This is a genomic window from Streptomyces sp. NBC_00289 (genome assembly GCF_041435115.1).
Taxonomy (GTDB): Bacteria; Actinomycetota; Actinomycetes; order Streptomycetales; family Streptomycetaceae; genus Streptomyces.
In genome coordinates this window covers 9,630,956-10,092,328 of record NZ_CP108046.1, presented here as the reverse complement: position 1 = coordinate 10,092,328, position 461,373 = coordinate 9,630,956, and the positions used below count along the sequence as shown (strand labels likewise).

The following is a 461,373-nucleotide window of genomic DNA, read 5'->3' as shown; positions in this document are numbered from 1 at the left end:
AGCGGTCACCACCTGCAGGTTCACGCCGTGCCGGCGGTGCTTTCCCCAGTAGTCCGCCCGGCCGTCGCCGGTCCGGTCGCACTCGGCGAGTGTCCCCTCCAGCAGCAGGTAGCGGGCGTCGGGGCGATCTCAGGGCCGCGGTCAGACCGGGCGCGAGCTCTGCGAGGTGGCCGATCACGGCGTGCACGTGGGCGTGTGCGGTGCCCAGGCTGATACCGAAGCCGGCCGCGAGCTGACACAGGGTGTCGTTCTTCCGCAGGTATACCAGTGCGACCAGGGCGCGCTCGGACGCTGGCAGCTTGCACCTGCGGTCACCTTCACGGGTGACGATGAGCATCGTGACCCACTCCACCAGGGCATGCGGAACATCGAGTACGGCACGATAAGGAACCAACAGAGCCCCAAGGCTGAAGAGTTGAGCGTAGACACCTCGCTCAACAGCCCTGGGGCTCTGCCCGTTCCGCCCTCACCACACGTCACCCGATCAGTAGCCGAACTGAACAAGCTCACTGGCCAATGGCGTCACACCACCGCAATGACGGGACCGGTGAACCCGTCTGATCACAGGGCTCCAGACCCGGTGGTGCTTCAGATTTCACCGGTCCCGTGAGTCACCATTACTGATCTTTTCGTAAGTTCGGTGGGTGTGGTGGCTGTGTGGGTGGGAGGCTGTCGGGGTGGCTTATCAACCTTCCCGTTCGGTTGCCGGCTCCTCCCTTCCTCCTTTGTCGCGGCCTCAGTTGGCGGAGGCGCGTCGTGTTCGGGCAGTCGAGTTGTTCGAGGACAGCGTTTCGAATGCGGACATCGCGAGGGCGGTGGGGGTGTGTGCCGAAAGCGTGCGGCGTTGGCGGCGGGTGTGGGAGCACGGCGGTGCTTCGGCCCTGCGGCGACGGGCAGCTACCGGACGCCCACCCAAGCTGGACGACGCCCAAGTCGAGATGGTCCGGGCCGCGTTGGAGCAAGGTGCCCAGGCTCATGGTTTCGAGGCCGACCTGTGGACCCTGGAACGAGTCGGCGCGGTCGTCACCCAGGAAACGGGGGTGGTGTTGTCGAGGGCATCGGTGTGGCGGCTGCTGACCGGCCGGCTCGGATGGAGCCTGCAACGGCCCGAGCGGCGGGCGGTCGAGCGGGACGATTCGGAGATCGCCCGCTGGATCGCGCACGAGTGGCCGCGGATCAAAAAGGGGCCGTGAACACACGTGCCTGGATCGTCTTCCTCGACGAATCAGGCGTCTCCCTGCTCCCGCAGATCCGCCGCACCTACTCGCCCCGAGGGCGGACTCCGCTCCTGCGGCACCGCCTGAACTGGAAGCGCGCGTCGATGGCCGGGGCCTTGGGCTACCACTCCACCGATCCCGATCGCGGGGCTCGCCTGTGCTTCCACCTCAAGCCCGGCAGCTACGACACCGCCGGACTCATCGAGGTCCTGGAGCAGATAAAGGCGTTCTACCGCGGCGAGCGAGTGGTCCTGGTCTGGGACGGCCTGTCCGCCCACTGGAGCCGGGCGATGCGGGCCTGGGTCGCCGAACAGGACTGGCTCACGCTGGAACGATTACCCGCCTACGCTCCCGAGCTGAACCCGGTGGAACTGCTGTGGTCCTCGCTCAAGAAACGTGAACTCGCCAACCTCGCCGGCGACCACCTCGCCGATGTCGCCGACGCTACCGAGCAAGGCATCCACCGCATCAACGCCAACCCCCGACTGCCATGGTCATTCCTCGCCCATACCGGCCTGACCATCCACCCACCACACCCACCGAACTTACGAAAAGATCAGTAGGTGCTGCTTGCTGCCCGTCTTCCGCCGGTCGACCGGCGACGGACCGGTGGTCGGCTCCCCCTTTTCGCGCGGATGTGGGAGCCGTCCACACACGCCCTGGACCAGTCGAGTTGCCGACCGCATTCAGCTCGGCGAGCAAAATGCGGTGCAGTTGCTCGAAGACTCCGGCCTTCTGCCAGCGGTCCAGGCGCCGCCAGCAGGTCTGTCCGGAGCCGAACCCCAGCTCCAGCGGTAGGAGTTGCCAGCTATGTCGTTGTGGAGCACGTACAGGATGCCCTGCAGACACAGCCGGTCCGGCACCGGCCGCGGCCCCGGCGACTTCTGCGGCCAGGGCGGCAGCAACGGCTCGATCAGCGCCCACAAGTCGTCGTCCACGATCCACGGCCGAGTGCTCACAGCATCTCGAACGGCGGAATCGTCACATCGGTCACGCCCCACCAGGGCACCTCAACAAGATCGTGTTACGAACTCGTAGGAGCGTCAAGGCTCTCGCGGAGAACCTGTGGATGCTGGTTAAGACCGAGTGCATCCGCGGACGGACCTTCGACACCAGAGCCGAGGCGAATCTCGCGCTGTTCGAGTACATCGACGGCTTCTATAACTCCCGGCGCATCCAGAAGCGGCTCGGCTACCTCAGTCCGATCAAGTTCGAGGAAAAGCACTACGCCGACCAGGCAACGGCCGAACGAACGAACCTGAGACCCCGTCAACCCGCCCTGACCCGCTGATCATCACCTCCCGCACGCCGGGGGAACCTCACCTCACCGACGCTCACCCGCAAGCCGTACAAGTGAAAAAGGCTCCACGCTGAACAATGCGTGAGTAGGAATTACTCTCACAATGGCCGTCGCCCGATGATCCAATTGGTCTGCCGGGGGTGGTTCCCTGGCACGTGCGGGATGGCCGGATGGCTGGGGAAGGCCTCCGGTCTGGCCAGCGAGCGACCCCCGTTAGCTGCTGGCGACTCGCCGCGTGAAGCCCCCGTCCATTGATGGTCGGGGGCTTCACATTGCCCGACGCGAAAGTGCGCACACCCCCAAGCTGGCAGGCCCGGGAGCGAAGACCACTTGCTCACGGATGAGCTGCCTGGAGGCTTTCTGGCAGTCGGTGGCGGCTTTGCCGAGTATCCGGTTGGCAGCCTTCACTCACGCCGCAGCTATTGACATGACCACTGCAGCGCGGTTCTTTGGCTGAGAGACTCATCCACTGTGAAGGGCGGGCGTCTGTGGTTCTCTCGCGTCGGACGGTCCTGGAGGCGGCCGCGCTGGGTGCAGCAGTGGCGGCCGTAGGACGGCCACAGCTTGCGTTTGCCGAGGCAGGCGTGTCACCGGTCACGACACTGACGCAGACCTTGGTTCCCGGCCCTGCTGGTCCGGGCGGGTATCGCGCTGTGGTCGTGGGGTCAGGTGAGCCGCACGTGGTGCGGAGTGAGCTGGGCGGCAGAGTCACGGCATCCGGAGAAGGGCATCAGCTTGTGGCGTTTGCTCAGCTGACAGACCTTCACGTTACGGATGTCCAGTCTCCGGCGCGCGTCGAGTTCCTTGACCGTTACGGTGATACGGGTTCGGTGCTGGGGGGTTCGAGTCTGACGGCTGCCTACCGTCCGCAGGAGATGCTCTCTACGCAGGTGGTTGATGCGATGGCACGGGCTGTCTCGCGGGTGGGGAGCGGACCGGCGACTGGACTGCCCGTCTCCTTCGCTGTGGTAACGGGTGACAGTGTGGACAACTCACAATGCAACGAAATGCGCTGGTACATCGACCTTCTGGACGGCGGCGTCATCCGCCCTGACTCTGGTGACCTGTCCCGCTGGGAAGGCGTCGCCGATCGCGAGCGCTTTGATGCCGCCTACTGGCATCCCGATCCGGCAGCCTCTCTCGACCGCGCCAAGAGGATGTGGGGGTTTCCGGATCTCCCGTGGCTACTGGATGCGGCCCGGCGCCCATTCACCGCGCAAGGGCTCGGGATGCCCTGGTACGCGGCCTATGGAAATCACGATTGTCTGGTGCAGGGCAATGCGCCCGTGAGCTGGCTGCTGAATGAGATCGCCACCGGGTCTGTGAAGCCCGTGGGGTGGCCGGCGAGCTGGGAGGCTATAGAAGCGGTCAGCCCCGACGTCTCCGGCGAGGCACTGACGACTGCGATTACCGGCCCGCTGCGTGCAGTGACGTCGGATCCGGCCCGGCGATTGCTCAGTAAAAAGCAGATGGTCGGCGAACACTTCGCTACTGCAGGCAAGCCCGTGGGACACGGGTTCACCGCCGAGAACCGGATGAACGGGACTGCCTACTACGCCTTCGATCACGGGATCATCCGGTGCATCGTGCTGGACACGGTGAACGATAACGGCGGCGCCGACGGGTCCCTCGACGCAGATCAATACCAGTGGCTGCAAACGGAGCTCAGAAGAGGCAGCCGGCACTACCTCTCCGCCGCTGGGGATGTCGTCAGCCACGACGTGACCGACCGCCTCTTTCTGATCTTCTCCCACCACACCTTGACCACCATGGGCAACACCATCAACCCGTGGGCCTGGTGGTTCCCGCGGCGGGACGGTGGCCATGTACGGGCGCTGCTGCTGCAACACCCCAACGTCATCGCGTTGATCAACGGGCACAGCCACACAAACAGGATCCGGCCGCATGCCCGATCCGCCACCTGTCCCAAGCCCGGCGGTTTCTGGGAAATCACCACCGCCGCCCACATCGACTGGCCCCAGCAAAGCCGGCTCATTGAAGTTTCCGCGGCACCAGACACCCTCTCGCTCGTCACGACCATCGTCGATACCGACGCACCCCCAAAGTCCGATACGCTCGCCAGCCCCGCAGACCTGGCCGCACACGCGCGAGAGCTGGCGCTCAACGACTGGCAGGCCAGGAGGGATCCGGCGGAGCTTGGACGACGTGGGATGGCAACGGACCGCAACACCCGACTGCTCCTGCCCACACCCTTCCCCCTCTGAAGTCCCTCAAAATCTACGCTGCGGATGCTCACCCCTGCGGATGACATCAGGGTGGCTTTCAGCTTTCCATCAGTGGCCACGGACCTTCAGGATCATCCTCGGCAATGGGACTCAACACCGTGCGCGGCCATACCTACGGTGGCGCGAAAGCGGCGCCACACAGTCTCCTTCTTCACAGCAAGGAAAGTAGCGCGTGCGACTCTGGGAGGTTCCGTGTCTTTTCCTCGTCTAGGCGCCTGCGCAGCCGGGTTGGCGACGGCTGTGGGAATGTCGGCCGGACTGCCGACGGCCAGCTCCACGCACGCCGTGCCGTCCTTGGTGACGTCCGTTTCCACGGTGAGCCCGTTCGTGGAGCCAGGCTTCGCCGCAACCTGCCTGTGGCACGAGTTCGGCGAGGGCGAAACGCCGCCGTGGTGGCTGCTGCTGGCCGATCCGCTGTGTGTGGAATACAGCAAGCGCGACATCACCGTCGATGACGGAGGCGTTCTACGCTTCCTCGTCGCCGAGCCTGCCAGGTTCGCCGTCACCACACTGACCTGCCACTACTATCAGAAGGACCACTGGAGCGTGCAGCACACCGCGGGAGCGGACCCCTGGGTAACGTGGGACGGCCAGTACTGGTGGGACAAGACCACCCATCGAGCCGGCGCTCGACTGACCAACTTCCGCATCAACGGCCACACTGCTGGGATCGGCGACGTGGTCGCCGCCCTCCGAAGCGCCTACCCAGACCTCGCCAGCGCACTGAGCGAATACGGCCAAAGTGCAGGCGAAACAGGACTGACTGCAAACCTGCCCTACGACCTGCGCTGCGCGCTGACCGGGTGAACCTCCGTGCCAACCTCCGGCCGACGGACCATCCTGCAGGCTCTGACCGCCGCCGTCGCGACGCTGGCTGCCGGGAGGATCGCCGATCCAGCGATGACCTCGGCCGCGGCAGCAATGACAGAGAGCCGTCCAGTACAGACGCTGCTGGCGTTCGCCGACACACTGATACCGGGTCAGCACCGCTTTCCGGGCGATGTCGTGGTCGCTGACGCTGTCACCGGTCCCGGCGCAGTGCAGGCCGGCGCCATCGACATACTCACCTCACCACACCTGGCCCTGGAACCGCTGCTTCCGTCGATCGCATCGCTGCTGGATGCCCGGGCTGTCGCCTACGCCACGGCCCGGCTCATCTGGCTGACGCCTTTCCGGCCGCCGTTCGTCGGCCTGGCGTTCTCCCATCGGACTGCTTTGGTGGAGAGCCTGTTCAACCCCGGTGACGTGGATCGGCCAGTCTGGCAGGTCCTGAGTCTGCTGATGGGGCTGGCCTTCGATACCGCCGGACAGTACGACACACAACAGGCCGTCACCCAGACACATCCAGGCCTGGCATGGCTGGGCTTTCCCGAGCCGGACGCGGACGGCCTGTGGAGATTCGTCGACTTCTCCTACGGACGCCCACTGGCGGCCCTCCACCCTGCCACAAGCCCTTCGGGCAGCCCGGCATGAGCGCCCTGACCACGGACGTCCTGGTGGTCGGAAGCGGCTTCGGCGGCGCTATCCCGGCCTACTACCTCGCCGCGGGCGGCGCCCGCGTCACCGTCCTCGAGCGCGGCCCCCGACGCGCCGCCGCCGACTTCACCCATTCGATGCGGCTGGGCACCTACAACAAAATCGTCGATGTGATCCGAGGCGACGGCGTCACGGTCGTCGCGGGCAACTGCGTCGGCGGCGGCAGCGTCGTATATTTCGCTGCCTCCCTACGTGCACCGGCCTTCGTCTTCGAACGCCGCGGCAGCCTCGGCCACCGATTATGGCCCGCCGCTCTGACCCGCGCACGTCTCGATCCGTGGTACGACCGCGTCGAGGAAGCTCTGCCGGTCACCCACACCGACTGGCCCGACGTCTCCTACGCCGGCGGTGTTCTGGCCGCCGCGTGTCATCGGACGGGCCACACCTGCAACCCGGTCCCCGTGGCAGTCGACACCCGGGTCTGCACCAATTGCAACTGGATGCTGTCCGGCTGCCGCTTCGACGCCAAACGCTCCCTGCTGCTCAACTACCTGCCCGCAGCCGAAGCCCACGGGGCTGTCATCCGCGCCCTGCACGAGGTCCAGAGCATCACTCCCTCGCACCTGTCCGCATACCGCTACGCAGTCACCTACACCGTTCTCGATCCCGGTGACTACACCTGCACTGCTGAGGCCGGAATCATCCACGCCAAAACCGTGGTCCTGGCCGCCGGAGCCATCGGTACACCCGTCATCCTCCAACGCTCCGCACTTCTGCTTGGAGGTATTCCCAGCGCTGTCGGCCGCTACTTCTCGGGCAACGGCGACCGTGTCAGCGTCGCCGACATTGATGAGACCAAGGCCCGCACTCTGCTGGGGCTGTCCCGCCCGGACGGCTCCGCCTACCAAGCGCTGCCCATAGGCCGCCCCATCACCGCCGCCACCTTTGACTACCTTGACGCCACCGCCCCCGAGTACAGCCGTTTCACGCTCCAGCAGATTTACTTCCCCCCGCTGACCAACCTCCTGGCACAGGCCTATGACGCCACATGGTTCGGCACCGGGAAACGCAGCATGCGTGCCCGGTGGCGTTCCTGGCTCACCCTCCTGGCCATGACCGAGGACGACAATGAAGGAACCTTCGGGTTGCCGCCGCTGACCGGCAGCTTCGCTCGCCTTGCCCCCGGTCTCGGACAAGGCACCATGTCCTACCACCCCAACTTCCGCACCAGACAAGCCTGGAGCAAAGCCGACATCGCGCTGCGCACCATCCTGGAGAAAGACGGCCTTTCCCACGTACAGCCTTGGGACGAGGACGTCGCCGGCACCGTCACAGCCCACCCTCTGGGCTCAGCCCGGATAGGCGACGACCCCGCCACCAGCGCGCTCACTGACACCCACGAACTACACGGCCACCCTGGTCTCTTCATCACTGACGGCTCCGCCGTTCCTACCTCCCTTACCGTCAACCCGTCACTGACCATCGCAGCCCTCGCCGAACGCGCCGTTCCCGCCATCATCACCGACACGAGCAGCACCGGAGTCCCCGTCCGAGGCGGCGCACCTCTACCCACCCAGTAACCGGCGGTGCCGGCCGGAACGGAAATACCGTGCGACTACGGGGCAGGCCGGGCACGTGACAGGGCTTTCCAGATGGGCTGCTCCCATGCCAGCCACGCTGGGGCTCCCGAAGGCAGCAGCCAGCACCACCGACTTCTCCATCCCGAGCGCCCGCGGACCCACCTGATGCGCACCCGCCGCCTGGCACGCGACTACGAACGCCGCACCACCAGCGCCGAAGCGGTGATCTACTGGTCGATGATCCTGCTCATGACCCGCCGCCTGGCCCGGCCACGGTCTGCGCGAGGGTGAATCTGCCCGGCGCGGGCTCGGCCAGCCAGCCGCGCGCGACCAGGCGTTTCGCCGTCGACCGCAGCGCCTCCACCCGTGCCGGCACCGCGTCCATGCCGAACGCCGCGGCCCTCTCCTGGCAGGTCAGCGGCCCTTGATGGAGCCGGTGGCGGTCCGCGAGCACCTGCAGGATGCGCTGGTAGTCCACCGACAGCACCGACCAGGCCAGCCCCTCACTCCACGGTCGGTCTCCTCCCGTAGTTCGTCCACACGACGGCGAGCACCCAGCTCACGCTGTTCCAACAGCCCGACCACCGACGGCATCCACGACCTCCCAGGGAGCGACAGCACGTGCGGGTGGTGGTCGCGGCGATGGACTGCACGATGACCTCGTGGCTGGTCAGGGGCCTGCCGCGCCAGTTCATGGTGATGTGGGAGAACAGCCGATGCTCGATCCGGTTCCACTTCGAAGGACCGGGAGGAAAATGACAGCCAGTGATGTCCAGGCCCGTCTCCAGGGCCAGGGTGGCGAGTTCGGCCTTCCAGGCGCGGGTCCGGTAGCCGTTAAAACCGCCCGCATCGGCGGTGATGAGCAGTCGTCCGGCCTGCGGGTAATCCTCCTTGCCGCGGCCCTTCCACCAGCGGCGGACGGATTCGACGGCGAAGGCGGCGGTGTCATGGTCGGTGCCGACACTGACCCAGCCGGTGTTCGCAGCCAGGTCATAGATGCCGTAGGGCACGGCCTTCCCGAGTACTGTGTCCGGGAAGTCATGGGTGCTGACCTGCACGGGGTCGCCTGCGGGCCGCCACTCGCGGCCGCCGTTCTTGTACGACCCCACGATTTCCTTCTTCTTCGTATCGACGCTGATCACCGGGTCCCCGGCGTCGATATGGTTTTGGCCTGCTCATTGATGTAACGGAACTGGCCGTCCCGGTCGGGATGCTGCCGGCTTCGATGGTCTTGGCGTTCCCCTGAAGGCTGAAGCCTTCCTCGCGCAGCACGTCGGCGACGGTGTCGGCGGATATCCGGTGACCCTGGCGGCTGAGTTCGGCGGCCAGATGACGGGTGGACTTCGTCGTCCACCGCAACGGGGACATCGGATCACCCCGCACATCCGGCTCGACCAGGGCCAGCAGCGCCGGCCTAACCTCGCGCTTTCGCGAGTGGGTCTGTCCGGGTCTTGATCAAAAAAGCGGAGAGTGCTGCTGACCTGCAACGATGGGACTTGTCGAGGGTCCTGTCACTGCAAGGAAAGAAGCACTCTCCAGGTGAAGAAGAGTAGCGGGTCGTACCCGCGCGTCCGTGTCGAGGGCGGCGGCCGCGGGGTGGTCTCGCAGGCCGGGGCGGTGCTGCTGGTCGAGACGGCCCGCAAGTGTGGCCTGGACGGTGCGATAGCGGCGGCACTGGCACCGTGGCGCAAGCCGCGGGCCGTGCACGACCCAGGCAAGATCCTGCTGGATGTGGCGCTGGCCGTCGCGCTCGGCGGCAACTGTCTGGCAGACGTCGGCATGCTGCGGGCCGAGCCGGCTGTGTTCGGCCCGGTGGCCTCCGATCCGACCGTCTCCCGCCTCGTCGACGCGCTCGCCGCCTCCGGCCCGAAGGCTCTTGCGGCAATCCGGGGCGCACGTTCCGAAGTACGCACGCGGGTCTGGGAGTTGGCCGGGACAAGCAGTCCGGCCGCCGACGGCCAAGTGATCGTGGACATCGACGGGGTACTGGTGCTCGCACACTCCGAGAAGCAGGACGCCACCCCGACCTGGAAGAAGACCTTCGGCCATCACCCGCTCGTCGCGTTCGTCGACCACGGCCCAGCCGGATCCGGGGAACCGGTGGCCGCCCTGCTGCGGCCCGGCAACGCGGGCTCCAACACCGCCGCCGACCACATCGAAACCGCCCAACTCGCCCTGGCCCAACTGCCCAAACACCTGCGGCGGGGACGGCAGACACTGATCCGCACCGACTCCGCCGGCGGCACCCACACCTTCCTCGACTGGCTCTCCCGCCGGGGCCGGTGGCTGTCGTATTCCGTCGGAATGACCACCACCGACGCCATCCACCAGGCCGTACTGAAGATCCCGAAGAAGGCATGGACACCCGCCTACGACGCCGACGGCACCGAGCGGCCCGGCGCCTGGGTCGCCGAGATCACCGACATGCCCGACCTGAGTACCTGGCCCACGGGCATGCGGCTGATCGTCCGCAAAGAACGCCCGCACCCCGGCGCCCAGTTGCGCTTCACCGACCTCGACGGCAACCGGCTCACCTGCTTCGCGACCAACACGAAAGGCGGCCAGCTCGCCGACCTCGAACTGCGTCACCGCAGACGGGCACGCTGCGAGGACCGCATCCGAGGCGCCCGTGCCACCGGCCTGCGCAATCTGCCCCTGCACGACACGGCCCAGAACCAGATCTGGCTGGAGATCGTCTCCCTCGCGCTCGACCTCCTCGCCTGGATGCCGATGCTCGCGCTGACCGGCGAGGCCCGCCGCTGGGAACCCAAGAAGCTCCGGCTGCGGCTGTTCTCCGCCGCCGCTCAGCTCGTGAACACCGGCCGTCGCCGCTGGCTCCGCCTGCCCGCCCGATGGCCCTGGACCGCTGTCATCAGCCACGCGATCGTCAGGCTCCACGCCCTGCCGAACCCCGGTTGACCAGCCACATCGCCCGTCCCGACAAACCCGCACCACCACACCGGTGAAGTGGAACCCGGCGCCCATCCGACGCGAGAGCCGGGCCCTCGGCCTGCCCCAGCCCCGAAAAGACCCCACCACACAAACGCAGAGTCCCCGTCAACAAACCGACAAGGACTCATGAACGATCGAGGCTAACTGTCCCTAACAAAGGCATTGAGCTTGTTCAGCGGTGAGTCTCCAGGGTGAGAAAGGCTCTGGCGATTGACGTCATCCGGCTCGGGTTGCAGCGGGCTTTGCGGAGGATCCGCCAGGTCTTGACCGATGCGATGGATCTCTCGACAGGCCACCGCAGACGCGAGTGCGCCCGGTTGACGCATCTCTGTTTGACGGTGAGGTCTTTGCCCGGTCGTATGGGGCACGACGACGATGTCACCGGCGCCCTGGTAGCCGGGGTCGGCCAGGATCGGGATGCCCAGGCGGATACACGTAGCGATGATCCGGTGCCGTCGGGCCGCGGTCAGATCGTGGGTCCGGCCGGGCAGCGCGGGCGAGATCCACACCAGCGTGCCGTCGGGAGCGGTCACCACCTGCAGGTTCACGCCGTGCCGGCGGTGCTTTCCCCAGTAGTCCGCCCGGCCGTCGCCGGTCCGGTCGCACTCGGCGAGTGTCCCCTCCAGCAGCAGGTAGCGGGCGTCGGGGCGATCTCAGGGCCGCGGTCAGACCGGGCGCGAGCTCTGCGAGGTGGCCGATCACGGCGTGCACGTGCGCGTGTGCGGTGCCCAGGCTGATACCGAAGCCGGCCGCGAGCTGACGCAGGGTGTCGTTCTTCCGCAGGTATACCAGTGCGACCAGGGCGCGCTCGGACGCTGGCAGCTTATCGGCCGTTAGTTCGTGATTTCTGAAGGGTGGATTGCGGCGAACCCACGGAAAGGGGGTGCCACTGATGGCTATTGGATCATTGAGTTCGCGAACTCGACCGGTGTTGGGCCGTGTCGCGTTCGAAGAGTCGGCGCACTTCGGGGTTCTCGAGGGAGCTGGTGTAGCGGACCGCGCCGGGAATGCTCATGTCGAAGAGGTCGCAGACGCGTCGGAGATCTCCGTCAGTGGCGAGCACTTCGTCGAGGATCCGGTCTTCGCGCAGATGCCTCGGGGTCATACCCAAGAGGCGGTGGAACCACATCGGTCCTACTGGGTCGGTGCGTGGGGCGGTCTGCAGGTTGATGATCAGGTGCGGGTTGAGAGTGCGGGGCCAACGCCGCTGCCGGTGGTCGAGGTATGCGGTCAGCCGCTGTTGAACCGGGCGGGCCAGCGGAATGTCTCGCTCGTCGAGGTGCAGTCGGCCGTCGTGGATGTCGGCCAGGTGCAGGCGGCGGATCTGTCCCGGCATCAGCGCGTGGAAGACCAGCAGTGCGGAGACGAGGGCGGCTGTGGGGTGCGAGCTGTCCAGACGTTCGCGTACGACCACGGGTGCCAGGGGCAGCGGGTCGCGGCCCTCGGCCCTGAGGGTGCGGAGGCGGGCGGTGGGGTTGGTGAACACGACCTTGCTTGCTTTGAGGATGCGGAAGAGCGAGCGAAGTCCCTGGCTCTGATGCGAGCGGTCGGTGCCGCTGTGGGGAAGCACGTCCAGCACGTGCTCTCGGGTGATCTCCCTCAGGGTCGTGTGGCCCGTCGCGGCCCACTGCTCGAGCGCGGGCAAGGACCACAGAAGCAGAAGACGGATGGTCTTGTGGTCGCGAGGCTGGCTGCGCGGAGGGGTGCTGCTGCCGTTCAGCAGGATGTCGAACCAGGTCCGCAGTTCCTCAGCCATGGGGGCGGGCAGACCGGCGGTCTTCCGGTCGAACCACGGCACCACGGCGGAGACGAGGTCGTCCTCCAGGAGGCCGACGGCCGCCAGGACCCTGCCGATCTGAGCAGCGGGCAGTCTGATCGAGGAGAGGGCCTGGACGTCCTGGGCCCGGATCGGTGCGCCGGGCGTGTCCTGGGTGCCCAGCAGGATCCGGATGCCGTGACGGACGCGGTTGGTGGGGCTCTTCGTCCAGCCGTGCTGTGCCGCCCGCTGAAGGGTGAAGTGGTCGAGGAAGGCTGCCGCGCCGAGGTCAGGTGGCTCGGGAAAGGAACGGCGAAGGCCTGTGGCGAGGTCGCGCGGGAGATCGAACAGAACCGTCTGCCGGTGCTCCACCGGTACCGGGTGGGCGAGGGTGACAGCGGCTGTAGAGCGTGGGCCCGCCGCGCGGAGGTTGCGGGTGGGCAGGGCGAAGTACAGCTGCTGGCCGTGCCGGTTGGCTTCGGCGGCCGGGAAGTACTTCGCGTGGCGTCGGACGCGTTCAGCGACGGTCTGCCGCCAGCACAGCCGGCATGTTCCGCCCGGTTTGGTGGGGCGGCGGTGTTCACAGAACGGGCAGGTGGCGACCGGGTAGTGCTCGGGCCGTGCGCGCCACGAAGTGCAGCCCTTGCACAGCCAGTTGCCGCGCCGGGTCACGCCCCAGGCATGGCAGTCCCGGCAGGAGCCCGGCGGCTGGGGAGCGAAGTGGTGGCAGAGCCGGCACAGGCCGCTGGAGTAGTAGTCGCGGTCCGATCCACAGTCCCGGCAGCGCGGCGGGACGTGCGGACCATCAGGCATGCAGTCGTAGCAGAGGTCGGACCGGCTGGTGGCGACCGGCTTGGTGCGGCATCCCGGACAGATGCGCGGGTGGTTGCGCGTCATGCCGGGGGCGCCGAGCGGTTGCGCCCGAACCGCGGCGTGATCACCGGCCCGCCCACTGCCTCGGCGGGCTGTGCCGGTTTGCGGGCCGCGACTTTGTCCGGTTCGCAGATAAGCAGGTCGGTGGGGCTGCATTCCAGGACGGCGCAGAGCACGTCGAGGTCATCGAGCCGGATGGTCGTCGGAGTACCGGTCCACAGCGCCGACATCTTGCCGGCGCTGATCTCCAGGCCGGCTTCGGAGAGCCGGCGGCGCAGTTCGGTGGACTTCCAGATGCCCTGTTCGGCTGCTCTCATGCGAAGTTGCCAGCGCATCGGGTCACCTCGCCTCTCCGCAGAACCGGGCGGTGACGCGCTCGTTGGCGTCCTCCCAGGCCCGCTCGATGTGGTCGTTATGGACGTGAATGTAACGAGTCGTGGTGGCGAGCCATTCATGGCCAAGGAGTTCCTGGATGGCCTTGAGATCGAGGCCGCGCAGGTAGAGCGAGGACGCGCAGTAGTGCCGCAGCCCGTGTGGGGTGAGTCGGTCGTTCCACTCCGGCAGCCAGGTCGCCACGGCCTGGGCCAGGCCAGAGCGGAGTGCGTCGTCACCCACTCGGGTGCAGTATCCGGTGAGGGGGTCGCGGCGCTCACTGGGCAGCAGCGGTGCGTCCGAGCGCTGCCAGTCGTCGCCGAACTGGTGACGGATGTCGGTCAGCCACCAGTTCATGAGCGAGTCGATGGAGTTGATCGCGGACACGAACCGGGTCTTCGGTCCGCGTCCGCGGCTGCCTTTGCCGTACCGGACGTGCAGTTTGCCGTGGGATCCCAGGTCGGGACGCCAGTCCCGGATGTCGAGCATGACGGTTTCATTGATCCGCAGCCCTCCGCGGCGCCACAGGGACGCAGCGAAGTAGTTCCGCGCGGCCGGGAGGAACTTGCGGACACCGGGGAGTGTGGCGCCCCAGTTCGTGAAGAGATGCTCCACTTCCGGATCGGTCGGCGGCACTCGTACCGAATCGCCGCCGATCCGCGCCGGCCGGTTGAACTCGTCGATCGGCTGGACCAGCGCGTGCCCAGTCAGGGCGTGGATGTCGCCTTGATAGCGCAGCAGGAGGAAGTCGTAGAGTCCGGCGATGGCCAGCGCCTTCTTCTGCACCGTCGACTTGGCCAGGGCCCGATCTCTTCGCTGGTAGGCCAGGAAGCGGTCTGCGTCAGCAGGCTGGGCCGTCCATACCGAGCGTCCCAGGAACCGCAGAAACTCGAAGATCATCCCGCGCTCGCCTGCGATGGTGCTGTCGGCCCATCCCGCTCCGACCATCGCCAGCGCGTACTGATCCACCAGTTCCTGCTCGAAGTCCTCTCGCTCCTGTTCCGAGCGCAGCTCGCGTCCGGAGCCGATCGAACGGACAACCGCCAGCGCCATGGGTTCCTCAGTTCACTCGGAACGTCTGTACGCCAGGCTTTTCCACTTTCCTTCAAGAATCATGACGAAAGGTCGAGATCTTGCGGCAACGGGGTGAACCGCCTCTGGCCTGGGAAGCAGCTCCACCGGGGAACTCCTGGGCAGCAAGAACTCACGGCAGTAGCGGCAGCACCTGCGGTCACCTTCACGGGTGACAATGAGCATCGTGACCCACTCCACCAGGGCATGCGGAACATCGAGTACGGCACGATAAGGAACCAACAGAGCCCCAAGGCTGAAGAGTTGAGCGTAGACACCTCGCTCAACAGCCCTGGGGCTCTGCCCGTTCCGCCCTCACCACACCTCACCCGATCAGTAGCCGAACTGAACAAGCTCACTGGACGTGACGGTGGGTGATCAGGCAGACGGCGAGGCTGAGGAATGCTTCGTGGATGTCGTCGCGTCGTTCCCAGCGGATGCGCAGGCGGCGGAAGCCGTGGAGCCAGGCGATCGTGCGCTCGACGACGTAGCGGAAGATGCCCAGTCCGGTGCCGTGCGGCTCGCCTCGCTTCGCGATCACGGGGCGGATCCCTCGCTGCCAGAGCAGGCGCCGGTATTTGTCGTGGTCGTAGCCGCGGTCGGCCAGCAGCGCGTCCGGCCGCCGGCGCGGTCTGCCGGCCCGGCCCGCGACGGCCGGGATCTTGTCCAGCAGCGGCTCGAGTTGGGTGACGTCGTTGCGGTTTCCGCCGGTCAGCGACACCGCGAGCGGGATGCCCTGTCCGTCGACGATGAGGTGGTGCTTGCTGCCCGGACGTGCGCGGTCGACCGGGCTGGGTCCGCTTTTGGGCCCCGTCGGGCCGCGCGGACGTGCGAGGAATCGATCACCGCCCTCGACCAGTCCAGCTGGTTCTTCGACCGCAGCTTCTCCAGCAGCAGCACGTGCAGCTGGTCCCAGACTCCGGCCTCGTTCCAGGCCGCCAGGCGCCGCCAGCAGGTCATCCCCGAGCCGAAGCCCAGCTCCTGCGGCAGGTACTCCCACTGGATCCCGGTATGCAGGACGAACAGAATCCCGCACAGGCCTGGCGGTCCGGCACTCGAGGTCTGCCCTCGACCTGCTTCGGCGCCGGCCCGGGCAGCAACGGCTCGATGAGTGCCCAGAGTTCATCCGACACGATCCACGGTCGCGACTGACGTTTCCCCACGACGAGATCAACGAGCGGACAGGCCAACAGTCACATGATCAACAGCTTTTGTTAGAGCCAGTAAGTCCCAGGTCCAGATCGACCGTCCGCTTGCGGCCTCCGCCCACCCGGCGTACCCGCCCCAACGGGGCCTCACCGGAGTGGCCTCCCGCACCCCGGCGGCCCGGGCGACCAGCCTGATCCCGCCACGGGCCAGCGACCGGGCTTCCGCCCCTATCAGCAGACGCCGCTGCCTCTCGTCAAGATGCGGGAAGATCGCCTCAAACTTGGCTGCCAGAGCTTCCCGTTGAACCTCCGATACGCCCATACCACGCCAACGAGTCGGCCAGCGGGAAGCTACGGGTTAATGCTCTGCGAGCCCTTAAGTTATTGGTATTGAGGCTAAAGCTGGTCGGCAGTGTTGGTGACCGTGACCGTAGCCTCGACGAGGTCGCCGGGGCTGTTGTCCCACGTGTCCCAAACCTTAATTTTATAGCTCTTCGTCTGGCCCGGGGCAAGGCGAATTGTTGAGCCTTGCGTGTGTCCGTCCCAGCCGAAATCAGGGTCCGTGGGACCGTAGCAGTGATTGTCCTCGAAGATGTATAGGCTGCTGACGTAGTCGACGTAGCCCGATGCTACCTGCTTCGCCCCGGCGCCCAGATCACCCGTGACTTCGCCCCCAGCGCATGATGAGACGAGGTTGATACCCGTCCAACCAGGTGACTGTGGAGTCAGGGCAATCTTCCCGGAACGCAAGCTGTAGGCATGCGTATAGTCATCGGGTGTGAAGACAGTGCTGTCGTCGTCTTGCGCGTGAAAATTTACTCTGACGGCAACGGTGTTGACCCAGCCGCCGTTCGTGGTGGCAGACGCAGGTGATGCGGGCAGCGCGATGAGTGCTGCAGCTGCGGCACCAGTGCCGGCCAGGGCGAGTGCCTTACGGAGAAGAGGCATGCTTTATCCTTTTTTTGGTGCAGAGCGCCAGCAGTTGAGGGAAGCCCTGACAGCGGGCTTAGCTGCTGACACCTGACAACACGCGCACTAAGGGTCCGCTGGACTGGGTAATCGGTACTCCATCCCAGGCCATGCCGCGCGAGGCGACGACGCTTAGCGTGGAATCCGGGTCTTCGAAGTTAAGCGGTGCGGAGGTGTCCGCGGGCTCGGCGGGTGGTCACGCAGCGTGTGCGTAGGCGCTGGCTGTCGGCATTGCGGAAACCGAACGCGTTGCGGGCGACCAGCTTGATCACGCGGTTGATTCCCTCACTCTTGGCGTTGTGGTGTCCGGTGTCGATGAACTCGGCGATCTCGGGCCACCAGCGGTCGATGGTGGTGGCGAGGGTGCGGACTTCGGGGATGTCGGCGTCGGTGCACCAGGTCAGGAACCAGCGGGCATGGCCGATGGTCACGTCCCCTGTGATGGTGTAGGCGATCAATCCTCCGTAGTGTTCGGGGTGTTGGGGAGTGCATGGGTGGTGTGGTCGGCGTGTTCGGCGGCGTAGATGGCAGTCATGCTGCCTTCGGACAGGTAGCGGCGGGGGAAGGCGATCCATTCGTCGTGCATCTCGCTGAGCACGGCGGTGACCAGCCGCTCGAGGGCGGCCGGGTTGGGGAAGACCTGCACGACGTCGGTGCGGCGCTTGATCTCGCGGTTGATCCGCTCCAGGGGATTTGAAGACTGGATCTTCTTCCAATGCCAGATGGGAAAGGCAGCGAAGGCGGTCAGGTCCTCCTTGGCGTCCAGGAGCATCTGCCTGACCTTGGGAAACTGCTGCCCGAGCATGTCGGCCACCGCATCGAGTTGGTGATGGACGGCTTCGGCGGTGGGCTGGATGAAGATGGTGCGGATGGTCGCCGCGACCATTTCCCCGGATTCCTTGGGGATCACGGAAAACACATTCCTCAAGAAATGGACACGACAACGCTGCCAGGCGGCACCGAGCATGACCTTGCGGATCGCTGCCACCAGGCCGCTGTGACTGTCGGAGATGACCAGACGGACCCCGCCCAGGCCGCGTTCGCGCAAGGAGCGCAGGAACTCGCTCCAGAACGCTTCGGTCTCGCTGTCACCGACCATCACACCCAGCACCTCACGGCCGCCGTCCTCACTGATGCCGGTGGCGATGACCACGGCCTGGGAGACGATCCGGTGGTTCACGCGCACCTTGCAGTAGGTGGCGTCCAGGTAGAGGTAGGGGAAGCGGCTGTGATCCAGGGGCCGGCCGCGGAAGACCGTGAGCTGTTCGTCCAGGTCACCGCAGATCCGTGAGACCTCGCTCTTGGAGATTCCGCTGTCCGCGCCGAGCGCCTTGACCAGGTCGTCGACCGAGCGGGTGGACACCCCGTGCACGTATGCCTCCATGATGACGGCGTAGAGCGCCTGGTCGATGCGGCGCCGCCGTTCCAGCAGGCTGGGGAAGAAGCTGCCGCTGCGCAGCTTCGGTATCGCCAGGTCCAGATCGCCGGCCTGGGTGGCCAAGGTCTTCTCCCGGTGGCCGTTGCGGAAGGCGGTGCGGGCTTCGGTGTGCTCGTTCCACTGGGCGCTGATCCGGCCGCTGAGCTCGGCCTCGATCAGCTCTTGCAGCATGCGCTCGGCGACGTTGCGGACGAGCTCGATCCCGTCCGCCGTGCGTAGTGACTCCAGCAGGCGTTGTAGGTCAGACTGGGACAAGGCCATCGGGCACCTCCAGGGTTGAACTGGCCGTTCACCAGGGAGATTTGCACGGTGGCCTGCCTCATGCGCAGGGAGCGGAGACCGTCACCGGATGCACGCCCCGGGCACCCGCCCGCGCACACCCACACGGTGATCGCCTACACCATCACGCGGGACGCCATCTGGCCGATTTGTTCACGATTGGCGCCGGTGCGGGCCAGGGCGAGGAGGGTACGCAGGCTTTCCCTGGCGATCCACACGGTCAGCAGCCTCTGCCCGATCGGTCCCTCGTCCAGCAGCGGGTTCCACATCTTCGCGAACTGCTCGTCGGTGAGGTTCTCGCGGTTGCGGAGCAGCCGTCGGCGGGCTGTCCATTCTGGGTCGGTGGCCCGTCCGCGCCGGCCCCGGACCCCGGCGGTGGTGCGACGCCGCACGGTGGAGAGCACCTTGTTCGCGCGCTGGACGACGTGGAAGTGATCGACGACCACGACGGCGTGCGGAAGTCCGGTGCGGATCGCGGCCCGGTAGGTGGCCGACATGTCGAAGGCGACGTATTTGATGTTCTTGCGCCAGTCCCCTGGTGTGGTGGACAGCCAGGTCAGCACGTCAGCGGCGGTGCGGCCCTCGACCTGGCCGAGCAGGGCACCGGTGCCAAGCGCGTCGATGAACCCGGTGTGCCGGCGGTCCCGCACCAGCAGCCACTCCCGGTGTCGGGATCCTGTTCCCAGCCGGTGCGGCCGCGCCTGGTCTCGTCGATGCCCAGCACCTTGTCGTGATCCGGGCCCCGGCCGGTATCTGCGGGACCTGCTCGGTGAACGACTTGCGCGGACAGGACACTTCCCCGCACCACCACCGGCGCTTGTGCCAGAAGAACTCCAGCCCGCGCTCGCCGTACGGAAGGTCACGCGGCCGGGTGGTCGCCGGCCCCTTCATCCGGGAGGAGAAGACCCCGCACTCCGGACAGGCCCTGGCCGCCTCATCCGCCGTGACCAGATGCACCCGTCGGGTGCCGTCCTCAAGCCGCTCGACCCGGTGTACGGACACCCCGGCCAGATCCAGCAACAACGTCGTATCGTTGACCACGCCCGTGGCTCCCCAGATGATCGTTCTTCTGCCTCAAGAACAGAAATGATCACCCAAGTACCACGGGCGTCCTGCATCCAGGACCGACAACCACTCCACTCATCACGGACTGTGACGGGAAGTCAGTACGTACTCCGACACGCACCGCTTACTGACTTCGGCTCGTTAGGGTGAATCTTCGCGAAGTCCCTGAGGGGCCTGTGGTGGTGGCTGTATTCCGTGGTGTGTGAGGTATGCGGATGGGGGCGGGCTGACCTCTGCGGGGCGCCGGCGCCGGGAAACGATACGGATGCGGGCAGCCGAGTTGTTCGAGCAGAAGATCAAGCCGCCGGAGGTTGCAAGGCGCCTGCGGGTGAGCCTGAAATCGGCTTACCGGTGGCACCAGTTGTGGCGGGACGGAGGTCGTGAGGCTCTGACCTCGCGTGGCCCGAGCGGGTCGCGATGCCGTTTGTCACCGCGCTGCCTGGAGAAGCTCGCCGGGTATCTCGAGCAGGGCCCGGCCGCGCATGGATGGGTGGAGGACCAGGTGTGGACCGCTGCTCGGGTGGCCACGCTGATCGGCAGGAAGTTCCACCTCTCCTACAGCGTCTCGGGAGCCACCAGGCTGATGCACCGGCTCGGCTTCAGCTCCCAGGTCCCCGCGCGGCGGATTGCCGAACGCGACGAGCAGGCCGTCACCGCGTGGAAGGAGGCGACCTGGGCGGAGATAAAAGAGCCCGGGCGGCCTGCGGAGGCTACATCTGCTTCGAGGACGAAGCGGGTTTCACCCGCCGACCGCCCAAAGGGCGAACCTGGGGCCGGCGCGGCCGCACCCCGGTCGTGACGGTCAGCGGCCGCCGCTCGGGGCGCCTGTCGGTGGCCGGGCTGATCGCCATGCGGCCAGGCTCACGGACCCGGCTGTGCCACCGCCTGCGCACCCACCCCGCAGGCAAGGGCAAGCGCCGCAGCATGGGCGAGCGCGACTTCATCGCGCTGATCGACGGCGTCCACCACCTCCTCAAGGCGCCGATCGTGCTGGTGTGGGACCGGCTCAACACCCACGTCTCCCACGCCATGCGTGAACTGATCGCCGAACGTGAATGGCTCAAGGTGTTCCTGCTCCCCGCCTACTCACCCGACCTCAACCCCGTCGAGTGGGTATGGGCGCACGTCAAACGGAGCCTGGCCAACCTCGCCGTCGTCGCCCTCGACCGGCTCCAAACCCTCGTTCGCAACCGGCTCAAACGCCTCCAGTACCGGCCCGACACCCTCGACGGCTTCATAGCCGGCACCGGCCTGGCCCTCGACGATCCAAAGTCACCCTGACAAGCCGAAGTCAGTAACTTCGAAGACTCGGAATCCCGGCGGCTGGGTCCAGGGCGGCTTCAAGTTCCCGGTGGGGGTGGGCTGTCGGTGATGCCGCGGATCCAGATGGCGTGTTCGGTGTGTCCCGGTCGCTTGGGTGGTCTTGGCGATGTTGTCCACTTCCAGCAGCCGCAGTGCCGATGGCCAGGTTCCGCAGAGCACGGCCGGCGATCGCGGTGGACGGCAAGGCACTGAGCGTTTTCAGGGTGGCCACTGATCGAGTGATGCAAGGGGATGGCTGGCAGGGCAACGGACGAGGCTCCCAGGCAGTTGAGAGAGGTATCTGACATGCGATCTCGGTTGCCGGGGAGCCCCGTTGATTACGTATCCTGCCGCACTCGACCTCCCGCATGCCCTCGTGGAGACGGTCACGATGCTGATCGTCCTTCGTGAGGGTGACCGCCGGTGCAAGCTCCGTCCGTCCGCGCGTGCGGTTGTCGCGCTCGTGTACTTGCGCCAGCACACCACGCTGGCCCAGATCGCCGCTGGTTTCCGCATCAGCGTCGGGACCGCGCACGCCTATGTCCGCTCCGTGGTGGGCCTGCTGGCGCGCCGGGCTCCGGGGCTGACGCGGGCCCTGCGTGAAGTGAAGGCCCGGGCGGAATACGTGCTGGTGGACGGCACCCTCGCGGAGTGCGACCGGGTCGGTGACGGCCGCGGGGACTACTCGGGAAAGCACCGGCGTCACGGTGTGAACCTGCAGGTCGTCACCGATCCGGACGGCACCATCGTATGGATCTCGAAGGCGCTGCCCGGTCGCACCCACGACCTCACCGCCGCCCGCACCCACCGGATCATCGACACCTGCCGCAGACTCGGTATCCCGGTCCTGGCCGACCTCGGCTACCTCGGTGCCGGCGGCACCATCACCACCCCGATCCGACGTTCTCCCGGCAAAGAACTCAACCGCCGGCAGCTATCGCTGAACAGGGCTCATGCCCGCCTGCGCTACCCGGTCGAGCGCGGCATGGCCCGATTGAAGACCTGGCGGATCTTCCGCAAAGCCCGCTGCAGCCCCACCTGGCTCACCACCGCAGCCAAAGCCGTCCTCACCCTTGAGAGCTACTGCTGAAAATCCTCACTGTCCGGCTCCGCGCACCGGCAGCAGCGCCACCGGCACCTGCTGTCCGCCGTCACCCACGCCCCCGCCCTCGCCCTGGCCCAGCGGGAGGTGGGGCCAAGACCAACGACACAGCCGCCTTCCGTCCGCTGTTGGAACCCCTCGATCCGACCGCGCACCGTGGTCACCTTCGACGCCCTGCACAGCGTCGAGGACCAGGAGAAGAAAGCCCACTGCATCGCGGTGATCAAGGGAACCCAGCCGACCGCGTCGGCCCAGGTCAAAGCCCTGTCGTGGGAACAGGTGCCCGTAGCGCACACCGTCTCCGGCATTGGGCACGGGCGGCGGGAGTCCCGCTCGGCCAAGACCATGGCCATCGCGGCGAACCTGGACCCGATCGCCTTCCCGCAAGCACGGCCGGCCCTGCGCATCCACTGGCGCCGACAAGAGAGCAAGGGCTCGGCCAACTCCGGCAAGGGTGCGGCGAGTTCGCTCCGCGAAGCCTGGCCACCGTGCGGGCGATGGGCATCACCGCGCAGATCATCGTCCGCGCCGGCTCTGCGTACTTCTCCCACAAGGTCGTCGACGTCTGCCGCAAGGCCGGCGCACGGTTCTCGGTCGCGGTCAAGAAGACGATCCGCGAGGCCATCGCGGACATCGCCGAGGACGCCTAAACGCCGATCCGGTACGCCGCCGCCGTCCGGGGACGAGGAGGAGGAATGCCGGATCTCCGACGCCGAGATCACCGAGGCCCCCTTTCACAGCGTTCACCAGCAAGAAGAAGTTCCACGCCACCGCCCGGCTGATCGTGCGCCGCGTGAAGCGCCTGAACCTCAAGAGGATGCGCGAGGCTGTTCGGCGTCTGGCGCCACCACGTCATCTTCACCGACAGCCCGTTCCCCTGGCCCAGGCCGGACCCATACACCGCGACCACACCCAGACCGAACAGGCCTTCGCCGATTTCGAACACTCCGCGCTCGCCCACGCCATCGGGGAAGTTCCCTCGCCGCCACTGCCTACAATCTCACCCCGCGCCGCCGGGCCATCTCGCCTCCGTCTTCCACGCCAGGGCGCGGACCGGCACCATCGCCGCCACCTGATCAACATCCCGCCCCGCTCGCCACCGGCGCACGCCGCCTCACCCACCACCTGCCCCACCTCTGGTGCTGAGCCGACGACTTCACCCACCTGCGAACGGCAACCGGACAGCGCATGGTCACCTGCCCCCCACGACCGCCCGGCCCGCCCACGACCCGAAAGACCTCGAAGCCCCCGCACGGACGGTCACCCGGCGATCACCGCTACCCGCATCCCAAAGAAGAACCCAGAACCCGCCCGAAACCCATGATCACAATTCACACGGTGGATCGAGACTGAAGCATCACCGACAGCCCGCTCCCAGCGGGAACTTGAAGCCGCCCTGCCGCAACTGTTCCCACGGCCAACACCGGGAATGACCAACATCAACTGACGCAGTAGGGGCCATTTTTTCACCCCGTCGGAATCGGCTCACAATTCAAGGTGTCGTGGACACGTAACGTCAGGCGAGTTGCAGCGTTTACGGCTGAAGTCCGGCCACGGACGAAGGTCCACTCGAACTGACGGCGGAGCTGGTCCGGTACGGGATCTGGGGCAATCGCGCTAGAGGGTTACTCCGCCTCCACAGACCTGAGCAAGATCTACTCTTCCCTTTACCTGGCGAGATGCTTGCAATAGGCAGTGCGTACCGACGGGACAGGGTGAGATAGTTTTGAGTGCATCAGATCAGATAGTCGCTTACGGCATTATATTCACACTCACGGGATTCTTTGCGTGCATCATTTTGTTGCTTATCCTGGGACTCGCCCGTGAGGCGATCGCCGAAGTTCGCAGGCATCTGAGTTCTCGACGAGATTAAGTACGTGCCATTTTGGCTGTTACCGCGTACGCGCACTCCTGTCGTTTTGCAGCGACGAATGGGAGGACCCTGCCGAACCGCACTTCACCTTGCGGGCAACCTACTTCAACAGCATAAGGATGCTGAGGACCGCGACAGTGGCTGTCGAAATTGCTCAACTGCGCCATGTCTTTGCAAGACACCAGGTTTCGGCAATGATCACCGAATCCCATAGGGTGCTTCTCGGAACTCGGCGTGGCGGCCTGCTCTCAGAGCATGCCAACACCAATCATGGGAAGCAACTCGCACAGAAGGAATTGCAAGCGCGATGGAAAACGAGGACCAACCCGCGGCCGGATGGACTGTACCAGGTTACACGCATGATCGCGAGCTCGGCTCGGGTGCCAGCGGATTAGTAGTAGGAGCACGGGAAGACGCAACAGGAACTGCAGTAGCCATCAAGTATCTTAACCAAGAACTGTGCGACGACCCTGCTTTTCGTAAAAGATTTCAAGAAGAGGCCCGTCTGCTGGCGAAATTGCGGTCTCCTAGTGTGGCTCAACTGTACGAGTTTGTCGTGAATCCCGCTGGAATGGCCATCATTATGGAGCTCGTAGATGGCATTTCTTTACGTACGCTTTTGAGTATCGAAGGCATCGTAAGCCCTGAGGCCTCGCTCACACTACTCAAGGGATCATTGCTCGGCCTAGCAGCGGCACATGCTAGAGGTGTCGTGCACCGCGATTATAAGCCCGAGAACATCCTCGTCTCCCTGAATGGATCATCCAAACTCGTAGATTTCGGCATTGCTGTACCGAATGGGGCGGTGGCTGAAATCGCAGGTACGCCATCCTACATGGCACCGGAACAGTGGAGGGGGCAACCAGCCACGCCTGCTACCGACGTCTATGCCGCGACGGCAACATTCTTTGAATGCCTGACTGGAACAAAGCCCTATAGCGGAAGTACGACAACTGCACTGGCTGTACAGCATGCTGAAAGCCCCATCCCTGTCCACCAGGTACCAGAGCCGCTGCGTTCACTGATATACCGTGGCATGGCCAAAACGCCAGTCGAAAGACCAGAAAGCGCGACGGCTTTCCTCCACGATCTTGAAATGATTGCATCGGTAGCATACGGCGCCGAGTGGGAAGATCGCGGACAGAGGAAGTTGGCAGCCCTTACTGCTCTACTACCTCTACTCTTCCCGTTTACCACTGGCCCTTCCTCGGCGGGTACAGCACTAGCCACCACTTCGCTGAATCAGCCTGGGAGAGCTGTCTATCAGCGGGCTTCCACCGATTCGATTTCTATTCGTCGTAGATGGAGAAGGCCTAGTGTCTACCTCGCAGGCGCTGGCGCAATCGCCACGTTCATCGGCGCGGCGATAGTCACTGCACCTTCGCATGACCGCGGGAGTGCGACCTCGCCTGTGGTAGGAGTCGCGCCCACAGCCATGTCGTCCTCGGTGGTTCCTTCTGCTGGTGGCCCGTCTACCTCATCGGCCGCATCGGCAAATGTCACAGAATTGAGCACCCCGTCAGAGGCTCCCGGCTCTGGCGCCGTACCTTCACCGTCCATTAGTGCCCCTGATGCGACTGAAACGACAGTAGGCCCGCGTACTACGGTGTCACCGCAGGCAGACCCCGGCACGCCTAGCGCATCCCCGACTTTTGCAACCGGGGAACCACTGCCTTCGACGTCACCGGCGAGGACCGTGCATGTACTTTCCGTTAACATCACCAACGTCGACTGCAAGGGCAGTCGGGGTGACGCCTCTATAACGGTGCACACAAATGGGGTCGCTGGGGGCAGTTTAAATCTCACCTGGCTGAGTGGGGACCGCCCCGAGCCACAAGGCAGCCACGTGGAGGACGTACAAACTTTCCCCCTTCCTGAAGGCGAGAACTCCGTATACATTAGTGCGCACCATTCCTTTGCCGGAGAAAACTGGTGGGGCGCTATGGTGTCAACCTCACCTGACGCCGACAGTGGTGAAAGATCGTATAAATTCCTCGATGCCTTTGTGTGCGATCCTCCCCGCTGACCTACCGACCTGGAAATTCACGATGACCCAACCTCTGAGCCCACAACCATCGGATAGCACTAAACCACAGCGTATCGGCGATTTTGCGGGCACCGATGAGGAACCCACCCAAGTGAGCAATCCGCCGACAGTCACCGAAGGGCTGCCCAAACCTGTTTCCACATTCCCTGAAGTACCCGATCATGAATCACGCGCCACACTGCTCGACGCTGCTGCACTCTGGGAGAGCACGGACTCCACCGTCATATTTCCCGAGGACACCGTGCCTCTCCTCGACACAACAGCATCTCTGACTCAGCCATCGTCCAGCTCAGCCAGAGACTTGGAGTATAACCTGGATTACCGGTTCAGGGTGCCAGGTCAAAAGTGCCCAGCCAGCGCGAGTCAGCCTTTTCGTTACGGCCGAAAATGGCTCCTGCCGGGTATCGTCCTACTCGCTGTCGTCGCGTACTTCGCGTGGTCTCGTTATACCAACCTGACCGACATCGCGAGTGTCACCGTTCGCGCTTCCCCCGCCAAAGTCACGTGTGACGAAACCATAAAAGTAATTGGTCTCGTAAAAACAAACGGCGATCCTGGCATCATCAGCTACCGGTGGCTACGCAGCGACGGCACCCATTCCGCAACACTGCGTGAATACATTGCCTGGGGCACACGGCAAACGGAAGTTTCCATGCATTGGGCTGTCGAGGGGCGTGGATCCTTCCGTGCCACGGCGACTCTCGAATTACTTCCTCCTACACCAATGAGCGCTCGCATCACGATTCCCTATTCATGCTGAATAGGGGCATTGCAGAAGAACCAATGGCATGTCTCACCCTTCCGTGGTTACTGACCTTCAAAGCGTGGTGTCGTAGGGCTGACGTCTCATGATCCCTGCGGTATGCCGACCGCATGAGGTATGCGCAAGGGGGCGGGCTGACCGACGAACGGCGGGCCTTCCGCGAGAAGTTGCGGTTGCAGGCGGCTGAGCGGTTCAGGCAGGGCGACGAGAACACGGTCATCGCTCACGACCTGCGGGTCCGCGTTCGGTCGGTACAGCGTTGGCGCACATGGTCGCTGGACGGGCCGAGAGCCCTGGCCTCGAAAGGCCGGCCTCGCTGCCGTTGCTCAGCGACGAACTGTTCGCCGCGCTGGAGCGTGAGCTGGCCAAGGGCCCGGTGGCACATGGGTGGTCGGACCAAACGTCGACCCTGTCGCGGATCAGGACGCTGATCGGGCGCCGCTTCCACAAGAGGTACACCGTGCAAGGAGGATTTTCAGCAGTAGCTCTCAAGGGTGAGGACGGCTTTGGCTGCGGTGGTGAGCCAGGTGGGGCTGCAGCGGGCTTTGCGGAAGATCCGCCAGGTCTTCAATCGGGCCATGCCGCGCTCGACCGGGTAGCGCAGGCGGGCATGAGCCCTGTTCAGCGATAGCTGCCGGCGGTTGAGTTCTTTGCCGGGAGAACGTCGGATCGGGGTGGTGATGGTGCCGCCGGCACCGAGGTAGCCGAGGTCGGCCAGGACCGGGATACCGAGTCTGCGGCAGGTGTCGATGATCCGGTGGGTGCGGGCGGCGGTGAGGTCGTGGGTGCGACCGGGCAGCGCCTTCGAGATCCATACGATGGTGCCGTCCGGATCGGTGACGACCTGCAGGTTCACACCGTGACGCCGGTGCTTTCCCGAGTAGTCCCCGCGGCCGTCACCGACCCGGTCGCACTCCGCGAGGGTGCCGTCCACCAGCACGTATTCCGCCCGGGCCTTCACTTCACGCAGGGCCCGCGTCAGCCCCGGAGCCCGGCGCGCCAGCAGGCCCACCACGGAGCGGACATAGGCGTGCGCGGTCCCGACGCTGATGCGGAAACCAGCGGCGATCTGGGCCAGCGTGGTGTGCTGGCGCAAGTACACGAGCGCGACAACCGCACGCGCGGACGGACGGAGCTTGCACCGGCGGTCACCCTCACGAAGGACGATCAGCATCGTGACCGTCTCCACGAGGGCATGCGGGAGGTCGAGTGCGGCAGGATACGTAATCAACGGGGCTCCCCGGCAACCGAGATCGCATGTCAGATACCTCTCTCAACTGCCTGGGAGCCTCGTCCGTTGCCCTGCCAGCCATCCCCTTGCATCACTCGATCAGTGGCCACCCTGAAAACGCTCAAGGAGTGGCCGCCCTGCTCAAGCGGCACGGTTGGAGCTGCCAGGTCCCCGCCCGGCGGGCGATCGAGCGGGACGAGAACGTGGTGGCCGGCTGGGTGAAGGAGACCTGGCCCCAGGTGGAAGGACCGTGGCGGCGCTCGACGCCTGGCTCGTCTTCGAGGACGAAGCCGGATTCTCGATGACGCCGCCGACCACCCGCACCTGGTCCCGCCGCGGCCACACCCCTGTGGTCCGCGTCCGGGGCCGCTCCCACCGCCGCTTACCGCTGGCGGCGACCGCCTTCATCGCGGACCACTCGGTGTCGTACTCGGGCCGCACCACGGCGACCATGCGGACCGCACGTTTGCGCAGCTCAAGAGGGTAAGGGGAAGGGCGTGCCATGACTCGATCCTCTCAAATGATCGAGTCCCTATCGAACCCGGAACGGTTCAGACGGCCTCTTGTGCATGGCCTCTTGTGCGTCTTCCCACCGCTGCTTTTGCGCTGGTGGAAAGCCAAAAGTGGGCAGCAACCTGCTACGGAGAAGTAGAAGACCCAGTGTGAAGCTTCCTCTTGATGTTGGACACCTGGAGACTGGGACGTGAGGTTTCCAGAGAAGTAGTGCAAGGTGGGAAGCAAGTGCAACCGCAGCAGGCGGTATACGGAGGAGTTCAAGCGCGATGCGGTCGCGCTGGTCCGGTCCTCCGGCAAGACCGTCACCGAGGTGGCCCGGGAGATCGGGGTCAGCGCCGAGGGGCTGCGGAACTGGGCCAAGCAGGACACGATCGACCGCGGGCATGGGCACCGGGTGAGCTGACGAGCGCGGAGCGGGAAGAGCTGAGTCGGCTGCGTCGGCAGAACCGTGAGCAGGCCGAGACGATCGAGGTGCTGCGAAAAGCGGCGGTCTTCTTCGCGAAGGAGAGCGATCGATGAGCGAGGTGTACGCGTTCATCGAGGCGGAGAAGACCACCCGCCATGTTGCTCTGTTGTGCCGGCTGCTGAAGGTAGCCCGGTCCTCCTTCTACGCCTGGCTGGCCGGCGAGCCGGCCCGCGCCGCCCGCCGGGCCGCCGACGACGCCCTGGCCCACGAGATCACCGTGTTGCACATCGCCTCCCGGCGCACCTACGGGGTGCCGCGCATCCATGCCGAGTTGCGCAGGCTGGACCGGCGGGTCAACTGCAAGCGCGGCGACATCACTTACACAGCCGTTGGCGCGACATGGCTCTACCTCGCCACGGTGATCGACATCTGCTCGAGGAAGGTGGTGGACTGGTCGATCGCGGACCACCTGCGCACCTCGCTGGTCACCGACGCGATCGAGATGGTCGTGGCCGCCCGCGGCGGCCGAGTCCACGGCGTCGTTTCCACACCGACAGGGGCGCCCAAGGCGGATTCAACTTGTCGTCGCAACACCTTGATCACGGAGGTGTTGGATGGGACGGCCAAGGAAGCCGATGCCGCAGGTGCCGGCCGGGGCACGACGGCAGTGGGCCGCGGATCGGGCGATGCGGGCACCGATGCGCTCGCCCGGCCGCCCGGAGCCGTCGCGCGCTGTGCAACGGGAGTCTGGCGCCTGATCGCGTCCGGGGTCACAACGGTCCAGGCCGCCGAAGGGGTCGGCGTGTCGGCACCGGTCGGGATCCGATGGTTTCGACACGCTGGCGGGATGACGCCGCTGAGCCTGGACGAGCCCACCGGCCGGTACCTGTCGTTCGCCGAGCGTGAAGAGATCGCTCTGCTCAGGGCCCAGGACAAGGGCGTGCGGGAGATCGCTCGCAGGATCGGCCGAGACCCCGGGACCGTCTCTCGTGAACTGCGCCGAAACGCTGCGACCAGGGGCGGCAAGCCGGTATACCGCGCCGTGGTGGCGCAATGGAAGGCGCAGCAGGCCGCAAAGCGTCCGAAGCCGGCGAAGCTGGTGGGCAACGAGCGGCTGCGCGAGTACGTGCAGGACCGGCTCGCTGGCAACGTCCGTGGCATGACGGCACGATCGTCCCGGGCCCCAGGACACCGCCGTGGAAGGGGTTGAACAAGCCCCATCGCCGAGACCGACGGTGGTCGACGGCATGGAGCCCAGAGCAGATCGCGCATCGGCTGAAGGTCGACTTCCCCGATGATGAGTCCATGCGCATCAGCCACGAGGCTATCTATCAGTCGCTGTTCATCGAGGGGCGTGGTGCGCTCAAGCGTGAACTGGTCACCTGCCTCCGAACGGGGCGAGCGTTGCGGGAGCCGAGGGTCAGGTCACGGAACAAGCCCCAAGGGCATGTCACCGCCGATGTCGTCCTCAGCGAGCGCCCCGCCGAGGCCAACGACCGGGCCGTACCCGGGCATTGGGAAGGCGACCTGATTATCGGGACGGACAGGTCCGCGATCGGCACGCTTGTCGAGCGCAGCAGTCGTTCAACGCTCCTGGTCCCAGGGCCCCGGCGTGTGCCTGGATCGTCCGGTTTGGTTATGTGATGCCGTAGAGGGCGAGGACGCGGGGGCGCTCGGTGTGGGCTCGTCGTCCGGCGGCGGTGTTGACGTAGCCGGCGAGCTTGAGCGCGCTGCGGATCAGGTCGCGGAGGGTAGCGAGTACGGCGGGCGCGTTGCGGGTTCTGACCTGGGACTTGTCCTCGTTGAAAGTGACATCTCGACACCAGTGGACGGTATTTTCCACGGTCCAGTGCCCGCGAGCCCAGGACGCGATCTCGGCTGCGTTCGCTTCCTCGGCGGGCAGGTCGGTGATGGCGTAGACGGTCTCGCTGGACCATTTTTTCGCCCCGTAGAGACGGCGTCGGCGCTGGATCCGCAGGACCTGGGCCGCGTGCGGGAAGAGCAGGCCCTCGACGGTGACGACCTGCACGAGCCGCTGCTCGTGACGGCCGTGGCCCCGGGCGTCGTCGCGGTGGATCACAGGGATCTCCTTCCAGGGCAGGGCGTGGAGTTGACGGGCCTGGCCGCGCTGGTTGTTCTTGATGGTCAGCAGGTAGTGAGCGCCGCGTTCGCGCAGGTAGATGGCGTGGTCGCGTTGGGCGTGGAGGGCATCGGCGGTAACGACCACCCCCGTGAGATCCGCGTCGTCGATCTGGTCGAGGAGAGGTGCGAACTCGGGGATTTCGTTGGTCTTCGCGCCGATCTCGCGGGAGGCGAGAGTGACACCGTCGCCGTGACGGACGGCGGACAGGACGAAGACGCGGCTGCCGTCCGGGCGCCTCGCGCCGCGCAGGCACTTGCCGTCCACCGCGATCGCCCGCCGCCGGAGCCGTACCGGCTCGGCGCGGGCGGCCGCCCGGTGAGCCCGGCGCTGTTCACGTTCGGTGCCACCGTCGGGCATCACCGGCTCCGGCCGGCGGGGCTGTGCGGACAGCAGAGGCCGAAGGTAGTCGTAACCGGCCGCGCCGATCTCACCGGGATCGAGTCGCCCCAGGACGCTGCGCAGGGTTTTCTCGCTCGGCACCCGGTAGCGGCCAAGGAGTGGGTGGTAGGGCAGGCCGAAGGCGGCCAGTTCCTCCGGCGCCGCACGTCGGCACCACTCCGCCGCCGCGGTGATCGAGTCGTGGCCGGACGGGGTCATCGCGCAGACCACCAGGGCCAGCAGCGAGGAGAGCCGGTACCGCACTCCGCAAGCCCCTCTCGGATCGGTGACCGACTCGAACTCGGCGACCAGGCAGCGCACTTGCTCCTTGGCGGCACCCTCGCCGAGGGCTTCCAGGCAGGGCGCACAAGGCACGGGGACAGCGACAAGGGATGATGGAGAAACGAACACGGCACCTTCGTGGATCTTGCAGCGTAGAGAACTACATGATCCACAGGTGCCGTGTTCACCTGCTTCCGGGGCCCACCACCGAGATCAACACCCCAGACCGGGACGATCCAGGCACTCGCCGGGGCCCTGCTCCTGGTCCACCTACCACGCATGGAAGGCTGGGGCGAGAAGCCGTATGTGAAAAACGGGCCGTCGCTCGGCGGCTACGGGGCCGTCGCGATGAACGCCGCGCTCACGGCGTCGATGACCAAGTTGCCCGACCAGTTGCGCAAGACCCTGACGTGGGATCGCGGGAAGGAGCTTTCGGGCCACGCGCAGTTCGCGCTGGAGACCGGAACGCGGGTGTTCTTCGCTGACCCGCACGCACCATGGCAGCGCCCGACGAATGAGAACACAAACGGTCTGCTGCGGCAGTACTTCCCCAAAGGCACCGACCGGTCGCGCTGGTCCGCTGACGAACTCGAGGCCGTCGCTCACGCGCTCAACAACCGGCCGCGAAGGATCCTCGGATGGAAGACGCCCGCTGAAGTCTTCGAGGAGCAACTACGCTCGCTTCAACAAGTCGGTGTTGCATCGACCAGTTGAACTCGCCCAATACAGTGCGGCCGCCTTCGCCGAAGTGTGCGGCCGGCACGGCATCCGGCGCAGCATCGGCCGGGTCGGCTCAAGCTATGACACTGCCCTCACCGAGTCGTTCTTCCAAGGCCTCAAGCGCGAGCTGCTCCACGGGAGGCACTGGACCCCGAAGGCGCAGACACGGCTCGAGCTGTTCCGCTGGCTGTCGTACTACAACCGGCGCCATCGGCATTCCGCCCTCGCCTACCTCACACCAGCCGAGTTCCAACAGCAACTGATCACATCACATACGCTGTCACTCGCCGTATGAAACCCGGTGTCCACTCCCGGGGAACCAACCTCAAACCGAAGATCCACCCGACACGGTTACACCACCACAGGGGACATGACCCCGCACCTCGTCGCCCTCATCCGAGCTGGCGCCCCCTTCGAGAACGGCCTCCTCGTCGAACGAGGCGAGATCCTCGCAGCGTGATCCACCTCAACTGATCCACAGGCCTTGACAATTACTCAGGTGGCTGGCCAGGGCTGGTGTGGGTCCTTGAGGTCGACGAGTTGACCCTGCTGAAGTGGCATAGGTACGCGACGTCGCTGCTGGGCCTCGCAGCACGTCCGCCTATCGACGTGCTGTCTGGCCTTGAGACCGATCGGCCGCTGACTCCATCCAACCACCCTGAGGGGAGATCGTGTGCCGTGACCAGGTCTCGGCCTACTCGGAGGCCGCATGGCGGGCGGCACCGCAAGCGGTTCAGTTTGGCAGGGCCAAGGCCCATCACCGGTTGGGCGCGGCGATCGTCTGAGAGCGGCCGGTGATGTGGCCAAGTGCGTTAGCAAGTTCGCGGCGGGTGGTAACGCCGAGTTTGGTGTAGGCGTGGTGGAGATGGTTGTCGACCGTGCGCACGGACAGGTGCAGGGTGTCAGCGATGTCTTTGCTGGGAGTTCCGTGCGCGGCGAGCAGAGCGATCTCCCGTTCCCGAGCGGTCAGAGGGGAGACCGTTTCCGTTGTGGCCAGCAATGGCGTCCGGGCGCCCTGACAGCGGGCGGCACATGACTGTGCCTGCTGGCCAGCTGCTGCTGCGCGGCGTGTTTGACCGGTTTGCCGCGCAGCAGCGGCCGCTGCCATGGCAGCTTCTGCAGCCAGCAAATCAGCGCCTATCTCCTCCAGTTCGCCTGCCACCGCTAGCAGCTGCTCAGCGCGGCCAGAGGCCAGTGCTGCGACTAGTCGGGCACGGGCAGGTGCAAAGGCGCCGTCGCACCCTGCGGCCAGGTCGAAGAGTCGATCAGAAACGCTCTTTGGCCCACCGAGTCGTGCCAAATCCGTCAGCAACAAAGCCTCGGAGGTAGCGTAACCACTGTCGCTGGCATCTTGGACTGCTTCGGCAAGCACAATTCGGGCTTGGGTCAGTTGGCCGCGCGACGCGAGCAGCCATGCTTCGCCGAGACGATCCTCCCCCGCAAAAGAACCCGTCGGTTGACATGCCATGGCCTCGGTCTGAAACTGCTCGGCGGCGTCCAGATCACCGAGCACTGCTGTAGACGCAGCCAGACCTGCCAACACCAGACGTAGCGGTGTTATAGGGTAAGGGTTTCGGGCTAGCGCGGCAGCTTCAGCCCACCAGCGTCGTGCGGCGAAGGCATGCCCCGCAAGCCACTCGACACGGCCCAGGAGAAAACTTGCCCAAACCTGGACTGGGCGCACGGGAGCACGAGAGGCTGAGAGTTCGGCAACTGCCTTTTCTCCAATTATTCGAGCTTCAGCAAGTCTGCCACTTTCAGTTAGTGCAAGGACCTGGGCGGTAAGCTGAGTAGCGGGGTGCGGGGCGAGAGTTTGGTCTTCGAGTTCGAGGTGCACAGAATATGCGCGTTCGGCCCAAGTCAGTGCTTCAGATGTGCGCCCTGCATAGGAAAGTCCTAGGGACCTTGTCGACGCTCCCATCAGCCATAGATGAATGTCAGGGAAGTAACGGGCATCTTTCGCCAAGGAATCGATGTCCTCCAGCAGTGCAAGACCACGGGCCGGCTGGCCGGAGACGACCAATATATAACTTTCAGCGATTCGAAGCAGCTCCTGACCAGCAGCGCTGGTTACCCTCATTCGGGCGGCCTCTGCAACTGCCAATGCCTGAACTGAACGGCCGGCCATCCACTGGAGATTGAGCATACGGGTGATCGTTAGAGAGATCTTCTGATCTTCGTTGATCATCACAGAATCGGCGTCAGCCAGGACTGCGTCCGCTCGCTCCCATCTACCGAGTTCCCACAGCGCCTCGCCCAAAAGCAGACGAGTCTGAGCGGTCCAGCAGCTTTCAGGTACTGCATCGATTAGGACGATGACCTGTTCGTAGTCATGAGCGTGCCGGGCAAGGCCCGCAGCTTGAAGAAGCAAGGCGGGGTCTGCGGTGCCTGTGGCTGCTAGTCGCCAGCTGGCAATATGTAGTGCATCATCTCGGCGCCGGGTACCGCGGGATTCGGCCCGCTGAACCTGCTGTAGCAAGGTGCGGCGACGAACCAGGTGAGGGATGTCAGCGCGAATAATCTCTCCATACAGCGGGTGGGCAAGTTGCAGGGTTGTACGGCGCCGGTCGGTGTCAATCTGGACGATCCCGGCTTCCTCCAGATCGGTCAGGACGACTGGGCCGGCCACCGCCTCGGCGTCCATGAGGGAAACGGGTCCGCACACGCTCAGGAGTTCCAGCACGGACCGCGCGCCCTCACCGACGGCAGCCAGCCGCACACCAATCAGCTCGGCCAGTCGTGGCGTGCCCGCGCGCCAGTCCCCGGCCAGTTCCCAGATTTCCCCGTCGCTGGCAAGTGAGCCCGCCTCCAAGGCGCCAACCACCAGTTCCCGCAGGTAGAGCACGTTCCCCCCTGCTGCGGTGTGCAGCTCTCGCAGGGCACGCCGTTTTACAGGCCGACCTAGAGCTGCCTGCAGTAGTACTTCTGCCTGCTTTTGGTCGAACGTCGAAAGGTCGATCCGGTGAACCGCATCCCCGCCGGTCAAAGCGTCGACTGCCTCCCTCACAGGTTCCCCGCTGCGTACGGTGCCGATGAGGCGGATCACACCGGCATCGAGCAACTGGCGGAGCAAAACCGCCGATGTCGAGTCCAGGAGGTGCAGATCGTCAATCAACAGCACCCAACGCCGCCGCTCTGGTCCCACCAGCGAGCGGGCGACCTCGGCGAAGCCGGAGACCGGGTCAGACAAGTCGATTCCTGGCGGGATCAAGTGTGCGATCGCTCCCAGTGGTACCTCAGCCGCTGTCGCGGAAGCCGTCGCCCGCCCAGCCTTCCAGCCCTCGCCGACCGCTTGAGCAAGAAACTCCTCGGCCAACCGTGACTTGCCCACGCCCGCCGGTCCGAATACCACCACGCCCCGGTATCGGCGATCCCCCCAGGCTGTGGCGAAATCCGTCAACTCAGTGTCCCGACCTGCCAGCGGCCACCGCGCAACTCGGCTTCTCACTCCGTGACCGCCTTCCGATTTACCCACCTGATCGGGGCCTTGTGGGCCTCGGGGACCTGCACACCCACACTACTCATGCTCTGCGATTGCCGAGCTCTCTTCCTCGTTCTCTTCAGATGTGAGGACTCCTCGCCACAGCGCCCACGGCAGTGTGTGAGCCGAAGCGGCAATCCCGCATGTCGTCCAGGCGGTGAAGATCCTTCGGCACCGCACCGATCTGAAGACCGGCAAGGTCACCCGGCAGACCGTCCACGCGATCACGGATAGGACAGCACGCGAGGCATCGCCCCAGCTCATCGGCCGTATCGCCCGGTCCCAATGGGGCATCGATCTCGTTCCAGGTCGATCCGGTGGTGGTTTCGGTGATGCGGATCAGCAGGGCGAGCCAGCAACACGATGACGTGCACCCGGATGCGTTCCTCGTGGCGGTGGTAGACCGGCCGCAGGTCGGAGGATCTGTTTCATGTCGCGCCAGCGCAGGACGGTTGCAAGTTCCGGGATCGCGTAGATCGTCGGTGTCGGCGGGAGTTGGCGCAGCAGACAGCACAGGCACGAGACCGGTGATCATCAGGGTGTCTACGCCAGCTGATCACGTTGGGGTCCCGTGCCTGCCGCTTCGTCCTCCCCGATCCCTGTCGCCCTGGCGTAACTGGGCCCGTTCACCAGCACGACACCGGCCGCCTGCGTGCCGGCCTCCAGCGCGTACCCGACCCGCGGTCGCGTCGCGGACGGTGGTATCCCCTGGCCGGCCTGCTGCTGGTCTGCGCCTGCACAGTCGTCTCCGGCGCCCGGACCATCACCGAGATCACCGCGTGGGGACAGCGCGCCACCACCACGGTGCTGAAACACCTCGGCATCCGCCGCCATCTGCCCGGACGTCGCCGGGCCCCGTCCCATGCCACCCTCACCCGGCTCCTGGCCGCCCTCGACGGCGATGCCCTGGACGCCGCGATCAGCACCTACCTGGCCGGACACAACCACACCGACGCCCGGCACCACCGGCCAACGAGACAGCCGCCTTCCGTCCGCTGCTGGAACCCCTCGATCCGACCGGAACCGTGGCCACCTTCGACGCCCTGCACAGCGTCAAGGACCAGGTGCGCCGGCTCGTCCAGGAAAAGAAGGCCCACTGCATCGCGGTGATCAAGAAAACCCAGCCGACCGCGTCGGCCCAGGTCAAAGCCCTGCCGTGGGAACAGGTGCCCGTAGCGCACACAGTCTCCGGCACCGGGCACGGGCGGCGGGAATCCCGCTCGGTCAAGACCACGGCCACCGCGGCGAACCTGGACCCGATCGCCTTCCCGCAAGCACGGCACGGCCCTACGCATCCACCGGCGCCGAGAAGAGAGTGGCAAGCGGCAGACCCGGGAGACGATCTACGCCGTCACCAGCCTCGATACCCACCAGGCCAGCCCTGCCCAGCTGGGGCGGATACGTGCGCGGGCACCGGGCAATCAAAAATTCCAGCCACCATGTCAGAGATGTGGTGTTCGCCAAGGACGCCTCCACCGTCCACACCGGCAGCGCGCCGCGGGCAATGGCCGCTCTGCGGAACCTGGCCATCGGCAGACTGCGGCCGCTGGAAGCGGACCACATCGCCAAGACCACCCAAGCGATCCGGGACATCAGCGACAGCCGCCCCCCACCGGGAACTTGAAGCCGCCCTGGACCCAGCCGCGCTCGACTTCCAGGAGCTGCTTGTAGCCGAGCAAGACCGCAGCCGACCGGGCGGCCCACATGCGGCCAGGGCTTCGGCATAGTCGCGTGACGCCCGGTTCGTGATCATCCGAGGCCAGGAGGGTGAGGGGGCGACGGGGGTTGCGGGCGTTGTGGTGGGGGCCTGGCCGCGGTGTTCTACGCTCCGGCTGTTCGGAGGGCTCCGATGGCGAGGTTGCGCCAGGTGGCCATCGCGCGGGGCGCGTTGTCGGTGTTCCAGCGGTCGCGGACAAGTTGGGCGAGCTCGGCCGGGGTGGCCTGCTCGTCGGTCAGGCTGGTGACGGCGTAGACCTCCTGCTTCGTCAGTACTTGAGGCTAAAATCCGTGCCGTCATCAACGGATGCCAATGCTGCATGATGCTCCTCGCTGCCTGGGTGAGCCCCTGGATCATTAGGACACCAGCTGACGGCCCATGCGACCAAGAATGCTGCTTGCGTCAGCAGTACGCACGCTACGGCGATGTAAAGCAAGTCAATCACCCAAAGAACGTAGTATTACGAGTATATTCGCGACCGCCAACTAACTATAGATGGCAGCTTGAGATGCATTCGAGCACATCACTTAGGCAAGCCCTGAGTAACGTACACTTGGGCATCCACACCCTTAAAAAGGGCGTGACGCTGACGGAATAAATTACGGCCAACTGTCCGCTTAAAGACGCGACGCTGGCGGGGAATTCGAGCAGTTCCTGTTCATCCTGGCTAACGCGCTGCGGCAGCGGCCGAGGCCGCTCTCGTAGAGTCCGACAGCTCGGCCACTCTCACGAACACACCGAAACGAGCGGGACCCCTGCTGCACGCGACTCGATAAGTAGGGGGTGGTGTAACGTCCCAATATCAGCTGCGTCAACTACGCTGCGACCAGGCACCAATCAGTGGCGGGAGCGTTTGAACGGCACACGCACCGATTGCCTCGTCACGGAGTCGCCCACCGAGCGTATCGATATCCAACTCTTCTGGGATTACCGCTCCTTGCCGCTCAAGCATGGGCAGGAGACTGCGCAATGTGTCCGCCAAATAGTGGTACCCAGGCCACGAAGGACCGCCCCCCATCGGTGTCGACATCATCAAGTGCGGTGCCGGCAGCCCGCCCTCAAGGTATTGGCTATAGAGATTTAGTCCCGCGCGGGTATCGGGCCCTCGCTCTGCTCCGTGCCGAGGAACCGCGTAACCCAGCACGCGTTCAAAGAGTGGAGTCGACGGATAGGAGACAGGTGGCGAACTGAGGTTAATTTCCTGGAAAGCCACGACGCCACCGGGCTTCACGAGGCCAGCAGCTTTCCGCAACAGCGCCGCGGAGTCGGGAACGTACATAAGGATCCATCGCCCTGTCACGGCATCGAAGTCTTTCTCCAGAGAAACAGTCCGCACGTCTCCTTCGACGAACCTGACGTTGCCGTATCCCATGGTGGCGCAGCGCGTCCGCGCCACCTTGACGACCTCAGGGTTCTCATCCACGCCCAACACGGAGCCCTCAGGCCCTACAAGATCAGCCAAGAGCAAAGCGACATCACCGGCTCCACTGCCTACATCCAAGACCTTCATTCCTCTAGTGATGCCAGCAGCCTGCAAAAAGGCGCGAGTGTAAGGAGCGTAAATCGTGCCTTGAAAAATCAGGCGACGCGTCTCGGCCTCTGAGCGACCCAGAACGTAATCGATCGGTTCTTTAGCGTTACTCACTGAACCTCCATATCTTGGGGTGCGTAGCTTCAGCATGAGTAGCCTCGAGTACAGCATGCACCTACGAGGAGGCCGAGCAATGAGTATCACCTACTCAGCCGCCGGACAGTAGCTGGCACTATCGAATTATGCAGATCGTGGCGGACAATACGCCTCCTCGCAGGAGTGGGTGGGAAGAGCCTTCAAGGTGGCCTCTCCCTAGGAAATTTCGGCACGCACGCGAAGTAGCTCTAATCAAACTCAATCGCCGTTCACACACGCGCGAACCCTGCCAACCCCTGCCCGATGGCTGCTGCAGCTGCGTGCCCACGCTAGACAGATCACGGCGACTTGACGTTACTTCATACTCTTGACTGTGGTCCTCTGCCCGTATATCCGTAAAGGAGTCGGATGCGGTGGCAGCAATTTCTTTGAAAATGGACTGCAGATTCTGCTGTGCTTCTTGCGTTGCCCGAGTAGAAGGGAGGTCGGCGGCGATCCGGTCGCCCGGCAGAAGCGTCCCGTCCAGGATCAGTACACCTTCATCGATGCGGCCCGTACTGCTTCGGCGAGCGTGGGGGCGAGGCGGCCAGGACATTGACGGGCTCAATGATGTACCGATAGGCGGTGGTGGTTCCGATACCGAAGCTGGCTGTGAGCTGGGCATGGGCTCGCCTTGCGCAGGTGGGAAGAGGGCGAGCAGGGCCTGTCGTCCCGCACTCAGACGTCGCCATCGGATGCCAAGAGTTGCCGACGTTCCCTCAGGCGGCCGGCGAGGAAGCGGCAGGCGGCGCTGGCCACGGCCGGACGGGCACGCAAGCATGCGAAGCCTCTGGTGGAGACGGTCCTCTTGGTCGAAACCCAATGCCCAGGGACTTCATCCGTCTGTCAGGCCAACTGACGAGCCGCGACGGAAGACGGAAGTTGGAAAGGACTCACTGGGTGAAAGCCGGTGCTCAAGCCTCTCATCAGCGGTCTGTTGATGCCTTCATGCCCGGTGGTACCCGGAGGATGCAACAAGAGGAAGCACGCCGTGAGACCGCAAGATTCGTTACCGAGCCACGAAGGAAGTCAAAAGCTGGAGTGATGTATCCGTCGACTCCTGTGTGCTGTTGCAGACTGAGACGAGTACTGTGACTGGATGACGGTTGGGGTTTCGGCCGGTCTTCGTTGCGACGCTCCTCATCAGCGTCGATGATCAGGATGTGATGCGATGAGAGTCGAGGACGCCCGTTGGCCGTTGGTCGGGCGTGAGGAGGAGCTGAAGGCGTTCTCCCTGGCTTTCGCGGGCAGGAAGGGCCGGGGATGGGTGATCCATGGGCCTGCGGGGGTCGGCAAGTCTCGGCTGGCCGAGGAAAGCCTGACAATTGCAAGACAGGCAGGTTACAGGACTGGGCGCGCCACGGCCACTGCGGCGGCCAGCACCGTGCCCTTGGGAGCTATTGCGCACCTGATCCCGGCCGGAGTGGATCTGTCGGACCCCGCTAAAGGGTTCCAGACCGCGGCTGCCGCGCTAACCGGGCCGCAGCGGCGTCGATGGGCGTTCTTGGTTGATGACGTCCATTTGCTGGACGCCACCTCCGCCATGCTGCTGCAGCAATTGATGGATGCTGGAGTGGTCCGCCTCATTGCCACCATTCGTAGCGGGGAGCGAGTCAACGATGCGGTCGCTGCCTTGCGGGACAGCGCCGAGCTGCAGCAGGTTGGCCTGGCTGAGCTTAACCAGTCCCAAGTCGAGCGGTTGCTCCAGACGGTGTTGGACGGACCCGTCGGCCGACTCACCCTGTACCGCCTGCACATCAGCAGCGGCGGCAACATGCTGTATCTGCGCGAACTCGTTCTCGCAGCCCTGGCTGCCGGCACTTTGACTAACAGAGGTGGAGTGTGGGAGCTGGCCGAGCCCTCACTTTTGACCGTACGACTGACCGAGTTGATCGGTGAACGCTTGGCCTCCGCAGGCGAGACCGGAAGAGCGGTGCTGGAGATCCTCGCCCTGTGCGAACCACTGTCCATTACCGAGGCTATCCAAGCTGCCTCCCTGGAGGTCGTGACCGACCTCGAACGTGCGGGACTGATCCGCATCGGTCACGACCGGCGACGAAGCGCGGTAACGCTGACCCACCCGCTATACGGAGAAGTGCTACGTACACAGTTGCCCACCCTGAACCGCCGTGCCGTGCTGCTGGCGCAGGCCGAGCGCATCGAAGCTTGCGGTGCCAGACGTCGTGGCGACGCGCTGCATATTGCCACCTGGCGCCTGGCCGCTACTGGCACCGCCGATCCCGCTCTCTTGGCCCAAGGTGCCACGCTTGCCCGCCATGCTCACGACTATCCCCAGGTCATCGCTCTCCTAAAGGCCCTGCCTGACCTGCATCAGACGTTCTCTACCCGACTACTGCTTGGGGAGTCGCTCCTTGAACTGGGCATGTGGGAACAAGCTGAGGCTGTTCTCATCAAGGCAGACAAGCAAGCCTCCACGGAACAGGAGAAACTGGCCGCAACGTTCATCCGAACGAATAATCTCTTCTGGACCGGCGCCCGTACTGCCGACGCTCTTGCGGTGAACGATGCCGCTCGCGCTTACATTGCCGACCCCGTGGGCCGGTACATGCTGCAGGTGAACGAGGCCTGCATACGCACGGTCTCGGGGCAACCGCTTATCGGTGTAGAACTGCTGAAAGACCTTGAGCACGACGTCAGGGAGGCGCCGGACGTCAACACGTGGCTGCAGGGCACCATGATGAAGTCTGCGGGGCTGGCAATGCGGGGGCGCGCGAGGGAAGCAGCTGCCCTGGCAGAACGCGGCTATGCCGTGCACGTACAGATCGATCGCCAAGCGCTCATAGCCCACCCTGCGTCGCAACTCAATTCACTTGTGATGGCGCTGACGGAGGCCGGAGAGCTTACTGAGGCGCGGAAGATCGGTGAGGGCGCGTTTGCTGATCTCTTGGCAGCACGCGCTACGCTTCCCCGAGTTTGGGTAGCGTTCCACATGGGACGTGCGGAGTGGTTGGCTGGGCATCCGGCAGGAGCACGCCGCTGGTACGCGGAAGCCGCGGTGCTGGCCCAAAATCATGGCACGGCGCTGCATCCCGTCCTCGCCGGGTTGGGAGCATCTGCGGCACTGTGCGGTGACCTTGAGGCAGCACAAGAGGCTCTGTCAGCGCTGGAAGATCATCAGCCTATGGGAATCCTCACTGGTGAGGAGCAACTCTGCGAGGCGTGGATTTTGGTAGCTCAGGGCCGAGTTGCACAGGCCAGGGACCGGCTCACCAGTGCAGCCGGGGCCGCCCGCGGTAGCGGTCACATCACTTCTGAGGCACTGCTCCTCACTGATATCGCTCGACTCGGCGGGGCTAAGGACGTTGTCGAACGGCTTGCCGAACTCGCCCAGCAGAGCGAGGGAGCACTGGCTGTAGCCCGCTCTCATCTGGCTGCCGCTTTGGCCGCCGACGATCCCGAAGGCCTCATGGCGGTTTCTGCTGAACTCGAAACGATGGGCGTGGATCTGCTTGCTGCCGAAGCTGCGAGCGCAGCTGCCGTAGCCTGGCGCCGAACCGGCCACAACCGGCGTGCAACACCAGCCGCCCAACAGGCCGCCACGCTCACAGCGCACTGTGAGGGTGCCCGCACGCCGCTGCTGGTCACGGCTGAATCCGCTGCGACGTTGACCGCCCGCGAACGCGAGATTGCTCTACTGGCCGCGACCGGCACCGTCAGTAAGGACATAGCCGAGACGCTGGGGCTCTCGGTCCGCACTGTGGACAACCACCTTCACCACGCGTACTCGAAACTCGGTGTTACCACCCGTCGGCAACTCGCAGACACTCTTGGCGTCACCGCTCGCATCTCGTCCCGATCCGGCACCTCAAGTCCATAAGCTTGTTTAGCAGTGAGTCTCCAGGCTTGAGATATGAGCAGGTCATCCCGCTCGCCGGCGTCGGCCTCGGCCTGCCGGATCCAGTTGCGCGGGGCTTCGTGATGCACGCCGAGATCCTCGGCCATACGGCGGATCACGGGCTTCGGCTCGGCAGTCCGGTACATCCGCACCGCACGCTCACGCAGCTCGTCGGGGTACTTCCAAGACCACGGAGTTAAGGGTTATCTGGCGTTGTCAAGGGTGGTTCGACGGGGTCTTGGAGGTGGGGTGTGAGCCAGGGCTTCGGCGTAGTCGCGTGATGCCCGGTTCCTGGCGGACTGTCAGCTCAAGGGCGGTGTTCTCGGGACGTGACAGGCACGGCTTCCAAGATCATGGAGTTCTCTACGCCCCGTGATCCAAGTGGAAGACCGTGCCTGCCGACGCATCATCTCTGATCCCGCCTGCCCTTGACCAACTGCGCGAGAATCCGCAGGTCGGACCCGAGGAGCTCCCGGGCCTGCTGGAACGGCTGGCCGAGGTGCCAGACCCGCGTGACCCACGCGGGGTGCGCCACCGCCTAGCCGTCGTGCTCACTCTCACCGCGTGCGCGGTGCTGGCCGGAGCGACCTCACTGCTGGCGGTCGGCGAATGGATCGCCGATGCCCCTGGGCATGTGCTCGAACAGGTCGGTGCGAACCCCGATCCGCTTCTGCCCAGGCGGGTCCTGCCCGCCGAGAGCACGGTCCGCCGACTGCTGGCCCGCATCGACGGCGACACGCTGGACGGGGCAGTCGGACGCTGGCTCGCCGACCGTCTCCCGAAGGCGACCGGGCTGCGTGGCCTCGCAGTGGACGGCAAAAGCCTGCGCGGCGCGGCCGGCACCGCGCTCCGTGCCGACTCAACAGGCACCCCTCGACCTTCGCTGGCGTCGCATCAAGGCCCAGCTCCACCGCGATCTCCTTGGCTCGAAACAGCCCGTGACCCGTGGATCGTTGATGTTCCAGCAGGCCCAGAATGCGCTGATAGTCCGGCGCCAGAACCGTCACCGGCAACCCTTCCCGCCAGGGCGGCACCGGCGAGCCCAGCACCGGCGCGAGCGACGGCGCCGCTTCCTCCTAAGCCTCGGTCTCGGTCACGGCGGAGGTCTCGGCAGCCGAGGCTGCCAGGGCCTCGACCAGCTCTTCCCGCGCAATCGCCCCGGTCCAGATCGATCTCGGCGGCCTCCAGCACCTCAGCCAGCCGGGCGACTTCCTCCCGCCGCTCTTCCGCCCGCACACGAGCCGCTGTCTCCCGCTCCTCCAGCATTCCCAGCACCGACGCCATCGCGCACCCCTCGCTCACGGAACGGAAACAAGACGCCGGATGCCTCTCCCATTCCGAGCTACACCATGTCTGACCAGCAGAAATCAAGCGATCACGTTCGGTTGAGATACGGTTTGTCGGCGTCGGCTGAACCTGGGTTCTGGATCACTTTCAGTGCTAGGGCCACGGAGGGTCACCGAAACCGCGATCATGAACGGCATCGCGCGGTGAGGAGGACCCGTTTGCGGAGCAGGTCGAAGTTGGCTCGGCCGAACATCTGCCGCTTCAACATCTTGATCTTGTTGTTCTGACCCTCGACCGCGCCGGAGCTGTAGCGAAGGCTGAGGCCGGCGACGACGGCATCGAGATCCTGGCCGAGACCGGTGACGAAGGTATGAAGGGCTGGCAGGTCCTCGGCCCGGACGCTCGTGATCCACTTGTTCAGGTCCCGGCCCTGACGGTTGTTCATGAGCTCGGCAAACGTGCGGACGTGGTGGGCGGTGCGGTCGAGCGCGGGGCAGCGAGCCAGGATCGCTTTGAGCTGCTGGGTCTGGTCCTCGGTGAGGCGGTCGGGATGGCGGGTGAGCCAGCTGGTCACATTCCGCACGGACGGCGTCTTGTGGGGCGGGTCGTGCGGAAAGTTCTCGCGGAGTTTGGCCACGTAGACCTTCACCACGTTCTCGCCGCCGGGGTAGCCACGTTCGCGTACTTCCTCGAACAGGCGGCGGGCGACGGTGCAGCCCTCCGCCCACCGCTGGTGCAGGTAAGGCTTGTAGGGGTCGAGAATGCTGGCTCGGCCGGTCCACCGGCCAACCAGGAGTTCGTCCGCGCTTGCCGCGTTGGCGAAGCGGCGGACGGTATTGCGGGCCAGCCCCTGTTGGCGGGCGATCGCGCGCAGTCCGATGCCCTGCTCGAGGAGAGCGTGGATAGCCGCGTGCTGTTCCCGGATGCGGTCGGAGAGTCGGCCGGTTGTCCGCGGCCCTCTGGGAGAGGGCGGATCGAGGTTCGTGTTCTCCGTGTCCGCGACGGCCTGGGCCGTGGCGGCGTCGTGCGGCTCACGTAGCAGAGCGCGGTGTTGAACGACTGTCTTCTCGACGGCCTCAGTAAGGTTCGACCAGATGTGCCATCGGTCCGCGACGTGGATGGCGTTCGGGGCGCCGAGCCGTCCGGCCTCGGCATAGGCGGTGGAGCGGTCCCGACAGATCACCTCGATGCCGGGATGGTCGGCGAGCCACTTGGCGACCGTCGACGTCGTCCGGTCCGGCAGCAGGTCGATGGGCTGACGGGTTTCGATGTCGATCAGGATCGTGCCGTACTTGTGGCCCTTGCGCAGCGCGAAGTCGTCCACCCCGAGCACCCGCGGTGTCGAGGTCTCGGGCTCCGGCAGGCGACGGATCAACCGCAGCAGTGTCGACCTGCTCACCCCGGCGGCCAGAGTCTGGGAGAGGCGGGCACCGGCACGGCCGGCCAGCATCACCGCCACACGCTCCAGCACTGTCTGCAGCCCGGCGCTGCGTCGGCCGTGCCGGACGGTCAGTCCGTCGACCTGCTCGGCGAACGTCGCCTGTCTGCACAAACGTTGGCCGCAGCGGAACCGCCGCACCTGTAACTCGATCAGCACCGGACGCCCTCTGACCGAGCTGTCGGCGAGCCGCCGTACGTACCGGCTGTGCACCCGAGACGACAGCGTCCCGCACGCTGGACATACGACCCGCTCCGCAACCGCCCGGGCCCGCACGGCCACCAACTCGCCGTCAGGCACAACGTTTTCGATCACGACACCTTGGACCTGGTGGAACCACAGGTTCTGGAGGAGAACATCACCCACGACCGTTCATGATCGCGGTTTCGGTGACCCTCCGTGGCCCCAGCACTGAAAGTGATCCAGAACCAGGATTCGGGCGACGGCGAGACGGTTTCTTAGCTTGACGTTTAACTGCGCCTGTCACCCGACCTGCTGATCTGCGGTTCTTTTCCGGGACAGCGAAGGCGGCCGTTCTCCACCCTTCGAGATGTCGAGTCACGAAGCACGAGAGAACGGCCGCTGCTATGAGTCTCCCGGTCCACGCGCCCGCGGGCGAGGCGTTCGACGTCTTGTCCCGCTTTCGGGTCGAGTTCTACGAGTGCCTTTACGCCCGCGCGGATGCACTCTTCGAGCTCACAGACGCGGTGCTGTGTGCGGACGGGCCGGTGAAGACGCTGGTCGAGCTGTCGCTGGCGGTCGAGCACCGGCGCGGGCACGGGGCAATGTACGCGGCGTTGGACCGGGGCTGGGCGGAGCCGGCCCGGTTGCGGCGCGCGCTGGCGGGCCTGCCGCTGCCCAGGGCGGCCGACGGGCGGCTCGTGCTGGCCGTGGACGTCAGCAACTGGCTCCGCCCGGACGCCCCGACCAGCGAGGACCGGCTGTTCTGCCACGTCTACGGACGCGGTGCCCGCAGCAGGGACCAGTTCGTGCCGGGCTGGCTGTACTCCTTCGTCGCCGCTCTGGAGACCGGCCGGACCTCCTGGGTCGCGTTGCTGGACGCCGTGCGCCTCGGGCCGGCGGACGACGCGACCACTGTCACCGCCGCCCAACTACGTGATGTCATCGAGAGGTTGGTCCAGGCCCAGCAGTGGCGGGCAGGTGATCCGGAGATCTGGATCGTCATGGACTCCGGCTACGACGTCGCCTACCTCTCCCATGCCCTGGCGGACCTGCCCGTCGTCCTGGTCGGACGCCTGCGCTCGGACCGCGTCATGCTCCGTGACCCCGGCCCCGCCCGCTCCGGGCCGAAGGGAGGACGGCCGCGTCGGCACGGTCCTGCACGGCACGTTGATCCGCTTGAAGGTCGAGCGTCTGCCGGGCGACCGCGACCCGAAACCGGTCTGGCTGCCACCGCCGCCACACCGGCGGACGTCGAGCACTGGTGGCAGTCCTTCCTCCGCAGGTTCGACCTCGAGCACACCTTCCGGCTCATGAAACAGACCCTCGGCTGGACCGCCCCGAAGGTCCGCCACGCGGACACCGCCGACCTGTGGACCTGGCTCATCATCGCCGCCCACACCCAGCTCCGCCTCGCCCGACCCCTCGCCGAGGACCTCCGCCGCCCCTGGGAACGACCGGCCGAGGGCCGCCGACTCACCCCGGCCCGGGTCCGGCGGGGGTTTCGCAACGTCCACGCGACCACGGCCCGTCCCGCGACCGCACCGAAACCCTCTCGGCCAGGGCCCGGACGGCCTGCAGGCTCGAAAAACAAACACCGGGCCAGGCACCACGACGTCGGCAAGACCGTCAAACGGGCCGAATCGATCAAGGAATACCGAGCCCGCCCACGTTAAACGTCAAGCTCAGGCCGAGGGCCACTACTGCGGCAAGGCCCTCTGTGCAGGTGTGAACCTGCAAGTCGTCTCGGCGGACGAGGGAAGGCTGCAGTGGATCTCGTCGGCCCTGCCCCACGGCGAGAAGGACGCACGGGAGCACAACATCGTGACCATTTGCGCGCGCCCAGCGGAAACCTGAAATTCCTGGTGGACAGGGGCTACATCGGAGCCAGCGACACTGTCATCACGCCGATCAAGCGCAGGCGCCGAAGAGCGACCTCCGCGGCAAGCATAAGTCATCGAACAAGATCCACGCGGCACTGCGCGCTGCAGTCAAAGCGCACCATCGCACGGATCAAACAGTGGCGGATCCCCGTCATGCCCGCATCAGCCCGAACGGGCTGTCGTCAGTCTCCGCAGCCCTTCTCACCCTCATAATCTACACGAGAAAAGGGCTCCCGGCCATCATCCTTTCCTGTTGCATCATTCACAGCAAGTCGAGTAATTTGATTTAGAGTTCGTTCTTCTGTGATAAGAAAGGCTTCTTCAATGACACATAGGAACCTCTCAGAAATCTCGCTCCAATTCCACATACAAGGGCAGGGCTGTCGCAGACACGGAGTTTCCATGCAGTTCTTCCTTCTCGCGAGCATCACGTCATTCATAAAACGTCGGCTGCTGCACTATTTTTCGACCGTCAGACATGCGGCATCGTACAGCCCGCGGTTCTTCTATGGCCATGGATTGAATTTCTGTGCCGCAGTGCCCGAGCTCGACACCGACGAAGAAGTCCGACCAGGCCACCTGGAGTGACTGTGCCCAGTGCCATGGTGGCGGCCCTAAGCGCGTCCAGGAGTTCTGGGTGTACTGACCACTGCCTGCAAACGTGTTCCCCCGTACTGATTTGACGAACCAGTTCTTCCAGGATCTCTGCCCAGCCTCGAGCACTGACCGGAACGACCGCAAGTCCTTCAGGTCGCTGCGATGAAGGCGGCTGCCCAAATTCGCCATAGACGTTGATCGGGCGATGATCCGCAGGCGGCGAGTACGTCGGGATTTCCGTTTTCCCATCGTAAGCAGATGTGAAATTTGGCACTTTTATCACCTGTCAATCCAGGATTGCACTTTCTTGTCATATGATGGGTTACCAGGACGTTGATGACCGCCCTAGACGCTCTACATCGGTTCGCCTTTTGCGCCAACTGGTTCAGCGTCAGGAAAGCGGTAGGCGATCCGGGGAGTAGGCTCGGATAACCTCGTCACGACACCAAGCCATACGAGAGAGATATAGTTCGGGGTGATCTCCAGCTTCCTGAGCTACCACTGCCATGCACCCCCCTGGGTGTCTGGCAAAAGCCGTAAGCTGCCCCATCACCACCTCAAGCACTTTTTGCGTGCCAGGATGATCGGTTGGCTGTAGCGGAGAGCAGAATAGAGCAGATGCCCATGTCGCTGTTATCGCATTGAGGCTTGTGTGAGCGGGGGCGGCTGCATGTTGCATCAGGTTCTCCTTTTAGATCGTGTGCGCCCTCTGCCGTGGGACAGCCTGGCCTGCGCTTCTCTACCCTCCGCCTATGTGACGGGTGAGCCATGAGCAAGTACTACCTACAGGCAGGACAGGCCAAGGTTGCACACGGTCGTGCAGGCGTGGGTGAGCTTTTTCGGTGTTGTCGGCGTACGAGCTGAAGTGGCACTGGCAAGATTTTCGTAGCCGGAGTCATTCGGTGACGCGGTCGGCCGGCCCGCATAGTGGCGGCGGAGGTGTGCAGTCGGGATCATGACCCGTAGATGAGCGTCAGCGGATTTTGCTCGCGATGGGTCGTGGGGACAGTTTCACGGCGATCGCCCGGCACCTGGGGCGGGCTGTGTCCACGATCATCCGGGAGGTCAGGCGTGGCAGCGGCCGGGCCGGCTACTCAGCGTGGCGTGCGCATGAACGGGCACGGGAGCAGGCGCAACGCCGTTCAGGCTCACCGCTGGCCGGCTGCTTGATGAGGTTGCCAGTCGGCTCGAGCGGTTATGGTCACCGCCGACTCCGCAGGCGACGGTGAGCGCGCGACACTCGGGACGCCTGTCGGTGGCCGGACTGATCGCCATGCGGCCCGGCTCCCGTACCAGGCTGTGCCACCACCTACGCACCCACCCCGCGGGCAAGGGCAAACGCCGCAGCATGGGCGATCGGGACTTCATCGCTCAACCCCGTCGAGTGGGTCTGGGCCCACGTCAAACGCAGCCTGGCCAACCTCGCCGTCGTCGCCCTCGACCGACTCGAGGCCCTCGTCCGCAATCGGCTCAAGCGCCTGCAATACCAGTCCGACACCATAGACGGCTTCATAGCCGGCACAGGCCTGACCCTCGACGCCCCGACGCCACCCTAACGAGCCTAAGAGGTCACGCAGATTGGTGGCGGTGCAGTTTGGCGGGTTCAGTTCTCCCAGCGCAGATACCAAGTCGGCTTGGTCACTGTGCGTGCTGAGAATCCGTCGCGGGTGGCTTCCGCCTCGGTCGTACTGACGTAACGCAGCCAGTCGAGTTGCCAGCCGAGTTCTTCCTGTACTGCCCTGTCCTGATCGTCGTTGCATGCGTGAGCTGCGCGGGCGATGCCGCCCGTCGCGAAGTTCGCGGCCGCTTCAGCGTCTTTGGGGTCGCCGAAGAAGGCGGCCTTGAGCGCGTGGCCGACGGCGGTGATCACCTCAAAGGGAATGTCGATGCTCTCATCTAGATCGTCGCAGTAGCTGGCTGCTTCTTGATCGAGGGCTTCTGCCAGACGAGCGGCGGTCTCGCCAGGTATGGTCTCGCCGGATGCCCGGCCCCATGCAGCTGTGATCGCTTCCCAAACGTTGCTGCGGTACGGCCGTGCGCAGTCCATGTACAGGTCGAAGACCCGCTCGGCTACCCCTGCGACGAAGGCCGCACGCTGTTCGGGGGACATCCCGAGGATGACGGCGAATTCCGACTCTGGCAGCATGCCGACTTCTTTCTACGGCGGTTGGCCGTCTTCTTCGGGTCACCCATCCTGTGCTGGCGGCTTCGGCCTCATGGTAGGCGCGCAGGGCGGGTACTCAAGGGCGACGGTGGGGGCGTTCGTCCCAGCGATGGGTGGCCCAGGCTCGACGGATCAGGCTACGGATGGTGATGATCGTGTCCGCGAGATCGAAGAAGGCGTTGACGACGGTAGCGCGGCGTTCGTAGCAGCGGGAAAGGCGGTAGAAGGCGTTCTGCCAGGCGTGCGTACGCTCGACATGCCACCGCCGGCTCGCCTGGATCGGCGCCTTCTCACCCTTGTGCGCGATGCGTCCGCGCAGGTCGCGGGCCGCCAGTTCAGCGCGGGTCTTGTCCGAGTCGTAGCCGGCGTCCAGGTGCACCATGATGTCGTTGGGCAGCGGCCCGAGGTCGTCCAGCAGGTCCAGGGTCGGCGAGAGCAGCGGCGAGTCGTGGCGGTTCGCTCCGGCCAGGACCCGGCCGAGCGGGATCCCGTAACCATCCGTCATGCCCGAGCGTTTCAAGCCCTGTTTGCCGCGATCGACCGGTGAGCGCCCGGCGACCTCGCCGCCGCCGGGGGCCTTGGTGATGGAGCCGTCGACGGCGATCTGGTCGAGCACGAGCCCGACGATCCGGTCGTAGGACTCCAGCGTGATCTGCTTGAGTCGGCCAAAGACGCCGAGCCGGATCCATTCGTCGCGGCGGTTGCGGATGGTGGTCGCCGAGCAGGTCGTGTCGGAGATCGCCTGGTAGGAGCAGCCGAACCGCAGGAGTTGCAGCAACTTGTCGAACACGATCCGGTCGCTGATACGGCGCCGGTGGCACCCCAGCGGGTGGGACGGATCGACCGTAGGGCGCTCGGGCAGCAGCGCCGCGAATTGTTCCCAGAGCGGGTCAGTCAGCCATGATGGAAGCACGGGCACAGGTCCCCCCAGTAATCACAGAGCGTCGCAACTCCATGATCACCGGGACCTGTGCCCACCTTGTCGCTGGGGGCTCCCCACGACGTCTATCTGCGCGAGCTCTAAGTCAGTCACGCGGCATCGTGGCTGGACTGGTCCGGCTAGGCCGTCGACTCCTCCCACGTCAGAGCCCAATACGGCCCCAGCGCACCCCTCGCCAGCATGACCGGGTCGGGCGGTAACGGGCCCTGACCCCGGAGTTTGGGCACCGGAGGGACTTGGACTTGGATCTTGATGATCCAGGAGAACGGAGTCCCCGTGGGAATGAAGCACTATCCCGCCGGGTTCAAGGCGGATGCGGTCGCGTTGTACCAGTCGAGGCCGGGAGCGACGATCAAGTCGGTCGCCGCTGATCTCGGGGTGAACACCGAGACGCTGCGGAACTGGATACGGGCTGCCGACGGCCGCCCCGCGGGCTCTCATGTGACGCACCAGGCGGCGGGTCCGGCGGCGTCGACGTCGTTGGAGGCGAAGAATGCGGCGCTGCGCAAGCAGAACGCAGAGCTACGGCAGGAGCGAGAGATCCTGCGCAAGGCCGCAAAGTATTTCGCGGGCGCGACCAACTGGTGAGCAGCCGCTTCCAGTTCGTCGCCGCCCCCGAGCGGTCCGCCCGCCAGGCGGCAGACGCCCGGCTCGCGGCCTGGATACCCACGTCCACCGGGACTCGGACGCGACTTACGGTGTCCCCAGGGTTACTGCCGAACTCCGCGACGGCGGCGGCCAGGCCGTGACCCACGAGCGCGTCGCCCGCGTCATGCGGGCCATCGGGCTCGCTGGAGTGCGTCTGCGGCGCCAGCAGCGCACCACCGTCGCGGACCCGGCCGCGGCGGAGGCCCCGAACCTGATCGGCCGCGATTTCACCGCGCCCGCGGTGAATGAGAAGTACGTCGGCACATCACGTACTTGCCGGTCAGCGGCGCGAAACCGCTCTATCCCGCGACCGTGATCGACCTGTGCTCACGCCGCCTGGCCGGCTGGGCGATCGCGATCACATGCTTCCTAATGTTGTTGTCAAGCTGCCGCAGGCACCGGTGGTGTCACTTCGTAGCACCGTCGATCGCGGATCAACGCCCAGAGGACGTAGACGCGTCGGCGGGCGAGGGCGAGCACGGCCTGAACATGCTTCTTCCCCTCTGCGCGTTTGCGGTCATAAAACTTCCGCGAGTTCGGGTCGAACTGGACGCTGACCAGTGCGGACGTGTAGAAGACACGCGCTGGAGTTTCCGATGGTAAACGATCGGCCGGTGGAGGTTGCCGCTTACCTTGCCCGAGTCGCGAGGTGCGGGGGCGGCCCCGGCGAAAGCCGCCAGGGCGTCCGGGGAGCCGAAGTCGTCCAGGCTGCCGCCGACGGCGGCGAGGAACTCGGCACCCAGGGTCGCGCCGATTCCGGGGACGCTCAGGATGATGTCGGCGAGCTCGTGTTCGCGAAACCGGCCCTCGATGAGCTTGTCCATCTCGCGGATCTGCTCGTTGAGGGCCATCACCTCCTCGGCCAGGGTGTGGACCCACGGCCCCGGAGTGTTCCCTGGATGTGCGGTTTGATCATGTGATGCCGTGGAGCGTGAGGATGGCGCGGGGTGGTGTGGGCGCGTCGCGCGCTGGCGGTGTTGGCCCAGCCGGTTGTTCGAAGGGTGCCCCTGACGATGTCGCTCAGGGTGGCCATGACGGCGGGGGTGTTGCGTGTGTGGGTCTTGCGGGCGTCCTCGCCGAAGACGACGTCCCTGATCCAGTGAGCGTTTTCAGGGTGGCCACTGATCGAGTGATGCAAGGGGATGGCTGGCAGGGCAACGGACGAGGCTCCCAGGCAGTTGAGAGAGGTATCTGACATCTGATCTCGGTTGCCGGGGAGCCCCGTTGATTACGTATCCTGCCGCACTCGACCTCCCGCATGCCCTCGTGGAGACGGTCACGATGCTGATCGTCCTTCGTGAGGGTGACCGCCGGTGCAAGCTCCGTCCGTCCGCGCGTGCGGTTGTCGCGCTCGTGTACTTGCGCCAGCACACCACGCTGGCCCAGATCGCCGCTGGTTTCCGCATCAGCGTCGGGACCGCGCACGCCTATGTCCGCTCCGTGGTGGGCCTGCTGGCGCGCCGGGCTCCGGGGCTGACGCGGGCCCTGCGTGAAGTGAAGGCCCGGGCGGAATACGTGCTGGTGGACGGCACCCTCGCGGAGTGCGACCGGGTCGGTGACGGCCGCGGGGACTACTCGGGAAAGCACCGGCGTCACGGTGTGAACCTGCAGGTCGTCACCGATCCGGACGGCACCATCGTATGGATCTCGAAGGCGCTGCCCGGTCGCACCCACGACCTCACCGCCGCCCGCACCCACCGGATCATCGACACCTGCCGCAGACTCGGTATCCCGGTCCTGGCCGACCTCGGCTACCTCGGTGCCGGCGGCACCATCACCACCCCGATCCGACGTTCTCCCGGCAAAGAACTCAACCGCCGGCAGCTATCGCTGAACAGGGCTCATGCCCGCCTGCGCTACCCGGTCGAGCGCGGCATGGCCCGATTGAAGACCTGGCGGATCTTCCGCAAAGCCCGCTGCAGCCCCACCTGGCTCACCACCGCAGCCAAAGCCGTCCTCACCCTTGAGAGCTACTGCTGAAAATCCTCAGTGCACGGAGTTTTCGATCGTCCAGTGGTCCCGGGCCCAGGAGGCGATCTCGTCGGCACTTGCCTGTTCTGTGGGCAGGTCGGTGATCGCGTAGACCGTCTCTGAGCTCCACTTCTTGGCGCCGAACAGGCGGCGCCTGCGGATGACCTGGCGGGCGTGGGGGGAACAGGAGGCCGCTGACGCTGACGACTTGCAGTTCGCGGATCTCGTCGCGGCCGTGGCCGTGCGCTGTGGAGCGGTGCAGCACCGGGACGTCCTTCCAGGGCAGGGTTTTGAGCTGCTTGGCGAGGTTCTTCTGGTTGCCCTTCACGGTGAACAGGTAGTGCGCGTCGCATTCCTCCACCAGGTAGTGGGCGTGGGCGCGTTTGGCGTGCAGGGCGTCCACTGTGACCACGGTGTCCTTCAGTTCCTCGTCGTCGATCTGCTCCAGCAAGGGCTGGAACTCGGGATCTCGTTGGTCTTGGCGCCGATCTCGCGCGCGGCCACCGTCAGTGCGTCGTCGTGGCGTACTGCGGACAGGAAGTAGATCTGGCTGCCGTCGGGGCGCTTCGCTCCGCGCAGGCACTTTCCGTCCACCACCAAGCGTCGACGCCGCTGCGGCACGGGCGAAAGCCAGTCAGTTACGAGGCAGAGTAGGACAGTCGTGCGCAACGCCTCCTCGTCCAGACGTCACCCGGAAGATAGCGCATCTGAAAGCCCGTTAGCAGACGCTCACCGCTCTGCGTACAGCCTTGAAAACCGTAAGTTTCAACCTGCTCGGAGCGACCCGGCTGTCCCTGAAGCCCCATCCTCTCAGCTGAGCTTCTATGAGCAGCAATTACTCAGGAAATTCGCACCGGTGGACCACATCGTGGATTAAAGGGCAACTGGCTATCGATTAAGTTTCCCGAATTGAACACATTGAATTTTCCGCGACCACTTCGACACGCAATGCACGAGGATGACCACAATGGCAAGGTCACCAGTTTGATGCACTCGCAGATTAGGTAGCTTTCAGTCACCCCTGAATGATCCAAGAATTTTATTTAAACCCTTCACCTATCAGGATCTGCAATGAACAAATCATCGGAAAAAATCTGGCAAGAGGGGGCGGCATGTACGGCTCCAGGTATCGACCCGGATATCTTCTTCCCCTCCAACCAATCCGGTCAGCGCGGCTGGGATGGGCTGGCTAAAAAAGTATGCCATAAATGTAACGTTTCCGAACTCTGTTTCCGTATGGCACTTCGTGAGGGTATCACTGAAGGCATATGGGGCGGACTGAATGGTTGGGAGCGGCATAACGTGGGAGGCCCGCGACCCACCCGCGGCAGACGCCCTACGGTACGTTGAAGTGAATCTGGGCCTGCACATCCCGACGCGACGCCAAAACAGAATTGATTCTGAGCAGGCAAGAACCTTGCTAGGCGATTCGACGGACACGCCACAAGGAAAGCCACTCTGGGTAATAGTGCGGCGACTCAGGATCGCCACACCGTTGATAGTTCTTCTATCGATCTTCTTTATCTTCATACAGATGGCGCGTCCCCTCCCGGCACCTTTCATTACGATGCCACCCGAGCTGCACTACACCTTCGAAGGAAATGCGCCGAACCTGCCCTGGCCCGAAGAGGGCCAAGCCGCAGTGGAGGTGGAAGGTGTTGGCATCATGGGAGTGAATGGAGAGCAGCGTCCTTCACCCATCGCCAGTGTAGCCAAGACAATGACAGCGTATGTGGTTCTGCAGAACCATCCCCTCGCAGGGGAGGCAGAGGGTCCAATGATAGAGGTCGATCAGCAAGCCGAGATCGAGTCCAACGCTGACGGCGAGTCGACCGCGCCGATCAGGAAAGGGCAGGCATTCACTGAAAAGCAGATGCTGCAGTTGTTGTTGATTCCTTCTGCGAACAACGCGGCACGCTTGTTGGCCCGCTGGGACTCCCTGTCCGAGAGGGTGTTCGTGAAAAAAATGAATGCCGCAGCTAAGGCGCTTGGCATGAAAGACACTATATACACGGATCCGAGCGGCCTGAAGGCGACGACACTTTCCACTGCTATTGATCAGTTGAAATTGGCCAAAGCCGTACTGCAGAATGAGGTGTTCCGGGAGATCGTCGACACTACACAGGTCGAAATATCTGACCAGATCGCAACGGTCTACAATAACAATGGCCGCGCACTCCTGGAGCCAGGCGTGAACGGTGTGAAGACTGGTTCGTCGACATCGGCCGGCGGGAACTTGCTGTGGTCTGCGGACACTATAATTGACGGCAGAAGGCACCGGATCGTCGGAGCCGTGTTCGCTATTCACACAGGCGCTAGCGTCAATGCCAAGCTGCAGAGGGCGATCACAGACAGCATAACTCTCATAAGGGCTGCGCAAGATGCCGCCGAATCGGCAAGCATAATCATGAAGGGCGATCTTGTCGGCTACGCAAACGACGGATTCGGCCACAGGGTCCCGCTTATGGCAACCAGGGATCTCAAGGCAGTCGGATGGCCCGGTCTGGAAGTAAAGAGCCGCCTTGAGAGCGACGGCGTCCCACGCTCCGCCCGGGCGGGCACGGTTGTCGGCATGGTGCGCGTCGGGAAAGGTGCTGGCATGGTGACGGCCCCGATCGCACTGCAGGACGCTGTGAGCGAGCCGGATCTGATAGCGAAGCTCATTCACTTCTAACTAACTTGTCCCAGGTGTCCTGACTGTTTCGGTGCCCAGTGTGTTGGGCTGGCCGAAGACGAACCCGTGCCGGCGCGTTCGGCCCAGGGTGTGCGACTGACAGGGCGGGACAGCACGGCGCAGTACCCGGTCCGATCGCATCCGGCCAGGATTACACGGGGTCGCCAGAAGGAAGCCGAGGGGGACGCCGTACGGTGTCCGCAAAGACGAGGAGGTCCGCCCGTCTGCCACTCCCCGCGGTAGTCAGTCGCTCAATCAGATCGTGCGGCTGCCTGGCGGTGACAGTGGCGATGTTGTCGCCGGGCGAAGCTTCGGCCAGTGCCCGCTGCAGCCGGCCGGCATCATTGCGTCCACGGTTCACGGCGGCGTAGAACCCGCCATGGTCCCGGCGATGTCACTACCTGTGCAGTTCGGCAAGCGACCTCACCGGACCGACAGGGCTCGGCCTGCTATTCGCACTCGAGCTGGCATCGACGGATGATCGAACGTGCTGTAGATCGTGGACGGCGCAACGTCGCTCACCGCCAAGTGGGTGTCCGCGCCGAGCGCGTCTTCTCCCGCATGAGGGACTACACGATCCTTGGCGACTGCCATCGGCACGACGACGGCCTCCACCACGCGTCCGTGAAGGAGATAGGTAGCGTTTACTCCTGCGGAGAGGCGCGTGCCGGGCGAACTTAGAGATTAAGTGAGCAATCGCCCAAAATGAGGTAGGTGTGCTATGGCCTCGATGTATTCAGTGACGCCCGTGCGAACACTGGCGGGCGTGGACGTGTTGGAAGCGTTGTCTCAGGCCCTTTTCTGCACTTCCCTTGGTCCGGACCTGTCCTCCAGCGTCGACGAGATACGCAGCTGCGTTCTTCATCAGCTGGGGAGTGATCTGGACGGATCGTGCGCGCGGCACGTCGCCGGAGCGGCTGGTACCGATGCTGCAGGCCATGACCGGCGCATGGCGTGGTGCCGGCAGATGATTCGTCTGGCCTTCTACAGCCAGGCGACGCCCAGGAGTGCATGATCCATCGTAAGCGCTCTACTTGCACACGAACTGTGAGCGGCGACGTTTCCCCACGTTCGCGCAGTACAGGACCTGAGGGAGACAAGGTGTATGCCGAACGCATGAAACGTCAGCGCTCAGCGGGTAACGGGAACGCGTGGCGCTCGCTGGCCCTCATCCTGATCGCCATCGTGGCGCTCACCGGCGGGATGTTCGCCTCCGGGCACACCACTCCGCGCCTCGGCATCGACCTTGCCGGTGGTACGAGCATCACGCTCCGGGCGGTCCCGGAGAAAGGCCAGGAATCCGCGATCAACAAGACCAACATGAACACAGCGGTCGACATCATGAACCGCCGTGTCAATGGTCTTGGTGTCTCGGAGGCCGAGGTTCAGACCCAGGGCGAAGAGAACATCATCGTCAACATCCCCAAGGGCACGAACTCCAAGGAGGCCCGGGACCAGGTCGGTACCACCGCCAAGCTGTACTTCCGCCCGGTGATCGCCACCGAGGTGAGCGGCGGCGCCGCGACGGCCACCCCGTCGCCGAGCGCCTCCAGCAGCGCCTCGGGCAAGGCCACCGACAAGGCGACCGACAAGGCCGGCTCGTCCGCGTCACCCTCCACCTCGGCGTCCCCGTCGGCGTCCGCCAGCACGCAGGGGCGCGCCGTCACCGACGCCCTGAAGGCGGACAGCTCCCCGTCGGCGAGAAGCTCGGCCGCCGCGAGCGGCTCCCCGACCCCCAGCGCCAGCGCCTCCGTCGACCCGGCGACCGCCAAGCTCCAGGCGCAGTACGCGGCGCTGGACTGCAGCAAGAAGTCGGTCCGCAGCACGGCCGGCAAAAACGCCAAGGCCACCGAGCCGACCGTCGCCTGCGGCCAGAACTCGGGCGGCCAGTGGCAGAAGTACGTCCTCGGCGCCGCCGCTGTCGACGGCACGGACGTCAAGAAGGCGCAGGCCGTCTTCAACACGACGACCGCCGCCGGCTGGACGGTCACCATGGAGTTCACGAACAAGGGCAGCAAGAAGTTCGGGGACATCACGGGCGAGCTGGCGAAGAACCAGCAGCCGCAGAACCAGTTCGCGATCGTCCTGGACGGTGAGGTCGTCTCCGACCCGTCCGTCAGCCAGGCGCTCACCGGTGGCAGCGCGGAGATCTCCGGCAGCTTCGGCCAGCAGGAGGCCCAGAGCCTCGCCAACATGCTGTCGTACGGCGCCCTGCCGCTGACCTTCAAGGAGGACAGCGTCACCACGGTGACCGCCGCCCTCGGTGGTGAGCAGCTGCACGCCGGTCTGATCGCGGGCGCGATCGGCCTGGCCCTGGTCGTCATCTACCTGCTGATCTTCTACCGCGGTCTGTCCGTCATCGCGATCCCCTCGCTGCTGGTCTCCGCGGCCCTCACCTACGTGATCATGGCGCTGCTCGGCCCGGCCATCGGCTTCGCGCTGAACCTGCCGGCCGTCTGTGGCGCCATCGTCGCGATCGGTATCACCGCGGACTCGTTCATCGTGTTCTTCGAACGCATCCGGGACGAGATCCGCGAGGGCCGCTCGCTGCGCCCCGCCGTCGAGCGGGCCTGGCCGCGTGCCCGGCGCACCATCCTGGTCTCCGACTTCGTGTCCTTCCTCGCCGCCGCGGTGCTGTTCATCGTCACCGTCGGCAAGGTCCAGGGCTTCGCGTTCACGCTCGGTCTGACCACCGTGCTCGACGTGGTCGTCGTCTTCCTCTTCACCAAGCCGCTGATGACGATCCTCGCCCGCAAGAAGTTCTTCGCGAACGGCCACAAGTTCTCCGGCCTCGACCCGAAGGCACTCGGCGCGAAGCCCCCGCTTCGCCGCACCCGCCGTCCGGCCGCCCCCGTCGACCCGAAGGAGGCGTGAGATGTCGAAGCTCGGCAACCTCGGCGCCCGACTGCACCGCGGCGAGGTCGGCTACGACTTCGTCGGCAACCGCAAGATCTGGTACGGCATCTCGATACTGATCACCATCACGGCCATCCTCGGCCTCGCGGTGCGCGGCCTGAACATGGGCATCGAGTTCCAGGGCGGTGCCGTCTTCACCACCCCGAAGAACATGAGCGTCTCGGTCGCCCAGGCCGAGACGTTCGCGGAGGACGCGTCCGGACACGACGCCATCGTCCAGAAGCTCGGTGACGGCAGCCTGCGCGTCCAGATCGCCGGCATCGACACCGGCAAGTCCGACCAGATCAAGGAGACCCTCGCCAAGGAGCTGAAGGTCGACTCGGAGAACATCAACGCGGACCTGGTCGGCCCCAGCTGGGGCGACCAGATCGCCAACAAGGCCTGGCAGGGCCTGGCGATCTTCATGGTCCTCGTCGTGATCTACCTGGCGATCGCGTTCGAGTGGCGCATGGCGCTCGCGGCCCTCGTCGCCCTGATCCACGACATCACCATCACGGTCGGCATCTACGCCCTCGTCGGCTTCGAGGTCACGCCGGGCACGGTGATCGGTCTGCTGACGATCCTCGGTTACTCGCTCTACGACACGGTCGTCGTCTTCGACAGCCTCAAGGAGCAGACGAAGGACATCACCAAGCAGACCCGCTGGACCTACAGCGACATCGCCAACCGGTCGATCAACAGCACGCTGGTCCGCTCGATCAACACCACCGTGGTCGCGCTGCTGCCGGTCGGCGCCCTGCTGTTCATCGGCGGCGGCGTCCTCGGCGCCGGCATGCTCAACGACATCTCGCTGTCGCTGTTCGTCGGCCTCGCGGCCGGTGCGTACTCCTCGATCTTCATCGCCACGCCGCTCGTCGCCGACCTCAAGGAGCGCGAGCCGCAGATGAAGGCCCTCAGGAAGCGCGTGCTCGCCAAGCGGGCCCAGGCCGCCGCGAAGGGCGAGCCGCTGGAGACCGAGACCGTCGACGAGCCGCTGGACGACGAGCCGGACGACGAGGCGGCCGCGGTCGTCGGCCCGCGTCACCAGCCCGCGTCCCGCAACCGGGGCCGCGGACGGCCTTCGGGGAAGCGCCGATGACCGAGCTCACCGACATCACGGAGCTGCTCCTCAGCCGCATCCACGACGGCGGCCTGCTGGCCACAAGCGGCCGGCGGGGCGAGTACCCAGCCGTCCGTCCCACCCATGTCTTCCGCACCAGCGACTCCACACGATCACGAAGGCTCTCGGCCACTCCAGCGTCCATGGCCCTCCAGGCCCAAGCGGTTGAAGCAGGGCAACCACTCGCCGACCGTCCTTTGGTTGCACTTCAGCTCGTCCCGCGATGGGCACTCGCTACCAAGCCCAGCTCAGCTCGACCATCCGTGCCCGCAGCACCAGATCACGCGGCGCCTTGCGCGCTCTCGACAGCCGTAACACGACCCCTGCCCGTTCTCGTCACGGCTCGACCGTGCCGTAACACCACCGTCCAGCACCGCCCCCAAGCACCCGAACGAGACGAGGACACCGGAAGCGTCCACGGAGCGCGGTACTTGGTGGGCGGCGCCGTTCGCGCTGAGGGCGACCGATCGTCACCACACCCGCCTACCCGCCTCGGTTTGATGACGTCGCACGCTCCGGCCTGAGCGCCAAGAGGTGACACACCTGTAGTCGGTTCAAGCTTCCCGCAGCCGCATGTCCATGGCCGCAGCGGTCTGCTTCAGGTTCGGCGAGTGCAGCCAGCTGATCTACCGTCCTCGTAAGCACGTATTGCTCAAGCTTCCCTGCAGCGGCAAGAGGACCGTGTTGGGTGGAAGGGGCAGGCATACCTAGGCATCAAACGATACCTGGCATCAAACCACCGCTGACTTCCGCGCTCGTCCAGGCAGCAGCGCCGAGGCAGCTGTGGTCTAGGCGCGGTCAGACTATGAGCGCGCGGTGCCGGTTTTCACACTCTGTGAACCACCGACGGCTGCGAGAGACAGCAATGGCCGTAGCCGCAAGCAGTCAGACAGCCGGCCATGGATCTACAGCAGTTAAGAGGCTGACAGACGGCGCGATCCTGCTTGGTGACCGTTGATCCTTCGGGAGGGGACGCCTCGCTCTACACCTCGCTGCGGGCCTACCTGCACCGGATCGGAGTCAGCGGCGGTAGTCCCGCCGAACATGCCCCTCCCCTCCCCCTCAACAACCAACCCGAGCAGCAGTCCGCCCCGTCGAGAGAGGCATTCGAACGGCGAGGTTGCACTCCTGCGCCACTGATCCGCGCCTGAGGCCGTCTTCCGAAGATGCTCAAGAACACAGACCCTCAGGCGAGTACTCAAATCCGGACAAGCCCAAATTGACACACAAAAGGAAAGTCTCTTGAAATTTAATCGGGATCTTTTTGCTCGAATTCTATCACATGTCAATAATGGGCTCTACGCAATTGCATGGTGTCACGGAGTTTACATATACCTGCCTCCTGAAGGTCGGAAAGACATGGAATCGGCATGCCCTCTCTCGCCAGCAGAAGAGCACATATGGAACGCTATCGTAACCGCCGAAAAGTGCTGAGTTAACTCGGCGGTACCGCGCCACATCATGGCGATGCTGGCGAAGTTGCTCAGTGCTCATGGCGACAGATTGACAGGCCGCAGGCCTCGCGCGCGTTGAGGCCATTCCGGCAGGCGATGCTGGTACTGCGCTCATTTTGTGATGCGGGGTGTGTGCACTGCCTGGCGCGCGACGGGTATCTCGCATGGCACCGGCTACCGCTACTTCCGGTGCCGCACGATCCGGGCGACCTGGCGAGCATGGGGAAAGTCCAGGTTTGCGGCGATGGCCCTCGGCGCGGTCGTAATACTGTGCGGTGGCCTTCTGTGCAAACACGGCACACCATCGCCGAGATGCTCTTCGCTCGCTCCCTCCCCTCACCAGGTCTTCCGCCGGAAGCGTCCCACGCAAGGCGATTGCAAAGTCGCGGTGGTCCCCACGTGTGCAGGTTGCGGCGGTGTGACGATGCTGGTCGGGTGCGCGACCGGACGCAACGAAGCTCCGTTGTGGAGGTGGCTTGCCAAGTCGCCGTCACGCGAGGGAGAAGCTCCTATCTCCTGTCAAGCGGCCTGTGCAAGGTTGGTCGGCCTTCGCGATGTTTGTACAGGTCAAGGCCCTGAAGATCTCGCGGGCTTTGTAGCGCTTGGAGGCAGCGGATGATGTCCTTCTTCTGCAGTCCCTGCGCAGTGCGTCGGGCCACGTACTCGCGGGTGCGCCGGTCGTGCTGCATGCGGACGGCCGCGATGCGGTAGAGGGCCGCGTTGGCTGACCGGTTGCCTCCCCGGTTCAGCCGGTGGCGGTCCCGGCGGCCGGAGGAGGCCGGCAGAGGTGCGGCGCCGCACACATGGGCGAAGGCTGCCTCGGAGCGCAGTCGCTCGGGGTTGTCGCCGACTGCAGCCAGGAGGCGGGCGGCGGTCTCGGGGCCGACGCCGTTGACGGCCAGCAGCATCGGCGCGGCCTGAGCCGTCAGTGCGGTCCACTCGGCGTCGTATTCGCTGATTTCACGCCCGAGGTCCTGGTAGCGGCGGGCAAGGCGTCGCAGGGTGAACTTGGCGGCGGTCGGGTCGGCCAGGTCCGGTGTCGGCCGGAGCCTGGCGCACATACTGATCAGGTCTGCTGCCGCCAGACGCGCAGTTGGCCGCGCAAGGTGTCGGGCGCGGTGACCAGGAGGCTGCGGATCTGGTTGACGGCCTGCGTGCGAGCCTTCATGGCCTAGGCGCGGGCGTTGTACAGGACCCGCAAGCCCCCCGGCGGCACCGGTGTGGCTTTTGGGGATGACGCCCGCGCGTCCGGAGGCGACCGCCTCGGCGGCGGCATAGGCGTCGATGGGATCGGACTTGCCCAGCTGGCGGCGCATGCGCCGGTCAGGCCGGTTGATGTCGAACACTTGCAGGCCGGAAGCGGTCAGGACGCGTGCGAGCTGGGTGCCGTAGGAATCCGGTGCCCTAGACACCAACGGCGAGCACGGTCCCGAAGGAGCGAAGCCAGGCCAGCAGGGCGCGATAGCCGTCGCTCGTGGTCGGGAACGGAGCGTCGCCCAGGTGCCGGCCGATGGGGTCGACGACGGCGGCGTGGTGGGTGTCGGCGTGGGTGTCCACGCCTCCCAAGACGTCCGGGCGCTGATCAGCGATGATGGAAGTGCTGTCCTTCCGGGTTGCGAAGAGGGGCAGCACACGCCGGTCGGGCGGCGGACAGAGCAGTGACGGGGGGCTTCTAGCCCAAGCTCCTGACGCGTAAATAGCAGCAGGTCAGGGTGGGGGTAGGCAGGGCTGGGTGCCCGGTGGCTGTGGCGCTCGCCGGGTGTCTGGGTGCGGGTCGGTCAGGCCGCGCCTTCCAGCGGGTTGAGGGTGACGGTGTAGCCGAGCTGATTGAGCGCACTGATCGCGCGGCGGGTGGCGCGTTCGGGGTCGCGCTGGGCGAAGTAGGTGCCGCCGAGCTCGTGGTAGGTGACGTTGTCGGTGAGCATGTGCCAGATCGCGGTGATGATCGAGTGCTCGACGGCGACCAAGGCTCGCATCGGGCCGCGGCGGGCGGTGAGCCGCTTGTAACGGGCCTGCAGGTAGGTGTCCTTGGTTCTCACCGCGCCGAGTGCGGCGAGTCCGAGGGCGCCTTTGAGATAGGGATGCCGGGTCGGACTTTGGTGCTCTTGGTTCGGCCGGCGGACTCGTGGTGGCCTGGGCAGACGCCGGCCCAGGACGCGAGGTGCCTGGCGGAGGCGAACCGGCTCATGTCCCCGCCGGTCTCCGCGATGATCACCTCGGCGACGGCCCGGTTGATCCCGGGGATGGTGTCGAGGAGGTCGAGCGAGGGACGAAAGGGAGCCATCGCCCCCTCGATCCGCTCGTCCAGCTGCCGGATCGCGTCGGTGAGCTGGTCGTAGTGGTCCAGGTGCAGCCGGGCCAGGAAGGCATGGTGGCTGCGGAAGCGTCCGGTCAGCGCCTCGGTCAGCTCGGGGATCTTGTTGCGGAGCTTGCGTTTGGCCAGCTCCGCGAGGACCTGCGGGCCGCGTTCCCCGCCGATGAGGGCTTCGAGCATGGCCCGGCCAGAGACCCCCATGATGTCGGAGGCGACCGCGGACAGCTTGATCCCGGTGTCCTCCAGCAGCTTCTCCAGCCGCTGCACGATCTGGCCGCGCTCGCGGGTCATCTGGGTGCGAGCCCGGGTCAGGTCTCGCAGCTCGCGCACCGGCTGGGGCGGCACGAACGAGGCCCGCACCAGGCCATGCGCACCGAGCTGGGCCAGCCAGGCCGCATCCGAGACGTCCGTCTTGCGGCCGGGCAGGTTCTTGACCTGCCGCGCGTTGACCAGGATCACGTTCAACTCCCCGGCCAGAAGGTAGTAGAAGAGCTTCCAGTAGTCCGACGTCGCCTCGATCACGACCAGGGTGACCTCGGCGGCGAGCAGGTGATCGCGCAGGGCGAGCACCGCGTTCGTCGTCGAACCCCACGTCGTGGTCTCGGTCGCGAAGGCCCCCCGCCGCTTGGTACTCGGGGTGCGGACACACGCCTTGGCATCCTTCTTGCTGATGTCCACACCGGCGCAGCGCTCGTGCAGCACATCCACGTCCCTGTCCCTCCCTCAACGGCCGAGTGGTACGCCGTTCCGGGGGGACCAAGGTGAATCAGGAATTCTGACGCACGTGCTCGCAGCAACACTCCACGGTTCCCGTGGACGGCCCCCAGCACCACGCTGACCTGCGAGCTCACCGGCATCACAGAGCATTCGGTTTCGGCCGGAACGAACCCCACCAGCGTCCCGCAGCGGTATCAGCCCGCGTCAGAGGCAGACGGAAGCACCCCAGCGCGCGCCACAGGATTTACCACGCCCCCGGCGCGCACCGACGGTGCGCTGGACCGCTGACTTGTTCAATCGGCCCCAGATGCTCGGTCTGCAGCCGTAGCGTCCAGGGTGTCGGTCGGCACGGGCCCGCAGTGCTCCTTGCCGCTCTCGGGTTGGCTCACTGATAGCGTGCCGCCGCTGGCTGACACCCGCGCGGTGTGGCTCGACAGAGGCATGAAGGCGACGCAGTGACTTCAAGTCAGGGTGCCCACCGCACTCCCCTTCCTGTCTCATCGAGTGCGGGGGCAGCAGCCTGAGACTCTGATCGGTGTCGATCCCCACAAGTCGTCCCACACCGCCGTCGCCGTCGACACAGCAGGCCACCAGGTGGCCCAGCGCCGGTTCGTCGTCAACGCCGGAACCTTCCGCCAGCTGATGCGCTGGTGCGAGCAGTGGCCTGACCGTCGTTTCGCGGTCGAGGGCGCCGGCGGCCTGGGCCACTCGCTCGCCCAGCAACTGGCGGCCGCGGGCGAGAACGTGGTCGACGTGCCGTCCACGCTGTCGGCCCGGGCCCGGCTGCTGGCCACCGGCGCCGACCGCAAGACCGATGCCAAGGACGCCCTCCACGTCTCCCAGGTCGCCCTCTTCCGCCATGACCTGCGCCCCGTGGTCCAGGAAGACCAGACCACGATCCTGCGGCTGCTGACCGAGCGGCGGGACGACCTGGTCCACGAGCGCACCCGCGTCCTCAACCGACTCCACGCCGTCTTGCGCGATCTCCTGCCCGGCGGAGCACCCAACGGCCTGTCGGCCGACAAGGCTGCCGCCTTGATGAAGGGCATCCGGCCGGTCACGGCCACCGACAACTGCCGCCGGGACATAGCCCGTGACCTCCTGGGCGACCTGCGCAGACTGGACCGGCAGGTCAAGGACAACGAAGCCGAGATGCGCGAGACCATCGCTGCGATCAGCACCACGCTGACCACCCTGCCGGGCCTGGGCACCGTACTGGCCGCGAAGATCCTCGGCCACATCGGGGACATCAGCCGGTTCCCCACCGAGCACCACTTCGCCAGCTACACCGGCAGCGCACCCCTGGATGCCTCCAGCGGCAACAACGAACGGCACCGGCTCAACACCGGCGGAAACCGCGCGCTGAACTCGGTGCTGCACACCATCGCCGTCTGCCAGATCCGCGACGGCGGGCGCGGGCAGGACTACTACCTCTGCAAAATCAGTGAGGGGAAGACGCCTTCGGAGGCCCGCAGGGCTCTCAAGCGACGCCTGTCCAACGTGGTCTACCGGATCATGAAACGCGACCAACGGAACCACCTCGCTCAAGCCGCTTGACACACAGAGGCGCTATCAGGTCACGAGCGCCCGATCGGCTGTGTGCGTGGTAGCCCTCCGCAGCGAGTCGACAGTTCTCCGACATGACAGCCCTTGGGCGTCAGCTTCGATGTGGGTCAGACCCGGCGGAGGACCACGGCACCATCATCACTGCTCCGATGTGCCGCCAGTCTGCCACCGTCGGTCTGGTCAAGTCGCCCAGCCGTCGGCACTGTGCGATCGGCCCGCTGGCCGAGCGGCTGCGGGCACTGGCCGATCCGCGGTGCCGGCGCGGGAAGCGTCACCCCTTTGCGGCAGTGCTGCTGATCGCCTGCTCCGCCGTGGTGATTGATGCGACGAGTTTCGTGACGGTCAGCCGGTGGGCGGCCGAGGCCCCGCAGGATGTCCTAGCCCGGCTCGGTGCCCATACCGCGACCGCCCGTCTACGTCATCACCGACCTGACCAGCCGTCAGGCCTCCCCCGAACAAATCGCAACGATCTTGGGGCACACTGGGTGACCGAAAACAGGCTCCACTTCGTCCGGGACATCGCCTTCCGCGAGGACGCCTCCACGATCCGCACCGGGCACAGCCCGGAAAACATGGCTACCCTCCGCAGCTTCGCCATCAACCACCCCTCGACACCACACCAACACCGCCGGACTCCGCCCCGCAGCCCTCCGCCTCTACGAGCGGCCACTGTCCCTCCTCGACCTCAACCGACCTGCACCCGCGATCAAAGGCTTTTGCAATCGCCCTGGCGTCCCACGTGGCCGAATGTCTCGCCGGAGTCCTATCCCGATGCAAGGAAATGAGTATCGAATACTCCGCGCTCTGCCGGTTGACAGGGTAAGATTATGGGTGAAATGGGACCACGCCGACACGCAAAGGGCGACTGAATGGAGCCCATGTGAGCGGAGGAGCGCTGATGCCTTCCTCGGGCCAGGACGAGACGAAAGGCTTGCCTTCCCGGCGCCGAGTGAATGTTGCATTCGTGAGTGCTGCTGGAACAGGCGGGGCGATGCTGCGCCTGCAGTAACGGTACCAAGTTCGTAAAACCTGATGTGCGAAAAGGTGATGACCCCCGACGGGGATCATCCTTGCTTCCGGTTGATCAATACCGAAAGGTGGTGGAACGGTTCTGAATGCAATGGGGCTGGTCCTTACTCGGGACGAAAACGGTGCTATGCAAGCATTCAGTGCGGTATGCAGTCATGCAGGGCGCATGGTCTTGGACGTCTCGGATTGAACGATTAACTGCGGCTGTCACGGTAGCCGATTCGATTCAGTCTCAGGTAAACCAGTATCCGGGCCGGCGCAGACACCTCCTGAACGCGTGTTCGTGCGGATCGCTTGCGATCTGACCTCCACGCGAAAACATGGGCCCCGGCGTGATTCTCCGTGAAATTGTGCGAGAACCAGCTTGCCCTGACCGTCAGGTCATTCACGAGCTGTGCGTAAGTCAATGCACCGCCCCACCGTTTACATTCAATGTTGCGTTCGTGGCTACGGGTAGTAAGTAAATTGAGATAGGTCGGTGCCACCACCTTCCGAGTCCTCCTGGCCGCCTTGACGGCGCGCTTTGGTTCAGGAAAGTCGGATGGAATGAAGCTCACCTTCATGCTGACGCACTTTTCCATCTATGACGGTTGTACGCCAAGTGCAATTCCGGCGCCGGCCAAGGCACGAGCGAGGGGACGTATCAACCCGACCCCATGGCAATACCGGACCGGGCGAGGCGCATGCGGCGGAACCTGTGGAGTCTACATGCGAATGTTAAGTGTCAGGACACATTCCGACGAATCCTTGCAGCGAATAGACCGATCGGTGAGGCAGCTATTTCAAGATGAGTCCTATCCAGTACCCGTAGCCACATGCAAGGTAACCCGGCTGAACTACTGCCAGTTGGGATCCGCGCCAGCGGAATGGAGATGCTCCTATAGAGGAGTGCACAAATCAGCCACAAAGGATCACAGAGCGAATCAAATGAATACGAGCACTAATCGGATTGATCAGCTCCCTGCGCAGGATGGAGCGCTGGTGGAAGGTCTGTACCGGGAACATGGTACGGCTCTATTCCGATTCATCGCAGGCCTGACGGGCGGGGACCGGCAACTGGCTGAGGATGTGGTACAGGAAACACTCTTGCGTGCATGGAAGCACGCCGAGCGACTTTGCGCTATGGAATCTGCGAGCATAAGGCCGTGGCTGATCACGGTGGCTCGCCGACTCGTCATCGACGCGCATCGCGCGCGGACGGCCCGGCCTCGTGAAACCGATGCTTCCGCGCTAGAAGTACTGCCCGGACCGGATGAGATGAGTCAGGCACTGGAAACCATGACGGTCTCCGACGCGCTTGACACACTCAGTCCGTTTCACCGAGAGGCCTTGGTGGAGACGTATCTTAAAGGACGCACCATCGCTCAGGCCTCCGCTCACCTCGGAGTGCCGGCAAGCACGCTGAAATCCCGTATCTATTACGCGTCGCACGCCATGCGCTTGGCGCTGCAGGAACGAGACCAGAAGGAGGGGCCAGGGCGATGACTGCAACACCTAAGCGACATCAGGATGTGGCCGCCTACGTCCTGGGAGTCTTGGAAGGCGCCGACAGTGATGCATTCGAAGCGCACCTGGCCTGCTGTCCTAGATGTACAGAAGAGGCCGAGCAATTGGGCCCAGCTGCACAGCGCCTGAGCATCCTCGGTCACCCAATCAGCAGTGAGTTCACTGATGCAGCTACCCCCCACCGAGGTCCCATCAGGTCACTCGGCGAGCGACAATTGCCGCTCGCCGCCGCGACGGCTGGCCCCAGAATGCTGCAGAATCTTTTGGAGACAACGGCAGCGGACAGGCGCCGCACGCGGCGGCGGTGTCTGGTGATCGTGGCGGCCGCAGCATCCGCTATCGCCGCCTTCAGTCTTTCTCTCACATCTGAACCAGCTAGCAGGCCTCCTGCCGCCCATGGTTCAGCACCTGCACTCGCCGGACAACAACACACCGCAGCCGATGCAGCTACCGGCGTGCGCGCTGCAGTGGGCCTGCAAGCCCGCAGTTGGGGTACCTCTATTACTCTCCGGATCACTGGTGTTGAAGGTCCCGAACGCTGCACCCTAATGGCCATCGACACCGAGGGGCGCGCCCACTCGATCGGCGCGTGGCAGGTATCCGCTCCTACGAACGGGATCCACGATGATCCTGATCCGCTCACCTTGATGGCCTCGACGGATCTCACTCCAAGCGCACTGAAAAGCTTCGAAGTTCGTACTCTTTCAGGCCAGCGACTCGTCGATGTTCCGATCTGAGCAGCAGTTCTGGGCTGGTTGGAAGAGATCCGGCATGTTGTTTTGCGTGCTACGGGTACCTAGTAGAGCTTGGTCAGCTTCACTCGTGGGTGGCGTGTCCGCTGGTCCGTGAGGGTCGTTGAGGTGGTGTGGCACCTGAGGAGATGGCCTCGGTCCGGGAGGACCTGGAGGCGTTCGCGGCGGAGTTGTTCGACGGGTTCTTCCGTGCGGATCAGCGGCGGTGGGGGCAGGCGTACGTGCGCGGATTGTTGCTGGACGGGCGGCGTAAGTCGGTGGAGCCGATGGCGGCCCGACTGGGTGAGGACGGTAATCGTCAGGCGCTGGCGCATTTCATCACCTCCAGTCCGTGGGATCCGGCGCATGTGCGGGCCCGGCTGGCCTGGCGGATGCACGAGGCGATCGGTCCAGAGGCATTGATCGTCGATGACACCGGCTTTTTGAAGGACGGGGATGCCTCGGCGTGTGTGTCACGGCAGTACACCGGCACCGCGGGCAAGGTCACCAAGTGCCAGGTGGGGGTTTCGCTGCATCTGGCGCGCGAGAGGGCCTCGGCGGCGGTGAACTGGCGGCTGTTCCTGCCCGCGTCCTGGGATCCCGACTCGCCGGAGGCGGACCCGGACAAGGTCGCCCGCCGCAGTCGCTGCGGCATCCCCGACCGGGTGGGGCATGTCGAGAAGTGGCAGCTGGCCCTGGACATGATCGACGAGAGCCGGTCGTGGGGCATCGACATCCCCCTGGTCGTCGCGGACGCCGGATACGGGGACGCCGCCGCCTTCCGCCACGGTCTGGAAGAACGCAACCTGCCCTATGCGGTGGGCATTTCCTCCCGCCACACCGCCCATCCGGCCGACGCCCGGCCCGTCCAGCCCGCCTATGCGGGAACCGGCCGGCCACCGAGAATGCAGTATCCCGAGCCTGCGCAGACCGTGAAAGACCTGGTCATCGCGGCCGGGAGGACGGCCACGAGGCCGGTGTCCTGGCGGGAAGGCTCCCGCCCGGGCAAAGGAATCAGCGGCTTCAAACGCATCTACTCGCGGTTCGTGGCTCTGCGCATCCGCCCGGCCGGACGCGGCGTCCGCCAGGCCACCGACGGTCCTGAACTGCCCGAACGCTGGCTGCTGGCCGAATGGCCGGCCACCGAACCCGAACCCGTGCAGTTCTGGCTCTCCAGCCTGCCCTCCGGCATGCCACTGGCGCCCCTGGTGAGGCTGGCCAAGCTCCGCTGGCGCATCGAGCACGACTACCGCGAGATGAAACAGGCCCTGGGACTGGCCCACTTCGAAGGCCGCACCTGGGGCGGCTGGCACCACCACGTCACCCTCGTCTCCGCCGCCCACGCCTTCTGCACCCTGCAACGACTGGCACGAGACCCAAAAGACGCGGCGCAAGTCTGAACCTCTACCAAGTCGTCCGAGAACTCCAGACACTTCTCGCCGCCTGGACCGGTGCTTGCCCCACCTGCCACCGCGACATACCCACACCGATACGGACCTGACCAAGCCCTACTAGTGCTGGATCAGGCAACGTTCGCCCTGTTCACGACCTCGCGGAGGCGTTCGTCGGGGGCGTGCTTGTTCCGCCAGATGATGTAGCGGCGGATCATGCTTCCCTGCTCTTTGTGGCTGGCATGGTCGGTGCCGTCCAGTGCGAAGTAGCGCAGGGCGGTGAACTGGGCCTCGATCCGGTTGAGCCAGGAGCTGTTGGTCGGGGTGTAGGCGATCTTCACGTTGTTCGCCGCCGCCCACGTCGCGACCCGCTGGCAGCGCTTCGTCGTCAGGTGCGGGGAGTAGTTGATGCCCCTATGGTTCGTCAAGCCGCCAGGGTGGGTGGAAGTGGCAGTGGAGCAGAGGTGATGGCACGGTGGATCTCGCGGGCGACGTACCTCTTTAGGCAGCGGATGACTTCGCGCTTTGTCTTGCCTTCCGCGGTCCGTCGCTGCAGGTAGGCGCGGGAGCGTTCCTCCCAGCGCAGGCGGGAGAGGACTCTGCGGTAGAGGGCTGCGTTGGCCTGCCGGTTGCCCCCGCGGTTCAGGCGACGGCGCTGGCTCTTACCGGAGGAGCGTTCGACGGGACTGACTCCACACAGGGCGGCGAAGGATGCCTCGTCGCGGAGACGGTCATGGTTATCACCTGCGGCTATGAGCAGGATGGCCGCGCTGTCCGGGCCGACTCCGGTCAGCTGAATCAGCTGTGGGTTGTGGGCCTGGATGATGGCAGTGATCCGGCGGGTGAGGGTGGTGGCCTCGGCGGTCAGCTGTTTGATGCGGTGGGCCAGCACATGCAAGGCTTGGTGTATTGCGCTGGCTTGGGGATCGAGGGCGGCGCAGGCCGTGAAGAGCCTTGGATTCGAGAGCCCGGCGAGGGACTCGCGCAGCCGTGATGGTGCGCTGACCAGGAGCGCTTTGAGCTGGTTGATGGCCTGAGTCCTGTTGCGGACCGCGGAATCCTTGACGACCTTCAGGACGCGAAGATCCTCCACCGGCCCGTTCTTGCTCTTCGGGGTGCTGGTGGCACGGCCGCCCAGGACGGCCCTGGCTGCTGCTTCGGCGTCGACCGCGTCGGTCTTGCCCGAGCGTCGTCGCGCCGCGCGGTCCGGCCGGTTGACCTCGATGACCTCTATGCCCTCAGCCGCTAGGTGCCGGGCCAGCCCGGCACCGTACGAGCCGGTCCCCTCCACACCGGCCTACTCAACGGTCCCCAACCTGCCTGCCCAGGACAGGAGTTCGTCGTAGCCCTCTGCCGTGGCGGGGAAGTCGTGCGTTCCCAGGAGGGCCCCAAGAACGCTGACGACAGCCGCAACATGCACGTCCTTATGAGTGTCCACGCCGAGCACCACCCGCGGAGTGGGCGGGCGGCTGCGTGCTGCTGCTGTTGTGCGGCATGCTGAGGGCGGTCATTCGTCTCTCTCGATCGCTTCGAAACGGATGGCCACCGCCGGACCGTTCGGGCGGTCAGGACTGTGAGGGTGCCTGTCGCGAAGGCCCCTATCGGGACACACCCACCGGGCCGGCGGCAGCGAGCACCGCACGGGCCGTGACCGACAGATCAATCTACGAGACACCGTGGTCAGTCACAGACCGGGTCAGGCCACGACCCGTGCGGAACCCCACCAGTCTCACAGTCACAGACGATCGCAATGCGCACGTCCGTGGGATGCAGCGAGCGCAGATAGCGGCAGAACTCCAGGAACTTCGACCTGTTCTTGGTCTTCTTGACGTGCCCGTAGAGCTGGTCCTTGGCCAGGTCGTAGGCGGCGAACAGGTGGCGGACCCCGTGCGGGCGGGTGTAGGTCGCCCGGCGCCGAGGGCGGGGCCCGCGGTCGGGGTCCTTGTGCCGGCCGCCGCGTTCGGCCCACTGCCGGCCGGGGTGGGGCTGCAGGTTGAGCGGTCCGAACTCGTCCATGCAGAAGACGACTTCGGGCTCGCCGTCCTCGGGTATGACCTCGCCGTCGGCGATCGCGTATAGATGCTCGACGCGGGCCTTCTTGGCCTCGTAGTCCGGGTCGCGGGAGGCCTTCCAGGTCTTCACGCGTTGAAACGAGACGCCCTCCTCTCGGAGCAGGACCCGAAGGCCCTCGTGGCTGATGTCGTCGACCACCCCCTCAGCGACCAGGAAGTCGGCCAGTTTGGCCAGGCTCCAGGTCGAGAACGGCAGGCCGTGCTCGGCCGGCTTGGACTTGGTGATCTTCTTGATCTCCCGGCGTTCCGGGAGGGTGAAGGTTCTGGGCCTGCCGCCCTTGTACTTCGGGTAGAGCGCCTCGAAGCCGTCCGCGTTGAAGTTGTGGATCACATCCCGGACCCGGTCCGGGCTGGTGAACGTCACCTCGGCGATCTTCGCCACAGGCATGCTCTGAGCGGATAACAGCACCATCTGGGCCCGCCGCCAGGTCACCACCGAACCGGTGCCCCTGCGGATGATCCGCAGCAGCCGCCTGCCCTCGTCGTCATCAATCTCCCGGACCTGCACCCGTTCAGCCACGTCATCATTCTGGCCGTCCGATGCCGCCCGACGCAGCAACCGAGCGCTGCATCACGGCAGGGCGAACGTTGCCTGATGCGGCACTAGTAGACTGTCGCGCCTTAATTTCTCTGTGTTGTTGGGTAGAGGTGGCGCAGTTTCACGCGTGCGTCGTCGGTGGTGAAGTGCCAGTCGACTTGGCGCTGGTTGCTGTTGGTGTACTGCTGCCAGGCGGCGAGTTCGGTGTTGAGCACGGCGAGGTCGTGGATGCGGCGGTCCAGGCACTGGCGGGTGAGTGCGGACAACTCGATCTCGGCGATGTTGAGCCAGGAACCGTGTTTGGGTGTGTGGTGGATCTCCAGGCGCTGGGCGAGCGCGAAGGCCCTCGCCGGGTCGAACGCCTCATAGAGCGAGGCTGTGGTGTGGGTGTTGAGGTTGTCCATGACCAGCACGACCGTGGCGGCGTCGGGGTAGTCCACGGTCAGCAGGTGCTCGACCTGGTGCGCCCAGTCGACCCTGGTCCGGCGGGACTGCGCGTCCACGCGCCGCCATCCGCGCAGCGGCTCGACCCAGCAGAAGATCGAGCAGGTCCCCGAGCGGACGTACTCGTTGTCCTCGCGCCGGTCACGGCCCGGCCGTGCGGGAAGCGGATCGCGGACGTGACCGAGCAGCTGGTACGGCTTCTCATCCATGCACACCACCGGGCGCGCCGGATCGAAGGGTCGGCGGTAGACCGCCAGGACGTCCTCCATCGCCGCGGCGAAAGCCGCATTCGCAGCCGGCGGGATGGTCCAGCACTTCTTCACATGAGGACGCAATTCCGTTTTTTAACACCCGGCCGATCGTGGAGTGGTCCAGGTCCGGGATGTCCTCGACCAGCGCGACGTGCTTCTCCAGCAGGCGCAGCGACCACCTGGCGTGTCCCTTGGGCGGCGTCGAGCAGGCCAGTGCGATCAACCGCGCCTCGACCTCGCCGGTCACTGCGGAGGGTACCGGCGGGAGTGCGCGTGCCTTCCGGCCGACCGTGGCCCACACATCACCACCGGTCTCCGCGTACCGCTTCGAGATCAGGCGGACCGTATCGCACGAGACCCCGACCCGGTCCGCGATCACCACCCGCGGAGCGACCGCGCCGGCCGAGGTGTCCAACGCGAGCAGCACCCGCGCCCGCCTGATCATCGACGCGCTGCGGACCCCCGTCGTCGTCACGCGCTCCAAAGCCCGACGATCTTCGGCACACAACGCGACCGGATACTTCTTCTGCGAGGACACGGCACCCCTGCCCGGCCGAACGGAAGCGACAAGTGACGCTCGCTCGGCCAACTCCACCAACCAGGAAGACACTTAGTCGCGACAGTCTACTAGCCTCATCTTTCTTGACGGTCCGCCAACGGAGTCGGTGGACCGTTTCGCTTCTGTAGCTGACGGGCAGGCCGAGGACCTGTGTCGTCTCGGGTGGCCGCCGGGTTCCACTGCTCCGGTCTGGACTGGGTTCTTCGTAGGGGGTTGCCCAGCCGCGGAGAACAGGCGCAACCGCACGCGGCGGGGCTCCCAGAGGCGGGCCTGGCTAGGCAGGGCGAGCATGGGCATCCAGGCCAGCAGGTCGAGAGGGATCTGGACGATTTCGAGCCACGTCCCGGACGGTGTCCTCGTCGGCCTGCACTAGACGATCAAGTCCTATGTGGTCAGTGGTCGTATGCGATGAGTGATCGGGTGAGCGGGAAGCCGGTCTTGTGGTTGTGCCAGATCGCGCTCGCCAGGGCGAGGACGCGCTGGGCGACGCGGACGGCGACGCCCTCGAAGGTCCGTCCGCCGTGTTGTTCCAGGTCAAGCTGGCCCTTGGGAGTGTCGTTGACCGAATCGATCAGCTGCCGTACCGATTTCAGCAGGCTCTCGCCCTTGCGTCTCTTCTCCCGTTTGAACGACGGGCGCAGGAACTCGATGCCGCGCATGGCGAGGTCGTTCTCGAACTCTTTGGAGGCGAAGCCCTTGTCGGAGATCAGCAGCAGGCCGGGCCGGTCGGCAACCAGGTCTGCGGAGGTCGAGCATGGCCTGGAGGACTTCCCGTTCGTCGAGTTTCGGTTTGGCCAGGGCCCACAGGATCGGCATCCGGGTCGGGGTGCACACCAGGTACAGGCGCAGGCCCCAGAAGGACCTCGAGTGCGAGGCGCAGTACCCGTATCCGGCCCAGCCGGCCAGGTCCGAGCGCTTCACCGTCGGTCTGGACCGGCCGCATTCCGTATGGTGCGCTTGACCAGCGGTAACGCGGCCCGAAGCCGCTTGTTCTACCCGGACTGCTGCGGTACGTAAGGGAACATCGCCCTGAGACGGACATTGATGAACCGCAGCCACCGGGCCTCCGAGGTGAACCCCAGCATCGCTTGCGCAACGGCCAGGCACACCAGTTCCGGATCCGTCAGCTGCGGCGGCCGGCCCATCCACCGCACGTCCCCGGTCTCGTCGTCGATCTTCACGTAAAGTGCCGTCAGCAGGGTGTCCATGTCATTCGTCACAGAACGATCTTGGACACTCCGTCCGCATGCCCGGACACCGCCCCAGACATAGGACTTGATCGTCTAGTTGGGCGATTACCGACACCCGGTTTCCACGGCCGGGGCCGGCATCATCGCCCGCCGATAGCGCGGGGCCTGGGCCGGCCCGCGCTGGTGAGTCTTCAGCTCGTCCAGTGCGGTCTCGATCTCCCACCGTTCATGGGAGAGGGCGGCCAGGGTGGTGGGTGAACCGGGCCGGGTTCGGTGGAGACTTGCTTACGAGGGAAGATCGCGTCTATGCCGAGGCAGTACCCGAAGGAAGTGCGTGAGCGGGCGGTTCGTCTGGTCGTGGAGCATCTGGCGGAGTATCCGTCAGTGTGGGAGGCCTGCAGGGCGATCGCGCCGAAGCTGGACGTGGGCGCGGGGAGCCTGCGCAAGTGGGTCCGCCAGGCCCAGACGGATACCGGCGAGCGGTCCGGGTGACCACGGACATGGCGGAGGAAACCCCCGCCGGCTGCGGGGGCGGGGTGCCTGTTGAGTCGGCACGGAGCGCGGTGCCGGTGTTGCCACCGGTCCGTTTCTCCGTGCCGCTCGCCGAACCCTGCGTACCCGTCTCCGAGTACCGGGCTCTCCACGGACTCTGCCGTTCAGGCGTGGTTGGGGCGGGTCCAGGGGTCGGGGATCGTGTTGCCCCTGTAGCGGTAGCGAGTGACCGCCACCGCTTGGAGGTCGAACAGTTCGATCCCGTCTGCCGAGGGCCTTTGCCACCGTCCGGTGTGGTCGGTGAGGCGTCGGCGGACGTCCTTCCACTTCCAGCGGTGCAGTGCCATCCACCAGCTGATCACCCGGTGCCAGGTGAAACTGGCCAGGGAACTCAGGGTGGCTTTGCAGACCGCGTGCTTGAAGTAGTTGGCCCAGCCGCGCATGATCTGGTTGAGCCTGATCAGCACGTCCCTGGGGTTCTGCTGCGACGTTCTGTTCGTCAGGGCGCGGATCTTGTCCTTCAGCTGCCGGATGGGCCGGTCAGCGATGAAGGTGTAGACGTGCCACTTGTCCGTTCCCCGCTTGCGGCGCCACTGGATGCGGAACCCAAGGAAGTCGAACCCGTCCGCCATGTGCACCACCTGCGTCTTGGCCTCAGAGAGGCGAAGACCGAGCGGTTGCAACACCTCGGCGATGTCCTCGCGCAGCGCCTCGACGTCGTCGCGTTCGCCGTCGGTCAGCACGACGAAATCGTCCGCGTAGCGGACGATTCGCCAGTTCGGACGTCTGGTTGCACGGCGACGCCTGCGCAGGTGTCGGCGTACACACGATCGTCCCCGGTCGCGTACGAGTGAAAAGGGACGCTTGATGGTGCGGTGAATCGTGGTGCCCGGCACTCTTCTGCTCGTCCGGTGAAGGGTGGCGGAGGGTGGTGACGCGGTGGTTTTGGACCCGCAGCGCTGGCTGGAACTGCGGCGGTTCCGTGCTCTGGTCGAGTCAGGGGCGGTCAGTCTGACCGAGGTGGCCAAGGAGACTGGGCTGGACCGCAAGACGGTCCGCAAGTATCTGTCGAGCACGGCGGCGTCGGTGCCGCCGAGGCGGACGTCGAACGGCCGGCCCCGGAAGAAGGCGGTCGACGAGGTCGCCCCGTTGATCGACGCGATGCTGCGGGCAGAGATCCTCATCAAGGGTGCTGTGGTGCACGAACGCCTGGTGAAGGAGTACGGCTCGACGATCAACTACCAGCGGGTCAAGCTCTATCTGCAGGAGGCCCGGCCGCGGATCGCGGGTGAACTGGGGATCGAGCCGCGGGAGTTGGCGGGTATGCACCGCCGCTTCGAGGTGGTTCCCGGGGCCCAGGCTCAGGTCGACTGGGGCGATGAAGGCAAGATCCTCGCCCACCTGGGAATCCCGAAGGTCTACTCGTTCCATATGGTGCTGTCGTACTCGCGCGATCCGTTCTGCTGCTTCACCACGAGCCAGGACCTGCAGACCTTCTTCGACTGCCACCGGCGGGCATTTGCGCACTTCGGCGGGGTGCCGATGTCGATCGTCTACGACCGGACCAAGACCGTCGTGCGCCGGCACGTCGCTCCCGGTGAGGCGGTTCCGCTGCATCCGGAAGCGGTCGGCTTCGCCGGCCACTACGACTTCGACATCGACGTGCTGGCCGCCTACCGGCCCACCGGGAAGGGTCGGGTCGAACGCCAGGTGTTGATCGTGCGTGATCACGTGCTGGCCGGGCGGGCGTTCTCCTCGCTCGAGGAGTTGGATGCCGCGTTCTTGGCGTGGGTGCCGCAGCGACGCGCCCGCACCCACGCCACCCACCACGAGGTCATCGGACACCGGGCCGCCCGGGATCACGCCGCCCTGAAGCCGTTGCCGTCCTCGCCCTATCTGGTGGCCGAGCGGCATCTGCGGCCGGTGGGCAAGGACTGTCTGGTCGCGTTCGGCGGGAACCTCTACTCGGTGCCCGCCCGCAAGGTCCGCCCGCGTCAGCTGGTGGAGATCAGAGCGACGAAATCCCAGGTCATGCTGCACACGACCGTCCCCGATGCCAGCGGCGAGACGTTGCTGTCCAGCCATCCGCGGGCGGTCGGCCGCGGCGTGGTTGTCAAGCAGGATGAGCACTGGGACGGCCTGCCAACCGGCAAGAACCGCCGCACTACGACGGGCGACGAGCCGCCACCACCGCAGAGCGAGTTCCCCGCGGCGGGTCGCATCGGGCCCTTGCAGGCCCTGTTGAACCGGGCCGCTGCAACCCAGATCGAGGTCGGGCGGCGGCCGCTGTCGGTCTATGACGAACTGACCGGCACCCGGCCCTTCACCACCAACTCCCCGACGAAGGAGTCGTCTTGAGCGAGCTGACCGGCAACCGCATCCGCACCACGGCCGGCAAGCTCGGCCTGCCCCACCTGGCGGAGACCATCAACGAGTACACCCGCCGAGCCGACGAGGCGAAGATGGGCTACCTCGACTTCCTCGACCTGGTCCTTTCCGAAGAGCTCGCCGTCCGCGACGACCGCCGCTTCCGCCAGGGCCTGCGACTGTCCAAGCTGCCACACCACAAGACGCTGGACGAATACGACTTCTCGTTCCAGCCCGAGCTCGACCCGCGCAAGGTCAAAGACCTCGCCAGCCTCTCCTTCGTCGACGGCAAGGCGAACGCCGCGCTGCTGGGGCCACCGGGAGTGGGCAAGACGCATATCGCTGTCGCTCTCGCTGTCGCGGCCTGCCGGGCCGGCTACTCGATCTACTTCACCAGTCTCGACGACATGGTCCGCAATCTGAAGGCTGCCGAGTCGGCCGGACGGCTGGTCAACAAACTCGGCACCTACCTGCGGCCGAGCGTCCTTGTGATCGATGAGGTGGGCTACCAGCCCCTCGAACGGGCCGAGGCGAACCTGGTCTTTCAGGTCATCTCCAAGCGTTACGAGAAGGGCTCCATCATCCTGACCTCCAACAAGACCTTCAGCGAATGGGGACAGGTGTTCGGCGACGAGGTCCTCGCCACCGCGATCCTCGACCGGCTCCTCCACCACTGCGAAGTGATCGCGATCAACGGCCCGAGCTACCGGCTCAAGAACCGCCTCCAGGCCATCGAGCGGGAGAACGAAGTGGCCTAACACCTGGGGACGTTCAAACGTACCGGCCCGGCCCGAAGCGAGAGTACGCCGACATGGAGCATCGACTGTTCTCCGCGATCACCATGAACTGGCGCGGCAGACCGCTGAACAGCCACGAAGTCGTCGTGCAGTCCATCGCCGCGACCACCACCCGCACCGGTCTCACCGTCCATGCGGAACTCGACACCGGCGCCTATCCCATCGGTGTGAAGGTCAGCGATGCCGAGCTGAACGCAGTGCCGGTCACCGGACATGCCTTTCACGGCGAATGGAACTACACCGCGCACCTCCACCCCGCCTGCCCGGCAGGCCCCACCGGACCAACGCCCGGGCCGACGGCGGACTTCGACCGCGGAGCTCTGTCACATCCCGCGCTGACCGGTATGACCTGCACCGCCCTGACCGAGCTGACGGAGACCCTGACCGCCGACTGGCAGACGCTGCAGAAACAGGACCCCGCCGCCCGACGCGACGGCGGCGAGCGACGCCGGGCCCCGGGCGGGCGGCCGCAAAGCCGTTGGTGGGTGTACTCGGCCCGGAAAATATCCTGGAGGCGCTTGGTCTCTGCCTCGGGGTATCGCTGTCGGCCACCGCGTTTGAGGGCTGCTCTGATCTGGGGCTTCGTGAGCTTCGCGGCCAGCGTGGGGGTCGGCGCCATGGCTAGGAGGGCGCGGGCTTCGGGGTGAGCGAGGCCGCCCTTGCGGCCGGTGATGAACGCGTTCAGCGCGGCGGGATAGTACTCGCGCAGCAGTAGCAGTGATCGGAGCTGGTTGGCGATCTGCTGGCGATTCCAGACGGCGTCCTGCTGAGCGCGAGCCAGGACGCGATGGCCTGGGCGAGTTCGCTGTCGGCTGGCAGTAGCCGGTGCATGGGCATATCGGTGCGCAGGATGTTCGCCCGGACCAGGGCATCGCCAGGGTCGGACTTCTTGCGGGAGACAGCGTGGCGGTTGCGGTAGCGGGAGGCGGCGAGCGGGTTGATCGCGAAGACCTTCCGTTTGCCGGTTCGCAGGATGGCGATGAGCAGACCGCGGGAGGTCTCGATGGCGACCGGTATCGGATCGTGCTCGGTGTCCCCGTGCTCGGCGAGCAGATCCAGCAGTTTCCGATAGCCGGCCGCGTCACCTGTGATGCGGGCCTTGGCGAGCAGCTTCCCGACCTCGTCAATCAGGGCGACGTCATGATGTTTTTCCGCCCAGTCGATCCCGCAGAACCTGACAAGCTGAAGACGCCAATGACCTGATCACGGCATGGCCGCAATTCGCAATCCGTCTGCCTGATAGGTGACAGTGCCTCCCACCATGCGCTCGGCTCCGCCCTTATCGGTACGCCGCTCTACAGGATTAACACGTACACGCAAGGCGACGAGTTCGACGGGTTGCGGGCCCTCCATTCCATCACCCGGGTGACTATGCGAGATGATACTAACCCTGATTATCTCATTCTCAAGCCTGCCGAATTGTTCAGATGTGGCGACGACTTGGACCTCCCACTTCGGCACTCCACCCTTCGTGACATCTTGTTCATTTGGACTGCCGAACATCATCTTTGGTTCAGCGCTGAGAAAAATTATTTGCTTGAACGAGCGGGCTACGTCAATGAAGATGTTTGTTGGCATAGAATTTCCCTGAGATACCGATTTATGGATTATCGACACGCGACGCACGTAATGCTCTGTATTTCACATTAGTGATATACGCCACCTAGGTGAGGGGGCATGCCTTTTTTGGCGGGCTGAAATAACTGCAGCACCAGATGAAGTCTGCCGCAACAGGGCTTCCTTCCGTATTGAGCAAATGATACTCAGATGGTGACTCAACGGCAGCCGAGCACTCTGTCATCGTTCCGCGTCTTCGAGTGCCTACTAAAGCCTTTAGGCGGTACAGATTCGAGACGATCCAGGGGCACTCGACCACGAGAGGTCAGCCCGTACTCGACGGACGCAAGATCAGAAGACCTCAATGAGCCTTTCCCGGTAAGCGCCCGTCGCTCGCTGAGATTGCGATGGTGGCGCTTCGGCCCGTGTGGTCCCCCAGTCCGGGCAGGCGTAAGGCCCCTGATAGGAACGATCTTGCGAAGGAAAGATCCGACCGAGGGGCCTCACGTGTCGATCAGTGTCACATACACTGCCGTGCTCGATGTGAAGCGGTCCACCGCTGAGCACCTGGCCGGCTGCTGCGCGATCACCGCATCTCGGCCGGAACCCGCAATGGCAGGCGTGCGCTGGGCTGCTTCCGTCAGGCGGTGCTCATCCTGCGCTGGTTCATCGACGGCACCCGCCTCTCCCAACTCGCCTGCGACAACCGGGTGTCGGCCTCCACCGCCTACCGCTACCTCCACGAGGGGCTGTCCGTCCTGGCGGCCGGAACACCGAACCTCGCGACCGCTTTGGAGCGCGCGAAGGCGGCCGGGCTGACGCACCTGAACCTCGACGGCACCGTCATCCGCACCGACCGTGTGGCCGCCCCCGGCCCCAACGGCGCAGACCTGTAGTGGTCCGGAAAACACAAACACCATGGTGGGAACGTGCAGGTCATCACCACCCCTGGACGGCTGGCCGATCTGGCCTCACCGGTCCGCCCGGGCCGGGAGCACGACATCTGCGCCCGCCATCACGGCCTGATCGACGGCCCTCATCCGGATCGCTGCCGAGCTGGACATGCCGACCCTGGTCGACCTCGGCTACGAGAACGTCGGCGGCGGCTTCCGCTACCCGCACAAGAAGCCCGCCCAGGCGAGCTGACCGAGGCGCAGCAGACGTACAACAAGGTCATCTGCGGCATCCACGGCGTCTGCGAGCGCGCCACCTCCCAGACCACCTTCAAAGCCCTGCGCAGAGTCAGCCTCGACCCCAGCCGCATCACGAAGATCACCGCCGCAGCCCTCGTCCTGCTCCAGATCGAACACGACCACACCATCTGAACGATCACACACCGTCGTGACCCATTACTGACAAGACTCAATGCATGTACGGATTGCGCGGATGCGCGCCAGACGGTGGTACTGCAGCCATGCGTTGCAGTTCCCCGCGATTGACTACCCCCATCTTGCGGTAGATGCGGTAGAGGTGGTTACCGACAGTCCGCACGGAGACGGTTAACCGTTCTGCAACCGCCTTGTCGCTGAGCCCTTGAGCAACCAGTAGGACGATTTCACGTTCCCGCAGCGTAAGCGGTTCGGTGGACTCCAGTAACAGTAGAGGCGGGGTTGCGGCGCCCTCGCAGCGAGCGGCGAGGGCGCGTGCGCGCAGCGTGGCCGCAGTGGCGGCTCGGGGTTGCGCGGTCGTGCGGTAGAGCCGGGCGAGCTCAGCATACGCTTCGGCTGCGAAGAGTTCGGCTCCCGCCTCTACGAACGCTTCGCCGACGCGCCGCATGAGGGCGACGTCGTTAGTGACGATTGCCCGGGCATAGTCACGGCGAGCCTGCAAATAGGGGCCCTGCAACGGAATGTCCCAGTCAGTGGCAGCACGTTGAATCAGGCCGAGACGGCCCAGCTCATGCAGGATAGCCGCTACATCAGCGTGACCGCCAAGTGAACGGCACGCTTCGGCGGTTTCAAGCAGTAGAGCGGCGGATTGATGCCGGTCGCCTGTCAAGAACATTGCCCACGCCCGCGCGATGGCATGGAAAGCCATAGAAGGGCTGGGCTGTGCAGGTGGGAGAACCATCTCGTGGGGGCGCCCAAGGGTTGCAGTGGCCATTGTTTCCCAGAACCGAGCGCGGATCTGCCAGAGTTGCCAGCCCACGGGATGAGCAGCGTGAGATACGAAAAGGTTCAGTGCTTGCTGCGGACGGCCACGTCCCAGCATCACTACCCCTAGAGCCAGAGCGCGCTGGGCATCAATGCGGACGTGTTGCTCGGCGATGGCCCTGTCGTACGCGCGGGTCAGGACGTCCGCTGCCTCCTCCAAGCGTCCGGAGTCAGCTAGTGCATTGGCGTAAATCTCCTCCAGCGAGTCGGCGTGGAAGGCGCCAGCCTTGCTCACCTGACCGCTGACTCGTGCATGTAGATCAAGGGCATCTGCGGGTCGCCCGGCATGCACCAGCGCTGCCATCTGGAAGATCGAGGCTTCTATGCAATATGGATCGCTCAGGTCATCCGTCAGTGGACCGCAAAGCGTCATGGCACGCATGTAGCTGCCTTGCCAATATGCTGTCATACCGAGATGCAGGCGCTGCAAGCGGCCCGTCAGGTGACAGATGATGCTTTCCGCTTCTTTCAAACGCCCCTGCAGCACATACCAACGCACGCGAGCAGCGATAAGTTCTTGTGGAAGCTCCACATGCCGGCTTTCGACTGTAGTCAATACCTGGTTTGCTGCGTCGAAGTCCGCAACCGAAATCAATGAAAGGACATGGGCCGCTGCAGCTCGCGCGGTCGCATAGTGGTGCCAGGCTGCAGCCGTGAAACGGGTAGCCGCCTGGAAGTCATGACCCTCGATAGCGTTCTGGGCTGCGCGGAGCAGTGTCTCCTCGGCAACGATCTCTCCGACATCCAGACGCCAGCCAGTAACGCTGGCCTTTGCCTCCCCTTCCTCGCCGTGGATAGCGATCCACATTTGTAGATGTGCACGGCGGCGCAAGGCCGGTATGCTGCGTCGGATCACGTGACCCACTAGAGGATGAAACGAACGCACCAAGGCCAGTGACGGATCCTGCGGCGTCGTTGCTTCGACGTGTACGAATTCCAAACCCTCTAGACGTAGCAGAGATTCCTCGCCCGCAATGCGCTGGAGCGCATGTAAGGTGACTGGCTCTGCCAACACCATCCGCTCCAGTGCGTCGCGTTCCGTCGGCATCAACTGTTTAATCTTCAGCATGATGAGCTCGCTAAAATGAGCAGGCAACGGCATTTCTTCGGCAAGTGATAGTCCTGCCGGTGACGACGTCATATGCCCCTGCGCTGCCGCACGCGTCAGTTCACGCATGAGCAGCGGATTTCCATCTGCTAATTGCGCCAGGCGCGCAGCCGTAGGGTAGGTCAACTGCCGCCCAAGCAGCGCCACGGCCAGACGACGCGCCGCGGGCGGGTCTAACGGTCGGAGGTCTATACGGTGAACGTGCTCGTCTCTCCACAGTTTAGTGATCAAGGCCGGAACATCGCCTCGCGTATTCAACGCTAGCAGCAAACGAATCCGGCACTGCACCGCAAGCTCGAAAACAAACGCAGCTGTTGCTGAGTCCAGAAGATCAGCGTCGTCGACGAACAATAAAAGTTTCCTACTGCTATCACCCGACCCTTCTATCTCCCTGATGACTTGCATAGCCGACAAACTGATAACACCTGAACCACGTTTGCGATCCGCCGAGGTGGCGGATAGGCGTTCAAGGACAGCACCGTCGGGCCAATTGGTCATCAAACGTATCACCGTATGACGGTCTGAGAGCGTTGCCAACGCCTCCATGGCTAGTCGAGTCTTTCCCATACCGGTGGACCCAGCAATAATCACGCCGGCGCGCCCGTCAGGCTGTGTCAACAGACGCAAGAGGCGAGTCAAGTCTGCATCGCGTCCCATGAGGCGAACCTGTCCGGCAGGAAGCACCTCACTATTGAATCGGTCACCCGGTGGAACAAGCCGACATTCAACCCTCTCACTCGTGCCAGACACAGCGTGCCGCTTGAAGTTTCTGTCTTCTGAAACAGACTGACTTTCAACGCTCGATCGATGCTGGACCATCTTCTTCATCCCCCATGCCCTTGATGCCTTGTACCTGAGCGATACCTACATACCGTGGAACCAACCCGGGAAACGAGGAAATCAGATTAGTTTCGGATGCGGGGCGCTTCTGTGGCCTCGTCTGGCACCCGGAAGGAACCTGACCATTGATCAGAATGGGCAAGCGGGGCGAATTGGCCTTGAGTAACTATTACTCAACAGAAGAGAAGCAGTTGTCGCGCGACATGAAATACGCTCAACGCAGCCTTACCGCGATACGCTCATATCCGTACAATTACCTCTATGGGTGACATGAAATTTGCAGCCATTCGTCCGCAGGCTTCATAATTGCGCCTCATTACTCACTGGCCCTACCTAGTTTTGATGCGCCGGAAATCGCGGGCTTAAGTCTGTAGCCTGTTTTCATGTCCCGGGGTCCTCGTGCCGTCGAAGTGGTGCTGTCCGATGAGGAGCGCGCCAGTTGCTGCGCTGGGCGGGCGGGGCAGTGGCGCCCTGTCTTGCCGAGCGGGCACGCATCGTCTTGGCATGCGCGGAGGGGAAGCCGAATACGCGTGTCGCGGCGGAGTTCAAGGTGACCGCGGAAACGGTCAGGAAGTGGCGCTCGCGGTTCGTTGACCAGCGGATGGCCGGGCTTGCGGATGAGCCGCGGCCGGGCCGGCGCAAGTTGGAGCTGGTGCTCAGTGATGACGAACGGGCTCAGCTGATGCGGTGGGCGAGGCGGGCGAAGACCGCGCAGTTCCTGGCCCTGCGGGCGAGGATCGTGCTGCGGTGCGCGGAGGGCGGGACGAACAAGCAGGTGGCGGCGGAGCTCGGGGTGCGCGAGCGGTCGGTGAGCCGCTGGCGGGCTCGGTTCGTCAAGCAGCGGCTCTCGCGAGCCGCGTCGGTACGTCTTCCTTCACGAGAGAGCAGCCGGTGAATGCCGGTGGACCCGCTCCCCCACCATGGGGCAGGGCTTCGGCGTAGTCGCGTGATGCCCGGTTCCTGGCGGACTGTCAGCTCAAGGGCGGTGTTCTCGGGACGTGACAGGCACGGCTTCCAAGATCATGGAGTTCTCTACGCCCCGTGATCCAAGTGGAAGACCGTGCCTGCCGACGCATCATCTCTGATCCCGCCTGCCCTTGACCAACTGCGCGAGAATCCGCAGGTCGGACCCGAGGAGCTCCCGGGCCTGCTGGAACGGCTGGCCGAGGTGCCAGACCCGCGTGACCCACGCGGGGTGCGCCACCGCCTAGCCGTCGTGCTCACTCTCACCGCGTGCGCGGTGCTGGCCGGAGCGACCTCACTGCTGGCGGTCGGCGAATGGATCGCCGATGCCCCTGGGCATGTGCTCGAACAGGTCGGTGCGAACCCCGATCCGCTTCTGCCCAGGCGGGTCCTGCCCGCCGAGAGCACGGTCCGCCGACTGCTGGCCCGCATCGACGGCGACACGCTGGACGGGGCAGTCGGACGCTGGCTCGCCGACCGTCTCCCGAAGGCGACCGGGCTGCGTGGCCTCGCAGTGGACGGCAAAAGCCTGCGCGGCGCGGCAAAAGCGAACGGCCGCAAGATCCACCTGCTCGCCGCACTGGAACACGCCACCGGCTTGGTCCTGGCCCAGCTGGACGTCGGCGAGAAGACGAACGAGATAACCTGCTTCCAGCCGCTGCTGGACACCGTCGCCGACCTGACAGGAGTCGTCGTGACCAGCGACGCCATGCACACCCAGCGCGAGCACGCCGACCACCTCCTCGGCCGAGCTGCCCACTACATCGTGATTGTCAAGGGCAACCAGAAGAAGCTGCGCCGACAGCTCAAGTCCCTTCCCTGGAAGGACATCCCGCTTCAGGGACGCACCCGGGAACCGGCCACGGCCGTTCGGAGATCCGCCGGATCAAGGTCGCCACTGTGAACAGCCTCCTCTTCCCCGGAGCCCGCCAGGCCGTCCAGATCAAGCGCCGGCGCACCGACCGCAAGACCGGCAAGACCACCGTCAAGACGGTCTACGCCGTCACCAGCCTGACCGCCGAGCAGGCCACTCCGGACCCGCTCGCCCGTCTCATCCGCGACCCCTGGACGATCGAGGCCCTGCACCACGTCCGCGACACCACCTTCGCCGAGGACGCCTCTCAGCTGCGGACCGGCAACGCGCCCCGCACGATGGCCACCTGGCGCAACCTCGCTATCGGGGCACTCCGGGCAGCCGGAGCGAAGAACATCGCGGCAGGTCTTCGCCGCAACGCCCGTGACCCCCGCCGCCCGCTCGCACTCCTCGGCCTCGCATGATCACAAAACGGGCGTCACACAACTACGCCGAAGCCCTGCACCATGGGGTCCTACGAGAAGGAAGATTGATATGTCTGGACTGCGCAAGGCGCTCGCTCTCGCTGGCACCGCCGCAGCCGCTGCCAGCCTGATTGCATTGCCTGTGGGCAGCGCGTCCGCGGCCAGCATGGTGAACAAGGTGACCGTGACGGTGAACTGGCATGCTGTCGATGACGACAGCACGATTTTCGGTTCCAGCTTCGATCACGCCTACGGCACGAGCACCAAGACGTTCCTCGTCGGTAAAGACACTCCGGCCCTGGCTGACGTCAACTCGATGTCTGCTGCCTGCGCCGGTAACGAAGTGCATGGTGACGTATACGGCTGCATCAGCCAGTACGACAACGGGGGCACCATCCTGTTCTCGCCTTATCTCGATCTCTATAAGGGAGGCAGCTGCTACTCAAGCGATGTGGACGGCTGGTCCTCCGCTCCCAACCTCGTCCTCACTCTGAAGACGGGCACCTACTCGTTCAGATGAAGACAAACATGATGTTCGAGAGCGGCCAGGATAAGGTTGAAGCGACCGTCACCGTGAAGAACACCCTGGCCTGACGGCAACCAGCTCGATTCGTTGGCTGACCCCACGGAGCTGGCCCGGGGAACCGTGACGGAGCTGAGGAGCTTTCCCGTGCTCGGGCATGAGTGAGGGGGCTGGGGGCAGGGCTGACGCAAGGTCCGGGATTGAGACCTTTCCGCAGGTGAGCGGTCTGTGACGTGGAAGACCGAAGCTCCGTTGAGCGAGGTGACCTAGCAAGTCGCCCTGTGCCTACGGAGCTTCGGTGAATCGTCAGTCTGCCATGTGTGTGCCCGTTATGGAGTCGATGTCCGTCGCGTCGGAGCGGACGTTGCTGTTGCGGCGATTGGCCGAGGTGAGAGACCCGCGTGATCCTCGGGGCCGGTGCTTCTCGCTGGGGTCGTTGCTGCTGGTCACGCTGTGCGCGACGGTGGCCGGGTTCGGCTCGTACCGGGCGATGGCGCAGTGGGCGGCGGCCGCCGGGCCGGTGGAGTTGCTGCGGCTGGGGCTGCGTCCGTGGGGCCCCTTCCGGCTGGTGCGTACGCCGAGTGCGGACACGCTGCGACGGGCCTTGACGCTGGCGCGTCCGGCGGGTCTGGAGGTGCTGCTGCGGGTGCGCGGGTTCGACTTGGAGACGGTGGCGGTGGACGGAAAGGTGCTTCGCGGGTTTGGCAGCAGTGAGTCGGCCGCGGTGACGGTGATCGGTGCGATGGCGCAGGACGGTGCGCTGGTCGCGCAGCAGCGGGTGGCGGACAAGAGCAACGAGATCCCGGCGCTGGCGCCGTTGTTGTCGGTGCTCGATTGCATGGGGTGGGGTGGTGGTGACGGCGGACGCACTGCACACGCAGGTGGAGACGGCGAAGGTACTGGTGGAGGAGATGGGGCGCGCACTTCGTGCTGGTGGTGAAGCGGAACCAGCCGGCGTTGTGGGAGGCGTGCCGGTCGATCCCGTGGAGCGAGGTGACGGCCCGGCACAAGGAGAGCGAGGTGGGTCACGGCCGGCTGGAGACGCGGGTGGTGCAGGCGGTGACCTGGACATCCCTGGTGTTTCCCCACGTCAAGCAGGTCGCCCGGGTCACCCGACACCGCGCCGACCGGGCGACGGGCACGCGGACGCGGACGCGGGAGACGGTCTACCTGATCACCGACCTGTCGGCGTCCGAGGCGGCCCCGGACATGCTCGGGCGGTACGCGAGGGGCCACTGGGGCGTGGAAAACAAGATCCACTATGTGCGGGACGTGACGTTCGGCGAGGATCCCTCGCGCATCCGCAGCGGCCACGGCCCGCAGAATGCCTCGACGTTGCGATCGGTGGCCATGAACTACCTCCGCACCATGGGCACTTCCATCGCGGACGCCAAGCGCCAGATCGCCCTGTCACCCCACAAGGCACCCCTGGACCTCTTCGGCCTACCCACCGACCTGCGACCCGCCAACCCCGACCCGCCACCGAAAACGAAGAAGATCTTCGCCCGGCAGCTCGTCGACCGCCTGTCACGCCGCCGCGAGGACATCCTGCGCTCCCTGCACGACCTGACTGCCCTTCACCAACAACCAGGCCGAACAGGACATCCGCATGATCAAAATCCAGATGAAGCTCTCCGCGGCTGGCGCACCCCCGACAGCGCCAACCGCTGGCTCCTCGTGCGCTCCTCCCCCTCCACCGCCCGCAAACAAGGCCTCAACCCCATGAACGTCCTCCGCGACCTCTTCGCCGGAAACGTCTGGCTGCCGCCCGCTCACGCGCAATCAAGCACCTGAGTAGTCACGGGCGGTGGACTGCGGAGCCTTGCACTGGGAGCGGGAGAGGGTCTGGTCTCGCCGCCTGAATCAGCGGCGGACCGGTCTGTTGTAGTGCTGGCGATGCTAGTCGTCGACCGGGGGAGAATTCGGACTGTGCGACCTCCACGGTGTGGATATGGAAGAGAAACCACCCAGAAAAGCCAACCCAGCCGAATGTGAAGAGGGCGCGGCCGATCTCTGAAGTCCGAATACGGAACAGCCGGCGTGTCGTTTCGCTCAGCGTGTCGTTGCTCCGATCACTGACCAGGGTGTACGTCTCAAATGCGGCAAAAGCTGCCGCCCAGGAGCTCCAGGCGAAGGAGCTGAGGTTCCTCATTGACGGCCTCCTGGGGCAGGTGCGGCTTCTGTATAGATCTCCTGCCCAAATAGCCGCAGGCACGATAGCAGCTGAGATCAGCAGGATGCTCCTCCACGATCTACTCATCGTGCACTGGACTGGCTGTGCAACACCTGAGCAGACATTACCTACAGTCCAGGAGGGTTATTCACAAGCCCACGGGGAGGCTTCCACCCCTTGGTCAACAGCAACGACCCCGCTCGGTAACCTGGGAGTTCTCACACAAGACAGGTGTTGCCGGGGCGGGGTCGTTGAGTTGGCAGGTTACAACCGGGTTGGATGCGGAGCAATTGACCGAGCTCTGGCTCGGGTGCATACGGCGCTTGGCGGCAGCGGGCGGGTCTCGCGGGGACGGCCGTTCGTGCTGGGGCTGTACTGGTCAGTGAGCTTGTTCAGTTCGGCCACTGATCGGGTGACGTGTGGTGAGGGCGGAACGGGCAGAGCCCCAGGGCTGTTGAGCGAGGTGTCTACGCTCAACTCTTCAGCCTTGGGGCTCTGTTGGTTCCTTATCGTGCCGTACTCGATGTCCCGCATCCCCTCGTGGAGTGGCTGACGATGCTGATCGTCACCCGGGAGGGTGACCGAAGATGCAAGCTGTCCCCGTCGCGGCGGGCCCTGGTCGCACTGGTGTACCTGCGGAAGAACGACACCCTGCGACAGCTCGCGGCCGGTTTCGGCATCGGTTTGGCACCGCCCACGCCCATGTCCACGCGGTCGTGGCACTTCTGGCCGATCTTGCACCGGGATTGACAGCGGCCCTGAGATCGGCCGACACCCGGTACGTTCTTCTGGACGGGACACTCGCCGAATGCGACCGAACCGGCGACGGCCGCGCGGACTACTCGGGCAAACACGCCAGCACGGCGTGAACCTACAGGTCGTGGATAGCACCAGATGGAACACTCGTCTGGATTTCGCCTGCTCTGCCGGGTCGTACTCACGATCTCACCGCGGCCCGCCGACACCGGATCATCGCCACCTGTATCCGTCTCGGCATCCCTGTCATCGCGGACCGGAGCTACCAGGGCGCCGGCGACATCGTCGCCGTCCCGCACCGACGCAAACCCGGGAAAGACCTCACACTCAAGCAGAAATGCGTCAACCGGGCCCACTCCCGACTCCCTTGGCCTGTCGAACGGACCATCGCGGAGATCAAGACCTGGCGCATCCTCCGCAAAGCGCGCTGCCACCCCACCGCAATCACGTCAATCACCAAAGCCATCCTCACCCTGGAGACTCACCGCTGAACAAGCTCAGTGGTGATGGCGCTGTTCCTGCTGCGGCAGAACCCAGTCCAGCAGGCGGCGGCCGAGCTGTTCGGCTGCAGCCAGTCCACCGTCTCACGTCGGCTCGCTCTGCTCGGGCCGCTGCTGGAGCAGGTCCTTGCCGAGTTCGTCCCCGACCCGGCGGAGGCGAGCACGGGGAAGGTGGTGCTGGTCGACGGCACGCTGGTTACCACCTGGGACTGGGCGGGCCGGGGCACCGAGCTGTTCAGCGGCAAGCATTGCGACACCGGGTTCAACCTGCAGATCGCCGCCACTTTGGACGGCGGCCTGCTCGCGGTCTCCGCCCCCGTTCCGGGGTCCTGGCACGACATCCGCGCCTGGCGGGAATCGGGCTTCCCCGGTCTGTTCGCCGACCGCGAGACGATGGGTGACCTCGGCTATATCGGCACCAGAGTCCATCAGCACCCTGCGCGCCGCCGTCGAACGAGCGATCGCACACCTGAAGGACTGGAAGATCCTCGCCACCCGCTACCGCGGCCCACTCGACACCCTCCCGAGCATCGTCCGCACCATCACCGCACTCGCGTTCTTCCGAACCTCCTGGTGAGGCTTATGAATAACCCACGAGCTCGGTCAATTGCTCCGCATCCAACCCGGTTGTAACCCAGGGCCCCGGCGTGTGCCTGGATCGTCCGGTTTGGTTATGTGATGCCGTAGAGGGCGAGGACGCGGGGGCGCTCGGTGTGGGCTCGTCGTCCGGCGGCGGTGTTGACGTAGCCGGCGAGCTTGAGCGCGCTGCGGATCAGGTCGCGGAGGGTAGCGAGTACGGCGGGCGCGTTGCGGGTTCTGACCTGGGACTTGTCCTCGTTGAAAGTGACATCTCGACACCAGTGGACGGTATTTTCCACGGTCCAGTGCCCGCGAGCCCAGGACGCGATCTCGGCTGCGTTCGCTTCCTCGGCGGGCAGGTCGGTGATGGCGTAGACGGTCTCGCTGGACCATTTTTTCGCCCCGTAGAGACGGCGTCGGCGCTGGATCCGCAGGACCTGGGCCGCGTGCGGGAAGAGCAGGCCCTCGACGGTGACGACCTGCACGAGCCGCTGCTCGTGACGGCCGTGGCCCCGGGCGTCGTCGCGGTGGATCACAGGGATCTCCTTCCAGGGCAGGGCGTGGAGTTGACGGGCCTGGCCGCGCTGGTTGTTCTTGATGGTCAGCAGGTAGTGAGCGCCGCGTTCGCGCAGGTAGATGGCGTGGTCGCGTTGGGCGTGGAGGGCATCGGCGGTAACGACCACCCCCGTGAGATCCGCGTCGTCGATCTGGTCGAGGAGAGGTGCGAACTCGGGGATTTCGTTGGTCTTCGCGCCGATCTCGCGGGAGGCGAGAGTGACACCGTCGCCGTGACGGACGGCGGACAGGACGAAGACGCGGCTGCCGTCCGGGCGCCTCGCGCCGCGCAGGCACTTGCCGTCCACCGCGATCGCCCGCCGCCGGAGCCGTACCGGCTCGGCGCGGGCGGCCGCCCGGTGAGCCCGGCGCTGTTCACGTTCGGTGCCACCGTCGGGCATCACCGGCTCCGGCCGGCGGGGCTGTGCGGACAGCAGAGGCCGAAGGTAGTCGTAACCGGCCGCGCCGATCTCACCGGGATCGAGTCGCCCCAGGACGCTGCGCAGGGTTTTCTCGCTCGGCACCCGGTAGCGGCCAAGGAGTGGGTGGTAGGGCAGGCCGAAGGCGGCCAGTTCCTCCGGCGCCGCACGTCGGCACCACTCCGCCGCCGCGGTGATCGAGTCGTGGCCGGACGGGGTCATCGCGCAGACCACCAGGGCCAGCAGCGAGGAGAGCCGGTACCGCACTCCGCAAGCCCCTCTCGGATCGGTGACCGACTCGAACTCGGCGACCAGGCAGCGCACTTGCTCCTTGGCGGCACCCTCGCCGAGGGCTTCCAGGCAGGGCGCACAAGGCACGGGGACAGCGACAAGGGATGATGGAGAAACGAACACGGCACCTTCGTGGATCTTGCAGCGTAGAGAACTACATGATCCACAGGTGCCGTGTTCACCTGCTTCCGGGGCCCACCACCGAGATCAACACCCCAGACCGGGACGATCCAGGCACTCGCCGGGGCCCTGGGTTGTAACCTGCCAGCTCAACGACCCCGCCCCGGCAACACCTGTCCTGTGTGAACTCGTCAGGTTACCGAGCGGGGTCGTTGCTGTTTACCAAGGGGTGGAAGCCTCCCCGTGGGCTTGCGAATAACCCTCATGGCCTGCGTTCAAAAGGTGTCATTTTGGCAGACTACTTTTCTCCATCCACAATTTTCCTGCTCTACTGATGAGTGCCCATTCTCCCTCAGTCGTCACATTCAAGTCCCGCACAAGATACATCGAATTATAAAGCCACGCCAAGGCCTCACTTACAGCCCTCATTGCATCTCTATCCTTCTTCAATATCCTCCTTACGCTGCGGGCCCAGTTATCGACCGACATCCCGCCAGTCGCATTTATAGAAATGTCTCGCAAGGTCACTAAGGCCAACTTTTCGATCGGCATCTCTGTGATCCTCTTAGCCGTCAGCCCCGTGAAATATGACCACATTTGCGAAATTTACGCTCCTTTTATGTACGCGTGCGGCTAATGACTATCTCAAGGTCGGGCAATAACCAAAAAGCCGAGGCACGCGAAAAATTTTCACCGAAAATCAAGAAGGTCAATTTCGGTCGGGCTCACAGTAAAATAGGCACGACGCACACCTGCCTGCAAAAGCATCACCTGACACCGCAAACATGGGCGGGCCAGGCGAGTTACACCCCGATTATCAACCCGAGCCACATAAACGGTTGCGTTGGCGGCGTCCCGCAAACGACGCAAGGCGGCCTCTTCAGCATGAAAGGTCGCATTCCGGAAGTCTATGGAGGGGCTATTTCGGCGACGATTTGGGGCACTGGATAGAACGCGCCCTCCTGATGCAACCACTGCACCAAGTTTATGCCGGCAATCTGACCGAAGAGCCTGCTTGATAGCATGATTAATTAGATTCATATCTCGACAAACTGAATCACGGATCGGCAAACAAGGTGGGCAAGTCACGACAGTGATGTGAAGTCGCTCAAAAAGCGAAGCCGTCAGTATATGCTCCACACCGAAAGGCGGAGTGATTTAATTTGCGAGGAGCGCCTCCGAAAGGCACCACTACTGCCAACCAGACTTCGACGCAGGGCATCGGGCGACTCCTTTACCTCTGATTTGCACGCATGCTGCCACTTTGAGATATTCCTTGACTACCAAACCAACATGAAAACCTTTAACAGAAGAGTAGATCCTACTCATTTGCCCTTTCCGGGCGCTATAAGCAACAGAACCATCGCCATCCTATAAACCCGCATAGTTTCGTGACGGTCCGCCGACGGAGTCGGTGGACCGTTTCGTGCCGTGGGCTGAGGCTGTACAGGCCGAAGACCCGAGTGTTGCCTCGGGATGGCGCCGGATTCCACTGCTCCGGCTGTTGAGGTGCTGTCGTAGGGACGGGGAATCCGCTGGTCAGCCAAGTCGGGCAGTTGGGTGAGCCGGTAAAGGGCTGCGGTAATGTGACCGGTCCAGGGCCTGTGCCGGGCCAGGCGGAGGATTCGCCGGCGGAGCCCGTAGTCGGCGGGGTTCCCAGAGCCTGGCCTTGCCGGGTCAGGGCGAGCATCGGTATCCAGGCCAGCAGGTCGAGCGCGATCTGGATGATCTCCAGCCAGATCCGGTTCTGGGCGGTGCGGTGCAGGGGCAGGTTGCGCAGACCGGTGGCGCGGGCGGCGCGGATGCGGTCCTCGGCCCGGGCCCGCAGCCGGTGAGGGAGCACGAGCCCAGCGATCGGCCGGCCCGAGGTGTTAGCCTCGGGCTTTCACGAGGTGGTCTGTCCGAGGCTTGATCACAAACGCGAGAAGTGCTCCTGACCTGGAACGATAGGACTTGTCGAGGGTCCAGATCGTTCCGTGGAAAGAAGCACTTCTCAGGTGAAGAAGCGTATCGGGTCGTACCCGCGTGTCCGCGTTGAGGGCAGTGGTCGTGGAGTGGTCTCGCAGGCCGGGACCGTGCTGCTGGTGGAGACAGTCCGCAAAACGGGCCTGGATACTGCGATATCGGCGGCTCTGGCCCCCTGGCGCAAGCCGCGGGCGGTGCACGATCCCGGCAAGATCCTGCTGGATGTGGCGCTCGCGGTCCCCCTCGGCGGCGACTGCCTGGCCGACATCGGCATGCTGCGGGCCGAGCCAGCCGTGTTCGGGCAGGTGGCCTCGGATCCGACAGTCTCCCGGCTGATCGACACGCTCGCAGCGGGTGGCCAGCGAACCCTGAACGCGATCCGCAATGCCCGGTCCCAAGTGCGCCAACAAGTATGGAAGTTGGCCGGGCCGACGGCGCCGGATGCGACCGGTTCTGTGACCGTGGACCTGGACGGCGTCCTGGTGATCGCGCACTCCGACAAGGAAGACACGGCTGCGACCTGAAGAAGGCCTTCGGCCACCACCCGCTGATGGGCTTCGTCGATCACGGGACCGGCGGCTCCGGCGAGCCGGTGGCCGTTCTGCTCAGGCCCGGAAACGCCGGCAGCGACACCGCCGCCGATCACATCACGACCACCCAGCTGGCCCTGGCCCAGCTGCCCAAGTCCTATCGGCGCGGGCGCCGGACGCTGATCCGCACCGACTCCGCGGGTGGCACCCACGAGTTCGTGGCCTGGCTCGCGCAACGCGGACGGTGGCTGTCGTATTCGGTCGGCATGACCATCACCGACGCAGTCCACCAGGCCGTCCTCAAAGTGCCGCTCGCGGCATGGACGCCGGCCATCGAGGCCGATGGAGAGATCCGCGACGGAGCCTGGGTCGCCGAACTCACCGGCGGCATGCTCGACGGCTGGCCGAAGGGCATGCGGCTGATCGTCCGGAAGGAACGGCCGCATCCCGGTGCGCAGTTGAGGATCACAGACGCCGACGGCATGCGGATCACGTGTTTCGCCACCAACACCACCGGCCGGCCCATCGCCGAGCTCGAACTCCGCCACCGCCTGCGGGCCCGGGCCGAGGACCGTATCCGGGCCGCCCGCGCGACCGGCTTGCGGAACCTGCCCCTGCACGACACCGCGCAAAACAGGGTCTGGCTGGAGATCGTCCAGATCGCGCTCGACCTGCTGGCCTGGATGCCGATGCTCGCACTGAACGGCCAGGCCAGGCTCTGGGAGCCCCACCGCCTGCGGCTCCGCCTGTTCAGCTCGGCCGGCCAGCTCGTCACCACCGGCCGCCGCCAGATCCTCCGCCTCGCCCGCCACTGGCCATGAACTCATATCGTCGCCAGCGCCCTCGAACGCTCGACCAACTGCAACCCAGTCTGACCAGTAGCTTTCCCGTCCCTGCGAGCCGCACCACGTCTCCGGAGCAGTGGAACCCCGCGCCCACCCGACACGTCAGTCGGGCTACCGGCCTGCCCGCAAGCAGCCACGGAACGCGAAATGGTCTGCCGACTCCGTCGGCAGACCATCACGAAAGATCGAGGCTAATGGCGAAACAGGTCAGCCTCATGCCGTCAGCACCGTGCGCCCCAACGCCCAGGAGTGCGGCCGTTCCTCCTGACGATCAGCCGCATGCCCTCCGGCCAGCCGTCCAGAACGTCTCCGATCAGTTCAGCGACCCAGGCGCCGTCACGGATCTCGCCGTCCACCTCGACGGCCGCCGTCCAGGTCGATGCCGGAACCTTCAGCACATGCTGGTGGATCGCCTCGGTGATCACTATGCCGACCGAGTAAGGACGGCCACCGTCCCCGCTGAGCGAGCCAGGCGACGAAGTCGTGGGTGCCGCCTGCGGAATCGGTGCGGATCAGGGTCCGGCGCCCGCGCCGGTACTTCTTCCGAGTGCGCGATCACCAACACCCGTCGAGGTCCATTGTCACCGTCCCGCCCGCATCAGGCGCTTCCCGGCCGGGCAACCGCCAGACATGTTGACGAACTTCAGCCCGCGCGGCACGGATGGCCCGCAAGGCCTTTCTCCGGAGGCTGTGAGGGTGTCGATGAGGCGGGAGACCGCCGGGTCGGAGGCCACCGGCCCGAACACGGTCGGCTCGGCCCGCAGCATGGCGACATCCGCGAGGCAGTCCCCGCCCAGCGCGACCGCCAGGGCCACGTCCAGCAGGATCTTGCCCGGATTATGCATCGCTCGAGCCTTCCGCCACGGCGTTAGCGCAGCTGATATCGAGGTGTCCAAGCTGGCCTTGCGGACGGTCTCGACCAGCAGCACGCCCCCGGCCTGTGAGACCATCGCCCGGCCGCCGCCCTCTATGCGGATACGCGACCCGATACGATTTTTCACCTGGAGAGTGCTTCTTTCCCTGCAGCCAACAAAACCCCCTACAAGTCCCATCGTGGCAGGTCAGGAGCATTCTCCGCTTATTTTATCAAGCCTCGGACACCCACCTCGTGAAAGCGCGAGGCTAAACTGCCGCCCACGCAGAACGCTCGGCTGGAGAACTCCAGCCGAGCGTCTGCAGAAACTCTTCGCGACCTGATCACCATCACGTCGCACAATGATGCCTAGCAATCACAGCTACCTGACGTATCCGACCTTCACGGAATTGCTGAGTGGATGCCATTTCCCGGTATGATCACATGCGTTGAGACGATCGGCTTCCTCGACACCACAGGCCCGCAATTATGACACCGAGTTGTGGACCGTCACGGTGGCTTTCACCATGTCCAGGGTTCCCTCAGAGGTATTCCGCACCGTCTGTGAGTAGCTCTGACTGGCACCGGGAGCCAAATGGAAGACGCGCGGATCTTTTGTCCACCCGTCCATATCCATACTCCAGCATCGGCTGCCCTCAAACAGCTGCAATACAGAGGAAACGTTAACCGATCCGGCAACGTCCGTTTGTATGACTGTCGGGTGAAGCTCTCCACTGACCTCATCCCCAGCGCACTCTGAGGACATCCCGAGGTGGTCGTAAACGCGAGGCACTATTGAATTCACAGCGTACGCTTTATTGCTGCCGGAGTACGCATGGTCGAAACTAGGCCCCCAGATCGAACTGTCGTCGTCTCGAACTTCGAATTTCACGGAAAAGGTCACACTGCTGGTCTTCATCGGGGCAGCGGAGGCTGCACTGGTCGGCACAGCGGCCAGTGCAGCCACAGTGAGGCTGATTCCCGCCAGGGCAAGGACCTTTCGGAAGGTCATGAGGTCTCCAAGTAGTGATGAAAGAATTGGTGAAACTGCTGAGAGATCTTATTTCTCCATACGCTTGCGAAGACGCTAGGAACGTGGCGATGGTTTGGGTAGTTGTTACTTAGCCTCGATCTTTCTTGAGGGTCCGCCGACGGAATCGGTGGGCCCCTTTCCCTTTCCGGAGCGGGCTGGCGGGCCGGTGGCCCGGCTGTCGCGTCGGGTGGGCGCCGGGTTCCACTGCCCGGGGCGGGTGATGCTGTCGCAGGGACGGTGGTTGTGTGTCAGCCGGGGCCGGGCAGGAGCGGGAGCTGTTCAAGAGCCGTGGTGATCTCGCCGGTCCAGGGCAGTGACGGGCGAGGCGGAGGATGCGGCGAAGGTGTCGATCAGGCGGGAGACGGTCGGGTCGGAGCCGACCGGGCCGAAGAGGGCCGGTTCGGACCGCAGCATCGCGACATCCGCGAGGCAGCCGCCGCCCAGAGCGACCGCAAGGGCGATATCCAGGAGGATCTTGCCGGGACCGTGGACGGCCCGCGGCTTCCGCCACGGAGCCAGGGCCTGGGACATGGCTTGGGCGAGACCGCTCTTGCGCACCGTTTCGACGAGCAGGACCGACCCGGCCTGGAAGACGACCTGACGGCCGTCGTCCTGGACACGGACACGCGGGTAGGAGCCGATAGAGTGCTTCACCTGGGAAGTGCCTCTGATTTCAGCGGGAACAAGGACCTCGACAATCCTCATTCTTGCTTCTGAGGTTTTCTGCCTAGTGCTGGATTCCGCTTTGGTTGGGTATATGTCTTGGTGGCGGGGTAGTTGATGGTGCTCGGGGGCGGGTGCTGGGCATGGTGTTATGGGCACGGCCGGGTTGTGACGAGGACGAACGGGCAGTTGTCCGTCGGTTGTCGCGGGCGCGGAAGGCGCCGCGGGATGTGGTGATGCGGGCCCGGATGATCGAGCTGAGCTGGTCGGGGCTGCGGGTGCCGGCGATCGCGGTGGAGCTGGGCTGCAGCGAGAAAACGGTCCGCTGCTGGCTGCACCGCTTCAACCGCTCCGGGCTGGAGGGGCTGGATGATCTGGGCGGGCAGGGCCGCAAGCGGCGGATCACCGAGGCCGAGCGATCCCGGATCATCGCTCTGGTCAAACAGGTGCCGCCGGGCCGGCTGCGGTGGGAGCCGGGCGGGGAACTGTGGGCGGCCGACGAAGCCGGGCCGGCCGAGTGGACGCTGGACTCCCTGGCCGCCCAGGCCCGGCAGCTGGGTATCGAGGTCGGCCGCTCCCAGGTGCGCAGGATCCTGGTTGCCGAGGGGGTGCGCTGGCGCCGTACCCGATCCTGGACCCGTTCAAAGGACCCGGACTTCGCGGGAAAAGGACGCGGATCATCGGCCTCTACACCCAGCCACCCGACGGCGCGACGGTGATCTGCGCCGGCGAACTGGGGCCGGTGATCCCCCGCACTTTTCCGCCCGCACCGGGCTGGTCACCCGACGGGCACCGGATCAAGTCCGAGCTCGACTACGGCTGCGGGCCAGAAAAGACCTGGGTCTACGGGGCTTTACGCATCCGGGACGGCCAGCAGATCACCATGGCCGCATCCTCCCGCAACAGCGTCTTCTACCAGCAATTCCTTCAACTGGTCGAGGACGCCAATCCGGCCGGTGAGATCTGGATCGTCACCGACAACCTGTCCTCCCACAACAGCCTGTCCACCCGGACCTGGCTGGAGGACCACCCCCGCATCCACCACGCGTTCATCCCGGTCGGCGCCTGCTGGCTGAACCTGCAGGAAGGCTGGTGGCGGATCTTCCGCAAGACCGCCCTGGCCGGACGGTCCTTCGCCAACCCCGACGACATCACCCAGGCCACAGCCGTGGCCACCCGGCAACTCAACGCCCGAGCCCGCCCCTGGATCTGGGGCCGGCCAGCCCCGCCCACCCGCCAACTACGACGCCGATATGTGTACATCCAATGAGGAATGCAGCACTAGGGTGACGGTGATGTCGTGGGTGGGTGTATCCCTGGAGGATGCGGTATCCCGATGGGGGTGGCCTGACCGCGAAGCAGCGGGCCCGGCGGGAACAAGTGCGGTTCGAGGCTGCCGAGTTACTTGCGCAAGGGGTGACACCGCCGCAGGTCGCGCGGCGGTTACGTGTCTCATGCAAGTCCGCCTATGCCTGGCATGCCCGTTGGCGGGACGGGCGAGGACCTTGCCCTCGTCGCCCCAGTCGACCTAGCCTCAATACCAGTGACTTAGTGACCTAGCTTCGTCGGGCTTTGGTTGACGGGTTGATCGGGGCGGTGCGCCAGTGCGGGGCGATGGTCATGGCGTCTGCTGGGTCCCGGGTGGGCTGAGGCCAGGTGTAGTGCTCGTCGCGTTTGACGCCGAAGTTGGACATCTTGCGTTTGACCACGCGCGGGTTGGAGCGTCTGCGGCGGGTGGGTAACAGGCGCGCGGTGATCTCGCGGAGTCCGTCGGTGAGGGCGGCGGTCAGACGGTCAGGGGAAAAGGCCGCCTGCGCGGTGACCTGGCGTCGTGCGAGGCGGATGCTCCGGGTGAAGGAGAGCCTGTCGGGGTCGAGGCCGGCCTGCTCGGCGGCGTCGTGCATCAGGGTGCGGATGGCGTGGTGGACCAGCAGGTGTGCCCAGACCTCCTGCTCGACGCCTTCGGGTGAGCGGGAGCGCAGGACCTGGGCAGGTCCGCGTTGATGGGTCTTCAGCTCGTCCAGCGTGTTCTCGAACTCCCACCGCTGGTGGTACAGGGCGGCCAGCTCGGTGGCCGGGGCGGCATCGGGATCGAGGACCGTGGTGATCAGCCGGTAAGGGGCGTCCTGCCCGGGATCGTCCAGGGTGTACTCGATCACCCGCACCATTTCCGGGTCGGCACGCTTGCGGTGGTCTCTGGCCGCGACGATCTCTGACAAGTACGAGCCGTCGGGCAGCTCTTCGCGGACCGGCAGCACCTGGTGGGAACGGATGCGCCACAGCAGGTCCGCACCGCCGGCCGAGGCCGCCCGCCACAGCTCCAGGCCGGTGAAGCCGCGGTCGGCCAGCAGCAGATCGTCCTCGCCCAGGTGACCGAACAGCTCGCGGGCCAGCACGAGTTCGGACGTGGTGCATGGGCCGAGAGCCGCCGTGGTGATGGCATGGGTGCCGCACTCGGCCAGCGCGACCACCCGCACCTGCGGATACGCACACCGCTGGGTGCGGTGGGTCTTCGGGCGCCCGAAGTGCGCCACGTTCTCCTGGCTGTCCGGAACGTCGAAGACTGTGCCGTCGATGGCCATCAGCCGCCACCGGCCGTAGAAGGCACCCGGTGTCGATTCCGTGGCCAACGGCCGGGCCACCGAGGCGAACAGGGCCTTCAGCGGTTCTGGACCGAGTCTCGCGCGCGCTCTCGAGATCGCCCCCGTGGTCGGCACCTGCCACGACCCCGACCAGCGCTTCGCCCAGGTCAGCCCATGCGTCAGCAGCCGAGCGACCTCTTCGTAGCCCTGGCCGGAGAACAAGCACATCGCCAGCACGAAGTAGACCACCACGCGCGGCGGCAGCCGGTTACGCTGCCCGGACCTCCCGCACTGGGCCACCACCCGATCCACCAGCTCCGGCGGGAACGACCGCGTCAACAGCCCGACCGCGATGCGATCCGACAACCGCTCGTCCGTCTCCGGCTTCACCTGACCCGGCCGTGGCATCCCGGCACCTCCCCGCCACGCACCCTACCAGCCACCACCCTAAGTCACTGGTATTGAGGCTAGGCCAGCCCTAGTACTGCAACGGCGTCTACCGTGACTGCTGGCCAGCTCGATCGTTGGTGTGGTTATGGGTGGGGACCTTGCTGATGTGCGTGTGTGGGCGAGTGAGTTGGACGCGGTGCACGGGCGGTTCGGGCACCGGCTCAGCCGGTCGGAGCCGCGGGAGTCGGCGCTGGCCTATATGCGGGGGCTGATCGCTCCGCTTGAGCGCAAGAACGGCTGGACGCTGGCCGAGGAGGCGGGCCATGGCGGGCCGGACCGTATCCAGAGGATGCTGAACCGGATCGAGTGGGACGCTGGTCCTCGACGATGTACGGCGCTACGTGGTCGACCACCTCGGTGACCGGGAGCCGGTGCTCATTGTCGACGACACGGGCTTCCTGAAGAAGGGCACTCGCTCTGCGGGAGTGCAGCGGCAGTATTCCGGCACCGCGGGGGCCCGTATTTCATAAGTGCTCGGCAGAGGGGTGTTGGTGGGAGTCTGAGATATGCCCCCGTGTCTGTCAGACGGCGTTGCCGCTCGTGCTCTGCGGGCCAAGATCCATCAGATCCTGCCGCACTTCGATGAACGCCGCCGTCGGCTGTACCTGGCCAGTGAGGCTACGGCCCTCGGGCATGGCGGGATCGTCCGGGTCGCCGCCGCCTCCGGTACCAGCACTGCAACCATTGCGCGAGGTATGGCCGAGTTGGCCGGTCGCTCGTCACCGACCCTGCGGGTCCGGGCTCCAGGTGCCGGCCGCAAGAGGCTGACAGACACCGACCCTGGTCTGCTGCCCGCGCTGGAGTCGCTGATCGAGCCTCACACCCGAGGCGACCCCGTCTCCCCGTTGCGGTGGACCACGCTGTCGTTACGGGCGCTGGCCTCGACCCTCACCACGCAGGGCCAGACGGTTGTCAGCGCTTCAACCGTCGGACACCTTTTGCATACCCTGGGATACAGCCTGCAGGGAACCGCGAAGACAACAGAGGGCATCAGCCATCCCGACCGCAATGCCCAGTTCACCCACCTGAATGCCACCGCCGCCGCCTTCCTCAACGAGGCCCAGCCGGTGATCAGCGTTGACACCAAGGCCCAAGGAATGGCTCGGTAACCGGGACCGGCCCGGTCGCACCTGACGGCCGGGCAAGAACGCGATCAAGGTGGACTGCCACACGTTCACCACCAACGACCAGCCCATGGCGATCCCCTACGGGATCTACGACATTGCCAACAACAGCGGATGGGTCAATGTCGGAACCGACCACGACACCGCCGAGTTCGCGGTGGAGTCCATCCGCCGCTGGTGGCAGCACCGCGGACGGACGGACCACCCGAATGCTTGCAGGCTCCTGATCACCGCCGACTCCGGCGGCTCCAACGACCCTCGCCGCTGGACCTGGAAGAACAACCTGGCCGCCTTCGCACGGGAAAGCGGTCTGGAGATATCGGTCTGTCACCTACCGCCCGGAACTTCGAAGTGGAACAAGATAGAGCACCGGATGTTCTGTCACATCACCGCGAACTGGCGGGGGCGGCCGCTGACCACCTACCAGTCGTCCTCGAGACCATCGCCGCCACAACAACCAAGACCGGCCTGACCATCGGGGCCGAACTGGACACTGGCAGCTACGACCTGGGGATCAGCGTCACACCCGCCGAGTTCCACGCCCTTCCGATCACACCCAACGCCTCCCACGGTGACTGGAACTACACACTGTCTCCCGTTCCACCGCGAGCGCCCGACGCGCCGGCAACGACACACCGGACCGACCGCATGGGACGTGGTGACCTGACGAACGCGGAGTGGGATCGACTGGAGTCGTTCTTGCCTCGCGGTGGTGCGGGTGGGGGCCGGTGGAGCGATCACCGCCGGGTGATCAACGGGGTGCTGTATCGCGTGCGCACGGGAGTGCAGTGGCGGGATTTGCCGGAGCGCTTCGGGCCCTGGGAGACGGTCTATAAGCGTCATCGCCGCTGGTCGGCGGACGGGACCTGGCAGATGCTGCTGTCGCGGGTGCAGGCCGCCGAGGATGCCGAGGGTCGGATCGACTGGGACGTGTCGGTCGACTCCACAGCGGTGAGGTCTCACCAGCACGCGGCCGGCGCGATGAAGGCGCCCCCCGTCACGGGTCCTCAAAAGGGGATCCGCCGGGGGACGAACCAGGTCGATCCGGTGCTTCGGAAACTGGCCGTCCGGTTGGAGGAGGTGGTCAGATCGGCGAGTGTCTGAGGCGATCCCGCGGCGGCTTCACCACCAAAATCCATCTCGCCGCCGACGGACGATGCCGGCCGCCCGCCTTCCTCTTGACCCCCGGACACTACGGTGACGGCCCACAACTCGAGCCCGTCCTGCAGCTGGTGTCCGTGCCCCGCGTCGGAGTCGGCCGACCTCGCACCCGGCCCGATCATGTCCTGGCCGACAAGGCCTACACGTCGCGCCGAAATCGCCGCTACCTGCGACGACGCGGAATCCCGCACACCATCCCCGAACGCCTCGACCAGCAAAGGCACCGCCGCAACCGCGGTTCTCGAGGCGGCCGGCCCGCAGGCTTCGACAGCGAGCGCTACAAGAAACGCAACACCGTCGAGCGCGCCATCAACCGACTGAAGGGCTTCCGAGCCTCGGCATCACCCCTGTCCCCACGTCGGCGTCGGTAGTGCAGGGCGACTTCAACCCAGTAGCTCTTACTCATCAACGCCTAGCTGCAGCAAGAAATACTAACGACGTGTTCGGCGCAGTAGAGGTGTGCGCCGTTGCCCTTGTCCACCTTCCTACCCCCCCTCGGGGAGGTGGACTTCCACACTCCATCGGTCGCGCATGCCGAAGGAGTGGCGGCCCCCACCCTGTCGAAAGGGTGGGGGCCCAATTTTTCTGCGCGGGACTGTCTGTCGGCGAAGCCGAGGTCGTGCGCCATCGCCGACGCATGCCGATGCGGCCGGTCAGGACAGCAGGTCGTGCCTTTACCGTTGATCGTGGACACCGGTTGTCATGCGGCGGTGGTCAGCGTAGTTGATCGTTGGCGCGTGCAGGCTGACGACCTGCCCGCCCTGCACAGCTTCGTCATCGGCCTCGGCCAGGACCTCGACGCCGTCGTCTCCGGGCTCAGCTCCGGCGCCGTCGAGGGCCACAACAATGATCAAGCGTCAGATCCGCGCCAACTTTGGCCTGCTCCGCAATCGGGTCCTCCTCACCGCGCGAGGCCGTTCATGATCGCGGTTGTGGTGACCCTCCATGGCTCCGGCACTAAAAGTGATCCAGAACCACTCTTCAGCCGTCGCCGACAACCACAGACCCTCGGATGTGGAATCGTCCTGCCGGTTACTCACGCAGTGCACTTGAACAGCGGTGTTGCCAGCTCTCGAGTTCCGGACACCCGGGCTGGAAAAGGCCTAGTGAGTATCAATTGCTTAATCGGCGGCCGCTGGTGGTGCGTAATCCTTCACGGGATCAGTCATGTCCAACCTTGCTCGGAGACCACTCGTGGAGACGGATGTTTTGGGACGATTTTGGCCATTTGTGGGCCGAGATGCAGAGCTTGCTGTCTTCGCGAAAGCGTGGGGTGATCCGCGATGCGAGGGGTTCACGGTGCACGGGCCCACAGGAGTGGGCAAGTCGCGGCTAGCCGAGGAATGCCTGGCGCGGGCGGTGAGCGAGGGATTTCGGGGAGCGCGAGTGACGGCCAGTTCAGCCGCCGCCGCCGTACCCCTAGGAGCCATTGCACATCTGGTGCCGTCCGAGGTTGACCTGTCCGACCCGGTGACCGGATTCGAGGCTGCCGCTTCCGCTCTGTCCGGCCCCGCACGCACACGCCGGTGGGCTGTCTGGGTTGATGACCTGCAGCTCCTGGACGCGGCTTCGGCCATGCTGCTGCGGCAGCTGATGGACATCGGCGTGATCCGCCTGATCGCCACCATCCGTACGGGTGAGCCAGCTGGCGAGGCCGTGGACGCTCTGACCCGCGGCGATGCGGTGCACCGTCTGGATCTGGAAACCTTCAACGAAGACCAGGTTGACGTGCTGCTGCGGACGGTGCTGGGCGGCCCGGTGACACACGGAACCCTGAAGCGGCTGTATACCGTTTCGGGGGGTAATGCTCTGTACTTGCGGGAAATGGTTCACGGCGCGCTCGCTAAAGGCGCCCTGACCCACGACGGAGAGATACGGGCACTGGGTGAGATCTCACTGGCGGGTACACCACAATTGACCGAACTCATCAAGAGCCGGTTGGCGACCGTGGGCCCGGACGGCTGGCCTGTACTGGAACTGATCGCACTGTGCGAGCCGCTGCCTCTGGGCGACGCCGAAGCGATGGCCTCATCGCAGGTACTGGCCGAACTGGAGTTCGCCGGCCTGATCGGCACTACGCGGGACCAGCGTCGGACCACCCTCACACTGGCCCACCCGCTGTACGGCGAAATCATCCGAGCTGGTCTGCCCGCCCTGCGCCGGCGCGCCTTGCTGCTCCAGCAAAGCGAACGCACGGAGAGCCGCGGCGCTCGCCGCCGGGACGACGCACTCCATACGACCGCCTGGCGCCTTTCCGCCACCGGCACCGCTGATCCTCTTCTGCTTGCTCGAGCCGCAGTACTGGCCCGCCGCGGACACGACTACCAGCAGGTCACCACCTTGCTGCAGGCCATACCCGATGAGCATCATTCGGCGAGCAGCCGGATGCTTCTTGGGGAAGCCCTGTTCCAACTGGGCCGCTGCGACCATGCAGAGACGATACTGGCCGGTATCGACACGACGACTGTCGGGGAACAAGACCAATTGGCCATTACTCTGGTACGGACAGCGAACCTGCTATGGAGCAACACCTCCACGGCTACTGCTTTCGCAGTCAATGACGCCGCTCTGGAGTCGGTCACTGACCCCCGGGGACGCCGGACGCTGCGTCTCAACGAGGGCTTCATGCGCATCGCCGCCGGTCAGATCCACAAAGGCCTGGACCAGCTGGACGACATGCAACCCGACGTCGATCATGAGCATGATGTCGATGCCTGGCTGCGCGGAGCACTGATGAAACCTGTCGGACTTGCTCTGGTAGGTCGCACGCGTGAGGCTATGACGTGGGCGGAACGCGCTCACACCGTCCACCGGCGAGTCGACGAACACGCCCTGGTCTCCCACCCGTCCGTCCACCGGATTTCCCTGGTGCTTGCACTGACCGAGGCCGGCCAGCTGGAGGAGGCATACGAGGCCGGCAAGAGCGCCTACGCCGATCTGCCCCACTTCGACAAAGTCGTGAGGGTCTGGCTTGCGCTCTGCATCGCCCGCGCCTCGTGGCTTGCCGGGCACCCGACAACAGCTCGCCGATGGTGGGCCGAGGCCGCCACCGCAGCGCGATCCATCGACCTCATCAAGGCGCTCCGGCCGGCTTTGAGCGGCATCGCCGCATGTGCGGCTGTGCTCGGCGATCTGGATGCTGCCGACGCGGCTATAACCGAGCTCACCACCTACCCGCCCCTTCCCCCAGGCCCTCTCTCCAGTGGAGAGGTACATCTGGGCCAGGCCTGGGTGTGGACAGCTCGCGGACAACTGGCCAAAGCCCGGGCCGTGCTGACCAAAGCCGCCCAAGCCGCCAGGGACACGGGCCACGTCACCGGTGAAGCCCTACTCCTCACCGATATCGCCCGCCTGGGCGGCGCCAAAGACGTCACCACCCGCCTGAGCCAGCTGGCCGATACATGCGACGGGGCTTTCGCCCCCGCCCGCGCTCACCTGGCCACCGCGCTAGCTGCCGACGACCCCGGTCAACTCCTGACGGCAGCCGACGAACTCGAGGAAATCGGTGCGGATTTGCTGGCAGCCGAGGCCGCGACGGCAGCCGTCGCAGGCTGGCACCGGCTCGGTCTGGCCAGGAACGCCGCCGCAAGCACCCGACGGGCATCCGCTCTCCTGACCCGCTGCGAAGGTGCCCGAACCCCGCCACTAGCCACCTCCAAAGCCGCCGCTCCCCTCACTACCCGCGAGCGAGAGATCGCACTGATGGCTGCAACGGGTCACTCAAGCAAAGACATTGCCGCAGCCCTGACCCTGTCCGTGCGCACCGTCGACAACCACCTCCACCACAGCTACACCAAACTCGGTGTCACCAACCGCCGCGAACTGGCTGAAGCCCTCGGCGTCAGAAACTCCAGTTCAGCAAGATGGACCACTCGCCCGTAACAACCCACGACCCGGCATCCGAGTTGTGTATCAAATCGCCCTTCTAGTACCGGTGTTGATCTATGCCGCACTGCCACAGGGTCATGTCGAGGGCGTCCAGGGCGAGGCGGGTCTCCTTTGAGGTGGCTGCTGACCAGCCGACGATGCGGCGGGAGAAGGTGTCCACGACGAAGGCGACATACGACGTGGTGTGCGACACCAACTCCTGATCAGGCCCTGACACGCAGTGAGCCGTACGGGTTGGTGTTGTTGTGACGCAATACCTGGCCCGTACGGCTTGCTCGCATCGTCTCTGCACCCGCATCTCACGGAATCAACTCGGCAAGATCATCGCCGAGTTGGCCGCGTCCTGGATGGCACGGAAGCACGCCCGGCTGCGCGAACGTCTAGGTCACGAGCGTCTGCGGGCTGAGGGCGGAGGCCCGGACCATCAGCTGGTTTTCACCGATCGGGTGACCGCCACCCTGGTGATCCTGCGATTCCAGCTCCCACACGCCGCCCTCGCCCTCCCCAATACAAGTCGGGGTACTGCCGGAGCAGACCGTTTGTGTCCTCGTTCGAGCCGCGTTGCCAGGGGCTTGCCGGGTCGCAGGAGTAAACCGGTATGTCGGTGGCGAGGGTGAATTCGTGGTGCCAGCCCATCGTAGTGCCCGGCGAACGCGACCGCTTCCGGGTGCAGCGGGACCGCCTCGCCCGGCGCGACGTGACGGCGCACGACGGTCTTGGTGCGGTCGTAGACGATCGTCATCGGCACCCCGCCGAAGTGCGCGAACGCGGCCCGGTGGCAGTCGAAGAAGCTCGTCAGGTCCTGGCCGGTGGTGAAGCAGCAGAACGGATCGCGCGAGTACGACAGTGTCATGTGGAACGAGTAGACCTTGGGAATCCCGACGTGGGCGAGGATCCTGCCCTCATCGCCCCAGTCGACCTGGGCCTGGGCGCCCGGGACCACTTCGAACCGGCGGTGCAGACCCGCCAGTTCACCCGGGCTGATGCCGAGCTCCTCGGCGATCCGGGGCCTCGCCTCCTGGAGGTAGATCTTGACCCGCTGGTAGTTGATGGTGACCTGGTACTCCGAGGCCAGGCGCTCATGGATCACCGATGCCCTCAGCAGGATCTCCGACTTGAGCATCGCGTCGATGAGCGGAGCGACCTCGTCGACCGCCCGATGCTGCCGTCTCTCGGCCGTCCGTTTCGGCGGCGCGACGGGAGCCTCGCCCGACAGGTACTTCGAGACCGTGCGACGGTTCAGCCCGGTCTCCTTCGCGATCTCCCGCAGGCTCATCGCACCGGCCTCGTACAGACCGCGAAACCGCCTCAACTCCAGCCAGCGATGCGGGTCCAAGACCACCTCAGCCGCCCCTCTGCCACCCCGAAACCGACGACAGAAGACTCGCGGCACCCACCCGCCACCGCATCAACTTTGGTGCACCCTCATCCGTACGAGGTGGTGCACGATCACGGCCCTGGCAAGATTTTCGTGAAGCGGGAGTGTGCCTCCGTGCGCCGGTGACGCTCCGTCACGGGTAGCTGCGTCGGAGTCCTGCCATGAGGATGACGCGGTGGCGCAGGAGCGGAACTCCGGCACGGCCAGCCATGATCCTCTTCTGAAGCTTCAGATCCGTGATCCGGCCTTCATTGACGCCGGAGTTGAACGGGGTGGTGATCCCCTGAACGACTGCGTGCTGGTCCTCGCGGATTGCCTTGGCCAAGCCGTCCAGAGCCGGGAGGCGGGAGGCCGCGAGGTGGTCAAGCCAGTCCGGCAGTGGGGCGGCGTCGCGAGCACTGAGCATTGACGCGAACTGCCGCACCAGGTCGTGGGTTCGGTCCAGCTCCGGGCAGTGCTCAAGCAACCGCCGGAGTGCCTCGGTGGCGTGCAGGCTGCGCCGAGACGGCGTGGTGGTGATCCAACGGGCGAGCTGGCGGGGCGAGGGTGGCCGCTCGCGCGGTGTGTCGATCGGCAGACCGCGACGCAGGGGTGCAATGGCCATTTTGACTCTCTGGTAGTGGCCTCCGTAGCCCTTGGCGACGATCTCCTGGTGCAGCACCGTCGCGGTGTGCTCGCCTTCCTCCCAGCGTTGACGCAGATGCTCCAGGTACGGATCGAGGCTCGTGGACCGGCGGGGCGGAGTGCGGCGTGCGCAGTCCTGCCAGGAGGTCGCACGTGCGTACTTGGCAACGGTGCGTCGGTTCAGGCCCAGCTCGCGGGCTATCGCGCTGAGCGAGCGGCCGGAGTGGGAGGCCGCGTGTACCGCCTCGAACAGCCGCTTGGCGTGGCGGCGAGCAGGAGAGTCAGCTGTCTCGAATGGTTCTGCCGGCGGTGGTGAGGCAGGTTCGGATTCAGGTATTGCGGCGGACAGACAGCCGCGGTGCGCGGCGGCAATGTCCGAGACCCGTTTCGACAGTCCCTGCCATAGGTGAAAACGGTCGCTGACCTGCACCGCTTCCGGGGCGCCGTCGGTGATGCCCTGCCGGTAGACCAGCGAGCCGTCCCTGCACACCACCTCGACGCCGGGATGCGTACGCAGCCAGACGGCCAGCTGCTCTGCATCGCGCCCGGCCCACAGCTCGATCGGCAACCGCGTGTCGCCATCCACCAGCAGCGTGCCGTAGACGTCCGCGTACAACGCGAAGTCATCCACAACCAGCACTCGCGGTGTCGCGACTGCCGGCAGCCGCATGCGCATCAGCTGGAACAGCACACTCGTCCGCGACAGCGGCGCCTTCAGAATGTGCAGGAGCCGTGCCCCGCCACGGCCGGCGAGCAGCACTCCGGCCATCTCCACCAGGTGCTGCAGCAGCGGACTCCGACGCTGGTAGCGCACCGTCAGCCCCTCTACCTGCTTCGGCAAACGTCCGCCGGCCGCAGCTCGGACTGTCACAGAACAAGCGCCGCACCGCCAGGGTGATCAGCACCGCGCGTCCACCGGCAGCGACATCGGCCAGCGTGCGGGAGTACCGGCTGTGCACCCGCGTCGATCCGCGCCCGCAGTCCGGACACGCCATCGTCAACTCGCGTGTCAGAGCCACGATACGGACCACGCTGCCCGCCGACCACACCCGCTCCACCCGCACCACATCCAGGTGCGGAGACATAATCCGTACGAGGTCATCACACACTCGCAGACGGTCCCGCTACCCGTGACGGAGCGTCACCGGCGCACGGAGGCACACTCCCGCTTCACGAAAATCTTGCCAGGGCCACGATCACTTGTACGCCGACAAGCGCCGAGCATGACCTTGCGGATCGCTTTGACCAGACCGCTGTGGCTTTCGGAAATGACCGGGCGGACGCCGCTCAGGCCGCGTTCGCGCAGGTGACGCAGGAACTGGGCCCAGAAGACTTCGGTCTCGCTGTCGCCGACCATGACACCGACGACCTTACGGCCGCCGTCCTGGGTGACGGCGGTGGCGATGACGACCGCCTGCGAGACGATGCGGTGGTCGACGCGGGCCTTGACATAGGTGGCCTCGAGGAACAGGTAGGGGAACCGGATGTGGTCCATCGGAGCCGAGGGCTTTGACCAGGTCGTCGACCGAGCGGGTGGACACGCCGTGGACGTATGCCTCCATGATGACCGCGTAGAGGGCCTGGTCGATGCGCCGCCGCCGCTCGATGAGGCTGGGGAAGAAGCTTCCGGCCCGCAGTTTCGGGATGGCGAGTTCCAGGTCGCCGGCCTGCGTGGTCACCGTCTTCTCGCGGTGCCCGTTGCGCCAGGTGGTGCGGGTGTCGGTGTGTTCGCCCCACTCGGCGTCGATCTTTGTGGTGGCCTCGGCCTCGATCAGTTCCTGCAGCAGCCTTCAGCGACCTCGCGGACGAATTCAAGACCATCGGCCGAACGTAGTGACTCAAGCAGGCGAAGTAGGTCCTGCTGGGACAAGGCCATCGTGCACCCCCTGGGGTCGAACTGCCCGTCCACTCCGGACAGTTGCACGATGGCCTGCCAGTTGAGCAGGGAGCAGACACCGGCAGACGGTGCACCCCAGGGAGCAGAACCCGCGCACTCAACCGCGGAGATCCCCTACACCACTCAGCGGGACGCATCCCCAGTTTCGGCTGAGATCTGGCGGATGGTGGCTTTCTCACGCAGCCGGTCGGCGAGTCCTCGCGCAGATACCGCGAGGGGCCGCAGACCACTGCTGCCTTCCGTGCCGGAGGCAGTAATCTGCGGCCCTGGCCGCGTGAGCGGTGCCTTGCGCCACTTCTTGCCAGTCCGGATGTCGATCCCGGCGATCCGGCAGGCTTCACTGTTGCTGCAGCCCTGCTGCATGGGCCGAAAGTGCCGATCTCGAACTCCGTCGAACAAACCCTGTGAACTGGGGTGCTGCAACAACTGCTAGAACTCAAGCCGACTCGCCCGCGCGGTCAAGGCCACCCACGCTGAACTCCTCGAACGCCTCCTGCCACCACGCCGACGCCGGGCCAACCCCCGCGATACTAAACGCAAAGTCGCCAGCTGGCCCCTCAAACGCGTTGTCTAATGATCAACTGTCGGCGCAGGATGCCAGGTTCTGGCGCATCTTCCGCGGAGCCTCGTGGACCCTGAATCGAATGTCATCTACTGCCACAGCCGCTTTGATCCGGCAGAGATGACTCCGGTTCACTGTTTGGCCATATAGGTGAGGTGAAATGCGGAGTCTGTGTGTTCTCCCTTATTGTTACGGCAATCGATCACTGCGGTCTGATAGTTAGATCCCGAGTCGTAGTGGGTGTCATCGACGACGCAGGAGGCAGTGCTTTTCTGAGGGGTCACCATTACAGTGGCAGCGTTGGTTTTTGTGTCGCTCCACTGCTGGTTGGCCAGCAGCACGTTGTAGCGGCCGGAGGCCGCATGTTGAACGAACACTCCCCCCGAGTCGCTTCCGTATATGCGGTTGTAGCGGATGGCGGGAGACGTAAGATTATCACTGACCGGGATCAGAGGGACCTGAGCGTGAGCGGCAGACAGGCGATAGTAGGAGCCGGCGAAGTTAGTCTGTGCAACGTCGGTAACGGAGAAGGCAGAATTTACGGGCTGCCCCGTGCTCGTGCGTGTACATTTCACCTGTACCTCTTGCCATGCGGGTGATCCTACGAGTGAGGTACTGCCCAGAGAGCAAGACTTGTCGAAGCCTGAATCGAGCGTGGCCGTCACGGCCAAAGCTGAAGGGCCTGACAGGACGGGCAGGTGCACAAGATAGCTTCCCGCTGTCCCGGTGCCGCTGACGGTAGCGACCTTGCCGGTGGTGCTGCCTTGCAGAGGCGGCGTAACAGACTGAGTAGAGGTTGGGGGGCTGTCCACCCGCATCATCGTTCGGCTGCCCGTGCCCTCAATTCCGCTGCCCTGTGCGTAGGTGAGAGTGAAAGTGGCATTCATATCGTACTGGTCGGATTGGTTGTAACATTTAACGTCGACCAGGAGATCGCCATCGATTGACTGGGGTGTGGAAGGAGTGCAGTGCCCGTCAGCGGTCAAGGATCCAGCTGGCGAGCCGATCTGATGCAGGCCTCTCGTTACGTGGACGACTCCCGGCATGTTCTTGTTCTCAGAGGTGCCCATACCGGACAGCCTCACTGTGAACTTGTGTGCCGGACCATTATCGCGGCGAACCTGGACCGAACCGGAGCTGCTACCCGACTGTGAGGCAGGCGCTGAAAGATAAGCGGACCCGGAGTCAAAACGGAACATCCCGCTCGTATTCACGTACCCCCAGCCCGTCTCGGGAGCCACCTGAAGCTGCGCGGCGACTGCCGAGGAAGCGTGAGCCTGGCCGCCCAGCGAGAGCGCGGCACCACTGAGCACAGCTGCTGCGACGGCGAACCGTGTTGCCCTGGGGATCAAAGTACGCATGACATTCGTTCCTCTTCGCTATGGGCTTTGTCGATGCGTCATACGTCTTCAGATTCCGAGGGTGATGGGGTAATCAGTACTCAAGTGCTGCATTGAGCTTCTTCAGCGTTGACGCTCCAGGGTGTGGACGGCTTTGGCGTTGACGTCATGTGGTTGGGACTGCATCGGGATCTGCGGAAGATCCGCCAGGACTTCAGGCGGGCGACGCCGCGTTCGACCGGTGCCGGTGCCGCGGCCAGGGCCCGGTTGACGCTCTTCTCGGTGGGGGTGAAGCCCCTGGTCAGCCAAGGCTGTTGCAAGGTCGGCGCGATCTTGTGAAGTGGCTGGTCATCGGGGGTGTGACCGGATAGACCGAAGCTCCGTTGGGGTGAGTGACCTCTCAAGTCGGCTACCACCAACGGAGCTTCAGTGTGAGTCTTCCATGTCCGCGGCTGTGCTGTCCTGCGTCGTCACCGGTGTGGGTGACGGGCCCGAGGCGTGGGACCCGCGGGACCGGCGCGGGCGCCGGTATCCGCTGCTCGCGCTGGTTCGCGCGGCGGCCTGCGCGGTGGCGGCCGGGGGCCGTTCGTACGCGGCGATCGGGCAGCGGCTCGGGCGTGCCCCGCAGCACACGCTGGAACGGCTGGGCTTTGCGCCGCGCGGTGCGCTGGGCGTGCGGCCTGCGGCCTGCGGCGTCGATGGACACCGTGCGCCGCGTGGTCGAGAAGCTGAACCCGGCCGGACTCGCCGCACTGCTGCGGCCGGCCGGCGAGCCTGGGACCTGTTCGAGCGGTACCCCGAGGTGAAAGCAGGTCGACGCCGGGTACCGGGGCCTGGCCAAGGCCTTTCCCGACCAGGTGACCGCCCGCCGAAGAAACCCGCCAAAGATGCCGCCGCCGCCGACGACACCGCCGCCTGGCAAGCGGAGCGCAAAGCCCAATCCTCGGCCAGGATCCCGGTCGAGCACGCCAACGCCGAGCACAAGCAGTGGCGCCCGCTCCAGCGGTACATCGGACGCCGCGAATACTACGACCAGACCCACCTCGCGATCGCCGGACTGGTCTCCGACCGCACCGCCCTGCGGTAATCACCCACCAGCCAACCCGCCAGGCCGACGCACCCCGACCTCAGTCGCGCACCACGTCGTAATCGGTAACGGACGGCGTGGCGCCACGGTCTTGCACTGAGCCTTTTCCAACCTCGTGCGTTGGCTGGGCAGTTGGCCTGACAGATGGATGAAGCCCCTGGTAGATGGGTTTTCGACCAAGAGAACCGTCTCCACCAGGAGCTTCGCATGCTTGTCTACCTGTCCGGCGTCGACGTGTCCAGCGCCGCGTGCCGCTTCCTCGCCGCCCGCCTGAGGGAACGCCGGCGCGCTCTCGGCACCCGATGGCGGCGCCTGAGCGCAGGCCGCCAGGCCCTGCTCACCCTCGTCCATCTCCGCAACGGCCACCCCTATGCCCAACTGGCGGCCGGTTTCGGGATCGGCACCACCACCGTCTACCGGTACATCACCGAGGCCGTCGAGCTCCTGGCCGCCCTCGCCCCCACGCTCGCCGAAGCAGTACGGGCCGCGTCGATGAAGGCGTACCTGATCCTGGACGGGACACTTCTGCCGATCGACCGGATCGCCGCCGACCAGCCCTTCTACTCGGGCAAAACACAAGAAACACGGCATGAACGTGCAGGTCCTAGCCGACCCGAAGGGCCGCCTCCTGTGGGCTCCACCGGCTCTGGCCGGTGCCGTCCATGACGTCCGGGCCGCACGCGAGCACGGCATCATCGACGCTCTCGCCGAGGCCGGCATCAACTGCTGGGCGGACAAGGGCTACCAGGGCGCAGGCGGCACCGTCCGCCTCCCCTACCGCGGCCGATGGGACAGCCTCTCCGCCGGACAGCAGGCCGTCAACCGGTCCCACGCAAAGGTCCGTGCACTGGTCGAACAAGCCATCGCCACCCTCAAGTCCTGGCGGCTCCTCCGTAAACTCCGGTGCTCGACGACCCGAATCACCAGCCTCGTCCAAGCCGCCCTCACCCTCCATCTGGCCAACTCAGACTGAGGATGAAAAAGGCTCACTGCTCACACCCCGATACCCCACCTCTCCCCCTGGTGTCGGGTCCCCGTTTCAGAGATGGGTAACGGTTCGGCTGGTACATGGCGCTATTGGTCGTCACACTGAAGGGCAGTCTCACACCGCACGACCTGCATGGAGGTGGTGGCGATGCCGAACACTGGCGTGTCCGTCCAGCTGACCCCCGACGGCTTCACCGTCACATGCCCCGGCACCCACATCACCGGGCACGGCCCCACCGAAACGGCTGCATGGAACGACTTCTGGAACGCCTACCATGCCCAGTGGAAACCGCCCGCCACCATCATGGCTCCCGACGGTCTGAACGGCCCGCAGCGCCGACGCAGAATGCGCACCCTGCGCGTCCGCGACCTCTTTGGCTGACCAAGCGCTCACTGCGGCCGCCACCCCGCGCACGAGAGCCAGTCGCACCGCAGACAGGTCCGGGGTGAGCGCTCACGTACTCGTGATCCGCGATAGCCGCCGACGGTCGCTTACGTGACGGCGCAAGCCGCTGGAGGGCGATATAAGCCCTCGGCGTGACGGCTCTGCGAGCACCCTTCATACTGGTGAACAGTTTCCAGACGAGACGCGCCGCTATCGGCCCGCTGTGACGTCTTGTAGGTTCCAGCCACGTGTTAGTAGTCGCTGCCGCATGAGGCGGCCGAGCGGACGTTCGACCAGTCTGCAGATGAGGAAGGCCAATCCCAGCATGCAGGTGAGTGAAAGCGACATCGCAGGCCAGAGTCCCAGCCCCGGCAGCTCCAGCAGCAGCCCCTTGGCTAGCGGAATTCCGATGCTCTGATGCACGAGATAGAACGGGTAGGTGAGCCCGCCCGCGGTGACCAGCCAGCCCCACTGAACTCGCGCCAGAGGTCCGACTCCAGCCATAGCCAGCAAGCCGAGACAAATCGCGAGCAGAACTGCACACACAAGCCAGGACAGCCGACCGACACCGCTGAACGTGGTCGCATGAGAAGCCACTCGGAATTGGAGCACGGTGAGTTCATAGCACCATGCGAAACCTAGCAGGAGCCATAGCAGCAGGTTACGACCGAACCTGCGCATGAGATAGAGCGTAATCCCGGCGACGAAAAGACCGGCATACTGGCTCAGCACGAACTCATTGAGCAGGAGTGAGCCAGTCTCCCGGGTGAATACACCAGCCAGCAGCCAAGCGCTACAGAAAAGCACCATTCGCTGATAGGTCAATCCTATGGCAAGCAGCGTTGTTATCAGCAGATAGAAACGTGCCTCTACCCAGAGCGTCCAAGTGACGCCGTTGAGCAGGTCGAGCCCCAGAGGTCCCGGAACCATCGTCAGGTTTCCCACGACCGTACGAGGATCCATTGGCGTGGCTGCCGGCCAATGGCCGAGCCGGGCAGCCAGGACAAGCACGACGACCAGGACCACCGAGCACCAGTAGCCTGGGAAAATCCGCGCAAGACGGGAGACGACAAACTGTGCTGGGCTCCGCCCCCAGCAGCTCATGCAAATAACAAATCCACTGATCATAAAGAAAAATTCGACGCCGAGCCATCCGTAGCGGCTAGCCGCATGCAGGAACGGGGCGAACTCTGCGAGGTCAGTCTTGCTCCAGAAGTGTGGAGTGGTCGTCCCCAGATAGTGGTAAGCAGCCACCGCTACCGCAGCTATGAGACGCAGCCCGTCGACTGCAGCAAGTCGCGGACAGTTCCCATTCTGGACTTGGCCGGCAATCGCGGACTCATTGAACTCAGGGGATTTCTGCAAGATGCAACGCGCAGCTTCCACTAAAAATTGCAAGGAATAGATAAACCCACCATGTCTCGCCTCACAAGTCGGCGACATGAGGGAAGTTTCTCGATCTTGACGCGTAAGACTCAGGGAAGAAACTATCCGACGACCGACTGGCCTACCTGAGTAAAGATCCTCCATGCCGCGCCACAGAGCATGCTCATCAACCGCCGTCAGCGGCAAACCCCGAGCGTGACCACCTTCTCCACGCCGGCCTGCGCCGCATCTGACGACGCACCGACCGCTCAACACGACAACTCAACGGAAAGTCAGTAACACCCAGATATACGGTGAGGGCTCCCGGCTCGAGCGGGCGCTGAAGCAGGTTTCTGAGCACAAGCCGGAGTCGGGCGATCTCGCCCACTGTCTGACCAGATGTTGGCGGACCTGACCTGCACGTCGCGGAAGGCCCCGCCATTCCTGAGACGACGCGGAATGCGACGCACCGCCGCGAGCGCAATTTCGTCTCAAAGGTTTCCTTCCATGTGGAATACGAGCGTTGCCTGTTTGAGTACGGGTTGCTCAGGGTGCTGCGGATGGGCGGGAGGAGGGTGGTCAGTAGATGAACAACCAGACGAGCCAGACGCCGCCCCTCCTGGAAGTGATCATCATGTACGCCGCCGTTTTCGACCGCCGCTTCCCCGGCCCGTCCGGCGGCACTGCAACAGGTGAGCGCCCCGGCCACGAAGCCGCGCCCAGCAACCGGCCAAAACCGATTCCCCTACCGCGTCACGCTGTGGACAACCACGACCGGGACCTCACCCAGGCACTGGAACACCGGCCCCAGGCAGCGGGAACGGCCCGGCACCTCGCCCAGGTGACCCTCCAGAACTGGCGGACCGACACCGAGGCAACCGACGCAGCTGTTCTGATCGTTTCCGAACTGGTCACGAACGCCGTCGAACACGCTCAGGCACCCATCGCCCTGCATCTGCACCGTGAACCAACCGGCAGCCGCATCTGGATCGGTGTCACCGACGGCGGTCCCGCCCCCCACCAAGGCCCCTGGACCAGCTCCTGCAGCGACGACGAACACGGCCGCGGCCTGACCATCGTCACCATGCTCGCCGACACCCACGGCACCCACCCCCACCCCGACGGCCGCACCACCCATTGGGCACGCCTCACCGCCGCCTGAAATTCCAACAGCCAGTGCGCGTCCCTGAGCTGCGTTTTCAAAGACGGCATCAGCGGACGACGGCTTGTGGCGTCTTCTTCGACTCCTAATGATGTTCAGTGCACGGGATGATGTTCAGTGCACGGGTGACAGAATCGCGCATACGCGATCTCACGTCGTTGCAGGTAGGCTCAGTCCGCAAGAGTCTTGGCCTTCTTCCGCGATGAGCTGGCCGGGTGTTCAGCGGGGCCGTCCGCGGAGCCTCCCCCTGAGCGGTGGACACGCTGATACTGGATCTGGTTGATCCGTAGGAAGCGAGAAGACCGACGATGGCGATGAAGGTACTACTGGGACGAGTTCACGGCCGATGCCGTGGCCCTGTACGAGTGCACACCCGGGGCGACCTCTAAGAGTCGACCGTTCACCTGCGGTGACGCCCCGCAGGCGTGAAAATCGGTGCAGGGGCTGTCCGCCGACGCCGCTTGATGTTTGGGCCCTGAGCCCGCGTAGGAGTCTGTGAGGGAGCCGTCCGAGGGGGCCGCACGCTGTCGCCTTGAGCACGCCGATCAGCTTCTCCGTTACCCCTTTGGCTTCCCGGGCAGCCCCTGCCTGCACCAGCACAACAAGGGGGTGCGTCATGGAGGAGTTGAGAAAAAGACCACGACGACGGCACCGTCGCCAGGGTCGCGGCGATCGACATCGCGAAGGCGTCCGGGATGATCTGCCTGCGCGTCCCGCACGACACCATCGAGGGCCGTCGCGTTCAGAAGGTCTGGACCGTCGCCTCGACTACGAACACGATCCTCGAACTCGGTGACCGGCTGGTCTGCCAGGGCGTCGAGCGGGTGGTCATCGAAGCGACGGGATCGTACTGGCGCCCGTTCTTCTACCTGCTGGAGGCTCGCGGCCTGGACTGCTGGCTGGTCAACGCGCGGGACGTGAAGAACGTCCCCGGGCGCCCGAAGACCGACAAGCTGGACGCGGTCTGGCTGGCCAGGCTTGCCGAACACGGCATGAACCGGGCCTCGTTCGTCCCGCGAAGTCGGTGAGGCAGCTGCAGGATTTCACCCGCACCCGCACCGTGTTCGTCCAGGAACGCACCCGGCACAAGCACCGCGTGGACAAGGCCCTGCAGGACGCGCAGATCAAACTGTCCGACGTCGTCTCGGACCTGTTCGGCATGTCCGGGCGAGCCATGCTCGATGCCCTGGTCGCCGGAGAACGCAATCCGCGCACCCTGACCGACCTCGCCAAAGGCAACTTGGCCAAGAAGAAGCCGGCCCTCATCGAGGCCCTGACCGGGCAGTTCGAAGACCACCACGCCCGGCTCCTGAGGCTGCTGCCGGGCACCGTCGGCCACCTCACCGCACAGTTAGGCGAACTCAACCGGCTGATCGCCCGGACGCTGGAGGAGATCACCACCCCGCCAGACCGCTCGGGCACCGGGAGCGAGCCCGCCACGACAGTCAGTGCACGGGTTCTGGCCGAGAAGCTGGACGCCGTCCCCGGGACCGGACCGGCCACCGCACAGATCATCCTCGCCGAGACCAGCGCGGACATGAGCCAGTTCCCCACGCCCGAGCACCTCGTCTCCTGGGCGAAGTTGTGTCCCCGCACCATCCAGTCCGGCGCGAAGAACAGCACGGGTCCGGCCGGGCAGGGCAACCCCTGGCTCAAGGGCGCCCCCGGCGAGGCCGCCAATGCCGCCGCCCGCACCGGCATCTTCCTCGGCGCCCGCTACCGCCGCATCGTCAAACGCCGCGGACACGCCAAAGCCCTGGTCGCCGTCGCCCGCTCGATACTCGTCATCGCCTGGCACCTGATCAACGACCCAGACGCCTCCTACCAGGAGCTCGGCGCCGACTGGCACCGCCGCCACCTCGACACCGCCCGCAAGACCCGCGATCTTGTCCGCCAGCTCCAGGCCCTCGGCCACCAAGTCGTCATTCACCCCGGCATCAGCCTGACCGGCCCGTCTCACCGTCATCCGGTCCGCACGCGGCCCGGATGCTGCCGCCTGCCCTCCCGAACATCGATTTCCTCACCGTCGCGTGGGAGAGGGTGAGGGGCAATAAGGGCGCGCGCACCGCCGGCGTGGACCGGGTCATCCCGGCCTTCATCGCCGCCGACGCCGACATCGTGGCCTTCCTGAAGAACACGCGGGAGCAGTTGAAGGCCCGCACGTTCACCCCTCTGCCGGTGCGGGAGCGCATGATCCCCAAGCCGGGCAGCGGGGGAAAGCTCAGGAGGCTGGGGATTCCCACCGCGATGGACAGGCTCGTGCAAGCCGCGCTCGTGCTGGTCCTGGAGCCGATCTTCGAGGCGTCCTTCAAGCCGGTCAGCTACGGCTTTCGCCCCGAACGACGAGCCCATGACGCGATCGCTGAGGTGCACCACTTCGGCACCAAGGGCTACCACTGGGTGCTGGATGCGGACATCGAAGCGTGCTTCGACAACATCGCACACTCCGCTCTCCTGGAGCGGATGCGCCGACGAGTCGGAGACAAGCGGGTTCTCGCCCTGGTCAAGGCGTTCCTGAAGGCGGGCATCATGTCCGCCGATGGCGAGACCAGGGACACGAACACCGGCACACCCCAAGGCGGGATCGCCTCACCGCTGTTGGCGAACATCGCCCTCTCGGCGCTGGATGAACACTTCTGTGCCAAGTGGGACGCTCACGGCAACGGCGGCAGGCGGACAGCACACCGTCGACGCGGAGGGGCGACATACCGGATCGTCCGCTACGCGGACGATTTTCTGATCATGGTGTGCGGCGCCCGAGCTCACGCGGACGCGCTGTGGGAGGAGGTCACGGCCGTGCTCGCCCCTCTGGGGCTCCGCCTGTCCGTGGCCAAGACCTGGGTCTGCCATATCGACGAGGGGCTGGACTTTCTCGGCTTTCACATCCAGCGGAGGCGCAAGAAGGGCACCAGCGAGCACTACGTCTACACCTATCCGTCGAAGAAGGCGCTGGCCTCCATCACGGGCAAGGTGCGGGCGATGACGAACAAGAGAGGTCAACGCACTCTCGCCGACCTGCTCCGCCAGCTCAACTCGGCGGTGCGGGGATGGTGTTACTACTTCCGGTTCGGGTCGTCCACAGCCACGTTCCACTATCTCGACGACTTCTGCTGGCGTCGAGTGACGTTGTGGCTGAGGAAGCAGCATCCCGGGATCGACTGGAGGACTCTGCGGCGCCGCTACTTGACCGGCGAGCCCGGTTGGCGGCCCGCAGAGGACGGGATCATGCTGTTCGTCCCGCAGCGGGTGAAGGTGACCCGCTATCGCTGGCGTGGATACAGTCCCGACACCGTGGGCGAGGGCCGCGACGGTGTGAACCGCGCGGTCCCAAGGGAGTCCGTGGAGCGCCGGATGCGGTGAGAGTCGCATGTCCGGTGCGGAGGGCGGGCCGGGGAAACGGGCTGGTCCCAAGGCCAGTACCGCGCCCCGGTCCGACCCCTACTGCACCAACGCCCTGTCACAGCAGGGTTGTTGAAGCTGAGGGCAGTTGATCCGGGTGCCTGCCGGAGCCAGAAACCTCCAATCCGGTGACTGCCGGACGGCGAAGATCCCTGACGAACGCGCGCCTTCGCCGCAGCGGCGATCAGCCGAAGTATCGCCGCCGCTCCTGCCCGTCATGGGCTTCTGGCCAACTTTGCGCTGCCAGGCAAGGGCTTACCAAGGCGAAGACTAGAACAAGTCGCTCCCCTAGCGTGTGAATACATTCCTTCGTGATTTTTTCAAGTCCTCCGCGACCTGCACACATGCCTTCCCAGCTCCATCGACTCCACCTGCGCTTCGCCCGTCCAGAACGGGTCCGTCCGGGTAGCGGAGTGGACCTGCCCAGAACAGACTCCACTCCGTCCTGACACTCCTTAACGAAGGAGCAAACCGTCCATGCGCAAACTCACGGCTCTTGCAACAGCTGTGCTCGCTGCAGCCGGACTCACGGCTACTGCCCCGTCTGCTCACGCCGGGCCTGGCAGCCTCTACGCCCCTTCGGCGCTCGTCCTGACGACCGCACGCGGTGAGGGTTTCGAGACCGCCATCCAGCGAGCAGTAACTCTCAGCTGTACGCCTCGCCCTACCGGAACACATCCCTCACCCGCCCCGGCATGCAGAGAGCTGCGGCAGACGGCCGGCCACCTCAGCACTCTCATCTCTCCAGCAGGCGGCCAACCCTGCACGAAGATCTACGCACCCGTGACAATCGGCGTCGACGGTGTGTGGCAGGGACAGCGCATCTCCTGGCAACACACATTCGCCAACCCATGCGAAAAGGAGGCCGCAACCAGCGGCAACACCGTGTTCGCCTTCTGAGCCCCACAACAGCCGCGCCACCCGCCGCCCCCAGCCGTAAGACCGGCCAGCACCGCGCCAAACGCCTCCCGCGCCCACGTCCGATCATTTCAGGCGCACGCCTGCAGATGAGCACCACCCTCAAGGTTCGAACGGGCCCCGCTTGAGGCAGTCCGATACACAGACCAGCTGACTGCCCTGTGAACTAGGAAACCTCACAGACACCACCTCACCTCACGCTTGGCCCGTACGGTGGGGGTACGGGCCAAGCACCACCTCAATCCCACCTCCGACATGGCCACTGAAGCCGCCCACATGCTCTGTGCGCGAACGTTGCTGACACGCAGAGGGATACGGGGACAAAAGCCCGGCCCAGGGTGGGCCCCGTCACAACGGATCACATCACGGTGGACTCGGTCCCAGACCGTCGCACACAGCCGCGGGGCAGGGGGTCTGTGCGCTCACCGTGTAATTGATCATGGAAGAGGCATCAAGTGAGTGACACCATGACCGAGTTCGTGGACGCCGATGACCAGGCGGATTCTTCGTGGAAGCCGCGACGGTCGAGCAGATCGACCAGCTCGTCGAGCAGGCCCGCAGCAAGGGGCTGCAGCCGACTGGCGAGGGCGGGCTGCTGCAGCAGCTAGTAGACTGTCGCGCCTTAATTTCTCTGTGTTGTTGGGTAGAGGTGGCGCAGTTTCACGCGTGCGTCGTCGGTGGTGAAGTGCCAGTCGACTTGGCGCTGGTTGCTGTTGGTGTACTGCTGCCAGGCGGCGAGTTCGGTGTTGAGCACGGCGAGGTCGTGGATGCGGCGGTCCAGGCACTGGCGGGTGAGTGCGGACAACTCGATCTCGGCGATGTTGAGCCAGGAACCGTGTTTGGGTGTGTGGTGGATCTCCAGGCGCTGGGCGAGCGCGAAGGCCCTCGCCGGGTCGAACGCCTCATAGAGCGAGGCTGTGGTGTGGGTGTTGAGGTTGTCCATGACCAGCACGACCGTGGCGGCGTCGGGGTAGTCCACGGTCAGCAGGTGCTCGACCTGGTGCGCCCAGTCGACCCTGGTCCGGCGGGACTGCGCGTCCACGCGCCGCCATCCGCGCAGCGGCTCGACCCAGCAGAAGATCGAGCAGGTCCCCGAGCGGACGTACTCGTTGTCCTCGCGCCGGTCACGGCCCGGCCGTGCGGGAAGCGGATCGCGGACGTGACCGAGCGGCTGGTACGGCTTCTCATCCATGCACACCACCGGGCGCGCCGGATCGAAGGGTCGGCGGTAGACCGCCAGGACGTCCTCCATCGCCGCGGCGAAAGCCGCATTCGCAGCCGGCGGGATGGTCCAGCACTTCTTCACATGAGGACGCAATTCCGTTTTTTAACACCCGGCCGATCGTGGAGTGGTCCAGGTCCGGGATGTCCTCGACCAGCGCGACGTGCTTCTCCAGCAGGCGCAGCGACCACCTGGCGTGTCCCTTGGGCGGCGTCGAGCAGGCCAGTGCGATCAACCGCGCCTCGACCTCGCCGGTCACTGCGGAGGGTACCGGCGGGAGTGCGCGTGCCTTCCGGCCGACCGTGGCCCACACATCACCACCGGTCTCCGCGTACCGCTTCGAGATCAGGCGGACCGTATCGCACGAGACCCCGACCCGGTCCGCGATCACCACCCGCGGAGCGACCGCGCCGGCCGAGGTGTCCAACGCGAGCAGCACCCGCGCCCGCCTGATCATCGACGCGCTGCGGACCCCCGTCGTCGTCACGCGCTCCAAAGCCCGACGATCTTCGGCACACAACGCGACCGGATACTTCTTCTGCGAGGACACGGCACCCCTGCCCGGCCGAACGGAAGCGACAAGTGACGCTCGCTCGGCCAACTCCACCAACCAGGAAGACACTTAGTCGCGACAGTCTACTAGAGCAAGAAGGTTCTGGAGTCCGCCCTGGAGGGCTAGATCACCGACCATCTCGGCTATGGCAAGCACGATCCTGCGGGCAAGGACGGCGGCAACTCCCGCAACGGCGCCCGCTCCAAGGCGGTCCTGACGGACATCGGGCCGGTCGAGATCGACGCGCCCCGCGACCGGGAGAGCTCCTTCGAGCAGGCCATCGTCAAGAAGCGGCAGCGCCGGCTGACCGGCGTGGACGAGATGGTGCTCTCGCTGTCCGCCAAGGGCCTCACGGGGGGATTTCCGCCCACCTGGCCGAGGTCTACGGCGCGGACGTGTCCAAGACGACCATCAGAAGTCTTCCAGCGCACGCCGACGGTGGTGCGCGTGGGGGCCGGTGGAGCGATCACCGCCGGGTGATCAACGGGGTGCTGTATCGCGTGCGCACGGGAGTGCAATGGCGGGATTTGCCGGAGCGCTTCGAGCCCTGGGAGACGGTCTATAAGCGTCATCGCCGCTGGTCGGCGGACGGTGGGCGGATTCTCGCCCCAGCCCTCCAGACGGGGCAGGTGCACCAGGAGCGTGGAGCGGCTGCTGCGCTCGACAAGCGTGCCGATCGCGGAGCGGCCCGTCCCGATAATCAAATCGCCTTCCCAGTGTCCGGGGACCGCGCGGTCCGTGGCCTCGGCGGGGCGTTCGCTGAGGACGACGTCCGCGGTGACATGCCCCTGCGGCTTGTTCTGCGACCGTGCACGGGGAGCCCGCAGCGCCCGGCCGGTGCGCAGGCACGTCACCAGTTCCCGCTTGAGCGCGCCACGGCCTTCGATGAACAGCGCCTGGTAGATCGCTTCGTGGCTGATGCGCATGGACTCATCATCGGGGAAGTCGACACGGAGTCGGTGCGAAATCTGCTCCGGACTCCATGCCGTCGCCCAACGTCTGTCCTGACGGTGCGGCTTGTTCAGCCCTTTCCATGCGGGCGTCTTGGGCCCGGTGACGGTCATCTTGTCGGGGCGACGGATGCTGCCGGCGAGCCGGTCCTCTACGTACTCACGCAACCGGTCGTTACCCAGGAGTTTCGCGTTCTTCGGGCGCTTGGCCGCCTGCTGAGCCTTCCACTGGGCGACCGTCGCGCGGTATTCCTGCTTGCCGCCGCGCGTGGCGGCGTTGCGGCGCAGTTCGCGAGAGATTGTCCCGGGGTCTCGCCCCAGGGCGCGGGCGATCTCGCGCACGCCCTTGCTCATCGCCATGAGGATCGCGATCTCCTCGCGCTCTTCGAACGTGAGGTACCGGCCCGAGGGCTCGGCCAACGAGATCGGAGGCATGCCGCCAGCGTGACGAAACCACCTCGCACCCACCGGCCACGACACGCCGACCACCAACGACGCCTCCACCGTCGTGACCCCCGTGGCGATCAGTCGCCAGAACTGGCGCTGCACGACCCGAGAAGGATCAGGCCGCCCCGGCGAACGCATCGCCGGCCGCAACGCACGGTCAGCGCGCCACTGCCGACGCCGCCCCTCCGGAACATCGCTGGTCTTCAAACTCCAGTCCGCCGTGGCCACGTCGCACACCTCCGAGATCAGGGTGTTGCGACAACCAGTTGAATCCACCCTGTCCTACTCGGTCGGCATGGTGATCACAGATGCGATCCACGAGCGCATGCTGAAGGTTTCGGCATCCGCCTGGACACCAGCCATCGAGGCGGACGGCGAAATCCGCGAAACGGCGCCTGGACGCGCCGAAATCACCGGCGACGTCCTAATGGCTGGCCCGAAGGCATGCGACTGAGCCTCTTCAGCGGCCACTCCCCAAGGTGAATGGGTGCCGAAGGTTGACCGCGGCACGGCCTGCAGTGATCGGCAACTTCGCGGAGACGGCCGTCACCCGATCGGTGCCAAGCTGAACAAGCTCACTGATCGTTCTGAGCTTGTTCCGCTTTGACGGACACCATCGGTGTGGTGGTCAGGCTGCGAGTGCGGTCTCGTATTCGGCGGGACTGCGATAGCCGAGGCTGCTGTGCAGACGGTGCAAGTTGTACCAGCCCTCGATGAAATCAAAGATCGCGGTGCGGGCGGCGGCCCGGCTGGGCCAGGAGACGGCGTCGAGCAGCTCCCTTTGACGGTGGCGAAGAACGACTCGGCGAGTGCGTTGTCCCAGCATTGTCCGGTGCGGCCGACCGACAGACGCACCCCCAACTGGTCTGCCAGCGCGGCGAATTGCTGGCTCGTGTACTGACAGCCACGATCCGAGTGAAAGATCACCGGCCGGGTGGGACGGCGCTTGCGGCAGGCGGCCGTGAGGGCATCGGCGACCAGATCGGTCCGCAGGTGGTCGGCTGTCGCCCAGCCGACCACGCGACGGGAGGCGATGTCGATGACGGTGGCCAGATAGAGCCAGCCCTCCTCCGTGGCGATGTAGGTGATGTCGCCGCACCAGCGGGCATCCAGGCCGGCGGGGTCGGGCTGGAAGTCCCGGACGACGAGATCGGGCCGCAGGGCAACTCGTGGATCGGGGATCGTCGTCAGGTGCCGTCGTCTGCGGTGTCGGCCCTGCAGGCCGGCAGCCCGCATCAGCCGCGCGACACGTCGGCGGCCACATCCGGCGCCTGCCCGCTTGAGCACGGCATGGACGCGCGGGGCGCCGTAGGTTCCCCGCGATCTCGTATGGACGTCGGCGATCTGTTCCGCCAGCTCGGCGTCACGGACCGCGCGGGGACCAGGCTTGGCAGCGCGGCGGGCATAGAAGGCGGTCCTGGAGACCTTCAGCAGCTCACACGCTCGTTTGACGCTGTGACCTGCACGCTTCTCCGCCTCGATGAACGGGTGCACCGTCACCGGGTCTCCTTCGCGAAGAAAGCCGTGGCCCGCTTGAGGATGTCGACGTCCTCACGCAGACGGCGGTTCTCCCGCCGCAGTGCGGCCAGTTCCTCACGTTCGCTGCTGGTCAGGCCGTCCCGCTCGCCCGCATCGACCTCGGCCTGCTTCACCCAGTCACGCACCGCGGTCTCGGTCAGATCGAAGTCCTTGGCGATCTGACCGACCGAGCGGTCACCGCGTCGACACAGCTCGACGATCTCCGCCTTGAACTCCGGCGTGAACGAGCGACGAGGGCGAGGCTTCTTCTTCCCCATGCTCTCCATGATGGACATCCTCCCGGGGCTGAACCCCTGATCTCGGATGTCCGTCAAAGCGGATCAAGCCCAGTTCGGCAGATTTCCCCGTCCCCACGACAGCACCTCAACACCTGGAACAGTGGACCCCAGCGCCAACCCGAGACGACACTCGGGGCCGCGGCCCTGCCCAGCCTCAGCCTGCAACGCGAAAACGGTCCACCGACTCCGTCGGCGGACCGTCACAACACTTCAAGGTTCAAAGCTCCGAGACCTTACGATCCCTCCACCAGGCCGGCGATGGCAGCTCGGGCCACTTGGAGGCTGGCTTGGCTTTTCGATGGTGACAGTATCTGCACTTGGAGCACTTCCTCTCCATCGCGGACCATCGTGACACCGTTCCCTGAGGCCGCTTCATCTCCGACGCCCGCGACCTTTGCTAGGCCTAGCGTTTCCGGAGAAAAAAATGACTGCCCATGCCACGTTGTGATGGCCATGCCGCCCTCCCCCACCGCGCTCCCATCTGCAAAGGTGTACTTGCACGACCTTCCCCTGAACTCCTCGAGAGGGCCTGCCTGCTTGATAACAGGAGTGTTCAGGATGCCGGAAAGGTCCGAGGCCGAAACAAGAGTGCACGGATCCACGGATCCCCTCTCACCGCCAACTGCAGACGCCGTCTTCTGCTGCACACTGCGCGGACGGTCGGGCGCAGAATGTGAGGAGGTAGGTGTCGTCTGACACCCGGCAGTGCACAGGATGACCGCCACGGCAGCGCAGCCCCCTGCAACGACGCGCTGAACGTTGCTTCGCAGATTCATGACTCCATAAAACGAGCGGCCGCCCCCACGGGCGTGAGTACTCGCTGCTCACTGCATCGCTGATCAACGAGGCCAGTCGCCGACGCTGCCAGCCTGTGCGCTGGACGCCGGCGGCCGCCGAGAAGAGGTCGTAGCCCCCGCACGCCGCCCGAGCTCTTTTACCTCGGCCCAGGTCGCCTCCTTCCACACGGTCACGGCCTGCTCATCGTGCTCGACCACCCGCCGCGCGGGTACCTGAGGACTGAAGCCGAGCCGGTGCATCAGCCTCGTGGCACCCGAGACGCTGTAGGAGACGTGGAACTTCCTGCCGATCAGCGTGGCCACCCGGGCAGCAGTCCACACCTGGTCCTCCACCCAGCCATGCGCGGCAGGCCCCTCATCGATGTACGCAGCCAGCTTTTCCAGACAGCGCGGGGACAGGCGGCATCGCGATCCACTCGAGCCACGAGAGACCAAGGCCTGCACGCCACCGTCCCGCCACATCTGCTGCCACTGGTAAGCCGACTTCGGGCTCACCCTCAGGCGTCGTGCGACTTCCGGCGGCTTGATGTTCTGCTCAACACTCCAGGCCCATCAGAGACGTCGAAGAAGATCACCCTAACAAGTCGAAGTCAGTACCTACCCGGCGTTGGGCCTTCACCCCTGATCTTGACCACACGAGACGTGGATCCTGAGGACCTGAGAACTGACGTCCATAGTCATGAAGCACTACCCCGCCGGTGAGTCCACTCAGCTCAAGCAGCCTCGTGTCGCATAAAGCAATCCTCGACGGCCGTCAGCGGCCCGCGACGCCGGTCAGCATGTCAAGTGAGGTGCCGACGGAGCAGCAGGCGAATCTTCCTCGGCCGCTTAGGCTGCGACGGGCGCTCCCCCAGTACCCGTCGTTCTGCGCGGTCCCAGGGCGGAAGCTCGACGCGGGCCCGGTTCGTGATCCGACGACTGTAGGCTTCTGCGCCGCAAAACCGGCGTTTTCCCCACGTCTGTCGTGGCAAGCCGGGAGGCAGGTTGCGGGCGTCCTGGCCGCGGTGGCCATGACTGGACCGACGTCGGTCGGCTCGAGTTGCCTTTGCACGTGGAGAGAACGCCAGGGATGACTCGCCGCCTCGCCGAACCTATGCCTGGCTCTGCAGCAGTTGAGTGGTGACTACCCAGGCCGACGGCGTTGATCTTCCGTCTTTCCTCGTGAAACCGTCTGGCAAGGTGACCAGCGGGCCCGCTCCCAGTCGCCGGGTCCTCCTGTCGTGCTGAGCCAGCGGCACAGTCGATGCGCCGTGTTGGGAGATTTCACGTTGTCCACTTGTCTGCACGAGGTTCGTTTCCGGCGAGCCGTGGCCGTCACAGCTACCACTGGTGCGCTGCTGGCGAGCGCCGCCGTGGCTGCGCCTGCCCTGGCTGCGCCTGCCCTGCCTGTGCCCGCCCCCTCGGTCAGCGCCAAGGCGGCGTTGATGCTCGACAGCGTCACCGGCTCCACGCTCTACAGCAAGGACGCCGGCACCAGGCGGCCCATGGCCAGCACTACCAAGATCATGACGGCGCGTGTGGTGCTGGGCACACCAGAGCTGAACCTCGGCCGTAAGGTGACCATCAAGCAGGCCTACCGGGATTATGTGACCACCCAGGGAGCAAGCACGGCGGACCTGAAGACCGGCGACAAGGTCACCGTCCGCCAGCTGCTGCACGCGATGATGCTGCCCTCAGGTTGTGACGCCGCGATGGCCCTCGCGGACACCTTCGGCACGGGCACGACCCTCTCGGCACGCACCCAATCGTTTATCGGCAAGATGAACAGCAAGGCCGAGGTCATGGGCCTGACGAACACTCACTTCGACTCCTTCGACGGCAACTCGACGCAGAACACGAACTACACGACACCGCTCGACCTCGCCAAGCTCACCCGTAGTGCTATGAAGAACACGACGTTTATGGGCATCGTAAAGAAGACGAAGACCGTCCAGTACGCGACAACGAGCACGAACGGCACCCGCACCTATACCTGGTACAACACTAATAAGCTACTGGGTTCCTACAGCGGCGCGACCGGTGTCAAGACCGGCACCAACACGCCGGCCGGCCCCTGCCTCGTCTTCTCCGCACTCCGCAACGGCAAAACTGTCGTCGGAGTACTCCTCAATGACCAAGACCGATTCCAGGACGCCGCCAAGCTGATGGACTACGCCTTCGGCACCACCTCCGCCGGCACCATGCAGCTGCGCACCCTGCCCACAGGCGCACAGCACGACTGACCCGCAGAAACCGCGCCCCGCACTGAATACCATCGCGTTTCCCTGTGAGCATCCCTAGCCTGATCAGCAGTCAAGTGACACTCTTCCGGATGCAGGCCGAAAGGACTCAGTCAGGCGCTCGCGCGAATCATCACGCATGGAGCATCACCATCGTCAACGTCCAGCCGCCCCGGAATGAAACAATGAACTCACAAGTCATGACCCCGCCGCAGACCTTTGTGATTGCCGCGATAGGGGGTTTGAGTGTCGTCATAGGCATGGGCCTCGCCATCCTCATCGGCTTGGCCGCCATGGCGTCCTGCAACCACCTCGTCCGCCGCCTGAACGCTCTCCGCGACCGCCGCGCCGCTCCCACCGACCTGGACATCTGCCAAGGCATCGCCGCCGCAAGCAGCGACCACGACCACAGGGCATAACGCACTGAAGCGAATCCCGTCGTGCGTCAAACTTATCAGGGGCTTCTGAACCGCCCCGGTTCGGTAGACCTCTCAGATTGTGGCTGTGAACTGGGGTTTTGTGAGGTCCGTGTAGTAGTTGGTCTCGTACTCGACGGGTGGGACCGTAGCCTCTTCACCGTGCAGGCGCCGGTGACAGTATCCAGTCGATCCACTCGGCGGTGGCCAACTCGACCTGGGGAAGGTCTTCCAGGGCCGTCGGGCGTGCTCATCAGCGTGCTGCCCGAGGACTCGACGAGTTCCTCCATGCGTACGGCGTTTTCCGCCATCCGCTTGTCCAGCGCCCGGATCTCCGTGACCAGATCACGGGCAAGGTCTTTGCGGATCTTTTCGACGGCGCCGGCGGGGCGGACCGTGCGCAACAGTGTGGCGGCCTGGTCCGCCGACAGCTGAGGCGGAGCCCCACCGGGCAGCAGGTCACGCAGCACCGCGTGCAGCTGGTTGACGGTGCGGACCCGGGCCTGGGCGAGGTTGGCGCATCGTGAGCAGGGCCAGGGCTGTGGTCGTCCACGTTCACCTCACGCCCGTCTTCGTGGATGTGGGCCGTGGCTGCGGCGGCAGCGTCGAACCGGTCATTCTTGCGGCCACCGCCACGGGTGAGCCGACGGACTCGTCCACGACGCTCTCCCCGCGGGCGAGAAGCCACTGAGCCAGGCGGCCGAGCCCGTTGGCGTTCTGCACCACCCACTTACGCTGCGGCCAGCGGCGGCCCCAGGTCAAGAGACGCCGGTAGTCCGCCAGGCTCGCCTCGATCCTCAGCGAGCCCCCGGCAGACAGGGTCGACGGCGGTAGCGGTGTGAGTGGACTTGTGCGGGTCAACACCGAGCAGTCACGGCAATTCTTCCTTACGACCGGACGACAGGACGTCCACGGTCGACACGCCGACTTCCGGAACCGCTGCCGGAACACGCCTCTGTTGGATCAGACCGTGGACGGACACCGGGCCGGGGGTACTCCCCCAGGCTGCCGGATGCGAAGGCAGTGGCCCACTCCTCGCCTACACCTGCCACCCATGAGTTCCGCCACCCACGAACGTCGCGGCACAGCCCGCGCACCCTCGCCCACCAGAATCGATCATGGAGTAGCCCATGCTCACTCAGCAGCTGCCCGTTCCTGATCCAATAAGGACGCGATGCCAATAGAGCCTGGCTCCCCCGCCAGAAGCATCGCACGTGGGTTGTCTTCGCCCGGCACAGGAGAAGGCAACCCACGCCAGGCCTGTCCAGTCAACGGCTCTGTTCCGTAGTCGGTGGTGACGGTGCGTTCTCCCCATTGCAGGAGGATGCGGTGACGGAGGAGGGCGAATCCTGCTCGGCCGTGCATCTGCCGCATGATCTTCTTGGTTCGGGTATTGACGCCCTCGGTCCGGCCGTTGTGGTGGGGCAGGGTGAGGCCGGCGTTCACGGCAGCGCGGTCGAGTTCCAGGCCGTTGCAGAAGCTGTGCAGATGGGGCAGGCCAGTGGTGCGGACTGTGGCGATCCACTGGGTGAGCTTGTCGTCGTTGGCCTGGGCCGGAGTCAGGAACGGGGCCAACTCGCCGGTGCGTCCAGCGAGTTCGGTCATCTCCGGGCACGCCGCGACGAGGAGGCCGAGCAGGTCGATGTCCTTGGTCCCCAGGTACTCGGGGTGGGTGAGCAGGAGCCGGGCGACGCGGCGGGGGGTGTCACGGGGCGATCGCCTTTCCAGCTCGCGGATCCTCTTCCGCGCGGCGGCGACTCTGCTTCCACCGAGCCCGGGGCCGGGTCCGGCGCAGCCGTCGTCGGCCCAAGGTGCGTCCAGAGAAGTGGTGTACGGGTTCGACCTGATCCGGGGGTTTGCTCCGGCATCGGGATGGTGCCCGCATGGATGAACGGCCACCGGCTGATCTTCGAAGTGTCGCAGCCTCGAAGGAGATCAGCACGATGACCACGCCTGACAGTGTGCCCCTGCACGCCCTCGCCGAGGACAATTCTCGCCGCGGCGAGCCCCGATCTGCTGCGCGCGATGGTCAAGACGTTCACTGACGCGCTCATGTCCGCCCAGGCGGATGCCCTCTGCAACGCCGAATACGGGCAGGTCAGCGACGAACGCGTCAACCACCGCAACGGATATCGCCCGCGCGAGTGGGACACCCGCGCCGGCACCGTCGAACTCGCCATCCCCAAGCTCAGGTCCGGGAGCTACTTCCCGCACTGGCGGCTGGAGCGACGTCGGCGGGCTGAGCAGGCCCTGATCTCAGTGGTCGCCGCCGCCTACCTGCTCGGTGTCCGTACGCGCCGGGTCGAGAAACTCGCCGAGCCCCTCGGCGTCACACAACTGTCGAGTCCCAGGTCAGTGCGATGGCCAAGAAACCTGGACGAACAGGTCGCCGCATTATTCCGCAACCGACCCCTGGACCAAGGCCCTTACGCATTCGTCTGGATCGACGCCCTGACCCAGAAGGTCCGCGAGGGCGGCCGCATCATCAACGGCCACGCGCTGATCGCGGTCGGCGTGAACGCCGACGGCCACCGCGAGATCCTCGGCATCGACGTCGCCTCCAGCGAGGACGGTGCCGGCTGGCTCGCCTCCTGCGCTCATTGAGCGTTTTCAGGGTGGCCACTGATCGAGTGATGCAAGGGGATGGCTGGCAGGGCAACGGACGAGGCTCCCAGGCAGTTGAGAGAGGTATCTGACATCTGATCTCGGTTGCCGGGGAGCCCCGTTGATTACGTATCCTGCCGCACTCGACCTCCCGCATGCCCTCGTGGAGACGGTCACGATGCTGATCGTCCTTCGTGAGGGTGACCGCCGGTGCAAGCTCCGTCCGTCCGCGCGTGCGGTTGTCGCGCTCGTGTACTTGCGCCAGCACACCACGCTGGCCCAGATCGCCGCTGGTTTCCGCATCAGCGTCGGGACCGCGCACGCCTATGTCCGCTCCGTGGTGGGCCTGCTGGCGCGCCGGGCTCCGGGGCTGACGCGGGCCCTGCGTGAAGTGAAGGCCCGGGCGGAATACGTGCTGGTGGACGGCACCCTCGCGGAGTGCGACCGGGTCGGTGACGGCCGCGGGGACTACTCGGGAAAGCACCGGCGTCACGGTGTGAACCTGCAGGTCGTCACCGATCCGGACGGCACCATCGTATGGATCTCGAAGGCGCTGCCCGGTCGCACCCACGACCTCACCGCCGCCCGCACCCACCGGATCATCGACACCTGCCGCAGACTCGGTATCCCGGTCCTGGCCGACCTCGGCTACCTCGGTGCCGGCGGCACCATCACCACCCCGATCCGACGTTCTCCCGGCAAAGAACTCAACCGCCGGCAGCTATCGCTGAACAGGGCTCATGCCCGCCTGCGCTACCCGGTCGAGCGCGGCATGGCCCGATTGAAGACCTGGCGGATCTTCCGCAAAGCCCGCTGCAGCCCCACCTGGCTCACCACCGCAGCCAAAGCCGTCCTCACCCTTGAGAGCTACTGCTGAAAATCCTCATTGATCGCCCGCGGCTTGTCCGGCGTCCAGCTCGTCAGCTCCGACGCACACACCGGACTGGTGGCCGCCATCGGTGCGGTTCTGCCCGGCTCATCGTGGCAACGCTGCCGAACTCACTACGCCCGAAACTTGCTGAGCCAGGTTCCGAAATCGGCCCAGCCCTGTCTGAGAACGGTCTGTCCAGCGAATTGCTGGAGGAGCTGGCCGCGTTCGCGGCCGAGAAGGTCCAGGGCGACCAGGGGCCGCGGCTGATGGGCGAGGGCGGGCTTGCTGCCCGAACTGGCCCGGCATCTGATGCAGGCCGCCCTGGAGGTCGAGATGGACGAGCACCTCGCCGCCGGGGCCGGCCGGATCGGCGGGCGCGGGTCCCGCTCGGGCGGCAACATGCGCAACGGCTACCGGGCCAGGAAGGTCATGACGGAGGTTGGCGCCATGACGGTGCAAGTCCCCAGAGACAGGCTGGGCACTTCCGGCCCCGGCTGCTGCCCGTGCACGCCCGCCGCACGGGTGCGCTGGACGACCTGGTGCTCTCGCTGACCGCGAAGGGCCTGACCTCCGGCGAGATCGTCTCCCGCCTCACCCAGACGTACGGGATGACGACCACGTAGGAGACCATCTCCACCATCACCGACAGTCATAGTGATATCCGGGTCCCCGGTGGTTGTGGCCCAATCACTGACTGACGTCCTGCTGGGCTGTCCTTGCTTTGATCTGTCCGACCGCCGGGGCCCCGGTTCCCAGGGCTCCGGCCGGGCGGAGCATGACCTCATAGGAGCCTGGCAAGAGGCCCCCTGACTGTCCTGTCTGCTCTTTCCGGCCGGAGCTACCTTCGGCAAGAAAGGCAGCTCCAGCATGACAGGCACAGAGGCGGCGGACACGAGGACCAGTTCGTGGTCGGCGGGGTGGACTCGCACGCTGACACCATCCACGTCGCCGTGGTGACCGACCGGGGCGGGCACCTCGCCGACGCCCAATTCCCCACCAACGCTGCTGGATACGCCGCCGCGATCGCCTTCCTGGAGGCCCACGGCACCGTCGCCGCCGTCGGCGTGGAGGGCACGTCCTCCTACGGCTCCGGCTTCACACACGCCGCCCGGCAGGCCGGCCTGGTCGTCGTCGAGGTCAACCGGCCCGACAAGGCCGAACGCCGCAGGATCGGCAAGTCCGACCCGATCGACGCCTACGCCGCGGCCCGCGCCGTCGTCTCCGGACGCGCGACCAGCGCTCCGAAGGACGGGGCCATCGTCGGGATACGCGCTCTGCAGACCGCCGCCCGCTCGGCGATCAAGGCCCGCACCGCGACACTCAACCAGATCACGCACCTCCTGATCACCGCCCCCCGACGCCATCCGCGCCAAGTACAGCGCATTGTCCGGTGACAAGCGCGTCACCACCCTTGCCCGGCTCCGGCCGGCCAGCGACCCCGCGCACGCCCCGCTCCTGACGGCCCTGCGGACGCTGGCCAAGCGGGTCCAGAGCCTGACCGAGGAACACACGGTCCTGACCGGGGAGCTCGACCAGCTGGTCACCATCCTCAACCCCGGCCTGCGCGCCGCCTACTGATCTTTTCGTAAGTTCGGTGGGTGTGGTGGCTGTGTGGGTGGGAGGCTGTCGGGGTGGCTTATCAACCTTCCCGTTCGGTTGCCGGCTCCTCCCTTCCTCCTTTGTCGCGGCCTCAGTTGGCGGAGGCGCGTCGTGTTCGGGCAGTCGAGTTGTTCGAGGACAGCGTTTCGAATGCGGACATCGCGAGGGCGGTGGGGGTGTGTGCCGAAAGCGTGCGGCGTTGGCGGCGGGTGTGGGAGCACGGCGGTGCTTCGGCCCTGCGGCGACGGGCAGCTACCGGACGCCCACCCAAGCTGGACGACGCCCAAGTCGAGATGGTCCGGGCCGCGTTGGAGCAAGGTGCCCAGGCTCATGGTTTCGAGGCCGACCTGTGGACCCTGGAACGAGTCGGCGCGGTCGTCACCCAGGAAACGGGGGTGGTGTTGTCGAGGGCATCGGTGTGGCGGCTGCTGACCGGCCGGCTCGGATGGAGCCTGCAACGGCCCGAGCGGCGGGCGGTCGAGCGGGACGATTCGGAGATCGCCCGCTGGATCGCGCACGAGTGGCCGCGGATCAAAAAGGGGCCGTGAACACACGTGCCTGGATCGTCTTCCTCGACGAATCAGGCGTCTCCCTGCTCCCGCAGATCCGCCGCACCTACTCGCCCCGAGGGCGGACTCCGCTCCTGCGGCACCGCCTGAACTGGAAGCGCGCGTCGATGGCCGGGGCCTTGGGCTACCACTCCACCGATCCCGATCGCGGGGCTCGCCTGTGCTTCCACCTCAAGCCCGGCAGCTACGACACCGCCGGACTCATCGAGGTCCTGGAGCAGATAAAGGCGTTCTACCGCGGCGAGCGAGTGGTCCTGGTCTGGGACGGCCTGTCCGCCCACTGGAGCCGGGCGATGCGGGCCTGGGTCGCCGAACAGGACTGGCTCACGCTGGAACGATTACCCGCCTACGCTCCCGAGCTGAACCCGGTGGAACTGCTGTGGTCCTCGCTCAAGAAACGTGAACTCGCCAACCTCGCCGGCGACCACCTCGCCGATGTCGCCGACGCTACCGAGCAAGGCATCCACCGCATCAACGCCAACCCCCGACTGCCATGGTCATTCCTCGCCCATACCGGCCTGACCATCCACCCACCACACCCACCGAACTTACGAAAAGATCAGTAGTGCTGGATTCCGCTTTGGTTGGGTATATGTCTTGGTGGCGGGGTAGTTGGGGGTGCTCGGGGGCGGGTGCTGGGCATGGTGTTATGGGCACGGCCGGGCTGTGACGAGGACGAACGGGCAGTTGTCCGTCGGTTGTCGCGGGCGCGGAAGGCGCCGCGGGATGTGGTGATGCGGGCCCGGATGATCGAGCTGAGCTGGTCGGGGCTGCGGGTGCCGGCGATCGCGGTGGAGCTGGGCTGCAGCGAGAAAACGGTCCGCTGCTGGCTGCACCGCTTCAACCGCTCCGGGCTGGAGGGGCTGGATGATCTGGGCGGGCAGGGCCGCAAGCGGCGGATCACCGAGGCCGAGCGATCCCGGATCATCGCTCTGGTCAAACAGGTGCCGCCGGGCCGGCTGCGGTGGGAGCCGGGCGGGGAACTGTGGGCGGCCGACGAAGCCGGGCCGGCCGAGTGGACGCTGGACTCCCTGGCCGCCCAGGCCCGGCAGCTGGGTATCGAGGTCGGCCGCTCCCAGGTGCGCAGGATCCTGGTTGCCGAGGGGGTGCGCTGGCGCCGTACCCGATCCTGGACCCGTTCAAAGGACCCGGACTTCGCGGGAAAAGGACGCGGATCATCGGCCTCTACACCCAGCCACCCGACGGCGCGACGGTGATCTGCGCCGGCGAACTGGGGCCGGTGATCCCCCGCACTTTTCCGCCCGCACCGGGCTGGTCACCCGACGGGCACCGGATCAAGTCCGAGCTCGACTACAGCCGCGGGGCAGAAAAGACCTGGGTCTACGGGGCTTTACGCATCCGGGACGGCCAGCAGATCACCATGGCCGCATCCTCCCGCAACAGCGTCTTCTACCAGCAATTCCTTCAACTGGTCGAGGACGCCAATCCGGCCGGTGAGATCTGGATCGTCACCGACAACCTGTCCTCCCACAACAGCCTGTCCACCCGGACCTGGCTGGAGGACCCCGTTATGTTCTTCGCGGTCCTGCAAGAGGGCCGTTGGCCTCCGGGCCCGGCATGACTGTGTCCCCCTGTCGAACGGATGACCTGGGGGGTGGTGTCACCAGGCCCGGGAGGTGCCGTCGGAGACGCTGATGAGAGGTCCGGCCACCGCCCGGTCCGGTGCAATGCCGGACAGCTCGCGGGCGGCAGGTCTGCATAACGTGGATGCGCGCGTACGACACCACTGCCGAGGCCGGCACGTTCAACTCCCCTGGAAGGGCGCGATGTTCGACACCGAAGACGTGGGCGTGTTCCTCGGCCTGGACGTCGGCAAGACCGCTCACCACGGCCACGGGCTCACTCCGGCCGGCAAGAAGGTCTTCGACAAGCAGCTGCCCAACAGCGAGCCGAAACTGCGGGCCGTGTTCGACAAACTGGCCGCGAAGTTCGGCACCGTACTGGTAGTCGTGGACCAGCCCGCATCCATCGGAGCCCTCCCGCTCACGGTCGCCCGCGACGCGGGCTGCAAGGTCGCCTACCTGCCCGGACTCGCAATGCGGCGGATCGCCGACCTGTATCCGGGCGAGGCCAAGACCGACGCCAAGGACGCCGCCGTGATCGCGGACGCGGCCCGCACCATGCCGCACACCCTGCGCTCGCTGGAACTCACCGACGAGATCACCGCCGAACTCACGGTCCTCGTCGGCTTCGACCAGGACCTCGCGGCCGAGGCCACCCGCACGTCCAACCGGATACGCGGCCTGCTCACCCAGTTCCACCCCAGCCTGGAACGCGTGCTGGGCCCTCGCCTCGACCACCAGGCCGTCACCTGGCTGCTGGAGCGCTACGGCTCCCCGGCCGCCCTGCGCAAAGCCGGCCGCCGCAGACTCGTCGAACTGATCCGGCCCAAGGCCCCGCGCATGGCCGCCCGGCTGATCGACGATGTCTTCGCCGCGCTCGATGAACAGACTGTGATCGTGCCCGGCACCGGCACCCTCGACATCGTGATTCCCTCCCTGGCCGCATCGCTCGCCGCTGTCCACGCACAGCGCCGGGCCCTGGAGACGCAGATCAACGCCCTGCTGGAGGCTCACCCTCTTTCCCCGGTCCTGACGTCGATGCCGGGAGTCGGCGTCAGGACCGCCGCCGTCCTGCTGGTCACCGTCGGCGACGGCACCAGCTTCCCCACCGCCGCCCACCTCGCCTCCTACGCCGGACTCGCCCCCGCGACCAGGTCGTCCGGGACCTCGATCCACGGCGAACACGCACCCAGAGGCGGAAACCGGCAGCTCAAACGCGCCATGTTCCTCTCCGCCTTCGCCTGCATGAACGCCGATCCCGCCTCCCGCGCCTACTACGACAAGCAACGCGCCCGCGGTAAAACCCACACCCAGGCCCTCCTCCGCCTCGCCCGCCAACGCATCAGCGTCCTGTTCGCCATGCTCCGAGACGGCACCTTCTACGAGTCCCGCACGCCCGCGGTCGTCGAGCTCGCCGCATGACCACAGCAAGACCGAATCGCCCCAAACCCGACAGGGGTGCCTTGACGAAGGACATAGAGGCCCCCCCCGCATCCACCACGCGTTCATCCCGGTCGGCGCCTGCTGGCTGAACCTGCAGGAAGGCTGGTGGCGGATCTTCCGCAAGACCGCCCTGGCCGGACGGTCCTTCGCCAACCCCGACGACATCACCCAGGCCACAGCCGTGGCCACCCGGCAACTCAACGCCCGAGCCCGCCCCTGGATCTGGGGCCGGCCAGCCCCGCCCACCCGCCAACTACGACGCCGATATGTGTACATCCAATGAGGAATGCAGCAGTAGCGGTAGTTCGTTAAATCCGGAGGTAGAGATCAAGGCCGTGTCCGGTGGTGACCGCGTCGATCAGGGCCTGGAGGTCGGGGGGTGGGTCTCTGTCCGTCCAGGATCGCCACCATCGGTTCAGGGTGGTGGCGGGGGTGAGCCAGGCGCGGACCGAACGTAATGCCTTGGGCCAGCAGGGCAGTTGGGGTGGGTGGGGTTCGGTTGGTCCCCCTCTCTGGCCCCTCGTCGGGGCACGGGTCCGGGGCGGTGTCATCCAGGGGTCCGGGTGGGTTGAACCACTGGTCCCAGCAGAAGGAGAACGCGCAGTTGACCAGGGTCTGGTGGCGGCGGATGGCGCGATCGGAGCGGACCTGGAAGTCGGCCCAGCCGAGTTCGTCCTTGATCTGTTTGTAGCTCTGCTCGATCCACGGCCGCAGGCCGTAGAGGCGGACGATCTCGGCGAGGTCGGCCGGCGGATGCGGGCTGGTGGCGGCGTGGGGTGCGTCGGGGTGGGGCAGGTTGGTGGCCAGGTACCAGGTGGCCTTCTCCGGCAGCCGGGCTGGGTCGGTGGTGGCCACGACCAGACGGCAGGGCGAGTCGGGACCGTAGCCGCCCAGGCGGGCATCGGCGGCCCACCAGGTCTCGGTGTGCCCGTCGCGGAAGTGACGCTCCACGGCCGTCCAGTCGCCAGGGCGTCTGGCACCCTTCCAGGTCAGGGCGTGCGCGGCCTCGATGGGGGTGTGCGGCTGGTCGGCCGGAGCCCAGGTGCCGCGGTGCGGCTTGAACGCGACCACGTAGGCCAGGCCGGCCTCGCGCAGCGCGAGATACCAGGTGTCGCTGACGGAGTAGGCGCAGTCGGCGACCACTGCCCGGCAGCCGAAGCCCGCATCCTTCCCGCGGGCCGCGAGAGCGGCGGCCAGCTGCGGTTTCGTACGGAAGGCCAGATCAGCCCGGCCGCGGGCGAAGTGATGGGCGGGGGTGTAGGGAGTCGCGTGCAGCGGGTAGTACACGCGGCCGTCGGTCCACACCGTGGTCACCGTGACGACGCCGTTGTCCGTCTTGCCCAGCCGGCCCAGCCACTGCCGGCCCACGTGCGCGGTCGCGGTGCCGTCCTTGCGGTCTCCGGAATCGTCGATCACGATGACCCCGCCGTCGTGCGGAGCGGTCGCCGGCTCCTCGTGCAGCAGCTCAAGCCGCCGGTCGTTGATCTGCTCGGCCTCCCAGGGCGACTCGGACAGGAAGAACTGCAGCCGCTGCACCCCTGGCATTCCTGCACCTGCCACCGGTTCCGCCCCTGCCAGGCAGGTGATCGTCTTGTTCCGCTCTCTCGGTGCCAGCAGCCCGGTCAGGTATTCGCGAAACCCCCGCCGCTGGGCCAGGCTGAAGAAGAGGTCGTCGAACCGGGCCGCGTACTCCTCCAACGGACCCGGCGCGGGCGGACACGGACGGCGAGCAGTCATCTTCAGCCCCCAGCAAGGCAGTTGACTCCTACCACCGGCCTACGACCAACCCAACCCGTCGTCAATCCCCACCACCGGCCGGATTTAACGAACTACCGGTAACCGCCGTCAACGAGGATGAGGCCCGGCAACGGCTCGCCAACTTCGACGCCACGTGGGGCAAGCGCTACCCCTCCATCGCCGGCACCTGGCAGCGGACCTGGAGCAAGGTCGTACCCTTCCCCGGCCTGCCCGACGCCATCCGCCAGGTCGTCTGCACCACCAACGCCATCGAGTCCCTCAACGCCCGCTACCGGCGCCGGCCCAGGCCTGCGGGCACTTCCCCAACGAGCAGGCCGCCCTCAAACGCCTGAAGCGGTGCAGTCAGCGACAGGTGGCATCTCTGGTCCAACCTGTGCGGCAGGGTCCTGTCCCAGGTCCGCTCCCACGCCGCCTGCTGGGCCACCGCTGTGAACCCCGCCCGGCCCCAGGGCGTACGCGAGCAGACCACCCGCGAGCGCTGGCAGCGGGTTCACCATCTGCTCGGCCAGGGCGTCGGCCTGCTCGAATGCGCCCGCCGCCTCGATGTCGCCCTGAACACCGTCAAGCGGTACGCCCGCATGAAGGAGCCCACCGGCGACCGCCGCGCACCCCCCTACAAGCCCACGCTCGTCGACCGGTCGCGCAAACCGGACTTGTCGGGCGAGCGGTGCCCAGTAGAAGGTCAGCGCCGCAGAGGGGCGGGCAGCAACGGATTTTCGGGCTCCTGTCGGCGCCGCCATTGTCGGCCCGGCTCGCTGCCTTGCGTGGCTATGCACCGAAACCGAACCGGCGTCTTGGAGGTGCTTGAGCCGCGACCGGTCAGTGCACCGCGAAGTGACCCTCCGCGCCGTCGTGGCATCGTCGTCATCTTGACATGATGATTATGTCATGGTGTCATGCTGTCATGCTGTACAAGACACCCTCACTGGATGCTGATGACCGCCGGGTCCTTGAGGAGATCGAGAACATGCGCATACGGCTGCGCCATCAGTTGCGCACCCAGCCGCGCTGGTCGGGTCAGCTGCGGCGCAACCTGACCGCCCGGGCGATCGCCGGGTCGAACACGATCGAGGGGTATGCCGCCACCGTCGATGATGTGGAAGCGCTGATGACGGGCGAGGAACCGCTCGAGACGGCAGATCGCACCCGCGTGGAACTGGAGGGCTATCAGCGGGCGATGACCTATATCCAGGCCCTCGCCAGCGCCGGGGAGGAATTCCGCTACGACGCAGGCCTCCTCAACGGCCTGCAGTTCATGATGCAGGGCCACCACCTGGACAAGCGTCCCGGCCGGTGGCGTGACGGTCCGGTGTATGTCACCAGCCCCGACGACCCCCTGGTCCCGGCCTACACCGCACCGCCGCACGAGCAGGTACCGGCCCTGACAGGCGAACTGCTGGACTGGCTCAACGACGGCGATCTGGATGCACCGGTTCATGTGCGTGCCTCCATGGCCCATTTGAACCTGGTGAACATTCACCCGTGGAAGGACGGCAACGGCCGCATGTCCCGGGCCGTGTCCACTCTGGTCTTCGCCCGCGAAGCGCTGATGCCTCCGGAATTCTCCTCCATCGAGGAATGGCTCGGCCGCGGCCAGAACACCTACGCCTACTACCAGGTCCTGCAGCAGGTAGGTGGCCCACGCTGGAGCCCCGAGCGCGACACCCACCCCTGGATCCGCTTCTGCCTGGATGCCCACCACCGCCAGGCCCAGCAGGCCCAGCGTCGCACCGACCTGCTCTCCCGCGCCTGGATCCACCTTGCCGAGGCCGCTGAACACGACGGCCTGGACGAACGCGTCGTCTACGCCCTGCTCCCCGCCTTCTGGGGATCGCGAGTGCGCCGCACCGTCTACCAGCAGGACGCACAACTCTCCGACCAGCAGGCCATCCGCGACATCCGCGAACTCGTGCGGCGGGGCTGGCTGACCCCCCACGGCAAAGCCCGCGCCCGCTACTACGCACCCGGCCCCCGCATGACGCCAGCCCAAGAGGTAGTGCGCCAATCCCTCGAACCATACGCCGACCCGTACATGCACTGACGTGAGCCCCGTCGCATCCGCCCCGCCCGTGTGGGTGCGGCGGAGTGAGCACCAGTCACTTCTGCAGCTGGCCGCGGGGGCCAGGCCGCGGCCGCGGTCCGCCCCAGGGCATGGGACTAGCCGGCAGATGCGCCATGGCTACCGGCGCCATGTGAGGTTCGCATCGCCAGCATCCGCAGTCCTCCCCGCGCCGCACAGAAGTCAGTTATATCCGTTTTGGGTACTGGTTGCTCAGGTTCCAGACGGGTCCGGGGCGGAGTGTTGTCAGTGGAGGGAAGCGGATCCCGGCAACGGGACCGGTTTTCCGTCCTGAAGCCATCCTCCCGGAAGTGATCGTCATGTACGCCACCACGACCCGCGACAGCCAGACCGGCCGGACTAGTCCGTCGGGCGGCAGCGCCGACCAACCGCGGTCCGCAACAGACATCAAAGACACCCACGCCCCGCGGATCCCGGGCCAGCGCAAGCCGGTGGACGACGTGACCCACGCACTGCAGCACCGCCCCGAAGCGGTCAGCACTGCCCGGCACACCGCCCATCAGATCCTGGCCGGCTGGAAGGTAGACGGCGAACCGGCCGACGCGGCGGTACTGATCGTCTCCGAACTGGTGACCAACGCCATTGAACACGCCCAGCCGCCCCTCGCACTGCACCTGCACCGCGAGCACACGGGCGGCAGGGTATGGGTGGGAGTCAGCGACGGCGGACCCGCAGCCAAGCCGGGAGCCTGGACCACTTCGTGCGCCCACGACGAGCACGGCCGCGGCATCACCATCGTCGACACACTCGCTCATGCCCATGGCACCCGTCCCCTCCCCCACGGAGGCACCACCCACTGGGCCCGGCTCAACACCGCCTGATCCCCACACTCCGGCCCCGCACCTGACAGCCGGGCCGGCCGGTGCGGCCACACGGCACGTCCCTCCGCGCGGCCGCACCCCGAAAGAATGGGGGCGGGATTCCACACCCCCCCGGAATCCCGCCCCCACTCCTGCGCCATCACAGTCAAGCAACCAGCCCCAGCAGACACCGAGCGGACGCTCCAGACAGGCCCGCCGGGAGCAGCACAACCCCGCCGTTGAACAAGAGGGGCTGCCGCGCGGCACAGACCGGACAGCGCACGGCCTGGAACACGCAGAAACTCAAGAGCAGACCCGCACAAAAGGTTCACCCAAGCCATGCTGCTCATAGTGAGCGCCGGGGGCGACGACATCGATGCGCTGGGCAGCTCCCTGCCGCCGCACATCGAAATTCACGCGGAAGGCCGCTGGAAAGCCCAGGGTTGTCGCCGTACGTCTGAACGCGGCCCTGGCAAGATTTTCGTGAAGCGGGGCTGTGCCACCGTGCGCCGGTTACGCTCCGTCACGGGCGGTGGCGTCGGAGGTGGGCCATGAGGACGACGCGGTGGCACAGGAGCGGAATGCCGGCGGCTGGCCATAATCCGTTACTGGAGCTTCAGGTCCGTGATGCGGCCTTCGTTGACGCCGGAGCTGAACGGGGGTGGTGATCCCCTGTACGACCGCAAGTTGGTCTTCGCGGATGGGTTTGGTCGAGCTCCGGGCAGTGTTCAAGCAGCCGACGGAGTGCCTCGGTGGGGTGCAGGCCGCGCTTCGGCGGTGTGGTGGTGATCCACCGGGCGACCTGGCGGGGTGATGGTGGCCGCTCGCGCGGTGTGTCGATCGGCAGACCGCGGCGTAGCGGCGCGATGGCCATCTTGACCCGCTGGTAGTGGCGGCCGTAGCCCTTGGCGGCAATCTCCTGGTGCAGCACGGTCGCGGTGTGCTCGCCTTCCTCCCACCGCTGCCTCAGATACTCCAGATACGGGTCGAGGCTCGTGGGCCGGCGGGGCGGAGTGCGCCGTACGCACTCCTGCCAACAGGCAGCGCGTGCGTACTTGGCCACGGTGCGGCGGTTCAAGCCGAGCTCGCGGGCTATCGCACTGAGACTGCGGGCCGTGCCGGTGTACCCCTGGACGGTCTCGAACAGTCGCTTCGCGTGACGGAGGGCGGGAGTATCGCCCCGCCTCGCACGGTTCGTCCGACGGCGGTGGGGCCGGTTCGGGTTCACGTACTGCGGCGGCCAGGCAGCCGCGGTGGGCCGCGGCGATGTCCGAAACCCGCTTCGACAGCCCCTGCCACAGGTGAAAACGGTCGCTGACCTGCACCGCGTCCGGGGCTCCCTGGGCGATGCCCTGCCGGTAGACCAGCGAACCGTCCCGGCACACCACCTCGACGCCGGGATGCGCACGCAGCCAGGAGGCCAACTGCTCGGCATCGCGCCCGGCCCACAACTCGATCGGCAGCCGCGTGTCGGCATTCACCAGCAACGTACCGTAGACGTCCGCGTACAACGCAAAGTCATCCACAACCAGCACCCGCGGTGCCGCGACCGCCGCAAGTCCCATGCGCATCAACTGGAACAGCACACTCGTCCGCGACAACGGCGTCCTCAAGATGCGCAGAAGTCGGGCCCCGCCACGGCCGGCGAGCAACACCCCGGCCATCTCGACCAGATGCTGCAGCAGCGGACTGCGACGCTGACAGCGCACCGTCAGCCCCTCCACCTGCTCGGCAAACGTCCGCCGCCCGCAATCCGCACTGTCACAAAACAACCGCCGCACCGCCAAACTGATCAGCACCGGGCGGCCCCCGGCGACATCGGCCAGCGTGCGTGAATACCGGCTGTGCACCCGCGCCGACTCGCACCGGCAATCCGGACACGCCACCATCAACTCGCGGGTACGGGCAGCGATACGGACCACGCCACCCGACGACCACACCCGTTCCACCCGCACCACATCCAGGTGCGGCGACCCAATTCGTACGAGGTCATCACACTCGCCGAAGGTCCCACTCCCCGTGACGGAGCGTCACCGGCGCACGGTGGCACAGCCCCGCTTCACGAAAATCTTGCCAGGGCCCTGAACGCGGCCAGTGACGTACGAGTGAAAAAGGCGGCTTGTTGATGCGGTGAGTCCTGTTGCTCGGCACTCTGCTGCTGGTTGGTAAGGGGCGGCGGAGGGCAGGGCGATGATGTTGGACCCGCAACGCTGGTGGGAACTGCGGCGTTTCCGTGCCCTGTTCGAGTCCGGTGCGGTGACTCTGACGGAGGTCGCCAAGGAGACGGGCCTGAACCGGAAGCCGGTCCGCATGTATCTGTCCGGGCAGGCCCCGGCCGCGCCGCCGAGGAGGTGTCGAACGGCAGGCCACGCAAGAAGGCGGTGGACGAGGTCGCGCTGCTGATCGACGCGATGCTGAAGGCGGAGATCCTCATCAAGGGTGCGGTAGTGCACGAGCGCCTGGTGAAGAACTACGGCTCCACCATCAACTACCAGTGCGTCAAGCTCTCTATCTGCAGGAAGCCCGTCCACGAGTCGCCGAGGAACTGGGCATCTCGCCGCGGGAGTTGGCGGGCATGCACCGCCGCTTCGAGGTCGTGCCCCGGGCCCAGGCCCAGGTCGACTGGGGCGACGAGGGCAAGGTTCTCGCCCACCTGAGCATCCCGAAGGTCTATTCGTTCCACATGACCCTGTCGTACTCCCGCGATCCGTTCTGCTGCTTCACCACCAGTCAGGATCTGCAGACCTTCTTCGACTGTCACCGGCGGGCGTTCGCTCACTACGGCGGGGTGCCGATGCCGATCGTTTACGACCGGACCGAGACCGTCGTCCGCCCGTACGTCGCGCCAGGTGAAGCGGTCTCGCTGCATGCGGAGGCGGTCGCCTTCGCCGGCCACTACGACTTCGACATCGACGTGCTGGTGGCCGCCTACCGCCCCACCGGCAAGGGCCGGGTCGAGCGCCAGGTCCTGATCGTCCGCGACCACGTGCTCGCCGGACGGGCCTTCTCCTCCACCGAGAGGATGGACGACGCGTTCATGGCCTGGGTGCCGCGGCGACGCGCCCGCACCCATGCAACCCACCACGGGGTCATCGGACATCGGGCCGTCCGCGACCACGCGGCCCTCAAGCCGCTGCAGCCCACCCCTTATCTGGTGACCGAACGGCAGCTGCGGCATGTCGGCAAGGACTGCCTCGTCGCCTTCGACGGCAACCTCTACTCGGTCCCGGCACGCAAGGTCCGCCCCCGCCAGCTGGTGGAGATCCGGGCCACCAAGTCGCAGATCAGCCTGCACTCGGCCACTGCAGCCGTCGGCGATGACAGCCTGCTGGCCGTCCATGCAAGGGCTGTCGGCCGTGATGTCCGCGTCGTCGACGAGAGCCACTGAAGTGGCCTGCCCGAGGAGAACAACCGGCGGACCACCACCGAAGCGTCCTTCTCCCCCGCAGCGCGACGCCACCTACGGCAGGGCACCGGACCGCTCCAGGCCCTGCTCAACAGGGCCACGGCCACCCGGATCGAGGTTGGCCGCCGGCCGCTGTCGGTCTACGACGAACTCACCGGCACCCGGGAATCCGTAGTCAAAGTTCAGGCACACTCAGCCCAGGCCGCTCGTCGTCCCAGCTCATCGAAATGATATTCCATCCAGAGCGGGTTTGTGAAAATTGAGTAGATATAATCCCCTTACTTTCAATTTTTCCCGAATGAGTCAAAGCCGACTTTCTATATACACTGAGCCGGTGCGCCATATTCCCAAATACTGTGGTGCTGGATGCAACCTCGAACTCACTAAACGAAAGCAACTCGCCGGTTATAATGGATGTTTCCCGGGAAGTGATAAAATCCGAAACTGTCGACACTTCTGGCACGCCAGAAGTGTTCCTGATCAGCCTTCCTTCGCTTGCAAAGATTCTCACTAGTCTGTCGCGGCAAGGATAACTTCCTTCACGAAAGGAAACAGCTTCAAAGAATCCGGCCATAAGCTGCTCGAGGACAACCTCTGCAGCTGCATTCACACCAGTCAACACTCCTCCTTTTTGGAGCTGGTGAACTTCAATGTTTGATTAAAATGCTTGGGAGTCAGGCATCTGTACGCGAAACGGAGGGTGAGTTGATCTTCAAGTTGCAGAAGATTAGCTAGCGCCGCTATCGTCGAAGGACGTGGCGGTGGTGCAATCCGTCGACACGTACTACTCTATCGAATGATATTTACTGGCAGACCGAATCGCCGCATGAGTAGCGCCCGCTCAAGATGAGCATGCGGTGATTGATCACGCGGCGAGCGTGAGCTTAACCTCAATACCAGTGACTTAGGGTGGTGGCTGGTAGGGTGCGTGGCGGGGAGGTGCCGGGATGCCACGGCCGGGTCAGGTGAAGCCGGAGACGGACGAGCGGTTGTCGGATCGCATCGCGGTCGGGCTGTTGACGCGGTCGTTCCCGCCGGAGCTGGTGGATCGGGTGGTGGCCCAGTGCGGGAGGTCCGGGCAGCGTAACCGGCTGCTGCCGCCGCGCGTGGTGGTCTACTTCGTGCTGGCGATGTGCTTGTTCTCCGGCCAGGGCTACGAAGAGGTCGCTCGGCTGCTGACGCATGGGCTGACCTGGGCGAAGCGCTGGTCGGGGTCGTGGCAGGTACCGACCACGGGGGCGATCTCGAGAGCGCGCGCGAGACTCGGTCCAGAACCGCTGAAGGCCCTGTTCGCCTCGGTGGCCCGGCCGTTGGCCACGGAATCGACACCGGGTGCCTTCTACGGCCGGTGGCGGCTGATGGCCATCGACGGCACAGTCTTCGACGTTCCGGACAGCCAGGAGAACGTGGCGCACTTCGGGCGCCCGAAGACCCACCGCACCCAGCGGTGTGCGTATCCGCAGGTGCGGGTGGTCGCGCTGGCCGAGTGCGGCACCCACGCCATCACCACGGCGGCTCTCGGCCCATGCACCACGTCCGAACTCGTGCTGGCCCGCGAGCTGTTCGGTCACCTGGGCGAGGACGATCTGCTGCTGGCCGACCGCGGCTTCACCGGCCTGGAGCTGTGGCGGGCGGCCTCGGCCGGCGGTGCGGACCTGCTGTGGCGCATCCGTTGCCACCAGGTGCTGCCGGTCCGCGAAGAGCTGCCCGACGGCTCGTACTTGTCAGAGATCGTCGCGGCCAGAGACCACCGCAAGCGTGCCGACCCGGAAATGGTGCGGGTGATCGAGTACACCCTGGACGATCCCGGGCAGGACGCCCCTTACCGGCTGATCACCACGGTCCTCGATCCCGATGCCGCCCCGGCCACCGAGCTGGCCGCCCTGTACCACCAGCGGTGGGAGTTCGAGAACACGCTGGACGAGCTGAAGACCCATCAACGCGGACCTGCCCAGGTCCTGCGCTCCCGCTCACCCGAAGGCGTCGAGCAGGAGGTCTGGGCACACCTGCTGGTCCACCACGCCATCCGCACCCTGATGCACGACGCCGCCGAGCAGGCCGGCCTCGACCCCGACAGGCTCTCCTTCACCCGGAGCATCCGCCTCGCACGACGCCAGGTCACCGCGCAGGCGGCCCTTTCCCCTGACCGTCTGACCGCCGCCCTCACCGACGGACTCCGCGAGATCACCGCGCGCCTGTTACCCACCCGCCGCAGACGCTCCAACCCGCGCGTGGTCAAACGCAAGATGTCCAACTTCGGCGTCAAACGCGACGAGCACTACACCTGGCCTCAGCCCACCCGGGACCCAGCAGACGCCGTGACCATCGCCCCGCACTGGCGCACCGCCCCGATCAACCCGTCAACCAAAGCCCGACGAAGCTAGGTCACTAAGTCACTGGTATTGAGCTTAACCTCGATCTTTCTTGAGGGTGCGCCGACGGAGTCGGTGGACCCTTTTGTTGTCCGGAGCTGATGCCGGGCAGTCCGGTGGCCCGGCTGTCGCGTCGGGTGGGCGCCGGGTTCCACTGCCCGGGGCGGGTGATGCTGGCGGGGACGGTGGTGGGTTGCTGGTCAGCCGGGGTCGGGCAGGAGCGCGAGTCGTCGAGGGCGGCGGTGATCTCGTCGGTCCAGGGCCAGTGCCGGGCGAGGCGGAGAATCCTGCGCCGACCGGTTGTGATGAGCTGGCCGGCCGCGGAGAACAGGCGAAAGCGCAAGCGACGCGGTTCCCAGAGCCTCGCCCGGTCGGTCAGGGCGAGCATGGGCATCCATGCCAGCAGGTCGAGCGCGATCTGGACGATCTCCATCCAGACCCGGTTCTGGGCGGTGTCGTGCAGGGGCAGGTTGCGCAGGCCGGTGGCCCGGGCGGCCCGGATCCGGTCCTCGGCCCGTGCCCGGAGCCGGTGACGCAGCTCGAGGGCGGCGATCGGCCGGCCGGTGGTGTTGGTCGCGAAGCATGTGATCCGCATGCCGTCCGCGTCCGTGATCCTCAACTGGGCGCCAGGATGGGGCCGTTCCTTGCGGACGATGAGCCGTATGCCCTTGGGCCAGCCGTTAACCTCGGCATTTCGGTTGGGGCGATGAGGCGTTGCTGAGGGGCGGCTGTCGGGTGACCGACGCGATTTCGGTGCTCGGGCATGGCGGAATCCCGGCGCGGTGGTCGGGTTCTCCAGGGGCCTTCGGGTCGTGGGCCGGCGGGGTGGTTGCCGGTCAGCCGGCTGGACGGGGCAGTGCGGCGAGGCGGTGGAAAGCCGCGACCAGTTCGTTTCTCCATGGCCAGGTCGCCGATATCCGCAAGCGCAGGCGTCGGCCGCCGCGGGTGAGGCGGGCAGCGACGTGCAGCAGCCGGTAGCGGAGCTTCTTCGGCTCGGCGGTGGCCAGTTCCCCGTCCAGCAGTGCAGCAGGACGCGCGTCCAGGCGAGCAGGTCGATCGCCGCGAGGCTGAGTTCGAGCCAAACGGCGTTGACACCGAAGCCGCGGGAGGGGAAGCGGCCGAAGCCGGTGGTCTTGCCGCACCGGATGTGGTCCTCGACCGTGGCATGCCCGCGGTGACGGACCTCGAGGAACTGGGCGAAACCACCACCGGAGTAGGGGGTGTCGGTGAGGAACACCTGATGCCGCAGGCCCTCGTCCTGATCGAACAGGGACAGCTGGGCTCCGGGGTGCGGCCGCTCCCGGCGCACGATGATGCGGGTGCCGGTCGGATAGCCGTCCAGGTCGACCATCCCGGTCAGCTCGGCGACCTCGGCGCCATCACGCAGTGTCCCGTCCTGGTCCAGGGCGGGATGCCAGAGGCGGTCGGGCATGGCCCGAATGGCTCGGCGGACCGGCTCGGTGATTGCGTATCCGACCGAGAAGAAGGCACGAATTCCTCGTTTCCGCAGGTCGCGGACGTGGGTGAGGAAGGCTTTCGCGGATCCGGCGCTGTCGGCGCGGACCAGGATGTCGGTGCCGTGCCGGTGAGCGTCGGGGATCTGCGCGAGCGCCTGGTCGAGCACCGCGATGTGATCGGCGGCAGTGTTGGCTCCGGAGTTGCCGGGCCGTAGCCGCCCCGACACGGCCTCGCCGGTGTTCGCGAGGAAACACAGCAGCGGGTGGAAGCCGAAGCCGCCCTTATAGGTGCGCCCTGCTCTTTCTCGGAGTGGCAGGTCACCAGCGTGGCGTCGAGGTCCAGAACCAGGCCGGGAAGTTCTCGTCCGCCGGCCCGGGCAGCAGGTATGCCCTCGCCGGTCTCGGCGGCCTGCATCCAGGCGACTTCCCGGGCCGTGGCGCGGGCCGCTCGCAGCGAAGCGAGTGCAGCCTCGTCGGTGTCGGCGAGCAACCGCCAAGCGGTGGGCGTGGAGGCGACCGGGCCGAACACCCCTGCCTGTCCCGCAGCGCGGCCAAATCCGCGATCGCCTCACCGCCGTCGGCGAGCATCACCGCCAGGTCGGTGGCGACCCGGCCCGGATCATGCCCGGTCCCGCGCGGCCGAAGCGGCCTGAGAGCGGCGGAGTATGCGGCGGTCAGCCCGGTGGGCATCAGCGAGATCCGCCAGCAGCCGTGCCCCGGCATGCCCGACCACCCCCGAACCATCGGCACTGACACGGACCTTGGGACGCAACCCGATAGCCTGCACGTAGAAAGTGCCCTCCGCCTGGACCGACAGAACCCCTCAGCAAGGTTCATCGTCCCAGGTCAGGAAGGCACTTTCGCGTTTCCGCCCCAAAGCCAGCCGTACCCAAGTGAAACGGCGAGGTTAAGGAGCTTGCCGGTGAGCTCGGCGACCCAGGCCCCGTCCCGCGCCTCACCGTCGGTCTCGATGGCCGGGGTCCAGGCCGAGGCGGGGGACCTTCAGCACGTGTTCGTGGATGGCTTTGCTGACCGTCATGCCGACCGAGTAGGACAGCCATCGGCCCCGCTTCGCGAGCCAGGACACGAAGTCGTGGGTGCCGCCGGCGGAGTCCGTGCGGATCAGCGTCTGCCGTCCTCGTCGGTATCGCTTGGGCAGTTGGGCCAGGGCGAGTTGGGCGGTGGTGATGTGGTCGGCAGCGGTGTTGGAGCCCGCGTTTCCCGGTCTGAGGAGGGTGGCGACCGGCTCTCCGGTTCCGCTCGGTCCGTGGTCGACGAAGGCCGTCAGCGGGTGATGGCCGTAGGTCTTCTTCCACGTTGGCGCCGCGTCCTGCTTGTCGGAGTGGGCGATCATGAGGACGCCGTCGAGGTCGACGGTGACCTGACCGTCGGCGTCCGGGGCGTTCTCGCCGGCCAACGACCAGGCACGATGGCGGACTTCGGAGCGTGCGGACCGGATGGCCTGCAGGGCTTTCTCGCCGGACGCGGCGAGGGTGTCGATCAGGCGGGAGACGGTCGGATCGGAGGCGACCGGGCCGAAGATGGCCGGCTCACACCGCAGCATCGCGACGTCCGCGAGGCAGTCCCCGCCCAGTGCGACCGCCAGGGCAACGTCCAGGAGGATCTTGCCGGGATCGTGGACGGCCCGCGGTTTGCGCCACGGCGCCAGAGCTGCGGATATCGCCTGGTCAAGGCCCGTCTTGCGGACCGTCTCCAGCAGCAGGACCGCACCGGCCTGCGAGACCACCTGCCGACCGTCTCCCCGGACACGGACATGTGGGTACGACGAGATAGGCTCTCTCACCTGGAAAGTGCTCTTTTCCTTGCAGCCAACAGGACCCTCAGCAAGTCCTATCGTTGCAGGTCAAGGGCACTTTCCGTGTTTCTGATCAACTCTTGGACAGCCCACCTCGTGAAAGCGCGAGGTTAACGGTGTGGTGGCGGCATTTGTTGCGTTGGGGCTGAGGGCGGGGCGCCGGTGCGTGGACCGCACCGGGCTGACAGACGCGCTGGCCGGGGTGCTGCCCTCCAGCGCAGCGGCCGGCTGGCGGGACCGCGCCTGGGTACCGGTGCATCCGGCGATCGCGCTGGGGGCGGCGAACTTCTCGGAGGCCGAGCAACTCAGTAGCATCACCGGCCGTTGGCCGGGCACATGACCTCGGACTCCACCGCCCGCCGCACGCTGGCCGCGCTCGACGTGGCCACCCTGTCAAAGGTGCCAAAGACGCGGGCCCGATTTGCGCCGGCAGATGTGGAGCCTGACGGCTGACCGGGTGGATCGTCATCGATATCGACGCCACCATTCCGCATCGAAGAAGACCGGGGCAGCGGTCACCTTTAAGACGTTCGGGTTTCATCCTCTGGCCGCGGTGCGCCAACACCAGCGAGGCCCTGGCTACTCCTGCGTCCGGGCAACGCGGGGTCGAACACCGAGGCCGACCACCTCGCCGTGCTCACCGACGCCCTCGCACAGACGCCCGGCTCCTCAGCCGCGAAACCCTGGTGCGAGCGGACGGGGCAGGGGCCACCCCACGGGCGATGTGGAGTCCCGCACGATAGCTATGAAACGCTACCCCGCCGAGTCTATAAGCGGACGCGGGTCGCGTTGCATCGATCGAGGCCGGGAGCGACGATCAAGTCGGTCGCGGAGGACCTCGAGGTCAACACACCGAGACATTGCGCAACTGGATTCGGGCCGACAACGGACGACGCCACGGAGCGCAGGCCCCGACGCGTACGGCTGCACCGGACCAGACCCTGGGCGCGGTGGAAGCAGAGCTCACCACCACGCGGAAGAGGATCCGCGAGCTGGAAGAGGAGCGCGACGCCTCCTCCGCTGAGCGGACCACAGTGAGCCTCTTCAGCGGTCACTCCCCAAGATGAATGGGTGCCGAAGGTTGACCGCGGCACGGCCTGCAGTGATCGGCAAGCTTTGCGGAGACGGCCGTCACCCGATCGGTGCCAAGCTGAAGAAGCTCAGTGAACACGGGAACCATTCGGTCTCAACTCACGCAGGCGGGCCTCCAGTTCGTGGAGCGGGATAGGTGCATCGACTGCTGAACGGGTCGGGTGGGACGGAGCCGTAGCAGTGCTCCGAGTCGGGGAGAGTCCAGCACACGGGGAAGGACGGCAGCGGAAGGCAAGGAGAGTTGGAGGCTGCAGTGCCGAAAGATGCGGTGCCGAACGGTGGCGCGTCGCTGGAGGCAGTCCCGGTGGGGCCGCGTCAGCGCGTATCGGATGCAGGCCGAGCTTCATCGTTGGGCGGCGGCCGACAAGCGCCGCCGGTTCGACGACTTGTTCAACTTCGTGCACGACCCGGCGACGCCGATCGTGGCGTTCGACCGGGTCGCGGGGAACCGGGCCGCCGGCACTGCGGACGTGGACGGCCTGGCGGCCGCCGACGTCGAGACGCGGATCGGCGTTCCTGGACTCCTGCGCGCCCTGCGGGCCCAGCTCAAGACGAACGGCATCTACGGGCTCCCGCACATCACTGCCGAACTCCGCAACGACGGCGAGAACATCAATCACCAGCGCGTCGCCCGCGTCATGCGGTCCGTCGGGCTCGCCGGCCTGCGCCTGCGAAAGAGGCACCGCACTACGATCCGGGACCCGGCCCACGTGACGGCCGCGGACCTGATCACCGCCGAGCATCCAAACACCAAGTACGTCGGGGACCTAACCTACTTGCCGGTCAGCGGCGCGAAGCCGCTCTAGTTGGCGACGGTCACAGATTTGTGCTAACGCCGCCTGGCAGGCTGGGCGACCGCCGACCACAAGCGGGCGGAACTCGTCATCGACTCTGGCGGTGGCCGAGCCAACTCGGGCAATATACGAGTGCCGCGTTCGCCGACGCATGCGAGCAACCTGCGTGAGACGGAGCATGAGCGCCGTGGGCAGTAGCGCACGCCACCGCGGAGAGATGGAACGCATCTCTCAAAAGAAGGACGCTCAAGGGGGCGCGAAGGCATGGCCCACCGCTCGCCCCGCGAGGCTCGCGGCGTGCCGCTGGGCCAGCCGCTACAACACGCGGCCTCGGCACTCCCGCTTCGGACAACGCTCCCCTGTCGCCTACGAGAACGCGCCTTCGAACCCTCAACGACACTTCCCCCCAAGCCGCATAACCCCGTGTCCGGACATCCGGGGTCAGGGCCCCGGAGCTACAGCGCCGTGGCCCGAAAGCTCGGCCTGGACCGCCGGACAGTGCGCAAGTATGCCTGCGCCCGCACCTGGCAGGAGGTCGTGCGCCGCCCACCCCGCAAGCCCTCAACCCTGGATCCCTACCGCGACTAGGGCACAACACTGGGACTGCTCGAGGGCGGGGCTACCGCAGGCATCGTGGCCGTCTTTGTGGGTCTATCAGGATTCAGGTGTGGTTCGTCTGTTTGGCCTACAGGTTTTTCGGTGGGCTGGTCGGCCTACACTCGTCCGGCGGTAAGGCGGCCGTCGAAGAGAACGTCGAACTCGTTCAAAGCGCTTTTCCAGCGGTTGTTCCAGCGCTGGCGGCCGCGGCCGGTGGGGTCGAGTGCGAGGGTGGCGAGGTAGAGGCGTTTCAAGGCGGCGGTCTCGTTGGGGAAGTGTCCGCAGGCCTGGGCCGCGCGCCGGTAGCGGGCGTTGAGGGACTCGATCGCGTTCGTGGTGTAGACGACCTGCCGGATCGCGTCGGGCAGACCGAGGAAGGGCACGAATTCGCTCCAGGCCCGCTCCCAGGTCCCGGCGATCGACGGATAGCGCTTGCCCCACTTGTCGTCGAAGTCGGTCAGCCGTGCCCGGGCCTCGTCCTCGTTGACAGCGGTGTAGACGGGCTTGAGGTCGCGTGCGACGTCGGCCCAGTCGCGGCGTGAGGCATACCGCAGACTCGCGCGCAGGAGATGAACCACGCAAGTCTGCACCACAGTCCGGGGCCAGACGGCGTTCACCGCGTCGGGCAGGGCGCTGAGCCCGTCGCAGACCAGCATCAGCACATCACGGACGCCTCTGTTCTTGATCTCGGTGAGCACCGTCTGCCAGTACTTGGCGCCCTCGCCGCCGTCGCCGGCCCACAGGCCGAGGATCTCGCGGTAGCCGTCGGCGGTGACCGCGATGGCCACGTAGATGGGCCGGTTGGCGACATGACCGTCTCGGATCTTGACGTGCACGGCATCGATGAAGACGACCGGGTAGACCGCGTCGAGCGGGCGGGTGCGCCATTCCGCCATCGATTCCAGGGCCTTGTCGGTGATCGTGGAGATGGTCTCCTTCGTTGTCGTCATCCCGTACGTCTGGGCGAGATGGGAGACGATCTCGCCGGAGGTCAGGCCCTTTGCGGTCAGCGAGATCACCAGGTCGTCCAACGCACCAGTGCGGCGGGCGTACTTGGGCAGCAGCCGGGGCTGGAAGGTGCCCAGACGGTCTCGCGGGATCTGCACCGTGACGGCGCCGACCTCCGTCATCACCTTCTTGCTCCGGTAGCCGTTGCGGGTGTTGCCGCCCGAGCGCGACCCGCGCCCGCCGACGCGGCCGACCCCGTCGGCCAGGTGCTGGTCCATCTCTGCTTCCAGCGCGGACTGCATCAGGTGCTGAGCGAGCTCGGGCAGCAGGCCGCCCTCGCCCATCAGCCGCAGTCCCTCTCCGCGGACCTTCTCGGCCGCGAGCGCGGCCAGCTCCTCCAGCAGCTCACTGGACAGACCATTCTGCGACACCGGCATCGACTTCACGTCGGCACCCTCGACGCCACCGCCGACCTCGGCAAGCGACACGCCCTCCACGGTCTCGATCAGGTGACCAGTCGTCGTACTCATCAGGCTCACTCCTTCGGGGAGATCCACACCTGATTCATGACACTCCCGTCTTTGTGGCCGCCTCGTTGGATCCGGGTATCTGCTACTCACGTGTGAGGGTTTAGCGGCTGCAAGGATAACCGTCGTTAACTGACAGCGGGAGGCGGTCTTCCTAGGGAGTCGGTGTACTTAACGGGCTCTGGTCCGGTGAAGAAGTCTTTGCCGGGTTTGGTGTGCCTGCGGTCGACGTGTGCCTGGGAATGGGTGGCCGTGTGAAACTTTTCCGGGGTAGGGGCTCTGTCTGTGGGCTGCCTTGGTTTTTGGGATGGCTTTTTTGAGGGGGTGGTGGCGGGTCTCGCTATTCGGGCGTGGCCGTTTGTTGTTGTGTGTTTTCTGGTTTCGTTCTTCTTGTTGTGGATGGTGGTTGTGATGGGTAGAGGTGTGGGTTTGCGTTGGGTGTTTGGGTTGGGGAGGTGTGGCTGGCTGGCGTTGTCGACGGTGTGTGCGATGTTGTTTTCGTTGTTTTCGGGGGTGCCGGTTTCTGCTTCTCCGGCTGGTGTGGTGGCGGGGGAGCGGGTTGGTCCGGGGCATCGGGCGGGGGTGTTGGGTTCGGATGTTCCGCCGGGTTTGCCGGGGGGGCATAAGGATGTGCCGGTGCCGGGTGGTGCGGTGTCGGGGGGTTCGTCGAAGGTGGCGTATCTGCCGGGTGAGGGTGGTGTGTCTGCTTCGGGTGATTATACGTATCATGTTCCGTTGGAGGTGCCGGCGGGGCGGGCGGGGATGGCTCCGTCGTTGTCGCTGGATTATGCGTCGTCTGGTGGCAGTGGGGCGCTGGGGCGTGGCTGGTCGGTTTCTGGGCTGTCGCAGATTTCGCGGTGTGCGAAGAGTGAGGCTCAGGATGATGTGACGGCTGGTGTGGCGTTTGATGTGTCGGACCGGTATTGCCTGGACGGGCAGAAGCTGGTGCAGGTGAATGCGGGTTCTGCCGCGTATGGTGCGGAGGGTGCGGAGTACCGGACGGAGACGGATTCGTTCGCGCGGATTGTGTCGAAGGTGGTGGATCCGGATACGACGGTGCTGGGTCCGGATGCGTTTGTGGTGTCGACGAAGTCGGGTCGGGTGCTGCGGTTTGAGGCGAAGGTGGATGATTCCACTGCGGCTGTGGTGCAGCAGGTGTCGTCGCGGGTGACGGATCCGGCCGTGTCGTCGGCGGCGACGGTCGCTTCGGGTGCGGGGCGGCGTGTGACGTGGCTGCTGCGCAGTGAGTCGGATGTTCACGGTAATAAGATTTCGTATTCGTGGCTGCAGCCGGTGGCGGGGCAGGGGGTGTTTGTTCCGGACCGGATTGATTACACGTCTAATGGGGGGCGTGCTGCGACGCGTGCTGTCGATTTTGTGTATGAGGACCGGGGTGTTGAGGATGAGGTGTCCTTTGCCCGGGGTGTGAAGTCGACGTGGAACAAGCGTCTTGCGTCGGTGAAGATGATTGCACCGAATCCGGTTGATCCGCAGATGGTGTGGCAGTACGACCTGAACTATCAGATATCGGCGGGAGGCCGGCTGGAGTTGGGGTCGGTGAAGAAGTCCGGTTATCTGGGTACTGCTACGCGGGCGAAGGTGTTCTCTTACGGTGATGATGCGGGTCCGGTGTTCACGGACAAGCACGTCGCGGTGGGTGATGTGCTGAATATGCAGCGGGATGAGAAGCCTGCTGTGCAGGTGGCGGACCTGAATGGTGACGGTGCGTCGGACATTGTGTATCAGGTGGGGCGCAGTGTGCAGGACACGTCGTCGCTTCCGCTGGAGCATCATGTGCGCCTGGGGAAGCGGTCGGAGTCGTCTGCTGAGCCGCTGGCTGAGCATCACGGGTCGGGCCTGGTTTTGGGCTTGCCGCATGTGGGGCAGATGCGCCCGGTGGATGCGGACGGGGACGGGAAGGTTGAGCTGGCCGGGCAGTACAGTCTGGGCGGGCTTCCTCCGCAGCATCTGATGCGGCTGTACAAGTGGGATGATGACCAGCACACGTTCGTCGATGGCGGCGGCGGGGCTGCGGGCAGCAAGTATGGTTTTGAGTTCGCGGACATGGACGGTGACGGGCGGATTGACTATCTGCCGGCGGCCAATGTGGCGAATGGTTCGGGCACGTCGTTCGGGTTCACGGTGCGGAAGAACACCGGTTCTGGTTTTGCTGCGGCCGCGGCGCCGCAGACGTCGGTGTTTGATTACGGCTGCCCGGTGCGGGCGACGGACGTGGACGGGGACGGTCGGGCGGAGCTGGTGGGCAATCCGCGGCTGCCGCAGGTGGATGCGCCGCTGAATCCGGGCCCGGATGATGAGATTGTGGGCTTCCCGGGTAAGAAGCGGGGTGCTCCGCGTAATGCGGAGGAGCCGGATGCGCCGCTGACGATGGAAGAGCGGTGCCGCAACGGCACCGAGACGTATGTGCTGCGTCTGGACGCGGCCGGCAATGCGGTCACCGAGCCGGGTTTTGTGGATGCGGGCGGCAAGCGTGGCTACAAGGTGGCGCCGCATCTGATGGAGACGCATTCAACGGAGCTGGGTGACTTCAACGGTGACGGCCTGGCCGATGCGCTGATGGTTCCCAAGGCCGGCGGCGCGTCGAACATTTTGTGGAACACCGGGCGGGGTCTGGAGTTTTCCGGCCGCACGCTGCAGGTTCCCGTCGGTGCTTCCGGTGAGGAGCCGGATGTGCGGATCGCGGACGCGGACGGCGACGGCCGTGACGATGTGTTCGCGCTCACCGCGGCGGGGGTGCAGCTGAAGCTCTCGCGTGGTGACGGGCAGTTCCGTCCGGCTGCGGATGTGCCGGGCAATGCCGGCACGATGGTGCCCGGCCGGGGGCGCACGACCACCCAGCTGGGTGACTTCAACGCGGACGGCCGCATCGACCTGGTCCACTTCACCGCGGCCGGTGATGTCCGGCTGACGATGCAGGACGGCAGCAGCAAGGACGCCGGCCGGATGATGTCGGTGAAGGACGAGGGCACCGCCTGGCCGTCAACCGAGGTCACCTACGGCCTGCAGTGGTCCGAGCGGCCGGACATGGTCACCCAGACGGTGTGCGCGTATCCGCTGGTATGCCGCCGCTCGGGAATGCCGGTGGTGCGTGAGGTCGCCTCCCGCGCCCACCTCGCCGACACCGTCGACAGTGCCGGCCAGCTGCGGCGCACCTTCCACTCCTATGAAGACCCCATCGCTGATGTCCGCGGCCGCGGCTGGCTCGGATTCGGCACGGTGCGGACGTGGGATCCGCAGCGTCCGATGGAGACCACCACCGAGTACGCGCACCGGCTGAAGGTCGACGGCCGCTACTACCCGCAGGCCACTGCGCCCAAGACGGTCACCACCATTGTTCCGGTGCTGAGCCCGAGCGAACTGGCCGCCAAACCGGCCAACGCGATCGCGCGGGTCACCCGCACCGTCAACGACAATCTGGAAGTACGCCAGGTCCACGGCGGGAAGGTGTTCCAGGTCCTGCCCGCGTCTTCCACCACCAAGGAGTGGGAGCAGTCGGTCGGGCTGACCTTCGGTGCGCTGGACGGTATCAAGACCTCGCACCTGACCGGCATGCAGGAACCGGCGGAGTATCCGCAGCTCAAGCGGCTGCGCCAGGTGCTGATCACGCCGGGTGAGCAGTCCGGCGGTTACGACGCCTACGGCAACCTGCGCAAGGTGTCGACGCTGACCGAGCACGGCGCTGCGGTGACCGAGGAGACCACCTTCGACAACCGGATCGATGCCACCACCTGGCTGCCGGGGCTGGCGACCAAGAGGAAGACCACGGGCTTTGAGCCCGGCCGCACCGCGGTGACCCGCACGGTGGACAGCCACTACAACACCAAGGGCCAGGTCGACACGGTGTGGGTGGAGAAGGACTCCACCGATCCTGATCTGCGCTCGACGACGACCTACAGCTACGACACCGAGGGCTTGCTGCGGGGCACGAAGGTCGACGACGGTGACAGCACCACCGCGGGCATGCCGACGCAGGAGTCCCGCATCGAGTACGACAAGATGTTCGGCGAACTGCAGCCGGATGAAAAGATCTATCCCTCCCAGGTGTGGTCCAAGCACGATCTGGACGCCTACCGTCCCACCGTATGGACCGCAGTCCACCCCGCCTACGGCGTGCCGCTGGCCTCGATGGACGCCAACGGCGTGACGACGTCCAGCCGGTATGACGACCTGGGCCGGCTGGTGCGCTCGGACGCGGACGGCAGCGCCTCGACGACCATCTCGTATGCGGCCAGGCCGGACACGCAGGGCGGCACCAACGGCACCAAAATCACCACCAGCACGGTCGACTTCAGCGGTACTACCCCCAAGACGGCCGGCACCAGCACGGTTGCCACCGACGCGCTGGGACGGACCCTGAACACTGCCGTCACCGGTTTCGATGTCAACACCGACAGCAAAACCAGCAGCCGCTATGACCTGCTGGGCCGCATGGTGCAGGCCACCGGAGCCGCCCCGGCCGGAACGACCAGCACAATCTTCGACTCCCTGGACCGGCCGATCAGCACCGACCTGCCCGGCTCCACCGCCGGCCACCCGGTGCAAAACACCTACAGCTATCCCTCGTTCTTCGAAAGTGAAGTACTCCAGCCGGCCGGCTCGGGCGGCAACCGGGCCAAGACCCGCACCCTCAGTGACGTCGACGGCCGCACCACCAGCGTCACCGAAACACTCAAGGCAGGCACCGCTGCGGCGCAGGACCTGACCACCACCTACACCTACGCCCCGTTCGGGCTGCCCAGAACGGTCACCGACCCCAAGAACAACATCACCACCAGCCAGTACGACATCCTCGGCCGGCGCACCCAGCTGGAGGACCCCGACACCGGAATAACCAAGACCTCGTACTACGGCACCGGGCAGATCGACAGCGAGATCCACGACACGTCACAGCACAAGACGGTGTTCGGCTACGACGACCTGGGCCGCACCATCGCCTCCACCACCGAGGACGGCACGTCCACGTTCGTCTTCGACACCGCCGCCCACGGCATCGGCAAACCGGCCACCGCCACCAGCCCCGACAACATCACCACCACCCACCGCTACGACACCGCCGGCCGTCCGGCCGGCCAGGACATCACCGACTCGGCGGCAGCCACCAACGCCACACTGTCCAGCGACATCGGCTACGACTCCCTGGGCCGGCCCGACACGATGGCCTACCCCCAGACACCCGGCCGTGAGCGCACCACCGTCAAATCCGTCTACAACGACAACGGCTACCTCCAGCGCATCACCGACATCACCGGCGGCGCCTCCACCAACCTGTTCACCGTCAACTCCCGCAAGCCCAACCTCGCCCTGGAAAAGGCGACCATCGGCACCAGCCTCATCCTGGACAACACCTACGACAGCGGCACCGGCCAGCTCCACGACTCCACCGTCACCAAACCCGGCACCACCCCCAGCACCGTGCAGAAGTTCAGCTACGGCTACCTCGACAACGGGCAGATCGAAACCCGCACCCAAAACAGCAACCGCACCGACACCTACACCTACGACACCCTCGACCGGCTCACCAACTGGTCCCTGAGCGGCGAAGGCGCCGGCGGCGGCACCACCCCCCGCGGCGCGGCCTACTCCTACGACACCATCGGCAACCTGCTGAGCGTCACCGACAAGGCCACCAACACCAGCGACCAGCGCACCTACGACAAGAAAACCTGCGGCACAGACACCACCGCCGGCCCCCACACCGCCACCTCCTACACCCCCGCCAGCGGCCCGGCCCAGACCCTCTGCTACGACAGCGAAGGCCGCCAGACAGCCGTCACCGAAGCCACCGCCACCACCCAGACCGCCACCTACACCGCCTTCGACCTGCCCAAAACCATCACCAAAAACGGCAAAACCACCACCTACCGCTACGACGCCTACGGCCAGCGCATCACCGAAACCCAGACCTCAACCGACACCGTCACCTTCCACTTCCCCGGCCTCTACGAACGCCGCACCACCGGCGCCACCGCCACCACCCCCAAAACCGTCAAACACGTCTTCCACCTCCCCGGCGGCGCCGGCATCACCACCCAACTCGTCTACAACGAAACCACCCACACCACCGAAACCCAGCACCACCTCACCGACTCCCAAGGCAGCATCACCGCCACCACCGACGCCACCGGCACCATCAAAACCGGCGACACCTTCTACTACGACCCCTTCGGCAAACGCACCAAAAACGACGCCACCCCCTACACCGGCACCACCGGCGACACCCACCACGGCTACACCGGCCACCAAATGGACGACGACCTCGGCCTCATCAACATGAAAGGCCGCATCTACAACCCCACCCTCAAACGCTTCCTCACCCCCGACCCCTACACCACCGGCTACCACACCAGCCAAGCCCTCAACCGCTACACCTACACCGAAAACAACCCCACCAACCTCACCGACCCCACCGGCTACAAATCCTGCACCGGCGGCTACACCACCGCCGACGGCGACTGCGGAAACCGCTCCGGCAAAGGCATCCCCGGCACCACCCACGGCATCCCCACCGACGACACCACCTTCAGCCACTCCGTCACCGGAGAAAACAGCGGCTCCAACGCCCAACAACTCTGGAACAACGCCAACACCGCAACCAGCGACGAAACCGGAGCCAACCTCGAAATAGCCGCAGACATACCCGAAAGCGCCACCACCGGCACACCCAACGCCTACAAAAAATTTGAACACCCGGAATACGGACTCGAAGAAGCAGCCAGCGCAGGCCAAAAATCTGCATTCAGCCAATACGCCCTCCTCGGACTCCTCCTCGCCCCCCAATCTCTCCTCGCCTGCGCCAGCAACATCGCCGCCTGCTTCCTCGCATTGGAAACAGGAGCCACCCTCGCCGGCGGAACCGCCACCTCCTACCGAGCACCAGCCACACCGATCTCCGCACAACCCGGAGCACCACTACCCCCAGGAATCACCGAACTCACAGAAGCAGAAACAGCAGCCGTCCAAGGTGCCGGACCGGCAATAAAAGCAGCAACAGGGGCAGCCGTAGATGATGCGACAGCCGCAGCAGTAGCAGCTGGAGAAGCTAAGCTGGCAGGCCATAGAGAATTTGGCCACCCGCCGCCCGCGGGTCTAAAGGAGGCCATTGCCTCCCTGAAGGGAGACAGGTCTCCACAGGAAAAGACAGCCGAGCTGATCATGCGTTTCGAGAAGATAGTGGCAGAGACGGCAGAAAGCGGAAATCCCTGGCTGTATTATCATCGCGTAACACCGAGCGGTGATCAGATTTTTACGGGAGGAGTGCGCACCGTAGTTATTCAGAATACAGACTTCGGCCCCGCCTACATTGGCCTGCCAGGGGCAGCGAAGGTGAGTAACCGCGCATGGTCATGGGATATCAATCTCATGAAGGAAATAAAATAGGTAAAAGGGATTGTAAACATTGCGCCACCCCACGTGTTGATTACACGCGGGGTGGCGCATCAGCCTCGATCCACCGTGTGAATTGTGATCACGGGTAGGTTCCGGGGGTTTCTTCGGGATGCGGGCAGCGGTGATCGCCGGGTGGCCGTCCGGTGCGGGGTCTCCAACGTCTTCCGGGTTCGTGGGCGGGCAGGGCGGTCGCGCGGGTCAGGTGCTCATGCGCTGTCCGGTCGCTGTCCACAGGTCGCGACGCCACCCCGCCGCCGAACTGGTGGAGCTCTACAACGAACGATGGGAGATCGACTCGGCGTTCTACTCGCCCCGGCACACCTGCAACGCGGTCTGGTACTGCGCTCTCAGGACGCGACCGGGATCCAGCAGGAGCTTTGGGCTCACTTGACCGTCTACCAGGCGCTGCGCCGGGCGATGGTCGAGGCCGTCGAGACGCTCCCCGGCACGGATCCAGACCGCGCGTCTTTCACCGTCGCCCTGGAGACCGCCAAGGATCAGCTCATCGCTGCGGCCGATGTGGGGATCACCGGCCCCAGCTCGTCGGCGCAGATCACCGTCGCGTCGTCGGGTGGCTGGGTGTAGAGGCCGATGATCCTTGTCCTTTTGGGACGAAGTCCGGGTCCTTTGATCGCATCCAGGACCGGGTGCGGCGCCAGCGCACGCCCTCGGCGAGAAGGATGCGTCTGACCTGTGAGCGGCCCACCTCGATTCCTTCGGCCCGTGCTGCTGCGGCCAGGGAATCCAGCGTCCATTCGGCCGGTCCGGACTCGTCGAAGGCCCACAGTTCCCCGACGGGCTCCCACCGCAGTCGTCCCGGCGGGACGGTCTTGACCAGGGAGATGATCCGGGATCGTTCCTCCTCGGTGATCCGTCGTTTGCGACCCTGCCCGCCCAGATCATCCAGTCCCTGCAGGCCCAGGCGGTTGAAGCGGTGCAGCCAGCAGCGGACCGTCTTGGGGCTGCAGCCCAGCTCCGCAGCGATCGCAGAAACCCGCAGCCCCGACCAGCTCAGCTCGATCATCCGGGCCCGCATCACCACATCCCGAGGAGCCTTCCGTGCCCGCGACAACCTGCGAACGACGGCCCGCTCGTCCTCGTCACGCTCCGGTCGTGCCCATAAAACCATCGCCCAGCACCCGCCCCCGAGCACCCGCAACTACCCCGCCACCAGGACATATACCCAGCCAAAGAGGAATCCAGCACTAGTGTCCTGCGCCAGTAGTTGCTCGTTAGTAGTGGTGTGACTTCTACTGCTGGTGCGTCAGTTCCTCGTCGGGGCCCGAAACTCGAGCCGTTGCTGCTGTCTGATGACGAGCGGGCAGAGTTGGAGCGGTGGACGCGCCGGGCGACATCGGCCCAGGCCCTGGCCCTGCGGGCACGGATCGTGCTGGCATGCGCGGGGCCGGAAATCCCGCCGATCGTCGCGGTCGCCCGGGATCTGCGGGTGACCGCGGACACGGTCCGCAAGTGGCGGCGACGCTTCCTCACCCAGCGACTGGACGGACTGGTCGACGAGCCCCGACCGGGCCGACCGCCCACCATCAGCGTCGACCAGGTGGAAGCGGTGGTGGTCACCACGCTGGAACAGCTCCCGAAGAACGCCACCCACTGGTCGCGGACATCGATGGCCCAGCACAGCGGCCTGTCCAAGTCGACCGTCGGCCGGATCTGGCGGCAGTTCCAGCTCAAGCCGCATCTGGCGGACACGTTCAAGCTGTCGACGGACCCGCTGTTCGTGGAGAAGGTCTATGACGTCGTGGGGTTGTACTTCAACCCGCCCGAGGGTGCGGTGGTGCTCTCGGTGGACGAGAAGTCGCAGATCCAGGCCCTGGACCGGTCCCAGCCGGTGCTGCCGATAATGCCGGGCATGCCCGAGCGGCGCACCCACGACTACGTCCGCAACGGCCTGACCACCATCTTCGCTGCCTTCGACGTCGCCACCGGTGAGGTCATCACCGCCCTGCACCGCCGGCACCGGGCCGTGGAGTTCAAGAAGTTCCTGATCCGGATCGACAAGGCGGTGCCCGCGCACCTGCAGATCCACCTGATCGTGGACAACTACGGCACCCACAAGACCCCTGCGATCAAGGCCTGGCTGGCCAAGCACCCGCGGTTCGAACTGCACTTCACCCCAACCGGCTCTTCCTGGATCAACCAGGTCGTGCGACACGAAGTCGCTTGAGAAGAGTGGTAATCACCAAGGAGGTTCGGCCGATGTCGAAGGTGTAGGACCCGAGCCAGTGTGCAAGGCTCGTTCCCGCCTCAGCGTGCGTTGCGAGTAATCGCGGGGTGCGAAGCCTGAGGAAATGCCCAAGGATCCTCGTTCCATCCGGGGGTTACAGGCTGGGAAATGCCGGACGGGTGAATGCGAATGAACCCTTGATGATGCCTCGTCATGATCACTCTCGCCGATGGGTTGTTTCAGCGGGAGATAGGGACTGGCCGTTGGAAAGCGGCAGGCGCCGACTGGAGATACTTGACCGGTCGGGAGTGCACCGCCGTCCCCGGGGTGCAGAGGGCGCCCTCCCCGGCAGCATCTCTCTCATGCGGAACGTGACAACCCCGATGGAGTCCAGGCAATGCAGTTCTGGCCTGGTAAGCCAACCGCGAGGAAGGCCCAACTCTCCAGCGGATGCAGGAAGACCCAACAAGCGAATGCCGGTCGCCGAAAGGCAGCAGGAAACCGGGAACCATATGCCGACACCTCCGTCGGCGGTTCCCGCATAACTGGCCGGATAGGGGCCGATGCCTCGACCTGAAAAGGTGCTGACGTGGGTCTGGTGAGCCCGTGAAGAAACGATGACCAAAGACACCTGAACCGAAGGGCAAGTTGGACGCCGTGACGACACACGTGGCTGGGGCGGCGCAAGCCGCTGCGACCGCAGCCGGCATGGCGAACGGACCGGAGGACGAGATCACCGACTGGCCGTCGATCGACTGGCGGAAGGTCGAGGACGACGTACGGCGTCTGCGGCAACGCATCTTTACGGCATCGCAGGCAGGAGACCTGGCCAAGGTCCGGAACCTGCAGAAGTTGATGCTCCGCTCCCGCGCCAACACACTCGCGAGTGTGCGGCGGGTCACGGAGGTCAACGATGGCCGCAAGACGGCGGGCATCGACGGGAAAGTCGTCCTGCTGCCCCAGGGAAAGGCCGATTTGGCCGACTGGGTCCAGCATGACGCGGCCCCGTGGAAGCCCAAGCCCGTCAAGCGGGTGTATATAGCCAAGGCGAATGGGAAACAGCGCCCACTCGGAATTCCCGTGATCGCAGACAGATGCCTACAAGCTCTGACGCTGAATGCACTGGAGCCCGAGTGGGAGGCACGGCTGGAACCGAAGGTCTACGGATTTCGCCCCGGTCGCGGCTGCCATGACGCGATCGTTGCCATCCACACGACGGCGAGCGGCAAGAATGCTAAACGCCTGTGGGTGCTCGACGCTGACTTGAAAGCGGCATTCGACCGAATCGACCACGATCACCTGCTCGCGTCATTGGGGGACTTTCCCGCGAGGGGAATGGTTGCCGGATGGCTGAAGGCCGGTGTGGTCGAGAAAGGTTGGTTCACCCCGACGGTGGAGGGAACTCCCCAGGGCGGGGTGATCAGTCCCGCGTTGTTGAACATCGCCTTGCACGGAATGGGAAAGGCCGCTGGAGTCCGCTACCAGGCTCTCGGCAGTGATGCCACGATTCTGGCGCGCGATTCTCCGGTTCTGGTCGTCTACGCCGACGACCTTCTCGCCCTGTGTCATTCTCGGGAACAGGCCGAGCAGGTCAAGGCTCGGCTGGCCGCGTGGCTCGCGCCCCGGGGGCTGGCTTTCAATGAGGACAAGACGCGCATTGTCCACCTCGATGAGGGCTGCGACTTCCTGGGGTTCAACATCCGACGCTATCGCGGAAAGTTGCTGACCAAGCCGAGCAACGCGGCCCTGCGGCGGATCCGGGAACGGCTTGCCGCCGAAGTGCTGGCCCTGCGAGGGGCCAACGCCGACGCGGTGATCGCCAAGCTCAACCCGATCATCAAGGGCTGGGTCGCTTACTACCGGATCGGGGTGTCCAAGCGGGCGTTCAACTCGCTGGACGCCTACGTGTGGAGACTGGTCTACAAGTGGGCCAAGTTCTCCCACCCGAACAAGCCGATGCGCTGGGTGACCGCCCGGTACTTCGGCATGTTCAACCCGTTCAGGCAGGACACATGGGTATTCGGGGACCGCACCAGCGGTTTCTACCTCTACAAGTTCGCCTGGACGCCGATCGTCCGGCACCGGATGGTGCCAGGGAGAGCGTCAACCGACGATCCCGCCCTGGCCGACTTCTGGGCCAAGCGGCGCCGCCGCGGCAAACTCCCGCTGGGCAAAGGCACCTTGCATCTGCTGCAGATGCAAGACGGCCGATGCCCGCTCTGCGGAGGGCTGCTGCTGCACGCCGACCACGAGCCGCAAACCCCCGACCAGTGGGAGCAGTGGCTCAAGGTCACCCGCACCGCGATCCGCAAACACGCGATCACTACCGATGCGGGCAACGGCAAGCCGGACAAACCCGCCGCCTCACGCCTGATACACACCCACTGCCAGCGTCGGCTGGCCACTGGCCCCGGCCGGTGACCAGCACTTCTGTTCGCCCGCGAGCCCAAGGGGCTTGCTTGAGCCGGTTGCTCGGAAAGCGGGCACGGCCGGTTCTGAGGGGGGACCGCTGCAGCAATGCAGCGGTCCTACCCGACGAGCGGTGGTTCGGCCTGCTGACGGACAAGCTCATCCGCCGCGGGGTGCACACCTCCGTGAAAGCACTGGAGCAAGACATCAGGGCCTGGATCGACGGATGGAACGAGAACCCCAGGCCCTTCACCTGGACCAAAACCGCCGACGAGATCCTCAACTCCCTCGCCGACTACCTCACCAAAATCAACCCGCCGACCACTGAAACCTGAAACAGACTTAGTCTGGTCATTTCTGGCGCATCACACTAGTAGGACTCCGTTAGGTTGCTCTGGATCTTGAGTTCGGGCTGGTGGCCGTTCTGGGCAGGGGGCGGTGGCAGGTGGTGCAGGTGCCGGTCCAGCAGTTCAGCAGGTCCTGGATGGCGTCGAGGGTCTGGTAGAGGGTGAGTTGGCTGTATCGGCTTTTGGGGCCAGGCGCTGTTCGGTGAGGAAGGCGTGTGCGGCGGTGACCAGGGTGACGTGATGGTGCCAGCCGTTCCAGGAACGGCCCTCGAAGTGGTCCAGGCCGAGGCCGTGCTTGAGTTCCCGGTAGTCGTGCTCGATGCGCCAGCGGATCTTCGCCAGACGGACCAGTTCGGCGATCGGGGTGTCGGCGGGCAGGTTGGACAGCCAGTAGTCGGTGGGTGTTTCGGCGCCGGCGGGCCACTCGGCCAGCAGCGTCAGCTCAGGCAGGACGCCGTCCCAGCTGTTGTCGCCGGCGGCGGCCTGAGCGATGCGTCGGGATTTGATCCCGGCCGGCCGCACCCGCAGGGCCAAAAAGCGTGAGCGCATCGGCCCGCGGGAGCCTTCCCGCCAGGTCACCTCGCTGAAGGCCTGCCGTCCGTGGCCGGCGGCGAGTGCGGCCACCGGGGACGGCTTGTCGCGGTAACGGGGCTGCGGCTTGCGGCCGCTGCCGGACCAGGCGGAGGCGGCGGGCTGCACGTCGTGCGGGTGGACGCCCACATCCGAGCGGATCGCCACCACGTATCCGATGCCCCGGCTGTCCAGCCCGTCGCGAAAGTCGGCGTTCTGCCCGTAGCCGGCGTCGGCCACCAGCACCGGCGGAACCAGACCCCATTCCGCCAGCTCATCACCAGTGTCCAGAGCCAGGCGCCACTTCTCCCGGTGCCCGGTCTCCTCCGGGATCCCGGTCTTGCGCCGGCGGACCGGATCCTGCGCCCACTCCCGGGGCACGAACAGGCGCCACTGCAGCGGACACGACGCGGTGTCGGAGACCGCGTGCACACTCACCGCGACCTGACAGTTGGCCTGCTTGCCCAGCGCCCCGCAGTACTGGGGGGCGACCGCCACCGACATCTTCCCGTCCTTGTCGGCGTACACCTGAACGTCCCCACCCGCGTACGGATGAATGCGGCCAGTTCCTGAGGCGGTGAGGATCGTTGGTCGGCACTCTGCTGCGTAGTCTGTGCTGCGGCAGGGGGTGGTTGGCAGTGGTCTTGGATCCACGTCGCTGGTCGGAACTACGGCGGTTTCGGGGGTTGTTGGAGTCCGGGGCGATGAGCCTGTCGGAGATCGCCCGGGAGACGGGGCTGGACCGCAAGACGGTCCGCAAGTACCTCGCGGGTCCGGCGACGCCGCCGCGTCGCTCGGCCAGTGGCCAGTTGGTGCCCAGGAAGATCGACGAGTTCGCGCCGCTGGTCGATGCCATGCTGCGGGCCGAGATCCTGATGAAAGCGTCGGTGATCCACGAGCGACTGGCCGCGGAGTACGGGTTCGCCGGCAACTATCAGCGCGTCAAGCTCTACGTCCAGCAGGCCCGCCCGAGGATCGCCGAGGATCTCGGCATCACGCCGAAGGAGTTGGCGGGGCTGCACCGCCGCTTCGAGGTCGTCCCGGGTGCTCAGGCCCAGGTCGACTGGGGCGACGAGGGCAACATCCTCACCCACATGGGCATCCCCAAGGTCTATTCGTTCCACATGGTGCTGTCGTACTCGCGCGACCCTTTCTGCTGCTTCACCACCGGCCAGGATCTGCAGACCTTCTTCGACTGTCACCGGAGGGCGTTCGCGCACTTCGGCGGGGTGCCGATGACGATCGTCTACGACCGGACCAAGACCGTCGTGCGTCGGCACGTCGCACCAGGCGAGGCTGTCCCCTTGCACCCCGAAGCGGTCGGCTTCGCCGGGCATTACGACTTCGACATCGACGTCCTGGCTGCATACCGGCCCACCGGCAAAGGCCGGGTCGAGCGTCAGGTCCTCATCGTCCGTGACCATGTCCTGTCCGGGCGGGCATTCTCCTCGCTCGAGGAGATGGACGCCGCGTTTTCCGCCTGGGTGCCGAGGCGACGGGACCAGATCCACAAGACGCATCGGGAAGTCATCGGGATCCGGGCCGCCCGCGACCACGCGGCCCTCAAACCGCTCCCGCCCACTCCTTACCTGGTGGCCGAGCGTCATCTGCGGCCGGTCGGCAAGGACTGCCTGGTTGCCTTCGGCGGCAACCTCTACTCAGTGCCCGCACGCAAGGTCCGCCCCCGCCAGCTCGTCGAGATCCGGGCGACGAAGTCCCAGGTCATGCTGCACTCGACCGTCCCCGATGCCAGCGGCGAGACCTTGCTGTCCACCCATCCACGGGCGGTCGGCCGTGGCGTCCGCGTCGTCGAGGAGACGCACTGGGACGGCCTGCCCACTGGCAAGGGGCGTCGCACCACGACCGGTGAGGTGACACCATCACCGCGTCGCGAACCACCTGCTGGCGGTCAAGTCGGCCCGCTGCAGGCCCTGTTGAACCGGGCCGCAGCCACCCGTGTCGAGGTCGGACGGCGGCCGCTGTCGGTCTACGACGAACTGACCGGCACCCGCCCCTTCACCACCAACTCCCCGACGAAGGAGTCCTCTTGAGCGAGCTGACCGGCAACCGCATCCGCACCACGGCCGGCAAGCTCGGCCTGCCCCACCTGGCGGAGACCATCAACGAGTACACCCGCCGCGCCGACGAGGCGAAGATGGGCTACCTCGACTTCCTCGACCTGGTCCTGTCCGAAGAGCTCGCCGTCCGCGACGACCGCCGCTTCCGCCAGGGCCTGCGACTGTCCAAGCTGCCACACCACAAGACGCTGGACGAGTACGACTTCTCCTTCCAGCCCGAGCTCGACCCGCGCAAGGTCAAAGACCTCGCCAGCCTCTCCTTCGTCGACGGCAAGGCGAACGCCGCCCTGCTCGGGCCGCCCGGGGTCGGAAAGACACATATCGCCGTCGCCCTCGCTGTCGCGGCCTGCCGGGCCGGCTACTCGATCTACTTCACCAGCCTCGACGACATGGTGCGCAACCTGAAGGCCGCCGAGTCGGCCGGACGGCTGGTCAACAAACTCGGCACCTATCTGCGGCCGAGCGTTCTCGTGGTCGACGAGGTGGGCTATCAGCCCCTCGAACGCGCCGAGGCGAACCTGGTCTTCCAGGTGATCTCCAAGCGTTACGAGAAGGGCTCGGTCATCCTGACCTCGAACAAGACCTTCAGCGAATGGGGCCAGGTCTTCGGCGACGAGGTCTTGGCCACCGCCATCCTCGACCGCCTCCTGCACCACTGCGAAGTGATCGCGATCAACGGTCCAAGCTACCGGCTCAAGAACCGACTCCAGGCCATCGAGCGAGAGACCGAAGTGGCCTGACAGCTGGGGACGTTCGCCCGTACACGGCTGGGGAGAAAAGTCCGTACGCCGACAGTCCTTGGGGAACGACACGTCATCGACCGCCCAGGCATCCGCACCGACCTGGGGCACCATCCGCTCGGCGATCCGCCGCCGCACCGGCACCGGATCCCACGTCGACTGGTTCACGAACTGCTGCAGATTCTGCTCGTTGCCGTCCGGCAGCCGCTCCGCCATCGGCTGGTCGACTTACGCCGCCCGTCCAGCATCAGCCCCCGCAGGTAGCAGTCGCTCTTGGCCCGCTGATCCTTGCGCGGCATCGAGGCGAACGCATCCGCCACGAATAGCCCCAACTTCGCCCGGGCCCGGTTCACTTCATGTTCGTCCACACCCCCGACATGCCCCCAAACAGGACCGAAAGGCAGACGTAACGGAGTCCTACTAGCAGACCCGAAGGGCCACCTCCTGTGGGCTCCACCGGCTCTGGCCGGTGCCGTCCATGACGTCCGGGCCGCACGCGAGCACGGCATCATCGACGCTCTCGCCGAGGCCGGCATCAACTGCTGGGCGGACAAGGGCTACCAGGGCGCAGGCGGCACCGTCCGCCTCCCTTACCGCGGCCGATGGGACAGCCTCTCCGCCGGACAGCAGGCCGTCAACCGGTCCCACGCAAAGGTCCGGGCACTGGTCGAACAGGCCATCGCCACCCTCAAGTCCTGGCGGCTCCTCCGTAAACTCCGGTGCGCGACGGCCCGAATCACCAGCCTCGTCCAAGCCGTCCTCACCCTCCATCTGGCCAACTCAGACTGAGGATGAAAAAGGCTCAGTATCGAGGACATGGACCGGCTGCGGCAGGGTGCGATGGGCCGCCTCTTCGCCGGGGGTGCGGGCACCGTCCACGCTGGGGTCGTTCCTGCGTTCCTTCACGCACGGGCATGTGAAGCAACTGCACGCCGTGGCCCGCCGGTTCCTTCCCGCACTGGCCCGTCACACCCCGCTGTTGCCGGCGCGGACCAGGTCGCTTACGTGGACATCGACGACACCATCCGCCGCACCTACGGCTACGCCAAGCAGGGCGTCGGCTACGGATACAGCAAGGTCAAGGGCCTCAACGCACTCCTCGGCATCGTCTCCACGCCGCTGGCCGCCCCGGTGACCGCCGCCACCCGGCTGCGCAAGGGACCCTCGAACTCCGCGCGCGGGGCGGCCGCGTTTGTGGCCGAGACCGACCCTGATGGTTAATTCGTGCGGCTGAGGGTGCTGGTGGGAGTGGGTGGGCAGGCTCCTCCTGTGCCGGGAGGGTCCGGCCGGGGAGGGGCTCGTTTTGTCGATGTCGCCGCGGTCGTGGCCGGAACCGTCGCCGGAGATCGCTGCGGCGGTGCGGAAGATATACGCGCGTAAGGAGCCGCCGCTCGCGGTGGCGATCCGGGACCAGTTGCCCGAGGTGTTCCCGGACACGGAGTTCTCCGGTGCGTTCGGTGCACGGGGCCGACCGGCACTCTCGCCGGGCCTGCTGGCGCTGGTCACGGTGCTGCAAATGGTGGAGAACCTCACCGACCGGCAGGCCGCCGATGCCGCCCGCAAGGACCTCACCTGGAAATACGCGCTCGGGCTCGGCCTGGCGGACGAGGGGTTCGACGCGTCGGTGTTGTCGGAGTTCCGCACCCGGGTGGTCGAGCACGGCCTGGAGGAGCGGGCCTTGGACCTGCTGCTGGCCGCGTTGAAGGAGAAGGGCCTGGTCAAGCCGGGCGGGAAGCAGCGGACAGACTCCACTCACGTGATCAGCGCGGTGCGGGACATGAACCGCCTGGAGTTGGCCGGTGAGAGTGTGCGGGCCGTGCTGGAGGCGCTTGCGGCCGCGGCACCGGGCTGGCTCGCCACGGTCGTGGACGTCGAACCATGGTCCAGGCGTTATGCGGCCCGGGTCGGTTCCTGGCGGCTGCCCGTCACCGCGTCCAAGCGCGCCGACCTGGCCGTCGCGTTCGGAACGGATGCGGTCACACTGCTGGAAGCGGTCTACCGCGCCGACGTGCCGGGATGGCTGCGCGAGCTGCCCGCGGTGCAGGTCTTGCGGACCGTACTGGTGCAGAACTACCAGGTCACCGACACCCCCAGAGGACGGGAGGTGCGGCGGCGGGCGGCGGACGAGGACGGTCTCCCGCCGGCCAGAGTCCGTCTCGGCTCTCCGTACGACACCGACGCCCGCTGGGCGGCCAAGGGCGAGGACTTGTTCTGGCTGGGATACAAGATCCACCTGTCCGAGACCTGTGACGACGATGATGGCGACAACCGCGCCCCGAACCTGGTCACGAACGTGGCCACGACCGATGCCACCGTGCCGGACGCGTCGATGACCGAGCCGATCCACCAGACCCTGGCCGGCCGGAAACTGGCTCCGGGCGAGCACTACGTCGACTCCGGCTATCCCTCCGCGGCGCTTGTCGCCTCCTCGCTCAAGGACTTCGGCACCGTGCTGATCAGCCCGCTGTTGGGCGACTGCTCGCCCCAGGCCAGAGCCGGTGCCGGCTACGACCGGGCCGCGTTCGCCATCGACTTCGAACAGCAGAACGCCGTCTGCCCGCAGGGCCGCACCAGCTCGTCCTGGAGCCCCTGCACCCAGCGCGGCACCGACGCCGTGGTCATCAAGTTCGCCAAGACCACCTGCCAGCCGTGCCCGGCCCGGGGCCGGCGCACCACCTCGAAGGCCGGATACCGGCAGCTCACCGTCCTGCCCCGCCAACTCCACGAGCTCCAGCACACCGCCCGCCTCGCCCAGGCCACCCGTGACTGGCAGCACGAATACCGACGACGAGCAGGCGTCGAGGGCACCATCCGCCAGGCCGTCGCGGTCACCGGCACCGCCGTGCCCGCTACCGCGGCCTGGCCCGGACGCACCTCGAGCACGTCTACTCGGCCGTCGCTCTCAACCTCATCCGACTCCACGCCTGGTGGAACGGCCACCCCATGGACCGGACCAGGACCAGCCACCTCGCCCGCCTCGAACTCGCCCTCGCGGCTTGACCCCGAATTAACCATCAGGGTCGAGACCATCCGCACCGCCCGCGCCTGCGGCGCGAGTGGCCTGCTGGTACTGCGGGCAGGCTCCGCGTTCTACGGCGCCGATGTCATCAACGCCTGCCGGGCACTGGGCGCCCGCTTCTACGTCCCTGCGCGGATGAATGCCTCCGTCGAAGCGGCTGTCGGTGAAGATGACGTGGTGGCGCCAGACGCCGAACAGCTCGGCCTGGCCTTCAGGGACGCTCTAGGGGTTGAGCGTTTCACGCGCCGCACAATGAGCCGGGACGTGGTGTGGAACTGCTTCTTCTTACTGGTGAACGCGGTGAAGGGGATCTCGGCGATCTCCGCGTCGCAGACCCGGCGCTCATCCTCGTCGTCCCAGACCGCAGCGGTGTACTCGATCGGCGTCCAGGCATCCTCCGCGATGTTCACGATGGCCTCGCGGACCGTTTTCTTGACCGCGACCGCCAGGGAGAAGCGGACACCGGCCCTGCGGCAGGCGTCGACAACCTTGTGGGGAAAGTACGCCGAGTCCGCGCGCACGATAATCTGCGCGGTGATCCCCATCGCCCGCACCGTGGCCAGCGCCTCGCACAGCAGACTCGCCGCCCCCTTGCCAGAGCCTGCCGCGCCCTTGCGCAGCCTGGTGGCGACAATGACCGGCGCGCACGTGCCCGTCTGGACGGTGACGATCTGGAAGTGCAGGCCCCGGACCTTCGTATAGCCGAACGAGGCGCCTTGCCTGGCCAGCCCGTAGACCTGCCTGACCTTGGAGCCGATATCCACGAACACCACCTCGTCCGTCTTCGCCACCAGCCCGATGCGCGGCCAGACTGCAGGTGAACGCCCTTGTCACGGAATGGAGTTGGCGTACATGCCCCCAGGCGAAGGCCCGCAGGAAGCTGCCCAGCGTGGACGGGGCCCGTACCCCGCCGAACAGGCGCGGCAGACCGCCGTACCGCAGGAAATCCAGGTCGTCGATGCTGTCCACGCCCGCCACTACTGATCTTTGATTACGGGCTTGATGCGGGTGGGGCGAGTTCGAGGCCGGTCCCGGCCAGGAATCCGATGAGGAGTTCGGGGTGACGCTGGATGTAGCGCAGGGTGTTCTTCGTGGCCTGGTGGAGCTCGTCAATCGAACGGAACGCCCGGTTCGCGATCTTCTCCTTGGCGTGCGCCCAGAGTAACTCGACGGGGTTCAACTCCGGTGCGTAGGAGGGCATTTGGATGATCGTGAGCCAGTCCTGCCGCTGTGCGTACTGTTTCACGTGCTTGCTGATGTGGCTGGAGTAGTTGTCCCAGACGATGGTGACCGGGCCGTCCAGGCGGCGGTGCAGCATGGCGAGGAAGCGGGGGAAGTCCTTCTTCGTGTAGCCGCCCGACGGCTTGACCGCATAGATCATCCGGGGTTTCTCGCCGTCCTTGAAGCAGGCCCATGCCACCATGCTGATCTTGTCGTTGCGTTTCCCGGACAGTCGCAGCACCGGGGTCTGCCCGGCCTTGCCCCAGGTGCGGCGGACCGGCCCGTTCAGCCAGGCCCCGGCCTCGTCCTCGAAGCAGACCCACCCGCCGACGGCGGTGACCTGCGCGGATGGGAAGCCGCCGGCCACGTCTCCGTGCGCCATGCGGCAATCGCCTCCTCATTGCGCTCCACGGCCCGCACCTTCGGCACCTGCCACGACCAGCCCAGGCGATCCAGCAACCGCCACACCCCGGAGATCTCGTACCTGACCTCGAACCGCTCCTCGATCAGCACCCCGACCCGGGCCAGCGTCCACCGCTGGTCCTCCCACCCGTACGCCGTCGGCCCTGCCCGCAGAAGACCCTCCAGCTCCCGCTCCTGCTCCGCGCTCAGATACGAGTTACCGCCCGGCCCCTTGGACAGCAGAGCCGCCCGGCCGCCCTCCGCCCAGGCCCGACGCCACAGGCTGACCGCCTGCGGCGTCACCCCGAGCACCTCCGCGACCCTGCTCTGCCGCATCCCTTGTTCGAATAAATCAGCCGCCTGCATGCGCCGCCGCTCCAGCTCAACTGGGCTCAACAGCCTGCGAGTTCGAGTCCCCATACACCCGGTATGCCGAACATGACCAGATCATCAAACGCAGCATCAAAGATCAGTATCCCGGCCAGAACGGACATCGCCTTCGCGTCCGCGGGCGTGCCCGCCCCGTTCTTCGCGCCGGTCAGCTTCACCTTCTCGGACACCAGAGCGGGCAGGCCGCACCGCAGCCGGATCGCCGGGACCAGCCCGGCATGCGCGATCAGATTCGGTTCGTCGAACGCGGCGAACACCGCCGACGGGCTGTGGGAGGATTTCACCTACGAGGTGCCTTACTGGCTGGGCCTGACGGAAGCGTAGAGAACTCCCATCACCCCAGGTCAGCAGGCACCTCTTCCCGTTCCCCTGCCCATAGCCCGACCGTCACGCGGTGGATCGAGGGTCAGTCACGGCCTGCTTCGACTATCTTTCGGGCAAGTTCTTCGGCTCTCATGAAAGCAGCCTCATGGCTACCGTGCATTTGCACGAGACGGTACATCCCGAGACGTTGCGACATGCGAGGGTGCCATCCCCATTCTCCCGGCGGCAAAGCGGTGTCTTCCATGCAGTTGATGAAGCTTTTAGGGATCTCAAGCTCAAAGAACCGAGTGAGGTCAAGCTTATCCACGAAAGGCTGGAGCGGTTCGGGTGAGAGTGTCGAGTAGATCGAGTGTGCGGTTTCGAGGTCGGCGTCCTGCATAAAGGTTTCCCGCCAGACTTCAAAGGGCAGCGCGACTGTATTATCGTCACTCTGTGCTGCCAGGGTTGAGAAAAGGTCGCGATAACTTGGAGGCATTTCGTCGAGTACGCAGTTTCCATTTTGAGGGACGAAGGCATTCCAGAAGATCAACCTTCGAAGGCGCTCGGGTATTTCTTCGGCCACCCGTGCAATGACACTTCCACCGAAACTGTGACCAAGGAGTGCGACGTGGGTCAAGTCGTGCTCAACGATGAATTGAACAATGGACGAGACGCAGTCGTTGTGGCTTACGACTTTGTTCACGTCGTTTCCGTGGCCCGCCATAGTCGGTCCATATGCGAGATGACCAAGATTACCAAGATGTTCGATTACAGGATCCCAAGCGGTACCGTCACGCCAACCGCCGTGTACTAGGACGAATGTCTGCATTAGTCTCCTTGGGTCCGCCCGTTCCGGCGGCGGTCATGCCTCTCTGAAACCGTCGGTTGGGGATCGGTCGCCGCCTTTCGACGGCAGTGCTGCCGCGGGCGGATCTTTTCGAAGCCGCGGCGGACTGCGCCGGGCGGCCCGTTTGCCGTCCTGCAAACACGGACACCGCACTACCTGTCGCAGAGCGGGGCCGAACCGATGCGCCGGTGGCTGGGCAGCGCTCCAGCGCTGCGTCTGCCTGCGCCAGCTTAGAGGTTCCGCAGATAGGCGGCTACTCGTGGTCTGCGGTGGGGGCGTTCGTCCCAGCGGTGGGTGGTCTCGGCCTGGCGGATCAGGCTGCAGACGGTGATGATCATGTCTGTGATGTCGTGGAAGGCGTCGATGACGGTGGCTCGGCTCGTAGCAGCGGGCGAGGCGGTGGAAGGCGGCCTGCCAGGCGTGAGTGCGCTCCACGTGCCACCTCCGGCTTGCCTGGATCGAGCAGGGTGCGGGCCTTGTCGGAGTCGTAGCGTCGGCGTTCTGAAGGCGTTTAGGTGAGATGCCCTTCGATACCCATGGAAGCAACTCGTGGGCACGTCTCTTCCTTTCATTCGGCAGCCGATGGAGGTGCTCGATCCCGGAGTCTTCAACAGATGCCTGGAGACGGTTAAGCTTACGTAGACGGGATCGTCAACAGGGGCGACCCAACCTAGGCGGCTCGTAGGTCACATCGCGCCGGCTCGGAGGTACGCCAGTGAAGACCAAGACGCGCGACTCGCAATGGCCGCTGGTGGGGCGAGAAGGGGAACTCCAAGTCTTCGCAAGAACTTTGTCGGATCAGCGCAGCTCCGGCTTTGTTATCTGCGGACCGGCAGGAGTGGGGAAGTCGCGACTGGCCGAAGAGTTCTTGGCCACGTCTGTGCGGGCCGGGTTTACAGGCAGGCGAGCAACAGCCAGCGCGGTCGCGGCCACTGTGCCCTTGGGTGCGATAGCACATCTGATCCCAGCTGGTGTGGATCTTTCTGACCCGGTCAAGGCTTTCACAGCCGTGGGCACCGCATTGGCTGGGCCGGGGCGCCGTAGGGTCGTCCTGGTAGATGACCTGCACCTGTTGGACGCCGCGTCAGCTGTGTTGCTGAGGCAGTTGATGGACAGTGGTGCCATCCGTCTGCTCGCTACCGTCCGCACCGGTGAACCGGTCAATGACGCGGTACAGGCCCTGGCGTACGGCGAGAGGGTGGACCGCATCGATCTGGCGGACCTCAGCTTTGCGCAGGTTGAAAGACTGCTTTGCGCCAGTCTGGGCGGCCCGGTGGGACGGCGGAGCGTGCACGAGCTGTACGTGACCAGCGGCGGCAACGCCCTCTATTTGCGAGAGCTGGTTATCGGCGCCCTGTCTTCTGGCGATCTGGCGAGCGACGGGGAGGTGTGGGAACTGGTCGAAGCTCGGCCGCCGCGCACGGCGCAGCTGACCGAGCTGATCGCCGCACGGTTGCGTGGTGCCGACGCTACGGGCGTGCCTGTTCTCGAGCTGCTCTCGATGTGCGAGCCCCTGTCGTTGGCCGACGCTCAGCAAGTCGCCCCACTAGAGGCTCTCGTAGACCTCGAGCGCCAAGGGCTGATCCAAACGATTCAGAGCAAGAGACGCACCACAGTAGCCCTTGCCCATCCGCTCTACGGAGAGGTGCTGCGAGCAGGTCTCTCAGCCCCCCGGCGTCGCGGCATCCTGCTGAAGCAGATAGAACGGACTACCGCCTGGGGGGCACGTCGCCGGGAAGACCCGCTGCAGGTCGCCACGTGGACGCTGGCCGCTTCTGGCACAGCCGACCCACCACTCCTCGTACGGGCAGCTACCTTGGCCCGACACGCCTACGACTACCCCCAGACGATCGCTCTCCTTCGGGCCCTTCCCGAGGCATTCCATACCGTCACCACGCGCCTCATGCTAGCCGAAGCCCTGTTCCAGGCCGGCAACTGGGACGATGTGGACATTATGCTCGCCGATGTTCACCGAACTGTCATCAGGGAGCAGGATGATTTCGCCGTGACACTGCTGCGGACCAGAAGCCTTCTATGGGGCCACGCCGGAGCATCCAAGGCACTCGCAGTCAACGGCGCTGCCCTGAGCCGTGCCACCGACGCAAGCTGCCGGCGCAGTCTGGAGATGAACGAGGGATTCCTACGGATCGCCGCAGGCGAACCCATGCGAGGACTGACCTTGCTGGAGGAGATGGAAACCGATCCTGCTCAGGCTACGGACATCAGTGCATGGTTGCGGTGCGCGCTTTTGAAGGCGACCGGCTTGGCTCTGACAGGCCGCGGGTTGGCGGCGTTGGCCCTGTCAGAGCGCGCGCACGGTGCGCACCTGCACGTCAACGAGTTCACCCTGGTCTCTCCCCCGGCTATACAGCGCATCCCGCTGACACTCGCTCTAGGCGAGACCGGCCGCCTCGCCGAAGCCCGTACGGCGGGCCGATCCGCCTTCAGCGATCTCGCTGCCTCGAGCACATTCAAACGCGTGTGGATCGCTCTGGTCGCCGCCCGCGTTGAATGGCTGGCTGGCAGGGCAGCCACGGCACGCCACTGGTTCGCGGAAGCTACAGGACTCGCCCGCACGATTGACTACCCGATGGCGCTGAGGCCCGCGCTGAGCGGCCTCGCCGCCTGCGCCGCCGTACTCGGCGACCTGAACGCGGCACAAACAGCCCTGGACCAGCAGCGCAACACCCCGGCCGCCCCTCCCGGCTTTCTGTCCACCTCGGAGGAATCCCTCGGCGAGGCATGGCTCCAGGCCGCATATGGCCACACCGACGAAGCACGAATCATTTTGATCGAAGCCGCTGCAACCGCACAGCAGACCGGGTACTTCGCCTCAGAGGCCATGTTGCTCACCGATGCTGCCCGGCTCGGCGGCGCAAAGGATGTCGCAACCCGGCTTTGCGAACTGGTCGAGGTCTGCGAAGGCCCTTTCTCTCCCGCTCGCGCCCATCTGGCGGGTGCCCTGGCCTCAGACTACCCCGAACGGCTCATAGCAGCTGCCGACGAACTCGAGTACCTCGGTGCCGAACTACTTGCCGCCGAGGCCGCGACACAAGCCGCAGCCGTATGGCGCCGCACAGGCCAGGCCCGCAAGGCCGCCGCTGCAGCCAATCAGGCAGCCCGTGCCGGGAGGCATTGCGAAGGCGCTCGCACCCCCCTCCTAGCCACCACGGAGGTCACCGTCCCACTCACCGCCCGCGAACGCGAAATCGCCCTGCTCGCCGCCGCTGACACCCCCAGCAAAGACATCGCCTGCGCTCTCAGCCTGTCGATACGCACCGTCGACAACCACCTCCAGCACGCCTACACCAAACTTGGCGTCACCACCCGCAACGGGCTTGCCGACAAACTCGGCGTGAAGGGGCATGCCCTAGCTCGCGGCCGGGTGGGCACCTGAGCGGTGTCGTCATCCAAGGGCCGACTCCTACGCAGGCGCGGTCGGTGAGGATGGGGCTGGCATGGCACAGAGCGGCGAACGATGCCTCGCTGACCAGACGGTCGCGGTTGTCACCGGCTACCCTCAGCAAGACCAGCGGCCGTGGCCGAAGCGACACCGTGGACGCCCAGGAGCCTGGGCGCGCAAGTGCCGATATCTTCCACAAGCGCCAGCGCAGACACTCCGCGCTGGGCGTGCTCACCCCGTGGAGTACGAACCCCGCACCCCACCAGTAGCCTGAAACCAAGCAGCTCGGCTCCACCCAACTCGGGACAGTCCTCGAGCTGGAGATCGGCGGCTTCGCTGTAGTTCGGGGAGTGGTGGGTGGTGGTCGTGCCGTGGGGTGTCCGACTTCGCGGGCTCGGTTGCGCCGCCGGTAACAGGCCCGGGCGGGCGACGGCTTGGTGACGGCGTCGCCACCGTGACCAGTGCAGGCCGTGGCGGATCCGCTCGGCCGGGGCTGGCCGGGGGTGCCAACACCGACAGCAGTCTGGCGATCTCCGTGAACGCGATGGGGACGGTGCCGGCATGGCTGGCGGGGTCGGCGAGGCCCCGGTGTGTGCTCGCAGGCGCGTCCAGGCCGGCGTGCAGGATTTCCGCGATACGTTCGGGGCCGGGTCCGGGCTCCGCGTTGTCGGTGGCCGTTGCGGCCTGGACAGCCAGGAAGGCCGCAGCAAGCTGGGCCAGGGTGATGTACCTATACCAGCCGTGGAAGGAGCGCACCTCGTAGTCGGCCATCCCGGCGGCCGACTTCGCGAGCTTGATCGCTTCTTCCACCCGCCAGCGGGCCTCGGGCACGCGGACCAGCTCTTCCACGGCGGTCTCGGGCGGGCCCCACGCCACGTAGTAGTCACGCTGAGTGGGCGTCTCCGGACGCTGTCGGGCGATGAACCACCGCGCCCACGCACCCTCGCCCCTCTCAGACTCGGGGGCGGGGAGGTGGTGTACCCACCACTGCCAGACCCGGGAGCCGAGCCGGGAGGGGCCGGACGGCAGAGTGACCCCGTCGTCCTCGGCGGCATGCCGCTCGGACCAGCCTCGCTGCGTGCCGCCAGCCGGGACGGGGCAGCACCGTGTGGTTGGCCTGCACGTTCACCGCATAGGGCAGTTGGTTCTCCTCCAGGAAGGCGCCGATACCCGGTTCTCGGGAGGCCGGGAACGCTTCGCGCGATCATCCGCCCGGCCAGGCGGGGCTTCGTGGCGCGGACGACGGTGTCCGGGACGTGCGCGCCCACAACGACGGGCGCTTACTGGGAAGAGTCACTGAGCGTTTTCAGGGTGGCCACTGATCGAGTGATGCAAGGGGATGGCTGGCAGGGCAACGGACGAGGCTCCCAGGCAGTTGAGAGAGGTATCTGACATCTGATCTCGGTTGCCGGGGAGCCCCGTTGATTACGTATCCTGCCGCACTCGACCTCCCGCATGCCCTCGTGGAGACGGTCACGATGCTGATCGTCCTTCGTGAGGGTGACCGCCGGTGCAAGCTCCGTCCGTCCGCGCGTGCGGTTGTCGCGCTCGTGTACTTGCGCCAGCACACCACGCTGGCCCAGATCGCCGCTGGTTTCCGCATCAGCGTCGGGACCGCGCACGCCTATGTCCGCTCCGTGGTGGGCCTGCTGGCGCGCCGGCACCCTCGCGGAGTGCGACCGGGTCGGTGACGGCCGCGGGGACTACTCGGGAAAGCACCGGCGTCACGGTGTGAACCTGCAGGTCGTCACCGATCCGGACGGCACCATCGTATGGATCTCGAAGGCGCTGCCCGGTCGCACCCACGACCTCACCGCCGCCCGCACCCACCGGACCATCGACACCTGCCGCAGACTCGGTATCCCGGTCCTGGCCGACCTCGGCTACCCCGGTGCCGGCGGCACCATCACCACCCCGATCCGACGTTCTCCCGGCAAAGAACTCAACCGCCGGCAGCTATCGCTGAACAGGGCTCATGCCCGCCTGCGCTACCCGGTCGAGCGCAGCATGGCCCGATTGAAGACCTGGCGGATCTTCCGCAAAGCCCGCTGCAGCCCCACCTGGCCCACCACCGCAGCCAAAGCCGTCCTCACCCTTGAGAGCTACTGCTGAAAATCCTCACTGAATGCTTACACACCATGAGCAAGCAGGGCCAGACAAATATCGAAGGCGGTCCGCCCTGCAGGGATCCGATCAAAAGACGTCCCGCCGCCTCCGGCGCGTGCCGCCCCAACCATCTCCAACCCCTACAACATCACACGCCACCTTTTCGCGACTGAGCAGATTCTACTCAGCCTGTTGGCGAGTGCTCGAGTAGATGCCTTTCAAAGGGCCTTAGCGTGAACGAATTGCCCTTTATTTTCTAGTAGGTACCTCGCCAGGTGGGCGTGGTTCCGTCCGTTACGCGCTTGGCAATGTTATCGATCGAGTCGACGTGGATCATGGTCTCGGAGCTGCTGGGCAGGTCTCGTAGTCGCGGGCGAGACGGCGATGCACTATGATCCAGCCGATACTCAGCTCCACTACGCAGCGCCTTTTGACGGCATGAAAGCCATGGGTTTCAGGGTTTCTGTTGACGACCTCGACGTCGATTCCAAGCTTCGCCTCAGTAGGGTCGGGGACTGGTGCGGTGGCTGATGCTCCGTTTCCAGTCCCCGCCGCTTCAAACCGTGCATGCGGTTCTCCCGCACACGGCTTTCCGATATCGTTCACAGGCTGGCATGCGCCGTCCCCCTGTGCACGTTTCCGGTAAGATGGTAGACACTGAGCCGAGTGATCCACCCATAGGTAAAACGGGTGGTCCAGTTCCTGCCGGCAAGTCTGTGTTTCCCGCTGGCAAAGATCGCCAGCCGCTCGTGGACATAGCCGTCGACCACATTGAACTTCCGTCCGAAGTCGCCGTTACGGAAGTACGCGGCCCAGCCCCGCAGCACGGGGTTGAGATCGGCTACCACGGCGGATGCCGGCCGTTCAGTCTTCAAACGAGCGGTCGCCGCGCGGACTTTGTCCCGGGTGGAAGCCGAGGAAGTCGAAGCCCTGCCCGCCTCGGGTGAGGCAGACGATGCCGGTCTTCTCGGGGTGCAATCGCATTCCGAGCTGTTCCAGCACTCGTGCCGCTAACTCGCGAGCCTGTTGGGCCCGTTGCTCCGTCGGCGAGAGGACTACGAAATCATCGCAGTACCTCACCAGCATCCCCAGCCGGAGGCCTTCGTTCTGCCACGCCTCATCGAGAACGTGCAGCGCGATATTCGCCAGCAACGGGGAAGCCAGCCCGTTGCTCTTCAACGTGGCGCTGCACGGAATGGAGAGGAAGCCGCAGGGGTCCGCTACTACACGACCGGCCGAGACGCCGGAAGCGCGCAGAGCGGCAGCCCCGTGCTGGTGCGGTACGCAGAGGATTTTGTCGCGATGTGCACCAGCCGTGAACAGGCCGAGCAGGTCAAGAAACGGCTGGCCGCATGGCTGACGCCCAGGGGACTCGCCTTCCAGGAGGACAAGACACGCATCGTCCACGCGGAGAGCGGATTCGACTCCCTGGGGTTCAACGTCCGCCGCTATCACGGCAAACTGCTGATCAAACCGAGCACAGCGGCCCAGAGACGGATACGAGAACGGCTCAGTACCGAAATGGTGGCCCTGCGAGGAACTAACGCCGGTGCGGTACTCAAGAAGATCAACCCGATCGTGCGAGGTTGGTCGGCCTACTACCGGACGGTGGTGTCCAGCGAGATCTTCACGGCGCTGGACAATCACATGTGGAAACTCGCTTACAAGTGCGCCAAGCACAGTCACCCGAACAAGCCGAAGCACTGGATATCCGACAAGTACTTCGGCCGGTTCAACAGATCCAGGAACGACCGGTGGGTGTTCGGTGATCGCGACAGCGGTGCCTACCTGCTCAAGTTCTCCTGGACGAAGATAGTCCGGCACCAGTTGGTCAAGGGGAAGGCGTCCCCGGACGACCCAGCGGCCCTGGAGCCATATTGGGCTCAGCGGCGACGCAAGGGAATTCCTCTGCCAGTCGACGCAATGACCGTGCGTCTCCTACAGGCACAGCACGGCCGTTGCTCAATCTGCGGAGGGCTCCTACTGCACGCCGACCACCCGCCACAAAGCCCAGGAGAATGGGAAGCGTGGCGGGTTGTCATCCGGAAGGCGATCTCCAAGCAATACATTGCCTTCCCGGACGGGAGCACGCCGGACGGTCAACGACTCCGTCTCCTCCACACCCATTGTCAGCGGCGGAATGGAGCCGCTGCGACAACGAGTTCAGTAACTTTGCCTGCCAGCGAGCCTCTGGGGCTTGCTTGAGCCGTGTGCGGTGAATAGCTGCTTGCACGGTTCTGAGGGGGCGGGGACGCAGCAATGCGTCCCCGCTACCCGACTGATTATCGGGACGGCCAGGTCCGCGATCGGCACGCTTGTCGGCGCAGCAGTCGTTCAACGCTCCTGGTCCACCTACCACGCATGGAAGGCTGGGGCGAGAAGCCGTATGTGAAAAACGGGCGGTCGCTCGGCGGCTACGGGGCCGTCGCGATGAACGCCGCGCTCACGGCGTCGATGACCAAGTTGCCCGACCAGTTGCGCAAGATCCTGACGTGGGATCGCGGGAAGGAGCTTTCGGGCCACGCGCAGTTCGCGCTGGAGACCGGGACGCGGGTGTTCTTCGCTGACCCGCACGCACCATGGCAGCGCCCGACGAATGAGAACACAAACGGTCTGCTGCGGCAGTACTTCTCCAAAGGCACCGACCGGTCGCGCTGGTCCGCTGACGAACTCGAGGCCGTCTCGCCGTCGCCCGAATCCTGGTTCTGGATCACTTTCAGTGCTAGGGCCACGGAGGGTCACCGAAACCGCGATCATGAACGGCATCGCGCGGTGAGGAGGACCCGTTTGCGGAGCAGGTCGAAGTTGGCTCGGCCGAACATCTGCCGCTTCAACATCTTGATCTTGTTGTTCTGACCCTCGACCGCGCCGGAGCTGTAGCGAAGGCTGAGGCCGGCGACGACGGCATCGAGATCCTGGCCGAGACCGGTGACGAAGGTATGAAGGGCTGGCAGGTCCTCGGCCCGGACGCTCGTGATCCACTTGTTCAGGTCCCGGCCCTGACGGTTGTTCATGAGCTCGGCAAACGTGCGGACGTGGTGGGCGGTGCGGTCGAGCGCGGGGCAGCGAGCCAGGATCGCTTTGAGCTGCTGGGTCTGGTCCTCGGTGAGGCGGTCGGGATGGCGGGTGAGCCAGCTGGTCACATTCCGCACGGACGGCGTCTTGTGGGGCGGGTCGTGCGGAAAGTTCTCGCGGAGTTTGGCCACGTAGACCTTCACCACGTTCTCGCCGCCGGGGTAGCCACGTTCGCGTACTTCCTCGAACAGGCGGCGGGCGACGGTGCAGCCCTCCGCCCACCGCTGGTGCAGGTAAGGCTTGTAGGGGTCGAGAATGCTGGCTCGGCCGGTCCACCGGCCAACCAGGAGTTCGTCCGCGCTTGCCGCGTTGGCGAAGCGGCGGACGGTATTGCGGGCCAGCCCCTGTTGGCGGGCGATCGCGCGCAGTCCGATGCCCTGCTCGAGGAGAGCGTGGATAGCCGCGTGCTGTTCCCGGATGCGGTCGGAGAGTCGGCCGGTTGTCCGCGGCCCTCTGGGAGAGGGCGGATCGAGGTTCGTGTTCTCCGTGTCCGCGACGGCCTGGGCCGTGGCGGCGTCGTGCGGCTCACGTAGCAGAGCGCGGTGTTGAACGACTGTCTTCTCGACGGCCTCAGTAAGGTTCGACCAGATGTGCCATCGGTCCGCGACGTGGATGGCGTTCGGGGCGCCGAGCCGTCCGGCCTCGGCATAGGCGGTGGAGCGGTCCCGACAGATCACCTCGATGCCGGGATGGTCGGCGAGCCACTTGGCGACCGTCGACGTCGTCCGGTCCGGCAGCAGGTCGATGGGCTGACGGGTTTCGATGTCGATCAGGATCGTGCCGTACTTGTGGCCCTTGCGCAGCGCGAAGTCGTCCACCCCGAGCACCCGCGGTGTCGAGGTCTCGGGCTCCGGCAGGCGACGGATCAACCGCAGCAGTGTCGACCTGCTCACCCCGGCGGCCAGAGTCTGGGAGAGGCGGGCACCGGCACGGCCGGCCAGCATCACCGCCACACGCTCCAGCACTGTCTGCAGCCCGGCGCTGCGTCGGCCGTGCCGGACGGTCAGTCCGTCGACCTGCTCGGCGAACGTCGCCTGTCTGCACAAACGTTGGCCGCAGCGGAACCGCCGCACCTGTAACTCGATCAGCACCGGACGCCCTCTGACCGAGCTGTCGGCGAGCCGCCGTACGTACCGGCTGTGCACCCGAGACGACAGCGTCCCGCACGCTGGACATACGACCCGCTCCGCAACCGCCCGGGCCCGCACGGCCACCAACTCGCCGTCAGGCACAACGTTTTCGATCACGACACCTTGGACCTGGTGGAACCACAGGTTCTGGAGGAGAACATCACCCACGACCGTTCATGATCGCGGTTTCGGTGACCCTCCGTGGCCCCAGCACTGAAAGTGATCCAGAACCCAGGTTCAGCCGACGCCGACAGGCCGTCGCTCACGCGCTCAACAACCGGCCGCGAAGGATCCTCGGATGGAAGACGCCCGCTGAAGTCTTCGAGGAGCAACTACGCTCGCTTCAACAAGTCGGTGTTGCATCGACCAGTTGAACTCGCCCAATACACATGATTTCGCCTCGCCGAACACCTGGACTCGGCCCGGATCGCGGCCTCGATCGGGTCGGTCGGCGACGCTTACGACTGTCAGTCAACGCGCTCATGGAGTCGACGATCTGCCTGTTCAAGACCGAGGTCATCAAGCCGCAACGGCCGTGGAAGACGCTGTCGCACGTCGAGCTCGCCACTGCCGAGTGGGTCGACTGGTACAACCATCGCCGACTCCACGGTGAGATAGGGCACATCCCACCCGTCGAACACGAAGCCAACTTCTACCGAGCAACCACGAATCCCCAGGTCACAGTCAACATATGAGATCTCTATCGAACCCGGAACGGATCATTGTCTGCATCGGTTGCCACGACACGATCCACTCAGGAAAGCCAACCAGCAGCGTCACGAAATAGGTCACTGGAGAGCCCGTTACGGGGAAACTCGTACGGCGGGCTCGGAGGGGGCCACGCGGAAAAGGGCCTGCACATGGCGGGCACCTCGTCGCGCGGCCTACCCAACCAACCGCCTCAAGCAGTGGCGCGGCATCGCCACCCGCTACGAGAAGACCGCCACCATCTACCTACCTTGGCGCCATCGCGACGAAGCTAAACAACCGTGTCACGAACCGCCGACATCGCCGTCCGGCCCGATAGTAGCAGTGTCCCGTAACCGGACGTCCGCCAACTCGCCCCTCCACTTTGTATTGACTTTCCTTACCCGTGTTGATTGTGTGGCTCATCCACTGATTCACTTTCGGGAGGGAAATCGTGGAGGCACTGCCCCGCGAAACCATCGTCGACGTCCTTGAGGGCCGTCTGCGCGAAGACATCCTCGCTGGGCGCCACCCTGTCGGCAGTTACTTGCCGCCTGAGCGGCAGCTCGCCGATGGATATGGCGTGACCCGCACCACCCTCAAACACGCCTTCGGCCGTCTCGCGCAGGCCGGACTGCTGGAGACCCGACATGGTGTGGGCACCCGCGTGCGCGACTACGCCCGCCTCGGCGGCGCCGACCTGCTGCCCATGCTGGTGCGGCACAGCCCGGATTGGATCGACGAGATCTTCGAAGTCCGCCGCAGCATCGGTGCGTTGATCGCCGAGCTTGCCGCCGTCCGGGCCAGCGGCGAGCAGCGGTGCGAACTGCGTGCCCTGCTGGACGCGGTACGCGCTGCTCAAGGCGGGGACGGGGTGCAGCTCGCCGACATCGAGGTGCACCGCGCAATGGCCCGCGCCACCGGCAACCGCGTCTACGTGCTGCTCACTAACTCCCTCTTCAACGCCTATCTCCCTGTCCGGGCGGCCCTGGTCGGTCCGTTCACGGAGCCTTGGCCCGCACACGACCGCCTGGCACCGGTCGTCGAGGCCGTTGCGGCAGGCGATCAGAAGGCAGCCAGGCGCGCGGCCGAGACATATCTCGTGGTCACAGAACGGATCATGTTGGAAGGGCTCACATGAGCACTCGCGGAACACGATTCTGGGAAACCATGATTGGGGCGGTCCGCATTGATGGCGAGGACCGTACCCGGCCGATGCGCCTGGATCTGCGGGTGACGACTGACGGCATGCTGAGGCCGCTCGGCACGACGGATGCGCAAGTCACCGGACGGGTACGCATCAGAGGTCGGGCCGACGACCCGGCCGCAGACGGCCATTTGGAGATCTCACCGCTGGCGAGGCGGCGCATCCGCTACCAGCTCACCTTCACAGCAGATGGCCGGCAGCTCACCCTCGACGGCTGGAAGTCGGTTAGACCGCGCCGGCCGGTCAAGTCGATGACCCTCCTGCCCTTCACGCTGTACGACGACGGCACCCGAGTCGGCGTGGGCACTCTGCGCTTCCCTGTGGCGACTGGGCTCGTGCCCTTCCTCGCCCGCTTACGCTTCCCGCGAGAAACAACTTCCGGACGGTTCATGGCCTCAAAGTGGAAAGGCGAGCCCGGCCGTACCGAGGTGTGGTACACCACCGCGACCGACCCGGCGACCGGTACTGGGGTGTGGATCCATCACGAACTCGTCGCGCCCACCGACGGATCACAGCCCTATGCCCACGGCTGGGCCGCGGTCTACCCCCGGGATGAACCGGTATGTCACGCCCGCTTCGGGCCCGTCACGTGGCCGGGCACCCAGGAGGGCTTCGCGGCTGCCGGTGTGTCCGCCGCGCCCGGACATCTGACCGGCACAGCCGGCGAGCTGCGATGGCACCTGACGGAACAAGTGGCTGCCACGCCATTGTTCACCTTCCCTCACTGGTCTTGGCACCGCTCTCTCCTCCCAGCAACACACATGCTGCCTGCCGCGCGGGCCTTCTACAGCGGCACCGTCACGTACGGGAACAAGACACTGCAGCTTAGTGGCGCACCCGGTGCACCCGCCCGAATCTACGGCCAAGGCAACGCACACACTTGGGCTTGGCTGCACGCCGATCTCGGCGCAGGAGACGTCCTGGAAGTCGTGACCGCAGTCTCCCGGCGACGCTTGCTGAGCCGACTGCCACCGCTAGTCTTCCTCCGGCTGCGCTGTGGCAGCCGCACCTGGCCGCTGCGAGCCGAACGCACCGCGATCGGCTGGGCCGGACTCTGCCGCTTCCGCTCATCGATCGGTCTGCCTACCTGGACGGTGACCGGCCGAGCCGGTCTGCGCCGCATCCGCGTGGAGGTGACCCAACCCGACGACAGCACCCTGGTGCTTGACTACACCGATCCAGACGGAGCCAGGTCAGTTTGCCACAACAGCGAACGTGCCAGTACAACTGTGCTGCTGGAACGCTGGTGGGGCAGCTGGCGCACGGAGCGAGAATGGACGCTCACGGGCACCGCCCACGCAGAGGTGGGCGTTCGATGAGCCTAACCGGCCTGGTGGCAGCCTTGATCGCCGACGACGGCAGCGATGAGTGGGGAGCGCGGGTGCCCGGCATGCTTGAAGGCCTCCTCGGCTGCATGCCGCTGCCGGTGCGTGCCGGGGTACGGGCGGCTGTCGGCGTCCTCGACGTTTACGCCCTGTTTAGCCGGGGCGACGCATCGTCACAGGCGCCACAGTTCAGCGGATCCTGGCCGACTCCGACCGGCTCGGCGGCCCGCGCGCCACTGGTGCGCTCGCGCGACGTCAGGACAGCGAAGAAGTTGGGGTTTTCGTCCCACTCGTGGTTGTCGCCGCGGGCGCGCTGCAGTCACCGCCGTTGCTGCGGCGCTCTGGACTCGGCGGGCATCCCCGCCTCGGGCGCAACCTCAGCGAAATTGAGCAACAGAGTCGCCGCGGCGAGGGCATCGATGAGACGCGGGACCGTGGAGTCGGACGCCACCGGGCCGAACACATTGGGCTCGGCCCGCAGCATGGCGACATCGGCGAGGCGGAGCCGTCGCGAGCGCGACATCCAGCAGGACCTTGCCTGGGTCATGCACTGTCCGCGGCTTGCGCCACGGCGCCAATGCCATCGATTTGCAGCCAACAGGACCCTAGATAAGTCCCATCGTTGCACGTCAGAAGACTCTTCGCTTATTTGAACAAGACATGGACGAGCGCGCTCATGAAAGCCCGAGGCTAATGGGCAACATCTTCTTGTCGGCATCGGTTTCCTGGGTGTCGGTGGGGACGCTGGGGGCAGGGCGATTGCAAGTCGTGGTGATCTCTCGGATGCGCATGTCACGGCGGTGTGACGATGCTGGTCGGGTGCGCGACCGGACGCAACGAAGCTCCGTTGTGGGGGTGACCTTCCCAAGTCGCCGTCCCGCAACGGAGCTTCGATGTGCCGTCAGTCTGCCACCGTCTGTCTGGTCAAGTCGCCCACCCGTCAGCACCGTGTGATCGGCCCGCTGGCCGGGCGGCTGCGGGCACTTGCCGATCCGCGGTACCGGCGCGGGAAGCGTCACCCTTTCGTGGCAGTGCTGCTGATCGCCTGCTCCGCCGTGGTCACCGGTGCGAGGAGTTTCGTGGCGATCAGCGAGTGGGCGGCCGAGGCCCCGCAGGATGTCCTGGCCCGGCTCGGTGCCCGTACCGCGACCGACCTGTCCGTACGTGTCCCGCCCAGCGGCGCGACCATCCGTCGGGTCGTCAAGGACACCTGCCCCGGCGGCCTGGCCGACCTCCTCGGCCATGACCCGGCCGGCACCGACACCCTGGCCCTGGACGGCAAGAGCGCCCGCGGCTCGCGCCACGGCACCACCCCGGCCGCGCACCTGCTGGCCGCGATGACCGGCACCGGGATGACCGTCACCCAGCTCCGGGTTCCGGAAAAGACCAACGAAATCACCTGCTTCGCCGCCCTGCTGGACCCCTTTGACCTGCAGGGTGTCACCGTGACCGGCGATGCTCTGCACACCCAGCGCGAGCACGCCCGCTTCCTCGTCGACGTCAAGAAGGCGCACTACGCCTTCACCATGAAGCGGAACCAGAAGAACCTCTACGAGCAGCTGCGGACCCTGCCCTGGGAGCAGGCGGCGGCGAAGTTCTACGACCGCACCACCGGCCACGGACGTAAGGAGACCCGGGTCGTGCAGGCCCTGACCGTCACCGACCTCGGCGTCGACTTCCCCCACGCCGCCCAGGCCGTACGCCACCGCACCGACACCAAGACCGGCAAGCAGAGCCGGGAAACGGTCTACGTCATCACCGACCTGACCAGCCGCCAGGCATCTCCCGAACGGATCGCAACGATCTTGAGGGCGCACTGGGTGATCGAAAACAGGCTCCACTTCGTCCGCGACACCGCCTTCCGCGAAGACGCCTCCAAGATCCGCACCGGGCACAGCCCGGAGAACATGGCCACCCTCCGCAGCTTCGCCATCAACCAACTCCGCGACGCCGGCCACACCAACATCGCCGCCGGACTCCGCACCACAGCCCTCCGCCCCTACGAGCGGCCACTGGCCCTACCCGGCCTCAACTGACCTGCGCGACACACGATCGAAGGACTTTGCAATCGCCCTGAGCCCCACACCCAGACTGACAGCCGGCAAAAGCTCGCAGAACGCCCACTAAAGGTGCCGTGACAGTCGCCCTCAATGCAGCGTCCGAATGGCTCGCACCGCGTAGAGGGCGCGGCAGATGTGCTCGCGCAGCTCGTTGCCTACAGATCGAACCGCTCTTGATGGATGCGGCGGGCAGAGACTCCTGCACCGCGCAGCGCCTCGTACACCGATTGGGCGAAGCCGGGCGGACCACACATGAAGATATCGTGGTTCGCTATGTCCGGGATCTTGAGCGTCAGGAACTCCGCAGAGATGTTGGGCCTCTCGCCCTTAGGGCCGTTGACCTCGTACATCAAGCGGGCACCACGCTCCGAGGCGATCTGCTGTAGCTCGTCCCACAGTGCCAAGTCGCCGGTGCTGCTGGCTCGGTAGAGTAGGGCTATGTCACCGGCTGCGCCGGGCAGTGTCTCGAACAAGGTCCGTATTGGCGTGATGCCTACGCCGCCGGCGATAAGCAACACCTTTTCCTTGCTGCGGCGGGCGGCTGTGAGCGAACCGTACGGCCCCTCGGCCCATACTCGGACGCCGGGTCGCAACTCGCGCAGTCGGGCACTGTGAGCGCCCACCCCCTTCACAGTGATCCGCAGCAGGTCCGGGCGGGGTATCGCCGACAGAGAATACGGGTGCGAGCTAAACCGCATGCCTGGTGTGAGGAACCGCCAGCGGAAAAACTGCCCCGCTTCCGCGCCCAGCCGATGCAGCTTGTTGCCGCTGATCAGCACGGAGACGATACCCGGCGCCTCCTCGATTACGGCCTCAACTCGCAAATGATGGCGCAGGTTCAGCCAGACGGGGGTGAGGATGCGGTACCACACAACAAGGGTTGTGACAGCACCGTACAACAGATACCAGCATTTCTTCGCGGCTGACTCGACGGCGAAGTCGTTACCGACAGCGATCTGGTGCCAGAACGTCAAGAATACTGCAGCATATGTAAGCAGGTGGACGTGATACCACATGTCGTAAGGCAGTCGGCGACGGATCCCATTAATCGAGGTGAGACCAATGAGCACGAGAGAACCAGTCCCGATAGCAGCCTTTCCCATGTCCGGCAATTGGTTGATGGTTTCGCTCATCTGATGAACGATGTCTCCGAGCGACTTGCCAGCCTGGAGAGAGTAAGCCCACATGGTGAGGAAAACATGTGCGACGACTAGGCAAAGAGTGTAACGGCCGGACATAGCATGCCACCGCGATACTCGATCGGAGCCGACGCGGCGTTCCAACGCAGGCACACGCGCCATCTGCAGCACGACGAGGGCCGTCAAATAGCCAGCGAGTAGACCCGTGATCCGGCCTGCGTTGAGCAGGAGACTGTTGATGCCGGGAATGGACTGCGTGTTGTGCCACCACAGCCACAGCACTCCCACCGCGCCAGCCCATGCGGCGAGCAGCAAGGGGACTGCGGGTGAACGACCCTGGCGGATGTGACGCAACGTCTGTCGACGGGCGGCACGTCCGCCAGCGAGGGGGGCGGTCATGTTTCCTCCAACAATCGGGGTGGGCCCACGCTAACTAGACGCGCTATGTGCGATGGCAAGCATGAGCAGGTACTACTTCTTTGAGTCGACCGGTCGGCCTGGACCGGCCTCGCCAGCTTTCGGTGCGCCGGTCGGTTGAGGTGTTTTCCCGCGGAGGCGGCGAAATCCTCGACGGACGCGGGCAGGGGTGAGGCGGCCCGACTTCGCAGGGCGCTCCCAGAGCTTGCGGAGGTCTTCCCACAAGGGGCGAGCGAGGCGGAGTTGGGCATGGGCGGCAAGAACGAGCCAGGTCCAGCGGTCGGCAGCGGCCGGTGTCCGCAGCTTTGGCGCGGTCCATCCCAGCGTCTGTTTGAACAGCCGGAAGGTATGTTCAAGATCGAATCTTCGCAGGAACGACCGCCAGAGCCGGTCAACGTCTGCGGCCGTGGCATCGACGCCCGACCACCACAACCACACCGGCTTGGGGTCGCGGTCCCCGGGCAGGTGGTCGACCTGCAGCCGGATGACCGTGCCCGGGATGACCAGGAGATCTCCGGCCGGGTGGTCGGCCCAGGCCGAGCGCCGGCTCAGCAGCGGGTGCAGCCGGTCCCAGGACCGGGCGACGGCCCGCCCGTAGCGGCTGGTCGCGCTGGTGGTGGTGTGGCCCGGCACGGGCCAGGTGCTCTCGTCCTCGAACTTGAACTCCGCCCCGCGCTTGGGCTTCCTGCCGACTTTGCCCGGCGGCTGCGGCGGGGCGGGAAGTACAGGACCCGGTCCGAACGCAGCCGGCCGAGCAGTTCCACCGGCAGGTCGGCCAGCAAGAACGCCAGCCGGACCACGTCGTAGCCAGCGTCGAGGACGATGAGGACCGGCAGATCGCCGTCCTTCCAGTGTCCGACCGCGCGCAGCCGCTCGACCACCTCGCGCAGCTGCTCGGCGGTCACCGCGGTCTCGTCGTCGCATGGCCCGATCCGGACCGCATCCAGCAGCGCGGTCCAGGACGTGCGGCCCGGCTCCAGGGCGGCGACGACGGAGTACGGCCAGCCGGGATCATCTGGGCCGAGCCTTTACCGCGCCCGTAGGTGTGGCAGAACAGCCGCTCTGCGCTGGTGGCCGCGTCCGGCCGTTGTGCTGACATCCGCTGCCGGCATGATCCGTCCGTCGGCCGTGCGCGGCAGCGGCAGCGGCAGCGTTCTGCGCAGCCGTGCCACATCCAGCCGCCCCTGATTCAAGGCGCCGTACAGGGCTCCGTGCCCACGCCGGTGCTCGGGCGCCAGGGACAGGTCGGCCAGCGTCTTGACCGGCCCGTCCTGCACAGCAGGGCGTCGGTCAGCTCAAACAGGGCGTCCGCGCGTGCGGGCAGGCAGGCGTAGAAGTCGGTCCAGAACCGGGACAACACGGTCAGGACTCGACGCGGGCGGCATCATGCAGCAGACTCACCCCAACGGCCTTTGTTGTGATCAATGTCGACTTCAGCGAGAAGACATGATCACGCAAAGGCCGCTCTGCTGTCGGCAGAGCGGCGAAGCCCGGCGTCAGCTCAACGAGCTGACCCCGGGCGGACGTTACTGACCTTTGCGGCGTGATGTCGTTGGGGGCTGACGATGTGTGATCGTCGCGGTATGCCGGTGGTGTGAGATATCCGCAGGGTGGTGGGCTGACGCCTGGACGGCAGGCGTTTCGCGAGCGGATCCGGCTGGAGGCCGCGGAGCGATTCGCTGCGGGCGCTTCCAACGCCCAGGTCGCCAAGGACTTACGGGTGAGTGTGCGCTCGGTGCAGCGCTGGCGCCGATTCTGGCACGACGCCGGCACCGAGGGGCTGCGGTCTGCCGGACCGGTGTCACGGCCCAAGCTGAGTGAGGCCCTGTTCACCGTGCTCGAGCAGGAGCTTGCCAAAGGGCCGGTCGCGCACGGCTGGCCGGACCAGACCTGGACGCTGGCGCGGATCAAGACGCTGATCGGGCGCCGGTTCCACAAGAGCATGACGCTGTCGGCGATCGCGCAGATGCTGCACCGGCACGGCTTCAGCCACCAGGTCCCGGCCCGCCGCGCCATCGAGCGCGACGAGGAGGCCGTAGCGGGCTGGGTGAAGGAGGCCTGGCCGCAGGTGGAAGGTCCGTGGCGGTGCTCGACGCCTGGCTGTGCTTCGAAGACGAAGCCGGCTTCTCGATGACGCCGCCCACCGCACGGACCTGGGCCCGGCGCGGACACACACCCGTCACCCGGGTCCGGGGACGCTCCCAGCGCCGCTTCTCCATCGCCGCTCTGACGCGTAAATAGCAGCAGGTCAGGGTGGGGGTAGGCAGGGCTGGGTGCCCGGTGGCTGTGGCGCTCGCCGGGTGTCTGGGTGCGGGTCGGTCAGGCCGCGCCTTCCAGCGGGTTGAGGGTGACGGTGTAGCCGAGCTGATTGAGCGCACTGATCGCGCGGCGGGTGGCGCGTTCGGGGTCGCGCTGGGCGAAGTAGGTGCCGCCGAGCTCGTGGTAGGTGACGTTGTCGGTGAGCATGTGCCAGATCGCGGTGATGATCGAGTGCTCGACGGCGACCAAGGCTCGCATCGGGCCGCGGCGGGCGGTGAGCCGCTTGTAACGGGCCTGCAGGTAGGTGTCCTTGGTTCTCACCGCGCCGAGTGCGGCGAGTCCGAGGGCGCCTTTGAGATAGGGATGCCGGGTCGGACTTTGGTGCTCTTGGTTCGGCCGGCGGACTCGTGGTGGCCTGGGCAGACGCCGGCCCAGGACGCGAGGTGCCTGGCGGAGGCGAACCGGCTCATGTCCCCGCCGGTCTCCGCGATGATCACCTCGGCGACGGCCCGGTTGATCCCGGGGATGGTGTCGAGGAGGTCGAGCGAGGGACGAAAGGGAGCCATCGCCCCCTCGATCCGCTCGTCCAGCTGCCGGATCGCGTCGGTGAGCTGGTCGTAGTGGTCCAGGTGCAGCCGGGCCAGGAAGGCATGGTGGCTGCGGAAGCGTCCGGTCAGCGCCTCGGTCAGCTCGGGGATCTTGTTGCGGAGCTTGCGTTTGGCCAGCTCCGCGAGGACCTGCGGGCCGCGTTCCCCGCCGATGAGGGCTTCGAGCATGGCCCGGCCAGAGACCCCCATGATGTCGGAGGCGACCGCGGACAGCTTGATCCCGGTGTCCTCCAGCAGCTTCTCCAGCCGCTGCACGATCTGGCCGCGCTCGCGGGTCATCTGGGTGCGAGCCCGGGTCAGGTCTCGCAGCTCGCGCACCGGCTGGGGCGGCACGAACGAGGCCCGCACCAGGCCATGCGCACCGAGCTGGGCCAGCCAGGCCGCATCCGAGACGTCCGTCTTGCGGCCGGGCAGGTTCTTGACCTGCCGCGCGTTGACCAGGATCACGTTCAACTCCCCGGCCAGAAGGTAGTAGAAGGGCTTCCAGTAGTCCGACGTCGCCTCGATCACGACCAGGGTGACCTCGGCGGCGAGCAGGTGATCGCGCAGGGCGAGCACCGCGTTCGTCGTCGAACCCCACGTCGTGGTCTCGGTCGCGAAGGCCCCCCGCCGCTTGGTACTCGGGGTGCGGACACACGCCTTGGCATCCTTCTTGCTGATGTCCACACCGGCGCAGCGCTCGTGCAGCACATCCACGTCCCTGTCCCTCCCTCAACGGCCGAGTGGTACGCCGTTCCGGGGGGACCAAGGTGAATCAGGAATTCTGACGCACGTGCTCGCAGCAACACTCCACGGTTCCCGTGGACGGCCCCCAGCACCACGCTGACCTGCGAGCTCACCGGCATCACAGAGCATTCGGTTTCGGCCGGAACGAACCCCACCAGCGTCCCGTAGCGGTATCAGCCCGCGTCAGAGGCAGACGGAAGCACCCCAGCGCGCGCCACAGGATTTACCACGCCCCCGGCGCGCACCGACGGTGCGCTGGACCGCTGACCTGCTACAAGAACGGTGAACGCTCACGCCTGATCTACGACCCTGATGGTTAATTCGGGGTCAAGCCGCGAGGGCGAGTTCGAGGCGGGCGAGGTGGCTGGTCCTGGTCCGGTCCATGGGGTGGCCGTTCCACCAGGCGTGGAGTCGGATGAGGTTGAGAGCGACGGCCGAGTAGACGTGCTCGAGGTGCGTCCGGGCCAGGCCGCGGTAGCGGGCACGGCGGTGCCGGTGACCGCGACGGCCTGGCGGATGGTGCCCTCGACGCCTGCTCGTCGTCGGTATTCGTGCTGCCAGTCACGGGTGGCCTGGGCGAGGCGGGCGGTGTGCTGGAGCTCGTGGAGTTGGCGGGGCAGGACGGTGAGCTGCCGGTATCCGGCCTTCGAGGTGGTGCGCCGGCCCCGGGCCGGGCACGGCTGGCAGGTGGTCTTGGCGAACTTGATGACCACGGCGTCGGTGCCGCGCTGGGTGCAGGGGCTCCAGGACGAGCTGGTGCGGCCCTGCGGGCAGACGGCGTTCTGCTGTTCGAAGTCGATGGCGAACGCGGCCCGGTCGTAGCCGGCACCGGCTCTGGCCTGGGGCGAGCAGTCGCCCAACAGCGGGCTGATCAGCACGGTGCCGAAGTCCTTGAGCGAGGAGGCGACAAGCGCCGCGGAGGGATAGCCGGAGTCGACGTAGTGCTCGCCCGGAGCCAGTTTCCGGCCGGCCAGGGTCTGGTGGATCGGCTCGGTCATCGACGCGTCCGGCACGGTGGCATCGGTCGTGGCCACGTTCGTGACCAGGTTCGGGGCGCGGTTGTCGCCATCATCGTCGTCACAGGTCTCGGACAGGTGGATCTTGTATCCCAGCCAGAACAAGTCCTCGCCCTTGGCCGCCCAGCGGGCGTCGGTGTCGTACGGAGAGCCGAGACGGACTCTGGCCGGCGGGAGACCGTCCTCGTCCGCCGCCCGCCGCCGCACCTCCCGTCCTCTGGGGGTGTCGGTGACCTGGTAGTTCTGCACCAGTACGGTCCGCAAGACCTGCACCGCGGGCAGCTCGCGCAGCCATCCCGGCACGTCGGCGCGGTAGACCGCTTCCAGCAGTGTGACCGCATCCGTTCCGAACGCGACGGCCAGGTCGGCGCGCTTGGACGCGGTGACGGGCAGCCGCCAGGAACCGACCCGGGCCGCATAACGCCTGGACCATGGTTCGACGTCCACGACCGTGGCGAGCCAGCCCGGTGCCGCGGCCGCAAGCGCCTCCAGCACGGCCCGCACACTCTCACCGGCCAACTCCAGGCGGTTCATGTCCCGCACCGCGCTGATCACGTGAGTGGAGTCTGTCCGCTGCTTCCCGCCCGGCTTGACCAGGCCCTTCTCCTTCAACGCGGCCAGCAGCAGGTCCAAGGCCCGCTCCTCCAGGCCGTGCTCGACCACCCGGGTGCGGAACTCCGACAACACCGACGCGTCGAACCCCTCGTCCGCCAGGCCGAGCCCGAGCGCGTATTTCCAGGTGAGGTCCTTGCGGGCGGCATCGGCGGCCTGCCGGTCGGTGAGGTTCTCCACCATCTGCAGCACCGTGACCAGCGCCAGCAGGCCCGGCGAGAGTGCCGGTCGGCCCCGTGCACCGAACGCACCGGAGAACTCCGTGTCCGGGAACACCTCGGGCAACTGGTCCCGGATCGCCACCGCGAGCGGCGGCTCCTTACGCGCGTATATCTTCCGCACCGCCGCAGCGATCTCCGGCGACGGTTCCGGCCACGACCGCGGCGACATCGACAAAACGAGCCCCTCCCCGGCCGGACCCTCCCGGCACAGGAGGAGCCTGCCCACCCACTCCCACCAGCACCCTCAGCCGCACGAATTAACCATCAGGGTCATCTACCGGCCCAAACGGCATCTCGATCACAAACGCGGCGGCAGACGCAGCTTCACCTGGACCGACTACCGCGACCTGCTCATCGCCGCACACCAGCAGCTCGGCGCACCCATTGTGCTCGTGTGGGACAACCTCAACGTCCACAAGGACCGCCGACTGCGGGAGTTCATCAACACCCCCAACACCACCTTCACCGACCCAGACCACCTCATCAGCACGCTCCGGCGCGGTCTCCGCCAGATCCAGTACCGCAGCAACCTCATCAACGGATGCCGCGTCGAAACCGGACTCACCTTGACGACATCACGGCGACAACGTCAGTAAACGCCAAGTTGAGCCGCACGACCCCGCAGCTTGCAATCGCGCCGAGTAGTCGTACAGAGCAGCGCATCTATCCGACATGGTCAATATATCTCTTCCGGGCGTTTCATTCGGCATCACGCAATAGCTCGTACGTCAAACCTCGCTCTTCGAGTGCAAGCTTCAGGGAACGCAGGGCATAAAAGGTGCGAGAACGCACAGTACCAGCCGGTATTCCGAGTGATTTGGCGACGTCCACGGGCCTAGCGCTTTTGAAATATGTCTCAGCGAGGATGCGCTGATGCGCAGGGGAAATAGCGGCGAGAGCGTCGGACAGTACAGCTAGCAGCAAGATGCGATTGTTGTCGTCTGCTGCACGCTGGTTTTCCAAAGGCTTCGAGCCAACCTCATGTAGCGTCTGCCGACTACGGAAGTCGTCAATGACGATACGCCGAGCAACGGTTACCAGCCACGGCCGCAAGGACGAGATTTCTGGATGAAGATGACTTTTATGGTTCCATGCGCGAATCATTGTCTCCTGCACCACATCTTCAGCGCGTTGTCGGTCCCCAGCCACCAAGCGAAGCACGAATGCCGCAAGTGCGGCAGCGTGTTGCCCGTACAGACGGACCATGAAGTCTGCACCAGAATCACCCGTTCGAACTGCATTCGCGTCGTATTGAGATGCAGTTGCACTAGCTTCGAGCGCCATGGCACTCGCTCCTTTCTGGCAGTTGTGTAGGCAGCGATACGGTCCGGTGAAAGGCGTCGCAGCTCCATACGTGCCCATAGAGTGCATGAACGTCTTTTCGCGCACTAGGCGCCGGACTTACCTCTTCTCCGCCACTGAAGAAGGGAGGGGAATGAATCAAGTAGATCCTGGTGCATACCTGTTACCTACACAGCTTTATACCATTTGAGTAATCTTCACTTGATCACCTCCGTGACCTGGAACGGATGAGTAAACTGTACTCACTCTACGAGTGTCCTTGATCGACTAGCTAGAGATCTTCAATCGCCGAGGTTACGGCGGTTGGAAGTCGAGGCCGGTCTTGGCGATGAGGCCGTCGATGAGGCCAGGGCGGTACTGCATCCGTTTGAGCCGGTTCTTCACCAGCGTGGTGAGCTGGTCGAGGCTGTGTTTGGTGAGGTTGGCCAGGGACCGCTTCAGGTGCGACCACACGCCCTCGACCGGGTTGAACTCGGGCGCGTACGCGGGGAGTTGGTAAACGGTCAGCCATAATCGGGCGTCGATCAGCTCCCGCATGGTGCGGCTGACGTGCGTGTTCAGATTGTCCCAGACCAGGACGATCGGGCCGCCGAGTTGCTGGTGTGCGGCGTCGAGCAGGCGAGCGTAGTCGGTCTCGGTGAAGCCCTTGCGCCGGCCTTTGGCGGGGCCGCGGTCGAGATGAATGCGGTAGATCAGCCGGGCCCGGTGGCCGGACTTGGTGCAGATCAGTGCCGCCATGGAGATGCGCTTGGTGCCCGCCGCGGTGACGCGCACGACGGGCGTGTGGCCTCGTCGGCCCCAGGTTCGGCCTTTGGGCGGCCTCAGCCCCTGGCCAGCTTCGTCCTCGAAGCAGAGCCAGGCGCCCAGGTCCGCCGCCGTCTTTTTATGACGGGCCACTGCTCGTCCTTCCAGGCGGCGACCTTCGCCTCGTCGCGCTCGGTGGCCTTGCGGGAGGGGACCTGCACGCTCCAGCCGATGCGGTGCAGCAGCAGGTCCATCCCGGCCAGGGTGTACTCCACGCCGAACCGTCGGCGCACGACCTCGGCGATCCTCGCCAGAGTCCAGCACTGGTCGCTCCAGCCGGCGGCGGCCGGCCCAGCGTCCAACACCGCTTCCAGCGCACGCAGTTGGCGCGCATCAAGCTTGCAGCGGGCACCGCCCGGGCCCTTGGAGACCAGTGCCTGCCGACCACCCGAAGCCAACCCCCGACGCCAGCGGTTCGCTGACATCCGGGTCACCCTGAACCGCCGGGCCACCTCCCGGTCACTGGCCCCCGCCTCGATCAGATCAGCGGCCGCCAACCGGACCCGCTCACGCCGAACCCGCTCCTCAGCCGTCAGCCCTCCGCCATCGGGATACCTCATCCCTCCGGCATAGCGCGGCCTACGACAGCCGTCACGACCCCACGTAACCCACACCCTTAAAGATCTCTAGGCGGAGCGCAATGCTCGGGCGTCTCGGCTCGCAGCATCCTTTACTGACTTCGGCATTTTAGGTTCAATCGGGTCTGTCCAGAGCGTCAGGGCTGATTCAAAGTCTGGTTGATCATGTTGCGGTGCAGGTCAGGGGTAGTCCGAGCAGGTCGAGTGGGCGGGTGAACGGCGTGTAGGAGATTCTCGGAGTCCGGCGGCGATGCTGCGGTGTCGGCGTCGCGGAGGGTGTTGATGGTTGCGCAGAGTGGCCATGTTCTCCGGTCCGTGCCCGGTCCGGATCTTGGATGCGTCCTCGGCCGAGGAGGTGATGGCCCTCAACGAGCAGATCCGCAAGATGGGCAAGCTCATCGAGGCCCGGTTTCGCGAACATGAGTTAGCCGACATCATTCTGGAGGCCCGTCACCGCGGGCATGCCACCGTCGAGGACCAGATCGGGTGCGGCAAGACCACCGGCTTCGGCCGCTTCCCCTCCCGCGACTTTCACATCAACACCGCCTGGCTCGAACTCAGCCTCAAGGCGATCGACCTGCTGGCCTGGACACGCATCCTGCTGCTGGCCGGCGAACTCGCGCCTGCCCAGCCGAAAAAGCTCCGCTACCGGCTGCTGCACGTCGCCGCCCGTCTCACCTGCGGCGGCCGCCGTCTGTGCTTGCGGATATCAGCTACCTGGCCCCAGGGCCCCGGCGAGTGCCTGGATCGTCCCGGTCTGGGGTGTTGATCTCGGTGGTGGGCCCCGGAAGCAGGTGAACACGGCACCTGTGGATCATGTAGTTCTCTACGCTGCAAGATCCACGAAGGTGCCGTGTTCGTTTCTCCATCATCCCTTGTCGCTGTCCCCGTGCCTTGTGCGCCCTGCCTGGAAGCCCTCGGCGAGGGTGCCGCCAAGGAGCAAGTGCGCTGCCTGGTCGCCGAGTTCGAGTCGGTCACCGATCCGAGAGGGGCTTGCGGAGTGCGGTACCGGCTCTCCTCGCTGCTGGCCCTGGTGGTCTGCGCGATGACCCCGTCCGGCCACGACTCGATCACCGCGGCGGCGGAGTGGTGCCGACGTGCGGCGCCGGAGGAACTGGCCGCCTTCGGCCTGCCCTACCACCCACTCCTTGGCCGCTACCGGGTGCCGAGCGAGAAAACCCTGCGCAGCGTCCTGGGGCGACTCGATCCCGGTGAGATCGGCGCGGCCGGTTACGACTACCTTCGGCCTCTGCTGTCCGCACAGCCCCGCCGGCCGGAGCCGGTGATGCCCGACGGTGGCACCGAACGTGAACAGCGCCGGGCTCACCGGGCGGCCGCCCGCGCCGAGCCGGTACGGCTCCGGCGGCGGGCGATCGCGGTGGACGGCAAGTGCCTGCGCGGCGCGAGGCGCCCGGACGGCAGCCGCGTCTTCGTCCTGTCCGCCGTCCGTCACGGCGACGGTGTCACTCTCGCCTCCCGCGAGATCGGCGCGAAGACCAACGAAATCCCCGAGTTCGCACCTCTCCTCGACCAGATCGACGACGCGGATCTCACGGGGGTGGTCGTTACCGCCGATGCCCTCCACGCCCAACGCGACCACGCCATCTACCTGCGCGAACGCGGCGCTCACTACCTGCTGACCATCAAGAACAACCAGCGCGGCCAGGCCCGTCAACTCCACGCCCTGCCCTGGAAGGAGATCCCTGTGATCCACCGCGACGACGCCCGGGGCCACGGCCGTCACGAGCAGCGGCTCGTGCAGGTCGTCACCGTCGAGGGCCTGCTCTTCCCGCACGCGGCCCAGGTCCTGCGGATCCAGCGCCGACGCCGTCTCTACGGGGCGAAAAAATGGTCCAGCGAGACCGTCTACGCCATCACCGACCTGCCCGCCGAGGAAGCGAACGCAGCCGAGATCGCGTCCTGGGCTCGCGGGCACTGGACCGTGGAAAATACCGTCCACTGGTGTCGAGATGTCACTTTCAACGAGGACAAGTCCCAGGTCAGAACCCGCAACGCGCCCGCCGTACTCGCTACCCTCCGCGACCTGATCCGCAGCGCGCTCAAGCTCGCCGGCTACGTCAACACCGCCGCCGGACGACGAGCCCACACCGAGCGCCCCCGCGTCCTCGCCCTCTACGGCATCACATAACCAAACCGGACGATCCAGGCACACGCCGGGGCCCTGTACCTGGCCCAGGCGACACGAACTCGCCACGGCTTTCCACCGACTCGCCGCACTACCCCGCCCGGCCAGCTGACCGGAAAGCCCTGACCGCCCACGACCAGCCCACGACCCGAAAGACTCTGGAGAACCCGACCCCCGCGCCGGGCCTCCGCCATGCCCGAGCACCGAATCGCGCCGACCCCTTCAACCGCTGCCCCTCAGCGACGCCTCATCACCCAAACCGAAACGGCGAGGCTAGGTATTACTTACTCGGGTGCTCGCGTGGCTTGGCTGTAAGGGTGTGAGTGCTGTTCCGTTAACGATCATTACGTGCCGTGGTGGTTGCCTCTGCGGCCTTTGTGTTGAGAATGAGGGCTGTCCTATGGATGCTGATGTTCAGGCTGACGATTGTGGCGCGGGTCTGGGTCCTGTGGAGCGGCCTACTCGGCGGCGAATTGTTGTGGCAGGGGTGAGCGTAGGTGGCGCGGCCGTGCTGGCGTGCGCAGGGTGCTCGTCGAAGCCTAAGGAGAAGAGTCCAGTCCGTCCTGAAATTCACAGGGAGGCGGTGTCGGGCGATAGACTGGCGAGCCTGGACGATGTACCTAAGGGGGGCGGGTTGGTGGTGGAGTCGGCGTCCGTGGTACTGACCAGGTCAGCGGAGGGTGTTGTCGCCGCGTTCTCGGCGGTGTGCACGCATGCTGGCTGCAAAGTATCGGAGGTGGCAGAGGGGAAGATTAACTGCCCATGTCACGGAAGTCAGTTTGATGCCTGGTCGGGGCATGCGACGGCTGGGCCTGCGAAGAAGCCGCTGCTTAAACTCAAAGTTATTGTGGAGGACGGTGCAGTTCTCCTCAGTTAAGCATCTCGGGCTGCCTACCTTTGCTTTATGACGCGGGTTCTGTAAGGACACCACGGTGGCCACCGATTCACTTTTACTGCGTTCAGCTGCCAGCTCTCCGCGCACACCGGCCTGGTCCTCACCAGGGAGACGAGGTGGTGTTCGTCGACATCGACTCCAAGGTCAAGCAGGTCTACGGCCCAGCCAGGCAGGGCGCCTGCTTTGGCTACACCAAGCAGCGTGGCCTGCACTTGCAGATGGTCACGGTCAAGACGGGCACCTGCGGCGCCGGTGATCGAGGCAAACGAGGCTGCGCAAGGGCTCGGGCAACTCCGGCAAGAGTGCGGCGAGTTTGCTGCGCGAGGCCCTGGCCACCTTGCGGGAGATGGGCATCATCGCGTAGATCATCGTCCGCGCCGGCTCCGCGTACTTCTGCTATGAGGCCGTCGACGTCTACCGCAAGGTCGGCGCACGGTTTTCGCTCTTGGTCGCGGTCGCGGTCGCGGTCAAGAAGACGATCCGCGAGGCCATCGCGGGCATCGCCGAGGACGCCTGGACGCCGATCCGGTACACCGCCGCCGTGTAGGGAGGACGAAGAGGAGGAACGCCGGATCTCCGACGCCGCCCCCTTCACCGCGCTCAACAGCAAGAAGAAGGCGTTCCACGCCACCGCCCGGCTGATCGTGCGCCGCTGTATGAGGTTCCCCCGGGATGTGGAGTGTGTTGACAGAGGGTCAGATAGGACTCACGAGAGGACCTATGACCATGGCTGTCTCCCAGGAAATACTCGTCTAGAGATCTTCAATCGCCGAGGTTACGGCGGTTGGAAGTCGAGGCCGGTCTTGGCGATGAGGCCGTCGATGAGGCCAGGGCGGTACTGCATCCGTTTGAGCCGGTTCTTCACCAGCGTGGTGAGCTGGTCGAGGCTGTGTTTGGTGAGGTTGGCCAGGGACCGCTTCAGGTGCGACCACACGCCCTCGACCGGGTTGAACTCGGGCGCGTACGCGGGGAGTTGGTAAACGGTCAGCCATAATCGGGCGTCGATCAGCTCCCGCATGGTGCGGCTGACGTGCGTGTTCAGATTGTCCCAGACCAGGACGATCGGGCCGCCGAGTTGCTGGTGTGCGGCGTCGAGCAGGCGAGCGTAGTCGGTCTCGGTGAAGCCCTTGCGCCGGCCTTTGGCGGGGCCGCGGTCGAGATGAATGCGGTAGATCAGCCGGGCCCGGTGGCCGGACTTGGTGCAGATCAGTGCCGCCATGGAGATGCGCTTGGTGCCCGCCGCGGTGACGCGCACGACGGGCGTGTGGCCTCGTCGGCCCCAGGTTCGGCCTTTGGGCGGCCTCAGCCCCTGGCCAGCTTCGTCCTCGAAGCAGAGCCAGGCGCCCAGGTCCGCCGCCGTCTTTTTATGACGGGCCACTGCTCGTCCTTCCAGGCGGCGACCTTCGCCTCGTCGCGCTCGGTGGCCTTGCGGGAGGGGACCTGCACGCTCCAGCCGATGCGGTGCAGCAGCAGGTCCATCCCGGCCAGGGTGTACTCCACGCCGAACCGTCGGCGCACGACCTCGGCGATCCTCGCCAGAGTCCAGCACTGGTCGCTCCAGCCGGCGGCGGCCGGCCCAGCGTCCAACACCGCTTCCAGCGCACGCAGTTGGCGCGCATCAAGCTTGCAGCGGGCACCGCCCGGGCCCTTGGAGACCAGTGCCTGCCGACCACCCGAAGCCAACCCCCGACGCCAGCGGTTCGCTGACATCCGGGTCACCCTGAACCGCCGGGCCACCTCCCGGTCACTGGCCCCCGCCTCGATCAGATCAGCGGCCGCCAACCGGACCCGCTCACGCCGAACCCGCTCCTCAGCCGTCAGCCCTCCGCCATCGGGATACCTCATCCCTCCGGCATAGCGCGGCCTACGACAGCCGTCACGACCCCACGTAACCCACACCCTTAAAGATCTCTAGTGACGGGGATGGCCGAGGGGGAGCCGGAGTCGAGGTAGTGCCCGGCGAGAGACAGTCCCCGTGCGGCGAGCGCGTCCTGGATCGGAGCGGTCGCCTTCACGTCGGGAACGGCCGCCATCCTGGTCAGCACATCCGTGATCAGGTTCACCGTCCGGGCCTGCGGCTTCTTCCGCATCTCTTCCGACATCTGCTTCTGCTTCTGCTTCTGCTTCTGCTTCTGCTTCTGCTTCTGCTTCTGCTTCTGCTTCTGCTTCTGCTTCTGCTTCTGCTGCAGTGTCGCAGGTCTCGGTGAAGGTGGACCTTGTAGCCCAGCCAGAAGAGGTCCTCGCCCTTGGCCGCCCAGCGCGCGTCGGCGTCGTAGGGCGAGGCGGGGCGGAGTTGACCGGGCGGGACGCCGTCCGCGTCCGCATGTGTCGACGCCGACCGGACCAGGACCTGCCGTATCAAGACGACCGGTTCGATCTTCCGCAGCCAGTCCGGGGTGCCATAAGCCCAGACCGCCCGGCACAGGCCCAGCGCGTCCTGCCCGAACACCACAGCGAGCCGTTCCCGCTTGGTCTTCGAGGCTGGCAGCGTCAAGCCCTCGACCCGCTACCCGTAACGGTGGGCGATTTCGGGCACGTCCACCACGCCGGCCAGCCAGGACGGGGCAGCCGCTGAGAGAGCCTCAAGTGCGGTCGCATGGGTGAGGTATGTTCAGGTGGCGGCAGCCATGCTGGAGAGTGCGGCGGACTTGCAGGAGGTGGGCAGTCGTAGCAGGGTCGTGCCCGGCGCGTTTGGCTTGGGCAACTGCTGTTCCAATTTCGCCAACCGTGTTGCGTACTGTAACCACCAAGTGCGGGATCCAGAATTGGTAGGTGTGTCGGTCGACTGCAGGGTGGAGACGGATGTAGGTGCGGTGGCGGGCGTGGACCAGCCATTGGCGGGCCGGGAGGCCACGGGTGATGGGCAGCAGTCCTCGCTCGGTGGCATCAACCAGTCGTAGCTGCCAGTGACGGGCCTGATGTCCCGGCAGGCGGGCAATGTCCTCATGAAAGGCCAGGAGGGCCTCTATCAGTAGACCCGCCCACCGGCGCTGCAAGTCCGAATGACTGGGCATGTGTCCGGGACTGCCGCCTGCTTGCTGAGCGGTTCGCCACAACGGGTTGCGGACATGGCAGTCCAAGGGACATGGTCCGCGTTCTGTTGCAGTGCAGCCAATCTTGCCCCCAGGCCGGACGCCTGCCGGGCCAGTCATGCCGTCTGCCAGTCGTCGCATAGGGACACCGCGGAGGCCTGTGCCGTCTGTTTGAGGCACCAGGCCATCCGCTCAGTGAGAAGCTCTGGGTACTCCCCAGCCCGGCGGGCGGCCGCTCCCGCACATCCGGCGAGCACGTCCGCCTGGTGGGCCAGCTCTCCTGCCACCGCTGCGCATGGTGTCTGGATAGGGAGCTGGCCTTGCGATTGCAGCGGCGGGCAGAACAGCGCCTGAGCCCATGCTGGGACCACGTCCATGGATGTTGATCCGGCCGAGATTTGTTCAGTCTTGCCCATCAAACCCACATTCCTGCAGTGGTGGCTCGCCCAGTTCGCACCGGTCAATTGGTGCAACCCGGGGCCCTTGTATCCCACACTCCATCGCGCTCTGGCGAACACCATGAGTAGCAGGTGCTCATCCAAGCCAGCACGTACCGAAGCCCAAAGCGCCCTCCCCACGAGTAGCCGCGCTGAAATGCGTCAACACGGCGATCATGTTTGAGCGTGGTGACCCGCGAGGGCGAGACCTCCCCCTGAGTGGTGGACACGCTGATACAAGATCGGCTTGATCCGGAGGAAGCGAGAAGACCGCCGATGGCGATGAAGGACTACTCGGACGAGTTCAAGGCGGATGCCGTGACCCTGTACGAGTCCACACCCGGGGCGACCTACAAGAGCATCGCCACTGACCTGGGCGTCAGCCGGGCGACCCTGCGTGAGTGGGTGCTGCGGGACCGTGAACGCCGCAGCTGCGAAGCCGGCCGCCCCACGTCGGGAGGCGGCGCCGTCCGCTGATTCGGACGAGCGGGTGCGGCAGCTGGAGGCCTGGGTGGCGGAACTCGAGGCGGGTGATGTCGGCGTACTCCTTCAGACCGACCGGCGAGTGGGGGTTGCCTGACGGCTGGACGCTCGGCGGCGGCACCTTCGGGATCAGCAACGAGGGTGCCGCCTCACCATCCCGCCCACGGAGGGCGCATGACGTCCCCAACCCCCGCCCCCGCCCGTCCGGTCGGTTCCGAACCGTGGACGCCGCCCTTGGACGACGAAGCGCTACGGCGACGTTCCGGCGCAGGAAGCCGTTCGATGCAGACGCTCTCCTTGAGGACGCCTGCAAGATCCCAGACGAGGCGGCACCACCCCCGGACGGCCTCGGCACACCCGCCTCCCGGCAGCGCGGCCATCCCCATCCGGCTCGCCGAGACCGGCGCGGCCGCGCCCAAGCCACCAGCACGACGAGCGGGCCGGCCCTGTTGGTCAGGCGAGCCGCAAGGTGCGCGCACAGGAGATACCGGACAGCGGTACGCCGTCGGGCACGTGCGCCGAACGGCCTGGGCAGTCAACGAGGTCGCCGAGCCGCAGGCGAGGACGCGGCCCCCGACAACCTGATCCTCCTCCCCCACCCGGGCGGCCGCCTCCATCTGCACTATGCCGACGAAGACCCCCGCGACCGCGCCCTGCGCGGCGTCCTATGGGCGCGCTGCTCCTTAAACCCTCCCGTTCAGCCAGGAGGAGTTGGTCGGCGTGTAGGCGATCTCATCGATGTTCGCCGTGGCCCAGGTGCCGACCCGCTGGCACTTCTTCGTGGTCAGGTGCGGGGAGGAGAAGCCCCGGATATTCGTCAAGCCGCAGAGGGAAGTTGGCCGGTGGCCAGAGGCTGGATGTGCCGGTAGAGCTCGCGGGCGGCCTACCGCTTCAGGCACCGGGTGATCTCGCGCTTGGACATGCCCTCGGCGGGGCGTCGCTGCAGGTACTTCTGGGTGCGTTCGTCCCAGCGTATGCGGGTCATCACGATGGGTTAGAGGACAGCATTGGCTTGGCGGTTGCCTCCGCGGTTCAGGCGCCGTCGTTGTGCCTTACCGGAGGACTGCTCGACCGGGCTGACGCAGCACAGAGCGGCGAAGGATGCCTCGTCAGTGATCCGGTCAGGGTTGTCACCTGCGGCGCTGTCGGGTCCGACGCCGAACAGGTCCAGCATCTGGGGCCGGCGAGCACGGACGGCCCTGGTGGTGCGCCGGGTGAGCTCTTTGACCTCATCGGACAGGTGCTGGACTCTGCTGGCGAGCAGGCGCATCGTGAAGACGGCCTCGCCCCGGTCATCGGCATCGAGGGCCGCACAGGTGGCGACCAGTGCAGGATTACTGAGGGGCCTCGCGTTTTCCGGACAGGCTTCTGACCGTTTATTTCACGCGGCGATTCGCAACTTCTCGTACTCGGCATGGACTTCGCGTGGAGGGCGGTACCCCACCGCCGAGTGGAGGCGTTTGCGATTGTACCAGAATTCGATGTAGCGAGTGATGTCCTGCCGGGCGACCTCGCGGGTCAGGTAAGTCACCCTTGATACGCGCTCGTTCTTCAGGGCGCCGAAGAATGATTCGGCCATGGCGTTGTCGAAACAGATCCCGGTGCGGCCGGCAGATCTGCGGAGCCCGAACCGGTTTAGCGTCCTCCCGAACTCGGCTGACATGTAGTTACTTCCGCGATCCGAGTGAAATATCGCGTCGGCCGAGAGGTTCCTGTTCCGTGCCGCGTTACGGATCGCCTTGGATATCAGTGGGGTTTGGTAGTGGTCGTCCATCGCGTAACCGATGACTTCCTTCGTGCAGCAGTCGATTACCGTCGCGAGGTACAGCCAGCCTTCCCCGGTCCCGATATAAGTAATGTCACCGACGAGCTTTTCGCCGGGTGCGTCCGCGGTGAAGTTGCGGCCGACGAGGTCCGGCACTTGGCCGGCCGCGGCCTTGGTGAGGTTGAACCTCTTCGGCTGTGGCTGGCAGGACTCAAGTCCCAGCTCGCGCATCAGGCGGCGGACCAGTTCCAGGCCGACGCTGATGCCCCAGCGGTGCAGCTGGGCTTGGATGCGACGGTGGCCGTAGGTGCTGTCGGAAATGTCGAAGGCTTTCTTGATGAGCAGTTTCAGTTCCTCGCGCCGCTGTGCCGTCGCGGATTCCGGGCGGGATCGCCAGTCGTAGTAGCCGGATCTGGAGACGCCGAGTCTGCCGCACATGAACTCGACGCTGTATGCGCACTCCGCAGTGTCGAGCCGCATCTCATCGATGAACTCGTACTTGCTTGCTACCGGGGATCCTTCGCGAAGTACGCCGCGCATTTTTTCAGGAAGGAGTTTTCCATCTCCAGCTCACGGTTCCGCCGTTCGAGTTCCTTCAGGCGTACCCGCTCGTTCACCGTCAATTCTGCATCGGGAGCCGGTTCCTGCTGCTTCTGGTGCTTCTTCACCCAGCCGCGTAGCGTCTCCGAGTTCAGCTCAAGCTCCCGGGCAACTTCGGAGATCGTCTTGCTTGACCTCAACGCGATCTGGACTGCTTCCTCACGGAACTCCGGCGAGTACTTACTGGGTGGCGGCACTTCTTCCTCGTTTCCTGTTCAGGACAACCCTATTGGGTCCCTGTCCGGAAACTTCGGGGCCCCTCATACTCAGTGCGGTGAGCAGCTCGCGCAGATCCGGGTCGATGGCCAGCGGGAGGGCCTTGAGCTGGTTCAGCGCCTGGGTGCGAGCCTTGACAGCCGACTCCTTGGCCAGTCGCAGGACCCGCATGTCCGCCGCCGGGCCCTCCGCGCTCTTCGGCACGGTGGTTGCGCGTCCGGACAGCACCGCGCGGGCGGCCGCGTCCGCGTCGACCGCGTCTGTCTTCCCGCGCTTACGCGGGGTAGCACGGTCGGGCTGGTTGATTTCGACGACGTCGATGCCTTCCCGGCGCAGTGACCGGGTGAGAGCGGTGCCGTAAGATCCGGTGCACTCGACACCCGCCCGGTGCAGGACGCCGAACGACCTTCCCCAGAGCAGCAGTTGGCGGTATCCAACGGCAGTCCCGGGACCGCTGCGCAGGCAACGTCGACTGGGGCATGCTGGTGACGGTCACGAGGCTCCCTTGGACTGGGTCTGGTGGCTGACACCGGTCCGGTGGGCGGTCAGAACTGTGACGGTGCTTTGTGCAGCAAAGCCCCTATCGGGACGTTCACCGGGCCGGCGACAGTACGCACCGCAGGGGGCTGGAGCGGACAGCTCTACTCCAAGGCAGCTGTGGCCAGTTGTCGCACGGGCCAGGCTCCGGCCCCCTGCGGTACACCGTGATCCTCACAGTTGTCGCAGACGATCGCGATACGGACCTTGTCCGGGTAGAGGGTGCGCAGGTAGCGGCAGAACTCCAGGAACTGCGTCCGCCGCTTGACCGGCTTGATGTGGCTGCAGAGCTTGTCCTTGGCCAGGTCCAGGGCGGCGAACAGGTGCCGTGCTCCGCCGTAGCGGTTGTAGGTCGCCCGCCGCCTGCGGCGCGGCTCACGGTCGGGGTCCTTGTGCCTGCCGCCTTGCTCGGCCCACTGCCGCCCGGGGTGCGGCATCAGTTGAGTGGCCCGGAACTCATCCAGGCAGAAGACGGCTTCGGGCTCGCCGTCGTCGGCGATGACCTCACCGTCGGCGATTGCGTAGAGGTGCTCGACGCGGGCCCTTTTGGCTGCGTAGTCCGAATCGCGGGAGGTCTTCCGGGTCCTCAGGCGTTGAAAGGAGACGCCCTCCTCGCGGAGCAGAAGGCTCAGGCCCTCGTGGCTGATGTCCTCGACCACCCCCTCGGCGACCAGGGAATCGGCCAGTTTGGTCAGGCTCCAAGTCGAGAACGGCAGGTCATGCTCGGTCGGCTTGGACTCGGCGGTCTTCTTGATCTCGCGGCGCTCGGGCAGCGTGAAGGTCTTCGGCCGGCCACCGGGGTACTTGGGGTAGAGCGAGTCGAAGCCGTCGGCATAGAAGTTGTGGATGACGTCGCGGACCCGGTCGTCACTGGTGAACGACACCTCGGCGATCCTCGCGACCGACATGCCCTGAGCGGACCATCTGCACGCGCCGCCAGGTCACCACGGAACCTGTGCCTCTGCGGACTATCCGCAGTAACCGCCGGCCCTCGTCCTCACCGATCTCGCGAACACGCACTCGTTCTGCCATCCGCATAGCTTGGCGGCGCCCGATGCCGCCGGAACGTCAGGTTCAGGAGGAGTCGTTGGAGTCGGCCGCGAGCATCTTGCCCTCGATTCCTGACCGGGTTACGCCGTCGACTGCTACACAGATACCAAAGACACGATCGTGGCTGGTCCAGACGTTGACGCGGCCACGGTTATTGCTGATCTGCACCCGCTTCCTGGCGAGGTCCACGGACGATACCAAGTGCAAGTAGACCGTACCGGCGACACGGGCGAGGACGACGTCTCCGACCTGCAACTTCGACGGGTCGACCGGAGCAACGACCACCTGCTGGCGACTGCGTATCAGCGGGACCATCGAGGAGCCGCTGGGCCGGAACGTCACGGTGGCCCCGCCAGCAATCCTGCCTGCCACTGCATCCAATATACCCATCCGGTGATCGTGGCAGATCCCCCCGCATAACCCCATCGGTTTACTTCTCCATACTCCACCAGCGAGGCGAACTTTGCCGATGCCCGACTGGGCGGCTACGGTCCCGACTCGCCCTGCCGTCTGGTCGTGGCCACCACTGACCTATCCGGCCTGCCGGAGAAGGCCACCTGGTACCTGGCCACGAACCTGCCCCATCCCGACGCACCCCACGCCGCCACCAGCCCGCATCCGCCGGCCGACCTCGCCGAGATCGTCCGCCTCTACGGCCTGCGGCCCGAGCTTGGAGTCCTTATCGTCCCACACCGCGAAGGACTCGTCCTTCAGCTGGGCGGGTTGAGCAGGAGCCGTTCGAGTCCTGTGCCGATCTTCGTGGCGACAAAGACGTAGCGCGTGGGCAGCTCGTAGGTGCCGAGGATCTTCGCGACGAAGATCTTCACCATCTCTGGGAAGGCGTGCGTCTGATTGCCCGAGTGGCTTGAGGTGGTGCTTGCACTGGTAGCAGTGCCACTCGCCGGCGGTGCCTTGCTCGGACAGACAGGCTGCGACGTCCGCTCCGCGGTCGCCGGCGCCACCCATCCGCTGGACCCGGACGTAGGGGCGGCCAGACCACGTACCGAACTGGTGGACCCACTCCACGGTGAAGTCCTCCCAGTCGTCCGCGTCGTAAATGTACTGCAGGTACACCTGAGGCGTGGGCAACGGAGCGCTTTGGGTCGGCGGCGCAAGCACGACGACCTCGGGCGATTTGGGCTCCGGAAAGCCCTCGAATACCGGCCGGGCTCCATCCCTTCCCGGCTCAAGCGCCCACGCCGCACCCCGCCCCCGGCCTCACCGCCCTACAAGATCACTCACCGTAGTGATATCACCCCGCACGGTCTGTCAGGAAGCCCACAGTGAATCCCTCTGTGCAGCCTCACTCCTTTACGCCGCTTGACCGTTCCGCCGGGCGGGCAGCGTCTGGAAACCGAAGAACGTCGAGGGCTCCAGTTGGTAGCGCGACGTCTCTGAATCAGGGAACTGAGGGCAGGCCTCACCGGAGCTCGACCGTGTACGAGCTTCCGCTGAATTCCCAGCCGTCGGTGCCTTCACCGATGTCGGCGACGATGATCTCGTCGATGAAGCGGTCCTCGAGGTCGTCGTCGATCAGGTCGCCGGCCAGCCAGAGGGCTTCGATGTCGCTCCAGTCGCCGCGGCTGGCGTCGATCCGCAGGGGGGCAGCACGGCGGGTGCCGCGTTCGCGTTCGTCCGCGCCGGTCTTCACCAGGCCGCTGATCTCGTACTGGCCGTTCTTGACGGTGTCGGTGAGGGGTTCGGCGGGGACGATGGCGACGGTTTCGGAGGCGGTGTGGATGAGGTCCCGGTAGCTGCGGCGCACGTTGTACTCGGGGTCCGACAGCCATCTGATGAGGGTGTCGGGGCGGACGTCGAGGCCGGCGCTGTCGAGGGCTTCGTAGCCGCGGCGGGTGGCGGTGAGCTGGCTGAGCTGGGCGTGCCAGTGCTTGGCGTTGTAGGTGGACAGCCGGTGGCGTGGGGTGACTTGGGTGCGCAGGAGGTTGTTGAGGGCGGCGCCGAGGGATCCTCCGCGGCCGGTGGGGCCGGCCATCAGTCGTCACCTTCCGGGATGAACGTGCCGGGCTGGATGAACTTGGCCTTCACTTCACCGAAGCCGGTTCCGATCCGGTAGGTGTCGGGCACCGTCTCGTCCGGGGTCCAGAAGATCGCGGCGTCGACGTTGCGCAGGGCGATGAGGGTGTGGCCTGTCTGGACGGCTTTGAAGGCGACGGTCCAGTGGCGGACGGAGGCTTCGGCGACCATGCTCATGCGCCAGTCCGGCCGCCAGAACGGGGAGCGCGATTCCGGACGCTTGGGCCACAGCAGACGCAGCGCGATCGACAGACGGGTCTTGTAGGCCTTGTACGGCTCGCCGCCGGCCTGGATCAGCTCGGTGCGGGCCTCCTTGGTCGCCTGGTAGAAAGGCTTGAACAGCGACTCGTTGGCCTTGCCCGTCCACGAGTCATGGATGACCACCGGTTCGGTGAGGTGGCCGTCTCGGTGCAGGCGTTCGAGCACCTTGACGTGCGGGGTGGTCACCCACACCCGTCTCTGCCCGTCGGGCCGCTCGGCGAGCCGCCCGAGCGGGTGCGGCATGCCCGGGTAGTTCCACTCGGGGACGCTGATCTGGTAGATGCCAGCCTGGCTCTTGTCGAAGACGTCGAGGGGCCCGGTGTGCAGGAGCTTGTTCGGGGCGAGCGGGACTGCGGAACAGGCGGAGGGGAAGGAGCCGTTGCGGTCGATCAGGCACATCAGACCGTCCCCGAACGAGGCGGGCACGTTTAGCTGGTCGCGCCGCACCCGCTTGCCGGTGCGCTCGTGGGCGACGCGGGTGCTGGTGACGTCGGGGTGGACCCAGCCGGGCTCACCGTCCATGTCCTCACTGACCAGCGGCCACGGCCCGGTCTGCCGGTCCTCGGTGCGGATGACCGGGATCGGGTGCATCTTCGACCGCGCCACCGACTCCTTGAGGATCCGCAGGGCCGGGAAGACCGCGCCCTTCGGCTCGTCCTGCTCATCACCCGGGACCAGACCGTCATCGTCATCCCGGCGCACCTCGTCGGCGTCCTCGGCGACCCGTGTGTCGACCCCGCCCGCCTGCGAGGGAGTAGCCGCGGGAGTCGGTTCGGAAGCGCTGGCGGGGGCGGGGGCGTTGAAGGCGTGCAGCGCGGCGGCGAGACGACGGCCCTCGTCGCTGTCGGGAGTCTGCAGCCCGGCCGCGGCCATCTCCTTGAGTGGGGCGTGGAGGTCGTCGAGGTCCTTCACATGCGCGCCGGCGAGTGCGGTGCGCAGGGCCGCGAAGAGGCGGGTCGCCTCCGCGGGCAGTCCCTTCACAGCGCCGGAGGTGAACGGCAAGACGGCCTCGGCCAGTTCGCGGTCGGCCGCCGTACCCACGGTGCCCGCGGTGCCCACCGTTTCCGCGGTGCCCCCGGTGGTCGGGAGAGTGTCGGCGGCTGCGCGCGGGCCGGCTGCCGGCTCGGGGACGCCGGGTCCGGCGCTGGCGCTGGTCCCGGGGCTGGGGGTGGTGGGGTCGAGGAAGCGGGCGTGGGCGAGGTCGGGGCGCAGACGCGTGTTGCCGATTATGCCCAGGTCGCGTTCGGCGACGGTCACGGTCGTCAGCTGCTGGCCGGGCGTGGTGGTGAGGGTGAGGATGACGTCGGCGTCCAGGAGGTTGACGATGGCCGGGTCGTCGGTGTCCAAGACCGCGAGGACCGGCACGTTCTGGGTGCGGGCCAACTCGCGCAGGATCTGGCTGGCGGCCGGGAGGTGTTCGCCGGACAGCAGCAGGCGCGGGTTGCGGGCCCGCTGCAGCCGGTCCACGACCACGAGCGCCAGGTCGTCGGCCAGCGGCGCGGTGGCGGCGATGGCCTCAGCACTCAGGTCGCTGCCGTCGTCGATGAGCAGCGGTGCGTGCCGCAGGCGTTCCACGACCTGCTGCTCGTGCTCGGTCAGGACGCCGGTCTTGAGCCGCCCGTAGTCGCCGCCGGCCTCGGCGGCGATGATCCGGCGGGTGACGTCCGCACTGCTGGGGCCCGACGCGGCGTACAGGACGCGGGCGCCTCGGGCGAGGGCGGTGCGGGCGGCGGTGAGGCCGATCAGGCTGCCCCCCACCTGAGGTTCGGCCGCGACCAGGACCATCCGGCCCGGCTGCAGGCCACCGGTCGCCTCGTCCAGACCCGCGAGACCGAACGACAGGCCGGGCGCGGAGTTGGCGGAGAGAACGTCGCCGATGGCATCGCCCAGGGTGGCGAGGCGGCGGCCGCGCTCACGACTGGGAGCGGACTGCGGGGTCACCGCACCTCCTGCGGTCGCCGCGCCGATGGGCGCGGCCGTGTCGGATGGGAGGGCGATCGCGTTGGGGTCGGCGGGGAGCAGTACGGCGACGGGCGTACTGTTTCGGCGCAGCACCTGGGGCTCGCCGCCGGCTGCCCGGCTGATCAGGGTGCCGAAGTCCTTCTGCGCCGCGCTCAGTGTCCAGGTGGGGAAGGCGCCAGGCTTCCGGGCTGCCGGGAACCGGTCCAAAGGGGCCAGCAGAACGCGGGCGTCTCGCTTGTTGATCAGCGTTGTGACCCCGTCGTCCTCGGCACTCTTGGCCAGGCCGTACAGGTCGTTGCGGGCCATAGTGGCGGACTTCATGTGCTCTGCCTGCGGTGGCTGACTCACTCACCCTCCAGGGACTCAACTCCCCCACAGAATACCAGAGTCCAAGCGTTTATTAGGCTAAAGTCATACATCCACAGAGGCCATTCCACTCGCTAGCGCGACGCGAGGTGAGTTGACCGGTGGGAGCGTCGGCCGCCATGCTCCATATGGCCGAGCAGACATCACAGGGGCCGGGAGCCACCGGCCCCGGCCTTCAGACCACGGCACCCGTAGGCGAGCGATCACCACGTGCGGACCAGTCACGCGGTTACGGCTCTCAGGCGTCGGGCGCCTCCTTGTACGCGAGGTGCCCGACAGCGGAGTAGGCCGTGCCCAGGACTGCCGCGAGCTGCCCGGCTGTGAACGACGACTGGGTCAAACGCCGGACGTCAACATCGCTCTGGAGCCCCACTCCCGCGTCCTTGAGCAGGGTCGGAGCCGTGCGCGTCTCGCCCGCGCAGCGGGTGAGGAACCTGTAGATGCGGTAGGCCTCCAGCGGGTAGGCGATCCCCTGCTGCTGAAGGCCGGCCGCGAGTAGGGCCAGGTAGTAGTACGCACTCGCCGGCCCCCTCTCGCCCGGCGCTTCGCCGTGGGCCGGGTGGTCGAGGGGGAAGTCGGTCTCGTGCAGTGCTTCCGCGAGCTGCTCCGCGGTGGCGGAGGCCTCGGTGTAACGCTGGAGCCCGTCCTCGAGTGGCTCACCGCGGTAGTCGGTCGTCAGAAGACCCTGCTCCTGGAGCTCCTCCACACAGACCCTCAGAAGGATGAGCGCCGTCTTCAACTCTCCTGCGCTGCGGTGGAGGAGACTTTGGAGGCGGTGGGCCTGGAGCGGGTTTTCGACTCCCTGATGCTGGAGGTCGGAGACGAATTCGGCGAGGGAGCGGGCTGCGTTCTCCGCGTTGACCTTCCCCAGCTGATTCCGTGGGGTGACTGGCTTCGTTGGGCGGTGTCGCGCTGAGCCTCCGCCAACTTGAAGACGCGGGTCAAAGGGCTGGCGTGACGGTCGCCCCAGGTTCTCATGCTGGTCGGAGGTGGCAGTCTCCGGACCGCCGGTGTCAGGACCAGGCGATCTCGCCATGGCGGTCGATGAAGCGTCCGGTGCCGGCGCCGGGCTCCTCGGTGGCGAGGGCGACGATCGCGTCCGTGCCCTCGGTGAGGGTCTGGGAGCCGCTGTGACCGTTGATGTCGGTCGCGGTGTAGCCGGGGTCGGCGGCGTTGACGCGAATGCCCTTGAGCCCCTTGGCGTACTGCGTCGTCAACATCGTCAGTGCCGCCTTCGAGGAGGCGTACAGCGGCGCGACGACGTACGACTCGGACCGGCCGGGGTCGTGGGTGAAGGCGAGGGAGCCCATGCCGCTGCTGACGTTGATGATCACGGGGTCGTCCGAGCGGCGCAGCAGCGGCAGGAACGCGGTGGTGGTGCGGACGACGCCGATGACGTTGACGTCGAGGACGGCGCGGGCGTCCGCGGCGGTGAGGTCGCTGGGATCACCGATGGGTCCCTGTACCCCCGCGTTGTTGATCAGGACGTCGATCCTGCCCTCGTGCTCGGCGATGTCCGCGGCGGCGGCGGCCACGGACGCGTCGTCGGTCACGTCGACGGGGACGAAGCGTGCGCCCAGCGCGGCGGCTGCCTCCTCACCCCGCTCACGGTCGCGGGCTCCCAGGAGAACGGTGTGACCGCACGCGATGAGGCGGCGGGCGGCCTCGCGGCCGATGCCCTTGTTGGCTCCGGTGATGAAAGTGATCGTCATGCCTTCGATGGTTGCCTGGACGAGGGAGCCGGACCAGGGACGCTTCGACGGTGGGAAGACCAGTACCACCCTAGCGCCCCCGCATGTGATCGGGGATGCAGGAGGATGAAGAGCATGACGACGACACCCCCAGGGGCCGGACTGGGCGCGGCGATCCGCACATGGCGCAACCGGCTTCCCCCGTTGGCCGCCGGGCTGCCGGTCGTCCGCAAGCGCCGGGCTGTCGGGCTGCGGCGCGAGGAACTGGCCGACCTGGCCGGAGTGTCGGTCGACTACGTCGTGCGCCTGGAGCAGGGGCGAGCCACGACACCCTCGGCGTCGGTGGTGGCGTCCCTGGCACGCGCCCTCCAGCTGTCCACCGCCGAGCGGGACCACCTCTACCGGCTGGCCCGGATCGTGCCGCCGGCGGACGGCACGATCTGCGACCATCTCCCGTCCGGTATGCAACGAGCGCTCGTCCGCCTCGGAGACGTACCGGTTGCCGTGTTCGCGGCGGACTGGCAACTGGTGTGGTGGAACCGCGGGTGGGCCGCCCTGCTGGGTGACCCCTTGGCCTTGCCGCCGCGGATGCGCAACTTCGCCCGCGACAGGTTCCCGGTGGGCGCCGATCACACCCCCCTCGTGCTGTGGCCGGTCACCGATACGGACCCCGACACCACCGACGCCGCCCTCGTCTCCGACCTGCGCCGCGTCACCGGCCGCTTCCCCCGGGACAGTCGCCTGGCCGCGCTGGTCCGCGACCTGAACGCAGGCAACGAGAGGTTCGCCGAGTTGTGGGCGAAGGGAGAGGTGACCGCGAACCGCGAGGTCCGCAAGACGGTCGACCACCCGTCGGTGGGCCCGGTCACGGTGGACTGCGATGTCCTGACCGACGGCGACACCGAGCTCAAGATCGTCATCATGACCGCCGCGCCGGGCAGCGAGGACGAGACCAAACTCCAGCTCACCACCGTCGTCGGCCCACCGGCCGGCATACGCAACTGATCGGCCCCGTGCGTCGGCCGACCGGCGGCTCACGGCCCCCATGGGACGGCGTCGCGGTCGAGCCGCTCCATCTGGTGCACCGTGAGGGTGATCCTCCAGCCCCCGGTGGCCATCGACTTGCTATGGGCGTACGCGGATGACTGTCTTCCCGTTACGTCGCGTGGTCGGGTTGAGGGCGCCGACGGCGTCGTCGAGGCTCGTGACATCACCGATGTTTGTCCGTAGCCTTCCGTCCCGCACCCGCTGCACGATCTCGCCCAGTTCGGCGCGATTGGCCTCGACGACGAAGTCCACCGCCAGGCCGTCAGTGGGCCGAGCCTCGACCGGGCCGACGACGGACACGAGCGTTCCTCCGGCCTTGATGAGGGCAGCGGACCGCTTCTGAACGTCGCCACCGATGACATCGAAGACCAAGTCGACACCGCCGATGTCTTTCAGAGCGTCGTTTTCGAGGTCGACGAACGCATGCGCGCCGAAGTCGAGTGCCTTCTCACGGTCTCGGGCGCGGCCGGTGCCGATGACGTAGGCGCCGGCCTCACGGGCGAGCTGGGTCACCATCGTCCCGACTGCACCGGCTGCGCCATGGGCGAGGACGGTCTGGCCGGCCTGGAGGCGGCCGTGCTGGAACAGCCCCTGCCATGCGGTCAGACCTGAGATGGGCAGGGACGCGGCTGTCGTGAAATCGACGTCGCCGGGCAGCGGTGCGAGGTTGCGTGCTTCGATCGCCACGTAATCCGCGAGGGTGCCGTCGCGGTGCCAGTCAGCGAGGCCGAACACCCGCTGCCCGACCGACAGCCCCGTCGTGCCGTAGCCGAGGGCGGTGACCACTCCGGCCAGCTCGTGGCCGGGGACCGACGGCGTCCTGTCACGGCCGGCTCGATCGGTCCAGGTCGATGGCCACTCCATCTCGGTCGGGACGAAGCCCGATGCACGGATCTCAACGATGACGTCGTTGATCGCTGCGGGAGGCTCAGGCCGCTCCGTCAGCGTCATCCCGGCCGTTCCCGCGGCCTGGTCGGTTACCACGATGGCCCTCATCGAGATGGCCCCCTTCCTCATTTTGGGCTGATCAGCCCACTTCTTGAGTGAACGCCGGTCGACAGTGGGCTGTCAAGCCCAATCCAGGTATCGTCTGAAGCATGCAACCCACCACCGCAGCTCGCGAGCCCCGCGAACTCACCGTCAAGGGACAGGCAACACGGGCCCGCATCCTGGAGCACGCCGCGGAGATCATCTACACCAAGGGGGTCCACGCGACGAACAACGAACAGCTCCGCCGGGCAGCGGGCGTCAGCGGATCACAGCTCAACCACTACTTCCCGACCAAGGAGAGTCTCGTCCTGGCCGTGATCGCCTGGCAGGCCGAACGCGTCCTCACCTTCCACCGCGGCGAGCGATTCGCCCGCTTCGACAACCTCGACGCTTTTCGGGCGTGGGCAGCCGTCTACGTCGGCTACGAGCGCGCCTACCAGGAAGGCTGCAGCCTCGGCTCTCTGGCGAGCGAGATCATCAAGACGGACCTTGACGTTCACGACGAGCTCGCGAACGCGTTCGACCAGTGGAGGAACATCTTCCGCGACGGAATCGAGCACATGCGGCAACTGGGGCGCCTCAGCGCTGAGGCAGAACCCACGCAGCTGGCCAACCTGCTCCTTGCCGCCTTCCAGGGCGGCATGCTCCTCGCCCAGGTCGCGCGAGACATCGCCCCGCTCAAAGACGCGCTGCAGACAGCCATCGACCACCTGGAGACCTTCGCGACATCCCCCGACGCCGGCATACTCCAAGCTCTGTAGCCGCATTCACGTGTGGGGCGGCGGAGCTTGGCATCACGCGACGCTGCCGGAGCACTCCGCCGACGCACGATCGCGACACTGGCGGTACACCGAGGGCAGCCTGCGCGGGTGTTCGTCAAACACTCGGGCGCGGCCCGTGCCGTCGACGCGCGCCAGGTCCCGTGTTGAGGTCATCGCACATCGTGCTTGCCCGCAGCCCAGCGCCTGCCTGATGGCGGGGCCGCGAACCCCCGATCTGAGGCTGTCCACACAGAGGCACCCCCTTCGGCTGCAGGGATAAGCCGAACACGCCGGAGCGGACCCGTGACCTCTAGCTGTGCCATCTCATGACATTGGTTCCTCGCGGTCAGGCTTGGCGGGCGTAGGACGCAAGGCGATCGGCGAGCGCGGTGACGAGGTCGCGCAGTTCATCGGGGCGCTCGATGACGAACGGCCGGTCGAGTGAGGCGAGTACTGGAGGCAACCAGTCGAGCCGCTCCGCCCGCAGCTCGACGCGCAGCCAGCGCTCGGTCGCCCGGTCCTGGCCTGCCGCGGGCTCGTGCTCCTCCAGGCTCGCGACGCTGGCGGGAAGGTGGGCGCGGATCTGCTCAACTGTCCCGTGGATCCGCAAGGTCACCTCATGCCGGTACTCGGCCGTGGCGAACGCTGACAACACGCGCTGTGCCGGACCGGGACCCACGGGCGCTTCGAATGAGCCGGGCAGGGTCCGCGCGTCTGCGATGCGATCGAGCCGGAAGGTTCGGTCCTCGCCGATCTGGGTTTCCTTGCCCGTGACGTACCACCGGCCCGCATGGGCGACGATCCCGTACGCGTGCAGCGTGCGTTCGCTGCGCCGTCCGTCGCGGTCGGTGTAGCGGATCGAGACCGGTCGGCGGTGGCGCACCGCATCGGCGATGGTGAGCAGGACCCCAGCGTCCGGGGTGTCGAACTCGCCGAGCTGATCCGTGAAGGCGAGAGCCTCCACAAGTGTGTCGAGCCGACGGGCGATGTGCTTGGGCAGCACCCGCCGGATCTTTGCCGATGCCGTCTCGCTTGCCGTGTGCTCCGTCGTCGTCAGCCCTGCTCGGCGGCCGGCGACCAGGCCGAGCAGCACGGCCAGCGCCTCGTCGTCGCTGAGCATGAGCGGAGGCAAGCGGTACCCGGGAGCGAGCCGGTACCCGCCGTAGCGGCCGCGCACCGATTCCACGGGCACATCCAGGTCGATCAGCTGGTCCACATACCGCCGCACGGTGCGCCCTTCGACACCGAGCCGGTCGGCTAGTTCGGCCACCGTCCGGGTGCCGCCCGACTGCAGCAGCTCCAGGAGTGTCAGCACGCGGGCAGTGGGTCGGGGCATGTGCACAATCTAATGCGAATACAGGACCGATTCTGTCCACTATTTCTCCTAGCCTGCGCAGTGCACGCCTCCAGCACAGCCAAGGAGATCCCCATGGACTTCGTCTCGATCCGCATCATCACCAGCGACGTGGCGCGCCTCGTCGAGTTCTATGAGCGAGCCACAGGGGCGCGGGCGACGTGGGCCACCGAAGACTTCGCCGAACTCACCACCGCGGGCGCCACCCTCGCGATCGCCGGCACCCGCACCGTCCCGCTGTTCGCCCCGGGCTCTGCCCGCCCGGCGGACAACCACAGCGTGATCACCGAGTTCCTCGTCGACGACGTGGACCGCGTGCACCAGAACCTGACCGGCTTCGTCACCGACTTCGTCACCGAGCCCACCACGATGCCCTGGGGCAACCGGTCGCTGCTGTTCCGTGACCCCGACGGCAACCTCGTCAACTTCTTCACCCCCGTCACCCCGGCGGCCATCGAAAAGTTCGCACGCTGACGCCACGCAAAGCCGCTCACGCGGGAGCCCTGAGATCCCAGGGCTCCCGATGAACGCGGCCGCCGAGTCCAGGAGCGCCACCAGCAGGGGACACCGGAACGCACCGCTGCCCCCCGAAGGACGCCTGCGCTTGTGCCTGCGGATCGACGCCGGACGTCCGATCGCGCACGTGGCTGCGGAAGCCGGAATCTCCCGCCGCTGCCTGGCCAAGTGGTACGCCCGCTGGCGCGCGCACGGCGAGAACGGACTGCTCGACCACTCCTCCCGCCCCGCCCGCACCCCGATGACATCGCCGACCTGGTGGAGGCGCTGCGGCGGCAGACCAAGCACGGGCCAGCCCGGCTCGCCGCCGACCTACAGCGGCTGCACGACGTCACACTCGCGCCCTCGACCGTCCACCGCATCCTGGTGAGGCGAGGACTCAACCGGCTCCGGGACCTCGACCCACCGACCGGCGAGCAGTTGCGCGACGTCATCCGCTACGAACACGACCGGGTCGGCGACCTGGTCCACGCCGACGTCAAGAAACTCGGACGCATCCCGACCGGCGGCGGCTGGCGGATACACGGCGTCGGCACCGAGTCCGCCCGCGCCTCCAAACGCACCGGTCCCGGCACCGGCAAGGTCGGATACACGTACCTGCATTCGGCGCTCGACGACCACTCCCGGCTCGCCTACAACGAGCCCTGGACGATGAGAAGGCCATCACCGCGGTCGCCTTCTGGCACCGGGCCGTTGCCTTCTTCGCCGCCCACGACATCACACCGATCCGCCGCTGCCTCACCGACAACGGTGTGTGCTACCGGTCTACGACCTGGGCTGACGCGCTCGCCGCGCCCGGTACGAAGCACAAGCGGACCAGGCCGTACACGCCGCGCACGAACGGGAAGGCGGAGAGGTATAACGGGACGCTCTCCCGCGAGTGGGCGTACGTCCGCGACTACACAACCGAGCGTGAACGCCGCGTCGCACTCGCGGAGTTCGTGAACTACTACAACCACGAGCGGCCGCACGCCGAGCTCGGCGGCCGACCGCCCATCAGCCGGACCGCCGGGAGCAACTACCGAATCGTCTTCGACCAGCCGCCCGAACCACTCGCGGACATCCCGCAGCAGCTCACCTTCGAGGACTTCGCGTAACCAAGGTCCCGAGACACCACAACTAGGGTCTATCAGGATTCAGGTGTGGTTCGTCTGTTTGGCCTACAGGTTTTTCGGTGGGCTGGTCGGCCTACACTCGTCCGGCGGTAAGGCGGCCGTCGAAGAGAACGTCGAACTCGTTCAAAGCGCTTTTCCAGCGGTTGTTCCAGCGCTGGCGGCCGCGGCCGGTGGGGTCGAGTGCGAGGGTGGCGAGGTAGAGGCGTTTCAAGGCGGCGGTCTCGTTGGGGAAGTGTCCGCAGGCCTGGGCCGCGCGCCGGTAGCGGGCGTTGAGGGACTCGATCGCGTTCGTGGTGTAGACGACCTGCCGGATCGCGTCGGGCAGACCGAGGAAGGGCACGAATTCGCTCCAGGCCCGCTCCCAGGTCCCGGCGATCGACGGATAGCGCTTGCCCCACTTGTCGTCGAAGTCGGTCAGCCGTGCCCGGGCCTCGTCCTCGTTGACAGCGGTGTAGACGGGCTTGAGGTCGCGTGCGACGTCGGCCCAGTCGCGGCGTGAGGCATACCGCAGACTCGCGCGCAGGAGATGAACCACGCAAGTCTGCACCACAGTCCGGGGCCAGACGGCGTTCACCGCGTCGGGCAGGGCGCTGAGCCCGTCGCAGACCAGCATCAGCACATCACGGACGCCTCTGTTCTTGATCTCGGTGAGCACCGTCTGCCAGTACTTGGCGCCCTCGCCGCCGTCGCCGGCCCACAGGCCGAGGATCTCGCGGTAGCCGTCGGCGGTGACCGCGATGGCCACGTAGATGGGCCGGTTGGCGACATGACCGTCTCGGATCTTGACGTGCACGGCATCGATGAAGACGACCGGGTAGACCGCGTCGAGCGGGCGGGTGCGCCATTCCGCCATCGATTCCAGGGCCTTGTCGGTGATCGTGGAGATGGTCTCCTTCGTTGTCGTCATCCCGTACGTCTGGGCGAGATGGGAGACGATCTCGCCGGAGGTCAGGCCCTTTGCGGTCAGCGAGATCACCAGGTCGTCCAACGCACCAGTGCGGCGGGCGTACTTGGGCAGCAGCCGGGGCTGGAAGGTGCCCAGACGGTCTCGCGGGATCTGCACCGTGACGGCGCCGACCTCCGTCATCACCTTCTTGCTCCGGTAGCCGTTGCGGGTGTTGCCGCCCGAGCGCGACCCGCGCCCGCCGACGCGGCCGACCCCGTCGGCCAGGTGCTGGTCCATCTCTGCTTCCAGCGCGGACTGCATCAGGTGCTGAGCGAGCTCGGGCAGCAGGCCGCCCTCGCCCATCAGCCGCAGTCCCTCTCCGCGGACCTTCTCGGCCGCGAGCGCGGCCAGCTCCTCCAGCAGCTCACTGGACAGACCATTCTGCGACACCGGCATCGACTTCACGTCGGCACCCTCGACGCCACCGCCGACCTCGGCAAGCGACACGCCCTCCACGGTCTCGATCAGGTGACCAGTCGTCGTACTCATCAGGCTCACTCCTTCGGGGAGATCCACACCTGATTCATGACACTCCCCACAACTAGTAGGGCTTGGTCATCTTCATCCGTGAGAGGCGTGTCTGTTGATGCTTGGGTGTCGTTGGGGTGGTGTGACACCTGAGGAGATGGCCGAGGTCCGGGAGGACCTGGAGGCATTCGCTGCGGAGTTGTTCGACGGGTTCTTCCGTGCGGATCAGCGGCGGTGGGGGCAGGCGTATGTGCGGGGGTTGCTGCTGGACGGGCGCCGCAAGTCGGTGGAGCCGATGGCGGCCCGTCTGGGTGAGGACGGCAACCGGCAGGCCCTGGCCCACTTTGTGACGACGAGCCCGTGGGATCCGGCGCATGTGCGGGCCCGTACAGCCTGGCGAATGCAGGAGGCGATCGGCCCGGAGGCGTTGATCGTCGACGACACCAGCTTCTTGAAGGACGGGGACGCCTCGGCGTGTGTGTCCCGGCAGTACACCGGCACTGCGGGCAAGGTCACCAAATGCCAGGTCGGAGTGTCGCTGCACCTGGCCCGGGATCATGCCTCGGCTGCGGTGAACTGGCGGCTGTTCCTGCCCGCGTCCTGGGATCCGGCCTCTCCGGAGGCGGACCCGGACAAGGTCGCCCGCCGCACCCGCTGCGGCATTCCCGCAGGAGTGGGGCATGTGGAGAAGTGGCAGCTGGCCCTGGACATGATCGACGAGACCCGGTCGTGGGGCATCGACATTCCCCTGGTCGTCGCGGACGCCGGTTACGGGGATGCCGCCGCTTTCCGCCACGGCCTGGAAGAACGCAACCTGCCCTATGCGGTGGGCATTTCCTCCCGCCACACCGCTCATCCGGCCGACGCCCGGCCCGTCCAGCCCGCCTACGCGGGCACCGGCCGGCCACCGGCAATGCAGTACCCCGAGCCTGCGCAGACCATGAAAGAGCTGGTCATCGCAGCCGGGCGGGCAGCTGCCAGGCCGGTGTCCTGGAGGGAAGGCTCCCGGCCCGGCAAGGGGATCAGCACCTTCAAACGCATGTACTCGCGGTTCGTGGCCCTGCGCGTGCGACCCGCCGGACGAGGCGTCCGCAAGACCAGCGACGGTGCTGAACTGCCCGAACGCTGGCTGCTGGCCGAGTGGCCCGCCACCGAACCCGAACCGGTGCAGTTCTGGCTGTCGGACCTGCCCTCCGGGATGCCGCTGGCCACTTTGGTGCGGCTGGCCAAGCTGCGCTGGCGCATCGAGCACGACTACCGCGAGATGAAACAGGCCCTGGGACTTGCCCACTTCGAAGGCCGCACCTGGAACGGCTGGCACCACCACGTCACCCTCGTCTCCGCCGCCCACGCCTTCTGCACCCTGCAACGATTGGCCCACCACCCAAAAGCCGCGGTGCAGGTCTGAGCCTCTACCAGGTCGTCCGCGAACTCCAGACACTCCTCGCCACCTGGAACGGTGCCTGCCCCACCTGCCACCGCGACATACCCACCCCCATACGAACCTGACCATGTCCTACTAGTCGGTAGCGCTGAATCGCAGCTTGGGCTCTGAGGTGGGAACGCCCTGCTACGACAGGACTGCGGGCCCCGGGCGGCCCTTCGCCGTGCGCCCTGGTCAAGGGCCGCCTCCCGCTCCGCCCACGATCCTGCAAGGTCGAGTTCGGCCTGCGTCCCGGGCGGGGCACGGCCGGATTGGCGGTAGGGGGCTGCGGTCGACGGACGCCGCAGTGCATGGTGCCCGTCGGCGGGTCCCCTCGCAGTGGCCGGACGCGGCCGTCGGCGGGCGACGGCCGCCAGTGCACGAAGGAACAGCCACTGTCGGCTCCGGATACGCAGGATCCGCCGGCACTGTTCCGCCGTATACGCGTGGCGGACCGCACGGCGCCCGGCAGCGCTCCGTCACCGGGTGTCGCGCGGGCGAGGGGCCTACCGTGGGAGATGGTCCCGGCGTCGGCCCCGCCGACCGGCCGGTCGTTCACGCCGGGGGCGGAAGGAGGCACGAGATGTCCGATGCGATACGGGACACCACGGCCCGGCGCGTACGACATTTCGTCGACGCCGGATATCCCGACGCCGGGCCCGTCGAGGCGGCGGTGGAGGGAGCCGTCTACCGACTCGGGGACGGAACGGTGGCCAAGGTGTGGGAGCGCCGACGGGGATCCGAACTGCGGCGGATGCAGCGTTTCTACGCCGATGCCGCGGCGCACCTGCCGTTCGGCGCCCCGGAGATCCTCGCCGTCGAGGACATCGACGGTGTCCCGATGACCGTGGAGCGGGAGCTGACCGGCGAGCCCTTGGCGGGCAGGATCCGCACCGACGACCCGGACGAGGTGCTGCCCGAAGCGGTCGACTGCCTGGTCGGCGTGCTGCGCGCCCTCGCGGACGCCCATGACGTCGACGAGGTCAAGCACCTTTCTGTGCTGGACGAGGAACGCTCGCTGTGGGAAGGCCACACCACTTTCGGATCCGCCCTGGCGGACCTGGTGGACCGGCGGGTCAGCCGGTGCGCGGACCGGCTCTCCACGCATGTGCGCGACTTCGACGACACGCGCGCCCGGCTGCTTCGGAAGCTGCGCTCGCTGCCCCGTACCGACGAGGCGGTCGTCCACGGTGACGTCTTCCCGGAGACCGTGCTGGTGGACGACGACCTGCGGCCGCTCGCCCTCGTGGACTACGGCTTCCTGTCCACGGGCGGGGACCCCCGGTTCGACGCCGCCGTGGCCGCGGCCATCTTCCCGGCGGGCACCGAGCACGCCCCGGAGATCACCCGGCAGCTCACCACGCGGTTCGCCGACGAGTTCGGCTACGCGGTCGACGACCTCCTGCTGTACCGGGCCGCCTATGCGATGGCCACGAGCGACGCCTTCGCGCCGGGCGGCGGTGACGAGCACTTCGCCTGGTGCGTCACCGTGCTCGAGGACCCGGCCGTCGCCGAGTCCCTACACCGGTGACGCACCACGGGCAGCCGGGCAGCCGGGAAATTCCGGTGACGGCGTGTGCGGTGCCCTACGATCCCGAGCGGATCCAGGGGCACATGGCCCTGGGGGTCGAGCGGCAGGACCGCATCGTGGTGGCTGCCCGCGTGTCGGACCCCGCCATGACCAGCATCGACACCTTCGACCCTCATCGGTCACGGCGCACAGCCAGCCTCGCCGGCCTCGGCATGCCTGGCCAGGATCGGATCATCGGTCCACGGCCGCGCCCACCCCTGCAGGCGTGCTCGCAGCACTGACAGCGCGGGTCTGCAGCGACAGCAGTGAAGGCTGCAGGAGACGCTACTGCTCGACGGCGTGGGGCGCACCTGCCCGTGGTCACCTCTTAGGACTGGGGCTGTGTGCAGACGCTGGCCGCTCCGGCAGCAGGCAACGGAAGTTCGTCGATGCTCAAGTGCCCGCCCTTACACAAGCCGTCGTCGCCTAACCAGAGTTCCTCGCGATCCGGCTTCCGATCGCAGCAACGAGCCGGCTGCGCTGCACAGTGGTCCTTGCCTCGTCCGCCCGCTGCGGGCCCCGGCTGTGTGTGACGCGTTCGACCGTGCCGATCGGCTGGCGGACGCTACGGGTGATCCCCACGCTGACCGGCCCCGGCACGGGGTAGGACGATATCGCCCGTAACGCCCACACCGCACATAATGCGCGTCAGTGAAACCGCAGGTCAGGATCCCTTTACGGCCGGTTCAAGGATCGCCACGCACTCCACATGATGCGTCATCGGGAAGGTGTCGGCCCGGGCGGCGCGGAAAAGACAAGGTCAGAGCCAGTCTCGGCTCGCCGCCCAGCGTGAGGGCACCCAGAGCGTCACGGGCGATAGCCCGTCGCGCCTGCTCGGGACAGACCGAGCAGGCGCGACCCGCCCTCCAGCAGCCTCCATCCCGCTCACTCCAGACGCCAGCTGGCTCAGCATGCCCCGCACCACTTTTCCGGCCGCCATAATGGACTCATGCCCTCGAGCCCCCAGCACCCCGCACCCACAGCGAGCGATCTCTCGGGCGCGGTCGCCGAGGACCTCGCGCTCTATCGGGAGAAGTTCCGGCTGCGTCTGCCGGAGTCGCTGGACGAGTTGCACGGCCCGACTCAGGGAGTCGTAGAGCTGCCGCTGCACCTGGCCTGGTCGGGGATGACCTCGTACGACATGAGCAAGCCTCGTCAGCGCATGGGCCTGTACCGCACCGTCCTGCACGAGGGCCTACGTGATGACCTGCCCCGGTATCTCAACCGGGACCTGCTCCTTCAGCTGTGGCCGGTACTGCGCACCCTCGTCGGCCGCACCGTGCGCACCGTCTGGGAAGACGCCTTCCCCCAGCTCGCCTCCCGCACCCAGGCAGTCGCGTGACGGACATGCCGGAGCTGCACAGGCGGCTCCTGGCGGACGTGATCGCCCTCGGCTCCGCGTACCCCCTGGTTCTGACCGGCGGGTACGCCGTGCGGGCGCACCACCTCGTGAACCGCCCCAGCCAGGACCTGGACGTCGCCACCGAGAACCCGGCGCCCATGGCCGACATCGCGGCCACGCTCCGCGCGGGCCTGGAAGCCCGCGGTTGGCATGTGCACGCGCTGGAGACCGCCCCACTGTCTGCTCGCTTCACCGTGACTGATCCGGTCACCGGGCAAGACTGCGAAGTCGACATCCTCAAGGAGATCTTCTGGCGGCCGGTCGCTCAGAGCCCGTACGGGCCCGTCCTCGCGGAGGAGGACGTGATCGGGACCAAGGTCCGCGCTCTGGCCGACCGCGGAGCACCCCGTGATCTGATCGACGTGTTCGCAGCCTCGCGCCGCTGGACCAATGCCGAGCTTGAGGAGTTCGGCCGCCGCCACGCCCGCGGCCGCTTCGAGCGCGAGGACCTCCAGTCGAACCTCACGGGCGCCGAGCACGCCGGGCAAACGCCGGCCCCAGCGGGGCGGGTGACCAACTGGGGTCATCCCTCGTGCGCCCCAATGAGCCTGGCCTCCAGGGTCTCGGCCGCAGGGAAGGCGGCCTGAACAGGACAGCGCGCCGCCGGGATACGTACGCCGGGCCCGGCGTCAGCCGTACGCGGCCCGTCATGGGACGGCCCTCGCCGGCATGTACCTCGCCGTGTCTGGTCGTTTACTAGCAAGGTGACCGTAAAGGCGACCGGCGCCCGGACATGCGGGCGGCCGGACCGGTATCACGCACCGTCACAGGCGCAGCGCCTACACTGACGCAACAGCGGCAATAGGCGCAATTGGGTGTCCTCGCGGTCGAACATCTGAAGAGCCTCGAGGCAGTTGACGAGCCACCGACCTTCGTCCTCGTCCTCGATTTTGAGCGCCACAGCAGTCACCGCCCCCTCCAGATCGAAAGGGCCGTCCTTGAACTCGTCGTCGAGGGCCCGGTACCCAGCGGCAAGCAGCGGGTACGCGTACACGCCGGTCGCCTCGGCCAAGGCGCGCGCCTCGGCCCGGTCCGTGCGTAGGTTTGCCAGGCCTCGTACGCCACCACCGCCGTCCTCGCCGACGCCATCCGCGCCGCCGCACCCCGCGCCCGCATCACGCTCATGTCGGACGCGGTCGGGGAACGCGAACTCGGCTGGCGGCAGCAGCTCGACGTAGCTTCTGCAGCGGCACCTAAAGCGCTCACCTCTTCGCCGCACGTTACCCCCAGGTGGAGTAGTCGTTGGATGGGCGTGACCAGACAGAGTGATCATGCGGCAACCAGTGCGGTCCCGGCGGGCGGGGGGCGTTTCGGCAGGTTGAGCAGGGTCGTTTGGTCGGTTGCCGCCGTAGCTGCACTGGTCCCCATTCCTGTCGGTTTCGGTCATATGCGCAACACCGGCTTGCCGGTGCCGGAAGGCGGCTCCTCGCAGCGCGCTGCGCGTCTTGTTGCGGACCGCATGCCGCAGTTGGGGGACGAACAGGTTGTCCTTGCCTTCTCCTCCCGGCAGTTACGCCGCGGGGATGGCGTCTACGAGCGGGCCATACAGGCGTCGGCACGGGCGGCTACTGGCGGCGGGGAGTGGGTCAACTGCTGGCGGTGCCCGAGCATCACCTGGTACGACGCCACGGGACACCGGGCCGGAACCTCCACCGTCCGCCCCACCCGGCGTTCCGTCACCAGCTACAACCCCGGCGACGCCCTGCTCGCCGGGACCGTGACGTCAGGTCCGCTGAACGAAACCCGCATCATGGAGAGCGCCACACCGACCAGCGACGTCAGCGGCTGCATCGTCAAGGGACTGCTCACCCTGTCCGCCGCGGGAACGCTCAAGTCCCAGCGGTGACACCGGGCACCCACCACAGCCCCGCACCCCGTCCCTCCAGGGAGCTCACGATCCCCTCCGTCTACGCCGGGGCAGGCATCCACAACGCCCGTCCGCGCGAGGCATACCCGAGGGTCCGATCGCCTGAGCGACAGCACTCCTCCCACCTGGACCTCTTCACCGCTCCCTCCGGTACCTGGTGTCCGCCGCATTCCCCGACCGGGCGGCATCAGAGCTCAAGCCGGCCGATCGCAATACGGCACGCATTTTGACCCTGGAACTCCGCACCGACGAAGGAGCATGCATGAGCAGCACATCAGCAGTGGACCAGACGGCAATCCCGGCCGAGCGGGGAGGCGCGCCGCGCTTCCACTACCCCTTGCCGATGCCGGAGCCCTCCCACATCCCCACAGACGTCACGGCCCAGGTCACTGCATGGAAGGAGTCGTACCGGTTTCCCGAGCTGAACCCCGTCGGCTACGTTCCCGGAACTGTCCTGGCCTGGTTCCTTGCGAGGGTTTCGACTCCGGAGACCAGCAAGGCAGCGCTCCACGGCGTTGGCTGCACGGTGGAGTGGCTGCTCGCTCTCGACGACGATGTGCTCGATCACGCAGAAGCCCGCAACCGGACCGGCGAAGTCATTCGTCTCGTGGGCCGGATCACGCATGCGCTGGAATCTCCGGGATACCAAGTACAGAAGAATGAGAACCCCTACGTCGCAGCCGGGCACGACGTGATGGAGCAACTGCGCGCAGAGTGCACACCGACACAGGCGGGCCGCCTGAGCGCCGGACTCAGGGCCTTTCTCGCCAGCGCCGTGCACAAGCTCCACCTGGACGAACCCAACGAAGACGAATACCTGGCCCTTCGGATTCATGACGTCGGCGGCTTCCTCTACGGGGCGTGGATCGACGTGTGCGGACCTGCACCCATCACGGACGAGGACTGGAACGCACCGGCAGTCCAGGCCCTCATGGGATGCATGTGCCTCATTATCGGACTGGAGAACGACGTCCGCTCCTACCACAAGGAGAAGGCAGAAGGCCAAGCTCATCTGAATTTTGTGGGTGTCCTGCAGGCGACTCGCGGGCTCTCCTTCGACGAGGCCGTCGCCGTGGCAGCCGAGACGCGTGACCGCCTGATGCTTCTCTTCCTCCGTCTGCGCGAGCGCTTGATGCAGTCGGCCGGGACGCCACTGCAGTACCTCATCGACCGACTCGGTGAGCTCATCATCAACGGTACCGAAATGGCCCTGTGCGCCCCGCGCTACAACCCCTCAGACGCGCACCGCATTGCCCTTGAAGATGTCATCAAGACACCCGCCTACTGGGCGCCGTCGCTGTCGACCGCCGACACCGGCCCCCTGCCGTACCCGAGCATCTCCTGGTGGTGGGACCACTGCTGATCACCCCCTGCCCCAGCCGGCCCGTTCGCGCAACAAGCCACGAACTCTGAACGAGCCGTGCCTGGGGTTGAGCCAGACGCACCGGTAGACCCGCCCGGTACTCCCGGGCGGGCCCGTTCCGCTCTCCTCCGGCCCGATCACCGGCTTGCCCAGCTGGTCGATCGACGCTGGCATCAGCCCGGCCGCGTCCCGCCCCCACTGGTACTCCGCGAGCGACTACACCCACAAGAAACATCAACTGGAACAACAGCAGTTCGGGCACGCCCAGCAACAGTTCGCCGAAAGCCGATCGCGCCGGCGATCGGCCCCTCCGCAGTCCGCAAGACCCTGCACACCGCAGCCGATGCCTACCTGACCGGTCCGGTCACCGACCTGTTTCCGCACCTGCTGCGCCGCGCCTGCGCGACCCACAACTACGAGCGCGGGATGACGTTGTGGGAGGTGCAGAGGTTCGCACCGCACGCGGACTGGCGCGCATGTACGCCGCACTGATCGGCGAGGTGGATGGGGTGCGCCCGCTTACGCCAGAAACCCTGGAGGCGGCGACCAAGGAGCAAGCTGGCGGGAAGGACCAAGTGATGCTGATCCCGAGCCGATTCAGCTCGGGGTACATGCTGCCTACCGAGACAAACCCCATGACCGGCCCGAGCTCCTTCGGCCACACCGGACGAGGTGGCTCACTCGGCTTCGCCGATCCTGAGCACGGCATCGCCTTCGGCTACGCGATGAACAACATCATCGGAGGGGCCGACGACATGCGTGCAACTTTGCTGGTCGACGCAGTACGGAAGTCACTGGACGACGGAACGGTGAGCAGCCAGTAGACGCTGCCCTCGTGGAGCGCGGACCGCAAGAGCCGCACTTGGTGGCCAGGACCGCGTCGTCGCGGAAGTCCCTGACTGCCTTGCCGACCAGGATCTCGTTGGATCCGGTGCCCCAGCCGTACATCTCGGCGGTGTCGAAGAAGGTGACGCCCAGGTCGTGGGCGCGGTGGATGGCGGCGACGCTGGCCTCCTCATCGGTGGGTCCGTAGGCCATCGTCAGGCCCATCGCGCCGTAGCCGATGGCCGAGACCTCAAGGCCCTGGCTTCCCAGTGTCCGGTGCTGCATGGCGCACTCCTCTGAAAGAAGCTGAATGGTCTTTTTGCCGGGTCGTGGTGTCAGTGGGCTGCGGCGGTCAGGCCGGCGCGGTGGATGCGGGTGTGCTCGGCGACGCGCCGGCCGAGGTGGCGGGCGGTGTTCAGGTCTGCGTCATGGACCGCGGGGGTGTCGTTGAAGCTCTGCGCGCCGGCGCCGAGGTAGAAGCCGAGACGGTTGTCGTCCTGGGGGCTGGAGGTGGTGGTGTTCCAGCCCGGCAGAAGGTTCAGGCTCACCCAGAGCATTCCGTGCTGGGCCGCCAAGAGCGAGAGGTACTGCAGAGTGTGCAGCTTGTCGCCGCTCATGGAGCCGGAGTTAGTGAATCCCGCCGCGAGCTTGTCGCTCCAGGCGCGGGTCATCCACCGCTTGCTGCTGGCCTCGGCGAAGGCGTGGAACGCCCCGGACGCGGTGCCCATGTAGGTGGGGGTGCCGAAGATGATGGCGTCCGCGTTGTCCATCAGTTCCCAGTCGGCGTCAGTGAGGGAGGCGACGTCGACGCGGTGGACGTGCGTCCCGGCGAGGGAGCGCGCGCCGTCGGCCACGGCCATGGCGATCTGCGCGGTGTGGCCGTAGCCGGAATGCGACGCGATGACGATCGAGATGTCGGACATGGGTGTTCCCTAAGAATGGTTGGCGGTCCGGGAGGACCGGGTGTGGCTGATGAGTGGTTGCCGTTGATGGCTCGAGAGGAATGGCCGCCCGGTCCTCCGGGACGCTCCGACCACTGATTGAGCACTGTGGTCATCGCTGGTTAGGGACCTGTCGGCGGAGTGTTCTTCCGACCACGGAAGTGCTGGTCACGGTGGAACGGAGCAACGGGGGTGAGCTCGTCTCAAGCCCGGATATGGGCCGGCATCGACGCTGGCAAGGGACACCACTGGGCGGCGGCCCTCGACGGGGACGGCGAGACGCTGTTCTCGACGAAGGTGATCAACGACGAGGCCCAGATCCTCGCCCTCATCGAGACCGCCCGCGAGCGGGCCAACGAGGTGCGGTGGGCGGTGGACATACCCGGCAGAGCCTCCACGCTGCTGCTGGCCCTGCTGATGGCCCACGGCCAGCACGTGGCCTACGTGCCCGGCCGCACCGTGAACCGCATGTCCGCGGCCTACAAGGGCGAGGGCAAGACCGACGCTCGGGACGCCCGCGTCATCGCCGACCAAGCGCGCATGCGCCCGAAGGACTTCGCCCTGCTGGTCACACCCCCTGAGTTGGTCACCACACTCCGGGTCCTGACCAACTACCGGGCCGACCTCATCGCCGACCGCGTCAGGCTGATCAACCGACTCCGTGACCTGCTGGTCGGCATCTGCCCCGCTCTGGAGCGAGCCTTCGACTATTCCGCGGCCAAGGGCCCGGTCGTCATGCTGACCGAGTACCAGACCCCGGCCGCCCTGCGCCGGATCGGCGTCAAGCGGCTGACGACCTGGTTGGAGCGCCGCAAAGTCCGCAACGCCGCCGACGTCGCGGCGAAAGCCGTGGAGGCCGCGCAGACCCAGCAGATCGCGTTGCCTGGCGAGAAGCGGGCCGCGGAGCTGGTCTGCGACCTCGCCCACCAGCTGCTGGCCCTGGACGAGCGGATCAAGGACAACGACCGGGAGATCCGCGAGACCTTCCGCACCGACGAACGCGCCGAGATCATCGAGTCCATGCCCGGCATGGGCCCGATCCTCGGTGCGGAGTTCGTCGCCATCGTCGGCGACCTGTCCGGCTACCGCGACGCCGGACGTCTGGCCTCGCACGCCAGCCTCGCCCCGGTCGCCCGGGACTCCGGTCGCCGCACCGGCAACTATCACCGGCCCAAGCGCTACAACCGGCGCCTGCGCTGGCTGTTCTACATGTCGGCGCAGTCCGCGATGATGCGGTCGGGGCCGTCCCGGGACTACTACCTCAAGAAGCGGGCCGAAGGGCTGTTGCACACCCAGGCCCTGCTCGCGCTCGCCCGCCGACGGGTTGATGTCCTCTGGGCGATGCTGCGTGACAAGAGGCTCTTCACCTCCGCCCCGCCCGTCACGCAGTCGGCTTGACACGATCATTGAGATTCCTCTCCTGCCGCGATGGCGGCGTGTTCGGTGGTGGTCCGGCGGACGACGCGTTGCCCGCTGCGGCGGTCGGCCGCACGGCTCCACGAGTGGGGCCGAGGCCCCGGCCGGGGTGCGGCGCATGCCCAGGTGTCGCGGGCCGGCGCCGGCCATCATCAGCATGGATCGTCGTTCCGGTCGAAACAGTAGCACCGATAAGGCGACGATACGCAAAATGAGATATCATTGCTCCATGAACGAGGGACGACGCGCCGCGCGGCGCCAGGTGCTGCAGGCGGCCGCCAAGCTTTTGGAAGAGGGCGGCAGTGAGGCGGTCTCCACGCGCGCTGTCGCCGCAGCCGCGGGCATCACGGCCCCCGCGCTGTACCGGATGTTCGACGACAAGGACGGGCTCCTGGCCGAGCTGGCCGCCTACGGGTTCGAGATGTACCTGGCCGAGAAACGCGAAGCGCTGGCGCTGACCCCCGACGACCCGGTGGCCGACCTCTACCGCGGCTGGGACCTGCACGTCGACTTCGGAGTGCGGCACCCGGCGTTCTACATGCTCATGTACGGCACTGTGCAGCCCGGACGGCGGCCCCCGGCCGCGAACGAGGCGCACGCCCTGCTGGTGACACTGCTGGGCCGGGTGGCCGAGGCCGGGCGCCTTCGGGTTCCGGTGGCGCAGGCGACCCGCGTCATCCACGCGGCGACGACCGGTGCCACGCTGGCGCTGATCGGCGAAGAGCCCGCGGAGCGGGACCTGACCACTTCGGCACGGCTGCGGGACACGGTCATCGCATCGATCACCACGGACCCGCCCGCCTCGTCCGGGTCGGACCTGGCCTCGCGCGCACTCGCCCTCGATGCCGCACTGGAAACCGGGCTCAGCACCGGGGTACCTCTGCGAGACACGGAGGCGGCTCTGCTGCGCGAATGGCTGCAGCAGCTGGCAGGCTGAACCGGCCGCCTGCTCTGCAGGCGGTCAGCGCAGTCGGTTACGCCGGCCGCGCGGAGGGCGTTCAGTCGCAGGGGCCGACTGCAAGACTCCTCCAGCAACTGGCCGCCATTCGCCACGAGCCAGATCACCCAGCCGTACGCGCCTCACGGCCAGAGTTCAAACCCTGACCATGGCCGCGCCCACCCGTGGGCCACTTGCCTCTCCGTCTGCTACAGAACGTCACAGATCACGGGTGCTGACACAGCTGCGGCGGGCAGCGCGTCGGCGCATGCAGGACCCGGGCCCGGGTGAACCTGATGCTGGGTCAGTTCGATCCTCTCTCCCACCTGCCCGACAGTCCGGCCGCTCCGCATCCCCGGTCTCCGACCGTATCGCTACAGGGATCGTTCGAGGGGCGCTCATCCGGGCCGCACGCCCTTCCCGTCCCTCCTCACGCCCGGCGGCGCAAGGAACCCGGATACACCCCCGGGGCCTCTGTGAAGGCGTGTCACTGAACCGCCGGGCGCCGTTCGCTCTCGTACTGAACGCGAACCTGCGCCGCCACGCGGGACCCTTGGTCGCCCTCGCCGTGGCCGTCGCGGTGACCTTGGTCTGCAACGAACAGATGTCTGCGTACGAGCCGCCCGACTGGGTCGCGGCGGGTGACGACACGGGCTCCGCCGCCAGAGGGATCGCCGGAGCCGCCGCGGGGCTGCTGGCGGGGTGGCAGGGCGGCGCGGAGGACCGCGTCGGTGCCCGCTGGATGCGCGAGACATCCGCCCGAAGCCCTCTCGCGCACCGGCTGATCGGGCTGGCGTCCGGCGTGGTGTGGCCCCTGACCGGCTACTTGGTGGCCGTCGCTGCGGTACTCGTGTGGCCTCGCCCGGGCCAGCAGGTGAACCGCGCGCCGCTCGACGCGATAACGGTCGACGCGGCCCTCGTCGTCGCCGTGTCGTGCGTCGCGTACCTGCTGGGCCAGACACTCCCTTTCCGGGTCACGCCGCTCGCCCTCGCCTTGGGCGCCGCGCTACTCGGCGCCTCATGGCAGACGTTCGTGCCCCTCGACATCACCTACTCCGGTGACCCGCTTCCGCCGAAGGCGGTTGCCTGGGCCCCAGCCACTCCCCCCGTGTGGCTGCCTTGGTGTCGGGCCGTCCTGGTCACCGCAGTGGGGGTGGCCGCCGTGCTGGTGTGCGCCCGCCACCGGAGGCCGGGGACCGTCCTGGCCGCGGCCTCGGTCCTGACGGCACTGGGGCTCGGAATGACGCAACCGAACGGCACGACCGCTTCGGCGTTCAACCCAATGGAGATCCGCTGCAGCGGGCACGCGCCCGTCGTGTGCGTGTCGGCCGACCACGAAAGCCGCCGCAAGCACCTGGAACGACTGGTCGCGCAGGTGTCGGAGCGGCTGGCGGGCGTCCGCGAGGCGCCGACCCACTACATCTGGACGGACGACACTTCCTGCGGCGGCATCGACGACGTCGGCGCCCCCTGGGCGGTCGGGGTCTCAGGGAGTGAACCCGACCGGAGTCACCTGGCGATCTCCGTCGCTGTCACCAGTTCCTGCGACTCCTTCTATTCGGCGGAGACCCTCGCTCTGTACACGTGGCTCATGGGCCGCGGCGAAGGTTCCAGGAAGGACGCAGCCGAGTACGGGCCGGCGGCCCTCCCCGTCCGCGAACGCGTCGAGTGGCTGAACCGGACCTTCACCGCGATGAGACGGGGAACTCCCCTGCCGCCCCTGCCCGATGTCCGCCCCGGCTCCCGCCCCCGCGAAAGGTGACCATGTCCCCACCCCAGTTCCGCCTGCCCACCTGGCTACGGGCGGTACCCGGCCTTCGGTGGCCCTGGCTGCTCTCCGTCACCGGAGTGTGCGCCACGGCCGCGGCGATCGGCACGCGCGCCGGCGAGGAGAGGTTCCTGCCGTTCCTGCTCCTCCTCGCTCCGCTGCTGCCCCTCCTGTGGGTGGCGACCAGCTACGGCGGCAAGGCCGACCCCTTCGCTCCCGTCGTCCGGAGCATGCCCTCCGGGGGCCTGCGTCTGCTGCTCCTGCGCACCGGTGTCGTACTCGCCTACAGCCTTCCGCTGCTCCTGTGCGCGGGACTGGCCGGCACGGGCGTCTCGATGTGGGCGGCGGCCTGGCTGGTGCCCTGTCTGACGCTGACGCTCGCCACGCTCGTCCTCGGCTCCTACATGGGCTGCCTGCTCGGCTCGGCGGTGACCGGGACCGGCTGGTTCCTGCTGGTCGTGTCGGTCTTCCAGCTGTCGATGCGGCAGGACGGCAGGATCCACTCTCCGGAGACGGCCCTGCTCAAGGTGCTCAAGAGCCTCCTGGACGGTGGAGCGCAGATGGTCTGGGGTGCCGCCGCCGGCGTGCTCGCCGCCCTGTTGATGCTCCGTCGCCACTCCTTCAACGACCTGAGGTCCCAATGATCAGTGCCGCCCGGCTGACCGTACGCCACCGCCGTACCACGGCAGTCGACAGTCTCCATCTCGAACTCGGCCTCGGTGTACACGCGTTGCTCGGCCCGAACGGCGCGGGGAAGAGTTCACTGCTGCGGGTCCTGGCGACGGCGGACGGAGCGGTGGAGGGCGAACTCAAGCTGCTGGAGCGTGATCCACGGCGCCCCGCCGAGCGGCTGGAGATCCGGCGCCGACTGGGGTACCTGCCCCAGACGTTCGGCATGTTCCGCGGCTTCACCGTCCGGGAATGCGTGAGTTACGCGGCCTGGCTGAAGGACATGCCCGGCCGGACCGCCCCCGAGGCCGTCGAACGCGCCGTACGCCAGGTGGGTCTGACCCGGCGTATCGACGACAAGTACGGCACCTTGTCCGGGGGAATGCAGCGACGGGTCGGGATCGCCCAGGCCCTGGTCAACAGGCCACGGATGCTCCTGCTCGACGAGCCCACCACGGGACTGGATCCCGCCGAGCGGGAGCGCTTCCAGACGCTCCTGCGGCACCTGGCCGACTCCACCACGGTGGTCCTGGCCACCCACCTCATGGAGGACGTGCGCTCCTGCTGCGACAGCGCCGTCATCCTCCACTCGGCCCGCAAGATCTTCCACGGAAGCCTGGAGGACCTGCGCGCCGCCGGCGGATACTCCGCGGTGATCGCACGCCACGAGTAGGCGTGGTCCGGTCCAACGGTCGAACTTCGCTCCCCCGGCTCCCGGATTGCGGACGGGACGGCACCTCGCCCGTGCTGCGTCGAGCCGACATCCTGGAGTGACCGCGTGAGCGTCCGGCTCCGAGCCCGGTACTCCCGAATCGCGGCGCGGCCCGCGGAGACCAATCCGCCCGGGACCGATCGCGCGCGGAGGTACGCGGGGCGGTGTGCCGTGCGAGAGGGGGAGGGCTGCGCATGCGCGGCGTCCTTGGCGCACAGTTCGTCCCTGCCGATCACGTACAGGTGCCTGATGCCGCGCGCGTCGAGCCGGTTCAGGCAGTGCAGCCCAGGCGCCACAGGGTCCCCGCGAGCAGCAGGACCCCGGCGCACGCGAGGACGTACCGAGGCGTACCTTGTGGCAGCACCCGTCGGAATTTTCGTGGCCGGGGCTCGCGGCGTCGGCGTACGCACCGGTCGGGTCGGTGATCCCGCCCGGGTCGACCAGCGCGAAACGCCAGCCGTCGCGCAGGGCGACCGTGCTGCGGCCGGCCGCGCCCGTGGCCGCCGCCTCCACGGCCGCGCCGGCGACCGGGGCGCTCCTGAACGCCCCGGCTGCCTCGGCCGCGCCGGGCGCCTTGGAGCGGGTGCGCAGGCCTTCGATGCCCTCGGTCTGGTAGCGCCGGTACCAGGTGTAGTAGGCCTGCCGCGAGATGCCGAAATAGCGGCAGGCCATCGCGACGTTTCCGCTGACCTCTTCGACGTGGCGTATGACGGCCAGGCGCCGCTTGCCCTCACGGTCAAGCGGCGGGGCGGGATTGAGCTCCGACATGCAGATCTCCGTAGTGATCGGAGACCCAGGTGTCAACGATGATCGGCAGTTTTATACCGACACATGAGGCTTCAGCCGAACGATCGTCCTCATGGGCTATAGATGAGGCCTGGGGACACTGTCCCCTCCCCCACCACACCCCTCACACCAGCGCCGGCCGCGCACATGTTCCCGCGCCGCGGAGGCGACGCCGGCGGCCCGCTGGCGTGTGGATCCGCCCGCCCGGATGCGGGCGGCGGCTGGCCCGGTGGAAGGTATGGCGTGTGAGGTGGACGCCGCCAAAACCGATGCTCACCACTCCCCCACCCGACCCGCACTCCCGAACGCCGCGGCCATCTCCTGGCAGGTCAGCGGCCCTTGATGGAGCCGAGCCCGGTCCGCGAACATCGTGAGAATGCGCACCTGTCGTCGAAGACCGTTCACCGGGGCGGACTGAGCGCGGAGCCCGGAACATCGCAGGGGGCCGACATATATGGCCCTCGAGCACAAGGCAGAAGCCGTGCAGGCTGCACCATTCCGGGCTGCTCTTGTCCGGCCCCTCCCGTGCCGAGCCCTGCTCGGGCCCCCGGTCCAGGACGTCAGAGGGTGAGCTGTTGGTGTCCTATGACGGAGAGCAGTTGGAGTTTGCTGTGGCTCTCCGTGCCGGGGCGGGTGGTCAGTACCACCAGGGTTTGGGCGCGGTTTTCGGTGTACAGGAGCTGGGCGTCGACGTCGATGCGGCCGAGTTCGGGGTGGAGGATAGTCTTGCAGTCACCGTAACGGGCGACCTCCTGAAGTTCCCACATGCGGACGAACTCGGGGCTGTGTTCCTGGAGTTCGGCGAGGATCTGGGCGGCTCGGGGGGTGTCGCTTCCGGCTGTCAGCGCGGCCCGCAGGCGCGCTGCCTGGGCGCGGCCGTGGCGTTCGTGGGTCTCCTCGGGATACACCAGACGTTCGGCTGGGTCCATGAACCAGCGGTAGTAGCCGCTGCGGGCCAGGCCGGTGTGGCGGGTCTGGTCGCCGAGGAGGGCGACGGCCAAGGGGTTCATCGCGAGGGTGTCGACCAGGTCGGTCGTTACCAGGGCCGGGGAGTCGTCCAGGCGGTCCAGGACCCGCATCAGCGTCGGGCTCACATGTTCGCAGCGGTGGAAGCGGGCCGGGGCGTTATGGCCGATGAGGACGAAGAGATGGTCGCGTTCGTCCAGGGTCAGCCGCAGTGTCCGGGCGAGAGCCGCCGTGATCTGGACGGAGGGCTGCGGAGCACGCTGCTGTTCCAGCCGGGCGTAGTAGTCGGTGGACATGCCGGCGAGCTGGGCGACCTCCTCGCGGCGCAGCCCCTGCGTACGCCTGCGTGGCCCCTCGGCCAGCCCGACGTCGCGGGGGCGCAACATCTCACGCCGACGGCGCAGGAATTCCGCCACTTCCTTCTTGTCCATGCACCCATCCTGGCCGCATCCCGCCCGGCTATCCAGAGACCGCCGATCCATGGCTGAGCACTCCTCTTCTGCCCGCGAGAAGCCGCTCATACCGCCGACGCCGACGGCGCTGCATGAGCCGCTGGGAAATTCGCCGGCTGTCGGCGGTGCGCCGCAGGCCGTCGGCCTGGGACGGCCCGCGGCGCCGGTTCTGCGTCGAGGCGCCCGACGCTTCGGACCGGCGGGCCTCGCCGCTCGCCCTGGCCGACACGGCGATGTCCTTCGTGTGACGGGCACTCGACGTGCCGTCGGCACTCAGGACGAAGCCGGTCGTCTCCAGTGCGACGATCGGGGCGAAGCCCAAACGCTTCCTGAACATTGTGCGTTTTGGGCGAGGACCTCCCCGAGGCGGGTCAAGCTCGCGTTCGTCCATGATGTGGCCCAACGGGAGCCGCCTGTGTGCTGTTGTTGCCCGTCGAGCATGTCAGGCCGGTCAGCTGCTGCTGATCATGGCGAGGACGTCGTCGTAGGAGCCGTTGGCCTGCGCGTCGCGGAGGAACCCGGCGCGCTCGACGACAAGCTCCTTCGCGCCGGGCGTCTCGCGCAGCAGGTCGAGGGTCTGGGTGAGGAAGTCGTCCAACGGCATGGACTGTTCGTTGTCCTGCTGGCCGAGCAGGGTCGTGCGCACAGCCGGCGGGACCACCTCGATCACCTGGACGCCGGCGTCAGCACCGGCGAGCTGGATGCGCAGGCTCACGGAGAAGGAGTGCAGCGCCGCCTTGGTCGCAGAGTAGGTCGGGGTGCTCGGGAACGGTACGAACGCCAGCGCGGAGGTGACATTCACGACGACCGCGTCGTCCTTGCCCACCAGCAGCGGTAGGAAGGCATACGTCATCCGGATCGTGCCGAGCAGATTGACCGTGACCTGATCCTCGGCGACCGGGAGACCGGCCGGGTCGAGGAGGTTCTCCCGCAGCATGATGCCGGCGTTGTTGACCAGGACGTTCAGCCCCGGGTGGCTCGCCGCCACGCTCTCACGAGCCCGGGCAATCGAGTCGGGATCCGCGACATCGAGGACGAGCGCGTCGATGCCCGGGTGCTCGGTCGTGATCTCGTCGAGGAGTTCCTTGCGCCGGCCGGCGACGACCACCTTGTTGCCGGCCTCCTGCAGCCGCAGGGCCAGACCCAGCCCGATGCCCGAGGTTCCGCCGGTGATCAGGATCGTGTTGCCGGTCATCTTCATGAGGGTCTTACTCCTTCGGTACGGCAGGCCGGTGAGCGCCCGCAGCCTCGACCGTAGGAGCGCCCGCACAGGGGCGGCAGAGGAAGGTTTATCCATGGATCGGCGGTCTCTGCCTCGTGTAGAGATCGCCGGCCGCCGGGCTGGGTCCTGCAGAAGCCGGGGACACTCCCGCCAGCGTCCGCAGCTCCTTCTTGTGCACGATCTCCACCGTGGCCGGCTGGGAGGATCGTCGGTCCATGGATATGTGATCCTCTCCCGCCCTTGCCGATACGCCCCCAGAGTCGAGGCTGCCGGGCGCCCGCGGCCCCTGCGGCGAAGAAGAGAAGCGCCGAGGCCAACGGCGCCTACCACAGGTGCTGCCCGTGCTGAGCGGCGCCAAGGCCCGGTCCGGCAACGCACAAAATGGAGAGCCGAACGTGAAACCCACGAATGAAGACACCGTCGAAATCAGCAAGGCCCTGGCGCTGTGGGCACACATCATGGACGACCATGAACTGGACCGTCTCGGCGAATGCCTCACCGAAGACGCGGTGTGGGACGCCAGCGTCTTCGGCGGCGACCCGGTCGTCGGGCTGGACGCGATCGCGACCTACATGAACGCCCCCGGACACGCGAAAGCCCACCACACGACGAACATCGTCGTGTCGGAGGGCCCAGGCGACCAGGTGCGGGCCCGATCCAAAGGTCTGAGCCTGCTGGAGGGCGGCGCTGTCGCCAGCGTCGTCTACGCCGACGACCTGCGACGCACCGATGACGGCTGGCGCATTTCCCGGCGGGTCATCCATCTCACCTGGCCACATCGCCGCTAGGAGGCCGCTGAATATCGCCGTTTCAGGGGCTGGGCTTGAGGCCGCCGGCGGGGTGTCCGGCGGCCGGGATTGGTCCGGGTCCCCCCTTCATCTGCCAGCTCCGCCCAGGACAGCGGCGCAGCGTGGACACCGTCAACGGGGACGCGGTGCACGGCATCCGAGCTGAGCCGCACTGCCTGCCACAGCGAACAGTCGACGACCCTGGCCGCCACCGGCAGCTCACATGCCTCGCAGGCCGTGCTGGGCCCATCGGCTCCGCCGAGGCCGCAGCAGGCACCGCCGCGCCTCGGCCGTTCATCCAGGCCAGCGCCACAACCAGCCCCAAATGCTCACAGCTTCCCAAGCTGATGCCGCCAACGGAGTCAGCACGGGCCAGCGGCCTCAGCCCTGCCCTCGCGTTCGCACACCTACAATCGCCCCGTGAGCTACGACATCTACTTCTTGAACCGACGCGACGGGCAGTCCTGGGAGGAGGTCCTGGAGGCGATGGAGGACGCAGCCGAGGACAGCGAGCCGATTCCCACCCACCTCCTCGAAGCTTGGGACCGAATAGTGCCGCAGGCTCGGACCGCGCTGGGCGAAGTAGAGATCACGGAGTACGAGCAGGAATCGCGGGACCTGAGCCACTCGGGCACCGGTATCGACCTGTCCGTCTTCGGTGACGAGGTGAGCCTCACTGTGCCCTACTGGCATGCGGGGGATGACGCTGCAGTCGTGCTCGGGCAGGTCTTCGCCCTGGCGGCCATCGTTGAGAAGGAGACTGGGCTGACTGCCTACGATCCCCAGACAGAACGTCCGCTGGTGGAGACGCCACCGGAAGGTTCGATTGGGTTGATGTCGCGGATCACCGAGGATTTGCGCAGCCGCTACGGCAATTGAGCACCGGGCACCGGCGGAGCCGGCCAGGTTCCGAGCCGTCTGCTCGCCACGTGCCACAGACGTGCCAGATACAAGGGTCAGCCACGGTCAACGGGGGTGTCCCGCTGTCGAGTTCTCGGTGACCTGACCAGATATCGAAGCTCCAGGTCAGCACCCTCACTCCCCCGCCGCTCTCCTAAAGCGGTCGTCCGCACCTGCGGGTGAGATCATTCGAGGATGACAGGCGCGCAACTACCCCCAGGCTGGACCCTCCAGCGGATCCGCGACGTATCCGGGGACCAGGAGGCTGTCGCGCTGGATCCAAACCGGAAGGTGCAGTGGGTAGCCGGCACCGGAGCCCCCGAAGTGCTGCACCCAGCGATCATTCTCGGGTTCCACAGTCTGTGTCTCGTGAAGTCTGTCCAAGACGACGACTGGTACATGGGCAGCCTGTACGACTACGGCAGCGTCGACTGTTGGTCAGCCTACGGCGACCTATACCAGGCACTACGCGCTCTGTAGCCGCATGCGGGCTCGGCGAACCGGCGCCACCACTCGCTACGTCCGATCCCACTGTGCCTTCATCCCGACGATCGACCGGCGGAGCCTCTGCGGAGCACCAGCCCTCACGGACATGGCCTGGTATCTCAACGCACTGGTGCCGCCCCTGCTTGCCCTGGGGCTGGCCGGCTACCAAGCGAGAGACCTTGCCGACTGAGACTCGTTCATCAGCAGCTCTCGGCCGACATCCGGGCAACACGCGCATACGGAAAAACCCTCGCCGCCTGCACAGCCGGTATCCCTCACAGCCACGCGATCACGGAAACTGAGCCAGAGCCCAAGATGGGGTTCTGGCTCGACTTCGTGCAGTGGCCACGAAGAGTCAGATCCTGGGTGCCAGTCGAGACCGGTTTGGAGCGAGCACATCCGGCCAAGAGCGAGGCGACTTCAGCATCGTTCATGCCGAGAACATAGCCCGCCCCACCGACGCTTCACCAAGCCGGTGAACCTACGCGGTCACAGCACTAGAAGAGGCCGGCCGGGGTGCCCTGCGTGAGGTTCTCGAGGATCGTGCGCAGCCACGGGCTGCGCACGGCCGGCAGCCGGACCACGGTGTGCTGGAACGTTCCACGGTCGGCCCGGAACAGGTAGTTGGGGAGCAGCGGGAGCGGGTCGTCGCGCAGTACGTCGTGGGGTATGCGGCCCGATGAGGGAACCGGCAGGTACGGCTGGGGAGAGACCAGCCGCAGCCACACCCCCAGCGGCAGGGGCACCAGGTACGGCGACGCAGTCGGGCCGACGGGGGTCCAGGTCTGGCCTGTCTGGGGATGGACCGGTACGAGGATGATGTCGATGCCCGCGTCAGGGCAGGGCCGTCCCGGTCCAGCCAGGACGGCGCGCCGCTTGGGGGGACCCGCCGGCAGCAGGGCGTCGAGCGCACGCTGGAACACGTCCGCGGTCAGACCGCCCGGGACCTTCACCGGCTGCCCCTGGGAGGCAGCCAGCAGGTGGGCGAGCGCCTGGCCGGCTGCCGCCTCCCACTGCGGGCTCCACGACCAGTAGTGGTTCGACCCCAACCGTCCGCCCCACGTGGCAATCGGCCCGAACGGGGGCGTTTTTTCCCCCTTCTGTGCCAGCTCCGCCCAGGACAGGGGCGCAGCGTGGACACCGTCAACCGGGACGCGGTGCACGGCCTCCGAGCTGAGCCGCACTGCCTGCCACAGCGAGCAGTCGTCGACCCTGGTTGCCACGGGCAGGTCGCATGCCTCGCAGGCCATGTTGGGCCCATCGGCTCCGTCGAGGCCGCAGCAGGCACCGCCGCGCTTCTCAGGAATCAGCCGGGTTCCACGGATATCACCGGGCGCGATGACACTCGCCCCGGGCGTGCCGTCGGACAGGGCGTACACCGGCGCGTAGATGCCGCGCGCCTGCGCCTCGCCCGGACCGATCTCGTCCCCCATCCGCCACGGCCCTCCCCACGGGTCCGGATCCACGGCAAACGTCCCGGACTCCATGAGCACCGGAAGCTGGACCCCGTTCCCGTACTTCTGACGAGCATGGACCGGCAGTGAGACCCGGGACAGCGGGATGGTCAACTCCGCGCCGCATCCCGCACACACGAAAACGAACAAATGCCCCCCGCCTGGGAAACAGCCGCATCATCGCAGCTCGCCGACAGCCGGCCAACACGTTTTCCCATCCCTTGCCGGAACAGCCCCTGCCACCACCGCGGAGTACCAATACAGCGCGGACACGAGCCAGCCGCCACCTCTGACCACGGCAGGCGACACACCCAGTGCTCGAACTCCCGGCATGCCGTGACGCCCCCGGAAATGGAGAACATCTGCCGCCCCTTCCCGGGCTGTGGCTCAACTTCCGTGGCGCTGTTCCGTGCGCGCTCGTGTCCGCGCTCGACCAAACCGTTGACCTGGCCGTCCCCGCGTTCGCAGGCTTGATACACCGAGCGTCGGAGCGTCACCACAAAAACTCGATCCAAAACCCCTTCCCGTGAACGACACCAGATGTGCTTGGCGTCTTCAGCGGACGGGTCCGGGTGGGGCCCAGTTGCCGGGTGCCGAGGGCGCAGTGGGCACGCCCGGCACGGTCGCGTGGGGGATACCGGATGGGCTCGGCAACACGCCGCGCTCGGAGCATGGTCGTTGCCCGGACCGGGCGGGGGTCTCAGGCTGTGGCCCATGAGCAGGGAAAGCGCGTACGCGGGCTGGGATGTCCGCAAGGCCGGCCCGGATGATGCTGAGCACAGACTGCTGATGCTCCCGGGCGGAATGTGCACGACAGAGTTCTACGCGGACGTGATGGCCGAACCGGCGCTGGCGGAAGCTGGGCTCGGCATGGTGGCGGCGACGCTACCGGGATTCGGTGGCACACCGCCGCCCACGGATATGACGATCGAGAACTACGCCAGGACGATGGCGGAGTTCGCCGCCGAGACGGGCTGTGACGTGCTGGTGGGACACAGCCTGGGAGCGAACGTGGCGCTCGAAATGGTGGCGGCCGGCATGTTCCCGGGACCCGTCGTGCTGCTGTCACCGACGTTCTCCCGTGAAGACGAAGCGATGTTTCTGGGGCTGATGGACCGGCTGGGCCGGGTGCCCGGCGTGGGGAGCCTGGCATGGACGGTGATGATGAAAGCACTGCCGAGGGCGATGAGGAGCCAGCTGCCGCCGGGACGAGCAGAGGTGCTGGCGGCGGACATGGGCAAAAACGATCCACAGCTCTGCCGCCAGATCGTCCGGCGCTACTACGAGTACCTGGACCGGCATGGATCGCTGGTCGCCCGGCTGTGCCAGTCAGGAGCGCCGGCCTGGGTCGTGCGAGGAGACCGGGACGAGATCGGGCTCACCCAGCAGGAGCATCAAGGGCTGCGGGCCTGCCCCCGGGTAACGATGGTTACCGTGCCGGACGCCGGACACGCAGCACTGGTGCAACAACCCCAGCAGATCGCCGAAGTCATCACCGAAGCAGCCGCGACAGGCACCGGGCGACGGTAACCGCCCGACGACCGGGAAAGCCGCACGTGAGCGACTCGGCCCGATCCGAAACAGTCCCGGCAGACCACACCGATGGAGATGACCAGCAGCATCCCGACGCATGGGACCCGACCGACCGGGGAAACCGGCTGTCCGCCCGTCCCCATCGACCTGGCAGCCGCAGTTCACCGTTGGGGATGTGACCAGATCCATTGAGTGGCTGTTGTCGTATTGAAGTGGAGGGGTCTGCGTCGAACGGGAGTCTCGATCGGGTGACCGCGGCTGGTCACAGGCATGAAGACAGAGCCTCTTGGTAGCTCGGGGTTGCATAGCCAACCGAGATCCAGGAGACCCTGTTGCCGCCGTTATACGTGTTCGCATCGGTGGAGTTCAATGCGGCTGCACCGTCGTGTGATGGTGTCGCTCACCGGTCAGGGAATGCGGCCGATCACCCGGAACATGTTCGGCGGTATCCCTCGGACATGACGGACACGGAGTGGTCCTCGACCGCCCGCCCGTACGCGTCGATCGTGTTGGAAGCCCGACCGACATTCGCCATGAACTGCAGCCACCGTCGGGCCAGTTGATGTTCAGCGAGAGTGGGGAACTTGCCCCACGGGATGGGGCCCATGACAGCAGGCTAGTAGTTGCGACCGTGCCTACTTGCGCACGTGGAAGCGCAGCATGGTGACCCCGCCCGACTGGACGTTGCTGAACGGTTCCAGGTCGATCCGGTCGAGGCCCGGCGGCGCGAAGCGGACTCCGTCGCCGAGCAGCACCGGCAGCACGTACACCAGGATCTCGTCGACGAGGCCGCGCTGCAGGCACTGGGCGGCCACATCGGCGCCGAGGATCTCCAGGTTCTTGTCGCCGGCGGCGCGGCGTGCCGTGGCCACGGCTTCCTCGATGTCGCAGGTGAGGAAGGTGACGTTGAGGTCCGGCTCGTCGGGCGGGCGGTGAGTGAGGACGAACTGCGCCCCGCCGTCGTAGTCGGTGTTCTCGTCGGACATGCGCTTGCCGACCTCGTACGTGCCCCGGCCGATGAGCATGGCGCCCGTGGCCGCCATGACCTCCGGGAACGTCACCGACGTCATGTGATCGAAGATCCAGTCCATCGTGTGGCCGGGACCGGCGATGAACCCATCGAGGGACATCACCCTGTTTACGACCACTTTGCCGGTGCTCGCATCCGTCATGCGTCTTCTCCAAGCAGGTGGAGGGCCGGGATCGCATCATAGGCCGGTGCAACATCTTCTCCCGCGGTAGCCACGACCTGGACCTGTCCCATGGCGCCACCGCGGTGTTCATCGACGTGCTGATGCTGGCCGTGTCCGATCTCGCCTCCCAGGACTGGGAGTTCCGCTTCGCGGCGCTGCTGACCCTGCAGGACCAGAACGTCATGGGGTGCGGTGCCGTCGGGTTCGACCGTGCAGGTGCGGCCACACGCCAGCCTCGGTCCAGTCCCGCAGTCGACGCCAGGCCGTCACTCCGGAGCAGCTCCCCGTCTCCGCCGGGACATCACGCCACGCGACACCGGTCCACAGCACGTACATCACACCAGCCAGTGCCACTCTGTTCGGAACGCGTATCCGGCCGGGGTGGCGATGGCGCCGTTCGGGTGCAGGCGGCAGAAGCGGAGCTACCCGCTTCCTCAAGTCGTCAGGGACAAGATCAGAACGCACGCGAGACACCCTGACAACCAAGATCGTCGAGCCCAAGACCCGCAACCCATTCTGAAACGATCAGTAAGACTCCACCGACCGCGATCGCATGCGCGGCATGCATGATGGCGCAGTGCATCAGCTCCAGCCCCCTCCGCAGCTCAGTGGTACTCGTGAAACGGGGCTCGCTCGCAAGGGAGTCGGCGACGGCACGGTGTCAGCCCGAGCCGCGCGAGGGGTGCCCTACTGTCTCCGTCCCGAACTGCCCTGGCAGCCGCACGGGTTGGTCGTGCCCCGGCCAGGGCGCGGCCCAGACCGTGATGCACGAACCCGCTCCCCACCAGTCCGCAGTGACCAACCGGCGGCGACTGTGAAAAACGCTGTCCGATCACCGGAGCACGGTGATAGACATCCGGCGTGCAAAAGAATCTTGAGTTCCCTGACCTGTTGCGACTGATCGATGAACGGTCGACCGCCTTCCGCGCCGTGGTCGCCGCCGCGCCCGGTCTCGACGCGCAGGTGCCGACCTGCCCCGGGTGGACGCTGTTCGATCTGGGGAAGCATCTGGGTGGGGGAGACCGTTTCTGGGCCGCCATCGTCGGCGCGGGGTCTGCCGACGCTCCCCCGGCCGAGGCCGTCGCCGCGCGCGCCGCGCTGGAAGTGCCGCGGGAGCGTGAGGCCCTGCTGGCCTGGCTGGACGCGTCGACGCAGCTTCTGCTGGGCGCCCTGCGCGCGGCGGGACCGGAGAGCGGTTGCTGGACGTGGTGGCCTGCGTCGCAGTCACCGCAGACCGCTGGCGGTATCGCCCGGCACCGGGTCCAGGAGACCGCGGTGCACACGTACGACGCCCAGCTCGCCGGGGGCGCCTCGCAGCCGCTGCCGGTCGAGGTGGCACTCGACGGTGTGGAGGAGTTCCTGTTCACCGTCTGCGCAACGCCGAGTGCCTGGCCGCACAAGCCGACGGCCTTCGACTTCCACGCCGCCGAGGGCCGCTCCTGGCGCCTCACCGTCGACGGCGACGGCGCACGCTCCACCCGCATCCCCGCGCCCACCGCCGCGACCGGCGAAGACTCGGACGCAGCCGGCGCCTCCGTCCACGGCACGGCCAGTGAGCTGGTCCTCTACTTGTACGACCGGATCCAGGCCGACTCCTTGCACGTTGACGGAGACGCAGGGCTGCTCGACCTGCTCCGCGCCTGGGAGCCGGAGGAGAAGTAGGACGTAGCGGGGGCGGTTGGCCGCGCCTCGAGCCGGCAGGACACGACTCTTCGCCAGGCAAGCCGACCGTCTACCTGCTCAGAGCTCGAACTCACGACCTCCGCACGATCAGAGACGAGTACATCGACAGCCGGGCAACCGCCGACCGCCTCGCTCTCCGTATTTGAGCGAGCCGGCGGTTGTGCGTCGCACGCCTGGCCGCACTCCTGGTCCCACGAACCCGCCAGATGATCATTTGTCAGGTAGGCCATAGGTAGCTGCTCTCCCCAACCCGCTCCGCATCACTGCCGGCATCCCGACGGTGATGCGGGACTCGGCGACCAGCCACCGCTCACCGGAGACGATGGGCGCGAGCGCGTATGCACTTCGCGCCTCCGTCATTGCGCCTGCGAGATGGGCGGCTGTGCGCTTGGCATTGGGGATCTCACGGACCGCCGCCTAGACCAGGCGGTGTACGGCTGATACGAGCACCGCGTGGCGGCGCGCTGCCTGTTCAATGAGCCCGGTGCTCCGCGGCGGCGTGGAGTGCGGCCTGCCGCTCCCCCTCGAGGACGGCTTCCGGGGTGCGGCGTACCGGGGCACCGTCGGGCGTGCGGTTTGATCTGCACCTCGACCGCGTCGACGGCCGAGGCCGGCCACCGGTACTGCGGCGGCCGGTCGCTCGCCAGGGCCCGCTTGACGGTGTTCTTCGAGATGCCCAGGTGTCCGGTCGGGGGTGGACTCTATCGGCTCTTGGCATGCTGCACGAAGGCAAGCCAGGCAGCAGGTGTGAAGGAGACGATGGCACGGTTGCGGTCTTTGGTGTCGCGCACCATGACGGTGTGCGGGTTGCTGTCGGCGACCTCCACACAGGAGTCTTGTGAGGTGTAGGTGCTGGTGCGCCAGTTGAGCTGCTCGGGCAAGGCAGTGGTTCTCCTAGTCTGTCGGCATTCGGTCGAAGTGCTGGATTGCAGTGAAGATGAGGTCCCGGACGGCTGTGCCGTAGACAGCTGACCGTTGCAGCAGGGCGAACGCCTTGGCATACAGCTCGATTTCGCGGGGCTGGGAGACGGACAGCTCCGCGGAATATGTTTCGACGAGGACGAGTTTGTCGTCGAACATCGAGAAGGAGTTGCCTGGCCAGATTGCTGCTGGTGCGGAGCGGGGGACGATGCCGAGGCTGAGTCTGGGCAGACGCATCACTGCCAGGAGGCGGTCGAGCTGGCCCTTCATCACGTCTGTGCCGCCGAAGTTGGTGTAGAGGGCTTGTTCGCCGAGCAGGACGTTGAAGATCCGCTCGCCCTGGTAGAGGTACTGCTGACGTTCCAGCCGTTTGCCGACGGCTGCTTCGGAGTCGTCGGGGATCTCGTAGTAGTTGACAACCTGTTCGAAGACTTTGGCGGCGTACTCGGTTGTCTGGAGGGTTCCCCAGATGACGGTGGGGTGCCAGATGCGGAAGACTTTGGTTTTCGCGTAGACGGGGATGGCTTTGTGCTGTCTGCTTTCGGCGCCGGCCTGGAGTTGGCGGCGCCATTCGAGCCAGAGTTCGTCTACGTGGCGGACGATGGCGATCAGGTCGCCGATCTGCTCTGCCTGGCCGGTGATCTGGCACCAGGTGCGCAGGTCGTCCTCGCTCGGGCGTTGTTTGCCGTGCTCGATGCGGGAGATCTTCGATTCGTGCCATGCGGTGGCGTGGGCGAAGGCCCGGCCGCTTGGGAAACCAGCGTCCTTGCGGAAGCTGCGCAGCCGGGCGCCGAGCGCCTGCAGTGCCTCATCTGTCTGGGTGGTCACGGATGGTTCAGAGTGTGTACTCGGCGTGGGGGATGGCGAGATGCCAGAGCTGGTCGCGCAGGCGGACGCATGCGGTGACGATGTCAGGGGCTTCCATGATCTGAGATCCGAGGACTCGGCCGTCCGGGTCGAAGTGGCCCACTGCCAGGAGGCGGTCGTCGAACAGCCACCAGTCCCTGCCGGCGAAAGGGAAGCTCAGGCCGTCGGGCAGGAGGCGGCGGGGCAGCCAGCGGATGTCCTCACCGGCCTCCTGGTTCAGCGGCGTGACGGTGTGCTCCCACTGGAGGTAGGGGGTTGCCGGCTCGGTGACGACCCTCACGCGGCGGACGGTCATGCCGCGTGAGGTGGCCTGGTACACGAGCCGGGTCCACGGAGCGAGGAAGGCGGTGTCGGTGGTTGCGCCTGTCAGCCAGTTCTGGAACGGGCCGTTCTCCTCGGGGACGGAGTAGTCGTCGCGCAGTTCCAGGTGGAACGCGTCGTGCTGGAAGCGCTCGAAGAGCTGGTTGCGCTCAGCGCCCGAGAGCAGCTCCATATGATTCCTCCAGCACTGCGGTGAGGACCTCCTTCGGTACCTCGACGCAGGTCTCATAGTGCGGGATCGACATCTGGGAAAGGGCTTCGGGGTCGGTCACTGCCTCGCCCTGGACGACGCAGGTGCCCTGCGGCGTGATGATCATGATCGGGGACTGGACGCGGTCCACCTCCCAGGCCGGCAGGCCGTCCTCCCGCAGGTGCTCGAACAGCTCGGTCGGCACCTCCACCGCGGTCTCCCCGTCGGGTACGTCGAGTTGCGTCAACAGTTCGTTCGCGAACAGCTGCCATCCCTGGACGATGTAGCTGTCCCGGTCGGTCGCATACAGCGTCGGGCAGTCGCCGCCCGTGGAGTTGGTGCCAAGGAACCGTAACTTCATGGCCGGTCTCCTGTCATCGACCTTGCGCAAGTTTGCGTGACACCTCGATGGTCCACCGGCCATAAGTGCCCGTCAACTTGCTTGCTGCAAACTCGCGCAAGCTCCTTGGGAGTTGAGCGGCTGCCACTCTACGGTCGTCGTCAGTCACCGGGGCAACCGCAGCTCCCCCACGAGGCCGGCCCTCATCCCGGTGACGTCGAGACGTGCCCGGCCCTGTCTCCCCCGTCAGGGCCGGGCACCACAGGCAGGAGGACGCACCGTGACCGCGACCGACGTACCGTCCCCGCGACAGTGGCCCACCCGGGCAGGTGCTGCACCGACTGCCCCGCCGGGCTCGCGCATCCATGCGACAGACGTCGTGACCACTGCGTCGACACCGCCCCTCCCCTTGCGCCCGCGCCAGAACGGCACGGTGATGAACGAGCGGTTCAAGATCGTCGCCAGCCGAGGTCAGACTCCGCCCAGTGCAGAGGACGCGCTGCGGGTCGGGGCCATGCGCCGGATCGCTGCCGCACGGCTGAGGCACTGCGGCCTGGAAGCAATGACCGCCGACGTGATGCTGATCGTCTCCGAACTGGTCACCAACGCGCTCGTGCACAGCGGGACGACGGAGATCCACCTGAAGCTGGCCGTCGGAAACGGCATCCTGCACATCACCGTCCACGACGGGATGCCGGCCTGCATCCCGCACGCGCCGGCCGACGAGGACGCCGAGTCCGGGCGGGGCCTTGCGCTGGTCGCCGCACTGGCCAAGGAGAACGGCGGCACCTTCGGGATCAACAACGACGGTGCCGCCGCCTGGTGCCGCCTCACCATCCCGCCCACGGAGGGCACATGACCTCTCCAACCGCCGCCCCCGGCCCGCCCGGCCGGTTCCGAACCCTGGACGCCGCCCTTGGGCGACGAGGCGCCTCGGCTACATTCCGGCGCAGGAAGCCGCTGAATGCAGACGCTCTCCTCGAGGACGCCTGCCAGGTCCCAGACGAGGCAGCACCACCCCGGACGGCCTCGGCACACTCGCCTCCCGGCAGCGCGGCCATCCCCATCCGGCTCGCCGAGACCGGCGCGGCCGCGCCCAAGCCGCCCAGCACGGCGAGCGGACAGCCCTGATGAGGCGAGCCGCAAGGTGCGCTCACAGGAGATACCGGACGGGGGCAGGCAGTCGGGCACGTACGCCGGACGGCCTGGACGGTCAACGAGGTCGCCGAGCACCTCGCCTGCTCTCAACTGCCTGCAGAAAGCGGGGTGCTCGTCCCCCCGCTCCCCCTTCTGTCCATCCCCGACAACCCAGGAAGCAGCGTTCCGTGCCCACCCCGGCTGTTTACGGCCTCGTCCCGTTCATCACCCAGCACGAAGGCGAGGACGCGGCCCCCGACAACCTCATCCTCCTCCCCCACCCCGGCGGCCGCCTCCGCCTGCACTACGCCGACGAAGACCCCCGCGACCGCGACCTACGCGGCGTCCTACGGGCACGCTGCTCCTTCAACCCTCTCGATGCGCAGGGCCAGCCAGCCGGCCGGCCGCAGTGGAAACTCGTGCACCCCTACCGGCAGATGATGACCATGCAGGCCCTGCGCTGCCAGATCTGCACCGCCCCCGCCCGCACCCCTCTCGGACTCGTGTTCCTCGCCGGGCCCCACGACCACACTCCCAACGCGGCGCAGGTGCTGACCAACCAGCCGCCCGTCTGCGCCCGCCATGTGCGCACCGCCGCCCGGCTTTGCCCGCACCTGGACGGTAGCCCGACCATGTTTTTGGCGCAGAGCGCGCCACTGTACGGAGCCACCGGCACCCTCTACGGACTCGGCGCCCACGGTGTCCAGCCCGTGGCGCAGCCCGAAGCGCCCCCGCCCTACGGGCATCCCGGCATGACCTGCTTCCTCGCCTCGCAGCAGATCCGCCGCCTCAGCGCCTTCCGCATCCTGGCCCTCGACGAACTCCTCCACCAGCTCCGCACACACCTCATGAGCCCCTGCCCGAAAGCCCGCACGCCCCCGTAGCCGGGCTTTCGGGCAGGCCCCCCGCCCGGCGCGGGAGGACCCCGCCCCGGCCGCCTCCCCCGACGGCCGGCCATCCTTCCCGCGCCGGGCACCCAACTCACCGCACCGCACGTCGACTTCTCGACCCGCAACCCAGCAATAAGCCGTCGAGTGACGAGGGGAGTTCTTGCTCGTTCGCGGATCTTCGGCTCCGGGTCCGACAGATCCGCAGTCCCGCCAGGCCGGCGGGACTGCCGACAATTCGAAGGACGATGCCATGTTCGTGCATTCCGACCGTCTGCCCACAGACACAGCCGTCCCGCAGGGAGCGCTCACCCCGCTGCCCTGGGGGATCGGCCGGATGGCGCCGTATCCCACGGCAGCCCCGTACGCCGCCACGCGTCTGGATCCGCTCACGCAGACCGCCGTGTTCCTCGACGTCGACGGCCAGGTGATGGACATGCCCGGCCACGGTACGAGCACGGGCACCAGCCCAGCCACCGGTACCAGCCCGGACGGCAACGGCAGCACCCAGGACAGCGACACGGGCAGCGACAGCGACCAGTGACAGACTCCCGCCCGGTGCTGGTCGTCACCAGCCTCCACGACCCCACCGCCGACGTGGTGATCGGCGAGCTCAACGAGCGGGACGTCCCCGTCCTACGGTTCGACTCAGGCGACTTCCCCGCCTCCCTGTCCGTTCAGGCCGAGATCACCCAGGACGGGCTACGAGGCCATGTGCGTACCGCGTCCCGCACGGCAGAGCTGGACCAGGTCCGTGCGGTGTACTACCGCAGGCCGACCGGGTTCGCCTTCCCCCACCTCGCCGATCAGGACGCGCGGTTCGCCGTCACACAGGCACGGTATGGCCTGGGCGGGGTCCTGGCGTCGCTGCCCGGCTACCTCTACGTCAACCACCCGCACCGCATCGGAGACGCCGAATTCAAGCCGTCCGGTCTGGCCGCCGCAGTCCAGGCCGGCTTCCTGGTCCCGCCCACTCTCATCACCTCCCGCCCTGAGGCCGCCAGGGCATTCGTCGAACGGTACGAGCACGTCATCTACAAACCGCTGCACAACCCGGTCTACCGCCTCGACGGCGTCGCGTCCGTGGTCGAAATCGCCGAGGTGGCCGCTGAAGACATTGACGACGGTGTCGCGGGCACCGCGCACCTGTTCCAGGTCCGCGTGGCCAAGACGGCCGACGTACGGGTCACCGTCATCGGCTCCCGCATCTACTGCGTGCGGATCGACTCCGACCTCCTGGACTGGCGCAGCGACTACACACGGCTGCGCTACACCCCCATAACGCCACCGGCCGCTATCGAGTCAGCGCTCCACAACTATGTGAATCACTTCGGGCTCGTCTTTGGGGCTTTCGACTTCTGCATCAGCCAGGACGGCAGATGGTGGTTCTTGGAGTGCAACCCCTGCGGCCAGTGGTACTGGCTGGAACCCGAAACCGGTCTGCCGATGTGCGCAGCCCTGGCCGACCTTTTGGAGAGACGAACGTGAGCGACGAAGAACGACTGCACCAGCAGCTCATCGACCGCCTGACGGCCGACGGTTACCCGCGCACGGCCGCATGGCGTCATGCCGCACGCACGGTGCGCCGGCACGAGTTCCTGCGCGGCGGATACTTCCGCCGCGTGCCCGGCGCACCGTCGGCGTGGGCTCCCGTCCTGGAAGGCGAGGAGGGCTGGCTGGAGGGCTGCTACACCGACGAGTCCCTGGTCACGCAGATCGCCGGCACCATCGTGCCCGCCGATGTCCGCGGGCACATCATGCGCGAGCCCACATCCTCCAGCACACTGCCCTCCCTCGTGCTGCGCATGCTGGAGGATCTCCACGTTCAACCGGACGATAGGGTGCTGGAGATCGGAACCGGCACCGGCTACTCGACCGCGCTGCTGTGCACGCGTCTGGGCGCACAGCACCTCACCTCGGTCGAGTACGACCACGATGTCGCCGCGCGGGCACACACCGCCCTTGCCGGGTTGGGGATGCATCCCGCCCTCGTCACCGGTGACGGCCTCCTCGGCCACCCCGAGGGCGCACCCTACGACAGGATCATCGCCACCTGCGCCGTCCGCACCATCCCGGCAACCTGGTTGGAACAGACCCGGCCCGGCGGACTGATCCTGGCCACCATCAGCGGCTGGCTCGGCTCCTCCGAACTGGCCTGCCTCACCGTCCACGAGGACGGCACCGCAACCGGAAAACTCCTGGGCGGACAGGTGGCCTTCATGCTCGCCCGCCCCCACCAGCCACCCCCAGCCGGTCTCCTGCCCGACCTCACCACCGGCCAGGAACACCAAACACCCCTCCCGCCCAAGATTCTCGACGACTGGACGGCCCGCTTCATCATCCAGCTCGCCCTCCCCCACACCCAACGCCTCACCCTGCACCACAACGGGCACACCGAAGACGTTCTGATCGACACCACCACCGGATCCTTCGCCGCCCTCCACGAAGAAAACGGCCACTGCATCATCCGCCAACACGGCACCCGCATGCTCTGGGACACCGCCGAGGACCACCTCGCCCGCTGGCACACCGCCGGCACCCCCACACTCCGCGAATCCACCCTCCACATCACCCCCCACAACCAAACCATCCACTGGTAGACGGCCAACCCCCACCGCGGGCGCGGAACTCCCATCCTGGGCACGGGCTCCCGTCACCGGCGGCCAGGGCCCTGGCCGCTTCCCACCCGGCACGACGTGCAACGACCAACGCGGGGTAGACCTCTCCTGCGCGCCTCCGGACCGAGGATCACATTCCCGCCCGGCCTGAAGACCGGGATCCCCTGCGAAGATCAAAGGATGGGAACCGCCCCGCACCCGGTGGCAGCAGTGATCGACTCACGCACACGGGGATTGTCACGAATCAGGTGTGATCTTCCCCGAAGGAGTCACCTGATGAGTACGACGACGGATCACCGGGAGTGGGGTGATCGTCAGTTTTTCGTGTCGAGTTGGATGTGCTCGATGTCGTTGTCCAGGAAGGTGGTCAGGTCCTGGGCTTCGGTGCAAACGGCTTCCTGTTCCAGGGCAGTGAGGGGGCGCAGGGAGCTGATGTGGAGTCGGTGGTTGCGGACGGTCCAGGTGGCGGTGACGCGTCCGTCAACAAGGACAGTGCGGTGGCCTGCGACGGACAGACCGAGGTGGGGGGCGTCGATGATGCGGCTACGGTCGTGGTAGCCGAGTATGGCGTTGTCGAAGGCCGGGAGGAACCGGACGGGGGCGGGGGTGTCGGCGTGGGGGCGGGGTGCGTCGGGCAGGTCGAGCAGTTCGCGGCCGCGTTTGTCACGGAAGACGACGAGTTCTTCTCGGGCGGCTTTGATGGCGGCGGGAAGGCCAGTGAGGCCGCACCAGGCACGGAGGTCCGTGCTGGCGGCGGGCCCGTACGCGGCGAGGTAGCGGTGCAGCAGTTGCTGTCCGACGGGATCACTGCCATCGGCGGGCAGGGGGGCGATGTCCCGTTCCAGCCAGGTACTCAACGGCAAGTTGCGAGATCCGGCTGCGCTCGATCGGGTTCGTAGTCCGCCAGAACTGACGACGAGAGAGGACACGCCAATGGGCGCTTACGTGTCGATCAGAGGGTGGCTGGAGTGCGACGAGACACAACTCGCCGCACTCCAAGAGATCATCTCCTCACACGAAGACAACCACTACACCAACGGATGGAGCTCACCCCGCCAGCACGTCAACTGGATCCACTACATCTTCTACGGCGCCGACATCCGCGAATCGGCCCTGGACTGGTTCACCGACCAGATCAGAGAGATCGCTCGGCTCCCCGCTTCCGACGACGACGGAGACCTCGTCCAGGGTCTGTTACTTGCCAGCCACGAAGCTGATGGGACGACCGAATGGCAGGTCCGCGAAGGCCAACTCTTCATCACACCAGCCGACATCAGACTCGGGTACCTCGACGAGTAGTCCCACTCATTCCGAGAGTTCCCATACCCGACTCCACCATTACGCATCGGTCAAGAGCGCCGCCGCGAGGCCATCGAATGAGTCACCGTTCTGCAGTTCGACCGGCACGGCAACCGGGTGTGGCGCAAGGTCAAGCGGCTCCTGGACTCGGAGCACGTTCGGCGCGAGATTGGCGAAGTCGCCACGGCGTACGGCATCTGCGTGGAGCCGTCGAACGTGGCCGCAGGCGGGCAGAGCTGCCCACTGCGGTTCCGCTGTCGGGGCTGCGAACACTTCAGCACGGACGTCTCCTATCTGCCAGATCTGGAGGCGTACCTCGCCGACCTTCTCCCGCCAGGACCAGGCGTCCGGCGGAGGCCCCGGGTTGCGGCAGCCCGGCCAGCACCTGCCGCAGTCGCGGCACCTCGACCTTCCCGCAGTTGAGCGCCTCATACATCGCGCCGTGCCCGCGCCGGTGTTCTGCCGTCAGTGTGAGGTCCACCGGCGTGGTCACCGGCCCGTCCGCACCCAACAGTGCATCGGTCAGCTCGAACAACGTGTCCCCGCGCGCGGTCAGGCAGTCGAGGAAGCCTTCGCGGAAGCGTGACGCCAGCGCGAACGGCTCCCGGCCGGCATCGTGATGCAGCAGACTCATTCCCCCACGGCCTTCGTACTGGTCAAGTGCCTCTTTGGTCGGAGCGCAGGATCAGACGGAGGCCGTGGTCACGTCCCCGGAGCCCTCGTACGAGCGCGTGTGTTCACTTTGCAGTTCGAGGCCAGGGGGAGGCCCGGCGGGGTGCTCAGCTCGGCCGCGCCTCGGTCTCGGCCTGGTGAACCGTGATGCAGCGCACGGCGTGACGTACGAGGGTGTGACCATGCCCTTCGAGCCGAGTTCGCGTATACCGCGCTTGCCGGGGAACGATTTCCGCCCTGGAAAGCCTTCAGAATCGCGAGGCGACGGGTTCGCGGGTGGCTGCATAAGCCTGATCGTGCTGCTCATTGAAATCCCGGTCGTCTTTCTGCTGGGGCTGACGTCGGTCATCCGTGGATGGGGCGGTGCGGACGAGCACACCGCGGCACCCCCGCGATCCTCTGGCTCGGCGGGTTCACACTGGGCGTGCTCGTGATCGCCGTTACCTTCCTGTACTCGGCACATCCGTTCGCAGGAGCGGTCCAACTGCTCGTGGCAGCCGTTGCACTGTTTTTCACGATCGCTGCTTGGCACGACCAGTACGAGCGTGCCCACCCACCTCCGCCACCCATGAGGGCCGGGATGCCGCCTTCGAACCACGTGACCGACCGGTAGGACCCACAACGGCGGACGCCGAAGCACAAAGCCACACAGGCGCAGCAACTGGGGCAGCCATGCACACTCAACCCCGCGAACTGCCGCGGTCAGCCAGCAGCGACCATAAGGAACGGGCTGAAAGTAGGTGTTTTTGCACGTCGTCCTCTCAACTTGCCGCGCCCTCTGCCGAGTCCGCGCCCTTGCCAGGACCGCTCAGCTCTCATTATCTTGACGTCGAGATTCCTTGGTGGAGGAGAAGTTGTGGCTCTGGGAACGCTCGGATACTCCTTGGACGGCCTGCATCACGTGCAGCTTGCGATCCCTCCAGGCGCTGAAACCGTCTGCCGCGAGTTCTGGGGAGACGTTCTCGGCATGACGGAGCTCGAGAAGCCGCCGGTGCTGGCGGCTCGTGGTGGGTGCTGGTTCCGAGGTGGTGGCCTGGAGGTCCACTTGGGGGTTGAAGAGGACTTCCGCCCGAACAGGAAGGCGCATCCGGGCATCCTTGTGACCTCGCTCCAGGCGCTCGCCAAGCGGTTGGAAGACAAAGGAGTGAGCGTCACCTGGGATGACAACTTTCCTGGCCACGATCGCTTCTATGCGTTCGACAAGCTGGGCAATCGGCTCGAGTTCCTCGAACCCGTCCGCGATTGCTGACGTCGCATGATCAGGGCGTCTCCTTCGTTCAGTGGCTGGTGCGGGCGCTTTTGCGGGTGAGGCGTCGGGTCATCATGGTGATGAGTGCCCAGTTCAGTGTGCTTCGGAGTGCTGGGGCAGCCGTTCGTAGTCGCGTGCGTTGCGGCGGGCGTTCGTGCACCAGCCAGATGGGTCGGCCGCGCGGTGAGGTGTCTGCCGTGGCAGGTCCTGTTCCGCGCGGCCTCCCGCCGAACCGGACGTGACGGTTTCCCCGTCATCCGCCTCTCCAGTGACTACAGTGTGAGCCGGTCAGAGTGCTCTCGCAGGACACACAACTCTGTTGCGGCGATTGCAATTCGCATACCTCCCGAGTCTGGTGTGTCCGAGTCACCTGGCCCCCTTCGCCCTGCGGACGGCTTTCCCGTCCTCCCTGGCCGGTCGTTAATCCGGCGACTACTGATCTTTGATGCTGCGTTTGATGATCTGGTCATGTTCGGCATACCGGGTGTATGGGGACTCGAACTCGCAGGCTGTTGAGCCCAGTTGAGCTGGAGCGGCGGCGCATGCAGGCGGCTGATTTATTCGAACAAGGGATGCGGCAGAGCAGGGTCGCGGAGGTGCTCGGGGTGACGCCGCAGGCGGTCAGCCTGTGGCGTCGGGCCTGGGCGGAGGGCGGCCGGGCGGCTCTGCTGTCCAAGGGGCCGGGCGGTAACTCGTATCTGAGCGCGGAGCAGGAGCGGGAGCTGGAGGGTCTTCTGCGGGCAGGGCCGACGGCGTACGGGTGGGAGGACCAGCGGTGGACGCTGGCCCGGGTCGGGGTGCTGATCGAGGAGCGGTTCGAGGTCAGGTACGAGATCTCCGGGGTGTGGCGGTTGCTGGATCGCCTGGGCTGGTCGTGGCAGGTGCCGAAGGTGCGGGCCGTGGAGCGCAATGAGGAGGCGATTGCCGCATGGCGCACGGAGACGTGGCCGGCGGCTTCCCATCCGCGCAGGTCACCGCCGTCGGCGGGTGGGTCTGCTTCGAGGACGAGGCCGGGGCCTGGCTGAACGGGCCGGTCCGCCGCACCTGGGGCAAGGCCGGGCAGACCCCGGTGCTGCGACTGTCCGGGAAACGCAACGACAAGATCAGCATGGTGGCATGGGCCTGCTTCAAGGACGGCGAGAAACCCCGGATGATCTATGCGGTCAAGCCGTCGGGCGGCTACACGAAGAAGGACTTCCCCCGCTTCCTCGCCATGCTGCACCGCCGCCTGGACGGCCCGGTCACCATCGTCTGGGACAACTACTCCAGCCACATCAGCAAGCACGTGAAACAGTACGCACAGCGGCAGGACTGGCTCACGATCATCCAAATGCCCTCCTACGCACCGGAGTTGAACCCCGTCGAGTTACTCTGGGCGCACGCCAAGGAGAAGATCGCGAACCGGGCGTTCCGTTCGATTGACGAGCTCCACCAGGCCACGAAGAACACCCTGCGCTACATCCAGCGTCACCCCGAACTCCTCATCGGATTCCTGGCCGGGACCGGCCTCGAACTCGCCCCACCCGCATCAAGCCCGTAATCAAAGATCAGTACTACCGGGCCTCCGTCGCCTAGAACTCGCGTCCCGTAGGCGATCCCACGTTCGTCTCTGCCTGTACGTTCTAGCGCGGGTTAGGCGTCCCACTCATCTCCTTGAATGCCCTCGCTGGCCTGAAGTTGACGCTGGAGCGGCCCGACCCGGACGTCGTCACCGCGGTGACCCGGTCGGCGGACCTGCTGCGTGAGGGTCGTGGGCTCCTGCTCGACCTCGTCGACCGCGCGGAGGTCCGCGACGCCGCGGCCGCGTGGACCGGACGGGTCAACACCGTCACCGCCCGCACGGACCGGGTGGATGTCGACGCGTTGCTCATCCGGCCCGACGGCTGTGTCGCCTGGGCCTTGCCGACCGGGCAGGACCTCGACGGCACCACGCTGGTGCGTGCGCTGGGCACCTGGTTCGGCCAACCGGCCTGAGCACCGCTTTAACAGTCGTCTCAGGTTCGCTCCGTAAGAAGTAGGCATCCAGATAAGCGATGCAACCCGTATGTAGGAGGCTAGTGATGGCAGTCAACGCAGCGCCGTCCGGGGAAGCGCCGGCCGGTCGGTTGGCAGGCCGGTGGGTGCCATGGTTGGTGATTGGCTTGTGGCTGGTGCTGGCGGCGGGCATGGTGCCGCTGAGCGGAAAGTTGAGCTCGGTCACCACCGACAGCGCCGTGGACACCCTGCCGGCCAGTGCCGAGTCCACCAAGGTGGCGGTGCTGGACGACAGTCTCCCCGGCGGTGACAACAACACGTTCGTCTTCGTGTACCACCGCGCCGGCGACATGACCGACGCCGACCGCGCGACGGTCGAGCGCCACTACAACACCCTTGCCAAGCGGTACCCGCCGAAGGGGAAGGCGGCGGCCGGCGAGGACGACGAGGGCTCACCGACGAGCCCCTCCACCGACCGCAAGGCGATGATGTTCACCCTCGATGTGAGCACGGACTACGGCGCACCGGAGGACATTGTCGGCCTGTTGCGTGACGCCGCGAAGGACCGCCCCTCCGGCCTGGAACTCGACGTGACCGGACCGGGCGCGATCGACGGCGACATGGAGGCCGTCTTCGACGGCATCGACGTGCAGGTCCTCCTCACCACCATCGTCGTCGTCACGCTCCTGCTCATCCTCACCTACCGCAGCCCGGTGTTGTGGATCATCCCGCTGATGGCCGTGGGCGCGGCCGCACTGACCGCGATGGCGACCGTCTACCTGCTCGTCAAGGGCTTCGGCATCGTGGTCAACGACCAGAACTCGGCGCTGCTGACGATCCTGGTATTCGGCGTCGGCACGGACTACGCGCTGTTGCTCATCGCTCGATATCGGGAGGCACTGCACCACCATGAGAACGTCCGGGTCGCGATGGTCCACGCGCTACGCGGCGCGGCGCCGGCCATCGTCGCGTCCGCGGCCACCGTGGTCGCCGGCCTGCTCTGCCTGCTCGTCGCGGACCTGAACAGCACCAGCGGGCTGGGCCCGATCGGTGCGGCCGGCATCCTGTGCGCGCTGGTGGCCATGCTGACGCTGTTCCCGGCGGTGCTCGTGGTGCTCGGCAGGCGGATCTTCTGGCCGGCCATCCCCCGGTTCAGCACGGCCGTGGAGGAGAAGCCGGGGCTGTGGGGACGGCTCGGCACCGCCATCAGCCGCCGCCGGTGGCTGGCGACACTCGGCTCGCTCGGAGTCCTCGGCGTGCTCGCCCTCGGGCTGGCGGGCAACACCGGCGCCCTGCGGGAGCAGGACCAGTTCCTGTCCGCGCCGGAGTCGGTCACCGGCTTCACCGTTCTCCGCCAGCACTTCCCGGAGCTCGGCGGCCAGCCGATGACGATCTTCACGCGGCCGGCGCACCAGGAGCGGGTGCTCGACATCGTCAAGGACACTCGCGGTGTGGCCCTGGCCATCCCGGAGCAGACCAGCGGTGGCTGGGCCAACATCTCCGTGTTCCCGAAGGACGCGCCGGACACCGCCGCAGAGTACGACACGATCAAGCGGGTGCGCACCGCCGTGCACGCGGTGAGCGGGGCGGAGGCGATCGTCGGCGGGCCGAGTGCGGAGAACCTCGACACCGAGGTGACCACCAAGCGCGACGAGAAGCTGGTGATCCCGCTGGTGCTCGCCGTCGTCCTGATCGTCCTCGGGCTGCTGCTGCGCGCGATCCTCGCCCCGCTGGTCCTGATGGCCACCGTGATCGTCTCATTCGCCGCAGCCTTCGGCGGCAGCGTGTTCGTCTTCGACACGATCCTCGGGTTCAAGGGCATCGACTATTCGGTGCCGCTGCTGGCATTCCTGTTCCTGGTGGCGCTCGGCGTCGACTACAACATCTTCCTGACCAGCCGGGCCCGGGAGGAGACCGTGCGTCTCGGCACCAGAGAGGGCATGCTCAAAGCCCTCTCCGCCACCGGTGGCGTCATCACCTCGGCAGGCCTGGTCCTGGCGGCCACGTTCGCGGTCCTCGCCACACTTCCGCTGGTGATGCTGATCGAGGTCGGGTTCCTGGTCGCCTTCGGCGTGCTGCTCGACGCCCTGCTGGTGCGGTCGGTCCTGGTGCCCGCCCTCACCCTGCTGATCGGCCGGCGGATCTGGTGGCCGAGCCGGCTGTCCCGTCCAGCGGCGGAGCTGCCGGACGGTCAACAGCCGCTCGCCGACGACGAGGAGCCCGCGCTGCAACGGTGAGCGCGGCGGCACGGACGAGATCCGGGACGGGCCCCCAGGCCCGTCCCGGATCTTTTTCATGGACCCGACGGTCGCCGCCCTTTGGCCCTGCGCCGTGCGCCGGGGCTGGGGTCGGCGCACCGTGTCCTGCCCCGACGGTGAGCCGCGCGGGCCATGCCCGAGGGCCGCCGTCCCTTGTCCTGCGCCGCGCCGCCGGGGCGGGTCGGCGCACCGCGGTGTCATCCCCGGCGGTGAGCCGCGCGATCGGGGGCGGGCGGGGCCGCGGCCGGAAGGTCGACCCGAAGCAGCGCGCCACCGCGTGCGGAGCGGGCGACGGTGGCCAGGCCGCCGTGGGCGTCGACGACCCGCTGCACGATCGACAGCCCCAGACCGGATCCCGGCAACGCCCGGGCGCTGTCGGCACGGTAGAACCGGTCGAACACCCGCGGTACGTCGACGGCGTCGATGCCCGGCCCGGCGTCGTCGACCTCGAGCATCGCCGACGCGCCCTCGGCACGGAGCCGGACCTGGACCGGCTGGTCCGCGGGGGACCACTTGCCGGCGTTGTCGATGAGGTTGAGCACCGCCCGCTCGAGCGCAGCGGGACGCCCGCTCACCCACACAGAGGTCACATCCAGCGCCACCTCGATGTCGGGCATGCGGGAATCCGCCCGGGTCGCGGCGGCCACCACCACGTCGGCGAGGTCGAGCACCTCGGTGCTCTCGTCGCTGACGTCACCGCGCGCCAGGTCGGTCAGCTCGGCGGCAAGGGTGCTCAACTCGGCCACCTGGGCGCCGAGGTCGTTGAGCAACCGGGTCCGGCTCTCCGCCGGCAGTGCGCTGTCCAGGGTGCCGCGCCGATCGAGCCGGATCAGCAGCTCGGCGTTGAGGCGCAGGCTGGTGAGCGGGGTCTTGAGCTCGTGGGCGGCGTCCTCGGCGAGCAGCCGCTGGGCCCGCCGGGAGTCCCGGAGCGCGGCGAGCATGTCGTTGATCGACTGGATCAGCCGCCGGATCTCCCCACCGCCCTCGTCCGGGATGTCGGCGTTGAGATCCCGGGTGTGCGCGACATGTACCGCGGCGGCGGTCAGCCGGTCGATCGGTGCCAGCCCGGTCCGCGCCACGGTCCGCCCGACAAAGGCACCGCCGACCACGCAGAGCAGCCCGATCAGCAGCATGCCGAACCCGAACCGGTTGATCGGGCTGTCGTCAACGACGCGGGCCACCTGGACCGCGCCGTCGCCCGCCCGCAGCGTGTAGATGATGTAGCCGCCGTCGTCGCTGTCGTTCGACTCCATCAGGTCGGCCGACACGCCCTGCGCCACGCGCCCGGCGTCCTCGCTGACCGGGGGCAGCGCGGGTTGGCCGGCCGGCGTCCGGATCGAGCCGTCGGGCAGGATGACCCGCACCAGCCGACCGGATCCGGGATACGGCGGTAGCTGGACCTGCGCCAGACCGGCGCGCTCCGCGTTCGTCGCCAGGACGCGGGAGTCGGCGCGTAGCTGATTCTCGGCGGTGTCCTGCAGCTCCCAGTCCAGTAGCTGGCTGGCCACCTGGAAGGCCACGAACACGCTGACCGCGATGGCCGTCGCCGCGATCACCGTCAGCCTGGTCCGCAGGGACCGCCGACGCCACCATCGGGTCAGCCGGCGCGGTTCCCGGCCGGCGGGCCTGCTCACGGAGGAGTCTCCCGCAACGTGTATCCCAGGCCGCGCAGCGTGTAGATCAATCGCGGCTCACCCTCGGCCTCCATCTTGCGGCGCAGGTAGCTCACGTATACCTGGAGGTTGTTGGCGGTGGAGCTCATGCCGAAGCCCCAGATCGCCTCGAACAGCGCGTCGCGGGTCAAGACCCGGGTCGCGTTGCTCACGAGGACCTGCAGGAGGGAGAACTCGGTCCGGGTCAGGTGCAGCGGCCGCCCGCCCCGCCACGCCTCGAACCTGTCCGGATCGAGCCGGACGTCGGCGAACGACAGGATCTGCGACTCCTCGTCGGTCGGCGTGCGCCGGCGCAGCAGGGCCCGCACCCGGGCCAGTAACTCCTCGGTGGCGAACGGCTTGGGCAGGTAGTCGTCGGCGCCCGCGTCCAGCCCCGCGACCCGGTCGGAGACCTGGTCACGGGCGGTCAGCATCAGCACCGGCAGATCTCGGCCCGCGGCCCGCAACCGCCGACAGGTCTCCAACCCGCCGAGGCGGGGCATCATCACGTCGAGGAGCAGCAGATCCGGCGCGTCGCCACCGACCCCGTCGAGCACGGCGAAACCGTTGGCGACGGTGCTGGTGTCGTAACCCTCGACCTGGAGCACCCGCTCCAGCGACTCACGGATGGCCGCCTCGTCGTCCGCGATCATGATCCGCACGCCGGCCCGCCCCCTCCAGTCGATGCTTTTGCCGCTCATTGTCCCCGATCAACCTGAGGCCAGGATTAGAGCGTCGCCGCTGTGGTGCCCGCGGGCCGTGCTCTTACGGATGCCTAAGACAGTGTCCTACATGGTCAGTTTGAGGAACCGCTTGTTGCAGCAGAGAGCGGATGCCAGGCCGAGAAAGGCCAGGTAGGTGCCTGGCTTCCGCTCGTAGCGGTGGTTGAGACGGCGGTAGCCCGTCAGCCAGGACATGGTGCGCTCGATGACCCACCTGCGACGGCCGAGCCGCTCGCTGGAGTCGATGCCCTTGCGGGCGATACGGACGCCAATGCGTTTGCCCCACAGCCATCGCCGCAGGTGGGGGATGTCGTACGCCTTGTCTGCATGAAGACGCACGGGTTTGGAGTCGGCCGCGTGGGATTCGTGTCCCATGTGGAAATGGGACAGCATCGGCTTCAGCGCGAGACTGTCGTGGGGGTTGGCCGCGGAGAGCCCGACTCGTAAGGGCAGTCCGTTCGCGTCGGACAGGACATGCATCTTGGATCCTGGCTTACCCCGGTCCACGGGGCTCGGACCTGCAAGGTCGCCCCCTTTTTAGCCCTCACATGGGCGGAATCGAGGACCGCACGTGACAGGTCGACCAGGTCCTGCTCTCTAGGAGTTGGAGAACCTTCTGATGCAGTCGGCCCCAGACTCCGACACGGGACCAGATGGCGAAGCGGCGATGCACGGTCGACTTCGACGCTCCGAAGCACGGCGGCAACGCCCGCCAGGCGCAGCCGCTGACCTGCACGTAGATGATCGCGGCAAACACGGCCTCATCATCGATGTTCGCGACCCCGCCACCCTGCGGACGAACTCGCGCCGCCGGCAGCAACGGCCTTGCCAACTCCCACAAGCCGTCCGGAACGATCCATCCCCACCGTCCACTCCCCGTGCGCAGCACAACTGCCAACTGACCATGTAGGACACGGTCTAAGATCGTGTCCTACGTGGTGAGGCGGACGAGGCGCTTGTAGCAGCAGAGGGCGGCGGCAAGTCCGAGAAATGCCAGGTAGTTGCGGGGCTGGCGCTCGTAGCGGGGACTGAGTCTGCGGTAACCGGACAGCCATGACATCGTGCGCTCGATCACCCACCTCCGACGCCCTAATCGCTCGCTGGATTCGATGCCTTACCGGGCGATGCGAACTCCGATACGTTTCCATCGGAGCCATCTGCGCAGGTCGGCGCGGTCGTAGGCTTTGTCTGCGTGTAGGCGCTGGGGCTTGAAGTACCGGCCGCGGTGAGGGTCGTGTCTCCTTACGTTGTTCCTGGGGCTGATTCCGGTCACTCGTAGGATCGGAAGGCCCAGGGATGCTGGGTGTGGCTGCGTGTCTCCAGCCCAGTGGTGGCTTCAATCGATTGGCCGCCCGGCATCCCGCGACGACCCGGCCACTCATTGGGGTGCGCGGCAAAGATCGCTTGGTAAGGACACTGGCGAGGTCGTCCTGCGACAGATAGAGGAACGACTTCGGAAGCGGCCGTGCCCCAACTGTGGGCTGGTATGGATGCAGGCAAGGCCGAGCACCACTGCGTGGTGCTCGGTGCTGACGGCACGCGGGAGCTGTCGCAGCGTGTGGTCAACGACGAGAATGCATTGCTCAAACTGATCAGCGATGTGCTGGAGTTGAGCGGCGGTGAGACGGTGACGTGGGCGATCGACCTCAACGCCGGCGGGGCTGCCCTGATGATCGCGCTGCTGACCGACCACGGGCAAAAGGTCCTCTGCATCCCCGGCCGCACCGTCCATCACGCCTCCGGATCCTACCGGGGCGATGGGAAGACGGACGCGAAGGATGCCTTCGTCATTGCGGATCAGGCCCGCAGGCGATGTGACCTTCAGCCGGTTCACCGCGGCGACGACATTGCGGTCGACCTGCGGTTTCTCACCTCGCGTCGCCTGCACCTGGCTGCGGACTCCTGCTGGACCTCGTCGACCGCGCGGAGGTCCGCGACGCCGCGGCCGCGTGGACCGGACGGGTCAACACGCACGGACCGGGTGGACGTCGACGCCTTGCTGATCCGGCCCGACGGCTGTGTCGCCTGGGCCTTGCCCACCGGGCAGGACCTCGACGCCACCACGCTGGTGCGTGCGCTGGGCACCTGGTTCGGCCAACCGGCCTGAGCGGCCGTATTAACGTTCGTCTCAGGTTCGCTTGGTAGGAAGTAAGCATCCGGATAAGCGAGATAGCCCGTCGCGTCTTGCAGACGGATGCCGCACGGATACCGCGCCACACAAACACCTGAGGAGAAACTGACATGCAGTCCAACGCAAACCCTCTGAAGCACCTCACGACGGGACGCCGCGGCTTTCTAGCCGGCACGGCAGCACTTGGCATTGGTGCCGGCTTGTCCACGCATGCCATTGCCTCCCGCGCGGCAGCGAACGAGACTACGGATTTTTCACAGCGAGACCAGGACCTGCCCTTCATCGGCACGGAAGAGACCTTTTCCACCCATGAGTTGATGGTGCTGAACGACAGGCTGTTCCTCGAGGATACTGGTCTTGCCGAACTCGGCCCGCGCCGCATCCGTGCAATGGATGAGGCAGGGCTCAACGTTCAAATCCTCTCCGCACATACGCCAGGTGTGCAGAATGTCAAAGGTCAGAAGGGAATCGATTTTGCGTATCGTCTCAACAAGTCGCTTGTCGACGGACCGATGGCCACCTATCCGGGGCGGTTTAAGGCATTTGCAACCTTGCCTCTGCAGAATCCGGAGGCTTCGGCAGACGAACTGGAACGCACAGTTCGGGAAGATGGCTTCCTGGGATGTTTGACCAATGGAATCATCGGGAAGAAATTCCTCGACCATCCCGACTTTGAGCCCCTGCTGGCGCGCGCCGAAGCCCTTGATGTGCCGATATACATCCATCCGGGCCTGCCGCCTGACGAGTTTTCGAAATCTACTACAGCAATATGCGGCCGGAATATCAGAAGGAGTTCCAGGACCAGGTTCTCAGCATCTCTGCATATGGATGGCACCAGGAAGTCGTTACTCAGTGCCTCCGAATGATCACCTCAGGAGTATTCGACAGGTATCCCAAGCTCCAGATTATCCTCGGCCATATGGGAGAGGGTCTTCCGTTCTTCTACAAACGCGTCGTGGAGAAGATGAGCGAAGTGACCAAGAAGAGCCTGGACAAGCCGTTCGAGCAGTATTTCCATGACAATTTCTGGTTCACAACCAGCGCATTCCCCCAGACTGAACTGCTCGATCTCCCGCTGAAGTACATAGGTGTGGATCGAGTGATGTTTGCAACCGACTACCCGTTTGCAAATATGAAAACTCAAACCGACTGGTTCCGGGGAGTTGCTTTGCCACGCGAAGCCAAGGAAAAAATTGCGTTCCGAAATGCGGAAAAACTGTTCGGAATTAAGGTCTGACACGTCCCAACGGGCAGAATGATGCCCGTGAAGTGACGCGCCAGCGTCGGCAGAAGTGGAGAATGCTTTGGCTGTAAGGCGAGAGTACAGCCAAAGTATGCGATGCGCGGCTGCCGCATCACGCGGTCTTCATACAACGGCGGATCGCATGCTCTTCTAGAGAGATCGAAGTGTCGCGCCAGTTCGCTGTAGGCAAGCAAGACGAGCGTAGTAGCGACTCTCTTGAGATCCTCAGCGCGCTGACCCGCCTTGTGATTACTGACTTCGGCTCGTTAGGGTGATCTTCTTCGAAGTCCCTGATGGGTCTGGAGTGTTGTCTGTATTCCGTGGTGTATGAGGTATGCGGATGGGGGCGGCCTGACCCCTGTGGGACGTCAGCGCCGGGAGACGGTACGGATGCAGGCGGCGGAGCTGTTCGAGCAGGACATCAAGCCGCCGGAAGTCGCACGGCGCCTGAGGGTGAGCCCGAAGTCGGCCTACCAGTGGCAGCAGATGTGGCGGGACGGTGGCGTGCAGGCTCTGGTCTCTCGTGGCTCGAGTGGATCGCGATGCCGTCTGTCCCCGGGCTGTCTGGAAAAGCTGGCTGCGTTTCTCGATGAGGGGCCTGCCGCGCATGGCTGGGTGGAGGACCAGGTGTGGACGGCTGCCCGGGTGGCCACGCTGATCGGCAGGAAGTTCCACGTCTCCTACAGCGTCTCGGGTGCCACGAGGCTGATGCACCGGCTCGGCTTCAGTCCTCAAGTACCCGCGCGGCGGGTGGCCGAGCGCGATGAGCAGGCCGTGACCGTGTGGAAGGAGGCGACCTGGGCCGAGGTAAAAGAGTCCGGGCGGCGTGCGGGGGCTACGTCTGCTTCGAGGACGAGGCGGGCTTCACGCGACGACCGCCCAAAGGACGCACCTGGGGCCGGCGCGGCCGCACCCCGCAGGTCACGGTGAGCGGGCGACGCTCGGGCCGCCTGTCGGTGGCCGGACTCATCGCGATGCGGCCCGGCTCCCGCACCCGGCTGTGTCACCGCCTGCGCACCCATCCCGCGGGCAAAGGCAAACGCCGCAGCATAGGCGAACGGGACTTCATCGCGCTGATCGACGGTGTCCACCACCTCGTCAAGGCCCCGATCGTGCTGGTCTGGGACCGGCTGAACACCCATGTCTCCCACGCCATACGTGAGTTGATCGCCGAGCGTGAATGGCTGACGGTATTCCTGCTGCCCGCGTACTCGCCGGACCTGAACCCCGTCGAGTGGGTATGGGCACATGTCAAGCGCAGCCTGGCCAACCTCGCCGTCGTCGCCCTCGACCGGCTCGAAGTCCTCGTACGCAACCGGCTCAAACGCCTCCAGTACCGGCCCGACACTCTTGACGGCTTCATAGCAGGCACCGGCCTGACCTTCGACGACCCAGCGTCACCCTGATGCGCCGAAGTCAGTAACGGCGCGGTTCGCAAGGGTCTGCTGCGGGGCCCGGGAACAGCAGAGACAAGGTGTGCTCCTGAGGTCGTGCGGCCCGGGACGCGCGGGAGGGGAACACGGACCCGCGCACAGCGGGCCGTTCGGAGTCCCGCCCCCGGATCAGACAGCCTCTCTCCTTGTCGTTTAACTTCAGGCGCTCGGTGGGGTCGTGGCAACGGTGACCTGGGCGGTCCAGGAGCCGGGTGCCCGGGGCGGGTCCCAGGTCACGTCGACGCGTACTTCGTGGAAGTCGTGTGCGAGTCCCACCACCATGGCCGCCGCGGCGGCCTGCGCCTCGGCTGGGTCGGTGTTGGCCGTCACCTCGGCAAGGCGTCCGCAGGGCATCCCGCCTTCCTCGGTGAGGACACTGTGGCGCCAGCCTTCCGGCGTCGTCAGCAGGACGATGCTTCTCGGCATGCCGAAGGGAGGCCGTCTCTTCGTCACGCGCTCTCGTCGCACCATGGAGCTATCCAACCTCGTGGGCTTCCTGGAGGTTCGCGCGGGCGGAAGTTCAGGCGCCGCGGCGGGGTTTGGTGCCGACCTTGTGGTGGGGCTGGCCGGGCGTATGCCTCACCGGTGGCGAGGACCCGCCCGACGTTGTGGCGGGGTGCCGATCGCTGGTTCTTCGATCCTGGTGGCCGGCCCGGACCCGGGGGGGAAGGTTTCGGTGCACCAGCCCGGGTCCATGATCGTGTATCCCGGTGAGACTGAAGGGTGCACCGGGTTACCGGGGGCCGGAAGACAGATTGTCTTCCGGGTCGGGATGTCCCGTTCCGCCTCAACTGGCTTCGCAGCTACGGCAGACTGCCGCCATGGACAAGCAAGAACTGCGGGCGCCGGCAGGAGCGGAACGGATGCGGGTGGCGGAAGCGCGCGAAGCGCTGGCCGAGGCGGTTGCCGACGTCAGGCAGACGGCGCTGAATGTCAGTGCCTGGGCCGACATGGGCGCTGGGAATCTGCCGCAGGCGGCCTGGGATCTGGCGCACTCGACCGCGTTTCCAGACAAGGAAGCGAACGCGCGGCGGGTGTCGGAGGCGTTCACCGTGGACCCGGGGTACCTGTACTCGAAGGGGATCGACAACCTTGCGTTCGGCACCGCCGTGCAGACGATGCGCCTGGCGCTGAACGAACTGGACGCCGCCCTGAACGCTGTGCCGGACCCGGAGTAGCGGCCGCATGTCTCCATGCCGCCCACCCCGTACCCCCTGGGCTGGGACCTGTTCGGGGATTCGTATTACAGCGAGAAGCCTGCCGGGCCGCCGCCGCTGCCCGTCTACACCAGCGAGACGCTGCCCTGGAATCTGCGGACCCTGAAGCAGATCCGCGCCGAGGGACGGGAGCCGACTGGGCCGACTGACCTGCGGCACAGGCGGCGGACGGCCGGCCGGCTTCGACCGATGTGTCTACCGTCGCTGCGACGTCGTCGAGCGCTGCTTTAACCAGCTCAGCAGTGGCGCGGACTGGCCACTCGCTGCAACAAGACCCGCGAGTCCTACCAAACCGCCGTCACCATTGCCTCAATCCTGCTCTGAATCTGACCTTGAAGACGATCTCTAGGCAGCGAGGCACCAACGAGAACACCAACCGCCTGCTACGGCACTACTTGCCATAGGCGCGGACCTACGCACGTTCAGCCAGGCCGACCTCGGCGCCATCACCCTCGAGCTCAACCACCGTCCCCGCAAAGTCCATGGTTACCGCACTCCGGCGGAGGTCTACGCTGACCCCCTGAACAGCGGTGATGCAGTGACCGCTTGAGCTCGCCATCCGTTTCCGACAGGAAGCCGACGCGAGCCTATGCGGTCGTATCCCGCGGGCAGGGGGTGCCGGTGTGCATGTGGGATGAGGCGCCGTTGATGACGGAGTCGAGCCTGTCCCGGGTACGGGCGAGGTTCGCGATGTTCCGGTCGAGGTGGTCGCGTTCCGCGGCCAGGCGCTGGAGGAGCTCGGGGGTGGCCTGGCCGTCGATGACGCAGGGCGTCAGCTCGGCGATGGTCTTGCTGCTCAGTCCGGCGGCGTACAGCTGGCGGATGAGGTGGATCCGGTCGACGGCATCTTCCGCGTAGTGGCGCTGGCCGCTGCCGCTGCGCTCGGCGGTGAGCAGGTTCTGTTCCTCGTAGTACCGCAGAGCCCGGGTGGTGACCCCCGTGCGACGGGCGAGCTCCCCGATCCGCATTCCCGCCCCCTTCCTGCGTGTTCCGCATCACACGCGCTTGCCTTTCACGTCAACGTCAAGTTTTACCGTAGCTCCTGCGCCCACTAGTGGGCGAATGATCCAGTTAGATCCCGTATCGGGATGAGTTGAACGACGAACGGAGTGTCCATGACTGAGGACACCGCACCGGCCCGGTGGGTGATTGGCGTCGAGGAACACGCCTGGACCCCGGAACTGCGCCGCCGTGTTCGAAGCCGCTGCCCAGAAGCCGGCCTGGCCGCTCTCCGCCTGATCCTCGCCGAAACCCTGGACCGGCACCCGGACCTGCAGATCGTCCTCGGCCACTGGGGCGACATGCTCGTACCTCTCGCCGACCGGGCCGATCTGCTCAGCACCGCTGCCCCGCACCTGCAGCGCCGCGTCCTGGACTACATCACCTGCAACCTCGCGTCACCGCCGGCGGCCTCTACGGCCACCGCATGCTGAGTGGGGCCGTGGACGTACTGGGACCCGACCGGATCATGTTTGGCGCGGACTGCCCCTACGGCGCCCCCACAGCCGGCGACGGGCGAGCCGATCGCGGTCTCGGCGGCGTCGACTCCCGCGGCGCGTTAGGCGGAAAGGGCGGCGCCTGCGCTTTCGTCGACCACCCCCTCTCGACGAACGGGGCCGGGACAAGCTTGGCCACCTCAACGCCGAACGCATCGTGCGCATCCCTCGGCCCGTCACCCACCGAAAGGCAGACACACGCATGACCACGAATCCCACGACCGGCCTCACCGGCCCCTCCCCCACTGCCACCGTGTCCGTCAAGCCGCTCGCGCTGAGCACACCACGGCGCGGTGAGCACGTGCACGTCCGCGTCACCGCCCCCACCACCGGCACCAGCCTGCCCGTCGTCCTCTTCGCCCACGGCTTCGGCTCCAACCTGGACGGCTACGCCCCGCTGGTCGACCACTGGGCGTCCGGCGGCTTTGTCGTCCTCCAGACCACCCACCTGGACTCCAAGCGGCTCAACCTTCCAACGGACGATCCCCGCAGGCCCCAGATATGGCGCTACAGAGTCCAGGACATGCAGCGCATCCTGGACGAGCTCGTCCCGTTGGAGGCCGCCGTGCCGGGCCTGGCAGGCCGGATCGACCACCGTCGCATCGTCGCGGCCGGACACTCCTTCGGGGGGCAGACCGCGGGCATCCTGGTGGGTCTGCGCGTCAGGGACCCGCACACCGGCATCACCGAGGACCTGTCCGACCCGCGGATCACGGCCAGCATCCAACTGGCCACCGCCGGCAAGGGTGGCGACGCGCTGACCCCCTTCGCCCACGACAACCTTCCCTGGCTGCGCGATCAGGACTTCTCCCACATCACCGCCCCCGGCCTCGTCGTCGCCGGGGACAAGGACGATCTCCCGCTCTCCACCCGGGGCCCGGCCTGGACGACCGACCCCTACACCCTCAGCCATGGCAACAAGAGCCTCCTGACCGTCCACGGCGGCGAGCACTTCCTGGGCGGCATCTCCGGCTACCAGGCAGCAGAGACCACCGACGAGAACCCCGACCGTGTCACCCTCGTCCAGCAGGTCACCCTCGCCTACCTGCGCCACGTCACCGGAATCGACCACACTGACTGGAACCACGCCCAAACGGTCCTCGCGGGCGGCCACCCGCTGGGACACCTCGCATCCAAGTAACCTCGCCCGGCACGTCGCCAAACGTGCCCCCGCCGCGCGTAAATCCGAGCGGATTCGGCTCTGGCCGGGACTGTCCCATCACCGGCGACTCGTGTTCCTCGCCGGGCCGCACGACCACACTCCCGGCACGGCGGAGGTGCTGACCAATCACCCGCCCCTCTGCGCCCGCCATGTGAACACCGCGGCCCGCCTGTGCCCACACCTGGACGGCAACACGACCGTGTACTTGGCGCAGAGCGCACCGCTGCACGGAGCCACCGGCACCCTCCAAGGACTCGGCACCCACGGCGTCCAACCCCCGTTGCCCAGCCCGGAGCGCCCCTGCCCTACGGACATCCCGGCTGAGCTGCTTCCTCGCTTGCCACGAAAGCCCGCACGCCCCGTACCCGGGCTTTCGGACAGGCCCCGCCCGGCGCGGAAGCCCTCGCCCCGGCGGCCGGACATCCTTCCCGCGCCGGGCCCCCGACTGACCGCACGGCACGTCGACTTCTCAGCCCACAACCCGGCGATGAAGCCGTCGAGTGACGAGGGAAGTGGCGCAGGAGGGGAATACCGCTCGTCCGTGCATCTGGCGCGCGATCAGCTTGGTCTGGGTGTTGACGCCCTCGGTGGGGCCGTTGCTGTAAGGAATCCGAGCGCGACGATCACAGTGTCCAGGTCTTGCTCTAGCCCCGGGTGAGGGCGTGAGGGTAAGGCAGATCGACTGCGTAGACCGGGACGATCCAGCGTGAGGGTTCTGCCGTGCGTGCGCGTTGGGCCGGCCGCACGCCGATGGGTGCGGTGCGGCCGGCCCAATCGTCATTTCAGGTCAGCGGTCCAGCGCACCGTCGGTGCGCGCCGGGGGCGTGGTAAATCCTGTGGCGCGCGCTGGGGTGCTTCCGTCTGCCTCTGACGCGGGCTGATACCGCTGCGGGACGCTGGTGGGGTTCGTTCCGGCCGAAACCGAATGCTCTGTGATGCCGGTGAGCTCGCAGGTCAGCGTGGTGCTGGGGGCCGTCCACGGGAACCGTGGAGTGTTGCTGCGAGCACGTGCGTCAGAATTCCTGATTCACCTTGGTCCCCCCGGAACGGCGTACCACTCGGCCGTTGAGGGAGGGACAGGGACGTGGATGTGCTGCACGAGCGCTGCGCCGGTGTGGACATCAGCAAGAAGGATGCCAAGGCGTGTGTCCGCACCCCGAGTACCAAGCGGCGGGGGGCCTTCGCGACCGAGACCACGACGTGGGGTTCGACGACGAACGCGGTGCTCGCCCTGCGCGATCACCTGCTCGCCGCCGAGGTCACCCTGGTCGTGATCGAGGCGACGTCGGACTACTGGAAGCCCTTCTACTACCTTCTGGCCGGGGAGTTGAACGTGATCCTGGTCAACGCGCGGCAGGTCAAGAACCTGCCCGGCCGCAAGACGGACGTCTCGGATGCGGCCTGGCTGGCCCAGCTCGGTGCGCATGGCCTGGTGCGGGCCTCGTTCGTGCCGCCCCAGCCGGTGCGCGAGCTGCGAGACCTGACCCGGGCTCGCACCCAGATGACCCGCGAGCGCGGCCAGATCGTGCAGCGGCTGGAGAAGCTGCTGGAGGACACCGGGATCAAGCTGTCCGCGGTCGCCTCCGACATCATGGGGGTCTCTGGCCGGGCCATGCTCGAAGCCCTCATCGGCGGGGAACGCGGCCCGCAGGTCCTCGCGGAGCTGGCCAAACGCAAGCTCCGCAACAAGATCCCCGAGCTGACCGAGGCGCTGACCGGACGCTTCCGCAGCCACCATGCCTTCCTGGCCCGGCTGCACCTGGACCACTACGACCAGCTCACCGACGCGATCCGGCAGCTGGACGAGCGGATCGAGGGGGCGATGGCTCCCTTTCGTCCCTCGCTCGACCTCCTCGACACCATCCCCGGGATCAACCGGGCCGTCGCCGAGGTGATCATCGCGGAGACCGGCGGGGACATGAGCCGGTTCGCCTCCGCCAGGCACCTCGCGTCCTGGGCCGGCGTCTGCCCAGGCCACCACGAGTCCGCCGGCCGAACCAAGAGCACCAAAGTCCGACCCGGCATCCCTATCTCAAAGGCGCCCTCGGACTCGCCGCACTCGGCGCGGTGAGAACCAAGGACACCTACCTGCAGGCCCGTTACAAGCGGCTCACCGCCCGCCGCGGCCCGATGCGAGCCTTGGTCGCCGTCGAGCACTCGATCATCACCGCGATCTGGCACATGCTCACCGACAACGTCACCTACCACGAGCTCGGCGGCACCTACTTCGCCCAGCGCGACCCCGAACGCGCCACCCGCCGCGCGATCAGTGCGCTCAATCAGCTCGGCTACACCGTCACCCTCAACCCGCTGGAAGGCGCGGCCTGACCGACCCGCACCCAGACACCCGGCGAGCGCCACAGCCACCGGGCACCCAGCCCTGCCTACCCCCACCCTGACCTGCTGCTATTTACGCGTCAGGACAGCTTCCATTCGCCTGACTGATCGGCGAACCCGGAGTCCATCGCGAACTGGACCGTAGCCGCCTTCGACGCCTTCGGCACCTCGAACACGATCCAACCGAGCGCCTTCGCGCCGGGCTTGAGCTTCACGGACGAGGACATCGCCGGCCCTGCGGAAATTTCGCCGTACGTCGTCTGGAACTGCTGGCCGTCGGCGTCGCTGATCTGTGCCCCGTTGGACGGGCTGTCGCTGTAGGTGGCGGTACCCGTGTTGACGAGCCGGAACTGGATTCCGACGAAGCGTTTGCCCGACGAGGGCGTGGTGAACTCGTCGGCGCCCTTCGCGGGGTCCACCATCTTGACGACGGTGACGTCGAGCTTACTGCCGTCCTCGGTGCCCTTGAGGGCGATGATGTCGCCGATCTTGGCAACGTCCGGAGCCTTGGACTTCTTCGCGGCAGGCTTCTTCTCACTGCTCTTGCTGACAGGGGCGGCCTTGGGCGTGTCGGTGACGGTGCTGCCCGAACTGCAGGCGGTGAGGCTGAGCGCGCAGGCCGCGATCGTTGCGGCGGCGGAGAGTCTGATGCGCATGTATTGGTTCATGGTCCCCCCAGGGTTCTGTGTCACGTGAGTGAACGACATGTGAAGGACTCGTATGGTTGCATGCTGCATCGGAAAAAGTTGCCACCCCCACGCAACCCGGAAGCCTAATCCTCCATCTTCCAGTCCCAACGACGCACTTCGGACATCGGCAACGCCCCGGGACACATGGACGAGCGGAAAGTGCGGGTCGCGAGTGCCCCGGGGTGCCTCGTCGGAGGGGACGAGGAGGAGTGCTCCTTTCGAAGGCGGACATCAGCGAGGACGTGAGTGTGACCATCAGGGTGAGGAGCAGTGACATCCGCCCCCAGGCCGTCGAGCCACCCGGCGGTGACAAACCAGGCTCTGCGGAAAAGGGCTACGCCTCGGCGGGGCGTGCAGAGGCCGTACACAGGCAGCGCGGGACGACGAGTTCGGTTCATTCCAGACCGCTTCTCGCCGTCGCCCGAATCCTGGTTCTGGATCACTTTCAGTGCTAGGGCCACGGAGGGTCACCGAAACCGCGATCATGAACGGCATCGCGCGGTGAGGAGGACCCGTTTGCGGAGCAGGTCGAAGTTGGCTCGGCCGAACATCTGCCGCTTCAACATCTTGATCTTGTTGTTCTGACCCTCGACCGCGCCGGAGCTGTAGCGAAGGCTGAGGCCGGCGACGACGGCATCGAGATCCTGGCCGAGACCGGTGACGAAGGTATGAAGGGCTGGCAGGTCCTCGGCCCGGACGCTCGTGATCCACTTGTTCAGGTCCCGGCCCTGACGGTTGTTCATGAGCTCGGCAAACGTGCGGACGTGGTGGGCGGTGCGGTCGAGCGCGGGGCAGCGAGCCAGGATCGCTTTGAGCTGCTGGGTCTGGTCCTCGGTGAGGCGGTCGGGATGGCGGGTGAGCCAGCTGGTCACATTCCGCACGGACGGCGTCTTGTGGGGCGGGTCGTGCGGAAAGTTCTCGCGGAGTTTGGCCACGTAGACCTTCACCACGTTCTCGCCGCCGGGGTAGCCACGTTCGCGTACTTCCTCGAACAGGCGGCGGGCGACGGTGCAGCCCTCCGCCCACCGCTGGTGCAGGTAAGGCTTGTAGGGGTCGAGAATGCTGGCTCGGCCGGTCCACCGGCCAACCAGGAGTTCGTCCGCGCTTGCCGCGTTGGCGAAGCGGCGGACGGTATTGCGGGCCAGCCCCTGTTGGCGGGCGATCGCGCGCAGTCCGATGCCCTGCTCGAGGAGAGCGTGGATAGCCGCGTGCTGTTCCCGGATGCGGTCGGAGAGTCGGCCGGTTGTCCGCGGCCCTCTGGGAGAGGGCGGATCGAGGTTCGTGTTCTCCGTGTCCGCGACGGCCTGGGCCGTGGCGGCGTCGTGCGGCTCACGTAGCAGAGCGCGGTGTTGAACGACTGTCTTCTCGACGGCCTCAGTAAGGTTCGACCAGATGTGCCATCGGTCCGCGACGTGGATGGCGTTCGGGGCGCCGAGCCGTCCGGCCTCGGCATAGGCGGTGGAGCGGTCCCGACAGATCACCTCGATGCCGGGATGGTCGGCGAGCCACTTGGCGACCGTCGACGTCGTCCGGTCCGGCAGCAGGTCGATGGGCTGACGGGTTTCGATGTCGATCAGGATCGTGCCGTACTTGTGGCCCTTGCGCAGCGCGAAGTCGTCCACCCCGAGCACCCGCGGTGTCGAGGTCTCGGGCTCCGGCAGGCGACGGATCAACCGCAGCAGTGTCGACCTGCTCACCCCGGCGGCCAGAGTCTGGGAGAGGCGGGCACCGGCACGGCCGGCCAGCATCACCGCCACACGCTCCAGCACTGTCTGCAGCCCGGCGCTGCGTCGGCCGTGCCGGACGGTCAGTCCGTCGACCTGCTCGGCGAACGTCGCCTGTCTGCACAAACGTTGGCCGCAGCGGAACCGCCGCACCTGTAACTCGATCAGCACCGGACGCCCTCTGACCGAGCTGTCGGCGAGCCGCCGTACGTACCGGCTGTGCACCCGAGACGACAGCGTCCCGCACGCTGGACATACGACCCGCTCCGCAACCGCCCGGGCCCGCACGGCCACCAACTCGCCGTCAGGCACAACGTTTTCGATCACGACACCTTGGACCTGGTGGAACCACAGGTTCTGGAGGAGAACATCACCCACGACCGTTCATGATCGCGGTTTCGGTGACCCTCCGTGGCCCCAGCACTGAAAGTGATCCAGAACCCAGGTTCAGCCGACGCCGACACCGCTCACAAACGCCTGACCAGGTGGGCGTTGACGGTACCTGGGAACGGATCCTCACCGCCGTTCTGGCCGCATCGGACTGCGACGACGACATCGACTGGAACCGCATCTGTGGACTCCACCGTCGTGCGGGCCCACCAGCGCGCCGCCGGCGCACCGATAACGGGGCCGTCGATCGCGCCGAGCCCGCCGACCATGCAGTCGGACGCTCACGCGGCGGGCTGAGCACCAAAGTCCACCTGGCCGCGGACGGTCGGGCCCGGCCACTGGCATTCACCGTCATCGCAGGCCAGGGCGGGGACGCATCAGCCTTCGAGACGGTGATGGCCCGCATCCGTGTGCCCCGAAGCGGCCCGGGCAGGCCACGTACACGGCCCTTGGCCGTGCTGGCGGACCGGGCCTACTCCTCCCCTGCCATCCGGGCGCATCCGCGGCGTCGCGGAATCCGAGCGGTCATCCCTCAACCATCCGACCAGGTGGGCCACCGTCTGCGGCGAGGCCGTCGAAGGCGGCCGGCCGCCCGCCTTCGACACCGAGACCGCATTTCTCAACTGGACTCGACGCTGACCAAAGACACAGAACCTAAGTGGTCTGAGTCGTAAGTCCTTCGGGGGTTGATCATGTTTCCGGCGTCGCGGAGGATTCTTCTGGGTGATCGGCGGTGTGCCGGTCGAGCCTGGCCAGCAGATCGTCCAGGTCGGAGGTGGTGCACCTCCATTGGAACGGCTGTGCCGTGGCGTTGTAGCGGTCTTCGAAGGCTCGGAGCCGGTTCTCGACCTCGTTGAGGTCGGTGAAGTCGTTGGGCGAGACGACCTTGCGCTGCACGACGGAGAAGTAGATCTCCACCTGGTTTAACCAGGAGGCGTGGACCGGGGTGTGGACGAGGACCGCGTTCGGGTGGGCGGCGGTGAGCCGGCCGGCGGCCTTCTTGCCGCGGTGGGAGGAGCCGTTGTCCACGACCCAGAACACGCGTTTCGCGCTGGCGTAGGGCTCTTGGGTCATGACCTGGTCGACCAGGGCCATGAACGGGGCGATGCCGGTTCTCGGCTCGCAGCGGCCGAAGATCTTCGCGTGGTGGACGTCGTAGGCGGCCAGGTAGGCCAGCGCTCCACCGCGTCCGTAGGTGTGGTTCACCCGCATCGCCCTGGCCTGCCCAGGGGCCAGGGTGGGGTGGCAGCGGCAGCGGGCCTGGACGGAGGTCTTCTCATCCGCACTGATCACGTACTCGTCCGCGCCGAGCGCTTCGCCGTTCCAGATGCGGGCATAGAGGTCGAGCACGCGCTCGGCCCTGGAGCGGAAGGCGGGGTCGGTGATGAAGATCCAGGACTGGTACTGCCAGGGCTTGAGCGCGTCCTGCTTGAGCCAACGCCGCACGGTGGAGGCGGAGATCGCGCCGGCGATGGCGCGGGCGACGACCTCGCGGGCCAGCTCCGGGGCCGACCAGCGCGACAGCGGCATCCCGCTCTCGGCGGGCAGCTGACAGGCCAGGGCCTTGACCTGGGCGGCCTGCAGCGGCGTGAAGGAGGCCGGACGGCCGGAGCGCTTGCGGTCGGACAGGGCGGGCAGCCGGTGCCCGGCAAATCGGCCGCGCCAGGTGCGGACGGTGTCCAGGTGCAGCCTGGTCTCCCGGGCGATGCGGGCGTTGGAGCGGTTCCGGGCCGCGTGCAGGACGACCTGGGCGCGCTGGCGGTGCCGGTGCTCGGTTTTGTGACCGTAGGCCATGGTCTTGAGCCGCTTGCGCTCGGAGGCGGTCAGAGTGATCGGGCAGGCGGAGGCAACGGGCAAGGCAGACATGCCGATCACGAGAAGTGGATCAGGACAGGCCGCATCCTGCCGCATCCCGGTCCCCGGCCCTGCGGCAGGATGTCCGCTGTGCCAACGCCCTCGGAACATACCCGGCTCCAGCTTGAGCTGTACCTGAATATGCGCGCCCAGGCCGCCTGGCCGCAGCTGGCCGGCCTCCACGTCCGCCACCGGGGCCAGTTCGCCTACGTGGAAGGCGAACTGGCCGACGGCGAGTGCATCAAGCTGATGCGCCTGCGCTACCACGGCACCGCGAGCCGCTGGGGCTTCGCCCCGCACGACCCGGCCAGCGACCGCTACCAGGACGCCCTCCTGCCCACCGGCAGCGCAAGCGGCACCCCCGAGGACGCCCTCGACACCGCCTGCCACCTCCACCTCACCGCCCTCGACACCTGACCGCGCACACCCACAACCAGCTCCGAAGTCAACCCCCGAAGGACTTACGACTCAGACCACTAAGTCCACGCTACGGGGTGGTCCAAGGACGTACATGCGGACGACGTGGCGGCAACGAAGCACGCGCCGCCTGCCTCAGGCCTACGGCTGAGTGACCACCGGAGCGGGGGTGGCTCCGCCCCTCCCCGGTCGGCTGGGCACCAGGGACAGCCCCGGTCCGAGGTGGGACTGCTCCAAGTGGAGGCGACCAGTGGTGGAAGCCCTTGCCCGAACGCAGGCTGGCGTACGCGCCCTGCCCGGCCATGCTGCGGGGCGCAGCCATGCCAACCGTCCCCCGACCGGAGTGGCCAGGGACGTCAGAGAGACGAGATCACATGGCGGGACACGACATCGGCCCCGGCCCCCTGCCCTCCTTCTCCGGGACCGGGACGCCCGTACAGAGTCGGGATCGACACATCCATCCACGACGCAGCCGGAGGGCGCGTACGAAGGCGGCGCTCCTCGCCGCATGTGTGGGCGCCCTGGGTGCGATCGGGACCGCGCCGAGCAGCGCCCAGTCGCCGCCTGTCGGCGGGCCACCGTCGGGGCATCCGGCACGGTTCGCGCCGGGCCCCTGCCCACAGACGCCCGAGCCGGTTCCCGGACGGTGCGGCTTCCTGGAGGTCCCCGAGAACCGCGAGCGCCCCACGGGACGGACCATCCGGCTGGCCGTCGCCATCATCCCGGCAGCGTCGAAGACGCCGGCCGCGGACCCCGTGGTGTTCATGGAAGGGGGGCCCGGCGGAGACGCGTTCGGAGCCATCCCCTTCCTGATCGACTCCGGCGTGAACCGCGACCGCGATCTGATCGTCGTGGCCCAGCGCGGCACGCTCCACTCACAGCCGAGCCTCGCCTGCCCGGAGATGGACCGGTTCAACGCGACCGCCGTGGGCCTGCGCTACGACGCGCCGTCCACCGGACAAGGGCTGGTACGCGCGGCGAAGGAGTGCCGGGAACGCCTGACGGCCGAGGGAAACGACCTCACGGCCTACAACACCACCGAGAACGCCGCGGACTTCGCCGCCCTCCGCAAGGCGTTGGGCATCAACAAGTGGAACGTCTACGGCTACTCCTACGGCACCGACCTGGGCCTCACCTACCTGCGCCGACACCCCCAGGGCATCCGCTCGCTGGCGATCGACTCGGTCGTGCCGCCACAGATCGTGAGCCTGCCGTGGGCCTGGGACAGCGCCCAGGAAGGGATCAACGCCATCTTCGCGGTGTGTAACGCCCAGCCCGCCTGCAAGTCCCGCTACCCGCACCTCTCCCGCACGCTCACCGAGCAGATCCGGCGGCTGGAGGCGAACCCCCTGACGCTGACCGTACCGCCGCCCGGTGGCGGAACCCCGGTGAAGGTCGTCCTCGACGGGGGCACGCTGGTGAACCTGCTGGTCGCCAACGGCCGACTGGTGCCGGCCGTCGACGTCCCCGCAGCCCTCTACGAACTCGCCGCCGGCAATCCGGAGCGCCTCGCGCGGGCCCAGGCCGCCGGCGCGACGCCCGCCATCGGCGAGTTCGCCCACGGGCTGACGCACTCGGTGGCCTGCGCCGAATGGGCCCCGGGCTTCTCGAAGCGCGACGTACTGAGGGCGGGTCGCCGGGCCTTCCCCGGATGGCCGGACACGGTGCTGGCCCACGCACCGCAGCTGCCCTTCGAGCACGACCTGTGCCGCGTCTGGAACGTCCCCGACCGCACCGCGGTCCAGCGGGTGGCCACCCACAGCAAGGTGCCCGCACTCATCATCACCGGAACCTTCGACGCGAAGACCGGCGCGAGCTGGGGGCCGTTCACCGGCCGCACGCTGCCCCGCTCGACCGCCGTGGTGATTCCCGGGATCACCCACTGGGTCGTGCCCCAGGAGCCCTGCGCCGCGTCGGTCCTGCGCTCCTTCCTGGCGCGGCCGACCGCGCCCGACACCGGCTGCGTGCCAGACGTCGAACCCAAACCGTTCACCATCATCCCCTGACCGGAGTACGCACGATGTCCCCTGGTATGACTCCCAGTCGGCGCCCCGCGCGACGACGTCCGGCAACGCTGGCCGCAGCCGCGGCCGGCGCCCTCGTCGTCGGCCTCGCCGCGATGCCCGCACACGCCCGTTCCGGCACCGACGGCCCGATCGGCACGGTCGCCCGTACGGTCGGCGACGCCCACTTCGAACCGGGCCCCTGCCCCAGGACGGCGGACCCGATCCCCGATCTCGCGCGCGCCCGCTGCGGCACCCTCACCGTGCCCGAGAAGCGTTCCAGGGCCCAGGGGCCCAGGAGCCACGACGGGCGCAGGATCACCCTCGCTGTCGCGATCATGCCCGCGGAGAGCAGCCGTCCCTCGCCCGACCCGATCGCGTGGCTCGCCGGCGGCCCCGGCGACGACGCGGTCTCCGAGATCCCGATGGCGCTCGCCGGCAACCTGAACCGCGACCGCGACGTGATCTTCATGTCCCAACGCGGCACCTACTCGGCCGACCCGGAGCTCACCTGCCCGAACATCGACCAGTTCAACGCCCGCGCCCTCGGCCTGGTCTCCAACGCGCCGTCCACCGGGCGCCTGCACGTCGAGGCGACCCGGGCCTGCCGCGACCGTGTGGACGCCCAGGGCGCCGACCGCAGCACCTACAACGACATCGAGAGCTCGGCCGACTACGACGCCCTGCGCAAGACGCTGAGTGTCAAGAAGTGGAACATCTTCGGGATCTCCTACGGCACCCACCTGGCGCTCAACTACATGCGCCTGCACCCCAAGGGCATCCGCTCGGTCGGCATCGACGGCATCCTGCCGCCGTCCATCGCCGGCGGGGCCGTGACCTGGAAGGCCGCACGAGAGGGTTTCGACGGCCTGTTCAAGGCCTGCCAGGAGCAGCCCGCCTGCAACACCCGCTACCCCAACCTGAAGGCCACCTTCCTCCGCCTCGTCAGCAAGCTGGAGGCCGACCCGATCACCACCACCGTCACGGTCCCGGTCCACCCGGAGCCGGTGAAGGTCGTGCTGGACGGAGGCAACCTGGTCACCTGGCTGACCTCGGCCACCCACGTGGCGGCCGGGGTGCCGCGTTCCATCGACGAACTGGCCCACGGCAACCCGCAGCGGATCGCCGAGCAGCTGGCGGGCGGCAAGTACAGCCCGCAGGCCATCGGAAGGGTCGCCCACGGGCTGGTCTACGGCGTCTTCTGCAGCCAGTGGACCCCCTACGAGAGCCGGGCCGACATCATCCGGGGCGGACACCGCGCGTTCCCGTCGTTCCCCCGATCGATGCTGGCCAACGCCCCGCAACTCGCATGGCTCCACGACGACTGCCGTGCCTGGGACGTCCCCCCGGCACCACCGTGGGTCCGGGACGTGACCCGCAGCGACATCCCGACCCTCGCCCTGTCCGGCGGGTTCGACGCCCAGACGGCGCCGAGCAACGGGGCGTACGTCGCCCGTACGCTGAGTCGCTCCACCGCCGTCACGGTCCCCTACGTCGCCCACGTGGTGTTCGCCGACTCGCGGTGCGCGCAGACGATCACCACGTCGTTCTTCGCCCGTCCGACCGCGCCGGACACCAGCTGCCTCGCGGGACTCCAGCCGCCGCAGTTCGAGATCGCACCGTAAGGCGCTCGTGGGCGACCGCCGCCCACGGTTTCGGCACCGCCGGGGCCCGTACCCACCAGCAGGGTAAATGCGGGCCCCGGCGGTTGGCCTACAGCACCAGGCCGGTGCGACTGCTGTTGTCGGTGAGGGTGCCACGCATGGCCGTCTGGCTGAGAGCGTCGCGCAAATCCGCTGACGCTCCCATCACGCTCGGCCAGGCCCGCCCTGACTTTCCTCACAGCAGTCGCCGCCGGTACAGGCGTCTCCCGGCGCGCCCGGCCTGCTCGGGCTGGGGCGACTTCAGTGCCTCGTCGAACCAGCCGAGGCCGTGGATGCGATTGGGCGCAGCCTCGGCATCCCGCAGTCGCCATCGCGCATCGTTTCCGGAGAAACCGTCGCGCTGGAGCCCCGGCAGGACCCCTCCCCCACGCACCTGACCGAGCAATCAGAGATCCGGGCTCGAGCTGTCTCCGACCTGTTTCCAGAAATCCGGTCAAGAACAGCGCGCAGCGCCCGTCCTCCCGGTGATGCCGGAAGGACGGGCGCTCGCGTAGGGGACTTACGGGCCTACTGAAGCCTCATGCCCTTGGGCGAGGTGAGGCCCTTGTCGGGGTGGGCGCGGAACGTCGCCGTCCACGTGGTGGGTGGGCAGGACGCGGCGTTGGGGTGCTGCTCCGTCAGCTTGGCCCGGGTGCTGTCCTCGACGACCGTGGCACCGCTCTTCGCGGAGGTCACGATGAGCCGTACCGGCAGGGTGGACTCGCCGACGTCGTCGGGGAGTTGAACCGACAGCGAGGCGAACGGGTCGTCGGGACTGCCCGATGTCCGCTCCTCGCAGGTGTCGTCCACGCACAGCCGGATCTTCACCTCGTCCCGGCCGCCGAAGTCAGCGGGCTGCCACACGGCGGAGACCTGCGAGTCGGCGCTGGCTTCGAGGCACGGAGTGTCTTGGCCGAGGAGCGAACAACCGGTCAGGAATACCGCCGGCAAGGGTGTGAGAAGGGCACGGCGCATCAGTACCTCGCTACGGTTCCGGGGAAGGGGCTGTCGGCCAACCCGATGTCAGTGAAGTACAGCCGGCACGGGTCGAACAACCCGCAGCTGTGGTCGCCGCCACGACCACCGGAGATGATGCCCTTCGCGAAGTCGCGTCCGCTGCTGTCGATGCGGCCGCGATGGGCTGACGGGCACCCTGATCCTTCGATCGGCATCGGCATTGTTGACTCCGAGGTCGAGGCGCACTGCCGACCCCAACGCCGTGCGCTGCAAGAAGCATTGTCGACGGCAGGAGTCACTCTCGGCGATATCACTCTGGCTCCTGGTACAGGCTCCGAGGACCGCGACCGGGTCTGGACGGTGGCCATCTGCCTCGGTCGCTTATCCACGTGGCCGATGAGCTGATCGCCGGTCGGTGCGGAGCTGAGCAATGCGGTGCAATGGATGCTGGCGGCCCGGATCGTGCCGCACGAGTCACTCTCCAGCGCGCGGCGGGTCACCGACGAGGCGATTGGTAAGAGGGGCCAGTGCCGTTGCCGGCGTTCAGACCATGGGTATCAAGACTGCGGGAAGATCACCGGCCCGGACCGCTTCCTGGTCGATGGACAGGCCGCAGTAGGTGCCGACGGCGCCGAACACCGCTGCCGGCAGCCGGGGTCCGTGCTCCTCGTAGTACGCCACCACAGCGGCTTCACCCACCTCCCCGATGGACGGGAACACTGCGCCGGCCGCGTGGAGTGCCGCATCCAGAGCCGAGTCCTGTCCGGTGTCCTGCCCGAACTCGGCCTGCCAGGCGGGCCCGTCACCTGGCGCATGGATGATCCTCTGCGGCGGGCTCCATGAATTCAGCGTCACGCAGACGATCTCCTCGTCCGGTGCGGGCCGCATCGACTCCACCTTTCGGTAGCCGGTGGCCCACGTCGCCATGCCCCAGTCCTCCAGCACGTACACCCAGTCGCCGCACGCCCCGTACATCGCGCGATTCACGTGAGGCGAGTGGTCGCCTCGTCGTCTCGCCGGCACGACGAGGTCCTTGCCGGGGGTACGGCCGGCGAGCTCGTCGAGGTCGGCGCCCAGCGCGATGAGGAACTCGTCCGCGTCGACGCCGCGGGCGCAGGTGAGCGATATCCCTCCGAGCATGCCGGGCAGGGCGGCTGAACTGCCTGTGGTGCTGTGTGCGCCAATCCAGGCGATTCCGTCACTCATGCCGGTTCCTCCGGATTGGGTTACGTCGTGGCGGCAAGGGGCCCACGAGCAATCAGTCTCTCGTGGGCCCCTCACACTTGTTGTGTCGGGTCAGGCAGGAAGGCGCAGGGTGGTGGCCTATGCGCTGGCGGGGCACCGAAGATCACTGTGTCTCCGCTGCCCTGCGTGCTGATCCCGCCCGGCGCCTTGCGCGCTCGCGAAACTCGAAGCACGAGCCGTTGCTCGTTCGCTTCACGACTCGGCCTGGGCCGGCGGCTTGCCGGGTTCGACGCCGTGGTCCCGCGAGCCGCGTTTTGCCACGGCCCGCCGAACTCGCACCGGCCGGCGAGGTCGGCTGCTGTCCGGGAGCTCCGCCGTACAGGCCGTAGCTGCTCGGGGCTTTCTCCGCGGGGCTTACTTGAATTCGACTCGTCCGGCCGGATCGGCCCCGGTCGTCAGCGCCTCGCACGCCGTCTGCCAGGAGTGGTCGCCAGGCAGCAACTGGGTGCGCAGGTAGGCCGAGGTGAGGCGCGCGAGGGCGGCGACCCGCTCAGGGCTCTCGTCGGTGGTCTCGTCGGCGTCGTATCCGGAGATGCCACCGAGCAGGTGCTCTCCGCCGAGGAGGGTGAGCAGGGTCTTGGGTGCGGGGGCGAGGCGGTAGGGGTCGGTGTGCCACTCGGGGCCGATGTCGGTGAAGTGCGTGGAGTCGTCCTTGTCGCCGGCGACGACGAGCGTGGGTGTGGTCATCGTGGAGAAGTCGGTGCTCTTGAAGAACGGCACCTTGTCGGCCATCCATCCGTTCAGGATGTCGCCGCCCCTGCCCGGTGCGGCAAGCAGCACACCGGCCCTGATCCGCGGTTCGGTCAGGTTCACTTCCTCCCCGGTGTCGGGGTCGGTGCTGCGGGCGCCGAGCAGGAGGCCGGCCGTGTGGCCTCCGAGGGAGTGCCCGGCGACCGCAATCCCTTTGTGGTCGATCCGCCCAGCGAGCTGCGGCACGGTCTTCTCGATCTCGTCGAGCCGGTCGAGGATGTGGCTCATGTCCTCGGCGCGTGAGCGCCAGAAGAAGGGACCTCCCGGGGCGCCGGCCAGCTCGCGGCTCAGCGTGCTGGAGCTGAGGTGCGTGGGCTGGATGACGACGAAGCCCGCTGCGGCCCACAGGTTGGCGATGGGCGCGTACCCGTTCAGCGAGGACAGGTTGTTCGAGCCGCCGTGACCGTGGGACAGCAGGATGACGGGCAGACCGGTCCCGATAGCGGGAGCGGAGACGCGGACCTGGAGGTCCACGGGCCGTCCGGGCACGGACAGGACCACCGGGCTGTACGACAGGACGGCGGCGGGCGAGCCGAAAACGGTGTCGGTGTCACTGGTTGCGGTCATGGTGAGGGTTCCTTCCTGAAGCCTGCGCTGCGACCGGCCCCCGCAGAAGCGGTGGCGGGCGTGGTCAGTGGCGTCCGGCTTCGGCAACCCGAAGCGGAACATCGCTCCGCTTATTATTCGGAACGACGTTCCGCTTGTCAACGACGGCGTGAAGGAGCCCGGTTACCACCGCGAGCCCGGCTTCCATCGGCGACGGCATCCACGCGCAGCGATGGGGACGATCAGCTCTGGGCGGTGGGTCGTACGACGATCTCGTTGACGTCCACCGCGGCAGGCTGTTCGATCGCGAAGGCGATGGCCCGGGCGATCGCGTCGGGCGGGATCGCGATGTGATCGCGCATCCTCGTGACCTCCGCCCTGACCTGGCTGTTGGTGGATGCCTCAGCGAAATCGGTCGCGATCAAACCGGGTGAGACGGTGGTCACCCGCAGGGCGTCGCCGGCTTCCTGCCGCAGCCCCTCGCAGATGGCCCGGACCGCGAACTTGGTGCCGGCGTAGACCGCCATGGTCGGCACGATGCGAAACGCGGCCGTCGATGCCGTGGTGATGAAGTGTCCGGAGCCTTGTGCCCGGAAGACCGGCAGTGCGGCGCCGATTCCGTGCAGGACACCCTTCACGTTGACGTCGACCATGTGGTCCCACTCCTCGACGCGCAGATCGTCCAGTGGCGAGATCGTGCCGACTCCGGCGTTGCTAACGAGTACGTCCAGGCGGCCGAAACGCTCCTCGGCCAAGGCGACCAGGGCGTGCAGGTCGTCCCGCCGGGTCACGTCGGTGCGGATCTGCACGGCCGCGCCACCCGCGTTCTCGATCCGGGCCACGAGTTCCGCCAGGCGCTCGGACCGGCGCGCGCCGAGGACGAGTCGCGCGCCGCGTTCGGCGAGCAGCAGCGCGGTCGCCTCGCCGATTCCACTGCTGGCTCCCGTGACCGCCACTACTTTGCCCTTGATTCCGGACATGAAGCCGTCTCCTAAATTCTCGGCACCGGCGCCCGCGACCTGAGCGCCTGCTGCGCACTCGGCGCCGGGTGCCGGGTGCCGGGTGCCGGGTGCCGGTTTGACTGCGTAAAGCCGTCGGCAGTGCCGAGGCCGTGTGATTCCACCTCAGTCTTCAGGAGCCTTAGCCTGGTATCCAGAACGTACTTATTCTGGAACTGAGGGTGCCCGTCATGCCTGCGCAGCCGGATCACAGCGACCGACGCCGTCAGCTGAGTGCGTTTCTGCGCAGTCGGAGGGAGCGCCTCGCACCTGAAGAGGTGGGCCTGCCCCGGACGGGCCGTCGCCGGACTCCGGGACTGCGCCGGGAGGAACTGGCCTTGCTGGCCGGGATCAGCGCCACCTGGTACACGTACCTGGAGCAGGGGCGGGAGATCCGCGTCTCCGAACAGGTGCTGAACTCCCTCGCCGCGACGCTGCGGCTCGACCGCCACGAGCGTGCCCACCTCCTCCAGCTCGCCGGTCACCTGCCCACGGCCGAAGTCGAGGAACGGGAGCCACTGACGGCCGGGGCGGGGGCCGTCCCCCTGCTGCTCCAGCCGCACCCGGCGTACGTCATCGGCGGCAACTACGACGTCCTGGTGCACAACCAGGCGGCCGAGGAGCTGTTTCCGAGGCTCGTCACCGAGGCGGAGCGGCCGCCCAACTTCGTGCGCTGGACCTTCCTCGAACCGGTGGCCAGGGACGTTCTGATCGACTGGGAACCCGAGGCACGCGGCCTGTTGGCCCGACTTCGGACGCTGGCCGCACGCCATTCCGGCGACCCGCGGTACACCCGGCTGATCGAGGAGTTGAACGCGGGCAGTCCGGAAGTGCGGGAGTGGTGGCCCCAGTACGAGGTGCAGGCCCGGCACAGCGGCCGGAAACGGCTACGGCATCCCGAGCGGGGACCGGTCGACTACGCGTACACCGCTTTCCACCTGGCCGAACAGCCGGAGCAGGCGTTGGTGGTCTACCTCGACAGCGGTGAACTGCCCGCCGAGCCGCAGCCATGACCGGCGCCGGCCCCTTCACGGGCTGCCCCGGACGACCTCGCCGGCGGGGCGGCACAGCTCACCTCAGTCGCCGTTTCGCGTTTCCCTTTCGAGGTGGGCGCGGAAGCTCTGCGCGGGCCGTCCGGTGAGGCGTTGGACGGTGTCGGTGACGCGGTTCTCCGAGCCCCCGGCGATGGCACAGTCCATGCCGGCCAGTATCGCGGCGAACTCCGCCGGAATCTGCGCGGTGAGGTGATCGCGCATCTGCTCGTAGGACATGCGGTGGTGGACCACGGGCAGGCTGGTGACCTCGGTGGTGATCCTGGCGATGTCGTCGTGGCTGAGCGTCTCCGGTCCGGTGAGGACGAGATCGGTATTGGGGGCGTGTTCCTCGGTCAGGGCCTGGACGGCGACAGCCGCGATGTCCTCGGCATCGACGAAGCCGACCCGGCCGCTGCCGGTGGCCGTCCTGATGACGCCCTCATCCCGGATGCTGACGGCGTGCGCGTGCGCGCCGGTGAAGTTCTGCATGAACCACGAAGGCCGCAACACAGCCCACTGTTCGAACAGATCGGGCAGCGCACGGTGCACCGCTCCCACCGCCGGTCCGCCTTCGGGGATCGCCGAGGAACTGAGGAGTACCGCGCGGTGGACCCCGGCGGTGCGGGCCTGCCGAAGAAACGGCAGCATGACGGCCGCGGGGTCGGCGTCGCCCAGGGGCGGTATCAGGTAGACGCGGTCGACTCCGTCGAGGGCCGCGGCGTGGGTGGCCGGGATGTACCAGTCGAAGAGGACCGGCTCCGTGCCAGGGACCGGAGTGGCGCGACGACTGGCGGCTTTGACGCGGTGGCCGGCAGCTGTCAGCCGGGCGGCGGTGCGGCCGCCGGTGGTGCCGGTCGCGCCGATCACCAGAGTGGTACCGGTGGTGTTCATCGGCTGCTCCCCGTGAAGGCGGTGCCGGGTTCGAGGACGGCCAGCGGGTTCCAGTAGTCCCGGTAGGAGGTGATGCGCCCCTCCTGAACGGTGACGACGGCGATGTACGTCATGTCGAAGGCGCTGTCGGTCTCCACCAGGCGGCCGACGCCGCGCATCTCCACCACGATGATCTGCGGATCGGTGGTCTGGTGGATCCGCAGGGCGGGGAAGTCGTGCAGGTCGATGTGGTCCGGGTAGTGGCGCATGTAGGCGGCGATGGCCTCCCTGCCGTCCAGACGCGTGGGCCAGCCGTCGGGAGCGAACGGGAACTCCATGACGCCGTCCTCGGCCCACAGGGCGACCCAGCCGGAGATGTCCTTGTCCAGCAGCAACCGCAGGCTGTGGCGGTAGAGATCTGCTGGAGACGTCGGTGCGAACATTGGGTATCCTCCATCCGTGAAATCCGGACCCTTGGTCCGCTTAGACGATACGGACCCGTGGTCCGTTTCGCAAACGAAGGAGGAACATGGTCGAGCGCAAACCCCGCAAGGACGCCGCCCGGAACCGAGAAGCCGTCCTCTCGGCCGCCGACGCCCTCTTCGACCAGAGCGAGGGGACCGACGAGGTCACCATGGCCGACATCGCGGCAGCCGCCGGCGTCGGCAAGGGCACGCTCTTCCGGGCCTTCGGCGACCGCCCGGGGTTGCTGCGTGCGCTGTACGAGGTGCGACTGGAACCGGTCAGGGAGGCCGTCGAGTCCGGCCCACCGCCTCTGGGGCCCACCACCCCGCCACGACAGCGCGTACTCGCCCTGCTCGACGCCGTCCTGTGCTTCAAGCTCGACAACCGCCGCCTCGCGCTGGCCCTGGAGGACAGCGGGAGCAGCAGCCCGTACCAGGCGGAGCACTACGAGCGCTGGCACGGCCTGCTCCAAGCCGTACTGAAGGAGATCCCCGGCCTCGCCGACAGCGAATTCACCGCCCACGTCCTGCTCGCCGCCACCCGAGCCGACCTGGTCGAGCACCTGGCCGGACGAGAAGGCGTGTCACGCGACACCATGCGCGCTCAACTGGCAAACTTCACCGCCAGAGCCCTGGGCTCCAGCCCTCTCCGAGGAGCGAACGTAGAGGGTTGATCGTGACCGGACGGCCCGGACGGAACGAACGGCCCGGACGGCCCGGACGGCCCGGACGGCCCGGACGGCCCGGACGGCCCGGACGGCCCGGACGGAACGAACGGCCCGGACGGAACGGTCTGCGACAGCTGCTCCATGACTGCGGTCGCGATGGGCAGGGGTGTGGTGCGGGCGATTAGCCGCAGGTTGCCGACGGCGTCGTAGCGGGTTAGCAGCAAGGTGACTGGCGAGGCGAGCGCCCCTGTGATCCAGCTGACCAGCGCTTCGGCTGTGGTGCGGGCGCACTGGTGGACTGTCGGTATTCGAGGGTTGCAGTATTCGCCGTGGAGTGAGCAGTTCTGTATCGGCTCGGTCTCGTCAGCGGTGGCAAGGTGCAAAGCTCTCGCCGCAACGGGCTGTCTGCGCGAAGACGCCGGATCAAGAAGAAGAGACCGACCTCTTGCGGTGAACCCGCGTCGGCGCCCGCGCTCCGGTGCGGGCCTTCGCCCTCTGCGACCGCGCCGTACGGCCCCCTCCCGGCAGCGGCAATCCCGCTCGACAGAAGGCTCACCCGGCGCGACGAGGTTCACGGCGCCGGTAGGGCACCGATCTGCTGCATCACCCCGAGGAGGTCGGGCTGGCCCCGTGGCATCGTGCTGTGCCTCTCGAGAGACGTTGGGCGGGTACCTGCGAGCGTAACATCGAATCGATGTGCACATCGATTCGATGTGCACGTGCGAAGATGGACTCATGCTGGAACTGGCGATACTCGGCTTCCTGGCCGAGACCCCCCTGCCCGGACACGAGCTGCGCCGCCGCCTCTCACAGCTGACCGGCTATACGCGGCCGGTCAGTGACGGCAGCCTGTATCCGGCAATCAACCGTCTGACCAAGGCGGGCTTGATCGAGCGGCGCGCCGACCCGGCCGCCGGAGCGGCCCGGTACGTGCTCAGCCTGACCACGGCCGGACGGGCCGAAATGCTTCAGCGCCTGCGCAAGCCCGCCGACCACGAGATCACCGACTTCACCCGGTTCTACATCGTCCTGGCATTCCTCTCCCACCTGCCCGACGTGGCCGAACAGCACGCGGTGCTGCGCAGACGACTGGAGTTCCTGGAAGAACCGGCGAGCTTCTTCTACGACAACGAGCGGCCCCTGCGTGCCGAGGAGATCGCCGACCCCTACCGGCGCGGCATGCTGCTCACCGCCCGCACCACCAGCCGCGCCGAACGGACCTGGCTGCGCGAGACCCTCGGGGAGAAGCCGCCCGCATTCGACACCGCATGCGCCGACGGCGATCCGCAGGCGCCCGCCGCTCCCGCGAGCTGACTGTCCACGGAGGTACCCCCATGCTTGCTTCCTGGTACGACGACCAGGGCCCCGCCGCCGATGTCCTGCACGTCGGTGAACTCCCTGATCCCGTCCCCGGCACCGGCGAGGTCCGCGTCCGCGTCACCGTCTCGGGCGTCAACCCCGGCGACACCAAGAAACGGCGCGGCTGGCTCGGCTCGTCCATGCCGTATCCACGGGTGATCCCGCACAGCGACGCCGCCGGAGTCATCGACGCCGTGGGCGCCCAAGTCGACGCCCGCCGCGTCGGACAGCGGGTCTGGGTATACGGCGCCCAGTCCTACCGCCCCTTCGGCACAGCTGCTCAGTACACCGTCGTACCTGACCATCAAGCCGTACCTCTGCCAGATCATCTGAGTGATGAGCTGGGGGCGAGCCTCGGCATCCCCGGCATCACCGCCCACCGCACCGTCTTCGCCGACGGCCCGGTCGACGGCCAACTGGTCCTGGTCCACGGAGTCCTTGGCGGCGTCGGCTCCCTGGCCGCCCAGCTCGCCCACTGGGCCGGCGCGACTGTGATCGCGACCGTCCGCCGCACCGCGGACCTCGACCGTGTCGACCCGGCCGTCGTCTCCCACGCCATCGCCCTGGACACTGGCGACCCGGCCGCTGCCATCCGCTCGTACGCGCCGCGGGGCGTCGACCGGATCATCGAGGTCGCGCTGTCCGACAACGCCGACCTCGACAACGCCGTCGCCGCCAACAACGCCGTCATCGCCGCCTACGCCACCCGCACGGACCGCACCGAGATCCCCTTCTGGCCCCTGCTGTTCAACAACGTCACCCTCCGTCTGCTCGGCAGCGACGACTTCCCCGCTGCGGCCAAACGCCAGGCCGCCCGCGACCTCACCTCCGCCGCAGCCGTCGGCGCCCTCACCGTCGCCGTTGGCGACCGTCACTCGCTGGACGACATTGCCAAGGCCCACGACCACGTCGACGCCGGCGGTGGCCACGGCCGCATCCTGGTCACCATCCCCCAATAGCGCAGACTCGGAACACCGCCCTGCTCAACTCCTTCAGCGGCAGTGGCTCGGCCTGTCCGTCCGCGGTCCACGCTCACAGCACATAACCGAAGTGGGGGGGTCTATCAGGATTCAGGTGTGGTTCGTCTGTTTGGCCTACAGGTTTTTCGGTGGGCTGGTCGGCCTACACTCGTCCGGCGGTAAGGCGGCCGTCGAAGAGAACGTCGAACTCGTTCAAAGCGCTTTTCCAGCGGTTGTTCCAGCGCTGGCGGCCGCGGCCGGTGGGGTCGAGTGCGAGGGTGGCGAGGTAGAGGCGTTTCAAGGCGGCGGTCTCGTTGGGGAAGTGTCCGCAGGCCTGGGCCGCGCGCCGGTAGCGGGCGTTGAGGGACTCGATCGCGTTCGTGGTGTAGACGACCTGCCGGATCGCGTCGGGCAGACCGAGGAAGGGCACGAATTCGCTCCAGGCCCGCTCCCAGGTCCCGGCGATCGACGGATAGCGCTTGCCCCACTTGTCGTCGAAGTCGGTCAGCCGTGCCCGGGCCTCGTCCTCGTTGACAGCGGTGTAGACGGGCTTGAGGTCGCGTGCGACGTCGGCCCAGTCGCGGCGTGAGGCATACCGCAGACTCGCGCGCAGGAGATGAACCACGCAAGTCTGCACCACAGTCCGGGGCCAGACGGCGTTCACCGCGTCGGGCAGGGCGCTGAGCCCGTCGCAGACCAGCATCAGCACATCACGGACGCCTCTGTTCTTGATCTCGGTGAGCACCGTCTGCCAGTACTTGGCGCCCTCGCCGCCGTCGCCGGCCCACAGGCCGAGGATCTCGCGGTAGCCGTCGGCGGTGACCGCGATGGCCACGTAGATGGGCCGGTTGGCGACATGACCGTCTCGGATCTTGACGTGCACGGCATCGATGAAGACGACCGGGTAGACCGCGTCGAGCGGGCGGGTGCGCCATTCCGCCATCGATTCCAGGGCCTTGTCGGTGATCGTGGAGATGGTCTCCTTCGTTGTCGTCATCCCGTACGTCTGGGCGAGATGGGAGACGATCTCGCCGGAGGTCAGGCCCTTTGCGGTCAGCGAGATCACCAGGTCGTCCAACGCACCAGTGCGGCGGGCGTACTTGGGCAGCAGCCGGGGCTGGAAGGTGCCCAGACGGTCTCGCGGGATCTGCACCGTGACGGCGCCGACCTCCGTCATCACCTTCTTGCTCCGGTAGCCGTTGCGGGTGTTGCCGCCCGAGCGCGACCCGCGCCCGCCGACGCGGCCGACCCCGTCGGCCAGGTGCTGGTCCATCTCTGCTTCCAGCGCGGACTGCATCAGGTGCTGAGCGAGCTCGGGCAGCAGGCCGCCCTCGCCCATCAGCCGCAGTCCCTCTCCGCGGACCTTCTCGGCCGCGAGCGCGGCCAGCTCCTCCAGCAGCTCACTGGACAGACCATTCTGCGACACCGGCATCGACTTCACGTCGGCACCCTCGACGCCACCGCCGACCTCGGCAAGCGACACGCCCTCCACGGTCTCGATCAGGTGACCAGTCGTCGTACTCATCAGGCTCACTCCTTCGGGGAGATCCACACCTGATTCATGACACTCCCAAGTGGGGCGGATACGGAGCCCTGCTGAGCGTCGACGCGGGCGAGGTGGTGCGGCGCTCGCGGCGTGGCACCGAGATGGCGCCCGCCTTCCCGGGGGATCGTGAGCGGTAGTGCGCAGCGGCCGGACGCGACCGCGCTGGACGGTGTTATGTGGCCTGTGGGGGTGTCTCAGTCCCGAGGTGTCTCAGGCGGCGCAGCTCCCACAGACGAGACGTGACGGGCGTCGCGGCCTCGTGCCGTAGCGGCCGCTCAGAGGTGGTCGTCCAGGAACTTCCGTACCTCGGCGATGGTCATAGGCCCGGTGCGGTGCGCCACCACCTCTCCCTCCTTCAGCAGGACGTAGGACGGGGCTGCGGTGATCCCGTATCGCTCGGTTGCGGCCGGACAACGCGTGATATCGGTGCGGACGGCCGTCAGGCGGCCCGTGTAGTCGTCGGCGATGCCACCCACGACGAGGTCCATCACCCGGCAGGGCTCGATTGCCTTGGGCCATGTCCCGGTGAAGTATGCGAGGACCGGAACTCCGCTCATCCCGAGGATGAAATTGAACTCCGCGTCCTCACGGGGTCGGTGAACCCGCTTCGCCATGGAAGCTCCTGACCTCACGTTCCGTCATTGCGTCCCCATCATCCCTCGCCCGGTGTGCCAGGCCGACCCGGTCAGTCGTCCGGCTGACCTGCCGGAAGGGAGGCACGGGGCCATCGCAGAGATCCCCGGCGTCAGCGGCCCGGCCCCCGCCCCTGGTGACCCGGCCTGGCCGCCCCGACGCTCACCCAGCTGCAGCCCACCGCGCGCCCGTGGATCAGCTCGTGCCAGGACAACGCTCTCCACGACGACATGAAAGCCGTTTACAGGGCATAACGGCCCAAATCGCCGGCTAGATGCTCGATGAGCGCGTCGACGAGCGGGCCGGTGCGCATCGTCCACCGGATCCAGTCGAGCCGTATCCGCCACCGCACTTCTCACAGACAGCGCCCCCGACCAGCTTCGCGAGGCCTTGTCTGGTCTTCACATCAGCCCCCGGTCTCAGCTGGCTCATACCGCTCGTCCCCGGGCCGCACGAGCCGGCTGATGGCACCGAGGACGAGGCACGATTCCCGGACCGCTCGCCGACGCGGTCGTGGACGGTCGACGTACGCGTCAGCTGCCCCGGAGACCGACCGCCAGCGTCAGTTCAAGGACCCGGTGTGGTGATGCGAGATCCGGAAACAGCTCCCGCAGCTGCGACATCCGGTACCGGACTGTCTGGGGATGGACGAACAACGCCGCCGCCACCTCGTCCCGCCTGCCCTGGTGCAGCAGCCACGCCCGCAATGTCTCCTCCAGCCGCCGTGCGGTCGCGGCAGGCAAGGTCCGCAACGGTGCGAGGGCTCGGGCGCGCAGGTCTGCGTACGCGTCCACGTCGGCGCTCAGCACCAGCTCGGGCAGGTGGTCCTCGGTGTCGCGAATGTCAGAGGAGAGGGAGCGCGCGCGTACGGCTCGTGCGTACGAGGCCGACGCACGAATCCATGGCCGGGCCGGGCCGACCACGGCGGTGCGGTCGGTCAGCTGCCGCAAGAGATGTGATCGGTCGGCATCGGGGACGAGCAGCACACCGGTGGCGTCCGGCAGGTCGTCGAGGACGAGGGTGCTCGGGTCGAGCGCGCGGTAGGCAGGCCGGGCCTGGGCGGCGGGCAGCAGGACCGCGGTCAGCGAGACCGGAGGCTGCCACCCGGCTCGTTGTGCAGAGGCCAGCAGCACGTCCGGGCTTGCGCCGGCGAGGAGGTCGCGGGCCAGGTGTTCCAGGTGGCGCTCGTGGGCCCTGCCCCGGGCGGCCAGTTCGTCGGCGTGGCCCGCGGCGCTCGCGGCGGAGAGCTCGTCGATGTAGGCGAAGGTCAGCTCGGCGAATTTTGCGACCTCGGCGGCGGGCAGACCTGCGGGTACGGCACCCGCTGCCAGGCATCGCCAGGCCACGCGGGCGCCGACGCGATAGGCGCTGAGCAGGGCGTCCATCGAACGGCCGTCGCGCACTTCGCCGCGGCCCAGCTCGTAGGCTGCGTCACCGCCGTCGCCGCCTGTGGTCTTTCCGCTCGCGAGGTCCAGGTAGTGCCCCAGGGCGGTTCGGACGGCTCGGCGGATGGTGGCGCCCATGCTGCCCGAAAGGGCGTTGGCGTAGGAGGGGACCTCGTCGATGATCGCCTGGACGACCTCGTCGGCGGTGGTCTTCACCGCGGCCCGAAGTGCGGTGACCGTCGTCTCATCCAGGGCCAGTTCACTGGCCCTCCGGATTGCATGGCTCACGTTTTTGTTCCCTGCGAACAATTCTGCCGACCAGATTTACGTCCTGCGGTCAGGACTTTACGCCTTGAGGCACAGCAAGCTGGAGTCATGACGAGTGCAGCCCTCCGCAGCAGGGCGTGGAAACTGCTGGAGATGGTCACGACGCCGCTGCTGCCGTCGGACTACCTCGACCTGGTCAGCCCGATGCGTGCGGGCGCTGACCTGCGTGGGCGCATCGAGGCCGTGCACCCCGAGACGGGTGACGCCGCGACTGTCGTGATCAGACCGGGACGGGGCTGGCGCGGCCACACGGCCGGTCAGTACGTGCGGATCGGGGTCGACGTCGACGGGGTGCGCCTGTGGCGTGCCTACTCCCTTACCTCGCCGACCAACCGCCCAGACGGCCGCGTCACGATCACCGTGAAGGCGATCCCGGACGGCAAGGTGAGCAACCACCTGGTCCGCAGGGCAAAACCGGGCACGCTCATCCAGCTCGACCAGGCGACCGGTGACTTCGTGCTGCCGCAGGCCAAGCCCGCCAAGGTGCTCTACCTGACGGCGGGCAGCGGCATCACGCCCGTGATGGGCATGCTGCGCGACACCGCGTTCGACGACGTCGTCATGGTCCACTGCGCGCCACAGCCGCACGACGTGATCTTCCGCAACGAACTGCATGACCTGGTCGCGGACAAGAAGCTGCGGCTCACCGAGGTGCACACCGACACGGACGGCATGCTCGACATCGCCCGTCTCGACGAACTCGTGCCCGACTGGGCCGAGCGCGAGACCTGGGCTTGCGGGCCCGCGGGCCTGCTCGACGCCGCCGAAGAGCACTGGACGAAGCAGGGCATCCAAGAGCGCCTGCACACCGAACGCTTCCGTCCCAGCATCGTCGTCGCCGGCGACGGCGGCGAGGTCACGTTCAGCGCCACCGGCAAGAGCGTCGACGCGGACGGCGCCACGCCCTTGCTGGACATCGGCGAGGAGGCCGGCGTGCTCATGCCGTCCGGGTGCCGCATGGGCATCTGCTTCGGCTGTGTCACGCCGCTCAAGGCGGGCGCCGTCCGCGACCTGCGCACCGGCGAGATCACCGAGGCCGAGCCGGGCGTCCTCATCCAGACCTGCGTGTCCGCCGCGGCGGGCCCCTGCGACATCGAACGGTAGGAGCACCTTGACCGCCATCGACCCCACCGCCCACCTGACCGCGGAGCAGATCGAGGAGCTGGGCCGCGAGCTGGACGCGATCCGCGACGAGGTGATCGCCGGCCGCGGCGAGAAAGACGCCGCCTACATCCGCAAGGTCATCTCGGCGCAGCGCAAGCTCGAGCTGGTCAGCAGGGGCGTGCTGCTGTTCTCGTTCTTCCCGCCCGCGTGGCTGCTCGGCACCGCCGGGCTGTCCGTGGCGAAGATCATGGACAACATGGAGATCGGCCACAACATCCTGCACGGCCAGTGGGACTGGATGCGGGACCCGAAGATCCACTCCACCACCTGGGACTGGGATCACGTCTCGCCGGCCGAGCAGTGGAAGCACTCGCACAACGAGCTGCACCACACGTACACCAACGTGATCGGCAAGGACAACGACCTCGGCTACGGCATCATGCGCGTCGACGAGGACCAGCGGTGGCACCCGTTCCACCTCGGCCAGCCGCTGTGGAACTTCATCAACGCCTGCTTCTTCGAGTACGGCATCGCAGCCTACGACCTGGAACTCGGCAAGAACCTGAGCAAGCGCCGCCGCAAGAACCCGGAGTTCCGCGCGCGGGCCAAGGCCGTGGGCCGCAAGATCCGCAAGCAGGTGCTCAAGGACTACGTGATCCACCCGCTGCTGTCGGGCCCGTCGTTTCTCACCACGCTCGCCGCCACGTTCACCGCGAACCTGGTCCGCAACGTCTGGACCCACTCGGTGATCATGTGTGGGCACTTCCCCGAGGGCGTACAGGTCTTCGAGCGCCGGTCGATCAGGGGCGAGACGCGCGGCCAGTGGTACCTGCGCCAGATGATGGGCTCGGCGAACATCAGCGGCAGCAAGGCCATGCACTTCATGACCGGCAACCTGTCGCACCAGATCGAGCACCACCTGTTCCCGGACCTGCCGAGCAACCGGTACGCCGAGGTCGCGGTGAAGGTGCGCGCGCTGTTCGAGAAGTACGAGCTGGAGTACGTCACCGGCCCGCTGCCCAAGCAGGTGTTCTCCGCCTGGCACAAGGTCTTCCGGCTCTCACTGCCGAACAAGAAGCCCAAGGTCACAACGCCGGACCGTGAGCAGGAGCTCGTCGCCGCCTGATTCCCGATTGGTCCAGATCTCTCGGCCGTACCGGCGCCACCGCCGGGTCGGTTGAGATCCGTTGCGGACGGTGGGGCGACCGCGACGTCAGACCGTACGCCACCAGATCCGTGGCAGCCAGTGTCCGGCCGCGCTGCCACCCGGCACGTGCGCCAGGAGTCCAGCACACAGCCCCCCGGCGAGGTGTTGTAGTGCGCTGACCTGCCATGGTCGGGCCGGTAGCCGGGTGCGTACACGCACTCGGTTGCCGACGGGCGGGCTGGGTGGAAGGCATGGGCTGTGACGCGGACACTGCCAAAACCGATGCTCGTCGCCCCGTGTCCGACCCCGCGCTGCTGCCGGGGTGGGCGGGTGAGCCGAACCATCCCTGCACCGTCCGGCTCGCCTCACGCTCCGGACCGGGCCACCAGCCGAGCCATACGCCGCTACGAACAGCGACGAGCGCTCGACCAGCGGTTTCTTCGACCAGACCGGCCCGGTTGTCTGGTGACGATCCCGTCGATGACGAGTGCGAGTGGGTCGTAGATCGCGGCGAGGCGTGAACGCCCGAAGCGCTCGTCAGCTGTACCCCCGAGTGTGGGCGAGAGCTGACGAGCGCTTCGAGGGTTGCGTCGTGCGGGTCAGGAGAGGAGGTACGCCCTCAGGATCGTCGCGGAGTAGGTGTTGCCCTCGGTGTCGGTCAGGGTCGTCTTGAAGGAGACCGAGTGGGCTTCGGCCGGGTGGGTCAAGGCAAGGGTCTTCTTTCCGTGGTCGGTGGTCACGCGGGCGGCGGACCAGGTTGCTCCGGCGTCGTAGGAGACCTTCACCACCAGGGACTTCAGGTGCTTCGCGGCCGGGCCCTCGATGGAGAGCGGGACCGTGGTGCGGCGGCCGGAGGCGGCCGTGCCGGTGGCGGTGCGGGTGGGATGGAAGCGGACGGTGGAGAGGGGAAGGGGGGTGGAGGTGTTCGGATGTTGTGAGGTGTGCTTCGAGGTGAGAGTCCAGGCCGCGGTCAGGCGGCTGGTGGTGCCGGCCACCGTGGCCGGGCGGGTCAGGTCCGTGCGGATCGTGTACCGGGTCGGACCGGTCGGGAGGTCGTCGACGCTCTGGCAGAGGTCGCCGTCGTTGTCGAGGAGGGTGCTGGCGCCCGCCGTGACCGTCGTGTGCCGTGCGGCCACGGAAAACGCCGGGTGGCCGGCGCCGTCAGCCAGGTCGGGGAGGCACAGGTCGAGCGTGTCGCCGCTGCGCCGCGCGCCGTGCCCTCCGCCGACGAGAGGGCTGAAGACGCCTACGTTGTACGTCGACTCGTACGTCCGGCCCGCCCGGTAGGACACCGGGCGCTCCTCGTCGTAGAACACGTCGGACTCGTCCCCGGAGGCGCTCTGCTGGCCGAGGCCGGCCGTCCAGCCAAAGCCCTTCGGCGTGGTGACGTACGTCTTCGCCGTCGCCGGGAGCGGGAACGGGTCGCTCACCGTGCCCAGCGACAGGGTCGGTCCGTGCCACATGGCGTTGACGATGCCCTTGCGGTGTGTGGCGGAGGAGCCGAAGTGCCGCTCCAGCAGGGCGAGTTCACTCATCCGCGCCCTGTGCCGATAGCCGGTGGGGAAGCGGTCGGGCAGGTTGTAGAGGAGGTTGTAGGTGGTGCTGCCCTTCTGCCACAGGCCGCTGAGCTTCCCCGGCGCGGCGGCCGGCCCCAGCGTCGCGGTGCGCAGATTCGTGAACGAACCCCAGAACAGGGTCGAGTTGTGTGCGTTGATTCCGGCGCCCACACCGAAGTTGAGGAAGCCGGTCACCATCTTCCCGCCGCCTGAACGCGGACCGATCTCGACCGGCTCGGCCTTGCGGGCGTCGAACGTGACCGTCGTGTCCTTGGTGATCGAGAGGTTCGGCCGGACGAGTGCCGAAGTGTTCTCGGCTCCGTTTCGGCCCTCGGCCCCGGGCATCACCGTGTCGACGACGTAGTCACCGCGTGGGACGCGCAACGTGTAGACGCCCTTGGCGATCTGCTGCGAGTCGTCCAGGGCCGTGGTCCAGTAGTCGCCCGAGTGGCCGAAGATCTCGGTCAGCGGCGAGCTGACGGGCTTCCCGCCGCGGTTGAGGAACTTCAGGGTCAGATCGTGTGCCTCGGCCTCGCGTATGACGCCGAAAGCTGTCCGTACGGTCGTGTCGGCGCCCTGCCCGGTGGCGACCACCGTGCCCGAGTACGCGCCGTCCGCCGCCTCGGTGCGGGTGTCCGCGGTGAGGTCGACGCTCGCGGTGCCGCCCGCCGGGACGGTGAGCTGCGAGGTACTGAGCCTGAACATGCCCTCGGACGCGGTCTGTCCGGACGGGCCGGTCGCGGTGGCGGCGAGGTCCAGGGTGACCGTACGGTCGCCGTCGTTGCGGTAGGTGACGCGCCGGGTGAGCGGCTGGTCGTCGGAGTGGGGCCACAGCTGCTCGCCGAAGGACACCGAGGTCTGCTCGCTCACCACGGTCTGGGCGAGCGCCCGCGCCACGGCGACCCGGCCGGTCCCCTGCTGGTAGCCGGACAGGCCGGCCGTCGGGGCGGCGGAGGCGGTAAGTGCCTGCTTGATCCGCTCTCCCGTCCAGTCGGGGTGCCGCTGTGCCAGGATCGCGGCGGCCCCCGCGACATGCGGCGTCGCCATCGACGTACCGGACATGGAGACATAGCCGTCCGCCGCCGGGTCGCCCAGCACGCCGTGAGCCGCCTTCGCCGAGACGATGTCCACGCCCGGCGCGGTGAGGTCCGGCTTCAGCGCGCTGTCGGCGGTCGGGCCGGTGCTGGAGAAGTCGGCGATACGGTCGTCGCCGTCGACCGCGCCCACCGCGAGCGCGGACTCCGCCGTGCCCGGGGAGCTGAGGGTGCCGGGCCCGGGACCGTCGTTGCCCGCCGCGGCGACGGTGAGCATGCCGGTGGTCTTGGAGAGAGCGTTCACGGCCGCCTCGACCGGGTCGTTGCCCGGGGTGTCGGCCTGGCCGAGGCTGAGGTTGGCCACCTTCGCGCCCCGCGAGGCGGCCCACTCCAGGCCGGCGATGACGGCGGAGTCGGTGCCCTCACCGCTGTCGTCGAGCACCTTGGCGTTGAGGATCTGGGCGCCGGGCGCCACGCCCCTGTACAGGCCGCCGGACCTGGCCCCCGAGCCGGCCACGGTCGCCGCAACATGCGTGCCGTGGCCCTTACGGTCGTCCGTATCGCCGGTGCCGCTGAAGTCCTTCGACTCCGTGACCACCGAGGCGAGGTCCGGGTGCGTGGTGTCGACCCCCGTGTCCAGGACGGCGACCTTGACGCCCTTGCCGTCGTACCCGGCGGCCCAGGCGTCCGGCGCGCCGATCTGTGTGACGTTGCCACTCGCCTCCGGCCGCACCGCCCGCGCCGTGAACCGGCCGTCCAGCCAGACCCGGGCGACTCCCGCGGCGGAGGTGAGGGCGTGCCAGGCGTCGTCGGCCTCGACCTTGGGCACGGTGAGGGCGGCGCCGTCCACACTGGGCAGTTCCCGGCGTACGGTGACGTCCGCGTCCGCCACCAGCGACCTCTGGGTGTGGCTGCGCCGGGCGACCTTCCCGTCGTACGACACGATGAGCGGGAGCGTGCCACGCCGGGCGTCATCGTATCCGGCGCGTATCAGTGCGCTGACGTCGAACAGGCGCTTGTCCAGAGTGCCTTGGGCGATGCCGGCGGCGGCGTCGGCCGGCACGACGTACTGCTCGCCGCCGAAGCGTCGGACGGACACCGGGACGTCCTCGCGTCCCGGTGCCTGCTCTACGCCGGTCACCCGGCCCCGGGCGTCCAGCCGGACCCGGTCCCCGGTGACCAGGGTGACGAGTCGGGCCGGGGATTCGGCGTCCGCCCCCGCGGCGGTGGCCGCGCCGGCGGTCCGCATACTCATTTGCGTACCGGCGGCAGGCGCCGTGTCCGCGTCCGCGGTCCGCAACCCGAGCCCCGTGCCGGTGTCCGCCACCGAGACGCCCGTCATCGCTCCCGCGACCAGCAGGGCGGCCAGCGCCGCCCTTGAGGAACCGGTGCGCATCAGCCGGCCTGCCCCGGGACCTGCTTGCTGGCGTCGACGACCGCGCGCTGCGTGATCGCACTGGTGAACGTGACGGTGCCGACCTTGAACGGACTGTCCGCCACCTTCTTGACCACCACGTTGCGCTCGCCGAGGAACTCCAGGGTCTGCTTGTCGAAGATCCACTCGGTGCGCTCGCCGTCGTCGTCGTTCTGCCGCGCGATCGCCACCCCGTGACGGCCCACGGCGTCGACCGCGTCGTCCACCGCCACCACCCCGGGGATCTTGGCCGCGGCCTTGTAGAGGGCGGCGGCGAGCTCGGCCGGCGGGTAGCTCTCGGTCAGCAGATCGCCGATGGCGACGAAGGCCGCCTGGTCGCGAGGCACTTCGGGGTCCCGGACGGCGTCCGAGTCCCGGTAGATCCGCTGGAACAGCGCGGCGGGGTCGGTGGGCAGCTTGACCAGGGCGTCGTAGGCCGAGCTGGAGGGGACCTTGCTGGCCAGGGTCATGCCCTTGTCGCTCGTCTCGCCCGCTTCGATCAGCCAGCCGTCCTTGCCGTCCAGGGAGTTCCAGACCTGACGGGAGTGCAGCTCCTGGCTGACCACGGTGGTCTTGTCGTCGACGGTCTTGGGGTGGGTGCTGGCCACTTTGGAGGCGATGTAGACGAACTGACCGGCGTGCGGCGCGGGCCCGGAGACATCGGCGGCGGCCAGGGAGATGCGGTCGAGCAACTGGGGAGCGCCCTTGGCATCGGCGGCGCCGACCTGGGTGGTCAGCGCGGGGCCGGTGGCCAGGGCGGACTTGCCGTCGCCCCCGTTGCCGCCGGACAGGGCGACGCCGGCCACGACCGCCCCGGCCAGGGCGAAGGCCGCGGCGGGCAGCAGGATCGCGCGGCGCAGGAACGGGTTGGGGCGCCGCGCAGCGACGGCCGGACGGGCGTCGGTGCCGGTAGTGCGGAGGTCCTCGTGGATCTGGGCCATCATCTGCTCCTTGTGGAACTGGTGGCGGCCCGCCGGCAGATCCCGCGCTACGGAGGGCAGGAGGTCCTGGGTCTCCGTCCACTCAGCCGGATGCGGCTGGGAGGGGCTGGCGTTCATCGGTTTCCTTCCTGTGCGGACCGGATCACGTTTCTGCGATCACCTGTTATCTGCCGGTTCGGGATGGTGAGTTCCCGTTCTTCTCTGAGCAGTTCCGCGCTCTTCCCTCTCAGCAATTCCGTGTCGGTGAGCTTGCGGAGCTTGCCGCGGGCGCGGGACAGCCGGGAACGGACGGTGCCGACGGGGATGCCCAGGGCGCGGGCGGCCTCGGCGTACTCCATGCCCTCCCACAGACACAGCGTCAGGACCTCACGTTCGGGGCGTTTGAGCAGGCTGAGCGCGGTGAGCGTGGCGGCGATCCGACGCCGGTCGTCAAGCCGTCCGGCGGTCTCCTCGGCGTGGTCCTCGACCTGCTCCTCGGCGGCGCCCGCGGCGGCCGCCGCCTCGGCCGCGTTCCGGTAGCGCCGGTTGCTGCGGTACTGGGAGCGGGCGACGTTGGTGGCGATGCCCAGCAACCACGGCCGCAACGAACCCCCTTCGGCCTCGACCGACGCACGGCGACGCCACGCCTCCATGAACGTCGCCGACATGACATCCTCGGCGGCGGACCAGTCGGCGGTCAGCCGGAAAGCGTGGTTGTACACCGCCCGGGCGTATGCGTCGAAGAGTTCCGCAAAGGCGTCCGGATCCCCAGTTCGTACCCTGGTTCGCATATCTGTGGTCACGCCTTGGAACTGCCTGCGAGTGCGGACGAGTTCCAGTGTCCTACGTCACACCGGTCCCGGGAGTCGCTGTCGACACCAGGGAAGCGGTCGCCCGCACACCAGCCGCCGATCCGTGTCGCCAAGGAGGCTGTCAGCAGCCCGTGCGCCACGACCGGCCCGTCAGCCGAGACGTGGTGGCGTCCCTCGTCGCCCACAAGGGAGGTGAAGGCGGCGATGCCCTCTACCACAACGGTGCGCCGTGCGGTGAGCACCTCCCCCCACACACAAGGGCGGATGCCCTGTTCGCTCGACCGGTTTCGATGTCACCGCTCTGCGACACATGCTCTCTTCGCCTTTAGGGCTCTTACGGCTCGGTCCGCGATTGATGGTGGGTGTAGCTCCGTCTCGGGGGCAGCTGATCCGAGGTGTGCGGGGGCCGTTGACCAGCCCGGGGGTGTGGTGATGGGCGGCGCTCGGTCGAGATATTCGCTGGTCGCCGCTTGTTGATGGTGGTCATACTGCCGCGATGGATCCAGTGACGCTTGAGACCGACCGTCTCGTGCTGCGGGCCTTCACACCTGCCGACGTGGATGCGGTGTACGAAGCCTGCCAGGACGAGGACATCCAGTTCTACACCCCGGTGCCGGTGCCGTACCGGCGTGCGGACGCGGAGAAGCTCGTCGGCGAGAAGCTGCCCGCCCAGTGGGCCGAGGACAGGGACTACACCCTCGGCGCGTTCCGCAAGGACACCGGCGCCCTGGTTGGCTCGTATTGTCTGACCCTCGTCAGCCGCGGCGTCTGGGAGCTCGGTTACTGGGCGGTCAAGGAACAGCGCGGACGCGGGTACTCGGTGGAGGCCGCTCGGGCCCTGTGTGACTGGGGCTGGGCCACCCTCGACGTGCACCGCATCGAGTGGTGGGCCATGGCCGGGAACACCGGCTCGCGTGCCGTCGCCGAGAAACTCGGCTTCACCGTCGAAGGGACACTGCGCCATCGCGGCATCGCCAACGATGGCAAGCCGCACGACTGGTGGGTGGGCGGACTGCTGAGGCCCTGATGCTCGATCCGGTGCTTGGCCGGCTGCGTTTGCTCTTCTGCAGGGACGTTCCCAGCTCGGACAGTTACCACCGATGAGCGACACCCATTGATCAGCGGCGGGCAGCCGTGGCGTGGTTGGCCGCACGGGTTCTTCGAGTGTCACCAAGATGTGGGCCCCGTGCGGCCTTGACCCATTCTGCCTTCGCGGCTTCTCGCATGCACATCTCGGCGACTTGATCGAAGAGTTGGCCGATCCGTGGCTCGCCAGGCGCGAGTCGGAACTTCGCGAGCGGCGCGGTGCCGAGCGGCAGCGGGAGGCCGGTGCCCGGCCCGAAGCACGACCTGGCCTTCACCGACCGCCTGCGTCCTGCTCGTCACCCTGGTCCACCTACGCACCGGGCTCCCGCACGCTGCGCTCGCCCCGGTACGCGATGCGCGCCGGCACGTCCTGAGTCCATCGGCCGAGTCGCCGCCGGCCCAGGAATCCGTGCGGCCGTTCGATGCTCTGCCGGGCGCAGGCGGAGTGCGCCCGGCCGCGTGGGCAGCCATCTCGGCCAGGAGTTGCCGGCCGGGCAGGTCGCCGGTGACGGCGGGGATGCCGACAGAGCCGGGTGCTTGGCGCGGTGCGCGCAGGCGGGAGACGCCGGGCAGGAACCCTCCCCGGGCCCGGTTCCCCCGGCCCTCACACCCAATGACAGCCCACGGTTCCTCAGCACTCCGGGCAAAACCCCTCGCGTACTCCACAACGCCAGTGACAACGGAGCTGACGCGAGACGACCACGTCACTGACACGGGGCCGTCCAGCCACTGCCACGAGAGCGAGACACTCCGCTGTCGCTCACACATCGGACGCCTGGGCAAGGTGATTCCCGGAGCCGTTACGGTGTCCGGATCCTGGCGTGCCCGGTCGGGCGGCTTGTCCGCCCGGCGTCGCGCGCGCGACGCAACAGCGGCGCCCGCGCCAGCCTTTCGACTACGAGATCCAGCATGGTGACCTGGGGCTTTTCGCTGTGCCCGAGGGCGCGTGCCGCGCCGAGTTGGCCGTTGATCCTTATGCACAGCGGGTAGACGGACCGGCATGGCTGACATGGTTGAGGCTGGACTGTGGGGATTGGCGGCTGGCTCGGCGCTGCTGCTGGGTGCTGCGCTGGGGTACGGGCTACGCGTGCCGCAGAAGGTGATCGCGACGGTGATGGCTTTCGGGGCCGGGGTGCTGATCTCGGCGGTGTCCTTCGAACTGGTCGGCGAGGCTTACGAGGAGGCGGGGCTGGCTCCCGCAGCCGTCGGCACCCTCATCGGCGCCGTCGCCTACACCGGGGGAAACGTGTGGCTGGCCCGCCGGGGTGCCCGCCACCGCAAGCGCTCCGGTCATGCGCAGGCGCAAGCGCAGCCCTCGGAGGCCGAGCAGGGCGGGTCCGGGACGGCGCTCGCGCTCGGCGCCCTGCTCGACGGGGTGCCGGAGTCCGCGGTGATCGGTGTCAGTCTGCTCGACGGGGGTGCGGTCAGTCTGGTGACGGTGGCTGCGGTGTTCATCAGCAACGTTCCCGAGGGGCTGTCCAGTTCGGCGGGGATGAAGCAGGCCGGCCGCACCGGCGGGTACGTGTTCGGCGTGTGGGCGGCCATCGCAGCGGCCAGTACGGTGTCGGCGGTCCTCGGCTACACGGTGGTCGGTTCCTTCTCCCCCGCCGTGATCGCCGTGGTGACCGCGGTGGCGGCCGGGGCGATCCTCGCCATGGTCGCCGACACGATGATCCCCGAAGCGTTCGACGACGCCCACCTGGCCATCGGGCTGATCACGGTCAGCGGCTTCCTCGTCTCCTTCGCCCTCTCCCACACCTGACTCTTGTGGCTGGCAGTGGTGACCATGCCGCGCCGCTACGGGTGTGAGCGGGCCAGAGGCTGCGGAAGACAGCTGGGGCGGTGTTGTGCGCAGTGCCGTCCTGGGAGGAGGCTGGGGGTGTACGGCTCATTATCCCAGGTCCCCTTGTGGAGCTGGGTGTCGACCGTATGCCGGGATGTGGCCCTGCGAGGGAGGAACCTGCGGGCTTCAGTGACCCCGCTTCCACTGTCCCGGCCAGCGGGCCGACCGGCCCGCGGAACGGATCCTCATGGCCTACCCCGACGGCGGATGGGTCGACGACCCTCTGCAGCCCATCTCCAGCAGGCCCTGCGCCGGCACTGCGTGATCAACCAGGCGGTCGGCATCGTCATGGCCCAACAGCACAACACCAGCCCTCACGCACGGGATCCTGCGCACCGCCTCCCGCGACCGCAACCTCACCTTCTGTGATCTGTGCACCGATCTGGTCACCGGCTTCGACGAACCCCCCACCCCACCCGACCCGCCGCCCTCCGGCCCCCGCCCGTCGCTGTGACCACGCGTCAGCCCACTCAGCCTGCCCCTACGCCAGGGGGCGGGCCGCGGTGTCGCTACTGGCCGGGTCGGACAGAGCAAGGCGGGCCGTGACGCGTTTGCCGACCGGCTCCTGCTCGATGAACAGGTCCTTGGCGGCGGCCTTGACGATCTCCAGGCCGTGTTGGCCGATCCTGCCGGGATCAGCGGCCCGGGGCACGGGGACGGTGGGATCGGAGTCCCATACGACCACGTCCACGGCCCGGGCCGTGATACGCAGTTCCATCAGGACCGGGCCGGGGGCGTACTTGCGGGCGTTGGTGACCAGCTCGCTGACCACCAACTGCGTGAGGTCCCGGGTGCGGGCGGGGATGTGCAGGTGATGATCGGTGTGGACCTGGTCGAGGAAGGCGACGGCGTGGCGGCGGGCATCGGCGATGCAGCCGCCGTCTCCCTCCAGGGCGTAGCCGGCGCGCATCAGGTACGCATCCGGTTCGGCACAGCCCTCACCCTCGGCACGAGATCCCACCTTTTCGCCTCTCTCCCCCGTCAACGCGCGTCAGTACCCGCGACAGTCTCCTGCATGCCATACGGGTGTCGTCCAGCACGGCCACCTGGGTGCATCGCGCCGTGGCGGTGGGGCAGAATCATCGCGTACGCCCAGAGCGGGCACGTCGAGGGGCAATTGAGGAGACGGTGACCGACATCCCAGGGGAAGACCGGCCGGGCCGGTTTTCCGTCCGGTCCGCGGTGGTCGACGGCGTCCTGGTCGTGAGCGTGCACGGCGAGATCGACCACGCCGTCATGGACGTCCTCAGCCGGGCGCTGCTGTCCCAGGACGGCCCGCCGCCGCCCCGGATCGTGGCGGATCTCAGCGGTGTGACCTTCATGGACTCCAGCGGGATCAACGTCTTCGTCACCGCCCACCGGCGCGTGAGCGCGGCCCAGGGGTGGGTGCGCATCGCCGGCGCCCAGGACTCCGTCGTGCGGCTGCTGCACATGGTCGGCATCGACGAGGTCATCGACTGCCACCCCACCGTCGAGCAGGCCCTCAAAGCCTGACAGCCCTACTCGACCTGCTCCGTGGCCTCGGTGGCTTCAGGGTCAGGAGTACGCCGCCGCACCGCCGCGTTCAGCTCCTGGCCCACCGGGTCCGGCATCGGCTGGCCCAATGCCCAGTCGATCACCGTCTCGGCGACCGTGTGGAGTTTGACGTTCGTGTGCTGAGAAACCTCCCGCAAGACCTCGAACCCGGCCGCCGGCGGGAGCCGATGGACCGCGATGAGGACACCGATCGCCTGGTCGACCATCGCGTGGGAGTCGACCGCCTGCCGCAGCTGAGCATTCTCCTGCCGAAGGCCGGTCAGGAGAGGGTCGCGTGTCGTGTCAGGCACGGTCTGCTGCTCGCGGGAAGTCGTCATCACCAATCTCCACACAGGGGGTTTCACGTACACCTGCCCTGGCCCGCGAGCGGCAAGTCACCCTCAGCGCGCCGCAAAGATCACATGCGGCATGGGGAAGGGCTCTTGACCGGCCACGGCCAGCGAAGAGCCCGAGAGGCTGACTGCCCAACCCCTGCCCGCCGAGTCGCCCCGGTGCCGGCACTCATACCTGTCTCTCACCATCCAGCCAACAACCCGCCCAGGACGGCCGCCTTGCAGGAGACGGCGGGGCGGCGCGGCCGGCGAGCATCCGCGCAAATTGCGGCAGTTGAACGCCTACGTGTGACCGCTGTTTGGCGCAGTGGCCTCGTCGGCGAGGACGATCAGGTCAACGCCGTCGGGGGTTTGTGCGACGGTGTGCCCCAACTGGACCAGCAGCCCTGACACCGCCGCCTGGACCATCGCCCCCATACTGTCGCCGCCCGGAGCACGGATGGCCTGCTCGCGGGCCAGCGCGGTGAACCCGTCCGAGACTGTCCACTGGACAACAACACCGGCCGGCACTTCTACCACACGCAACCCCAGGCCAGCACTGTCCGCGTCGCCCAGCACGTGAAAGCCGGCCTGCACCAGGGCAGAACTCACCTGCGAAGCAAGCTCAGCAGGCACACACGACACCAACGCCGCCTGCCCGGAACAACGCAGATCATGCCACCCAATTTTCAGACACTCACGGCCGTCAGGCCAACCGAGTGACGGACGCCCCCAGCTCCCTCACCAGCCAACGCGCCACCATGACGGCACGGCACACCCGCCTCTACGGGTCCGGGCAGCATCGCCTGCCCGGCATCGCGCGGCCCCGCGGCCCTGAGAACGCAAGGACGCCCCGCTCCCCTCGCCGCTTGCCCACGCTCCCGCCCCATCTCCTTCAGCTTGTCCGGTCATCTGACTGGTCGTCGTTACGGCTTCACAGGTGATGGGCGTGGTCTGGTCCCGAAGGTGCCCAGGGCGGCGAGGCCGGCAATCAGTGCCGGCACTCCGAACAGGCGGGGGTATCCGCCCAGTGGTACGGCCAGGACGGAGGCCCCCGTGGTGGGCGCGGCGAGTAGTCCGCACTGGCGGCCGCGCGGGGTGCTCGCGGTGCTCATCGGGCACTGGGGCGGTCGCGTCGCGGTAGCCGCTCGGCGACCAGCTCGTAGGAGTCCTCGACCACGTCGGTGACCATCCGCTCGGTGATGCCGGGTCCCGGCCCCAGCGAGATCCAGTGGCGTTTGTCGAGATAGCGGCCCGGTGTGATCGAGGCGTAGCCGTGTACTTGAGCGCGGGCGTGTTCGGGTTCGCACTTGACCGTGATGATCTGTTCGTCCGGGTCGTCGGTGACGATCAGGAACACCTTGCCCGCGACCTTGTACACGTCGAGTCCCGGCGTGAAGGGATAGCCGTGGCTGACGTCGGGGAGGGCCAGGGCCGCCTGGCGGGCGGTGTCCTGGAGCCGGTCACCGGCCGCGTTCACCGGGCCGCCCGTGCGCCGGTGCCGTAGCTGTGCGGGTCGACGGGCCGCTCAGCCCTGGGCAGGTGAGCGACGACGAGCCGGTAGGAGTCGGTGACGAGTTCCTCGACCAGCTTCTTGTCGACGCCTTCCCCGCTCTCCAGGGTGATCCAGTGCTTCTTGTTCATGTGGTAGCCGGGGGTGATGTGGCTGTACTGCTGCCGCAGAGCGTGGGCCTCGCCGGGGTCCGCCTTGAGGATCACGACAGGACGCCCGGGAACCTCGGTCATCAGCATGAACACCTTGCCGCGCACCTTGAAGACCTCCCAGTCGGGACCGAAGGGGTGCTCCAGCTGGGCTCCGGGAAGTTCCTCCGCACAGTCGGCGGCGGTCTTCTGCAGGGTCGATCCGTTCATGGGCGGTGGGCCTCCCTGGGCGGTGACGGACTGCGGCATCGAGGGCGCGGAGGGCGCGCCGCACGGCGCGGTGGCTCGTGCCATCCTTCCGTCGAAGTCGACTGGAATGGCGGTAGGCTGCGGACACGTGATGGTCGACAAGCGACACTCCGGGCCGAGCAGGCAGGCCGGACCAGCTGCGGTTCCGCTGTACGGTTTCCAGCCCCCGGTCGGTACTCCCTACGGCCTTGAGGTGAGTACCGTCGAGGAGTTCTTCGCCCAGCACGACGACTGGCCGTGGAACCCGCCCCGTCCGGGCCGTGCCACCTTCCACTACCTCATCGCGGTCACCGAGGGCGAGTTGCGGCATGACGTCGACTACGCCACGCGGACCGTCGCCCCCGGCCAATGGCTGTGGGTGCGTCCCGGGCATGCGCAGTGCTGGCATCCGCCCGGCGCGGCCCGCGGCCCGTTCATCCTGTTCGAACCCGACGTGCTGCGGCCCGACCTCGCCCGTCTCCTGGCCCCGCTCACCGCGCACGAGGCCCCCGCCGTGCTGAGCCCGCACCCCGACGACACCGCCTGGCTCCAGCAGACGGCACTCCAGCTCCTGGACGAACACCGCGCACTCGGGCGCCGCCCCCTCGACATCCACCATGCCCTGCGGCGCAGCCTGCTCGAATCGCTGCTGCTGCGCCTGGCCAACTCCCCGGGCATCGTCCCTGTCGGCACGGCCACGGCCGGCATAGGCCGCGCCGACAGGTATGGCGGCTTCCTGGACGCCTTGGAGCTGCGTTTCCGTGAGCTTCACCAAGCCGCGGACTACGCCGAGTTGCTCGGCTGCTCGGTCCGCACCCTCAGCCGCGCCGCCCGGGACGCCACCGGTAAGGGGGTGCGCGAGCTCATCGACGAGCGGCGCCTCCTGGAAGCCCGGCGCCTGCTGGGAGGTGCCCGGTGGGACGCCCGGACGGTGGCCGTCCACCTCGGCTTCAGCGATCCCGCGAACTTCGGCCGCTTCTTCCGCGACCGCACCGGCCTCACCCCGGCCGCCTACGCGGCCCGCGACACCACGCCCGATCCGTGAGCAGAGCACGGCGGTGGCCCGCGGCCGCGAGCGGTGACGTCTCCCAATCCTTTCCTGGGATCCGACAAAGCACTCGGCGAGTGGCGGTCAGCTGGTGGTCAGCAGATGACACTTCCTTGCTTCTCTTCTTCCCGAAGCCCAGGCCGCCGAGGGGAGGCCCGTGCGGTCTGGGATCTGCCATCAGCGGACCCGGTGGACCTTGGGAAGCCAGCCGATCAGGCACTGCATGGCGCCACCCGTGAGCTGCCCCCGAGATCGAGCAACAGCGGTGCGGCAAACGGCAGAAGGGCCGGGCGTTCGATCACCCGCCTGCGGCGGCCCAGTCTTCGCCGCGACGGCCTGCAGTCCCAGCCCGGCAGCCAGTTGCTGGCAGCGCATGCCCTCCCGGGCCGCTTCAGCTCCAGCACCGACAAGATCCGCTGGTAGTCCGGCGCGAGGGTTCTCTTGGAGGACACGGGCCGCCGCCTACCGGCCCGAGAAGAGACGGTGGCCAGCGGCCAGCCAAGGGGCAGGGCGGAGTGATCTCTACCCCACCCGGGGCTGTTCAGGCGTCTGCTTCGTCCGCCTCCAGGACAGCCTCGACGTCGACCACGACATCGACCATGGCGCTGACGACCACTCCGCCCCGTTTGACCACGTCGTTCCAACTCACCCCGAAGTCATGGCGGTTGATGCGTGTCGTGGCGGTGAAACCAGCGCGGCGTCTGGGGCCGAGGTCCCGACCTTCCTCCCACCAGGGGGTATCCCACTGTCCCAGGTATGTGACCTCGAACGTCACGGGACGTGTTACGCCGCGTACTGTGAGGTCTCCGGTGATCTCGAACTCCGTTGCGCTCAGCTGATGAACGCGCGACCCGCCGAACGTCCACGTCGGGTGGTGCTCGACATCGAAGAAATCGGCACTGCGCAGGTGGGCGTCGCGCTGGGGCTGACCGGTGTACACCTGTGTCGCGTCGATCGTCGCCTCGACGCGGGCCTTCTCCGGCTCGTCGGGATCGACCTCCAGCAAGCCGTGCATGTTCTTGAACTGCCCGCGTACATAAGTGACCATCATGTGCCTGGCACGGAACTCCGCGCCCGTATGGCTGGGCTCGAAGAACCATCTGGTCATGGTCATGGAAGCTCCCTGGCCTACTGCCCGCTTCGGTCAGCATAGGACGACGACAGAGGACCACGGGCTGTGGTGGGCACGCGCGCTGCGTGACGCGGGGCCACGGATTCCCTGAGGCCGGGACGACGTGTCAAGTCACCGGAGCGCGCATTGCCGAGCAGTGGACGCAGGTCACCGGTGCTTGGTCACGCCCTCGATGACGAGGGAGATGCCGATGCCCAGCATCCAGACGTCCTTGGCCAGCGGGGTTCCCTGCTCCGTGGGGCGAAGGCTGCCTTCTCGGCGCATGCCCGGCGTGCGCAGGTACAGACCGAGCGTGCCGGCGGAGAATGCGGTCAGCGCAGCCCCGGCGACAGCGACAGGGACCACCGGCAGGAGCAACGCGGCGGAAATGGCGATCTCCCCAGTGGAGAGCAGCCGGGCGAACTGCTGGGCGTCGAGCTTTCCCAGGAACGGGTAGGTGGTGGTGGCGAACTGATGCAGCCCTTCAGCGGTGGCCTGGTCCGCGCCGCGTTTCGACAGCCCGGCGTTGAGGAAGAACGTGCCAACGGTGAGCCTGAGCGGCAGTTGCCGCGCTGTGGATCGCCATGCCGTAACGGATGCCATGCCGAGCCTCCCAATCGGTCGCTCTCCAACCACCCTGCCACCCGTCCGAGGCGTGTCAAACGCGCAGCTCCTCAGCAGCTCTGACCAGGATGTTCGCCGGGCTGGTGGTCGTGGCGGTTGGATGTGCGCTGACGTCCGATCCGACCGCTGGAGACGCGCGGCGACATGAACGTCTTCGGCAGTTGCGACCGCCTCGCCGGCGTCGCCGGGCCGGCCCCCGTCCCCAAGGACTCCGGACGCGTCCGCGGCAACTACGCCGGCCACGGCACTACTGCGGCCGCCTTGTGCGGGTCTTCTACATGTCTGCCATGGTCACCGCCCGCTCCTGCCCCGTCCCCCAAGCCTTCTACGAACGCAGGAGAGACGAGGGAAAATGCCACAAACAGAGGCGATCATTGCCCTCGCTCCACGTCGTCTGAACGTCCTGCGGGCCCTGATACGCGACGGTCGCACCTTCGAGACCACCGCACCGGCGCCCGCCATCGCCCTCCTCTGAAACCCCCACAGCCTGAACCGACACTGGTCGACAACTCCATTGGGAATCAGTAGTGCTGCAAGGCATCGGGGTGGGTGAGAAGCCAGCGGGTGACGGCACGGGCCGACAGTGGGGCCCGCCCGGTGGCAAGACAGGCGTTCGTCGTCAAGGGCGGAGGACCAGCTTGCCCTTCGTACGGCGGCCGAGCAGGTCCTCGTGCGCGTCGCGGGCCCGCGCCAGGTCGTACTCCGCGCCGACCTGGGGCCGCAGGCGACGCCGCGCCGTGAGGTCGAGCAGCTCCGCCAGCTCCGCACCGCCGGCGCCGTTCCTGGCGATGAGCGGGATGACCCAGAAGCCGGCGACGGTGATGCTGTCCACCGCCAGTCGGCTCGGCGCAATCACGGAGGCTGCCTGCCGGGACGAGGCGCCGTAGGTCACCAGTCGGCCGAGGTGCCCGAGTGGTCAGGGCGGCGTCGAGGACGGCGCCGCCGATGGCGTCCAGGACGATGCCGACCGGGTGTCCGTGATCGGCGGCAAAAACCCGCTCTCGATAGCCTTCCGCGTCGCCGTCGATCCCCGCGTCCGCGCCGAGCTCGAGAGCAAAGGCACGCTTCTCGTCGGAGACGCCGTGGCGATGATCCGTCCTGCCCCGGACTCCTGGGCCAGTCGGACGACGAGACTGCCCGTCCCGCCCGCGGCGGCATGGACCACCACGCTCTCACCGGGCCTGATACGCGCGACAGACCGCAGCAGATGCCACGCCGTCAACCCCCGTAGGAGAACTGCCAGCGCTTCGCCCGCACCCACCCCCCGAACCGCATGGCACGCACGAATGCTCTGGGAAGATCACTCCCGGCTGGACAGAGGAGCGCGTAGCTCGACTCGCAGCCGTATGGACGTGTCGATGGGCAGTCCCGAGCCGGCCCGGCGAAGATCCTTTGAGTAGCGTGCGATGAGGTCCAAATCCCGTAGTTGCCGCTGGAGCTCGCAGGCGAGTGCCTCGCCCGTGTCGACGGAGAGTTCGTCGTCTTCTACCTGGTCGGCCAGGTACTCAAGGTGCTGGTCGATCGCCTCAACCGCCCGGTTGCTGGTCCAAGCGGCAAATTCCTGGCAGCCGAACAGGTAGGCATGTGCGGCGTACAACGTCGCCGCTGCAGCTGACTCGTCCGCGTCATCCGGCCCGTCCTGGCCGTCGTTGTGGCAGTACTCGCTGAGCATGTACTCGCCGACACCGCGCTTAACAGCCGAGAAGGCCGTCGAGTCGCCGAGGACTCCCTCCCACACGGAATTCAGCAGCGGCCGCAGACTCACGGTAAACGGCGCCTGCTCGTCCTCGGGCAGTGCTTGGTGCCAACTCATCAGGCGCTCCGCGACACCGGCGGCGAACACACCACGCTCGCCGGACGACGCCGCCTTCAGCCGCTCCTCCACCAGCGCGGAAAGCTCCTGCCACGTATGCATTCGAAACCACCCCAGAGTCGCGATGCCAGCGTGCTCACGCCGGCCGAGGCGATCATCGCAGCCACCAGTGACAGCTCCACCCGCGAGCCCCCAGCGGTCGGTACTCTCGTCGACGCCGCTGTCTCCCCCTCGCGCTTCTGGCGAAACGCTGTCCCGCAAGTGTGGCCGTGCTCTGACCTGAGGCCGGCTCGGCAGGGTCAGGACCGCAGCCGACGGAAGAGGATCGTTCGACGGCGACCTGCGACCAGCTGGCTTCCTGCCGGCGAGCAGGGTCTACGCGGTGACCTGCGGCCACCGCAAGATCCTCAGTCTCCACACCCCGATGATCAGCGGTGCCCGCAGCCTTCCCGCAGCCAACCGACGAGCAAGATCACGGTCTATGGCTGGAGGTCGCGCTGGTACCAAGTGCCTGACTTGCCGCCGAGATCGGCCGGGGTGGCAGGGCCAACCGGGACGAACCCGGCCTTGGCCAAGACTTTCTGGGACGCGGCGTTGTCGTGGGAGGTGGCCGCCCGCAGTGTGCGCAGGCCGTGCATCGCTGCCGCCATCCGGCACAGCTCCCGGACGTTCGCGGTCGCCACTCCGCGGCCGGCGACCTGCTCCGCGACCCGGTAGCCGAGTCTGGCAGTGCCGTCCTCCAAGTCGTACAGGTTGAACCTGCCGAGTACCGAGCCGTCCTCCGCGACGAGCACATAGAAGGCGCAGATGCCGGCCTCCAGCTCGGCCAGCGCGGCGTTGTACCGGTCGGCGAACTGGTCGAAGAAGTCGTCGCCGCGATCTGAGATCGAGACAGCGAAGTAGCTGCGGTTCGCCAGCTCGAAGGCCAGGACCGCCGGGGCGTGGCCGGCATGCAGCCGCTTCAGCTCGGGCACCGCCCGACTGTACCCAGATCGTGCGCCGGGGCCACCCGAGTTTCCGCCATCGGCAGAGAGCCCCAAGACCAGGACACACAACGATCTACGGCTGGGGTATCAGCCAGCCGGGCCTGTCCCTCCCCACCTCATTACTCAGCGTGCTCTCACCACAGAAGTCGAGCCAGAGCCCGTTCTCGTGGACAAAGCCATGAGCGATAACCACCACAAACCGGAACGCAGCATGGCGACGCGCGCGATCCTGCTCCCCGAACCCGGTTGACCGGTGCTCAGCCCGCCGCGCCGTCGTCAGGAGCGCGCGAGCCGGGCGGCGAGATAGGGCGCGGTGGCGCTGCGGCGGGCTCTGGCCACCTTGGTCGGCGGGCCCGCCGCGACCACCCGCCCGCCCGCGTCGCCGCCGCCCGGCCCGAGGTCGATGACCCAGTCGGCGGTGGCGATCGTGTCCAGGTCGTGCTCGACGAGGACGACCGTGTTGCCGGCGTCGACGAGCCGGTGCAGCTGTCGCAGCAGCAGCGCGATGTCCGAGGGGTGCAGCCCCGCCGTCGGCTCGTCGAGCAGGTAGAGCGCGTGCCCGCGGCGGGCTCGCTGCAGCTCGGTGGCCAGTTTGATGCGTTGCGCCTCACCACCGCTGAGTTCCGTCGCGGGCTGGCCCAGCCGCAGGTAGCCCAGTCCCACCTCGCGCAACGTCTCCAGGCTGCGGGAGGCGGCCGGGACGGCGGACAGGAACGTGGCGGCGGCGTCGACGGACAGCGCCAGCACGTCCGCGATGTTCTTGCCGCGGTAGGTGACTTCCAGCGTCTCGGCGTTGTACCGGGCGCCGTGGCAGGTCGGGCACGGCGCGTAGGTGCCGGGCAGGAACAGCAGTTCCACCGCGACGAATCCTTCGCCCTGGCAGGTCTCGCACCGCCCTTCGGGCACGTTGAAGGAGAACCGCCCGGCCGAGTAGCCGCGCGCCCTGGCCTCGTCCGTCGCCGCGTACAGCTTGCGCACCGCGTCGAACATCCCCGTGTACGTGGCCAGGTTGGACCGGGGAGTTCGGCCGATGGGCCGTTGGTCGACCAGGACCAGCCGGTCGAACGACTCGAGTCCCGACGCGTCCTGGACGTCGACCTCCAGCTGCGCCTCGTCGGGCTCCTCGGGTACGAGTCCGAGGTGGCCGCGGACGACCTCGGCGAGCACCTGCGTCACCAGCGTCGACTTTCCGGAACCGGACACGCCCGTCACCGCCGTCATCACGCACATCGGTACGTCGACGGACACGTCGCGCAGATTGTGGCGGGACACGCCACTCAGGTGCAGCCAGCCGTGCGGTGTGCGCGGGCGGTGATCGAGCGGCTGGGCGCGCCCGAACAGGTACTGGCTCGTGGCCGACTCCCCCACCCGCTCAAGACCGGCGACCGGGCCGCTGTACAGCACGCGTCCGCCGCCCTCGCCCGCGCCGGGGCCGATGTCGACCACCCAGTCCGCCCGCCGTACGACGTCCATGTCGTGCTCCACGACGAACAGCGAGTTGCCGGCCGCCTTGAGGCGGTCCAGCACGTCAAGGAGCGGTTCCGCGTCAGCCGGGTGCAGGCCGGCGGAGGGTTCGTCGAGGACGTAGACGACGCCGAACAGCCCCGAGCGCAGCTGGGTGGCGATCCGCAGGCGCTGCGCCTCGCCGGGCGACAGGGTCGTCGAGCGGCGCCCGAGGCTGAGATACCCCAGGCCCAGGTCGAGCAGTACCTCCATCCGCGCGACCAGATCGCCGCAGATGCGGACCGCGACCTCGGTCGTCTCCCCGGATCGGGCGGTCGACGTGGTGGCGTCGGCCTCTGACCGCCCGGCGACGGGCCGCAGCAGCGCCACGACCTCGGTGAGCGGCATCGCGTTGATCTCGGCGATGGAACGTCCGGCGAAGGTCACGGCGAGCGCCTCGGGCCGCAGTCCGCTGCCGTGACACTCGGGGCAGGGCACACTCCGGACGAACCGCAGCGCCCGTTCGCGCATCTTCTCGCTCTTGGAGTCGGCGAGGACGTGCATGACGTGCTTGCGGGCGCTCCAGAACTTGCCCTGGTAGCCGTAGTCGATGCGGTCCTCCTCCGGCTCGATGTACACGGAGGGCTGCTCGTCCGTGTACAGCAGCCAGTCCCGGTCCTTCTTTCTGAGCCTGCGCCACGGTCGGTCGATGTCGATCCCCAGGCCGTTCACGACACTGCGCAGGTTGGCGCCCTGCCAGGCACCCGGCCAGGCGGCGATCGCCCCCTCGCGGATGCTCAGCGAGGGGTCCGGGACGAGCAGGTCCTCGGCGACGTCGTGTACGACGCCCAGTCCGTGGCAGTTCGGGCAGGCGCCGGCCGCGGTGTTGGGTGAGAACGACTCGGCTTCCAGCCGCGTGGCCCCGGGCGGATAGGTGCCGGCGCGGGAGTACAGCATGCGCAGCAGATTGGACAGCGTGGTGATGGTGCCGACCGTCGAGCGCGAGCTGGGCGACCCGCGTCGCTGCTGCAGGGCCACGGCCGGCGGCAGCCCGGTGATCTCCTGCACATGCGGCGCACCGACCTGTTGCAACAGTCTTCGGGCGTACGGTGCCACGGACTCGAAGTAGCGCCGCTGGGCCTCCGCGTAGAGCGTGCCGAACGCGAGTGAGGACTTACCCGAACCGGAGACGCCGGTGAAGGCGACCATCGCCTCCCGCGGAACGTCGACATCAATGTTCCGCAGGTTGTTCTCACTGGCGCCCCGGACATGCACGAAGGGGTCACTCGCGTCCTTGTTCACCGTTCCTGATTACCTGATCGCGCCGGGAACCGCGCGACAGGCGCCGTCACCGGGCCCCGCTCACAGGAGCGCCCGGAGAGTCCCGGTATGAGCCGCTCCCAGGGAACATTCGAGGGTGCTTCACCGTTGATCCGTGTGTGGGCGTGAAGGGAACTGTGTCCCCGGGCCTCACCTTTTGCCCATGAGGACGATCGTTCGGCTGAAGCCTTATGGAGCCCCCGCCGCGAGGCGACCGCCCTTCACGCCCACTCTCAAATCGGCCCCGGCCGGGAACCCCCCGAACCAGTCTGCTGCCCCCTACCGGCGCCTTTCGGCGAACGCGGTGGTTCGTCTCCCGGTGGCGCACCCGCCCCGCTGGCTCAGTCCCACGTCGCGAGCATGCGCCCGGGGCGGCCATGACCGAGTGCTCGACCCGGTAACAGACCCACGTGCCGCGCCGCTCGCAGGTGAGCAGCCCGGCCTCCTTGGACTTCTTCAGACGGCGGGAGACGGCCGGCTGCGAGACGCCCACCTCGCAGATGTCGCACACGCACGCTTCGCCGCCATGATGCGAGGTCACCGCCGAGAACTGGCATAGCCGGAGCGGATCGGCGAGGGCTGCGGTCCGGCCTGGTGACGGCGGGCGTCGCATCAACTCAGCGGCTGGCTTTGATGACTGGAACCTAGAGCAATCGGCGGCGGAGCCGGCCGAGCAGCCCGGCAGTCCCAGGTCTTGGTCCCTCGCGTGGAGCTCCAGATCCTCGACTGACACCAGGAAGCGGGGCGCTGCCGACATCACGGCTCCTGCCGGCCCCATGGATCAGCCGCACGGATCAGCCGCGGCCGGCTCCCCACCGAAGGCCGCGGCTGCCCCAGACACAGCAACATCAGCTTGCCGAAACCGTCGGTGAGGCCCGACCAAGCCTCCAGCCTACGAATCGCAAACGCCCCCACGCCCTGACGCCTACGAATCGATGGCAGACGCCCGGCCCGGCGCACAGTGACTGCACACCGTCACCACGGCCCACGCCAGCCCCCACTTGAGTACTCACAGCCTCCGGGCCGGGCAACGGATCACGTCGCGCAGTGCTATACGGCCCCCCGAAACGCCCGGGTCCTGGCCCGCGACGTGCATCGCCCAGGTCCGGGAGAAGAAGCCGCGGGGCGTGACGTAGCCCTCTGGCTGCATGGCTCGCAAGGTGTGTCGTGGGAACACGTGCGGTGGTTGCGCGGCGACCGCCTCACCCACGGCGGCCAACGCCTGTGCTTGTGGATCTCGGCGACCTGGCGGCCCTGGAGATCATACGGAAGGTGAGGCGCTGCCACCCGGCCTGGTACGACGAACGCGAGCCCTGGCCTTCGGCAGCACGCGGGAGCCATCCGAATCGCCCATCCCCCTCCCCCGGGCAAGTCACCTTTGGGCGCGGCTGAGCGCGACACGGCTGGCGCCGACTTGATCGACCCACGTGTGATGGGAGTCGACACGGGTACGCGGACGCCCTTCCGAATTGAGTGAGGAAGTGTTTCCCATGGCGCACGCGACGCTCGACGACGTACTGGGCGCTCTGCGGAACGTGGACTTTCCCGCAGACAAGACCGAACTGCTGGAGGCGGCCCGTTCCGCCGGTGCCGCGGATGAGGTGCTGTCCGCTCTGCGCGGCATCCCGCCCGAGACCTACACCAATCGGGAAGAAATCGCCCGTTCCATACGGACCGATCCCGACACGGACCTGGGGCTCAGCCCGGCCCAACGGGCCGAACAGGCCCGCCAGGGCGGCAAGCCTGGTCTGTCACAGCACTTGCGCGAGGTGCCCAAACCACCGATAGAGGAAGAGCTGGACCGCTGAAGCAGGACGGTGGCACGGGGGCGTGTGCGGCGTCGGTCAGGCGCTGGACGTGTTCACGGGACCATACGGCGAGGTCGGTGGCCACGTGGTGGACCTCGTGCTCGGTGCGGTGGCGTTTCGACCACTGTGGCCGTCGCCGCGTTCCAGGAGCCGGAGCCCGGCGGCGGTGGTCTGAACAGTGGTTGCTTGGAGGCGGGGCCCAAGCCGGTGACGGTGGTCTCGTTCGCGGCGCGCGCGGGTGTGTCGCCGCCCGGTGCGTGCCCGGCCTTGGTGTTGTCCCACCGGAGCGGCTGCCTTCAGCTGGGACCCGCGCGGTCTTCGTCCGCGTGTGGAAGTGGTAGAGGGTCCGGCCGGTGATCAGCTGGAACGGGTACTGCTCATCGGGCGTTTCGTGGGGCGGCAGGTAGGCGGCCGCCTTGATCATGGCCTTGCCGACGGGGTTGAGGGAGCGGTACGCGACTTCGTCGTCCGCCGCACCGGTCACCGGGTCCTTGCAGTAGGGCTCGCAGACCAGGGTGGCCCAGCCGGTATCGAGGCGTTCCGTGCCGTCCGGTACCTGCTCGCTGCAGGGCCACTGGATGCCGCTTCCGCCGCGCAGCCTTCGTGCCAGGTGATCAGCGGTCCGCCGTCCTTGTCACGGAAGTCCATGCGGGCGGCGTAGTCGAGGAAGATGTCCAGATCGGGTTTGGCCTCGCCGGGCGGTTCGACGCCGCTTACCGCTGCGCGGCCAGGGCAGGAGCCACCGCGGCCGGTTCCGTCACGGTGATTGTCCGTACGACGGCAGGGCACCCGGGGCGCTGTGGCAGAGCGACCGCGGATCCTGCTGACGGGCTGGTTCGGCTTCCTGGATGGGGAGGCGACCGCCGGAGACATACTGGCGCTGACCCGGGTGCAGGAGACTCTGCGGCGGTCCGGACTGGACCACGACGTGGCCTGGAGCCCCGGCTTCCGGCCCTCCGGACCACATCTGGCAAAGATCCGACCCGCGGACTACTCCCACCTGGTGTTCGTCTGCGGGCCCCTGCACGGTCCGCAGATCGAGGAACTGCACCGGCGGTTCGCGCACTGCGTGCGGATCGCCGTGGGAACCTCCGTCGTCGACCCCGGCAGCCCCGCCGTCACCGGGTTCCACCGTGTGCTGGCGCGGGACGCTCCCGATAGGGAGCCGACGCCGGATCTGGCGGCTCGCGCGACCGCCCTTCCCGCCCGGCCCGTGGTCGGGGTGATCCTCACTCACGGCCAGCAGGAGTATGGAGCACGTCGGCAGCACGCGCGGGTTGCCGAAGAGGTGACACGCTGGCTGTCCGGCCTGGACTGTGCGCGTCTGGAGTTGGAGACCCGGCTCGACGTGCGCGATTGGCGGCTGTGTGCGACGGCCGCCCAGTTGGAGTCGGTGCTCTCGCGGCTCGACCTGGTCGTCACCGACCGGCTGCACGGGATGGTGCTCGCCCTGCGTGCCGGGGTTCCCGCGCTGGCCGTCGACCCGGTCGAGGGCGGCGCGAAGGTGACGGCGCAGGCGCGCGCCTGCGGCTGGCCCGCACTGGTGCCCGCCGAGCGGCTCGACGCGTCCGTGCTGGATCAGTGGTGGGAATGGTGTGCGGCCGTGGGCCGCGGACGCGCCCGCGAGATCGGTGCCGAGTTCCGCCGAGGTGCGGCCGTGGACGGCGCGGAGGATCTGGTCCAGGCCCTTCGGCCGGGTGCCACCGGTTAGCCGCCGGAGGCAGGGGCACCTGCGTCCCTTCTCCGGCGGCCCGCGACGAGGAGAAACAGTGACAACCGGCCCGCTCCACGATGACGGGCAGCACCTACCTTCCGAGATCGAAGGCGCCCTGCGCCGCGACCTCCGCCTCGACGGGTGGATGCGCACGCTGGATCGGTGCCGACGGCCCCGGCGGCATGGTGCGCTACGCCGCGCCAGTGGACCGTGGCGTGCTGCTGGTCGTGTCCGTCGTCCTCCCGACAACCGGCATCGGCACCTCCGAACCGGCGGTGATCTGGGCGTAGTGATCATCGTGCCCGAGCCCGGAAGCAAGACGTGCGACATCCAAAGGGCAAGGCTGCACGAGGAGGCAGAGCGTTCGGGGGTTTCCAACCAGGACGCCAACGAGGCCGCCAACGACTCCCTGCAACAGGATCCGAAATGGCAGAGTCAGGGACCTCGCACCGAGCGCGGCCGCGGATCGAAGGACGAACGCCCCGAGAGCGCCGGCTGAAGCCGCCCGTTGCATTCCCCCGAGCGGGGCCGCGCGTGGCTGGGCTGCCCCGCTCAGCCTATGTACCGGCGGGCGGTCGACTGGCGCTGTGCAGCCTCCAGGAGTCGCAGCCGGGACTCGACCTCCGCAGGCAGCACCCGCCGTTCGCGCAGTACCCACGGCAGCGCGGCCGCGGCCTCGGCGAAGGCATGCAGGGAGGCGGTGTCGCGCGGGACCGTGCGGGCCAGGTGCAGGGTGCGGCGCAGGGCCCGGCCGGCCGGGCGACGGAGCCAGGTGAACCACAGCGTGTTACGGATGCCGTGTGCCCGGCGCAGAGTGGCGTCCCGGGCGACCGAGGGCTGGTGGTGGACCGTCAGGTGGTCGGCGTACGTCAGCCACCAGCCGTCGGCGGCGAGGTCCGCGGCGAGCAGCTCCTCCTCGCCGCCGAGCCACAGCCGGGGATGGAAGCCGCCGGCGGCCCGGAAGGCGTCGGCGCACAGCACGGTCGCGGCGGCCAGGAAGGAGCCGAGGGCCGGGCCAGGAAGCCAGCTCGGCCCGCGGATGGGCGAGTTGCGCAGTTCGGTGACGACCGGGTCTTCCGTGCCGCCCGGTTCGACGACGATGCGTGCCGTGACGGCGCCGACCGCGGGGTGTCGGTCGAGCAGATCGGCGGCCCCGGAGAGGGCGCCGGGAGCCCACCAGGAGTCGTCGTCGCAGAAGGCCACGTACGGCGTGTGCACATGGCGCATGGCCAGGTTGCGGCCGACGGCGCCGAGGTTCCGGCCGGGGCACAGCAGCAGCACGTCGGGGTGGTGACGGGTGACGGCTTCGCCGGTGCCGTCGGTGGAGGCGTTGTCGGTGACGATCACCCGGGGCCGCTCCGGCAGTTCGGCCAGGTGGTCGAGGGTGCGCAGCAGTTCGGGACAGCGGTTGTGGGTGATGACGACGACGGTCGTGCGGGGGTCGGTCATACCGTTGCTCCGATGGCTGCGGCCGCGGTGTGCAGCCTGCGTGCGGCATGTTCGACGTCCGGGGGCAGCGGCCGACGCGCGCCCAGTGCGGCGGGCAGGCGGGCGAGGGCCTGGCGGGCGTCGGGATCGTACCGGGCCTCGGCGGCGGCGACGGTGTGACCGTCGACGACGAGAGCGGCGGCCGCTCCGTCCCAGAGCTGTTGTGGCTGCTCGGTTCTGCGAGTGCCTGTACTGCACTTGTCTCAAACACTTCGAAACAGCGCTTCTGGCTGCCGTCGCCGGCGACGGTCAGGGGTGCGCCGTCCAGGGCCTGGGCGATGAGCGCGGGCACGGCGCGGCCGTCACCGGCGCGCACGCGGGGGCCGTAGGTGTTGAAGATACGGACGATGGCCGCGTCGGTGCCGTGAACGCCCCGGTCGGCCGTCCCAGAGCCTCGGCCAAGCGCTTGGACTCGTCGTAGACGCTGCGCGGGCCGACCGGATTGACGTCGCCCAGTACGTCTCGGCCTGCGGATGCTCCAGCGGGTCGCCGTACACCTCGGAGGTGGAGGCGAGGACGAAGGGTGCGTCGTCGCGGCGGGCCGGGTCCAGCGCGTGGCGGGTGCCATCGCTGCCGACGGCGTTGGCGTGACTGGTTGCCAGGCTATTCGCCGGCCTTGGCATGGATGGAAAGGTTGGTGATGTCAGGGCGTAACGGGGAGGCTAGCGAGGCGCCGCGAGCACGTCCCGGAGTACGTTCGCGAGAGTGACGCGGGCCAGCTCGTGTCTCAGGGTCTCCTCGATGCCCTCGTAGATGCTCTGCATGGCCGGCTGGATGCCGTGACCCACCACGCATCCCTGGTCCGGAGTGCTGCGGTGCATTGCGAACAGCGGGCCGGGTTCCACTGCCTCGTACACATCGAGCAGAGTCATCGACTCCAGGTCGCGTGCCAGCGACCAGCCCGCGCCCACGCCCCGCCGGGACTCCACGAGCCCAGCCCTGCGCAGTTCGCCGAGCAGCCGTCTGATCACCACGGGGTTGGTGTTCGCGCTGGTCGCGATCTGCTCGGAGGTGGCGACCTCATGGCCCTGGCGCTGGTAGAGGCCGATCCAGGCCAGCGCGTGGGCGGCGATGGTCAGCCTGCTGTTGGCGCTCATGGACTCCTCCTCTCGGCCGCAACGCTTCATGTTACGACAGCACAGTCGTAACAGCGAAGGTTGCAACAGCCTGTCGTAACAATTAACGTTGCGACTGCCGGAAAGAGTCAATCAACGAGGTGAGAAGAATGAGCAAGCCACTCACGGGCAAGGTCGTGCTGGTCACCGGGGGGTCGCGCGGACTGGGAGCCGCGACCGTACGGCTGCTGGCCGAGCAGGGCGCCGACGTCGCCTTCACCTACGTCAGCTCCGAGAAGCAGGCGCAGGCCGTCGTCGACGAGGTGCACGGCAAGGGAGCCAAGGCCGTCGCCTTCCAGTCCGACCAGGCGGACACGAGCCGGGCGCCGGCGCTGATCGACGACGTGGTCGCGCACTTCGGCGGCCTGGACATCCTCGTCAACAACGCGGCGATCTCCGTGGCCGGCACGGTGGACGACCCGGACGCCGACACCGCCGCACTGGACCGGATGCACGCCACCAACTACCTCGGCGTGATCGCCGTCATCCGGGCCGCCTCCCGAGTGCTGCGCACGGGCGGCCGCATCATCACGGTGAGTTCCGGACTGGGCTCCCGGGTCGGCGCCCCCGGCCTTGCCGACTACTCGGCGACCAAGTCCGGGATCGAGAGGTACACCATGGGCGCCGCACGCGATCTCGGGCCCCGGAACATCACGGCCAACGTCGTGGAGGCCGGACTGATGGAGGGCGGCATGCAACCGCCGGACCCCGAGACCCTCAATGCCCTGGTCAGCTCGCTGTCCCTGCAACGCATGGGGCACCCCGACGAAATCGCCGCAGCGATCGCCTTCCTGGCGAGCCCCGCCGCGTCGTACGTCACGGGCGCGGTGCTGGACGCCCACGGCGGCTACAACGCCTGAACCCGAACCGTTCCCGGGGACTGAGCGGGAGTGAGTCCTGTTGCCAGGCCTCATGCTCGGCCGAACGCCCAGGACGGTGTTGGGCGTTCTGGTTGCCCGCGTTGGCTCCGCGTCCGGGCGGCACGGATCGTGTCCGTGGTCCGGGGATGCGGGGGCGGGTTGCCTCACGCCCAGGAACACCTGGTCCGGCCTGGACGGTCCGATGCCCCTGCTCATCACTCCGGTGAGCAGGGGGCGGTGTCGCCCTCCGGCAGCATCGTGGCTGGTGGTGGTGCGGGTGGTGGTGGTGAGGGGTTTCTGCCAGTGCTGGGCGCCCCAGCGGCTGGTGTAGGCGGGGTCGACGGCGATGACGACGATGCCTGTCCGGTAGGCCATCGGGGCCAGTCGGCGCGCAGTCTGCCGGTGGGCATGCCGGAGACCAGCCGGCGGAAGCGTTTGCGGCGGCCGTGTTTCTCGCGGGTCTTCTCGGCGGCGAAGTCCAGGTCCTCCACCGCGATCGCCTTCAGATCACTGGTACGGGCCCAGTGCAGGAGGCGGGTCAAGGCGTGGCGGACCTGGGCGTGCCGGTGTTCGGCGCTGCCGGTCAGGGCGTAGAAGAAGCGCCGCGGGCTGCTCAGCATGCACAGGCACATCGTTCCAGACACCCGAACCAGCACCCATCCACCTTGGCCAAAGGCATAGGTCCCCGCCCCGGGCCGGGGCACCCAGAGTGCGCCCAGCCCGACCCTCGAACTCCCCATCCAGCTCGACTCCTACGTCCAGGGCCTCGGCGGCGCGGGCGTGGCCGACACGCATGCGCCGTTCGGTGTCCCGGTCAGGGAGAGGCGAGTGCACCAGTGATCTCCCGCAACTTGGCGGCCGTCAGCGAGGGTTGGGCGACGGCGTCGGCCGCTGACTCCAGTGAGTTGCCGCCAACTTGAGTCACACGGCAAAGGGCTGGTGTGGTCGGCTCCCGGGAACTCTCACCCTGTTCACGGGTGAATGTCGGAGCGGTAGATCGTCCGTCAGCGCAATCGACGCCGGGGCTCCTGGCCGTGACTCGATCTCGGGGCGCTGCTCGTTCAATCGCGGCTTGTGGTCCGATTCCTGGACCAGGCGGTGGCGTCGGCTCCGTACCGAGCCAGGAGCCGTGCGAACTGGGTCCGCTCCTCCGGTGACCAGGCGACGGTGATCTCCAGGAACGCTTCTCGCTGTTCAACGGCGAAGCGGTTGCGTTCGGCCTCGCCGTGCTCGGTGAGTTCGAGCACGGTGCGGCGTCCGTCGGACTGGGATGCCGCCCGCCGCAGCAGCCCGTCCGCTATGCAGGCGGCGACGGTCCGGCTGGCCACTGGCTGCGCGACGCCCATCTCGGCGGCAAGCCCGCCGACGGTCGTCTCGCCCGGCGCGTCGGCGATGACGTTGAGCACGAGATTGCGGGAGAGGTCCTTGCCCGATGCCGGTGCGCGTCGCCGCAGACGGGACAGCGCCGGGCCGATCTGATCCAACGCCCGGTCGTCGGGGGGCTGCTCGGAGGAGGACGTGCTGCTCATGTGCCGAGTCTAGGCCCGGCCAGCACATTTGCATACCTTTCAATAAGTCCATAGCATTAGGTATGTAAATCTTGAACGAGCTAGGAAATGAGGCGGACCGCCATGGCGCTCACCGCGATAACCAACGCGCAGATCTTCGACGGGGAGAAGGCGGTCGGCGTGCGGACCGTGGTCATCGACGGCGGGAGGATCGCCCGCGTCGGTGGCGACGCTCCCGAGGGCAGCGAGATCGTCGACGGCAGCGGCGCCACACTGCTGCCGGGACTCATCGACGCCCACGTCCACTCCGCCCCGGGCTCCCTGGCGCTCACCCTGCGGTTCGGGGTGACGACCGAACTGGAGATGCAGGGGATGAACACCCGGGAGAACCGGGGGGCCATCACCGACGACGACACACAGGCTGACGTGCGCTCCTCCGGCTTCGCCATCACACCACCCGGTGGTCACCCGAGCGAGCTGATGCCCGAAGGGTTCCGGCCCAAGTGGGACCTTCCCCCGGTGATGCCCCTGATGCCGTTCTCCACCACACCCGAGGAGGCCGCCGCCTTCGTGCCGCAGCTCCTCGCCCGGGGATCCGACTTCATCAAGTTCATGATCGACGACGGCAGCGTGGAGGGACACCCCGGACTGCCCGCGCTCGACCAGGCCACCGTGCACGCCGGTGTCGCCGAAGCCAAGAAGTACGGCGCACTGACCGTGGCCCACGCGCTGACCGTGGAAGCCACCAGGATGGCCGCCGAAGCCGGCATCGACGGCCTCACCCACGTGTTCATGGACCAGCCGCACACCGCCGAGATCATCAGCCTGATCAAGGACACGGGCATGTTCGTCATCCCCTGCGTCACTCTCAACGCCTCGATGATGGGGATCACCGGCAGCGAACTCGCCGACGACCCCCGCGTCGCCGCACGCCTCGACGCCGACTGGGACCGGACCCTGCGCTCCAGCTACAACCGCTACCCGCAGGGCAAGCTCCACGACGTGTACGACACCGTGCGCGCGCTGGACGCTGCCGGTGTCGACGTGCTGGCCGGCACCGACGCCTCCATACCCGAGACGTTCTTCGGGGGCCTGGCACACGGAGCGAGCCTGCACCACGAACTGCAATACCTGGTGGCGGCCGGCCTCACACCCGCACGGGCCCTGCGCGCGGCCACGGCGACCACGGCCCGCCGCTTCCGCCTCAGCGACCGGGGCCGCATCGCCGAGGGCCTCCGCGCCGACCTCCTGCTGGTCGACGGCGACCCGACCAGCAACATCAGCGACACCCTCAACACCCGTGCCGTCTGGCGCCGCGGCACCCGCCTGGCGGCATGACCGCGGTCCCTCCCCTTCGAGGGAGGGACTCGATCGTCCGGTTCTTGCTCGCTGTGGTACGGCGACCTTCTACGCTCCGCTGCATGCTGGATCCCGAGCTGCTGGAACGGATCACCGTGCGGCGCGCGGAACTGGACGAACTCGAAGAACAGCGGGTCAAACAGCTTACGGAAGTGCGGGCCGAGCGGGACGAACTCGCCGTCGCCGGCACGTACAGCACGTCGCCGGGATGGAGGACCAGGTCGGCCGCGGGCTCGGTGGGCGCTTCGCCCGGGTCCCCGATGTCGCGGTAGAGCGGGAACGGGCGAGTCGTACCGTAGATCCGCCACCGCTGCCCAGGCGGCGATCTGGTCGCCGCGGCGGGCGGTCCAGCGGATCAGCCCGTGCGGCCCCCACCCGGCGGCCGAGGGCGCCGGCGGCGGGCAGGTGAGCGAGCTTCATGCTCCTGCCCGACCTCACCGCCGACGAGGAACGCCGTCCTTGAACGCCTTCGTCGGGGACTCGCCCTTGGCGAGCAGGTCGGCCTCGATCCGGCCCGCGTGCGGGTGCCGGCCCCGCTCGCCGCAGAGGTTCCGCCAGCTGCGCCTCGGTGACCTCCTCGCCCGGCGTCCCTCCGAGCACGGCCAGGCCGCGCCCCATCCATCGCCCGACCGGGACACCGGCTTGCTCCTGGGCTTCGCGCAGCGGCGTGCGGGCCGGGCGGCGGCCGTCGCCAACAACGGTCTGACGCAGGTAGTACCGGTACGTCTGACCGGCTCGGACGATCCTGAGATCCACTGTCATGCAGACCACGCCACACGGCTCTGACCTGGACGGAAAGGCCGATCAGCGGTACGTCCCGCCAGGCGGGAGCAGCGGCCGAACTTTCTTCTCAGGCACCCATCCCACGGGAAGAGGCACTGGGCCGGAATCGAATGTCATTGCTCTCCGGCCCGGCAGTCCTTCCCCGCAGCCCCTCACTTCACCCCACCGCCACCCGGCGATCCCAGCGACTGTCCTGTACCGGGCCGCTCACCTGGGAGATGGTGGCCCGCGCGGAGAAGCGTCTGGCCCCCGAGACCGAGGTTCACCAGGAGAAGCTGAAGAAGTACGAAGACCGCGTCCGAGAGGACCAGGCGGCAGGACGTCGTGGAGCGAATAAACGGCCGCCGGTCCCGACGCAGCACAAGAGCGTCCTCGTTCGCCGGCGGGAACGCGACTGGTGAAGATGCGCGCCTAACTGGAGCAGGCCCGCCACCTCGGACGGTGGGCGCCGCTGGATGTCCGCACACTTCAGGTCCAAGCCAGGGACAACGTGTCCGCGGATGAAGTTCCCCTTCATCTGGTTTCCGGTTCGCGCCAAGATTTTCCTGTCGAACAGAGGATGGCGGACGACGGCGCTCGCCAACCTCAATCTGTCCGACCGAATCCGATCAGGTGCCCGGCTCAACGAGCCGAGCCCGGCCGCCTTCTACGGCGGCAGCCACCGCGGTTACACCGATCATCCCGTCCTCGCCACCACGGAGCGCTGAACCATGACCCCACTCCTCATCGACCCAGCCGACAAAACCGTCGCAATCACGGTCCAGCAGCGAACCTGGAAGACACCCGGGGCACCTTCCAACTGCTGGCCCCCATCGACCTCCCCACCGTTTTTCACCGGGTGGCGCCGTTCCCCGGAGTCAGAAGCGTGGCGAACCAGACCGAAGCCTGGGACCACGCAGGCTCGCGAAGGAACCCGCAGTTCGACGACGGATCACAAGTCGACGAACAGCTCACCGAGTACACGGCGGGATCCAGCTTCGCCTATCAACTGACCGGCTTCACCAACGTCCTCTCCCGCCTCGCGGTCGGCGTCCGAGGCGAGTTCAACGTCAACCTCGACGGTGACGGCACGCTCATTCGGTGGACCTACGAGTTCAAGGCACTGCCCGGTCGCCGCTGGATCCTCGCTGGCCCCTTCGCTCCACTCTGGCGCCGATACGTGACTCCTCCCCCGGCTGAAGCCGGGGGCTTCTCGCTATGCCGGGTTGGCGTTGCGACGGACCAGCCCGGCCCGTAGAACGTTGGTGGCTGCGACTGTGTCGGCGTGCGCGTGATGGCCGCAGGCGAGGCAGTGAAATTTTTCCTGTGTGGGCCGGTTCTCCTTGGCCGTGTGCCCGCATTCGGGGCAGGCGCGGGAGGTGTTGCGGGGGTTGACGGCGATCACTTCCCGTCCGGCGCTTTCAGCCTTGGCGTGCAGGATCGTCAAAAACACCCCCCAACCGGCGTCGTGGATCGACGTGTTGAGCCCGGACTTGGCGGCGGCCCCGTTGGGCAGGAAGGTGCCGGGCCGGTCGGGGTCGGGCTTCGGTGCGGGGGCCCTGCTCATGTTGCGGATTTTGAGGTCTTCGTGCGCGATGACGTCGTGCGCGCGGACCAGGCTAATCACAATACCAGTGACTTAGGGTGGTGGCTGGTAGGGTGCGTGGCGGGGAGGTGCCGGGATGCCACGGCCGGGTCAGGTGAAGCCGGAGACGGACGAGCGGTTGTCGGATCGCATCGCGGTCGGGCTGTTGACGCGGTCGTTCCCGCCGGAGCTGGTGGATCGGGTGGTGGCCCAGTGCGGGAGGTCCGGGCAGCGTAACCGGCTGCTGCCGCCGCGCGTGGTGGTCTACTTCGTGCTGGCGATGTGCTTGTTCTCCGGCCAGGGCTACGAAGAGGTCGCTCGGCTGCTGACGCATGGGCTGACCTGGGCGAAGCGCTGGTCGGGGTCGTGGCAGGTGCCGACCACGGGGGCGATCTCGAGAGCGCGCGCGAGACTCGGTCCAGAACCGCTGAAGGCCCTGTTCGCCTCGGTGGCCCGGCCGTTGGCCACGGAATCGACACCGGGTGCCTTCTACGGCCGGTGGCGGCTGATGGCCATCGACGGCACAGTCTTCGACGTTCCGGACAGCCAGGAGAACGTGGCGCACTTCGGGCGCCCGAAGACCCACCGCACCCAGCGGTGTGCGTATCCGCAGGTGCGGGTGGTCGCGCTGGCCGAGTGCGGCACCCATGCCATCACCACGGCGGCTCTCGGCCCATGCACCACGTCCGAACTCGTGCTGGCCCGCGAGCTGTTCGGTCACCTGGGCGAGGACGATCTGCTGCTGGCCGACCGCGGCTTCACCGGCCTGGAGCTGTGGCGGGCGGCCTCGGCCGGCGGTGCGGACCTGCTGTGGCGCATCCGTTCCCACCAGGTGCTGCCGGTCCGCGAAGAGCTGCCCGACGGCTCGTACTTGTCAGAGATCGTCGCGGCCAGAGACCACCGCAAGCGTGCCGACCCGGAAATGGTGCGGGTGATCGAGTACACCCTGGACGATCCCGGGCAGGACGCCCCTTACCGGCTGATCACCACGGTCCTCGATCCCGATGCCGCCCCGGCCACCGAGCTGGCCGCCCTGTACCACCAGCGGTGGGAGTTCGAGAACACGCTGGACGAGCTGAAGACCCATCAACGCGGACCTGCCCAGGTCCTGCGCTCCCGCTCACCCGAAGGCGTCGAGCAGGAGGTCTGGGCACACCTGCTGGTCCACCACGCCATCCGCACCCTGATGCACGACGCCGCCGAGCAGGCCGGCCTCGACCCCGACAGGCTCTCCTTCACCCGGAGCATCCGCCTCGCACGACGCCAGGTCACCGCGCAGGCGGCCCTTTCCCCTGACCGTCTGACCGCCGCCCTCACCGACGGACTCCGCGAGATCACCGCGCGCCTGTTACCCACCCGCCGCAGACGCTCCAACCCGCGCGTGGTCAAACGCAAGATGTCCAACTTCGGCGTCAAACGCGACGAGCACTACACCTGGCCTCAGCCCACCCGGGACCCAGCAGACGCCATGACCATCGCCCCGCACTGGCGCACCGCCCCGATCAACCCGTCAACCAAAGCCCGACGAAGCTAGGTCACTAAGTCACTGGTATTGAGCTAAGGGCGGTCTTGTGGGCGTGGTCGAGCCGCTGGCGCCGTACCTTGCCGTGGAGTTGGGCAACCTTGTCCACCGCGCGCTGGTGGCCTGCGGTGCGGTCTGTGGCCTTGCGGCGCGGGAAGCGGGACAGCGCCTGCTGCGCGGCTTGAAGCTTCTTGGCCGCGCGGCGGCCGTGGCGCGGGTTGGGTACGAACTCGCCGTTGGAGTCGGCGAGGAAGTTGGCGATGCCCAGGTCGATGCCGACCATGCTGCCGGTCACGGGCAGCGGCTCGGGCTGCTCCTGCTCGGCGGTGAGCACGACGAACCACTTACGTCCCTCACGCTTGACGGAGACGGTCTTGACCCGGCCGGCCACCGGCCGGTGCTGGTTGACCTTGACGTGGCCGACGCCCTGGAAGCGGACGCGGGTGACGGGGTCGTGCGGGGTGGCATTCCACCGGCAGCCGTCGCCGTCCTTCGGGAAGTCCACCGTGTCGAACCAGTTCACGCCGCGAAAGCGCGGATAGCCGGCCGCCTGCCCGGACCTGACCCGGCGGAAGAACGCGGCGAACGCCTTGTCCAGGCGGCGCAGGGTGGCCTGCTGCGAGGAGAACGACCAGCGGCCCTGCCGCTCCGGGTCGAACGCCCGGATCTCTTTGAGCTGAGCGGACTGCATGCCGTACTTAACGCTGGTCTTGGAGACGTGCCGCCAGGCGTCGCGCCGTTCCTGCAAGGCCCCGTTGTAGAGGGAGCAGTGGTCGCGCAGCATCTCGCCCAGCGCCTGGGCCTGGCGAACGGTGGGCCGCAGGAGGAACTTGTACGCACGGATCATCCAGCCCACCCCCTCCGGTCGAGTTCACGTGATCCTACTACACTTGGTATATGTCACCACGCTGGGAACCAGATCCCGATGTCCGACGAGGAAATCATGTCGTTTTCCACCTCCACGCACACTTGGTGTTTCTCACGAAGTACCGGCGTGAGATCTTCAACGACGAGATGCTGACGCGCTGCGAGACGATCATGCGGGACGTGTGCGAGAGCTTCGGCGCCCAGCTGCGGGAGTTCAACGGCGAAGGCGATCACGTCCACCTGCTCGTGCACTACCCGCCGAAAATCGCCCTGTCCAAGCTCGTCAACTCCCTCAAGGGCGTCAGTTCCCGCTACCTGCGCGCGGAGTACACCGGCCGGATCAACCAGATCGGGACGGGCTCGGTGTTCTGGTCCCCGTCCTACTTCGCAGGGTCCTGCGGCGGCGCACCGCTGAGCATCGTCAAGGACTACATCGACAACCAGAAACGCCCCGCCTGACCGCCACCACGCAAACGCAGTGACCTCCGGCGCTTCGCACCTCCACACCGAGGATCACACTCCCGCCCGGCCAGAAGGCCGGAATTCCCTGCAAAGATCAAAGGATGGTGGCCGCCCTCTCCCGGTGCTACAAGTGATCGAAGCAGAGGAAAGCGGCGAGTAGGCGTGCCCCCGGCCCCCAGCTACGAGAAACTCCAGGTCCTGGCGCCGGAGGCACTTGGGTCCCGTCGGCTGCGGGGCCGCACACGCCAAACGGCTACAAGGTAAACAACGTTGAAAGCGGGTCAGGAACATGAACGCCTCCCAGCGCAGCACTGGGACCGTCGCCCACGCGTCCGTGAACCTGATGAACGGTCACGACCATGCAGGCCCGAATGTCAGGAAGGACGAACGACGAGAACCTACGAACTCCGCGTGTCCACCCTGTCCTCCCAGGAGGCGTGCCACAGCTTGCGCACAGTGAACTACCCGCGCCGCCTGATCAGTTGCGCCCGTCACGACGTCGGCCTCCGCGGACTGGGCGACCCAGGGCGGCCCGCTCGTCCTGTACGCGCTCGTCTGTTATGCCGAGGGCAAGGACCCGGCGAAGTCGCCGAACATTTCGTGATCAGTGCTGAGTTCCGCGCGGCCACGGACCTCATCGTCAAAGTCTCGCTCGTGCCGGGTGACCCCGGATCCGGCCAGCCGGTCAAGGCGACCCAGGGACGGCTCCGGGGCCTCCCACCGCGCCTAAGATCCCGAGCTGAGCGGTGACATGCGGCCCTTCCATCTGCACAACGTGAGGAACCGCTGCGGGGGAGATCTACGAACTTCGCGCCGAACTGCTGCCCACGTCGTTCCTCACGCGTGAGGGCGACCGCATCCGGCTGGAGATCAACAACCAGGACTCGCTGTACACCGACGCGCAGATGACGCACTTTTGCGGGCGGAAGATCGGTACGGACACCTACCACCATGATCGGCTGCATCCCTCGACGTCGCGTCTGCACGAGCGCCCGCGTTCCTGACCCGGGAGCCGGCTTCGGCCACCGGACTCCTTTCCTGCGCCGTGCCGTGGCAGCCGACTGGCGACGGTGTCCGCTGCGGACGCCAGCGCGGCCACGCTTGATCCTCATCCGGGTGGAGCAGGCAACGGCCACACAGCAGCCAGCCGCGTCACCGACCTGACGGGAGAGCAAACCCAGAGCCTTTCCGGCGGATCCTGCCAGACACGGGGTGACTCCAACGAGCCAGCGAGCACGACCCGTTGGCCTCGGGACGATCACGCTCTGGGCAAGGCCTCTTCCGATACGGTGGATCTCGCCGACCGGACAGTCCCTCGGCAGATGTCTTGTTCACGGAGGCTGAGAGAAGGATGGACCGGGCGCTGCTGGCCGATTTTCTCCGGGCGCGCCGGGAGGTGTTGCAGCCGGAGGATGTCGGGCTTCCTCGCGGTTCGCGGCGTCGTACCGGTGGGCTGCGGCGTGAGGAGGTGGCCGCGCTGGCCGGTATGTCGGTCGATTACTACAGCCGGATCGAGCAGCAGCGTGGTCCGATGCCGTCCGAGCAGGTGCTCGCCGGGCTCGCCCGGGGGCTGCACCTCAGCCTGAGCGAGCGGGACTATCTTTTCGATCTCGGCGGGCACTCGGCGCCGCGGCGGGTCCTGCGTGACGATCACGTCAGTCCCACCATGATGCGCATCGTCGAACGGCTCGCCGATACGCCCGCGTTGGTGATGTCCCGGTTCAATGAGACGCTGCTGCAGACCCGGCCGGCGGTCGCCCTGCTGGGCGACTACACCCGCTTCAGCGGACTGTCCCGCTACCTGGTCTACCGCTGGTTCACCGACCCGGCGCAACGCGACCTCTACCCCGTCGAGGACCACGAACTACGCGGCAGGGTCTTCACCGCGGAGATCCGGGCGGCGTACACGGCGGACCCCACGGGCAAGGCCGGTGAGATCGTCTCCGCCCTGCTGGAAGCCAGCCCGGAATTCGCCGTGGTCTGGCGGCTGCACGAGGTGGATGTCACCCACCACAACGACCTCAAACGTTACCGGCATCCCGAGTTGGGTGAGCTGGAGCTGTACTGCCAGCGCCTGGTCGACCCCGACCAGGCCCAGGAACTGCTGGTCTTCTCCGCCACACCCGGCTCACCCAGCTACCAGAAGCTTCAACTCCTGCCCGCCGTGAAGGACTACTGATCTCTTCGGGGTGTTGTCGGCTGGTGGGTGAGGGTGAGTCTGGTGCCGTTGAGGCAGCCGTCGATGAGGTCGGGGCGGTGCTGGATGTGGCGCAGGCCCCGGCGGAGAGTGCGTTCGAGGTGGTCGTCGTCGGTGAAGGCGACATTGGCCAGCGGCCCCCGTCGTAACAGCGACCAGATGCCCTCGACCGGGTTCAGGTCCGGTGTGTAGGAGGGCAGTTGGACGATGGTGAGCCAGTCGTGGGTGTCCGCGTACTGGCGCATCCCGGCGGCGAGGTGGGTGTTGAGGTTGTCCCAGATGAGGACGATGGGGGCGTTGAGCTGGATGTGGGCACGCACGACCAGGTCGCGGTAGTCGCTCCAGGCGAAGCTGTTGCGTCCTTTGCCGCGGTGCTTGCGGTGCCGGCGCGGCCGGTAGATCAACCGGGATACGTCGCCCGGCCGGTAGCAGCACATCGCGGCGATCGAGATGCGGCGCCAGGACCGGCCGCGCACCCGCACCACCGGCGTGCAGCCACGCCGGCTCCAGGTGCGAGCGCGCGACGGGGTCATCGCGAACCCGGCCTCGTCCTCGAAGACGACGTAAGCCCCCAGCGCCGCCGCAGTCATTCCACCTGCGGCCACACATCCTTCTTCCACAACTCGACCGCATGCTCATCGCGCTCCACAGCCCGGCGGGCGGGAGACTGCCAGGACCAGCCGTGTCGGTGCAGCAGCCGCCACACCGCCGCCATCGAGCAGTCGACCTTGAACTTCCAGGCGATCACCGCTCTGATCCGCGCCACGGTCCAGCGCTGGTCCTCCCAGCCGTGCACAGCCGGCCCGCGCGCCAACTCCTTCTCCAGCCCGGCGAACTGGCCATCGGAGAGCTTGGGCAGTTTCGGCGGCCCCGTGGAGGCCAGGGCAGCCATCCCGCCCTGCCGCCAGGCCCGCCGCCAGCGCTCCACCGACCGCTCACTGACCCGCAGATCCTTCGCGATCACCACGTTCTTCTCACCGCGGGCGAACCGCTCACCCGCCTCGAACCGGATCTGTTCGCGAAACCGCCGCCGCTCCGCGGTCAGTCCGCCGCCCTGCGCGTATCGCATACCCCCGGCGTACCGCAGGGATCACCACACGTCACCACCCCCGACAACAATCCGAGGAGATCAGTAACTGTATGAGCGCCGACTTCACCGACATACGGTCCTCATACAGGTGACGCCCGGCGTCAGCTCGCCGAGGTGACCGGGGCGTCGACGAGGATGGATGGGTCCGTGGCCTCGGTCCTGAGATAGCCGGCGCCCCGCCGATCGACACGGCCAGACCCGCATGACGACCACTCGTTCCACCGGACGGGCAACCGCCGTAGGGGCGTCACGCTCATGGCCGCGATTCCGGCTGTGATGATAGTCGCCGTCTCGACGGCCCGCCGTACGCACGCCGATCAAGGCATTCCACGGCTACGTTCGCGGACTCGCCCGTGCCCGTGCCCCGGTGACCCGGTGCCCGGGGCCCGGTGCCATCGAACGAACACCCGGCGCTGTGTGACGACAAGCCAGTCATCTCCACCTGCACCGCTTGGTCAGCCACGGACAACTTGTCCGTGGATAAGTACGGCCTTCATCCGGGTTCTGATCCACGCCACGCTTGATCTGTCGAACACGGGAGGTCGAGATGGACCGGGCGCTGCTGGCCGATTTTCTCCGGGCACGCCGGGAGGTGTTGCAGCCGGAGCATGTCGGGCTTCCTCGCGGTTCGCGGCGTCGTACCGGTGGGCTGCGGCGTGAGGAGGTGGCCGCGCTGGCCGGTATGTCGGTCGATTACTACAGCAGGATCGAGCAGCAGCGTGGTCCGATGCCGTCCGAGCAGGTGCTCGCCGGGCTCGCCCGGGGGCTGCACCTCAGCCTGAGCGAGCGGGACTATCTTTTCGATCTCGGAGGGCACTCGGCGCCGCGGCGGGTCCTGCGTGACGATCACGTCAGCCCCACCATGATGCGCATCGTCGAACGGCTCGCCGATACGCCCGCGTTGGTGATGTCCCGGTTCAATGAGACGCTGCTGCAGACCCGGCCGGCGGTCGCCCTGCTGGGCGACTACACCCGCTTCAGCGGGCTGTCCCGCTACCTGGTCTACCGCTGGTTCACCGACCCGGCGCAACGCGACCTCTACCCCGCCGAGGACCACGAACTACGCGGCAGAGTCTTCACCGCGGAGATCCGGACGGTGCACACGGCGGACCCCACGGGCAAGGCCGGTGAGATCGTCTCCGCCCTGCTGGAAGCCAGCCCCGAGTTCGCCGTGGTCTGGCGGTTGTGCGAGGTGGATGTCACCCACCACAACGACCTCAAACGCTACCGGCATCCCGAGTTGGGTGAGCTGGAGCTGTACTGCCAGCGCCTGATCGACCCCGACCAGGCCCAGGAACTGCTGGTCTTCTCCGCCACACCCGGCTCACCCAGCTACCAGAAGCTTCAACTCCTGCCCGCCGTGGGCGCTTAAGGCATCGCCGTTCGGCCGGCCTGCTCACCCGTAAAGAGTCGTTGCTTCGCATTTTGAAGCAAGGCATGACCCAAGAGTGCTTCGAAAACGAAGCACCTCGCGTATATCGAAAGACGAGGATTTCCCATGAAGGCAGTGCGTTTCCACGAGTACGGCGACCCGAGCGTCCTGCGTTACGAGGACGTCGAGCAGCCCGTCCCCGGCGCCGGGCAGGTTCTGATCCGGGTCGCCGCGACATCGTTCAACGGCGTCGACGGCAACATCCGCGGGGGCTTCATGCAAGGCCCCATCCCGGTGGCGCTCCCCCACACTCCCGGCGTCGACGTCTCCGGCACGGTCGACGCGCTGGGTGAGGACGTGGCCGGCCTCGAAGTCGGCGACCCGGTTGTCGGCTTCCTGCCGATGGCGGGCGACGGCGCGGCCGCGGAGTACGTGGTGGCTCCGGCCGGGATTTTGACGCCGGCGCCTCGGAGCATTCCGCTGCCCGATGCCGCCGCGCTGCCGTTGGTGGGTCTGACTGCCTGGCAGGCCCTGTTTGATCACGCGAAGCTGACGGCGGGGCAGCGCGTGCTCATCAACGGTGCGGGCGGCGCGGTCGGCGGCTACGCCGTGCAGCTGGCCAAGAACGCCGGCGCCTACGTGATCGCCACGGCCGGCCCGCGCAGCAGCGAGCACGTCGAGGCGGCGGGTGCCGACGAGGTCGTCGACCACACCGCCACCGAGGTGAGCGCGGCGGTGACCGAGCTGGTCGACGTCGTGCTCAACCTCGCGCCGATCGACCCGGCGCAGCTGGCCGCGCTGCCCGCCCTGATCCGTTCCGGTGGAGTGCTGGTGAACACCACGGTGTGGATGCCTGCGCCCAGCGACGAACGACGCGGCGTGCGCGGCATCGACCTCTTCGTCAACAGCGACGCCGAACAGCTGTCGCGGCTGGTGGCGTTGGTCGACTCCGGCGAGCTGCGCGTCGACGTGACGCAGCGAGTGCCGCTGGCGCAGTTGCCGACAGTCCACGCCCAGGCCGGCACGGGCGAACTGCACGGCAAGGTCGTCATCGTCGCGCCTGCCGCCTGACACGGCTTCGAAAGGAAACGACCACGCCCCTATCCCTGGATGCGGAGATTGCCAGGCGCTGGCCCCGATGGCCGTGGCCGCCGGGTTCCAGCTCGACCCGGCGTTCCACCACGCCCCACACGGCATGCGCCTGATGCAGGAGAACGTGCCGGCCATGGCCATGAGCGCCCGGTCCTTTGTCAACGCCGTCGAACTGGGCAAGCACGCGCACGTGCGGTAACCGGTAGCGCCTTCCGCGATCCGTCCGGCCGGCACCACGTTCACCGTCACCAGGCCGCAGCAGACATGCCGGTACGGGGGCAACCTGACGGTCCCCGTCCCGGCGTACACCCTCCCGAGCCGCGCGAGCTGTCCACCCAGCAGTGGCCGCGACGGTCGACGACTCCGCCCCGGATCCTCACCTGACCGACCTTTGAAGGAGACAACCCCGATGATCCCCGACGACGACCCCTCCCGCCCGCTGACCGTGGCGGACCCCGACGATCCCGGCACGACGTACATCTCTCTGGTGGGCAACACGTACGCCATGCTGATCACCGGCGAGCAGACCAATGGCCGGTACTGCCTGATCGACATGCGCGTCCCCGACGGCGGCGGCCCGCCGCCGCACCGGCACGACTTCGAGGAGATGTTCACGATCCTCGAGGGCGAGATCGAGTTCACTTTCCGCGGCGAGAAGCACACCGTAGGGGCCGGGTCCACGATCAACATCCCGGCCAACGCGCCGCACAACTTCCGCAACGCTTCAGGTGCGCAGGCCCGCATGCTGTGCATGTGCACCCCCGCCGGCCAGGACGAGTACTTCCTGCGCATCGGCGATGTCGTCGCGGGCAAGGACGCGCCGCCGCCCCAACTGTCGGAGGACGAGCTCGCGGAGCGCCGCCGCCTCGCGGCCGAGTTGGCCTCGACCTACCGGAGCGAGTTCCTGTGACTCACGGTGCCGGCAAGCACGGCACCGGTCGACAGGGTGAGGTTCCCCGCCCGAACTGGACAGCCCGGACCCCCAAGACGTTCGGGTCCAGGAGGCGCAGTCCAGGTTGAGTGGCAGGAGCACATGAGCCTAGAGGGCCGGCGCGCACTGCAGCCTCCTGCGCGTCGGCCGCCGCCTCCCGCACCCTCCTCGCGGAGCTTTTCCCTTGCGCAAGCCCGCTTCAAGGCAAGGGTGACGCTGATGAGCCCGAGGACTGCGGGTGTGGCAGATTCTTGCTGATGAAGCGTTGAAGCACGCTCCGTGTGGAAGGTGGTGTTCACGAGGCAGGAGAGGAGAACAGTGATGGACTGGACACTTGACGAGGAATTCGAGACCCCTGAAGGGGTCGTGCGGTGGGGGACCTTGGGTAGCGGAGACCCACTCGTACTGGTGCACGGCACGCCGTATTCCTCCTTCCTCTGGCGGGACGTCGCTCCAGCGCTCGCCCGTACCCGCAAGGTCTTCTTCTTCGACCATCTCGGCTTCGGCCAGTCGGACCAGCGCGAGGGCCAGGACCTGAGCCTGGCGGCCCACTCGAGGAACTTCGCCCAGCTCCTTGACCACTGGGAGCTGCCCCGCCCCAGCGTCGTGGCTCACGACATCGGCGGGGCGGTGGCGCTTCGGACCCTGCTGTTGGAGGAGAGGAGCTACCGGGACCTGACCCTCTTCGACGCGGTGAGCGGCGGCGAGTGGGAGCGAGGGCTCTTCCAGCTCTTCCTGGAGCACGAGGAGGTCTTCCGTAAGCTTCCGGGCTACGCGCACGAAGCGCTGGTCGCCAGTCACCTGCGGCACGCCACGCACGCCGGCTTCCGGCCAGGGGTCCTCGACGTCTTCCTCGCACCGTGGCGGGGGGACTCAGGGCAAGCGGCGTTCTACCGTCAGTACAGCCAGATCAGGCAGGCGGACACGGTCGCGTACGAGCACTTGTTGGGCAGTATGTCGATTCCGCTACGGCTCGTCTGGGGCCGCGAGGACCGCATTCTCCCTCCGAAGTACGCCGAGTGGCTGCACGAACGCGTTCCGCACGCGGAGCTGCACTGGATCGAGGGTGCCGGCCACCTTCTCCAGGAAGACGCTCCGGGCCAGCTGTTGGCCTGGCTGACAGCTGGCTTCCCATCAGCCTGAGCTGCGTGACGCGCGACGGTGGCGATCCGGCCCCAAGACACCCGCGAGCACAGGGCACCGTCGCATGTGCGGGGGCGCGCCGCCGGACTCACTGCCCGGCGGAACGGGACGGGGCCGGGGGTGAGGCATCGGACGAAATCTGGCGCCAAGGATCTGTCGACCCTGGTGGGCGGCTGACGGTGCGTCGGCTCCGGGACGGGTCTGAAGTCGTCCCACAGATAACGCCCTATTATCTGCGGGAGCTTGATCCGTCACCTGCGGTGATCTTCTCCGGGCCGTACGTGAAGCGACCCTGTTCTCCGTGGCAAGGGGGAAGCGGTACCCACCGTTGCGCAACTGCCGGCCGGGAAGGCGTTGACCGTTCGCGCCGCGGCCGACGCGTTCCTCGGCTGGCTCCGCAATCCGAACACGGTCCGCAGCTACGCGACCGGCGTCGGCGACATCGCCGAGCGGATCGCTGGGGCCCGCACGCTGGGGTCGGTCGCGGACGACGAGATCGGCGAGGCCCTGGAACTGCTTCGCTGGAGACCGTGTACTGGGACGCCGGCACCGCCGCCCCCTGCCCCGGCTCCTCAAAGGCCGCACCCGTGGGCCAGTGTTCGACACCCACCGCCGTCGAGGTCCGGGAAAGGTCGTCAACCTTCGCGATGTCGACACCCGCCGCTGAAACTGTCGCTGCCCCGGCAGAGTGGGCCGCGCGGGCGGGGCCGTTCGGGTGGCGAGGGATGAGCGATGAGGCCGCCGATCAGGGGAAACGGCGTCAGCCTTCGCGGCTGGGGAGCATGGCCAGGGCCTGGGATCGCTGCGCGACGAGGTCGTCGTAGGTGCCGTCGCGCTCGGCCCAGCGGTGCGTGAGGACCTTTTTCACGAGGATCTCGCGGGGGGTGGGGTCCTGCGAGAGCAGGTGCATGACCTCGGTGACGAAGTCGTCGAGCGGCAGCGCGTGCGGGTTCACCTTTTCCTGTCCTGCCGTGGCGACGGCCGGGGGGACGAGCTCGACGACGCCGATGCCGGTGCCGTCGAGCTGCGCGCGCAGCGCCTCTGAGTAGGCGTGCACTGCGGCCTTCGAGGCGGCGTAGCTGGGCATGGGCGGGAACGGCAGGAAGGCGATTCCGGAGGTGACGGTGATGAAGGTGCCGGCGCCCCGGTGGACCAGGTGGGGAGTGAAGGCGTCGATGACCCGGATGGTGCCGAGCAGGTTGGTGTCGATCGTCGTTGCTGCCGCCTCGAAGTGCGCGGGGTCGTGCAGGTCCTCCAGGAGCATGACCCCCGACATGGTCACCACGGTGTCCAGCTCGGGGTACCGGGCGAGCACGGCATCACGAAAGGATTCGACGGAGACACTGTCCGTGACGTCGATACCAAACGTGCCGAAGCCTTCTTCGGCGAGTTCCGAGAGTGCCTCCGAGCTGCGGCCGCCAACGGCCACGGTGCTGCCCACTGCGGCGAACCGGCGAGCCAGCTCTCGCCCGATACCCGAGGTTCCGCCGACGATGAGAACGGTGCGGTTGGAGAGCTCCACGAGGTCTTTCCTTCAGTTCAGGGCGCCGACAGTATTCAGGCCCGGCGCGGACTGGGATGTTCTCTGCCTCTGTCAAAACAGTGCTCCTGCAGTCTTGACGGAATCTGCCGGGTGTGGCAGGGCCCCGATCTTCCCTGGTCCTGTCAGGGCCCCCTCTGCGACACGCACACCGCAATACAGTGGCGGTATGAAGGATGAGGAATCCGGCAACCGGCTCGGCAGCTACCTTCGTGCCCGACGTGAGCTGGTCTCCCCGGCACAGGCAGGACTCCCGCCCGGCGGCAACCGCCGCGTGCCCGGCCTGCGCCGTGAGGAAGTCGCCCTGCTCGCCGGAATCAGTCCCGACTACTACCTGCGCCTGGAACGGGGCCGTGACAAGAACCCCTCACCGCAGGTCCTCGAATCACTCGCGCGCGTCCTGCAGCTCGACGACATCGAACGGACGTATCTGCTCGGCCTCGCGACGGCACGCCTCAGAGCGCCGCGCCGCAAGCGGCCCGAGCACGTGCCGCTGCGAGTGCACGAACTCCTCGCCCACCTTCAGATCCCCGCCTTCGTCGAAGGGCGCGCGTTCGATGTCCTGGCCTCCAATCCCATGGCCATCGCGCTCTCCCCTCGGCTGCGGCCCGGCCTGAACCGGCTGCGTTCCCTCCTCCTCGACCCTGAGGAACAGGCCTTCCACCAGGACTGGACCAAAGCCACCGCCGATTTCGTCGCCGCCCTTCGCACCACCATCGGGGACGACACCGACAACCCCCGCTTCGTCGAGCTCGTCGGAGAACTCGCACTGTCCAGTCAGCGGTTCCGCGCCCTGTGGGCCCGCCATGACGTCCGCAGTCTCGACGGAGGCACGACCACGGTCCACCACCCCGTCGTCGGTGAACTACGCCTCCACCGCGACAAACTCCCCATCGACGATGTCATCCTCGTCGTCTACTACCCCGACAAGGACAGCGACAGCGACGAGAAACTGCGGCTCCTCGCCGCACTCTCACACACCGAATCCACCGGCACAGCACACGACAGACCGGCGGACGACCCGCGTCCAAAGAGGCCCTGAAGAACACACGTCGTCCCAGCGCCGCAACCAGAAGGCCCGCACCCTTCCGCACGCCCGGTGCAACTCTCCCCGGACGGGCCCATGTTGATGGCCACCGGCGTCCCGGCGCACGTGGACGGCCGCCTGCTCGCCATCACCGAACAGGCAGGCGGACGGCTCGTCAACCCCGACCGCATGGAGCACTACACCGAGGGCCTCAGGAACTACGACCCGATCTGGCCGAACCACGGCATCCGCATCCTGCCCGGCCCATCCTCGATGTGGTTCGACGCCACCGGCAGCAGATCGGCGTCCAGGGTCTCAAGGAACTCGGTCACGGCGACGAGCGTCGCGTGCAGCGCACCGCGTTATGGCTGCTCTGCGTCGGCGTCTGCCGTGCGGTCTACAGGCTGCGGCCTCGCCTGCGCAGGGAGGCGAAGAGGGCGGGCCGGTGTGTCGAAGGTGTAGGCGGCTGCGTCGAATTGGCTCAGGCGGCGCACGAGTCGTCCGGTGGACCACGGCCAGGCAAAAGTGTTCTGCCCGCTGGAGGTGAAGTAGTAGCTGGTGCAGCCGCCTGTGTTGTAGACCGTGGTGGCGAGCGCCTCCTGGACGGCGGTGTTGTGCGCGCTCTGTGCGGTCGGCCGCACGTGCAGGCTGCGGTGTCCGCTTTGGTCGAGGTAGACCATGGCAGCGATGAGGTAGGTCAGCTGGGCTTCCAGGACCGTGATCGCGGAGGTGGAGCCGCCGAGCAGGTTGGGTCCCAGAAGCAGGAAGAGGTTGGGGAAGCCGCTCACGGTGGTGCCCAGGTATGCCTGCGGTTCACCGCCCCAGGCTTCGTCGAGTGTCTGGCCGTTCGTGCCGTGCAGGGCTGCGGCCAGCGGCAGCTCACCCACGTGGAAGCCCGTGGCCTCGATGAGCACGTCGGTGTGGACGGTGGTGCCGTCGTCGCCGACGATCTCGTTGCCGCGCACGGCACTCACGGCGGTGGGATGCAGGCGCACGTGTGGCTGGGACAGGGCCCGGTAGAAGGTGCTCGAGGTCAGAAGACGCTTGCAGCCCAGCCGGTAATCCGGTGTCAGGTGCCGGCGTAACTGCCCGTCGCGGACCGCGAGGCGCAGGTGTGCGCGGGAGCCCGCCTCGAGAAGGCGGGCGGCCTGCGGGTGGCGGAAGGCGTAACCGAACCCCTCTTGCAGGGCGTACTGGCCGACGCGCAGGACGCTGCGTACGCCGGGGAGGCAGTCCGTCAGCCGGTTGAGCGCCCGGGGTACCGGCAGATCGGGCTTGGGCAGCACCCACTGAGCAGTGCGCTGGAAGAAGTCCACGGCCGCAGCCTGTGCCTCGATGGCCGGGAGGATCTGGACGGCGGAGGCACCGCCGCCCACTACGGTCACCCGCCGCCCGGTCAGGTCGACGCTGTGGTCCCAGCCGGCGGTATGGAACACGGGACCGTCGAAGTCCTCGATCCCGGGAACCTCCAAGCGGCGCGGGACGTGCCACGGGCCGATGGCCAGGACCAAAACCGCCGCGCTGTAGGGCCCGTCGCTGGTCTCCAGCAGCCAGCGGCCGGCCGCCTCGTCCCAATGAGCCCCCAGCACCTCGACGCCGCAGCGCAGCACGTCACCGAGCCGGTACCGCTCGGCTGTCGCCTGCAGATAGCCGAGGATCTCCCGCTGTCCGGCGAAGACCCTGCTCCACGCTGTATCCGGTGTGAAGGAGTAGCTGTAGAGCGTCGAGGGCACGTCACAGGCGCAGCCCGGGTAGGTGTTCTCCCTCCAGGTGCCGCCGAGTTGCGTCCCTTTCTCCAAAACGAGGACGTCGTCGAACCCTGCCTCGCGAAGCCGTACGGCGGCCCCGATCCCGGAGAACCCCGCTCCCACGACCACGGCCCGCACATCCCTGCCAGCCGGCGCCCTCTGCGCCGGGATCACAGCGACGCTCCAGCCGTGCGGTCGGCGCACAGGCCACGTCCCGCACACAGCTCTCGCGGAGCCGTTCGGCAAGCGGCCCGCGACAACTGCGCTGGAGGAGTGGCCGCTTGGGCAGCGGCGTGGGACAGCAAGGGGATCGGGGACGAGTTCCCCTTGAGTGGTGTGATCACCTACCGCCAACGATCACGACGCCACAACGTCACCCCAGGGGTCTGCACGCCGACGTGGTGGCCGGGATCCGCGGGGCCCTCGTGGCGGGCACCTTCGACGATGACGTCATCGTGCTGGAGGCCGGCAAGGCGGGCCCAGACGGCTGGGCGGGCGCCGAACGTCAACGCTGGCGCGCACCGGAGCCCTTGAATCTGGACCCGGCCCAGGTGATCCCCTTGACTGCGCGTCGCGTCGCCCGTGCTTTGCCCGCCGACCAGCGTTTACACGGCGGTACGGGCCTGCTCGGAAAGCCCCGGCACAGGCGGCGACGTCAACTGCCCGTCCAGGCCCACGAACACGAAGCAGCGCCGCCACTTGTGAGGGCGCCAGCTCCACCAACCGCTCCCCCGGCCCCGGCCCGCAAGGCGTCGGAGCCGGCCGGACGCCGGCGTAGGCGAGCAGGTCGTGCCCGGCTGCCGACAGGCGTAACGCCCAGCGCACCGGACGGCCCTCCCAGCCGACAACTCCGCACGCGTCTCGCGGCCGGCCGTCTCCACCAGCCTCTGCCCCGCCAGAAGGCGGGCACTGCGCTGCGGCGACGGCGACTCCTGACCATGGCTCTCGGGCTCGCCCCCCACCCCACCACCCCCGCCGCGCCCTCCAGCAGTCCCTGCCACGCCGCACCGGGCGATCTTCCCCGGACACCGCGATACCCCGCAGACCGCCAACCCGTCCACCTCCACGTCTCCTCCCCCGCATCCCTGGCCGACATCGACGAGACCACCGATGTGCCCTGCCGCACCCAGGACCCCGAGGTGTTCTTCGCAGAGTCCCCGAAGACGTCAAGAAGGCGAAGCGTCCGTGCGCAGGCTGCCTCAAAGCCGCCCGGCCGGCTCGCCCTCCTCCCATCTGGGTGCCGGCGTGATCACCAGAGCGCTGTCGCTCAGCTCCGCGGCCGTCGAGGAGGCCACCGGAAGGTCGATCAGCATCTGGGCCGCACCGTCGGCGCTGTTGCCGGTCAGCGTGCCGTCCGAGGACACGGGCAGCTCCGTTGTAGCCGTCTGAACCGCAAAGTCCTCGGTCTCCGCCTTCTCCGCATCCTCCTGCTCGACGTAGCCGGCCAGGGTGTCGTCCTCGCCGGCGATCTCCTCGTCCAGTTCGTCGGTCTCCCCCAGCCGTCGGCGGGGTGCAGGAGGTTCGCGAAGCAGGTTTCGGCGGTCTCATCGACGAACAGGACGGACAGCGTTCCGTCGACGTTGCCGGTCCGGAAGGTGTGTCCACCCCGTCCAACCACCAGACGCCGGCGGCGCTCTTCACTCGATCAGTCACCTTGTGCCTGATCTGGGGGTAGCGTCCTCGATATGGACTTTCGCACCACCGTTGAGCGCGCTCAACGCCTCAAGCAGCTGCACGCCGAGTACCAGCCGCTCGTGCTGCCGACCGTCTGGGACGTCTGGTCCGCGCGGACGGCAGCCGACGCCGGGTTCTCCGCGCTGACGGTCGGCAGTCATCCGCTCGCCGACTCCCGGGGAGCCGACGACCACGAGGGGCAGACCTTCGAGGAGGTACTCGCCGCCGTCAGGCCGATCATCGCGGCAGTCGACGTCCCCGTGTCCGTGGACCTGGAAGCCGGGTACGGACAAAAGCCAGCGGATCTCATCGCCGGGCTCACCGAAGTCGGCGGCGTCGGTCTCAACATCGAGGACACCGTCCACTCGGACGGCGGACGCCTGCGCAGCACGCAGGAACACGCGAACTACATCGCCGGCCTGCGCGCGGCGGCTGACGACGCGGGGATCCCCGTCTGGGTCAACGGGCGCACCGACCTCTTCCTGCACGCGAAGGACGCTTCCACCGTCATCGACGAGGCGATCGAGCGACTGCGGGCCCTGGAGCAGGCCGGCGCCGACAGTGTCTACCCGGTGGGTATTCAGGACAACGACGACCTGCTGACGGCGGTGACCGGCGCCGTGGCCATTCCCGTGAACTCCACAGCCCACCCCGTCAAGCACGATCTTGAGCGCTTCCGCCGCCTCGGCGTCGGCCGGATCACCTACGGCCCGTTGCTGCAATTCGCGTTGACGGATGCAATGAAGGACATGCTCAGCCCGTGGGCGCCCTAACGAGCTGGTGCACGGTGAGCGGTGAGGGGTCGCGTTCTGATCGATCATGGTCGGGTGGCGGGAAACGCGTTTCGTGCAGCGATCATCAGCGACCGGAGGGTTACGGGCCTGCCGGGACGACAACGCCGCAATCAACCTCGCCGCCTCGCGGCCGAGCCGCGCATTTCACGGATGTAGACCCAGCCGGTGTCCCGCCGCATGCCCCGGGCGTACAACCCGTCCCAGACCACGAACACGATCACTGCGGCCACCACAAACGCCACCGACGGACCGACCTGGCGCCGCAGGTTCGCCCCGTTCCGAGTGTGACGGGCGCGCACGCACGTTGTTCCGAGCATGAGGGGCGCGTACGCACGTTGTTCCGAGCGTGAGGGGCGCGTGCGCCGTGCAAGAGCCGCCGGTTCGCGCACGTCGTGCACGAACCGAACCACCGGCCAGTCACTGCCGCACGAAGATCGTATGATCTGTGCGCCAGGCGGCTCTGCAGTGCCTTGTCCACAGGAACTCTGGCCGGTTCAAGACCGACAGGACGCATCTTTTGACGCGGTCCGACTGACTGCTCGACTACGACTCCCGGAGAACCACATGCGTCGCCCACCCTTGTCGGTCGCTGTCGCCACCCTTGTCGCCACCCTCCTGTGCGCCGGCTGTTCCACGGCCAACACCGGGAGTGATGACAGATCTGCTGCGTCGTCCTCGGCCGAACACCGCTCTGCCGTGCGGGCCGCCGTTGTAACTATCCGCCAGGACACGGCCCACATCGACCAGAAGATCGAAATCACGGACGACGGCACGGCGTACACGCTCACCGTCACCGGCGGCTTCGACTTCGCCGGGGACCGGGGCCACATCGCGGTCGACTTCCCCGGCGGCGCCATCAGTCATAGCGAAGAGACCTTCGCGGACGACAAGATCTACGTTACCGGCACCCACGGAGCCACCAAAGGCAAGTGGGGAGTCATGCCCCGGGACAAGGCCGAGGCTCACTATGCGCTGAGGGCCCCGCTGAACGACCCCGAGCATGTCCTGAAGCAGGTCTCCGCGATGCGCCAGGTCTCCCGGGAGGGCGAAGAGAGTATCCGCGGTGTGTGAGCCGTTCACTACCGCGGCATGCTCGACCACGGCACGCTCACCCTACGGATGGCACAGCGCGTGCGGAAGAAGACGGACCAGGCCCGTGACATGCTCGGCAGCGACCTGCCCGTCTTCGCGGACGTGTGGGTCGATGGCCAGGGGCGAATCGCGCAGGCGCGAACCATGCTGAACATGTCGGGCCTCCGCGTGACCGTGACCACGAACCTTTCGGACTTCGGAAAGCCGGTACGAGTAAAAGTCCCGAAGGCCGAAGACACCTTGCCCCTCACCGCGGCCACCGGCGTACTGAACGGCTGAGCCGGCGGCTGTATCACCCGATGGCTGGCCGGAGGCGAGGGTGCAGCTTCGCTTTGCGATGCGGACCCCATCGCTCATCCAGGTCCGAAAGGTACTCTCGTGCTTTCCGCCCGCCGCGGCGTTCGTGACGGGGATTGGCGATCTCCTCCCCGGTCACATGCGTCAACAGGTGGTTGAGGCCGACGTCGATACCGACGGCAGTGTCGGTGACCGGGAGGTGCTGGACTGTCGGGTCCTCGCACAGCATCGAGACGAACCAGCGTCCGGCCGCATCCTGAGACACCGTCACCGTCGACGGCTTCACCCCCTCCGGCAGCGGCCGGATGAAGACGATGTCCAGTGGCTCCGTCAGGTTCTCGGACTCGCTCGCGGCAGCGGCTATGACGGCGGGTTCATGGGCGAGCGAGCGCTGTTCAGGGCCACATACTGACGTCCGCCGTACGAGTTTCGGTTGGGAAGGCCGGTCAGGAGGCGACCCTCGCGGTCAGCCCGTAGTCCAGCTCCGAACCATCGACCAACACCGCCTCGACCGTACGTGTACGGGGGTCGATGTCGGCAACGATCCCTTCCCCGGCGTAGCGGGGGTAGCCCGTCTCGCCTGTCTCACCGGTCGATTCGACGACCGCCGCCCGCACAGCCGAGTCCTGTGCGGAGACTGCGTCCTTGCCCTCGATGTGTTCGGGGACGAGCAAGATGGTGAAGCGCTGAGGCTCGGTAGTCATGCTTCGGTATTTAAGTACCTCTGGCGCCAAGCGCTGCGTAGGCGCACGGCAGGTCCTACCTTTCAAGGGTGGTTGCTCTGGTCATTCGTAAGATCGGAGGGCCCAGGGGTCTGGGTATGGCTGTCACGGCGGCGCCGGTTCGACGGCTCAAAGGACTCGGCCGCCCGAGCTCCGCGACAACTCGACCGCCAATTGGGAGACGCGACTCGATCGCTGCCGTAGGACGACGTCGGCGAGGTCGTCTGGGGGTGACATGTGAGACGGCTAGTGCCGCATCAAGCCCCCTTGGAATCAATCATCCAGGGAATCGGGAGGCGCTCTACCGGCGGACCGCCGAGATCAGTCCGCCGGGCCACTCCTCGCGCTGCGGCGGGGTGCTGATAGGGCGGCCGTAGGCGGCAGCGCGCTCGCGCAGGGTGTGGCTGTCGGCCTCCCAGCCGTGCCCGGCCAGCCAACCCGCCGGGTCGTCGGGCATCTCCGAAACCCACATGGACGCCGCCGATCCCGGCGCGGCGTCCGCGCCGAAGCGCTCGATCACGCCGCGCGAGCCCAATGTCAGCCCCATCCGACTGCCTGCCGCCGACTGCGCGCTGATCCGGGCCAGCAGCAGCTCCACCGCATCCTGGGGCAGATAGATCAGTAGCCCTTCGGCGATCCACGCGGTCGGCACGGCCGGGTCGTGCCCTGCGGCGGCCAGCGCGCCCGGCCAGTCCTCACGCAGATCCACCGCGACGGTGATCCGCTCGCAGCGCGGCACGGCCCGCTCCTGGCGCAGCACCGAAGCCTTGAAGTTCAGTGGCGCGGCGGTGTCGACCTCGAACAACCGGGTGTCCTCGGGCCAGTTGATCCGGAAGGCCCGGCTGTCCATGCCGGCGCCGAGCAGCACGACCTGCCGGACCCCGGACGCGGCGGCCTGCTGCAACAGGTCGTCGAGGAACTTCGTTCGGATGACGATGGAGAACGACACGGCCATCCGGCGGCGTCGCGCGGCCTCGTCGTCGGGCAGCGGCGGCGAGGACGGCCACAGGCCGCCGGCGGTGGCGAAGGCCTGTGCCAGTGGGTCGCGGAACAGCGCGTTCTCCCGCTCGGTCTCCAGCGCCCGCACCCTGGCCACCCCCACCGCCGTGGCCCACACTCCCGACGGCTGCACCCGCTGCTGCTCATCAGTCACCGCGCCAGCCTAGGCGATCGATTTCAAGGGGGGTCTGATGAGTGAAACCGGGTTCATGCGCGGCCGGCCAGTCATGCGCGCACTGACCGAGCCATTGAAACCACCGCAGGTGAAGATCAACAGTCACCCTGGACAAGCGACCACGCGAGGTGGGCCGGAGCCCTTCTGTGGATGTCGCTTCAGTGTGAGTTCGGAAGTCACCCGGGCCGCACCTGCGTGGTCAAAGTCAAAGGGGAACAAGTTCACCGGGGCCGGTGATACGGATCGAGTAGCGCCCGACACCGACGTGGCCTCTCGACCGTGACGTCGATAGGCTCAGGCGGCCGGCGGACCGTTTCGGGCAGGCCGGATCCGCGTCCTCACCTCCGGAGACAGGTTGTCGATGCATCTGCGTCCAGGCGAGAGCGAGGCCGCTGGCTGGCGGGCGGTGACCGTGCTCGAGGTCGTCCGGCAGCTGCGCGACGCATCACCCGACGTCACCGGACGTCCGCGGGTGATCGCGATCGACGGCCGAGGCGGCGCCGGCAAGACGACCTTGGCTGAGCGGCTACGCAAGGTGGTGCCCAACTCCGCCGTCGTGCACACCGACGACATCGCCTGGAACCACGCCTACTTCGACTGGGGGCCGGTGCTTCTCGAGAACATCCTGCAACCCCTGCACCGGGGTGAGGCGGTGGATTTCCGCCCTGATGCCTGGATCAGCCACGACCGGCCGGGATCGATCACCATTTCTGCCGGTGCCGACTTCATCTGGGTCGAGGGCACCGGCATCATCCGCGAAGAGCTTGCCTCGTGGTTGGACGCCTCGGTGTGGATGCAGGGTGACCTCCATGAGCAGGAGCGCTTGTCGGTCCTCCGCGACGGCGACTCCCCCAAGCAGCTGGAGCACGTGGCGAACTGGCTGCTGGAGGAACTGCCGTTCATGCTGCGAGAACAGCCGTGGGCCCGAGCCACCATGCTCGTCGCCGGCCCTCCGCAGATCGACCACGACCCGGACACCGAGCTGGTCGTCGCCCCACCGATCGGCCTATAGATCGGCCGACGCCCTCGTTCGCGAGGAGGAGGAAGTCAGGATGCGACGAGCGCCGGCATCGCGGTGTTCACGTACGTTCAGCCCTCCCACCCCAGGGCGCCGACGCCGCCGTCGAGGGATATGACGGGCACATCCACGGCCTCGTCGACGGTCGCCAGTGCTCCGCAAGGACGCCTTCCTCCGCCTTGCAGCTGCACGCACCAGACCCCGCTCGGGTCGACCAAGAGATGCCGCATTTCGCAGTCGGGTTGATCCAGACGACGGCCCTGGTGCTGCGCCGGGGAGTTTGGCCGATGAGTTTTCAGCGGTTGTGCGGTCTACTCGTCGTCGAAGGGAGCGCATCATGCGCGAGATCATTGTTTGCACGTTCCTGACGCTGGACGGCGTCATGCAGGCGCCGGGCGGTCCGGACGAGGACGCTGAGAGCGGCTTCGAGCAGGGTGGCTGGCAGAAGCCGGTGGCCGACGACGAGGTCGGCACGGCCATCGCCGGTTGGTACGAGGATTCCGATGCGATGCTGCTCGGCCGCAAGACCTACGAGATTTTCGCGTCGTACTGGCCGACCGCCGATCCCGGCAACCCGTTCACAGAACGGATGAACCGTATGAACAAGTACGTGGCGTCTCGGACCCTGACGTCCGTCGAGTGGCAAAACTCCACGCTGCTGGAGGGCGACGTCGCGGATGCCGTACGGGAGCTGAAGGCGTCCGAGGGCGGCAACATCAACGTCGTCGGTAGCGGCGACCTCGCCCAGACCCTCATGCGGCACGGCCTGGTCGACGAGTACCGGCTGACCATCCATCCGGTGATCATCGGCACCGGCAAGCGGCTGTTCGCCGGCGGAGCGATTCCCGCTGCGCTGGAGCCGGTCAGCGTGTCGACGACGAAGGGCGGCACCATCATCGGCGTCTACCGGCCGAACGGCGAGCCCAGCTACGACAGCTACTGAGCGTTGCCTGGATCACCGAGCGGACCGATAAGAGGCCCGCGACGCGGTGCCCGGCCACGTAGATGGTCGCGGTCATCTCCTGCCGGGTGGTGATGGCGCGCCATTGCTAGTGCCGCATCAGGCAACGTTCGCCCTGTTCACGACCTCGCGGAGGGGTTCGTCGGCGGCGCGCTTGTTTCACCAGATGATGTACGACGGATCATGCTGCCCTGCTCGAGTTGTCGAGCACGATCGCGATGCGGATCTCGGGCGGGTAGAGGCTGCGCAGGTAACGGCAGGACTCCAGGAACCTGGTCCGCTTCTTCTCAGAACGGCAGGCCGTGCTCGGCTGGCTTGGACTTGGCGATCTTCTTGCTCTCCCGGGGACGCTCGCCGCGGGCGTGGAAGTGCTGCCGGTGATCACCCTGGGCTGGCAGATATATTTCGTAGCTCGATATATGCTCGATGCATGACCAGACAGAATCCGCCTTTGACGGAACCGCAGTACTTCATCCTTGCTGCACTCATGGATGGTCCGTTGCACGGTTACGGCATCATCAAGGCTGCCGAGCAGGCCACCGACGGGCGGCTCCGGATCGCTGTCGGCACTCTCTACGGCGCGCTGGAGCGGATGGAGCGGGCCGGGCTGGTGGCCGCCGGCCATGAGGAGATCGTGGACGGGCGGGCGCGGCGCTACTACCGGCTCACCGAGGACGGCACCGAGGCGCTCGGCCGGGAGGCGCTGCGGATGCAGCAGGCGGCGGCCGTCGTCATCGGACACTCGCGGGACGCCGGAGCGGCCCCGGCATGAATCGTCTGCTGCTTGCGGCCTATCCCGAGCCCTACCGTTCCCGGCAGGGAGAGGAAGTGCTGGCCTGCCTGTCCGAGGCGTATCCCGGCCGCTCCTGGCCCCCGCCGCGGGAAGTTGCCGCCCTGGTGCGCGCCGGGGTGCAGGCCCGCGCCCGTGCCGTCGTCGACGACACGGCCCGGCCGTGGTGGCTGGACGGCATCCATCTGGCCGCCCTGGCCCTCGCCGCGCTGGCGCTGGTTCCGTACTTGCAGGATGTGTGGCACTGGGCACTGCACATCGACCCCGGACAGCACGCCATCGCCTTCCACTTCTCCGGCTGGTACCCGTGGGCCGAAGGTCCCACGCGGATACGGCTGCTGCCCTACGGGCTGCTCCCGCTGGGCTGCCTGATCGCCCTGCTGCGCGGCAGACCGTGGATCGCACTGCCGGCCGCGGCAGCCATGATGTGGGCCGGCGCCACGTTCAACGGCCGCACCCTCTTCGGCGACGAGGGCAAGGCGGGCCTGGGCTACTACGGTCTCGGCGCCCCGATAACGGCCCGTGACCTGGTGCTGTCGGGGGCGCTGTGTGCCGCGTGCGCCGTGCTGGCGCTCTGCCGACCCAGCCGTCTGCGACGCCGCTCGTACCGCTGGCTGGCCCCCGTCGTGCTCGCCATGTTCGTGGCCGGGGGCCTGCACATCATCTCCGTCAGTCCGGCTTTCCAGCGCGGTTTGTTCGTCCTCGAAGTCGCCGCGCTGATCACCGCGTGGGTGGCGACGGCCGCCACCGGCGACCACCGATGGCTGATCCCCGTCGCGGCGTTCGCGATCGTCCGCACGCAGGCGATCGTCGTCCGGCCGGACGCGTTCATGCAGTCCTTTCCGGACCTGGTCGTCCTCATCCTGCTGATCGCACCCCTCCCCGCCCTGGCGATCGCTGCCCAGCGCCGACAGGGGCAGGCACTCGCCGAATAGGAGCGGACCCCCGATGGGCTGGCCGAGCCCGGCGGCCCACGTCGTGCCGCAAGACGTGCGTGACCGAACTCCCCCCAACGGAAGAAACAGAGCGATGACTCAGCACGATTCTCCGTCCCTGCCCGCGCACCGTCCGGGGGCCTCAAGGCAGGCCCCCGAGGCCCCCGACGACCCCAGACCGTCGCGTACGACACGGCCGTGGATGCCGGCTCTGCTGTACACCCTGGGGTTCCTGACGGTCTACCTGCTCGCCATCTGCACCCCGTGGGGGCAACGAGCTGAGAACGCCCTGTTCGATCTCGGTAAACAGGGCGGCGAAGAAGCATGGATCTACCCCCTGTCAGGAGCGGTCTACGGCTCGACGCCCCTGCCGCCGATGGAATTGAGCGCCAAGCCCACCCTGATGGTGGGCCTGGCCGTCATCGTGGTCCTCACCCTGGTGCGGCGGTGCTGGCGGCAGGGGTGCGCGGCGCTCGGGGTCGTCATTCTCACGACCGGAGGCAAGGAGGTGCTCAGATCGACCATCCTGCCCCGCCCCGATCTGGTGGGCGCGCCGGAGAATCTCCTTGATCAGGGTTTCCCCAGCGGGCACACGGCCATCCCCGCCGCGCTGACCCTCGCCGCCGTCCTCGTGGTTTCCCCCCGCATCCGCCCCTACGTCGCCACGGCCGGTGTGCTGTGGCTGGCCTGCATCGCCGCCGCCAGCGCGACCATGGGCGGCCACCGGCCCAGCGAAGTGCTGGGAGCCACACTGTTGGCCTGTGCCTGTTATGGCCTCGCAACCTGGCTGCTGCCGCCAGCCGCCGTGCCGGGCGCCACGCGCAGCCCCCGTGCGCTGCCCGTCATCACCCTGACGCTGGCACTGGCTGTCGCCCTCGTTTCCGGCGCACGGAACGACACCCTCACAAGGTCACTAACCTCCGCGGCGACGGCCTTCGTATGTGCGGCCCTGGTCTGGTACGCCGCAGTCGGGTGGCCCGCACACACCGCACGCCGCACACGCCCCGCACTGGACTGACCACCCGGCCGGCTCCGGGCGTGAACCGGCGCATCCTGGCAAAGCGGTGGTCCGACGCCACCGCCCAGTCGTGAAAGCCGTCGACGCCCGAGCGGGGATGCGCTACCGCCCGGCGTGTCCTCCCGTAGTCCGATCAACGGGCCGGTGACGCTGGCGGACTTCCTGGTCGCAGAGGGGGTGATCGACGACATCAGCCACGAGGGCCTGCGCATCCTGCTCCGTAAGGAAGGCGTCTCCTTTCAACGCCTGAAGACCTGGAAGACCTCCCGCGACCCGGACTACGCGGGCCAAGAAGGCCCGCGTCGAGCACCTCTATGCGATCGCCGAAGGGGAGGTCCTGCCCGAGCAGGGCGAGCCCGAAGTCATCTTCTGCATGGACGAGTTCGGCCCGCTCAACCTCATGCCCCACGCCGGGAAGCAGTGGGCCGAGCGCGGCGGCAAGCACAAGGACCCCGACCGTGAGCCGCGCCGCAGGCGGCGGACGACCTACAACCGCTACGGCGGAGTACGGCACCTGTTCGCCGCCCTGGACCTGGCCAAGGACAAGCTCTACGGCCACATCAAGCCGGTCAAGCGGGGGACGCAGTTCCTGGAGTTCTGCCGCTACCTGCGCACCCTCTACCCGGACAAAGTCCGTATCGCGATCGTCTGCGACAACTTCTCCCCGCACCTGACCACGAAGAAGTGCCAGCGGGTCGGCACCTGGGCCGCGGCGAACAACGTCGAGATCGCCTACACCCCGACGAACTCCTCCTGGCTCAACCACATCCAGGCCCAGTTCACCGCCCTGCGCTACCACACCCTTGACGGCACCGACCACGCCACCCACAAGAGCAGGGCAGCATGATCCGCCGCTACATCATCTGGCGAAACCGCCACGCCGACGACCGGCACCTACGCGGCGGACCGTGTCCGCCACGCCCTGCTCGGCATCGCCCGCCTGCACAATCTCGCTCCTGCCGGCTAGGGGCGGAGCATCTCCGTCATGGGCGACTGCGGCGGGATCAGACCCGGCAGCAGCCAGGGCTGGAAGAGGCTCAGGACCGCGAGTACGAGGAAGGCGGCACCGACGACCTGCGAGAAGACGGGGCCCAGCCGCCAGAGCTTCTCCACGAAGATCACCATGGCCACCGCGGCCATCGCCAGTACGTTCATGACGCCCAGCGGGACGAGCACGACCATCAGCCCCCAGCAGCAGCCCACACAGTACGCCCCGTGGTGCGCCCCGACCCGCAGATCGCGGGCCTGGGGCCGGAAGCCCGCGTAGCGCACGAGCTGGCCCATAGGGCTCCGGCAGTGCCGCAGGCAGAGGTCCTTCCACGGGCCGAACTGGTACAGACCGGCGACCAGGAAGGCCCCGGCGCCGATCCAGCGCCCGGCGCCCGGGTGCTCGTCCACCAGGGCCCCGGTCCCGGCGAGGAGCCCGTAGGCGATCAGGCCGAAGGCCGTCCAGGCCAGCAGGTACCCCCCGACGAACTGGGCGGTACGAGTCACCCGCACGACTCCCGTGGGCGACTGGCGCCCGATAGCCCGCGCCCAGGTGAGGGCAACCGGGGCCACCGAGGGGAACATCATGGCGATCATCATGACCAGCCACAGCAGCAGGAACAGCGGGACGCCCATACCCATGGTTCCCGGCTCGACCCCCATGTCACGCGCCTGGTCGACCACCAGCACCCAGGCGAGGAGGGCCATCGCTGTCATCACGGACCAGGCGAACGCGAGCTGCCGGGCCGACAACAGATTCGCCGGACGCAGAGGGGGTGACAGGGCCTTCCGGTCGAGGCGCACACCTCCAGCACATCACGGCGGACCTGCGCGTGCGCGCGAGAACGCGTGTACGCGGAAACCACCTCCTCCGGGTGGCCTCTGCGGTGGGACAATCGGGATGGATGCCTGTACGACCCGGGCGTGGGCCGGCGATGGTTCCCGGGGGCTCTGCCGTCCTGCCGAGACCGACGTCCCGGCACGGTCACGAGGAGGCATGGAGATGTCCGAGACGACGGCGACCGTTCCCCGGTGGCACGCGGCGGGCGACTGGTTCGACACCTGCAAGTGCAACGTGCCCTGCCCCTGCTCGTTCGCACAGCTGCCCACCTACGGCGATTGCGACGGCATCCTGGCCTGGCACATCCGCGAGGGCCATTACGGTGACGTACGGCTGGACGGCCTGAACGTGCTGATGCTGGGCTCGTTCGTCGGCAACATCTGGGCCGAGCACACGGACACGTACGCCGCGGTCTTCGTCGACGAGCGAGCCGACGACCCCCAGCGCGAGGCGCTTCAGATGATCTTCGGTGGGCAGGCGGGCAGTTGGCCCGCCGAGATGGTGAGCATGATGGGCGCCGAAATGCGCGGCATGGAGTTCGCCCCCATCGAGATCGAGGTCGCCGACGACCTCGCGAACTGGCGGGCCGTGGTGCCGGGCCGGGTCGAGGCGAGCGCAGTCGCGCTCACGGGACCCACGACCCCGGAGGGTGCGCGCGTCCAGTCGACCAACCTGCCGGGTGCGGAGACCGGACCGGGCCAAATCGCGACCTGGGGCCGCTCGACGGTGGACCGCGCCGATGCCCACGGCTTCCATTGGAGCCACGAAGGCCAGTCCAGTAAGCACATCACGTTCGACTGGACCGGGCCCGACTAGCCAGGTCGTCTCTTTCGGATACGCCGCGAGGCGCGGCACGGCGTCGCGGGTCAGGCAAAGTCCGGAAGAGAGGGCGGCGTTGTCCAGCCCACCGTGTGCCGTGAGGCGCTTCGTTGTATCCCCGGCCCAGTCGGATGGAACCTGGAGGGAGGTTCCTGGGTCGCCGGGCTTACTTGAGCGCGAAAGCGCGAGGGGACAACAGCATGCTCGGACAGTGGTGTCGGTCTCGGCTGGCTTCACCCTCCGGCTGTTGGACGGATGCCACCGAGGCCGTCCGTCGCTGCCATCCGCAGCTTCTGGATGTCATCGCCAGGCGCTCGGGCTTGTCGCTGGCCGCGATCAGCAGCTCAGCGGCGCTGTCGGGCCCGACCCCACTTGGATCGCGTATCGCCGGTCGGTCGGAAGTCTGCCGAGGTGCCGGGGTGCCGGGCAGCGGGCCCCGGCCGATCGTGGTCCGGAGGACCAATCGTGTTCCGGGGCCCCTGGCCTCACTTAGAAGTAAACGCAAGCAGCCACTGACGGCCGGGCGGGTGCGGGGGTGGCGGGCCCGGGCGGCGGGAGCCGGTTGAGTGCGTCACGGGATGGGGTTACCAGCCGTGACCGCAGTCGGAACCGATGTCGGTGCTCTGCCCACCGGGGCTGCCCTCGCCGTTGATCAGGTTGCCGCCGAGGCCGTTGAGGATGCCCACTTGACCGAGGATGTCGATGTTCAGGTCGTGGGACTTGCACCCCCCGCCGCCATGCCGGCCGTCCGCAGCCTGGGCGGTGGCAGAGCCGGTGCCCATAAGGCTGAAGCCACTGATGATGGCGACCGCGACAGCGGCCTTGCGAAGCTTCCGCATATCTCCTCCTGGAGCTGAGTAGAGCGCACCGTCAAAGATCACCAAGCGCTCATTTCGGAGGCTAGATCGACATCTCCCACGGCGCTCACCGGGGGAGCCGTCTGGGGGGCTGTGCGGCTCGAGCCGTCGCGGTGACGTGTGTGTCGCAGGTGTGAATCCTGCCGGGGAGCAGACAGACGGGCCGGCCCGGGAGGGGCTCTGGGGCCGGCCGTCATCGTGATCGGGGGCCGACCGCCGAAGGGTGATCGGCGGTGACGGGGACGCCCAGCTCGGTCGGGGCGCCGTTGGGGCGGCACCGCGGCCTGCGCCGCAGCACCGCCTCCGGCGGTCAACTCTGGCGCTTGGTCTGTGTCCGCTCCGCGTCGGTGGGCTGTCGGCCGGCTTCGTCGACGACGGCGTGTTCCAGCTCGGCCGCGCTGGACAGCAGGGTTCCGGCCTTTCCGTATGGGGCGTCCTTGGTCAGGTAGCTGCGGGAGCCCAGGAAGGCGAAGTCCTTCTCGCCGAAGACCCACTCGGTCCGGATGCCGTACCGCGTGTCGTCCCGGGCGATACCGAGGCCCTTGCGACCGATCGCGTCGCGGGCATGAGGGGCCGGGGTGACACCCGGGATCTTCGCCGCGGCCCGGTAGAGGGCGGCGGCCGTACGGGGCGGCATCACCCCGCCCAGCAAAGATCCGATCTGCTCGAACACCGCCTGGTCACGCTCCCGTCCATCGGCCTGCGGGGTCTCGGCGTACAGATAGGTCAGCAGTTTGTCGGGGTCGGTGGGCAGCGAGCTGAGCCAGCGGTAGGTGGGCCGGTTGATACCGGCGGGTGTGCCCTCGGGGTCACCGAGTTCGGCGTTGATGGGGAACGTCTCACCGTCCTCCCGGATCAGGCCGAGCTTCCGCAGCGGTCCCGGCTCCTGAGCGGCCCACACCTCACGGTCCATCAGCGGGCTGAGGACAGCCTTCCCGCTGGTCAGGTCGGCGCCGCGGGTCTTCTCCCTGGTGTAAACGAACTGGTCGTCGCGCACCGTGAGGCCCACCCGCGTCTCCGTGGCGTCGGAGATCCGGGCCAGGAGCGCGGCGGCGGGCTGCATGTCCGTGGCCGCACGGTGCGACGCGGTGCCGGTGGGCGCCGAGTCACCGCCGGTCAGCGCGATCCCCGCGGTCACCGCGCAGGCCAGGGCCAGGGCGGTCGCCGGCGCCAGGACCGCGGGCCGCAGCAGTCGGCGGGCCGGCCGGGGACGGGCGACCTGTTCGTGGTCGATGTGGTGCATCAGAAGGTCCCTGTGACGAAGGTACTGCTCGCGCGGAAGGTCCCAGTCGGCCGGGGCCGGGAGCAGGCGGGCGATCTCCTCGCGGTCGCCGTGCCGCTGTGGGCAAGCGCCGGTGGTGTCGTCGTTCATGTGAGCTCCTCCCGTACGGGCAGGGCCGCGATCGCGGCCGCACTTGTCATCTCTCCGCGGGCGGTTGGTGGTTCCCGTTCTTCTTCCGCGAGGTGAGCGAGCTTCCTGCGGGCACGCGAAAGGCGGGAGCGTACGGTTCCGACGGCGATGCCCAGCGCTTCGGCCGTCTGTTGATAGTCCAGGCCGGACCACACGCACAGGGCCAGTACCTCCCGCTCCTGGCGCCGCAGCCGTTCCAGCGCGGTCTGCACGGCTCGCAAGTACCGTGCGTCGTCGATGCGCCCGATCGTCCGAGGCGCGAAGTCCTCCTCCACCCGAGGCTGCGGTTGACGCGCCAGGAACAACTGCCGTCTGCGGACTCCCCGGCGAGCGTTGTCCGCCTTGTGGGTGGCAATGCCCAGCAGCCAGGGCAGCAGGGAGCCGCCGTCCTCCTGCACCCGCACGCGGGTCCGCCACGCGGTCAGGAACGTTTCGGACATGATCTCTTCGGCTGTCGACCAGTCGCCCGTCAATCGCAGCCCGTGGTTGTAGACGGCGCGGGCGAACTGCTCGTACAGCAGGGCGAACGCCTCTCGGTCCCCCTCGCGCACACGGCGACGCACATCGTTCTCTGAGTCCCTCACGACCACTTCTCTCCGCGACACGGGAGGAGTTCCTGTGGCCTGTGTCACGCACTGGTGCCAGCGCAACGCCGTAGAAGTCCAGAGGCACATCATAGGGAGGGCCGAGGAGGCCCTCGGTGTGGTACTGGTGCTTCGTCGCCATGGTCGAACTCGGCGCCGACCACATCCTCACCGGCACCGACCACCTGCTGTTCCTGCTCATCCTGCTTCTGCCCGCGCCTCTCGCGGCCACCGGCCGCCGCTGGGGCGGCCTGGTCGGCGCCCGTGCCGCGCTCGGCCGCATCGGACGCATCACGCTCGCTTTCACCGCCGGCCACTCCGTCGCGCTGGCCGTCACCGCGATGGGCCGCCTCGACATCCCCGGCCGGCCGGTGGAGGCGTTCATCGCCGCCAGCATTGCGGGACGTTCCCCTGGTCTGTGCGACGGCTTGAGGGAACGCCGTTGACGCGGGCCGATGCGCGGTGGAGGAGCCTGTTACCCGCATGCGGAGCTTGGTCACCGTCGGGGTTCCAATTGGGTGTGCTCGTCGCCCCCGCGATAGAGGACCAGATGTTCGTGGAAGAGGACGCCGTCGCGGACGTCGCCGGTGGCCGTGAAGCCGGTGTCATCGGCGTAGTCGATGTGGTTGCCGGTGACGGTGTAGCTGCCGGTGTAGGCGCTGCGGCGGTTGCCGCGGGCCTCGTCGTAGCGGCCGTTGGGCAGCAGTTCCTGGCGGATGAAGCCGTCCGCGGTCACCCACATCCCGACGCACGGGTGTGAGTCGTGGGGCGTGTCGTTGCTGTTCATGGCTCTACTGTCGGCCCGGCGGCCGGTGGCAACCAGGCCGCCGTCTCCCCAGGTGAAAGCTTCCTGGGTGCCGCGCACCCGGCATCGCGAGCGACGGGGCCCTTCGTGCGGTACGGCAGCGGGCCGTCCGAGACCGCCCATGCCCCCTCCGTCGCACGGGGCGGGACGGATCCTGGGTGCCCGACACCTGGGGACACCGCGGCCTGGTTCCGATTCCCCCGCGCGACGAACCTGGTGGTGAGGCAGCCGCCGTAGCTGCCAATAACTCGCCTCGGACCTGCACCGGCGCTCATTTCGTGCAGCGGGCACACCGATGAGGCGACTCCACTGAGGAGCATGCGATGAGCATCACCGAGACCACCGGCACCGTGAGCTGGAACCCCGAGGCCCTCGACGAGATCGTCTCGAACGAGGAGGGGCGTCCCGTCCTGTTCACCAACGCCCGGATCCTGACGATGGACCCGCTGATCGGGACCATGACCGGCGCCGACCTCCTGTTCGTCGGCTCCCTGGTCGTGGGGGTGGGCCCCGCCATCGTCACCGCCGCTCAGGACGACAACGCCATCGTCGTCGACTGCACCGGCATGACCATCGCCCCCGCCGTCGTGGACACCGTGGCGCTGGCCGGCGGCCGTGGCCACCGCTCGGAGTACGTCGCGACGCTGACCCCGGGCAACACCCCCGACTTCCTGGTGCTGCCCGACGAACTCGCCACCGACGTGCCGAGCGCCGTGGCCGCCCTCGTGACCCGGCCGGAACAGGTCCGCGCACTCGTCGCGGCCGGCCGGCCCGTCCTGTGGGCCGGCACCGACGTCCCCGGCCGGTCCACCGCTCCCGAGGCGGGCATCCCGGCCGCTGCGGACCTGACCGGCAGCCCGCGCGTCGGCGTCTGGATCGACAGGAAGGACTTCCTGCACCAGGAGCTCACCGCCGACGGCCGCTACGACGAGACTCGGGGTGGGCTCTCGCACGCCTACCAGGGCCGGTACTGGATCGACGGCGACCGCATCGACTACCTGGACGACCTCGGCTTCTGGGCCTACGGCGAGTTCCGGGGCGACGAACTCCACCACGCGGGCTACGTCATGAAGCTCGGCTGACCTTCCCCCGTCGGGGCACTCACGGGTCTCGATTCTGGGTGCGCGACACCTGGGGAAACCGCGGCCTGGTTGCCGTAGCGGCCGCACCCGAGGCTGTTGTTCGAGCAGTCTCGTGCGCCCCCGGCGACCCACCCTCCCAGCTCTCCCAGCCCTCTCCGGCGGACGGCCCCTCCTCCCGGCCCTCCCCCGTGCAGAAAGAAGACCTCCCATGAACGTCAACAACACCAGCAGCGCCGCCGTACTCGAAGAGCTCCGGCGCCGGCCCGCCGACCGGCGGCGCATCCTGTTCACCGGTGCGACCGTGGTCACCATGGACCCCGGCCTCGGCGTCGTCGACGGCGGCGACCTCCTCGTCGAGGGCGACGCGATCACCGCCGTCGGCCGCGACCTCGAGGCGGGCGATGCCGTGGTCGTCGACGCCACCGGCACGATCCTCACCCCCGGCTTCGTCGACACCCACCGGCACGCCTGGGAGGCCCAGCTGCGCCGGATCATGCCGGACGTCGACGACCTCGGCGGCTATGTCATGGCCACCCTGGCCGGCTACGCCACGGTCTACCGGCCCCAGGACATGTACATCGGCACCAGGCTGGCCGCGCTGACCGCGATCGACAGCGGCATCACGACCATGCTCGACTTCTCCCACAACTCCCGCTCCCGCGAGCACTCCGACGCCGCCATCGAGGCTCTTGTCGACACCGGCATCCGCGGCGTGCACGCCTCTATGGGCCCGCACTTCGGCGCGTGGGACCGGCAGTGGCCCGGCGACCTGACCCGCATCAAGGACCAGTACTTCAGCAGCGACGACCAGTTGCTCACGCTGCGCCTGGCGGCCCTGGCCACCGACGAGATCGCCGGACCGGCGCTCGCCTACGGCCCCGAACTCGCCCGAGTAGCAGCTGAGTTGGGCATTGGAGTGAGCGTGGACGCGGTCTTCGGCACCTCCTCCTCCGAGGCGGTCCTGCGCTGGGCCAAGGACGGCGTTCTCAGCCCCGACGTCACCCTCATCCACTCCACCGGCCTGACCCCCGAGGCATGGAAGGCCATGGGAGAGACCGGCACCACCGTCGCGCTCGCCCCCACCTCCGACGCGCAGATCGGCCTGGAGACCGCGATCCCCGCCGTCGACGAGGCCCTGTCCGTCGGGATCCGTCCCGGACTGAGCATCGACGTCGAAGTCGCCCTGGCCAGCGACATGTTCACGCAGATGCGGGCCCTGCACGCAATTCAGCGGATGCGCGCGGTCAACGCCGTCCACGGCACCGACCAGCAGCCCTCCCGCATCACCACCCACGATGTCCTCGACTTCGCCACCCTCCAGGGCGCCCGTACCAATGGCCTGGCCGGCGTCACCGGCTCACTCACCCCGGGCAAGAAGGCCGACCTGCTGGTCATCCAGGCCGAGGACCTCAACAACATGCCGCTCAACGACCCGATCGGCACGGTCGTGCTGGGCTCCGACGCCCGCAACATCAGCGCCGTCCTGATCAACGGCGAGCCCCGCAAGTGGGACGGACAGGTCCTCGACGTCGACCTGCCCGCCCTGCGCGGCGAGGTGCACGCCTCGCGCGAGTACGTGCTGAACACCCCGGCTGCCTGAGCATCCGGGTGTCCGAACACCCTTCCTCCGCAGTCCCCCGGCCGTACCGCCCCCGGCCGGGGGCGCCCATCTGGCGTTCCCATGTCCCACGCCACCACGTCCCCACAGCACACAACCCGGGCCAGCACACCGTCCGGTGCCCAAGAGAAGGACGTGCTGGCGGCGGTGGCCGACTTCGGCGGTGACGGCTGGAGCGACCTGGTCGTCGTGGCCACTGGGCAGTGCGACATGCCCGGCTCCGGCCTGCGCGCGTTCTCCCCGGAGTGCGCAAAGGCCGACAGCCAGGGCTGAACTGGTGGGTGCTGATGCCGGTGCGTGCACGCGGCTGTGGTTCGTCGCCGAGGGGCCGGTGAGCGGTACCCGCCGCGCTGGGCCGCCATGGCACCCACCTGCCGGTCAGCCCGCGGCGGCGGTGAGTGCTCCGAGGGCGCTGGCCTGGGTACGCCAGTCGCTCTGGTTGGGGCCGGCGCCGGCCCAGCGTTCACCGAGCGCGTTGAGGGAACTGCGGTCCTGCGCCCACAGCGTGTCCGCCTGCTTCTGGACGTAGCTTCGGTACGTGCTGGAGCCGGTGGCCTTCGCCAGGTCGGCGAAGTGCCGCATGAAGATGCCCTTGAACTGCTTCTGGTTGTCGTCGCAGGACGCCGAGCCGAGGTCGCAGGACTCGGTGAGCACTCCGTCCCGGGTCAGGGTCGTGCTGCTGATGGCGGCGTCGGCCAGCGTCCGTGCGGTGGTCAGAAACGAACCGTCCCCGGTCGTCTTCCACAGTTCGGTGAAGCCGCCGATGGCCAGTCCCTGGTTGTAACTCCATACGGTGGAGCCGTTGTTGGCGCAGGCCGAGGTCAGTCCGTCGTTCACCAGCCCCGAGGAGTTGATCATCCCGCTGGCCTTGTACCAGGCGGCGGCCGTCTTCGCCCGCTGGTGCCATACGGTGTCGCTCGGGATGCGCTGGTGCAGCGCGGTGGTCAGCCAGAGGTACTGCCCGTTCGTCACGGCGTTCTTGTAGGTGCGCTCGCGGTCCCACCACACGCCACCGCCGCAGGAGCTGGGATCCCAGTACTGCTGGATGTAGTTGGCGATGGTCACGGCCTCGTCGAGGTAGCGGCGGTCGCCGGTGTAGTCGTACGCGTCGAGCCAGGCGATGGCCCACCAGCCCGAGTCGTCGATGGAACGGCTGATGAAGTGGCCCTCGATTGCGTCCGTGCTGCGCACACCGGCGGGGAAGACGCCCTTGTTCTGGTCGAAGGTGCGGGCGATGGCCCAGTCGTAGTCGTGTGTGCCGGTGGTCTTCGCGAAGTCGATGAGGGAGGTGAGGGTGGCGGCGGAGTTCCACCAACTGCTGGGCCACCAGCCGTTGTAGGGGTCGTACGAGGTCATCAGCGCGTCCGCCGCGGCGCGTGCCCTGGTGGGTGCGGGCCTGACCCACGCGGTGCAGCTGCCCTCGTTGTGGCTCGCTTCCCGGCCGCAGGCGCGGACCGCGCCGCCGTGGAGCAGGCCGCGCGGGTCGCGGGTGGCGTACATCGCGGTACGGGTACCGGTGGCTCCGGACGGGGTGCTGGTGCGGCCGAGGGAGGAGCCGTCCGGCCATGTCGCGCCGCCGTCCCAGGAGCGGTCGAGCCGGATCTCGTCGCCGGAGCCAGCGGTGTCGATGCTCGCCCAGGCCATGGAGTTCTTCTGGTCGACGTGCAGGCGGATCGTGCGGCCGTAGAGGGTCGTGGACGGCACCGGCTGGTCGTCACCGGCCGCCTGGCCGGCGCTGGTGCCGTCGCAGAGCGTGTCGCAGACGGTGGGGTAGACCCAGTTCGTGCAACCGACGGCGGCGGCGTCGCCGCAGGCACGGACCAGTCCGCGTCGGTGGTTGCGGGGATCGGTGATGTTGTACATCAGCGTCCTGGTGCCGGTCCAGGAGCCGGGAATGCTCGCCTTGCCGAGCAGTCCTTCCCAGGTGGCTCCGCCGTCCCAGGAGCGGTCCAGCCACACCGAGTCGCCGCTCACGCCGTCGTCGATGCTGGCCCAGGCCATGTCGTCTGCGTCGGACACGTGCAGTTGGAGGCGACGGCCGTTGAGGCTTTTGTCCGGCACCGGGAAGCTCTCCTGCCGGGCCTGTGAGGGGTCCAGCGTGTCACAGGCCAGGACGCACACCTGGGTGGCCGCAGCCGCGGGGGTCGCGGCGGGGACCAGTGCCGCACACGCCAGGACGGCCGTCAGCAGGAAGCTGAGAACCCGAGATCTGACAACGATGTCAGAGCTTCGTGAGGGCACGGTGACTCGCCTCGATTTCAAATGGGGGGTGCTGGTTGGTGGGCGTGGCCGGGGCCGACGGCTGTCAGGGCCGGGCCGGAAATCGCGCACTGGTCCATACCTCTCTCCGAGGCAGTGAACCGGCCTGGCGAGGTCCTGTCAATGCCATCAACAGGAGTCCGCTGCCCGGAAGTTCGCGGTGGCTGCAACGGGTTGACACCTCGATTCCGCACGCCCATCATCGGTGGAACTTCGGCGAGGCTCCACCGGAATCCCCCTGCTCGATCGGTCACTGGACGTCGTGCGCCATGGTTTTGAATCGTTTCAGATATTGCGCTCTCATGTTCCCGCACACGCTCCGGGAGATTTCCATGCGTCGTCGTTCCCCGCTGAGATCGTCAGGTCGTCACCGCTTGCTCAGCCTCGCCATGGCCGCGGCCGCCGTGCTGGCCGCAGGTCCCTCGCCCTCCGCTTCCGTGCCGAGTGCGGCGACCGCAACGGGCGTCAGTAAGACGGCCCTGCAGGCCCTGAACTACTCGCCGGCCTCTCGCACCCTCAAGCCGACCGCCGTCTACCGCACGTCCGGCAGCGTCGCGAATCCGCAGAACGTCCTCAGTGGACAGCCGACGCGGATTTCCGGCGCGCAGTCGGCTGTCACCCTCGACTTCGGCCAAGAGATCGCCGGTGTGGCAACGTTGTCATTCGGCAGTACCAGTGACAGCGGTCAGCGAGTCGGCCTGGCCTTCAGTGAGTCCTCCCTGTACGTGGGCACCAACAGCGACCGGAGCAGCGGCCGCGACGGCGAGGACGGGGCCCTCTACGCCACGGCTTCCGCAGGCGGCACCTACACGATGCCCACGGCGCGACTGCGGGGCGGCTTCCGCTACCTCACCGTCTTCCTCGACACCTCGGGCTGGGTGGACCTCAAGGGCGTCAGCCTCGCCTTCACCGCGGCTCCCGGAAAGACCAACCCGGCCGACTACGCCAACTTCTTCCACTCCAACGACGATCTGCTCAACCGCATCTGGTACGCCGGGGCGTACACCGTGCAGCTCAACACGATCGCCTCCGACCAGGGCCGCGCCTGGCCCCCGCCGACCACCCAGTGGGACAACGGCGCCACCGTCGGCGTCGGCGACTCCGTACTGGTCGACGGGGCCAAGCGCGACCGTACGGTGTGGCCCGGCGACCTGGGCATCGCCGTACCCACGCAGTACGCCTACTCGAACGACCTCACCTCGACCCGCAACGCGCTCACCACGATGTATGACGCGCAGTCAGCGGAGGGCGAAATCCCCTGGTCGGGACCGCCGTTCAACCTTACCGGCTCGGACACGTACCACACCTGGACATTGCTGGGCACGGCCACGTACTACACCTACACCGCCGACCGGGTGTGGCTGGACTCCCAATGGGCCGACTACAAGCGCGGGATGGCCTTCATCATCGACAAGATCGACGGAAACAACCTCCTCAACGTGACCCGCACCCAGGACTGGGCCCGGGTCGGCCAGGGGGGCGAGAACATCTCCGCCAACGCGCTGCTGTACGCCGCGCTCAAAGGTGGCGCCACCCTCGCCACGGTCGAGGGCGACAGCGCGCTCGCCGCGAGCTGGACCGCCAAGGCGGCCGCCGTCAAGACCGCGGCCAACTCCCGCCTGTGGGACGCCTCGAAGGGCATGTACAAGGACAACCCGAACAGCGGCCTGTATCCACAGGACGGCAACTCGCTCGCGGTCTGGTACGGGTTGACCGACTCCACGGCCAAGTCGAAGAGCGTCGTTGCGGAGCTAGGGAAGAACTGGGGTATCTACGGCCCCACCACCCCCGAGTGGGGCGGCAACGTCTCGCCCTTCGCCGGCGGCATGGAGCTGAACGCCCACTTCACCGCCAACGACGACTTCACCGCCCTGGCACAGATCCGCCGCACCTGGGGCCACATGCTGGACAGCGGCATCGGCACCAAGAGCACCTTCTGGGAGGGCGTCAAAGCCGACGGCGGTCTCGCCTACGGCGGTTCCTTCATGAGCCTGGCCCATGGCTGGTCCACCGCGCCCACCTCCACGCTCACCTTCGACGTACTCGGCACCGCACCCGAGTCGGCGACCGGCACCTACCGCTTCGTCCCGCACCCCGGCGACCTGACCAGCGTCGAGGGCCGCATCACCATGCCGCAGGGCGCCATCAACGCCTCTTGGTCCCGTGTGCCCGCCTCCGGCACCTACACGGCGCACCTCACCAGCCCGCCCGGCACCACCGGCCGTATCGGCGTCCCGAAGTTCGGCGGCGGCAACATATCAGTGTCCGTGAACGCCAAGGTCGTCTGGAGCAACGGGACCTTCACGCCCACCTCCGGCATCACCGGCGCGACCCAGGACGACACCTACGTCTACCTGACCGGCGTCGCTCCGGGCGGCTACACCGTGACCGCCACCGGACTGGGCAATCCTGCTCCGCCTGCCGAACCGGGTACCGACACCCTGCGCGCGGGCTTCACCCGGTGCGCGGGCGAGGGCGGTACGTGCTCCTTCAGCGGCACCCGCGCGGTGGCCTACGGGGCCGGGACGTACACGTACAAGACGGCGACCGGCAGCACCGCCTGCACCAACGCCTCCTTCGGCGGCGACCCCGCCGCGAACCTCGTCAAGTCCTGCTACGTCGCCGACACGGGCGGCCCGCCCGGATACACCGTCTGCGCGGCCGAGGACGGCACCTGCGCCGTGCCCGGCTACAACCGTGACGTCGCCTACGGCGCCAACGGCAACTTCGCCCACCAGGTCACCAACGGCTCCGTCGCCTGCACCAACGCCCACTTCGGCGATCCCATCGACGGAGTCGCCAAGTCCTGCTACCTGCCGCCCGTCGGCGGACCGCCCGGCGGCTGGGCCAAGTGCGCGGAGCAGAACGGCAGTTGTCCAGCCGTCGCGGGACAACCGGTGATGTTCGGTGCCTTCGGAGCCTTCACCACGCTCAAGGCCGCCGGCGACACCCCGTGCACCGACGCCACATTCGGCGACCCGATCCCCGGCGAGTCGAAGGCCTGCTACACCGCCACCGGCGACCCGGTCGGCTATACCACCGCCTGCGCGGACGAAGGCGAGACGTGCGCCTTCAGCGGACAGCAGACCGTCGCCTACGGCGCGCGGGGCAGCTTCGTGTACAAGTCGTTCACCGGCGGCACCAGCTGCACGGTGACGGCATTCGGCACCGATCCGCTGCCCGGCGTGAGCAAGACCTGTTATCTCACCTCCTGAGCAGCGCAACGCCTCCGGCAGCCTCCGCCCTCCCCGCGTGTTCGGGGGCTGCCGGATCACCCTGGTGGGCCACTGCCTCCCTCTCCAGTTGCAGCGCGGGAGGCGGTGGCCGGCGGCCTCGGCGAGGGCCTGAACGCGGGATGCCGGAGCGGAACTCGCGTGGACCAGCCTCCGGGTGCGTCACCCTCGATCACGCCCGGCGGCCGACGCGCTTTCCCGGCCGGCCGGACGGGCGGATCAGCGCAGTCCGGCGAAGAGATCGTTCTCGGGTACGGCCGCGCCGGTGGCGTCCTGGACGCGTACGAAGGTCTCCACGCCCATCAACTCGCCGAACCGCTCCTTGCCCATCTTGAGGAAGAAGATGTTCTCGCCCTGACTGGCGTGCGCGGCCAGCGCGTCGAACTTCTGACCGCTGAACGCGGTGGCGTCCACCCAGGTGGTGATCTCATCGTCGGGGAGGCCGATCTCGGCCATCGCGGCAGCCTCGGCAGGATCCGGCTCCGGCATGTCCGGATGAAACTCGCGCATGATCTCCCCGAACCGCTGCATCATCGAGCGGGGCATCGTCGTCCAGTACACCTTCGGTGTCAGCGCGGTCATCTCCAGCGCCGCCATCGTGATGCGGTGGGCCTGGATGTGGTCGGGGTGGCCGTAAAAGCCGTTCTCGTCATAGGTGACGACCACATCAGGTCGGTAGTGCCGCATGAGTTCCGCGAGTCGGGCCGCGCCTTCCTCCACCGGGGTCCGCCAGAAGGATCCGGGGGCGTCGTTGCTCGGCCAGCCCATCATCCCGGAGTCGGCATAGTCCAGCATCTCCAGATCGCTGATCTTCAGGACGTCACAGCTCGCCTCAAGTTCTTGACGGCGCATCAAGGCGACCGCCGCCGGATCGTGCCCGGGATCGCCCGGCTTGACACCCCCCGGTCCGTCACCGCAACCGCCGTCGGTACACGTCACGAGAACTGTGCGGATGCCTTCCGCCGCGTACTGCGCGAGGACCCCTCCGGTTCCGGTGGCCTCGTCGTCGGGGTGGGCGTGTACTGCCATGAGCGTCAAGGGCCGGTCAGTCATGAAAAAGTCCTCCTGCAGAAATACGTCGTGGTCCGCTGCGCGGCGGGCTACCGCGATCCCGGGGACCGGATCCTGGTGCGGCGGACGACCTTGCGGCCCCCGTGTTCCCCGCCCGTGCGGCGCCGATCCCTCGCACGATGCAACCGCGTCGGCCGGACCGGATGTTCCCGGCGCGACCGCTTCTCCTTCCAGACGTCGACGTTGCCACGCGAACGAGGTACGGGCGCGACCCGCACGTCTCAGCCACATCGGATCCGACGTCCATCCGGCACCAGCCGTGAGATTCCGACTCGAAATCGACGACAGCGGATCCTTGGGCGCGGCCAGCCAGGCACCACTACAGGGACCCGCTCGACTGCGCCGGCGTGAGAACCGCCGCGCACATCGGCGCCGTAAGCGACCGGCGGTAGCGGGACCCGGGGCGGCCGCAGCATCGGCAAAGGCGCATCGACCGCCCCGGGCGCTTCCCAATCCCCGTCACAAGACGGAAGCCCTATCCAGCATGCCCGACCTGCGGCCGGGCCGGAATCGAATGAATATCGACCCACCGGGAGCCATGCGACCTCGAATCCTGGAACTTGTAGTCCCGGGAATTGATGAAGGCGCCGGCCTCGTGCGTGGGCTCGTTCCTCATGCGGCACAGCTTAAGAGGTCGTCTCACGTGGCACGTTTCGCGAGCTTCTCGCAGCAGGTCAGGGCGGTGGCCATGGCCAGGCCTCGGCTCTGCCAGTCGTTTGCGGACCACGTACGGGATCTTGAGACCACGAGCAGCCCATGGCAGGCTCATGCCGCATGATCGACGAATTCGCGAAAGACAACCTGCACGGGAGACTGCGGCGGGACCGCAAGGTGCTGCTCTGGAAACTCGATGGCTTGTCCGAATACGACGCCCGCCGACCTTTGACAGCGACCGGGACCAACCTCCTCGGCCTGGTCAAACACGTGGCCACCGTCGAGGCCAGGTACTTCGGCGAGGTCTTCGACCGCCCTTCCCCGGAACCGCTGCCCCGGTGGCAGGACTCCGACGGCAGCGATCAGTGGGCGACGGAGGACGAGACCCGCGATCAGATCGTCGGGTTCTACCGGCGCACGTGGGAACACTCGGACGCGACGATCAACGAGCTTCCCCTCGACGCCCCCGGCCACGTGCCGTGGTGGCCGGAGCCTTGTCCCAACACGAACCTGTTCGCCGTCATGGTCCATGTCCTCGGCGAGTCCATCCGGCATGCCGGGCACGCCGATATCCTGCGCGAGGGCCTCGACGGCCGGACCGGGGTGCGCGCCGAACACGAGGGGCAGATCGACGAGGAAGCCCGTGCCGCCTACCGGGCGAAGATCGAGCAGGCCGCCAGGTCGGCCGCACCAACCAAGGCTCAGAGGGTGTCTCACGTGACGTGATGTTCGTGCGGCACGATGCCGGTCGTGGGTGCTGATCTATCGAAGCGTCTGGTTCCTGATGAACTCTGGGAGCCGGCCGCCCCGTTGCTGCCGTCGTTCGCTGTTCGTCCGCAAGGTGGTGCGACCGCTCCGTGTGACGAGCGGGCGTGTTCACGGCAGTGGTGTACGCGCTGACCAGCGGCTGTGCCTGGCGGCATCTGCCGCCGACGTTCGGCACGTCGCCCGCCACGGCGCATCGCCGCTTCACGGTAGGGACCGAGGCCGGCCTGTGGCGTCGGCTGCACCGGGCGGTGCTGGACGAACTCGGGACCCGGGGCGAGGTGGACTGGACCTCGACGATCGTCGACGCGGCCACCGTTCGCGCCAAAAGGGCGGATCGCTGACCGGCCCGAACCGGTCGATCACGCGCAGCCCCGCACCGCCGGACGGCCGCGGCACGCCCTGGAAGTACCAGCACCCCCGGATGCCGCAGCCCGTGACGATCCGCAGCACCCGAGCGCGGCGCCGTCCGTCTGTCATGGGTGGGCGGTGACTCCGCTCCCGACGGCGGTCAGGCCAGTTCCAGGACGAGCTTGCCGACGTTCTCTCCGCGGAAGAGCATCTGCAACGTTTCGGGGAAGTCGTCCACGCTCCCCTTCACCACATGTTCCTTGACCTTGATGCGGCCCTCGCCGATCCAGGTGGAGATGTCCTGCGCAGCCTCCGCGTAGCGCTTGGCGTAGTCGAAGACGACGAAGCCCTCCATGCGGGCGCGGCGCACGAGGAGGGAGAGGTAGTTGGAGGGGCCCTTGACCGGCGTGTCGTTGTTGTACTGGCTGATCGCACCGCAGACCACGACTCGCGCACGCATCGCCAGCCGGGTCAGGGCGGCGTCGAGGATGTCTCCTCCCACGTTGTCGAAGTAGACGTCGATTCCGTCGGGGGCCTGCCGGCGCAGGGCTTTCCTGACGTCGTCGGCGCGGTAGTCGATCGCCGCGTCGAATCCGAGTTCGTCGGTGAGCAACGCGCACTTCTCCGGCCCTCCCGCGATGCCCACGACCCGACAGCCCCTGGCCTTCGCGATCTGGCCCACGATGGTGCCGACCGCTCCGGCCGCCCCCGACACCACGACGGTCTCGCCGTCCTTGAGCGCCCCGACGTCCAGCAGACCGAAGTAGGCGGTCATGCCGGGCATCCCAAGGGCGCCCAGGTACGTCGAGGGCGGGGCCAGGGAGGTGTCGATCTTCATGGCTCCCCTACCGTCGGACACCACGTACTCCTGGACTCCGAAGGTGCCGACCACGTGATCACCCGGCTGGAAGTCGGGGTGGTTGGAGGCGGTGACCTGGACGACCGATCCGGCGCGCATCACGTCACCGATGCCCACCGGCGGCAGGTAGGAGGGACGGTCGTCCAGCCAGCCCCGCATGGCAGGGTCCAGGGAGATGGCCCGCGTGCGGCCCGCGAATTCGCCCGGTCCCGGCTCGTCGACGGGCCCTGAACAGTGCTCCCAGTCCTCGGGTTTCACTTCGCCCGTGGGGCGGGCTGCCAGGCGGATCTGGCGGTTGGTCGCAGACATGGCGTCTCCTGTCGTTCGCGGCTCCGCCGAAGAGTACCGACCAGTTGGTACGCACGATGTGTGACGTTCATCTCATGCCATCGGTGAACCTGCCTTCCGCGAACCGGGGCCGGGAAAGCCTGCGGGTGAGGCGGCGCGGGGGCCGGGAGGACCGACCAGGTGCGGGCCGTCTGCGGGGCCGGACGGTTCAGCGGGTCGGAGGCTGGGGCTTTCCTTTCGGGCCTCGCTCGTGCAGCAGTCGTGCGGTCTGCTCGGACACCGGCGCGGCCAGCAGTGCGGTGACCAGGTCGATCAGTCGGCTGGTGAACAACCGGTCGTCCCTTCGAGGGCGGCCGGCGGCCCGGGCGGCGAGTTCGGCGTGACTGAAGCGCATGGCGGTGAAGCGGCTGTGGAACACCGTGGTCGACTCGGCAGCCAGCAGGGGCTGCACCAGGCGCCGCCAGGGATGGATGCTCGACCCCTTGGTCACGACGACCTCGACCAGGGGTTCGGGGCGGTTGAGCAGTTCGGCCACGATCTGCAGGAACTCGCGGCCGCCGTCGGGGTCGGCGAGTTTCGCGGCGACCGGCAGCACCAGTGCGGCGGCGAGGGAGCGGAGGTCGACGGTGCCGCTGTCCTCGTACTGCCGCAGCAGCACCTCCCGGCGGGCGTCCACCGCGGGAAGGTGTTTGTCGAGTACGGCCCGCAGGAGACCCGCCCGGTCGCCGAAGTGGTACTGCAGGGCCGTCGCGTTGCGCTGGCCGGCGGCCCGCTTGATCTCGTTGAGCGACGCACCGTCGACGCCCTTCGCGGCGAACAACTGCTCGGCGGCCCGGATGAGTGTGCCGCGAGTGTCACCGGCTTTCCGGCTCCGAGGCGACGTGGCCTGCGTCTCATGTGCTGTCACGGATGCCCATGCTAGCGTCGCCCCGCCGAAGTAATACGGGCGCATTAATGTCTGATGAAAGCGCCTTGGCGCGTTGTACGTCCCACTCCGGAAATCCTGTTCTGCACGGGCGCCGCCCTGCGCCTGAATGGAGGCATGCAGTGAAGGCACTGACCTACCAGGGCCCCCACGACATCCACTACGGCGACGTCCCCGACCCCGCCGTCACCAGTCCCACGGACGCGGTCGTCCGGGTCACCACGGCCGGTATATGCGGCAGCGACCTGCACATCTACGGTGGCAACGGGTTCAGCCCGGACGCGGGTTACACCCCGGGACACGAGTGCGTCGGCGTGGTGGTCGAGACCGGTGACCGGGTCACCCGTTTCACGTCCGGCGACCGCGTCCTGGTTCCCGCCTCGGCGGGCTGCACTCTGTGCGCGACATGCGCGAGGGGTTTCACGGCCAGGTGCGAGCGAGCCCATGCGCCGACGGACCTTTGTTACGGCGTGAGCCCGCGCCTCCCGGGCAGTCAGGCCGAGTTCCTTGCCGTGCCCCATGCCGAGGTCAACCTGGTGCACCTGCCCGACGGCATCTCGGACGAGGCCGCCGTCGTGCTGACGGACAACGCCCCCACGGCCTGGTACGGCTGCCGTCGAGCCCGTATCCAGCCCGGTGAAACGGTCCTGGTCATCGGCCTGGGCCCGGTCGGCCTCATGGCCGCGCAATCCGCCTTCGTGATGGGCGCCGCCCGTGTGCTGGGCGTGGACCTGGTCGCGGAGCGCCGTGCCTTCGCCGCCACCCTCGGCGTCGAGCCGGTGGAGGGCGAGGACGCCCGCACGGCCATACGGGAGATGACCGCAGGGCGCGGACCGGACGCCGTGGTGGAAGCCGTGGGCTCGGACGCCACCATCGAGCTCGCCCTCAAAGCCGTTCGGCAGGCAGGTCGGGTCAGTGTCATCGGCGTCAGCCAGAACAAGGCCTTTCCCTTCCACATGGGACTGGCCCAGATCAAGGAGCTCGAGTTCGCCATCGGGCTGTGTTCGATCCACTACGAGCTGCCGGCCCTGATCCCCCTCGCCCAGGCCGGTCGCATCACACCGGAGGTCGTGGTCTCCCACCGCCTCCCCCTCTCCCAGGGTCCCGCGGCGTACGAACTGTTCAACAGCCGCGCCGCCGGTGTCCGCAAGATCCTTCTCGACCCCGCCCGTTGACCACGACGTCGATCCTCACCCCGGGCAGCCGCGCCGACCCCGAAACGTGACCCACAGCTTACTTACGGACATCCCAACCAGTCGGTATGGTGCGCCGCCTGACACCATTTTCCCCGTTCACCTCCACGGATCCGAGCCGTAGTGGAAGGCCAGGCGATGACATACCCCGACGAGAACCGGTACCGGCCATCAGCACCACCGGGATGGCCCCTGCCGCACACCCATCGCCAGTCGTACGAGTACGACGTCCCTCGGTACGACTCGTACGGGCAGGCCTCCTGGGTCGAGCCGTACACGCAGGAGGCTCATCGGCACGGTGCCGACCTCGCCGCCCTCCGCTCGGCCTACCGCCTGCTCCGCCGGATCTCCACGCTCGCCGCGCTCGGCTCCTTCGTGGTGTATGTCGTGCTGTCCTGCTTCGCGCCCGACTTGATGGGGTCCAAGATCGCCGGGGAGTTCAGCCTGGGCATGACCCTGGGGGTCCTCCAGCTCGTCGTCACCTTCGCGGCGGTCTTCTGGTACGGACGCAGCGCACGACGCTCGGTGGATCCATTGGCCCGCGCCGTCAGGGAACGGGCGGTCCCCGTCGGCCGGCACGCAGGGACGGCGAGATGAACGACTTCAGCTCCGGGACACAGGCCACCGTCCTCATCCTGTTCACCACGCTCGTCACTGTCACGCTGCTGATGTGCGTGATGGCGGGACCGGACCGCGACGACCTGACGAACTTCTACACCGGCTACCTCTCGCTCACACCGTTCAAGAACGGCCTGGCCATCGCGGGCGACTACATCTCCGCGGCCACGGTGCTGAGCACCACCGGCATCGTCGCGCTCGCCGGCTACGACGGCTACGTCCTTGCGGTCAGCACCGCCTTGTCTCTGGTGCTGCTGATGTTCCTGCTGGCCGAACCCCTGCGCAACGCCGGCAGGTTCACCATGGGCGACGTCCTGGCCCGCAACATGCCCGGACGGGCTGTGCGCGTCGCCGCCTGCGTGGTGACGCTTTCGGCGACCCTGCCCTTCCTGGTCGTCCAGCTCTCCGGTGCCGGGTCGCTGCTCACCTCCATCCTGAACCTCCCGCACGTGGCGGGAGCCAGGACGGCGTGCATCGTCATCATCGGCACCCTGATGATCATTTACGCGGCGCTCGGCGGGATGAGAGGCACCGCGCTCATCCAGATGATCAAGATAGTCATCCTGCTCGGCACCAGCGCCGTCGTCGCCGCTCTGGTGCTGAACCGCTTCGGCTGGAGCCCCGGCAACGTGCTCAGGGCCGCCCAGCACGGCAGCGGCACGGGCCCCGCCTTCCTCCAGCAGGGCCTCCAGTTGGGCACCTCGGCCATCGACCGGCTGGATTTCATCAGTCTCCAGATCACCGTGGTCCTCGGCGTGGCCTGCCTGCCCCACATCACGATGCGCCTGTACTCCGCGCGGGACGTGCCGGCCGTACGACGCTCCATGTCGTGGGCGGTCGGCACGGTCACCACGTTCTGCCTGCTCGTCATCATCATGGGTACGGGAGCGGCGGCGCTGGTGGGATCGCAGTACATCACCGCGGCCGACCCCCAGGGCAGGACGTCGGTGCTCATGCTGGCGCAGGTGCTCGGCGAGGCACACGGTTCCGCGGGCACGACGATTCTCTACTCGGCCGTGGCGGGCATGGTGTTCATCACCCTGCTGTCGTCGGTCGCGGGCATGACCCTGGCCGCCGCCTCGTCACTCGCCCACGATCTGTTCGCCCATGCGGCGCGCCGGGGACACGCCGATCCACGCACGGAGATGACGGTGGCGGTGTGGACGAGCGTGGCCGTGGGAACCCTTGCCGTCGGACTCGCCACCCTGGTCCAGGACTGGAACGTCGGCGTGCTGACCACTCTGGCCATCTGCATAGGGGCATCGGCGGTAGCACCCGCGCTCACCTACTCCCTGTTCTGGCGAGGATTCACCCGCGGCGGCCTACTCGCCTCCCTCTACGGCGGCGCGGCCTGCGCGCTGCTGCTGATGGTCTTCTCCAAGGCCGTTTCGGGCACGCCGTCCGCCGTCTTCCCGAACGCCGACTTCGATCTGTTCCCGATGCAGTCCACCGGGCTGGTCTCCATCCCGTTCGGCTACCTGGCGGGCTGGCTGGGCAGCTGTCTGGACCACCGGCGCCGTTCCTCCGAGAGCCTCGAGAACCGGCGGCTGTACGAGGAGAGCGAGGCACGGCTGCTCGCCGCAGCCGAATGACCGCGATCGCGCGGGCGGGCCACGCGAGCGGCCTCGGTGCCGCCGCGCTGGTCCGGCGCGGCCAGCGGACCAACGCCGGTCGCACGGATCCCTCAGGGCAGCAGCATGGTCAGCACGGCACCTGTCCTCGGCGGGACTCTGAGGTCACCCGGCACGACCTGAGACGGTCAGGTGAGCGTGCCGGCCAGTGGTTGTTCGGTCCACACGGTCTTGCCGTCGCGGGTGTAACGGGTACCCCAGCGTTCGGCCATCTGGGCCACCAGGAACAGGCCACGCCCACCCTCATCGGTGGTACGGGCGCGGCGCAGGTGGGGTGAGGTGTGGCTGGTGTCGCTGACCTCGCACACCAGACACCGTTCACGGATCAGCCGCAGGGTCGCGGGGCCGCTGGCGTACCGGTAGACGTTGGTGACCAGTTCGCTGGCGATCAGCTCGGTCGTGAACGCCAGGTGCTCCAGACCCCATTCGCTCAGCTTGGCCGAGGTCAGCGCCCGGGCCCGGGCGGCGCTGGCAGGCTCCAGCGGCAAAGGCCAGGAGGCGACACTGTCCGGTGGCAGCATTCGGGTGCGGGCGACCACCAATGCGACGTCGTCGCTGGGGCGCGATGGCACGAGCGAGTCAACCACCGCTTGGCATGTCCGTTCCAGCGCGTCCGCGGGGCGGGTGAGCGCGGCGCGCAGCTTGGTCAGGCCGACGTCGGCATCGATGTTGCGTTCGCCGATGAGCCCGTTGGTGTACAGGCACAGCAGGCTTCCCTCGGCCAGTTCGACGTCCCGGGCCTCGAACGGCAGACCGCCCAGGCCGAGCGGGGGGCCGGCGGGCAGGTCCAGCAGACCCACCTGCCCATCCGGAGCGGTCACCACCGGCGGAGGGTGGCCGGCGCGGGCCACGGAGCACCGCCCGGAGACCGGGTCGTACACGGCGTACACGCAGGTGGCACCGACGACCTGTTCGCCCACGGGTCGTTCGCCGGCTGCTTCCTGTTCCGCCGCCAGCAGGATGACCAGGTCGTCCAGGCGAGAGAGGACCTCGTCCGGTTCCAGGTCGAGGCTGGCGAGCGTGTGTACGGCGGTACGCAACCGGCCCATGGTGGCGGCGGCGTGGATGCCGCGTCCCACCACGTCGCCGACGACGAGGGCGACCCGGGCCCCGGACAGGGGAATGACGTCGAACCAGTCACCGCCCAGGCCCGGAGCCGCGCTGGCCGGCCGGTAGCGCAGGGCCACCTCGACGGCCGGCTGGTCCGGAACCGCCCGGGGCAGAAGGCTGCTCTGCAGGGTGAACGCGGTCTCCTGCTGCTGGGTGAAGCGCCGGGCGTTGTCGATGGCGACAGCGGCGCGCGAGGCGAGTTCCTGGGCGAGGGTGAGATCGTCCGCCTCGAAGGGATCGGGGCGGCGCGAACGCCACAGGGTCATCACGCCCAGCACCAGGCCACGTGCGGCCAGGGGTACCACGATCAGCGAGTGGGCGCCCAGGTCCGGAGCGTGGGCCCCCCGGTGGCCTCTCGACGAGAACCAGTCGGGCGGGAGAACCGGTTCCAGGACGGGCCGCCCTTCGGCGAGGCATCTGGCCTGAGGGGTGTCCGGCGCGAACTCCACCGGCTCGCCCTGTGGGTGGGGCGGGCCGGCTTGCTGGGCACCGACACCGCAGGCCCCCACGCGTACCACCGGCCCCGCCAAGGCCCCCGCCAGTTCCTCACCGCGCGTCACGGGCTGAAGGAGGTCCACTGACGCATGGTCGGCGAGGTGAGGCACCATCACCTCGGCGAGTTCCCGGGCGGTCTCCGCCACGTCAAGGGTGGTTCCGATACGGCTGCCTGCCTGGTCGAGGAGCGCGAGCCGAAGCTGGGCCCGATGGCGTTCGGTGATGTCCTCGATCATCTCGGCCACACCCAGAATGCGACCGGAGGGATCGACCATCGGGAAGGACGAGACCATCGCCACCCGCTCTCGCGCGGGGTCCTGCTCCAGGCGAACGAACTGCTCGGAGTAGACCGACGGCCTTCCGGTGTCGATCACCTGGCGCACCCGGTCCACGGCCCTGCGTGCGTCATCGGGGAGGAGGAAGCAGCCGGTGGGCAGCCCCCGAAAGTCCGCTGCCGGGATGCCGCTGAAGCGTTCGATGGCCCGGTTGACCCGGAGGAGCCTCATGTCGGGGCTGTGGACGACCAGGCCGATCGGGCAGCGGCGGTACAACCCGTCGAGGACCGCGCGGTCCCTCTGCCACTCCAGGACGTCGGCCTCGAGTGCCCCGGCGAGAACCCACTCGCGGACGCGGCCCTCGCGTGCGAGCGCATCGGCCCTGAGCCCCATCTCCACGAGCCGCCCGTCGCGATGCCGCACCATGAGCACCCCGCACCAGCCGCCGGCTCTCCTGCAGCTCGCCGCGGCCTGCTTGACAGCCGACAGATCGCGGGGATCGACAAGGACCTCGGACGCCGGGCGACCGATCACGGCTGTGTCCGGATAGCCGAGCAGTTCCTGGGCCCGCCGGTTCCATCCGATCACGGTTCCCCGGTCGTCGAGCACCGCCAAAGCGGCGCGGTGCAGGGCGAAGGGATCGTCGTGGCTTTCGTTGAGCTCCGTCATCCGCTTCTCCACCGCTGGACACCACCTTGTCCTCGGTCGCCGATGTTCTGCCTCGGGTCCGCCACGGCCGGTGACCGTGACGGCGTCCGGGTCGGTGGCCAGACGCTCCGCGATGCACGCCGACCTGCAGATGCCCTGTAAGCCTATTGAACCGGTGGGGCCGCGGCCTCGCCCACCGTGTGGCACGGTGTGGCGGGCAGGGGTCGGGCCACGGCAGGCCTGACGGCCCGCTCATCAGCGACTCGAGGCGGGGCCCTCCCTGAGGCAGATTCTGCCGCCCGCAAGCTCATGCCTTGGACGCGTACGCTCAGCCGCCCGGTTACTGAATCAGCCGGTGAGCGGCGGGGTGCCACGGCGGGAGGCTCGCGCGGCGCTCAGCGCGCGATGGCCCGGACGCGGCGGACAGCCCGCGCGGTGTGGCTCCTCCGGGCCCGCTCGACAGCGACCGCCTCCACCCCACGCTGTGCGGTCAAGGGTGCCGACGCGCGCACGGTGTGCCACGTCGAGTGATCCCGGGCGGGGATCCGCCCGGGAGAGACGTCCCCCGATGGGCCGGGCAGGGCTCCGGTCGTCGGCGTACCGGCATGCGCACAAGGCTCCGGACGCCGGTGACAGGGCGGAGGCGGTCCCCAGGGGTCAGGGCATCGACGACCGGGACCGCCTCCGCCGGCTCACTTCGCCAGTGGGCCGAACTCTTCGCGGGTGTCCACCGGCTTGCCGAACAGCTGCCACCGCTCGCCCTTGAACCGCATCAGCTGCATCGTCTCGAGCGGGAAGGCGTCGTCATGGCCCGTGGACAAGGTGACCCCGGGCAGCAGCATGCCGACCTTCACGTCCCCCAGGTTACGCACCGCGTCCCGCAGCCCTTCCCTGGTCGGGCACTTCATCGCGTCCAGGGCCTGGTGAAGGCTGGATGCGGCGGCCCAGCCATAGGCGTTGAACTGGTTGGCCGGGTCGGCGTCGGGGGCGTACTTGTGCATGGCGTCGGTGTACGTCTTCATCTCGGGATCGTTCGCCCACTGCGGGTCGGCAGGGTCCTTGAAGTAGGTCGCCGAGACCACGCCCTGGACGTTCTTGAACCCGACGGGCTGGAGCACGGCGGCGGACGAGGCCACGTTGTTCACGATGTGCAGCGGGTTCCACTTGGTGTTCTTGGCATCGGCGGCGAGGGCCTGGCTGCCGAACTTGGGCGTGGTGATGTTGAGCAGCACGTCCGCCTTGGAGCGGGCGAGGTTGTTCATCTGTGCGGAGACGGAGGGGGCGGTGACCTCGTAGCTCTCCTTGGCGACCACCTTGATGCCGCTGCCGGCGACGGCCTGCTTGAATCCGCCGAGCAGGTCCTTGCCGAAGTCGTCGTTCTGGTAGAGGACCGCGACCTTGGCCTTCGGCTTCTCGTCCTTGAGGTACTTGGCGTACACCCGTGCCTCGGCCACGTAGTTGGGCTGCCACCCGATGGTCCAGGGGTGCTTGTCGTCCGTGCCCCAGACGGAGGCGCCCGTGGCGACGAAGGGCTGCGGCACCTTCTGCTTGTTGAGGTAGTCCCACACGGCTGCCGTGGACGGGGTGCCCAGGGTCTGGAACACGGCGAAGACCTTCTCCTGCTCGACCAGTCTGCGGGCCTCCTCGACCGCCTTGGGCGGCTGGTAGCCGTCGTCGCGGACGGCGAACTCGACCTTGCGGCCGTCTATGCCGCCCTGGGCGTTGACGTACGTGAAGTAGGCGGCCACGCCCTTGCTGATCGTGCCGTACGCGGAGGCCGGTCCCGACAGCGGGTAGATCCCGCCCAGTTTGATGGTCGTGTCGGTGATGCCGGTGGTCTGCTGGCCCTTGCAGGCACCGCCGGCGGCGGTGCCCTGGTCGTCCTTGCCTCGCTGGCTGCCGCAGGCGGTCGCGGTGAGCAGGACGGCGGCAGCGGCCGCGGCCGCCCGCAGAGCGGTGGTCTTGCGCATGTGATTCATTCCTTTTCCGTGCGGGGCGGTGCGCCCACGGGTTCGGCGTCGACAACTGCGGGATCCGCGGGGGTGAGGGTCGCGGAGGGGTCGGATGCGGCCTGGGACTTCGGCTCCGTATCAGGCCCGGATTGGACCTCGCGCCCGGATTCGACCTCAGGCCCGGATTCGGCCTCGGGCCCGGATTCGGCCTCAGGCCCGGATTCGGCCTCGGGCGTCCGGTCGGGGGCGGCGGTGGTGCGAGTCGGGCGACGGGTGACAGCGGCCCGGACACGGCCGGGCAGGCCGGCCAGTCCCGTCGGGGCCACGAGCATCACCGCGATGATCAGCAGGCCGAACACCACTCCGGGTGCCGCCTCGCTGAGGTCCTGGGACACGCTCGGCACGTACATCACGAACGCCGCCCCCAGCAGAGGCCCATACAGTGAGGCGAGCCCCCCGACCACCAGGCCGGCCAGCAGCATGATGGACAGAACGAAGCTGAAGGAGTCGGGCGAGACGAAGCCGATCACCCAGGTGTACAGACACCCGGCGACACCCGCGAACATCGCGCTCCACGCGAAGGCGAGGGTCTTGTGCAGCGACAGACGTACGCCCATGACCTCGGCGGCGCTCTCGTTGTCCCGCGCGGCGAGCAGTGCCCTGCCGACCCGGGAGCGCAGCAGGTTGCGGGCGAGCAGCAGGGCCACCGCGGTGACGGCGAGGACGACGAAGTACATCCACTGGTCCTCGGCCAGCCCGCTCCAGGCGGGTGGCTGCAGCTTGTCCACGGTCAGGCCCATGGAGCCGCCCGTCACCGGTTCCAGCCGCTTGAGCAGCGGCGGCAGGAACACCGCGAACGAGAGGGTGACCAGGGCCAGGTACAGCCCGCGCAGCCGCAGCGCGGGCACTCCGAACCCGAGGCCCAGCAGGAAGCATCCGGCGGCCGCGACCGGCAGTGTGGCCAGGTGCCCGGTGTCGTACCGGTCGAGCATGACCGCCGCCGTGTAGGCACCCGCCGCGAAGAACGCGCCGTGCCCGAGCGAGATCTGCCCGCCGAATCCGACCAGCAGGTTCAGACCGGCCAGCGCCACGGCGTACAGAAGCACCATGGTCAGCTGGAAGACCTGGAAGGGGGCGAAGTAGAACGGTGCGCCGACGGCGAGCGCCGACGCGAGCAGCACGGTGAGCGCGGCGCGCAGGCGCCGGGCGCGGTCCGTGCCGAGTGTTGCGGTGATCGTGGTCATGCGCGTTCCACCGCCGCCCGTCCGAAGAGGCCCTGGGGCCGTACAAGGAGCACCGCCAGGATGATCACCAGGGGAATGCCCACCTTCAGATCGGCGCCGATGACATCGACGTACGCCCCGGTCAGCGTCTCGGCGACTCCCACGAACAAGCCGCCGACGACCGCGCCCACGGGGCTGTCGAAGCCCCCGAGGGTGGCCGCGGCGAACGCGTAGATCAGCACTCCGCCCATCATGTTGGGCTCCAGGAACAGCAGCGGGGCGACGAGCACGCCCGACACGGCGCCGACCATCGCGGCCAGCCCCCAGCCGAGCATCAGAACTCGGCCCACCGGGATGCCCGACAGGCGTGCGGAGGCCGGGTTGCAGGCGACCGCTCGCATCACCAGGCCGAGGGAAGTGTGCTGGAACAGCAGATACAGCAGGCCCATCACGACGGCCACCACTGCGACGATCCCGAAGGTCGACCAGTCCACGCGCACCCCCGCCAGGTCCAGCCCGCCGTCGGGGAACGGCTGTGGGAAGTCCTTCACGGTGAACGACCAGATCAGGCCGGCCAGCGCGTTGACGAAGATGAACAGGCCGACCGTGACGATGACCACGGTCAGCTCGGGCGCGTCCTGCACGGGGCGGATGACGATCCGCTCGACCAGCATGCCGCCGGCGAAGGACACCGCGAGGGTGACCGGCAGCGCCAGCCAGAACGGCATCCCGGACGCCACCAGCTGCCAGGCGACGTACGTGGAGAGCATGGCCAGCTCGCCCTGCGCGAAGTTGACGATCCCCGTGAACCGGTGGATCAGCACCAGGGCCAGCGCCAGGCTGGCGTACACCGCGCCGGAGCCCAGCCCTTCCACCACTTGCTGGAGAAGATCGGTCACGGCGCTCACCCGGCCTTCCGGGAGCGGACGGAGACACCGAGGTACACCTCGGCGACCCGCCCGTCCTCGCGGATCTGCTGAGCCGGTCCGGACAGCACCAGGCGGCCGGCCTCCAGTACGTGCGCCCGGTGCGCGATGTCCAGCGCGAGCTGGGCGTTCTGCTCGACGACGACCACGGTGGTGCGTTCCTCCTCGTTGACGGCACGGACGATCTCGAACAGCTCACGGGTGACCAGCGGCGCGAGCCCCAGGGACGGCTCGTCCAGGAGCAGCAGCGAGGGACGCAGCATCAGCGCCCTGCCGATGGCGAGCATCTGCTGCTCCCCGCCGCTGAGGCTGCCGGCGGCCTGACGCGACCGCTGGCGCAGTTTGGGGAAGTAGTCGTAGATCCGTTCCAGGTCGGCCGCCACGGCCGCACGCTCGGCGCGGCTCCGCCGCCGGAGTCCGGTGCGCAGGTGGGCGCCGATGCGCAGGTTTTCTTCGACGCTCAGGTCGTTGAAGGTGCCCCGGCCCTCGGGCACATGCGCCATGCCGAGCCGGGCGGCCTGCTCGGGCGAGCGGCCCAGCAGTTCCGTACCGTTCAAGGTGATCGAGCCTCGGCCGCGAACCATGCCGCACAGTGCGCGCAGCGTCGTGGTCTTTCCCGCGCCGTTGGGTCCGAGGATCGCGCACACCTCGCCGCGGGCGACGGAGAAGTCGAGGCCCTGAAGTACATGGGCCTGGCCGTATCCGGCGTGCAGGTCACAGACCTCCAGAAAGTCCGGCTGCGCACTCTCCGCGGCCTCGGTGCGGTCGGTGGTGGGCTCGCTCATGCGGCCACCCCCAGATACGCCTCGATGACCGCCGCGTCGCGCTGGATCTCGTCCGGCGAGCCCTCGGCGATCTTGCGTCCGAAGTCGAGACAGACCACCTTGTCGCACAGGCCCATCACGAAACCCATGTGGTGTTCGACCACCACGAGGGTGAGGTCGAAGTCCTGGCGTACCGACCGGACCAGATCCGCGAATTGGTCGACCTCGCCGTGGCTGAGCCCGTTGACGGGTTCGTCGAGCAACAGCAGCCGCGGCCGTACCGCGAGGGCTCGGGCGAGTTCGACGCGTTTGAGCGTGCCGAACGGCAGTCCGGAGGCCGGGTGGTCGGCGACGTCCGCCAGGTCCAGTCGCTGTAGCAGGTCATCCGCCTGGTCACACAGTTCCCTCTCCTCTCGCCGGACGCGGGGCAGCCGGAGCGCCGCGGCGAGGTGTCCGGCGCGCCCCCGGCTGTGGGCGCCGACCATGACGTTCTCCCGGACCGTGAGTCGCGGGAACAGGCCGAGGTTCTGGAAGGTGCGGGCGATGCCGCGCCCGGCCACGGCGTGCGGCGGAAGAGCGAGCAGGTCCTCATCTTCGAACCGCACCGTTCCCGCATCGGGGGTGCAGCGCCTGGTGAGGCAGTTGAACAAGGTGGTCTTGCCGGCTCCGTTCGGCCCGATGAGCCCTACGGCGCTGCTCGGCTCGACGGTGAACGCGACACCGTCCAGTGCCGTGATCCCGCCGAAACGCACGGTGATAGCTTCGACCGCGAGCATGAGTGATGCCCCTTCCGACGTGCTGGGGGGGTGGGCGAGCGTCACAGTAGGTGGGGTTGTACGGGGCGCACATTGGGTGTGAGCACCCAACTTCTCGGTCGCCGACTTGTGCGCGGCGCACAGGTTCCCGCAGATGTCTCACGCCGGGCCTGTTGACGGAGCACGAGGCGAGCGGCGACGATCGGCGCCATGCCGCGCGGTCCAGCCCTGGCCATCCCCCGACTCTCCGAACCGCTCCGCCACGAGCGGCGGCGGATCCTGCACGCCGTCCACGACCGGATCGAGGAGGTGGCGGAGACCGCCGTCGAGGTGATGCGCGCGGAGATCCCGTCGTACGCGCTGCAGGACGAGCGGTTCTTCGCCGACGTGCGGGATCAGGTGCTCGAGCACTACCTGATGCAGTTGGCGGCGCTGGCCGGCGACCGGGACATCGCCCCCGAAGACCTGGTGTTCAGCCGCGGGGCAGCGATGCGCAGAGCACGCGCGGGGTTCGCCCTGGAGGACTGGATCAGTGCCTTCCGAGTCGGCCGGCAGGTGCTGTGGGACGCGCTGCTGGACTGCGCGGGCACGTCCGCCGAGGCCCAGCAGGCGGCGTTGTCCCTCGTCACACCGCTGATGCGGTACGTCGACTACGCCAGCACCCATGCCGCGCAGGCATACGTCGAGTACCAGCAGCACGTGGTGGCGGACGCGGACCGGGAGCGCCGGGATCTCCTGGACCAGCTCCTGGCCGGCGTGGCACCGACGCGCGGTCCGCTGTCCGCCGCGGCGCAGGCGTACGGCATCGGATCGGGCTCGCAGATGATGGCGGTCGTGGCGGTGTGCGTCGGCGACACCCGCACCGGGGACCTCACCTCGGCCGAGAGCGGGTATGCGACCAGCGCGTCGATCAGCGTCGCCGGTCCCTGGGCCGGCAGAACCCTGGTCGTCGTGCGCCACGGCGAGGTGGTGGCCATGCCCGTGGTCCGGGCCGGCATGAACGCGGAGGACATATGCGCCCACTTCGAGGCCGTGCAGCGGCGGCTCGCGCGGGAGGGAACCATGCTCTCCATGGGCATCAGCACGGTCGCCCAGGGCACGTCCGAACTGCCGCGCGCTTACGAGGAAGCGCGGGCCGCCCTCGACCTGGTGCCGAGCGAGGGCGGGGTGGCGGCGCTGCCGCGGCTGTCCCCCTTCGACTACCTGGCGCTGCGCGCCGACGACCTCGCCCGCCAGCTGGTCGATCCCCGCGTACGTGTGCTGCTGGAGGAGGACCGCAAACGTGGCGACACGCTGGCCGCCACCATAAGAGCCTTCACGGAGGCGGATCTCAACCTACGGCTGGCCGCCGACCGGCTGCGGGTGCACCACAACACGGCGCACTACCGGTTGCGCCGAATCGAGGAACGCACCGGCCGCAATCCGCGCCGGATCGCCGACCTCCTGGAACTGCTGGTCGCCCTCGCCATCCGCGACGGGGCCAAAGAAGGTGGGGATCGTCAGTGAGCGGCATCGTGGAGCCCGCCGGGGCCGAGGCGGCACGTCAACTGCCGGAGGAGCAGGGGGGCATGGGCCCGTCGGAGGGCCACGCCGGTCAGGACCGCTCGCTCCGGCGCGCGCTGCTGGACGCCGCGCTGGCGGTGTTCGCCGAGCGCGGTTACACCGAGGCCGGCCTCACCGAGATCGCGGCACGGTCCGGCATCCAGGTGGGCAGCCTCTTCCAGCACTACGGGGGAAAGCGAGGGCTTTACCTCGCCCTCTGGGAGGAGTTCCGCGAGGAGCAGGAGCGCCGGACCGCGGCCACGCTGACCGCCGAGCGCGCCCGTGGCGTGGACGACCCGGTCGCCCTCTTCGTGGCGGGATCCAGGGCCTACCTGGAGGGCGCCTGGGACAACCGGCGGCTCGGCACACTCCTCGTGGAGGACGACGGCCCGGCGGGTTTCGACACGCTGCGTCGCCAGTGGGACCGAGCGTGGGTACGGCGCAACGCCCGGCTCCTGGAGGTGGACGAGCGGCGACGCGCCGGCCGGGTCCGGGTGAGCGTACTGACCACCGTCATCGGAGGGGCGGCGCGCGAGCTGGGCGACTGCGGGGACGAGACGGAGGCCCGGGAGATCGTGGACGAGGTGTGCGGCATCCTGATCCATCTGTCGGCACCGCCCGGCTGAAACACCCCGCCCGCGGCTCGACAGGGCGCCTCACAAGAGATGCCTACGCAGCTGCGCGGACATCGTGGCCGGCGGAAAGTCGTCGGTCACTCACCTGATGAGCAGGCGGTCCCGTCTGCCGGTTCAGTGGTGGCCGGGGAACCGCAGGGCGTTCGCCCAGAGCCGCGTGACCGCGGACACGAGCTCCTCGAAGTCCACCGGCGTGCCTTCCTCTTGCTCTGCACAGAGCACGAAGGCGTTGTAGGCCATGCCGCTGACCATGCCCGACAGTGCACGCGAGGCCATCACCGGATCGACCTCACGGTCTGCGACACCCCGCGACTGCAGGTCCGCGATGCCGCGGGCATTGCGGCGGATGAACGCGTTCCCGCGCCGAGTTCGGAACTCACGGAACTCCGGCTCCACCTGGGCGACCTGCTCAAGCAGTGCCATCAGCTTCGCATTCCGTTTGTACGCCTCGAGATACGCGCGATTGCTCGCCTCGAGTACCGCATAGGGATCGTCGGTACCGCTCACCCGGCCCATGCCGGGGTGCATCATGTCCTCCTGCGCCTCCAGGAGGACGGCGGCAAGCACCTCTTCCTTGTTGGCGAAGTAGGTGTAGAAGGATCCCGACGCGCATCGAGCCTCTTTGGTGATGTCGGTCAGGCGGGTGTCGAGGTAGCCGTCCCGCTCGAACACCTTCCGCGCGGCCTTCACCAAAGCAGCCCGTGTCCGCGCTCCACGCTGCGTCGTGGGCGGCTCGCGAAGTTGCGAGAGGGGCGCCATGGGCGGTGCCGTTTCGCCGTCGATCTCCCCGGGCGCACTGGTGTCCATCCCCGGAACATTACTTGAATCCGACGCCATAGTCGTAAAACCCGCAGGGCCTCGCGGCTGCGACGGAGGTGGCCAAGAACCGTTTGTGCGGTACGCATCCATCCTTGGCCGCCGCGGGCCTGTCCCCCAAGGATGGATGCGCAACGCCCGTCGCGTGCGGCAAAGCGTTCCACATGGTCGGTACGCCGGCGGCCCGGCCTGGACATCAACTCCCGGGACGGCGTGGCCGGAGACGCGGTATTGACCGATCGCACCGCGCCCGATCGGCCGGTCCGTCAGAGGGTGATCCTGAAGCGTTCGGCGAGTAGGCGGCGGGTGTCGGCGGCACTCGTGTGCAGGACGCCCCCGATTCCGATCCGCGCCGCTCCGTCGAGGTTCTGCTGAAGATCGTCGATCATGACTGCCTCATCAGGCTCGACGCCGAGGCGTTCACATGCGATCGCGTAAATCCGCCGGGAAGGCTTGCGGATCCCGACCGCCGCGGAGATGACGACCACATCGGCGACAGCGGCGAGATCGACGCCGTCGTAGGTTCCGGTTCCGAACGAATTGGACACCAGCGCAACGGGGTAGCCGGCGGACCGAAGATCACCGAGCAGCGCGAGCATGTCCTGGTCGATCGACATTCCCGCTTGCATCCGGGCCGTGAGCCCCTCAGCCGGTACGTCGGCGCCGTGGGCGCGCAGACGCTCGGCGAATCCCCGCTCGAATGCTTCGGCGTCGATACGGCCGCATTCGTGGTCGGCCAGGAGGGTGCGTGACGGCTGGTCCCGGCCGAGGAGTTGCAGCGGCAGGCGCGGGTCGACGCCGAGCGAGGCGCCGAATTCGGTGAAAGCCCGCAACACGCTGGAGGTGATGACGCCGCCGAAGTCCACCAGGACCGCGGTTCGAGTCTTTTCCACCACGTTCGACACGGCAATTACGCCTCTCTCCAGCGCCGGCTCGCCGCCGTCCCGGGCGGACGGCGGCCATGTTCCTCCCACAGGGAAGCGGACCTCAGGCAATCTCGAACAGTCCGGCTGCACCCATTCCGCCGCCGACACACATCGAGATCACCACATACCGAGCACCGCGGCGCTTGCCCTCGATGAGGGCATGCCCCACCAGGCGGGCACCGGTCATGCCATAGGGATGACCGACCGAGATCGCGCCTCCGTTGACGTTGAACCGCTCCGGGTCGATGCGCAGTTCGTCACGGCAGTACAGCGCCTGGGAAGCGAACGCCTCGTTGAGTTCCCACAGGCCGATGTCGTCGATGGTGAGGTTGTGCTGCTTCAGCAGTTTCGGAATGGCGAACACCGGGCCGATGCCCATCTCGTCCGGCCCACAACCGGCGACGGTCATACCCCGGTAGACGCCCAGCGGTTCCAGTCCGCGGCGCTCGGCCTCCTTCGACTCCATCAACACCGATGCCGAAGCCCCGTCCGACAACTGCGAGGAGTTGCCCGCCGTCACGCTGGACCGCGCGCTCACCTGACCGTCGGGCAGCACCGGCGCCAACCCGGTGAGGCCCGCGAGCGTCGTCGACACCCGGTTGCCCTCGTCCCGGGTCAGGGTGACCTCCTCGTCCCGCACCTCGCCGGACTGCTTGTCGAGGACCTTCTTGACGCTGGTGAGCGCGACGATCTCCTGGTCGAACAGGCCGGCCTCCTGCGCCGCCGCGGTGCGCTGCTGTGACAGCAGGGCGAACTCGTCCTGGCGCTCCCGGCTCACGCCGTAGCGTTCGGCGACGATCTCCGCCGTCTGCAACATCGGCATGTAGATGCTCGGGTTGTGCTCGACCAGCCAGGGATCCGTCATGCGGTGGGTGTTCATGTGGTCGTTCTGCACCAAGGAGATGGACTCGCCCCCGCCACCGACAGCGATCTCCATGCCGTCCGTGACGATCTGCTTGGCGGCCGTCGCGATGGCCATCAGGCCTGACGAGCACTGCCGGTCGATCGTCATCCCCGACACGCTGTCCGGAAGTCCGGCACGCAGAGCGGCCTGGCGGGCGAGGTTGAACCCGGAGGACCCCTGCTGCACGGCGCAGCCGAAGATGACGTCCTCGACCTCGCCTCCCTCGAGCCCGGCGCGCCGCACCGCATGCGCGACGGCATGGGCGGCGAGTTCCTGCGCCTGGGTGTCGTTGAACGCGCCGCGGTAAGCCTTGCCGATCGGCGTCCGTGCCGTCGAAACGATGACTGCTTCCCTCATGTGACCTCACTGCTTCCTGTTGGTCCCGTTGGCCCTGGAGGCTTCGGGGGCCGGAACGCCGAGCTCCGTAGGCCGGGCTCGATGCCGACGGGCGGTGCCGAACGCCGACTGCGGCGCGGTGTCATCGTTATATTTGAATTCGGCGTCATGTTCAACCAGGCCCGGAGACAGCCGGGAAACGCGGGGCCGCGGTCCGACCCTGCACGGCTGCCGACGAGCGCGCCTGCCCGTCGGCCGCACAGGCCACCGGGCAGTGGGTCGACGGCCGTAAGGGTTCGCGAGCCTCCAGGGCGTCAGCCACCGCACATGAGGAAGTGGCGCACATGACCTCCGCGGCATCATCCGCTCCCCCATCCCCCGCCGGCCTCATCGGCACCACCACAATCAAGTGGTGCGACCACCCACTCGAACGGCACTAGCGCAGCGGCCTGAAGTGCGCCTCCATGCGGTCAGAGCACGGGGTACTCAGTGGCGGTACGCGGCTGTCGCGATCTCGATGAACGATCGGATCAGCGGGTTGGTGTCACCCTCGTTCCACACCGCCACCACTCTGCTTGGCGCCATGTCGGTCAGCGGCACCACGGCCAGCTCAGCGGGCAGGTCGTGCCCGAGCGGGGCCAGGCCGACCGTGCCGTTCCACAGCACGGCCTGCAGGCATTCCTGGACGACCCGCACGACTGGGCCCTCACGCGGCACGCCGCCGTTCCAGTACGACTGCCAGATCGGGTCGGTCCCCTGCGGGAACTGGAACCAGCGGCGATCGCCCAGGTCGGCCAGCTGCAGCCGGCCGCGGCGGGCCAGCGGATCGTCCGCGCGCAGGACCACGCCCACCGGATCGGTACGCAGCTCACGCACCGTCAGGGCGGCCTCGTCAAACGGTGCCCGAGTCAGGGCGACGTCGACCAGTCCGGCGCGCAGCCCGCAGGTCGGGTCGGTCAGGTCGGTGTCGCGGATGCGGATGTCGATGCCGGGGTGGCTTCGACGGTAGGCCGCGGCCAGCCTGGTCGCTCCGGGGTCAGTACTGTCGCCCAGGATGCCGACGGCGATGGTCGCGACGCCGGCCGCCGCGGTCACCCGTACGCGGAGGCGGTCGGCCTGGTCGAGCAGGGCCCGCGCCTCATCGAGCAGCACTGCGCCCACCGGGGTGAGCGTGACGCCGGCAGGCGAGCGGGCGAACAGCAGGGCACCGACCTCGGTCTCCAACTGCTTGATCGCCCGGCTCAGCGGCGGCTGGCTCATGTGCAGTCGAGTGGCGGCCCGGCCGAAGTGGAGTTCCTCGGCGACCGCCACGAAGTAGCGCAGGGTACGTAGCTCCACGCTGCCACGATACCCAAGCGGTATCGGCGTCGCGGAATGGGTCTTGGACAGTCGCAGGGCCTGGGCGGTGCACTCGGAGCATGACCGAAGAAGCGAAGAGCAGCGCGCCGCAGACCGACCCCGCCGCATCGGTGGTCGGTCCCGACGGCGGCGAGACGATCGTCATGGGCACCACGCACATGCGCGTCCTCGAAGACGGCAGCCATACCGGGCACCGCCTCGCAGTCGCCGAGTCCGTCCTCGCCCCGTACACCCCCGGACCGCCGCAGCACCGCCACGCCCAGCACGACGAGGGCTTCTACATCGTCTCCGGCACGGTGCGGTTCACCGTCGGGGACAAGGACTACGACGCCACCACGGGCGCGTTCGTGATGGTCCCGCCCGGCGCACCGCATACCTTCGCCAACGTCACCGACCAACCCGCCGTCATACTCAGCACCTTCACCCCCGATCTGTACGTGCAGTACTTCCGAGACCTCCAGAACGTGATCGCCAGCGGCCAGCCGCTGACGCCACAGGCCAGCGCCCACGCGATGAGCCGCTACGCGACCGAGCCCGCCACCGACATCACCTGAAGCCGGCGGGATGACACTGCCCGGCCGTCCGCCACCTGACCAGCGCAGCCGGGGCGCTCCCACCTTCACCTTCCGAGTCGCTCAGACAATGGCTCGGGCCTTTTCAGGAGTTGCCCTGGGAATCGACGGGTCACCTGCAACCGGTGACCGTGGATGGGAATTATGAACATCGCGTATTGGATCGTCGCCGGACTGCTCGCCCTCTTCTACCTCTACGCGGGCGCAATGAAGGTTTTCCGTAGCCGAGATCAGCTCCGCCCGATGATGGCCTGGGTCGATCGCATACCCCTGCCCGCCGTCAGGGCGCTGGGAGCGGTGGAAATACTCGGAGCGACCGGGCTGATCCTGCCGCCCCTGACCGGCATCGCACCCTGGCTGGCACTGGCCGCGACCATCGGGTTCGTGCTCCTGCAGATCGGTGCGGTCACTGTCCACCTGACCGGCGAGGACCGCCAGATCACCCTCAACGTCGGACTCATCGCCACTACGGCCGTGATCATCTGGCCGGCCACCACCTGGCTGTGATCGAACACGGTTCCTCAACCGGTGGATGCGACTGCGGGCCAGCGTCCGCCTCAGCACCGTGCGCCACAGCTGGATCACTGACGGTTGCGGGGTCCGACAAGCTCCCCTGACCGCGCAGAAGGCCGAGGTGCCTGGGCCCGTACTACGCCCACATCTCCAGCGCGGCCTCCAAAAGCGCCGCGCGGTCCGGGCGGGACATACTCAACCGCGATTGTCCCTGCCACAGGGAGCAGCAGGTGAAGGGCGGGGATTCGCTCAATTGTTGCGGCTCCTCCATCACCATTGGACACTTATTCGAAACCCAGTGGTGTGACTCGACATGCGAAAGTTCGCGCCGAGGAGTGATCGCCATGGCTGAGCCACAGGTGCCTCCGCTCACCGTTGTGCGACCTGGCGAGGGGACCGAGGTCGACATCGGAATGATCGGGGTGGTCTTCAAACTCTGGGGCGCCGACACGGACGGCGCGCTATCGGTCGTGGAACACCCGTTTCCTGTTGGCGCACTCGTGCCGCCGCACCTGCACACGCGCGAAGACGAGTACTCGATCGTCACCGAGGGCGAGATCGGATTCCGCTCCGGCGACCGCGAGGCCGTCCTCGGCCCCGGCGGGTACATCACGAAGCCGCGCGGCGAGCTGCACACGATGTGGAACGCCGGGCCGGTCCCGGCCCGCATGATCGAGATCATCACTCCGGCCGGCTTCGAGCACTTCTTCCGCGAACTGGCCGAACTGGTGTCCGCCGGGCCGCCGGAGCCCGACGCGTTCGCCGGGCTTGCCGAGAAGTACGGCCTGGAGCTCGGCCGACCGGCATGGCTGCCCGGCATCGTCGAGAGGTTCGGGCTCACTCCGCCGCCGGGAACGGGGTAACGCCGCGACCTTGACCCTGCTCTCAGATGCGCGGGCTCTTTACGAGTCTGGCCCTGAGGCGACGACCATGCAGGTTGCTGATGGAGCGGGCTCCGTGATCCCCACAGGGTGTACGCGATCGGCCGAGTCTCGGACCGCGGCTTCTGCCCTGCGGGATGACGGGCTGCTGTTCGTGCGGCGGGCTCATTCCTTCGGTCATGTTCGCCTCCGCCCTGGCCGGCAGCGCGGCAGCTCCGGGCTTCGCGTGCTGTTGGTCGCTCCCTCAGCTGATCAGCCCGGACAGATCCCGGTCACGCAATACCCCTGGTGCCGTTCCCGGATCAGCATGCTCAGTGGGCGCTCAGACGTCGTTGTGCGGCTTCTTCAACCACCCGTCGGGCAGCTTCGCCGTGTTGGAGCAGTCCATAACCAGCCCCTCCTTGACACTGTCGTTTGTCAGCAGTTTTTCCTGCTCCACGACCACGTGCGGCCGGTCCGTCGTCGAGCATTGCTGGTCCTGCTTGATAACCTGCGTGCCGTCCTTGTCGATGTACGTCTCGTTGTGCTGAACGCAACTGACGTCCAACCGCATGGCGGTGGGGCAGTCGCCTGGGTTCCCCTCGCCATAGGCATGTGTGACGCCGAGACAGATGGCGGCGAGGCTTCCGACGACTGCTGCAGCGGCAGCAGTCTTCCGCGAAAAGAACATGTCATTCCTTATGTCGTGAAGAACCGGAGAGTGCTTTGTTGACCGGCGTCGCGGCCGGCAAGGCAAACACGTGAGTCTTTGCCCGCCGGCGGGATGGCTGTAGCCCGGACGCGAACTCGGCGTCCGGGCTACCTGCACCACGGGGTATCACTCAGCGCACCGCACACGGTTCGAGCCGGTAGGTAACCCCGACACCGAGTAAGACCCCGACGGGCCTTTACTCGTGGCTCTGCTCGGGGCCCTGCTCAGGGCCCTGCTCGGGGCCCTGCTCGGGGCCCTCCTGGCCCTGCTCGGGCGCGGGGCCTTCCTGCGGCTGAGCCTCGGGCTGGAAGTAGTAGCCACCCCCGACGGCCAGGGCGTTGGCCGACGAGTTGGCGACGGCGGAGACCGGCACAGGCGCGCCGTCGTCGCCGTCGGCGAAGCTGATGCCGGCGCCGAGGGCGGACAGCCCCGCAAACGCCACCGCTACTACCGCAGCGCGCTGAAACTTACGCATAAAAATGTCCCTTTCCTGACCCAGGCGTGCCACCTGGCTTGACTACCAAAAGTAATCATATGCACACTTTGCGTAGTAATCGGTGGATCTGTCACGTATGTCGCGCCAGTTGTCGCGCTGGTGCCCTGTACGCCGCAGAGCACCAGAAGGCCGTCAGGCCAGGATGCGGCGATCGGGCCGCCAGCCTGCTCGGCGAGCGACGGGCCGCGGAACTGGTGCACGCCGCTGGTGCAGGAGCGATGAGCCTCACACGGCAGGTTGCCTACCTCAACAAGGCCATCGAGGTGGTATCGGTTGGCGCGGACACAGGATCGGCCGGCGCGCCTGCGGCAGCCGCCCGCGCAGCGAGAGTGCTGGAAGGGCGGCCTTTCGCTGCCGCGATCACATACTGGACGACGGCTCATGGGGAAGCGCTGGCTCGCCCTGCGGACCCCCGGTCAGCGGATGACCTGAACCTCACCTCAACCACAACACCGTGCCCAGCGGGCACTCAAAGCGATGAGTCTGGCTGCGAATCACAGTCTCAGCACTGTGACCAACCGATTGGAGTGGAGATGGGCGAGCTGAATCAGGTGGGCGACGGCGTCTGGGTCCGGCAGAGCGAGTGGGTCTGGGCCAACTCCATCGCGGTGCGCGGGGAGGAAGGGTTGATCCTGATCGATCCCGGCATTCATGGCTCCGAGTTGCAGCAACTCGCCGATGCCGTGGACCGGCTCGGCATCCCGGTGGTGGCCGGGTTCTCCACCCATCCCCACTGGGACCACCTGCTCTGGCATTCCCGGTTCGGAGACGTGCCGCGCTACGCCACCCCCACCGCCGCCCACGTTGCCAGTCAAGCCCGAGAGCGGGCACAGGAGATGGCGGCGGAGAGCGCGTCCGGCGTTCCGCTCGACCTAGTCGCGCTGGTCACCCCGCTGCCCACGGACGGCGGACCGGTACCGGGCGAGATCATCGAGCATCGGGCGCACGCTGTCGGCCACGCCGCGGTCCTCCTCGCGGACCGTGGCGTCCTGCTCGCCGGCGACATGCTCTCCGACGTCCTGATCCCGCTCTTCGATTTCCGCCAAGACGATCAGGTGGGAGCCTACGCGGCCGCGCTCGCCCGGCTGGGTGAGGTCGCCGGGCAGGTCGATGTCGTGGTCCCGGGCCACGGCGCCGTTGCCGAAGGTCCCGAGGTGGCGGCCCGCCTCGCCGCCGATCATGCCTACATCGAGGGCGCTCCGGCGAGGAGAGGAACCCGCCGACGCGCGTCTTGATCAAGACTGGCTCTCCGGCCCCCACCGGTCGAACCTGGAACAGTCCCAAGGTCGGTAGAGCCTTCTGACAGCTCGAGGGTCCCTGGCGGATCTCGCACGCCACCCCGACCCCGTCGACTGTGCCCGACCACCCGCTGAGGCCCTGCCCCGGCAGGCTCTCGACCGCAGCAAGCCGCATCGGGCCTCTCGAACCGGGCAGCTTCGGGCTCCTTCACACGGAGATCGACAGTCACAGTGCGTACGCGAGCGAATGAAGTTGGTCAGAGCCCACTCTCGCTTACACAACCACTGGGCAGACTGGGCGCATGACAGCGACATCGATGAGCAAGGGCGCCAACCTTCCCGTCGCCGCCGAGGCGGTGCAGGTCGAGCTCGGCTGGTCCGGGGGCCCCGGCGCGCCGGATGCCGATGCCTCGGCGTTGCTGCTCCGTGCCGACGGGCGGGTGAGGGACGACGGGAACTTCGTCTTCTACAACCAGCCCCAGCACGCCTCGGGTGCCGTGCGTCATCTGGGGAAGCGGCGGGACGGTGGCGGTACGACGGACACCGTCGGCGTGAATTTGGGGGCCCTGGAGCCGGAGGTCGAGCGGGTCGTTCTCTGCGCCTCCGCGGACGGGGGCACCTTCGGCCAGTTGTCGGGTCTGCGGCTGCGGCTGCTCGACGCCGGGACGGGTGGGCAGCTGGCGTTGTTCGAGATGGAGGCCACGACGGAGACGGCGTTCATCGGCGGAGAACTGTACCGACGGGCCGGTCAGTGGAAGTTCCGCGCGGTGGGGCAGGGGTACGCGTCCGGACTCGCCGGCCTGGCCACCGACTTCGGGATCAGCGTGGACGAAGAACCGGGCGCCGCCGCGTCAACGGCTCCCTCCACGGCCTCACCCCAGCCCACCTCCACGTTTCCACCCGCGCCCGGCCCCCTGGCGCCCCCGCCTGCCGTCCCGAGCGCTCCGCCCCGGCCTGGCCCTCCCACCCCGCCCCGGCCCCCGATCACCCCGGCCACGGCCGCTTCCTCCTCCCCGCGTCTCGTCAAGGGCGAGGAGCAGTTGCCGGTGGACATGCGCAAGCGACTCTCCCTGCGCAAGGAGCAGGTGGCCGTCAGTCTGCGCAAGCACGGGGCGGAGGGGGTGACCGCGCGCGTCATCCTGGTCCTGGACGCCTCCGGGTCGATGTCGTTCCTGTACTCGAAGGGTGTCGTGGCCGACGTCGTGGAGCGGATGGCCGCGGTGGCCGCGCAGCTCGACGACGACGGTGAGATGCAGGCGTGGACGTTCGCGTCGAACCCGGCCCGGCTGCCGGACCTCGCCCTGGGTGACCTGCCCGAGTGGCTGCAGCGTCATGTCCGGGTCGGTGAACTGACGTTGTTCCGGCGCAAGAAGCCGCGGAAGGGTCTGCTGCCGGGCCAGGTGGACATGCGCGCGGTCGGAATACAGAACGAGGAGCAGAAAGTGATCGCCGAGGTGCGGACGTACGTCCGTGAGCACCCGGCCGCAGCCCCCACGCTGGTGCTCTTCTTCTCCGACGGCGGCGTCTACCGAAACAAGGAGATCGAGACGGAACTGCGGGAGGCGGCGGGCGAACCGGTCTTCTGGCAGTTCGTCGGACTTGGACGCTCCGACTACGGCATGTTGGAGCGGTTCGACACCCTGCCGGGCCGGCGCGTCGACAACGTGGGCTTCTTCGCCGTCGACGACATCAGCGACGTACCGGATGCGGAGCTTTACGACCGGCTGCTGTCCGAGTTCCCGTCGTGGATGCGCGAGGCACGGCGGTTGGGCATCGTCTGAGCCGGCGACCGATCCGGAGGCTCCCGAAGACCCACCGTCATCCCCGCCGAGGCAGCCCTACGGCCCGCGCGCCCGCGCGGATCCTCTCGCCCATGGTCCCGGCCGTGGGCCGACCGAGGTCACCCAGGCCGGTGTTCCGGTCTCCCGAAGTCTGGGCTGGAGAAGCTGGGACGCGGTCCGGCCGGGCGAGACGAAGTCCGGATCGGGCGGACAGACGGACGGCCAGGACGCCGCAACCAGGCCAGGTGGGCTGTCGCCTCCGTGCTGCGGTGCACGTGGTGGCGCGGCACGGCCGGTGGATCAGTCGAGTAGTCCACCCTCTCGCGGGTACTTGCGTCCGGCGCGCCTGAGCAGCAACGGGCGCCCGCAAGAAATCGGGCTTCGAGGCATGGGAGATGGAATGAGGCTCCGCGAGTCGGCTATGGCGTTGGCCTCCCGCAGTTGCGCCGAGATACTGGCCGGCCGCTACCGCCTGGACACTCTCATCGGCTCGGGTGGCGCAGCAGATGTCCACCGTGGCTTCGACCTGCGTCTGAAACGACCGGTGGCAGTAAAGGTCTTCCGGCCCGGCACCGGCTTCGAGACGGACGAAGGCCTCGGGAGCGAGGCAGTGATCCTGGCACGGCTGCAGCATCCGGGACTGGTCACCGCCTACGACGCCGGACGGCACGACGGCCGCGCCTATCTCGTCATGCAGCTGATCGAGGGCCCCACGCTGAAAGGCCGCATCGCCAAGGGCCCTCTCTCCTGCGAAGACACCGTCGCGCTCGGCGCCGGCCTCGCCGAGGCCCTGGCTCACGCGCACGAGGCGGGCATCGTTCACCGCGACGTCAAACCGTCCAACATCCTCCTCGACGCGTCGGGCCGCCCCTACCTGACCGACTTCGGTATCTCCCGGCTGATCGACGCCACCACCCGCACCGCCACCGGCACACTCATCGGCACCGCCGCGTACCTGTCGCCCGAGCAGGTACTCGGCCAGTCGGTCGGTCGACCCGCCGACATCTACGCCCTCGGCCTCGTGCTCCTCGAATGCCTCACGGGCAGGCTCGAGTACGACGGCGGTCCCCTCGAGGCAGCGATAGCGCGGCTCCACCGCCCACCCCTGCTGCCCGACTCTTTGCCACGAGAGCTCGCCGTCCTGCTGCGGGACATGACCTCCCTGGACGAGCAGACCCGCCCGTCCGCGCTCGCCTGTGCCCGGACACTGGCCGCCCTGGCCGAGACGCCCCGCTCCATGCCCGTCGTGCCCACCGCGAACGTCACGCCCGTCGTCCGCAGCCGGAAACGGGCGCAGGACGACGACTTCACGCACCTGCACCCGCTGCCGGACGCGGACCGAGCCGCTCCGAAGACCGCACCCGCACAGCGCCGCGTCCTGGTGGCCGGCGGAACCGTCGCGCTCGCCGCTGTCATGGCCGCCACCCTCGCCCTCACCGACGATTCCTCACACCAAGGAAACAACGAGAAGGCCACTCGCTCCTTCAGCCGACCCGCCGAGACAGCCGGCACCGAAGGCAGCAGCCCCACGGGAAACAACGACACCACCCCGGCACCCGAGGCCCCGTCGTCCTCCACCCACGAGACCTCCGCCGGGCTGCTCCGCGACACCTCCAGGAGAAACGCCGCCGCCGCTTCCGACAGCCTGAGCCGACAACCAGCCGGTTCGATCGACACTCCTCACAACACCACGTCCGACAGCGGAGTACAGACGAAGACGAAGCCGGATACGCCCGACCAACATCCTGCAAAATCCAAATCCAAGAAGGCCGAAAAGGCGCAACAGAAATCCGAGAAGACGGAAACCAAGGCCGGCTGATGGACCGAGGGCTTCTGGGGGGGGGTGGTCGGTCAAGGCAGGATCTCGACGTACCCGTCGGTTCCGTGTACGCGGATCCGCTGCCCGTCCCGGATCAGCCGGGTGGCCTGGTCCACGCCCACGACGGCCGGCAAGCCGTACTCCCGGGCGATCACCGCGCCATGGGTCATCAGGCCGCCCACCTCCGTCACCAGGCCCGCGACTGCGACGAACAGCGGCGACCAGCTGGGGTCCGTGAAGGTCGTGACCAGGATGTCGCCCGCTTCGAGATCGGCGTCCGCCATGTCAAGGATGACGCGGGCCCTCCCCTCGGTGGTCCCGGCGGAAACCGGTAGGCCGACCAGGGCTCCGGCCGGTACGTCGTCGCGTCGGTACGCCCCGGTGAGCGCTTCGCCGTCCGAGGTGAGCACCCGGGGCGGTGTGAGCGCCTGGTACGACCGGAAGGCGTCCTTGCGCTGCTGGATGAGCTGGTCATCCACCTGGTTCGAGCGCACGACGTCGTGGAGTTCCTGGAACGTGAGGTAGAAGATGTCCTCCCTCTCAGGAATCACGCCTGCCTGCACGAGGCGCTCGGCCTCCTCCAGCAGGGCCTGCTTGTAGACGAAGTAGCGGCTGATGATGCCGTACTTCGGGTACTCCCGGTAGCCGATGAAGGTTCTGACCCGGTCGATCATCCGCTTGGTCTCGTCGGCTTTCTGGTTTCCGCCCGGCAGGGCCCGCAAGCGTGACAGCACCTCCTGTTCCTTCATCCGCGCCTTCAGCCGCCCTTGCCCGAAGCGGCGCTCGGCGGCGCCCGGTTCGAAGTTCCTGACGTTGTCGAGGATCACGGGCACGAGCGTGCTGGGGCGCTCGCGCCAACGTGGCCTCGTGATGTCGATCTCGCCGACGCAGCGCATGCCGTACCGGTCGAGGTAGGCGTCGATGGCATCGCGCGCTTCGGCCCCGCCCGCGAGTTTCGCCAACTCGTCGAGGAAGCCCTCGTCCTCGACGTCCCGGAGGAACGCCACGACCTCCGGATGGGGGCGGATCACGTCCGCGACGTCGAGGAGCGCCAGTCCCATCTCCGACGTGACGTTGTCGGGGGCGGACAGCGTGAGCGTGTCAGCCGCGTTCTTTTCGCCCAGCCACTCCTGCAGCTTGTCGTTGAGCCACCACGTGGCCTCCATCCCCGCCATGATCGCCTGAATGCTCAGCGGATCACTGAGCACCCGCTTGTGCTCCTCGAAGGCATCCAACAGGAAGTCGAACAGCGCGGGTCCGGTCTTCGTCCGGATGTCGCGCTCCAGGGCGGCCATGGACGCCTGGCTGCGCTCGATCAGCTCGGTGACGACGGCCGGATCGGTGTCGATCTGGGCGGACGCGCCGCGAGCCGGCGGCCCGCCGGGACCCGCGTCGGGGAGCGAGGGGACGAAATCGTCGCCCTTGAGGACGGTCTCCAGCGCGTCCCTGACCAGCGGATCACCTCTCCCGATGAGGTCCAGAAGCCCGGCTCGGCTCGCGGGCGAGGCCAGGCGCCGGGTGACGTCGACGAACAGTCTCCCGCCGGCCTCGTGCATCGCCACCATGGCCGTCAGCTGCCACATCGAGAACCCCAGGGGCTTCATGGGGTCGGTCATCATCTGCTGATGACCGACGGAGACGTAGACGTGATTCTCCTCGTCGCCGGCCTCGGGGATAGGGAACAGCGTAGTGATCGGCCGGCTCTGAACGATCTGGAAGCCATCGTCGGCCAGGCACCATTCGATGTCCTGCGGGACGCCGAAGTGCGCTTCGATCCGCCGCCCGAGCTCCACGAGCCGCACGACCTGCGCATCCGTCAGCGCCGGCTGCTCCTGCCGCTGCACGTCGATCGCCACGGCCCGCGTACCGCCCGCCGGCAGGGCGTGAACGGCACGCTGTTTGGCGGCGATCGCCTTCGCGACGACTTCCCCGTCTCGCACCTTGAAGACGTCCGGGTTCACCAGGCCGGAGACCAGTGCCTCGCCTAGGCCGAAGCCGGCGTCCACGGTGGCGATCTTCCGGTTGCCCGTGACGGGGTCGGCCGTGAACAGGATGCCGGCCGCATCCGGGAAGACCATCTGCTGCACGACCACGGCCATGTGGACCGTTCGGTGGTCGATGCCATTACGCCGGCGGTAGGTCACCGCCCGTTCGGTGAACAGCGAGGCCCAGCACCGGCTGACGTGCTCGAGGATCGCCGTCGGCCCCACGACGTTCAGGTACGTGTCCTGCTGGCCGGCGAAGGAGGCCGTCGGCAGGTCCTCCGCCGTCGCGCTGGATCGGACGGCGTAGCCGGCCTGTTCGCCGAGTTGGGCGTGCGCGCGGGTGATCGCCGCCGCGAGGTCGCCCGGGATGGTAGTCCCTTCGATGGTCCGGCGAATCTGCGCGCTGAGCGTGCGGATCGCCTCCCGGTCGTCCGGGTTCACGCGCGACAGCTGATCGAGCCGATCGTCGATCGACGGCCCCTGTCCCATGACCCGTTGGAAGGCGTCCGTCGTCACGCAAAAGCCGGCCGGCACGCGGATACCGTCGATCCGCGACAACCGTCCCAGGTGCGCGCCCTTGCCGCCTACGACCGCGACCTGCGTCTCGTCGACCTCGTGAAGACCCAACACGTACGGCTCGCTCATCGCGACACCTCCGAGGCAGCCGCGCTCAGTTGGACCGCACCGGCCGGTCGGACCACCGACGCCTCCCACCGGGTCGAACCTCTTGTCGAGCACATCCTCGCCGGTTGCCTTTCCATCGACGAGCCGTCAGGCCGCGCCGCCCGGTCGGCCGGCGCGCACCCTCGCACGTCCGTCCCCAGCACACGCAACCGCACTGCCGGTCCCACCACTGGTTCGACGTCAACGCGTCCCTCGTACGTCGACAACAACACACGCACGTCGTGCCCTCATTTCCGCAGCTTGTGGCATCGGCCGACGATTCTGCGCCGTGACCCCGGTCTTGCGGCAAGCCCCCCAGCGCGCTATAAGTTGAAAAGGGTAAGGAGAGCTCTCTCCTTACCCTCGCCTTTTGCGGCCCGAGGGAACCGACAAGTTTCCGGCTACCGCGGTCGGCGAAACGCTGCATGGCGTCCCGCGTGGCCTGGCGACAAGTGCCGTTACCGGCAACGGTGTTGCGGTCACCTCGACCACAACGGCGCCGTATCCGGCATCGACGGCCCGCAGGATCGACCGGTGTCGGTCGGTGATCAGGTCGACGGTTTCCGCGCGAGGCGGTCGACGGCCTGCGCGTTGACGACATCGAACGCTTCCAGCGTCACGGCCTTGCCGAGTTCGTCGACAACGCCCTGAGACGCGTGGCGTACGGCCTGCGGTGAGTCTCGCCGCTGGGTGAGCACGGGCTCCATGGAACAGAGGTCCCCGGCTGAAGCGATCAGTTGTGCTGCTCGGCATCCAGCAGTGCGAGGGCGTTGCGGATGCCCTGCTCGAGGAGTTGGTCGGCGAGTTGCCGGTCGGTGAGGGCACGGGAGAGTTGCAGTGTTCCCGCCATCATGCCGAGGAGGCTGAGGGACTTCAGGCGTGCTGATGGCGGATCGTGGGGTGCCAGGCGGGCGGCGAAGCCGTCGATGAGGATCAGCGCGCCGTCGGTGTACGCCTGCCTGGTGGGATGTGTGGAGCGTGCGATCTCGTCGAGGAGGGCGGCGTTGGGGCAGCCGTCCTCGATGCTGTCGCGCTGCTCGGTGGAGAAGTACCAGCGAATCATCTGCTCGAGTCCGGCACGGCCGGGCGCCGCCTGCGCGACGATGTTCTCGTGCTGCGCGCGCATCTGGTCGGCGACCGCGGTGGCGACGAGTTCGTCTTTGGAGGGGAAGTAGGCGTAGAAGGTGCCGTTGGTCAGGCCCGCGTCCTTCATGAGCGTCGCGACTCCGGAGCCGTCGATGCCGTTGCGCTTGAGTCGGCGGCCGGCCGCCGTAATGATCCGCTGCCGTGTCTCCTGTTTGTGTTCTTTCGTGTACCGCACGATGTGTTCCTCCATGGCAGCCGGGGCTTGCGCCCCGGCTGCCGCTGGTCAGGTCAGTGTGCCGCGCCGGCGAGGAGAGCGGGGAAGTTGATCAAGACCACGTCGGACCAGGGGGTCAGGAAGCTGAGATCGTCGATGTTGGGCAGGCCGCCCGTGACGAGGTGGACGCTGCCGGGTGCGCCGGTGGCGGTGACCGGTACGCGCAGCAGTGTGCCCTTGTTGAAGTTGCTGACCCACAGGGCGCCGTTGTGGAACCTGAGCCCGTTGGCACCGATCGGCAGGGCTTCGGTCGGCACCGGCGCGAGAGCGGCGTCTGTGGCCCGCCGGGCTGTCAGGTGGGCAGGCGGTTGTTCTTGCGGATCTGCTTGTCGAACGTTCCGGCAGGGACGAGGCGGCGGGCCGTGGTGACGCGTGAGGCCAGCGGGCCGGCGGTGTAGCGCAGCTTCGGCTTCTTGTCGGTGGCCGCGGTCACGATCGTTTTGGCGACGACGGCGGGGTCGTCACCGTCCTTCATCGCCTGCGCGATCACCTCGTCGAAGACGCGCCGCCGCTCCGCGTACAGGGGCAGCGGGGTGTCGGGCTGGGCGGCGTTGGTGTCGAAGCTGGTCTTGGTATAGGCGGGCTGGACGAGCAGGACCCGGACGCCGTGCTCGCGGACCTCGTGGTCCAGCGACTCGGAGTAGCCCTCGATGGCGTGCTTCGAGGCGACGTAGAGGGCCATGAAGGGCTGGGGGGCGATCCCGAGGACGGACGAGATGTTGATGACGCGTCCGCCACCCTGGGCACGCATGTGCGGCAGGACGGCCTTCGTCATACGGATGACACCCAGGACGTTGACGTTCAGGACGCTCTGGGCCTGGGTGACGGAGTTCTCCTCGACGGCGCCGGCCGAGCCGATGCCCGCGTTGTTGACCAGGACGTCGATGCGCCCGAACCGGCCGATCACTTCTCCGACCGCGGCGGTCGCCGAGTCGTCACTGGCCACGTCGAGATCGAGGTACGTCACTCCTGCGGGCGGGGTGAGCCCGGAGGTCTTGCGGCCGGTTCCGATCACCTCGAAACCCGCAGCGACCAAGGCGCGGGCCGTCTCCTTGCCGATCCCCGATGAGGCTCCTGTCACCAGCGCCACCGGCCGAGTTGTCGCCATCACGTACTCCCCTACTTTGAATTACGTTCGTATGCCTTACGTTCGTACGACCATACGGCGCTCGTCGGCCGCTGGCAAGTGGTCACGTCCGGCGACCCAAGAAGGGGATCCGGAAACGTGGGGTGCGGTACGGAGATCACGAGCGGACGTCCCCGGAGGCGTCATCCGCTGGTCGCCAACGAGTCTTCGCAGCCGGTGTTCACCGGCTCTCCTGACGTGCGATGCCGAGGTGGTGACCCAAGCGGAGTTCCAGCTCCTCGGGACCCTTCTCGGCAGCGAGATTCTCGAACTGGGGCAGGAATGCCGCGGCTGCTGCGGCGGTGGGCCGAACGGACCGAGGCGGCGTGGGCGATCTCCGCGACGCACCTTGTGTCCATGCACTGCCGGCGTCCGGGGCGGATACGGAGAAGCAGTTCCGGCTTGCGCTGGATGTCCCCGCAGCCGCGTCTCGGCCCTTCACCGTGCAGGGTTTCCGCCCTCCTCGCCGCTGCCCGGTCGGTACCCGAGACGCTTCCTCACCTGTCGCGGGCCACCGGAACGGTCAGTGCGACTTCGAACCCGCCCTGCGGGCCGGGGCCTGCGGTCACCGTCCCGCCGTAGATACCGGCCCGTTCGCGCATGCCGGTCAGACCATGGCCGGCGGGCCCCGCGGTAGCGCCGGCCAGAACTGGCGCCTGTCCGTCGTCGGCCACCCGAACGCGGACCGCGGCCTCGTCGAAGTGCACCATGACGCGCGCGTTCGCCGTCGGCGCGTGCTTCATGACGTTGGTGAGAGCTTCCTGGATCACCCGGTAGACACACAGATCGACGCCCGGCGACAGCGCGAACGGGGCGCCCGTGATGTGGACGTCGACGGGGACACCCGCGGCTTCGACGCGCCGGGCCAACTGGTCCAGCCGCCCGAGCCCGGGGGCCGCGTCGTAGTCGCTGCCCGCCCCCTCCTCCCCCTGGGCGCGCTCGGTCCCTTCTCTGAGCACGACCAGCATGCGGCGCATCTCCGCCATTGCCTCGTGGGCGCTGCCCTCGATGGTCTCCAGCGCCGTGCGGGCGGTCGTCGGATCGGAGGTGAAGACGTATCCGGCCAGACCGGTCTGAACGGAGATCGCAGACACGTGATGGGCGACCACGTCGTGCAGTTCGCGGGCTATGCTCATGCGCTCGGCGATGACGGCCCGCTGGGCCTTCTCCTCCTGCTCCAGGCGCAGTTGCTCGCTGAGCACGGCGAGCCGCTCACCGCGTTCCGCCAGGCGGCGGGAGCGGTCGCCGGTCACCCACAGGACGGCGACCGTCACGGTCACGAAGACCACGCTCTGCGGGCCGATCCCGGGCTCGGCGAGCCGCGTGCCCCACAGCAATACGAGCAGCGATACTGCGGCGCACTTCGCCACGACCTTACGCGGGCACGACGCCGCGACGGTGTAGAACGCCAGGCCCAGTCCGCAGACAACGACCACGTGGTAGTAGCCCAGCGTGAAATAGCACAACGTGCAGGCGGCCGTGCTGACGAGCACGGTCAGCGGAGCCCGGCGGCGCACGGCCAGCGGGAGGTAGACCAGGGCGAGCAGCACGTAGGCCCATACATCGGTTTGCCGCCAGTAGCCCTGCGAGTTCGGCCAGTTGCGCAGCATGGCGCCCATGATGCCGACCGACACCACCGCGTAGACGATGTCTGCCACCTGCGGGAAGGCCCTGCGAACCGCCGGGCTCCACGTGCGCTGCGCGAACATCGTCCGAGCGTAGGCCCCAGGCGATCGCTCCACCTCGCTTTCCACCCCAGCTACACCCCAGGTTGTAGACCGGCAACCGGTCCGGGCGAGCTCCTGACAACCACTGGGGCGACGACAAGCACTGGGGCGACGCGACCGGGCCAACTCGGCGGCCCTCCTGGAGCTGCCGGCCGTCAAGCGGCGCAGGCCGATGTGCGAGCTTCCCTGGCCGGAGATCAGCCTGGACGACTCGTGGTTGCGGATCTCCGCGCAAAATCAACGAGCACTGCGGGCAGGCGCGGTGTCGCCCACCTCTCGGCTGCCCGGCCGGGAACCGAGACGCTTGTTCACCTGCCGCGGGTCACGGGGACGGTCAGGGCGACTTCGAAGCCGCCCTGCGGGCCGGGGCCTGCGGTCACCGTCCCGCCGTAGATACCGGCCCGCTCGCGCATGCCGGTCAAACCGTGGCCGGCGGGCCGCGCGGTGGTGCCGACGGGAACTGCCTCCTGTCCGTCATCGGCCACCCGGACGCGGACCGCGGCTTCGTCGTAGTGCACCGTCACGCTCGCGTTCGCCGCCGGCGCGTGCTTCATGACGTTGGTGAGAGCTTCCTGGATCACGCGGTAGACGCACAGGTCGGCGCCCGGCGGCAGCGGGAACGGGACGCCGGTGATCTTGACGTCGACGGGGACACCCGCGGTTTCGACGCGCCGGGCCAACTGGTCCAGCCGCCCGAGCCCGGGGGTCGCGGTGTGATCGCCCGCTCCTTCCTCCTCTTCGGCACGCTCAGGCCCCTGCCTGAGCACGACCAGCATGCGGCGCATCTCCGCCATGGCCTCGTGGGCGCTGCCGGCGATGGTATCCAGCGCCTGGCGGGCCGTTGCCGGATCGGAAGTGAAGACGTATCCGGCCAGGCCGGTCTGGACGGAGATCACGGACACGTGGTGGGCGATCACGTCGTGCAGTTCACGGGCTATCTTCATGCGCTCGGCGATGACGGCCCGCTGGGCCTTCTCCTCCTGCTCCAGGCGCAGTTGCTCGGTGAGCACCGCGAGGCGCTCGCCGCGCTCGGCGAGCCGACGGGAGCGGTCGCCGGTCACCCAGGTGACCGCGACCATCACGGTCACGAAGGCCACACTGAACGGGCCGCTCCCGGGCTCGGCGAGCCGCGCGCCCCACAGCAGCACGAGCAGCGACGCGGCCGCGCACTTGGCGGCGACCCTGCGCGGGCACTGCGCCGCGACGGTGTAGAGCGCCAGGCCCAGTCCGCTGACCACGACCACGTGGTAGTAGGCCAGGGTGAAGTAACACAGCACGCAGGCCGCCGTGCCGATGAGCACGGTCAGCGGAGCCCGGCGGCGCACGGCCAGCGGAAGATAGACCAAGGCGATCAGCACGTAGGCCCAGACATCGGTGGGCCGCCAATAGCCGTGCGGGTCGGGCAGGTTGCGCAGCGCAGTGCTGGAGATCCAGACCGACACCACCGCGTAGACGGTGTCTGCCACCTGCGGGAAGACCCTGCGAACCGCCGGGCTCCACGTGCGCTGCGCGAACATCGTCCGAGCGTAGGCCCCGAGCGATCGCTCCACCCCCCTTTCCACCCCAGCTACACCCCAGGTGGTACACGGACGACCACCCTGGTTGCAGGCGCGGTTCAACCCACGGTGGGACCGGCATCGGCGCCACGACCTGCCGATTTCAGGTTTTCCGCAAGTACACCGAAGCCGGGAGCGCCACGATGACCTCTGCCTGGCCGCCGACGCCGTCGTGGGCGGCCGACCGACTGAGGGGGGACGATCATGCCGATCCAGAAGGGCGCCGCCGTCGTCCCCCGGCACACCACAGCCGGCGTTCCCGACGCCCAGGTCACCGGCCACCCCGTCACCACGGACGACGGACTCGGCCTCCAACTGACCCGTTTCCGCCGGGCGGAGTGCGACGACGTCGTCCTCCTCGTCCATGGACTGACCGCGTCCAGCGACCTGTTCATCATGCCCGAGCACCGGAATCTGGCGACCTGCCTCCTCGACAACGGTTTCGCGGACGTATGGGCCCTCGACATGCGGATGAGCAACCGCTTCCCGTACAACACGGAACCGCACGCACACACCCTCGACGACGGGGCGGCAGCGCGGCCCAGTTCGAGCGGACGCGCACACTCATGGGGCAGATCGCCGGCGCGCTCGGCGGCGGATACGCCGACCATCCGCTCTGGCACCGGGGACGCGTCCTGACGGTGCACCCGCTCGGCGGCGCCCCCATCGGCCGGCACCCTGGCACCGGGGTCTGCGATCCTTACGGCGAGGTCTTCGGCCACCCGGGCCTGTACGTCGCGGACGGCGCGGCGATGCCCGGCCCGGTGGGCCCCAACCCGGCCCTCACCATCGCGGCCTTGGCCGACCGTATGTGCACCCGCCTGCTGGAGCACCGGCCCGCCACTCCATGAACGGTCGCGTACCGCACGTACCCCCGCCGCACCTCTCTGCAGTTCACGGAGGAACTGCGCGGACGCTACGCACCCGGTGTGGGCGGGACCCGGACCGAACCGTTCGCGTTCCGGCTCACCGTCACGGCCGACGACGTGGACGTCTTCCTGGAGGAACCGGTCCACGAGGCGCGCGCGGACGGCTGGATCGACAGCCCCTCCTTCGGAGGGCGCCGTCCCGTCCTGCACGGCAGCGTGCGCCTGTTCGCGGACGGCCGCGGCACGATGCGCTACCGGCTCCACTTCACCGACGCCGACGGTCACCCCCGCACCCTGGCCGGCCGCAAGGACCTGGCACCCGGCTCCCCGGCCCGCCTGTGGACCGACACGACCAGGCTGGCCTTCCGCGTCCTGAACGGACACGTCCACGAACCGGGCGGGACCGACGCCGACATACTGGGCACGGGGACGGCGAATCTCGACGCCACCGATCTCGCCCGTCTGCTCACCACGTTCCGCACAACGGGCCCGCACGGCACCGCGGCACTCACTCGCTTCGGCCGCTTCTTCGCCGGCGAACTCTGGAACACCTACGCCCTGCGGCGCCCCTGAGAAGCTCAGGAAATACCGCCCCGTACTGACCTTCCAGGGCTTCTGCGTAGTCGCCGGGCCGCAAACTCACTCTGCTGTTCGGGAACCTCATGTGCCGGGTGTCGTACCAGCTGTCGGAGGCGGGGTCCGGACGGTGATTCGGTGGTGTTCGTGATCAGCCAATTCGGACAGGGCGAGGGTCCCGCAGGTATCCGCCAAGGTCTTCACCTGTTCCAACTCGGCGAGTGCTTCGGTCTGGTGGCCGGAGGCGGACAGTGCGGTAGCGGCGGTCAGCCGGGCCACGGCCTCGTTGAGGGGCATCCGGGCCGCGCGAAACTCGGCAGCGGACTGGCACGCGGTGAAACCCGCCGCCGGGTTCTGCCGGGCGAGTTGTACCTCGGCGCGGGCCAGCAACGCGAAACCGCGCCGGCCGGGCAGCAGGTCGAGCCCCACGGCAGCGGCTGCTCGGTCGGCCCACATCTCGGCAGCCCTCACGTCACCCAGGGCCAGTTCCGCGACAGCCAGCAGCCGGAACCACATCGGGCGGACCGGGGCCTCGAACCCGAGCAGGTGCGGGCCGCCGCCCGCTTCGAGCACCTTGCTGACACAGCCCTCCGGATCGCCGTTGAGCAGCAGCGTCTGGCCGAGCATCCCGACCATCGCCGACCGGTGTGCGCCCGGTGCGGTGCCGGCCGAGGAGAGTGACTCCTCACAGATCTTCAGCGCTCCGACGAAGTCTCCCCGCCACATCAGGACTGCCGCACTCACCACCTCGGCCAACGAGCGCGGCTCGCTGCTGCCGACGAGTGACGCCGCCTCCAGGGCGTCGTCGGCGTAGGCCGCCGCCTCGTCCAGGCGTCCGAGCCACAGGTAGGCGTAGGCGGACGCGGCGAAGAGATCGGCGAGCACCAGGCTCTGGCCGGTGCGGCGGGACACGTCCAGGCCTCGGCGGAGATGGCGCAGTGCGGGGTCGTAGCGTCCGTGGAGCATCTCCGTCCAGCCCGTCATGACGAGCGTGTCCATCTGCCCGGCCAGTTCCTGGTCGTCGGTGTCGTCGAGCACTTCCACCACGGGGTCGAGGTGGTCGGCCGCCCGGGCGTCGCCCGCGAAGGTATGCGCCAGGGCCAGGAGAGCGCGGACCGCGGTGGTCTGCGGCAGGTCGCCGATACGTTCCGCCGAACGCAACGCGCGTTCGCCCCAATCGATCGCCGTGGAAAAGTCGTTCCGACGAAGCGCCACCACCGCGACACCCAACTCCAAAGGGGCGGTCTCAGGCAGCAGTTGGCCCTCGTGGTCCGCCAACTCCCGCAGCAGCAGAGCCGTGGCCTCGTCGTACCGGCCGAGCGCCCACTCCATGGTGGCTCGTAGGGCAGTCACCCGGGCCCGCCGGCCCCGGTCCCGCGCGGGCAGGAGGGTGGCGGCCGTGCGCAGGATGGCGCGACTTTCCAGCAGTCGTCCGGCCATGCCCAGCGCATCGGCCTGCTGGAGCCACAGTTCGGGCCGCAGTCGACTCCGCTCGCCGAGCAACCGCAGGGCGTCCTGTGTCCAGTGCGCGGCGGTGGCCGGTGCGATCGTCAACACCTGACGGGCGGCCCGTACAAGTACGTCGACGGCGTGTTCGTCTCCCACGCGCGCCGAACGCTGAACGTGCGACGCCTGGACGGACAGCGGTGCGCCGTGCAGAGCCAGGCCGTCCGCGGCCCGGGTGTGCGCCTCGATCCGCCAGCCGGCGCCCGCCGCCTGGTACACCGCTGCCCGCACCAGCGGATGGCGGAACCGGAACTGGCGCGTGGAGCCGACCTGGCGTACGAGGTCCCGCTCCGCGACCTCGTCCAGGGCGGCAAGGGCCTGTGCCTCACCGGTCTGGGCCACGACTGCCACCATGTCGGCTTCAAATGAGTCGCCGAGCACCGCGGCCGCCTGTGTACAGACCCTCGCAGCGGCCGACAGACCTCCCAGCTCCTCCAGCAGCGCGGCCCGCACCGACTGCGGGAGATCGCCCGCGACAGGTGACGAGACGGCCGGCACCGCCGGCGGGCTTTCGTTCCCGGCGCTTCGGGCCAGCGCCTCCAGGTAGAAGGGGTTGCCGCCGCTGGCCTCGTACAGCCGTCGGAAACGCCAGTGATCCGTCCTGGCCCCGCACAGCTCCGCTCCCTCGGCCGGAGACAGCGGACCCAACTCGACCCTGGCCACCCTTCCGTCCGTTCCCGCCCGGGCCAGCGCCGCAGCCAGTCGCGACGGGGCCTGACGGGGACGGTAGGCGAGGGCGAGCAGCAGCGGTGTCCTCGGCGGATGCCGTACCAGATGGTCGATCAGCTCGGCTGTACCGTCGTCCGTCCACTGCAGGTCGTCCAGGCTGAGCACGAGCCCGCCGTCCGCACTCAGCGTCTCCAGCAACATTCGCACCGCCCGGTGGAACCAGTACCGTTCGACCGCCACCGGATCCGGCCCGGTCGGGAAACGATCACAGAGCGCGGGAAAGACCGAACTCAGCAGGGCGAACGCGCCGGGCAGTGACCCATCAGGCCGTAGCCCAAGCAAGTCCACATGACCGAGATGGTCGTCCAGGGCGTCCACGAACGCACCGTAGGGAGCCCGGTCGAACTCCACGCTGCGGCCGGCCAAGGACACGAAACCGCGCTCTCTCGCGCGCTCGCCCACTGATCGCGGTACGCGACATCGGCGCGTTCGCCGCGATCGCCTTCGACCGGTCCGAGGACTTCCTCGGCCGGACCGTCGAGATCGCCGGTGACGTCCTGACGCCTCCGGAGATCGCCGAGACGTTCGGCCGCCACTGCGGCCTGCCGGCACGGCTGCGTCAGGTGCCCGTCGAGCAGATACGAGCCTTCGACGAACAGCTCGCCCAGATGTTCGCGTTCTTCAACGAGCGACCAGCAGGCCCGCCCGACATCTCAGCCCTGCGGGAACACCACCCCGGCCTGATGAACCTCGGCACCTGGTTGCGCAGGACCGGATGGAAGCCCTGAACCCCGGAAACGAGGACACATGACCGATGGACTGCTGCTGCCGCCCGGTGGCGGCCGCCGGATCCAGACCATGACCATGAAGGCGGGTGCTGAACAGTCGACGACCTGGTCGACGTTCGAGGCCGAGGTCGCGCCGGGCTTCGATGTCGGAGCGCACCTGCACCACCAGGCCGAGGAGGTGTTCTACGTCCTCGCGGGCGAACTCGACCTCCTCGCCTTCCACCCCACCCCCCAGCCCACCGGCGACTGGCGCTCCTGGGAGTCCGAGACCGGCGCGAAGGTGATGCGGGGCGGTCCCGGGAGCTTCATGTTCGTACCCGTCGGATGCCCTCACGCATTCTCCAATCCCGGCGCCGAACCCGCCCGGATGCTCTTCCTCGTGTCCCCGGCCGGGCACGAGACCTACCTCCAGGAACTCACCGACCTTCTGAGCGCCTCGGGGCCGCCGGACCAAGCCGAGATCGCGGCCCTACGCCTCCGCCACGACATCCACCAACTCACCCCGCTCACTTCCCCAGCGCCGACATAGACTGCCCAGCTCACCGCACATCAGCGCAGGTGAACCGGTTGGGGCCCGCGGGTTTCCCTCTTGGCCCGGGATTGGTGCTCGTACATGGGGCGCGCGACGAAACCGAGTTCGAGGTCGTCACTGCCATCTCGCCGTCGGCCGTGCCTGGCCACCGGGTCGTTCGCCCCGTCGACGGGCGAGTTGGGGGCTCTTGGCCCGAGATCAGTGGTGGGGCATGGGGCGGACGGTGAGGATCTGCTGTGCGTGTCCGACCGGGCCGTTGATGTCGTGCAGGACGGTGCTGGTGAGGCCTTGGCCGGTGGGGCCGAAGGTGACCGTGGTGTCCAGGCCGGTCCAGCCTCCTTCGGGCTGGCGGTGGAGGTGGACGGTCAGGTCGACGTTGGGGAACATCCAGGCGGTGGGCGACTGTCGTACGGCGATGCCGTTGGCGGTGTCCACGAGGGCGATGTAGGACGCGAGTGGGCTGCTGGGCTCGGCGGCGACGAGGTCGAGGCGAGTGGAGACCCAGGCGGTCGCCCGGCCGGGCTCGGGTGCCGCGAGCGGGCGGACGTTCAGAGAGGCGATGTACCCGCCGGGCCACGCTGACGTCATCGACCAGGGGGTGAGGGCCTCGGGAGCGGTGAGCCGGTCCTCGGGGCCGCCGGCGACGGCGGAGGTGTCGAGGGTGGCGTGATCGAGGGCGACGGCGTGGGAGACGACGGCCGGGGCGATGCGGTCCAGGCGTCATCGGCTTCGCGGGCGTGACGTACAACGTCGCAGAGGCCGGCGTCAGTGACGCCACGCACGACGTCCAGGCCGCTGTCGTCGAGCAGGGCGAGGAGGCCGGCCTCACCGTGAGCCTGGGCGGCAACGCCGTCGCCGACAAGGCCGCCAGCAAGGCGGCCGAACTGATCGGGCTCGCCGCGTGCTCGCTACTCGGTACGCCGGACCGCCTGCTTCACCTCAAGCTCCACGCCGGCCCGCATCGTGCCCTGCTCTTTCGCGTGCTCGGTGACTGCGGCCTGCACGTCTTGGGCGAGGTCGCGCCATGCCTGCCATGCGGTCTCGTGTGCGGGCGGGTCGCCTTGGCCGCGTAGGGCTTGGGCGGTCGCGTGCATCTGGTCGGCGGCGCGTTGCTTCTCCACGAGTTCTTCGAAGGTGTGTGACACGTAGGAACCTTAAGCCGTGCACGACTGATCCCCTCGCCGCGACGTGCACAGCAGGGGGTTCTCCGTCCGGCCCCTACGCCGGGAGGATCAGGCGCAAGAATTCGTACGCGCGCCCTCGCGGGCGGCGGTCTCTCTAGCCCGCGCGCGACACGCTCGCTTCGGCCCCGGGCGCGCGCTCCGTCTGTGGGCACGGCCCGCACCAGCCGTCGCTCTCACTGGCCCAAGAGCGCCCCGTCCGCGCACGGCCTCCCCACGGTCGCTGGTGAACTTGGTGCTCAGGCGTCGGCCTGAGTAGGTCACCCTCAGCCTCCCCTCCCCTGGCCCCTTTGGTCGACTCATGCCCGGCCGACTTCTACGCGCACCTCGCGGCGCCAACTGCCCGAGGTGCGGGACGACTTCGAGGCCGAGGACATCGTTTGGGGGCCTCCGTGTCCAGGCGCCAGGTCAAAGAACGGTGTCCTGGTCGAGCGACAGGACAGGTCGCGTGAACCGCGACGGCGCTCCGCGTGAGGAGCCTGGCAGCGTCGTGGTCGAGAAAGTCCGACCGGCAAGGCAGTCGAACACCCTGCCGCACCCGTCTTTACGGGGGAACGAGGGAGGGCACTTTGAACGCCGACGAGGAACGCGAGTTCCGGGAGTTCGTGGCGGCGCGGTCGAGATCGCTGCTGCACACGGCCTATTTGCTGACCGGGGACTGGGAGCAGGGCCGCGACCTGCTCCAGACCGCGCTCGCGTCCACCGCCCGGCGCTGGTCGCGGCTGCGTGACCGGCAGCAGCCGGAGACCTATGTGCGCCGGGCGATCTACCACGCGCAGGTGGACCGCTTCCGCCTGCTCAGTTGGGGGAAGGAGACGGTCACCGACACGCTGCCGGACTCGTCCGGGCAGGCCGCCGACTGGGCCGACACCGTGGTCCAGCGGCAGGACATCATGGCCGCGCTGCGGCGGCTGCCCAAACGCCAGCGCGCGGTGATCGTGCTGCGCTACTTCGAGGACCTGCCGGACCCCGAGATCGCCGCGATCCTGGGCGTCGCCCAGGGGACGGTCCGCAGCCAGACCCACAAGGCCCTGGCCTCCCTGCGCGCCGCCTTCGCCGAGGCAGAACCGTCGGCTACCACCTCCTCCTCTGCCTCCGGAAGGGGCGTCATCGCATGAACGACTCGACCGAACACCCGCTGCACGGCGCCTTGCACGCCCATGTCCAGGAGAGCGGCGGTAATGCCGCCGGTCCCTATCTGGTCGGCCTGGCCGACGGCGCATTGCAGGTCGCCCGGCGGCGGCAGCGGCTGGCCCGCGCGGGGGCCGGCATCGTCGCCGCCGCCGTGGTCGCCACCACCGCAGTCGCCGTCGCGGACGGCACGACCCAGCGCGCGCACGTGGTTCAGCCCGCCGCATCGGGCACGGGGAACACCGAGAAGGTGGCCCTGATCTCCATCCTGCCGGTCACCTCGTCCACGGAGTCCGGCTGCACCCACGGCAGCGGCGGCTACACCGTGCTCGCGAGCGCGAGCCACCCGGCGTTCTGCATTCACGCCGACCGGGCCAGGGGCATGACCGACGTCCGTGTCACCTCCGCGAAGGCTGCCAAAAGCGCCATCGACGGCACCTGGCAGGTCGAGGTGACTCTCAGCTCCGCCGACCGCGGCCGTTTCGCCGCCCTCACCGGCTCCATCGCCGCGGCACCGTCCCCGCGCAACGGATTCGCCATCGTCATCGACGGCAAGCTCTGGGGCAACCCCAGCGTGACCTCCTCGATCACCGGCGGCCGTCTCGAAATCGTCGGGGCCTTCGTCGGGGACCTCACCAGCGCCACCGCCCACGACCTCGCCCTCCGTCTGGATACCGGCAAGTGACCCGCAGGACTCTGATCATCGCGGCGGGGCGCGGCCTGGCCGACGGGAGCCAGTCATGACCGGATGCGACGTCCTACTCAACGGACTCGATTCTCCTCTGCCGCACCCTGCCTGGCCGGCCTAAGGGCCCCGGCACGCTCCTCAGCCCGATGCGGGCGGCGACCTCCAGGCCAGGGACTTGGTCGACGTACCAGGTCCTCCCCCGGATCGCTTCAGCGATGGCGGCAGCGGTACTTCGTGCAGACCAGTGCGGCGGCCGTACGGCCGCTTCTTGCCGCCCTCAGTTCTTTCGCCCCCGACGCCCGCTACCAGTTGTGCCGCGCCGGGTGGTGGCGGACTCGCGTTCGAAGTTTGCGCATCGCCCCGCCTTCGCCATTCGTGGTTCCGAAGCTTCTCAAGCCAATCGGCTCCGGCTACGGCTGAGAGCCATGACGGGCGGCCGTTGCAGAGGCCGCCCGCCGGAGGCGATCAGCCTGAGTCGCGTCGGTCAGTGCTCCCGCTTGCCGTGGTAGTGCTCGGCGAGGCGGGCGAGTGCGACAGCGCCGAGGAGGAGGCCGAAGTCGCGCAGCGCGATGTCGTAGTAGTCGGGGATGGTCAGGAGGTTGACGATGATGCCGCCCAGCCAGCCGGCCACCAGCCAGGCTCCGAACCGGGGAGCGAGGGCCACGGCGATGCCTGCCACGATTTCGATCACGCCCACGGCGTACATGGCCGCCTGGGCGCTGCCGGGAACGAGGTCGTTGATCCACGGCGCGAGGTAGGCGGGCCAGTCCACGAGCAGGTTGGCGAACTTGTCCAGCCCGAACAGGATCGGCGCCACCGTGAAGGCGGTGCGCAGGATCACGAACGCCTGATAGCCCGGATCGGTGAGCAGCGCACGTCGGGGGTTGGCGGACGTGACGCTTGTGGTTGCGGAGGACATGGCGCGACCTCTCCTTCTATCGACAACTCTCATTGCTTATAGAAGCTCGGATCGCTTCTTTAGTCAATGGCTGTTGGTTTTACACTGGTGTTCGTGGACGACCCGAAGGAAGTACGCGACGCCGACGTCTCCGCCATCGCCGCTCTGGATGAGCCGACGCGCAGGAGGCTGTACGACCATGTGGTGCGCCAGCCCGGCTCCGTCAGCCGGGACGAGGCAGCCGCCGCGCTCGGTCTGGCGCGCCAGACGGCGGCCTTCCACCTCGACCGGCTCGCCGAGGAGTCCCTGCTCGACGTGGTCTACGAGAGGCGCAGCGGACGGGCGGGTCCGGGGGCGGGCCGGCCGGCCAAGCTGTACCGGCGCTCGGCGAAACAGATCGCGGTCACCCTGCCGGACCGGCGCTACGAGCTCGCCGGGCGACTCCTTGCCCAGTCGGTGGAGGAATCCGGCGCAACCGGTGAGCCGGTACGGGATGTGCTGCACCGCAAGGCCGAAGAGCTCGGCACGCTGTTGGGCGAGGCGGGCAACGGAAGTCCTTTCGACCTGCTGGAGCGGTACGGGTTCGAGCCCCGGCCCGAGGAAGGCGCCATTGTGCTGGGCAACTGTCCCTTCCACGCGCTGGCCCGCGAGTACACGCAGACGGTGTGCGGCATGAACCTGCACCTGCTGCGCGGTGTCCTTCAGGGGCTGGGCGCTTCTGGGTACGCGGCCTGCCTGTCGCCCGGCCCGGGCCGGTGCTGTGTCCGGTTGGAACCTGTCACCTGACCGCCTCGGACGACTGAACCGGACTGTCCCCCAAGGCAGCGGCGGGCCCGCTGCCGGTGATGACGCGGACGCGGTGAGCGCAGTCTCCATTCGGTGGTGCCGTTCGATGACCAGCGCCGCGGAGTGGCGATGAACATCGCGGAGCAGGTGCCCACTGCGCGGCCGATGGGGAGGACGCCGGCGAAGTCGGTCTGGGTGGGCGCCGCCGAGAACGGCCGGTGCGGTGCGGATGAATGCGGCGCCCATGCCGGTGTTGACGGTGCGGGGCCGGCTCGGCAGGTGAGCCTGGTTGGCGATGCGGTCGAAGGGATCTTGTCGGCTTGGCATGCCAGGTCGGTGATGGTGTCCGTGATGGTCGCTGCCTGGGTGTTGCTCAGGTGGCGGGTGCGGACGGTGAGTTGGCTCGCGCCGGAGGAGCCCACCCGGGAGAAGGCCGCGCGCGTGCGTGGGCGCGGTTCTCGCAGGCCGACGACGGCCGGTGTCGCTGACTGCTATCGGGTCAGTTGCTTCAGCGCCTCGACGTGTGGGCCGGGTGGAAGCCGGGTCAGTGCGTCGCCTGCGGCGCGGGCATGGCGGTCGGCGGTCTGCCGGGCTTCGGCGAGAGCTCCTGAGCGTCGCAACAGACGGCTCAACTGTTGCTGGGCGCCTGGCGCGTATGTGTCTGTGGTGAGCAGATGCCGCAGGGCCCGCTGGTCGGATTGGTCGGCGCGGTCCAGGGCGAGCAGGACGGGCAGGGTGGGGCGCCGGTTGCGCAGGTCGCTGTCGCCGGGTTTGCCGCTGCGGCCGATTGCGTCGTCGTAGGGCAGGAGGTCGTCGCGGATCTGGAAGGCAAGTCCCAGGTGCTCGCCGAATTCGGTCAGCTTCTCCTGCTCCTGACAGGCGGCCCCGGCGAGGATCCCGCCGATCTGGCAGGCGGCGGCGAGCATGACTGCGGTCTTGCGGCGGGCCATGGACATGTATGCGGCAACGCCGCTGTCGAAATCGCCGGCGAGAGTGAGTTCGTGGGCGGCTCCCCGGCAGACGTCCAGACCGGCTCGGGCCTGGACAGCCAGGGCCTGACGGATCCGGTCGTCGCTGATGCCGCGGTCACCGCACTCGGCAAGGTGCGTGAACAGCGCGAAGAACAGGGCGTTGCCGGCGACGATCGCCTGCTCGACCCCGTACCGGGTGTGGACGGCGGGCCGGCCGCGGCGCAGCGGGTCGTTGTCGAGGATGTCATCGTGCAGAAGGCTGCCGGTGTGAGCGCACTCGAAGCCGACAGCCGCGGGCAGGACCTGGTGCAGGCTCGCACCGAAGGCCAGCGCACTGTGGCACAGCAGCAACGGCCGCAGCAGTTTGCCCGGGGCTTGGAGCGCGTAGCGGTGGATGGCGTCCAGGCCGGCCGCGCCGTCGGGCCAGCGGGCGGCGATCTCGGCTTCGATCGCGGCGCGGACTTCATCGGTCGACAGGTGCGTTGCCGTGGGCCGGCGTGGCACCGCGAGTTCGGTCACGGTGTGGGTCTTTCCGGGATGGGCGGCGCGGAGGCCGCAGTTCGGGCGGCTGTCTCTGGTGACGCACTGGCAGAACTCGAAATGGCGGCCTGACCAGGTGAGTCGCGGGGCACGGCGGGGCTGACAGTCAGCGTTCGGCGGCTGACCTCGGTTCGGTCACGGCTGCTTCACCACCACGAAGCCTCAAATTCCCGCTGCCCGCGTCATCCGTAGTGATGTCGGCCCGGTGGGAACGCGTGCGCAAGGCGAACGCGGTCAGGCCGGCCGCAGCGCTTCCCGCGGCCCACCCCGCACCCAGGAGAAGGCTGCTCCAGGGCGCCAGGCGCAGCCCGCCCGCGGCGACAGCGGACTGCATCGCGCCGTAGGCCGGCAGGTAACGCACGATGGCGCTGTCCGCGTCGGGGTTGGAGATGGGGTTCTGCAGCAGCAGGTCGATGAAACTGATCATGATGACGAGGAACATGCCCGCCAGTTCACTGCGCAGCACCGCCGCCAACAGCACGCCGATGCCCCCGTAGATCAGCGCGCCCGTGAACAGCCCGGCTGCGAAGAACACCTGCTGCTGCGGCCGCCAGAACAGGTGCATCCACGCGGTGGCGTAGGCGGCGACCGCGGCGGCCACCAGAACCAGAGAGCTGATCTTCGCCAGCGCCAGGCACATACGCGGGTAGCCGGCCTGGACCAGGCGCCGGTCGAAGGGTGCGGAGCGTGCGGTGGCGACGAACATCATGAAGCCGACGATCAGCGCGAGAGCCTGCAGGGCCCCGGTGATCTGCGTGAGGACGTTGCCTTCCATGGTCACCGAGCGGGCGGCCGGGCGGACGTAGAAATGGACCGGGATGCGGGTCACCACTTCGAAGGCCAGCGTGGTCCACACCGGGACGAAAACCACCACGATGATCAACGCGAGGCGGTTGCGCGCCTGTTCGACCAGCGCGAAACGCATCGCCGTTGCGACGCACTTCCACCAACGCCTCACGAGGCCGCCCCCAAGGTGCTGGTCACGCTGACCCGTTCGGCTTCTGCCAGGCTTCCCGCGGTCAGCCGGTACAGGGTGTCCAGGCGTTCGGCGTCGTAGGCGAGGTGGGAGACCACCAGGATCGCGCAGCCGCAGTCGCGCAGCCCGGCGGCCAGGTCCCAGAACCGCAGGTAAGTCTCCCAGTCGAAGCCCTGATAGGGCTCGTCCAGGAGCAGGATGTCCGGGTCGTGCATCAGGGCCAGGACCAGGTTCAGCTTCTGGCGGGTGCCGCCACTGAGCGTCTCCAGGCGCGCATCGCGGTAGTCGGCGCACTGTAGGACGTCCAGCAGCTCGTACGCCCGGTCCAGACTGTTCAGGCCGTAGGCGACCTGGAAGAACCGCAAGTGCTGCTCAACGGTGAACGCATCGTGCAGCACCGTCTCCTGTGGGCAGCTGCCCACCACCCCCCGGCATTCGACCGCACCGCCGTCCGAGGCCAGGTCGCCCACCAGGATCTTCAGCAGTGTGCTCTTGCCGGCTCCGTTCTCCCCCACAATGCCGACCAGTTGACCGGGAAACAGGTCCAGGGTCACGCCTGCCAGCACCGGACGACGCCGGTAGCTCTTACGCACGTCGTGCATCCGCAGCACGGCCTCGGTAGCCCTCATACCCTGCGTTTCCTTCCAGATCATTGTGGCCACTGTGACCGCGCGCCGCTCGGGGCATGCCGGTCGGGTGCCCGGGCAGCACGGCGCAACCACCGGCGTGCCCATCAGAGGGCCACGGGCGACGGCCGCGCCGTGTTCCCGGTTCTGCGCGGTCAGAGCCCTGGCGGGGCAGGACCGGGCGCTGGGAGCGGACGAACAGACGCAGACCCGCCCGTGGGTCATCACGCACAGGACGGCGAAGAACAGCCGCCCCCAGCGCCGTGACGGCGTCCACGCGGTGCTGATACAGGCCGAGCAGGCAGCGCACCACCGGCCGGTAGGCGCCAGGCACTTCACCCACGACGCGTTGCGCCGCAGTGAGCGAGGCGCGCGCCGCGGACGCCGTCGCCGCGAGCAGAGCCCTCACTCCCGGGGTGTCCTGCGCCTGCTCAAGGTCGGCGCGTGTGACACCGTGCCGGTCGAGGTCGGACAAGGGCAGCGTCAGCCGCCCGCCCCTCAGGTCCTCGGCCAGATCGGTGAGGAAGTCAACGCGCTGGAATCCGTCGGCCACCAGCCGGCAGGAAGCGGCGAACTCGTCGTCGGAGACCAGATGGGGCGTCAGACCCGTGCTCAGCATCAAACCGGGCCACGTCAGCGTGTCGATGTACCGCTGGTAGTCGGTCTCGTCGTCAAATCCGGGAAACCGCAGGTCGATGCGCGTCCCGGCCATATAGGAGTCCGCCCAGGACCGGGGCAGACCACACACTTGCGCGGAGTGCAGGTAGGCCCGCAGCAACGGGTGCCCCGCAACTCCGGTATCCAGCGCGCTCTGAACACGGGTTGCCCACGCCTCGAACCGCTTCTCGCGCGCCCCGGCAGCGCCCCGATCGCAGACGTCGTCGGTGAAGGCGAGCATCGTCGCCCCTGCCAGTGCGTGCGGCTGGAACTCGGGCGGTGCCAGCAGCCGTACCGCGCCCCACATGGCGAACTCCCGGCGCCTGAGATACCTCTCGGCCGCCGTGTAGTCAGCTCGAAGCTGCCGCCCTTGCACGCGGCCCAACTTCAGACAGTGCCGCCACAGACGCACGAGACCCCCCACAAAAGGATGATGACTGAAAGCGATTGATCGATCACAAAAAGTACCAGCGAGTGCAGCGGGTCTCGACCATGAGGCCATGGCGGCCTCGCCGTCGGCACCGGCCTCGGCGTCGCCTACCGGGCGCCGGGCCGGACCACGTGGCAGCGCGTCGGCGACCTCCCGGCCGTCGCCGTACCCCAGTTGAAGCTCGGCCCCGACGGCAGCACCCTGTACGCGGCCACGCATGGCCGCGGGATCTACTCGATCAAGGTGCGGGACTGAGACTGACCTGATGACGGGCAGGGGTGACCCGGCGGATCGCGGGGTCACCCCTCCTTCGCGTACGGCACCACACTCACGTGGAGCGTGAAGGCGACCCGCGCCGCACCTGCCACGTCCGGCGCCTTCGCCGACACACCGACCACGGCGGCACCGGCCCGGGTGCCCGTACACCGCAGCGACGCCCGGGCCCTACCGTCGCTGTCCACCTGCCATCCAGCCACCAGGACGAACACCGGTGCGGAGCTGTGCACGGCGGTCCACCGCTTGTCGTCCGCGCGAGGCCGCAGAACCAGGGACACCACCGTCCCCGGCCGTACGCACAGCCGACGCTCGACGGCGTCACCGGGACCGACAACGAGGTCCACACGTCCGGCGGCACAGCTCCCCGCCGAAACGGACGGCCCCGAGGACGACGCCTGCGTCTGTGCAGGGGTCGACGGCACCGCCGGGCTGCGACTCCCCGTCGGCACACCCGGCGATTGACCACCCGCCGACCCGCTGCACGCGGCCAGGACGACCACCCCGGCGGACATCGTCGCCCTGACCCACCTCCGCATCCCGGCGCCTCCCGGCCTACTGGTGCGAACAGCATCCCCTGTCGGCACACAGGACGACACCATGCCGCCCATCTGCCCCAGCCCGCACCAACCGCTGCGGACCGCCCCGGCCTTGATGCCGACACGAAGCTCCCACACCGTCTCCACCCCGCGGTGTCGCTGGTGAACGACCCGGGACCGCTTAGTGAGGGACGAGGCGACGTGGGCGGTCTGTGGCACGAAGGAACTCCGACGAGCGGGACGGAGTGCCGCATCCGGCAAGTTTCGCCCAGCTGCAGGCGTGCCGGGTCGCGCGTGTCCATGCTTCCGGGTGATCGCGGCGCGGCGTAGGTGTGGCCGCGTAGCCGCGCGGGTCATGCTTCCGGTCGTGTACGCCGGTCCGGCGGTTCGAAACGCGCGTAGAGGAGTCCGGTGTCGAGCGAAGAGAACAAGAGGTTGGTTCGCCGCTTCTACGCGGAGATCGACAAGGGCAACGTGGAGGCCATGGACGAATTCGTGGCCGAGGACTACCAGGACCACTCCCCGCCACCGTTTCCAGGGCTCGGGTCCGGTCGCGAAGGGCTCAAGCAGGCGCTCCGTCTTTTCTGGGAGGCCACTCCCGGGATTCATGAGATCGAGGATCAGATCGCGGAAGGCGACAAAGTGGTGACCCGGATGACGGCACGTGGAGTGCATGAACGGGACCTGCCCGGCATTCCCGCCACCGGAAACCGGCTCACGATGACGGCGACGGTGATTCACCGCATCGAAAACGGCAGGCTCGCGGAGAAGTGGTCGGACAAGGACCTTCTCGGCTTTCTCCAGCAGCTCGGCGTGATCCCGACGCCCGGCGATACGCCGGGATAGTCCAGGCGGCACCACCTTGTGGGCCCGGCGGACAGAGTGCCGGATGACGCCCGCCCACAGGCCGAACCCTGTCTGATGCGGCACTGGCTGACCGTGCGCTGCCGCAACGCGTCGATGGCTGCTTGAGTTTGAGGGGCCGGTCTCAGTGGGGGTCGCTCATCGGTGCTACGGACTGTCGAGCCGCCTCGGTCTCGGGCTCCATTAAGGTTCCTTCCGGATAATCCGTCTCGGATCGAATTGCTCTACGCTGGCAGGCATGACCGCCATGACGCCCGCGCGCACCGAACCGGACCTGTCGTTCCTCCTGGACCACACCAGTCACGTCCTGCGGAGCAAGATGTCCGCCGCCCTGGCCGAGATCGGCCTGACCGCCCGGATGCACTGCGTGCTCGTCCACGCCCTGGAGGAGGAGCGCACCCAGATCCAGCTCGCCGAGATCGGCGACATGGACAAGACCACGATGGTGGTGACGGTGGACGCCCTGGAGAAGGCGGGTCTGGCCGAGCGGCGGCCTTCCAGTACGGACCGGCGGGCCCGGATCATCGCCGTCACCGACGAGGGTTCCCGCGTCGCCGGGCAGAGCCAGGAGATCGTCGACCGCGTGCATCGCGACGCCCTGGCCACGCTTCCCGGCGGGGACAGGGATGCCCTCCTGCGGGCCCTGAAGCACCTGGTCGGCGACGGTCTGGCGAACCCCGTCGAGGCTCCGCGCACCGCCCGCCGGGCGCGCCAGTCCAGGTAGGCGGGGAAGCAAGGACAAAAGTAAGACCGAAAGAAATAGTCTGCAACAAAACCATCTGCTACGGTCTCTCCTGTCGCCACAACTGGCAGGAGAGCGCACATGTTTGCTGCATCCGGTTCCGCGTCACCACCCGCCGCCCCGCGCTCACGCCGGCTCGCCCTCGGAGTCCTCGCCACCGGGATGCTGATGATCATCCTCGACGGCTCCATCGTCACCGTGGCGATGCCGGCCATCCAAAACGACTTGGGGTTCACCCCCGCCGGCCTCAGCTGGGTCGTCAACGCCTACCTCATCGCATTCGGCAGCCTGCTCCTGCTGGCCGGCCGGCTCGGCGACCTGATCGGCCGCAGGCGCATGTTCCTGGCCGGCACCGCCGTCTTCACCGCCGCCTCACTGCTGGCCGGCGTGGCCACCACACCCGCCGCACTGATCGCCGCCCGCTTCCTCCAAGGCATCGGCAGCGCGATGGCCTCCGCCGTCAGCCTGGGCATCCTCGTGACGCTGTTCACCGAGCCCAGGGAGCGCGCCAGGGCCATCGCCGTCTTCAGCTTCACCGGCGCGGCCGGCGCGTCCATCGGCCAGGTCCTCGGCGGCGTACTCACCGACGCGCTCAACTGGCACTGGATCTTCTTCATCAACCTGCCCTTCGGCATCGCCGTCCTCGCGATCGCCGTACGGGTGCTGCCCGACGACGTCGGTCTGGGGCTCAGAGCGGGCGCGGACGCATTCGGCGCGGCTCTGGTCACCGCAGGCCTGATGCTCGGCATCTACACCGTCGTCAAAGTCGAGGAGTACGGCTGGACCTCGGGCCGTACGCTCGGCTTCGGCGCCCTCGCTGCCCTACTGCTCGCCGGGTTCCTCGTCCGTCAGGCCACCGCGAAGAACCCCCTGATGCCGCTGCGGATCTTCCGCTCGCGCAGCGTCTCCGCCGCCAACCTGGTCCAGATCCTGATGGTCGCCGCGCTCTTCTCCTTCCAGATCCTCGTCGCCCTGTACCTCCAGAAGGTGCTCGGGTACGGCGCCGCCGAGACCGGGCTCGCGATGCTCCCGGCAGCCGCCGTCATCGGCGCCGTATCCCTGGGAGTCTCCGCCCCTCTCAACGCCCGCTTCGGTGAGCGCAACGTCCTGCTGGCGGGCATCGTGCTCCTCGTCGGTGTCCTCGCTCTCCTCACCCGCATCCCCGTGCAGGCCAGTTACGCCGTCGACCTCCTCCCGGTCATGCTGCTCGCCGCGGGCTTCGGCCTCGCGCTGCCGGCGCTGACCACACTCGGCATGTCCGGCGCGAGCGAGGAGGACGCCGGTCTCGCGTCCGGCCTGTTCAACACCACCCAGCAGATCGGCATGGCCCTGGGCGTCGCGGTTCTGTCCACCCTGGCCGCCTCCCGCACCGAGAGCCTCGCGGCGGACGGCCGGACGGCGGCCGAGGCGCTGACCGGCGGCTACCGGCTCGCCTTCGCGGTGGGCGCGGGCCTCCTCGTCATCGCCTTCGCCGTCGCCTTCACGATGCTGCGCCGCCCAGAGCGCCAGGCCGCCGAGGAGCCGCCCGTCGACACGCAGGCTCCCGCCCGCTCCGCAGCCGTCTGACCCGCCCTCCACCCCATCCCGACCACTGAACGGCTGACCCCCATGAGCGAGAACACCGCCACCGAAAACACCACCGGCACCACCAGGAACGACGGTCCGGCTCCCCGGGCGCTCACCGACCAGGAGCTCTCCCAGCTGCTGCGGCAGCAGCAGTTCGGCGTACTCGCGAGCGTCAGGAGCACCGGCCACCCGCACCTGTCGACCGTCCTCTACGACTGGAACGCGCAGGAGCGCGTACTGCGGGTCTCCTCCACCGCCGACCGCCTCAAGGTCCGCCAGTTACGCCGCGACCCGCACACCTCGCTGCACGTCAGCGGTCCGGACGTCTGGTCGTTCGCCGTGGCGGAGGGCGAGGCGGAGATCGTGGACCCGGACGACGCGGCGGCCCCCGGCGAGCAGCCGCTGCCCGACCGGCGCGTGGTCATCCTGATCCGGGTGTCCCGCCTGTACGGGACCGCCCTGGACATCCCCTCCCAGGACTGAGACATCAGCGCGTACGCCTCATAGCCGCGGTCTGGGCGGTACCACGGCTTGGGGCGTTCGTCGGCGGACATCGGCAGGCGCCGTGCGTTGAGGGGCTCCACGCGTTTCGACGTGGAGCCCCTCGGTGTCGTGGAGGGTGACGGCTCAGAGTGCGGTGCCGGTCTCCTCGGTCAGTGCCTGCAGGAGGCGGTCCTGGAACGCTTCGTCGTGGACTGAGTGATGCGGCTCCGTCCGCTGGCGGTGGTACCAGTACCCGCCGGTGGTCAGGGCCTCGGGTTCGTCGCTGGAGGCGAGCCACTCCTGCGTGCGGTGGCCGAGTTCCAGATCGTCCGGCGCGCCCGCTCCGCCCATCTTCGTCGGCACCCAGCCCGGATCCACGGCGTTGCTCAGCGTTCCGGGACGCAGGCGGGCCACCGCGGCCGTGAGCGTCGTGACGAACAGCTTGCTGTCGGAGTACGACCCTGCGCTCTCGCCCCGCCAGTCGACCCCGTCGAGCAAGGGGCGCCCACCGAGATGAGAACCGCTGCTCAGATACACGAGTCGGCGTGGCCCGCGCAGCAACGCCGTGAGCAGGTAGGGCGCGATGACGTTGACCGGCATGACCGCCGGCCCACTCCACACACCGGCGTTGTGGATGACCGCGTCGAGCGGCTCTGTGTCGTTCAGCTCCGCGGCGATGCGCCGTACGGCGTCGCGCTCCGTGAAGTCGCCGACCACGAGACGCGCTCCCCGGTCGACCAGTGGGTCGAGGTTCCTCGCGCGCTCATCGTTCCGGGCGTGCACCACCACCTCGTGCCCTGCGGACAACAGGGAGTCCGCCGCGCGCTGCCCAAGGCCGTCGGCTGACCCGGTCACCAGGATCCGACTCACGATCGCACCGCCCCTTCGACGTGGGTGCCGGCGTGCCTGACATCCGGGCCCAAAGTGAGGGCGTCCGCCGCGCGTTTCCGCCCGTCGGCACCTTGCCTGAGTTCTCCTTGCATCGCAGTGCGTTTCCTTCCGCTCGTGGTCCGCCCCCACTACCGTCTTCGTAGCCCGATGCCGCCTTGCTGGAGCTCACGTACCACCCACAGGACCTGCCCATGTCCTGTCCACCTACGTGATGCACGCCTGACCATCTACACCGCCGAGCCCGGCAGCGCCTCCGTATTCCTCGCGGCACGACCGGGATGTCCGGCACACCACCCGCACAGAGGAACCAGCTCGCTCGACCGGACAGCCCGCAGCTCAGGCTGAACCGGCGGCATCAAGCTGCCCGCCCTGAGCTGGGCGCCTGCCAGCGCCCACCGGAGGAGATCGTCGAACGCGGTGACAACCGGGGGCGCTCCAGGGCGGCTGTCGCCGATCGACACCGCCGCCGCCTACCCGACGAGAAGCAGGCCGGCGAGGGCAACCACCGCTCCGGCGTCGATCGCAACGACGTGCCCACCATGTCGTGCAGTCGGCCCAGGACGCCCCGATCGCCTCAACCGAGACCTCGATGGGCGGCCCACAATGCCCCCGCGCGGCCGGCAGCGCCGACGACCAGAGCCGCCAGCTCTGGTTTGTCGGGGACGGGGAACGAGACATATGCGCCCCGGCCCCCGCCGACTGGTCGCCCGTAGGCCTTCGTAGCGAGGTGACCGTCCGGGAGAAGGCGGATATTGAGCGTGGTCAGTTCGAACACTTCACCGCGTCGAGTGTCCGTCCAGCGGAGCTCCTGCGGGATCGTGACGTTGATCGCCAGAGCACTCACTTCCAGGTCGCTGGTCATGGACGGATGATCTCACGCGAGTCGCCGCAGACATCCACATCGCAGTTCCGGTGCGCCTTCCACGCCTTCAAGCGGGCGGAGTTGTGCCCGACGCGGGAGCTCGGCCCGGTGCGCTGCCGTGCCTCGTCCGCGAGGGTCCCGGCCGCAGTCCCGTGTCCGCTCCGTGACCTGACGCGTCTGCTCGCGCGCCTCTTCCCGCATACAGCCCGCGCCGTTTACCGAGCGCGGGCCGGCTGCGCCGGGCGAGGCGAGGGGGGTGGCCGTTGCCGGTTTCGCAGGCGTACGACCGGGGTGTAGGCCCGGCTTCCGTATCTGTGGGACCTGTGTGAACTATGCGCCGCTTCAGGCCAGTTGGGCAGGACGCGGTTGACCTGTGCATGGCGCAGTGGTCGGCTTGCGTTCGCGTCCCATCCGACTGAGGAGAGGAAGCACACCGCTATGCGCAACAGATCATCACGGGGGCGGATCCTGCTGGCCGCGATCGGCGCGGCCCTGCTGGTACCCGTCAGCTTTGTCGGCCAGGCGCATGCCGACAGCCACCAGCCCGCCATGGACAAGCAGTCCGGCACGCGGATCGTGCTCGGCACACCGGAGAAATTGAAGACCGTCAAAGCGGCGGCGGCGCCGGGGGTCAAGGCTGTCGACTGCGCCGAGGGCACCTCCGTCCACGACCGCACATCGTCCTGCTCCAACTACCGTATCCCGGTGGAGTTCCTGGTCGACGGTGCGCCCGCCGGATCCGCGGTCCTGCACAGCAAGGCGACCGCGCAGCTGGACACCCGAAACCGCTACCAGTGGGAGCAGCGGGTCGAGTTGAAGCTGACCAATCCGACGACACCGTCCGCCGCCGAGGTGTCTGCCACGGTCAAGTACCAGACCGGGCACGCCACGGCATCGACGGCGCTCACCCGCATCCTGATCCCGTACGTCACCCAGACGTTCGACTTCACGTTGTCGTCGCCGGGCCGGAGCCTGGTCAACGACAGCATCGTTCCCTACGGGGACTTCTCGGCGCCGGGCTTCGACGACGGTAGCGCCTACCTCGGCGAAACCTTCCGCCCGCGCTGCGACAACACCCCGCGCATCACCCCCGTCGGCACCGGCGGCTGTGTCTACCCCGACGTCCCCGCGCTGTGGCAGATCGACGTCACCGACTGGCGCGTGGACAGCGTGGGCTGGCACGTGCTGTGGGCGCAGAAGAACCTGGCCCAACCCTGGGGCGTCAAGGGCACCCGGTATCCGCTGCACCGGACCTTCGACCAGTCGCTGATCGCGGACAACCGGCGGACCGCGTGCGGCCCTGACGTGCCCCGGCCGCCGGGGGCGGGACTGGCCTGTGACGAGTACCCCTTCGCCCAGTCCTACGAGGGCGCCAGCCGCAACTCGGACTACTCCTGCGAGTTCCTGCACAGCCGCGACAACAGCCGTGAGGGCAGCTACCGCAAGGCGTCGCTGAACGGGCAGCGTGTCCTGGAGAACGACCCGTTCTACGTCGCGGTGATCAACGTCCCGGCGACGCTGACCCCGCAGAAGCTGGACCAGCTGCGCGGCCCCGTCGGCTGCGGCGTCGAATCCTGAATCAGGCCCCACCTGTAGCACCCGCGCGCCCGGCCTCCCATCCTGGAGACCGGGCGCGCGCCCGCTTGACGAGAGGATCATCCGCATGGCCGGCCTCGTACGCCAGACGTCCAGCCAGGTCCACATCGACGCCAGCACCGTGGACCTGCTGGGCGCGGACCTGTCCACCGACTACGAGCCCGAACAGTGGGTCGGCGGCCTGATCGCCGCTGCCCCGTCCGGGGACGCGGTGCGCGTCGCCTGCGGGCAGGAGGTCGCCACCGTCCACGTCATCGCCCAGCTGTGGGACGAACGTCCACCCCTGGGCATCACTGATCTGGAAGCCTGGCAGGACATCGCCGAAGTGCCCGTCGACTGGCAGTCCCTGATGCTGGACTTCGGCACGACCGGGGACGGGGAGGACCCGGCGCAGCAGCTGGTGATGCCGGGCCCCGGCAGTTACCGGATACGGGTGTCGGCCCGTAACCGTGATGACGGCGACCCGCGTGACGACAGCGGCCCGACCGAGGCCCTGCTGATCCAGGTGTGGCAGGCTCCCCCGGAGGAGGACTGTGTGATCAAGCAGTCCAGCGATACCGCGCAGCTGTGGGCCGACCAGTGACCGCCGCCGGCACCACGCGGGCGACGGCAACCGACATCGCCCTGCCGACCGGCGAAGCCCGCGGGACTTGCTCGAGCAGGATGCGCTCAAAGGTGCACGTCCGGGGGCGGGCCGGTCCGGCCCACCCCCGTCGGGTCAGGACGCCGGCAGTGTCCGCTCCGGTGTGTTCCACCCGGAGACCCGCACCCGTGGCGCAGAACCGTGCAGATCGGCTGTCCGGTACGTGGCTGTCAACGTGAGCGACTCGCCGGGCCAGAGGCTGACCTCGTTGTCGGACCACTGCACCGGCAGCACCGGCTTCCCGGCCGTGTCCACCAGGTGTACGTCCGTGAGCAGCGACGGCGTCCTGCCACCGTCCGTGTTGCGCACGGTGACGGTCGTGGTCGAGGTGTCACCCGACGAGGTGGTCGATGCCGTCGCCGACACCGGAGCCTGCGCCATGGTGCCCAGTCCCTTCAGGTCGGCGTAGGTGGTCGTCGGCGTGTAGTACCAGTCGGTGTTGTCCCAGTCGAGGGTGTCCGGCTTGGTGGAGAGCCAGTAGACGTTGCGGCTCACCTCCTTGCCTGCGGAGTCGCTCAGGATCAGGCGCGCGAGGTAGGTCGTCGACAGACCGCTCACCGACGAGGGCAGGGTGAGTGCGGTGCTGCGCGCGCCGTCGCCGCCCACCGTCACACCGGTGACGGTCTTGTCGTACTTCTGGGTGCCGTCGGGGTTGAAGAGTGTGGTCCGTGCGGTGAGACCGGACGCCGGGGCGTGGCGGTTGTTCACCACGACGACCGACCGGTTGTCGTACGAGTACTGGACGTGCAGCGGCTCGTTCGCCTTCTTCGCCCCGAAGTAGGCGCCGCCCTGGTCGAGGTAGCGGTCCATCAGCTGCCAGTGGAGCGAGGTCCAGCCGCTGTTGAACATCCAGTAGACGACTCCCGTCGAGGGCTTGGTGGAGTCGGTGGCGTTGCGTCCGTACGCCTCGAACTGGGCGCGGACGTTCTCGTACTGGGCGAGCTGCGCCTTGCGAACGTAGTCGGTGAGGCTGGTGGGTGCGCCGTAGCGTCCGGTCAGCGCGTCGTCGTAGAGCTTCAGGGTGCTGAAGGTCGACGACGGCGATCGGTGGTACTGCTTGGAACTCGGGCTTTTCCAGAGGGTGTCGAGTTCTGTCTGGCTCATCATGCGGCGCAGGGTGTCGAGTGTCGGGATGTCGGGGCCCGCGCTGGTCTCGGAGTTGAAGCCGGTGGCGCCGCCCTCGCGCTTGGCGTACCAGTAGCCCGGCGGGATCCAGTCGTACGGGCCGGACATCTTCATGCCCGAACTGCCGCTGACCGGCGAGGACTTGTCGGATGCGGCCGCCACGACGGGGGTGGGCCAGTCGGCGGCCTTCAGCGCGTCGAGGTAGTTCTTCTCGATCGTCGCGTCGGGCGCGAAGTCGCTGCCGATGAGGAAGGAGATGACGCTGGGGTGGTCGCGCAGCCGGGCCGCCTCGGCGGCCATCGACGCCTTGGCGAGCGGGTGGTCGGCGGCGGTCCACTTGTCGCCCGGCTCGCCGCCGTTGACGTTCCCCTCCCACTTGTCGCAGCACTCCCAGCCGGGCAGCGTGAGGATGCCGTAGCGGTCCGCGAGGTCGAAGAACTCGTCCGGCTCGATGTGCCCTTCGAGGCGGATGGTGTTGAGGCCGAGGTCGAGTGCGTACTTCAGCCGGTCCTCGACGTACGTCCTGTCCCAGCGCAGGAACTCGTCGGGCGACCAGCCGCCGCCCTTGATGAGCAGCTTGCGCCCGTTGACGCTGTACTGCCGGGCGCCGTCGGAGTTGAGGGGGGCCTTCACGTCTCGGATGCCGAAGCTCTCGTGCGCCGTGTCGGAGACGGTACCGGCGGCGGACGCGGTGAGGTCGAGGGAGTACAGGGGCTGTCCGCCCATGCCCGCCGGCCACCACACCTTCGGCGAGGTCAGGTGCAGGCCCGGGACGTCGGCCGGGGCGAAGGTGACCGTCTTGGCCTCGTGCGCGGCAAGGGAGACGGACCTGCTGAACGAGATCGCGCCGATGCTGCCGGCGACCGTGGCGGTGACGGGGGAAGCAGTGTCGTTGCGGGCCTGGGCCTTGACCGTCAGGTCCGCGGCGGAGAGGGACGGCACGTCGAGCTCGGTGACGACGTGCGCGTCGCGCAGGGCGACCGGGCCGCCGCGCCGGACCAGCACATCTCGGACGATGCCCATGTTCTCGTCGGGCGGCGGTTGCAGCCAGTCGATCCAGCCCATGGTGAGGTTCTTGTTCGGGTTGTTGGGCTGGATGCGGAAGGCCACCGTGTTGGTGCCCGCGCGTACCAGCGAGGTGACGTCCAGCTCGTGGTGCGTGTACGCGCCCGCCACGTCGGCGGCCTTGGCGACCTGCTGCCCGTTGACGTAGACGTCGGCAGCCGACATCACGCCGCTGAAGTCCAGATAGGTACGCTCGCCGGTGTCGGCGACCGTGAAGTCCGATCGGTACCACCAGGGGACCTGGAAGTCGGCCTTGGGGATCTGCTGCTGGTTGGTGGAGTGGAACGGGTCGGCGTACTTCCCGTCCGCCAGCAGCGCGGCGAGCACCGTGGAGCGGGAACCGGCCGGATACCAGCCGCCCGCCGGATAGCCGGGTGAGGAGACCGCCGCGGCCGAGTCGGTCACCTTGGCCGTCGACTGGATGGTGTAGCCGGAGAGCGCCGTGGTGCTGCCGGCGCGGGAGGTGACGGTCGTGGTCTGCGCGTGGACACGGGGCGGCGAAGGGGCAGGGGCGCCGGCCCACGCGCTCGTGGAAAGCGTGCAGAGCAGGCCCAGGGCGACGGCGGCCGTGGCGAGGCGGCGTCTGATGACAGGGCGGTAAAACACGTCTGTCTCCTAGGGAGGTGGGGGAGCATCCGCGCTACGGCACTGCAAGTTAGGAACCTTTACTAACTGAGCCCTTAAGCTAGGGGCCGCGGCAAGACGTGTCAATCACCGTTGCCGCTGAGCGCGTTGGTCAGGACGCCGACCGGCGGTCGAACACCACGTCCCGCGCTGTTCCCAGGGCGGTGGCCACCGCGCCCAGGAGCACCGCGTCCTCACCGAGCCGGCTGGGCACGATCTTCGGCCGCAGGGGTGTGAGCGCGCGCAGGTGCTCCCGTACCGGGCTCAGCAGCAGGTCCACGCTGTGGCCCACGCCGCCGCCCAGGACCACGAGATCCGGGTCGAGCACCGCCGCGGCCGCCGCGACCGTGTGCGCGATCCGCTCGCTCTCCAGCCCGACCGCCTTGACCGCAGCGGGATTTCCCTGCCGGGCCGCGTCGAAGACCGCCTTGGCGGTGAGCTGCCCGGTCATCCCGAACCTCCGTGCCGACTCGACGACCGCCACCCCCGAGACGGCGTCCTCCAGCGTCTGGGGCCGCTGCTGCCCGGGCCACGGCAGGAACCCGATCTCCCCGGCACCGCCGTGCGCCCCGGTGAACAGCCGGCCCTCGCTGACCACCCCCATGCCGAGCCCGGTGCCGATCATGATGTACGCGAAGAGCCGGGTGCCCGCTCCGATGCCGTAGGTGTACTCGCCGAGCGCCGCCAGATTGGCGTCGTTGTGGACCTCCAGCGGGACGCCCAGCTCCTCGCGCATCCGGTCGACCAGCCCGGCCCGCCCCCAGCCAGGCAGATGCATCGCGTACCGCACCCGCCGCCGCTCCGCGTCGTACACGCCCGGCGTGCCCACCACGGCGTGCGCCACCTCGTCGTGGCCGACGCCGGAGTTCCCGACGACCTGCCGGGCCGTGGTGACCACCAGGTCGGCCAGGGCTCCGGATGAGCGCGCCCGGTTGCGCACGTCCGCGCGGGCGACCAGCTCGCCGTCCAGGTTGGCGAGCGCCACGCGCAGCCAGCCGCGTCCGATGTCTATGCCCAGCGCGTACCCGGCGGAGGGGTCCGGGGCGTACAGGACGGCGACCCGGCCGCGCTCCGGCGCGTGCGTGCCGACCTCGTGGACCAGGCCGGCCTCGGCCAGGGCCGCCAGTGCGCTGGAGACCGTCGGCTTCGACAGGCCCGTCTCCCGGGCGAGTTGCGCGCGCGAAGCGGCGCCGGTGGAACGCAGCCGGTCCAGGAGCAGGCGCTCGTTGGTGCTGCGCAACCGCCGGCGGTTCCACGGCTGATCCGGCTGCTCGCCGGCGTCACCGACGGGCATCGCGGCATTCTCACTCATACGGGACACCCTCTTGACGCATCTAGTAAGGCTCCTTAACTTTATCGCCCAAGCGAGAGTTTGTGCCCAAGTACAGGCTCTCAGCCTCGCCGGGCGAGCCAAGGGGAGCCCAGCGTCGGCCGGATACCCGCCGCCCTTGATCCGTCGGCCGCCGAGTGGCGCCGGTCGGCACGTCGTACATCTCCCCGCGTCCCGCTTCAGGAGGACCCATGTCCGGTAGCCCGCCACCAGAGGGTGGCTTCGTCCGCCGTGTCGGCCTGTTCCAGGCGACTGCGATCAACATGAGCCAGATGTGCGGTATCGGGCCGTTCGTCACGATACCGCTGATGGTCGCCGCGTTCGGCGGCCCGCAGGCGGTGATCGGCTTCATCGCCGGCGCGCTCCTGGCCCTCGCCGACGGCCTGATCTGGGCCGAACTGGGTGCCGCGATGCCCGGCTCCGGCGGCAGTTACGTCTATCTGCGCCAGGCCTTCCAGTACCGAACGGGGCGGCTGATGCCGTTCCTCTTCGTCTGGACGGCGATGCTCTTCATCCCGCTGATCATGTCCACCGGTGTGGTCGGCTTCGTCCAGTACCTCGGCTATCTCGCACCGGACATGGGAGAGACGACCGGCGACCTCGTGGGCCTCGGCATGATCGTCCTGGTGATCGCCCTGCTGTGGCGGGGCATCGAGCACATCGCCAGGATCACGGCCGTGATGTGGGCCGTCATGATCACCTCGGTCCTTCTGGTGATCGTGGCCGCGGCCACCGACTTCAGCGCGGACCTGGCCTTCACCTACCCGGCGCACGCCTTCGACCTCACCAGCAACCACTTCTGGCTGGGCTTCGCCGCGGGCCTGACGATCGGCATCTACGACTACCTCGGCTACAACACGACCGCCTACATGGGCGCCGAGATCAAGGACCCGGGCCGTACGCTGCCGCGCTCCATCATCTACTCGATCCTCGGCATCATGACGATCTACCTGCTTCTGCAGATCGGCACGCTCGGCGTCATCGACTGGCACCGGATGACGGACCCGAACGACATCGCGTCCACCTCCGTCGCCTCCGCGGTCCTGGAGAAGACCTGGGGCAAGGGCGCAGCCGACACGGTCACGGTGCTCATCCTGATCACCGCCTTCGCCTCCGTGTTCACCGGTCTGCTCGGCGGCTCCCGGGTGCCCTACGACGCCGCCCGAGAACGGGTCTTCTTCCGCCCGTACGCCAAACTCCATCCCAAGCACCGCTTCCCCATGCTGGGCCTGGCCACCATGGGCGTGGTGACGGCGATCGGCTTCCTCATCGGCCGCCACACCGACCTGGCGACGCTGATCCAGCTCCTCACCACGGTGATGATCCTCGTGCAGGCACTGGCCCAGATCGCCGCCGTGACGGTCCTGCGCAGGCGACAGCCGACCCTGCGCCGCCCGTACAAGATGTGGCTCTACCCCGTGCCCAGCCTGGTCGCCCTGGTCGGCTGGCTGGTGATCTACGGCTATGCCGACAAGAACTCCCCCGGCCGCCATCCCATCGAATGGTCGCTGGCCTGGCTGGCCCTCGGCATCGTGGCGTACGCGCTGTGGGCGCGCTTCGAGAAGGTGTGGCCGTTCGCGCCGAAGGAGATCACCGAGGAATACCTCACCGCGCCGACCCCGGACGCGGAGCCCGCGGAGGCGTGAGAGAGGGGTGGGCGCACGCGCGTGCCCCACCGGGGTGGCCGATCCGCCTGGGGTTCGGACCGGCCAGCCCCGTACCTGCGCCCTGTCGGGGGAAGCAGGGGCTGAGGCGTTCCACGCAGCGCACGGCCCCGCGGGTCACCGTCGCCCGGTCTCCCCTGCGGCACGGCCGCTCGGACGGCTCATGATGCCGTCCGGGAACTCCTCCTCGCGGACCGCGTACACGAGGTGGGCGAGCGGCTCGGCAACCGCCAGGACGCGGGGCCGACCCCGCCTGGTCCCGGCACGTGCAGGGACCAGGCGGGGTCGGCCCCGCGCCCACCGAGTGTCTTACCGCCGGTTCGCGACGTACGGCGACATCCACCTCCGACAGCGCCGCCTCACAGCGCCGCCGACGACGCGCATGTCAACTCGCCTTCCCGGGCGCCTCCTTGTTGCCGTCGACGACGGCGCGCTGGGTGATCGCGCTGGTGGACATCACGGTGCCGGCCTTGAACTCCCCGTCCTTGTCGGCCTTGACCTGCACGGTGCGCTCGCCGAGCAGCTCCAGGGTCTTCCTGTCGAAGATCCACTCGGTGCGCTGGCCGTCGGTGTCGTTCTGCCGCGCCACCGCGATCCCGTGACGGCCCACGGCGTCGACCGCGTCGTCCACCGTGACGACCCCGGGGATCTTGGCCGCGGCCTTGTACAGGGCGGCGTTCAGGTCGGCGGGCGGGTAGCTCTCGTTCAGCAGATCGCCGATGGCGACGAAGGCCGCCTGGTCGCGAGGCACTTCGGGGTCCCGGTTGGAGTCGGACTCCTGGTAGATCCGCCGCAGCAGCGCGTCGGGGTCGGTGGGCAGCTCGGCCAAGGCGTTGTACGCCCCGGCCACCGGGTTCGGCCCGGCCAGGGTCATGCCCTCGTCGCTCGTCTCCCCCGCTTCGATCAGCCAGCCGTCCTTTCCGTCGAGGGACATCCAGACCCGACGGTCGTGCAGTTCCTGGCTGACGATCGTGGTCTTGCCGTCGACGGTCTTGGGGTAGGTGCTGGCCACCTTCGAGGCGATGTAGGTGAACTGGCCGTCGTGCACCGCGGGTTCGGAGGTGTCGGCGGCGGCAAGCGAGATGCGGTCGAGCAACTGGGGGGCGCCCTTGGGGTCGGCGACGCCGATCCGGGTGGTCAGAGCGGGACCGGTGGCCAGGGCGGCCGTGCCACCCTCCGAGTTGCCGCCGGACAGGGCGAAACCGGCCACGACCGCGCCGGCCAGGGCGAAGGCGCCCGCGGGCACCAGGATCGCGCGGCGCAGGAACGGGTTGCGGCGCCGCGCCGCGAGGGCCGGGCGGGCGTTGGTGCGGTCGGTGCGGAGGTCTTCGTGGATCTGGGCCATCATCTGCTCCTTGTGGAACTGGTGGCGGCCCGCCGGCAGATCCCGCTCGACGGAGGGCAGAAGTCGCTGGGTCTCCGTCCACTCAGCCGGATGCGGCTGGGAGGGGCTGGCGTTCATCGGTTTCCTTCCTGTGCGGACCGGATCACGTATCCGCGATCACCTGTTATCTGCCGGTCTGGGGTGGTGAGTTCCCGTTTGTTTCGGAGCAGTTCGACGTCGGCGAGTTTGCGCAGCCTGCCGCGGGCACGCGACAGCCGGGAGCGGACGGTGCCGACGGGGATGCCGAGGGCGCGGGCGGCTTCGGCGTACTCCATGCCCTCGCACAGACACAGCGTCAGGACCTCGCGTTCGGCGGGCTTGAGCGCGCTGAGGGCGGTCAGCGTGGCGCTGATCCGGCGCCGGTCGTCCAGGCGTCCGGCGGTCTCCTCGGCGTGGTCCTCGACGTACTCCTCCGCGGCGTTCGCGGCGGCCGCGGCACTGGCCGCGTTCCGGTAGCGCCGGTTGCTGCGGTACTGGGAGCGGGCGACGTTGGTGGCGATGCCCAGCAACCAGGGCCGCAACGAACCCCCTTCGGCCTCGACCGCCGCACGACGCCGCCAGGCCTCCATGAAGGTCGTCGCCATGATGTCCTCGGCCGCGGACCAGTCGGCGGTCAGCCTGAAGGCGTGGTTGTACACCGAGCGGGCACAGCCGTCGAAGAGTTCCGCAAAGGCGTCCGGATCCCCGGCCCGTATCCGAGTTCGCATATCTGTGGTCACGTCTGCAACTGCTCGTTCAGCACAGTGAGTTCCCGTGACGTACGCCACACTCGTGAAACGGCGAGGTTGCCTCACAGGTCCCCCTCCAGTACGGGGGCCCGGGCGTTCGGCGGGAGGTGGGACGGATCCTCCGGTCGGCTCGGGGAAGCCGAAAGCCCGTCGAGTGCCCGTAGGACTGGTGGAGAAACAAGGGAAATCCGCCGCGTGTTCTGTGATCGGCCGGGCATCAGATGCCTCGGAGGTTGATAACTATGGTTCCCCTGCTTCTCGTTCTGCTGCTGGCTCTGGTTCTCTTCGGTGCGGGTTTCGCCCTGAAGGCACTGTGGTGGATCGCCGTGATCGTGCTGGTGGTCTGGCTGCTGGGCTTCGTCATGCGGTCGGTGGACACCGGCGGCCGCAAGGGCCGCTGGTATCGCTGGTAACCCAGCAACCGGCACACACCACATCGCGGGCCCCGGGCAACATCCGGGGCCCGCAGCCATGTGCACCACCACAACACCCCATCCGGTGAAAAACGGTGTAACTGACACCTTCATGGGCACCAGGCCTGCAGCTGGGGCCCGGTGAAGCAGCGGAACCTGCGCCTCCACCCACACCGGACCCCGGCCCCTCCCCCGCCTTCCCGAGGTCCGACTACGGCGGGACGGGCGCCAGCACCACTGAGGCCTCGGTCTTCGGGTTGGAAGTCAGCTCCGCCGCGCGCGGGCGAGGGCGTCGGGCACCCAGTCGTGGAAGACAAGCCGGGGGAAGAGCCGGCCTGTGACGTCGAAAGTGAGCGAGAAGGCGGGGCTCATGCGCAGGTCGCGGTGCACGGTGCGGACTTGGACATGGGTGTCCGGAAGGTGCCAGCTCGACCCGTAGGGGCCGATCTGGTTGATCCTGGCGTGGATACGGTTGCCGTACACCAGGGCGGCGCAGCCGTGTTCCCTGGCCAGGGCGGCCGGAACGGCGGCGACCCAGCGGCTGAACTCGTCGAGATACCCGTACTCGGACAGCTCCCGCAGAGTGGTTCTGTCCATCCGCACGTTCCGGGCGCCGTCGAGGTACACCTTGACTTCCTCCCCCGCCTAGATGCGGGGGATTCCAGCGGTCGCCCGCTGGGATTCCTGCTTCACCGACGACCGCCCCGTCCGGGAGGACTCCCGTTGAGGTCTTACACCGTCTCCACAGGCAGACGCCGCCAGCCCGGCGGCCAGGATGTTGCGCGCCGCGTTCACGTCGCGGTCATGCACCGCGCCGCAGGCACACGTCCACTCGCGGACGTTCAGCGGCAGCTTCGCCGCGACCGTACCGCAGTCCCCGCACAGCTTGCTGCTGGGGAAGAAGCGGTCGATCACGACGAACTCGCGCCCGTACCAGGCGCACTTGTACTCCAGCATGGAACGCAATTGCATCCAGGCCGCGTCACTGATGGCGCGTGCGAGCGTGCCGTTCTTCAGCAAGTTGCGGACACTCAGGTCCTCGATCACGACCGTTTGGTTCTCACGGACGAGTCGAGTCGACAGCTTGTGCAGACAGTCACGGCGCCGGTCGGCGATCCGCGCATGCACGCGGGCCACCTTGAGCCGGGCCTTCTCGCGGTTCGCCGAGCCCTTCGCCTTGCGCGACAGCTCCCGCTGCGCGCGGGCCAGCCGCGCGCGATCCCGCCTCTCATGCTTGGGGTTGGCGACCTTTTCCCCGGTGGACAGTGTCACCAGGGAGGTGATCCCGGCGTCCAGGCCGACGGCCGCCGTGGTGGCGGCGGCCGGGGCGATGGTGTCCTCGCACAGCAGGGACACGAACCAGCGACCCGCCGCGTCGCGGGACACGGTCACCGTCGTGGGCTCGGCACCTTCCGGCAGGGGACGCGACCAGCGGATGTCCAGGGGCTGCGTCATCTTCGCCAGGGTCAGGCGCCCCTCGCGCCAGGTGAAGGCGCTGCGGGTGTACTCGGCCGACGCGCGGGACTTCTTGCGAGACTTGTAGCGCGGGTACTTCGCGCGCTTGGCGAAGAAGTTCCCGAACGCCGTCTGAAGATGACGCAGCGCCTGCTGCAGCGGGACCGAGGACACCTCCGTCAAAAAGGCCAGCTCCCCGGTCTTCTTCCACTCCGTCAGCGCGGCCGAGGACTCCACGTAGGAGATGCGGCGCTGCTCGCCGTACCAGGCCCGTGTGCGCTCCTCCAGCGCCTTGTTGAAGACGAGGCGCACGCAGCCGAACGTGCGCGACAGCTCAGCTGCCTGCTCGTCGGCGGGGTAAAAGCGGTACTTGAACGCCCGCTTGACCTGCTGCGTCACACCTCACACAGTATCAGTTTCTGTGTGAGCGGCGGGTGTCGGCCGATGGACAGCGCACGCCGGTCAGCCCTGGCGAACCGGCTTCCCCAGCCCTGCTCCGCAGGAGCTTCGTTTCATGGGAGCCGCTGTCGGTCAACAGTACTGCCGACGAAGAAAGTTGAGTCTGCCGCGAGCACGCCACCTCACCGCGCGATGAATGGTGAGCCGCGCGGCTGGACCCTGCCGTCCACACCGCGGCCCGCACCGGCAACGGCTGTTGGACCCCGCGAGCGTGGCGGCGGCTCCCGCCGCTCTGATGCCGCCCAGGTAGTACAAGATCAGCGATTCTTGCGTCGTTGCGGGGCGCCTGGTAGGACTGTGGCGCGCCGTCACCGTCACATGTTCGATTCTGCGGGGGTTCATGTGGTCGCCACGGCCTTCACGTCCTCGTCGCGGCGACACCCGGATGCTCCGCGCCCGGCCAGGCGGCGGCTTCCCGCCGTTGCCAGGCGGGCCACGCAGCACGGGCTGGTGCTGGCCGCTGTCGCGGTGACCGTACTGCTGTGTGCGACGGTGCTGGCGGCGCTCGCGGCGGTGGCGGGGAGCTCGGTGCAGGCCGGGGCAGTGCGGCGGCTGGCTGCCGACCCCGACGCGCAGGTGAACGTCAATGCGTCTTTCCGGGCCGGGGGGATGGCCGCCGCCGATCGACAGGTGCGCGCCGCCGGTGACCGCGTGTTCGCCGGGGTGCCGCAGCGGACGTACGTGGGGCTGCTGGGCACGTCGCCGGTCTCGGTGACAGGGATCGACGGGGTGGCGGGTCCGCCGCGCGGCCCCGGGGGCCGCGGGCTTCACCCGGTCGCGGTGCAGGAGGGGGGCAGGTTCGCGCAGTTGGTCTCCGGGAGGTGGCCGGTCGGCACGGCCGACGCCCCGGCCGGCGCGTTCACATCGCTGCCCGATGTCCGGGTCGCCACCGGGTCCACCGCTGCGGTCGACACGGCGGTGCCCGACGCGCTGGCCAAACGCCTGGGCGTCGTACCCGGTTCCACCCTTCAGGTGCGGGACGCCTTCAGCCGTGCCATGACTCTGCGGATCACCGGCGTCTTCCGGGCGACCGGCGCCGTCGGGTTCTGGCCCGCGATGGCCGGCGACCTGGCCGAGGGCGGGACTGCCGACCAGGACCTGCTGGTGGTCTCGGCGTCGGCTCTCAACGGCAGCGCCGCCCTGAACGGGCATCTGACGGTCCACTGGAGTATGCAGCCCGGCCTCTCCCGTCTCGACGCGGGCAGCCTCGCCGGGCTGCGCGACCGGCTGCGGGCTTTCTCCGGCAGTCAGAGCGGCGTGTCGGTGTTCCGGGGGCGGCAGCCGTCGTTGGAGGACCTGACGGTGGCGTCCGGTCTGCCGGGGGCGATCGACGAACTGACGGTGCCGGTGGTGGCGGCCCGGTCCTCGCTGTACCTGCCGAGCGTGATGCTGGGGGTCCTCGCCCTGGCGACGCTGGTGCTGGCGGCCCGCCAGTTGACCGTGCGGCGGCGCGACGAACTGGCGCTGCAACGGGCCAGAGGTGCCGGCACCCTGCGGTTGCTGCGGGGCGCGGCGGCCGAGTGGGCGCTGACCTGCATTCCGGCCGCCGGCGTGGCGCCCTTCCTGGCCGGGCTGCTGCACCCCGGCGGCCGGGGCAACGACGCGTGGGCGGTGGTGGGTCTGACGCTGCTGGTGCACGCCGCGGCGGTGCTGTTGCCTGTGCTGCCGTCGGCACGGTCGCGGCCGGCCCGCGGCGCACGGGCCGCCGCCGCGCAGCGGCTGGGCGCCGACGTGGCGCTGCTGGCCGTCGCGGTCCTGGGGTATCTGGAGTTGCGGCGGCACCACTCGCTGATCGCCGACGTGGGCACCGGCAGCGCGTCCGCGGACCCGGTGCTGGTCCTGGTGCCGACCCTGGTGGCCGGCGCCGCCGCGCTCCTGCTGCTGCGGCTGCTGCCGCTGACCTCCCTGCTGCTGGACGCGTTCGGCCGTCGCAGCCGGGGCCTGGTCCTGGCGCTGGGCGGCTGGCAGTTGAGCCGGCGGGCCGCGCGCAACGCGGGGCCGGTGGTGCTGATGTGTCTGGCCGTGTCGGTGAGCGCTTTCGCCACCACCGCGCTGGCCTGCCTGGGCGGCCTGGCGTCCGAGCAGGCCGCGTTCACGGTGGGTGCGGACGTGCGGATCTCCCCGTCCGCGGACAACGGCTACCCCTCATCCGTACTGGGCGCCGCCTATCGCGCGCTGCCGGCGGTGACCTTCGCGGCGCCGGTGACGCAGTCGACGGTGAATCTGCCCGGCGGCGCCACCGAGAATCTGGTCGGCACGATCGGCGGGCCCGCTCCCCGCACCCCGTCACCGGTCGTCGTCGGGATACGACTTCCCGGGCGTCCGACCGCGCTGCTGCTGGACGAGCGGCTGCGCAGCGACGGCAACCGCGCGGCACCGAGCCTGGAACTGACCGTGCAGGACGCGTCCGGCCTCGTCAGCGCGGTGGCGACCCGCCTGCCCGCCGCCGACGGTGCCAGGCACACCGTCGTGGTCCCGCTCGACGTGGCGCTGAGCGGCGGCCACCCGCGGGCGTATCCGCTGACGGTGACCGCCGTCAAGGTCCTGCCGCAGCCGGACGTGCGTCCCGCGCGGCTGGACCTTGAACTGATCCGGGTCGGCGCGCGCGGCACCGCGGACACCTGGGCCGCCCCGCTGCCCGGTGGGCAGACGTGGTCCGACGGTACGGCCCACGCCGCCGACGCCACCAAGGGGGCCTGCAAAGGGCAGCCGGCCGACAGCTACGTTCCCGGCACCCCCGGGGTGTGTGCGATCGTTCCCGGCGGCTCCAAGGTTTTCCGGACCACCGTCAGCACCGGCATCCCGGCGTCGCGGGCGGTCGGAGACGCCTTTGGCGGCCTGACCGACAGCGACTACGCCACCGAGGTCGGCAGCCAGGTGCGACTCGTGGCGGGCCCGGTCGGCGGTCCAGCGCCGCTTCCGGTACGCGTCAACGCCTCCGCGCTGCGCGACGCGCGCCTGAGTGTGGGCGGCACCACCACGCTGGATCTGGGCGGCGGCCAGGTCACCGCCCACATTGTGGGCCGCGTCGACGCGTTGCCCGGGCTGGGCCGCGGACAGGGGTATCTGATTGCCGACCAGCGCCACCTCGCCACCGCCTTGACGCTGGCCGGTGTCGGCCAGGAAAAGCCCGCGTTCTGGTGGCTGGGCAGCACCGACAGCGCGCGCACGGCCGCGGCCGCCGAGGCGCAGCCCGCGCTGGGCCGCGTCACCACCACGGCGCGCACCGCCGTGTCGCTGCAAGCCGACCCGTTCCGCAGGGGGTTGGGCCGGGTCCTCGAACTGGTCCGGTATCTGGCCCCCGGTTTCGCCGTCATCGCCTTCACGGTGCACGCGGTGGTCTCCACCCGGCAGCGCCGCAAGGAGTTCGCCCTGCTGCGGGCGATCGGCGTCCGTTCCAAGAGCCTGTCCGCGCTGCTGGGCGCCGAGCAACTGGGTCTGGCCCTGTTCGCGGTGGTCCCGGGGGCCTTGATGGGCATGGCCCTGGCATCGGCTGTGCTGCCGCTGGTCACCGTCGACGACAGCGGACAGGCCCCCTATCCGCCGCTGCCGCAGGTCACACCCTGGGGCACCGTGGCGCTGACCGCGGTGGCGACCGCTGTGGCCATCAGCGCGGTCGTGCTGGCACTGGCCCGCCTGCTGGCCCGGGTGGACCTGGTACGCGTGCTGCGAGCGGGGGAAGACCGTTGAGCCGGGCGGCCGGACACGACCGGAAAGGGCGGACGGTGACGCGATCCGCCGGTAGGGGCGCGGCGGTGACGCGGCGTCTGATACGCAAGGAGACTCGCGGCGACCTGCCGGCGCTGGCCTGCCTTGCGGTGCTGGTCCTGGTGCTGACGGCGCTGTGCGCCTGGGCCCCCGCCCTCGCGGGACGCCAGGAGGACCGGGCACTGCGGCAGCGCGTCGACGCCGCGCAGGCCCAAGCACCCCTGATCAGCCTGAGCACCACACCGGAGGTCTTCGACACCTCGCCGCCCTCCGTGGACATGGCCACCCTGCTCGGCGCCGACCGCACCCTCACCGAGCAGCTCAGCGGCCCCGCCGCGCGGCACCTGACCTCCACCGGCGGCGGCAGCTACGACTACAACCCGGCGTCCCTGATCTCGCCGCGGCCGCCGGGGCCGGCGAACACCGGCACCAACCTGACGGTCAGCTACCTGCCCTCCGCGCGAACCCATCTCCACTACGTCAGCGGTCGCGCGCCGGCCGACCACACGCCGATTGCCACCGCGCCCCAGATCGGGCTGTCGCAGACCACCGCGCGGGCGCTGGGCGTCCGGACGGGCAGCCGGCTGACCCTCGAGTTCCCGAAGACACCCGTGGCGCAGAACGCACCGCCCCGCGCGGCGCTGGTGGTGAGCGGGGTGTACCGCACCACGGCCGCGGCCGACGACTTCTGGAACGGCCGCGAGACGTTGGACCAGCCCTCGCGCTACCCGGCGGAGCAGTCCGCCGGCACCGTGCTGGCCGTCCGCGGTCTCGTCGGCCTCGACGCCGCCGGCCTGCTGGCCGCTGCCGGGGTGGGCGGCCCGCGGGTGACCTGGCAGTTGCGCGCCGACCTGTCCGGGCCGGCGCTCGACCAGGCCCGCGCACTGACCGGGCCACTGTCCCACTACGGCGCGGACCTGAGCGCCGCCCTGTGCCAGGGGACCGACTGGGTCACCGGCGACATCGGCTGCCACGTCGTCGGCCAGGCCACCGGGTCCCTGCTGGTGACCGACTCCCTGACGCCGCTGCTCGCCACGTTCACCGCTCAGGACCATCAGGCCAGGGCGCTGGCGAGATTCGCCGTCGACGCGCTGGCCGCGGTCGTGCTGGCCACCGTCACCGTCGCGGTACGGCTGCTTCTGCGCCGAAGGCAGGCGCACCTGCGGTTGCAACGTGCGCGGGGCGCGTCCACCGCCGGGCTGGTGCTGCTGCGCTGCGCCGTGGCCTGGCCGGCGGTGCTGGGCGCCGCCCTGCTCGGCTGGGCTGCCGGACGAGCTCTCACTCCCACGGGCACGTCCGGATCGCCGCAACCTGTGCCCGCCGCCGTCGCCGCCGCGGTGGTGGCGCTGACGGTGCCGCTGATGACCTGGCTCGCGGTCCGCGAGCCGCGCAGGCCCAGCCGCCCGCGACGCCCGCGCCGGCACCTGGCCGTAGGCCGGCGCCTGGTCCTGGAGCTCACCGTGCTGCTCACGGCGGCGGCGGGCGTGGTCGCGCTGCGCTCGCAGGGCCCCGACGGGATCCTGGGCGCGGTACCGGTGCTGGTGGCGCTGGCCGTCGTACTGATCCTGCTGCGGATCTACCCGCTCGTACTGCGCCTGGTGCTGCGGCAGGCCCGGCGCGGCCGGGGAACGGTGGGCTTCATCGGGGCAGCCCGGGCCGCCCACGACGCCCCGGCGACCGGGCTGGCCCTGTTCGTCCTGGTCCTGACCATGGGCACGGCCGTGTTCGGCGGCCTCGTGCAGCGTACGATCGACGACGGCCTGGCGGCGGGTGCGGCCTGGACCACCGGCGCCGACGCGAGCGCGACCGTGGCCGGGACCGGCGCCTCCGCCGCGAACAGCGCACCGCGGGCCGGCGCCACCGGAATACGGACTGCCGTCCAGCGGCTGCGCACTCTCGACATGGCGGGACAGGCCGACGGTGCGGCGATCCGCCAGGTCGCCGTGATCACAGTGGATCCCCGACAACTGGTCGCCATCGCCCCAAAGTCGCCGCTGGCCGGCACTCTGATGTCCGGGCTGGACACCCCGCCCGGAACCCGGACCGACGCGAGCGTCCCGCTGCCGTCCTTCCTCTCGCCCGACCTGCGGGCGAGAGAGCGCACCGGCGACTTCACCACCACCGTCGTGACCCAGGGGCAGCCCTCGGTGAACCTGATCCTCAAGCCGGTCGGCACCCTCACCGCCGCGGAGCTGCGCGACCCCCTCCTCGGGCCGGTCACCGCGCAGATCCCCGCCGGGACGCCGATGCTGATCACCACCGCCACCGCCGAGCACCTGCTGGGCCAGCAGCCCTCGGGGAGCACCGTCCTGCTCCTCGAGGGCGAGGGTCCCGCCACCGCCGAGCCCGCGGCGCTGCGCTCGACGGCGGCCAAGGCGCTCGGGCCGCTGGCCCGGATCCGCGTCCGCTCCGAGACGCTGAGCACCCTGCGAGCGGACGGCCTGACGCGGGGCCTCGGCACGATCTACACCATCAGTTCGGTCCTGGCCGCGCTCTCCGGCCTGCTCGCGCTCGCACTGGAACTGACCCTCACCTCCCACGAGCGCAGCCGCACCACCTCGTTCCTGCGCACGCTCGGCCTCGGCGGCAAGCAAGCCGGAGCGGTGCATTTCCTGCAACTGCTGCCGCTGGCCGTAGCCTCGGCGGTGGGCGGCACTCTGCTCGGACTGCTCGTGCCGCGGCTCATAGCGGGGACGCTGGACCTGCGGCAGTTCACCGGCGGACCGGCTCAACCGGAGCTGCGGACCGACTACTCGCTGACCCTCGCCCTCGTCACCGGTGTGACCGCGCTGATCCTGGCCGCCGCGGCCACCGAGACCGCCTTCGTCCGCCGGCGCCGCCTGGGGGCCGTACTGCGCCTCCCGTGAAGGCCGCCCAGCTCCGCATGTGATGACCGCCCGGTCAGCCACCGAGCGAACCGATTACCGCGCACCGTCGGCGCTCGGGGCGTCCTCCGCGTCGGACCTCGCGCGCCGCGCGGCCTCGTCGGGCCATACGCCGATGTGGTCGCTCTCCAAAGCCAGCCGTACGCGCTTGCGCAGGTGCAGGCGCTCGGTGAACTCGCCCGGCAGTTGCAGCCGGCCGCTGCCGTCCAGTACCGCGTACTCCTCGGCGGTGAGCACCTCGACGCCGTCCTCGCCGGTGGCGAC

Annotated in this window: 370 protein-coding genes and 109 pseudogenes (2 of these 479 only partly in view); 252 read left to right on the top strand and 227 right to left on the bottom strand. The window is 67.6% G+C overall.

Features of this window, described 5'->3' with window-relative positions:
- Nucleotides 1–394: pseudogene (locus OG985_RS45895) on the bottom strand (transposase family protein) (it extends 352 nt beyond the left edge of the window).
- Between the two features lie 250 nt (nt 395–644).
- Between OG985_RS45895 and OG985_RS45890 the strand changes: the two are divergent.
- Both OG985_RS45890 and OG985_RS45885 read left to right on the top strand, forming a co-directional pair.
- Nucleotides 645–1,193 carry a winged helix-turn-helix domain-containing protein gene (locus tag OG985_RS45890; protein ID WP_371674162.1) on the top strand — a complete coding sequence of 183 codons (549 nt, stop codon included), beginning with the start codon at nt 645–647 and terminating at the stop codon, nt 1,191–1,193.
- Nucleotides 1,190–1,780, top strand: a complete 591-nt coding sequence (locus OG985_RS45885) for an IS630 family transposase (RefSeq protein ID WP_371666678.1) — start codon at nt 1,190–1,192, stop codon at nt 1,778–1,780. The genes OG985_RS45890 and OG985_RS45885 overlap by 4 nt, the downstream gene beginning before the upstream one ends.
- Here the strand turns inward: OG985_RS45885 and OG985_RS45880 are convergent.
- Nucleotides 1,686–2,155: pseudogene (locus OG985_RS45880) on the bottom strand (transposase). The gene OG985_RS45885 and the pseudogene OG985_RS45880 sit on opposite strands and share 95 nt — an antisense overlap.
- Nucleotides 2,156–2,286: 131 nt before the next feature.
- On the opposite strand from OG985_RS45880, the gene OG985_RS45875 reads away from it, so the two are divergent.
- From OG985_RS45875 to OG985_RS45855, 5 genes are all read left to right on the top strand, one after another.
- Nucleotides 2,287–2,508: an IS3 family transposase gene (locus OG985_RS45875; RefSeq protein WP_371666679.1), complete on the top strand. Its 222-nt coding sequence runs from the start codon at nt 2,287–2,289 to the stop codon at nt 2,506–2,508.
- Between the two features lie 497 nt (nt 2,509–3,005).
- The gene (locus tag OG985_RS45870; RefSeq protein WP_371674173.1) at nt 3,006–4,742 is read left to right on the top strand and encodes a TIGR03767 family metallophosphoesterase; all 1,737 of its coding nucleotides are present in this window, start codon (nt 3,006–3,008) and stop codon (nt 4,740–4,742) included.
- 267 nt (nt 4,743–5,009) lie between these two features.
- Entirely contained in the window at nt 5,010–5,570 is a 561-nt protein-coding gene (locus OG985_RS45865) for a hypothetical protein (protein WP_371666680.1), read from the top strand.
- Between the two features lie 6 nt (nt 5,571–5,576).
- On the top strand, nt 5,577–6,236 hold the full coding sequence (locus OG985_RS45860; RefSeq protein ID WP_371666681.1) for a DUF5987 family protein: 660 nt from the start codon (nt 5,577–5,579) through the stop codon (nt 6,234–6,236).
- Nucleotides 6,233–7,819, top strand: coding sequence for a GMC family oxidoreductase N-terminal domain-containing protein (locus OG985_RS45855; RefSeq protein ID WP_371666682.1), 1,587 nt, complete (start codon nt 6,233–6,235; stop codon nt 7,817–7,819). Before OG985_RS45860 ends, OG985_RS45855 begins: the two co-directional genes overlap by 4 nt.
- A 247-nt stretch (nt 7,820–8,066) precedes the next feature.
- On the opposite strand, the pseudogene OG985_RS45850 reads toward OG985_RS45855, so the two are convergent.
- Both OG985_RS45850 and OG985_RS45845 read right to left on the bottom strand, forming a co-directional pair.
- Nucleotides 8,067–8,413, bottom strand: a pseudogene (locus OG985_RS45850) (hypothetical protein).
- A 26-nt stretch (nt 8,414–8,439) separates the two neighbouring features.
- A pseudogene (locus OG985_RS45845) lies at nt 8,440–9,238 on the bottom strand (ISAzo13 family transposase); the annotation flags it as partial.
- A 120-nt stretch (nt 9,239–9,358) separates the two neighbouring features.
- Here OG985_RS45845 and OG985_RS45840 point away from each other — a divergent pair.
- A complete protein-coding gene (locus tag OG985_RS45840; RefSeq protein WP_371666514.1) occupies nt 9,359–10,738 on the top strand; it encodes an IS1380 family transposase in 1,380 nt (459 codons plus the stop codon).
- A 205-nt stretch (nt 10,739–10,943) separates the two neighbouring features.
- Here the strand turns inward: OG985_RS45840 and OG985_RS45835 are convergent.
- The 12 genes and pseudogenes from OG985_RS45835 to OG985_RS45780 all read right to left on the bottom strand — a co-directional run.
- A pseudogene (locus OG985_RS45835) lies at nt 10,944–11,596 on the bottom strand (transposase family protein); the annotation flags it as partial.
- A 79-nt stretch (nt 11,597–11,675) separates the two neighbouring features.
- Nucleotides 11,676–13,424 carry a hypothetical protein gene (locus OG985_RS45830; RefSeq protein ID WP_371666388.1) on the bottom strand — a complete coding sequence of 583 codons (1,749 nt, stop codon included), beginning with the start codon at nt 13,422–13,424 and terminating at the stop codon, nt 11,676–11,678.
- Nucleotides 13,421–13,735 carry a helix-turn-helix transcriptional regulator gene (locus OG985_RS45825; protein ID WP_143612431.1) on the bottom strand — a complete coding sequence of 105 codons (315 nt, stop codon included), beginning with the start codon at nt 13,733–13,735 and terminating at the stop codon, nt 13,421–13,423. The genes OG985_RS45830 and OG985_RS45825 overlap by 4 nt, the downstream gene beginning before the upstream one ends.
- A 4-nt stretch (nt 13,736–13,739) precedes the next feature.
- The gene (locus OG985_RS45820; RefSeq protein WP_144316336.1) at nt 13,740–14,825 is read right to left on the bottom strand and encodes a tyrosine-type recombinase/integrase; all 1,086 of its coding nucleotides are present in this window, start codon (nt 14,823–14,825) and stop codon (nt 13,740–13,742) included.
- A gap of 168 nt (nt 14,826–14,993) precedes the next feature.
- Nucleotides 14,994–15,086 (bottom strand): annotated as a pseudogene (locus OG985_RS45815) (IS5/IS1182 family transposase); the annotation flags it as partial.
- Nucleotides 15,087–15,198: 112 nt separating this feature from the next.
- Nucleotides 15,199–16,006 (bottom strand): annotated as a pseudogene (locus tag OG985_RS45810) (IS5 family transposase).
- 62 nt (nt 16,007–16,068) lie between these two features.
- A pseudogene (locus OG985_RS45805) lies at nt 16,069–16,313 on the bottom strand (ISAzo13 family transposase); the annotation flags it as partial.
- A 74-nt stretch (nt 16,314–16,387) separates the two neighbouring features.
- Nucleotides 16,388–16,939 carry a hypothetical protein gene (locus OG985_RS45800; RefSeq protein WP_371666683.1) on the bottom strand — a complete coding sequence of 184 codons (552 nt, stop codon included), beginning with the start codon at nt 16,937–16,939 and terminating at the stop codon, nt 16,388–16,390.
- 179 nt (nt 16,940–17,118) lie between these two features.
- The gene (locus tag OG985_RS45795; protein WP_371666685.1) at nt 17,119–17,418 is read right to left on the bottom strand and encodes a transposase; all 300 of its coding nucleotides are present in this window, start codon (nt 17,416–17,418) and stop codon (nt 17,119–17,121) included.
- Nucleotides 17,415–18,659 carry an IS256 family transposase gene (locus OG985_RS45790; RefSeq protein ID WP_371666686.1) on the bottom strand — a complete coding sequence of 415 codons (1,245 nt, stop codon included), beginning with the start codon at nt 18,657–18,659 and terminating at the stop codon, nt 17,415–17,417. The genes OG985_RS45795 and OG985_RS45790 overlap by 4 nt, the downstream gene beginning before the upstream one ends.
- 134 nt (nt 18,660–18,793) lie before the next feature.
- Entirely contained in the window at nt 18,794–19,327 is a 534-nt protein-coding gene (locus tag OG985_RS45785; protein WP_371666687.1) for a transposase, read from the bottom strand.
- Nucleotides 19,242–19,634, bottom strand: coding sequence for a transposase family protein (locus OG985_RS45780; protein WP_371674696.1), 393 nt, complete (start codon nt 19,632–19,634; stop codon nt 19,242–19,244). Before OG985_RS45780 ends, OG985_RS45785 begins: the two co-directional genes overlap by 86 nt.
- Before the next feature lie 367 nt (nt 19,635–20,001).
- Between OG985_RS45780 and OG985_RS45775 the strand changes: the two genes are divergently transcribed.
- The 4 genes from OG985_RS45775 (at nt 20,002) to OG985_RS45760 (ending at nt 22,796) form a co-directional block, all read left to right on the top strand.
- Entirely contained in the window at nt 20,002–20,541 is a 540-nt protein-coding gene (locus OG985_RS45775) for a transposase (RefSeq protein WP_371674237.1), read from the top strand.
- The gene (locus OG985_RS45770) at nt 20,457–21,023 is read left to right on the top strand and encodes a transposase (RefSeq protein ID WP_371674239.1); all 567 of its coding nucleotides are present in this window, start codon (nt 20,457–20,459) and stop codon (nt 21,021–21,023) included. The genes OG985_RS45775 and OG985_RS45770 overlap by 85 nt, the downstream gene beginning before the upstream one ends.
- A gap of 355 nt (nt 21,024–21,378) precedes the next feature.
- The gene (locus OG985_RS45765) at nt 21,379–22,134 is read left to right on the top strand and encodes a transposase family protein (RefSeq protein WP_371666485.1); all 756 of its coding nucleotides are present in this window, start codon (nt 21,379–21,381) and stop codon (nt 22,132–22,134) included.
- Nucleotides 22,135–22,643: 509 nt separating this feature from the next.
- Nucleotides 22,644–22,796, top strand: coding sequence for a hypothetical protein (locus tag OG985_RS45760; protein ID WP_371666689.1), 153 nt, complete (start codon nt 22,644–22,646; stop codon nt 22,794–22,796).
- Between the two features lie 68 nt (nt 22,797–22,864).
- On the opposite strand, the gene OG985_RS45755 is transcribed toward OG985_RS45760, so the two are convergent.
- Nucleotides 22,865–23,107, bottom strand: a complete 243-nt coding sequence (locus tag OG985_RS45755; protein WP_371666690.1) for a hypothetical protein — start codon at nt 23,105–23,107, stop codon at nt 22,865–22,867.
- A 1,219-nt stretch (nt 23,108–24,326) separates the two neighbouring features.
- Here OG985_RS45755 and OG985_RS45750 point away from each other — a divergent pair.
- Entirely contained in the window at nt 24,327–26,045 is a 1,719-nt protein-coding gene (locus OG985_RS45750) for a protein kinase (RefSeq protein ID WP_371666691.1), read from the top strand.
- A 22-nt stretch (nt 26,046–26,067) separates the two neighbouring features.
- Nucleotides 26,068–26,826, top strand: coding sequence for a hypothetical protein (locus tag OG985_RS45745; protein ID WP_371666692.1), 759 nt, complete (start codon nt 26,068–26,070; stop codon nt 26,824–26,826).
- Nucleotides 26,827–27,304: 478 nt separating this feature from the next.
- Here the strand turns inward: OG985_RS45745 and OG985_RS45740 are convergent, their stop codons facing one another.
- A complete protein-coding gene (locus tag OG985_RS45740) occupies nt 27,305–28,060 on the bottom strand; it encodes a transposase family protein (RefSeq protein ID WP_371666485.1) in 756 nt (251 codons plus the stop codon).
- Between the two features lie 122 nt (nt 28,061–28,182).
- On the opposite strand from OG985_RS45740, the pseudogene OG985_RS45735 reads away from it, so the two are divergent.
- From OG985_RS45735 to OG985_RS45715, 5 genes and pseudogenes are all read left to right on the top strand, one after another.
- Nucleotides 28,183–28,365: pseudogene (locus tag OG985_RS45735) on the top strand (winged helix-turn-helix domain-containing protein); the annotation flags it as partial.
- Nucleotides 28,311–28,547, top strand: a complete 237-nt coding sequence (locus OG985_RS45730) for a hypothetical protein (RefSeq protein WP_371674172.1) — start codon at nt 28,311–28,313, stop codon at nt 28,545–28,547. The pseudogene OG985_RS45735 and the gene OG985_RS45730, both read left to right, overlap by 55 nt.
- A 243-nt stretch (nt 28,548–28,790) precedes the next feature.
- The gene (locus OG985_RS45725) at nt 28,791–28,979 is read left to right on the top strand and encodes a transposase (RefSeq protein ID WP_371666695.1); all 189 of its coding nucleotides are present in this window, start codon (nt 28,791–28,793) and stop codon (nt 28,977–28,979) included.
- A 112-nt stretch (nt 28,980–29,091) separates the two neighbouring features.
- A pseudogene (locus OG985_RS45720) lies at nt 29,092–29,499 on the top strand (DDE-type integrase/transposase/recombinase); the annotation flags it as partial.
- A 118-nt stretch (nt 29,500–29,617) separates the two neighbouring features.
- Nucleotides 29,618–30,593, top strand: a pseudogene (locus tag OG985_RS45715) (IS30 family transposase); the annotation flags it as partial.
- Between the two features lie 25 nt (nt 30,594–30,618).
- Here the strand turns inward: OG985_RS45715 and OG985_RS45710 are convergent.
- Nucleotides 30,619–31,914 (bottom strand): ISAs1 family transposase, encoded by a 1,296-nt coding sequence (locus tag OG985_RS45710; protein ID WP_371666527.1) that lies wholly within the window; start codon nt 31,912–31,914, stop codon nt 30,619–30,621.
- A 129-nt stretch (nt 31,915–32,043) separates the two neighbouring features.
- Between OG985_RS45710 and OG985_RS45705 the strand changes: the two are divergent.
- Both OG985_RS45705 and OG985_RS45700 read left to right on the top strand, forming a co-directional pair.
- Nucleotides 32,044–32,499: pseudogene (locus OG985_RS45705) on the top strand (IS30 family transposase); the annotation flags it as partial.
- Nucleotides 32,500–32,503: 4 nt separating this feature from the next.
- Nucleotides 32,504–32,800, top strand: a pseudogene (locus OG985_RS45700) (integrase core domain-containing protein); the annotation flags it as partial.
- A gap of 462 nt (nt 32,801–33,262) precedes the next feature.
- Here the strand turns inward: OG985_RS45700 and OG985_RS45695 are convergent.
- Complete coding sequence (locus OG985_RS45695) at nt 33,263–35,953, bottom strand: LuxR C-terminal-related transcriptional regulator (RefSeq protein ID WP_371674171.1); 2,691 nt, start codon at nt 35,951–35,953, stop codon at nt 33,263–33,265.
- 190 nt (nt 35,954–36,143) lie between these two features.
- Between OG985_RS45695 and OG985_RS45690 the strand changes: the two genes are divergently transcribed.
- The 3 genes from OG985_RS45690 to OG985_RS45680 all read left to right on the top strand — a co-directional run bounded on the left by OG985_RS45690 (nt 36,144) and on the right by OG985_RS45680 (nt 37,610).
- The gene (locus OG985_RS45690) at nt 36,144–36,353 is read left to right on the top strand and encodes a hypothetical protein (RefSeq protein ID WP_371666697.1); all 210 of its coding nucleotides are present in this window, start codon (nt 36,144–36,146) and stop codon (nt 36,351–36,353) included.
- A 194-nt stretch (nt 36,354–36,547) separates the two neighbouring features.
- On the top strand, nt 36,548–37,096 hold the full coding sequence (locus tag OG985_RS45685; RefSeq protein ID WP_371666698.1) for a transposase family protein: 549 nt from the start codon (nt 36,548–36,550) through the stop codon (nt 37,094–37,096).
- Nucleotides 37,097–37,436: 340 nt separating this feature from the next.
- Nucleotides 37,437–37,610, top strand: coding sequence for a hypothetical protein (locus OG985_RS45680; protein ID WP_371666700.1), 174 nt, complete (start codon nt 37,437–37,439; stop codon nt 37,608–37,610).
- 904 nt (nt 37,611–38,514) lie between these two features.
- Here the strand turns inward: OG985_RS45680 and OG985_RS45675 are convergent.
- Together OG985_RS45675 and OG985_RS45670 are read right to left on the bottom strand one after the other, a co-directional pair.
- Nucleotides 38,515–39,348 (bottom strand): class I SAM-dependent methyltransferase, encoded by an 834-nt coding sequence (locus OG985_RS45675; protein ID WP_371666701.1) that lies wholly within the window; start codon nt 39,346–39,348, stop codon nt 38,515–38,517.
- 449 nt (nt 39,349–39,797) lie between these two features.
- Nucleotides 39,798–40,146 (bottom strand): annotated as a pseudogene (locus OG985_RS45670) (IS5/IS1182 family transposase); the annotation flags it as partial.
- A 394-nt stretch (nt 40,147–40,540) separates the two neighbouring features.
- On the opposite strand from OG985_RS45670, the gene OG985_RS45665 reads away from it, so the two are divergent.
- A complete protein-coding gene (locus OG985_RS45665; RefSeq protein WP_371666702.1) occupies nt 40,541–43,207 on the top strand; it encodes a LuxR C-terminal-related transcriptional regulator in 2,667 nt (888 codons plus the stop codon).
- Here the strand turns inward: OG985_RS45665 and OG985_RS45660 are convergent.
- Nucleotides 43,102–43,395: pseudogene (locus OG985_RS45660) on the bottom strand (transposase); the annotation flags it as partial. The gene OG985_RS45665 and the pseudogene OG985_RS45660 overlap by 106 nt on opposite strands.
- A gap of 221 nt (nt 43,396–43,616) precedes the next feature.
- Between OG985_RS45660 and OG985_RS45655 the strand changes: the two are divergent.
- Nucleotides 43,617–44,582 (top strand): transposase family protein, encoded by a 966-nt coding sequence (locus OG985_RS45655; protein ID WP_371674170.1) that lies wholly within the window; start codon nt 43,617–43,619, stop codon nt 44,580–44,582.
- A gap of 114 nt (nt 44,583–44,696) precedes the next feature.
- Here the strand turns inward: OG985_RS45655 and OG985_RS45650 are convergent, their stop codons facing one another.
- Nucleotides 44,697–46,316: an ISL3 family transposase gene (locus OG985_RS45650; protein WP_371666483.1), complete on the bottom strand. Its 1,620-nt coding sequence runs from the start codon at nt 46,314–46,316 to the stop codon at nt 44,697–44,699.
- Nucleotides 46,317–46,537: 221 nt separating this feature from the next.
- Between OG985_RS45650 and OG985_RS45645 the strand changes: the two are divergent.
- The 3 genes and pseudogenes from OG985_RS45645 to OG985_RS45635 all read left to right on the top strand — a co-directional run.
- Nucleotides 46,538–47,806, top strand: a pseudogene (locus OG985_RS45645) (transposase).
- Between the two features lie 609 nt (nt 47,807–48,415).
- On the top strand, nt 48,416–48,601 hold the full coding sequence (locus OG985_RS45640) for a hypothetical protein (protein ID WP_371666704.1): 186 nt from the start codon (nt 48,416–48,418) through the stop codon (nt 48,599–48,601).
- A 971-nt stretch (nt 48,602–49,572) separates the two neighbouring features.
- Nucleotides 49,573–49,853: pseudogene (locus tag OG985_RS45635) on the top strand (helix-turn-helix domain-containing protein); the annotation flags it as partial.
- A 360-nt stretch (nt 49,854–50,213) separates the two neighbouring features.
- Here OG985_RS45635 and OG985_RS45630 read toward each other — a convergent pair.
- Complete coding sequence (locus OG985_RS45630; protein ID WP_331718632.1) at nt 50,214–50,756, bottom strand: hypothetical protein; 543 nt, start codon at nt 50,754–50,756, stop codon at nt 50,214–50,216.
- A gap of 94 nt (nt 50,757–50,850) precedes the next feature.
- The gene (locus OG985_RS45625; protein WP_331718633.1) at nt 50,851–51,693 is read right to left on the bottom strand and encodes an IS5 family transposase; all 843 of its coding nucleotides are present in this window, start codon (nt 51,691–51,693) and stop codon (nt 50,851–50,853) included.
- Between the two features lie 303 nt (nt 51,694–51,996).
- Here OG985_RS45625 and OG985_RS45620 point away from each other — a divergent pair, with 303 nt between their 5' ends.
- Complete coding sequence (locus OG985_RS45620; protein ID WP_371666705.1) at nt 51,997–52,302, top strand: transposase; 306 nt, start codon at nt 51,997–51,999, stop codon at nt 52,300–52,302.
- Complete coding sequence (locus tag OG985_RS45615) at nt 52,208–52,678, top strand: IS3 family transposase (protein WP_371666706.1); 471 nt, start codon at nt 52,208–52,210, stop codon at nt 52,676–52,678. Before OG985_RS45620 ends, OG985_RS45615 begins: the two co-directional genes overlap by 95 nt.
- Nucleotides 52,679–52,743: 65 nt before the next feature.
- Here OG985_RS45615 and OG985_RS45610 read toward each other — a convergent pair.
- Nucleotides 52,744–53,270: pseudogene (locus OG985_RS45610) on the bottom strand (transposase); the annotation flags it as partial.
- A 316-nt stretch (nt 53,271–53,586) separates the two neighbouring features.
- Between OG985_RS45610 and OG985_RS45605 the strand changes: the two are divergent.
- Entirely contained in the window at nt 53,587–54,342 is a 756-nt protein-coding gene (locus OG985_RS45605; protein WP_371666485.1) for a transposase family protein, read from the top strand.
- Between the two features lie 9 nt (nt 54,343–54,351).
- Here OG985_RS45605 and OG985_RS45600 read toward each other — a convergent pair.
- A pseudogene (locus tag OG985_RS45600) lies at nt 54,352–54,957 on the bottom strand (ISAs1 family transposase); the annotation flags it as partial.
- Between the two features lie 447 nt (nt 54,958–55,404).
- On the opposite strand from OG985_RS45600, the gene OG985_RS45595 reads away from it, so the two are divergent.
- The 5 genes from OG985_RS45595 to secF all read left to right on the top strand — a co-directional run bounded on the left by OG985_RS45595 (nt 55,405) and on the right by secF (nt 61,001).
- On the top strand, nt 55,405–55,683 hold the full coding sequence (locus OG985_RS45595) for a WhiB family transcriptional regulator (protein WP_371666707.1): 279 nt from the start codon (nt 55,405–55,407) through the stop codon (nt 55,681–55,683).
- Nucleotide 55,684: 1 nt separating this feature from the next.
- Nucleotides 55,685–57,007 carry a D-alanyl-D-alanine carboxypeptidase family protein gene (locus OG985_RS45590; RefSeq protein ID WP_371666708.1) on the top strand — a complete coding sequence of 441 codons (1,323 nt, stop codon included), beginning with the start codon at nt 55,685–55,687 and terminating at the stop codon, nt 57,005–57,007.
- A 766-nt stretch (nt 57,008–57,773) separates the two neighbouring features.
- Nucleotides 57,774–58,022 carry a hypothetical protein gene (locus OG985_RS45585; RefSeq protein ID WP_371666709.1) on the top strand — a complete coding sequence of 83 codons (249 nt, stop codon included), beginning with the start codon at nt 57,774–57,776 and terminating at the stop codon, nt 58,020–58,022.
- A gap of 101 nt (nt 58,023–58,123) precedes the next feature.
- Nucleotides 58,124–59,881 (top strand): protein translocase subunit SecD, encoded by a 1,758-nt coding sequence (gene secD / locus OG985_RS45580; protein WP_371666710.1) that lies wholly within the window; start codon nt 58,124–58,126, stop codon nt 59,879–59,881.
- Nucleotide 59,882: 1 nt separating this feature from the next.
- Entirely contained in the window at nt 59,883–61,001 is a 1,119-nt protein-coding gene (secF, locus tag OG985_RS45575; RefSeq protein ID WP_371666711.1) for a protein translocase subunit SecF, read from the top strand.
- 1,984 nt (nt 61,002–62,985) lie between these two features.
- Here the strand turns inward: secF and OG985_RS45570 are convergent.
- From OG985_RS45570 to OG985_RS45560, 3 genes and pseudogenes are all read right to left on the bottom strand, one after another.
- Nucleotides 62,986–63,822 (bottom strand): transposase, encoded by an 837-nt coding sequence (locus OG985_RS45570; protein WP_371666712.1) that lies wholly within the window; start codon nt 63,820–63,822, stop codon nt 62,986–62,988.
- A 58-nt stretch (nt 63,823–63,880) separates the two neighbouring features.
- Nucleotides 63,881–64,033 carry a transposase gene (locus OG985_RS45565; RefSeq protein WP_371666713.1) on the bottom strand — a complete coding sequence of 51 codons (153 nt, stop codon included), beginning with the start codon at nt 64,031–64,033 and terminating at the stop codon, nt 63,881–63,883.
- Nucleotides 64,034–64,254: 221 nt separating this feature from the next.
- Nucleotides 64,255–65,498: pseudogene (locus tag OG985_RS45560) on the bottom strand (IS110 family transposase).
- A 480-nt stretch (nt 65,499–65,978) separates the two neighbouring features.
- Here OG985_RS45560 and OG985_RS45555 point away from each other — a divergent pair.
- The 5 genes from OG985_RS45555 to OG985_RS45535 all read left to right on the top strand — a co-directional run bounded on the left by OG985_RS45555 (nt 65,979) and on the right by OG985_RS45535 (nt 71,739).
- On the top strand, nt 65,979–67,064 hold the full coding sequence (locus tag OG985_RS45555; protein ID WP_371666715.1) for an IS110 family transposase: 1,086 nt from the start codon (nt 65,979–65,981) through the stop codon (nt 67,062–67,064).
- Nucleotides 67,065–67,147: 83 nt separating this feature from the next.
- On the top strand, nt 67,148–67,858 hold the full coding sequence (locus tag OG985_RS45550; protein ID WP_371674169.1) for a transposase family protein: 711 nt from the start codon (nt 67,148–67,150) through the stop codon (nt 67,856–67,858).
- A 1,171-nt stretch (nt 67,859–69,029) separates the two neighbouring features.
- Nucleotides 69,030–69,587 carry a sigma-70 family RNA polymerase sigma factor gene (locus OG985_RS45545; RefSeq protein ID WP_371666717.1) on the top strand — a complete coding sequence of 186 codons (558 nt, stop codon included), beginning with the start codon at nt 69,030–69,032 and terminating at the stop codon, nt 69,585–69,587.
- A complete protein-coding gene (locus OG985_RS45540) occupies nt 69,584–70,345 on the top strand; it encodes an anti-sigma factor (RefSeq protein WP_371666718.1) in 762 nt (253 codons plus the stop codon). The genes OG985_RS45545 and OG985_RS45540 overlap by 4 nt, the downstream gene beginning before the upstream one ends.
- Before the next feature lie 143 nt (nt 70,346–70,488).
- A complete protein-coding gene (locus OG985_RS45535) occupies nt 70,489–71,739 on the top strand; it encodes an IS701 family transposase (protein WP_371674244.1) in 1,251 nt (416 codons plus the stop codon).
- 122 nt (nt 71,740–71,861) lie between these two features.
- On the opposite strand, the pseudogene OG985_RS45530 reads toward OG985_RS45535, so the two are convergent.
- From OG985_RS45530 to OG985_RS45505, 6 genes and pseudogenes are all read right to left on the bottom strand, one after another.
- Nucleotides 71,862–72,137: pseudogene (locus OG985_RS45530) on the bottom strand (transposase); the annotation flags it as partial.
- 17 nt (nt 72,138–72,154) lie between these two features.
- Nucleotides 72,155–73,021: an IS110 family transposase gene (locus OG985_RS45525; protein ID WP_371666719.1), complete on the bottom strand. Its 867-nt coding sequence runs from the start codon at nt 73,019–73,021 to the stop codon at nt 72,155–72,157.
- Between the two features lie 443 nt (nt 73,022–73,464).
- Nucleotides 73,465–74,322, bottom strand: a pseudogene (locus OG985_RS45520) (IS630 family transposase); the annotation flags it as partial.
- Nucleotides 74,323–74,423: 101 nt separating this feature from the next.
- Nucleotides 74,424–75,089 carry an IS630 family transposase gene (locus tag OG985_RS45515; RefSeq protein ID WP_371674695.1) on the bottom strand — a complete coding sequence of 222 codons (666 nt, stop codon included), beginning with the start codon at nt 75,087–75,089 and terminating at the stop codon, nt 74,424–74,426.
- A complete protein-coding gene (locus tag OG985_RS45510; RefSeq protein ID WP_371674165.1) occupies nt 74,986–75,510 on the bottom strand; it encodes a helix-turn-helix domain-containing protein in 525 nt (174 codons plus the stop codon). Before OG985_RS45510 ends, OG985_RS45515 begins: the two co-directional genes overlap by 104 nt.
- Nucleotides 75,511–75,986: 476 nt before the next feature.
- Nucleotides 75,987–76,814 (bottom strand): annotated as a pseudogene (locus OG985_RS45505) (IS982 family transposase).
- 276 nt (nt 76,815–77,090) lie between these two features.
- Between OG985_RS45505 and OG985_RS45500 the strand changes: the two are divergent.
- Nucleotides 77,091–77,276 (top strand): transposase, encoded by a 186-nt coding sequence (locus tag OG985_RS45500; protein WP_371666722.1) that lies wholly within the window; start codon nt 77,091–77,093, stop codon nt 77,274–77,276.
- A 164-nt stretch (nt 77,277–77,440) separates the two neighbouring features.
- Here OG985_RS45500 and OG985_RS45495 read toward each other — a convergent pair whose 3' ends face one another.
- On the bottom strand, nt 77,441–78,172 hold the full coding sequence (locus OG985_RS45495) for a group II intron maturase-specific domain-containing protein (protein WP_371666723.1): 732 nt from the start codon (nt 78,170–78,172) through the stop codon (nt 77,441–77,443).
- 43 nt (nt 78,173–78,215) lie between these two features.
- Between OG985_RS45495 and istA (OG985_RS45490) the strand changes: the two genes are divergently transcribed.
- The 3 genes and pseudogenes from istA (OG985_RS45490) to OG985_RS45480 form a co-directional block, all read left to right on the top strand.
- Nucleotides 78,216–79,634 carry an IS21 family transposase gene (gene istA, locus OG985_RS45490; RefSeq protein ID WP_331719138.1) on the top strand — a complete coding sequence of 473 codons (1,419 nt, stop codon included), beginning with the start codon at nt 78,216–78,218 and terminating at the stop codon, nt 79,632–79,634.
- The gene (gene istB, locus OG985_RS45485; RefSeq protein WP_189845846.1) at nt 79,631–80,401 is read left to right on the top strand and encodes an IS21-like element helper ATPase IstB; all 771 of its coding nucleotides are present in this window, start codon (nt 79,631–79,633) and stop codon (nt 80,399–80,401) included. The genes istA (OG985_RS45490) and istB (OG985_RS45485) overlap by 4 nt, the downstream gene beginning before the upstream one ends.
- Before the next feature lie 53 nt (nt 80,402–80,454).
- A pseudogene (locus tag OG985_RS45480) lies at nt 80,455–80,904 on the top strand (ISAzo13 family transposase); the annotation flags it as partial.
- Nucleotides 80,905–80,918: 14 nt separating this feature from the next.
- Here the strand turns inward: OG985_RS45480 and OG985_RS45475 are convergent.
- Nucleotides 80,919–81,604 (bottom strand): annotated as a pseudogene (locus tag OG985_RS45475) (IS110 family transposase); the annotation flags it as partial.
- A 39-nt stretch (nt 81,605–81,643) separates the two neighbouring features.
- Nucleotides 81,644–82,018, bottom strand: coding sequence for a hypothetical protein (locus OG985_RS45470; protein WP_371666724.1), 375 nt, complete (start codon nt 82,016–82,018; stop codon nt 81,644–81,646).
- 626 nt (nt 82,019–82,644) lie between these two features.
- Between OG985_RS45470 and OG985_RS45465 the strand changes: the two genes are divergently transcribed.
- Together OG985_RS45465 and OG985_RS45460 are read left to right on the top strand one after the other, a co-directional pair.
- Nucleotides 82,645–82,893, top strand: coding sequence for a hypothetical protein (locus tag OG985_RS45465; protein ID WP_371666725.1), 249 nt, complete (start codon nt 82,645–82,647; stop codon nt 82,891–82,893).
- A 33-nt stretch (nt 82,894–82,926) separates the two neighbouring features.
- Entirely contained in the window at nt 82,927–83,322 is a 396-nt protein-coding gene (locus OG985_RS45460; protein WP_371666726.1) for a transposase family protein, read from the top strand.
- A gap of 37 nt (nt 83,323–83,359) precedes the next feature.
- Here the strand turns inward: OG985_RS45460 and OG985_RS45455 are convergent, their stop codons facing one another.
- Nucleotides 83,360–85,915 (bottom strand): LuxR C-terminal-related transcriptional regulator, encoded by a 2,556-nt coding sequence (locus tag OG985_RS45455; protein ID WP_371666727.1) that lies wholly within the window; start codon nt 85,913–85,915, stop codon nt 83,360–83,362.
- A gap of 622 nt (nt 85,916–86,537) precedes the next feature.
- On the opposite strand from OG985_RS45455, the gene OG985_RS45450 reads away from it, so the two are divergent.
- The 8 genes and pseudogenes from OG985_RS45450 (at nt 86,538) to OG985_RS45415 (ending at nt 92,924) form a co-directional block, all read left to right on the top strand.
- A complete protein-coding gene (locus tag OG985_RS45450; RefSeq protein WP_371666728.1) occupies nt 86,538–86,993 on the top strand; it encodes a helix-turn-helix domain-containing protein in 456 nt (151 codons plus the stop codon).
- A gap of 165 nt (nt 86,994–87,158) precedes the next feature.
- Entirely contained in the window at nt 87,159–87,965 is an 807-nt protein-coding gene (locus OG985_RS45445; protein ID WP_371666729.1) for an ISAs1 family transposase, read from the top strand.
- On the top strand, nt 87,962–88,339 hold the full coding sequence (locus OG985_RS45440; RefSeq protein ID WP_371674714.1) for a hypothetical protein: 378 nt from the start codon (nt 87,962–87,964) through the stop codon (nt 88,337–88,339). The genes OG985_RS45445 and OG985_RS45440 overlap by 4 nt, the downstream gene beginning before the upstream one ends.
- Nucleotides 88,340–88,409: 70 nt before the next feature.
- Nucleotides 88,410–88,859, top strand: coding sequence for a hypothetical protein (locus tag OG985_RS45435; RefSeq protein WP_371666730.1), 450 nt, complete (start codon nt 88,410–88,412; stop codon nt 88,857–88,859).
- Between the two features lie 343 nt (nt 88,860–89,202).
- Nucleotides 89,203–89,802: a transposase family protein gene (locus tag OG985_RS45430; RefSeq protein WP_371666731.1), complete on the top strand. Its 600-nt coding sequence runs from the start codon at nt 89,203–89,205 to the stop codon at nt 89,800–89,802.
- Nucleotides 89,790–90,656: an ISAs1 family transposase gene (locus tag OG985_RS45425; RefSeq protein WP_371666732.1), complete on the top strand. Its 867-nt coding sequence runs from the start codon at nt 89,790–89,792 to the stop codon at nt 90,654–90,656. The genes OG985_RS45430 and OG985_RS45425 overlap by 13 nt, the downstream gene beginning before the upstream one ends.
- A gap of 877 nt (nt 90,657–91,533) precedes the next feature.
- Nucleotides 91,534–92,282 (top strand): annotated as a pseudogene (locus OG985_RS45420) (transposase family protein).
- A 15-nt stretch (nt 92,283–92,297) separates the two neighbouring features.
- Nucleotides 92,298–92,924, top strand: a complete 627-nt coding sequence (locus OG985_RS45415; protein ID WP_371666733.1) for a transposase family protein — start codon at nt 92,298–92,300, stop codon at nt 92,922–92,924.
- A 38-nt stretch (nt 92,925–92,962) separates the two neighbouring features.
- Here the strand turns inward: OG985_RS45415 and OG985_RS45410 are convergent, their stop codons facing one another.
- The 4 genes and pseudogenes from OG985_RS45410 to OG985_RS45395 all read right to left on the bottom strand — a co-directional run.
- The gene (locus OG985_RS45410) at nt 92,963–94,258 is read right to left on the bottom strand and encodes an ISAs1 family transposase (protein WP_371666527.1); all 1,296 of its coding nucleotides are present in this window, start codon (nt 94,256–94,258) and stop codon (nt 92,963–92,965) included.
- Between the two features lie 282 nt (nt 94,259–94,540).
- Complete coding sequence (locus tag OG985_RS45405) at nt 94,541–94,852, bottom strand: hypothetical protein (RefSeq protein ID WP_371666734.1); 312 nt, start codon at nt 94,850–94,852, stop codon at nt 94,541–94,543.
- A gap of 93 nt (nt 94,853–94,945) precedes the next feature.
- Nucleotides 94,946–95,296, bottom strand: a complete 351-nt coding sequence (locus OG985_RS45400) for a hypothetical protein (protein ID WP_371674245.1) — start codon at nt 95,294–95,296, stop codon at nt 94,946–94,948.
- A 506-nt stretch (nt 95,297–95,802) separates the two neighbouring features.
- A pseudogene (locus tag OG985_RS45395) lies at nt 95,803–96,128 on the bottom strand (transposase); the annotation flags it as partial.
- 124 nt (nt 96,129–96,252) lie between these two features.
- Between OG985_RS45395 and OG985_RS45390 the strand changes: the two are divergent.
- A pseudogene (locus tag OG985_RS45390) lies at nt 96,253–97,571 on the top strand (IS1380 family transposase).
- A 220-nt stretch (nt 97,572–97,791) separates the two neighbouring features.
- On the opposite strand, the pseudogene OG985_RS45385 reads toward OG985_RS45390, so the two are convergent.
- Both OG985_RS45385 and OG985_RS45380 read right to left on the bottom strand, forming a co-directional pair.
- A pseudogene (locus OG985_RS45385) lies at nt 97,792–98,596 on the bottom strand (transposase); the annotation flags it as partial.
- 1,191 nt (nt 98,597–99,787) lie between these two features.
- Nucleotides 99,788–100,135, bottom strand: a pseudogene (locus tag OG985_RS45380) (transposase); the annotation flags it as partial.
- A 245-nt stretch (nt 100,136–100,380) separates the two neighbouring features.
- On the opposite strand from OG985_RS45380, the gene OG985_RS45375 reads away from it, so the two are divergent.
- The 3 genes from OG985_RS45375 to OG985_RS45365 are packed head-to-tail and all read left to right on the top strand — an operon-like array spanning nt 100,381 to nt 101,704.
- A complete protein-coding gene (locus tag OG985_RS45375) occupies nt 100,381–100,863 on the top strand; it encodes a transposase (RefSeq protein ID WP_371666735.1) in 483 nt (160 codons plus the stop codon).
- Nucleotides 100,860–101,414, top strand: a complete 555-nt coding sequence (locus tag OG985_RS45370; RefSeq protein ID WP_371666736.1) for a transposase — start codon at nt 100,860–100,862, stop codon at nt 101,412–101,414. The genes OG985_RS45375 and OG985_RS45370 overlap by 4 nt, the downstream gene beginning before the upstream one ends.
- A gap of 53 nt (nt 101,415–101,467) precedes the next feature.
- Complete coding sequence (locus OG985_RS45365; protein WP_371666737.1) at nt 101,468–101,704, top strand: helix-turn-helix domain-containing protein; 237 nt, start codon at nt 101,468–101,470, stop codon at nt 101,702–101,704.
- A 236-nt stretch (nt 101,705–101,940) separates the two neighbouring features.
- Here the strand turns inward: OG985_RS45365 and OG985_RS45360 are convergent.
- A pseudogene (locus OG985_RS45360) lies at nt 101,941–103,134 on the bottom strand (IS4 family transposase); the annotation flags it as partial.
- A 127-nt stretch (nt 103,135–103,261) separates the two neighbouring features.
- Here OG985_RS45360 and OG985_RS45355 point away from each other — a divergent pair.
- The 3 pseudogenes from OG985_RS45355 to OG985_RS45345 form a co-directional block, all read left to right on the top strand.
- Nucleotides 103,262–103,631 (top strand): annotated as a pseudogene (locus OG985_RS45355) (transposase); the annotation flags it as partial.
- A gap of 51 nt (nt 103,632–103,682) precedes the next feature.
- A pseudogene (locus OG985_RS45350) lies at nt 103,683–104,945 on the top strand (ISAzo13 family transposase); the annotation flags it as partial.
- 3 nt (nt 104,946–104,948) lie between these two features.
- Nucleotides 104,949–105,832 (top strand): annotated as a pseudogene (locus tag OG985_RS45345) (IS5 family transposase).
- A 303-nt stretch (nt 105,833–106,135) separates the two neighbouring features.
- Here OG985_RS45345 and OG985_RS45340 read toward each other — a convergent pair.
- Nucleotides 106,136–106,315, bottom strand: coding sequence for a hypothetical protein (locus OG985_RS45340; RefSeq protein ID WP_371666738.1), 180 nt, complete (start codon nt 106,313–106,315; stop codon nt 106,136–106,138).
- 313 nt (nt 106,316–106,628) lie between these two features.
- On the opposite strand from OG985_RS45340, the gene OG985_RS45335 reads away from it, so the two are divergent.
- Nucleotides 106,629–109,343, top strand: coding sequence for a LuxR C-terminal-related transcriptional regulator (locus OG985_RS45335; RefSeq protein ID WP_371666739.1), 2,715 nt, complete (start codon nt 106,629–106,631; stop codon nt 109,341–109,343).
- Nucleotides 109,344–109,386: 43 nt separating this feature from the next.
- On the opposite strand, the gene OG985_RS45330 is transcribed toward OG985_RS45335, so the two are convergent.
- From OG985_RS45330 to OG985_RS45295, 8 genes and pseudogenes are all read right to left on the bottom strand, one after another.
- Nucleotides 109,387–109,566: a hypothetical protein gene (locus tag OG985_RS45330; RefSeq protein ID WP_371674715.1), complete on the bottom strand. Its 180-nt coding sequence runs from the start codon at nt 109,564–109,566 to the stop codon at nt 109,387–109,389.
- A 218-nt stretch (nt 109,567–109,784) separates the two neighbouring features.
- Nucleotides 109,785–109,976, bottom strand: a pseudogene (locus OG985_RS45325) (IS30 family transposase); the annotation flags it as partial.
- A gap of 7 nt (nt 109,977–109,983) precedes the next feature.
- Nucleotides 109,984–110,691: pseudogene (istA, locus tag OG985_RS45320) on the bottom strand (IS21 family transposase); the annotation flags it as partial.
- A 169-nt stretch (nt 110,692–110,860) separates the two neighbouring features.
- Nucleotides 110,861–112,165: an ISL3 family transposase gene (locus OG985_RS45315; protein ID WP_371674168.1), complete on the bottom strand. Its 1,305-nt coding sequence runs from the start codon at nt 112,163–112,165 to the stop codon at nt 110,861–110,863.
- 112 nt (nt 112,166–112,277) lie between these two features.
- Nucleotides 112,278–112,346, bottom strand: a pseudogene (locus tag OG985_RS45310) (hypothetical protein); the annotation flags it as partial.
- 218 nt (nt 112,347–112,564) lie between these two features.
- A pseudogene (locus tag OG985_RS45305) lies at nt 112,565–113,227 on the bottom strand (transposase); the annotation flags it as partial.
- A 714-nt stretch (nt 113,228–113,941) separates the two neighbouring features.
- Nucleotides 113,942–115,171, bottom strand: a complete 1,230-nt coding sequence (locus tag OG985_RS45300) for a hypothetical protein (protein WP_371666741.1) — start codon at nt 115,169–115,171, stop codon at nt 113,942–113,944.
- A gap of 102 nt (nt 115,172–115,273) precedes the next feature.
- Nucleotides 115,274–115,461 (bottom strand): annotated as a pseudogene (locus tag OG985_RS45295) (IS5/IS1182 family transposase); the annotation flags it as partial.
- 131 nt (nt 115,462–115,592) lie between these two features.
- On the opposite strand from OG985_RS45295, the gene OG985_RS45290 reads away from it, so the two are divergent.
- The 3 genes and pseudogenes from OG985_RS45290 to OG985_RS45280 all read left to right on the top strand — a co-directional run bounded on the left by OG985_RS45290 (nt 115,593) and on the right by OG985_RS45280 (nt 117,606).
- Entirely contained in the window at nt 115,593–116,237 is a 645-nt protein-coding gene (locus OG985_RS45290) for a hypothetical protein (RefSeq protein ID WP_371666742.1), read from the top strand.
- Nucleotides 116,238–116,444: 207 nt separating this feature from the next.
- Nucleotides 116,445–117,210 (top strand): annotated as a pseudogene (locus OG985_RS45285) (IS5 family transposase).
- 162 nt (nt 117,211–117,372) lie between these two features.
- Nucleotides 117,373–117,606: a hypothetical protein gene (locus OG985_RS45280; RefSeq protein WP_371666743.1), complete on the top strand. Its 234-nt coding sequence runs from the start codon at nt 117,373–117,375 to the stop codon at nt 117,604–117,606.
- A 213-nt stretch (nt 117,607–117,819) separates the two neighbouring features.
- Here the strand turns inward: OG985_RS45280 and OG985_RS45275 are convergent, their stop codons facing one another.
- Nucleotides 117,820–119,181 carry an acyltransferase family protein gene (locus OG985_RS45275; RefSeq protein ID WP_371666744.1) on the bottom strand — a complete coding sequence of 454 codons (1,362 nt, stop codon included), beginning with the start codon at nt 119,179–119,181 and terminating at the stop codon, nt 117,820–117,822.
- 379 nt (nt 119,182–119,560) lie between these two features.
- Between OG985_RS45275 and OG985_RS45270 the strand changes: the two genes are divergently transcribed.
- The 5 genes from OG985_RS45270 to OG985_RS45250 all read left to right on the top strand — a co-directional run bounded on the left by OG985_RS45270 (nt 119,561) and on the right by OG985_RS45250 (nt 124,435).
- On the top strand, nt 119,561–120,136 hold the full coding sequence (locus OG985_RS45270) for an ATP-binding protein (RefSeq protein WP_371666745.1): 576 nt from the start codon (nt 119,561–119,563) through the stop codon (nt 120,134–120,136).
- Nucleotides 120,137–120,807: 671 nt separating this feature from the next.
- A complete protein-coding gene (locus OG985_RS45265) occupies nt 120,808–121,164 on the top strand; it encodes a transposase (protein ID WP_371674694.1) in 357 nt (118 codons plus the stop codon).
- On the top strand, nt 121,161–122,180 hold the full coding sequence (locus tag OG985_RS45260) for a transposase (protein ID WP_371666746.1): 1,020 nt from the start codon (nt 121,161–121,163) through the stop codon (nt 122,178–122,180). The genes OG985_RS45265 and OG985_RS45260 overlap by 4 nt, the downstream gene beginning before the upstream one ends.
- Nucleotides 122,177–123,496 (top strand): group II intron reverse transcriptase/maturase, encoded by a 1,320-nt coding sequence (gene ltrA, locus OG985_RS45255; RefSeq protein ID WP_371674166.1) that lies wholly within the window; start codon nt 122,177–122,179, stop codon nt 123,494–123,496. The genes OG985_RS45260 and ltrA (OG985_RS45255) overlap by 4 nt, the downstream gene beginning before the upstream one ends.
- A 516-nt stretch (nt 123,497–124,012) precedes the next feature.
- Nucleotides 124,013–124,435, top strand: coding sequence for a subtilase-type protease inhibitor (locus OG985_RS45250; RefSeq protein WP_371666749.1), 423 nt, complete (start codon nt 124,013–124,015; stop codon nt 124,433–124,435).
- A 640-nt stretch (nt 124,436–125,075) separates the two neighbouring features.
- On the opposite strand, the gene OG985_RS45245 is transcribed toward OG985_RS45250, so the two are convergent.
- Both OG985_RS45245 and OG985_RS45240 read right to left on the bottom strand, forming a co-directional pair.
- Nucleotides 125,076–125,741 carry an IS630 family transposase gene (locus OG985_RS45245; protein ID WP_371674226.1) on the bottom strand — a complete coding sequence of 222 codons (666 nt, stop codon included), beginning with the start codon at nt 125,739–125,741 and terminating at the stop codon, nt 125,076–125,078.
- Nucleotides 125,638–126,162, bottom strand: a complete 525-nt coding sequence (locus tag OG985_RS45240; protein ID WP_371674165.1) for a helix-turn-helix domain-containing protein — start codon at nt 126,160–126,162, stop codon at nt 125,638–125,640. The genes OG985_RS45245 and OG985_RS45240 overlap by 104 nt, the downstream gene beginning before the upstream one ends.
- A gap of 156 nt (nt 126,163–126,318) precedes the next feature.
- Between OG985_RS45240 and OG985_RS45235 the strand changes: the two are divergent.
- Both OG985_RS45235 and OG985_RS45230 read left to right on the top strand, forming a co-directional pair.
- Nucleotides 126,319–126,641, top strand: a pseudogene (locus OG985_RS45235) (transposase); the annotation flags it as partial.
- Nucleotides 126,624–126,821, top strand: a pseudogene (locus tag OG985_RS45230) (transposase); the annotation flags it as partial. The pseudogenes OG985_RS45235 and OG985_RS45230, both read left to right, overlap by 18 nt.
- Here OG985_RS45230 and OG985_RS45225 read toward each other — a convergent pair.
- A pseudogene (locus tag OG985_RS45225) lies at nt 126,804–127,613 on the bottom strand (IS30 family transposase); the annotation flags it as partial. The pseudogenes OG985_RS45230 and OG985_RS45225 sit on opposite strands and share 18 nt — an antisense overlap.
- Before the next feature lie 289 nt (nt 127,614–127,902).
- Here OG985_RS45225 and OG985_RS45220 point away from each other — a divergent pair.
- Nucleotides 127,903–128,078 (top strand): annotated as a pseudogene (locus OG985_RS45220) (IS1380 family transposase); the annotation flags it as partial.
- A 175-nt stretch (nt 128,079–128,253) separates the two neighbouring features.
- Here OG985_RS45220 and OG985_RS45215 read toward each other — a convergent pair.
- From OG985_RS45215 to OG985_RS45195, 5 genes and pseudogenes are all read right to left on the bottom strand, one after another.
- Nucleotides 128,254–128,451: an IS3 family transposase gene (locus OG985_RS45215; protein ID WP_371666820.1), complete on the bottom strand. Its 198-nt coding sequence runs from the start codon at nt 128,449–128,451 to the stop codon at nt 128,254–128,256.
- Nucleotides 128,409–129,119 (bottom strand): annotated as a pseudogene (locus tag OG985_RS45210) (IS3 family transposase); the annotation flags it as partial. The pseudogene OG985_RS45210 and the gene OG985_RS45215, both read right to left, overlap by 43 nt.
- A 2-nt stretch (nt 129,120–129,121) precedes the next feature.
- Nucleotides 129,122–129,430, bottom strand: a complete 309-nt coding sequence (locus tag OG985_RS45205; protein ID WP_053743648.1) for an IS3 family transposase — start codon at nt 129,428–129,430, stop codon at nt 129,122–129,124.
- 245 nt (nt 129,431–129,675) lie between these two features.
- Complete coding sequence (locus tag OG985_RS45200; protein ID WP_371666753.1) at nt 129,676–130,089, bottom strand: hypothetical protein; 414 nt, start codon at nt 130,087–130,089, stop codon at nt 129,676–129,678.
- Between the two features lie 192 nt (nt 130,090–130,281).
- Nucleotides 130,282–130,767: a transposase gene (locus OG985_RS45195; protein WP_371674250.1), complete on the bottom strand. Its 486-nt coding sequence runs from the start codon at nt 130,765–130,767 to the stop codon at nt 130,282–130,284.
- 779 nt (nt 130,768–131,546) lie between these two features.
- Here OG985_RS45195 and OG985_RS45190 point away from each other — a divergent pair.
- Both OG985_RS45190 and OG985_RS45185 read left to right on the top strand, forming a co-directional pair.
- The gene (locus tag OG985_RS45190; protein ID WP_371666755.1) at nt 131,547–132,461 is read left to right on the top strand and encodes a D-alanyl-D-alanine carboxypeptidase family protein; all 915 of its coding nucleotides are present in this window, start codon (nt 131,547–131,549) and stop codon (nt 132,459–132,461) included.
- 239 nt (nt 132,462–132,700) lie between these two features.
- A complete protein-coding gene (locus OG985_RS45185) occupies nt 132,701–132,877 on the top strand; it encodes a hypothetical protein (protein WP_371666756.1) in 177 nt (58 codons plus the stop codon).
- A gap of 1,314 nt (nt 132,878–134,191) precedes the next feature.
- Here the strand turns inward: OG985_RS45185 and OG985_RS45180 are convergent.
- Nucleotides 134,192–134,587: pseudogene (locus OG985_RS45180) on the bottom strand (transposase); the annotation flags it as partial.
- A gap of 230 nt (nt 134,588–134,817) precedes the next feature.
- On the opposite strand from OG985_RS45180, the pseudogene OG985_RS45175 reads away from it, so the two are divergent.
- The 12 genes and pseudogenes from OG985_RS45175 to OG985_RS45120 all read left to right on the top strand — a co-directional run.
- Nucleotides 134,818–135,463: pseudogene (locus OG985_RS45175) on the top strand (transposase); the annotation flags it as partial.
- A gap of 136 nt (nt 135,464–135,599) precedes the next feature.
- A complete protein-coding gene (locus OG985_RS45170) occupies nt 135,600–136,355 on the top strand; it encodes a transposase family protein (protein WP_371666485.1) in 756 nt (251 codons plus the stop codon).
- Between the two features lie 3 nt (nt 136,356–136,358).
- Nucleotides 136,359–136,541, top strand: a pseudogene (locus OG985_RS45165) (transposase); the annotation flags it as partial.
- Nucleotides 136,542–136,631: 90 nt separating this feature from the next.
- The gene (locus OG985_RS45160; protein WP_371674164.1) at nt 136,632–136,901 is read left to right on the top strand and encodes a transposase; all 270 of its coding nucleotides are present in this window, start codon (nt 136,632–136,634) and stop codon (nt 136,899–136,901) included.
- Nucleotides 136,853–136,972, top strand: a complete 120-nt coding sequence (locus OG985_RS45155) for a hypothetical protein (protein WP_371674163.1) — start codon at nt 136,853–136,855, stop codon at nt 136,970–136,972. The genes OG985_RS45160 and OG985_RS45155 overlap by 49 nt, the downstream gene beginning before the upstream one ends.
- A 294-nt stretch (nt 136,973–137,266) precedes the next feature.
- Nucleotides 137,267–137,743 (top strand): transposase, encoded by a 477-nt coding sequence (locus OG985_RS45150; RefSeq protein WP_371666757.1) that lies wholly within the window; start codon nt 137,267–137,269, stop codon nt 137,741–137,743.
- Nucleotides 137,733–137,927, top strand: coding sequence for a hypothetical protein (locus tag OG985_RS45145; RefSeq protein ID WP_371666759.1), 195 nt, complete (start codon nt 137,733–137,735; stop codon nt 137,925–137,927). The genes OG985_RS45150 and OG985_RS45145 overlap by 11 nt, the downstream gene beginning before the upstream one ends.
- Before the next feature lie 20 nt (nt 137,928–137,947).
- The gene (locus OG985_RS45140; RefSeq protein WP_371674162.1) at nt 137,948–138,496 is read left to right on the top strand and encodes a winged helix-turn-helix domain-containing protein; all 549 of its coding nucleotides are present in this window, start codon (nt 137,948–137,950) and stop codon (nt 138,494–138,496) included.
- Nucleotides 138,493–139,083 carry an IS630 family transposase gene (locus OG985_RS45135; RefSeq protein ID WP_371666678.1) on the top strand — a complete coding sequence of 197 codons (591 nt, stop codon included), beginning with the start codon at nt 138,493–138,495 and terminating at the stop codon, nt 139,081–139,083. The genes OG985_RS45140 and OG985_RS45135 overlap by 4 nt, the downstream gene beginning before the upstream one ends.
- 168 nt (nt 139,084–139,251) lie before the next feature.
- The gene (locus OG985_RS45130; protein WP_371666735.1) at nt 139,252–139,734 is read left to right on the top strand and encodes a transposase; all 483 of its coding nucleotides are present in this window, start codon (nt 139,252–139,254) and stop codon (nt 139,732–139,734) included.
- The gene (locus tag OG985_RS45125) at nt 139,731–140,099 is read left to right on the top strand and encodes a transposase (protein WP_371666760.1); all 369 of its coding nucleotides are present in this window, start codon (nt 139,731–139,733) and stop codon (nt 140,097–140,099) included. Before OG985_RS45130 ends, OG985_RS45125 begins: the two co-directional genes overlap by 4 nt.
- 205 nt (nt 140,100–140,304) lie before the next feature.
- A complete protein-coding gene (locus OG985_RS45120; protein WP_371666761.1) occupies nt 140,305–141,522 on the top strand; it encodes an IS110 family transposase in 1,218 nt (405 codons plus the stop codon).
- 348 nt (nt 141,523–141,870) lie between these two features.
- On the opposite strand, the gene OG985_RS45115 is transcribed toward OG985_RS45120, so the two are convergent.
- Nucleotides 141,871–143,280 (bottom strand): IS701 family transposase, encoded by a 1,410-nt coding sequence (locus OG985_RS45115; RefSeq protein ID WP_371666762.1) that lies wholly within the window; start codon nt 143,278–143,280, stop codon nt 141,871–141,873.
- 119 nt (nt 143,281–143,399) lie between these two features.
- Here OG985_RS45115 and OG985_RS45110 point away from each other — a divergent pair.
- From OG985_RS45110 to OG985_RS45095, 4 genes and pseudogenes are all read left to right on the top strand, one after another.
- Nucleotides 143,400–143,633 (top strand): annotated as a pseudogene (locus tag OG985_RS45110) (transposase); the annotation flags it as partial.
- Between the two features lie 9 nt (nt 143,634–143,642).
- Nucleotides 143,643–143,948: pseudogene (locus OG985_RS45105) on the top strand (ISL3 family transposase); the annotation flags it as partial.
- Between the two features lie 257 nt (nt 143,949–144,205).
- A complete protein-coding gene (locus OG985_RS45100; protein ID WP_371666763.1) occupies nt 144,206–145,342 on the top strand; it encodes a Fic family protein in 1,137 nt (378 codons plus the stop codon).
- A 338-nt stretch (nt 145,343–145,680) separates the two neighbouring features.
- Nucleotides 145,681–146,202, top strand: coding sequence for an ATP-binding protein (locus tag OG985_RS45095; protein WP_371674251.1), 522 nt, complete (start codon nt 145,681–145,683; stop codon nt 146,200–146,202).
- Nucleotides 146,203–146,797: 595 nt separating this feature from the next.
- On the opposite strand, the gene OG985_RS45090 is transcribed toward OG985_RS45095, so the two are convergent.
- Together OG985_RS45090 and OG985_RS45085 are read right to left on the bottom strand one after the other, a co-directional pair.
- The gene (locus tag OG985_RS45090) at nt 146,798–147,259 is read right to left on the bottom strand and encodes a hypothetical protein (protein ID WP_371674716.1); all 462 of its coding nucleotides are present in this window, start codon (nt 147,257–147,259) and stop codon (nt 146,798–146,800) included.
- 247 nt (nt 147,260–147,506) lie between these two features.
- Nucleotides 147,507–148,070 (bottom strand): annotated as a pseudogene (locus OG985_RS45085) (transposase family protein); the annotation flags it as partial.
- Nucleotides 148,071–148,675: 605 nt separating this feature from the next.
- Between OG985_RS45085 and OG985_RS45080 the strand changes: the two are divergent.
- On the top strand, nt 148,676–149,569 hold the full coding sequence (locus tag OG985_RS45080) for a DDE-type integrase/transposase/recombinase (protein ID WP_371674161.1): 894 nt from the start codon (nt 148,676–148,678) through the stop codon (nt 149,567–149,569).
- Nucleotides 149,570–149,762: 193 nt separating this feature from the next.
- Here the strand turns inward: OG985_RS45080 and OG985_RS45075 are convergent, their stop codons facing one another.
- Nucleotides 149,763–150,197, bottom strand: coding sequence for a hypothetical protein (locus OG985_RS45075; RefSeq protein WP_371674160.1), 435 nt, complete (start codon nt 150,195–150,197; stop codon nt 149,763–149,765).
- A 337-nt stretch (nt 150,198–150,534) separates the two neighbouring features.
- Here OG985_RS45075 and OG985_RS45070 point away from each other — a divergent pair.
- Nucleotides 150,535–151,731, top strand: a pseudogene (locus tag OG985_RS45070) (IS4 family transposase); the annotation flags it as partial.
- 428 nt (nt 151,732–152,159) lie between these two features.
- Here OG985_RS45070 and OG985_RS45065 read toward each other — a convergent pair.
- The 3 pseudogenes from OG985_RS45065 to OG985_RS45055 all read right to left on the bottom strand — a co-directional run.
- Nucleotides 152,160–152,644: pseudogene (locus OG985_RS45065) on the bottom strand (transposase); the annotation flags it as partial.
- Nucleotides 152,645–152,795: 151 nt separating this feature from the next.
- A pseudogene (locus OG985_RS45060) lies at nt 152,796–154,233 on the bottom strand (IS1380 family transposase).
- A gap of 89 nt (nt 154,234–154,322) precedes the next feature.
- Nucleotides 154,323–155,220, bottom strand: a pseudogene (locus OG985_RS45055) (IS1380 family transposase); the annotation flags it as partial.
- 178 nt (nt 155,221–155,398) lie between these two features.
- On the opposite strand from OG985_RS45055, the gene OG985_RS45050 reads away from it, so the two are divergent.
- Together OG985_RS45050 and OG985_RS45045 are read left to right on the top strand one after the other, a co-directional pair.
- Complete coding sequence (locus OG985_RS45050; protein WP_371674159.1) at nt 155,399–155,572, top strand: hypothetical protein; 174 nt, start codon at nt 155,399–155,401, stop codon at nt 155,570–155,572.
- Between the two features lie 1,081 nt (nt 155,573–156,653).
- On the top strand, nt 156,654–157,130 hold the full coding sequence (locus tag OG985_RS45045) for an IS3 family transposase (protein ID WP_371674158.1): 477 nt from the start codon (nt 156,654–156,656) through the stop codon (nt 157,128–157,130).
- 701 nt (nt 157,131–157,831) lie between these two features.
- On the opposite strand, the gene OG985_RS45040 is transcribed toward OG985_RS45045, so the two are convergent.
- Complete coding sequence (locus tag OG985_RS45040; RefSeq protein WP_331718661.1) at nt 157,832–159,100, bottom strand: IS256 family transposase; 1,269 nt, start codon at nt 159,098–159,100, stop codon at nt 157,832–157,834.
- Nucleotides 159,101–159,589: 489 nt separating this feature from the next.
- On the opposite strand from OG985_RS45040, the gene OG985_RS45035 reads away from it, so the two are divergent.
- Both OG985_RS45035 and OG985_RS45030 read left to right on the top strand, forming a co-directional pair.
- Nucleotides 159,590–166,588, top strand: a complete 6,999-nt coding sequence (locus OG985_RS45035) for an FG-GAP-like repeat-containing protein (RefSeq protein WP_371674157.1) — start codon at nt 159,590–159,592, stop codon at nt 166,586–166,588.
- Nucleotides 166,589–166,835: 247 nt separating this feature from the next.
- Nucleotides 166,836–167,119 (top strand): annotated as a pseudogene (locus OG985_RS45030) (IS4 family transposase); the annotation flags it as partial.
- 31 nt (nt 167,120–167,150) lie between these two features.
- Here OG985_RS45030 and OG985_RS45025 read toward each other — a convergent pair.
- The gene (locus tag OG985_RS45025; protein ID WP_371674156.1) at nt 167,151–167,633 is read right to left on the bottom strand and encodes a helix-turn-helix domain-containing protein; all 483 of its coding nucleotides are present in this window, start codon (nt 167,631–167,633) and stop codon (nt 167,151–167,153) included.
- A 207-nt stretch (nt 167,634–167,840) separates the two neighbouring features.
- Between OG985_RS45025 and OG985_RS45020 the strand changes: the two are divergent.
- The 3 genes and pseudogenes from OG985_RS45020 to OG985_RS45010 form a co-directional block, all read left to right on the top strand.
- Nucleotides 167,841–168,767, top strand: a pseudogene (locus OG985_RS45020) (IS630 family transposase); the annotation flags it as partial.
- A gap of 723 nt (nt 168,768–169,490) precedes the next feature.
- Nucleotides 169,491–171,203, top strand: coding sequence for a group II intron reverse transcriptase/maturase (ltrA, locus tag OG985_RS45015; RefSeq protein WP_371674221.1), 1,713 nt, complete (start codon nt 169,491–169,493; stop codon nt 171,201–171,203).
- A gap of 116 nt (nt 171,204–171,319) precedes the next feature.
- A pseudogene (locus tag OG985_RS45010) lies at nt 171,320–171,526 on the top strand (IS630 family transposase); the annotation flags it as partial.
- A 135-nt stretch (nt 171,527–171,661) separates the two neighbouring features.
- On the opposite strand, the pseudogene OG985_RS45005 reads toward OG985_RS45010, so the two are convergent.
- Nucleotides 171,662–172,630, bottom strand: a pseudogene (locus OG985_RS45005) (IS701 family transposase); the annotation flags it as partial.
- A 116-nt stretch (nt 172,631–172,746) separates the two neighbouring features.
- Here OG985_RS45005 and istA (OG985_RS45000) point away from each other — a divergent pair.
- Both istA (OG985_RS45000) and istB (OG985_RS44995) read left to right on the top strand, forming a co-directional pair.
- Nucleotides 172,747–174,159 carry an IS21 family transposase gene (gene istA, locus OG985_RS45000; protein WP_371674155.1) on the top strand — a complete coding sequence of 471 codons (1,413 nt, stop codon included), beginning with the start codon at nt 172,747–172,749 and terminating at the stop codon, nt 174,157–174,159.
- On the top strand, nt 174,156–174,926 hold the full coding sequence (gene istB / locus OG985_RS44995) for an IS21-like element helper ATPase IstB (RefSeq protein ID WP_371674154.1): 771 nt from the start codon (nt 174,156–174,158) through the stop codon (nt 174,924–174,926). The genes istA (OG985_RS45000) and istB (OG985_RS44995) overlap by 4 nt, the downstream gene beginning before the upstream one ends.
- A gap of 54 nt (nt 174,927–174,980) precedes the next feature.
- Here the strand turns inward: istB (OG985_RS44995) and OG985_RS44990 are convergent.
- Nucleotides 174,981–175,294, bottom strand: a pseudogene (locus OG985_RS44990) (transposase); the annotation flags it as partial.
- A gap of 40 nt (nt 175,295–175,334) precedes the next feature.
- Between OG985_RS44990 and OG985_RS44985 the strand changes: the two are divergent.
- From OG985_RS44985 to OG985_RS44975, 3 pseudogenes are all read left to right on the top strand, one after another.
- Nucleotides 175,335–175,715, top strand: a pseudogene (locus tag OG985_RS44985) (transposase family protein); the annotation flags it as partial.
- A 15-nt stretch (nt 175,716–175,730) separates the two neighbouring features.
- Nucleotides 175,731–176,129, top strand: a pseudogene (locus tag OG985_RS44980) (IS1380 family transposase); the annotation flags it as partial.
- Between the two features lie 106 nt (nt 176,130–176,235).
- A pseudogene (locus OG985_RS44975) lies at nt 176,236–177,926 on the top strand (transposase).
- Between the two features lie 138 nt (nt 177,927–178,064).
- On the opposite strand, the gene OG985_RS44970 reads toward OG985_RS44975, so the two are convergent.
- The gene (locus OG985_RS44970) at nt 178,065–178,709 is read right to left on the bottom strand and encodes a transposase (RefSeq protein WP_371674693.1); all 645 of its coding nucleotides are present in this window, start codon (nt 178,707–178,709) and stop codon (nt 178,065–178,067) included.
- A gap of 88 nt (nt 178,710–178,797) precedes the next feature.
- Between OG985_RS44970 and OG985_RS44965 the strand changes: the two genes are divergently transcribed.
- Nucleotides 178,798–178,929 carry a hypothetical protein gene (locus tag OG985_RS44965; protein ID WP_371674153.1) on the top strand — a complete coding sequence of 44 codons (132 nt, stop codon included), beginning with the start codon at nt 178,798–178,800 and terminating at the stop codon, nt 178,927–178,929.
- A gap of 7 nt (nt 178,930–178,936) precedes the next feature.
- Here OG985_RS44965 and OG985_RS44960 read toward each other — a convergent pair whose 3' ends face one another.
- From OG985_RS44960 to OG985_RS44940, 5 genes and pseudogenes are all read right to left on the bottom strand, one after another.
- Nucleotides 178,937–179,548: an IS630 family transposase gene (locus OG985_RS44960; RefSeq protein WP_371674089.1), complete on the bottom strand. Its 612-nt coding sequence runs from the start codon at nt 179,546–179,548 to the stop codon at nt 178,937–178,939.
- Complete coding sequence (locus OG985_RS44955; RefSeq protein ID WP_371674152.1) at nt 179,452–179,934, bottom strand: winged helix-turn-helix domain-containing protein; 483 nt, start codon at nt 179,932–179,934, stop codon at nt 179,452–179,454. The genes OG985_RS44960 and OG985_RS44955 overlap by 97 nt, the downstream gene beginning before the upstream one ends.
- Before the next feature lie 26 nt (nt 179,935–179,960).
- Entirely contained in the window at nt 179,961–180,215 is a 255-nt protein-coding gene (locus OG985_RS44950) for a hypothetical protein (RefSeq protein ID WP_371674151.1), read from the bottom strand.
- Nucleotides 180,216–180,364: 149 nt separating this feature from the next.
- The gene (locus tag OG985_RS44945) at nt 180,365–181,090 is read right to left on the bottom strand and encodes an alpha/beta hydrolase (protein ID WP_371674150.1); all 726 of its coding nucleotides are present in this window, start codon (nt 181,088–181,090) and stop codon (nt 180,365–180,367) included.
- Between the two features lie 248 nt (nt 181,091–181,338).
- Nucleotides 181,339–181,567 (bottom strand): annotated as a pseudogene (locus OG985_RS44940) (hypothetical protein); the annotation flags it as partial.
- 256 nt (nt 181,568–181,823) lie between these two features.
- On the opposite strand from OG985_RS44940, the gene OG985_RS44935 reads away from it, so the two are divergent.
- Both OG985_RS44935 and OG985_RS44930 read left to right on the top strand, forming a co-directional pair.
- Nucleotides 181,824–184,505: a LuxR C-terminal-related transcriptional regulator gene (locus tag OG985_RS44935; protein WP_371674149.1), complete on the top strand. Its 2,682-nt coding sequence runs from the start codon at nt 181,824–181,826 to the stop codon at nt 184,503–184,505.
- A gap of 1,427 nt (nt 184,506–185,932) precedes the next feature.
- A pseudogene (locus OG985_RS44930) lies at nt 185,933–186,623 on the top strand (transposase family protein).
- A 250-nt stretch (nt 186,624–186,873) separates the two neighbouring features.
- Here the strand turns inward: OG985_RS44930 and OG985_RS44925 are convergent.
- The 3 genes and pseudogenes from OG985_RS44925 to OG985_RS44915 form a co-directional block, all read right to left on the bottom strand.
- Nucleotides 186,874–187,115: pseudogene (locus tag OG985_RS44925) on the bottom strand (IS5/IS1182 family transposase); the annotation flags it as partial.
- A gap of 104 nt (nt 187,116–187,219) precedes the next feature.
- On the bottom strand, nt 187,220–187,492 hold the full coding sequence (locus tag OG985_RS44920; RefSeq protein WP_371674148.1) for a group II intron maturase-specific domain-containing protein: 273 nt from the start codon (nt 187,490–187,492) through the stop codon (nt 187,220–187,222).
- Nucleotides 187,482–187,769, bottom strand: a complete 288-nt coding sequence (locus OG985_RS44915; protein WP_371674147.1) for a reverse transcriptase domain-containing protein — start codon at nt 187,767–187,769, stop codon at nt 187,482–187,484. Before OG985_RS44915 ends, OG985_RS44920 begins: the two co-directional genes overlap by 11 nt.
- Between OG985_RS44915 and OG985_RS44910 the strand changes: the two genes are divergently transcribed.
- Both OG985_RS44910 and OG985_RS44905 read left to right on the top strand, forming a co-directional pair.
- Nucleotides 187,746–188,822: a group II intron maturase-specific domain-containing protein gene (locus OG985_RS44910; protein WP_371674146.1), complete on the top strand. Its 1,077-nt coding sequence runs from the start codon at nt 187,746–187,748 to the stop codon at nt 188,820–188,822. The genes OG985_RS44915 and OG985_RS44910 overlap by 24 nt on opposite strands.
- Nucleotides 188,823–188,895: 73 nt before the next feature.
- Nucleotides 188,896–189,302: pseudogene (locus OG985_RS44905) on the top strand (IS30 family transposase); the annotation flags it as partial.
- 68 nt (nt 189,303–189,370) lie between these two features.
- Here the strand turns inward: OG985_RS44905 and OG985_RS44900 are convergent.
- On the bottom strand, nt 189,371–190,990 hold the full coding sequence (locus OG985_RS44900) for an ISL3 family transposase (RefSeq protein ID WP_371666483.1): 1,620 nt from the start codon (nt 190,988–190,990) through the stop codon (nt 189,371–189,373).
- 267 nt (nt 190,991–191,257) lie between these two features.
- On the opposite strand from OG985_RS44900, the pseudogene OG985_RS44895 reads away from it, so the two are divergent.
- The 4 genes and pseudogenes from OG985_RS44895 to OG985_RS44880 form a co-directional block, all read left to right on the top strand.
- Nucleotides 191,258–191,517: pseudogene (locus OG985_RS44895) on the top strand (integrase core domain-containing protein); the annotation flags it as partial.
- Nucleotides 191,518–191,963: 446 nt separating this feature from the next.
- Nucleotides 191,964–192,650 carry a FadR/GntR family transcriptional regulator gene (locus OG985_RS44890; RefSeq protein WP_371674145.1) on the top strand — a complete coding sequence of 229 codons (687 nt, stop codon included), beginning with the start codon at nt 191,964–191,966 and terminating at the stop codon, nt 192,648–192,650.
- Nucleotides 192,647–194,035 (top strand): hypothetical protein, encoded by a 1,389-nt coding sequence (locus tag OG985_RS44885; protein WP_371674144.1) that lies wholly within the window; start codon nt 192,647–192,649, stop codon nt 194,033–194,035. The genes OG985_RS44890 and OG985_RS44885 overlap by 4 nt, the downstream gene beginning before the upstream one ends.
- Before the next feature lie 175 nt (nt 194,036–194,210).
- Nucleotides 194,211–194,363 (top strand): annotated as a pseudogene (locus OG985_RS44880) (hypothetical protein); the annotation flags it as partial.
- A gap of 78 nt (nt 194,364–194,441) precedes the next feature.
- Here OG985_RS44880 and OG985_RS44875 read toward each other — a convergent pair.
- A pseudogene (locus tag OG985_RS44875) lies at nt 194,442–194,628 on the bottom strand (IS1380 family transposase); the annotation flags it as partial.
- Nucleotides 194,629–194,934: 306 nt separating this feature from the next.
- On the opposite strand from OG985_RS44875, the gene OG985_RS44870 reads away from it, so the two are divergent.
- Nucleotides 194,935–196,077: an ISAs1 family transposase gene (locus OG985_RS44870; RefSeq protein ID WP_371674143.1), complete on the top strand. Its 1,143-nt coding sequence runs from the start codon at nt 194,935–194,937 to the stop codon at nt 196,075–196,077.
- A 179-nt stretch (nt 196,078–196,256) separates the two neighbouring features.
- Here the strand turns inward: OG985_RS44870 and OG985_RS44865 are convergent, their stop codons facing one another.
- Complete coding sequence (locus OG985_RS44865; RefSeq protein WP_371674142.1) at nt 196,257–197,639, bottom strand: ferric reductase-like transmembrane domain-containing protein; 1,383 nt, start codon at nt 197,637–197,639, stop codon at nt 196,257–196,259.
- 78 nt (nt 197,640–197,717) lie between these two features.
- Nucleotides 197,718–199,058: pseudogene (locus tag OG985_RS44860) on the bottom strand (NF041680 family putative transposase); the annotation flags it as partial.
- A 193-nt stretch (nt 199,059–199,251) separates the two neighbouring features.
- Between OG985_RS44860 and OG985_RS44855 the strand changes: the two are divergent.
- Nucleotides 199,252–199,791: a winged helix-turn-helix domain-containing protein gene (locus OG985_RS44855; RefSeq protein ID WP_371674141.1), complete on the top strand. Its 540-nt coding sequence runs from the start codon at nt 199,252–199,254 to the stop codon at nt 199,789–199,791.
- Nucleotides 199,792–199,976: 185 nt separating this feature from the next.
- On the opposite strand, the pseudogene OG985_RS44850 reads toward OG985_RS44855, so the two are convergent.
- Both OG985_RS44850 and OG985_RS44845 read right to left on the bottom strand, forming a co-directional pair.
- A pseudogene (locus tag OG985_RS44850) lies at nt 199,977–201,220 on the bottom strand (IS110 family transposase).
- Nucleotides 201,221–201,577: 357 nt separating this feature from the next.
- Nucleotides 201,578–203,061 (bottom strand): annotated as a pseudogene (locus tag OG985_RS44845) (transposase).
- Nucleotides 203,062–203,140: 79 nt separating this feature from the next.
- On the opposite strand from OG985_RS44845, the gene OG985_RS44840 reads away from it, so the two are divergent.
- Nucleotides 203,141–203,695 carry an IS630 family transposase gene (locus tag OG985_RS44840; protein ID WP_371674140.1) on the top strand — a complete coding sequence of 185 codons (555 nt, stop codon included), beginning with the start codon at nt 203,141–203,143 and terminating at the stop codon, nt 203,693–203,695.
- Nucleotides 203,696–203,798: 103 nt separating this feature from the next.
- Here the strand turns inward: OG985_RS44840 and OG985_RS44835 are convergent, their stop codons facing one another.
- From OG985_RS44835 to OG985_RS44825, 3 genes are all read right to left on the bottom strand, one after another.
- A complete protein-coding gene (locus OG985_RS44835; protein ID WP_371674691.1) occupies nt 203,799–204,305 on the bottom strand; it encodes a sigma-70 family RNA polymerase sigma factor in 507 nt (168 codons plus the stop codon).
- Between the two features lie 390 nt (nt 204,306–204,695).
- The gene (locus tag OG985_RS44830) at nt 204,696–205,298 is read right to left on the bottom strand and encodes a transposase (protein ID WP_371666606.1); all 603 of its coding nucleotides are present in this window, start codon (nt 205,296–205,298) and stop codon (nt 204,696–204,698) included.
- Nucleotides 205,223–205,765 (bottom strand): winged helix-turn-helix domain-containing protein, encoded by a 543-nt coding sequence (locus OG985_RS44825; RefSeq protein ID WP_371666607.1) that lies wholly within the window; start codon nt 205,763–205,765, stop codon nt 205,223–205,225. Before OG985_RS44825 ends, OG985_RS44830 begins: the two co-directional genes overlap by 76 nt.
- A 457-nt stretch (nt 205,766–206,222) precedes the next feature.
- Here OG985_RS44825 and OG985_RS44820 point away from each other — a divergent pair.
- The 3 genes and pseudogenes from OG985_RS44820 to OG985_RS44810 form a co-directional block, all read left to right on the top strand.
- Nucleotides 206,223–206,552, top strand: a pseudogene (locus tag OG985_RS44820) (transposase); the annotation flags it as partial.
- Between the two features lie 84 nt (nt 206,553–206,636).
- A complete protein-coding gene (locus OG985_RS44815) occupies nt 206,637–207,932 on the top strand; it encodes an ISAs1 family transposase (protein WP_371666527.1) in 1,296 nt (431 codons plus the stop codon).
- Between the two features lie 397 nt (nt 207,933–208,329).
- Nucleotides 208,330–208,806 carry a Rieske 2Fe-2S domain-containing protein gene (locus OG985_RS44810; protein WP_371674139.1) on the top strand — a complete coding sequence of 159 codons (477 nt, stop codon included), beginning with the start codon at nt 208,330–208,332 and terminating at the stop codon, nt 208,804–208,806.
- A 793-nt stretch (nt 208,807–209,599) separates the two neighbouring features.
- On the opposite strand, the gene OG985_RS44805 is transcribed toward OG985_RS44810, so the two are convergent.
- The 3 genes from OG985_RS44805 to OG985_RS44795 are packed head-to-tail and all read right to left on the bottom strand — an operon-like array spanning nt 209,600 to nt 210,926.
- On the bottom strand, nt 209,600–210,202 hold the full coding sequence (locus OG985_RS44805; protein WP_371666606.1) for a transposase: 603 nt from the start codon (nt 210,200–210,202) through the stop codon (nt 209,600–209,602).
- Nucleotides 210,127–210,669: a winged helix-turn-helix domain-containing protein gene (locus OG985_RS44800; protein WP_371666607.1), complete on the bottom strand. Its 543-nt coding sequence runs from the start codon at nt 210,667–210,669 to the stop codon at nt 210,127–210,129. The genes OG985_RS44805 and OG985_RS44800 overlap by 76 nt, the downstream gene beginning before the upstream one ends.
- Nucleotides 210,670–210,725: 56 nt before the next feature.
- Nucleotides 210,726–210,926, bottom strand: coding sequence for a hypothetical protein (locus OG985_RS44795; RefSeq protein WP_371674138.1), 201 nt, complete (start codon nt 210,924–210,926; stop codon nt 210,726–210,728).
- Between the two features lie 1,643 nt (nt 210,927–212,569).
- On the opposite strand from OG985_RS44795, the gene OG985_RS44790 reads away from it, so the two are divergent.
- The gene (locus OG985_RS44790; protein WP_371674137.1) at nt 212,570–212,770 is read left to right on the top strand and encodes a transposase; all 201 of its coding nucleotides are present in this window, start codon (nt 212,570–212,572) and stop codon (nt 212,768–212,770) included.
- A gap of 701 nt (nt 212,771–213,471) precedes the next feature.
- Here OG985_RS44790 and OG985_RS44785 read toward each other — a convergent pair.
- The 10 genes and pseudogenes from OG985_RS44785 to OG985_RS44740 all read right to left on the bottom strand — a co-directional run.
- A pseudogene (locus OG985_RS44785) lies at nt 213,472–213,573 on the bottom strand (transposase); the annotation flags it as partial.
- Between the two features lie 197 nt (nt 213,574–213,770).
- Nucleotides 213,771–213,950, bottom strand: a complete 180-nt coding sequence (locus tag OG985_RS44780; RefSeq protein WP_371674690.1) for a transposase — start codon at nt 213,948–213,950, stop codon at nt 213,771–213,773.
- A 207-nt stretch (nt 213,951–214,157) separates the two neighbouring features.
- A protein-coding gene (locus OG985_RS44775; RefSeq protein WP_371666478.1) for an IS3 family transposase occupies nt 214,158–215,338 on the bottom strand; the annotation gives its coding sequence in 2 pieces (ribosomal slippage) (nt 214,158–215,074 and nt 215,074–215,338; 1,182 coding nt in all).
- Nucleotides 215,322–215,819: a transposase gene (locus OG985_RS44770; protein ID WP_371674689.1), complete on the bottom strand. Its 498-nt coding sequence runs from the start codon at nt 215,817–215,819 to the stop codon at nt 215,322–215,324. The genes OG985_RS44775 and OG985_RS44770 overlap by 17 nt, the downstream gene beginning before the upstream one ends.
- A gap of 215 nt (nt 215,820–216,034) precedes the next feature.
- Nucleotides 216,035–216,926: pseudogene (locus tag OG985_RS44765) on the bottom strand (helix-turn-helix domain-containing protein); the annotation flags it as partial.
- Between the two features lie 42 nt (nt 216,927–216,968).
- Nucleotides 216,969–217,334: a S26 family signal peptidase gene (locus OG985_RS44760; RefSeq protein ID WP_371674136.1), complete on the bottom strand. Its 366-nt coding sequence runs from the start codon at nt 217,332–217,334 to the stop codon at nt 216,969–216,971.
- A gap of 1,030 nt (nt 217,335–218,364) precedes the next feature.
- Nucleotides 218,365–218,937, bottom strand: a complete 573-nt coding sequence (locus tag OG985_RS44755; RefSeq protein ID WP_371674135.1) for a hypothetical protein — start codon at nt 218,935–218,937, stop codon at nt 218,365–218,367.
- The gene (locus OG985_RS44750) at nt 218,937–221,522 is read right to left on the bottom strand and encodes a type II toxin-antitoxin system prevent-host-death family antitoxin (RefSeq protein WP_371674134.1); all 2,586 of its coding nucleotides are present in this window, start codon (nt 221,520–221,522) and stop codon (nt 218,937–218,939) included. Before OG985_RS44750 ends, OG985_RS44755 begins: the two co-directional genes overlap by 1 nt.
- A 283-nt stretch (nt 221,523–221,805) precedes the next feature.
- On the bottom strand, nt 221,806–222,306 hold the full coding sequence (locus tag OG985_RS44745) for a hypothetical protein (RefSeq protein ID WP_371674133.1): 501 nt from the start codon (nt 222,304–222,306) through the stop codon (nt 221,806–221,808).
- Between the two features lie 274 nt (nt 222,307–222,580).
- Entirely contained in the window at nt 222,581–223,279 is a 699-nt protein-coding gene (locus OG985_RS44740; protein WP_371674132.1) for an SDR family NAD(P)-dependent oxidoreductase, read from the bottom strand.
- 105 nt (nt 223,280–223,384) lie between these two features.
- Between OG985_RS44740 and OG985_RS44735 the strand changes: the two genes are divergently transcribed.
- Entirely contained in the window at nt 223,385–224,263 is an 879-nt protein-coding gene (locus OG985_RS44735; RefSeq protein WP_371674131.1) for a helix-turn-helix transcriptional regulator, read from the top strand.
- A gap of 120 nt (nt 224,264–224,383) precedes the next feature.
- Here the strand turns inward: OG985_RS44735 and OG985_RS44730 are convergent, their stop codons facing one another.
- Nucleotides 224,384–225,301 (bottom strand): NADP-dependent oxidoreductase, encoded by a 918-nt coding sequence (locus tag OG985_RS44730; RefSeq protein ID WP_371674130.1) that lies wholly within the window; start codon nt 225,299–225,301, stop codon nt 224,384–224,386.
- 101 nt (nt 225,302–225,402) lie between these two features.
- On the opposite strand from OG985_RS44730, the gene OG985_RS44725 reads away from it, so the two are divergent.
- Nucleotides 225,403–226,056 carry a TetR/AcrR family transcriptional regulator gene (locus tag OG985_RS44725; protein ID WP_371674129.1) on the top strand — a complete coding sequence of 218 codons (654 nt, stop codon included), beginning with the start codon at nt 225,403–225,405 and terminating at the stop codon, nt 226,054–226,056.
- Nucleotides 226,057–226,402: 346 nt separating this feature from the next.
- Here the strand turns inward: OG985_RS44725 and OG985_RS44720 are convergent, their stop codons facing one another.
- A complete protein-coding gene (locus OG985_RS44720; protein ID WP_371674128.1) occupies nt 226,403–227,392 on the bottom strand; it encodes a helix-turn-helix transcriptional regulator in 990 nt (329 codons plus the stop codon).
- 93 nt (nt 227,393–227,485) lie between these two features.
- Between OG985_RS44720 and OG985_RS44715 the strand changes: the two genes are divergently transcribed.
- Nucleotides 227,486–227,884, top strand: a complete 399-nt coding sequence (locus OG985_RS44715) for a VOC family protein (RefSeq protein WP_371674127.1) — start codon at nt 227,486–227,488, stop codon at nt 227,882–227,884.
- A 49-nt stretch (nt 227,885–227,933) separates the two neighbouring features.
- Nucleotides 227,934–229,023, top strand: a pseudogene (locus tag OG985_RS44710) (IS481 family transposase).
- 91 nt (nt 229,024–229,114) lie between these two features.
- Here OG985_RS44710 and OG985_RS44705 read toward each other — a convergent pair.
- Nucleotides 229,115–230,383: an IS256 family transposase gene (locus tag OG985_RS44705; protein WP_331718661.1), complete on the bottom strand. Its 1,269-nt coding sequence runs from the start codon at nt 230,381–230,383 to the stop codon at nt 229,115–229,117.
- Between the two features lie 214 nt (nt 230,384–230,597).
- On the opposite strand from OG985_RS44705, the gene OG985_RS44700 reads away from it, so the two are divergent.
- The 5 genes and pseudogenes from OG985_RS44700 to OG985_RS44680 all read left to right on the top strand — a co-directional run.
- Complete coding sequence (locus OG985_RS44700; RefSeq protein ID WP_371674126.1) at nt 230,598–231,863, top strand: IS701 family transposase; 1,266 nt, start codon at nt 230,598–230,600, stop codon at nt 231,861–231,863.
- A gap of 598 nt (nt 231,864–232,461) precedes the next feature.
- Nucleotides 232,462–233,409 (top strand): phosphotransferase family protein, encoded by a 948-nt coding sequence (locus tag OG985_RS44695; RefSeq protein ID WP_371674125.1) that lies wholly within the window; start codon nt 232,462–232,464, stop codon nt 233,407–233,409.
- Nucleotides 233,406–233,690, top strand: coding sequence for a hypothetical protein (locus tag OG985_RS44690; protein WP_371674124.1), 285 nt, complete (start codon nt 233,406–233,408; stop codon nt 233,688–233,690). Before OG985_RS44695 ends, OG985_RS44690 begins: the two co-directional genes overlap by 4 nt.
- 707 nt (nt 233,691–234,397) lie before the next feature.
- Nucleotides 234,398–234,790, top strand: a complete 393-nt coding sequence (locus OG985_RS44685; RefSeq protein ID WP_371674123.1) for a hypothetical protein — start codon at nt 234,398–234,400, stop codon at nt 234,788–234,790.
- A 5-nt stretch (nt 234,791–234,795) separates the two neighbouring features.
- Nucleotides 234,796–235,326 (top strand): annotated as a pseudogene (locus OG985_RS44680) (nucleotidyl transferase AbiEii/AbiGii toxin family protein); the annotation flags it as partial.
- 278 nt (nt 235,327–235,604) lie between these two features.
- Here the strand turns inward: OG985_RS44680 and OG985_RS44675 are convergent.
- Nucleotides 235,605–235,862: a hypothetical protein gene (locus OG985_RS44675; RefSeq protein ID WP_371674122.1), complete on the bottom strand. Its 258-nt coding sequence runs from the start codon at nt 235,860–235,862 to the stop codon at nt 235,605–235,607.
- A 447-nt stretch (nt 235,863–236,309) separates the two neighbouring features.
- Here OG985_RS44675 and OG985_RS44670 point away from each other — a divergent pair, with 447 nt between their 5' ends.
- From OG985_RS44670 to OG985_RS44660, 3 genes and pseudogenes are all read left to right on the top strand, one after another.
- Entirely contained in the window at nt 236,310–236,696 is a 387-nt protein-coding gene (locus tag OG985_RS44670; protein WP_371674121.1) for a hypothetical protein, read from the top strand.
- Between the two features lie 283 nt (nt 236,697–236,979).
- Nucleotides 236,980–238,080 carry a terpene synthase family protein gene (locus OG985_RS44665; protein WP_371674120.1) on the top strand — a complete coding sequence of 367 codons (1,101 nt, stop codon included), beginning with the start codon at nt 236,980–236,982 and terminating at the stop codon, nt 238,078–238,080.
- Nucleotides 238,081–238,532: 452 nt separating this feature from the next.
- Nucleotides 238,533–238,904 (top strand): annotated as a pseudogene (locus OG985_RS44660) (serine hydrolase); the annotation flags it as partial.
- A gap of 31 nt (nt 238,905–238,935) precedes the next feature.
- Here the strand turns inward: OG985_RS44660 and OG985_RS44655 are convergent.
- Nucleotides 238,936–239,190: pseudogene (locus tag OG985_RS44655) on the bottom strand (aldo/keto reductase); the annotation flags it as partial.
- A gap of 50 nt (nt 239,191–239,240) precedes the next feature.
- Entirely contained in the window at nt 239,241–239,828 is a 588-nt protein-coding gene (locus tag OG985_RS44650; RefSeq protein ID WP_371674119.1) for a flavodoxin family protein, read from the bottom strand.
- 210 nt (nt 239,829–240,038) lie between these two features.
- Between OG985_RS44650 and OG985_RS44645 the strand changes: the two genes are divergently transcribed.
- The 5 genes from OG985_RS44645 (at nt 240,039) to OG985_RS44625 (ending at nt 245,309) form a co-directional block, all read left to right on the top strand.
- Entirely contained in the window at nt 240,039–241,244 is a 1,206-nt protein-coding gene (locus OG985_RS44645) for an IS110 family transposase (protein ID WP_371674118.1), read from the top strand.
- Between the two features lie 247 nt (nt 241,245–241,491).
- Nucleotides 241,492–242,199 (top strand): TetR/AcrR family transcriptional regulator, encoded by a 708-nt coding sequence (locus OG985_RS44640; protein ID WP_371674117.1) that lies wholly within the window; start codon nt 241,492–241,494, stop codon nt 242,197–242,199.
- Between the two features lie 484 nt (nt 242,200–242,683).
- The gene (locus tag OG985_RS44635; protein WP_371674116.1) at nt 242,684–243,961 is read left to right on the top strand and encodes a hypothetical protein; all 1,278 of its coding nucleotides are present in this window, start codon (nt 242,684–242,686) and stop codon (nt 243,959–243,961) included.
- Between the two features lie 2 nt (nt 243,962–243,963).
- A complete protein-coding gene (locus OG985_RS44630; RefSeq protein ID WP_371674115.1) occupies nt 243,964–244,611 on the top strand; it encodes a hypothetical protein in 648 nt (215 codons plus the stop codon).
- A complete protein-coding gene (locus OG985_RS44625; protein ID WP_371674114.1) occupies nt 244,608–245,309 on the top strand; it encodes an ATP-binding cassette domain-containing protein in 702 nt (233 codons plus the stop codon). The genes OG985_RS44630 and OG985_RS44625 overlap by 4 nt, the downstream gene beginning before the upstream one ends.
- A 612-nt stretch (nt 245,310–245,921) precedes the next feature.
- On the opposite strand, the pseudogene OG985_RS44620 reads toward OG985_RS44625, so the two are convergent.
- Nucleotides 245,922–246,116: pseudogene (locus OG985_RS44620) on the bottom strand (helix-turn-helix domain-containing protein); the annotation flags it as partial.
- Nucleotides 246,117–246,694: 578 nt separating this feature from the next.
- Complete coding sequence (locus OG985_RS44615; protein ID WP_371674113.1) at nt 246,695–247,531, bottom strand: helix-turn-helix transcriptional regulator; 837 nt, start codon at nt 247,529–247,531, stop codon at nt 246,695–246,697.
- A gap of 113 nt (nt 247,532–247,644) precedes the next feature.
- Between OG985_RS44615 and OG985_RS44610 the strand changes: the two genes are divergently transcribed.
- Complete coding sequence (locus OG985_RS44610) at nt 247,645–247,800, top strand: hypothetical protein (protein WP_371674112.1); 156 nt, start codon at nt 247,645–247,647, stop codon at nt 247,798–247,800.
- A 203-nt stretch (nt 247,801–248,003) separates the two neighbouring features.
- On the opposite strand, the gene OG985_RS44605 is transcribed toward OG985_RS44610, so the two are convergent.
- The gene (locus tag OG985_RS44605; RefSeq protein ID WP_371674111.1) at nt 248,004–248,753 is read right to left on the bottom strand and encodes an SDR family oxidoreductase; all 750 of its coding nucleotides are present in this window, start codon (nt 248,751–248,753) and stop codon (nt 248,004–248,006) included.
- A gap of 362 nt (nt 248,754–249,115) precedes the next feature.
- Here OG985_RS44605 and OG985_RS44600 point away from each other — a divergent pair, with 362 nt between their 5' ends.
- Nucleotides 249,116–249,562 (top strand): nuclear transport factor 2 family protein, encoded by a 447-nt coding sequence (locus OG985_RS44600; RefSeq protein ID WP_371674110.1) that lies wholly within the window; start codon nt 249,116–249,118, stop codon nt 249,560–249,562.
- Between the two features lie 83 nt (nt 249,563–249,645).
- On the opposite strand, the pseudogene OG985_RS44595 reads toward OG985_RS44600, so the two are convergent.
- Nucleotides 249,646–249,849 (bottom strand): annotated as a pseudogene (locus tag OG985_RS44595) (hypothetical protein); the annotation flags it as partial.
- 133 nt (nt 249,850–249,982) lie between these two features.
- On the opposite strand from OG985_RS44595, the gene OG985_RS44590 reads away from it, so the two are divergent.
- Nucleotides 249,983–250,441, top strand: coding sequence for a hypothetical protein (locus OG985_RS44590; protein WP_371674109.1), 459 nt, complete (start codon nt 249,983–249,985; stop codon nt 250,439–250,441).
- Nucleotides 250,442–251,445: 1,004 nt separating this feature from the next.
- On the opposite strand, the gene OG985_RS44585 is transcribed toward OG985_RS44590, so the two are convergent.
- Complete coding sequence (locus tag OG985_RS44585; protein ID WP_371674108.1) at nt 251,446–252,552, bottom strand: hypothetical protein; 1,107 nt, start codon at nt 252,550–252,552, stop codon at nt 251,446–251,448.
- 564 nt (nt 252,553–253,116) lie between these two features.
- Between OG985_RS44585 and OG985_RS44580 the strand changes: the two genes are divergently transcribed.
- The gene (locus tag OG985_RS44580; RefSeq protein ID WP_371674107.1) at nt 253,117–253,932 is read left to right on the top strand and encodes an alpha/beta fold hydrolase; all 816 of its coding nucleotides are present in this window, start codon (nt 253,117–253,119) and stop codon (nt 253,930–253,932) included.
- A gap of 638 nt (nt 253,933–254,570) precedes the next feature.
- Here OG985_RS44580 and OG985_RS44575 read toward each other — a convergent pair.
- On the bottom strand, nt 254,571–255,107 hold the full coding sequence (locus OG985_RS44575) for a dihydrofolate reductase family protein (RefSeq protein WP_371674106.1): 537 nt from the start codon (nt 255,105–255,107) through the stop codon (nt 254,571–254,573).
- Between the two features lie 231 nt (nt 255,108–255,338).
- Nucleotides 255,339–255,593: pseudogene (locus OG985_RS44570) on the bottom strand (transposase); the annotation flags it as partial.
- 396 nt (nt 255,594–255,989) lie between these two features.
- On the opposite strand from OG985_RS44570, the gene OG985_RS44565 reads away from it, so the two are divergent.
- On the top strand, nt 255,990–256,790 hold the full coding sequence (locus OG985_RS44565) for a maleylpyruvate isomerase family mycothiol-dependent enzyme (protein ID WP_371674105.1): 801 nt from the start codon (nt 255,990–255,992) through the stop codon (nt 256,788–256,790).
- A gap of 722 nt (nt 256,791–257,512) precedes the next feature.
- Here the strand turns inward: OG985_RS44565 and OG985_RS44560 are convergent.
- The 4 genes from OG985_RS44560 to OG985_RS44545 are packed head-to-tail and all read right to left on the bottom strand — an operon-like array spanning nt 257,513 to nt 259,471.
- On the bottom strand, nt 257,513–257,692 hold the full coding sequence (locus OG985_RS44560; protein ID WP_371674104.1) for a DUF397 domain-containing protein: 180 nt from the start codon (nt 257,690–257,692) through the stop codon (nt 257,513–257,515).
- Between the two features lie 13 nt (nt 257,693–257,705).
- On the bottom strand, nt 257,706–258,560 hold the full coding sequence (locus OG985_RS44555; protein ID WP_371674103.1) for a helix-turn-helix domain-containing protein: 855 nt from the start codon (nt 258,558–258,560) through the stop codon (nt 257,706–257,708).
- A 7-nt stretch (nt 258,561–258,567) separates the two neighbouring features.
- Nucleotides 258,568–259,092, bottom strand: a complete 525-nt coding sequence (locus tag OG985_RS44550) for a DUF6879 family protein (RefSeq protein ID WP_371674102.1) — start codon at nt 259,090–259,092, stop codon at nt 258,568–258,570.
- Nucleotides 259,070–259,471 carry a hypothetical protein gene (locus OG985_RS44545; protein WP_371674101.1) on the bottom strand — a complete coding sequence of 134 codons (402 nt, stop codon included), beginning with the start codon at nt 259,469–259,471 and terminating at the stop codon, nt 259,070–259,072. The genes OG985_RS44550 and OG985_RS44545 overlap by 23 nt, the downstream gene beginning before the upstream one ends.
- A 358-nt stretch (nt 259,472–259,829) precedes the next feature.
- Here OG985_RS44545 and OG985_RS44540 point away from each other — a divergent pair, with 358 nt between their 5' ends.
- From OG985_RS44540 to tgmC, 6 genes are all read left to right on the top strand, one after another.
- Complete coding sequence (locus OG985_RS44540; RefSeq protein ID WP_371674100.1) at nt 259,830–260,309, top strand: ATP-binding protein; 480 nt, start codon at nt 259,830–259,832, stop codon at nt 260,307–260,309.
- Nucleotides 260,306–260,581: a hypothetical protein gene (locus tag OG985_RS44535; RefSeq protein WP_371674099.1), complete on the top strand. Its 276-nt coding sequence runs from the start codon at nt 260,306–260,308 to the stop codon at nt 260,579–260,581. The genes OG985_RS44540 and OG985_RS44535 overlap by 4 nt, the downstream gene beginning before the upstream one ends.
- A 194-nt stretch (nt 260,582–260,775) precedes the next feature.
- Nucleotides 260,776–261,471: a hypothetical protein gene (locus tag OG985_RS44530; protein WP_371674098.1), complete on the top strand. Its 696-nt coding sequence runs from the start codon at nt 260,776–260,778 to the stop codon at nt 261,469–261,471.
- 256 nt (nt 261,472–261,727) lie between these two features.
- Nucleotides 261,728–262,018: a putative ATP-grasp-modified RiPP gene (gene tgmA / locus OG985_RS44525; protein ID WP_371674097.1), complete on the top strand. Its 291-nt coding sequence runs from the start codon at nt 261,728–261,730 to the stop codon at nt 262,016–262,018.
- Complete coding sequence (tgmB, locus tag OG985_RS44520) at nt 262,015–262,962, top strand: ATP-grasp ribosomal peptide maturase (protein ID WP_371674096.1); 948 nt, start codon at nt 262,015–262,017, stop codon at nt 262,960–262,962. The genes tgmA and tgmB overlap by 4 nt, the downstream gene beginning before the upstream one ends.
- Nucleotides 262,959–264,074, top strand: coding sequence for an ATP-grasp peptide maturase system methyltransferase (gene tgmC, locus OG985_RS44515; RefSeq protein ID WP_371674095.1), 1,116 nt, complete (start codon nt 262,959–262,961; stop codon nt 264,072–264,074). The genes tgmB and tgmC overlap by 4 nt, the downstream gene beginning before the upstream one ends.
- Nucleotides 264,075–264,406: 332 nt before the next feature.
- On the opposite strand, the pseudogene OG985_RS44510 reads toward tgmC, so the two are convergent.
- Nucleotides 264,407–264,970 (bottom strand): annotated as a pseudogene (locus OG985_RS44510) (DNA glycosylase AlkZ-like family protein); the annotation flags it as partial.
- Nucleotides 264,971–265,025: 55 nt separating this feature from the next.
- On the opposite strand from OG985_RS44510, the gene OG985_RS44505 reads away from it, so the two are divergent.
- Nucleotides 265,026–265,391: a hypothetical protein gene (locus OG985_RS44505; protein ID WP_371674094.1), complete on the top strand. Its 366-nt coding sequence runs from the start codon at nt 265,026–265,028 to the stop codon at nt 265,389–265,391.
- 331 nt (nt 265,392–265,722) lie between these two features.
- Here OG985_RS44505 and OG985_RS44500 read toward each other — a convergent pair.
- Nucleotides 265,723–266,025: pseudogene (locus OG985_RS44500) on the bottom strand (transposase); the annotation flags it as partial.
- Between the two features lie 393 nt (nt 266,026–266,418).
- Between OG985_RS44500 and OG985_RS44495 the strand changes: the two are divergent.
- Nucleotides 266,419–266,676 carry a DUF6234 family protein gene (locus tag OG985_RS44495; RefSeq protein ID WP_371674093.1) on the top strand — a complete coding sequence of 86 codons (258 nt, stop codon included), beginning with the start codon at nt 266,419–266,421 and terminating at the stop codon, nt 266,674–266,676.
- A gap of 243 nt (nt 266,677–266,919) precedes the next feature.
- Complete coding sequence (locus OG985_RS44490) at nt 266,920–267,312, top strand: glyoxalase (protein ID WP_371674091.1); 393 nt, start codon at nt 266,920–266,922, stop codon at nt 267,310–267,312.
- Nucleotides 267,313–267,364: 52 nt separating this feature from the next.
- Here OG985_RS44490 and OG985_RS44485 read toward each other — a convergent pair.
- Nucleotides 267,365–267,474 (bottom strand): annotated as a pseudogene (locus OG985_RS44485) (IS5/IS1182 family transposase); the annotation flags it as partial.
- A 326-nt stretch (nt 267,475–267,800) separates the two neighbouring features.
- Here OG985_RS44485 and OG985_RS44480 point away from each other — a divergent pair.
- The 4 genes from OG985_RS44480 to OG985_RS44465 all read left to right on the top strand — a co-directional run bounded on the left by OG985_RS44480 (nt 267,801) and on the right by OG985_RS44465 (nt 271,523).
- Complete coding sequence (locus OG985_RS44480; protein WP_371674090.1) at nt 267,801–268,337, top strand: winged helix-turn-helix domain-containing protein; 537 nt, start codon at nt 267,801–267,803, stop codon at nt 268,335–268,337.
- Nucleotides 268,241–268,852 carry an IS630 family transposase gene (locus OG985_RS44475; protein WP_371674089.1) on the top strand — a complete coding sequence of 204 codons (612 nt, stop codon included), beginning with the start codon at nt 268,241–268,243 and terminating at the stop codon, nt 268,850–268,852. The genes OG985_RS44480 and OG985_RS44475 overlap by 97 nt, the downstream gene beginning before the upstream one ends.
- Before the next feature lie 113 nt (nt 268,853–268,965).
- A complete protein-coding gene (locus OG985_RS44470) occupies nt 268,966–269,286 on the top strand; it encodes a hypothetical protein (protein WP_371674088.1) in 321 nt (106 codons plus the stop codon).
- An 86-nt stretch (nt 269,287–269,372) separates the two neighbouring features.
- Nucleotides 269,373–271,523 carry an MMPL family transporter gene (locus tag OG985_RS44465; protein ID WP_371674087.1) on the top strand — a complete coding sequence of 717 codons (2,151 nt, stop codon included), beginning with the start codon at nt 269,373–269,375 and terminating at the stop codon, nt 271,521–271,523.
- Between the two features lie 208 nt (nt 271,524–271,731).
- Here the strand turns inward: OG985_RS44465 and OG985_RS44460 are convergent.
- From OG985_RS44460 to OG985_RS44445, 4 genes and pseudogenes are all read right to left on the bottom strand, one after another.
- Nucleotides 271,732–273,178: pseudogene (locus tag OG985_RS44460) on the bottom strand (ATP-binding protein); the annotation flags it as partial.
- Complete coding sequence (locus tag OG985_RS44455; protein WP_371674688.1) at nt 273,175–273,858, bottom strand: response regulator transcription factor; 684 nt, start codon at nt 273,856–273,858, stop codon at nt 273,175–273,177. The pseudogene OG985_RS44460 and the gene OG985_RS44455, both read right to left, overlap by 4 nt.
- Nucleotides 273,859–273,984: 126 nt before the next feature.
- A pseudogene (locus tag OG985_RS44450) lies at nt 273,985–274,804 on the bottom strand (IS5 family transposase).
- A gap of 45 nt (nt 274,805–274,849) precedes the next feature.
- Nucleotides 274,850–275,158 (bottom strand): annotated as a pseudogene (locus OG985_RS44445) (transposase); the annotation flags it as partial.
- A 246-nt stretch (nt 275,159–275,404) separates the two neighbouring features.
- Between OG985_RS44445 and OG985_RS44440 the strand changes: the two are divergent.
- The 6 genes and pseudogenes from OG985_RS44440 to OG985_RS44415 all read left to right on the top strand — a co-directional run.
- Nucleotides 275,405–275,818: pseudogene (locus OG985_RS44440) on the top strand (IS110 family transposase); the annotation flags it as partial.
- Nucleotides 275,801–276,025: a hypothetical protein gene (locus OG985_RS44435; protein ID WP_371674687.1), complete on the top strand. Its 225-nt coding sequence runs from the start codon at nt 275,801–275,803 to the stop codon at nt 276,023–276,025. The pseudogene OG985_RS44440 and the gene OG985_RS44435, both read left to right, overlap by 18 nt.
- 134 nt (nt 276,026–276,159) lie before the next feature.
- Nucleotides 276,160–276,915, top strand: coding sequence for an amidohydrolase family protein (locus OG985_RS44430; protein WP_371674086.1), 756 nt, complete (start codon nt 276,160–276,162; stop codon nt 276,913–276,915).
- Nucleotides 276,819–277,286: an amidohydrolase family protein gene (locus tag OG985_RS44425; protein ID WP_371674085.1), complete on the top strand. Its 468-nt coding sequence runs from the start codon at nt 276,819–276,821 to the stop codon at nt 277,284–277,286. Before OG985_RS44430 ends, OG985_RS44425 begins: the two co-directional genes overlap by 97 nt.
- Before the next feature lie 333 nt (nt 277,287–277,619).
- Nucleotides 277,620–278,222: a winged helix-turn-helix domain-containing protein gene (locus OG985_RS44420; protein ID WP_371674084.1), complete on the top strand. Its 603-nt coding sequence runs from the start codon at nt 277,620–277,622 to the stop codon at nt 278,220–278,222.
- Nucleotides 278,192–278,698: pseudogene (locus OG985_RS44415) on the top strand (transposase); the annotation flags it as partial. The gene OG985_RS44420 and the pseudogene OG985_RS44415, both read left to right, overlap by 31 nt.
- 186 nt (nt 278,699–278,884) lie before the next feature.
- Here OG985_RS44415 and OG985_RS44410 read toward each other — a convergent pair.
- On the bottom strand, nt 278,885–279,178 hold the full coding sequence (locus OG985_RS44410) for a hypothetical protein (protein WP_371674083.1): 294 nt from the start codon (nt 279,176–279,178) through the stop codon (nt 278,885–278,887).
- Nucleotides 279,179–279,546: 368 nt separating this feature from the next.
- Between OG985_RS44410 and OG985_RS44405 the strand changes: the two genes are divergently transcribed.
- Entirely contained in the window at nt 279,547–279,903 is a 357-nt protein-coding gene (locus OG985_RS44405; protein WP_371674082.1) for a hypothetical protein, read from the top strand.
- A 389-nt stretch (nt 279,904–280,292) separates the two neighbouring features.
- Nucleotides 280,293–280,492: pseudogene (locus tag OG985_RS44400) on the top strand (transposase); the annotation flags it as partial.
- A gap of 37 nt (nt 280,493–280,529) precedes the next feature.
- Here OG985_RS44400 and OG985_RS44395 read toward each other — a convergent pair.
- Nucleotides 280,530–280,910, bottom strand: a complete 381-nt coding sequence (locus OG985_RS44395; RefSeq protein ID WP_371674080.1) for a MerR family transcriptional regulator — start codon at nt 280,908–280,910, stop codon at nt 280,530–280,532.
- Nucleotides 280,911–281,057: 147 nt separating this feature from the next.
- On the opposite strand from OG985_RS44395, the gene OG985_RS44390 reads away from it, so the two are divergent.
- Entirely contained in the window at nt 281,058–281,375 is a 318-nt protein-coding gene (locus OG985_RS44390) for a hypothetical protein (protein WP_371674079.1), read from the top strand.
- Between the two features lie 265 nt (nt 281,376–281,640).
- Nucleotides 281,641–282,579, top strand: coding sequence for an alpha/beta hydrolase family protein (locus tag OG985_RS44385; protein WP_371674078.1), 939 nt, complete (start codon nt 281,641–281,643; stop codon nt 282,577–282,579).
- A gap of 490 nt (nt 282,580–283,069) precedes the next feature.
- Here OG985_RS44385 and OG985_RS44380 read toward each other — a convergent pair.
- Nucleotides 283,070–283,304, bottom strand: a pseudogene (locus OG985_RS44380) (hypothetical protein); the annotation flags it as partial.
- A gap of 380 nt (nt 283,305–283,684) precedes the next feature.
- On the opposite strand from OG985_RS44380, the pseudogene OG985_RS44375 reads away from it, so the two are divergent.
- Nucleotides 283,685–284,928, top strand: a pseudogene (locus OG985_RS44375) (IS110 family transposase).
- Between the two features lie 89 nt (nt 284,929–285,017).
- Here the strand turns inward: OG985_RS44375 and OG985_RS44370 are convergent.
- Nucleotides 285,018–285,593: a DUF4352 domain-containing protein gene (locus OG985_RS44370; protein ID WP_371674077.1), complete on the bottom strand. Its 576-nt coding sequence runs from the start codon at nt 285,591–285,593 to the stop codon at nt 285,018–285,020.
- A gap of 515 nt (nt 285,594–286,108) precedes the next feature.
- A complete protein-coding gene (locus OG985_RS44365) occupies nt 286,109–287,728 on the bottom strand; it encodes an ISL3 family transposase (RefSeq protein WP_371666483.1) in 1,620 nt (539 codons plus the stop codon).
- 84 nt (nt 287,729–287,812) lie between these two features.
- Here OG985_RS44365 and OG985_RS44360 point away from each other — a divergent pair.
- Nucleotides 287,813–288,349, top strand: a pseudogene (locus OG985_RS44360) (IS5 family transposase); the annotation flags it as partial.
- An 81-nt stretch (nt 288,350–288,430) separates the two neighbouring features.
- Here the strand turns inward: OG985_RS44360 and OG985_RS44355 are convergent.
- Nucleotides 288,431–289,606 carry an IS630 family transposase gene (locus tag OG985_RS44355; RefSeq protein ID WP_371666640.1) on the bottom strand — a complete coding sequence of 392 codons (1,176 nt, stop codon included), beginning with the start codon at nt 289,604–289,606 and terminating at the stop codon, nt 288,431–288,433.
- 78 nt (nt 289,607–289,684) lie between these two features.
- On the opposite strand from OG985_RS44355, the gene OG985_RS44350 reads away from it, so the two are divergent.
- The 3 genes from OG985_RS44350 (at nt 289,685) to OG985_RS44340 (ending at nt 293,639) form a co-directional block, all read left to right on the top strand.
- The gene (locus tag OG985_RS44350; protein ID WP_371666639.1) at nt 289,685–290,011 is read left to right on the top strand and encodes a hypothetical protein; all 327 of its coding nucleotides are present in this window, start codon (nt 289,685–289,687) and stop codon (nt 290,009–290,011) included.
- A gap of 374 nt (nt 290,012–290,385) precedes the next feature.
- Nucleotides 290,386–292,017 (top strand): alpha/beta hydrolase, encoded by a 1,632-nt coding sequence (locus tag OG985_RS44345; protein ID WP_371674076.1) that lies wholly within the window; start codon nt 290,386–290,388, stop codon nt 292,015–292,017.
- A gap of 26 nt (nt 292,018–292,043) precedes the next feature.
- Nucleotides 292,044–293,639: an alpha/beta fold hydrolase gene (locus OG985_RS44340; protein ID WP_371674075.1), complete on the top strand. Its 1,596-nt coding sequence runs from the start codon at nt 292,044–292,046 to the stop codon at nt 293,637–293,639.
- A 546-nt stretch (nt 293,640–294,185) separates the two neighbouring features.
- Here the strand turns inward: OG985_RS44340 and OG985_RS44335 are convergent.
- Nucleotides 294,186–294,521: a hypothetical protein gene (locus OG985_RS44335; protein WP_371674074.1), complete on the bottom strand. Its 336-nt coding sequence runs from the start codon at nt 294,519–294,521 to the stop codon at nt 294,186–294,188.
- Nucleotides 294,522–294,566: 45 nt separating this feature from the next.
- On the opposite strand from OG985_RS44335, the gene OG985_RS44330 reads away from it, so the two are divergent.
- Nucleotides 294,567–295,019, top strand: a complete 453-nt coding sequence (locus tag OG985_RS44330) for a hypothetical protein (protein ID WP_371674073.1) — start codon at nt 294,567–294,569, stop codon at nt 295,017–295,019.
- A gap of 138 nt (nt 295,020–295,157) precedes the next feature.
- Here OG985_RS44330 and OG985_RS44325 read toward each other — a convergent pair whose 3' ends face one another.
- The 3 genes from OG985_RS44325 to OG985_RS44315 form a co-directional block, all read right to left on the bottom strand.
- The gene (locus OG985_RS44325) at nt 295,158–295,820 is read right to left on the bottom strand and encodes a hypothetical protein (protein ID WP_371674072.1); all 663 of its coding nucleotides are present in this window, start codon (nt 295,818–295,820) and stop codon (nt 295,158–295,160) included.
- Between the two features lie 393 nt (nt 295,821–296,213).
- Complete coding sequence (locus OG985_RS44320) at nt 296,214–297,176, bottom strand: alpha/beta hydrolase family protein (protein ID WP_371674071.1); 963 nt, start codon at nt 297,174–297,176, stop codon at nt 296,214–296,216.
- A gap of 221 nt (nt 297,177–297,397) precedes the next feature.
- The gene (locus OG985_RS44315; protein WP_371674070.1) at nt 297,398–298,135 is read right to left on the bottom strand and encodes an SDR family oxidoreductase; all 738 of its coding nucleotides are present in this window, start codon (nt 298,133–298,135) and stop codon (nt 297,398–297,400) included.
- Between the two features lie 209 nt (nt 298,136–298,344).
- Here OG985_RS44315 and OG985_RS44310 point away from each other — a divergent pair, with 209 nt between their 5' ends.
- On the top strand, nt 298,345–299,166 hold the full coding sequence (locus OG985_RS44310) for a helix-turn-helix transcriptional regulator (RefSeq protein ID WP_371674069.1): 822 nt from the start codon (nt 298,345–298,347) through the stop codon (nt 299,164–299,166).
- Nucleotides 299,167–299,229: 63 nt separating this feature from the next.
- Here OG985_RS44310 and OG985_RS44305 read toward each other — a convergent pair whose 3' ends face one another.
- A complete protein-coding gene (locus OG985_RS44305) occupies nt 299,230–300,078 on the bottom strand; it encodes an NAD(P)H-binding protein (RefSeq protein WP_371674068.1) in 849 nt (282 codons plus the stop codon).
- The gene (locus OG985_RS44300) at nt 300,075–300,500 is read right to left on the bottom strand and encodes a nuclear transport factor 2 family protein (protein WP_371674067.1); all 426 of its coding nucleotides are present in this window, start codon (nt 300,498–300,500) and stop codon (nt 300,075–300,077) included. The genes OG985_RS44305 and OG985_RS44300 overlap by 4 nt, the downstream gene beginning before the upstream one ends.
- Before the next feature lie 86 nt (nt 300,501–300,586).
- Between OG985_RS44300 and OG985_RS44295 the strand changes: the two genes are divergently transcribed.
- The 3 genes from OG985_RS44295 (at nt 300,587) to OG985_RS44285 (ending at nt 303,507) form a co-directional block, all read left to right on the top strand.
- Nucleotides 300,587–301,195: a TetR/AcrR family transcriptional regulator gene (locus OG985_RS44295; RefSeq protein ID WP_371674066.1), complete on the top strand. Its 609-nt coding sequence runs from the start codon at nt 300,587–300,589 to the stop codon at nt 301,193–301,195.
- 729 nt (nt 301,196–301,924) lie between these two features.
- Nucleotides 301,925–302,503, top strand: coding sequence for a PadR family transcriptional regulator (locus OG985_RS44290; RefSeq protein WP_371674065.1), 579 nt, complete (start codon nt 301,925–301,927; stop codon nt 302,501–302,503).
- A 20-nt stretch (nt 302,504–302,523) separates the two neighbouring features.
- On the top strand, nt 302,524–303,507 hold the full coding sequence (locus OG985_RS44285; RefSeq protein WP_371674064.1) for an NADPH:quinone reductase: 984 nt from the start codon (nt 302,524–302,526) through the stop codon (nt 303,505–303,507).
- Nucleotides 303,508–303,670: 163 nt separating this feature from the next.
- Here OG985_RS44285 and OG985_RS44280 read toward each other — a convergent pair whose 3' ends face one another.
- The 3 genes from OG985_RS44280 to OG985_RS44270 form a co-directional block, all read right to left on the bottom strand.
- Nucleotides 303,671–304,939: an IS256 family transposase gene (locus OG985_RS44280; protein WP_331718661.1), complete on the bottom strand. Its 1,269-nt coding sequence runs from the start codon at nt 304,937–304,939 to the stop codon at nt 303,671–303,673.
- 389 nt (nt 304,940–305,328) lie between these two features.
- The gene (locus OG985_RS44275) at nt 305,329–305,667 is read right to left on the bottom strand and encodes a thioredoxin family protein (protein ID WP_371674063.1); all 339 of its coding nucleotides are present in this window, start codon (nt 305,665–305,667) and stop codon (nt 305,329–305,331) included.
- A gap of 552 nt (nt 305,668–306,219) precedes the next feature.
- Nucleotides 306,220–307,359 (bottom strand): PucR family transcriptional regulator, encoded by a 1,140-nt coding sequence (locus OG985_RS44270; RefSeq protein WP_371674062.1) that lies wholly within the window; start codon nt 307,357–307,359, stop codon nt 306,220–306,222.
- A gap of 87 nt (nt 307,360–307,446) precedes the next feature.
- Between OG985_RS44270 and OG985_RS44265 the strand changes: the two genes are divergently transcribed.
- Both OG985_RS44265 and OG985_RS44260 read left to right on the top strand, forming a co-directional pair.
- Nucleotides 307,447–308,502, top strand: coding sequence for a ferredoxin reductase (locus OG985_RS44265; protein WP_371674061.1), 1,056 nt, complete (start codon nt 307,447–307,449; stop codon nt 308,500–308,502).
- A 7-nt stretch (nt 308,503–308,509) separates the two neighbouring features.
- Nucleotides 308,510–309,628 (top strand): fatty acid desaturase, encoded by a 1,119-nt coding sequence (locus OG985_RS44260; RefSeq protein WP_371674060.1) that lies wholly within the window; start codon nt 308,510–308,512, stop codon nt 309,626–309,628.
- A 620-nt stretch (nt 309,629–310,248) separates the two neighbouring features.
- Here the strand turns inward: OG985_RS44260 and OG985_RS44255 are convergent.
- The 3 genes from OG985_RS44255 to OG985_RS44245 are packed head-to-tail and all read right to left on the bottom strand — an operon-like array spanning nt 310,249 to nt 315,376.
- Entirely contained in the window at nt 310,249–313,635 is a 3,387-nt protein-coding gene (locus OG985_RS44255; RefSeq protein ID WP_371674059.1) for a S8 family peptidase, read from the bottom strand.
- The gene (locus OG985_RS44250) at nt 313,635–314,711 is read right to left on the bottom strand and encodes a CU044_5270 family protein (protein ID WP_371674058.1); all 1,077 of its coding nucleotides are present in this window, start codon (nt 314,709–314,711) and stop codon (nt 313,635–313,637) included. The genes OG985_RS44255 and OG985_RS44250 overlap by 1 nt, the downstream gene beginning before the upstream one ends.
- Nucleotides 314,708–315,376, bottom strand: coding sequence for an RNA polymerase sigma factor (locus OG985_RS44245; RefSeq protein ID WP_371674057.1), 669 nt, complete (start codon nt 315,374–315,376; stop codon nt 314,708–314,710). The genes OG985_RS44250 and OG985_RS44245 overlap by 4 nt, the downstream gene beginning before the upstream one ends.
- A 505-nt stretch (nt 315,377–315,881) precedes the next feature.
- Between OG985_RS44245 and OG985_RS44240 the strand changes: the two genes are divergently transcribed.
- Both OG985_RS44240 and OG985_RS44235 read left to right on the top strand, forming a co-directional pair.
- The gene (locus tag OG985_RS44240) at nt 315,882–316,412 is read left to right on the top strand and encodes a GNAT family N-acetyltransferase (RefSeq protein ID WP_371674056.1); all 531 of its coding nucleotides are present in this window, start codon (nt 315,882–315,884) and stop codon (nt 316,410–316,412) included.
- Nucleotides 316,413–317,471: 1,059 nt separating this feature from the next.
- The gene (locus tag OG985_RS44235) at nt 317,472–318,233 is read left to right on the top strand and encodes a ZIP family metal transporter (RefSeq protein WP_371674055.1); all 762 of its coding nucleotides are present in this window, start codon (nt 317,472–317,474) and stop codon (nt 318,231–318,233) included.
- 562 nt (nt 318,234–318,795) lie between these two features.
- On the opposite strand, the gene OG985_RS44230 is transcribed toward OG985_RS44235, so the two are convergent.
- Entirely contained in the window at nt 318,796–319,275 is a 480-nt protein-coding gene (locus OG985_RS44230; RefSeq protein WP_371674054.1) for an ATP-binding protein, read from the bottom strand.
- Between the two features lie 167 nt (nt 319,276–319,442).
- Between OG985_RS44230 and OG985_RS44225 the strand changes: the two genes are divergently transcribed.
- On the top strand, nt 319,443–319,808 hold the full coding sequence (locus OG985_RS44225; protein ID WP_371674052.1) for an STAS domain-containing protein: 366 nt from the start codon (nt 319,443–319,445) through the stop codon (nt 319,806–319,808).
- A gap of 5 nt (nt 319,809–319,813) precedes the next feature.
- On the opposite strand, the gene OG985_RS44220 is transcribed toward OG985_RS44225, so the two are convergent.
- The 4 genes from OG985_RS44220 to OG985_RS44205 all read right to left on the bottom strand — a co-directional run bounded on the left by OG985_RS44220 (nt 319,814) and on the right by OG985_RS44205 (nt 322,033).
- Entirely contained in the window at nt 319,814–320,167 is a 354-nt protein-coding gene (locus OG985_RS44220) for an ANTAR domain-containing protein (protein WP_371674051.1), read from the bottom strand.
- Nucleotides 320,168–320,464: 297 nt separating this feature from the next.
- Nucleotides 320,465–320,773 carry a hypothetical protein gene (locus OG985_RS44215; RefSeq protein WP_371674050.1) on the bottom strand — a complete coding sequence of 103 codons (309 nt, stop codon included), beginning with the start codon at nt 320,771–320,773 and terminating at the stop codon, nt 320,465–320,467.
- Between the two features lie 499 nt (nt 320,774–321,272).
- On the bottom strand, nt 321,273–321,641 hold the full coding sequence (locus tag OG985_RS44210) for an MmcQ/YjbR family DNA-binding protein (RefSeq protein ID WP_371674049.1): 369 nt from the start codon (nt 321,639–321,641) through the stop codon (nt 321,273–321,275).
- A complete protein-coding gene (locus tag OG985_RS44205) occupies nt 321,638–322,033 on the bottom strand; it encodes an MmcQ/YjbR family DNA-binding protein (RefSeq protein ID WP_371674048.1) in 396 nt (131 codons plus the stop codon). The genes OG985_RS44210 and OG985_RS44205 overlap by 4 nt, the downstream gene beginning before the upstream one ends.
- Before the next feature lie 232 nt (nt 322,034–322,265).
- Between OG985_RS44205 and OG985_RS44200 the strand changes: the two genes are divergently transcribed.
- Nucleotides 322,266–323,096 (top strand): helix-turn-helix domain-containing protein, encoded by an 831-nt coding sequence (locus tag OG985_RS44200; protein WP_371674047.1) that lies wholly within the window; start codon nt 322,266–322,268, stop codon nt 323,094–323,096.
- A gap of 544 nt (nt 323,097–323,640) precedes the next feature.
- Here OG985_RS44200 and OG985_RS44195 read toward each other — a convergent pair.
- Nucleotides 323,641–324,213 carry a YceI family protein gene (locus OG985_RS44195; RefSeq protein WP_371674046.1) on the bottom strand — a complete coding sequence of 191 codons (573 nt, stop codon included), beginning with the start codon at nt 324,211–324,213 and terminating at the stop codon, nt 323,641–323,643.
- 165 nt (nt 324,214–324,378) lie between these two features.
- Nucleotides 324,379–324,813, bottom strand: coding sequence for a hypothetical protein (locus OG985_RS44190; RefSeq protein ID WP_371674045.1), 435 nt, complete (start codon nt 324,811–324,813; stop codon nt 324,379–324,381).
- Nucleotides 324,814–325,186: 373 nt separating this feature from the next.
- Between OG985_RS44190 and OG985_RS44185 the strand changes: the two genes are divergently transcribed.
- Complete coding sequence (locus OG985_RS44185) at nt 325,187–325,309, top strand: hypothetical protein (protein WP_371674044.1); 123 nt, start codon at nt 325,187–325,189, stop codon at nt 325,307–325,309.
- A gap of 144 nt (nt 325,310–325,453) precedes the next feature.
- On the opposite strand, the gene OG985_RS44180 is transcribed toward OG985_RS44185, so the two are convergent.
- The 5 genes and pseudogenes from OG985_RS44180 to OG985_RS44160 all read right to left on the bottom strand — a co-directional run.
- Nucleotides 325,454–325,726 (bottom strand): zinc-binding dehydrogenase, encoded by a 273-nt coding sequence (locus OG985_RS44180; protein WP_371674043.1) that lies wholly within the window; start codon nt 325,724–325,726, stop codon nt 325,454–325,456.
- A gap of 408 nt (nt 325,727–326,134) precedes the next feature.
- Entirely contained in the window at nt 326,135–326,749 is a 615-nt protein-coding gene (locus tag OG985_RS44175; RefSeq protein WP_371674042.1) for a hypothetical protein, read from the bottom strand.
- A gap of 377 nt (nt 326,750–327,126) precedes the next feature.
- Nucleotides 327,127–327,621 carry a GNAT family N-acetyltransferase gene (locus tag OG985_RS44170; RefSeq protein WP_371674041.1) on the bottom strand — a complete coding sequence of 165 codons (495 nt, stop codon included), beginning with the start codon at nt 327,619–327,621 and terminating at the stop codon, nt 327,127–327,129.
- A 288-nt stretch (nt 327,622–327,909) separates the two neighbouring features.
- The gene (gene uvrA / locus OG985_RS44165) at nt 327,910–330,378 is read right to left on the bottom strand and encodes an excinuclease ABC subunit UvrA (protein WP_371674040.1); all 2,469 of its coding nucleotides are present in this window, start codon (nt 330,376–330,378) and stop codon (nt 327,910–327,912) included.
- A gap of 382 nt (nt 330,379–330,760) precedes the next feature.
- Nucleotides 330,761–331,153: pseudogene (locus OG985_RS44160) on the bottom strand (ArsR/SmtB family transcription factor); the annotation flags it as partial.
- Nucleotides 331,154–331,886: 733 nt separating this feature from the next.
- On the opposite strand from OG985_RS44160, the gene OG985_RS44155 reads away from it, so the two are divergent.
- The 4 genes from OG985_RS44155 (at nt 331,887) to OG985_RS44140 (ending at nt 334,417) form a co-directional block, all read left to right on the top strand.
- Nucleotides 331,887–332,204 carry a DUF2795 domain-containing protein gene (locus OG985_RS44155; protein ID WP_371674039.1) on the top strand — a complete coding sequence of 106 codons (318 nt, stop codon included), beginning with the start codon at nt 331,887–331,889 and terminating at the stop codon, nt 332,202–332,204.
- Nucleotides 332,205–333,003: 799 nt separating this feature from the next.
- A complete protein-coding gene (locus tag OG985_RS44150; RefSeq protein WP_371674038.1) occupies nt 333,004–333,915 on the top strand; it encodes a polysaccharide pyruvyl transferase family protein in 912 nt (303 codons plus the stop codon).
- 80 nt (nt 333,916–333,995) lie between these two features.
- Nucleotides 333,996–334,208, top strand: a complete 213-nt coding sequence (locus tag OG985_RS44145; RefSeq protein WP_371674037.1) for a hypothetical protein — start codon at nt 333,996–333,998, stop codon at nt 334,206–334,208.
- Nucleotides 334,208–334,417: a hypothetical protein gene (locus OG985_RS44140; RefSeq protein WP_371674036.1), complete on the top strand. Its 210-nt coding sequence runs from the start codon at nt 334,208–334,210 to the stop codon at nt 334,415–334,417. Before OG985_RS44145 ends, OG985_RS44140 begins: the two co-directional genes overlap by 1 nt.
- Before the next feature lie 53 nt (nt 334,418–334,470).
- On the opposite strand, the gene OG985_RS44135 is transcribed toward OG985_RS44140, so the two are convergent.
- The 3 genes and pseudogenes from OG985_RS44135 to OG985_RS44125 all read right to left on the bottom strand — a co-directional run bounded on the left by OG985_RS44135 (nt 334,471) and on the right by OG985_RS44125 (nt 336,503).
- Nucleotides 334,471–335,367: a glycosyltransferase family 2 protein gene (locus OG985_RS44135; protein WP_371674035.1), complete on the bottom strand. Its 897-nt coding sequence runs from the start codon at nt 335,365–335,367 to the stop codon at nt 334,471–334,473.
- Between the two features lie 253 nt (nt 335,368–335,620).
- Nucleotides 335,621–335,984, bottom strand: a pseudogene (locus tag OG985_RS44130) (NAD-dependent epimerase/dehydratase family protein); the annotation flags it as partial.
- A gap of 84 nt (nt 335,985–336,068) precedes the next feature.
- A complete protein-coding gene (locus OG985_RS44125) occupies nt 336,069–336,503 on the bottom strand; it encodes an Rrf2 family transcriptional regulator (RefSeq protein ID WP_371674034.1) in 435 nt (144 codons plus the stop codon).
- Nucleotides 336,504–336,631: 128 nt separating this feature from the next.
- Between OG985_RS44125 and OG985_RS44120 the strand changes: the two genes are divergently transcribed.
- A complete protein-coding gene (locus OG985_RS44120) occupies nt 336,632–337,381 on the top strand; it encodes an SDR family NAD(P)-dependent oxidoreductase (RefSeq protein ID WP_371674033.1) in 750 nt (249 codons plus the stop codon).
- Here OG985_RS44120 and OG985_RS44115 read toward each other — a convergent pair.
- Together OG985_RS44115 and OG985_RS44110 are read right to left on the bottom strand one after the other, a co-directional pair.
- Nucleotides 337,338–337,989: pseudogene (locus OG985_RS44115) on the bottom strand (IS200/IS605 family accessory protein TnpB-related protein); the annotation flags it as partial. The gene OG985_RS44120 and the pseudogene OG985_RS44115 sit on opposite strands and share 44 nt — an antisense overlap.
- A gap of 453 nt (nt 337,990–338,442) precedes the next feature.
- On the bottom strand, nt 338,443–338,910 hold the full coding sequence (locus tag OG985_RS44110; protein ID WP_371674032.1) for a MarR family winged helix-turn-helix transcriptional regulator: 468 nt from the start codon (nt 338,908–338,910) through the stop codon (nt 338,443–338,445).
- 102 nt (nt 338,911–339,012) lie between these two features.
- Between OG985_RS44110 and OG985_RS44105 the strand changes: the two genes are divergently transcribed.
- Entirely contained in the window at nt 339,013–340,227 is a 1,215-nt protein-coding gene (locus OG985_RS44105; RefSeq protein WP_371674686.1) for an amidohydrolase family protein, read from the top strand.
- Here the strand turns inward: OG985_RS44105 and OG985_RS44100 are convergent.
- Nucleotides 340,181–340,510, bottom strand: a complete 330-nt coding sequence (locus OG985_RS44100; RefSeq protein ID WP_371674685.1) for a hypothetical protein — start codon at nt 340,508–340,510, stop codon at nt 340,181–340,183. The genes OG985_RS44105 and OG985_RS44100 overlap by 47 nt on opposite strands.
- A 197-nt stretch (nt 340,511–340,707) precedes the next feature.
- Here OG985_RS44100 and OG985_RS44095 point away from each other — a divergent pair, with 197 nt between their 5' ends.
- The 3 genes from OG985_RS44095 to OG985_RS44085 all read left to right on the top strand — a co-directional run bounded on the left by OG985_RS44095 (nt 340,708) and on the right by OG985_RS44085 (nt 342,268).
- The gene (locus tag OG985_RS44095; protein WP_371674031.1) at nt 340,708–341,034 is read left to right on the top strand and encodes a hypothetical protein; all 327 of its coding nucleotides are present in this window, start codon (nt 340,708–340,710) and stop codon (nt 341,032–341,034) included.
- Between the two features lie 497 nt (nt 341,035–341,531).
- Complete coding sequence (locus OG985_RS44090; protein ID WP_371674030.1) at nt 341,532–341,738, top strand: hypothetical protein; 207 nt, start codon at nt 341,532–341,534, stop codon at nt 341,736–341,738.
- Between the two features lie 158 nt (nt 341,739–341,896).
- Complete coding sequence (locus OG985_RS44085) at nt 341,897–342,268, top strand: SRPBCC family protein (RefSeq protein ID WP_371674029.1); 372 nt, start codon at nt 341,897–341,899, stop codon at nt 342,266–342,268.
- On the opposite strand, the pseudogene OG985_RS44080 reads toward OG985_RS44085, so the two are convergent.
- Nucleotides 342,227–342,634 (bottom strand): annotated as a pseudogene (locus OG985_RS44080) (RNA-guided endonuclease InsQ/TnpB family protein); the annotation flags it as partial. The gene OG985_RS44085 and the pseudogene OG985_RS44080 sit on opposite strands and share 42 nt — an antisense overlap.
- 58 nt (nt 342,635–342,692) lie before the next feature.
- On the opposite strand from OG985_RS44080, the pseudogene OG985_RS44075 reads away from it, so the two are divergent.
- Nucleotides 342,693–343,889: pseudogene (locus tag OG985_RS44075) on the top strand (IS4 family transposase); the annotation flags it as partial.
- A gap of 256 nt (nt 343,890–344,145) precedes the next feature.
- Here the strand turns inward: OG985_RS44075 and OG985_RS44070 are convergent.
- A pseudogene (locus OG985_RS44070) lies at nt 344,146–344,964 on the bottom strand (RNA-guided endonuclease InsQ/TnpB family protein); the annotation flags it as partial.
- A 50-nt stretch (nt 344,965–345,014) separates the two neighbouring features.
- Here OG985_RS44070 and tnpA point away from each other — a divergent pair.
- The gene (gene tnpA / locus OG985_RS44065; protein WP_371674028.1) at nt 345,015–345,443 is read left to right on the top strand and encodes an IS200/IS605 family transposase; all 429 of its coding nucleotides are present in this window, start codon (nt 345,015–345,017) and stop codon (nt 345,441–345,443) included.
- 1,354 nt (nt 345,444–346,797) lie between these two features.
- The gene (locus OG985_RS44060) at nt 346,798–347,625 is read left to right on the top strand and encodes a helix-turn-helix transcriptional regulator (RefSeq protein WP_371674027.1); all 828 of its coding nucleotides are present in this window, start codon (nt 346,798–346,800) and stop codon (nt 347,623–347,625) included.
- On the opposite strand, the gene OG985_RS44055 is transcribed toward OG985_RS44060, so the two are convergent.
- Both OG985_RS44055 and OG985_RS44050 read right to left on the bottom strand, forming a co-directional pair.
- Entirely contained in the window at nt 347,619–348,176 is a 558-nt protein-coding gene (locus OG985_RS44055; RefSeq protein ID WP_371674684.1) for a transposase, read from the bottom strand. The genes OG985_RS44060 and OG985_RS44055 overlap by 7 nt on opposite strands.
- Before the next feature lie 53 nt (nt 348,177–348,229).
- Nucleotides 348,230–348,712, bottom strand: coding sequence for a winged helix-turn-helix domain-containing protein (locus OG985_RS44050; RefSeq protein ID WP_371674026.1), 483 nt, complete (start codon nt 348,710–348,712; stop codon nt 348,230–348,232).
- A 568-nt stretch (nt 348,713–349,280) separates the two neighbouring features.
- On the opposite strand from OG985_RS44050, the gene OG985_RS44045 reads away from it, so the two are divergent.
- The 6 genes and pseudogenes from OG985_RS44045 to OG985_RS44020 all read left to right on the top strand — a co-directional run.
- The gene (locus OG985_RS44045) at nt 349,281–350,105 is read left to right on the top strand and encodes a helix-turn-helix transcriptional regulator (RefSeq protein ID WP_371674025.1); all 825 of its coding nucleotides are present in this window, start codon (nt 349,281–349,283) and stop codon (nt 350,103–350,105) included.
- 126 nt (nt 350,106–350,231) lie between these two features.
- Nucleotides 350,232–351,176 carry an NADP-dependent oxidoreductase gene (locus OG985_RS44040; RefSeq protein ID WP_371674024.1) on the top strand — a complete coding sequence of 315 codons (945 nt, stop codon included), beginning with the start codon at nt 350,232–350,234 and terminating at the stop codon, nt 351,174–351,176.
- A gap of 67 nt (nt 351,177–351,243) precedes the next feature.
- Nucleotides 351,244–351,396, top strand: coding sequence for a hypothetical protein (locus tag OG985_RS44035; protein ID WP_371674023.1), 153 nt, complete (start codon nt 351,244–351,246; stop codon nt 351,394–351,396).
- Between the two features lie 210 nt (nt 351,397–351,606).
- Nucleotides 351,607–352,107 carry a cupin domain-containing protein gene (locus OG985_RS44030; protein ID WP_371674022.1) on the top strand — a complete coding sequence of 167 codons (501 nt, stop codon included), beginning with the start codon at nt 351,607–351,609 and terminating at the stop codon, nt 352,105–352,107.
- A gap of 342 nt (nt 352,108–352,449) precedes the next feature.
- A complete protein-coding gene (locus tag OG985_RS44025; RefSeq protein ID WP_371674021.1) occupies nt 352,450–353,271 on the top strand; it encodes an alpha/beta fold hydrolase in 822 nt (273 codons plus the stop codon).
- 336 nt (nt 353,272–353,607) lie between these two features.
- Nucleotides 353,608–353,923: pseudogene (locus OG985_RS44020) on the top strand (hypothetical protein); the annotation flags it as partial.
- A 108-nt stretch (nt 353,924–354,031) separates the two neighbouring features.
- Here OG985_RS44020 and OG985_RS44015 read toward each other — a convergent pair.
- Nucleotides 354,032–354,793 (bottom strand): SDR family oxidoreductase, encoded by a 762-nt coding sequence (locus OG985_RS44015; protein WP_371674020.1) that lies wholly within the window; start codon nt 354,791–354,793, stop codon nt 354,032–354,034.
- Nucleotides 354,794–354,980: 187 nt separating this feature from the next.
- Here OG985_RS44015 and OG985_RS44010 point away from each other — a divergent pair, with 187 nt between their 5' ends.
- Together OG985_RS44010 and OG985_RS44005 are read left to right on the top strand one after the other, a co-directional pair.
- Nucleotides 354,981–355,853, top strand: a complete 873-nt coding sequence (locus tag OG985_RS44010) for a helix-turn-helix domain-containing protein (protein ID WP_371674019.1) — start codon at nt 354,981–354,983, stop codon at nt 355,851–355,853.
- A 78-nt stretch (nt 355,854–355,931) separates the two neighbouring features.
- Nucleotides 355,932–356,138 (top strand): annotated as a pseudogene (locus OG985_RS44005) (FAD-binding protein); the annotation flags it as partial.
- A 62-nt stretch (nt 356,139–356,200) separates the two neighbouring features.
- Here OG985_RS44005 and OG985_RS44000 read toward each other — a convergent pair.
- Nucleotides 356,201–357,715 carry a flavin-containing monooxygenase gene (locus OG985_RS44000; RefSeq protein ID WP_371674018.1) on the bottom strand — a complete coding sequence of 505 codons (1,515 nt, stop codon included), beginning with the start codon at nt 357,713–357,715 and terminating at the stop codon, nt 356,201–356,203.
- A 1,070-nt stretch (nt 357,716–358,785) separates the two neighbouring features.
- Complete coding sequence (locus OG985_RS43995) at nt 358,786–358,950, bottom strand: hypothetical protein (protein ID WP_371674017.1); 165 nt, start codon at nt 358,948–358,950, stop codon at nt 358,786–358,788.
- 321 nt (nt 358,951–359,271) lie between these two features.
- Between OG985_RS43995 and OG985_RS43990 the strand changes: the two genes are divergently transcribed.
- Nucleotides 359,272–360,033 carry an isocitrate lyase/phosphoenolpyruvate mutase family protein gene (locus tag OG985_RS43990; protein ID WP_371674016.1) on the top strand — a complete coding sequence of 254 codons (762 nt, stop codon included), beginning with the start codon at nt 359,272–359,274 and terminating at the stop codon, nt 360,031–360,033.
- A 131-nt stretch (nt 360,034–360,164) separates the two neighbouring features.
- Here the strand turns inward: OG985_RS43990 and OG985_RS43985 are convergent, their stop codons facing one another.
- Complete coding sequence (locus OG985_RS43985) at nt 360,165–360,296, bottom strand: hypothetical protein (RefSeq protein WP_371674015.1); 132 nt, start codon at nt 360,294–360,296, stop codon at nt 360,165–360,167.
- Nucleotides 360,297–360,618: 322 nt separating this feature from the next.
- On the opposite strand from OG985_RS43985, the gene OG985_RS43980 reads away from it, so the two are divergent.
- Both OG985_RS43980 and OG985_RS43975 read left to right on the top strand, forming a co-directional pair.
- Nucleotides 360,619–361,125, top strand: coding sequence for a hypothetical protein (locus OG985_RS43980; RefSeq protein ID WP_371674014.1), 507 nt, complete (start codon nt 360,619–360,621; stop codon nt 361,123–361,125).
- An 18-nt stretch (nt 361,126–361,143) separates the two neighbouring features.
- Nucleotides 361,144–361,425: a hypothetical protein gene (locus OG985_RS43975; protein ID WP_371674013.1), complete on the top strand. Its 282-nt coding sequence runs from the start codon at nt 361,144–361,146 to the stop codon at nt 361,423–361,425.
- Nucleotides 361,426–361,540: 115 nt separating this feature from the next.
- On the opposite strand, the pseudogene OG985_RS43970 reads toward OG985_RS43975, so the two are convergent.
- From OG985_RS43970 to OG985_RS43960, 3 genes and pseudogenes are all read right to left on the bottom strand, one after another.
- Nucleotides 361,541–361,777 (bottom strand): annotated as a pseudogene (locus OG985_RS43970) (RNA-guided endonuclease TnpB family protein); the annotation flags it as partial.
- A gap of 112 nt (nt 361,778–361,889) precedes the next feature.
- Nucleotides 361,890–362,147, bottom strand: coding sequence for a hypothetical protein (locus OG985_RS43965; protein WP_371674012.1), 258 nt, complete (start codon nt 362,145–362,147; stop codon nt 361,890–361,892).
- Between the two features lie 319 nt (nt 362,148–362,466).
- Complete coding sequence (locus tag OG985_RS43960) at nt 362,467–363,318, bottom strand: class I SAM-dependent methyltransferase (protein WP_371674011.1); 852 nt, start codon at nt 363,316–363,318, stop codon at nt 362,467–362,469.
- A 382-nt stretch (nt 363,319–363,700) separates the two neighbouring features.
- Between OG985_RS43960 and OG985_RS43955 the strand changes: the two genes are divergently transcribed.
- Together OG985_RS43955 and OG985_RS43950 are read left to right on the top strand one after the other, a co-directional pair.
- Nucleotides 363,701–364,351: a uridine kinase gene (locus OG985_RS43955; protein WP_371674010.1), complete on the top strand. Its 651-nt coding sequence runs from the start codon at nt 363,701–363,703 to the stop codon at nt 364,349–364,351.
- A gap of 343 nt (nt 364,352–364,694) precedes the next feature.
- A complete protein-coding gene (locus OG985_RS43950; protein ID WP_371674009.1) occupies nt 364,695–365,300 on the top strand; it encodes a dihydrofolate reductase family protein in 606 nt (201 codons plus the stop codon).
- Between the two features lie 211 nt (nt 365,301–365,511).
- Here the strand turns inward: OG985_RS43950 and OG985_RS43945 are convergent.
- Nucleotides 365,512–365,604, bottom strand: a pseudogene (locus OG985_RS43945) (transposase); the annotation flags it as partial.
- Between the two features lie 144 nt (nt 365,605–365,748).
- Between OG985_RS43945 and OG985_RS43940 the strand changes: the two are divergent.
- The 4 genes and pseudogenes from OG985_RS43940 to OG985_RS43925 form a co-directional block, all read left to right on the top strand.
- On the top strand, nt 365,749–366,090 hold the full coding sequence (locus OG985_RS43940) for a PadR family transcriptional regulator (protein WP_063731093.1): 342 nt from the start codon (nt 365,749–365,751) through the stop codon (nt 366,088–366,090).
- The gene (locus tag OG985_RS43935; RefSeq protein WP_371674008.1) at nt 366,087–367,043 is read left to right on the top strand and encodes a hypothetical protein; all 957 of its coding nucleotides are present in this window, start codon (nt 366,087–366,089) and stop codon (nt 367,041–367,043) included. The genes OG985_RS43940 and OG985_RS43935 overlap by 4 nt, the downstream gene beginning before the upstream one ends.
- Before the next feature lie 202 nt (nt 367,044–367,245).
- Nucleotides 367,246–368,061 (top strand): phosphatase PAP2 family protein, encoded by an 816-nt coding sequence (locus tag OG985_RS43930; protein WP_371674007.1) that lies wholly within the window; start codon nt 367,246–367,248, stop codon nt 368,059–368,061.
- A gap of 150 nt (nt 368,062–368,211) precedes the next feature.
- Nucleotides 368,212–368,961 (top strand): annotated as a pseudogene (locus tag OG985_RS43925) (transposase); the annotation flags it as partial.
- 63 nt (nt 368,962–369,024) lie between these two features.
- Here OG985_RS43925 and OG985_RS43920 read toward each other — a convergent pair.
- Nucleotides 369,025–369,852, bottom strand: a complete 828-nt coding sequence (locus OG985_RS43920; RefSeq protein ID WP_371674006.1) for a DUF2182 domain-containing protein — start codon at nt 369,850–369,852, stop codon at nt 369,025–369,027.
- Between the two features lie 199 nt (nt 369,853–370,051).
- On the opposite strand from OG985_RS43920, the gene OG985_RS43915 reads away from it, so the two are divergent.
- Nucleotides 370,052–370,705, top strand: coding sequence for a DUF1326 domain-containing protein (locus OG985_RS43915; protein WP_371674005.1), 654 nt, complete (start codon nt 370,052–370,054; stop codon nt 370,703–370,705).
- 587 nt (nt 370,706–371,292) lie between these two features.
- Here OG985_RS43915 and OG985_RS43910 read toward each other — a convergent pair.
- The 3 genes from OG985_RS43910 to OG985_RS43900 form a co-directional block, all read right to left on the bottom strand.
- Nucleotides 371,293–371,547, bottom strand: coding sequence for a hypothetical protein (locus tag OG985_RS43910; protein WP_371674004.1), 255 nt, complete (start codon nt 371,545–371,547; stop codon nt 371,293–371,295).
- Nucleotides 371,548–371,875: 328 nt separating this feature from the next.
- Complete coding sequence (locus tag OG985_RS43905) at nt 371,876–372,937, bottom strand: CU044_5270 family protein (protein ID WP_371674003.1); 1,062 nt, start codon at nt 372,935–372,937, stop codon at nt 371,876–371,878.
- On the bottom strand, nt 372,934–373,539 hold the full coding sequence (locus tag OG985_RS43900) for an RNA polymerase sigma factor (RefSeq protein WP_371674683.1): 606 nt from the start codon (nt 373,537–373,539) through the stop codon (nt 372,934–372,936). Before OG985_RS43900 ends, OG985_RS43905 begins: the two co-directional genes overlap by 4 nt.
- Nucleotides 373,540–373,676: 137 nt before the next feature.
- Between OG985_RS43900 and OG985_RS43895 the strand changes: the two genes are divergently transcribed.
- A complete protein-coding gene (locus OG985_RS43895) occupies nt 373,677–374,006 on the top strand; it encodes a HupE/UreJ family protein (protein ID WP_371674002.1) in 330 nt (109 codons plus the stop codon).
- Nucleotides 374,007–374,056: 50 nt separating this feature from the next.
- Here OG985_RS43895 and OG985_RS43890 read toward each other — a convergent pair whose 3' ends face one another.
- Complete coding sequence (locus OG985_RS43890) at nt 374,057–374,347, bottom strand: Atu4866 domain-containing protein (protein WP_371674001.1); 291 nt, start codon at nt 374,345–374,347, stop codon at nt 374,057–374,059.
- 341 nt (nt 374,348–374,688) lie between these two features.
- Between OG985_RS43890 and OG985_RS43885 the strand changes: the two genes are divergently transcribed.
- The 3 genes from OG985_RS43885 to OG985_RS43875 all read left to right on the top strand — a co-directional run bounded on the left by OG985_RS43885 (nt 374,689) and on the right by OG985_RS43875 (nt 377,338).
- Complete coding sequence (locus OG985_RS43885) at nt 374,689–375,447, top strand: Atu4866 domain-containing protein (protein WP_371674000.1); 759 nt, start codon at nt 374,689–374,691, stop codon at nt 375,445–375,447.
- A 208-nt stretch (nt 375,448–375,655) separates the two neighbouring features.
- Nucleotides 375,656–377,047 carry an amidohydrolase family protein gene (locus tag OG985_RS43880; RefSeq protein ID WP_371673999.1) on the top strand — a complete coding sequence of 464 codons (1,392 nt, stop codon included), beginning with the start codon at nt 375,656–375,658 and terminating at the stop codon, nt 377,045–377,047.
- 153 nt (nt 377,048–377,200) lie between these two features.
- Nucleotides 377,201–377,338 carry a hypothetical protein gene (locus OG985_RS43875; protein WP_371673998.1) on the top strand — a complete coding sequence of 46 codons (138 nt, stop codon included), beginning with the start codon at nt 377,201–377,203 and terminating at the stop codon, nt 377,336–377,338.
- Between the two features lie 105 nt (nt 377,339–377,443).
- On the opposite strand, the gene OG985_RS43870 is transcribed toward OG985_RS43875, so the two are convergent.
- A complete protein-coding gene (locus OG985_RS43870) occupies nt 377,444–379,066 on the bottom strand; it encodes a glycoside hydrolase family 76 protein (protein WP_371674682.1) in 1,623 nt (540 codons plus the stop codon).
- Nucleotides 379,067–379,698: 632 nt separating this feature from the next.
- On the opposite strand from OG985_RS43870, the gene OG985_RS43865 reads away from it, so the two are divergent.
- A complete protein-coding gene (locus OG985_RS43865) occupies nt 379,699–382,539 on the top strand; it encodes an alpha-L-rhamnosidase (RefSeq protein WP_371673997.1) in 2,841 nt (946 codons plus the stop codon).
- A gap of 237 nt (nt 382,540–382,776) precedes the next feature.
- Here the strand turns inward: OG985_RS43865 and OG985_RS43860 are convergent, their stop codons facing one another.
- On the bottom strand, nt 382,777–383,610 hold the full coding sequence (locus OG985_RS43860; RefSeq protein WP_371673996.1) for a PIG-L family deacetylase: 834 nt from the start codon (nt 383,608–383,610) through the stop codon (nt 382,777–382,779).
- 792 nt (nt 383,611–384,402) lie between these two features.
- Here OG985_RS43860 and OG985_RS43855 point away from each other — a divergent pair.
- Nucleotides 384,403–385,008 (top strand): DinB family protein, encoded by a 606-nt coding sequence (locus OG985_RS43855; RefSeq protein ID WP_371673995.1) that lies wholly within the window; start codon nt 384,403–384,405, stop codon nt 385,006–385,008.
- Nucleotides 385,009–385,154: 146 nt separating this feature from the next.
- The gene (locus OG985_RS43850; RefSeq protein ID WP_371673994.1) at nt 385,155–385,391 is read left to right on the top strand and encodes a transposase; all 237 of its coding nucleotides are present in this window, start codon (nt 385,155–385,157) and stop codon (nt 385,389–385,391) included.
- Nucleotides 385,392–385,558: 167 nt separating this feature from the next.
- Here OG985_RS43850 and OG985_RS43845 read toward each other — a convergent pair whose 3' ends face one another.
- Both OG985_RS43845 and OG985_RS43840 read right to left on the bottom strand, forming a co-directional pair.
- The gene (locus tag OG985_RS43845; protein WP_371673993.1) at nt 385,559–386,566 is read right to left on the bottom strand and encodes an NADP-dependent oxidoreductase; all 1,008 of its coding nucleotides are present in this window, start codon (nt 386,564–386,566) and stop codon (nt 385,559–385,561) included.
- Nucleotides 386,567–386,753: 187 nt separating this feature from the next.
- Complete coding sequence (locus OG985_RS43840) at nt 386,754–387,452, bottom strand: TetR/AcrR family transcriptional regulator (protein ID WP_371673992.1); 699 nt, start codon at nt 387,450–387,452, stop codon at nt 386,754–386,756.
- A gap of 140 nt (nt 387,453–387,592) precedes the next feature.
- Between OG985_RS43840 and OG985_RS43835 the strand changes: the two genes are divergently transcribed.
- From OG985_RS43835 to OG985_RS43825, 3 genes are all read left to right on the top strand, one after another.
- Nucleotides 387,593–388,645: an alcohol dehydrogenase catalytic domain-containing protein gene (locus OG985_RS43835; RefSeq protein ID WP_371673991.1), complete on the top strand. Its 1,053-nt coding sequence runs from the start codon at nt 387,593–387,595 to the stop codon at nt 388,643–388,645.
- 156 nt (nt 388,646–388,801) lie between these two features.
- Complete coding sequence (locus OG985_RS43830) at nt 388,802–389,260, top strand: DUF485 domain-containing protein (RefSeq protein ID WP_371673990.1); 459 nt, start codon at nt 388,802–388,804, stop codon at nt 389,258–389,260.
- On the top strand, nt 389,257–390,873 hold the full coding sequence (locus OG985_RS43825) for a cation acetate symporter (RefSeq protein WP_371673989.1): 1,617 nt from the start codon (nt 389,257–389,259) through the stop codon (nt 390,871–390,873). The genes OG985_RS43830 and OG985_RS43825 overlap by 4 nt, the downstream gene beginning before the upstream one ends.
- Before the next feature lie 167 nt (nt 390,874–391,040).
- Here OG985_RS43825 and OG985_RS43820 read toward each other — a convergent pair whose 3' ends face one another.
- The 6 genes from OG985_RS43820 to OG985_RS43795 form a co-directional block, all read right to left on the bottom strand.
- A complete protein-coding gene (locus OG985_RS43820) occupies nt 391,041–393,461 on the bottom strand; it encodes a SpoIIE family protein phosphatase (protein WP_371673988.1) in 2,421 nt (806 codons plus the stop codon).
- 671 nt (nt 393,462–394,132) lie between these two features.
- Complete coding sequence (locus tag OG985_RS43815; RefSeq protein ID WP_371673987.1) at nt 394,133–395,410, bottom strand: ABC transporter substrate-binding protein; 1,278 nt, start codon at nt 395,408–395,410, stop codon at nt 394,133–394,135.
- A 5-nt stretch (nt 395,411–395,415) separates the two neighbouring features.
- Nucleotides 395,416–396,636, bottom strand: coding sequence for a branched-chain amino acid ABC transporter permease (locus OG985_RS43810; protein WP_371673986.1), 1,221 nt, complete (start codon nt 396,634–396,636; stop codon nt 395,416–395,418).
- Nucleotides 396,633–397,514, bottom strand: coding sequence for a branched-chain amino acid ABC transporter permease (locus tag OG985_RS43805; protein WP_371673985.1), 882 nt, complete (start codon nt 397,512–397,514; stop codon nt 396,633–396,635). Before OG985_RS43805 ends, OG985_RS43810 begins: the two co-directional genes overlap by 4 nt.
- Nucleotides 397,515–397,519: 5 nt before the next feature.
- The gene (locus tag OG985_RS43800; protein WP_371673984.1) at nt 397,520–398,326 is read right to left on the bottom strand and encodes an ABC transporter ATP-binding protein; all 807 of its coding nucleotides are present in this window, start codon (nt 398,324–398,326) and stop codon (nt 397,520–397,522) included.
- On the bottom strand, nt 398,323–399,081 hold the full coding sequence (locus OG985_RS43795) for an ABC transporter ATP-binding protein (protein WP_371673983.1): 759 nt from the start codon (nt 399,079–399,081) through the stop codon (nt 398,323–398,325). Before OG985_RS43795 ends, OG985_RS43800 begins: the two co-directional genes overlap by 4 nt.
- 189 nt (nt 399,082–399,270) lie before the next feature.
- Between OG985_RS43795 and OG985_RS43790 the strand changes: the two genes are divergently transcribed.
- Nucleotides 399,271–400,566 carry a PucR family transcriptional regulator gene (locus OG985_RS43790; protein ID WP_371673982.1) on the top strand — a complete coding sequence of 432 codons (1,296 nt, stop codon included), beginning with the start codon at nt 399,271–399,273 and terminating at the stop codon, nt 400,564–400,566.
- Complete coding sequence (locus OG985_RS43785) at nt 400,563–401,228, top strand: TetR/AcrR family transcriptional regulator (protein WP_371673981.1); 666 nt, start codon at nt 400,563–400,565, stop codon at nt 401,226–401,228. Before OG985_RS43790 ends, OG985_RS43785 begins: the two co-directional genes overlap by 4 nt.
- Nucleotides 401,229–401,351: 123 nt before the next feature.
- On the opposite strand, the gene OG985_RS43780 is transcribed toward OG985_RS43785, so the two are convergent.
- From OG985_RS43780 to OG985_RS43765, 4 genes are all read right to left on the bottom strand, one after another.
- Entirely contained in the window at nt 401,352–402,044 is a 693-nt protein-coding gene (locus OG985_RS43780) for a TetR/AcrR family transcriptional regulator (RefSeq protein WP_371673980.1), read from the bottom strand.
- 275 nt (nt 402,045–402,319) lie between these two features.
- Nucleotides 402,320–403,048, bottom strand: a complete 729-nt coding sequence (locus tag OG985_RS43775; protein WP_371673979.1) for an HAD family hydrolase — start codon at nt 403,046–403,048, stop codon at nt 402,320–402,322.
- Entirely contained in the window at nt 403,041–404,240 is a 1,200-nt protein-coding gene (locus tag OG985_RS43770) for an acetyl-CoA C-acyltransferase (protein ID WP_371673978.1), read from the bottom strand. Before OG985_RS43770 ends, OG985_RS43775 begins: the two co-directional genes overlap by 8 nt.
- Nucleotides 404,241–404,705: 465 nt before the next feature.
- Complete coding sequence (locus OG985_RS43765) at nt 404,706–405,557, bottom strand: LysR family transcriptional regulator (protein WP_371673977.1); 852 nt, start codon at nt 405,555–405,557, stop codon at nt 404,706–404,708.
- An 80-nt stretch (nt 405,558–405,637) separates the two neighbouring features.
- On the opposite strand from OG985_RS43765, the gene OG985_RS43760 reads away from it, so the two are divergent.
- The 3 genes from OG985_RS43760 to OG985_RS43750 all read left to right on the top strand — a co-directional run bounded on the left by OG985_RS43760 (nt 405,638) and on the right by OG985_RS43750 (nt 407,526).
- Nucleotides 405,638–406,132, top strand: a complete 495-nt coding sequence (locus OG985_RS43760; RefSeq protein ID WP_371673976.1) for a cupin domain-containing protein — start codon at nt 405,638–405,640, stop codon at nt 406,130–406,132.
- Nucleotides 406,133–406,294: 162 nt separating this feature from the next.
- Entirely contained in the window at nt 406,295–406,657 is a 363-nt protein-coding gene (locus OG985_RS43755; RefSeq protein WP_371673975.1) for a DoxX family protein, read from the top strand.
- 350 nt (nt 406,658–407,007) lie between these two features.
- Nucleotides 407,008–407,526 carry a cupin domain-containing protein gene (locus tag OG985_RS43750; protein WP_371673974.1) on the top strand — a complete coding sequence of 173 codons (519 nt, stop codon included), beginning with the start codon at nt 407,008–407,010 and terminating at the stop codon, nt 407,524–407,526.
- A gap of 340 nt (nt 407,527–407,866) precedes the next feature.
- Here the strand turns inward: OG985_RS43750 and OG985_RS43745 are convergent, their stop codons facing one another.
- Complete coding sequence (locus OG985_RS43745; RefSeq protein WP_371673973.1) at nt 407,867–408,214, bottom strand: hypothetical protein; 348 nt, start codon at nt 408,212–408,214, stop codon at nt 407,867–407,869.
- A gap of 217 nt (nt 408,215–408,431) precedes the next feature.
- Entirely contained in the window at nt 408,432–408,710 is a 279-nt protein-coding gene (locus tag OG985_RS43740; protein ID WP_371673972.1) for a hypothetical protein, read from the bottom strand.
- Nucleotides 408,711–409,264: 554 nt separating this feature from the next.
- Between OG985_RS43740 and OG985_RS43735 the strand changes: the two genes are divergently transcribed.
- From OG985_RS43735 to OG985_RS43725, 3 genes are all read left to right on the top strand, one after another.
- Nucleotides 409,265–409,966: an MBL fold metallo-hydrolase gene (locus OG985_RS43735; protein WP_371674681.1), complete on the top strand. Its 702-nt coding sequence runs from the start codon at nt 409,265–409,267 to the stop codon at nt 409,964–409,966.
- A 305-nt stretch (nt 409,967–410,271) separates the two neighbouring features.
- Entirely contained in the window at nt 410,272–411,750 is a 1,479-nt protein-coding gene (locus tag OG985_RS43730) for a VWA domain-containing protein (RefSeq protein WP_371673971.1), read from the top strand.
- Nucleotides 411,751–412,177: 427 nt separating this feature from the next.
- Nucleotides 412,178–413,569, top strand: a complete 1,392-nt coding sequence (locus tag OG985_RS43725; protein WP_371673970.1) for a serine/threonine-protein kinase — start codon at nt 412,178–412,180, stop codon at nt 413,567–413,569.
- 32 nt (nt 413,570–413,601) lie between these two features.
- On the opposite strand, the gene rph is transcribed toward OG985_RS43725, so the two are convergent.
- The 7 genes from rph to OG985_RS43690 all read right to left on the bottom strand — a co-directional run bounded on the left by rph (nt 413,602) and on the right by OG985_RS43690 (nt 421,947).
- Nucleotides 413,602–416,199: a rifamycin-inactivating phosphotransferase gene (rph, locus tag OG985_RS43720; RefSeq protein WP_371673969.1), complete on the bottom strand. Its 2,598-nt coding sequence runs from the start codon at nt 416,197–416,199 to the stop codon at nt 413,602–413,604.
- 566 nt (nt 416,200–416,765) lie between these two features.
- Entirely contained in the window at nt 416,766–416,924 is a 159-nt protein-coding gene (locus OG985_RS43715; RefSeq protein ID WP_371673968.1) for a hypothetical protein, read from the bottom strand.
- Between the two features lie 26 nt (nt 416,925–416,950).
- Nucleotides 416,951–417,541 carry a TetR/AcrR family transcriptional regulator gene (locus tag OG985_RS43710; RefSeq protein WP_371674680.1) on the bottom strand — a complete coding sequence of 197 codons (591 nt, stop codon included), beginning with the start codon at nt 417,539–417,541 and terminating at the stop codon, nt 416,951–416,953.
- Nucleotides 417,542–417,591: 50 nt separating this feature from the next.
- Complete coding sequence (locus OG985_RS43705; protein ID WP_371673967.1) at nt 417,592–417,834, bottom strand: hypothetical protein; 243 nt, start codon at nt 417,832–417,834, stop codon at nt 417,592–417,594.
- A gap of 35 nt (nt 417,835–417,869) precedes the next feature.
- Nucleotides 417,870–418,685 carry an oxidoreductase gene (locus tag OG985_RS43700; RefSeq protein ID WP_371673966.1) on the bottom strand — a complete coding sequence of 272 codons (816 nt, stop codon included), beginning with the start codon at nt 418,683–418,685 and terminating at the stop codon, nt 417,870–417,872.
- Nucleotides 418,686–419,200: 515 nt separating this feature from the next.
- Nucleotides 419,201–420,412, bottom strand: coding sequence for a sensor histidine kinase (locus OG985_RS43695; RefSeq protein WP_371673965.1), 1,212 nt, complete (start codon nt 420,410–420,412; stop codon nt 419,201–419,203).
- Between the two features lie 326 nt (nt 420,413–420,738).
- Nucleotides 420,739–421,947 carry a sensor histidine kinase gene (locus OG985_RS43690; protein ID WP_371673964.1) on the bottom strand — a complete coding sequence of 403 codons (1,209 nt, stop codon included), beginning with the start codon at nt 421,945–421,947 and terminating at the stop codon, nt 420,739–420,741.
- Between the two features lie 182 nt (nt 421,948–422,129).
- Between OG985_RS43690 and OG985_RS43685 the strand changes: the two genes are divergently transcribed.
- Nucleotides 422,130–422,837, top strand: a complete 708-nt coding sequence (locus OG985_RS43685) for a GMC family oxidoreductase (protein ID WP_371673963.1) — start codon at nt 422,130–422,132, stop codon at nt 422,835–422,837.
- 78 nt (nt 422,838–422,915) lie between these two features.
- Nucleotides 422,916–423,428, top strand: a complete 513-nt coding sequence (locus OG985_RS43680; RefSeq protein ID WP_371673962.1) for a hypothetical protein — start codon at nt 422,916–422,918, stop codon at nt 423,426–423,428.
- Nucleotides 423,429–423,515: 87 nt separating this feature from the next.
- Here OG985_RS43680 and OG985_RS43675 read toward each other — a convergent pair whose 3' ends face one another.
- Nucleotides 423,516–426,068 carry an AAA family ATPase gene (locus OG985_RS43675; RefSeq protein ID WP_371673961.1) on the bottom strand — a complete coding sequence of 851 codons (2,553 nt, stop codon included), beginning with the start codon at nt 426,066–426,068 and terminating at the stop codon, nt 423,516–423,518.
- Here OG985_RS43675 and OG985_RS43670 point away from each other — a divergent pair.
- From OG985_RS43670 to OG985_RS43660, 3 genes and pseudogenes are all read left to right on the top strand, one after another.
- Nucleotides 426,068–426,205: pseudogene (locus OG985_RS43670) on the top strand (NmrA family NAD(P)-binding protein); the annotation flags it as partial. The gene OG985_RS43675 and the pseudogene OG985_RS43670 overlap by 1 nt on opposite strands.
- 24 nt (nt 426,206–426,229) lie before the next feature.
- Nucleotides 426,230–426,394, top strand: a complete 165-nt coding sequence (locus tag OG985_RS43665; protein ID WP_371674726.1) for a hypothetical protein — start codon at nt 426,230–426,232, stop codon at nt 426,392–426,394.
- 19 nt (nt 426,395–426,413) lie between these two features.
- On the top strand, nt 426,414–426,923 hold the full coding sequence (locus tag OG985_RS43660) for a cupin domain-containing protein (protein WP_371673960.1): 510 nt from the start codon (nt 426,414–426,416) through the stop codon (nt 426,921–426,923).
- Nucleotides 426,924–427,124: 201 nt separating this feature from the next.
- On the opposite strand, the pseudogene OG985_RS43655 reads toward OG985_RS43660, so the two are convergent.
- Nucleotides 427,125–427,592: pseudogene (locus OG985_RS43655) on the bottom strand (thioesterase family protein); the annotation flags it as partial.
- 242 nt (nt 427,593–427,834) lie between these two features.
- Nucleotides 427,835–428,071 (bottom strand): hypothetical protein, encoded by a 237-nt coding sequence (locus OG985_RS43650; protein ID WP_371673959.1) that lies wholly within the window; start codon nt 428,069–428,071, stop codon nt 427,835–427,837.
- A gap of 605 nt (nt 428,072–428,676) precedes the next feature.
- On the opposite strand from OG985_RS43650, the gene OG985_RS43645 reads away from it, so the two are divergent.
- The gene (locus tag OG985_RS43645) at nt 428,677–429,225 is read left to right on the top strand and encodes a SigE family RNA polymerase sigma factor (protein ID WP_371673958.1); all 549 of its coding nucleotides are present in this window, start codon (nt 428,677–428,679) and stop codon (nt 429,223–429,225) included.
- Nucleotides 429,222–429,923 (top strand): hypothetical protein, encoded by a 702-nt coding sequence (locus OG985_RS43640; RefSeq protein ID WP_371673957.1) that lies wholly within the window; start codon nt 429,222–429,224, stop codon nt 429,921–429,923. The genes OG985_RS43645 and OG985_RS43640 overlap by 4 nt, the downstream gene beginning before the upstream one ends.
- Nucleotides 429,924–430,410: 487 nt before the next feature.
- Here OG985_RS43640 and OG985_RS43635 read toward each other — a convergent pair whose 3' ends face one another.
- The gene (locus OG985_RS43635; protein ID WP_371673956.1) at nt 430,411–430,845 is read right to left on the bottom strand and encodes a hypothetical protein; all 435 of its coding nucleotides are present in this window, start codon (nt 430,843–430,845) and stop codon (nt 430,411–430,413) included.
- A gap of 87 nt (nt 430,846–430,932) precedes the next feature.
- Here OG985_RS43635 and OG985_RS43630 point away from each other — a divergent pair, with 87 nt between their 5' ends.
- Nucleotides 430,933–431,610 (top strand): helix-turn-helix transcriptional regulator, encoded by a 678-nt coding sequence (locus OG985_RS43630; RefSeq protein WP_371674679.1) that lies wholly within the window; start codon nt 430,933–430,935, stop codon nt 431,608–431,610.
- A gap of 491 nt (nt 431,611–432,101) precedes the next feature.
- On the opposite strand, the gene OG985_RS43625 is transcribed toward OG985_RS43630, so the two are convergent.
- The 4 genes from OG985_RS43625 to OG985_RS43610 all read right to left on the bottom strand — a co-directional run bounded on the left by OG985_RS43625 (nt 432,102) and on the right by OG985_RS43610 (nt 435,687).
- Nucleotides 432,102–433,100, bottom strand: a complete 999-nt coding sequence (locus OG985_RS43625) for a polyprenyl synthetase family protein (RefSeq protein ID WP_371673955.1) — start codon at nt 433,098–433,100, stop codon at nt 432,102–432,104.
- Nucleotides 433,101–433,227: 127 nt separating this feature from the next.
- Nucleotides 433,228–434,046 (bottom strand): ABC transporter permease, encoded by an 819-nt coding sequence (locus OG985_RS43620; RefSeq protein WP_371673954.1) that lies wholly within the window; start codon nt 434,044–434,046, stop codon nt 433,228–433,230.
- A 29-nt stretch (nt 434,047–434,075) separates the two neighbouring features.
- The gene (locus OG985_RS43615) at nt 434,076–434,726 is read right to left on the bottom strand and encodes an ABC transporter ATP-binding protein (RefSeq protein ID WP_371673953.1); all 651 of its coding nucleotides are present in this window, start codon (nt 434,724–434,726) and stop codon (nt 434,076–434,078) included.
- Complete coding sequence (locus tag OG985_RS43610; RefSeq protein ID WP_371673952.1) at nt 434,683–435,687, bottom strand: squalene/phytoene synthase family protein; 1,005 nt, start codon at nt 435,685–435,687, stop codon at nt 434,683–434,685. The genes OG985_RS43615 and OG985_RS43610 overlap by 44 nt, the downstream gene beginning before the upstream one ends.
- 192 nt (nt 435,688–435,879) lie before the next feature.
- Here OG985_RS43610 and OG985_RS43605 point away from each other — a divergent pair.
- A pseudogene (locus OG985_RS43605) lies at nt 435,880–436,065 on the top strand (hypothetical protein); the annotation flags it as partial.
- 44 nt (nt 436,066–436,109) lie between these two features.
- Here OG985_RS43605 and OG985_RS43600 read toward each other — a convergent pair.
- Nucleotides 436,110–436,430, bottom strand: coding sequence for an acetyl-CoA synthetase (locus OG985_RS43600; protein ID WP_371673951.1), 321 nt, complete (start codon nt 436,428–436,430; stop codon nt 436,110–436,112).
- A gap of 603 nt (nt 436,431–437,033) precedes the next feature.
- On the opposite strand from OG985_RS43600, the gene OG985_RS43595 reads away from it, so the two are divergent.
- The 4 genes from OG985_RS43595 to OG985_RS43580 all read left to right on the top strand — a co-directional run bounded on the left by OG985_RS43595 (nt 437,034) and on the right by OG985_RS43580 (nt 440,277).
- Nucleotides 437,034–437,468, top strand: a complete 435-nt coding sequence (locus OG985_RS43595; protein WP_371673950.1) for an ester cyclase — start codon at nt 437,034–437,036, stop codon at nt 437,466–437,468.
- Between the two features lie 256 nt (nt 437,469–437,724).
- Entirely contained in the window at nt 437,725–438,210 is a 486-nt protein-coding gene (locus OG985_RS43590) for a MarR family winged helix-turn-helix transcriptional regulator (RefSeq protein ID WP_371673949.1), read from the top strand.
- A 99-nt stretch (nt 438,211–438,309) separates the two neighbouring features.
- Nucleotides 438,310–439,794, top strand: coding sequence for an MFS transporter (locus OG985_RS43585; RefSeq protein ID WP_371673948.1), 1,485 nt, complete (start codon nt 438,310–438,312; stop codon nt 439,792–439,794).
- A gap of 42 nt (nt 439,795–439,836) precedes the next feature.
- Nucleotides 439,837–440,277 (top strand): pyridoxamine 5'-phosphate oxidase family protein, encoded by a 441-nt coding sequence (locus OG985_RS43580; protein ID WP_371673947.1) that lies wholly within the window; start codon nt 439,837–439,839, stop codon nt 440,275–440,277.
- Nucleotides 440,278–440,421: 144 nt separating this feature from the next.
- Here OG985_RS43580 and OG985_RS43575 read toward each other — a convergent pair whose 3' ends face one another.
- Together OG985_RS43575 and OG985_RS43570 are read right to left on the bottom strand one after the other, a co-directional pair.
- Entirely contained in the window at nt 440,422–441,147 is a 726-nt protein-coding gene (locus tag OG985_RS43575; RefSeq protein ID WP_371673946.1) for an SDR family NAD(P)-dependent oxidoreductase, read from the bottom strand.
- A 595-nt stretch (nt 441,148–441,742) separates the two neighbouring features.
- Nucleotides 441,743–442,030, bottom strand: a complete 288-nt coding sequence (locus tag OG985_RS43570) for a hypothetical protein (protein WP_371673945.1) — start codon at nt 442,028–442,030, stop codon at nt 441,743–441,745.
- A gap of 438 nt (nt 442,031–442,468) precedes the next feature.
- Here OG985_RS43570 and OG985_RS43565 point away from each other — a divergent pair, with 438 nt between their 5' ends.
- Nucleotides 442,469–443,608 (top strand): hypothetical protein, encoded by a 1,140-nt coding sequence (locus tag OG985_RS43565; protein ID WP_371673944.1) that lies wholly within the window; start codon nt 442,469–442,471, stop codon nt 443,606–443,608.
- 85 nt (nt 443,609–443,693) lie between these two features.
- Nucleotides 443,694–444,209: a hypothetical protein gene (locus OG985_RS43560; RefSeq protein WP_371673943.1), complete on the top strand. Its 516-nt coding sequence runs from the start codon at nt 443,694–443,696 to the stop codon at nt 444,207–444,209.
- Nucleotides 444,210–444,344: 135 nt separating this feature from the next.
- On the opposite strand, the gene OG985_RS43555 is transcribed toward OG985_RS43560, so the two are convergent.
- Nucleotides 444,345–447,065, bottom strand: a complete 2,721-nt coding sequence (locus OG985_RS43555; RefSeq protein ID WP_371673942.1) for a sugar-binding domain-containing protein — start codon at nt 447,063–447,065, stop codon at nt 444,345–444,347.
- Nucleotides 447,066–447,195: 130 nt separating this feature from the next.
- Complete coding sequence (locus tag OG985_RS43550) at nt 447,196–448,377, bottom strand: ROK family protein (RefSeq protein ID WP_371674678.1); 1,182 nt, start codon at nt 448,375–448,377, stop codon at nt 447,196–447,198.
- 227 nt (nt 448,378–448,604) lie between these two features.
- On the opposite strand from OG985_RS43550, the gene OG985_RS43545 reads away from it, so the two are divergent.
- Nucleotides 448,605–450,059, top strand: coding sequence for an APC family permease (locus tag OG985_RS43545; RefSeq protein ID WP_371673941.1), 1,455 nt, complete (start codon nt 448,605–448,607; stop codon nt 450,057–450,059).
- A 403-nt stretch (nt 450,060–450,462) separates the two neighbouring features.
- Here the strand turns inward: OG985_RS43545 and OG985_RS43540 are convergent, their stop codons facing one another.
- Nucleotides 450,463–451,539 (bottom strand): CU044_5270 family protein, encoded by a 1,077-nt coding sequence (locus OG985_RS43540; RefSeq protein ID WP_371673940.1) that lies wholly within the window; start codon nt 451,537–451,539, stop codon nt 450,463–450,465.
- Entirely contained in the window at nt 451,536–452,180 is a 645-nt protein-coding gene (locus OG985_RS43535; protein ID WP_371673939.1) for an RNA polymerase sigma factor, read from the bottom strand. Before OG985_RS43535 ends, OG985_RS43540 begins: the two co-directional genes overlap by 4 nt.
- 251 nt (nt 452,181–452,431) lie before the next feature.
- Between OG985_RS43535 and OG985_RS43530 the strand changes: the two genes are divergently transcribed.
- Complete coding sequence (locus tag OG985_RS43530) at nt 452,432–452,602, top strand: hydrophobic protein (RefSeq protein ID WP_371673938.1); 171 nt, start codon at nt 452,432–452,434, stop codon at nt 452,600–452,602.
- Between the two features lie 264 nt (nt 452,603–452,866).
- Here the strand turns inward: OG985_RS43530 and OG985_RS43525 are convergent, their stop codons facing one another.
- A complete protein-coding gene (locus tag OG985_RS43525) occupies nt 452,867–453,199 on the bottom strand; it encodes a hypothetical protein (RefSeq protein WP_371673937.1) in 333 nt (110 codons plus the stop codon).
- Nucleotides 453,200–453,247: 48 nt separating this feature from the next.
- Entirely contained in the window at nt 453,248–454,456 is a 1,209-nt protein-coding gene (locus OG985_RS43520; protein ID WP_371673936.1) for an RNA-guided endonuclease InsQ/TnpB family protein, read from the bottom strand.
- Nucleotides 454,457–454,966: 510 nt separating this feature from the next.
- Between OG985_RS43520 and OG985_RS43515 the strand changes: the two genes are divergently transcribed.
- Nucleotides 454,967–458,206: an FtsX-like permease family protein gene (locus OG985_RS43515; RefSeq protein ID WP_371673935.1), complete on the top strand. Its 3,240-nt coding sequence runs from the start codon at nt 454,967–454,969 to the stop codon at nt 458,204–458,206.
- Between the two features lie 65 nt (nt 458,207–458,271).
- A complete protein-coding gene (locus OG985_RS43510) occupies nt 458,272–461,091 on the top strand; it encodes an FtsX-like permease family protein (RefSeq protein ID WP_371673934.1) in 2,820 nt (939 codons plus the stop codon).
- A 54-nt stretch (nt 461,092–461,145) separates the two neighbouring features.
- Here OG985_RS43510 and OG985_RS43505 read toward each other — a convergent pair whose 3' ends face one another.
- On the bottom strand, nt 461,146–461,373 hold the 3' end of the coding sequence (locus OG985_RS43505) for an ABC transporter ATP-binding protein (protein WP_371674677.1). It continues 771 nt past the right edge of the window; only the last 228 of its 999 coding nucleotides appear in the window; the start codon falls outside the window, past its right edge; its stop codon occupies nt 461,146–461,148.

What these genes read in the sequence shown, in the direction of transcription:
- OG985_RS45875 (WP_371666679.1), top strand. Translation starts at nt 2,287, where the DNA reads ATGCTGGTTAAGACCGAGTGCATCCGCGGACGGACCTTCGACACCAGA.
- OG985_RS45865 (WP_371666680.1), top strand. Translation starts at nt 5,010, where the DNA reads ATGTCGGCCGGACTGCCGACGGCCAGCTCCACGCACGCCGTGCCGTCC.
- OG985_RS45855 (WP_371666682.1), top strand. Translation starts at nt 6,233, where the DNA reads ATGAGCGCCCTGACCACGGACGTCCTGGTGGTCGGAAGCGGCTTCGGC.
- OG985_RS45830 (WP_371666388.1), bottom strand. Translation starts at nt 13,424, where the DNA reads ATGACGCGCAACCACCCGCGCATCTGTCCGGGATGCCGCACCAAGCCG.
- OG985_RS45825 (WP_143612431.1), bottom strand. Translation starts at nt 13,735, where the DNA reads ATGCGCTGGCAACTTCGCATGAGAGCAGCCGAACAGGGCATCTGGAAG.
- OG985_RS45820 (WP_144316336.1), bottom strand. Translation starts at nt 14,825, where the DNA reads ATGGCGCTGGCGGTTGTCCGTTCGATCGGCTCCGGACGCGAGCTGCGC.
- OG985_RS45800 (WP_371666683.1), bottom strand. Translation starts at nt 16,939, where the DNA reads ATGCCTCTTCTCCGTAAGGCACTCGCCCTGGCCGGCACTGGTGCCGCA.
- OG985_RS45790 (WP_371666686.1), bottom strand. Translation starts at nt 18,659, where the DNA reads ATGGCCTTGTCCCAGTCTGACCTACAACGCCTGCTGGAGTCACTACGC.
- OG985_RS45760 (WP_371666689.1), top strand. Translation starts at nt 22,644, where the DNA reads ATGGGCATCACCGCGCAGATCATCGTCCGCGCCGGCTCTGCGTACTTC.
- OG985_RS45750 (WP_371666691.1), top strand. Translation starts at nt 24,327, where the DNA reads ATGGAAAACGAGGACCAACCCGCGGCCGGATGGACTGTACCAGGTTAC.
- OG985_RS45745 (WP_371666692.1), top strand. Translation starts at nt 26,068, where the DNA reads ATGACCCAACCTCTGAGCCCACAACCATCGGATAGCACTAAACCACAG.
- OG985_RS45665 (WP_371666702.1), top strand. Translation starts at nt 40,541, where the DNA reads ATGAGAGTCGAGGACGCCCGTTGGCCGTTGGTCGGGCGTGAGGAGGAG.
- OG985_RS45640 (WP_371666704.1), top strand. Translation starts at nt 48,416, where the DNA reads ATGCAGTTCTTCCTTCTCGCGAGCATCACGTCATTCATAAAACGTCGG.
- OG985_RS45630 (WP_331718632.1), bottom strand. Translation starts at nt 50,756, where the DNA reads ATGCTGCCAGAGTCGGAATTCGCCGTCATCCTCGGGATGTCCCCCGAA.
- OG985_RS45620 (WP_371666705.1), top strand. Translation starts at nt 51,997, where the DNA reads ATGAAGCACTATCCCGCCGGGTTCAAGGCGGATGCGGTCGCGTTGTAC.
- OG985_RS45615 (WP_371666706.1), top strand. Translation starts at nt 52,208, where the DNA reads ATGCGGCGCTGCGCAAGCAGAACGCAGAGCTACGGCAGGAGCGAGAGA.
- OG985_RS45595 (WP_371666707.1), top strand. Translation starts at nt 55,405, where the DNA reads ATGAACAAATCATCGGAAAAAATCTGGCAAGAGGGGGCGGCATGTACG.
- secD (WP_371666710.1), top strand. Translation starts at nt 58,124, where the DNA reads ATGAAACGTCAGCGCTCAGCGGGTAACGGGAACGCGTGGCGCTCGCTG.
- secF (WP_371666711.1), top strand. Translation starts at nt 59,883, where the DNA reads ATGTCGAAGCTCGGCAACCTCGGCGCCCGACTGCACCGCGGCGAGGTC.
- OG985_RS45550 (WP_371674169.1), top strand. Translation starts at nt 67,148, where the DNA reads ATGACAGCCCTTGGGCGTCAGCTTCGATGTGGGTCAGACCCGGCGGAG.
- OG985_RS45545 (WP_371666717.1), top strand. Translation starts at nt 69,030, where the DNA reads ATGAATACGAGCACTAATCGGATTGATCAGCTCCCTGCGCAGGATGGA.
- OG985_RS45540 (WP_371666718.1), top strand. Translation starts at nt 69,584, where the DNA reads ATGACTGCAACACCTAAGCGACATCAGGATGTGGCCGCCTACGTCCTG.
- OG985_RS45535 (WP_371674244.1), top strand. Translation starts at nt 70,489, where the DNA reads ATGGCCTCGGTCCGGGAGGACCTGGAGGCGTTCGCGGCGGAGTTGTTC.
- OG985_RS45500 (WP_371666722.1), top strand. Translation starts at nt 77,091, where the DNA reads ATGCCGAGGCAGTACCCGAAGGAAGTGCGTGAGCGGGCGGTTCGTCTG.
- OG985_RS45470 (WP_371666724.1), bottom strand. Translation starts at nt 82,018, where the DNA reads ATGCCAACAAACATCTTCATTGACGTAGCCCGCTCGTTCAAGCAAATA.
- OG985_RS45455 (WP_371666727.1), bottom strand. Translation starts at nt 85,915, where the DNA reads ATGGGACGCGATGCAGACTTGACTCGCCTCTTGCGTCTGTTGACACAG.
- OG985_RS45435 (WP_371666730.1), top strand. Translation starts at nt 88,410, where the DNA reads ATGTCTGGACTGCGCAAGGCGCTCGCTCTCGCTGGCACCGCCGCAGCC.
- OG985_RS45430 (WP_371666731.1), top strand. Translation starts at nt 89,203, where the DNA reads ATGTCCGTCGCGTCGGAGCGGACGTTGCTGTTGCGGCGATTGGCCGAG.
- OG985_RS45415 (WP_371666733.1), top strand. Translation starts at nt 92,298, where the DNA reads ATGGCGCTGTTCCTGCTGCGGCAGAACCCAGTCCAGCAGGCGGCGGCC.
- OG985_RS45405 (WP_371666734.1), bottom strand. Translation starts at nt 94,852, where the DNA reads ATGTGGTCATATTTCACGGGGCTGACGGCTAAGAGGATCACAGAGATG.
- OG985_RS45400 (WP_371674245.1), bottom strand. Translation starts at nt 95,296, where the DNA reads ATGAATCTAATTAATCATGCTATCAAGCAGGCTCTTCGGTCAGATTGC.
- OG985_RS45375 (WP_371666735.1), top strand. Translation starts at nt 100,381, where the DNA reads ATGCGGGCCCGGATGATCGAGCTGAGCTGGTCGGGGCTGCGGGTGCCG.
- OG985_RS45365 (WP_371666737.1), top strand. Translation starts at nt 101,468, where the DNA reads ATGCGGTATCCCGATGGGGGTGGCCTGACCGCGAAGCAGCGGGCCCGG.
- OG985_RS45335 (WP_371666739.1), top strand. Translation starts at nt 106,629, where the DNA reads ATGTCCAACCTTGCTCGGAGACCACTCGTGGAGACGGATGTTTTGGGA.
- OG985_RS45300 (WP_371666741.1), bottom strand. Translation starts at nt 115,171, where the DNA reads ATGCGTACTTTGATCCCCAGGGCAACACGGTTCGCCGTCGCAGCAGCT.
- OG985_RS45290 (WP_371666742.1), top strand. Translation starts at nt 115,593, where the DNA reads ATGTCCGCGGCTGTGCTGTCCTGCGTCGTCACCGGTGTGGGTGACGGG.
- OG985_RS45280 (WP_371666743.1), top strand. Translation starts at nt 117,373, where the DNA reads ATGCCGAACACTGGCGTGTCCGTCCAGCTGACCCCCGACGGCTTCACC.
- OG985_RS45270 (WP_371666745.1), top strand. Translation starts at nt 119,561, where the DNA reads ATGAACAACCAGACGAGCCAGACGCCGCCCCTCCTGGAAGTGATCATC.
- OG985_RS45250 (WP_371666749.1), top strand. Translation starts at nt 124,013, where the DNA reads ATGCGCAAACTCACGGCTCTTGCAACAGCTGTGCTCGCTGCAGCCGGA.
- OG985_RS45215 (WP_371666820.1), bottom strand. Translation starts at nt 128,451, where the DNA reads ATGCTGGGACAACGCACTCGCCGAGTCGTTCTTCGCCACCGTCAAAGG.
- OG985_RS45205 (WP_053743648.1), bottom strand. Translation starts at nt 129,430, where the DNA reads ATGGAGAGCATGGGGAAGAAGAAGCCTCGCCCTCGTCGCTCGTTCACG.
- OG985_RS45130 (WP_371666735.1), top strand. Translation starts at nt 139,252, where the DNA reads ATGCGGGCCCGGATGATCGAGCTGAGCTGGTCGGGGCTGCGGGTGCCG.
- OG985_RS45120 (WP_371666761.1), top strand. Translation starts at nt 140,305, where the DNA reads ATGTTCGACACCGAAGACGTGGGCGTGTTCCTCGGCCTGGACGTCGGC.
- OG985_RS45115 (WP_371666762.1), bottom strand. Translation starts at nt 143,280, where the DNA reads ATGACTGCTCGCCGTCCGTGTCCGCCCGCGCCGGGTCCGTTGGAGGAG.
- OG985_RS45100 (WP_371666763.1), top strand. Translation starts at nt 144,206, where the DNA reads ATGCTGTACAAGACACCCTCACTGGATGCTGATGACCGCCGGGTCCTT.
- OG985_RS45095 (WP_371674251.1), top strand. Translation starts at nt 145,681, where the DNA reads ATGTACGCCACCACGACCCGCGACAGCCAGACCGGCCGGACTAGTCCG.
- OG985_RS45045 (WP_371674158.1), top strand. Translation starts at nt 156,654, where the DNA reads ATGCAGGCCGAGCTTCATCGTTGGGCGGCGGCCGACAAGCGCCGCCGG.
- OG985_RS45040 (WP_331718661.1), bottom strand. Translation starts at nt 159,100, where the DNA reads ATGCCGGTGTCGCAGAATGGTCTGTCCAGTGAGCTGCTGGAGGAGCTG.
- OG985_RS45035 (WP_371674157.1), top strand. Translation starts at nt 159,590, where the DNA reads ATGGTGGTTGTGATGGGTAGAGGTGTGGGTTTGCGTTGGGTGTTTGGG.
- OG985_RS45025 (WP_371674156.1), bottom strand. Translation starts at nt 167,633, where the DNA reads ATGCGGGCCCGGATGATCGAGCTGAGCTGGTCGGGGCTGCGGGTTTCT.
- ltrA (WP_371674221.1), top strand. Translation starts at nt 169,491, where the DNA reads ATGGCGAACGGACCGGAGGACGAGATCACCGACTGGCCGTCGATCGAC.
- OG985_RS44965 (WP_371674153.1), top strand. Translation starts at nt 178,798, where the DNA reads ATGCCCCCAGGCGAAGGCCCGCAGGAAGCTGCCCAGCGTGGACGGGGC.
- OG985_RS44960 (WP_371674089.1), bottom strand. Translation starts at nt 179,548, where the DNA reads ATGGCGCACGGAGACGTGGCCGGCGGCTTCCCATCCGCGCAGGTCACC.
- OG985_RS44955 (WP_371674152.1), bottom strand. Translation starts at nt 179,934, where the DNA reads ATGCAGGCGGCTGATTTATTCGAACAAGGGATGCGGCAGAGCAGGGTC.
- OG985_RS44945 (WP_371674150.1), bottom strand. Translation starts at nt 181,090, where the DNA reads ATGCAGACATTCGTCCTAGTACACGGCGGTTGGCGTGACGGTACCGCT.
- OG985_RS44885 (WP_371674144.1), top strand. Translation starts at nt 192,647, where the DNA reads ATGAGCACTCGCGGAACACGATTCTGGGAAACCATGATTGGGGCGGTC.
- OG985_RS44870 (WP_371674143.1), top strand. Translation starts at nt 194,935, where the DNA reads ATGTGCCGTCAGTCTGCCACCGTCTGTCTGGTCAAGTCGCCCACCCGT.
- OG985_RS44865 (WP_371674142.1), bottom strand. Translation starts at nt 197,639, where the DNA reads ATGACCGCCCCCCTCGCTGGCGGACGTGCCGCCCGTCGACAGACGTTG.
- OG985_RS44835 (WP_371674691.1), bottom strand. Translation starts at nt 204,305, where the DNA reads ATGGTCCGTCTGTACGGGCAACACGCTGCCGCACTTGCGGCATTCGTG.
- OG985_RS44825 (WP_371666607.1), bottom strand. Translation starts at nt 205,765, where the DNA reads ATGAGGTATCCCGATGGCGGAGGGCTGACGGCTGAGGAGCGGGTTCGG.
- OG985_RS44810 (WP_371674139.1), top strand. Translation starts at nt 208,330, where the DNA reads ATGGATGCTGATGTTCAGGCTGACGATTGTGGCGCGGGTCTGGGTCCT.
- OG985_RS44800 (WP_371666607.1), bottom strand. Translation starts at nt 210,669, where the DNA reads ATGAGGTATCCCGATGGCGGAGGGCTGACGGCTGAGGAGCGGGTTCGG.
- OG985_RS44795 (WP_371674138.1), bottom strand. Translation starts at nt 210,926, where the DNA reads ATGTCGGAAGAGATGCGGAAGAAGCCGCAGGCCCGGACGGTGAACCTG.
- OG985_RS44790 (WP_371674137.1), top strand. Translation starts at nt 212,570, where the DNA reads ATGGCGATGAAGGACTACTCGGACGAGTTCAAGGCGGATGCCGTGACC.
- OG985_RS44780 (WP_371674690.1), bottom strand. Translation starts at nt 213,950, where the DNA reads ATGCTGGACCTGTTCGGCGTCGGACCCGACAGCGCCGCAGGTGACAAC.
- OG985_RS44760 (WP_371674136.1), bottom strand. Translation starts at nt 217,334, where the DNA reads ATGGGTATATTGGATGCAGTGGCAGGCAGGATTGCTGGCGGGGCCACC.
- OG985_RS44755 (WP_371674135.1), bottom strand. Translation starts at nt 218,937, where the DNA reads ATGGCCGGCCCCACCGGCCGCGGAGGATCCCTCGGCGCCGCCCTCAAC.
- OG985_RS44750 (WP_371674134.1), bottom strand. Translation starts at nt 221,522, where the DNA reads ATGAAGTCCGCCACTATGGCCCGCAACGACCTGTACGGCCTGGCCAAG.
- OG985_RS44740 (WP_371674132.1), bottom strand. Translation starts at nt 223,279, where the DNA reads ATGACGATCACTTTCATCACCGGAGCCAACAAGGGCATCGGCCGCGAG.
- OG985_RS44735 (WP_371674131.1), top strand. Translation starts at nt 223,385, where the DNA reads ATGAAGAGCATGACGACGACACCCCCAGGGGCCGGACTGGGCGCGGCG.
- OG985_RS44730 (WP_371674130.1), bottom strand. Translation starts at nt 225,301, where the DNA reads ATGAGGGCCATCGTGGTAACCGACCAGGCCGCGGGAACGGCCGGGATG.
- OG985_RS44725 (WP_371674129.1), top strand. Translation starts at nt 225,403, where the DNA reads ATGCAACCCACCACCGCAGCTCGCGAGCCCCGCGAACTCACCGTCAAG.
- OG985_RS44720 (WP_371674128.1), bottom strand. Translation starts at nt 227,392, where the DNA reads ATGCCCCGACCCACTGCCCGCGTGCTGACACTCCTGGAGCTGCTGCAG.
- OG985_RS44715 (WP_371674127.1), top strand. Translation starts at nt 227,486, where the DNA reads ATGGACTTCGTCTCGATCCGCATCATCACCAGCGACGTGGCGCGCCTC.
- OG985_RS44705 (WP_331718661.1), bottom strand. Translation starts at nt 230,383, where the DNA reads ATGCCGGTGTCGCAGAATGGTCTGTCCAGTGAGCTGCTGGAGGAGCTG.
- OG985_RS44695 (WP_371674125.1), top strand. Translation starts at nt 232,462, where the DNA reads ATGTCCGATGCGATACGGGACACCACGGCCCGGCGCGTACGACATTTC.
- OG985_RS44685 (WP_371674123.1), top strand. Translation starts at nt 234,398, where the DNA reads ATGCCCTCGAGCCCCCAGCACCCCGCACCCACAGCGAGCGATCTCTCG.
- OG985_RS44670 (WP_371674121.1), top strand. Translation starts at nt 236,310, where the DNA reads ATGCCGCAGTTGGGGGACGAACAGGTTGTCCTTGCCTTCTCCTCCCGG.
- OG985_RS44665 (WP_371674120.1), top strand. Translation starts at nt 236,980, where the DNA reads ATGAGCAGCACATCAGCAGTGGACCAGACGGCAATCCCGGCCGAGCGG.
- OG985_RS44650 (WP_371674119.1), bottom strand. Translation starts at nt 239,828, where the DNA reads ATGTCCGACATCTCGATCGTCATCGCGTCGCATTCCGGCTACGGCCAC.
- OG985_RS44640 (WP_371674117.1), top strand. Translation starts at nt 241,492, where the DNA reads ATGAACGAGGGACGACGCGCCGCGCGGCGCCAGGTGCTGCAGGCGGCC.
- OG985_RS44630 (WP_371674115.1), top strand. Translation starts at nt 243,964, where the DNA reads ATGTCCCCACCCCAGTTCCGCCTGCCCACCTGGCTACGGGCGGTACCC.
- OG985_RS44625 (WP_371674114.1), top strand. Translation starts at nt 244,608, where the DNA reads ATGATCAGTGCCGCCCGGCTGACCGTACGCCACCGCCGTACCACGGCA.
- OG985_RS44615 (WP_371674113.1), bottom strand. Translation starts at nt 247,531, where the DNA reads ATGGACAAGAAGGAAGTGGCGGAATTCCTGCGCCGTCGGCGTGAGATG.
- OG985_RS44610 (WP_371674112.1), top strand. Translation starts at nt 247,645, where the DNA reads ATGAGCCGCTGGGAAATTCGCCGGCTGTCGGCGGTGCGCCGCAGGCCG.
- OG985_RS44605 (WP_371674111.1), bottom strand. Translation starts at nt 248,753, where the DNA reads ATGAAGATGACCGGCAACACGATCCTGATCACCGGCGGAACCTCGGGC.
- OG985_RS44580 (WP_371674107.1), top strand. Translation starts at nt 253,117, where the DNA reads ATGAGCAGGGAAAGCGCGTACGCGGGCTGGGATGTCCGCAAGGCCGGC.
- OG985_RS44575 (WP_371674106.1), bottom strand. Translation starts at nt 255,107, where the DNA reads ATGACGGATGCGAGCACCGGCAAAGTGGTCGTAAACAGGGTGATGTCC.
- OG985_RS44550 (WP_371674102.1), bottom strand. Translation starts at nt 259,092, where the DNA reads ATGGAGCTGCTCTCGGGCGCTGAGCGCAACCAGCTCTTCGAGCGCTTC.
- OG985_RS44545 (WP_371674101.1), bottom strand. Translation starts at nt 259,471, where the DNA reads ATGAAGTTACGGTTCCTTGGCACCAACTCCACGGGCGGCGACTGCCCG.
- OG985_RS44535 (WP_371674099.1), top strand. Translation starts at nt 260,306, where the DNA reads ATGACCTCTCCAACCGCCGCCCCCGGCCCGCCCGGCCGGTTCCGAACC.
- tgmA (WP_371674097.1), top strand. Translation starts at nt 261,728, where the DNA reads ATGTTCGTGCATTCCGACCGTCTGCCCACAGACACAGCCGTCCCGCAG.
- OG985_RS44505 (WP_371674094.1), top strand. Translation starts at nt 265,026, where the DNA reads ATGGGCGCTTACGTGTCGATCAGAGGGTGGCTGGAGTGCGACGAGACA.
- OG985_RS44495 (WP_371674093.1), top strand. Translation starts at nt 266,419, where the DNA reads ATGGGGCGGTGCGGACGAGCACACCGCGGCACCCCCGCGATCCTCTGG.
- OG985_RS44480 (WP_371674090.1), top strand. Translation starts at nt 267,801, where the DNA reads ATGGGGACTCGAACTCGCAGGCTGTTGAGCCCAGTTGAGCTGGAGCGG.
- OG985_RS44475 (WP_371674089.1), top strand. Translation starts at nt 268,241, where the DNA reads ATGGCGCACGGAGACGTGGCCGGCGGCTTCCCATCCGCGCAGGTCACC.
- OG985_RS44465 (WP_371674087.1), top strand. Translation starts at nt 269,373, where the DNA reads ATGGCAGTCAACGCAGCGCCGTCCGGGGAAGCGCCGGCCGGTCGGTTG.
- OG985_RS44430 (WP_371674086.1), top strand. Translation starts at nt 276,160, where the DNA reads ATGCAGTCCAACGCAAACCCTCTGAAGCACCTCACGACGGGACGCCGC.
- OG985_RS44425 (WP_371674085.1), top strand. Translation starts at nt 276,819, where the DNA reads ATGCGGCCGGAATATCAGAAGGAGTTCCAGGACCAGGTTCTCAGCATC.
- OG985_RS44420 (WP_371674084.1), top strand. Translation starts at nt 277,620, where the DNA reads ATGAGGTATGCGGATGGGGGCGGCCTGACCCCTGTGGGACGTCAGCGC.
- OG985_RS44405 (WP_371674082.1), top strand. Translation starts at nt 279,547, where the DNA reads ATGGACAAGCAAGAACTGCGGGCGCCGGCAGGAGCGGAACGGATGCGG.
- OG985_RS44395 (WP_371674080.1), bottom strand. Translation starts at nt 280,910, where the DNA reads ATGCGGATCGGGGAGCTCGCCCGTCGCACGGGGGTCACCACCCGGGCT.
- OG985_RS44390 (WP_371674079.1), top strand. Translation starts at nt 281,058, where the DNA reads ATGACTGAGGACACCGCACCGGCCCGGTGGGTGATTGGCGTCGAGGAA.
- OG985_RS44385 (WP_371674078.1), top strand. Translation starts at nt 281,641, where the DNA reads ATGACCACGAATCCCACGACCGGCCTCACCGGCCCCTCCCCCACTGCC.
- OG985_RS44370 (WP_371674077.1), bottom strand. Translation starts at nt 285,593, where the DNA reads ATGCGCATCAGACTCTCCGCCGCCGCAACGATCGCGGCCTGCGCGCTC.
- OG985_RS44355 (WP_371666640.1), bottom strand. Translation starts at nt 289,606, where the DNA reads ATGTCTGCCTTGCCCGTTGCCTCCGCCTGCCCGATCACTCTGACCGCC.
- OG985_RS44345 (WP_371674076.1), top strand. Translation starts at nt 290,386, where the DNA reads ATGGCGGGACACGACATCGGCCCCGGCCCCCTGCCCTCCTTCTCCGGG.
- OG985_RS44340 (WP_371674075.1), top strand. Translation starts at nt 292,044, where the DNA reads ATGACTCCCAGTCGGCGCCCCGCGCGACGACGTCCGGCAACGCTGGCC.
- OG985_RS44325 (WP_371674072.1), bottom strand. Translation starts at nt 295,820, where the DNA reads ATGAGTGACGGAATCGCCTGGATTGGCGCACACAGCACCACAGGCAGT.
- OG985_RS44320 (WP_371674071.1), bottom strand. Translation starts at nt 297,176, where the DNA reads ATGACCGCAACCAGTGACACCGACACCGTTTTCGGCTCGCCCGCCGCC.
- OG985_RS44315 (WP_371674070.1), bottom strand. Translation starts at nt 298,135, where the DNA reads ATGTCCGGAATCAAGGGCAAAGTAGTGGCGGTCACGGGAGCCAGCAGT.
- OG985_RS44310 (WP_371674069.1), top strand. Translation starts at nt 298,345, where the DNA reads ATGCCTGCGCAGCCGGATCACAGCGACCGACGCCGTCAGCTGAGTGCG.
- OG985_RS44305 (WP_371674068.1), bottom strand. Translation starts at nt 300,078, where the DNA reads ATGAACACCACCGGTACCACTCTGGTGATCGGCGCGACCGGCACCACC.
- OG985_RS44300 (WP_371674067.1), bottom strand. Translation starts at nt 300,500, where the DNA reads ATGTTCGCACCGACGTCTCCAGCAGATCTCTACCGCCACAGCCTGCGG.
- OG985_RS44295 (WP_371674066.1), top strand. Translation starts at nt 300,587, where the DNA reads ATGGTCGAGCGCAAACCCCGCAAGGACGCCGCCCGGAACCGAGAAGCC.
- OG985_RS44290 (WP_371674065.1), top strand. Translation starts at nt 301,925, where the DNA reads ATGCTGGAACTGGCGATACTCGGCTTCCTGGCCGAGACCCCCCTGCCC.
- OG985_RS44285 (WP_371674064.1), top strand. Translation starts at nt 302,524, where the DNA reads ATGCTTGCTTCCTGGTACGACGACCAGGGCCCCGCCGCCGATGTCCTG.
- OG985_RS44280 (WP_331718661.1), bottom strand. Translation starts at nt 304,939, where the DNA reads ATGCCGGTGTCGCAGAATGGTCTGTCCAGTGAGCTGCTGGAGGAGCTG.
- OG985_RS44275 (WP_371674063.1), bottom strand. Translation starts at nt 305,667, where the DNA reads ATGGCGAAGCGGGTTCACCGACCCCGTGAGGACGCGGAGTTCAATTTC.
- OG985_RS44265 (WP_371674061.1), top strand. Translation starts at nt 307,447, where the DNA reads ATGACGAGTGCAGCCCTCCGCAGCAGGGCGTGGAAACTGCTGGAGATG.
- OG985_RS44255 (WP_371674059.1), bottom strand. Translation starts at nt 313,635, where the DNA reads ATGCGCACCGGTTCCTCAAGGGCGGCGCTGGCCGCCCTGCTGGTCGCG.
- OG985_RS44250 (WP_371674058.1), bottom strand. Translation starts at nt 314,711, where the DNA reads ATGAACGCCAGCCCCTCCCAGCCGCATCCGGCTGAGTGGACGGAGACC.
- OG985_RS44240 (WP_371674056.1), top strand. Translation starts at nt 315,882, where the DNA reads ATGGATCCAGTGACGCTTGAGACCGACCGTCTCGTGCTGCGGGCCTTC.
- OG985_RS44235 (WP_371674055.1), top strand. Translation starts at nt 317,472, where the DNA reads ATGGCTGACATGGTTGAGGCTGGACTGTGGGGATTGGCGGCTGGCTCG.
- OG985_RS44220 (WP_371674051.1), bottom strand. Translation starts at nt 320,167, where the DNA reads ATGACGACTTCCCGCGAGCAGCAGACCGTGCCTGACACGACACGCGAC.
- OG985_RS44205 (WP_371674048.1), bottom strand. Translation starts at nt 322,033, where the DNA reads ATGAACGGATCGACCCTGCAGAAGACCGCCGCCGACTGTGCGGAGGAA.
- OG985_RS44195 (WP_371674046.1), bottom strand. Translation starts at nt 324,213, where the DNA reads ATGACCATGACCAGATGGTTCTTCGAGCCCAGCCATACGGGCGCGGAG.
- OG985_RS44190 (WP_371674045.1), bottom strand. Translation starts at nt 324,813, where the DNA reads ATGGCATCCGTTACGGCATGGCGATCCACAGCGCGGCAACTGCCGCTC.
- OG985_RS44185 (WP_371674044.1), top strand. Translation starts at nt 325,187, where the DNA reads ATGCCACAAACAGAGGCGATCATTGCCCTCGCTCCACGTCGTCTGAAC.
- OG985_RS44175 (WP_371674042.1), bottom strand. Translation starts at nt 326,749, where the DNA reads ATGCATACGTGGCAGGAGCTTTCCGCGCTGGTGGAGGAGCGGCTGAAG.
- OG985_RS44155 (WP_371674039.1), top strand. Translation starts at nt 331,887, where the DNA reads ATGGCGCACGCGACGCTCGACGACGTACTGGGCGCTCTGCGGAACGTG.
- OG985_RS44145 (WP_371674037.1), top strand. Translation starts at nt 333,996, where the DNA reads ATGACGGGCAGCACCTACCTTCCGAGATCGAAGGCGCCCTGCGCCGCG.
- OG985_RS44135 (WP_371674035.1), bottom strand. Translation starts at nt 335,367, where the DNA reads ATGACCGACCCCCGCACGACCGTCGTCGTCATCACCCACAACCGCTGT.
- OG985_RS44125 (WP_371674034.1), bottom strand. Translation starts at nt 336,503, where the DNA reads ATGAGCGCCAACAGCAGGCTGACCATCGCCGCCCACGCGCTGGCCTGG.
- OG985_RS44120 (WP_371674033.1), top strand. Translation starts at nt 336,632, where the DNA reads ATGAGCAAGCCACTCACGGGCAAGGTCGTGCTGGTCACCGGGGGGTCG.
- OG985_RS44110 (WP_371674032.1), bottom strand. Translation starts at nt 338,910, where the DNA reads ATGAGCAGCACGTCCTCCTCCGAGCAGCCCCCCGACGACCGGGCGTTG.
- OG985_RS44105 (WP_371674686.1), top strand. Translation starts at nt 339,013, where the DNA reads ATGGCGCTCACCGCGATAACCAACGCGCAGATCTTCGACGGGGAGAAG.
- OG985_RS44090 (WP_371674030.1), top strand. Translation starts at nt 341,532, where the DNA reads ATGAAGTTCCCCTTCATCTGGTTTCCGGTTCGCGCCAAGATTTTCCTG.
- tnpA (WP_371674028.1), top strand. Translation starts at nt 345,015, where the DNA reads ATGTCACCACGCTGGGAACCAGATCCCGATGTCCGACGAGGAAATCAT.
- OG985_RS44060 (WP_371674027.1), top strand. Translation starts at nt 346,798, where the DNA reads ATGGACCGGGCGCTGCTGGCCGATTTTCTCCGGGCGCGCCGGGAGGTG.
- OG985_RS44055 (WP_371674684.1), bottom strand. Translation starts at nt 348,176, where the DNA reads ATGACCCCGTCGCGCGCTCGCACCTGGAGCCGGCGTGGCTGCACGCCG.
- OG985_RS44050 (WP_371674026.1), bottom strand. Translation starts at nt 348,712, where the DNA reads ATGCGATACGCGCAGGGCGGCGGACTGACCGCGGAGCGGCGGCGGTTT.
- OG985_RS44045 (WP_371674025.1), top strand. Translation starts at nt 349,281, where the DNA reads ATGGACCGGGCGCTGCTGGCCGATTTTCTCCGGGCACGCCGGGAGGTG.
- OG985_RS44040 (WP_371674024.1), top strand. Translation starts at nt 350,232, where the DNA reads ATGAAGGCAGTGCGTTTCCACGAGTACGGCGACCCGAGCGTCCTGCGT.
- OG985_RS44035 (WP_371674023.1), top strand. Translation starts at nt 351,244, where the DNA reads ATGGCCGTGGCCGCCGGGTTCCAGCTCGACCCGGCGTTCCACCACGCC.
- OG985_RS44030 (WP_371674022.1), top strand. Translation starts at nt 351,607, where the DNA reads ATGATCCCCGACGACGACCCCTCCCGCCCGCTGACCGTGGCGGACCCC.
- OG985_RS44025 (WP_371674021.1), top strand. Translation starts at nt 352,450, where the DNA reads ATGGACTGGACACTTGACGAGGAATTCGAGACCCCTGAAGGGGTCGTG.
- OG985_RS44010 (WP_371674019.1), top strand. Translation starts at nt 354,981, where the DNA reads ATGAAGGATGAGGAATCCGGCAACCGGCTCGGCAGCTACCTTCGTGCC.
- OG985_RS43990 (WP_371674016.1), top strand. Translation starts at nt 359,272, where the DNA reads ATGGACTTTCGCACCACCGTTGAGCGCGCTCAACGCCTCAAGCAGCTG.
- OG985_RS43980 (WP_371674014.1), top strand. Translation starts at nt 360,619, where the DNA reads ATGCGTCGCCCACCCTTGTCGGTCGCTGTCGCCACCCTTGTCGCCACC.
- OG985_RS43975 (WP_371674013.1), top strand. Translation starts at nt 361,144, where the DNA reads ATGCTCGACCACGGCACGCTCACCCTACGGATGGCACAGCGCGTGCGG.
- OG985_RS43965 (WP_371674012.1), bottom strand. Translation starts at nt 362,147, where the DNA reads ATGACTACCGAGCCTCAGCGCTTCACCATCTTGCTCGTCCCCGAACAC.
- OG985_RS43955 (WP_371674010.1), top strand. Translation starts at nt 363,701, where the DNA reads ATGCATCTGCGTCCAGGCGAGAGCGAGGCCGCTGGCTGGCGGGCGGTG.
- OG985_RS43950 (WP_371674009.1), top strand. Translation starts at nt 364,695, where the DNA reads ATGCGCGAGATCATTGTTTGCACGTTCCTGACGCTGGACGGCGTCATG.
- OG985_RS43940 (WP_063731093.1), top strand. Translation starts at nt 365,749, where the DNA reads ATGACCAGACAGAATCCGCCTTTGACGGAACCGCAGTACTTCATCCTT.
- OG985_RS43935 (WP_371674008.1), top strand. Translation starts at nt 366,087, where the DNA reads ATGAATCGTCTGCTGCTTGCGGCCTATCCCGAGCCCTACCGTTCCCGG.
- OG985_RS43930 (WP_371674007.1), top strand. Translation starts at nt 367,246, where the DNA reads ATGCCGGCTCTGCTGTACACCCTGGGGTTCCTGACGGTCTACCTGCTC.
- OG985_RS43915 (WP_371674005.1), top strand. Translation starts at nt 370,052, where the DNA reads ATGTCCGAGACGACGGCGACCGTTCCCCGGTGGCACGCGGCGGGCGAC.
- OG985_RS43910 (WP_371674004.1), bottom strand. Translation starts at nt 371,547, where the DNA reads ATGCGGAAGCTTCGCAAGGCCGCTGTCGCGGTCGCCATCATCAGTGGC.
- OG985_RS43905 (WP_371674003.1), bottom strand. Translation starts at nt 372,937, where the DNA reads ATGAACGACGACACCACCGGCGCTTGCCCACAGCGGCACGGCGACCGC.
- OG985_RS43890 (WP_371674001.1), bottom strand. Translation starts at nt 374,347, where the DNA reads ATGAACAGCAACGACACGCCCCACGACTCACACCCGTGCGTCGGGATG.
- OG985_RS43885 (WP_371674000.1), top strand. Translation starts at nt 374,689, where the DNA reads ATGAGCATCACCGAGACCACCGGCACCGTGAGCTGGAACCCCGAGGCC.
- OG985_RS43880 (WP_371673999.1), top strand. Translation starts at nt 375,656, where the DNA reads ATGAACGTCAACAACACCAGCAGCGCCGCCGTACTCGAAGAGCTCCGG.
- OG985_RS43870 (WP_371674682.1), bottom strand. Translation starts at nt 379,066, where the DNA reads ATGGCCTGGGCCAGCATCGACGACGGCGTGAGCGGCGACTCGGTGTGG.
- OG985_RS43860 (WP_371673996.1), bottom strand. Translation starts at nt 383,610, where the DNA reads ATGACTGACCGGCCCTTGACGCTCATGGCAGTACACGCCCACCCCGAC.
- OG985_RS43855 (WP_371673995.1), top strand. Translation starts at nt 384,403, where the DNA reads ATGATCGACGAATTCGCGAAAGACAACCTGCACGGGAGACTGCGGCGG.
- OG985_RS43845 (WP_371673993.1), bottom strand. Translation starts at nt 386,566, where the DNA reads ATGTCTGCGACCAACCGCCAGATCCGCCTGGCAGCCCGCCCCACGGGC.
- OG985_RS43830 (WP_371673990.1), top strand. Translation starts at nt 388,802, where the DNA reads ATGACATACCCCGACGAGAACCGGTACCGGCCATCAGCACCACCGGGA.
- OG985_RS43825 (WP_371673989.1), top strand. Translation starts at nt 389,257, where the DNA reads ATGAACGACTTCAGCTCCGGGACACAGGCCACCGTCCTCATCCTGTTC.
- OG985_RS43820 (WP_371673988.1), bottom strand. Translation starts at nt 393,461, where the DNA reads ATGACGGAGCTCAACGAAAGCCACGACGATCCCTTCGCCCTGCACCGC.
- OG985_RS43815 (WP_371673987.1), bottom strand. Translation starts at nt 395,410, where the DNA reads ATGCGCAAGACCACCGCTCTGCGGGCGGCCGCGGCCGCTGCCGCCGTC.
- OG985_RS43810 (WP_371673986.1), bottom strand. Translation starts at nt 396,636, where the DNA reads ATGACCACGATCACCGCAACACTCGGCACGGACCGCGCCCGGCGCCTG.
- OG985_RS43800 (WP_371673984.1), bottom strand. Translation starts at nt 398,326, where the DNA reads ATGAGCGAGCCCACCACCGACCGCACCGAGGCCGCGGAGAGTGCGCAG.
- OG985_RS43795 (WP_371673983.1), bottom strand. Translation starts at nt 399,081, where the DNA reads ATGCTCGCGGTCGAAGCTATCACCGTGCGTTTCGGCGGGATCACGGCA.
- OG985_RS43790 (WP_371673982.1), top strand. Translation starts at nt 399,271, where the DNA reads ATGCCGCGCGGTCCAGCCCTGGCCATCCCCCGACTCTCCGAACCGCTC.
- OG985_RS43780 (WP_371673980.1), bottom strand. Translation starts at nt 402,044, where the DNA reads ATGGACACCAGTGCGCCCGGGGAGATCGACGGCGAAACGGCACCGCCC.
- OG985_RS43770 (WP_371673978.1), bottom strand. Translation starts at nt 404,240, where the DNA reads ATGAGGGAAGCAGTCATCGTTTCGACGGCACGGACGCCGATCGGCAAG.
- OG985_RS43760 (WP_371673976.1), top strand. Translation starts at nt 405,638, where the DNA reads ATGACCGAAGAAGCGAAGAGCAGCGCGCCGCAGACCGACCCCGCCGCA.
- OG985_RS43755 (WP_371673975.1), top strand. Translation starts at nt 406,295, where the DNA reads ATGAACATCGCGTATTGGATCGTCGCCGGACTGCTCGCCCTCTTCTAC.
- OG985_RS43750 (WP_371673974.1), top strand. Translation starts at nt 407,008, where the DNA reads ATGGCTGAGCCACAGGTGCCTCCGCTCACCGTTGTGCGACCTGGCGAG.
- OG985_RS43745 (WP_371673973.1), bottom strand. Translation starts at nt 408,214, where the DNA reads ATGTTCTTTTCGCGGAAGACTGCTGCCGCTGCAGCAGTCGTCGGAAGC.
- OG985_RS43740 (WP_371673972.1), bottom strand. Translation starts at nt 408,710, where the DNA reads ATGCGTAAGTTTCAGCGCGCTGCGGTAGTAGCGGTGGCGTTTGCGGGG.
- OG985_RS43735 (WP_371674681.1), top strand. Translation starts at nt 409,265, where the DNA reads ATGGGCGAGCTGAATCAGGTGGGCGACGGCGTCTGGGTCCGGCAGAGC.
- OG985_RS43730 (WP_371673971.1), top strand. Translation starts at nt 410,272, where the DNA reads ATGACAGCGACATCGATGAGCAAGGGCGCCAACCTTCCCGTCGCCGCC.
- rph (WP_371673969.1), bottom strand. Translation starts at nt 416,199, where the DNA reads ATGAGCGAGCCGTACGTGTTGGGTCTTCACGAGGTCGACGAGACGCAG.
- OG985_RS43715 (WP_371673968.1), bottom strand. Translation starts at nt 416,924, where the DNA reads ATGGAGCCCGTGCTCACCCAGCGGCGAGACTCACCGCAGGCCGTACGC.
- OG985_RS43700 (WP_371673966.1), bottom strand. Translation starts at nt 418,685, where the DNA reads ATGGCGACAACTCGGCCGGTGGCGCTGGTGACAGGAGCCTCATCGGGG.
- OG985_RS43695 (WP_371673965.1), bottom strand. Translation starts at nt 420,412, where the DNA reads ATGTTCGCGCAGCGCACGTGGAGCCCGGCGGTTCGCAGGGCCTTCCCG.
- OG985_RS43690 (WP_371673964.1), bottom strand. Translation starts at nt 421,947, where the DNA reads ATGTTCGCGCAGCGCACGTGGAGCCCGGCGGTTCGCAGGGTCTTCCCG.
- OG985_RS43685 (WP_371673963.1), top strand. Translation starts at nt 422,130, where the DNA reads ATGACCTCTGCCTGGCCGCCGACGCCGTCGTGGGCGGCCGACCGACTG.
- OG985_RS43660 (WP_371673960.1), top strand. Translation starts at nt 426,414, where the DNA reads ATGACCGATGGACTGCTGCTGCCGCCCGGTGGCGGCCGCCGGATCCAG.
- OG985_RS43640 (WP_371673957.1), top strand. Translation starts at nt 429,222, where the DNA reads ATGAACGACTCGACCGAACACCCGCTGCACGGCGCCTTGCACGCCCAT.
- OG985_RS43635 (WP_371673956.1), bottom strand. Translation starts at nt 430,845, where the DNA reads ATGTCCTCCGCAACCACAAGCGTCACGTCCGCCAACCCCCGACGTGCG.
- OG985_RS43620 (WP_371673954.1), bottom strand. Translation starts at nt 434,046, where the DNA reads ATGCGTTTCGCGCTGGTCGAACAGGCGCGCAACCGCCTCGCGTTGATC.
- OG985_RS43615 (WP_371673953.1), bottom strand. Translation starts at nt 434,726, where the DNA reads ATGAGGGCTACCGAGGCCGTGCTGCGGATGCACGACGTGCGTAAGAGC.
- OG985_RS43610 (WP_371673952.1), bottom strand. Translation starts at nt 435,687, where the DNA reads ATGTGGGGCGCGGTACGGCTGCTGGCACCGCCCGAGTTCCAGCCGCAC.
- OG985_RS43590 (WP_371673949.1), top strand. Translation starts at nt 437,725, where the DNA reads ATGACCGCCATGACGCCCGCGCGCACCGAACCGGACCTGTCGTTCCTC.
- OG985_RS43585 (WP_371673948.1), top strand. Translation starts at nt 438,310, where the DNA reads ATGTTTGCTGCATCCGGTTCCGCGTCACCACCCGCCGCCCCGCGCTCA.
- OG985_RS43580 (WP_371673947.1), top strand. Translation starts at nt 439,837, where the DNA reads ATGAGCGAGAACACCGCCACCGAAAACACCACCGGCACCACCAGGAAC.
- OG985_RS43570 (WP_371673945.1), bottom strand. Translation starts at nt 442,030, where the DNA reads ATGACCAGCGACCTGGAAGTGAGTGCTCTGGCGATCAACGTCACGATC.
- OG985_RS43565 (WP_371673944.1), top strand. Translation starts at nt 442,469, where the DNA reads ATGCGCAACAGATCATCACGGGGGCGGATCCTGCTGGCCGCGATCGGC.
- OG985_RS43560 (WP_371673943.1), top strand. Translation starts at nt 443,694, where the DNA reads ATGGCCGGCCTCGTACGCCAGACGTCCAGCCAGGTCCACATCGACGCC.
- OG985_RS43550 (WP_371674678.1), bottom strand. Translation starts at nt 448,377, where the DNA reads ATGCCCGTCGGTGACGCCGGCGAGCAGCCGGATCAGCCGTGGAACCGC.
- OG985_RS43545 (WP_371673941.1), top strand. Translation starts at nt 448,605, where the DNA reads ATGTCCGGTAGCCCGCCACCAGAGGGTGGCTTCGTCCGCCGTGTCGGC.
- OG985_RS43540 (WP_371673940.1), bottom strand. Translation starts at nt 451,539, where the DNA reads ATGAACGCCAGCCCCTCCCAGCCGCATCCGGCTGAGTGGACGGAGACC.
- OG985_RS43530 (WP_371673938.1), top strand. Translation starts at nt 452,432, where the DNA reads ATGGTTCCCCTGCTTCTCGTTCTGCTGCTGGCTCTGGTTCTCTTCGGT.
- OG985_RS43525 (WP_371673937.1), bottom strand. Translation starts at nt 453,199, where the DNA reads ATGGACAGAACCACTCTGCGGGAGCTGTCCGAGTACGGGTATCTCGAC.